The sequence below is a fragment of the Bacillus sp. FSL K6-2971 genome, from assembly GCF_038006405.1.
Classification (GTDB): Bacteria; Bacillota; Bacilli; order Bacillales; family Bacillaceae; genus Bacillus; species Bacillus pumilus.
The window spans coordinates 1432529-1893901 of record NZ_JBBOVD010000001.1 but is presented as its reverse complement, the minus strand read 5'-3'; the positions used below and the strand labels follow the sequence as shown (position 1 = coordinate 1893901).

The 461373-nt window shown below is 41.5% G+C and carries 462 protein-coding genes, 2 pseudogenes, 8 riboswitches and 2 other annotated features; of the genes and pseudogenes, 74 read left to right on the top strand and 390 right to left on the bottom strand.

Features of this window, described 5'->3' with window-relative positions; genetic code table 11:
- Positions 1–134: 134 nt before the first annotated feature.
- Entirely contained in the window at positions 135–530 is a 396-nt protein-coding gene (locus MHI33_RS09765; RefSeq protein ID WP_106028924.1) for a hypothetical protein, read from the top strand.
- 125 nt (positions 531–655) lie between these two features.
- Positions 656–1189: a biofilm surface layer hydrophobin BslA gene (gene bslA / locus MHI33_RS09760; RefSeq protein WP_044141854.1), complete on the top strand. Its 534-nt coding sequence runs from the start codon at positions 656–658 to the stop codon at positions 1187–1189.
- 176 nt (positions 1190–1365) lie between these two features.
- On the opposite strand, the gene mutL is transcribed toward bslA, so the two are convergent.
- The 129 genes from mutL to MHI33_RS09115 form a co-directional block, all read right to left on the bottom strand.
- Positions 1366–3261, bottom strand: coding sequence for a DNA mismatch repair endonuclease MutL (gene mutL, locus MHI33_RS09755; RefSeq protein ID WP_265208358.1), 1896 nt, complete (start codon positions 3259–3261; stop codon positions 1366–1368).
- A 5-nt stretch (positions 3262–3266) separates the two neighbouring features.
- Entirely contained in the window at positions 3267–5858 is a 2592-nt protein-coding gene (mutS, locus tag MHI33_RS09750; RefSeq protein ID WP_106067494.1) for a DNA mismatch repair protein MutS, read from the bottom strand.
- 124 nt (positions 5859–5982) lie between these two features.
- Positions 5983–6528, bottom strand: coding sequence for an outer spore coat protein CotE (cotE, locus tag MHI33_RS09745; protein WP_003212450.1), 546 nt, complete (start codon positions 6526–6528; stop codon positions 5983–5985).
- Positions 6529–6793: 265 nt separating this feature from the next.
- Positions 6794–7228, bottom strand: a complete 435-nt coding sequence (locus tag MHI33_RS09740) for a RicAFT regulatory complex protein RicA family protein (RefSeq protein ID WP_003211238.1) — start codon at positions 7226–7228, stop codon at positions 6794–6796.
- 1 nt (position 7229) lies between these two features.
- Entirely contained in the window at positions 7230–8756 is a 1527-nt protein-coding gene (miaB, locus tag MHI33_RS09735) for a tRNA (N6-isopentenyl adenosine(37)-C2)-methylthiotransferase MiaB (RefSeq protein WP_340910874.1), read from the bottom strand.
- Between the two features lie 158 nt (positions 8757–8914).
- The gene (locus tag MHI33_RS09730; protein WP_106065312.1) at positions 8915–10093 is read right to left on the bottom strand and encodes a glycine C-acetyltransferase; all 1179 of its coding nucleotides are present in this window, start codon (positions 10091–10093) and stop codon (positions 8915–8917) included.
- Positions 10093–11157: an L-threonine 3-dehydrogenase gene (gene tdh / locus MHI33_RS09725; protein ID WP_340910871.1), complete on the bottom strand. Its 1065-nt coding sequence runs from the start codon at positions 11155–11157 to the stop codon at positions 10093–10095. Before tdh ends, MHI33_RS09730 begins: the two co-directional genes overlap by 1 nt.
- Positions 11158–11331: 174 nt before the next feature.
- The gene (locus MHI33_RS09720; RefSeq protein ID WP_340910869.1) at positions 11332–14376 is read right to left on the bottom strand and encodes an efflux RND transporter permease subunit; all 3045 of its coding nucleotides are present in this window, start codon (positions 14374–14376) and stop codon (positions 11332–11334) included.
- Between the two features lie 202 nt (positions 14377–14578).
- Entirely contained in the window at positions 14579–14839 is a 261-nt protein-coding gene (spoVS, locus tag MHI33_RS09715; protein WP_029281188.1) for a stage V sporulation protein SpoVS, read from the bottom strand.
- 201 nt (positions 14840–15040) lie between these two features.
- Positions 15041–15835 (bottom strand): TIGR00282 family metallophosphoesterase, encoded by a 795-nt coding sequence (locus MHI33_RS09710; protein WP_003212177.1) that lies wholly within the window; start codon positions 15833–15835, stop codon positions 15041–15043.
- Positions 15836–15923: 88 nt separating this feature from the next.
- Positions 15924–17486 (bottom strand): ribonuclease Y, encoded by a 1563-nt coding sequence (gene rny, locus MHI33_RS09705; protein ID WP_003211958.1) that lies wholly within the window; start codon positions 17484–17486, stop codon positions 15924–15926.
- 306 nt (positions 17487–17792) lie between these two features.
- Entirely contained in the window at positions 17793–18833 is a 1041-nt protein-coding gene (gene recA / locus MHI33_RS09700; protein WP_003211102.1) for a recombinase RecA, read from the bottom strand.
- 177 nt (positions 18834–19010) lie between these two features.
- Positions 19011–20261, bottom strand: a complete 1251-nt coding sequence (locus tag MHI33_RS09695; protein ID WP_044142093.1) for a competence/damage-inducible protein A — start codon at positions 20259–20261, stop codon at positions 19011–19013.
- A gap of 16 nt (positions 20262–20277) precedes the next feature.
- Positions 20278–20859 (bottom strand): CDP-diacylglycerol--glycerol-3-phosphate 3-phosphatidyltransferase, encoded by a 582-nt coding sequence (gene pgsA / locus MHI33_RS09690; protein ID WP_044141864.1) that lies wholly within the window; start codon positions 20857–20859, stop codon positions 20278–20280.
- 75 nt (positions 20860–20934) lie between these two features.
- Entirely contained in the window at positions 20935–21846 is a 912-nt protein-coding gene (locus MHI33_RS09685) for a helix-turn-helix domain-containing protein (protein ID WP_003212257.1), read from the bottom strand.
- A gap of 23 nt (positions 21847–21869) precedes the next feature.
- Positions 21870–22661, bottom strand: coding sequence for a DUF3388 domain-containing protein (locus tag MHI33_RS09680; RefSeq protein ID WP_340910861.1), 792 nt, complete (start codon positions 22659–22661; stop codon positions 21870–21872).
- A gap of 131 nt (positions 22662–22792) precedes the next feature.
- Entirely contained in the window at positions 22793–23050 is a 258-nt protein-coding gene (locus tag MHI33_RS09675) for a DUF3243 domain-containing protein (RefSeq protein WP_003211590.1), read from the bottom strand.
- A gap of 73 nt (positions 23051–23123) precedes the next feature.
- Positions 23124–23852 carry an elongation factor P 5-aminopentanone reductase gene (gene ymfI, locus MHI33_RS09670; protein ID WP_106065307.1) on the bottom strand — a complete coding sequence of 243 codons (729 nt, stop codon included), beginning with the start codon at positions 23850–23852 and terminating at the stop codon, positions 23124–23126.
- A gap of 31 nt (positions 23853–23883) precedes the next feature.
- Positions 23884–27003, bottom strand: coding sequence for an MMPL family transporter (locus MHI33_RS09665; RefSeq protein WP_106065306.1), 3120 nt, complete (start codon positions 27001–27003; stop codon positions 23884–23886).
- Complete coding sequence (locus MHI33_RS09660; RefSeq protein ID WP_340910857.1) at positions 26981–27457, bottom strand: MarR family winged helix-turn-helix transcriptional regulator; 477 nt, start codon at positions 27455–27457, stop codon at positions 26981–26983. Before MHI33_RS09660 ends, MHI33_RS09665 begins: the two co-directional genes overlap by 23 nt.
- 152 nt (positions 27458–27609) lie before the next feature.
- On the bottom strand, positions 27610–28902 hold the full coding sequence (yfmH, locus tag MHI33_RS09655) for an EF-P 5-aminopentanol modification-associated protein YfmH (protein ID WP_340910854.1): 1293 nt from the start codon (positions 28900–28902) through the stop codon (positions 27610–27612).
- Positions 28899–30179 carry an EF-P 5-aminopentanol modification-associated protein YfmF gene (gene yfmF, locus MHI33_RS09650; RefSeq protein ID WP_340910851.1) on the bottom strand — a complete coding sequence of 427 codons (1281 nt, stop codon included), beginning with the start codon at positions 30177–30179 and terminating at the stop codon, positions 28899–28901. Before yfmF ends, yfmH begins: the two co-directional genes overlap by 4 nt.
- A gap of 145 nt (positions 30180–30324) precedes the next feature.
- Positions 30325–33441, bottom strand: coding sequence for an MMPL family transporter (locus MHI33_RS09645; RefSeq protein ID WP_340910849.1), 3117 nt, complete (start codon positions 33439–33441; stop codon positions 30325–30327).
- Between the two features lie 317 nt (positions 33442–33758).
- Positions 33759–34988, bottom strand: coding sequence for an MFS transporter (locus MHI33_RS09640; RefSeq protein ID WP_445661788.1), 1230 nt, complete (start codon positions 34986–34988; stop codon positions 33759–33761).
- A 102-nt stretch (positions 34989–35090) separates the two neighbouring features.
- The gene (locus MHI33_RS09635; RefSeq protein ID WP_003211791.1) at positions 35091–35816 is read right to left on the bottom strand and encodes a GntR family transcriptional regulator; all 726 of its coding nucleotides are present in this window, start codon (positions 35814–35816) and stop codon (positions 35091–35093) included.
- 164 nt (positions 35817–35980) lie between these two features.
- Positions 35981–38353 (bottom strand): FtsK/SpoIIIE family DNA translocase, encoded by a 2373-nt coding sequence (locus tag MHI33_RS09630; RefSeq protein ID WP_065097301.1) that lies wholly within the window; start codon positions 38351–38353, stop codon positions 35981–35983.
- 113 nt (positions 38354–38466) lie between these two features.
- Positions 38467–38703, bottom strand: coding sequence for a YlzJ-like family protein (locus MHI33_RS09625; protein WP_003211099.1), 237 nt, complete (start codon positions 38701–38703; stop codon positions 38467–38469).
- Entirely contained in the window at positions 38700–39428 is a 729-nt protein-coding gene (locus MHI33_RS09620; protein ID WP_003212436.1) for a ClpP family protease, read from the bottom strand. Before MHI33_RS09620 ends, MHI33_RS09625 begins: the two co-directional genes overlap by 4 nt.
- 119 nt (positions 39429–39547) lie before the next feature.
- Positions 39548–41215 (bottom strand): ribonuclease J2, encoded by a 1668-nt coding sequence (rnjB, locus tag MHI33_RS09615; RefSeq protein ID WP_003212233.1) that lies wholly within the window; start codon positions 41213–41215, stop codon positions 39548–39550.
- 171 nt (positions 41216–41386) lie between these two features.
- Positions 41387–42253 (bottom strand): 4-hydroxy-tetrahydrodipicolinate synthase, encoded by an 867-nt coding sequence (gene dapA / locus MHI33_RS09610; protein ID WP_217012517.1) that lies wholly within the window; start codon positions 42251–42253, stop codon positions 41387–41389.
- A 30-nt stretch (positions 42254–42283) separates the two neighbouring features.
- The gene (dapG, locus tag MHI33_RS09605) at positions 42284–43498 is read right to left on the bottom strand and encodes an aspartate kinase (protein ID WP_012010005.1); all 1215 of its coding nucleotides are present in this window, start codon (positions 43496–43498) and stop codon (positions 42284–42286) included.
- Positions 43499–43590: 92 nt separating this feature from the next.
- The gene (gene asd, locus MHI33_RS09600) at positions 43591–44610 is read right to left on the bottom strand and encodes an aspartate-semialdehyde dehydrogenase (protein WP_044141875.1); all 1020 of its coding nucleotides are present in this window, start codon (positions 44608–44610) and stop codon (positions 43591–43593) included.
- Between the two features lie 139 nt (positions 44611–44749).
- Positions 44750–45343, bottom strand: coding sequence for a dipicolinate synthase subunit B (dpaB, locus tag MHI33_RS09595; protein WP_044141876.1), 594 nt, complete (start codon positions 45341–45343; stop codon positions 44750–44752).
- The gene (dpaA, locus tag MHI33_RS09590) at positions 45340–46242 is read right to left on the bottom strand and encodes a dipicolinic acid synthetase subunit A (protein ID WP_044141877.1); all 903 of its coding nucleotides are present in this window, start codon (positions 46240–46242) and stop codon (positions 45340–45342) included. Before dpaA ends, dpaB begins: the two co-directional genes overlap by 4 nt.
- A gap of 123 nt (positions 46243–46365) precedes the next feature.
- Entirely contained in the window at positions 46366–46638 is a 273-nt protein-coding gene (locus tag MHI33_RS09585; RefSeq protein WP_044142096.1) for a YlmC/YmxH family sporulation protein, read from the bottom strand.
- A gap of 70 nt (positions 46639–46708) precedes the next feature.
- Positions 46709–47632 (bottom strand): aminoglycoside phosphotransferase family protein, encoded by a 924-nt coding sequence (locus MHI33_RS09580; protein WP_340910833.1) that lies wholly within the window; start codon positions 47630–47632, stop codon positions 46709–46711.
- Between the two features lie 73 nt (positions 47633–47705).
- A complete protein-coding gene (locus MHI33_RS09575; protein WP_044141880.1) occupies positions 47706–48935 on the bottom strand; it encodes a M16 family metallopeptidase in 1230 nt (409 codons plus the stop codon).
- A gap of 33 nt (positions 48936–48968) precedes the next feature.
- On the bottom strand, positions 48969–49862 hold the full coding sequence (locus tag MHI33_RS09570) for a polysaccharide deacetylase family protein (RefSeq protein ID WP_340913807.1): 894 nt from the start codon (positions 49860–49862) through the stop codon (positions 48969–48971).
- 174 nt (positions 49863–50036) lie between these two features.
- The gene (gene pnp / locus MHI33_RS09565; RefSeq protein ID WP_126741666.1) at positions 50037–52154 is read right to left on the bottom strand and encodes a polyribonucleotide nucleotidyltransferase; all 2118 of its coding nucleotides are present in this window, start codon (positions 52152–52154) and stop codon (positions 50037–50039) included.
- 181 nt (positions 52155–52335) lie between these two features.
- Positions 52336–52605: a 30S ribosomal protein S15 gene (gene rpsO, locus MHI33_RS09560; protein WP_008354438.1), complete on the bottom strand. Its 270-nt coding sequence runs from the start codon at positions 52603–52605 to the stop codon at positions 52336–52338.
- 155 nt (positions 52606–52760) lie between these two features.
- On the bottom strand, positions 52761–53711 hold the full coding sequence (gene ribF, locus MHI33_RS09555) for a bifunctional riboflavin kinase/FAD synthetase (protein ID WP_044141883.1): 951 nt from the start codon (positions 53709–53711) through the stop codon (positions 52761–52763).
- Positions 53712–53729: 18 nt separating this feature from the next.
- A complete protein-coding gene (gene truB / locus MHI33_RS09550) occupies positions 53730–54659 on the bottom strand; it encodes a tRNA pseudouridine(55) synthase TruB (RefSeq protein WP_106067478.1) in 930 nt (309 codons plus the stop codon).
- A gap of 68 nt (positions 54660–54727) precedes the next feature.
- Positions 54728–55078, bottom strand: coding sequence for a 30S ribosome-binding factor RbfA (gene rbfA / locus MHI33_RS09545; RefSeq protein WP_003210803.1), 351 nt, complete (start codon positions 55076–55078; stop codon positions 54728–54730).
- 17 nt (positions 55079–55095) lie between these two features.
- A complete protein-coding gene (locus MHI33_RS09540) occupies positions 55096–55374 on the bottom strand; it encodes a DUF503 domain-containing protein (protein WP_012009994.1) in 279 nt (92 codons plus the stop codon).
- Positions 55371–57488: a translation initiation factor IF-2 gene (gene infB / locus MHI33_RS09535; protein WP_106065294.1), complete on the bottom strand. Its 2118-nt coding sequence runs from the start codon at positions 57486–57488 to the stop codon at positions 55371–55373. Before infB ends, MHI33_RS09540 begins: the two co-directional genes overlap by 4 nt.
- Before the next feature lie 19 nt (positions 57489–57507).
- Positions 57508–57810 (bottom strand): YlxQ family RNA-binding protein, encoded by a 303-nt coding sequence (locus tag MHI33_RS09530; RefSeq protein ID WP_034619894.1) that lies wholly within the window; start codon positions 57808–57810, stop codon positions 57508–57510.
- A complete protein-coding gene (gene rnpM / locus MHI33_RS09525; RefSeq protein WP_003210758.1) occupies positions 57803–58087 on the bottom strand; it encodes an RNase P modulator RnpM in 285 nt (94 codons plus the stop codon). The genes MHI33_RS09530 and rnpM overlap by 8 nt, the downstream gene beginning before the upstream one ends.
- 15 nt (positions 58088–58102) lie before the next feature.
- Entirely contained in the window at positions 58103–59218 is a 1116-nt protein-coding gene (nusA, locus tag MHI33_RS09520) for a transcription termination factor NusA (protein ID WP_003211013.1), read from the bottom strand.
- Between the two features lie 32 nt (positions 59219–59250).
- Positions 59251–59724 carry a ribosome maturation factor RimP gene (rimP, locus tag MHI33_RS09515; RefSeq protein ID WP_003211398.1) on the bottom strand — a complete coding sequence of 158 codons (474 nt, stop codon included), beginning with the start codon at positions 59722–59724 and terminating at the stop codon, positions 59251–59253.
- Positions 59725–59965: 241 nt separating this feature from the next.
- Positions 59966–61096, bottom strand: a complete 1131-nt coding sequence (locus tag MHI33_RS09510) for a glycoside hydrolase 5 family protein (RefSeq protein WP_113767681.1) — start codon at positions 61094–61096, stop codon at positions 59966–59968.
- A gap of 18 nt (positions 61097–61114) precedes the next feature.
- The gene (locus MHI33_RS09505) at positions 61115–62344 is read right to left on the bottom strand and encodes an endo-1,4-beta-xylanase (RefSeq protein WP_340910824.1); all 1230 of its coding nucleotides are present in this window, start codon (positions 62342–62344) and stop codon (positions 61115–61117) included.
- Between the two features lie 84 nt (positions 62345–62428).
- The gene (locus MHI33_RS09500) at positions 62429–64534 is read right to left on the bottom strand and encodes a glycoside hydrolase family 48 protein (protein ID WP_340910821.1); all 2106 of its coding nucleotides are present in this window, start codon (positions 64532–64534) and stop codon (positions 62429–62431) included.
- A gap of 30 nt (positions 64535–64564) precedes the next feature.
- Positions 64565–66415, bottom strand: coding sequence for a glycoside hydrolase family 9 protein (locus tag MHI33_RS09495; protein WP_044141890.1), 1851 nt, complete (start codon positions 66413–66415; stop codon positions 64565–64567).
- 420 nt (positions 66416–66835) lie between these two features.
- Positions 66836–71089 (bottom strand): PolC-type DNA polymerase III, encoded by a 4254-nt coding sequence (locus MHI33_RS09490; RefSeq protein ID WP_340913805.1) that lies wholly within the window; start codon positions 71087–71089, stop codon positions 66836–66838.
- A 135-nt stretch (positions 71090–71224) separates the two neighbouring features.
- Complete coding sequence (locus MHI33_RS09485) at positions 71225–72922, bottom strand: proline--tRNA ligase (protein WP_044141892.1); 1698 nt, start codon at positions 72920–72922, stop codon at positions 71225–71227.
- An 80-nt stretch (positions 72923–73002) separates the two neighbouring features.
- Positions 73003–74268, bottom strand: coding sequence for an RIP metalloprotease RseP (gene rseP / locus MHI33_RS09480; RefSeq protein WP_106055909.1), 1266 nt, complete (start codon positions 74266–74268; stop codon positions 73003–73005).
- 6 nt (positions 74269–74274) lie between these two features.
- Entirely contained in the window at positions 74275–75426 is a 1152-nt protein-coding gene (gene dxr / locus MHI33_RS09475) for a 1-deoxy-D-xylulose-5-phosphate reductoisomerase (protein WP_044141894.1), read from the bottom strand.
- A 39-nt stretch (positions 75427–75465) separates the two neighbouring features.
- The gene (locus MHI33_RS09470; RefSeq protein ID WP_044141895.1) at positions 75466–76260 is read right to left on the bottom strand and encodes a phosphatidate cytidylyltransferase; all 795 of its coding nucleotides are present in this window, start codon (positions 76258–76260) and stop codon (positions 75466–75468) included.
- Between the two features lie 12 nt (positions 76261–76272).
- Positions 76273–77055, bottom strand: a complete 783-nt coding sequence (locus MHI33_RS09465) for an isoprenyl transferase (protein WP_044141896.1) — start codon at positions 77053–77055, stop codon at positions 76273–76275.
- A 129-nt stretch (positions 77056–77184) separates the two neighbouring features.
- A complete protein-coding gene (gene frr / locus MHI33_RS09460; protein ID WP_003212469.1) occupies positions 77185–77742 on the bottom strand; it encodes a ribosome recycling factor in 558 nt (185 codons plus the stop codon).
- Between the two features lies 1 nt (position 77743).
- Positions 77744–78466 carry a UMP kinase gene (gene pyrH, locus MHI33_RS09455; protein WP_003210919.1) on the bottom strand — a complete coding sequence of 241 codons (723 nt, stop codon included), beginning with the start codon at positions 78464–78466 and terminating at the stop codon, positions 77744–77746.
- A gap of 133 nt (positions 78467–78599) precedes the next feature.
- Entirely contained in the window at positions 78600–79481 is an 882-nt protein-coding gene (gene tsf, locus MHI33_RS09450; protein WP_044141897.1) for a translation elongation factor Ts, read from the bottom strand.
- Positions 79482–79572: 91 nt separating this feature from the next.
- The gene (gene rpsB, locus MHI33_RS09445; RefSeq protein WP_003212093.1) at positions 79573–80307 is read right to left on the bottom strand and encodes a 30S ribosomal protein S2; all 735 of its coding nucleotides are present in this window, start codon (positions 80305–80307) and stop codon (positions 79573–79575) included.
- A 155-nt stretch (positions 80308–80462) separates the two neighbouring features.
- Positions 80463–81002 (bottom strand): Swarming motility protein SwrB, encoded by a 540-nt coding sequence (locus MHI33_RS09440; RefSeq protein WP_044141898.1) that lies wholly within the window; start codon positions 81000–81002, stop codon positions 80463–80465.
- Positions 81003–81023: 21 nt separating this feature from the next.
- On the bottom strand, positions 81024–81791 hold the full coding sequence (locus tag MHI33_RS09435) for a FliA/WhiG family RNA polymerase sigma factor (protein ID WP_012009976.1): 768 nt from the start codon (positions 81789–81791) through the stop codon (positions 81024–81026).
- Between the two features lie 24 nt (positions 81792–81815).
- Positions 81816–82316 (bottom strand): chemotaxis protein CheD, encoded by a 501-nt coding sequence (locus MHI33_RS09430; protein WP_044141899.1) that lies wholly within the window; start codon positions 82314–82316, stop codon positions 81816–81818.
- Positions 82316–82942: a chemotaxis protein CheC gene (locus MHI33_RS09425; RefSeq protein WP_003211405.1), complete on the bottom strand. Its 627-nt coding sequence runs from the start codon at positions 82940–82942 to the stop codon at positions 82316–82318. Before MHI33_RS09425 ends, MHI33_RS09430 begins: the two co-directional genes overlap by 1 nt.
- A 12-nt stretch (positions 82943–82954) precedes the next feature.
- Entirely contained in the window at positions 82955–83416 is a 462-nt protein-coding gene (locus MHI33_RS09420; RefSeq protein ID WP_044141900.1) for a chemotaxis protein CheW, read from the bottom strand.
- A 24-nt stretch (positions 83417–83440) separates the two neighbouring features.
- Positions 83441–85471, bottom strand: a complete 2031-nt coding sequence (locus MHI33_RS09415; RefSeq protein WP_044141901.1) for a chemotaxis protein CheA — start codon at positions 85469–85471, stop codon at positions 83441–83443.
- A 5-nt stretch (positions 85472–85476) separates the two neighbouring features.
- A complete protein-coding gene (locus MHI33_RS09410; RefSeq protein ID WP_044141904.1) occupies positions 85477–86553 on the bottom strand; it encodes a protein-glutamate methylesterase/protein-glutamine glutaminase in 1077 nt (358 codons plus the stop codon).
- Positions 86550–87455: a MinD/ParA family protein gene (locus MHI33_RS09405; protein ID WP_044141906.1), complete on the bottom strand. Its 906-nt coding sequence runs from the start codon at positions 87453–87455 to the stop codon at positions 86550–86552. The genes MHI33_RS09410 and MHI33_RS09405 overlap by 4 nt, the downstream gene beginning before the upstream one ends.
- Complete coding sequence (gene flhF, locus MHI33_RS09400) at positions 87452–88567, bottom strand: flagellar biosynthesis protein FlhF (RefSeq protein ID WP_044141908.1); 1116 nt, start codon at positions 88565–88567, stop codon at positions 87452–87454. The genes MHI33_RS09405 and flhF overlap by 4 nt, the downstream gene beginning before the upstream one ends.
- On the bottom strand, positions 88567–90600 hold the full coding sequence (gene flhA, locus MHI33_RS09395) for a flagellar biosynthesis protein FlhA (protein ID WP_044141909.1): 2034 nt from the start codon (positions 90598–90600) through the stop codon (positions 88567–88569). The genes flhF and flhA overlap by 1 nt, the downstream gene beginning before the upstream one ends.
- A gap of 29 nt (positions 90601–90629) precedes the next feature.
- The gene (gene flhB / locus MHI33_RS09390) at positions 90630–91718 is read right to left on the bottom strand and encodes a flagellar biosynthesis protein FlhB (RefSeq protein WP_044141911.1); all 1089 of its coding nucleotides are present in this window, start codon (positions 91716–91718) and stop codon (positions 90630–90632) included.
- Positions 91715–92494 (bottom strand): flagellar biosynthetic protein FliR, encoded by a 780-nt coding sequence (gene fliR, locus MHI33_RS09385; protein WP_044141913.1) that lies wholly within the window; start codon positions 92492–92494, stop codon positions 91715–91717. Before fliR ends, flhB begins: the two co-directional genes overlap by 4 nt.
- Positions 92495–92500: 6 nt before the next feature.
- Entirely contained in the window at positions 92501–92770 is a 270-nt protein-coding gene (gene fliQ / locus MHI33_RS09380; protein ID WP_003211206.1) for a flagellar biosynthesis protein FliQ, read from the bottom strand.
- Between the two features lie 16 nt (positions 92771–92786).
- Positions 92787–93452 (bottom strand): flagellar type III secretion system pore protein FliP, encoded by a 666-nt coding sequence (gene fliP / locus MHI33_RS09375; RefSeq protein WP_007499580.1) that lies wholly within the window; start codon positions 93450–93452, stop codon positions 92787–92789.
- Positions 93445–94104 carry a flagella biosynthesis regulatory protein FliZ gene (gene fliZ / locus MHI33_RS09370; protein ID WP_044141915.1) on the bottom strand — a complete coding sequence of 220 codons (660 nt, stop codon included), beginning with the start codon at positions 94102–94104 and terminating at the stop codon, positions 93445–93447. Before fliZ ends, fliP begins: the two co-directional genes overlap by 8 nt.
- Before the next feature lie 18 nt (positions 94105–94122).
- Positions 94123–94485: a response regulator gene (locus MHI33_RS09365; RefSeq protein ID WP_003212360.1), complete on the bottom strand. Its 363-nt coding sequence runs from the start codon at positions 94483–94485 to the stop codon at positions 94123–94125.
- A gap of 27 nt (positions 94486–94512) precedes the next feature.
- Positions 94513–95637, bottom strand: coding sequence for a flagellar motor switch phosphatase FliY (gene fliY, locus MHI33_RS09360; RefSeq protein WP_044141916.1), 1125 nt, complete (start codon positions 95635–95637; stop codon positions 94513–94515).
- Complete coding sequence (fliM, locus tag MHI33_RS09355) at positions 95627–96625, bottom strand: flagellar motor switch protein FliM (RefSeq protein ID WP_003212239.1); 999 nt, start codon at positions 96623–96625, stop codon at positions 95627–95629. Before fliM ends, fliY begins: the two co-directional genes overlap by 11 nt.
- Positions 96626–96657: 32 nt before the next feature.
- A complete protein-coding gene (gene fliL / locus MHI33_RS09350) occupies positions 96658–97086 on the bottom strand; it encodes a flagellar basal body-associated protein FliL (protein ID WP_044141917.1) in 429 nt (142 codons plus the stop codon).
- Positions 97083–97298, bottom strand: a complete 216-nt coding sequence (locus MHI33_RS09345) for a flagellar FlbD family protein (protein ID WP_034620035.1) — start codon at positions 97296–97298, stop codon at positions 97083–97085. The genes fliL and MHI33_RS09345 overlap by 4 nt, the downstream gene beginning before the upstream one ends.
- A gap of 37 nt (positions 97299–97335) precedes the next feature.
- Positions 97336–98127, bottom strand: coding sequence for a flagellar basal body rod protein FlgG (gene flgG, locus MHI33_RS09340; RefSeq protein ID WP_003211619.1), 792 nt, complete (start codon positions 98125–98127; stop codon positions 97336–97338).
- A 17-nt stretch (positions 98128–98144) separates the two neighbouring features.
- Positions 98145–98591, bottom strand: a complete 447-nt coding sequence (gene flgD, locus MHI33_RS09335) for a flagellar hook assembly protein FlgD (protein WP_044141919.1) — start codon at positions 98589–98591, stop codon at positions 98145–98147.
- Positions 98591–99913, bottom strand: a complete 1323-nt coding sequence (gene fliK, locus MHI33_RS09330) for a flagellar hook-length control protein FliK (RefSeq protein WP_126741936.1) — start codon at positions 99911–99913, stop codon at positions 98591–98593. The genes flgD and fliK overlap by 1 nt, the downstream gene beginning before the upstream one ends.
- A complete protein-coding gene (locus MHI33_RS09325) occupies positions 99914–100615 on the bottom strand; it encodes a MotE family protein (protein WP_340910802.1) in 702 nt (233 codons plus the stop codon).
- Positions 100616–100627: 12 nt separating this feature from the next.
- On the bottom strand, positions 100628–101071 hold the full coding sequence (gene fliJ, locus MHI33_RS09320) for a flagellar export protein FliJ (RefSeq protein ID WP_034620036.1): 444 nt from the start codon (positions 101069–101071) through the stop codon (positions 100628–100630).
- 8 nt (positions 101072–101079) lie between these two features.
- A complete protein-coding gene (gene fliI / locus MHI33_RS09315) occupies positions 101080–102396 on the bottom strand; it encodes a flagellar protein export ATPase FliI (RefSeq protein ID WP_044141922.1) in 1317 nt (438 codons plus the stop codon).
- Positions 102393–103157 (bottom strand): flagellar assembly protein FliH, encoded by a 765-nt coding sequence (gene fliH, locus MHI33_RS09310; protein WP_340910797.1) that lies wholly within the window; start codon positions 103155–103157, stop codon positions 102393–102395. The genes fliI and fliH overlap by 4 nt, the downstream gene beginning before the upstream one ends.
- Positions 103150–104166, bottom strand: a complete 1017-nt coding sequence (gene fliG / locus MHI33_RS09305; protein ID WP_003210883.1) for a flagellar motor switch protein FliG — start codon at positions 104164–104166, stop codon at positions 103150–103152. Before fliG ends, fliH begins: the two co-directional genes overlap by 8 nt.
- An 11-nt stretch (positions 104167–104177) precedes the next feature.
- Positions 104178–105770, bottom strand: a complete 1593-nt coding sequence (gene fliF, locus MHI33_RS09300; RefSeq protein ID WP_340910795.1) for a flagellar basal-body MS-ring/collar protein FliF — start codon at positions 105768–105770, stop codon at positions 104178–104180.
- 49 nt (positions 105771–105819) lie between these two features.
- Positions 105820–106137 (bottom strand): flagellar hook-basal body complex protein FliE, encoded by a 318-nt coding sequence (fliE, locus tag MHI33_RS09295; RefSeq protein ID WP_065097275.1) that lies wholly within the window; start codon positions 106135–106137, stop codon positions 105820–105822.
- Between the two features lie 11 nt (positions 106138–106148).
- Positions 106149–106601: a flagellar basal body rod protein FlgC gene (flgC, locus tag MHI33_RS09290; RefSeq protein WP_012009953.1), complete on the bottom strand. Its 453-nt coding sequence runs from the start codon at positions 106599–106601 to the stop codon at positions 106149–106151.
- Entirely contained in the window at positions 106601–106990 is a 390-nt protein-coding gene (flgB, locus tag MHI33_RS09285; protein ID WP_185847346.1) for a flagellar basal body rod protein FlgB, read from the bottom strand. Before flgB ends, flgC begins: the two co-directional genes overlap by 1 nt.
- 286 nt (positions 106991–107276) lie before the next feature.
- The gene (gene codY, locus MHI33_RS09280; RefSeq protein WP_003210838.1) at positions 107277–108056 is read right to left on the bottom strand and encodes a GTP-sensing pleiotropic transcriptional regulator CodY; all 780 of its coding nucleotides are present in this window, start codon (positions 108054–108056) and stop codon (positions 107277–107279) included.
- 34 nt (positions 108057–108090) lie between these two features.
- On the bottom strand, positions 108091–109491 hold the full coding sequence (hslU, locus tag MHI33_RS09275) for an HslU--HslV peptidase ATPase subunit (protein ID WP_106067465.1): 1401 nt from the start codon (positions 109489–109491) through the stop codon (positions 108091–108093).
- 16 nt (positions 109492–109507) lie between these two features.
- Positions 109508–110053: an ATP-dependent protease subunit HslV gene (gene hslV / locus MHI33_RS09270; protein ID WP_003211247.1), complete on the bottom strand. Its 546-nt coding sequence runs from the start codon at positions 110051–110053 to the stop codon at positions 109508–109510.
- A 14-nt stretch (positions 110054–110067) separates the two neighbouring features.
- Positions 110068–110985: a tyrosine recombinase XerC gene (xerC, locus tag MHI33_RS09265; RefSeq protein ID WP_065097272.1), complete on the bottom strand. Its 918-nt coding sequence runs from the start codon at positions 110983–110985 to the stop codon at positions 110068–110070.
- A gap of 62 nt (positions 110986–111047) precedes the next feature.
- Positions 111048–112352, bottom strand: coding sequence for an FADH(2)-oxidizing methylenetetrahydrofolate--tRNA-(uracil(54)-C(5))-methyltransferase TrmFO (gene trmFO, locus MHI33_RS09260; RefSeq protein WP_340910784.1), 1305 nt, complete (start codon positions 112350–112352; stop codon positions 111048–111050).
- A 70-nt stretch (positions 112353–112422) separates the two neighbouring features.
- Entirely contained in the window at positions 112423–114498 is a 2076-nt protein-coding gene (gene topA, locus MHI33_RS09255; protein WP_340910782.1) for a type I DNA topoisomerase, read from the bottom strand.
- A 193-nt stretch (positions 114499–114691) separates the two neighbouring features.
- Complete coding sequence (dprA, locus tag MHI33_RS09250; protein WP_044141929.1) at positions 114692–115594, bottom strand: DNA-processing protein DprA; 903 nt, start codon at positions 115592–115594, stop codon at positions 114692–114694.
- A gap of 63 nt (positions 115595–115657) precedes the next feature.
- Positions 115658–116560: a succinate--CoA ligase subunit alpha gene (gene sucD, locus MHI33_RS09245; protein ID WP_003212080.1), complete on the bottom strand. Its 903-nt coding sequence runs from the start codon at positions 116558–116560 to the stop codon at positions 115658–115660.
- A 22-nt stretch (positions 116561–116582) separates the two neighbouring features.
- Entirely contained in the window at positions 116583–117743 is a 1161-nt protein-coding gene (gene sucC, locus MHI33_RS09240) for an ADP-forming succinate--CoA ligase subunit beta (protein WP_012009945.1), read from the bottom strand.
- A 176-nt stretch (positions 117744–117919) separates the two neighbouring features.
- Positions 117920–118195 (bottom strand): FlhB-like flagellar biosynthesis protein, encoded by a 276-nt coding sequence (locus MHI33_RS09235; RefSeq protein WP_065097270.1) that lies wholly within the window; start codon positions 118193–118195, stop codon positions 117920–117922.
- Positions 118192–119928, bottom strand: a complete 1737-nt coding sequence (locus MHI33_RS09230; protein ID WP_106067462.1) for a glycosyltransferase — start codon at positions 119926–119928, stop codon at positions 118192–118194. The genes MHI33_RS09235 and MHI33_RS09230 overlap by 4 nt, the downstream gene beginning before the upstream one ends.
- 27 nt (positions 119929–119955) lie before the next feature.
- Positions 119956–120720 carry a ribonuclease HII gene (locus MHI33_RS09225; protein WP_106067461.1) on the bottom strand — a complete coding sequence of 255 codons (765 nt, stop codon included), beginning with the start codon at positions 120718–120720 and terminating at the stop codon, positions 119956–119958.
- A gap of 76 nt (positions 120721–120796) precedes the next feature.
- Positions 120797–121645 carry a ribosome biogenesis GTPase YlqF gene (gene ylqF / locus MHI33_RS09220; protein ID WP_065097268.1) on the bottom strand — a complete coding sequence of 283 codons (849 nt, stop codon included), beginning with the start codon at positions 121643–121645 and terminating at the stop codon, positions 120797–120799.
- A gap of 88 nt (positions 121646–121733) precedes the next feature.
- Complete coding sequence (rplS, locus tag MHI33_RS09215) at positions 121734–122081, bottom strand: 50S ribosomal protein L19 (RefSeq protein ID WP_003212364.1); 348 nt, start codon at positions 122079–122081, stop codon at positions 121734–121736.
- A gap of 137 nt (positions 122082–122218) precedes the next feature.
- Complete coding sequence (trmD, locus tag MHI33_RS09210) at positions 122219–122953, bottom strand: tRNA (guanosine(37)-N1)-methyltransferase TrmD (protein WP_106067460.1); 735 nt, start codon at positions 122951–122953, stop codon at positions 122219–122221.
- Entirely contained in the window at positions 122950–123474 is a 525-nt protein-coding gene (gene rimM / locus MHI33_RS09205; RefSeq protein WP_106067459.1) for a ribosome maturation factor RimM, read from the bottom strand. The genes trmD and rimM overlap by 4 nt, the downstream gene beginning before the upstream one ends.
- 8 nt (positions 123475–123482) lie before the next feature.
- Positions 123483–123869, bottom strand: coding sequence for a YlqD family protein (locus MHI33_RS09200; RefSeq protein WP_003211186.1), 387 nt, complete (start codon positions 123867–123869; stop codon positions 123483–123485).
- Positions 123870–123972: 103 nt separating this feature from the next.
- Complete coding sequence (locus MHI33_RS09195; RefSeq protein WP_106049298.1) at positions 123973–124218, bottom strand: KH domain-containing protein; 246 nt, start codon at positions 124216–124218, stop codon at positions 123973–123975.
- Positions 124218–124490 (bottom strand): 30S ribosomal protein S16, encoded by a 273-nt coding sequence (gene rpsP / locus MHI33_RS09190; RefSeq protein WP_003212139.1) that lies wholly within the window; start codon positions 124488–124490, stop codon positions 124218–124220. Before rpsP ends, MHI33_RS09195 begins: the two co-directional genes overlap by 1 nt.
- Positions 124491–124595: 105 nt before the next feature.
- Positions 124596–125936 (bottom strand): signal recognition particle protein, encoded by a 1341-nt coding sequence (gene ffh / locus MHI33_RS09185; RefSeq protein WP_106067458.1) that lies wholly within the window; start codon positions 125934–125936, stop codon positions 124596–124598.
- A gap of 13 nt (positions 125937–125949) precedes the next feature.
- Positions 125950–126282 carry a putative DNA-binding protein gene (locus MHI33_RS09180; protein ID WP_044141934.1) on the bottom strand — a complete coding sequence of 111 codons (333 nt, stop codon included), beginning with the start codon at positions 126280–126282 and terminating at the stop codon, positions 125950–125952.
- A gap of 142 nt (positions 126283–126424) precedes the next feature.
- Complete coding sequence (ftsY, locus tag MHI33_RS09175) at positions 126425–127411, bottom strand: signal recognition particle-docking protein FtsY (RefSeq protein WP_034662411.1); 987 nt, start codon at positions 127409–127411, stop codon at positions 126425–126427.
- Between the two features lie 22 nt (positions 127412–127433).
- On the bottom strand, positions 127434–130994 hold the full coding sequence (smc, locus tag MHI33_RS09170) for a chromosome segregation protein SMC (RefSeq protein WP_106067457.1): 3561 nt from the start codon (positions 130992–130994) through the stop codon (positions 127434–127436).
- A 105-nt stretch (positions 130995–131099) separates the two neighbouring features.
- Entirely contained in the window at positions 131100–131843 is a 744-nt protein-coding gene (gene rnc, locus MHI33_RS09165; RefSeq protein WP_044141936.1) for a ribonuclease III, read from the bottom strand.
- Positions 131844–132027: 184 nt separating this feature from the next.
- Positions 132028–132261, bottom strand: a complete 234-nt coding sequence (acpP, locus tag MHI33_RS09160) for an acyl carrier protein (protein ID WP_003212028.1) — start codon at positions 132259–132261, stop codon at positions 132028–132030.
- A gap of 81 nt (positions 132262–132342) precedes the next feature.
- Positions 132343–133086 (bottom strand): 3-oxoacyl-[acyl-carrier-protein] reductase, encoded by a 744-nt coding sequence (gene fabG, locus MHI33_RS09155; protein WP_058014008.1) that lies wholly within the window; start codon positions 133084–133086, stop codon positions 132343–132345.
- On the bottom strand, positions 133086–134030 hold the full coding sequence (gene fabD / locus MHI33_RS09150) for an ACP S-malonyltransferase (protein ID WP_217012537.1): 945 nt from the start codon (positions 134028–134030) through the stop codon (positions 133086–133088). Before fabD ends, fabG begins: the two co-directional genes overlap by 1 nt.
- Positions 134031–134045: 15 nt before the next feature.
- Positions 134046–135044: a phosphate acyltransferase PlsX gene (plsX, locus tag MHI33_RS09145; protein ID WP_034662420.1), complete on the bottom strand. Its 999-nt coding sequence runs from the start codon at positions 135042–135044 to the stop codon at positions 134046–134048.
- Between the two features lie 15 nt (positions 135045–135059).
- Positions 135060–135626, bottom strand: a complete 567-nt coding sequence (fapR, locus tag MHI33_RS09140) for a transcription factor FapR (protein WP_003210820.1) — start codon at positions 135624–135626, stop codon at positions 135060–135062.
- Between the two features lie 112 nt (positions 135627–135738).
- Positions 135739–137787: an ATP-dependent DNA helicase RecG gene (gene recG, locus MHI33_RS09135; protein WP_065097263.1), complete on the bottom strand. Its 2049-nt coding sequence runs from the start codon at positions 137785–137787 to the stop codon at positions 135739–135741.
- A complete protein-coding gene (sdaAA, locus tag MHI33_RS09130) occupies positions 137765–138667 on the bottom strand; it encodes an L-serine ammonia-lyase, iron-sulfur-dependent, subunit alpha (protein ID WP_012009925.1) in 903 nt (300 codons plus the stop codon). Before sdaAA ends, recG begins: the two co-directional genes overlap by 23 nt.
- Positions 138668–138687: 20 nt before the next feature.
- On the bottom strand, positions 138688–139350 hold the full coding sequence (sdaAB, locus tag MHI33_RS09125; protein ID WP_003212160.1) for an L-serine ammonia-lyase, iron-sulfur-dependent subunit beta: 663 nt from the start codon (positions 139348–139350) through the stop codon (positions 138688–138690).
- Between the two features lie 149 nt (positions 139351–139499).
- The gene (locus tag MHI33_RS09120) at positions 139500–141173 is read right to left on the bottom strand and encodes a DAK2 domain-containing protein (RefSeq protein ID WP_340910761.1); all 1674 of its coding nucleotides are present in this window, start codon (positions 141171–141173) and stop codon (positions 139500–139502) included.
- Positions 141174–141188: 15 nt separating this feature from the next.
- Positions 141189–141551, bottom strand: coding sequence for an Asp23/Gls24 family envelope stress response protein (locus tag MHI33_RS09115; RefSeq protein ID WP_003211680.1), 363 nt, complete (start codon positions 141549–141551; stop codon positions 141189–141191).
- A 271-nt stretch (positions 141552–141822) separates the two neighbouring features.
- Between MHI33_RS09115 and rpmB the strand changes: the two genes are divergently transcribed.
- Positions 141823–142011: a 50S ribosomal protein L28 gene (rpmB, locus tag MHI33_RS09110; protein WP_003212514.1), complete on the top strand. Its 189-nt coding sequence runs from the start codon at positions 141823–141825 to the stop codon at positions 142009–142011.
- A gap of 69 nt (positions 142012–142080) precedes the next feature.
- On the opposite strand, the gene spoVM is transcribed toward rpmB, so the two are convergent.
- The 17 genes from spoVM to MHI33_RS09025 all read right to left on the bottom strand — a co-directional run bounded on the left by spoVM (position 142081) and on the right by MHI33_RS09025 (position 159647).
- Positions 142081–142161, bottom strand: coding sequence for a stage V sporulation protein SpoVM (spoVM, locus tag MHI33_RS09105; protein WP_008354550.1), 81 nt, complete (start codon positions 142159–142161; stop codon positions 142081–142083).
- Positions 142162–142232: 71 nt separating this feature from the next.
- Positions 142233–142877 carry a thiamine diphosphokinase gene (locus MHI33_RS09100; protein WP_340910759.1) on the bottom strand — a complete coding sequence of 215 codons (645 nt, stop codon included), beginning with the start codon at positions 142875–142877 and terminating at the stop codon, positions 142233–142235.
- 60 nt (positions 142878–142937) lie between these two features.
- On the bottom strand, positions 142938–143588 hold the full coding sequence (gene rpe / locus MHI33_RS09095; RefSeq protein ID WP_065097260.1) for a ribulose-phosphate 3-epimerase: 651 nt from the start codon (positions 143586–143588) through the stop codon (positions 142938–142940).
- Between the two features lie 3 nt (positions 143589–143591).
- Positions 143592–144488 (bottom strand): ribosome small subunit-dependent GTPase A, encoded by an 897-nt coding sequence (rsgA, locus tag MHI33_RS09090; protein WP_044141944.1) that lies wholly within the window; start codon positions 144486–144488, stop codon positions 143592–143594.
- 12 nt (positions 144489–144500) lie between these two features.
- Complete coding sequence (pknB, locus tag MHI33_RS09085; RefSeq protein ID WP_340910755.1) at positions 144501–146456, bottom strand: Stk1 family PASTA domain-containing Ser/Thr kinase; 1956 nt, start codon at positions 146454–146456, stop codon at positions 144501–144503.
- Positions 146450–147220 carry a Stp1/IreP family PP2C-type Ser/Thr phosphatase gene (locus MHI33_RS09080; protein WP_185107226.1) on the bottom strand — a complete coding sequence of 257 codons (771 nt, stop codon included), beginning with the start codon at positions 147218–147220 and terminating at the stop codon, positions 146450–146452. The genes pknB and MHI33_RS09080 overlap by 7 nt, the downstream gene beginning before the upstream one ends.
- A gap of 3 nt (positions 147221–147223) precedes the next feature.
- Entirely contained in the window at positions 147224–148306 is a 1083-nt protein-coding gene (gene rlmN, locus MHI33_RS09075) for a 23S rRNA (adenine(2503)-C(2))-methyltransferase RlmN (RefSeq protein WP_003212089.1), read from the bottom strand.
- Between the two features lie 3 nt (positions 148307–148309).
- Complete coding sequence (gene rsmB, locus MHI33_RS09070; protein WP_185107224.1) at positions 148310–149653, bottom strand: 16S rRNA (cytosine(967)-C(5))-methyltransferase RsmB; 1344 nt, start codon at positions 149651–149653, stop codon at positions 148310–148312.
- Positions 149640–150593 carry a methionyl-tRNA formyltransferase gene (gene fmt / locus MHI33_RS09065; protein ID WP_265208345.1) on the bottom strand — a complete coding sequence of 318 codons (954 nt, stop codon included), beginning with the start codon at positions 150591–150593 and terminating at the stop codon, positions 149640–149642. Before fmt ends, rsmB begins: the two co-directional genes overlap by 14 nt.
- A 5-nt stretch (positions 150594–150598) precedes the next feature.
- A complete protein-coding gene (def, locus tag MHI33_RS09060; RefSeq protein WP_065097256.1) occupies positions 150599–151081 on the bottom strand; it encodes a peptide deformylase in 483 nt (160 codons plus the stop codon).
- Between the two features lie 15 nt (positions 151082–151096).
- Positions 151097–153505 carry a primosomal protein N' gene (priA, locus tag MHI33_RS09055; RefSeq protein ID WP_106067450.1) on the bottom strand — a complete coding sequence of 803 codons (2409 nt, stop codon included), beginning with the start codon at positions 153503–153505 and terminating at the stop codon, positions 151097–151099.
- Positions 153502–154719: a bifunctional phosphopantothenoylcysteine decarboxylase/phosphopantothenate--cysteine ligase CoaBC gene (gene coaBC, locus MHI33_RS09050; protein ID WP_340910746.1), complete on the bottom strand. Its 1218-nt coding sequence runs from the start codon at positions 154717–154719 to the stop codon at positions 153502–153504. Before coaBC ends, priA begins: the two co-directional genes overlap by 4 nt.
- Before the next feature lie 117 nt (positions 154720–154836).
- The gene (gene rpoZ, locus MHI33_RS09045) at positions 154837–155040 is read right to left on the bottom strand and encodes a DNA-directed RNA polymerase subunit omega (RefSeq protein WP_003211647.1); all 204 of its coding nucleotides are present in this window, start codon (positions 155038–155040) and stop codon (positions 154837–154839) included.
- Positions 155041–155043: 3 nt separating this feature from the next.
- Positions 155044–155658: a guanylate kinase gene (gene gmk / locus MHI33_RS09040; protein ID WP_340910743.1), complete on the bottom strand. Its 615-nt coding sequence runs from the start codon at positions 155656–155658 to the stop codon at positions 155044–155046.
- Between the two features lie 9 nt (positions 155659–155667).
- Entirely contained in the window at positions 155668–155937 is a 270-nt protein-coding gene (gene remA, locus MHI33_RS09035; RefSeq protein WP_008344898.1) for an extracellular matrix/biofilm regulator RemA, read from the bottom strand.
- Positions 155938–156013: 76 nt separating this feature from the next.
- Positions 156014–156889, bottom strand: coding sequence for a YicC/YloC family endoribonuclease (locus MHI33_RS09030; RefSeq protein ID WP_340910740.1), 876 nt, complete (start codon positions 156887–156889; stop codon positions 156014–156016).
- A gap of 82 nt (positions 156890–156971) precedes the next feature.
- The gene (locus tag MHI33_RS09025; RefSeq protein WP_065097252.1) at positions 156972–159647 is read right to left on the bottom strand and encodes a calcium-translocating P-type ATPase, SERCA-type; all 2676 of its coding nucleotides are present in this window, start codon (positions 159645–159647) and stop codon (positions 156972–156974) included.
- A gap of 164 nt (positions 159648–159811) precedes the next feature.
- On the opposite strand from MHI33_RS09025, the gene MHI33_RS09020 reads away from it, so the two are divergent.
- Entirely contained in the window at positions 159812–161521 is a 1710-nt protein-coding gene (locus MHI33_RS09020) for an Rqc2 family fibronectin-binding protein (RefSeq protein WP_065097251.1), read from the top strand.
- A gap of 30 nt (positions 161522–161551) precedes the next feature.
- On the opposite strand, the gene MHI33_RS09015 is transcribed toward MHI33_RS09020, so the two are convergent.
- From MHI33_RS09015 to MHI33_RS08730, 58 genes are all read right to left on the bottom strand, one after another.
- Positions 161552–162055 (bottom strand): precorrin-2 dehydrogenase/sirohydrochlorin ferrochelatase family protein, encoded by a 504-nt coding sequence (locus MHI33_RS09015; protein WP_106067390.1) that lies wholly within the window; start codon positions 162053–162055, stop codon positions 161552–161554.
- On the bottom strand, positions 162036–162821 hold the full coding sequence (locus MHI33_RS09010) for a sirohydrochlorin chelatase (RefSeq protein WP_111911487.1): 786 nt from the start codon (positions 162819–162821) through the stop codon (positions 162036–162038). The genes MHI33_RS09015 and MHI33_RS09010 overlap by 20 nt, the downstream gene beginning before the upstream one ends.
- 74 nt (positions 162822–162895) lie before the next feature.
- Positions 162896–163651, bottom strand: coding sequence for a uroporphyrinogen-III C-methyltransferase (gene cobA, locus MHI33_RS09005; protein WP_106065261.1), 756 nt, complete (start codon positions 163649–163651; stop codon positions 162896–162898).
- Between the two features lie 29 nt (positions 163652–163680).
- Positions 163681–164274, bottom strand: a complete 594-nt coding sequence (gene cysC / locus MHI33_RS09000; protein WP_044141963.1) for an adenylyl-sulfate kinase — start codon at positions 164272–164274, stop codon at positions 163681–163683.
- A 14-nt stretch (positions 164275–164288) separates the two neighbouring features.
- Complete coding sequence (gene sat, locus MHI33_RS08995; RefSeq protein ID WP_340910729.1) at positions 164289–165425, bottom strand: sulfate adenylyltransferase; 1137 nt, start codon at positions 165423–165425, stop codon at positions 164289–164291.
- A gap of 57 nt (positions 165426–165482) precedes the next feature.
- Positions 165483–166547, bottom strand: a complete 1065-nt coding sequence (locus tag MHI33_RS08990) for an inorganic phosphate transporter (protein WP_044141966.1) — start codon at positions 166545–166547, stop codon at positions 165483–165485.
- Between the two features lie 13 nt (positions 166548–166560).
- A complete protein-coding gene (locus tag MHI33_RS08985; protein WP_003211029.1) occupies positions 166561–167262 on the bottom strand; it encodes a phosphoadenylyl-sulfate reductase in 702 nt (233 codons plus the stop codon).
- Between the two features lie 246 nt (positions 167263–167508).
- A riboswitch (SAM riboswitch) is annotated at positions 167509–167611 on the bottom strand.
- A gap of 235 nt (positions 167612–167846) precedes the next feature.
- Positions 167847–168485: an orotate phosphoribosyltransferase gene (gene pyrE, locus MHI33_RS08980; protein WP_044141967.1), complete on the bottom strand. Its 639-nt coding sequence runs from the start codon at positions 168483–168485 to the stop codon at positions 167847–167849.
- A 7-nt stretch (positions 168486–168492) separates the two neighbouring features.
- On the bottom strand, positions 168493–169197 hold the full coding sequence (pyrF, locus tag MHI33_RS08975) for an orotidine-5'-phosphate decarboxylase (RefSeq protein WP_044141968.1): 705 nt from the start codon (positions 169195–169197) through the stop codon (positions 168493–168495).
- Complete coding sequence (locus MHI33_RS08970) at positions 169169–170101, bottom strand: dihydroorotate dehydrogenase (protein WP_044141969.1); 933 nt, start codon at positions 170099–170101, stop codon at positions 169169–169171. Before MHI33_RS08970 ends, pyrF begins: the two co-directional genes overlap by 29 nt.
- On the bottom strand, positions 170095–170871 hold the full coding sequence (locus tag MHI33_RS08965) for a dihydroorotate dehydrogenase electron transfer subunit (protein WP_044141971.1): 777 nt from the start codon (positions 170869–170871) through the stop codon (positions 170095–170097). The genes MHI33_RS08970 and MHI33_RS08965 overlap by 7 nt, the downstream gene beginning before the upstream one ends.
- Positions 170868–174083: a carbamoyl-phosphate synthase (glutamine-hydrolyzing) large subunit gene (gene carB / locus MHI33_RS08960; RefSeq protein WP_340910725.1), complete on the bottom strand. Its 3216-nt coding sequence runs from the start codon at positions 174081–174083 to the stop codon at positions 170868–170870. The genes MHI33_RS08965 and carB overlap by 4 nt, the downstream gene beginning before the upstream one ends.
- Positions 174068–175162, bottom strand: coding sequence for a carbamoyl phosphate synthase small subunit (locus MHI33_RS08955; protein WP_340910724.1), 1095 nt, complete (start codon positions 175160–175162; stop codon positions 174068–174070). Before MHI33_RS08955 ends, carB begins: the two co-directional genes overlap by 16 nt.
- Positions 175159–176445 (bottom strand): dihydroorotase, encoded by a 1287-nt coding sequence (locus tag MHI33_RS08950; RefSeq protein WP_003211286.1) that lies wholly within the window; start codon positions 176443–176445, stop codon positions 175159–175161. The genes MHI33_RS08955 and MHI33_RS08950 overlap by 4 nt, the downstream gene beginning before the upstream one ends.
- The gene (locus MHI33_RS08945) at positions 176429–177352 is read right to left on the bottom strand and encodes an aspartate carbamoyltransferase catalytic subunit (protein ID WP_034620039.1); all 924 of its coding nucleotides are present in this window, start codon (positions 177350–177352) and stop codon (positions 176429–176431) included. The genes MHI33_RS08950 and MHI33_RS08945 overlap by 17 nt, the downstream gene beginning before the upstream one ends.
- A 130-nt stretch (positions 177353–177482) precedes the next feature.
- Positions 177483–178811, bottom strand: a complete 1329-nt coding sequence (locus MHI33_RS08940) for a solute carrier family 23 protein (protein ID WP_065097238.1) — start codon at positions 178809–178811, stop codon at positions 177483–177485.
- 154 nt (positions 178812–178965) lie between these two features.
- Positions 178966–179508, bottom strand: coding sequence for a bifunctional pyr operon transcriptional regulator/uracil phosphoribosyltransferase PyrR (gene pyrR / locus MHI33_RS08935; RefSeq protein WP_012009892.1), 543 nt, complete (start codon positions 179506–179508; stop codon positions 178966–178968).
- Between the two features lie 170 nt (positions 179509–179678).
- Positions 179679–180593: an RluA family pseudouridine synthase gene (locus tag MHI33_RS08930; RefSeq protein ID WP_340910719.1), complete on the bottom strand. Its 915-nt coding sequence runs from the start codon at positions 180591–180593 to the stop codon at positions 179679–179681.
- Positions 180590–181057, bottom strand: coding sequence for a signal peptidase II (gene lspA / locus MHI33_RS08925; protein ID WP_012009890.1), 468 nt, complete (start codon positions 181055–181057; stop codon positions 180590–180592). Before lspA ends, MHI33_RS08930 begins: the two co-directional genes overlap by 4 nt.
- Before the next feature lie 94 nt (positions 181058–181151).
- A complete protein-coding gene (locus tag MHI33_RS08920) occupies positions 181152–181526 on the bottom strand; it encodes a TraR/DksA family transcriptional regulator (RefSeq protein ID WP_265208337.1) in 375 nt (124 codons plus the stop codon).
- Positions 181527–181686: 160 nt separating this feature from the next.
- Complete coding sequence (gene ileS / locus MHI33_RS08915) at positions 181687–184452, bottom strand: isoleucine--tRNA ligase (RefSeq protein WP_340910715.1); 2766 nt, start codon at positions 184450–184452, stop codon at positions 181687–181689.
- Positions 184453–184511: 59 nt separating this feature from the next.
- Positions 184512–184748: a binding site (T-box leader), on the bottom strand.
- Between the two features lie 59 nt (positions 184749–184807).
- Positions 184808–185302 carry a DivIVA domain-containing protein gene (locus MHI33_RS08910; protein WP_044141980.1) on the bottom strand — a complete coding sequence of 165 codons (495 nt, stop codon included), beginning with the start codon at positions 185300–185302 and terminating at the stop codon, positions 184808–184810.
- 26 nt (positions 185303–185328) lie between these two features.
- A complete protein-coding gene (locus tag MHI33_RS08905) occupies positions 185329–186105 on the bottom strand; it encodes a YlmH family RNA-binding protein (protein ID WP_340910712.1) in 777 nt (258 codons plus the stop codon).
- A 53-nt stretch (positions 186106–186158) separates the two neighbouring features.
- Entirely contained in the window at positions 186159–186440 is a 282-nt protein-coding gene (locus tag MHI33_RS08900; RefSeq protein WP_284906420.1) for a YggT family protein, read from the bottom strand.
- A gap of 6 nt (positions 186441–186446) precedes the next feature.
- Positions 186447–186905, bottom strand: a complete 459-nt coding sequence (sepF, locus tag MHI33_RS08895; protein ID WP_340910707.1) for a cell division protein SepF — start codon at positions 186903–186905, stop codon at positions 186447–186449.
- A gap of 1 nt (position 186906) precedes the next feature.
- Complete coding sequence (locus MHI33_RS08890) at positions 186907–187596, bottom strand: YggS family pyridoxal phosphate-dependent enzyme (protein ID WP_340910705.1); 690 nt, start codon at positions 187594–187596, stop codon at positions 186907–186909.
- Between the two features lie 6 nt (positions 187597–187602).
- A complete protein-coding gene (gene pgeF, locus MHI33_RS08885) occupies positions 187603–188442 on the bottom strand; it encodes a peptidoglycan editing factor PgeF (protein ID WP_340910702.1) in 840 nt (279 codons plus the stop codon).
- Positions 188443–188679: 237 nt separating this feature from the next.
- Entirely contained in the window at positions 188680–188916 is a 237-nt protein-coding gene (locus MHI33_RS08880; protein ID WP_008344958.1) for a YlmC/YmxH family sporulation protein, read from the bottom strand.
- Positions 188917–188995: 79 nt separating this feature from the next.
- Positions 188996–189772: an ABC transporter ATP-binding protein gene (locus MHI33_RS08875; RefSeq protein WP_044142098.1), complete on the bottom strand. Its 777-nt coding sequence runs from the start codon at positions 189770–189772 to the stop codon at positions 188996–188998.
- A gap of 130 nt (positions 189773–189902) precedes the next feature.
- The gene (locus MHI33_RS08870; protein ID WP_007499733.1) at positions 189903–190259 is read right to left on the bottom strand and encodes a PTS glucitol/sorbitol transporter subunit IIA; all 357 of its coding nucleotides are present in this window, start codon (positions 190257–190259) and stop codon (positions 189903–189905) included.
- A gap of 26 nt (positions 190260–190285) precedes the next feature.
- Positions 190286–191296 carry a PTS glucitol/sorbitol transporter subunit IIB gene (gene srlE / locus MHI33_RS08865; RefSeq protein ID WP_044141984.1) on the bottom strand — a complete coding sequence of 337 codons (1011 nt, stop codon included), beginning with the start codon at positions 191294–191296 and terminating at the stop codon, positions 190286–190288.
- Positions 191297–191309: 13 nt separating this feature from the next.
- Positions 191310–191840: a PTS glucitol/sorbitol transporter subunit IIC gene (gene srlA, locus MHI33_RS08860; protein ID WP_003210918.1), complete on the bottom strand. Its 531-nt coding sequence runs from the start codon at positions 191838–191840 to the stop codon at positions 191310–191312.
- 18 nt (positions 191841–191858) lie between these two features.
- Entirely contained in the window at positions 191859–192290 is a 432-nt protein-coding gene (locus MHI33_RS08855; RefSeq protein ID WP_340910696.1) for a transcriptional regulator GutM, read from the bottom strand.
- A 12-nt stretch (positions 192291–192302) separates the two neighbouring features.
- Complete coding sequence (locus MHI33_RS08850; protein ID WP_012009880.1) at positions 192303–193547, bottom strand: NAD(P)H-dependent oxidoreductase; 1245 nt, start codon at positions 193545–193547, stop codon at positions 192303–192305.
- Positions 193548–193790: 243 nt separating this feature from the next.
- A complete protein-coding gene (locus tag MHI33_RS08845) occupies positions 193791–194729 on the bottom strand; it encodes a sugar-binding transcriptional regulator (protein WP_034662535.1) in 939 nt (312 codons plus the stop codon).
- 151 nt (positions 194730–194880) lie between these two features.
- A complete protein-coding gene (sigG, locus tag MHI33_RS08840; protein ID WP_003211879.1) occupies positions 194881–195660 on the bottom strand; it encodes an RNA polymerase sporulation sigma factor SigG in 780 nt (259 codons plus the stop codon).
- A gap of 143 nt (positions 195661–195803) precedes the next feature.
- Positions 195804–196523 carry an RNA polymerase sporulation sigma factor SigE gene (gene sigE, locus MHI33_RS08835; protein ID WP_007499746.1) on the bottom strand — a complete coding sequence of 240 codons (720 nt, stop codon included), beginning with the start codon at positions 196521–196523 and terminating at the stop codon, positions 195804–195806.
- A 59-nt stretch (positions 196524–196582) separates the two neighbouring features.
- On the bottom strand, positions 196583–197512 hold the full coding sequence (gene spoIIGA, locus MHI33_RS08830; RefSeq protein WP_003211533.1) for a sigma-E processing peptidase SpoIIGA: 930 nt from the start codon (positions 197510–197512) through the stop codon (positions 196583–196585).
- Positions 197513–197749: 237 nt separating this feature from the next.
- Entirely contained in the window at positions 197750–201253 is a 3504-nt protein-coding gene (locus tag MHI33_RS08825) for a S8 family serine peptidase (RefSeq protein ID WP_340910693.1), read from the bottom strand.
- A 291-nt stretch (positions 201254–201544) separates the two neighbouring features.
- Entirely contained in the window at positions 201545–202690 is a 1146-nt protein-coding gene (gene ftsZ, locus MHI33_RS08820; protein ID WP_106065245.1) for a cell division protein FtsZ, read from the bottom strand.
- A gap of 33 nt (positions 202691–202723) precedes the next feature.
- Positions 202724–204046 carry a cell division protein FtsA gene (gene ftsA / locus MHI33_RS08815; protein WP_044141988.1) on the bottom strand — a complete coding sequence of 441 codons (1323 nt, stop codon included), beginning with the start codon at positions 204044–204046 and terminating at the stop codon, positions 202724–202726.
- 159 nt (positions 204047–204205) lie between these two features.
- Positions 204206–204574, bottom strand: a complete 369-nt coding sequence (locus MHI33_RS08810) for a small basic family protein (RefSeq protein WP_003210988.1) — start codon at positions 204572–204574, stop codon at positions 204206–204208.
- Positions 204574–205299, bottom strand: coding sequence for a DUF881 domain-containing protein (locus tag MHI33_RS08805; protein WP_340910688.1), 726 nt, complete (start codon positions 205297–205299; stop codon positions 204574–204576). Before MHI33_RS08805 ends, MHI33_RS08810 begins: the two co-directional genes overlap by 1 nt.
- 20 nt (positions 205300–205319) lie before the next feature.
- A complete protein-coding gene (locus MHI33_RS08800; protein WP_044141990.1) occupies positions 205320–206009 on the bottom strand; it encodes a DUF881 domain-containing protein in 690 nt (229 codons plus the stop codon).
- The gene (locus MHI33_RS08795) at positions 206006–206785 is read right to left on the bottom strand and encodes a cell division protein FtsQ/DivIB (protein ID WP_044141991.1); all 780 of its coding nucleotides are present in this window, start codon (positions 206783–206785) and stop codon (positions 206006–206008) included. Before MHI33_RS08795 ends, MHI33_RS08800 begins: the two co-directional genes overlap by 4 nt.
- A 127-nt stretch (positions 206786–206912) precedes the next feature.
- The gene (gene murB / locus MHI33_RS08790) at positions 206913–207824 is read right to left on the bottom strand and encodes a UDP-N-acetylmuramate dehydrogenase (RefSeq protein WP_044141992.1); all 912 of its coding nucleotides are present in this window, start codon (positions 207822–207824) and stop codon (positions 206913–206915) included.
- A 31-nt stretch (positions 207825–207855) separates the two neighbouring features.
- Entirely contained in the window at positions 207856–208950 is a 1095-nt protein-coding gene (gene murG, locus MHI33_RS08785) for an undecaprenyldiphospho-muramoylpentapeptide beta-N-acetylglucosaminyltransferase (protein ID WP_003212323.1), read from the bottom strand.
- 197 nt (positions 208951–209147) lie between these two features.
- On the bottom strand, positions 209148–210248 hold the full coding sequence (gene spoVE, locus MHI33_RS08780; RefSeq protein ID WP_044141993.1) for a stage V sporulation protein E: 1101 nt from the start codon (positions 210246–210248) through the stop codon (positions 209148–209150).
- Positions 210249–210307: 59 nt separating this feature from the next.
- Entirely contained in the window at positions 210308–211654 is a 1347-nt protein-coding gene (gene murD / locus MHI33_RS08775) for a UDP-N-acetylmuramoyl-L-alanine--D-glutamate ligase (protein WP_445661787.1), read from the bottom strand.
- A 9-nt stretch (positions 211655–211663) separates the two neighbouring features.
- Positions 211664–212638, bottom strand: coding sequence for a phospho-N-acetylmuramoyl-pentapeptide-transferase (gene mraY, locus MHI33_RS08770; RefSeq protein ID WP_003211854.1), 975 nt, complete (start codon positions 212636–212638; stop codon positions 211664–211666).
- A gap of 135 nt (positions 212639–212773) precedes the next feature.
- Entirely contained in the window at positions 212774–214249 is a 1476-nt protein-coding gene (locus MHI33_RS08765) for a UDP-N-acetylmuramoyl-L-alanyl-D-glutamate--2,6-diaminopimelate ligase (protein WP_044142100.1), read from the bottom strand.
- A 212-nt stretch (positions 214250–214461) separates the two neighbouring features.
- Positions 214462–216381 (bottom strand): stage V sporulation protein D, encoded by a 1920-nt coding sequence (locus MHI33_RS08760; RefSeq protein ID WP_012009866.1) that lies wholly within the window; start codon positions 216379–216381, stop codon positions 214462–214464.
- 125 nt (positions 216382–216506) lie between these two features.
- Entirely contained in the window at positions 216507–218657 is a 2151-nt protein-coding gene (locus MHI33_RS08755; protein WP_268507363.1) for a penicillin-binding protein, read from the bottom strand.
- A gap of 7 nt (positions 218658–218664) precedes the next feature.
- Positions 218665–219012 (bottom strand): cell division protein FtsL, encoded by a 348-nt coding sequence (ftsL, locus tag MHI33_RS08750; protein WP_044141994.1) that lies wholly within the window; start codon positions 219010–219012, stop codon positions 218665–218667.
- A 37-nt stretch (positions 219013–219049) separates the two neighbouring features.
- Positions 219050–219982, bottom strand: coding sequence for a 16S rRNA (cytosine(1402)-N(4))-methyltransferase RsmH (gene rsmH, locus MHI33_RS08745; RefSeq protein ID WP_126741219.1), 933 nt, complete (start codon positions 219980–219982; stop codon positions 219050–219052).
- A gap of 66 nt (positions 219983–220048) precedes the next feature.
- On the bottom strand, positions 220049–220480 hold the full coding sequence (gene mraZ, locus MHI33_RS08740) for a division/cell wall cluster transcriptional repressor MraZ (RefSeq protein ID WP_003211163.1): 432 nt from the start codon (positions 220478–220480) through the stop codon (positions 220049–220051).
- Positions 220481–220608: 128 nt separating this feature from the next.
- Positions 220609–222228: a bacillithiol biosynthesis cysteine-adding enzyme BshC gene (gene bshC, locus MHI33_RS08735; RefSeq protein WP_065097229.1), complete on the bottom strand. Its 1620-nt coding sequence runs from the start codon at positions 222226–222228 to the stop codon at positions 220609–220611.
- Positions 222229–222293: 65 nt separating this feature from the next.
- Positions 222294–223193, bottom strand: coding sequence for a 2-dehydropantoate 2-reductase (locus tag MHI33_RS08730; protein ID WP_278178988.1), 900 nt, complete (start codon positions 223191–223193; stop codon positions 222294–222296).
- A 209-nt stretch (positions 223194–223402) separates the two neighbouring features.
- On the opposite strand from MHI33_RS08730, the gene MHI33_RS08725 reads away from it, so the two are divergent.
- Complete coding sequence (locus tag MHI33_RS08725) at positions 223403–223882, top strand: N-acetyltransferase (RefSeq protein WP_003211702.1); 480 nt, start codon at positions 223403–223405, stop codon at positions 223880–223882.
- A gap of 45 nt (positions 223883–223927) precedes the next feature.
- Here MHI33_RS08725 and gerR read toward each other — a convergent pair whose 3' ends face one another.
- The 3 genes from gerR to MHI33_RS08710 form a co-directional block, all read right to left on the bottom strand.
- Complete coding sequence (gene gerR / locus MHI33_RS08720) at positions 223928–224467, bottom strand: sporulation-specific transcriptional regulator GerR (RefSeq protein ID WP_065097227.1); 540 nt, start codon at positions 224465–224467, stop codon at positions 223928–223930.
- Between the two features lie 138 nt (positions 224468–224605).
- On the bottom strand, positions 224606–224779 hold the full coding sequence (gene rpmF / locus MHI33_RS08715) for a 50S ribosomal protein L32 (RefSeq protein WP_008354700.1): 174 nt from the start codon (positions 224777–224779) through the stop codon (positions 224606–224608).
- A 21-nt stretch (positions 224780–224800) separates the two neighbouring features.
- A complete protein-coding gene (locus MHI33_RS08710) occupies positions 224801–225319 on the bottom strand; it encodes a YceD family protein (RefSeq protein ID WP_003210956.1) in 519 nt (172 codons plus the stop codon).
- Positions 225320–225525: 206 nt separating this feature from the next.
- Here MHI33_RS08710 and MHI33_RS08705 point away from each other — a divergent pair, with 206 nt between their 5' ends.
- The gene (locus MHI33_RS08705) at positions 225526–226770 is read left to right on the top strand and encodes a nucleotidyltransferase (protein WP_340910667.1); all 1245 of its coding nucleotides are present in this window, start codon (positions 225526–225528) and stop codon (positions 226768–226770) included.
- Positions 226771–226807: 37 nt separating this feature from the next.
- On the opposite strand, the gene MHI33_RS08700 is transcribed toward MHI33_RS08705, so the two are convergent.
- Both MHI33_RS08700 and MHI33_RS08695 read right to left on the bottom strand, forming a co-directional pair.
- Positions 226808–227836 carry a SepM family pheromone-processing serine protease gene (locus tag MHI33_RS08700; RefSeq protein WP_044141998.1) on the bottom strand — a complete coding sequence of 343 codons (1029 nt, stop codon included), beginning with the start codon at positions 227834–227836 and terminating at the stop codon, positions 226808–226810.
- Positions 227837–227840: 4 nt separating this feature from the next.
- Positions 227841–228620, bottom strand: coding sequence for a patatin-like phospholipase family protein (locus tag MHI33_RS08695; RefSeq protein ID WP_044141999.1), 780 nt, complete (start codon positions 228618–228620; stop codon positions 227841–227843).
- 158 nt (positions 228621–228778) lie between these two features.
- Between MHI33_RS08695 and ylbJ the strand changes: the two genes are divergently transcribed.
- Entirely contained in the window at positions 228779–229987 is a 1209-nt protein-coding gene (gene ylbJ / locus MHI33_RS08690; RefSeq protein WP_044142000.1) for a sporulation integral membrane protein YlbJ, read from the top strand.
- A 13-nt stretch (positions 229988–230000) separates the two neighbouring features.
- Here the strand turns inward: ylbJ and coaD are convergent, their stop codons facing one another.
- The 9 genes from coaD to MHI33_RS08645 all read right to left on the bottom strand — a co-directional run bounded on the left by coaD (position 230001) and on the right by MHI33_RS08645 (position 235060).
- Positions 230001–230483 carry a pantetheine-phosphate adenylyltransferase gene (gene coaD, locus MHI33_RS08685; RefSeq protein WP_044142001.1) on the bottom strand — a complete coding sequence of 161 codons (483 nt, stop codon included), beginning with the start codon at positions 230481–230483 and terminating at the stop codon, positions 230001–230003.
- Between the two features lie 3 nt (positions 230484–230486).
- Positions 230487–231044, bottom strand: a complete 558-nt coding sequence (gene rsmD, locus MHI33_RS08680) for a 16S rRNA (guanine(966)-N(2))-methyltransferase RsmD (protein WP_407707530.1) — start codon at positions 231042–231044, stop codon at positions 230487–230489.
- A 310-nt stretch (positions 231045–231354) separates the two neighbouring features.
- Complete coding sequence (locus MHI33_RS08675) at positions 231355–231627, bottom strand: YlbG family protein (protein ID WP_003212137.1); 273 nt, start codon at positions 231625–231627, stop codon at positions 231355–231357.
- A gap of 66 nt (positions 231628–231693) precedes the next feature.
- Positions 231694–232143, bottom strand: a complete 450-nt coding sequence (locus tag MHI33_RS08670; RefSeq protein WP_003211139.1) for a YlbF family regulator — start codon at positions 232141–232143, stop codon at positions 231694–231696.
- 57 nt (positions 232144–232200) lie between these two features.
- The gene (locus MHI33_RS08665) at positions 232201–232608 is read right to left on the bottom strand and encodes a hypothetical protein (protein WP_044142002.1); all 408 of its coding nucleotides are present in this window, start codon (positions 232606–232608) and stop codon (positions 232201–232203) included.
- Positions 232609–232680: 72 nt separating this feature from the next.
- The gene (locus MHI33_RS08660; RefSeq protein ID WP_044142004.1) at positions 232681–232929 is read right to left on the bottom strand and encodes a YlbE-like family protein; all 249 of its coding nucleotides are present in this window, start codon (positions 232927–232929) and stop codon (positions 232681–232683) included.
- A gap of 19 nt (positions 232930–232948) precedes the next feature.
- Positions 232949–233362 (bottom strand): YlbD family protein, encoded by a 414-nt coding sequence (locus MHI33_RS08655; protein ID WP_044142005.1) that lies wholly within the window; start codon positions 233360–233362, stop codon positions 232949–232951.
- A 109-nt stretch (positions 233363–233471) separates the two neighbouring features.
- Positions 233472–234515, bottom strand: coding sequence for a CAP domain-containing protein (locus tag MHI33_RS08650; protein ID WP_044142006.1), 1044 nt, complete (start codon positions 234513–234515; stop codon positions 233472–233474).
- Positions 234516–234637: 122 nt separating this feature from the next.
- Positions 234638–235060 carry a CBS domain-containing protein gene (locus MHI33_RS08645; RefSeq protein ID WP_044142103.1) on the bottom strand — a complete coding sequence of 141 codons (423 nt, stop codon included), beginning with the start codon at positions 235058–235060 and terminating at the stop codon, positions 234638–234640.
- Between the two features lie 169 nt (positions 235061–235229).
- Between MHI33_RS08645 and MHI33_RS08640 the strand changes: the two genes are divergently transcribed.
- On the top strand, positions 235230–235595 hold the full coding sequence (locus MHI33_RS08640; protein WP_044142007.1) for a YugN family protein: 366 nt from the start codon (positions 235230–235232) through the stop codon (positions 235593–235595).
- A 37-nt stretch (positions 235596–235632) separates the two neighbouring features.
- Here MHI33_RS08640 and ctaG read toward each other — a convergent pair whose 3' ends face one another.
- The 6 genes from ctaG to cyoE all read right to left on the bottom strand — a co-directional run bounded on the left by ctaG (position 235633) and on the right by cyoE (position 241799).
- Positions 235633–236511: a cytochrome c oxidase assembly factor CtaG gene (gene ctaG, locus MHI33_RS08635; RefSeq protein ID WP_044142008.1), complete on the bottom strand. Its 879-nt coding sequence runs from the start codon at positions 236509–236511 to the stop codon at positions 235633–235635.
- Between the two features lie 30 nt (positions 236512–236541).
- The gene (ctaF, locus tag MHI33_RS08630; RefSeq protein WP_044142009.1) at positions 236542–236871 is read right to left on the bottom strand and encodes a cytochrome c oxidase subunit IVB; all 330 of its coding nucleotides are present in this window, start codon (positions 236869–236871) and stop codon (positions 236542–236544) included.
- Positions 236872–236873: 2 nt separating this feature from the next.
- A complete protein-coding gene (gene ctaE / locus MHI33_RS08625) occupies positions 236874–237494 on the bottom strand; it encodes a cytochrome c oxidase subunit III (protein WP_003210862.1) in 621 nt (206 codons plus the stop codon).
- Positions 237494–239365 carry a cytochrome c oxidase subunit I gene (ctaD, locus tag MHI33_RS08620; protein WP_044142010.1) on the bottom strand — a complete coding sequence of 624 codons (1872 nt, stop codon included), beginning with the start codon at positions 239363–239365 and terminating at the stop codon, positions 237494–237496. The genes ctaE and ctaD overlap by 1 nt, the downstream gene beginning before the upstream one ends.
- Before the next feature lie 170 nt (positions 239366–239535).
- Entirely contained in the window at positions 239536–240603 is a 1068-nt protein-coding gene (coxB, locus tag MHI33_RS08615; protein ID WP_003212202.1) for a cytochrome c oxidase subunit II, read from the bottom strand.
- A 278-nt stretch (positions 240604–240881) separates the two neighbouring features.
- Positions 240882–241799 (bottom strand): heme o synthase, encoded by a 918-nt coding sequence (cyoE, locus tag MHI33_RS08610; RefSeq protein ID WP_044142011.1) that lies wholly within the window; start codon positions 241797–241799, stop codon positions 240882–240884.
- A gap of 392 nt (positions 241800–242191) precedes the next feature.
- Here cyoE and MHI33_RS08605 point away from each other — a divergent pair, with 392 nt between their 5' ends.
- A complete protein-coding gene (locus tag MHI33_RS08605; protein ID WP_044142012.1) occupies positions 242192–243115 on the top strand; it encodes a COX15/CtaA family protein in 924 nt (307 codons plus the stop codon).
- 40 nt (positions 243116–243155) lie between these two features.
- On the opposite strand, the gene MHI33_RS08600 is transcribed toward MHI33_RS08605, so the two are convergent.
- From MHI33_RS08600 to glsA, 5 genes are all read right to left on the bottom strand, one after another.
- Positions 243156–244589: a cryptochrome/photolyase family protein gene (locus MHI33_RS08600; RefSeq protein ID WP_340910652.1), complete on the bottom strand. Its 1434-nt coding sequence runs from the start codon at positions 244587–244589 to the stop codon at positions 243156–243158.
- A 98-nt stretch (positions 244590–244687) separates the two neighbouring features.
- Positions 244688–248134, bottom strand: coding sequence for a pyruvate carboxylase (gene pyc / locus MHI33_RS08595; protein WP_044142013.1), 3447 nt, complete (start codon positions 248132–248134; stop codon positions 244688–244690).
- Between the two features lie 80 nt (positions 248135–248214).
- On the bottom strand, positions 248215–249426 hold the full coding sequence (ftsW, locus tag MHI33_RS08590; RefSeq protein ID WP_044142014.1) for a putative lipid II flippase FtsW: 1212 nt from the start codon (positions 249424–249426) through the stop codon (positions 248215–248217).
- A gap of 210 nt (positions 249427–249636) precedes the next feature.
- Positions 249637–249918 (bottom strand): YlaN family protein, encoded by a 282-nt coding sequence (locus tag MHI33_RS08585; RefSeq protein WP_034318078.1) that lies wholly within the window; start codon positions 249916–249918, stop codon positions 249637–249639.
- Between the two features lie 122 nt (positions 249919–250040).
- The gene (glsA, locus tag MHI33_RS08580) at positions 250041–250970 is read right to left on the bottom strand and encodes a glutaminase A (RefSeq protein WP_003211229.1); all 930 of its coding nucleotides are present in this window, start codon (positions 250968–250970) and stop codon (positions 250041–250043) included.
- 120 nt (positions 250971–251090) lie between these two features.
- Here glsA and MHI33_RS08575 point away from each other — a divergent pair, with 120 nt between their 5' ends.
- On the top strand, positions 251091–251573 hold the full coding sequence (locus MHI33_RS08575; RefSeq protein WP_044142016.1) for a hypothetical protein: 483 nt from the start codon (positions 251091–251093) through the stop codon (positions 251571–251573).
- A 17-nt stretch (positions 251574–251590) separates the two neighbouring features.
- Here MHI33_RS08575 and MHI33_RS08570 read toward each other — a convergent pair whose 3' ends face one another.
- A complete protein-coding gene (locus tag MHI33_RS08570) occupies positions 251591–252913 on the bottom strand; it encodes a PhoH family protein (RefSeq protein ID WP_044142017.1) in 1323 nt (440 codons plus the stop codon).
- A 140-nt stretch (positions 252914–253053) separates the two neighbouring features.
- Between MHI33_RS08570 and MHI33_RS08565 the strand changes: the two genes are divergently transcribed.
- Positions 253054–253671 (top strand): YhcN/YlaJ family sporulation lipoprotein, encoded by a 618-nt coding sequence (locus MHI33_RS08565; RefSeq protein WP_044142018.1) that lies wholly within the window; start codon positions 253054–253056, stop codon positions 253669–253671.
- A 101-nt stretch (positions 253672–253772) separates the two neighbouring features.
- Positions 253773–254003, top strand: a complete 231-nt coding sequence (locus tag MHI33_RS08560; protein WP_003210787.1) for a YlaI family protein — start codon at positions 253773–253775, stop codon at positions 254001–254003.
- Positions 254004–254035: 32 nt separating this feature from the next.
- Here the strand turns inward: MHI33_RS08560 and MHI33_RS08555 are convergent, their stop codons facing one another.
- Positions 254036–254317: a YlaH-like family protein gene (locus MHI33_RS08555; protein ID WP_044142104.1), complete on the bottom strand. Its 282-nt coding sequence runs from the start codon at positions 254315–254317 to the stop codon at positions 254036–254038.
- 96 nt (positions 254318–254413) lie between these two features.
- Positions 254414–256252 carry a translational GTPase TypA gene (gene typA, locus MHI33_RS08550; protein WP_044142019.1) on the bottom strand — a complete coding sequence of 613 codons (1839 nt, stop codon included), beginning with the start codon at positions 256250–256252 and terminating at the stop codon, positions 254414–254416.
- Between the two features lie 113 nt (positions 256253–256365).
- On the opposite strand from typA, the gene MHI33_RS08545 reads away from it, so the two are divergent.
- Both MHI33_RS08545 and MHI33_RS08540 read left to right on the top strand, forming a co-directional pair.
- Positions 256366–256545, top strand: a complete 180-nt coding sequence (locus MHI33_RS08545; RefSeq protein ID WP_003211596.1) for a DUF5325 family protein — start codon at positions 256366–256368, stop codon at positions 256543–256545.
- Between the two features lie 275 nt (positions 256546–256820).
- Positions 256821–257456, top strand: a complete 636-nt coding sequence (locus MHI33_RS08540; RefSeq protein WP_044142020.1) for a hypothetical protein — start codon at positions 256821–256823, stop codon at positions 257454–257456.
- Between the two features lie 157 nt (positions 257457–257613).
- Here MHI33_RS08540 and MHI33_RS08535 read toward each other — a convergent pair whose 3' ends face one another.
- Entirely contained in the window at positions 257614–258420 is an 807-nt protein-coding gene (locus MHI33_RS08535; protein WP_340910643.1) for an inositol monophosphatase family protein, read from the bottom strand.
- 133 nt (positions 258421–258553) lie between these two features.
- Positions 258554–258742 carry a hypothetical protein gene (locus MHI33_RS08530; RefSeq protein ID WP_003211901.1) on the bottom strand — a complete coding sequence of 63 codons (189 nt, stop codon included), beginning with the start codon at positions 258740–258742 and terminating at the stop codon, positions 258554–258556.
- 288 nt (positions 258743–259030) lie between these two features.
- On the opposite strand from MHI33_RS08530, the gene MHI33_RS08525 reads away from it, so the two are divergent.
- Complete coding sequence (locus MHI33_RS08525) at positions 259031–259666, top strand: DUF1054 domain-containing protein (protein ID WP_003211740.1); 636 nt, start codon at positions 259031–259033, stop codon at positions 259664–259666.
- 30 nt (positions 259667–259696) lie between these two features.
- Here MHI33_RS08525 and MHI33_RS08520 read toward each other — a convergent pair whose 3' ends face one another.
- Positions 259697–259966 (bottom strand): UPF0223 family protein, encoded by a 270-nt coding sequence (locus tag MHI33_RS08520; protein ID WP_050945118.1) that lies wholly within the window; start codon positions 259964–259966, stop codon positions 259697–259699.
- A gap of 190 nt (positions 259967–260156) precedes the next feature.
- Here MHI33_RS08520 and MHI33_RS08515 point away from each other — a divergent pair, with 190 nt between their 5' ends.
- A complete protein-coding gene (locus MHI33_RS08515) occupies positions 260157–261629 on the top strand; it encodes an aminotransferase class I/II-fold pyridoxal phosphate-dependent enzyme (protein ID WP_340910640.1) in 1473 nt (490 codons plus the stop codon).
- Between the two features lie 43 nt (positions 261630–261672).
- Here MHI33_RS08515 and MHI33_RS08510 read toward each other — a convergent pair whose 3' ends face one another.
- Positions 261673–261792: a GapA-binding peptide SR1P gene (locus MHI33_RS08510; RefSeq protein ID WP_003212464.1), complete on the bottom strand. Its 120-nt coding sequence runs from the start codon at positions 261790–261792 to the stop codon at positions 261673–261675.
- 316 nt (positions 261793–262108) lie between these two features.
- Here MHI33_RS08510 and MHI33_RS08505 point away from each other — a divergent pair, with 316 nt between their 5' ends.
- The gene (locus MHI33_RS08505; protein WP_223250645.1) at positions 262109–262489 is read left to right on the top strand and encodes a hypothetical protein; all 381 of its coding nucleotides are present in this window, start codon (positions 262109–262111) and stop codon (positions 262487–262489) included.
- A 117-nt stretch (positions 262490–262606) separates the two neighbouring features.
- Here MHI33_RS08505 and lpdA (MHI33_RS08500) read toward each other — a convergent pair whose 3' ends face one another.
- The 5 genes from lpdA (MHI33_RS08500) to MHI33_RS08480 form a co-directional block, all read right to left on the bottom strand.
- Positions 262607–264019: a dihydrolipoyl dehydrogenase gene (gene lpdA, locus MHI33_RS08500; protein ID WP_003211097.1), complete on the bottom strand. Its 1413-nt coding sequence runs from the start codon at positions 264017–264019 to the stop codon at positions 262607–262609.
- 4 nt (positions 264020–264023) lie between these two features.
- Positions 264024–265364: a dihydrolipoamide acetyltransferase family protein gene (locus MHI33_RS08495; protein WP_003211261.1), complete on the bottom strand. Its 1341-nt coding sequence runs from the start codon at positions 265362–265364 to the stop codon at positions 264024–264026.
- A 107-nt stretch (positions 265365–265471) separates the two neighbouring features.
- On the bottom strand, positions 265472–266449 hold the full coding sequence (pdhB, locus tag MHI33_RS08490) for a pyruvate dehydrogenase complex E1 component subunit beta (RefSeq protein ID WP_340910638.1): 978 nt from the start codon (positions 266447–266449) through the stop codon (positions 265472–265474).
- A 3-nt stretch (positions 266450–266452) separates the two neighbouring features.
- Entirely contained in the window at positions 266453–267568 is a 1116-nt protein-coding gene (pdhA, locus tag MHI33_RS08485; RefSeq protein WP_044142026.1) for a pyruvate dehydrogenase (acetyl-transferring) E1 component subunit alpha, read from the bottom strand.
- Positions 267569–267978: 410 nt separating this feature from the next.
- On the bottom strand, positions 267979–268647 hold the full coding sequence (locus MHI33_RS08480) for a YkyA family protein (RefSeq protein ID WP_340910636.1): 669 nt from the start codon (positions 268645–268647) through the stop codon (positions 267979–267981).
- Positions 268648–268881: 234 nt separating this feature from the next.
- On the opposite strand from MHI33_RS08480, the gene MHI33_RS08475 reads away from it, so the two are divergent.
- Complete coding sequence (locus MHI33_RS08475; protein WP_106067392.1) at positions 268882–269070, top strand: YjcZ family sporulation protein; 189 nt, start codon at positions 268882–268884, stop codon at positions 269068–269070.
- Between the two features lie 112 nt (positions 269071–269182).
- A complete protein-coding gene (gene def / locus MHI33_RS08470) occupies positions 269183–269740 on the top strand; it encodes a peptide deformylase (protein WP_065097207.1) in 558 nt (185 codons plus the stop codon).
- A gap of 242 nt (positions 269741–269982) precedes the next feature.
- Here def (MHI33_RS08470) and MHI33_RS08465 read toward each other — a convergent pair whose 3' ends face one another.
- A complete protein-coding gene (locus MHI33_RS08465) occupies positions 269983–270762 on the bottom strand; it encodes a Cof-type HAD-IIB family hydrolase (protein WP_065097206.1) in 780 nt (259 codons plus the stop codon).
- 395 nt (positions 270763–271157) lie between these two features.
- On the opposite strand from MHI33_RS08465, the gene MHI33_RS08460 reads away from it, so the two are divergent.
- The gene (locus MHI33_RS08460; protein WP_003211882.1) at positions 271158–271367 is read left to right on the top strand and encodes a DNA-dependent RNA polymerase subunit epsilon; all 210 of its coding nucleotides are present in this window, start codon (positions 271158–271160) and stop codon (positions 271365–271367) included.
- Between the two features lie 5 nt (positions 271368–271372).
- On the top strand, positions 271373–273040 hold the full coding sequence (rnjA, locus tag MHI33_RS08455; RefSeq protein ID WP_003212511.1) for a ribonuclease J1: 1668 nt from the start codon (positions 271373–271375) through the stop codon (positions 273038–273040).
- Positions 273041–273140: 100 nt separating this feature from the next.
- Here rnjA and ade read toward each other — a convergent pair whose 3' ends face one another.
- The 5 genes from ade to MHI33_RS08430 all read right to left on the bottom strand — a co-directional run bounded on the left by ade (position 273141) and on the right by MHI33_RS08430 (position 278415).
- Positions 273141–274871, bottom strand: coding sequence for an adenine deaminase (ade, locus tag MHI33_RS08450; RefSeq protein WP_340910630.1), 1731 nt, complete (start codon positions 274869–274871; stop codon positions 273141–273143).
- A 263-nt stretch (positions 274872–275134) separates the two neighbouring features.
- Positions 275135–275803, bottom strand: coding sequence for a potassium channel family protein (locus MHI33_RS08445; protein WP_044142031.1), 669 nt, complete (start codon positions 275801–275803; stop codon positions 275135–275137).
- A gap of 37 nt (positions 275804–275840) precedes the next feature.
- The gene (locus MHI33_RS08440; RefSeq protein ID WP_065097204.1) at positions 275841–276677 is read right to left on the bottom strand and encodes a gamma-glutamylcyclotransferase; all 837 of its coding nucleotides are present in this window, start codon (positions 276675–276677) and stop codon (positions 275841–275843) included.
- 4 nt (positions 276678–276681) lie between these two features.
- Complete coding sequence (locus MHI33_RS08435) at positions 276682–277992, bottom strand: ATP-binding protein (RefSeq protein ID WP_185107983.1); 1311 nt, start codon at positions 277990–277992, stop codon at positions 276682–276684.
- Between the two features lie 144 nt (positions 277993–278136).
- Positions 278137–278415 (bottom strand): AbrB/MazE/SpoVT family DNA-binding domain-containing protein, encoded by a 279-nt coding sequence (locus MHI33_RS08430; protein ID WP_034325036.1) that lies wholly within the window; start codon positions 278413–278415, stop codon positions 278137–278139.
- Between the two features lie 276 nt (positions 278416–278691).
- Between MHI33_RS08430 and mreBH the strand changes: the two genes are divergently transcribed.
- From mreBH to MHI33_RS08415, 3 genes are all read left to right on the top strand, one after another.
- A complete protein-coding gene (mreBH, locus tag MHI33_RS08425) occupies positions 278692–279699 on the top strand; it encodes a rod-share determining protein MreBH (protein ID WP_012009812.1) in 1008 nt (335 codons plus the stop codon).
- A 74-nt stretch (positions 279700–279773) separates the two neighbouring features.
- Positions 279774–279905, top strand: a complete 132-nt coding sequence (locus MHI33_RS08420) for a protein YkpC (RefSeq protein ID WP_003210922.1) — start codon at positions 279774–279776, stop codon at positions 279903–279905.
- Between the two features lie 106 nt (positions 279906–280011).
- Positions 280012–281244 carry an aminopeptidase gene (locus MHI33_RS08415; protein WP_340910621.1) on the top strand — a complete coding sequence of 411 codons (1233 nt, stop codon included), beginning with the start codon at positions 280012–280014 and terminating at the stop codon, positions 281242–281244.
- Between the two features lie 40 nt (positions 281245–281284).
- Here MHI33_RS08415 and MHI33_RS08410 read toward each other — a convergent pair whose 3' ends face one another.
- The gene (locus tag MHI33_RS08410) at positions 281285–282904 is read right to left on the bottom strand and encodes an ABC-F family ATP-binding cassette domain-containing protein (RefSeq protein ID WP_065097200.1); all 1620 of its coding nucleotides are present in this window, start codon (positions 282902–282904) and stop codon (positions 281285–281287) included.
- Positions 282905–283047: 143 nt separating this feature from the next.
- On the opposite strand from MHI33_RS08410, the gene MHI33_RS08405 reads away from it, so the two are divergent.
- The gene (locus MHI33_RS08405) at positions 283048–283323 is read left to right on the top strand and encodes a hypothetical protein (protein ID WP_034619939.1); all 276 of its coding nucleotides are present in this window, start codon (positions 283048–283050) and stop codon (positions 283321–283323) included.
- A gap of 65 nt (positions 283324–283388) precedes the next feature.
- Here MHI33_RS08405 and lepB read toward each other — a convergent pair whose 3' ends face one another.
- The 8 genes from lepB to MHI33_RS08365 all read right to left on the bottom strand — a co-directional run bounded on the left by lepB (position 283389) and on the right by MHI33_RS08365 (position 291684).
- The gene (lepB, locus tag MHI33_RS08400; protein WP_029706712.1) at positions 283389–283961 is read right to left on the bottom strand and encodes a signal peptidase I; all 573 of its coding nucleotides are present in this window, start codon (positions 283959–283961) and stop codon (positions 283389–283391) included.
- 211 nt (positions 283962–284172) lie between these two features.
- Positions 284173–286065: a PTS fructose transporter subunit IIABC gene (locus MHI33_RS08395; RefSeq protein ID WP_065097199.1), complete on the bottom strand. Its 1893-nt coding sequence runs from the start codon at positions 286063–286065 to the stop codon at positions 284173–284175.
- Between the two features lie 13 nt (positions 286066–286078).
- Positions 286079–286990, bottom strand: coding sequence for a 1-phosphofructokinase (gene pfkB / locus MHI33_RS08390; RefSeq protein ID WP_065097198.1), 912 nt, complete (start codon positions 286988–286990; stop codon positions 286079–286081).
- Positions 286987–287742, bottom strand: coding sequence for a DeoR/GlpR family DNA-binding transcription regulator (locus MHI33_RS08385; protein WP_003211999.1), 756 nt, complete (start codon positions 287740–287742; stop codon positions 286987–286989). Before MHI33_RS08385 ends, pfkB begins: the two co-directional genes overlap by 4 nt.
- Before the next feature lie 321 nt (positions 287743–288063).
- Positions 288064–289257, bottom strand: coding sequence for an ABC transporter permease (locus MHI33_RS08380; protein ID WP_340910616.1), 1194 nt, complete (start codon positions 289255–289257; stop codon positions 288064–288066).
- A complete protein-coding gene (locus MHI33_RS08375) occupies positions 289244–289945 on the bottom strand; it encodes an ABC transporter ATP-binding protein (RefSeq protein ID WP_044142040.1) in 702 nt (233 codons plus the stop codon). The genes MHI33_RS08380 and MHI33_RS08375 overlap by 14 nt, the downstream gene beginning before the upstream one ends.
- Positions 289942–291048, bottom strand: coding sequence for an efflux RND transporter periplasmic adaptor subunit (locus MHI33_RS08370; RefSeq protein WP_106065213.1), 1107 nt, complete (start codon positions 291046–291048; stop codon positions 289942–289944). Before MHI33_RS08370 ends, MHI33_RS08375 begins: the two co-directional genes overlap by 4 nt.
- 9 nt (positions 291049–291057) lie before the next feature.
- On the bottom strand, positions 291058–291684 hold the full coding sequence (locus MHI33_RS08365; protein WP_340910612.1) for a YIP1 family protein: 627 nt from the start codon (positions 291682–291684) through the stop codon (positions 291058–291060).
- Between the two features lie 517 nt (positions 291685–292201).
- On the opposite strand from MHI33_RS08365, the gene MHI33_RS08360 reads away from it, so the two are divergent.
- Positions 292202–292579 (top strand): Rok-like winged helix domain-containing protein, encoded by a 378-nt coding sequence (locus tag MHI33_RS08360; protein WP_003211488.1) that lies wholly within the window; start codon positions 292202–292204, stop codon positions 292577–292579.
- 46 nt (positions 292580–292625) lie between these two features.
- Here the strand turns inward: MHI33_RS08360 and moaD are convergent, their stop codons facing one another.
- Genes moaD through MHI33_RS08330 form a run of 6 tightly spaced genes read right to left on the bottom strand, consistent with a single transcriptional unit; the run spans position 292626 to position 296760 of the window.
- On the bottom strand, positions 292626–292859 hold the full coding sequence (moaD, locus tag MHI33_RS08355) for a molybdopterin converting factor subunit 1 (protein ID WP_106065211.1): 234 nt from the start codon (positions 292857–292859) through the stop codon (positions 292626–292628).
- The gene (locus MHI33_RS08350) at positions 292852–293343 is read right to left on the bottom strand and encodes a molybdenum cofactor biosynthesis protein MoaE (RefSeq protein ID WP_044142044.1); all 492 of its coding nucleotides are present in this window, start codon (positions 293341–293343) and stop codon (positions 292852–292854) included. The genes moaD and MHI33_RS08350 overlap by 8 nt, the downstream gene beginning before the upstream one ends.
- Positions 293340–293864 (bottom strand): molybdopterin-guanine dinucleotide biosynthesis protein B, encoded by a 525-nt coding sequence (gene mobB / locus MHI33_RS08345; RefSeq protein ID WP_106065830.1) that lies wholly within the window; start codon positions 293862–293864, stop codon positions 293340–293342. Before mobB ends, MHI33_RS08350 begins: the two co-directional genes overlap by 4 nt.
- Positions 293846–295123, bottom strand: coding sequence for a molybdopterin molybdotransferase MoeA (locus tag MHI33_RS08340; RefSeq protein WP_340910608.1), 1278 nt, complete (start codon positions 295121–295123; stop codon positions 293846–293848). The genes mobB and MHI33_RS08340 overlap by 19 nt, the downstream gene beginning before the upstream one ends.
- 9 nt (positions 295124–295132) lie before the next feature.
- Positions 295133–296149: a thiazole biosynthesis adenylyltransferase ThiF gene (locus MHI33_RS08335; RefSeq protein WP_113767610.1), complete on the bottom strand. Its 1017-nt coding sequence runs from the start codon at positions 296147–296149 to the stop codon at positions 295133–295135.
- Positions 296150–296178: 29 nt separating this feature from the next.
- On the bottom strand, positions 296179–296760 hold the full coding sequence (locus tag MHI33_RS08330) for a molybdenum cofactor guanylyltransferase (RefSeq protein ID WP_340910604.1): 582 nt from the start codon (positions 296758–296760) through the stop codon (positions 296179–296181).
- A gap of 84 nt (positions 296761–296844) precedes the next feature.
- Between MHI33_RS08330 and MHI33_RS08325 the strand changes: the two genes are divergently transcribed.
- A complete protein-coding gene (locus tag MHI33_RS08325) occupies positions 296845–297762 on the top strand; it encodes a hypothetical protein (RefSeq protein ID WP_044142050.1) in 918 nt (305 codons plus the stop codon).
- A gap of 50 nt (positions 297763–297812) precedes the next feature.
- Here the strand turns inward: MHI33_RS08325 and rok are convergent, their stop codons facing one another.
- From rok to ahpA, 3 genes are all read right to left on the bottom strand, one after another.
- Positions 297813–298394, bottom strand: coding sequence for a transcriptional regulator Rok (gene rok, locus MHI33_RS08320; protein WP_044142051.1), 582 nt, complete (start codon positions 298392–298394; stop codon positions 297813–297815).
- A gap of 470 nt (positions 298395–298864) precedes the next feature.
- On the bottom strand, positions 298865–299323 hold the full coding sequence (locus tag MHI33_RS08315) for a TlpA family protein disulfide reductase (protein WP_050945138.1): 459 nt from the start codon (positions 299321–299323) through the stop codon (positions 298865–298867).
- Positions 299324–299405: 82 nt separating this feature from the next.
- Positions 299406–299948 carry a biofilm-specific peroxidase AhpA gene (gene ahpA, locus MHI33_RS08310; protein WP_003211758.1) on the bottom strand — a complete coding sequence of 181 codons (543 nt, stop codon included), beginning with the start codon at positions 299946–299948 and terminating at the stop codon, positions 299406–299408.
- 271 nt (positions 299949–300219) lie between these two features.
- Here ahpA and MHI33_RS08305 point away from each other — a divergent pair, with 271 nt between their 5' ends.
- Positions 300220–301026: a mechanosensitive ion channel family protein gene (locus tag MHI33_RS08305; protein ID WP_340910598.1), complete on the top strand. Its 807-nt coding sequence runs from the start codon at positions 300220–300222 to the stop codon at positions 301024–301026.
- A 29-nt stretch (positions 301027–301055) separates the two neighbouring features.
- On the opposite strand, the gene MHI33_RS08300 is transcribed toward MHI33_RS08305, so the two are convergent.
- The 15 genes from MHI33_RS08300 to fadH form a co-directional block, all read right to left on the bottom strand.
- Positions 301056–301298 carry a YkuS family protein gene (locus MHI33_RS08300; protein WP_003211408.1) on the bottom strand — a complete coding sequence of 81 codons (243 nt, stop codon included), beginning with the start codon at positions 301296–301298 and terminating at the stop codon, positions 301056–301058.
- 50 nt (positions 301299–301348) lie between these two features.
- Positions 301349–302527 carry an N-acetyldiaminopimelate deacetylase gene (locus MHI33_RS08295; RefSeq protein ID WP_113767606.1) on the bottom strand — a complete coding sequence of 393 codons (1179 nt, stop codon included), beginning with the start codon at positions 302525–302527 and terminating at the stop codon, positions 301349–301351.
- Positions 302528–302561: 34 nt separating this feature from the next.
- The gene (dapD, locus tag MHI33_RS08290; protein ID WP_044142056.1) at positions 302562–303272 is read right to left on the bottom strand and encodes a 2,3,4,5-tetrahydropyridine-2,6-dicarboxylate N-acetyltransferase; all 711 of its coding nucleotides are present in this window, start codon (positions 303270–303272) and stop codon (positions 302562–302564) included.
- A gap of 109 nt (positions 303273–303381) precedes the next feature.
- Complete coding sequence (locus MHI33_RS08285; protein WP_081277094.1) at positions 303382–303840, bottom strand: flavodoxin; 459 nt, start codon at positions 303838–303840, stop codon at positions 303382–303384.
- A gap of 16 nt (positions 303841–303856) precedes the next feature.
- Positions 303857–304639 carry a WD40/YVTN/BNR-like repeat-containing protein gene (locus tag MHI33_RS08280; RefSeq protein ID WP_340913799.1) on the bottom strand — a complete coding sequence of 261 codons (783 nt, stop codon included), beginning with the start codon at positions 304637–304639 and terminating at the stop codon, positions 303857–303859.
- A gap of 100 nt (positions 304640–304739) precedes the next feature.
- The gene (locus MHI33_RS08275) at positions 304740–305216 is read right to left on the bottom strand and encodes a flavodoxin (protein ID WP_044142059.1); all 477 of its coding nucleotides are present in this window, start codon (positions 305214–305216) and stop codon (positions 304740–304742) included.
- A gap of 187 nt (positions 305217–305403) precedes the next feature.
- Entirely contained in the window at positions 305404–305826 is a 423-nt protein-coding gene (locus MHI33_RS08270) for a DUF4275 family protein (protein ID WP_340910592.1), read from the bottom strand.
- A 110-nt stretch (positions 305827–305936) separates the two neighbouring features.
- Positions 305937–306818, bottom strand: coding sequence for a LysR family transcriptional regulator (locus MHI33_RS08265; RefSeq protein ID WP_065097183.1), 882 nt, complete (start codon positions 306816–306818; stop codon positions 305937–305939).
- A gap of 95 nt (positions 306819–306913) precedes the next feature.
- On the bottom strand, positions 306914–307357 hold the full coding sequence (cbpB, locus tag MHI33_RS08260) for a cyclic-di-AMP-binding protein CbpB (protein ID WP_003210874.1): 444 nt from the start codon (positions 307355–307357) through the stop codon (positions 306914–306916).
- A gap of 146 nt (positions 307358–307503) precedes the next feature.
- A complete protein-coding gene (gene abbA / locus MHI33_RS08255) occupies positions 307504–307695 on the bottom strand; it encodes an antirepressor AbbA (protein ID WP_003210802.1) in 192 nt (63 codons plus the stop codon).
- Positions 307696–307844: 149 nt separating this feature from the next.
- On the bottom strand, positions 307845–308360 hold the full coding sequence (locus MHI33_RS08250; protein WP_003212504.1) for a ribonuclease H-like YkuK family protein: 516 nt from the start codon (positions 308358–308360) through the stop codon (positions 307845–307847).
- A gap of 151 nt (positions 308361–308511) precedes the next feature.
- A complete protein-coding gene (locus MHI33_RS08245; RefSeq protein WP_003212254.1) occupies positions 308512–308754 on the bottom strand; it encodes a YkuJ family protein in 243 nt (80 codons plus the stop codon).
- A 183-nt stretch (positions 308755–308937) separates the two neighbouring features.
- Positions 308938–309834 carry a manganese catalase family protein gene (locus tag MHI33_RS08240; protein WP_003210823.1) on the bottom strand — a complete coding sequence of 299 codons (897 nt, stop codon included), beginning with the start codon at positions 309832–309834 and terminating at the stop codon, positions 308938–308940.
- Between the two features lie 303 nt (positions 309835–310137).
- Positions 310138–311358, bottom strand: coding sequence for an EAL domain-containing protein (locus MHI33_RS08235; protein ID WP_340913797.1), 1221 nt, complete (start codon positions 311356–311358; stop codon positions 310138–310140).
- A gap of 64 nt (positions 311359–311422) precedes the next feature.
- Entirely contained in the window at positions 311423–312187 is a 765-nt protein-coding gene (gene fadH / locus MHI33_RS08230) for a 2,4-dienoyl-CoA reductase (protein ID WP_044142060.1), read from the bottom strand.
- A 137-nt stretch (positions 312188–312324) separates the two neighbouring features.
- Between fadH and MHI33_RS08225 the strand changes: the two genes are divergently transcribed.
- The 3 genes from MHI33_RS08225 to MHI33_RS08215 all read left to right on the top strand — a co-directional run bounded on the left by MHI33_RS08225 (position 312325) and on the right by MHI33_RS08215 (position 315187).
- Positions 312325–313182 (top strand): metallophosphoesterase, encoded by an 858-nt coding sequence (locus MHI33_RS08225; protein WP_065097180.1) that lies wholly within the window; start codon positions 312325–312327, stop codon positions 313180–313182.
- 156 nt (positions 313183–313338) lie between these two features.
- Positions 313339–313836, top strand: a complete 498-nt coding sequence (locus MHI33_RS08220; RefSeq protein WP_044142062.1) for a L,D-transpeptidase family protein — start codon at positions 313339–313341, stop codon at positions 313834–313836.
- Between the two features lie 73 nt (positions 313837–313909).
- Complete coding sequence (locus MHI33_RS08215) at positions 313910–315187, top strand: MFS transporter (protein ID WP_044142063.1); 1278 nt, start codon at positions 313910–313912, stop codon at positions 315185–315187.
- A gap of 264 nt (positions 315188–315451) precedes the next feature.
- Here MHI33_RS08215 and MHI33_RS08210 read toward each other — a convergent pair whose 3' ends face one another.
- Positions 315452–315628, bottom strand: coding sequence for a hypothetical protein (locus MHI33_RS08210; RefSeq protein WP_181461993.1), 177 nt, complete (start codon positions 315626–315628; stop codon positions 315452–315454).
- A 159-nt stretch (positions 315629–315787) separates the two neighbouring features.
- Between MHI33_RS08210 and MHI33_RS08205 the strand changes: the two genes are divergently transcribed.
- The gene (locus MHI33_RS08205; RefSeq protein WP_003211341.1) at positions 315788–316003 is read left to right on the top strand and encodes a hypothetical protein; all 216 of its coding nucleotides are present in this window, start codon (positions 315788–315790) and stop codon (positions 316001–316003) included.
- Positions 316004–316199: 196 nt separating this feature from the next.
- On the opposite strand, the gene MHI33_RS08200 is transcribed toward MHI33_RS08205, so the two are convergent.
- A complete protein-coding gene (locus MHI33_RS08200; RefSeq protein WP_111912625.1) occupies positions 316200–317096 on the bottom strand; it encodes a DMT family transporter in 897 nt (298 codons plus the stop codon).
- A 112-nt stretch (positions 317097–317208) separates the two neighbouring features.
- Between MHI33_RS08200 and MHI33_RS08195 the strand changes: the two genes are divergently transcribed.
- On the top strand, positions 317209–318102 hold the full coding sequence (locus MHI33_RS08195; protein ID WP_340910583.1) for an AraC family transcriptional regulator: 894 nt from the start codon (positions 317209–317211) through the stop codon (positions 318100–318102).
- A 634-nt stretch (positions 318103–318736) separates the two neighbouring features.
- Here the strand turns inward: MHI33_RS08195 and MHI33_RS08190 are convergent.
- A complete protein-coding gene (locus MHI33_RS08190; protein WP_340910580.1) occupies positions 318737–321979 on the bottom strand; it encodes a hypothetical protein in 3243 nt (1080 codons plus the stop codon).
- Positions 321980–322401: 422 nt separating this feature from the next.
- Positions 322402–323202, bottom strand: coding sequence for a peptidoglycan recognition protein family protein (locus tag MHI33_RS08185; protein ID WP_340910577.1), 801 nt, complete (start codon positions 323200–323202; stop codon positions 322402–322404).
- Positions 323203–323279: 77 nt separating this feature from the next.
- Between MHI33_RS08185 and MHI33_RS08175 the strand changes: the two are divergent.
- Positions 323280–323917: pseudogene (locus MHI33_RS08175) on the top strand (Rha family transcriptional regulator).
- A gap of 26 nt (positions 323918–323943) precedes the next feature.
- Here MHI33_RS08175 and MHI33_RS08170 read toward each other — a convergent pair.
- On the bottom strand, positions 323944–324285 hold the full coding sequence (locus MHI33_RS08170) for a hypothetical protein (RefSeq protein ID WP_340910572.1): 342 nt from the start codon (positions 324283–324285) through the stop codon (positions 323944–323946).
- Between the two features lie 132 nt (positions 324286–324417).
- Between MHI33_RS08170 and MHI33_RS08165 the strand changes: the two genes are divergently transcribed.
- From MHI33_RS08165 to MHI33_RS08155, 3 genes are all read left to right on the top strand, one after another.
- The gene (locus MHI33_RS08165; protein ID WP_340910570.1) at positions 324418–324804 is read left to right on the top strand and encodes a hypothetical protein; all 387 of its coding nucleotides are present in this window, start codon (positions 324418–324420) and stop codon (positions 324802–324804) included.
- A 23-nt stretch (positions 324805–324827) separates the two neighbouring features.
- The gene (locus MHI33_RS08160) at positions 324828–325028 is read left to right on the top strand and encodes a tyrosine-type recombinase/integrase (protein ID WP_340913793.1); all 201 of its coding nucleotides are present in this window, start codon (positions 324828–324830) and stop codon (positions 325026–325028) included.
- A gap of 252 nt (positions 325029–325280) precedes the next feature.
- Positions 325281–325742 carry a YkyB family protein gene (locus tag MHI33_RS08155; protein WP_003211256.1) on the top strand — a complete coding sequence of 154 codons (462 nt, stop codon included), beginning with the start codon at positions 325281–325283 and terminating at the stop codon, positions 325740–325742.
- A 33-nt stretch (positions 325743–325775) separates the two neighbouring features.
- Here MHI33_RS08155 and MHI33_RS08150 read toward each other — a convergent pair whose 3' ends face one another.
- The 3 genes from MHI33_RS08150 to MHI33_RS08140 form a co-directional block, all read right to left on the bottom strand.
- The gene (locus MHI33_RS08150) at positions 325776–326684 is read right to left on the bottom strand and encodes a chemotaxis protein (RefSeq protein ID WP_044139813.1); all 909 of its coding nucleotides are present in this window, start codon (positions 326682–326684) and stop codon (positions 325776–325778) included.
- 73 nt (positions 326685–326757) lie between these two features.
- Entirely contained in the window at positions 326758–328068 is a 1311-nt protein-coding gene (locus MHI33_RS08145) for an MFS transporter (protein WP_034620047.1), read from the bottom strand.
- A gap of 125 nt (positions 328069–328193) precedes the next feature.
- Positions 328194–328733: an RDD family protein gene (locus MHI33_RS08140; protein WP_044139812.1), complete on the bottom strand. Its 540-nt coding sequence runs from the start codon at positions 328731–328733 to the stop codon at positions 328194–328196.
- 301 nt (positions 328734–329034) lie between these two features.
- On the opposite strand from MHI33_RS08140, the gene MHI33_RS08135 reads away from it, so the two are divergent.
- Positions 329035–329187 (top strand): hypothetical protein, encoded by a 153-nt coding sequence (locus MHI33_RS08135; protein WP_181462027.1) that lies wholly within the window; start codon positions 329035–329037, stop codon positions 329185–329187.
- 62 nt (positions 329188–329249) lie between these two features.
- Here the strand turns inward: MHI33_RS08135 and MHI33_RS08130 are convergent, their stop codons facing one another.
- Positions 329250–330134 (bottom strand): cation diffusion facilitator family transporter, encoded by an 885-nt coding sequence (locus tag MHI33_RS08130; protein ID WP_106067356.1) that lies wholly within the window; start codon positions 330132–330134, stop codon positions 329250–329252.
- A gap of 293 nt (positions 330135–330427) precedes the next feature.
- On the opposite strand from MHI33_RS08130, the gene MHI33_RS08125 reads away from it, so the two are divergent.
- Entirely contained in the window at positions 330428–331597 is a 1170-nt protein-coding gene (locus tag MHI33_RS08125; RefSeq protein WP_340910563.1) for an aminotransferase A, read from the top strand.
- A gap of 25 nt (positions 331598–331622) precedes the next feature.
- On the opposite strand, the gene MHI33_RS08120 is transcribed toward MHI33_RS08125, so the two are convergent.
- Both MHI33_RS08120 and MHI33_RS08115 read right to left on the bottom strand, forming a co-directional pair.
- Positions 331623–333452 (bottom strand): PAS domain-containing sensor histidine kinase, encoded by a 1830-nt coding sequence (locus MHI33_RS08120; RefSeq protein ID WP_113767600.1) that lies wholly within the window; start codon positions 333450–333452, stop codon positions 331623–331625.
- 155 nt (positions 333453–333607) lie between these two features.
- Entirely contained in the window at positions 333608–335731 is a 2124-nt protein-coding gene (locus MHI33_RS08115; protein ID WP_185106956.1) for a peptidoglycan D,D-transpeptidase FtsI family protein, read from the bottom strand.
- A gap of 337 nt (positions 335732–336068) precedes the next feature.
- Here MHI33_RS08115 and MHI33_RS08110 point away from each other — a divergent pair, with 337 nt between their 5' ends.
- Positions 336069–336869, top strand: a complete 801-nt coding sequence (locus MHI33_RS08110) for a CAP domain-containing protein (RefSeq protein ID WP_106067353.1) — start codon at positions 336069–336071, stop codon at positions 336867–336869.
- Positions 336870–337001: 132 nt separating this feature from the next.
- On the opposite strand, the gene MHI33_RS08105 is transcribed toward MHI33_RS08110, so the two are convergent.
- The 10 genes from MHI33_RS08105 to MHI33_RS08060 form a co-directional block, all read right to left on the bottom strand.
- On the bottom strand, positions 337002–337874 hold the full coding sequence (locus MHI33_RS08105) for an NAD(P)-dependent oxidoreductase (RefSeq protein WP_126741513.1): 873 nt from the start codon (positions 337872–337874) through the stop codon (positions 337002–337004).
- A 13-nt stretch (positions 337875–337887) separates the two neighbouring features.
- Positions 337888–338673, bottom strand: coding sequence for an SDR family oxidoreductase (locus tag MHI33_RS08100; protein ID WP_340910558.1), 786 nt, complete (start codon positions 338671–338673; stop codon positions 337888–337890).
- Between the two features lie 74 nt (positions 338674–338747).
- The gene (locus tag MHI33_RS08095) at positions 338748–340709 is read right to left on the bottom strand and encodes a methyl-accepting chemotaxis protein (protein WP_126741512.1); all 1962 of its coding nucleotides are present in this window, start codon (positions 340707–340709) and stop codon (positions 338748–338750) included.
- Between the two features lie 116 nt (positions 340710–340825).
- Positions 340826–341854, bottom strand: coding sequence for a spore photoproduct lyase (gene splB, locus MHI33_RS08090; RefSeq protein ID WP_065097169.1), 1029 nt, complete (start codon positions 341852–341854; stop codon positions 340826–340828).
- A gap of 82 nt (positions 341855–341936) precedes the next feature.
- Positions 341937–342179, bottom strand: coding sequence for a transcriptional regulator SplA domain-containing protein (locus MHI33_RS08085; RefSeq protein WP_340910553.1), 243 nt, complete (start codon positions 342177–342179; stop codon positions 341937–341939).
- Positions 342180–342276: 97 nt separating this feature from the next.
- On the bottom strand, positions 342277–343995 hold the full coding sequence (gene ptsP / locus MHI33_RS08080) for a phosphoenolpyruvate--protein phosphotransferase (protein WP_340910551.1): 1719 nt from the start codon (positions 343993–343995) through the stop codon (positions 342277–342279).
- The gene (locus MHI33_RS08075; protein WP_003211078.1) at positions 343995–344261 is read right to left on the bottom strand and encodes a phosphocarrier protein HPr; all 267 of its coding nucleotides are present in this window, start codon (positions 344259–344261) and stop codon (positions 343995–343997) included. Before MHI33_RS08075 ends, ptsP begins: the two co-directional genes overlap by 1 nt.
- 93 nt (positions 344262–344354) lie before the next feature.
- The gene (gene ptsG, locus MHI33_RS08070; RefSeq protein WP_217012921.1) at positions 344355–346454 is read right to left on the bottom strand and encodes a glucose-specific PTS transporter subunit IIBC; all 2100 of its coding nucleotides are present in this window, start codon (positions 346452–346454) and stop codon (positions 344355–344357) included.
- A 202-nt stretch (positions 346455–346656) separates the two neighbouring features.
- Positions 346657–347511 (bottom strand): glucose PTS transporter transcription antiterminator GlcT, encoded by an 855-nt coding sequence (gene glcT, locus MHI33_RS08065; protein WP_003212366.1) that lies wholly within the window; start codon positions 347509–347511, stop codon positions 346657–346659.
- Between the two features lie 55 nt (positions 347512–347566).
- On the bottom strand, positions 347567–348556 hold the full coding sequence (locus tag MHI33_RS08060; RefSeq protein ID WP_268508012.1) for a LacI family DNA-binding transcriptional regulator: 990 nt from the start codon (positions 348554–348556) through the stop codon (positions 347567–347569).
- A 93-nt stretch (positions 348557–348649) separates the two neighbouring features.
- On the opposite strand from MHI33_RS08060, the gene MHI33_RS08055 reads away from it, so the two are divergent.
- The gene (locus MHI33_RS08055) at positions 348650–348793 is read left to right on the top strand and encodes a hypothetical protein (protein WP_003211556.1); all 144 of its coding nucleotides are present in this window, start codon (positions 348650–348652) and stop codon (positions 348791–348793) included.
- A gap of 53 nt (positions 348794–348846) precedes the next feature.
- Here MHI33_RS08055 and MHI33_RS08050 read toward each other — a convergent pair whose 3' ends face one another.
- The 6 genes from MHI33_RS08050 to MHI33_RS08025 all read right to left on the bottom strand — a co-directional run bounded on the left by MHI33_RS08050 (position 348847) and on the right by MHI33_RS08025 (position 355387).
- Positions 348847–349941, bottom strand: coding sequence for a M24 family metallopeptidase (locus MHI33_RS08050; protein WP_106065187.1), 1095 nt, complete (start codon positions 349939–349941; stop codon positions 348847–348849).
- A 104-nt stretch (positions 349942–350045) separates the two neighbouring features.
- Positions 350046–351965 carry a heavy metal translocating P-type ATPase gene (locus tag MHI33_RS08045; protein ID WP_340910542.1) on the bottom strand — a complete coding sequence of 640 codons (1920 nt, stop codon included), beginning with the start codon at positions 351963–351965 and terminating at the stop codon, positions 350046–350048.
- A gap of 293 nt (positions 351966–352258) precedes the next feature.
- Positions 352259–352747 (bottom strand): endospore biogenesis thiol-disulfide oxidoreductase StoA, encoded by a 489-nt coding sequence (gene stoA, locus MHI33_RS08040; RefSeq protein ID WP_044139797.1) that lies wholly within the window; start codon positions 352745–352747, stop codon positions 352259–352261.
- A 54-nt stretch (positions 352748–352801) separates the two neighbouring features.
- Complete coding sequence (locus MHI33_RS08035; protein ID WP_044139796.1) at positions 352802–354118, bottom strand: polysaccharide biosynthesis protein; 1317 nt, start codon at positions 354116–354118, stop codon at positions 352802–352804.
- Positions 354119–354232: 114 nt separating this feature from the next.
- The gene (locus MHI33_RS08030) at positions 354233–354886 is read right to left on the bottom strand and encodes a cell wall hydrolase (protein ID WP_340910537.1); all 654 of its coding nucleotides are present in this window, start codon (positions 354884–354886) and stop codon (positions 354233–354235) included.
- A 306-nt stretch (positions 354887–355192) separates the two neighbouring features.
- Positions 355193–355387: a hypothetical protein gene (locus MHI33_RS08025; protein WP_044139794.1), complete on the bottom strand. Its 195-nt coding sequence runs from the start codon at positions 355385–355387 to the stop codon at positions 355193–355195.
- 167 nt (positions 355388–355554) lie between these two features.
- Here MHI33_RS08025 and MHI33_RS08020 point away from each other — a divergent pair, with 167 nt between their 5' ends.
- Positions 355555–355743: a YkvS family protein gene (locus MHI33_RS08020; RefSeq protein WP_003211747.1), complete on the top strand. Its 189-nt coding sequence runs from the start codon at positions 355555–355557 to the stop codon at positions 355741–355743.
- 120 nt (positions 355744–355863) lie between these two features.
- Here MHI33_RS08020 and MHI33_RS08015 read toward each other — a convergent pair whose 3' ends face one another.
- The 6 genes from MHI33_RS08015 to MHI33_RS07990 all read right to left on the bottom strand — a co-directional run bounded on the left by MHI33_RS08015 (position 355864) and on the right by MHI33_RS07990 (position 360204).
- Positions 355864–356082, bottom strand: coding sequence for a hypothetical protein (locus MHI33_RS08015; protein ID WP_340910535.1), 219 nt, complete (start codon positions 356080–356082; stop codon positions 355864–355866).
- A 468-nt stretch (positions 356083–356550) separates the two neighbouring features.
- Positions 356551–357048, bottom strand: coding sequence for a preQ(1) synthase (gene queF / locus MHI33_RS08010; RefSeq protein ID WP_003211403.1), 498 nt, complete (start codon positions 357046–357048; stop codon positions 356551–356553).
- A gap of 15 nt (positions 357049–357063) precedes the next feature.
- Complete coding sequence (gene queE, locus MHI33_RS08005) at positions 357064–357795, bottom strand: 7-carboxy-7-deazaguanine synthase QueE (protein WP_065097161.1); 732 nt, start codon at positions 357793–357795, stop codon at positions 357064–357066.
- Positions 357788–358228, bottom strand: coding sequence for a 6-carboxytetrahydropterin synthase QueD (gene queD / locus MHI33_RS08000; RefSeq protein WP_003211826.1), 441 nt, complete (start codon positions 358226–358228; stop codon positions 357788–357790). The genes queE and queD overlap by 8 nt, the downstream gene beginning before the upstream one ends.
- Positions 358229–358885, bottom strand: coding sequence for a 7-cyano-7-deazaguanine synthase QueC (gene queC / locus MHI33_RS07995; protein WP_024424683.1), 657 nt, complete (start codon positions 358883–358885; stop codon positions 358229–358231).
- Positions 358886–359044: 159 nt separating this feature from the next.
- A riboswitch (PreQ1 riboswitch) is annotated at positions 359045–359089 on the bottom strand.
- 71 nt (positions 359090–359160) lie between these two features.
- Entirely contained in the window at positions 359161–360204 is a 1044-nt protein-coding gene (locus tag MHI33_RS07990; RefSeq protein WP_044139788.1) for a YkvI family membrane protein, read from the bottom strand.
- Positions 360205–360447: 243 nt separating this feature from the next.
- Between MHI33_RS07990 and MHI33_RS07985 the strand changes: the two genes are divergently transcribed.
- From MHI33_RS07985 to motB, 3 genes are all read left to right on the top strand, one after another.
- Complete coding sequence (locus MHI33_RS07985; RefSeq protein ID WP_044139786.1) at positions 360448–362556, top strand: ATP-dependent Clp protease ATP-binding subunit; 2109 nt, start codon at positions 360448–360450, stop codon at positions 362554–362556.
- A gap of 374 nt (positions 362557–362930) precedes the next feature.
- Positions 362931–363725, top strand: coding sequence for a flagellar motor stator protein MotA (gene motA / locus MHI33_RS07980; RefSeq protein WP_003212085.1), 795 nt, complete (start codon positions 362931–362933; stop codon positions 363723–363725).
- Positions 363718–364482 carry a flagellar motor protein MotB gene (gene motB / locus MHI33_RS07975; protein WP_106067340.1) on the top strand — a complete coding sequence of 255 codons (765 nt, stop codon included), beginning with the start codon at positions 363718–363720 and terminating at the stop codon, positions 364480–364482. Before motA ends, motB begins: the two co-directional genes overlap by 8 nt.
- Before the next feature lie 29 nt (positions 364483–364511).
- On the opposite strand, the gene MHI33_RS07970 is transcribed toward motB, so the two are convergent.
- Complete coding sequence (locus tag MHI33_RS07970; RefSeq protein ID WP_003211701.1) at positions 364512–364967, bottom strand: MarR family winged helix-turn-helix transcriptional regulator; 456 nt, start codon at positions 364965–364967, stop codon at positions 364512–364514.
- A gap of 204 nt (positions 364968–365171) precedes the next feature.
- On the opposite strand from MHI33_RS07970, the gene MHI33_RS07965 reads away from it, so the two are divergent.
- A complete protein-coding gene (locus MHI33_RS07965; protein ID WP_065097156.1) occupies positions 365172–366677 on the top strand; it encodes an ATP-binding protein in 1506 nt (501 codons plus the stop codon).
- Between the two features lie 46 nt (positions 366678–366723).
- Here MHI33_RS07965 and MHI33_RS07960 read toward each other — a convergent pair whose 3' ends face one another.
- The 6 genes from MHI33_RS07960 to MHI33_RS07935 all read right to left on the bottom strand — a co-directional run bounded on the left by MHI33_RS07960 (position 366724) and on the right by MHI33_RS07935 (position 371772).
- The gene (locus tag MHI33_RS07960) at positions 366724–366966 is read right to left on the bottom strand and encodes an aspartyl-phosphate phosphatase Spo0E family protein (protein ID WP_065097155.1); all 243 of its coding nucleotides are present in this window, start codon (positions 366964–366966) and stop codon (positions 366724–366726) included.
- Positions 366967–367267: 301 nt separating this feature from the next.
- Complete coding sequence (locus MHI33_RS07955) at positions 367268–367798, bottom strand: 1,2-dihydroxy-3-keto-5-methylthiopentene dioxygenase (protein WP_340910524.1); 531 nt, start codon at positions 367796–367798, stop codon at positions 367268–367270.
- Positions 367799–367814: 16 nt separating this feature from the next.
- Positions 367815–368453 carry a methylthioribulose 1-phosphate dehydratase gene (locus MHI33_RS07950; protein WP_065097153.1) on the bottom strand — a complete coding sequence of 213 codons (639 nt, stop codon included), beginning with the start codon at positions 368451–368453 and terminating at the stop codon, positions 367815–367817.
- The gene (locus MHI33_RS07945) at positions 368417–369112 is read right to left on the bottom strand and encodes a 2-hydroxy-3-keto-5-methylthiopentenyl-1-phosphate phosphatase (RefSeq protein WP_106067339.1); all 696 of its coding nucleotides are present in this window, start codon (positions 369110–369112) and stop codon (positions 368417–368419) included. Before MHI33_RS07945 ends, MHI33_RS07950 begins: the two co-directional genes overlap by 37 nt.
- Positions 369113–370333, bottom strand: coding sequence for a 2,3-diketo-5-methylthiopentyl-1-phosphate enolase (mtnW, locus tag MHI33_RS07940; RefSeq protein ID WP_340910516.1), 1221 nt, complete (start codon positions 370331–370333; stop codon positions 369113–369115).
- A 102-nt stretch (positions 370334–370435) separates the two neighbouring features.
- A riboswitch (SAM riboswitch) is annotated at positions 370436–370537 on the bottom strand.
- Between the two features lie 44 nt (positions 370538–370581).
- Complete coding sequence (locus MHI33_RS07935) at positions 370582–371772, bottom strand: pyridoxal phosphate-dependent aminotransferase (protein ID WP_065097150.1); 1191 nt, start codon at positions 371770–371772, stop codon at positions 370582–370584.
- 166 nt (positions 371773–371938) lie between these two features.
- Positions 371939–372097, top strand: a riboswitch (SAM riboswitch).
- Positions 372098–372177: 80 nt separating this feature from the next.
- On the opposite strand from MHI33_RS07935, the gene mtnK reads away from it, so the two are divergent.
- Both mtnK and mtnA read left to right on the top strand, forming a co-directional pair.
- Positions 372178–373371 (top strand): S-methyl-5-thioribose kinase, encoded by a 1194-nt coding sequence (gene mtnK / locus MHI33_RS07930; protein WP_106067391.1) that lies wholly within the window; start codon positions 372178–372180, stop codon positions 373369–373371.
- 6 nt (positions 373372–373377) lie between these two features.
- Positions 373378–374439 carry an S-methyl-5-thioribose-1-phosphate isomerase gene (gene mtnA, locus MHI33_RS07925; protein ID WP_106067337.1) on the top strand — a complete coding sequence of 354 codons (1062 nt, stop codon included), beginning with the start codon at positions 373378–373380 and terminating at the stop codon, positions 374437–374439.
- Between the two features lie 25 nt (positions 374440–374464).
- Here mtnA and MHI33_RS07920 read toward each other — a convergent pair whose 3' ends face one another.
- From MHI33_RS07920 to MHI33_RS07910, 3 genes are all read right to left on the bottom strand, one after another.
- Positions 374465–374599 (bottom strand): hypothetical protein, encoded by a 135-nt coding sequence (locus MHI33_RS07920; protein ID WP_003211599.1) that lies wholly within the window; start codon positions 374597–374599, stop codon positions 374465–374467.
- A gap of 91 nt (positions 374600–374690) precedes the next feature.
- Positions 374691–375182, bottom strand: a complete 492-nt coding sequence (locus MHI33_RS07915) for a methylated-DNA--[protein]-cysteine S-methyltransferase (protein WP_106067336.1) — start codon at positions 375180–375182, stop codon at positions 374691–374693.
- A gap of 1 nt (position 375183) precedes the next feature.
- A complete protein-coding gene (locus MHI33_RS07910; protein ID WP_106067335.1) occupies positions 375184–377379 on the bottom strand; it encodes a PAS domain-containing sensor histidine kinase in 2196 nt (731 codons plus the stop codon).
- Positions 377380–377672: 293 nt separating this feature from the next.
- Between MHI33_RS07910 and MHI33_RS07905 the strand changes: the two genes are divergently transcribed.
- Positions 377673–378692 carry an acyltransferase family protein gene (locus MHI33_RS07905; RefSeq protein ID WP_044139772.1) on the top strand — a complete coding sequence of 340 codons (1020 nt, stop codon included), beginning with the start codon at positions 377673–377675 and terminating at the stop codon, positions 378690–378692.
- Between the two features lie 54 nt (positions 378693–378746).
- On the opposite strand, the gene MHI33_RS07900 is transcribed toward MHI33_RS07905, so the two are convergent.
- The 6 genes from MHI33_RS07900 to htpX all read right to left on the bottom strand — a co-directional run bounded on the left by MHI33_RS07900 (position 378747) and on the right by htpX (position 383364).
- Positions 378747–379909, bottom strand: a protein-coding gene (locus MHI33_RS07900; RefSeq protein WP_340910509.1) for an IS3 family transposase whose coding sequence is annotated in 2 segments (ribosomal slippage) — positions 378747–379633 and positions 379633–379909 — 1164 coding nt in all. Because the reading frame shifts where the segments join, the coding sequence is not laid out codon by codon here.
- A gap of 103 nt (positions 379910–380012) precedes the next feature.
- Entirely contained in the window at positions 380013–380195 is a 183-nt protein-coding gene (locus tag MHI33_RS07895; protein WP_003211111.1) for a hypothetical protein, read from the bottom strand.
- On the bottom strand, positions 380188–380352 hold the full coding sequence (locus tag MHI33_RS07890; RefSeq protein WP_012009727.1) for a hypothetical protein: 165 nt from the start codon (positions 380350–380352) through the stop codon (positions 380188–380190). The genes MHI33_RS07895 and MHI33_RS07890 overlap by 8 nt, the downstream gene beginning before the upstream one ends.
- A gap of 6 nt (positions 380353–380358) precedes the next feature.
- Positions 380359–380877, bottom strand: coding sequence for a DUF421 domain-containing protein (locus MHI33_RS07885; RefSeq protein ID WP_044139769.1), 519 nt, complete (start codon positions 380875–380877; stop codon positions 380359–380361).
- A 97-nt stretch (positions 380878–380974) separates the two neighbouring features.
- A complete protein-coding gene (locus MHI33_RS07880; protein WP_081277091.1) occupies positions 380975–382321 on the bottom strand; it encodes a TrkH family potassium uptake protein in 1347 nt (448 codons plus the stop codon).
- Positions 382322–382464: 143 nt separating this feature from the next.
- Positions 382465–383364, bottom strand: a complete 900-nt coding sequence (gene htpX / locus MHI33_RS07875) for a protease HtpX (RefSeq protein WP_106067334.1) — start codon at positions 383362–383364, stop codon at positions 382465–382467.
- A gap of 278 nt (positions 383365–383642) precedes the next feature.
- On the opposite strand from htpX, the gene MHI33_RS07870 reads away from it, so the two are divergent.
- The 3 genes from MHI33_RS07870 (at position 383643) to MHI33_RS07860 (ending at position 385941) form a co-directional block, all read left to right on the top strand.
- Positions 383643–384356, top strand: coding sequence for a DUF1836 domain-containing protein (locus tag MHI33_RS07870; RefSeq protein ID WP_065097144.1), 714 nt, complete (start codon positions 383643–383645; stop codon positions 384354–384356).
- Between the two features lie 129 nt (positions 384357–384485).
- Positions 384486–384680, top strand: a complete 195-nt coding sequence (locus tag MHI33_RS07865; RefSeq protein WP_003211343.1) for an alpha/beta-type small acid-soluble spore protein — start codon at positions 384486–384488, stop codon at positions 384678–384680.
- 110 nt (positions 384681–384790) lie between these two features.
- Positions 384791–385941, top strand: a protein-coding gene (locus MHI33_RS07860; protein ID WP_340909408.1) for an IS3 family transposase whose coding sequence is annotated in 2 segments (ribosomal slippage) — positions 384791–385064 and positions 385064–385941 — 1152 coding nt in all. Because the reading frame shifts where the segments join, the coding sequence is not laid out codon by codon here.
- Between the two features lie 67 nt (positions 385942–386008).
- On the opposite strand, the gene MHI33_RS07855 is transcribed toward MHI33_RS07860, so the two are convergent.
- The 4 genes from MHI33_RS07855 to MHI33_RS07840 form a co-directional block, all read right to left on the bottom strand.
- Positions 386009–387193, bottom strand: coding sequence for an anti-sigma factor domain-containing protein (locus MHI33_RS07855; protein ID WP_185106973.1), 1185 nt, complete (start codon positions 387191–387193; stop codon positions 386009–386011).
- The gene (gene sigI, locus MHI33_RS07850) at positions 387190–387945 is read right to left on the bottom strand and encodes an RNA polymerase sigma factor SigI (RefSeq protein ID WP_034662939.1); all 756 of its coding nucleotides are present in this window, start codon (positions 387943–387945) and stop codon (positions 387190–387192) included. Before sigI ends, MHI33_RS07855 begins: the two co-directional genes overlap by 4 nt.
- Before the next feature lie 215 nt (positions 387946–388160).
- Entirely contained in the window at positions 388161–388952 is a 792-nt protein-coding gene (locus MHI33_RS07845; protein WP_065097142.1) for a TerC family protein, read from the bottom strand.
- Positions 388953–388984: 32 nt separating this feature from the next.
- A riboswitch (yybP-ykoY riboswitch) is annotated at positions 388985–389156 on the bottom strand.
- A gap of 79 nt (positions 389157–389235) precedes the next feature.
- Positions 389236–389850, bottom strand: a complete 615-nt coding sequence (locus tag MHI33_RS07840; protein WP_003210834.1) for a DedA family protein — start codon at positions 389848–389850, stop codon at positions 389236–389238.
- A 245-nt stretch (positions 389851–390095) separates the two neighbouring features.
- Between MHI33_RS07840 and MHI33_RS07835 the strand changes: the two genes are divergently transcribed.
- Positions 390096–392519 carry a bifunctional diguanylate cyclase/phosphodiesterase gene (locus tag MHI33_RS07835; RefSeq protein ID WP_185106976.1) on the top strand — a complete coding sequence of 808 codons (2424 nt, stop codon included), beginning with the start codon at positions 390096–390098 and terminating at the stop codon, positions 392517–392519.
- Between the two features lie 30 nt (positions 392520–392549).
- On the opposite strand, the gene MHI33_RS07830 is transcribed toward MHI33_RS07835, so the two are convergent.
- The 3 genes from MHI33_RS07830 to MHI33_RS07820 all read right to left on the bottom strand — a co-directional run bounded on the left by MHI33_RS07830 (position 392550) and on the right by MHI33_RS07820 (position 393732).
- Entirely contained in the window at positions 392550–393014 is a 465-nt protein-coding gene (locus MHI33_RS07830) for a MarR family winged helix-turn-helix transcriptional regulator (protein ID WP_088004396.1), read from the bottom strand.
- Between the two features lie 357 nt (positions 393015–393371).
- Positions 393372–393536 carry a hypothetical protein gene (locus MHI33_RS07825; protein WP_044138874.1) on the bottom strand — a complete coding sequence of 55 codons (165 nt, stop codon included), beginning with the start codon at positions 393534–393536 and terminating at the stop codon, positions 393372–393374.
- Between the two features lie 37 nt (positions 393537–393573).
- Entirely contained in the window at positions 393574–393732 is a 159-nt protein-coding gene (locus tag MHI33_RS07820; protein WP_003212375.1) for a hypothetical protein, read from the bottom strand.
- A gap of 188 nt (positions 393733–393920) precedes the next feature.
- Between MHI33_RS07820 and MHI33_RS07815 the strand changes: the two genes are divergently transcribed.
- Positions 393921–394250: a MerR family transcriptional regulator gene (locus MHI33_RS07815; RefSeq protein WP_012009715.1), complete on the top strand. Its 330-nt coding sequence runs from the start codon at positions 393921–393923 to the stop codon at positions 394248–394250.
- Positions 394251–394391: 141 nt separating this feature from the next.
- Here the strand turns inward: MHI33_RS07815 and MHI33_RS07810 are convergent, their stop codons facing one another.
- Both MHI33_RS07810 and MHI33_RS07805 read right to left on the bottom strand, forming a co-directional pair.
- Positions 394392–394901, bottom strand: coding sequence for a MepB family protein (locus tag MHI33_RS07810; protein WP_106067725.1), 510 nt, complete (start codon positions 394899–394901; stop codon positions 394392–394394).
- 212 nt (positions 394902–395113) lie between these two features.
- Entirely contained in the window at positions 395114–395485 is a 372-nt protein-coding gene (locus tag MHI33_RS07805) for a cupin domain-containing protein (protein WP_080772912.1), read from the bottom strand.
- A gap of 214 nt (positions 395486–395699) precedes the next feature.
- On the opposite strand from MHI33_RS07805, the gene MHI33_RS07800 reads away from it, so the two are divergent.
- Positions 395700–396563 carry a LysR family transcriptional regulator gene (locus MHI33_RS07800; protein WP_340910494.1) on the top strand — a complete coding sequence of 288 codons (864 nt, stop codon included), beginning with the start codon at positions 395700–395702 and terminating at the stop codon, positions 396561–396563.
- A gap of 86 nt (positions 396564–396649) precedes the next feature.
- Here MHI33_RS07800 and MHI33_RS07795 read toward each other — a convergent pair whose 3' ends face one another.
- The 3 genes from MHI33_RS07795 to MHI33_RS07785 all read right to left on the bottom strand — a co-directional run bounded on the left by MHI33_RS07795 (position 396650) and on the right by MHI33_RS07785 (position 399152).
- On the bottom strand, positions 396650–397048 hold the full coding sequence (locus tag MHI33_RS07795; RefSeq protein WP_340910491.1) for a hypothetical protein: 399 nt from the start codon (positions 397046–397048) through the stop codon (positions 396650–396652).
- A 101-nt stretch (positions 397049–397149) separates the two neighbouring features.
- Complete coding sequence (gene mgtE / locus MHI33_RS07790; protein WP_003212108.1) at positions 397150–398508, bottom strand: magnesium transporter; 1359 nt, start codon at positions 398506–398508, stop codon at positions 397150–397152.
- Positions 398509–398715: 207 nt separating this feature from the next.
- Positions 398716–398879, bottom strand: a riboswitch (M-box (ykoK) riboswitch).
- 132 nt (positions 398880–399011) lie between these two features.
- On the bottom strand, positions 399012–399152 hold the full coding sequence (locus MHI33_RS07785; protein WP_340910489.1) for a hypothetical protein: 141 nt from the start codon (positions 399150–399152) through the stop codon (positions 399012–399014).
- A gap of 260 nt (positions 399153–399412) precedes the next feature.
- On the opposite strand from MHI33_RS07785, the gene MHI33_RS07780 reads away from it, so the two are divergent.
- Positions 399413–400705: an aminotransferase class V-fold PLP-dependent enzyme gene (locus MHI33_RS07780; RefSeq protein ID WP_185106978.1), complete on the top strand. Its 1293-nt coding sequence runs from the start codon at positions 399413–399415 to the stop codon at positions 400703–400705.
- Between the two features lie 333 nt (positions 400706–401038).
- Here MHI33_RS07780 and MHI33_RS07775 read toward each other — a convergent pair whose 3' ends face one another.
- The 6 genes from MHI33_RS07775 to MHI33_RS07750 form a co-directional block, all read right to left on the bottom strand.
- Positions 401039–401557, bottom strand: a complete 519-nt coding sequence (locus tag MHI33_RS07775) for a PepSY domain-containing protein (protein WP_003211816.1) — start codon at positions 401555–401557, stop codon at positions 401039–401041.
- 93 nt (positions 401558–401650) lie between these two features.
- Complete coding sequence (locus MHI33_RS07770; RefSeq protein WP_106067723.1) at positions 401651–402337, bottom strand: PepSY domain-containing protein; 687 nt, start codon at positions 402335–402337, stop codon at positions 401651–401653.
- A gap of 66 nt (positions 402338–402403) precedes the next feature.
- Positions 402404–403753 carry a sensor histidine kinase gene (locus tag MHI33_RS07765; protein ID WP_106067722.1) on the bottom strand — a complete coding sequence of 450 codons (1350 nt, stop codon included), beginning with the start codon at positions 403751–403753 and terminating at the stop codon, positions 402404–402406.
- Between the two features lie 3 nt (positions 403754–403756).
- Positions 403757–404443 (bottom strand): response regulator transcription factor, encoded by a 687-nt coding sequence (locus tag MHI33_RS07760; protein ID WP_106067721.1) that lies wholly within the window; start codon positions 404441–404443, stop codon positions 403757–403759.
- A 236-nt stretch (positions 404444–404679) separates the two neighbouring features.
- On the bottom strand, positions 404680–404883 hold the full coding sequence (locus MHI33_RS07755; protein WP_050945187.1) for a helix-turn-helix transcriptional regulator: 204 nt from the start codon (positions 404881–404883) through the stop codon (positions 404680–404682).
- Positions 404884–405186, bottom strand: a complete 303-nt coding sequence (locus MHI33_RS07750) for a hypothetical protein (protein ID WP_065097134.1) — start codon at positions 405184–405186, stop codon at positions 404884–404886. It abuts the gene before it with no gap.
- A gap of 457 nt (positions 405187–405643) precedes the next feature.
- Between MHI33_RS07750 and MHI33_RS07745 the strand changes: the two genes are divergently transcribed.
- From MHI33_RS07745 to MHI33_RS07735, 3 genes are all read left to right on the top strand, one after another.
- Positions 405644–406603, top strand: a complete 960-nt coding sequence (locus tag MHI33_RS07745; protein ID WP_340910483.1) for a S8 family peptidase — start codon at positions 405644–405646, stop codon at positions 406601–406603.
- 112 nt (positions 406604–406715) lie between these two features.
- A riboswitch (cobalamin riboswitch) is annotated at positions 406716–406907 on the top strand.
- A 153-nt stretch (positions 406908–407060) separates the two neighbouring features.
- Positions 407061–409349 carry a 5-methyltetrahydropteroyltriglutamate--homocysteine S-methyltransferase gene (metE, locus tag MHI33_RS07740; protein WP_106067719.1) on the top strand — a complete coding sequence of 763 codons (2289 nt, stop codon included), beginning with the start codon at positions 407061–407063 and terminating at the stop codon, positions 409347–409349.
- Between the two features lie 138 nt (positions 409350–409487).
- Complete coding sequence (locus MHI33_RS07735) at positions 409488–409958, top strand: nucleoside deaminase (RefSeq protein ID WP_003212370.1); 471 nt, start codon at positions 409488–409490, stop codon at positions 409956–409958.
- Positions 409959–410016: 58 nt separating this feature from the next.
- On the opposite strand, the gene MHI33_RS07730 is transcribed toward MHI33_RS07735, so the two are convergent.
- Positions 410017–410433 (bottom strand): organic hydroperoxide resistance protein, encoded by a 417-nt coding sequence (locus tag MHI33_RS07730; RefSeq protein WP_065097132.1) that lies wholly within the window; start codon positions 410431–410433, stop codon positions 410017–410019.
- Positions 410434–410595: 162 nt separating this feature from the next.
- Between MHI33_RS07730 and MHI33_RS07725 the strand changes: the two genes are divergently transcribed.
- Positions 410596–411042 (top strand): MarR family winged helix-turn-helix transcriptional regulator, encoded by a 447-nt coding sequence (locus tag MHI33_RS07725; RefSeq protein WP_003212097.1) that lies wholly within the window; start codon positions 410596–410598, stop codon positions 411040–411042.
- A 32-nt stretch (positions 411043–411074) separates the two neighbouring features.
- Here MHI33_RS07725 and MHI33_RS07720 read toward each other — a convergent pair whose 3' ends face one another.
- The 6 genes from MHI33_RS07720 to purU all read right to left on the bottom strand — a co-directional run bounded on the left by MHI33_RS07720 (position 411075) and on the right by purU (position 416619).
- The gene (locus MHI33_RS07720; protein ID WP_340910478.1) at positions 411075–411503 is read right to left on the bottom strand and encodes an organic hydroperoxide resistance protein; all 429 of its coding nucleotides are present in this window, start codon (positions 411501–411503) and stop codon (positions 411075–411077) included.
- A gap of 151 nt (positions 411504–411654) precedes the next feature.
- On the bottom strand, positions 411655–411792 hold the full coding sequence (locus MHI33_RS07715) for a phosphatase (protein WP_065097131.1): 138 nt from the start codon (positions 411790–411792) through the stop codon (positions 411655–411657).
- Complete coding sequence (locus MHI33_RS07710) at positions 411782–412918, bottom strand: Rap family tetratricopeptide repeat protein (RefSeq protein WP_065097130.1); 1137 nt, start codon at positions 412916–412918, stop codon at positions 411782–411784. The genes MHI33_RS07715 and MHI33_RS07710 overlap by 11 nt, the downstream gene beginning before the upstream one ends.
- Before the next feature lie 124 nt (positions 412919–413042).
- The gene (locus tag MHI33_RS07705) at positions 413043–414290 is read right to left on the bottom strand and encodes a glutamate-5-semialdehyde dehydrogenase (RefSeq protein ID WP_340910474.1); all 1248 of its coding nucleotides are present in this window, start codon (positions 414288–414290) and stop codon (positions 413043–413045) included.
- A gap of 12 nt (positions 414291–414302) precedes the next feature.
- Positions 414303–415400 carry a glutamate 5-kinase gene (proB, locus tag MHI33_RS07700; RefSeq protein ID WP_113767581.1) on the bottom strand — a complete coding sequence of 366 codons (1098 nt, stop codon included), beginning with the start codon at positions 415398–415400 and terminating at the stop codon, positions 414303–414305.
- 55 nt (positions 415401–415455) lie between these two features.
- Positions 415456–415673 (bottom strand) — a binding site (T-box leader).
- Between the two features lie 43 nt (positions 415674–415716).
- Complete coding sequence (gene purU / locus MHI33_RS07695; protein ID WP_065097127.1) at positions 415717–416619, bottom strand: formyltetrahydrofolate deformylase; 903 nt, start codon at positions 416617–416619, stop codon at positions 415717–415719.
- A gap of 162 nt (positions 416620–416781) precedes the next feature.
- Between purU and MHI33_RS07690 the strand changes: the two genes are divergently transcribed.
- A complete protein-coding gene (locus tag MHI33_RS07690; protein WP_034663011.1) occupies positions 416782–416967 on the top strand; it encodes a hypothetical protein in 186 nt (61 codons plus the stop codon).
- Positions 416968–416999: 32 nt separating this feature from the next.
- On the opposite strand, the gene MHI33_RS07685 is transcribed toward MHI33_RS07690, so the two are convergent.
- Positions 417000–417314, bottom strand: coding sequence for a DMT family transporter (locus MHI33_RS07685; protein ID WP_340910471.1), 315 nt, complete (start codon positions 417312–417314; stop codon positions 417000–417002).
- Entirely contained in the window at positions 417311–417640 is a 330-nt protein-coding gene (locus MHI33_RS07680; protein ID WP_340910468.1) for a DMT family transporter, read from the bottom strand. Before MHI33_RS07680 ends, MHI33_RS07685 begins: the two co-directional genes overlap by 4 nt.
- A 66-nt stretch (positions 417641–417706) precedes the next feature.
- Positions 417707–417815, bottom strand: a riboswitch (guanidine-I (ykkC/yxkD leader).
- 220 nt (positions 417816–418035) lie between these two features.
- Here MHI33_RS07680 and MHI33_RS07675 point away from each other — a divergent pair.
- Positions 418036–418170 carry a YrzI family small protein gene (locus tag MHI33_RS07675; protein ID WP_065097124.1) on the top strand — a complete coding sequence of 45 codons (135 nt, stop codon included), beginning with the start codon at positions 418036–418038 and terminating at the stop codon, positions 418168–418170.
- Positions 418171–418344: 174 nt separating this feature from the next.
- Positions 418345–419388 carry a bifunctional transcriptional activator/DNA repair enzyme AdaA gene (locus MHI33_RS07670; RefSeq protein WP_340910464.1) on the top strand — a complete coding sequence of 348 codons (1044 nt, stop codon included), beginning with the start codon at positions 418345–418347 and terminating at the stop codon, positions 419386–419388.
- A 17-nt stretch (positions 419389–419405) separates the two neighbouring features.
- Here MHI33_RS07670 and MHI33_RS07665 read toward each other — a convergent pair whose 3' ends face one another.
- From MHI33_RS07665 to MHI33_RS07645, 5 genes are all read right to left on the bottom strand, one after another.
- Positions 419406–419951: a GNAT family N-acetyltransferase gene (locus MHI33_RS07665; protein ID WP_065097122.1), complete on the bottom strand. Its 546-nt coding sequence runs from the start codon at positions 419949–419951 to the stop codon at positions 419406–419408.
- A 17-nt stretch (positions 419952–419968) separates the two neighbouring features.
- Positions 419969–420457: a small multi-drug export protein gene (locus tag MHI33_RS07660; protein WP_065097121.1), complete on the bottom strand. Its 489-nt coding sequence runs from the start codon at positions 420455–420457 to the stop codon at positions 419969–419971.
- 312 nt (positions 420458–420769) lie between these two features.
- Entirely contained in the window at positions 420770–421522 is a 753-nt protein-coding gene (locus MHI33_RS07655; protein ID WP_340910460.1) for an HAAS domain-containing protein, read from the bottom strand.
- A 4-nt stretch (positions 421523–421526) separates the two neighbouring features.
- Positions 421527–421853 carry a PadR family transcriptional regulator gene (locus tag MHI33_RS07650; protein ID WP_065097119.1) on the bottom strand — a complete coding sequence of 109 codons (327 nt, stop codon included), beginning with the start codon at positions 421851–421853 and terminating at the stop codon, positions 421527–421529.
- 114 nt (positions 421854–421967) lie between these two features.
- The gene (locus MHI33_RS07645; protein ID WP_340910457.1) at positions 421968–422489 is read right to left on the bottom strand and encodes an acyl-CoA thioesterase; all 522 of its coding nucleotides are present in this window, start codon (positions 422487–422489) and stop codon (positions 421968–421970) included.
- A 179-nt stretch (positions 422490–422668) separates the two neighbouring features.
- Here MHI33_RS07645 and MHI33_RS07640 point away from each other — a divergent pair.
- Positions 422669–423545, top strand: a pseudogene (locus MHI33_RS07640) (dimethylarginine dimethylaminohydrolase family protein).
- 39 nt (positions 423546–423584) lie between these two features.
- Here the strand turns inward: MHI33_RS07640 and MHI33_RS07635 are convergent.
- The 10 genes from MHI33_RS07635 to proG form a co-directional block, all read right to left on the bottom strand.
- Positions 423585–424553: an ABC transporter ATP-binding protein gene (locus MHI33_RS07635; protein ID WP_340910454.1), complete on the bottom strand. Its 969-nt coding sequence runs from the start codon at positions 424551–424553 to the stop codon at positions 423585–423587.
- Positions 424543–425460 carry a C40 family peptidase gene (locus MHI33_RS07630; protein WP_340910452.1) on the bottom strand — a complete coding sequence of 306 codons (918 nt, stop codon included), beginning with the start codon at positions 425458–425460 and terminating at the stop codon, positions 424543–424545. Before MHI33_RS07630 ends, MHI33_RS07635 begins: the two co-directional genes overlap by 11 nt.
- Positions 425460–426539: a mandelate racemase/muconate lactonizing enzyme family protein gene (locus MHI33_RS07625; RefSeq protein WP_340910448.1), complete on the bottom strand. Its 1080-nt coding sequence runs from the start codon at positions 426537–426539 to the stop codon at positions 425460–425462. Before MHI33_RS07625 ends, MHI33_RS07630 begins: the two co-directional genes overlap by 1 nt.
- Complete coding sequence (locus tag MHI33_RS07620) at positions 426536–427477, bottom strand: S66 peptidase family protein (protein WP_340910446.1); 942 nt, start codon at positions 427475–427477, stop codon at positions 426536–426538. The genes MHI33_RS07625 and MHI33_RS07620 overlap by 4 nt, the downstream gene beginning before the upstream one ends.
- Before the next feature lie 312 nt (positions 427478–427789).
- Positions 427790–429412: a peptide ABC transporter substrate-binding protein gene (locus MHI33_RS07615; protein ID WP_340910444.1), complete on the bottom strand. Its 1623-nt coding sequence runs from the start codon at positions 429410–429412 to the stop codon at positions 427790–427792.
- Positions 429412–430422, bottom strand: coding sequence for an ABC transporter ATP-binding protein (locus tag MHI33_RS07610; RefSeq protein WP_106029837.1), 1011 nt, complete (start codon positions 430420–430422; stop codon positions 429412–429414). Before MHI33_RS07610 ends, MHI33_RS07615 begins: the two co-directional genes overlap by 1 nt.
- Positions 430423–430429: 7 nt before the next feature.
- Positions 430430–431392: an ABC transporter permease gene (locus tag MHI33_RS07605; RefSeq protein ID WP_065097110.1), complete on the bottom strand. Its 963-nt coding sequence runs from the start codon at positions 431390–431392 to the stop codon at positions 430430–430432.
- Positions 431389–432324, bottom strand: coding sequence for an ABC transporter permease (locus tag MHI33_RS07600; protein ID WP_217012902.1), 936 nt, complete (start codon positions 432322–432324; stop codon positions 431389–431391). Before MHI33_RS07600 ends, MHI33_RS07605 begins: the two co-directional genes overlap by 4 nt.
- A gap of 18 nt (positions 432325–432342) precedes the next feature.
- Positions 432343–433167 (bottom strand): M55 family metallopeptidase, encoded by an 825-nt coding sequence (locus MHI33_RS07595; RefSeq protein WP_340910439.1) that lies wholly within the window; start codon positions 433165–433167, stop codon positions 432343–432345.
- A 189-nt stretch (positions 433168–433356) separates the two neighbouring features.
- On the bottom strand, positions 433357–434181 hold the full coding sequence (gene proG, locus MHI33_RS07590; protein WP_113767571.1) for a pyrroline-5-carboxylate reductase ProG: 825 nt from the start codon (positions 434179–434181) through the stop codon (positions 433357–433359).
- Positions 434182–434349: 168 nt separating this feature from the next.
- Between proG and MHI33_RS07585 the strand changes: the two genes are divergently transcribed.
- Positions 434350–435666 carry a trypsin-like peptidase domain-containing protein gene (locus MHI33_RS07585; protein ID WP_340910435.1) on the top strand — a complete coding sequence of 439 codons (1317 nt, stop codon included), beginning with the start codon at positions 434350–434352 and terminating at the stop codon, positions 435664–435666.
- A gap of 135 nt (positions 435667–435801) precedes the next feature.
- Here MHI33_RS07585 and MHI33_RS07580 read toward each other — a convergent pair whose 3' ends face one another.
- Entirely contained in the window at positions 435802–436758 is a 957-nt protein-coding gene (locus MHI33_RS07580; protein WP_044138917.1) for a ring-cleaving dioxygenase, read from the bottom strand.
- Positions 436759–437076: 318 nt separating this feature from the next.
- Between MHI33_RS07580 and MHI33_RS07575 the strand changes: the two genes are divergently transcribed.
- A complete protein-coding gene (locus tag MHI33_RS07575; protein ID WP_217012898.1) occupies positions 437077–438402 on the top strand; it encodes an APC family permease in 1326 nt (441 codons plus the stop codon).
- A gap of 42 nt (positions 438403–438444) precedes the next feature.
- Here MHI33_RS07575 and MHI33_RS07570 read toward each other — a convergent pair.
- The 15 genes from MHI33_RS07570 to ggt all read right to left on the bottom strand — a co-directional run bounded on the left by MHI33_RS07570 (position 438445) and on the right by ggt (position 453671).
- Positions 438445–439595, bottom strand: a protein-coding gene (locus tag MHI33_RS07570) for an IS3 family transposase (protein ID WP_283923762.1) whose coding sequence is annotated in 2 segments (ribosomal slippage) — positions 438445–439322 and positions 439322–439595 — 1152 coding nt in all. Because the reading frame shifts where the segments join, the coding sequence is not laid out codon by codon here.
- A 96-nt stretch (positions 439596–439691) separates the two neighbouring features.
- Entirely contained in the window at positions 439692–440030 is a 339-nt protein-coding gene (locus MHI33_RS07565) for a bh protein (protein ID WP_044138921.1), read from the bottom strand.
- 63 nt (positions 440031–440093) lie between these two features.
- Positions 440094–441050, bottom strand: coding sequence for a sugar-binding transcriptional regulator (locus MHI33_RS07560; RefSeq protein WP_003211594.1), 957 nt, complete (start codon positions 441048–441050; stop codon positions 440094–440096).
- A 93-nt stretch (positions 441051–441143) separates the two neighbouring features.
- Positions 441144–441929 (bottom strand): SDR family NAD(P)-dependent oxidoreductase, encoded by a 786-nt coding sequence (locus tag MHI33_RS07555; RefSeq protein ID WP_340913791.1) that lies wholly within the window; start codon positions 441927–441929, stop codon positions 441144–441146.
- The gene (locus MHI33_RS07550; protein ID WP_238153618.1) at positions 441907–442608 is read right to left on the bottom strand and encodes an SDR family NAD(P)-dependent oxidoreductase; all 702 of its coding nucleotides are present in this window, start codon (positions 442606–442608) and stop codon (positions 441907–441909) included. The genes MHI33_RS07555 and MHI33_RS07550 overlap by 23 nt, the downstream gene beginning before the upstream one ends.
- 25 nt (positions 442609–442633) lie before the next feature.
- Complete coding sequence (lpdA, locus tag MHI33_RS07545; protein WP_340910428.1) at positions 442634–444016, bottom strand: dihydrolipoyl dehydrogenase; 1383 nt, start codon at positions 444014–444016, stop codon at positions 442634–442636.
- A 12-nt stretch (positions 444017–444028) separates the two neighbouring features.
- A complete protein-coding gene (locus tag MHI33_RS07540) occupies positions 444029–445351 on the bottom strand; it encodes a dihydrolipoamide acetyltransferase family protein (RefSeq protein WP_265208295.1) in 1323 nt (440 codons plus the stop codon).
- A gap of 17 nt (positions 445352–445368) precedes the next feature.
- A complete protein-coding gene (locus MHI33_RS07535) occupies positions 445369–446349 on the bottom strand; it encodes an alpha-ketoacid dehydrogenase subunit beta (RefSeq protein WP_034620051.1) in 981 nt (326 codons plus the stop codon).
- Positions 446350–446380: 31 nt separating this feature from the next.
- Complete coding sequence (locus MHI33_RS07530) at positions 446381–447364, bottom strand: thiamine pyrophosphate-dependent dehydrogenase E1 component subunit alpha (RefSeq protein WP_044138927.1); 984 nt, start codon at positions 447362–447364, stop codon at positions 446381–446383.
- Positions 447365–447546: 182 nt separating this feature from the next.
- Positions 447547–448578, bottom strand: a complete 1032-nt coding sequence (locus MHI33_RS07525) for an alcohol dehydrogenase catalytic domain-containing protein (protein WP_283924403.1) — start codon at positions 448576–448578, stop codon at positions 447547–447549.
- Positions 448575–449021: a hypothetical protein gene (locus MHI33_RS07520; protein ID WP_065097680.1), complete on the bottom strand. Its 447-nt coding sequence runs from the start codon at positions 449019–449021 to the stop codon at positions 448575–448577. The genes MHI33_RS07525 and MHI33_RS07520 overlap by 4 nt, the downstream gene beginning before the upstream one ends.
- A 61-nt stretch (positions 449022–449082) precedes the next feature.
- Positions 449083–449361 carry a PTS sugar transporter subunit IIB gene (locus tag MHI33_RS07515; protein WP_008358887.1) on the bottom strand — a complete coding sequence of 93 codons (279 nt, stop codon included), beginning with the start codon at positions 449359–449361 and terminating at the stop codon, positions 449083–449085.
- A gap of 19 nt (positions 449362–449380) precedes the next feature.
- A complete protein-coding gene (locus MHI33_RS07510) occupies positions 449381–450754 on the bottom strand; it encodes a PTS galactitol transporter subunit IIC (RefSeq protein ID WP_044138930.1) in 1374 nt (457 codons plus the stop codon).
- Between the two features lie 54 nt (positions 450755–450808).
- Entirely contained in the window at positions 450809–451276 is a 468-nt protein-coding gene (locus tag MHI33_RS07505; RefSeq protein ID WP_340910418.1) for a PTS sugar transporter subunit IIA, read from the bottom strand.
- A gap of 643 nt (positions 451277–451919) precedes the next feature.
- Positions 451920–453671 (bottom strand): gamma-glutamyltransferase, encoded by a 1752-nt coding sequence (gene ggt / locus MHI33_RS07500; RefSeq protein WP_065097682.1) that lies wholly within the window; start codon positions 453669–453671, stop codon positions 451920–451922.
- A gap of 226 nt (positions 453672–453897) precedes the next feature.
- On the opposite strand from ggt, the gene MHI33_RS07495 reads away from it, so the two are divergent.
- The 6 genes from MHI33_RS07495 to MHI33_RS07470 all read left to right on the top strand — a co-directional run bounded on the left by MHI33_RS07495 (position 453898) and on the right by MHI33_RS07470 (position 457487).
- Positions 453898–454356, top strand: a complete 459-nt coding sequence (locus MHI33_RS07495; RefSeq protein WP_278178723.1) for an ASCH domain-containing protein — start codon at positions 453898–453900, stop codon at positions 454354–454356.
- Positions 454357–454562: 206 nt separating this feature from the next.
- Positions 454563–455180, top strand: a complete 618-nt coding sequence (locus MHI33_RS07490) for a DUF47 domain-containing protein (protein ID WP_003212390.1) — start codon at positions 454563–454565, stop codon at positions 455178–455180.
- Positions 455181–455195: 15 nt separating this feature from the next.
- Positions 455196–456194: an inorganic phosphate transporter gene (locus MHI33_RS07485; RefSeq protein ID WP_044138934.1), complete on the top strand. Its 999-nt coding sequence runs from the start codon at positions 455196–455198 to the stop codon at positions 456192–456194.
- Positions 456195–456339: 145 nt separating this feature from the next.
- Positions 456340–457110, top strand: coding sequence for a type II toxin-antitoxin system SpoIISA family toxin (locus MHI33_RS07480; protein ID WP_003211137.1), 771 nt, complete (start codon positions 456340–456342; stop codon positions 457108–457110).
- Positions 457085–457255, top strand: a complete 171-nt coding sequence (locus MHI33_RS07475; RefSeq protein ID WP_034620052.1) for a type II toxin-antitoxin system SpoIISB family antitoxin — start codon at positions 457085–457087, stop codon at positions 457253–457255. Before MHI33_RS07480 ends, MHI33_RS07475 begins: the two co-directional genes overlap by 26 nt.
- Before the next feature lie 100 nt (positions 457256–457355).
- Positions 457356–457487, top strand: coding sequence for a hypothetical protein (locus tag MHI33_RS07470; protein ID WP_257474525.1), 132 nt, complete (start codon positions 457356–457358; stop codon positions 457485–457487).
- On the opposite strand, the gene MHI33_RS07465 is transcribed toward MHI33_RS07470, so the two are convergent.
- Positions 457476–458375, bottom strand: coding sequence for an N-acetylmuramoyl-L-alanine amidase (locus MHI33_RS07465; protein ID WP_065097684.1), 900 nt, complete (start codon positions 458373–458375; stop codon positions 457476–457478). The two genes, MHI33_RS07470 and MHI33_RS07465, sit on opposite strands and share 12 nt — an antisense overlap.
- 310 nt (positions 458376–458685) lie before the next feature.
- On the opposite strand from MHI33_RS07465, the gene MHI33_RS07460 reads away from it, so the two are divergent.
- Positions 458686–459234, top strand: a complete 549-nt coding sequence (locus MHI33_RS07460) for an ImmA/IrrE family metallo-endopeptidase (protein WP_065097685.1) — start codon at positions 458686–458688, stop codon at positions 459232–459234.
- A 26-nt stretch (positions 459235–459260) separates the two neighbouring features.
- Here MHI33_RS07460 and MHI33_RS07455 read toward each other — a convergent pair whose 3' ends face one another.
- Positions 459261–459884: a poly-gamma-glutamate hydrolase family protein gene (locus MHI33_RS07455; RefSeq protein ID WP_283924399.1), complete on the bottom strand. Its 624-nt coding sequence runs from the start codon at positions 459882–459884 to the stop codon at positions 459261–459263.
- A 244-nt stretch (positions 459885–460128) separates the two neighbouring features.
- On the opposite strand from MHI33_RS07455, the gene MHI33_RS07450 reads away from it, so the two are divergent.
- Complete coding sequence (locus tag MHI33_RS07450) at positions 460129–460500, top strand: DUF5412 domain-containing protein (protein WP_044138938.1); 372 nt, start codon at positions 460129–460131, stop codon at positions 460498–460500.
- Between the two features lie 36 nt (positions 460501–460536).
- Here the strand turns inward: MHI33_RS07450 and MHI33_RS07445 are convergent, their stop codons facing one another.
- Positions 460537–461361 (bottom strand): methyl-accepting chemotaxis protein, encoded by an 825-nt coding sequence (locus MHI33_RS07445; protein ID WP_065097687.1) that lies wholly within the window; start codon positions 461359–461361, stop codon positions 460537–460539.
- Positions 461362–461373 lie beyond the last annotated feature (12 nt).

Here is a 461373-nt window from a genome sequence, read left to right as displayed (position 1 = left end):
CATATTAGCACCTGACGCTTTCACCTGCTTTTTGTTTTCCCGGCTGAAAAGCCGGTTTTTTTCATATGGATAGGCTCATGAAACGGATCATGCTCATAGGATATGGCAACCTGACATAAAGGATGAGATATCAAATGAACAATATGAATAGCCAAATGAATCATCATCACGAAGGAAATCCGTACCATACGTTTGAGAATGTGTATACAGCCAATCATGAGCATGTGGTCGCGCCAAACATGCATGATCATATGAATATGCCAAACCATTATCATGGTAAAAAAGATAAGTACAGCGGACATTATCCGCATCATCATTCAGCCTATCCGCCTTTTCCAAATCAGCATGACCCCTTTTCGCATGTTCCAATGAAGGATCACCATTATCATGGCCACTATGGTGGATATGGAATGATGCCATATCATCCATACGGATATCAAGATATGCAAATGATGATGCCGAATCAACAAATGCCAGGCTTTGGGTACGGAATGAACCAACCAAATGCTCATTTTCCCCGTTATTACTAAACAAAATGACAAAATAAGGGTATAATATACCATTTAATACCACATAGGGATATGGTAACATTATAGGTAAATAATGGATTAAATCATCTATTATTTACCTATAATCAACAAGGGGGAATGAAGAAATGAAAAAAACATGGACAATGATCATGATGGGGATGCTGACACTGGTCATGGCATTATCGGTACCGATTGCCGCATCCGCTGAAGGAGCCACAGAGGAAGGCAAAGCATCAACAAATGCCAGACCAGCAGAACTTTATGCGAAAATTACAGGTACAAGTAAGCAGGAATGGTCTTTTTCTGACATTGAGTTAACATACCGCCCAAATTCTGTGTTAAGTATCGGTGCCATTGAGTTCACATTACCTGCAGGCTTTCAAGCGACAACAAAAGACATCTTCAACGGAAAAGCATTAAAAGATAGCTACATTTTGAACAGTGGAAAAACTGTTCGCATTCCAGCTAGAATCGATTTATTAGGAATCTCACAATATAAATTACAACTTTCACATAAAGTACTTCCTGCTGCAGGTACATACACGTTCCGCGCAGAAAACCGTGCGCTTAGCATTGGTTCTAAATTTTATGCAGAGGATACCCTTGATATTCAAACACGACCAGTTGTGGTCACACCGCCAGATCCGTGTGGATGCTAAATAAAAAAGCGCTCTAATAAGAGCGCTTCAGCGTGTAGACAAACCCTCGCATTCGGTGTCAGGTCTGCGTTCCGGTACTCGTCTTTCCTAGGGCTGCAAAGGCTTTCTATCACGCTGAAAAGAAGACAAAGGGCTAAAATGATTTTTATTTTAGCCCTTTGTCTTCTTTTATTTGATCACATGACCCGCTTAAACATTTTCTCCATTTCATATGTCGAGTGATGAATGATAATCGGCCGGCCGTGCGGACAAGTGAAAGGATCCTTTGTCTGCCTGAGTTCATCTAATAGTGCTTTGATTTCATCATTTCGCAAATGACGATTTGCTTTGATAGAGCCTTTGCAGCTCATCATGATTGCCGCTTCTTCTCTTAATTTTTTGATATCTACACGTTTCTCATCCAGCACTTGCTCTATAATCTCTTCGATCAGTTCAGCCTCTTCCCCTTTTGGAAACCACTGCGGATGCGACCGAACAATGTAGCTTCCTGAACCGAAAGGCTCTAAGAAGACACCCACTTTCGTTAGTATCTCTTTATGCTCTTCAATAATCAGCATATCATTTTTCGAGTAGTGGAATGTTAATGGAACGAGCATTTCTTGCACTTCCTGTTTGATCTCTCCTACTTTCTCACGATAATACTCATACTTGATTCGCTCCTGGGCCGCATGCTGATCGATAATATAAAGCCCACGTTCATTTTGAGCCAAAATATATGTGCCGTGCATTTGCCCGATGGGATACATGACGGGAACACGTTCGTTTTCTGAAATGGTTTCTGCAGCATCTTCTCTCAGTTCTGACTCTTCATATTCAAGAGAAGCGGCGGATTCCTCTACATGAACACGCTCAGATGGAGCATCTTCATTAAATACGGGTGATGATGCACCTGTCATTTCCTGCGTAGGCGTCCCGTATGTGCTCATCTGATTCGTCTCGTATACAACCGATTCGAAAGGCTCCGGCTGATAGGATGTTTTCGCCTCGTTTGTGTTTCCTTTTTTCGCATCAAAGGTTAAGGATTGCTGCTCATTTTTGATCGCTGGCATTGGTGCTTTCTTTGGCACCGAAGCACTTGGAATGAGCTGTTGCTTTTGAAATACTTCCTTAATTCCTTGTTTGATTAGCTCATGAAGTTCCTGCTCTTTACTAAGTCTCACTTCAAGCTTCGAAGGATGAACGTTCACATCCACTAAAATGGGGTCCATCTTCATCTCAATAAATGTAATCGGGTGGCGGCCAATCGGTAGCAGCGTGTGATACCCTTCATGGACCGCTTTCACGAGAGGAAAATGTTTGACATATCTGCCGTTTACAACAGAAGACATATAATTCCGTGATGCCCTTGTCACTTCTGGCAAGGAGATATATCCTTTCACTTCAAAATCAAGTGATTGCACATGAAGTGGCACCATTTTTTTCGCAACAGCTGTCCCGTAAATGGCCGCAAGCACATGCCGCACATCCCCGTTTCCATTCGTCTGAAGCAGGACTTTTCCTTGGTGACGCAAGCGAATCGATACTTCTGGGTGAGCCAGCGCAATTCGATTGACGACATCTGATATATTGCCAAGCTCCGTATGAACGGTTTTCATGTATTTTAGGCGGGCCGGTGTATTGTAAAATAAGTTGGTAACGACGATCTCGGTACCGCGGCGACTAGAGGTTTTTTTCTCTGAAATGATCTTTCCGCCTTGCAGCACCAGGTGCGTTCCAGCTCCTTCACCAGTACTTGTTTTCATTTCTAGATGAGAGACAGATGCGATACTTGGCAGCGCCTCTCCCCTGAATCCGAGCGTTCTGACACGGAACAGGTCATTCTCATCTTTGATTTTACTCGTTGCATGGCGCTGAAAGGCGAGCTTACAATCTTCAGCATCGATTCCAACACCATTATCAATCATTCTAATAGAGGAAAGACCTGCTTCTTCTACATCGATTTCAATCACTGTACTACTTGCATCGATTGCATTTTCCATAAGCTCTTTTACGACAGAAGCTGGACGCTCGACTACTTCACCTGCAGCAATTTTATTGGATAGGTCATCGGATAACTGAATAATCTTTGCCATTTTGCTCACCTCACCTTACATGATAATTTCTTTTGCAATTCATATAGCTTAGTCATCGCTTCGAGCGGAGTCATATCCATTAGATTGAATGACTTTAATTCCTCGATCACCGCTTGATCTTTCTGTTTTAGAACTGGTTTGGTTTGCGGTTTTTCTTCTACTTCAAAGAAAGAAAGCTGCTGCTTTTCCTCAGCCTTTTCTGTTTTTGGAGCTGCAGATACGTGCGGGGTCACTTCATGTGATCCGCTCTCAAGCTCCGTCAAAATGGTCTGGGCCCTATCGATGATCGCATCAGGCAATTCAGCAAGCTGCGCTACATGAATACCATAGCTTTTATCAGCTGCACCCTCTTTGATTTGATGTAAGAAAACGACCGTGCCTTCATGCTCTTCAGCACGTACATGAACATTTTTCAGCTCGCTTAATTGAGATTCAAGAACTGTCAGCTCGTGATAATGTGTGGAAAAAAGCGTTTTGGCACCAATATGATCGTGAACAAATTCAATGATCGCCTGTGCAAGAGCCATTCCATCATAGGTGCTTGTCCCGCGTCCAATTTCATCAAATAAAATCAAGCTGTTTTTCGTTGCATGCACCATTGCATTTTTTGCTTCGAGCATCTCTACCATAAAAGTACTCTGACCAGAAATCAAATCATCTGCCGCCCCAATGCGTGTAAAGATTTGGTCAAAGATCGGAAGAGTTGCCTTCGATGCCGGCACAAAGCAGCCAATTTGCGCAAGAATGGAGATAAGCGCCATTTGTCTCATATACGTACTTTTCCCTGACATATTTGGTCCAGTAATGAGTAAGGTTTGCCGGCCATTTCCCATATGGCAGTCATTCGGTACATACTCCTGGTGATCCATCACTTTTTCAACGACTGGGTGACGACCATCTATGACATCCACCTCATCCTCTGAGAATTCAGGACGGATATAACGGCGTTTTTCACTGACAGTCGCAAAGCATTGAAGCGCATCCAGCTCACTCATTTGTTTTGCAAGCAGCTGTAATCTCGGAATATAGACTTTCACTTGTTCTCTGAGAGCTGTAAATAGTTCATATTCCAATTCGTTAATATTTGATTCTGCTTCAAGTATCAGTGCTTCTTTTTCTTTTAATTCAGGTGTGATATACCGCTCTGCATTGGCAAGCGTTTGTTTTCTTTCATAACGGCCTTCCTCCAGCAGATGTGTATTTGCGCGTGTCACTTCGATATAATAACCAAACACTTTATTAAACCCGACTTTTAAGGAGCGAATGCCGGTATATTCCCTTTCCTGCTGTTCAAGACGTGCAATCCAGTCCTTTCCGTTTCGGCTGGCATCACGGTATTCATCTAATTTTGCATTGTAGCCATCTTTAATCAAATTGCCTTCTTTTATCGTCATCGGCGGATTTTCATAAAGTGCATCTTCTAATAAATTAAGCAAGTCGCCACAAGGATCAATCTCATTCGCTCTTGATTTTGCCATTTCCTCTGGCAGTGAGTGCACAAGCTCTTTAATGGCTGGTACTTGTTTTAAGGATTCCTTTAACTGAATGAGATCACGGGCATTTACGTTGCCAAATGCGACACGGCCCGCTAAACGTTCGAGATCATATACTTGCTTTAACCGTTCACGCAGATCCTCTCGTTCAAAGAGATGGTCCATGAGAATTTGCACCATTTCCTGGCGTTCTTTAATGTGCGAAAGCCGAATTAACGGCCGGTCGATCCATTGCTTGAGCAGCCTTCCACCCATCGCTGTTTTTGTTTCATCTAACAGCCATAACAAAGAGCCCTTCTTGCTTTTTGAGCGGATCGTCTCTGTTAATTCAAGATTTCGTTTTGAGTAAAGATCAATTTTCATTGTTTGTTCGAGCTCAAACACTTGAACTTGCTGAAGGTGATCGAGACTTCTTTTTTGCGTTCTTCTTAAATAAGCATATAATGTCAAAAAGGCCGATCTAAGTTGCTCGCTCAGGCGGGACACGAGCCGCTCAGCTTCATCGATCAATTCATCACTATCTTCGTATGAAATGGTCGCTTGGCACCGATCCTTTAAGGTCTTGACTGTTTCCTCATCCAGCTGCTTTGACACCACAATTTCTTTTGCACCGACAGAATAAATTTCAGACACGACTTCATCTAATCGATCAATGAAAGCCGCCATGTTTTCACCAGTAGATAAATCGGAAAGTGCAAGTCCATATCCACTTTCAAATTTTGTCACAGAGGCAATGAAGTTGTTTTCATTTTCACTTAAGCCTTTACCATCCATCACCGTACCTGGTGTAATGAGTTGAACGACTTCTCTTTTGACCACACCTTTTGCCGTTTTAGGATCTTCCACCTGCTCACAAATCGCGACCTTGTAGCCTTTTGAAATCAATTGTTCTATGTATGCAGAAGCAGAATGATAAGGAACACCGCACATTGGTATGGTCCCGCCATCTCTGCTTGTTAGCGTGATTTCTAATTCTTGTGACGCTTCTTTTGCGTCATCAAAAAACATTTCATAAAAATCGCCTAAGCGAAAAAATAAAAAGGCATCTTGATACTCTGCCTTGATTTTTAAATATTGCTGTATCATGGGCGTATAACTTGCCATATTTCTAATCCCTCACTATATTACATTCGAATTCATACCATCTTTCATTATAGCATAAAAAATCACCTTTTTTCTCCTAGATAGGACACAAAAAAACTAGGGGGATATGCGCCCTAGTCATCAATTACTCTTCTGGATCACCCGCTAGGAATTCTGGATGAATATCCTCTAACTCCTCATCCACCTCTTCTTCCCACTCATGATCATCTTTTTCTTTCCAGCTTGAATTGACCTCTACAACAATTTTTGTTTCTCCTACCACTTCAGCAATGAACTCCCGCTCTGCTTGAACGATAATTTTATTGCCGTTTGGAGAAATGGTCACTTCTAAGCAATTCGGCTGCTGCAGCACTTTTGCAATCACTTCGTGCTCATCATCAAGGAAATTTTTATCTTTATATCTCAGTTTGATGATGTCTACATATTTCACCCGTTCTGTGACGACTTCTGTTTTTGTGTTATCAGCGTAAGAATACCATACGTTAATATCAAAGGTTCCTTCAATCTCAACAGTTTTACCGACCTTTTCAGCATCATACTTATGATTAATGATCCAACCACCTAGGATGCTGGTTGGTTTTTGCGATGGAGAAATGGTGTGTGTGCTTTGGGTGAATTTCCTCCCTTTTGCAACCACCGCTTTTGTAATAATTTCTCTGTATTCAGACATTCCGGCATGCCTCCTTGTTCTTGATCGTTTTATCTTATGCTGGGCATTCGTCTAGTGTGTCACGATTTTGAACTTCATGTTCAATTAAATTCATTTCTGTTTCAGTGTATGCATGGTCGCCCATAAACTTGCCTTGAAAATTGGAAAAGTTGGAGAGTGAGAGATTTTGGGGTGACGAAGCAAGAAGTAGAATGGGAAGTGAGATTTTTGTTCTTTCAAAAAATGATGATAGCAAAACAAAAAACCCCGCATTTGCGGGGTTTTCTCATTTAATGGAGCAACTTGGTGATGAGTTTTTCACTTTTGAACCGGTTTCTCCTAATAAGAGGTCACCGCCGGTTGAAAGAATGATTTCATCTGTTACTTGATTAGAAATCGTATGCGCTACAAGCTGAAGCAGGGAATTGACTTCCACTTGTGACTCTTTGAATTCTTGAATCACTGGGATTTCATCCAGTTCTTCTTGCAGGGCATCGATTTTTTCTTCCACTTGCTTTAAGGCTTCATGTTTGCCGTAATGCTTTAAATTCACAGCTTGTTTTTGAAGCGCCTTAATTTGATTAATAATCGTTGAAATTTTTGTATTTTCATTGATTTGCGCTTCTGCTTTCTTGAAGAAATCAACTTCTTCTGTTTCAGAAATCATTTTAGCGAGCTCTCTTGCGCGCTCGACAATCTCTTTTTTTGAATAAAGCGTCATTTTAATTCACCTCGATAGCTTCTCCAACCATTTCTCCGTCAAGAGACCAAGTTTTGGCTTGTGTGATTTTCACTTTGACGATGTTGCCAATCGCTTCTTTTGGTGCTTTAAAATTCACAAGCTTGCTTTTACTTGTATATCCGGCTAGGATTTCAGGGTTGTTTTTACTTTCACCCTCTACTAATACTTCGACAGTCTGCCCTTCATATTCCTTCATTTTTTTCGCAGAAATTTCATTCACGAGGGCATTCAGGCGCTGCAGACGTTCTTTTTTCACATGCATTGACACGTTGTCTTGCATTTTCGCTGCTGGTGTTCCTTCTCTTGGAGAGTAAATGAACGTATAAGCAGCATCAAACTCAACCTCGCGATAGAGGGAAAGTGTTTCTTCAAATTGCTCATCTGTCTCATTTGGGAACCCAACAATAATATCCGTTGTTAATGAAGCATTTGGCATCGCTTCTTTGATTTTGCGTACAAGTTCAAGGTAACGTTCACGGTCATATTTTCTCGCCATAAGCTTCAAGACAGAAGAACTGCCTGATTGAACTGGCAAATGAATATGATCGAGAAGGTTCCCACCCTTAGCAAGCACTTCAATTAAGTGATCGTCAAAGTCACGTGGGTGGCTTGTTGTAAAACGGATACGCGGAATATCGATTTTACGCAGCTCATCCATCAAGTGTCCAAGACCATATTCCATGTCTTCAAAATCTTTTCCATACGCATTCACGTTTTGACCAAGAAGGGTAATTTCCTTATATCCTTCTGCCGCTAAACGTCTGACCTCTTGAATAATTTCATCAGGGCGGCGGCTTCTTTCTTTACCGCGCGTGTAAGGGACGATACAGTATGTACAGAATTTATCACAACCGTACATAATATTCACCCAGCCCTTAATTTTTCCTTGGCGGGCTCTCGGAAGGTTTTCAATGACATCGCCTTCTTTTGACCAAACCTCAATGACCATTTCTTTTGAAAGATAGCATTCAGATAACAGCTCTGGCAAGCGGTGAATGTTGTGTGTACCGAAAATCAAATCAACAAATGGATGTTTCTTCAAAATACGGTTGACGACAGATTCCTCTTGCGACATACATCCGCAGACACCTAAAATTAAATCTGGCTTTTCACGCTTTAATGCTTTTAAATGACCAAGCTCTCCGAACACTTTGTTTTCGGCATTCTCACGAATTGCACAAGTGTTTAATAAGATGACATTTGCATCTTCCGTTGAGTTTGTCGGTTCATAACCAAGCGCCATAAAAATACCAGCCATCACTTCTGTGTCATGCTCATTCATTTGACAGCCATATGTGCGAATATAAAACTTGCGCCCGTTTCCTAACCCTTGAAAACGCTCGTCAATTTGAAATTGATTGTATTCGACTTCTTCTTTACCCCGTTTTTTTGCATCTTTTAAAGAAGGCGGAATGTACACAGCTTCAAAATACTGGCTGTAGTCCTTCTCGGATTTTTTGTCCGATGAACTTACTTGTCCGCTCGCTTTTCTCTGCTCTTCATTCATGAATTTGTACTCCTTTCAAACCAAGCTCCACCCTACAGTATAGACTATTTTGTCGTGAATTGAAAATAAATTCATATACAGTCTTTCTATAAAAAATGGCTATTCATCAAGAAGGTCACAGCCAATCTCTTTATTAAAAAAAGAGAGCCCGCGCTCTCTCAATCAAGTATGTTTAGTTTTTTTGCTTCTTCTTCGATGATCGTCAGTGCACGGTCTAGTTCTTCTTTTGTGTGCTCGGCTGTGATGATGGCTCTAATTCTCGCTTTTCCTTTTGCCACAGTTGGGAAGGCGATGCCTTGAGCAAACACGCCTCGGTCTATTAAAGCCTTTGAAAAACGAAAAGTAAGGGCTTCATCTCCAATCATGATGGGGATAATCGGTGTCTCTGTCGGTGCAACTTGAAACCCAAGACTGACGACCTTTTCTTTGAAATAGGCGGCGTTTTCCCAAAGTGTATCGATTCGCTCCGGTTCATCTAACAGCACTTCAATCGCTTCTTCACACGCTCTAGTCACAGCTGGCGGATGTGAGGTGCTGAATAAAAACGGTCTTGCTTTATGCTTTAAATAATCAATTAAAACGGCTGAACCCGCTACATAGCCGCCAAGGACTCCGACAGCCTTACTAAGTGTCCCAACCTGAATGTGCACTCTGCCGTCGAGTTTAAAATGGTTGACTGTCCCGCGGCCATTTTTACCAAGCACGCCCGAGGCATGCGCATCGTCTACCATCACAAATGCATCATATGCTTCTGCGAGCCTGACAATCTCAGGAAGTGGCGCAATATCTCCATCCATTGAGAACACACCGTCTGTGACGATGAGACGCACGCGGTAATTCATAGATTTTTTTAAAATTTTCTCAAGCTCTTCCATATTGGAATGACCGTATACTTTTTTATCTGCTTTTGTTAACCGGATGCCGTCAATGATTGAGGCATGATTCAGTTCATCTGAAATCACAATATCATCTTTTGTCAGGATACTTGATAAGACCCCTTGATTGGTCGTAAAGCCTGATTGGAACACAAGGGCTGCCTCGGTCTTTTTAAATGCAGCGAGCTTTTTTTCAAGACGTTCGTGCATCGTCATTGTGCCAGCGATGGTTCGTACAGACCCCGTACCAGCACCGAATTCATCAATGGCCTCTTTTGCCGCTTTCATCAGCCTTGGATGTGAGGTGAGGCCTAAGTAGTTATTTGAGGAGAGCTGTATGACCGATTGTTCATTTAATGTCACAGTGGATGATTGTTTTGAGTCAATCTCTTTCAATGTTTGGTGGATGCCTTGCTGCTTCATTGTTTCCAGTTCATTTTGTAAATACGTGAATTCTTTCATCATTTCTTCCCCCTTTGGTTTGATGGCATGATCAGTACGACTTTTCCGCACGTACCATTTCTCATGAGTTCAAATCCCTTTTCGAACTGTTCAAATGGCAGCGCATGGGTGATAACTGGCTGGACATCGATGGTATTCGTTCTTAATAGCTCAGATACTTGACGCCACGTCTCAAACATTTTTCTCCCCGTGATTCCTTGCACGGTTAATCCCCTAAAAACAATTTGATTCGTAATGTCAATGGTCACTGGTCGTTCTGGCAAGCTTAGTATATTGACTTTCCCTCCATTTGCACACGCTTCGAGAGCTTGATTAATGGCAACTGGATGTCCTGACATCTCGCATACCACATCTGCCCCTTCCATCCGTGTGAACTGCTTAATCACCTCAACAGGATCATCTTTTCCAATATCCACGATATGGTCTGCCCCCATTTTCTGGGCAATATCCAGCCTATATTCGTTTTGATCGACAGCAAACACTTGGACAGCACCGGAAGCTTTCGCGACGGCGATCGCCATTAAACCGATTGGTCCGCAGCCAAAAATCGCCACTGACTTACCTGAAACAGGTGTGTGCAGTACTGTATGAACCGCATTTCCAAGCGGCTCTTGGATAGACGCAACCTCTACTGGCATTTGAGCTGGATTGTGCCACACATTTTGTTCAGGTACTTTGACATATTCAGCAAAACAGCCGTCAATGTCTACCCCTAAAATTTTCGTTTCATTGCACAAGTGCTGCTGCCCAGTTAAACACATAGAGCACTGATTACATACAACATGTGTCTCTGCCGATACAAAATCCCCTACTTTTGCTCGTGAGACTTGGTTCCCCGTTTTGACAACTTCCCCTGTAAATTCATGTCCAAAAATGTAGGGCGCTTTAACTCTTCCCTTTGCCCAGTCATCCCAATTATAAATATGCACGTCTGTTCCGCATATCGATGTGGCTTTTACCTGAATCAATACTTCATGATCATTGATTTCTGGAATCGGCATCTCCATCAGCACCGCTCCGTAAGCGCTTTCTTTTTTAACAATCGCTTTCATCGTTCCACACATGACGTACAACCCCTTTGTTAAAAAACTTCTCCCAATGAGATTTTAACACGTCTTTTTTTCGTCGTAAATACCATTGTCCTCTGCAAAAAGACAAATGAACACTCCACATATTCTTTTGGATATTTTTCTAAAAAAAAAGCAAATCCCCGTAGAAAAGGAGATTTGCTTTTTGCGTCACCGTCTTTTTGAAACGGCAATATATAAGGCAGGTACGATTAATAGTGTCAAAATTGTTGAGAAAAAGACACCCGATACAATGCAGATGGCCAGCGGCTTAAAGAGCGGATCATTACTTAATGCTACAGGCATAAGGGCGACAAGTGCCGTAAATGCTGTTAGTAAAATTGGCCTGATCCTTGCTCTCCCCGCTTCAATGACAGCTGTCTGTTGATCGAATCCCTGCTTACGCCGCTGCTCAATAAATTCGAACAAGACAACCGCATTTCGGACCACGATACCAGCTAATGAGACAATTCCCATTGTTGCCATAAAGCTGAACGGCGTTTGGGTGACAAACAGTCCGATAACAGCTCCAGATATCGCTAAGTAAACCGTTCCTAGAACTAATAGTGGAAGCATCAATGAATTGAACTGGAAAGCGATGGTCACATAAATGAGCAGCAAGACAACCCCAAATAAGAGACTAATTTCAACAAAGAACTGGGTTTGATCTTCATTTTCTCCGCCTTGAGAAATGGCTAAATTCTTCGCTTCATCCATTTTTCCTACTTGATCGACGACTTCTTTCATGTCGTCTTTAAACGACTCTGACGTGCCAGGGTACGCCTTCAGCGTAATGGTCGGAATTCCATTTTCATGTGGAATGCTTTCGTACTGCTCTGTTTCTTTTTCTTTTACATATCGGCTAAGTGGCTCGAGTGAAGGCATACCGCCTTCATTTGAATTGACAGGCACTTTTATTTCTTTTAGCTTTAATCCATTTTGATGTGTACCTACATCCTGTCTGACCACTAAGTCGATATCTTTTGTTCCTTGTTTAAAGCTGCCTAATGGCATACCTTCTGTCACAAGACCGAGCTGTCTGCTGACAAACTGAGCGCTGAGACCATCTTCTGCCATTCGGTCACGGTTTAGTTCAAAGGAGATCGTTTTTACTGGCTGATTGACATCGTCAGTGATCAAGCTTGCTCCTTTTTCTTTCATTTCACTTGTGAGCGTTTCTTTGACATCAATGAGCTTTGCAAAAGAGTCACCCGCAATGGTTACTGTCACAGGCGCACCAGTTGGCGGTCCTTGAACAATGGTTTTCATAAAGATATCAGCATCTTTAAATTTCTTACGCAATGGCTCTGTCATACGATCTATTAATTGTTTACTCGTCATCTGATCATTGTCTACTCTCACGACAACCTGACCAGTATGATCACTTGCATTTGAAATACTTTCATTAAACAGGTTCGGTACACCGCCGCCTGCAAAGATCGCCGTTTCTTCAATGCCTTTCTGCTGTTTCATCTCTTGTTCTATTTTCTCTAATGTTTCATTTGTTTTGTCTAATGTTGTTTCACTTGGAAGTGTGACAGTGACAACCACTTCTTTCTTATTCGCTGCAGGGAAAAATTCAAATGGTGTGACGAAAATCAGTAAAAAGGCAAGCGTTGCAACAAGCAAACCACTTAAGCCAATAAGCAGCGGACGCTTCACAATGTTCGTCAGCACACGGTCTGCATAAAAATCAGCTAATTTTTTTAACGGTTTGCCTAGGAATCCTGGCTCTTTTTGAATTTTCTTGTTCTGTCTTTTTCGGTTCACGGTATATTGATAGACTGGCACTAGTGTCAGAGAAATCACCATAGACGCAAGTACAGTCGTTACGAGAACAGACGGTAATGCTCGTATAAATGAACCGTTTGCACCTGATAGGAAAACAAGTGGCAAGAAAGCAAACACAACCGCTAGTGTTGATGTCAAAATAGACCCTGCAACTTCTTTGACCCCTGCAATCGTTCCTTTCAGCGGACTTTCATATTTTTTCATCTGTCTTAATATATTATCGTTGACGACAATGGCGTCATCGACAAGTATTCCTAGGGCAATGATAAAGCCGATAATCGAAATCTGATTGAGGTCCACTTGTAAAAATGGCAGCGGAATCGTTCCGATTGTGATTGATAATGGGATGGCAAGTGAAACGATAAACGCACCGCCAATGGTAAGACCAAGTGTGGTGACAACAATAACAGCGATGACCGCAACAATGGCTTCTTTTATCAAATCATTAAAAATGGCATCCACTTCACTTTTTTGTGAATAGTAGTTTACCCACTCGACACCACTTGGAAGCTGCTTCTCTTTCTCAATAACATCACTGACTTTGTCATACATTTTAGGGATATCAAGCCCTGGTTTGATATTGACTGTAAATGAATAGGCGGGCTTTCCGTTATACGACACAATGTCACTTTTCTCTTTTTCTACTTCTTTTAAAATGCCAAGCTGACTGATTGTGACCGGTTCACGGTTCGTTTTGGAGAAAAGCTCAAGCTTTTTCACTTGATCCAAACGGTCGTAGGTATTGATGGACAGCTTGACCTTCTCGCCGCCTGTCCGAATGTCGCCTAGTGGAGATGTATCAAATTCCTGATTGATGGCATTTGTGACATCCGTTACATTTAACCCTTCATCCTCCAGTTTGCTTGAATCTAAGTTTAATACCGCTTGCTTATCATTGAATCCTTTGATGACGACACTGTCTACCCCTTTGATGTCCTCAACCTTTTCCTTCAACGCACGCAGCGATTCCTGACTTTTTGCTAAGCCTGCTGATTGACTTGCCACAACCATATAAGAACCAACCGGCACGTTGCCAAACTCATCCTTTACATCAGGCTCCATCACTCCGTCAGGAAAGGACGACGCAGCACTTGTGGTTTCGTTCTTAATTTGACTTGCCACCTTTTGAAAATCGGCTTGATCATCAATTTCAAGCACAATATTTGAAAACCCAATGGCAGAAACAGAGCTCGTTTTCTCTACACCATTGATATCAGATATGGCTGATTCGAGCTTATTGGTTACATCACTTTCCACCTGTTTTGCATCCGCACCCGGAAACACGGTGGAAATTGTGACAATATTCGCTTGGAATTCTGGCAGTTCTCGCTTAGGAAGCTGCGTAAATAAATAGCCGCCAGCAATGAGAACAATAAAAAATAAAATAAAAACAAGCTTTCCTCTTTTCAAAAAAGCTTCAACCATTATTTCACCTACTTAAATATTTATTTTTGATGAAGTATTTTTAACTTAATCTTAATTTATCATCATGGTGAAAAAATGCAAGCTCTAATATGTCATTTTTATCTATTTCATGAACTGAATATGTTATATAAGAAATGTATAGTGGTAAACAAAAACAACCTGCTTACATGATGTAAGCAGGTTGAAAATAATAAAATTAGAATTATCGTGGCTCAATAATCAATTTGATGGCTGTTCTTTCTTCTCCATCGATAAGAATGTCAGTAAAGGCTGGAATGCATATCAAATCCACTCCGCTTGGTGCAACAAATCCCCTTGCTATGGCTACAGCCTTGACCGCCTGATTCAGCGCTCCAGCGCCGATTGCTTGTATTTCCGCTGCACCGCGTTCACGTAAAACGCCTGCTAATGCTCCTGCTACTGAATTCGGATTTGACTTTGCTGAAACTTTTAAAATTTCCATTTCTGCTCCCCCTTAAATTTACAATGGATAAGTGAGTGTTCATTAGAACAATCTTTGTTAGATGATGCTATTTTTTGAAAATCCATCCCCAAAATGTTTTTCAAAAATAGCAGGCTACCTACCATTTTTACTATATTCACGATAGAGGGCGCATATTCCTTCTTTCTGATTAATATTTTTCTGAAATAAATATGTGAACATTTATTCAAAGAAAATATGGTCATCATTTATCAAAATTCGATCAATTTTGACAGCTTTTTTCGACTGTTCGTCAATTTCTACGATCACTGCACTTAATGTCGTGCGGCCTTCTGCAATTTCAAAACGGACTGGAAGACTTGTTTTGAATCGTTTAATGATCGTCTCCCGATCAACACCTAAAATGCCATCATAAGGTCCTGTCATTCCCACATCTGAAATATACGCAGTTCCTTTTGGCAAAACGCGATTATCTGCTGTTTGAACATGTGTATGCGTTCCAACGACACATGATGCACGGCCGTCTGTATACCAGCCCATCGCTAGCTTTTCACTTGTGGCTTCACCATGAAAATCAATAAAAATAAACGGTGTACGTTTGGATGCTTCCGCAATTAACTCGTCTACTTTTTGAAATGGGCAGTCAAGTGGGGGTAAAAAAGTACGTCCTTGCAGGTTGATGACGGCTAATTCTTTCCCTTGTTTTTTTATAAATGTCAGACCTTTACCAGGTGTACCTTCTGGGAAGTTCGCCGGACGAACCATGTTGGCAGCGTCATCGATGAAATCAAAAATGTCTCTTTTATCCCAAGTATGGTTACCCATTGTGAGCACGTCAGCTCCTGCTTGCAGCAGTTCATGATAGATTTTTTCAGTTATCCCTTTTCCATGAGCAGCATTTTCTCCGTTGACAATGGTAAAGTGGGGCTGATATTTCTTCTTTAGCTTTGGTAAGTATTCTTTCAGTGTGTCTCGTCCAGGTGAACCGACAATATCTCCAACAAATAATATTTTCATGCGCTTTGAACCCTTTCTCTTATAAATTGACTTCTTATCAGTGTTGCATATTTACACAAAAAAATAAAGCGGCGCTAAGCGCACCGCTCTATTTTGCATACTCTACTGCGCGAGTTTCTCGAATGACCGTCACTTTAATGTGACCAGGGTAATCGAGCTCGTCCTCAATCCGCTTACGAATATCCCTTGCTAGACGGTGAGCTTCAAGATCATTAATTGAATCTGGCTTCACCATAATACGGACTTCACGTCCAGCCTGTATCGCAAACGATTTTTCAACACCTTCATAAGATTCAGAGATATCTTCTAATTTCTCAAGTCTCCGAATGTAATTTTCAAGCGTCTCACTTCTTGCACCAGGGCGTGCTGCAGATAATGCATCTGCTGCCGCAACAAGAACAGCGATAATAGATGTCGGTTCTTGGTCACCGTGGTGAGAGGCAATACTGTTGATGACAACAGGATGCTCTTTATATTTCGTCGCAAGCTCAACGCCAATTTCTACGTGGCTTCCTTCTACTTCATGATCAATGGCTTTTCCAATGTCATGCAGAAGACCTGCTCGTTTTGCAAGCTTTGCATCTTCTCCAAGCTCTGAAGCCATGAGACCTGCAAGATGTGCAACCTCAATTGAATGCTTCAGGACATTTTGTCCATAACTTGTACGGAATTTTAAGCGACCGAGAATTTTGATGAGATCCGGATGCAGACCGTGAACTCCGACTTCGAATGTCGTTTGCTCACCCATCTCACGGATATAATCATCGACTTCACGGCGTGATTTTTCCACCATTTCTTCAATTCGTGCAGGATGAATGCGGCCATCCTGGACTAGCTTGTCCAGAGCTATCCTCGCTGTTTCACGTCTAATCGGATCAAAGCCCGATAGGATAACAGCTTCAGGTGTATCATCTATGATCAAGTCAATACCTGTTAACGTTTCTAACGTACGGATATTTCGTCCTTCACGTCCGATAATACGACCTTTCATCTCATCATTTGGAAGATTGACTACAGATACCGTCGTTTCAGCTACATGATCAGCTGCACAACGCTGTAACGCAAGTGAAAGAATGTTTTTCGCCTTTTTATCAGCCTCTTCTTTCGCTCGGTTTTCAGATTCTTTCGTCATGACTGCAATGTCGTGGGAAAGCTCATTTTCAACTTGATCCAGAATGATTTGTTTCGCTTCATCTCGAGTTAAACTTGAAATACGTTCCAACTCGGCTTTCTGCAAACGAATCATATCATCCACTTTGCTTTCCATCTCTTCAATATGTTGTTGTCGTTCATTCAGAGAATGATCTCTCTTCTCCAACAGGGACTCCCGTTTATCTAAAGATTCGTCTTTGCGATCAAGATTTTCCTCTTTTTGAAGTAAACGGTTTTCTTGTCTTTGAAGCTCATTACGTCTTTCACGAACTTCTTGCTCTGCCTCTACACGAAACGAATGAATTTCATCTTTCGCTTCTAAGAGCGCTTCTTTCTTCAATGCTTCCGCATCACGCTTTGCATCCTCAACAATTTGTTCGGCCATGTTTCTTGCGCCGGATATTTTTGCTTCTGCAATGGTTTTACGAACAAAGTAGCCAACAACTAAACAGATTAGGCTCAGCAAAATGGAGATGATCGTAAACATCGTAGGCGACATATTTTCACCTCCTCTTGCTATGAACTTGGTTTTACAAATAAAGTGTCGGCATGTACATTGTTTTGTGTCTCAACATACAGGGCCTTCACAGGGAATGAGATCCTCACTGCCCTTGTCAAGTTTAAATTAGTTATCAATCATGTTAAGAAAAACAAGTGATACATTTCCATTGTAATTGTGTCGGAAATACTTGTCAAGCTAGTCAGACTGAGGCGTAAGTCGTTATTTCAAGCAAAGACAGAACTTTTGACCTGCTAGCTGTCATGTAAATGTAAAAAAAAGACGCTTTTCAGCGTCTTTTAGTCTTTAAATTTCCAATTCCTCTTGACCTTCTTCTTCTTCAGCTGCTTTCACTCCGTTTGTATCCAAACCGTAGTGCTCTCTAATTTGTTCTTGAATCATGAGAAGAATATCTTTGTTTTCTTTAAGGAACTGTTTCGCATTTTCGCGGCCTTGTCCAAGACGTTCCTCTTGGTAAGAATACCAAGCACCGCTCTTTTGTACGATATCTAATTCGCTTCCAAGGTCGATGATTTCGCCCTCTTTTGAGATTCCTTCACCGTACATAATGTCTACTTCTGCAATACGGAATGGCGGTGCTACTTTGTTTTTCACCACTTTAATTCTCGTTTTATTCCCCATAATGTCATTGCCCTGCTTCAACTGTTCAGCACGGCGCACTTCTAAACGAACAGATGAATAGAACTTCAGCGCACGTCCACCTGGCGTTGTTTCAGGGTTACCGAACATGACCCCAACTTTTTCACGAATTTGGTTAATAAAGATGGCAATGGTTTTTGATTTATTAATGGCACCAGATAGTTTACGAAGTGCTTGGGACATCAAGCGTGCTTGTAGACCAACGTGTGAATCACCCATGTCTCCTTCAATCTCTGCTTTTGGTACAAGAGCAGCTACTGAGTCAATAACAACAATATCAACTGCCCCGCTGCGGACAAGAGCTTCTGCAATTTCAAGTGCTTGTTCTCCTGTATCAGGCTGAGAAAGTAACAGCTCATCAATATTGACACCTAGTTTTTGAGCGTAGACTGGATCGAGCGCATGCTCTGCATCAATAAATGCAGCTTGTCCTCCCTGCTGCTGAACCTCAGCAATGGCATGAAGTGCTACTGTCGTTTTACCAGAACTCTCTGGACCATATACTTCAATAATACGGCCGCGAGGATATCCACCTATTCCTAGTGCAGTATCAAGTGCTAACGAACCACTCGGTACTGTTGAAATACGTGTATCTGTTCGCTCTCCTAGTTTCATAATAGAGCCTTTACCAAACTGTTTTTCTATTTGTTTAAGAGCCATATCTAAGGCTGCTTGACGATCACTCATTCTATTGTTTCCTCCTTTATCAATTCCACTATCTATACTATACCTTGTTTCACGTCATTTGCCAAGAAAAAAACGAACACATATTCGATTTTTTTCTTGGCAGATTTTTAAGAAAAGAGTGATTTCTATTAGAAAAAACACTCTTTTATAAAGGAGTAAACCTAACAAAAAACAAAATTAACTCTCTTTTAATAAATTGAGCAAGTGATGCAGTCCGTATTTCACAGCGCGCTTTCGAATACCCGATCGGCTTCCTGTAAACATCCATTCAAACACGTCTGTGTGGTCTTTCGTAGATAGCCCGATAAACACTTTTCCGACAGGCTGTCCCTCATGGGTATCAGGGCCCGCTACACCCGTAAAGCTAATGCCAATATCACTTCCCGTAAGCTTTCTAGCACCTTCAGCAAGCTCTAAAGCACACTCTTTGCTAACAGCACCATGAGAAGACAATGTTTCCTCCCGGCAGCCAAGCACCTGCTGTTTGACTTGGTTTGTATAACAAACGATACTGCCGCTTAAAATCGACGATGCACCTTCAAGGTCTGTCAGCCATTCAGAAAACATTCCGCCTGTCAGGCTCTCAGCCGCTGCCACTGTTTTCCCGTGTTCGTGCAGGGCCTTGGAAGCTTCACGGACAAGTGATGTATCACCATACCCGTAGAAGTACTCTCCTACACGCGCTAAAATTTTCGCTTCCGTTTCTTTTAACAGACGCTCCGTTTCTTTTTCATCCTCATGCTTAGCTGTGAGCCTAAGTGTCACTTCACCGTCAGATGCGAGAGGTGCAATCGTTGGGTTGGTTTGAGCATCAATTAAATCTTCTAGGTCTGTTTCAAGCTGTGATTCACCGATTCCGAAGAAGCGGAGAACAACAGACACGATTTTTTCCTTTAAGTCCAGTTTCTCAGATATCAGCGGCTTCGCCTCGTTCTCAAACATTGGATGCAGTTCACTTGGTGGTCCAGGAAGTAGCATATAAAACGTATCGTCTTCTTGAATAAACATACCTGGGGCCATCCCAAACCGGTTCACGAGCACATCAGATCCTTCTAGAACGAGTGCCTGCTTCCGGTTATTCGGTGACATGTCTCGTCCAGTCTTTCGAAAGTATTCTTGAATGGATTCAAATGCTTCTTCATTTAGCACGAGCTCTTTTCCAAGTGTACTCGCGATGGTTTCTTTTGTTAAATCATCTTTCGTTGGTCCAAGACCACCTGAGAAGATAATAAAATTCGATCTTTCCTGCGCCACTTGAATGGCCCTTTTTAAACGCTCTGGATTGTCACCAACTGCTGTATGGTAATACACATTCACACCAATTTCAGCTAGCTGTTTGCTGATGAATTGTGCATTCGTATTCGTAATTTGCCCTAGCAAAAGTTCGGAACCGACTGCAATAATTTCTGCTTTTCTCTCTGACTTCAAAGCGTACACGTCCTTTTTAGTTAGCATTCTTTAAAGATTCCCAGTTTTTCACAAAGTAATCCCAGCCTGACACAACAGTGAAGAACACTGCTACCCACATCGCAAGGTCACCAAACGGGAATGATACAAGTTCGAACGGCAGGTTATGCAATAGAAGAGCTGAAATCGCAATGATTTGCGCCCATGTTTTCACTTTTCCAAGCATATTAGCCGCTACCACTTCACCGCCTCCGGCTAGTACAAGTCTTAAACCAGTTACAGCAAATTCACGGCTAATGATCACAATCGCCATCCATGCCGGCGTGAGGTTGTACTGAACAAGTATAATTAAAGCAGCTGAAACAAGCAATTTATCTGCAAGCGGATCTAAAAATTTACCAAAATTCGTCACTAAGTTCAGTTTACGCGCATAGTACCCATCAATCCAGTCCGTTGTCGAAGCAACAATAAACAGGATTGCTCCAACAAGATGCGTCACTTCGATGCTGACGTGACCAAAACGTGCAACGCCCCAATCTAAAGGTGCAAGCATAATAATCATAAAAACAGGGATCAAGGCGATCCTAGAAAGAGTTATTTTATTCGGTAAGTTAAACATGAATTTCAATCCTCCAATAAGCCATTTTTTTATGTATATATAATAGTAGGAACAAAAGAAAAGTCATCTACTTGCTTAAGATGACTTTTCCTTTCCTTTATTCACAATCACAATGTTTTGTGTCATGGTGTTCTTAGGGTCTAATTCGTACTTAAGTGTCTCGTCATTCACCTTAATATCAATTCCAGTCGCATTGCCTAGACGGATATCGACCTGAGAGAGCTCAGACAGGTCTGTTTTAAACGATTCACCATCTTTTAGTTCACCCATTTTCAGCACTTTTCCAGATTCGTCTCTGACGCGCAGCCAAGAAGCTTTTGTAGCAGAAATGGTTAACTCCATCTCATCTGCGCCTGACACTTCATACGTTGTCGTTGAGCCTTCTGTATTCGCTGCCTTCAAAGAGACCGTTTCATCGTCTTTGGATGAATCCTTTGATGAGTCATCTTTTTTAGATGATTTTTCTTGATCATCTGACGAAGCTTTTTCTTTTTTCTTTTGATCCTTTGCAAGAGATGAATCCTCAGATACTTCATACTTAGATTCTGACTGCTGAGGAGCCGTCTGGTTGTTCTTCTGTCCACTATCATGATTGACCGCCTGCACGATGACATAAATGATCGCGATGACCACAAGGACGCCTCCAATAATCAAAATGGTCGGCAGCAGCTCAAGCACCTTCGAGGCAGGCTTAGGCAGCTCTCTTTGCGGCTTTATATTTGATAATTTATCAGATACTTCATCGTTATACGTGCTCGGCACATCTTTACGAAATTCTTCGAACAATTGTTCAGGATTTAGTCCAACGGCTTCGGCATATTGTTTAATAAACGCTCTGACGTAAAATTTACCTGGAATAATATCATAGTTTCCTTGTTCGATTGCTAGCAAGTAGCGCTTTTGGATTTTGGTCACCGTCTGAAGATCCTCCAGCGACATCCCTTTTTCCTCTCTGGCCTCAATGAGCCGTTTTCCCAATTCAGTCAAAACAAACACCTACCATTACCATATTAAAAATCGAAGCCAGAAAAACCAGAATGATCAAACACTTGTGGTTCTTCAGCGTGCTCATATGTAATCTCTTCGTCTGCACTATTACGCAATTCAATGATATAGTCGAAATCATCCATTGTATATTCTGAATTTTGAATAAAGATGTCTGGATGCTCAACTACTTTTGTTGCCGGCAGTCTAATAATTTCTCTTAAAAGCTGCAAGTGCTTCTCAGAACCTCTTCGCGTCGACACAATTCCATCAATAATAAAGACGTTATCTGGGCTGTATTCATCCGCAATCAGCTGGCTTCGGATCGTCTGTTTCAAAAGAGTGGACGATACAAAAAGCCATCTCTTGCTGGCACATACACTTGAAGCCACAATTGATTCTGTTTTTCCGACACGCGGCATCCCGCGAATCCCAATCAATTTATGTCCTTCTTTTTTAAATAGCTCAGCCATAAAATCAACAAGAAGACCAAGCTCGTCCCTTTCAAATCGGAACGTCTTTTTGTCATCTGCATCACGCTGAATATATCTGCCGTGACGAACCGCTAAGCGGTCACGAAGTTTTGGCTGTCTTAATTTCGTTACTTTTATCGTTTCCATTGTATTTAAAATTGATTCAAGGCGCTTAATTTGATCTGTATGGTCACAGCGCAGAAGCATTCCGCGTCTTGATACATCAACACCATTAATTGTCACAATATTAATTGAAAGCATCCCCATTAGAGATGAAATGTCTCCTAAAAGTCCGGGACGGTTTACCTGTATCTCATATTCAAAATACCATTCGAGCTTTGCCAAATGATATTACCCCCTTCATTGTGGCAAATTTTTACCTTCCTATATCATAAAGCATTTTCACATTTTTAGAAAGCACAATGTTGTGAAACAGTTAAAATAAAAAGAGAGGCACAAACGACCCCTCTTTTTGTTTAGTGCGAGCTATTATTTTCAACCAGTTTGACCATCATATTGGCAATTGCACGCTGCTCATCTTCTGATGCAACGCTCCATAGGTCAGCAAGTACTCTTTCTTGCTCGTTCTTTGCTTCAACTTCGTTAGCTAAATATCCGCCAATTTCATACGCAAGGTTATTGATGGTATCATCTTTTAAGCCTTTATCCTGCGCATGATTTAAACGGTCACCTAAAAAGTTTTTCCAATGGTCCCAGTTCTCAAGTACTGACATGTCGATTCCTCCATTCGAAAAGATGAATTACAGCCATAGCTTTTGTCATGGAGAGACGAATTATACACGTTTTTTAACAGTACCAGCCGCCATTAACGGATAAAATTTGACCTGTCATATAACTTGACTGCTTTGAGGCGAGAAACCAAATGACATCAGCAATCTCCTCAGGTGATGCAAGCCGGCCAAGCGGGATTTCTTCCTCCAGCATTTCAATATCTTCTTGTGTGAAGCTTTTCATCATGTCTGTATGGACAGCACCTGGTGAAACAGCATTTGCTCTAATTCCACTTGGGGCAAGCTCTTTTGCCAGACCTTTAATAAACGCATTTTGCGCCCCCTTCACCATGCTGTACAGCACTTCACACGATGCACCTGTTTCACCCCATATCGAGCTTATCGCAACGATATGACCTGTTTTTTTTTGAATCATGGCTGGCAATAGGTGCTGGGTGAGCTCATATGGACTTGTCACATGAAGCTGCACCATACTGGCTAATACGTCTTTTTCTGTATCTGTCACTAATCCGACATGACTCTTACCGCTATTTAACACAAGAATATCCGGAGATACGGGCAGACGGCTGACGAGCTCATCTGCACCGCCCATTTTGGCTAAATCCGCTTGAACGACATGCGTCTGAATATGACATGTTTCTTCCAGCTCAGCGGCAAGCTGCACGGCTGTCTGTTCATTTTTGTGATAATGGAGTATCACATGGCAGCCTTCCTGGGCGAGCTTTTTTGCCGCAGCCTGCCCAATCCCGCCACTGGCACCTGTTATCAGCGCCCATCGACTCATCACATGGATTCCTACTTTCTATTTGAAATATCTATTCTTTTCGTTTAAATGGGAACCAGTTCGCTGATCCGAACAATTTCACCATCACAGGTACGAACAATGGTAGCACAACGAGTGCGTACAGCAAAAGTCCTGTGAGAACAAGTGTTGCAATCTGCAGGAGAGACAGCACTCCTGAAGGAAGCATGGCTGCAAATGTTCCTGCCAAAATAACAGCAGCAGACATAATGACAGAGCCCATATTCTTCATTGATTCGGTCATCGCAAACTGAATGTCTTTTGTTTTGTATTCATTGAACCTCTCCATTAAGAAAATCGAATAATCGACTCCGAGCGCCATTAATATGACAAATCCAAAGAATGGAACCGCCCAGTTAATGCCCGGATATCCGAAGAAATGAGTGAAAATAAATTCTGTCATTCCGATAGCTGTAAAGTAAGTCAAAATAAGTGAACCTACTAAGTACAGCGGCATCACAAGCGAACGGAACAGGATCACCAAGATGAGGAAAATACCGATCATCATGTAAAGAACCGTCTTATTGAAATCTTGGTCTGACAGCTGTTTTAAATCAGCATTCATACTTGATACACCTGAAACACCAAATGATGCATCTTTTAAATTTGTTTCAGGAAGTGCCCGCTCGACAGAAGCTTCTACTTGTTTGATCGTCGACAGGGCTTCATTGCCATATGGATTTTTTTCTAAAATGACATCAATCTTTGTCATCTTGCGGTCATCCGACATGTATGAATCAAATACTTGCTTGAATGCTTTGTTTTTCAGCACGTCTTTTGGGATAAACCAGCCGGCCATGTCTTGATCTGGTGCATTTTTCAGTTCGTCTAAGTAGTCACCTGCACCCATTAGTCCGCTTGAAATTTTCTCCAAGCCATCGACGCTTTTGTTCAGCCCGTCTGTCAGCTTGGTCAGGTCATCACCGAAGCCGCCAATCTTTTCTTTCATTTGTTTTTGACCATCAATCACTTGCCCGGCACCATTTGCAAGCTTTGGCATATTATCAGCTATTTGCCCTTGACCTTTAGACGTTTTATCCAATCCAGTTTCAATTGCATCTAAGCCAGCAATGAGCTCATCGATTTGACTCGTCAAAACTTTTTGCTGCTGTGAAGCTTTTGCGATAAAGGCATCTGCTGCTTCAAGCTGTTTTCTAGCTTCTTTCGCTTGTTTGGCATAGCTGTCTGCCTGTTTCGCCCCTTCTTGCAAGGTCGTAGAAAGTTCATTATATGAAGCTTTGATGGCTTGATACGATTGATTTTCTTTCACCTGCGGAATTTGTTTTTCAAGTGTACTAAACTGTTTATTTGCTTGTGTGATTAATGCTTTTACATCCGCTGCGGCAGAGGATGACGTATCCACCTGCGCCAATGCTGCCTTTAATTCTTTGGAAATGCTTTTATACAGCGACACTTGCTGATTCACTTGTGCGACTTGGGCCGTTAATTCTTTTTTCGCACCTTTAATTTTTTCTTTAATCTGTGCAACACCGTTTTTGTTTTGATCGATTCCGCTTTGTAAATCTCTTAACGATTTTTCGACGTTTTGAATGCCTGTTTGCACTGATTCTGTACCAGAAATCAATTTGTTAATGCCTTTTCCAGATGATTTGATTTGCGGCGTTTGATCCTCAATGGATTGACTCATTGTCGTCAGTGCATCTTGGATTTTTTTTAAGCCTTCATTACTTTTATCAAGTCCGGTATTCAGTTCTTTGGCTTGTGATTTCACGTATAGATCACTTAGCCCTTTACCGACAGGACGTGTCGCACTTCTCACTTTACTTACGCCATCTGTTTGTTCAATTGCACGGCTGAGTTTTTCAACAGCAATCAGCCCTTTATTGTTGTCTAACAGATCAGCTGATTTCACGACAATCGTTGCCGGTAGAGCTTCTCCTGGCCCAAATTTGTCGGAAATCGTATTGAATGCATTGACTGATTCATATTTATTACCGATTTCATCTAAGCTATTATAAGAAAGCGTTCCTTTATACATGAGAATGGGAGGAAGCGTAATGATTCCTACGATTAGTAAACTGAAAAGTGGTTTTTTAAATGAAAAGCGTCCTGCTGTTTCCCACATTTTTGACTGCGGATGCGCAATATCACCTTTAATCGGCCAAAATAACACTTTTCCTAAAACCGCCATAAAGAACGGAACAATCGTGAGAAGCGCCACAATGAGCACAGCGACACCAACTGCTACTGCAACAGCTGATTTATAGAGCTGAAACTGTGCCAGACCAATACATGTAAAACCGATGAGCACAGCAATTCCGCTGAATAAAACAGTCTTTCCTGCTGTTTTATACGTAATGAGAATCGCCTCAATTTTATCTTTACCGTGTGCGATCTCTTCTTTAAAGCGGCTGAGAAGTAGAATGCAGTAGTCTGTTCCTATTCCAAACATGATCGCGACCATGAAAATTTGGGTAAAGGTCGAGAGCGGGAAGTCGAGATATTTAACTAAATAAGCCACGATGGATTGACTCACCAAGTAAGACAAAGCTACTGCGACTAATGGAACGAAAGGCGCCACAGCTGATCTAAAGACAAGGACAAGAACGATGAGAATAAACCCAATCGTAATGAACTCTGTTTTCTTCAGACCTTCTTGCGAGCTTGTGATCACGTCATCATCAATTAACGGCTGTCCTGTCATTTCATATGTCAGATTTAAGCTCTTCAGCTTTTCATTGACTCTTTCTTTAAAATCGGAAGCTTTGATTTTGTTTGAGTCATATGTAACTGGAACAAGGAGCGTCGTGCGATCTTTAGAAAGCATCTGTTTTTTGATATCTTTATTGGCATCAAAATAAGAAGTGATGTCCTCGACATGTAGATCTTGGTCCTTTTCTAAAATCTCCATTGCCTTTTTTAAAGATGTTTCCCTTTCTTTGACGATGTTCTTTTCTTGAAAGACAATGACAATTGATTTTTCTGTATCACCGTTTTCAGACATTTTCTTTAATAACTGATTTGCATATGAGGACGGATAGCCGTCTGGTACTGAAATTTGCCCTTTTTCTTTTGTTAATTGCGCCATATTAGGGGCGGTGATGAGTAACACTGCCGCTAATACGATCCATAAAATCGTGATCAGCCATCTACCCTTTATGATTGCTCTCATTAGTACTTTGTGCCTCCTCTTCGATGATTACTTGATAGATCTTTTCATATGTTTGAATAAATGATTCCATTTCTTTTTCTTCCAGCTTTTCAAAATAAGATCGAACGAGATCCTGAAGCTGCTTTTCCATTCGGCTGACCACATCTTTGCCCTCTGGCGTAACGTACAGGTGAACATTTCTTCGATCGGCTTGATCGTGCTCACGGACAATGTAGTTCTTTGTGAATAGACGGTTTGTCATTGATGTCACAGCACTTTTATTCACATTACATACATTAGCTAGGTCTGTTGATGTACACCCTGGATGTAAATTGATGTATCGAAGCGAGTAATACTGATCAAGTGTCAGCTCTTTATCAAGCTTTTCTGTGATCATACTCGATACTTTTTTCTCCAACATGAGATAGACGTCTGCATATCTCTGAATGAGCTGTGCAATTTTATTTTGTTCCATACGCTGCTCCTTTTTTAGTTTAAGTGTTTAACTATTAAAGAGTTTAACTAATAACCAAAACAATTGTCAATCATTATCTTCACAAAGCAAACGCTTGCTTCAATTGAACATAAAAAAGACAAACTCTTTTGACTTGAGTTTGTCTTTTTCATTTATTTTGTTTTCGGGACTACTTTGAAAACAGACATCCGCTCTTCATCGATTTCTTCCTTTAATATCTGCTGAATATCTGTTAATTGAATTTGCTCAAGCACTGGCACGACATCAAATAAACTCATTTCTAAGAACGCATATCGAGTGAATTGGTTCGCAATGTATTCAGGAGAGTTCATGGCTTTTAAAAAGCTACCGATTTTCTTCTTACGCGCGAGCTCAATTTTCTCTTCTGAGATCAAGTTCTTTGCTTGAAGAAGGGTTTCTTTTAATACTTTTGCCAGTTGATCAGGATCACTTGTGTCTCCGCCAACTGACGTGAAGCCAAAGCCGCCTTCTTCCGTATAATCGTAGCTGAAGGTCTCATCAATTAAGCCTTTTTCATACATTTGTTCATATTGTAAGGAGCTTTTACCAAACAGCGTCTCTAAAATGAGATTCATTCCGAGTTCATGTTTTAGCAGTTCATCTCCTTTTTTATGAGGATTCTTAGTTTTCAAACCGAATATACATTTCGAGCCTTGTACGTTCATTGGAAGTTCGTATTCTTTTCGGTACACACCTTCAGGCTCATTGATGTCTTTTCGTTTGATCTCTGGCTGGTCTGTAAATGGCTTTTTCGCCTGATTCGCTCGAACTTGGTCTAATATTTGCTTCGGGTCAACGGGACCGACAACAAATAGAAGCATATTACTCGGGTGATAGAACGTTTCATAGCATTCATACAAATGATCTTTTGTAATCGGAGCAATACTTTCTACAGTTCCAGCTATATCAATTCTCACAGGGTGCTCTTGATATAGATTTTCAATCAGACCGAAGAATAAACGCCAGTCCGGATTGTCATCATACATGTTAATCTCTTGACCAATGATGCCCTTTTCTTTTTCGACCGTTTTTTCAGTAAAATAAGGCTCTTGAACAAAATCAATGAGTGTCTCAAGATTTTGTTCGACATTTGAGGTGCTTGAGAATAAGTAAGCTGTTCTCGTAAATGTCGTAAAAGCATTTGCGGATGCTCCTTGTTTACTAAATGTATGAAATACGTCTCCGTCTTCTTTTTCAAACAGTTTATGCTCTAAGAAATGGGCAATTCCGTCAGGCACTCGAATCATGTCTGCTTTGCCAAGCGGCACAAATTCGTTATCGACAGAGCCATATTTGGTTGTAAAAGTCGCATAGGTTTTGTTAAACCCTTGCTTTGGGAGCACATAGACGTCAAGTCCGCTCTCCATTTTTTCGTGATATACCGTTTCTTGCAGCTGGTCGAATTGAATTGTTTTCACTGTCATGAAGCACCCTCCGTTCCTTTAAGAAAATAGGTTGTATCCCATTCGATTTTCTGACCCACTTTGATGATATCCTCTTTTGTCACTCGGTCAAGTGCTTCTAAAAAGGAATCAAGTGTTTCCCCTGTTGGCACAACGGCATGCTGATACAGGTATTCCGCTGTCCCATAAGATGTATCGATCGTTTCAAGAAGCTGATTTTTGACGACAGCTTTTGTTTGGTCAATCGCTTCATCTGAAAAATCACCTTTTTGCATCGCTTCAAATTGTTCTTTAATGATGTCTACTGCCTGCTGATAGTTGCCGACTTCAATCCCTGACATGACCATCATCAAGCCTTTAAAGCTCTCAAGTCTAGACACAGCGTAGTACGCAAGACTTGCTTTTTCCCGAACATTGATGAATAGCTTCGAGTGCGAGAAGCCGCCGAATATACCATTAAACAAATGCAAAGCCGGATAATCGTCATCGGCAATCGTCGTATGCGTGCGAAAGCCGATATTCAGTTTGCCTTGCTTCACGTCTTCTTCGTCGATGACTTCTTTTGCTTCTCTTTGCGTGCTTGTTGATTCAGCGTGTTGTTTAACCGGTTCTCTATCACTTGTTTTGAAGTATTGAGAGACCATTCGGCTGATGTCTTGTTCTTCTACATCTCCCACAACATAAAGATCAAGCTGATTTGTTTGAAGCGCATGCTTATATGCTTCAAACAGCGATTGAGCTGTGATCGTTTCGATATCTTCCATTTCTCCATTGACGTGCAGTGCATACGGTTCACCTTTGCACATTTCCTGCACAAGCCTTAAGTTCGAGTAACGCATTTTATCATCATACACTACTTGAATTCGCTGTTTTAAAGTGCGTTTTTCTTGATCTACATATAATTGACTAAACGCTCCATTTTCAACATACGGATGGAATAGTAGATCAGATAGTAAGGCAATCCCTTTTTCTAGTAAAGGGGTTTGATCCTTTAAATATTTCTCATTCGCCATTTCCAGGCGGAAGGTAATGATGTGATTCTCCCCTTTTTTCGCCATGTCTGCTGAAACCGTAGCACCATAAAGCTCATCAAAATAAGCACGCAATTCTCCTGTTTTCGGCATTTTCTCTGTTCCTCTTAACAGCACATGCGGGAAAAGTGAACGCATGGTGACGTCATCTTTCGATAGAGGCGCGAGCATTTTAAAAAGGATTGTGACCGTTTTAAATTTTTCTGTTTTGACAATATGAGTATGAAGACCAGGTGTGTCTAGTGTCTTCTCTTGTAAGTACGTCATGAGAAACCTCCTTTGTTCATCCTATTTATTATGTATTAGAACATAGCTGATATATACGTAAAACAGCCATTTAATAGACATTATATCAATCAGAGGAAAGGATAGGAAATAAAAACGCCTCTGCTATAAGCAGAGACGCCGGTCGTTATTTCATTCTAAAAGGCCACCAATTCCATTTACCGAAAATACGAACCATGACCGGGATGAAGAGCGGTAATACAACAAGCGCATATAATAAAAGCCCAATGAGTATGACCGTTGCAATTTCAACAAGTGATAATACACCGGACGGCAGCATAGCGGCAAAGGTCCCCGCTAATATCGCGACTGCTGAAATAATGACGGAACCCATATTTCTCATCGCTGATATCATTGATGCTTGCACATGCTCTCCCTTCCATTCATTAAAGCGATCCATTAAGAAGATCGAATAATCAATGCCAAGGGTGACAAGAATGACAAAGCTGAAAAATGGGACAGCCCAGCTGAGACCGTCGTAGCCAAAAAATGTTTTAAAGATCCATTCTGTTAAACCGACGGATGTAAAATACGTTAAAATGAGTGAAAGTGTTAAGTATATCGGCATGACGATTGACCGTAATAATATAATTAAAATGATAAAGATGCCAACTAACATGAAAATGACCGTTCGAATAAAGTCACCGTCAGATGTTTCTTTTAAATCTACATTTAAACTTGAGATACCAGACACACCGTAATTTGCATTCTTTAACCCGCTGACAGGTAAATATTGATCAAGGGTGTCCTCAATTTTCGCAACGCCTTTCATCGCTTCATTGCTGTATGGATTCACATTTAAAATAACTTCAAAGGTTGTTAATTTACGATCTGGAGACATATACGTATGAAAGATTTGCTTAAATTCATGGCGTTTCAGCACTTCTTCTGGAATAAACCAGCCTGTTATTTCTTCATCTGGCGCTTTCTGAAGCTGCTTTAAATAGCCGTCCGCCTCTGTGAAGCCGCTTTTGACCTGCTCAAGCCCTTCAATACTTTCATCTAAACCATCTGTTAACAATGTGAGTTTTGATGAAAGCTGACTAAATCCTTTTTTGATGGCTTTTTGGCCGTCTGTCAGCTGGTCTGCGCCATCTTCAATTTTAGGCATTTCTTTAATCAATTGTTTTTGGCCCTCATTTGTTTGTTCAAGACCGTTATAAACTTGATCGAGCCCTTCCATGAGCGCTTGTACTTGACGTTTTACTTCTTTTTGCTTGATTGATAGGCTTTGAATCACTGAATCTGCTTTCTTGATCTTTTCTTTAAAGACAGAGGCTTCCTCTTCATACAGATTCATTTGGTCCCCTGCTTGATCAAGCATTCCTTTTGTGTTTTTGAATACTTCCTTGATTTCTTTATATTCATCCATATCTTTTACTTCTGGCAGCCGTTTTTCAAGTGCTTCAAACGATACATTTTCATACGAACTTTTTACTTTTTTAATGGTGGTTATCAGCTGCTGATTTGATTTCGCATGACGTTCAAGCGTACTCACCATTCGTTTAAGTTCTCGAATCATCGCTTCACTGCTTCGATATTCTTGCTCTAATTCCTTTTTTGCTTCTTTGATTTTACTTCGAATGGTTCCGATGCCATCTTTACTGCGCCTCACCCCATCTTCTAAAGAGATCAGGGACACCCTTACTTCTCCAATGCCGCTTTTGATCGCTTTTGTTCCATCAATCAGCTGATCAATGCCTTTAGCGGATTCTTGAATTTTTGGTTTTTGTTTAAGAAGGGCAAGATTTGTTTCGGTCAAACCATCTGAAATTTTCCCGATTCCTTCATGGCCTTTTCCTAGTTCTCCGCCCAGCTCTTTTGCTTGAGAGGTGACGTAAAGCTGACTTAACCCGTCTCCAACAGGCCGAGTGACACTACGGACCGTTTTTACTTCGTCAATGTCATTTAATTTACGGGTCAGTTTTTCAATCATGACAATCTTTTCTTGGTTATCTAACTTATTGTCACTTTCAACAAGTACATTCAGGGGCAGCGCTTCCCCAAAGCCAAATTGCTCTGATATCGTATTAAATGCAGACACTGATTCATACTTTGTCCCAATCTCATTTAAGCTGTTATAAGAAAGAGTCCCGTCGTACATCAGAATAGGAGGCACCGTAATGAGTGCAACTAAACCTAGGCTGATCAGCGGCCTTTTAAATGAAAAACGCCCAGCCCATTCCCACATTTTACTTTGCGGGTGGCGAATGTTTTCTCTTTTAGATGGCCAGAAAAGGGATTTTCCAAAAACAGACATAAAAAAGGGAACGATGGTGACAAGGGCGATCAGCAGGATGCCAACTCCTACAGCAACACTAACAGCTGATTGATACAATTGAAATTTGGCAAACCCAATGCTTGAGAAGCCGACTAACACGGCTAAGCCACTGAAAAGAACCGTTTTCCCTGCACATTTATATGTGATGATAATTGACTCTTTGACATCACGACCTTGACCGATTTCTTCTTTAAAACGGCTTAAAAGCAAAATACAATAATCTGTTCCTATACCGAACATAATCGCTACCATAAAAATCTGAGTAAAATTAGATAGAGGAAATTGCATATATTCTACTAGAAAAGCCACAATACAACGGCTGACAGCATAAGAAATGCCGATCGTAATGAGCGGAACAACAGGTGCCAAAATCGATCTGAAAACAATGATTAAAATAAAGAAAATAAAAATGATCGTTATAAGTTCAGTTTTCTTCAGACCTTGTTGAGAGCTTTGAATGACATCTGAATCCACAAATTTTTGTCCCGTCATTTCATATGAGACATGATAGGGCTTTAAAACTTCCTCAATTCGTTCTTTAATCTTCACAGCTTTTGTTTCGTAGTGGTCGAATTTGAATGGAACAAGAAGTGTACTTTTATCCTTTGATAAAAGTTGTTTTTGAATGTCCGGATCTACATGAAAATACGAAGTAATTCCGTCAATGTGGAGGTCTGGAGCATGTGTCATGAGTGCAGATAAAGCCTTTTTTAATTCCTGCTCTTTCTTAGGGAACAGATGTTGTTCGGAGAATACAATAACACCCGTATCTTTTTTCCCGTTTTGATCTGTGAGCTTATCCAATAAGTGAAGTGCCTCAGCTGTTGGTGTCCCCTCCGGAACCTTTAATTGCCCTTTTTCTCTTGTTAATTCCTCTAAATTGGGCGCAGTAATAAACAGAATCACAGCTGTTATCATCCACACCACTAATACAATCCATCTTGCTTTAATTATTTGCAACATAGCTGCTTCAAGCTCCTTCTAGTTCATCAATCAATTTGCTATATTTGAGCGTGTCTGAAGTGCTGACTGCGTCTCCTTCAACGTGCTAATGGCAGGATGACCTATTCAATTGTCTTTTCGTGTTGAAGAAACACACATTCATCATCACCACGCGAACTCAATTTCTGCCTAAAGAAGGACAGAAAATGAATGTTTTTGAACACCTCCCGCTTGGAATAATTTAAAAGATATTACTATACATTAGTTTAACTATCAAAATTTTACATGTCAATTTATAAAAAAGAAAAAAGATGGCAAAATACCGTCTTTTTTCTAGATTAAACCGTTTTTAATTGTTCACTTTCATCTTCTTCATCTGGCTGGATGAAGAAGATGACCAAAAATAGAGAAATAAGACTGCAAATGGTCGAGAGAATAAAAACGATGGATTCCCCTTTATCCATGAGATAAGCGTAAATCGGAGGTCCTAAAGCGACACCGATAAAACGCATACTGCTGTAAAACGACGTAATGGTTCCGCACTGCTCTTTTTCAATTCCTTCTGTGATCAGGGCATCAAGTGCAGGCAGGACAATACCGATGCCAACACCGCCAATGCTTAAGCAGATAAACAATACGTAAAAGCTGTGATTCCACCATAAAAACATATAGGAAAGTGATAACAAGGCCATGCCTACGATTAAAAAGATTCTCATTTTCCCTTTTTCTTTTCCAATCGTTTTCCCAGCAACGTATGAGCTGATAGATAGAAAAAGGAGCGGAATGCTAAGCAGGAGCCCTTTTTTGACACCCTTAATTTGATAAGCTGCCTCTAGATTATCAGATAAGTAAAAAAGCACACCAAAAAGAAGAAACATAATAAAACCGCCAATTGCAAAAATGGCATACAGCCAGCGTCCTTCATGCTTAAATATGGTCTTTGTTGATTTTAAAAATTTTTTAAATGAAGGCGGGTCCTCCTCTTTTTTCGCGGATTCTACCATGAACAGTACCATGAGAAAGCTGATGATTGAGAAGAACGGAATAAACCAAAACGGCACAAACCAAAACCACGAAGCCAAAAGCGCCCCAATAATCGGGCTCAATACCTTTCCAGCTGTGTTAGAGGTTTCAATGGCGCCTAGTCCCGCACTGACTTCTTCATCATCATGAAACAAATCTCCAATAAACGGCATCACGACAGGTGCTGCCCCGGCTGAGCCAACACCTTGAAGGACCCTGCCAAATAGAATCCACATGTACGGTTCTTTCATGATCGTTGAGGCAACTGCTGCCACAGCCCCTCCAAGTCCTGCGATTAACAGACACGGCAGGAGTACCTTTTTTCGCCCGATTCGATCTGATAAATAGCCGGCGATCGGAATACATAAGATCGCGACAACGGAGTATACCGTAATAATGAGGGAGACTTGAAAGGAAGTAATGGAAAGTATCTTTTCTATCTGTGGCAATACGGGAATGAGCATCGAGTTCCCAAGTGTCATGATTAAAGGCACTGATGATAATGCAATAATATTCTTTTTACTGACTGTTTTCTCGCCCAACATCATTCACCCAATTCTATATACTGTTACGTATTAGTGTGGCAAGTTTTACGGGTATTATGTATGGGCAAACAAAAAGCAACCGCTTATGAAAGCGACTGCTCGTTAAAATCGTTTACGTATCACATGAAAGCTGAATTTATCCGCTCGAAAATAATTTAGCGAGTATAAGACCGGCTGATCATCCTGATCATAGTGTATTTGTTTCAGTAATAATAATGCTGTTTCAGGGTCACATTCTAGTATCGGTGAAACCTGATCGTGGTAGCCAATTGGTTCAATGTCAGCAACTGCATATTTAATCCCGCTGTGTGGTTCTCTTCCAAACAGCTCAAAAAGAGACTCTTCTTCATGGGTAAAAGATGCAGGAAGATGCTTGACCGGAATTTTATCTAAACAGTAAACCACGGGCTGTCCATCGGCCGTTCGAACGCGCTCCATTGAAAAAATCTCATCAGATTCATCACACTGAAAACGAATCACATCATTCTCTGTTGGCTCCCCTTCTTGCGAGGATAAAAAGATGGTACCAGGCGTCATATTGACCTGCTCTATCATTTTCGTGACACTTGCCAGCTGTTCTATGCCTGTTGAAAAGAGTGGTCTTGTGTTGACGAACGTACCCACACCATGCCTTCTAATTAAATATTTCTCTTCTTCTAATATACGAAGGGCTTCACGCAGTGTCGCTCTGCTCACGCCTAAAAGCTTTGAGAGCTCAAATTCAGAAGGTAGTTTCTCTTTTTCGGCATATACGCCTGATTGTATATCTTCTTTAATACGGTCAATCACTTTCAAATATAAATGGCGATTGTCTGTTTTGGTCGACATGTTTTCCCTCCGTCTAATCAATGCAAATGATAAGATGAGAAATCTCTATTCCGAGATAAGTTGAACATAACTATATCATGTTTTTGCAAATAAATAAATAGTCTGACTTCCAGTTAACATAATCATACTATTGTTCACTTCTTTTTTAGAAAGCTCTCTTCGATTTATGAAGAGAGCTCGTCATATTGTTCTTTTGAAAGCAGGACTTCTCTCGGTTTACTTCCTTCATAAGGACCGACAACGCCTCGCTCTTCCATTGCGTCAATCAGGCGGGCGGCCCGGGTATAGCCGATACGGAATCTTCTTTGAAGCATAGAGACAGAAGCCGTCTGCATGCCGATGATGAGTTCCACTGCTTCATCATATAAATCGTCATCCACAGCTGTAAGCTGATCCTGTGTTTCTTCAGTTGGAATCATTTCTTCTTGATATTGTGCTTTTTGCTGAGTGATCACATGATCAACGACATGTTCTACTTCTTCATCTGATAAAAAGGCGCCCTGCACACGAACTGGTTTGTTTGCTCCAACTGGTAGAAACAGCATATCCCCTCTGCCGAGCAGTTTTTCTGCGCCCCCCATATCAAGGATCGTCCTTGAATCGGTTTGCGAGGACACGCTAAAGGCAATGCGAGATGGGATGTTGGCTTTAATGACACCTGTAATGACATCGACAGAAGGTCTTTGTGTGGCAATAATTAAATGAATTCCGGCTGCACGAGCCATTTGCGAAAGTCTTGTAATCGAATCTTCCACATCAGAGGAAGCGACCATCATTAAATCTGCAAGCTCGTCTACAATGACAACAATATAAGGAAGTTCTGGCTGTTTCGCCTCTTCTGATTGATTCATTCGTTTAATGTAATCATTGTACCCTTCAATATTTCTTGTCCCCGTATGAGAAAATAATTCATAGCGGCGTTCCATTTCACTGACGACTTTTTTCAGTGCCTGTGAGGCTTTCTTAGGGTCCGTTACAACGGGAGCGAGCAGATGCGGAATGCCATTATACACATTTAGTTCAACCATTTTCGGATCAATCATCATCATTTTCACTTCATGAGGTTTCGCTCTCATCAGAATACTTGTGATAATGCCATTGATACACACACTTTTTCCGCTTCCAGTCGAACCTGCTACAAGTAAATGCGGCATTTTGTTCATTTCAGCCAGAACGGCTTCACCCGAAATATTGCGGCCGAGTCCAATCAGTAGCTTGGCATTTGGACGGTCATTTTGCTTCGATTCTAATACCTCTTTTAAAGAAACCATCGCAATTTCTGCATTCGGAACCTCAATACCGATGGCTGATTTACCAGGAATCGGCGCCTCAATCCGAATATCTTTTGCTGCGAGAGCAAGGGCTAAGTCATCACTTAGATTGACGATTTTACTTACCTTCACGCCGACATCTGGATAGACCTCATATTTGGTAACGGCTGGTCCTAGGTGAACCTGTGTGACTTTTGCTTTGACGCCAAAGCTTTGAAACGTTTTTTCAAGCTTTCTTGCATTTTCGTATATATTTTTCTTGTCTGTTTGCTGCCCTGAGTGCTGCGGCTCTGCCAAAATATCCAGTGACGGCAATTCGTAATCTTTGTTTTCAAGTTCCGTAAACGTCATCGGCGGCGCCTCTTTTGGTTCATCAGCTGAATCTGATGGAACCGGCGTACTTTGCACAGATTCTTGAAGAGGTGAAGTCTCTTTTGCCGCCTGCTCTTTTTGAACGAGCGGGGTGAGAATGTCATCTCTGTCAGCAAAGCTTGAGATAATCGGCTGACTATTGTCAGGCACCGGTGTTTCCTCTTCCATTAAGATCTGATCATCTTCGTCCTCTTCTTGAATACGAGACCGTTTTTTCTTTTCGACCGTTTTCTGAGAGGGCGCGCTCTTTTTCGCCTGCCTGATTCCTTTCATATCTTCAACAAACGCTTTCCACTGCTTCACCATAAATTGCGAGACAGGCAGCGTCACTTTTTTCACCATTTCTTGAAGAGATCGATTTGTAATCAGAACAATTCCAATCAGCATCAGAACGATTGCCATGATTTGAGAGCCTGCTTGTGCAAATAAGAAATAAGAAGCAGCAAATAATACGGCACCGATCATGCCGCCTCCTAAATCAGGCGACCCCGTCTCACCTTTCATGTCCATCAAGAAAAGCTCAAATGTATTTCTGATCACACTTTGAGAGCCTATCGCACCCGCAGATGAAAGGTGCTGAAAAAGCTTCACATGAGACAAAAGCAAGATACTCGCAATGATGCAGTATAGCCCTGCCTTTCTCCTTGTCAACATATCTGGGATTTGTTTTTTCCAGAAGATGGTCACGCCAAAAAGAAATAATCCGATAAGGCAGAGAATGAACCATTCACCTGCAAAAAATCGGAATAAATGTACGAAGGTTTGTCCTACGACGCCTAGCTGTAAAATGGCGATGATCGCTATGGCAATACAGACTAACCCATTTAATTCATATTTCAGTTTTAGCTGTTTATTTTGTTTTTTTCTCGTTTTCCGTTTTCTCTTTTTAGCCATACTCATCACCTTACTACGAAAGAAAATATAACCTACCGAAAGATCAGAAAGAAAGCAGCCTGGTTTTGGCTGCTGCATCTTGTTGTAAGTTTTCCCTTTATTATAGCATAGAATCATTCATATGAGTCGGTTTGATTGGAGCCTAATTGTAACTTCAATCGCTTGCCTGGTGCAAGCTCTTGATTCAGAAAGTCCATTGGGTTGGTGCTCATGACTTGAACGATTTCTGCTTCATCCTCTTTCATTTCAACCATAACTGGCACGCCTTGGATGTTTACCTGCTGAAGTTTCCGGTCTCCTTGTTCCTCCGCGTAAATGGCTTCATATGGCATAGGTGTGTATAAAATCATTGGATCAGCCCCTCGTTTTGAGATGCCCTTTCTCCAATCAGCTCATTCAACTTTTTAATCGCTTGTCCTACACCGCCTACTTCATTCATGAGTCCGTATTCTGCTGCCTCATGACCAACAACATTTGTTCCAATGTCTCTTGTCAAATTGCCTTTTGAGAACATGAGCTCTTTGAACTTCTCTTCTGTAATATTGGAGTGGCTTGTCACAAAGTTAATGACTCTTTCCTGCATTTTATCTAAGTATTCAAAGGTTTGCGGGACACCAATCACAAGACCGGTTAAACGCACAGGATGAATGGTCATCGTGGCTGTTTCCGCAATATAGGAATAGTCACACGATACAGCAATCGGGACACCAATAGAGTGGCCGCCGCCAAGTACAATCGATACAGTCGGTTTTGATAAAGATGCAAGCATTTCTGCAATCGCTAGTCCCGCTTCAACATCGCCGCCTACTGTATTTAAGATGATCAAAAGCCCTTCAATTTTTGGGTTTTGCTCTACTGCTACGATTTGCGGTATGACATGCTCATATTTGGTTGTTTTATTTTGTGGTGGAAGCTGCATGTGGCCTTCAATTTGTCCAATAATGGTAAGGCAATGGATATTTGTATCTTGCGGCAGCTGTGGTATGGCTGTTTCACCAAGCTGCTGTATTTTGCTCATAATGCTGTCTTTTTCTTCTGGCTTTCGCTCAGGCTGCTGTTCATTTTTTTCGTCCATTTGTCTCCATCCTTTCCTCAAACTCTCCTCCTATTATGAACAAGAAGGCCGTATTCAATCCGCATTCCTCACGCCACATCAAAAAAGCCCAAAGAGCTTATGCTCCTTGGGCTTTCTCATCATACTTCCATAATAATTGGAATGATCATCGGCTTACGTTTTGTTTTTTCATATAGGAATTGATTGAGTACGTCGCGCATGGATTGTTTCAATGTTGACCATTCAACAATTGAGTTTTCCGTTTGCTCTTTGACAATCCCTTTGACCATTTCTGTCGCTTTCACAATCAGCTCTTCAGATTCTCTGACATACACAAACCCTCTTGTAATAATTTCAGGTCCAGAAATTAATTGTTTCTTTTGTTTATCAAGTGTAATGACGACAATTAAGATACCATCTTGAGACAATAGGCGTCTATCGCGTAACACAATGTTTCCGATATCACCAACGCCAAGACCATCGATCAAAATATTGCCTTGGTGAACTTTTTCACCAATCTTGACGTTCTGTCCTCTAAACTCCACAACATCCCCTTTATCAATCAAGAAAATGTCACTGCGTTTCATTCCCACTTCTTCAGCAACACGAGAATGTGCTTTTTGCATACGATATTCGCCATTCACCGGAATTAAATACTTCGGCTTTAGTAAGTTCAGCATGAGCTTTAACTCTTCTTGGCAGCCATGTCCAGAAACATGCACACGTTTTTGCGCAAAAATGACTTGTGCGCCGCTTCTTGTAAGGAAATCCACTGTTTTTGAATAGGTGAGTTCTTGTCCAGGAAGAGGTGTAGATGCAATCACAACCGTGTCATCTTTTTCAATATGAAGCTGTTTGTGATTTTGTTTCGCCATTTTTGTTAACGCAGCAAGAGGCTCTCCGTGGCTTCCAGCTGTCAGAACGACCACATCGTTTTTCGCCATTTTCTTCACTTCTTGAACTGGTACAAATAATTCTTCGTCTGCTGTGACATAACCAAGTTTGATCGCAAGCTGAAGAGTCGTCATCATATTCTTTCCTGCTACGGCAAGCTTACGGCCATTTTGATTTGTTGCATTAATGATCTGCTGCACTCGGTTAATGTTAGATGAAGATACAGCCACAATGACACGATTTTCAGCATTGTACATCGCATTTGAGATTTCGTCTTGGACGAGCGCCTCAGAAGGTGTATAACCTGGTTTTTCAGCATTGGCACTGTCTGAAAGAAGTGCTAAAACGCCATTGTTTCCAATTTTCGCAATCTCTCCGATGTCACAGGCTTGGTTAAGCGCTGGGGTTTGATCAAATTTAAAATCACCTGTGCATACGATTGAACCAAGAGAGGTTTTGAAGCTGATCCCAACTGAATCAGGGATGCTGTGATTCGTTCTAAAGAATGATACCTTTGTTGTTTCAAACGTAATGACTGATTTTGCATGTACCTCACGCAAGTCAGCTTTTTGATTGAAGCCATACTGTTTTAATTTTTCTCGAAGTAACGCAAGGGTCAGCTTCGTTCCGTAAACTGGTACAGACAATTTGCTTAAGCAATGGAATACGCCTCCGATTGCTTCATCATGTCCGTGGGTAAGAAAGATTGCTTTCACCCGATCAGCACGTTCTGTTAAATAAGAGATATCAGGAATGACGACGTCAATGCCTAGCATTTCGTTTTCTGGATGCATCAAGCCTGCATCTACCACATATATGTCCGAATCAATTTCAATGACATATAAGTTTTTCCCGATTTCTCCAACGCCTCCCAGTGCAATAATTCTTACGTTCTCTGTATTTTTCTTTTTCAAAATTCTTTTCCTCCTAGTCTCAAGCCCGTCCATCATCGCTTAATGCTATTATAACTGAATCTAATTTTAGAAAACAAGATGAAGTCACATTTTAAGAAAGTGTTTATGTATAAAAAACGGTCATACTCAGGGACATCTGAGAATGACCGCTTACGAAATCTTTTGTTTTGATCAGCTGTTTAAGACGCTGCTTAAATCCAGTCTCTCTTCTTCTGACAAAGGTAAAAGCGGAAGACGAACCGATCCGACATCTAGTCCTTTCAGCTGAAGAGCTGTTTTGACAGGCGTTGGATTTGGCGCTGTGAAAAGCTGTTTCATGATTGGGAGCAGCTTTTGATGGATGAATGCGGCATTGGCCGTTTGACCTGAAGCATAGCTTTTCAGCATTTGCTGCATATCAAGCCCTACGATATGAGACGCCACAGAGACCACTCCTTTTGCACCAACAGATACAGCTGGAAGTGTTAAGCTGTCGTCACCTGAATAGACATCGAAATCTTCTGGTGTCTCTGCTATGATTTTTGTCATGGCATCAAGATCACCGCTTGCTTCTTTGATCGCGACAATGTTAGGTATTTGTGCAAGCTTAATGGTTGTTTCTGGGGCTAATGACGCAACCGTTCTCCCTGGTACATTGTAAAGCATGACAGGAAGAGATGTAGACTCGGCAATGGCTTTAAAGTGTGCATACATGCCTTCCTGTGATGGCTTGTTGTAGTAAGGTACGACAAGCATCACTGCATCAACGCCCGCTTCTTCTGCTTTTTTCGTTAGTTTGATAGACGCATTTGTATTATTACTGCCTGTTCCTGCAATGATTTTACAACGACCATTTGCTAATTTTACCGATTGCTGAAAAAGAGCGACTTTTTCTTCAGTCGATAAAGTTGGCGATTCGCCTGTTGTCCCTGCAACGACTAACGAGTCACTGCCGTTTTTTAACAAGTAATCAATGAGAATTGATAGCTTTTGGAAATCAATGTTGCCCTTTTTATCAAAAGGTGTAATCATAGCTGTTGCGATATTTCCGAAATTCATTTTTTTCACCTCATCATGATTCAATCACATTTATCTTGAAAGTTCAAACACTTCGTGCAGGGCATTGACAGCTGCTCTCATGTTTTCTTCGTTCACTAGCACCCAAATGGTCGTATGGCTGTCAGCCGATTGTAAAATCGGAATGTTTTGCTCGGATAGAGCCGATACAATTTTAGATGTGACACCTGGTACACCCATGATACCTGCGCCAACAGCTGATACTTTCGCACAATTTGTTGTGACAATTGGCGTATAACCAAGATCTTTTAGGATCGAGGTTGCCTTTTCAGTCATTGCACCTGTCACGGTATACACAATCTCACTCGGTGTAATGTTGAAGAAATCGACACTGATTTGTGCATTAGCCATTGCTTTAAAGACCTCTGTTTGGACGCTGTATTGCCCTTCTTTTGCCGGGACTTTGATTTGCGTCACATCATTGACATGTGCAATACCCGTAATGAGGCGGTCGTACACATCATGGCTCATTTTATCTGAGTAGTGTGACGTGACGAGTGTGCCCTCTTCATCAGAGTATGTTGAACGAACCCTCATTGGTACTTTTGCTTGCATCGCAATTTCGACAGCTCTCGGGTGAATGACTTTTGCTCCTTGATATGCAAGGTTGCAAATTTCTGTATATGTCACGACTCTGAGCGGCTTTGCATTTTCAACAATGCGGGGATCTGCCGTCATGACGCCTTCTACATCTGTAAAAATATCAATAAAGTCTGCCTGCAATGCAGCACCTAAAGCAGCTGCGGACGTATCACTGCCGCCTCGTCCAATTGTGGTCACGTCTCCATTTTTCGCGGCTCCTTGGAACCCAGCAACAACGACAACATCATGTTCAGATAGTGCCGCCTCGAGACGTTCGCACTTCATATCAATAATTTTCGCACTCGTATGTTCCTTATCTGTCACAAAGCCAGCCTGTGCGCCTGTCATCGCTACAGCTTTTAGCCCGTTTTCATTCAGCATGCTTGAAAACACAACAGCTGAAATATTCTCTCCGCAGGAAACGAGCAAGTCTTTTTCTCGATTTGTCATATGCTGCGCGCTGCCGTAAAGCAGACCAAGCAGCGTATCTGTCGCATAAGGATCGCCTTTTCGTCCCATTGCAGATACGACGACAACCGACTTATAGCCTTTCTCTTTTGCCGATAAGATATGTGCAAGTGCCCTTTTTCTACCTTGATCATCTTTGACAGATGTACCGCCAAATTTTTGGACAATTATTTTCACTGTTTTCACTCCAAGTTCATTCTGACGTAACAGAAGAGAGCAGGCGAAAGATGCCTAACTCTCTTCTGTTCGTCCTCATCATCCATTGAATGTTAAACTAATTTTAATGCTTTTAAGCTTTCTGCAATTTGAACGGAGTTCCATGCAGCGCCTTTTAGCAGGTTATCAGATACAATCCACATATGGAACCCGTTTGGACGGTCCAAATCTTTCCGAATGCGGCCGACAAATACGTCGTTTTTCCCAACAGCATCTGCAGGCATTGGATAAATTTGCTGAGACGGATCATCTTGCAGTGTAATGCCTGGAGCATCTTTTAGAATGGACTTGACGTCTTCAACTGTTGCGTCGTTTGATTCTAGTTCGACGTAAACAGATTCTGAATGTCCTGTTTCAATTGGAAGTCTCACACATGTTGCCGCTACTTCCAGCTCTGGCATATGCATGATTTTTTTCGTTTCGTTGATCATTTTCATTTCTTCAAATGTGTAGCCATTGTCTTGGAATTTATCAATTTGCGGAATCGCATTAAATGCAATTTGATAAGGCATGACTTCCGGCTTCACATCTTCTTTATTTAAAATGGCTTGTGATTGGTTATATAGCTCGTCAATGGCTTCATGTCCTGCACCTGATACGGCTTGGTAAGTGGACACGATGACTTTTTTCATGCCATACGCCTGACGAAGCGGTTCTAATGCCGCTACCATTTGAATCGTTGAACAGTTAGGGTTTGCAATGATTCCTTTATGGTCATGCAAGTCTTTTTCGTTTACCTCTGGTACGACAAGAGGGATGTTTTCGTCCATACGGAAAGCACTTGTGTTGTCTACAACAATCGCACCTCGTTTGACCGCTTCAGGAGCTAGCACCTTGGAAACATTTCCTCCAGCACTGAATAATGCAATGTTCACTCCTTCAAAGCTTTCAGGTGTTGCTTCCTGTACGGTATACTCTTGACCTCTGAATGTCACTTTTGTTCCAGCAGAACGTTTTGAGGATAGTAGAGTCAGTGTATCCATTTCAAAATCTCTGTCAGCTAGTGTTTTTAACATTTGTTGACCGACAGCTCCAGTCGCTCCAACTACAGCTACATGCAATCCTCTTCCCATCAGTAAAACTCCTTCCGACCCATCCATGATTCTTTTCTTTCGGATGGCCATCCTATGACTTTTTACATTTTATTTTACCATAGAAAAGCAAGGCTTGAAGCATCTTTTTTGAATCTTTCATGATTTTCTAGTGAATCTATTATTCGTTTGGTCCAATTAAAATTGGCTGAATTTGTCTATGCTGAAGTGCCTCTTCTACTGTTTGAGAAAGCAAATCCATGTTCGCGACCATGGAGGTCGGTTTTTTAAATGGATCATCTTGACCAAATGGAATAAAGAAAATATTCTTTGTCGACATCAACCTCATCAGATTTGTACCATTTAAGCCTAGCGCATCATTTGTTGAAATTCCTAAAACGACAGGACGATGATTTCGAATGGTTGCTTTTGCAGCCATTAAAACAGGGCTGTCTGTCATGGCATTTGCGAATTTCGCCATCGAGTTCCCTGTTAATGGAGCAATGACCATACAATCAAGTGGCAGCTTAGGTCCGAGCGGCTCTGCTTTCACGATTGAGTCAATCGCCTTAAAGCCAGTCAGCTTCTCAATCCGCTCAATCCAGTCCGCTCCATCTCCGAATCTTGTATTCGTGTTCTGGACCGTATATGACACCACTGGACGCACTTCTGCTCCTTCTTTTACAAGTGCTTCGATTTGCGGATAAACAGCTTCGTACGTACAGTGGGAACCAGTTAAGCCAAAACCGATTCTTTTCCCTTTTAATGTTGTCATGATTCCATCCCCCTTTTTTCCTCTGCAAGTTCACATAAGAGCCCAGAAAGCACTTTTGCAATGATTTGCCCTGCTGTCTTTGGTGCGACAATCCCCGGGAGTCCTGGTGCAAGAAGCGCCTTCACTCCATGTTTTTGTGCAAAGTCAAAGTCTGTTCCTCCTGGGCGGGAGGCGATATCTAAAATGAGTGTCTTTGGTGTCATGCTGACGATGACAGATGAATCTAATACAAGGCTTGGAATGGTATTGATGATGATATCTATATCTGTTACTTCTTCTTTTAACCGGTCCATTGAAAATGGATCGAGTCCCATTTCAAATGCCCGCGCTAAATGCGCTGTATCTGCTGCCCCTACTTTTACATCCGCACCGAGTGCCCGAAATGTGCGGGCAATGGTGAGTCCTGTTCTTCCGAGTCCGAGAACAGCAACACGTGATCCATGAATCGTATAATCCGTTTGCTGAATGGCCATCATGATAATCCCTTCAACTGTTGGAATAGAGTTATATATGGCAATATCATCTCGCTCAAACAGCTTCACAAGTTTTCGATTCACCTGCTTTGCCAGATTGTCTAAGTACGTATTAGAAATACCTGAGTACAAGGTACAATGGGCAGGGGTTCTTTCTAAATATGTTGCTTCTAGTAACACCTGCTCATTTGAGAAAACTGTCGCGACAACACCTTCATCCGTTGCGCCTGATACTGGCAGGATCATACTGTCTACCTGTTCGAATGGAAGTTCTGACATTTTTAGCTTTTCAGCCCCAATAAATCCGTGATCCAGCTGATCAAATCCAACCAAAAACACTTTGGCATGCTGCTGTGACAGCTTGCGAATAATTTCAAGCTGCCTTGCATCTCCCCCGATCACCGCAACCGTTAAACCGCTCAACATACTGACCGTTCACCTTCTTTATTTAAAAAAGTCTGTAATATTTTCTGAATCTCCCTTTTAGCATATGAGGAGAGGATTCAGCCTGTGAACGAATCGAAGAGAGAAAAGAAAAAGAGCACCCATTTATGATGGATGCTCTTTTTCCCCGGGCGGCTGAAGTCCTTCAGGCACATCGAGAATGATCATATCTGATCCTATTTTTTGAATGTGATTCCACGGGACGCGGATGTCATTTCCTTGCTTTCGAAAGCCAAACCACTTCACCGAAGGTATGATGAGTGCTGTGATTTGACCGTCCTGTTCATTGATTTCAAGGTCGGTTTGTCCAAGCACGCCAAGCCGCTCCGCTCTTTTGATATCGACGATCTCTTTTCCTGACAGCTCACTTAGCCTCAAAATCGCATCACTTCCCTTCCGTATCATATATGCAGCCACAAGAAGAAATAGACCGTCACGCTTTTTCAAGTTATGAATGATGCCAATTTGAATACCAAGCTGGTTTCAGTTGATGAAAGTGATCATGGTCTGCCAGCATTCTCTCCACTCGGTTCACCATACCTTTTACATGTTCAGTGTCATAAGAAAGCGTCCAAACAATAGAAGAAAAGCAGCTCATTGCTGTATAGATAGAAAAAAGAAGCCAAAAATCGTCTGTGGCCTGCTTACTTACATAGTAATCCAGTTGCCCTGCTGAAAACGGAATACTATTTTCTCGGCTAAATAAGGACAGTTTATAAAAATCATGAACCGGGTCACCCCAGTCAGATTGATCAAAATCAATGACGCCGGCATACTCACCTTCTTGTATGATAATATTCCCCAAATGAAAATCATCGTGCTGGAATTGATTAGGTCTCGCCTTTACCGCATCAGCATGTGATTTGATAAAATCTAATACGAATTGCTCTTTCGTAAAGGTCACTCCACTTGATTGATAGGCATGTACATACCGCTCATATTTCGCCATGACTCTCTCATCCCATTGCACGACATGAGAAGGTGCGGGACATGTATGCATGAAATTCAGCTCTCTGCCTGCCCGTCTTCCGATTTCATACTGCTCTTCATTTGTAAGCAGATGGATGGATGCTCTAGCGTTCTCTCCTTCAATAAAAGAGAAAATACGATAGGTACACTTAAGTTCAGGATTCATTCCAACCTCCATGACTTCAGAACATAGAAGCCCTCGATTTTTAAACTTTTGCTGAACTGACGCTTTTCTTTTAAAATTAGCATACGTTTTGAGATTTGATAATTTGAGCACCAGCTTTTCACTTGAGGATGTTGTGACGAGATAAGTACGGTTTCCAGAAAAGCCAGATGTCATCGGCTGAAAGGAGATGGCTTGTGTCAGAAGCGGAGAGAGGAGTTTCAGTTTTTCAAGTTCCATGTAAGCAGTGCCCCTTTCTACTTGATATACAATAAACGGCAGACCTCTTAAGAAGCCTGCCGTGTTGTTTACATTATGATGGCTGATCACCCGTAGGACTAATAAGCGAGAGTGCATAATCCTCTGTAAAGATTCGTTTTGATAAGTTATTCACACCGTCTAATGTGACTTTGTTGATTTCGTCAATAATTTCATCAAGTGTACGATGTTTGCCAAGGAGCAGTTCGTTTTTACCGTTTCGGCTCATTTTGCTGTTTGTGCTTTCAAGACTGAGCATCAGGTTTCCTTTCATTTGCTCCTTAGAGTTTTCAAGCTCTTTTTGCGTGATTCCCTCACGCTTTAAGACGTCTAGCGTTTGTAAGATGGTTTCAGAGAGCAGGTTTAACTGCTTCGCTCCTGTCCCGCCATAAATTGTCAGCATGCCGTTATCTGCAAATGAACTGTGATAGCTGAAAACAGAATAGGCGAGTCCTTTGTCCTCTCTTACATCCTGGAACAAGCGGCTGCTCATGCTTCCGCCAAGAACATTATTTAAGACGATTAAGTCATAGATGCCTTTGTCTCCAGCTGGGAGGCCATTAAAGCCCATGCATAGATGCGCTTGCTCTGTTTCCTTTTTGCGTGTGAGCTTGTCATAGTGAAATTGCGGCGCTTCTACAGGCTGTTTCTTTCCTTTCGTTTCATACGAACCGAACAACTTTTCAACTTCACTAATGAATGTGTCATCCACATTCCCTGCAACAGAGATGACGACGCGGTCCGGCGTGTAGAATTCATCCATATAAGCTCTAAGAGAGTCACCGTTAAAGGTAGAAAGTGTTTCTTCTGTTCCTAAAATCGGGAACCCTAAAGAATGATCACCATAAATCGCTTTGCTCAACAGATCGTGAACGATATCATCAGGTGTATCCTCATACATTTTGATTTCTTCATATACTACATTTTTTTCTTTTTTCAGCTCTTGTTCATCAAAAGCGGAGTGGAAGAACATGTCGCTTAATACATCGAGGGCGTAGCCAGCATGTGAATCAAGCACCTTTGCATAGTAGCAAGTGTATTCTTTTGACGTAAAGGCATTCACTTGACCACCAATGCGGTCAAAGGATTCTGCGATATCACGTGCAGATCTCGTCTTTGTCCCTTTAAAGAACATATGCTCTAGAAAGTGTGAGATCCCATTAATTTCTGGTGTCTCATGTCTAGAACCCGTTCCAATCCAGACGCCAATTGCGACAGATCTGACAGTGGGATTGTTTTCAAGTACAATTCTTACTCCGTTTTGGCATGTATACGTTTTGACCAAGTTTTGCTCCTCCTATTCAACAAACAGATCGGATCACGGATGTCTTTTTTCACTTAGGAGGTCAGAAACCGTTCCTAATTCATATCCTCTTTCCTTAATTTGAGTGATAAGTGCGTCAAGACTTTTCGCCGTCGAATCTGTTGGATGCATTAATATCATCGCCCCATTGTGAATTTTCCCAAGCACCCGTTTTTGTAGTATGTTTGGTGACGGTTTTTGCCAGTCAATGGTGTCTACCGTCCACATAATGGTTTCCATTCCTTCTTCTGCGGCAAGCTTCACTGTTTCTTCTTTAAAGCTACCGCTTGGAGGGGCGAACCACTTCGGTTTTTTTCCAAGGGATTCTTCAATTTGACGATTTGTTTTGGTAATCTGCTCTAATGCTCGTTCTCTTGTCAGTGTGCGCATATCCGGGTGATTGTATGAATGGTTTCCAATTTCATGACCATCTGCCACGATTTTTTTAGCAAGATCCGTGCTATTTTTCACCCATTTGCCTTCTAAGAAAAAGGTCGCCTTGACTTGATGCTTTTCCAGTGTCTTTAACATCTTGATTAAATGCTCGTCACCCCAAGCCACGTTGATGAGGAAAGCATTCATTTTTTTATCTGGATGTCCCTTGTAAATGGGTTCAGCACCAAGTTCATGTAAATGAATAGAAGGTTTTGTTTCATTGAAAACAAGCAGCTTTTCATCAAATGACCCTTGTTTTTTCATTTTTTCATAAGAGGCATCGATATTGACCGTCTGTCCATTTAAACCAGGCATCTTTTTCCACACTTTATCAATCTTAGCATTTTGCGCCTTCACTTCATAGTCAGAAGACTTCGATTCAATCTCTTGATATAAAATATCTTTTGAAACAGATGCAACCTCAGCATGCTCTTTCATTGATTCAATATATGTAACAGCAGCCGGCTGCTTCATCGTTTGATATGACACGAGCAGTAAAAATACAAACACAATGAATGGTAACGTTTTTTTCAATGGTTGTCCCTCCCCTTTACCACAAATTATGATGGGGAGAAACAAGCTAGAACTATTGTTAGCGCAAGAAAAGAAAGAAGCCTGGTACGGATACCTGGCTTCTAACATATTTCATTAAGACTGTTTTTCTTCTTTTTCCTTTTCTTCACGTAAAACAGCTTTGCGAGAAAGGTTAACACGGCCTTGTTTATCGATTTCAGTGACTTTGACAAGTAATTCATCGCCAATCTTCACGACATCTTCTACTTTGCCTACACGATCAAGCGCAAGCTCAGAAATATGAACAAGTCCATCTTTGCCGCTGAAGATTTCAAGGAAAGCACCGAATTTTTCAATGCGTTTTACTTTACCTAAGTAAAGTTGTCCTACTTCAACTTCTCTCACAAGATCTTCAATGATTTTCTTCGCTTTTTGGTTCATGTCTTCTTCTGTAGAAGAGATAAAGATTGTACCATCTTGTTCAATATCGATTTTCACACCGGTATCTTCGATGATTTTATTGATTTGTTTACCGCTTGGTCCAATGACATCGCGAATTTTATCAGGATTGATTTTCATCGTTAAGATTTTTGGTGCATAACGAGACAATTCACCTCTAGAAGCAGGAATCGTTGACAGCATGCTCTCTAAGATTTCCATTCTTCCTTTTTTCGCTTGTTGGAGAGCTTCTTCCAAGATGTCTTTTGATAGACCATCGATTTTGATATCCATTTGAAGTGCTGTTACACCTTTTGATGTACCTGCAACTTTAAAGTCCATATCGCCAAGTGCATCTTCCATTCCTTGAATGTCTGTCAGCACTGTGTAGTATTCACCGGATTTCACAAGTCCCATTGCAATCCCTGCAACTGGTGCTTTAATTGGAACACCCGCATCCATCATCGCAAGTGTGCTTGCGCAAATACTTGCTTGTGAAGTAGATCCGTTTGATTCTAGTACCTCAGACACAAGGCGAACCGTATAAGGGAAATCTTTTTCAGATGGAATCACTGGTTCTAATGCCCGTTCACCTAGCGCTCCATGTCCGATTTCACGGCGGCCTGGGCCACGCATTGGACCTGTCTCACCAACACTGAATTGAGGGAAGTTGTAATGGTGCATGAAGCGTTTTGATTCTTCAACGCCTAGACCGTCAAGAATTTGCACATCGCCAAGTGCACCTAATGTACAAATACTGAGCGCCTGTGTTTGTCCTCTTGTAAATAGACCTGAACCATGCGTTCTTGGCAGAAGTCCTACCTCTGAAGAAAGTGGACGGATTTGATCTACACCACGTCCATCTGGACGTACTTTCTCTTCAGTGATCAGACGACGAACTTCATTTTTGACAAGCTTGTTTAATACGTCTTTCGCTTGTTTAATCGTCGCTTCGTCGCGATCTTCTTCTTCAAATTTCTCAACCACAGCTTTTTTCACAGCACTGATTGCATTTTCACGTGCATGCTTCTCATGTACTTGAATCGCTTTCAGCAGGTCTGTTTCAGCAAGTGCTTTTACTTCGTCTGCTAACGTTTGATCTACTTCATATAAAGGAATATCGATCTTTGCTTTTCCAACTGCTTTGACAATTTCCTCTTGGAATTCGATTAAACGTTTGATCTCTTGGTGACCATACATGATAGCTTCAAGCATTGTTTCTTCTGGTACTTCATCAGCACCAGCTTCGACCATGTTGATCGCATCTTTTGTTCCAGCGACTACAAGGTTGATGTCACTTTGTTCAAGCTGTTCTACATTTGGATTGATGATAAACTTTCCATCAACTCGTCCTACTGTAACGCCGGCGATTGGTCCCTCAAATGGAATGTCAGACACACATAATGCTAAAGATGAGCCAAACATTGCAGCCATTTCAGATGAACAATCTTGATCCACACTCATGACGATACTAATAACTTGTACTTCGTTTCTAAATCCATCTGCAAATAATGGACGGATTGGTCTATCAATTAAGCGGCTCGCAAGGATCGCTTTTTCACTTGGACGGCCTTCTCTTTTAATGAAGCCACCAGGAATTTTACCTACTGCGTATAATCTTTCTTCGTAGTTCACAGTGAGCGGGAAGAAATCAAGTGGTTTTGGTTCTTTAGAAGCTGTTGCTGAGCTAAGCACAGCTGTATCTCCGTAGCGTACGAGGACCGCTCCGTTTGCTTGCTTTGCAAGCTGGCCAGTTTCAACTGTCAGTTGACGTCCAGCCCAGTCTATGGTGAAGACATGTTTCTCTTGTCCCATTCTGAGAAAAACTCCTCTCTTATCTTGAAATTTTAGTTAATTCTTATTATGAACAAAATGATTTTCACATATCAATGTGAAAGGTGTATGTAGAAGGGTTTTTGCCATTCTTTCAACATTTTAACCATAAAATATTAGTGATTATACGATAAAAAAGCGGGAATCCTCCCGCTTTTTACGATTATCGACGTAAGCCTAGTTTGTTAATTAACTCACGGTAACGAGTTACGTCTTTATTACGTAGATACGTAAGAAGATTACGACGTCTACCTACCATTTTCAAAAGACCGCGACGTGAGTGGTGATCTTTCTTATGAGTACGTAAATGCTCGTTCAAGTTGTTAATTGATTCTGTTAGGACAGCGATCTGAACTTCTGGAGATCCAGTATCAGATTCGTGTGTTTTGAACTCATTAATTAATTGAGTTTTACGCTCTTGAGTAATAGCCATCCTGTTTCACCTCCAAATCATGTTAGCCCCATCTACCTCGCAACCGTCGGTGAAGTCGGCCTGCCAAGTAAGTGGTTTTAAAGCTACAGGAATAATCATACTAAAAATATGCTGAATTTGCAAATGGTAGAGCTGTTTTTCTATGATTTTTTTGTTTAATTTCGCTGATGTTGAAAAAACTGAATCGCTTCTTCTTTATCTTGACTGATTTGAGCCGTTAACTCCTGGATTCCGTTAAATTTTTGCTCACTGCGAATGCGCTTGAACCACTGTAATTTAATCGGTTCACCATATATTTCTTCGTTAAAATCAAAGAGGTTTACTTCAATGGCAGGCTGATCAGGGCGTTTTTCATAAAAGGTTGGTTTATAGCCAACATTACAAACACCGTCATACACTTTGCCTTTCACTTCTGCTCTTACTGCATAAACCCCTGTTGGCGGAATGATATATTCAGCAGATAAACCGACATTCGCAGTCGGAAAGCCGATCGTCCGTCCTCGTTTATCACCATGAATGACAATACCGCGCAGCTGATAAGGTTTTCCTAAAAGCTCACTCACATATTCAACATCCCCATTTTTCAATGCAGAGCGTATGAGTGTTGAGCTGACTTTTCGGTCTTGATTGGACAACTTAGGAACGATGGTGGCTGTAATACGCCCTTTTCCGTACTCATCGAAGGTTTCCATTGTGCCTGCACCAAAACGGCCAAACGTAAAATCAAAACCAGCTACTGCGTGCTTTACATTCAGCTCATCTAAATATTGATCGACAAACTCTTGAGGAGATAACGCTGCAAAGCTTTCGCTGAACTGCACAATGTATAAATAGTCAGCGCCCAGCTGTTCGATGAAATCAATTTTATCCTCAAGCGGTGTAATTAAGTCCTTGGGTTCACGTGCTTTTTGCAAAACATGTGATGGGTGCGGATGAAAGGTCATGACCGCTAAAGCCAATCCTTCTTTTCTCGCAATGCTTTTTGCTGCGCCAATCACTTTTTGATGTCCGAGGTGAACACCGTCAAAATACCCTAAAGCCATAACAGACGGGTCTTGATCCTTTTGATTCAATGTATGTGGGTGTGAAATATGTATAGTCTTCACGAGATGGTCACCTTTTCTTTAAGATTGCTTGTCCTGAGATAAGATCTTCGCCGGCTTCATCAGATTCTGTTTGGTCGGGTGCTTCATATATATCGCCATACACCGGCCTGAAGGAGCAAAGACAGCGACACGATCTTCCTCTGCGAAATGAGCGAATTCATCAGGCATTGGCAGGACTGCACCGTTTTCCACTTTACTTGCTAATGTATCATTTATCTCCCATTTCGGCAAATGATTGAGCGCACGCTCGATCGGGACAAGGTGCTCATCTACTGTGCCTTCTTCGCTTATATCACGCAGCTCATCAAGGGTGATGCACTCATCTAGTGTAAAATCACCTGACCCTGTGCGTATGAGGTGTGACATGTGAGCTGGAAATCCTAGTTTCTTTCCAATATCAACCGCTAAGGTTCTAACATACGTTCCTTTTGAACATAAAACGGTAAATCTAAAAGATACTTTTCCGTTTTCAAATACAGCAGGTGTTGTCCGCTCGATACGGTGAATTGTAATCTCGCGGCTCGGCCGCTCAATTTCAATGCCTTCTCTCGCATATTCATAGAGCTTTTTCCCGCCAATTTTCACAGCAGAAAACATTGGAGGAGTTTGTTCAATGGTTCCTTGAAACTGTTTCAGCACAGCATCAATGTCTTCTTCTGAGATGGGGTTTTGCACCTTTTTTTCTTCTACGATCTCACCTGTTTGGTCTTCTGTCGTCGTAGAAAAGCCAATCGTGATTTCTGCATCATACGTTTTCGATTTATCTGTTAAATACTCAACGATTTTCGTCGCTCTTCCAATACAAATGGGCAGAACACCTGATACTTCTGGGTCGAGGGTTCCTGTATGTCCGACTTTTTTTGTGTGCAATATCTTTCTCACTTTGAACACACAGTCGTGAGAGGTCATTCCTCTTTCTTTATGTAATAAAAGAACACCATTTATCATCTGCGTTCTCTCCTTTCATAAACGATGAAAAAGGACAGACGATCATCGCCTATCCTTATTTCAACGTCTTATTCGTGATCTTTTGTGTTTAGTTCAGCAATCAGGCTTTCAATTCGGTTTCCGTAATCCACGGATTCATCGAATTCAAAGTGTAGTTCTGGTGTTTTGCGAAGTCTAATTCGATTGCCAATTTCAGAGCGGATATACCCTTTAGCCTTTGCTAGGCCTTTTAAGGTTTCCTCTCTTTTCTTCTCGTCGCCAAGAACAGAAATGTAGACTTTGGCAATTTGCAAATCACCGGTCACTTCGACATCGGTTACAGTCAAAAAGCCGATTCTTGGATCTTTCAGCTTTCTGCCAAGGATGTCGCCCAATTCTTTTTTCATTTGCTCACCCACACGGGTCGCTCTCATACTCATGATCTTATCACCTCTAATTAAAACCACTCAGTTTTCGTGATCGTTCGTTCAATTTCAGGAAAAGAATCAATAAAGCTTAATACACGCTGAAGTTCCTTTTCCACTTGAACCCGAGATGAAGAAATCACGGCGATTCCAATTGATGTACGCTGCCATGTATCCTGATAATCCATTTCAGCCATGGTCACATTGAATTTATGGCGCGTTCTTGTCAATATACGCTGAAGAACCGCACGTTTTTCCTTCAGTGAGGATGCATCATAGATGATACACTCACATTCGGTATAACCGATCATTTTCTTTCGATTTCTTGCATAACGAATGATTCCAGAACATCGCCTTCACGGATATCATTGTATTTCTTAATGGTAATACCACATTCATAGCCTTGTGAAACTTCTTTCACGTCATCTTTAAAACGTTTTAATACGTCGACTTCGCCTTCAAAAATGACGACGCCATCACGGATTAAGCGGATACCACTATCTCTTGTGATGGTTCCTTCAGTGACATAGCCACCAGCAATTGTACCGATTTTAGATACTTTGAACGTTTGACGAACTTCAACTTGACCAATGACTTTTTCTTCATATTCAGGGTCAAGCATCCCTTTCATCGCAGCTTCAATTTCATCGATGACTTTATAGATAATGCGGTGCAAGCGGATATCTACGTTTTCTGTTTCAGCTGTGCTCTTCGCATTTCCATCAGGACGTACGTTAAATCCGATCACGATCGCATTAGAAGCACTTGCTAAAATGATATCAGATTCTGTAATCGCTCCAACACCCGTATGGATAATTTTCACTTTTACGCCTTCTACTTCAATTTTTTGAAGAGCTGCCGTCAGCGCTTCAGCAGAACCTTGTACGTCTGCTTTCACGATCAGGTTGATATCTTTCACTTCGCCTTGTTTGATTTGCTCAAATAGGTCATCTAAAGATAATTTTGCTTTGTCTGAACGCTTTTCATCAAGCTGTTTTGAAGCACGCGCCTCACCCACTTGACGAGCTGTTTTTTCGTCTTTGAATACGAGGAACTGATCGCCCGCATTTGGTACATCATTTAAACCAGTGATTTCAACAGGTGTAGATGGTCCCGCTGTTTTCACACGGCGTCCAATGTCATTGACCATTGCTCGTACACGGCCAAATGTATTTCCAACAACGATTGGGTCACCTACTTGAAGTGTACCAGTTTGAACAAGAAGGGTTGCAACAGACCCTTTTCCTTTATCAAGCTCAGCCTCAATGACAGTTCCTTTAGCCGCACGATTTGGGTTGGCTTTCAGTTCTGCTACTTCGCTGACAAGAAGGATCATCTCGATCAATTCATCGATGCCTTCACCTGTTTTTGCAGATAGTGGAACGAAGATCGTTTCGCCGCCCCAAGCTTCTGGTACAAGGCCATGTTCAGTTAATTCCTGCATCACACGGTCAGGGTTAGCTGTTGGTTTGTCAATTTTATTGACAGCGACAACGATTGGTACCTCTGCCGCTTTCGCATGGTTAATGGCTTCAATCGTTTGCGGCATCACGCCATCATCTGCTGCAACAACTAGGATTGTTGTATCAGTTACCTCGGCACCACGTGCACGCATCGTTGTAAATGCTGCGTGTCCAGGGGTATCAAGGAACGTGATTTTCTTGCCGTTTTCTTCAATTTGGTATGCACCGATATGCTGCGTGATTCCACCAGCTTCGCCTTCAACGACTTTCGTTTTACGAATGCTGTCAAGAAGCGTTGTTTTCCCATGGTCAACGTGTCCCATGATCGTAACAACTGGAGGGCGTACTTGCATATCTTCTTCTTTATCTGCAACTTCATACTTTTCAAGTTCAGTTTCTTCTAAAATGATAACTTCCTCTACTGGAACGCCATATTCAGAAGCGATTAATTCAACTGTATCTTTATCAAGCTCTTGGTTAATAGTTGCCATAACACCAAGCATCATCAGCTTCTTAATGATTTCAGCTGATTCTTTTCCAAGCTCTTCGGCAAGCTGGCCAACTGTCATTGAATTTGTAAATTCAATTTTTTCAGGAAGCTCTTTTTTAGGCTTCACAGGTCTAGCTTGCTGATGCTGTGACTTGTTGCCACCGCGTTTGTTTTTGTTTTTGTTTTGGTTGTTGTTTTTTTTGTTTTTATTAAATTGATTATTCTGCACGTCATTCTTCTTTCTATCATTGATTTTGTTAGATGATTGGTTTTTTTGTTCTGCGGGTTTCTCGTTAGCTGTCTCTTTTGCTTTGGCTTTTTTATATTTAGCGTCTAGCTTTTTCACAGTGTCGTCTTCAAGCGTCGCCATGTGGTTGTTCACTTCCACGTTCATATCCTTAAGCGCTGCTATAATATCTTTACTTGAAACATCTATGGCTTTTGCATATTCATATACTCTCACTTTAGCCATTCGTTCACCCCCAAATAAATTAATCGAGCAAGCTTATAAGCTTCTTAGCGAAGCCTTGGTCAGTGACAGCGACAACTACGCGAGCTTCTTTCCCAATAGAACGTCCGAGAACGGAACGGTCTTCAATTTTTCTAACCGGAACATTATAAAATTTGCATTTGTCAGATACCTTTTTCTCTGTGTTCGGTGAGGCATCTGCTGCAAGAAGAACCAGCTTAGCACGCGCATGTCTAACTTCTTTGATCACAAGATCTTCTCCTGACACGACTTTACGAGCTCGATTTGCTAGACCAAGCAAAGGATACCACTTAGAATCAGTCATTTGGTTTTTTCACCTTTTCAGCTAGTTCTAGTAATTCTTCAAATATGTGTTCGTCAATCTGTGTCTGAAATTGCTGTTGTAAACTGCGTTTGTTCTTTGCCGCAAGAATGGTTTCTTTATCGAGAGAAAGGTAAGCTCCGCGTCCGTTCTTTTTTCCGGTTGCGTCAACAGACACTTCACCTTCTTTAGAACGAACAACACGGATCAGTTCTTTCTTTGGTTTCATTTCTCCCGTCACGACACATTTTCTAAGCGGGATTTTTTTTCGGCTATTCACCTTTTACATCACCTCTTATTCGTCAGATTCCTCAGCTACTGGTTCAGCCTCTAAGAAAAGAGATTCAGAGTCTTCAGTTCTTGGGAAAATACCGAGTTCCCTTGCATCTGTTTCGCTTTTAATGTCAATTTTCCAGCTAGTCAGCTTTGCTGCAAGACGAGCATTTTGACCTCTTTTACCAATGGCTAACGACAGCTGATAATCAGGGACAATGACTGTTGTCGCCTTATCTTCTTCATTCACAATAACATCAAGTACTTTTGATGGACTTAATGCATTGGCAACAAATTCAACTGGGTCATTAGACCAATGGACAATGTCAATTTTTTCGCCTTTTAGCTCGTTGACAATTGCTTGTACACGCTGGCCTTTTGGACCAACACAAGAACCAACTGGGTCAACATCAGGATCATCAGTACGAACAGAGATTTTAGAACGGTCCCCAGCTTCTCTAGCAACCGATTTAAGCTCTACAGTACCATCATAAATTTCTGGCACTTCAATTTCAAATAAACGCTTTAAAAGACCTGGATGTGTTCTAGACACATAAATTTGTGGTCCTTTTGTTGTTTTTTCGACTTTTGTAATAAACACCTTAATGCGGTCATGTGGTTTGTAGTCCTCATTTGGCATTTGTTCGTTGACCGGAAGAAGGGCTTCGATTTTGCCAAGTGACACGTAAATGAATTTACTGTCAATTCGCTGAACGATTCCCGTCATAATGTCTTCCTCGCGATCGATAAACTCAGTGTAGATCACACCTCGCTCTGCTTCTCTCACTCGCTGCGTCACCACTTGTTTCGCAGTCTGAGCTGCAATGCGTCCGAAATCTTTTGGCGTGACTTCAATTTCAACGACGTCACCTACCATGTAATTCGGGTTCATATTGGCTGCATCATCTACAGAGATTTCAAGGCGAGAATCATACACTTCATCTACAACATCTTTTCTTGCAAATACGCGAATTGTTCCCGTTTCGCGGTTTAAATCAACACGAACATTTTGCGCTTGATTAAAGTTACGCTTATATGCAGAAATGAGTGCAGCTTCTATCGCTTCAATAATAATTTCTTTACTAATACCCTTCTCTTTCTCGAGAACAGTCAGGGCATCTAACAACTCACTACTCATTTTTATGGTTCCCCCTTATATCAATGAAAAGGTTAATTGAACGAAACTGCTAATCTTGCGTTAGCTATTTTTTCGTATGGAATATTGATCTCTTTCTTTCTTGTCTTGATCTTCACTGTCACTGTTGCAATCTCACCATCAAAGCTTGTAAGCTCACCTTCAAACGCTTTTTCACCATCAATTGGTTCATATGTTTTCATGAAAACATTTTTTCCAAGTGCTTTTTCAAAATCAGCTTTTTTCTTTAATGGGCGCTCCGCTCCAGGAGAGGACACTTCAAGAAAGTAGTTTTGGCTAATCGGATCTGCCTCATCAAGCTTTTCGCTCAAGGCTTCGCTCACTTTGGCACATTCTTCGATATCGACGCCTTTATCAGAGTCAATAAACACGCGAAGGAACCAGTTTTGACCCTCTTTGACAAATTCAACATCAACGAGTTCAAGCTGTAAGCCATCTAAAATTGGCTGTACCATTTCGCTTACGACATCCACTACTTTTTTGCTCATTCTCTTCCTCCTTGTGCTTTCGATAAACGCTCTTATCAATCATTCTGCATAAAAACCCTGCTTTATGTGAGCAGGGGGAGCAGAAAACGGATGAATAATGTCGAGACAAAAATTGCCTGTTCAATACAAAAGAGCGGGTTTCCCCACTCTTGTCTCGGTAATCGTTAGCATTTCCATAAAAACTATACCATATCCAAATTTTTTATGCAAATGAAGTTCCTTATTCAGCAGGCATTCGCCATCAGTTCTTTTCGTTCATTCTTTTCGCATGTTCACTGATAAGTGCTGCCTCCCTGCTCCCTTTTATGATGCGGAAACCGTCATAATCGGGATAGAGCGAATCATCGTCCTGAATGCTTGTTAAAATCCAAAATTGACTGCCAGCCCCTCCGAGCCGCTCAACCGCTGACAGCCAGCTTTGGTATACGTCAGGACGTGCTGATTGATTTTGATAGCCAAACTCTTCTAACACAACTGGTTTTCCGATTGTCTTCCCGCGGGTGATATGGTCTTCGATCCATTTCACTCCCCAAGCAGCAGACTTGTTCCAGTGATCTGGGTACAGATGATAGGTTCCATAATCGATATTAGAGAGAGCTGTCAAACGGTCCCAATCGACGCCTTCTCCGCCTCTGTAAAACCAATCTTCATGGCCTGGTATGCGAAAAAACCCTTCATCTCCTACTGCAACAAGATGGTGACGATCCAGCGATTTGATCCATGTACTCATTTCATCTGCCCATTTGACTAGTATATTACCCGTTGGATCTGACTGCACACGCGGCTCATTGGCCAATTCCCAAGTCATAATAGCTGGATCGTCCTTATATTGAACACCTGTGTACGTATTCGTTCTTTCTAAAACATAACGCACATAATTTTTGTAAGCATGTTGAATACGAGGATCTGTATAAAAGGCATCATGTGATCCTGCATTGAACCACTTTACGTATTGATTCATCCCGCCAAAGTCATCCCAATTGTTCACTAGCGGGATGACAAGCTTTATTCCTTCCTGTCCCGCTTTATAAATCGCATAATCTAGTTTTTGAAAACCCGATTCTTCATAGATCCCTGGACTAGATTGTAAAACGGAGTTTTCTTGAGGGGCCCCGTCGTGAAATCCCCAAATACGTAAGACCTTTAAATTCATTGCTTTCATATCATCGAACACTGCATCTACCATCTTTTTAGATTTGTAATGGAAATAGTAATTATTTGTACCAGCAAAGTAAAATGGTTGATTGTTCAGCGTAAATTGTGTACCAGATGTCTGCACATATGCGGCGGCTTTAATCGTAAGTGAAAACCAGCCGGCCCATATAGCGACCACAAGTATGAAGCAGGACACTCTTTGAGTCCATTTTTTCATTTACATTCTCCTCACAATCTATCCTTCTTCAGGTACAATCACATCGAGCCGAAGCGGTGTTTGTTCTTTTGAATCAAGTTCAATTGTCTGTTGTTTCAACAGTTTACTTTCTTTACCGATTCGAATTTCATATGTCCCGTGAAATGCTCGACATGTCACATTGCCATTAGCATCTGTTTTTTCAACTCTTTGTGTCGTCCACTCATTTAGAAGCTTTTCGTAACGTCTGCCTGCTTCATTTAAAGTCCAATCGTAATTTACGATGGCCGCATGCTCACCTCTCCAATGGGCACCTGCCCAAAATCCCCACATTAGCACTCCTTTTACGGCTGGATGACTAAATGCGACGCGATATAAAGCCTCTAGGTTATCCGCTCTTCTATTAGCGTCAGGGTGAACAGAGTCGTACTCTGTAACCCATATAGGAAGACCAAGCTCAGCAAGCACATCGAGCCTCTCTTTTACAATGACTGGATCGACCCGTTCTTCAAAATGTCCTTGAACACCAATCGCCTCAATAGGTGCGCCTAACTGACGCAGTTCATTGATATGTGCTTTATAAGCCTGGTGCTCACCATATGAGATCACATTATAATCATTCACAAACAATCGTGCTTGAGGGTCAATTTTTTTCGTTTCTTCATACATCCACTTCCAAATACTTTTCCCGAATCGGTCTTTAAAAAATGAACCATGCATCATTTCATTGTTTACATCCCAATGGCGGAATCTCCCTTTAAAATGATTGCCTGCATGCTCAAGCCGGTTTTTCATGGCTTCATACACTTCGTGATTCGGTAGTGACCTCAGCCAGCTTGGATTGGCATCCTCTACCTCCCAAAATAAAGCGTGCCCCCTTACTGGAAGTTGATGTTTATCTGCAAAATTCAGCATCGCATCTGCTTTTTCGTAGGTAATTCTCCCTCTTTCCGGCTCATTTGCATACCATTTTGCCTCATTTTCAAAAACAGCCCAATTAAAATGCTTCACAAAAAAATCGGCATATTGTTGATTAAATAACACTTGGTCATTCATCGCTGAACCAAATGCAAATTCATGCCTAATTTGCTTCAACTCAACCTCTATTCCTGCTATTGGCTTTTTATCGTGATTTGTGACGTTTATTTCAAGATCTCTTTGTCTATGCTCTGAGATTCGATCATTCGCCTCTTTTTTCCACATCAGATTGATCTGCTCATTTTCGCCCTTGTTTATTGATTGATGAAGAAAACTTCTTTCTTTGACCATGTAAACACACCCTTATTTTCACTGGATTTATATTTCTTAAACAAACTGCCGGCTCAAAGAAACCGGCAGCTTAAATTTCACCTGTTAGTTGATCAGACGATGATATTCTGCGTAGGCAGTGGCCATATCCACTTGTGACCAAAAACGGTGATAAGTGAAAACCGGTGCCCCATTTTCCCATTTGCCTGTTGCTTCATTAAATGAAGACTGATATTTACTCTCGAGTGAAGACCATGCTGGATCTTGTTTAATGTTCGGACGAAGATCAGCAAAACTCGTATAGACCCCATTACCTCCTCGCTGCGGATCAGAAGGAATAGTGCTTGATCCAGGAATCTGATTCCCTTGACCAAAGGTCCCGTTCCAACCATTTGGGAAATACACTTCTTTTTTAAAGAAGCGGTCATAGTCCTCTCTGTCTTCCTCTGTCACAATGCCCACGCCATCATTGTAATTCCACGCCACCTCAAGGAGCTGTGCGGCTGCATCTTTCGCTTTTACTCCAAGCGCTGTATAATCCCCTGTTTCTAGCTTAGTAGCAGCAGCAAAGAATGTTAAAGCCTTGACGAGACTCCCTAGTACGCCCGTATCCTGAGTTGGATCTTTTGTGACAGCTGTTAAGTTTGGATTTCCTGTTGCAGACTGGAATCCATTCCAAGTGTCAGGCTGTCCGCTCCAAGCAATATTTCCAGGAAGCCAAAACTCGCCAGGTGCACTCGTTGTGGCAACAGCAGCATTTGTTCCTCCTAGAATTCTTTGTCCTTGGTCATCTAAGAAATAACCCTCTTCATCCGACACAGGACGGCTGCCGATAAAAATGTAATCTAATGCATAGTCGACCCATTTTGTGATGCAAGATTTGGCCATTTGGACATTTTCAGATGTTTTGTCTCCGTCTTTCACAAAAATATAATAAAGCTCTGCTACGCGCTCCATCGGCCATGCCTGCATCCCGAACCAGTTATTAGAAGGCGGATCAAGATATACAGGTGCATCCTCATATGCCATATCATAAAAAGTACTTTTTCCCGCCGGATATGCACTATAGTCTCCATTCCAGCTATTGGTTGCGCCTCCTGCTATCGCTCCCTCTTTTGATTGAAGCCATACATAAAATTCAAGCTGCCTTTTTAATGTTTTTTCCCAATCGCTTGCACCGGTAGCAGAAGATGGCTTTAAACCACCATTGTCTGAGGACAAAGCATAAGCGGCGACAGGGTTTTGATACCCTTGGTGGCAGTGGCTCGCTCCGATACGCCATGACCAGTTTGCATAGTCGCCAAGTCCTCCGCCCCAAGAGGTATACCACGCCATTAAGTAATGACAGGCACCCTTTCCGTTTCCAGGGTACGGATTCCCTTGCTTGCCGCTTCCAATCGTTTGAAAATACTTATCGTACATACCGTAACGGAGAAAATCACCCATTTTTTTCGCTTTATCAAGATAGGTTGAATTATTGTAGCCGAGTTCCTTTGCCCAATACATCGCTTGTATTGCACGCGCATCAGCATCCGTCGCATTGGTATAGCGCCACTGAGCAGCTGGTACTTGGTTTTCTTTTGTGAACAAGCTCATAAAGCCTTCATTTGGCTTCCCAAAAGATTTATCATCTTGTGATGGATGTGGGATCGCCTCCCATACAGATTCCTGCGGCCCGCGCTGGAACGTGTTCACATATGCGGCTGTATGTGATGGATTGAGCAAGTTCCCATAATTATACCAGTTATCGACATCAAGCAGCCAGTGCATTAAATACGTTTCATTCGTTCCATAGGTTGATTTCAATTCACCATCAATCGGATCTTGACCAGCAGCACGAGCTCCGCTCAGCTGACTAGGATATTGATCTGGATATGGTTTTTCCGCTGCGTATGTGGCTGGGCTAGAAGGATTGTAAGCGCTCATATGCGGCTGCTCATCATTTCCATCTTCATTTACTGGGATGATGTACTTCTCCATATTGTCCCAGGCTGCCTCTAATTTGCTCCAATCCCCTGTGTAATGTCCGTACAACACCTCTAGCCACAGCCAATAGCTATACGCTTCTGACGTTGTCATATGCCCATAATCAGGCGCTTCGCAAATAAGCGTCTCAATTGAATGATACGGAATTCCTTCTGATGAAAAATATCCATTCCCATCACTTTTAATTTGATGATAAAGCGTTAAAAACCGTTCTTTGTTTGACAAATCCTTCACCCTTTCAAAAAATCTTGATTTTTATTTGTCTGGAAGTGTACCAAATACTAAAGCACCATCATCAAAAACAGGAATTCTCGTTGTTTTTTGCATATTGGATGTTAAGCCTTGAAAGGAATAATCATTTGAGGCATCCCATATATTCGACCCATTTGGTGCAGATAATCGAAATTGTATTTCCTTCTTATGCTCTGATTCTCCTCCAGGAAAAATCGCTACGCCTGTAAAATCAATTTCTGCATAATACACGTGAGCTGATGCGTCATATACCTTGAGCGGAGATAAGGAAGCGCCTTCATTGTAGGCGGCTGTCACTTGAATATCTTTTTCTGTGAATCCCTTTGCAAAGACCTCACTCAGATTGACGTAATATCTAAAGGAGAGCGTTTGACTACGTCTAGCCGGCCATCCGGACCGATTGTATAGAACCGCCTTTACTTGAGTAGATGTTACATCGTTATTCATCACTGCTGCCTCTACAAAAAACTCATCCTCTGGTTGTTCTTTAGGCGGGAAATTGGGCAGTTTTGATTGCCCTTTTCCAAACAGCTGCACCATTTTGGCTATATTTCCTGTAAAAGCGGCATTATAGTCCGTCGCCACCTCGTTTGATACATAATCAGAGATGTCATCGTCATATTGATCCTGTGCATTAGGTCCGCCAACGAGCGCCCCATAAAGAGTGTGACGATGATTCGAAGGATTTGTCAGTTGATTAGACCATGAACCGTGTGCAGTTCGGTGGTGTGGATGCTTCGGCGGGTTCTGGCCAAACCCAACGACATAGCTTCTATTAAGCGGATTATCACCAAGCATATAGTGAGTTTGGTTGATCGCGAACGTTTGGTATCGATTCTTTTTTTCTTTATCTGACACCCAATCAGCGTAAACAAAGGCTAAAAATGCTGCATTTGCTGTATAACGCAGTGAGCCCCATTGATCTAGCCATGCCAAACCGCCAGGCGTATAAGTGATTCTTTCGACTTTTCCATTTTGAACAAAACCTGTCGTCCAGTAATCGAGATTACGCTCTGTCGATTCTATAAATCGATTCTCTTTCGTGATTCTGGCGAGTAAGATTTGCGAAGCAAAAAAAGTATTGTCCCAAGACATGGTAAACGTATAATCCCAATCCTTCGGCCATTCCTCTACTGCTTTTAATGCTTGATTTAAATAGGTTTCTTCATTTGTTGCCAAGTACAGCCAGATTCCGCCCCAAATGAGTTCATCAATATAGCCGCTCCATGAGTTGTAAAACGGCTGAGCGTTTGTGACACAATCTGTATACTCGCCGCGATACCTGTCAGCAAATGCATAAAGCTGTTTCGCGTGCGTTAGAAGCTTTGCTGCATACGGGGCATCTGTCTCTTTAAAAATGATAGAGCCCGCTGCTAAAGCTGCCGCAGTTTGGGCGGCCACTTCTGTTCCAGGGCAATTTTCATCAATTTTAAAAGCTGGCCGGCTCATGGGCATCACTTCTGCCGGTCCCCACCAAGCATGATCAGCATTCCCATCACCTACCTGGGCCCAAAACTCGTTCGGACCTGTATGTGCTTTCAAAAAATAATCTGTTGCCCACCTGATTTGATCTAAGATGTCATCAAGCAGTTCTGCCTCTTCATAGGCTTCTCGGTATTCATATACTGTCCATGCAAGCACAGCTGCTGAGTAGGCCATCGGAAGTCCAAATTTCACATGATCACCTGCGTCATACCAGCCGCCAGTTAAGTCATGCCCTACATCCTTCCCATCCTCTAGTCCAGAATCTCCCCGCCAGTTGAGACGGTTGCTTTTAGGCAGCTTTCCAGACCGCTGCGCTTCATAAAACAACAAGGATTTTTGAAGAACCTCTACATAGTTATAAGATGCCATTTCTGAATGACTCACCCCTTCTATCTAGTCAAACATGAATAGACAAGCCACCTCCTTTTATTCAGAACGTGATTTGAACAGCTTTGAAAAGAATCAAATATGTTTCAAAAATAAGCATAGTAAACAGCAATCAGCTTTGCGCTCATCGAAGTTTTTTTCTCTTGATTCTTTCTGTGACTGTACCCAGAATGATCATATGTCGCATGAGAACATTTCAGACGGCGAAATTCTCTTTTTTGCTCTATTTGGGTAGAAAGAATGACATACAATCTCTTCTTTTAAAACATCACGCTAAATCAAGGTATATGAATGAATTAGAAAATGATTCCATTTGGTGGAAATTCTTTATTAGTTAACATAATAATATTATTGTATATATAAAAAGAAACGCCCCTTTAAGGGCGCTCTTCATTAATCGCATTAAAACAAAGAAAGCTGGTTTTGATCGGGAAGTGCTTCTAAGCAGCCTTGACGATCTAAATATTCTAGGATCGTTTTCGACACTTTTCCGCGTTTTTGTAAATCTTCTTTTGAAAGGAATTCCCCGTCTTGTCGTGCGCGAACAATATTTAACGCAACGTTCGTTCCGAGTCCAGGGATTGAGTTAAATGGCGGAATCAATCCGTCACCATCAATGATAAACTCTGATGCACTTGATCGGTAAAGGTCCACTTTTTTGAAATGGTAGCCTCTTTCACACATTTCAAGGGCAAGCTCTAGTACAGTTAATAGGTTCTTTTCTTTCGGTGATGCATCTAAACCTTTTGAGTTAATATCGTCCATGACTGCTCGAATCGCATTTGATCCTTTTGTCATTGTTTCAATATCAAAGTCATCTGCACGAACGGTAAAGTAAGCCGCATAGTATAAAAGTGCATGATGCACCTTAAAGTAGGCAATCCGTACAGCCATTAATACGTAAGCAGCTGCGTGGGCCTTAGGGAACATGTATTTGATCTTTTTACAAGAATCAATATACCAGTTCGGTACATTATTATTCTTCATTTCTTCTTCCCATTCAGGGGGAAGTCCTTTTCCTTTACGAACAGACTCCATGATTTTAAAGGCAAGTGACGGTTCTAAGCCCTGATAGATGAGATAGACCATAATATCGTCACGGCACCCAATCACTTCACTTAGTTCACACGTTTTATTGTGAATGAGCTCTTGCGCGTTCCCGAGCCATACATCCGTCCCGTGTGATAATCCAGAGATCTGAACGAGCTCTGAGAAGGTTGTTGGTTTTGTATCCTCAAGCATTTGCCGAACAAACCTTGTCCCAAACTCTGGAATACCGAGTGTACCTGTTTTACAGCCAATTTGCTCCTCTGTTACACCAAGAGGCTCTGTTCCTTGGAAAATTTTCATCACTTCTGGATCATCTGTTGGAATCGTTTTTGGATCAATTCCGCTTAAATCCTGAAGCATACGAATAACCGTAGGATCATCGTGCCCTAGTATATCAAGTTTAAGCAAGTTGTCATGGATTGAGTGGAAATCAAAATGCGTCGTTTTCCAATCAGAACCTGTCGCATCTGCTGGAAATTGAATAGGTGAGAAATCGTAAATGTCCATATAATCCGGCACTACAATTATACCGCCTGGATGCTGGCCTGTTGTCCGTTTTACCCCTGTACAGCCTTGTACAAGCCGGTCGATTTCTGCGCCCCTCATATGAAGATTATGATCTCCAGCGTAGCCTTTCACGTAACCATATGCTGTTTTTTCTGCAACAGTACCAATCGTACCTGCTCGGTATACATACTCTTCACCAAACAGCTCTTTCGTATAGTTATGGGCAATCGGCTGATATTCACCTGAGAAGTTCAAGTCGATATCAGGGACTTTGTCTCCTTTAAAACCTAAGAACGTTTCAAACGGAATATCATGTCCGTCTTTTTTGTACGGCGTGCCACATTCCGGGCAGTCCTTGTCAGGAAGGTCAAAGCCTGAACCAACAGATCCGTCGTTAAAGAACTCGGAATGCTTACAGCTTGGACATACATAATGCGGCGCAAGCGGGTTCACTTCGGTAATCTCTGTTAAAGTTGCAACAAGAGATGAGCCGACAGATCCCCTTGAACCAACAAGATATCCGTCATCAAGTGATTTCTTTACAAGCTTATGAGAGATTAAGTAAATAACGGCGAATCCATGCCCGATAATACTTTTTAATTCTTTCTCAATACGGTCTTCTACGATTTTCGGCAAATCATCTCCGTAGATGCTGCGCGCCATTTGATAGCTCATTTCCCGTACTTCTTCATCTGCACCTTCAATTTTTGGTGTGTATAGGTCATCTTTGATTGGTTTAATGCTTTCGACCATCTCAGAGACTTTTTTCGTATTCGTCACGACGATCTCTTTCGCTTTTTCCTCTCCTAGAAAGAAGAATGCTTCAAGCATTTCATCTGTCGTTCTAAAATGAACTTTTGGCAGTTCATGACGGTTCAGCGGATTTGCTCCACCTTGTGATGAAATTAAGATTTTACGATAAATTTTGTCTTCTGGATGCAGATAATGCACATTTCCAGTTGCTACGACTGGTTTATTCAGCTTTTCGCCAAGCTTCACAATGTTTGTGATGATTTCTTTTAACGCACGTTCATCTCGAACAAGCTCCAGCTGCAGCAGATGCTGATACACTTCTGGCGGATGAACTTCTAAATAGTCGTAAAATGCTGCAATGTCTTCCACCTCATCAGGTGATTTTTGCATCATTCCTTCAAACACTTCACCCTTATCACAGGCAGACCCGATAATTAAACCTTCTCGATATTTCTCAAGCTGTGAGCGCGGAATGCGCGGCACTCGGTAGAAATAATGAATATGAGAAAGAGAAACAAGCTTGAATAAATTTTTCAGCCCTGTCTCATTTTGTGCGATCAGAATGGCATGGTAAGGACGTGAGCGCTGGTAAGCATTAGACTGACCCATGTTTTCATTCAATTGATCGTGATAGGCAATATCCTTTTCAGCGGCATCTTTTAGCATTTTCAGCATGAGGTAGCCTGTCGCCTCTGCATCGTAAATGGCCCGGTGATGCTGCGTCAGTTCTATATCGAACTTTTTACAAAGTGTGTTCAGCCGGTGATTCTTAAATTCAGGGTAAAGGAATCGGCCAAGTTCCAGTGTATCAATCACAGGGTTTGACGCTTTATCTGTTTTTAACAGGCGCTTGTACGCTGTATTTAAAAAGCCCATATCAAAGCTTGCATTGTGCGCGACAAGGATATCTTGTCCAATCCATTCTTTGAAATCCCGTACGACATCGACGACATCTGGAGCATCTCTGACCATATCATCCGTGATACCAGTTAATTCGATCGTTGTCGCTGATAATGGGTGATGAGGATTTGCAAATGCCTCAAAACGGTCAATGATTTCTCCGCCTTTTATTTTCACTGCTGCCAGTTCAATGATCGTGTCATACACAGCTGAAAGTCCAGTTGTCTCGACGTCAAATACGACATACGTTGCATCCTCTAACAAACGGTGCTCTGGGTTATAGGCAATAGGTACTCCGTCGTCAACCAAGTTGATTTCCACACCATACATCATTTTGATGTCATGCTTTTTACTTGCTGCATACGCATCTGGAAAGGATTGTACAACCGCATGATCCGTCAGGGCAATTGCTTCATGTCCCCATTTTTTTGCTTGTTCTACCAACTTGCCGATGCCAGTAACAGCATCCATTTGACTCATTGGGGAATGCAAATGAAGCTCGACACGCTTTTCACCCTCAGGTGCCGTATCTTCTTTCAGCTGAGGTTTCATTTCGTTTACATCATTGGCAATCATGACAAGGTCTCTAACAAACGTATCGTTTTGAATGCTTCCTCTTGCTTTGACCCACATGCCTTTTTTCAATGATTTCATCAGCTGGGCATCTTCTTTTTCTCTTGCAAACATTTTGATTAAAATACTGTTTGTATAATCTGTAATTTTAAAAATACAAAGCGTTCTGCCGCTTTTCAGCTCACGCGTTTCTGCATCGAATACGTAGCCCTGGACGGTGATTCTTCTTTCCTCATCCATAATACTATCAAGCGTACGAATTTCTTCATTGTCTTTAATTTGATAGCCAATCATGAGAGGGCCAGACGGACCTTCCTCCTGCTCCTCACTTTCCTTCTTCTCCATCTCAGTGAGAGCTTGCATCGCTCTTTCTTGATCTTCAGCAAGCTTTTGTTCTCTGAACTTCTGAATCTCTTGATCTGATACAAAAATTTCTGTATCAAATTGAAGTTCTGGAAAGCCTACTTGTTTAAAAGCAGCCTGGAGCATTGGACTGTACTTCTTCTTGATGGCCAAAGCCTCTGTTTCGCTTTTCGTTTTGATGATGATTTTATGTCCAGACAGCGATGGTTTTTGCTGCTGAAGCAAGCTGATGATTGGAGGAGAAATTCCTTGAAGCTCTTCCACACAATGTGACCAATACGATTGAACGAGCTCTTCAGAGATGCTTGGATCATTGACTTCAATCGTACAAGTAACTTGTGCAATATGAGAAAATGCATTTGTCAGCCTGCTGAGAAACATCGCATATACCTTGTAAGGCAGAAGCGCCTTAAATTTAAAAAGAAAATGCCACGTTTTCGTCGCCTTATGCACCGTCAATTTGACGATTTCTCCTTCTTCAAAGTAACGACTGAGGTCATCATCTGTCATTTGAATCTGATTGAGTAATATATGAAATTGCCGCCGTGTGATCGGTAATTGTTCATCCAAGACAGGACCCTCCTTTTGTCAATCAGAAAGGTACCTCTTTTCTACAGGAGGTACCTTCATTTTTTTGTTCGTTTTTTATGCTTGGCGTATAAATGAAATCAGCTCATCAACAGATACTTCGTGTGATTCCCCTGATTTTCTAAACTTCACTTCAACAATGCCTTCTTCTGAACGTTTTCCGCAGCTAATGCGAATTGGCAGCCCAATTAAATCACTGTCTGCAAATTTCACTCCGACACGCTCCTGGCGGTCATCGAAAAGTACGTCAAAGCCCTGATCTTCTAAGCGCTCGTATAACGTTTCAGCTAGCTCTTTTTGAGCATCGTTTTTCATATTTAATGCAAGGAGGTGAAGGTCATATGGCGCAACAGCTTCCGGCCAAATGATTCCTTTCTCATCGTGATGCTGTTCAACAATCGCTGAAAGCGTTCTAGAGATACCGATACCATAGCAACCCATAATCATTGGCTGCGCTCGACCATTCTCATCAAGGTACGTCGCATCCATTGACTCAGAATAACGAGTGCCTAGTTTAAAGACTTGTCCTACTTCAATCCCCTTGGCAAATTGGATTGTGCCTTCTCCATCTGGAGAAACGTCTCCTTCTTGAATCAAACGAAGATCTGTGAATTCTTTCACTGACACATCACGCGCAGGATTGACATTGACATAGTGATGATCCGCCTCGTTTGCACCTGCGACAGCATTTGTCATGCCTTTAACCGCAAGGTCTGCATAAATATCGACTTCTGCTTCCAGCTTCACTGGGCCAACAAATCCAGGCTCTGTTCCAATGACTTCCAGTACTTCTTCGCGAGTAGCAAGCTCTACAAGCTGTGCTCCTACCAAGTTTTTCACTTTCACATCATTTACTTCATGGTCGCCTCTCGTCAGGATGAGAACATACGCATCATCTGCTTTAAACAAAACAGACTTGATACAAAGAGAAGGATCAACTTCTAAAAATCCAGCGATGTCTTGAATCGTTTTCACTTGCGGTGTATGGACTTTTTCAAGTTCTTTGAAGTCCGCAGGGTTTGCTTCTTCCCCTTGATATACAGCTTCAGCCATTTCAATGTTCGCAGCATAGGAAGATGTGTCAGAGTATGCGATTGTATCTTCTCCTACTTCTGACAGTGCCATAAACTCATGTGTATCTTTTCCTCCCATTGCACCAGAATCTGCAATGACTGGTCTAAAATTAAGACCTACTTTTGAGAATACATTGGAGTAAGCTGTAAACATCTTATTGTAAGTGTCATCAAGGCTTTCTGGTGAAGAGTGGAATGAGTACGCATCTTTCATAATAAATTCACGTCCGCGCAGCAGCCCAAAACGCGGTCTCTGTTCGTCGCGGAATTTTGATTGAATTTGATAAAGAGTTAAAGGAAGTTTCTTATACGATTTCACTTCGCTGCGTACGAGTGATGTAATCACTTCTTCGTGCGTTGGGCCAAGTGCAAACTCACGGCCATGACGATCTTTCATACGCATCAATTCTGGACCGTATGTATACCATCTTCCTGACTCTTGCCACATTTCTGCCTGCTGCAGCACTGGCATTAACAGCTCAGCTGCTCCCGCCTTTTCCATCTCTTTGCGAACGATGGATTGAATATGCTGGATGACTTTATGAGCAAGCGGAAGATAATGATAGATTCCGCTTGTATTTTGTCTAATGAACCCAGCTCTTACTAAGAGCTGGTGACTTTTTGCTTCAGCATCTGCTGGCACCTCTCGAAGAGTTGGAATAAAAGTCAGGGATTGTCTCATGTCGTTACACCTCATTTATGAAATAGGACTTCTCACAAAAACTCTTGTTTCCCGTAATGAGAAACAAGAGACATTGGTTTTTATAAAAATAATCGCTGGATGTCATTCCACGTAACCACTAGCATTAACAGCATGAGGAATGCAACACCGATAAAGACAACAAGTGCTTCTTTCTCACGATTAATTGGTTTACCGCGAATGGCTTCAACAAACAAGAATAGTAAACGTCCTCCGTCTAGTGCAGGAATCGGCAATAAATTCACGATGCCTAAGTTAATACTAAGGAACGCCGCAAACTGCATTAATGTTAACACACCTTGCTTAGCTACTTCTCCTGTCATGTCATAAATCCCAACAGGACCTGCTAACATATCTAATGAAAATTGCCCTGTGACAATTTTTTGCAAGTTCGTTAAAATCAAACCTGCTGTTGAAATCACAGTTGTTCCTGAGGATGAAATAACCTTCAGAAATCCATTTTCCGTTGGCGGATAAGATCCGAAACGGCCAATGTTTTTTCCGTCTGCTTTCACAGCTTCTGGTACAACCTGCACAGTGCTTTCTTTTCCGTCTCGGTCAATGACGACATTCATTTTTTTCTCAGGGTTCTTTTGAACGGTTTGAACGACGTCTGTCCAAGAATTCATTTTATCCCCGTTAATGGACACGATGTGGTCTCCCTGCATGAGTCCAGCTTCTGCCGCGCGGCCGTCTTTCGTCAGCTTGCCGAGTACAGGATCATCAACGGTAACCCCTTGAATAAATCCTAAAGCAACTAAAATCACATAAGCCAAAATAAAGTTCATAATCGGTCCAGCTGCGATCGCTTTAATACGCTGCCATACCGTTTTTGATCCAAATTGGCGATTGTACGGTGCGATTTGAATTTCTTCACCATCTGCAATATAAAAGCTTGTTTGACTCACATTGTAGCCAGTCAAAATATCTTCATTTCCAGCTTCATATCCTGAGATTCTCATGGCATGATCTAAATCAATTTGCTCCACTTCGATGACAAGTGCATCAGGATATTTTTCTTTATCATTTAAGATGATTTTTTCTACTTCATTTTGCTCATTGAATAAGAGCCCCACTGTATGACCTGGTTTAATTTCAATGACTTCAGGGTCCTCTCCTGCCATTTTAACAAATCCGCCAATAGGGAGAAGTCTAATGGTATAAACGGTTTCCTTTCGTTTAAAGGAGAAAATCTTCGGTCCAAAACCAATTGCGAACTCACGGCATAAAATCCCCGCTCGCTGCGCCATAATTAAATGGCCAAGCTCGTGGAAAAAAACGAGCGTTCCAAAAATAATAATAAACGCAATCACTGTATTCACGAACATACCACCTTATGTGAGGATTGATTGAACAAAGTCTCGTGTATCTTTGTCCACTTCATGGATATCTTGCAAACTAGGCGTTGAAATCACATGATGTCTGTTTAGTGCCTTTTCAATCAATTCTTCAATTTGCAGGAACGTTACTTTGCCTTTCAGAAATGCATCGACTGCCATTTCATTTGCTGCATTGAGCACAGCAGGCATTGTCCCCCCTATTTTACCTGATTCATAAGCAAAATGTAAGCAGCGATACCTGTCAAAATCCGCTTTTTGGAAATTCAATTGTCCAATCTCCCAAAGGTTCAATGATTTCGCTTCTGGTAATGGCGCCCTGTCAGGGTATGTGAGTGCATATTGAATGGGCACTCTCATGTCAGGTGTCCCTAACTGAGCCATGACGCTTTTGTCGTGAAATTCCACCATCGAATGGATAATGCTCTCCTTATGTAACAGCACATCAATTTGGTCATAAGGTATATCAAACAACCAATGCGCTTCAATCACCTCGAGCCCTTTATTCATCATCGTCGCTGAATCAATGGTAATTTTCGCTCCCATTGACCAGTTTGGGTGGTTCAGCGCTTCTTCAACCGTAACACCTTCAAGTTCAGTTCGTTTTTTATCTCGGAAACTACCACCTGAAGCTGTCACGATTAAGCGTTCAATGTTTTTAGCTTGTTCACCTTGCAGGCATTGAAAAATAGCGGAATGCTCACTATCGACAGGAAGTAAAGGTACATCATATCTTTTCGCGTACTCTTTTACTATATGACCAGCTGTCACAAGTGTTTCCTTATTTGCGAGTGCAATCGTCTTTTTTTGTTCAATGGCCTTTAATGTTGGAACAAGCCCGACACTTCCGACAAGGGCATTGACCACAACGTCCACTGCTTCATAGGTCGCGGCTTCGATGTTGGCTTCATCACCAGCAGCTATCTTGACATCGTATTCAAATGAATGACCTTTTAGCGTGTGATAGGCCTCTTCACTTAAGCATCCGACAAATTCAGGCTGAAACTGTTCAATGATTGGTATGGCTTTGTCTACATTTCGGCCAAACGTCATGGCTTTCAGCTTAAATTTGTCTGGGTGCTGCCTCATCACATCTAATGTTTGTTCTCCAATTGATCCTGTTGCGCCTAATAGCGAAATATATCTCAAATTGCCACTCCTTCTCTCGTTCAATAAGTTTCTATGAGGTTAGCTGGCAAACGTTGCGAGCAGTAAATATAAAAACGGCAGAACGAATAAAAAGCTGTCAAACCTGTCCAAAATCCCGCCATGTCCAGGGAGAATTGTCCCTGAATCCTTCACGTGGTAATGACGCTTTAAAGCAGATTCCACAAGGTCGCCAAGCTGCCCAAAGATACTGAGCAAAAGCGTAATAAACATAACAAGCAGATATGATGGCAAAAATCCTGTAACCGCCTGAAACACAAATGACAACACGACCGCTGTGACGATTCCACCGATAAATCCTTCTACTGTTTTGTTTGGGCTGATCTCTGGCCAGAGCTTTCGTTTTCCCATAGATTTCCCAATAAAATAGGCACCTGAGTCAGTGGACCAAATAATCACTGCTGCGAAGAAGATCGCACTCATGCCATATAAGCCTCTAATTTGGATAAAATAATAGAAACTGACACCAATATATAATGTCGCTAATATCACAAAAGCAACCTCATCGAATGTGAAAGAGTTTTTGCTCAACACTGTATAAGTTAAAAGAATTAAGACTGCAAATAAAGCAATCTGCATTTTTGATGCGTCTACGTTCGGGAAGAAGCTGTTCTCTCCGCCCATTAAAAGCCAAAGCAATATTAAGCTGACAATACCAGGAAAGCTGAAAATCGATATCTTTTTCATTCTTAGAAGCTCAAAGAGAGCGACACTTCCCATTAAGTAAATCAGCAGGGTAAATGGCATCTGTCCATATATAACTGCAAGTAAAAAGACTGCAGCTGCCAAAACACCCGTCAAAATTCTTTGTTTCATCTGCACCACCCTCTAAATTCCACCGAACCTCCGGCCGCGGCGCTGGTATTCTCCGATAGCGCCTATAAGATGCTCATCAGAAAAGTCAGGCCAAAGCACATCCGTAAAGACAAACTCGCTGTACGCAATTTGCCAAAGCATAAAGTTGCTTAATCTAATTTCTCCACTTGTGCGAATAAGCAAATCCGGATCTTGAAGAGATTCTGTCATTAAATAAGCTGAAAACATCTCTTCTGTGATGTCTTCTGCTTGAAGCTTACCTTCTTTGACTTTTTCAGAAATTTGTCTGCATGCGGAGACGATTTCTGTGCGCCCTCCATAGTTGAGCGCAAAATTCAAAACGAGTCCGTCGTTATTCGCCGTACTCTTTACTGCGTTCTCTACCGCTCTTTTCGTATGCTGCGGGAGGCCGTCTGGATCACCTGTTAAGCGCACACGGACATTTTCCTCGATGAGCTCGGGCAGGTAGATGTTCAAAAATTCTTCAGGAAGTTTCATTAAAAAGTCTACTTCTAGTTTTGGACGTTTCCAATTTTCCGTAGAGAAAGCATACAAAGTCAGCACTTTGACATTCAGCTCATTTGCAAGCTTTGTCATGCGCTTGACGACTTTCATTCCTTCATGATGTCCTGCTACCCGCGGAAGAGCACGTTTTTTTGCCCATCTTCCGTTCCCATCCATGATAATGGCGATATGTGCAGGAATTTCTCCATTTAATATGTCTTCTTTTGTCAGACTTTCTAAGTTGGAAGCTGCAGTTTGCTGATTCTTCCAATTTTTGAGTATATTGAGCATGAGATTCCTCCATCACCCAAAAAGGTTGCGTTTCCGCTAATAATATAGTCACCAACAGTATTAACAAAAAAACCCCCTGTAAACATGAAGAGGGTCTTTTCACTATTATCTATTGTACATAGTTTTTTCTTAAACTTCCATGATTTCTTTTTCTTTATCTTTCGTCACGTCATCAATTTTAGCGACATATTCATCTGTCAATTTTTGAACATCCTCTGTTGATGATCTTAATTCATCTTCAGTGATCTCACCATTTTTCTCGAGCTTTTTCAACTCATCGTTTGCATCACGACGAACATTACGAACAGCTACTTTTGCTTCTTCTGAATATTTTCTTACCACTTTCACAAGCTCTTTACGTCTTTCTTCTGTTAGTGCAGGAATCGCAATACGGATCACATTTCCGTCACTTGTTGGCGTGATGCCAAGATCAGACTTTTGGATCGATTTTTCGATATCACCGATAGCTGTTTTATCATAAGGTGTGATAATCAGCATACGTGCTTCTGGCACTGTGATTGACGCGATTTGGTTAAGTGGTGTTTGTGCACCGTAATAATCAACCGTCACTTTATCAAGCAATGAAGCATTTGCTCTGCCCGCACGAACAGTTGCAAGTTCACGTCCGTATGCTTGAACGGCTTTTTCCATTTTTTCTTTCGTTTGGTTCAATACTTCTTTTGACACGTTATTTCCCCCTCACTATCGTTCCAATTGATTCGCCATTTACGGCACGTTTAATATTTCCTTCTTCCATAATAGAGAATACGATTAATGGAATGTCATTGTCCATACATAATGAGGACGCAGTAGAATCCATTACTGCAAGCCCTTCTTTTAGCACATCAAGATATGAAAGCTTGTCATATTTTACTGCATCCGCATCTGTACGAGGATCAGCACTGTAGACACCGTCTACATTATTTTTCGCCATTAAAATGACATCTGCTTCAATTTCTGCTGCACGAAGTGCTGCCGTTGTATCTGTAGAGAAATAAGGGTTACCAGTACCTGCAGCAAAAATCACGACACGTTTCTTCTCAAGATGACGGATCGCTTTTCTTCTTATGTATGGTTCTGCAACCTGTCTCATTTCGATAGAGGTTTGTACCCTAGACTGAATGCCAAGCGTTTCTAGGCTGTCTTGTAGCGCGAGTGAATTCATCACTGTTGCCAGCATGCCCATGTAGTCTGCTGTTGCACGGTCCATTCCTAAGTCACTACCTGTCTTACCGCGCCAAAGGTTTCCTCCGCCTACAACAACTGCAACCTCAACATCTAGCTCTGCAATTTCTTTTACTTGCTTTGCAATTGAATGAATGACAGTTGGGTTAATTCCATTTCCAGCATCACCTGCTAGTGCTTCGCCACTTAGCTTCAGTACAATGCGATTATATTTCGGTTTGCTCATGATAACCTCCAAGTGTATACTATACCGTCTCTTATTATGCGTAAGAAACTGCCTTTTGTAAATCAATATCCTCTAAAAAATAGGGAACACAGTGCTTGTGCTCCCTAAAAAAGCCCCAGAGAGCTTTTAAACATTATTTTTTCACTTGGCTCATCACTTCATCAGCAAAGTTGTCTTGACGCTTCTCAATGCCTTCGCCCACTTCATAGCGAACATAAGTTTGAATGCTTGCGTTTTTCGCAGCTACTACTTGTTTCACTTTTTCATCTGGGTTTTTAACGAAAGCTTGGTCAAGTAAACAAATTTCTTCGAAGAATTTGTTTAGACGGCCTTCTACCATTTTAGCAACGATGTTTTCAGGTTTTCCTTCTTGAAGCGCTTGCTGCGTTAATACTTCGCGCTCACGGTTTGCTTCTTCTTCTGACACTTGGTCACGAGAAATGTATTTAGGGTTTACAGCAGCAACGTGCATTGCGATGTCTCTTGCAAGCTCTTCGTCAGTTGTTCCGTTAAGAACAGCTAACACACCGATGCGTCCGCCCATGTGTAAGTAAGAACCGAATGCTGCGTTATCTTCTTTCGTGATAACAGAGAAACGACGTAGAGTGATTTTCTCTCCGATTTTCGCAATTGCAGATGTAATATGCTCTTCAACTGTTGAACCGTTTTCCATTTTAGAAGCATGAGCTTCTTCAATTGTTGCAGGTTTAGCAGCAAGCAAATGATCAGCAAGTTCGTTAAGAAGTGATTGGAATCCTTCGTTTTTCGCAACGAAATCAGTCTCAGAGTTCACTTCTAGGATCACGCCTGTGTTGCCGTCAGTTTTGATAAGAGTTAATCCTTCTGCAGCAATACGGTCTGCTTTTTTCGCAGCTTTTGCAATTCCTTTTTCTCTTAGAAGATCGATTGCTTTATCGATGTCACCATCAGTTTCTGTTAACGCTTTTTTACAGTCCATCATACCTGCACCAGTTTTTTGACGCAGTTCTTTCACTAATTGAGCAGTAATAGCCATTTTACATTTCCTCCTTCTATGTTAAAACACGGATTACTAGGTGAAAAAAAGGTGATAAAAGGCATTTCCCTCTTATCACCTTTTGAATAGGTTACGCAGTTGTTGTTTCAGTTTCTGTCGTTTCTTCTACAACAGCTTCTTCTTCGCCTTGTTTAGACTCAAGAATCGCATCTGCCATTTTAGCAGTTAGAAGTTTTACAGCACGGATTGCATCATCGTTTGCAGGGATCACAACATCAATTTCGTCTGGATCACAGTTTGTGTCAACGATACCGATGATTGGGATATTCAATTTACGAGCTTCTGCAACTGCAATACGCTCTTTACGAGGGTCGATAATGAAAAGTGCATCCGGAAGACCTTTCATGTCTTTGATTCCGCCTAGGAATTTTTCAAGACGTTCTAATTCTTTTTTCAGTTGAACGACTTCTTTCTTAGGAAGAACATCGAATGTACCGTTTTCTTGCATTTTTTCAATATCTTTTAAACGTTTGATACGTTTTTGGATTGTTTCAAAGTTTGTTAAAGTTCCACCAAGCCAGCGTTGGTTCACATAGAACATACCAGAACGGATTGCTTCTTCTTTCACTGAATCTTGTGCTTGCTTTTTCGTACCAACGAAAAGGATTTTTCCTCCGTCAGCAGCAAGGTTTTTCGTGAAGTTGTAAGCTTCTTCTACTTTTTTCACCGTTTTTTGAAGATCGATGATGTAGATACCGTTACGCTCTGTAAAGATGTAACGCTTCATTTTTGGGTTCCAACGGCGTGTTTGGTGACCGAAGTGTACACCAGCTTCTAGCAATTGTTTCATAGAAATAACTGACATGTTGTTGCCTCCTAATATAATGGTTTTTTTTCCTCCGCTCAAGTCATGTTCACATAAAACTGCGCCACGGCAGCACCTTCATACGAATCATTAAGCGTGTGTATTTAACACCAAGAAATAATATAACACATGATGGACTGACAATCAAGAATCCTTTACAGCTTTCCGCTAAATTTTAATAAAAGCTCGATTTCTGTCTTGCCCGTTTTCAGTTCTTTCGCTATTTCTTCTAGCGAATGCCCTTGGTCATATAAGGTCTTCACTTGGTCCTCGAATGTTTCTTCTACTTCACTTTCAGAAGACGCAAAAGCGTCTGATTCAAGATGTGGAACGGGTTCGTTTACCTTCTCTTCCTGCACTTCAACTTCGCTAAGGAGAGCCGACAAGTGCTCTGGTACTGGCTCTTCACTTTCTACCGATTGCTGGGATTCAATTGGTGTTTGTGGCTGCTTTGGTGTCTGAAAATCTGTTTTCAGCTCTACAGCAGAAAAATCAGGGGAAGCGGCTGCCACTTTTGATAGTTTGTCATTCTCTTCTTTGACTTCCATCAAAAATGCAGCCAGGGTATTTTCCGTTTCTTCTAGAAGTTCTCGCTGCTTTTGTTCAGTTGCCTTCAGCGAATTCATTCTCGTATATAAAATGATCACAAAATAAATAAGTGCAGCATGAAGCATGAAGCTAATCAGCCATAACATATTTTTTCACTCACTAACTCTTTAAGATTGAATGGCTTTATCAAGCAGATGCTTAAGCTTGAACAATGCCTTTGAATGAATTTGCGAAATGCGTGAGGTCGATAAATTGAGCACGTGACCGATTTCCGTTAACGTCAGTTCCTCTTTATAGAAAAGACTGATCACGAGCTTTTCTTTTTCAGATAGCTCGGTCATTTTTTCAGCAAGCTGTTCTATTAATTCATCTTTCAGCATCTTCTCCTCAGGTGTCACAGTTTTCTCGTCGCGAATCATGACTTGGACGTTTTCACCGTCTTCTTGATCATGCAGCTTCTCGTCGATTGAAAGCAGATTTGCAAAGAAACCTTCATTCATTGTTGTGACAACATCCTGTTCACTCATGCCAAGTTCCTCTGCCACTTCTGTCGGCGTCACATTTCGTAAATAGCGTTGTTCAAGCTTTTCAATAGCCGCTTCTACTTTTTTTGTTTTTTCTCTTGATGTACGAGGCAGCCAGTCCTCTTTACGAAGACCGTCGATGATGGCCCCGCGGATTCTGAAGGATGCATATGTATCAAACTTCAGATCTCTTCCGGGGTCGAATTTTTCAAGGGCATCATATAAACCGAGCATCCCTAGACTGATCAAGTCTTCTTTATGCACTGACTTCGGGAGACCGATGGAAATTCTTCCAACATGATATGTGACAAGCGGCATATAGCGGCGCATAAGATCATCTCCAGCAGCTGGGTCCTTCCACTCTTTCCATCTAGCCCATAGCGCCTGATCTTCGTAATTTAAGGATTGCATCTTTCTCCCCCTATACTTCCTTAGTTATATCTTCATAATGCCTTGCTTCACAGTGCGGATCTCAAGCTCTGTCGTAAGCGGGTCAAATTCAATCGTACGGCCATTGTTCCCGCCCGTATCCTCACTAATGATCGGGATGCGATAAAGAGACAGGTGTTCTTTAACAGCTGATACGTTTCTAGGTCCAATTCTCATCAGATCATTGGTTGTCTTAAACTTAAACATTTCTGCGCCACCAGCAAGTTTTGCCTTTAGCGCATGTTTGCGCGCTCCTTCTTTAAGGAGCAGATCAATTGTATGCTTGACACCTGTATCTGCATATTTAGCCAAGTTCTCCACTGCCCCTTTTGCAAGGGATGAGTCTGGAAGCATGACATGGACAAGACCTGCCAGTTTTTTTTCTTGATCAAACAGAACAAGCCCTACACAAGAACCAAGTCCGGATGTCCGAATGCGATCCGGTGTTTTCACAAGCTGAACATCCGCAATACCAACCTTTACAACTGCCGGAATCTGAACGTTCATTACAGGTTACCTAATGCTTTGAATAGTTTTTCAAACGATTCAAAGTCTGGTAATAGAAACATATTTCCTTTCAGCTCTTGCTTATTTTGATCATCAAAAATTGATGTATCAATCACAATTGCCTGATCACCTAGAGGGCTAAATTGCATTAATCCTTCGCTAATGACAGCCCCGAACATATCGAGCGTAACATCTGGAACACTTGGGTGAAGCTGCAATTTTGTTAAATCGGCAAGGGCTGATAAATAAGAGCCTGCTAAAATATTTCCCAGCTCGTGTAGTGCTGACGTCCCCATCACATGCTCGTGAATGGTATCAATATCAAATGCTGGATCTCGTACAAGCTCTCTTACAAATTGCTCGGCTTGCTCAAAGGGCATAATGAAAAAGATAGAGCCAGATAAATCTCCTTCCATTCGCAGGAAAATACTTGCAACTGGGAGGTCTGCACCACCAAAAAAATCCATTAATTCTTCAAAAGAGAGAACCTTGACAAACGGAACAGCCATATCTATTTTGCGATCTAATAGGCTGGCAAGAGCAGACGCGGCGTGGCCTGCTCCAATATTCCCGACCTCTCTTAACACATCCAGCTGTTCATCTTTTATTTCATTGAAAATGCTCATTTCACATCCTCCTTAATGAACAGGTGCATCTTGAACGCTCTTATCGAGGACAGCACCAGGATGAATGATATTAAATAGACGCTGATCATGCTTAATGATACCTGTCACCCATGATTGTCCTTCTTTTTCAGCTGATTCAGGAGAAGATTCTACTTCTTCCTGATGGACTGTAATGACATCATTTGCTTCATCAACAACCCAGCCGACTTCAATGTCACCAACTTGTACAATAATCATTCTTGTTTCATCTGTAATTTCGTTGTCACTTGATCCAAGTCTCACTCTAAGATCGATGACAGGCGTCACGACACCGCGCAGATTAATAACACCGCATATATAAGGGGCAACGCCAGGGATTCTTGTCGGTTGCTGCCATTTTTCAATGGACTTTACTTCTGATACTGAAATGGCGTATTCTTTTTTGTTTACGATAAACACAATCATCTTTTCGCCAGTTTTGATATCTGTACTCATTTCAGACCGCTCCTCTATTGTTTTTTACTTGATCAGTGCATTACAGTCAACGATGAGTGCAACCTGACCGTCGCCTAGGATTGTTGCGCCTGAGATCGCAAACACGTTTGGCAGGTAATCTCCTAGTGATTTCAATACAACCTCTTGCTGACCAATGAATGAATCGACCACAAATGCTGTCAGCTTGTCTCCTTTACGAACAACGATGATGTGCAGTTCTTCCTCTAATTCATTCGCATTTGGTACGTGGAATTGTTTCTTCAGGTACACAACCGGTACGATAAATCCGCGGAAGTCAATCACTTCACGATCATGCGTTTGAAGGATGTCGCTTTTCTTAATAACAGCCGTTTCAATAATAGAAGAAATCGGAATCGCAAATGTTTCCTCTTCCAGCTTCACAAGAAGAACGGAAATAATTGACAATGTAAGCGGGAGCTGGATAGAGAACAATGAGCCCTGTCCTTCTGTTGAGTTGATGCTCACAGATCCGCCTAGTGATTCCAGCTTGTTTTTCACGACGTCAAGACCTACACCGCGGCCTGAGATGTCAGATATCTCATCAGCTGTAGAGAATCCTGCTGCAAAGATCAATGAATCAATTTGATGATCTTCGATGGTTTCCGCTTCTCTTTCGGTAATAACCCCGCGCTCTAGTGCTTTTTCAAGCACCTTTTTACGGTTAATCCCGCCGCCGTCATCTTCTACTTCAATGAAGACGTGATTTCCACTATGATAAGCCTTTAATAGAACGGTTCCTTTTTCTGGCTTGCCTTTTTTCACACGTTCTTCTGGCGATTCAATCCCGTGATCTAGACTGTTTCTGAGTAAGTGTAAGAGCGGATCTCCAATCTCGTCGATCACTGTTCGATCAAGCTCAGTATCAGCGCCTTCAATGATCAGTTCAATTTTCTTATTGAGCTCTTTTGTCAATTGACGGATCATACGAGGGAACCTGTTAAACACAGTTTCTACAGGTACCATTCTCATGTTCAGGATGATCGATTGCAGATCGCCTGAAATACGTGTCATTCTTTCGACGGTATCAGTGAGTTCGTTATTTTCAAGCTCTTTGGCAATCTGTTCTAAACGTCCTCTATCAATAACCAGCTCTTCAAATAGATTCATAAGAGAATCTAGACGATCGATGTTGACACGAATCGTTTTCGTGCCACCGGCAGCTGCACCGTTATTGCCATTTGCTTTTGGCGCATCGTTTGCTGGTGCTTTCGCAGCAGGCACGGAGACTTCTTCTTTTTTCTGTTCAGGTTTTGCTTCTTGTTTTTCAGCTGGAGTCGCTTCTTCAAATGCAGAAACTTCTGAGATCTCAACTTGTTCAACTTCTGAGATCGTCATCACGATTTTTTTCACTACGTCCATCGGTTGTTTAGATAAATAAGAAATACTGAATTCAGATTCGAAATCTTCTGATTCTAAAAGTTCTGCATTTGGAACTGTTTTGACGACCTCGCCTGCTTCGTTCAGTCTTTCAAAGATCATATAGACACGAACGGCTTTTAATAAGCATGCGTCACTTAATGTTACATTGAGTTCATAACATTTAAAGCCTTGTTCCCTCGCTTCATCAAGCACTGTTCGTTCAAATTCGTTATAGTCTAAGTCGTTAGCAGCAGCCGCTGATACATCCGCTGTTTCAACACTAGGAGCTGCCTCAGCATGGCTTCCTGTCACATCTAGCTTTTTACTAATCTCTGTGACATCGCGTTTCCCATCTCCGCCTTCTGCAATTGATTGAACCATTGCTTCAAGGTGATCAAGTGCTTCAAACATCGTGTCCATTGACTCAGGTGTGACAATCATTTGTTCATTTCGAATGGCATCAAACATGTTTTCTAAATGATGTGTTAGCTGAGCCATATCAGCGTAGCCCATCGTTGCGCTCATGCCTTTCAATGTGTGAGCCGCTCTGAATATATCATTCACTAGCTGCAAGTCAGTTGGGTTCTTTTCTAAATCAAGAAGTTTTTCATTACAAGTTTGTAAGTGTTCTCTGCTTTCATCTAAAAAGATATCTAAGTATTGGTTTACATCCAACGTGTTCACGCCCTCTCTTTTTTCATGGAGCTTATAATTGCATGTGCGATGTCATCCACATGCCTTGTTTCATGTGCAAGGCCTGCTTTAATGACTGATTTAGGCATTCCGAAAACAACACATGATTCTTCTTTTTCTGCAATGACTTTTGTATGACCGCTTGCGACCATTTTTTTGACACCTTCTGTGCCGTCACTACCCATGCCTGTCATAATGACAGCAATTTTCTCGTAACCCTTTATATGACTGATGGATTCAAATAAATAGTTAACAGAAGGTTTGTGCCGGCTTTCCGTGTCCTCTGGAGATAGCCTGATGACTAAGGATGCCCCTTGTTCATGAAGTGACATATTCATTCCACCAGGCGCTATGTAGGCTACTCCATTTTTAGCGATGTCTCCATCTTGTGCTTCTTTAATCGAAATTTGAGATAAATGGTCTAACCTAGTAGCAAGTGATGCCGTAAATCCTGCCGGCATATGCTGCACAATCAAAATAGGTGCTTCTATGTCCTTGGGCAGCTTCGTGACAACTCGTTGAAGTGCCCTTGGCCCTCCCGTTGATGTTCCGATTGAAATAATCTTTCGGAGTGAGCCGCTTTTCACTGCTTGCGGGCGAGGTGCAGCCACTGGAATTGGCGGCTTCATCACCGGCGGCTTTGGAGAAACCTGTACTTCAGTGCGTTTCCTTGACAGCCCTGCCGCAAGCACCCGTTCTACAATTTGGCCTCTTACTTTGTGTAAATCGAGCGAAATACTTCCTGAAGGCTTTGTCACAAAGTCAAAAGCACCAAGTTCTAAGCAATGGATGGTTAAATCTTTCCCTTGCTTTGTCTGGCTTGACACCATAATCACGGCAAGGTCGTGTTCAGCCAGAATTTGTTTTAATGCTTCTGTTCCATTTAAAACAGGCATTTCCACATCTAATGTGACGACATCTGGATTCAGTTCCTTTATCCGTTTTAAGGCATCTTCCCCATTTCGCGCCGTTCCGACGACTTCTATTTCTTGCTCGGCACTTAGGAAATCACTAATGAGCTTTCGCATAAAGGCCGAGTCATCTACTACAAGCACTCTAATCATGAGTCCACCTTCCTCCTTTTAAAAAAAGAGGACAACTTATCTATAAACGTATGCTGCTCTCTCTGTGCCTCTCTTATCTGCTGTTGATAAAGTGTTTCTGCCAGCATCTTGATCGTTTTACTCAGCCGTGAATGAGGCTGCTTCATATAAAATGGAATTTGTTCAGCCACCGCTTTTGGAACCGCAGGATCATCCGGCACAGCACCAGCAAATACTAGTTTTCTGTGTAGAAATGATGTGACCACTCCTGCTAATTTCCGGTAGGTTTCTGACCCTTCTGACGGGGTTTTACAACGGTTGACAATGATTTGCACAGATTGTTCGAACTGATGAATCGCTAAGTGTTTAATTGCGCTGTAGGCATCCATAATCGATGTTGGTTCCGGCGTTGTCACAACCACAACTTCTCCTGCTGATAAAACAAAAGGTAGTTGATCTTTAGACAAGCCAGCCCCCATATCAAAGAAGATACAATCAAAGTCGTGCATCATTCTTTCCATTTCCACTAGAAAAAACGACCATTGATCTTTATCTAAAGAAAACAGCTGTTCAAGTCCGCTTCCGCCAGAAATGTAATAAAGGTTGTTCGTTCCTTGAGTCATAGCTGCTTGGAAGGATTTCTTCCTGACAAGAACATCTAATATAGAGCTAGTCGATGTTTTTCCTAGTAAAATATCAATATTCCCCATACCAAAATCAAGGTCGATGACTAACACTCGCTTCCCTGCATTTGCGATAGACAGTGCCATATTCAGTGTCAAATTCGATTTTCCAACCCCGCCTTTACCGCTCATGACAGCAATGGTTTTTGCCTGTCCGCTTATACCAAGAGGAGTTGGTGTGATCGTTTGATTCTGCTGAACGAGCTTTCTTAAACCTTCTGCTTGGTCGGGCTTCATCATTGTAAGACCATCCTTGTTAATTCAAGAGGAGAGCCCTCTAGAATATCCTCAGGAACATTTTGACCATTTGTTAAAAAGCCAAGTCCAATTTGAGAGTCTGCAATGATTTGAAAGATGGTTCCCATCGTGTCTGTTTCATCTACTTTTGTAAAAATGAATTGATGAATTGGAACATGTTCAAAGCGTTTGACCATGGCGTTCATGTCCTGATACTTCGAGGTCGCACTCATCACTAGGAAACTTTGAATGCTTTCATCAAATGGAATGATGTCTGTCAGCTCTTTGATATACGCTTCTTCTTTAAAGTTACGACCCGCTGTGTCTACGAAAATATGATCATACTCTTTAAAAGTCTCTTGAGCTTTTACAAAATCCTCTCTCGAATAACAAACCTCAAGCGGTGCATTGAGCAGTTCCGCATATGTTTTCAGTTGTTCGATCGCTGCAATTCGGTACGTATCTGTTGTAATAAAAGCGATTTTCTTTTGCTTCTGAATGGCCGTTTTGGCAGCGAGCTTTGCAATCGTTGTTGTTTTACCAGCTCCAGTTGAACCAAACAGCACAATGTATTTTGAACGAATCATCGGCTCATCAGAGGTGTGAGCCGGCAGCATATCTGCCAGCAGTTGTTCAAGTTCTTTTTGAATTTGATCTTCCTTGACAGCACCCTTTGTTAAAAGACCTTTGAGGCATTCGTCTCGAATGGCATCATCAAGACCTTGATCCTTCAGCTTTTGATCGATTGCCATGAGAGGATCAGGCAGAATACCAGCATGCCGCTCATTCCTCGCATATTCTAAAGGCTGAGCTTGAGAAGGTACTGGTTTCACTGCCTCAGGAGCAAAAGACGGCTCTTCAGGCCGGTGTTGAATTTGCTCCTTTTTCGGAAATACTGGAAGAGGAGGCGCAGGGTGTCCACCTTTACCCGCTCTTTCTTCAAAATCTTGATCCAGCACTGCAATCACTTCAACCATTTGCTGTTTCTTTAAACCGAATAGCTTTCGTTTCACAACAGTTTTGGAATTTAAAATGACGGCATCCTTCCCAAGCTGTTGCCTAATTTGAATCGTCGCCTCTTGCATTGAATTCGCTATGATTTTTTTCATTTTCATTAGATATCCACCACTCCGATGCTCTGTACTTCCACATTTGCTTCTAGTTCGTTATAAGATAGTACCGGTAAGTCCGGGAAATATCTTTCTAACAGCTGCTTGACGTACATTCTTATAGGAGGTGAGCACAATAGAACCGGCGTTTCCTGACGGAGCGAAAGCTGTTCAATTTCTCTCGCCACTGATTGAATCACACTTTCAGAGGATTCTGGATCTAACGATAAGTAGTTGCCATGCTCTGTCTGCTGTACACTGTCAGCAATCACCTTTTCCACTCGGCCTGAGCATGTCACGACTTTGAGCGATTCATTTTCTCTCGCATATTGTGCGGTAATCTGTCTTGCCAGCGCCTGTCTGACATACTCTGTTAACAAATCTGTATCTGTCGTTAATTTTCCGTAGTCTGCAAGTGTCTCAAAAATGGTGACAAGATTTCGAATAGAAACCTTTTCTTTCAGCAGTTTTGCCAACACTTTTTGAATATCACCAACTGCTAGTGGATTTGGCGTCACCTCATCCACTAAGACAGGATAACTTTCTTTCAGATGATCGATTAATTGCTTCGTTTCTTGGCGTCCGAGCAGTTCGTGTGTGTTTTGTCTAATTTTCTCTGTGATGTGAGTAGACACAACCGATGCAGGATCTACAACCGTATAGCCAAGCATCTCAGCCTGATCTTTTTCTGCTTCTGAGATCCATTTAGCCGGAAGACCAAAGGATGGCTCGATTGTTTCAATCCCTTCAATCGGATCATCATCCGGCGTAGGAGACATCGCTAAGTAGTGATCAAGCAGTAGCTCCCCTTTTGCCACTTCGTTCCCTTTTATTTTAAGCCGATACTCATTTGGGTTAAGTGCAATGTTGTCTCGAATTCGAACAACTGGAATCACAAGACCTAATTCGAGGGCAAGCTGCCTTCGGATCATTACAATTCGATCTAACAGGTCACCGCCTTGATTTGCATCGGCTAGCGGAATCAAGCCGTAGCCAAATTCAAATTCAATGGCATCCATTTGCAAAAGGTGAATGACGCTTTCTGGACTTTTCATCTCTTCTACCTCTGCCTGTTCCTCTAGCACCTCTTCGATTTCTTCTTGATCCTGTTTGTTTTTCGACATCAAGTATGCGCCGAGAGCAAGTAAACCTGCGATCGGTCCAGTCAACAGTACGCCGATTGGAGTAAACAACCCAAGAAGGAAGATCGTGCCTGCTGTGACGTAAAGCATAGCAGGGAATGCAAACAGCTGTTCAGTGATATCTGACCCAAGGTTCCCATTAGAAGCAGCCCTTGTGACGACAATTCCTGTCGCTGTTGAAATGAGAAGTGCAGGAATTTGTGAAACAATTCCGTCTCCTACCGTTAATAGTGTAAAGTGGGAAGCTGATTCTTGAATCGACATTCCTTGCTGAAGCATCCCAATAATAATCCCAAAAATAATATTAATAATGACAATGATAATACCTGCGATGGCATCCCCTTTGACGAACTTACTTGCACCATCCATCGCACCATAAAAGTCTGCTTCTCTCGCTACTTTTTCACGGCGATTTCTTGCTTCACTTTCTGTCAGCATTCCTGCATTTAAATCAGCGTCAATACTCATTTGTTTACCTGGCATCGCATCGAGGGTAAATCTTGCCGCAACCTCAGATACACGCTCAGCCCCTTTGGTGATCACTATAAATTGAATGATGATCAGGATAAGGAAGACAACCAGACCAACGAGTATATTTCCACCAACAACAAATGAACCAAACGTTTCTACAACTTTTCCAGCGTCTCCAGTTGATAGGATAGATCGTGTTGTAGAGATGTTAAGCCCTAAGCGAAACAGCGTTAAGAGCAAAAGCAATGATGGGAATATTGAAAATTGCAGTGGTTCTTGCATGTTCATTGTGGTGAGAAGCACGATAAGCGCAAGAGAAATATTAATAATGATTAAAATACTTAATAGCATTGGCGGAAACGGTATGACCAGCATCGCCACAATTAAAATAACACTGAATAAAACAGATAAATCTCTTGCTGCCATGCCTGTTCTCTCCTTTTAAAACCAAAAATTCATAAAATCTTTTGTTTCGTTTTATATACGTAAGCTAAAATTTCTGCGATCGCCTTAAAGTATTCCTCTGGGACCGCTTGGTCGATGTCGACCTGATCATATAGTGCCCGAGCGAGCGGCCGATTTTCTACGGTCATGATATCGTGCTCTTTCGCAATTGTTCTAATTTTCAAAGCCAAAATATCTATTCCCTTTGCCACAACAAAGGGCGCATCCATCTTTTCTTCGTCATATTTCAAAGCAATTGCGTAGTGGGTTGGGTTTGTAATGATGACGTCGGCTTTTGGGACTTCCTGCATCATCCGTCTCATGGCCATTTCCCGCTGGCGCTGTTTAATCTTTGATTTTATGAGCGGGTCACCCTCTGATTTTTTATACTCATCTTTGATGTCTTGTTTGGACATCCGTAAGTTTTTTTCATAATCAAATTTCTGATACATATAATCAAGCCCTGCTAAGATCATGAGAGCACCTGCTGCATACAGACCCATAATCAAGGTCATATTTGCGACGAAATGAAGGGTTTCCTCTGCTGTTAATAAAGGAAGCCTCAGGATTTCGTCAAAGTGCATCCAAAGTGCAATAAATGTCGCAAAACCAATTAAACCAATTTTCAAAATGGATTTTAATAGCTCTACGAGGGCTCGAATACTGTATATCCGTTTAAACCCTTTAATAGGATCTAGCTTTTCTAATTTCGGTTTGATGATTTCTGTTGAAAAGAGAAAGCCAACTTGTAAATAGTTACTGATGACGCCTGCCAGCATACCGACACCAAGGATTGGCATGAGAAGGAGCCCTGTTTCCTGAAGCAATTCCACGAATAGTTGATGAATATTAGATGTGCTAACTTTCATTAGCATGGTTGTTGAATAAAAACGTTCAATGAGCGCAATAATACGCTCTTTCATAAAAGGCCCAATAAAAAAGAATGATAAAAAGATTAATAGAAATGAGATGGCTGTATTGACGTCGGTACTTTTGGCAACCTGACCTTTTTTACGTGAATCTTGTCTCTTTTTCGGCGTTGCTTTTTCTGTTTTTTCACCTGCGAAAAATTGCAAGTCTAGTCTAAGTCTTGTCATCATGACGAACCACCGACCAATGCTAAGAAATTCCTCATGGTGAGTACAATCGTATCAAATGTATTTTGGACAACCCCGAAGATGACGCCCATACAGATGATGATCATAACAAAACTCACACCCATTTTAATAGGAAGTCCGACAACAAAAACGTTCATCTGCGGAACTGTTCGTGCCACAATGCCCAGTGCCAAATCGACCAAAAACAAGCTAGCAACGACCGGTGCTGAGATTTGAAAGGCAATGATGAACATTTGGTTGAAGCTCTTTGCAATAAAATAAGCAAAGGATTCACTGCCGAAATTCAGTGCGTACTGATCAATTGCAATATATTGAAAGCTGTAAAAGATTCCATCAAGCAGCAGGTGGTGTGCATTGGTTGCCAGCATCAATAGCAATGTGACCGTATAAAAAAACTGCCCCATCAGCGGCGTTTGCGCGCCTGTTTGCGGATCAATCACATTGGCAATCGCAAAGCCCATTTGAAAATCAATAAATGAGCCGGCAATTTGAACTGCGGACACCATGATATATGCAATCAAACCAAGCAGAAGTCCGACCATTGCTTCTTTCACCGCAAGCATCATATAAAGACCGTCTATGTCGAGTGCTGGCGGTTCCTTAATCGTGCTAAAACTAATCACGGCTAAAAACAGTGAGAATCCAACTCTGTGTACAGCTGGGATCGTTCTATGCGCTAAAAGCGGTACTGTCACAAAAAAAGCGGTGATCCGAATAAAAACTAATAGAAATGCAGGGAATAATTCTATGATTGACATCGCTCGTTAACCTGCAAATCGATCTAAATTCGAGAACAGCTCTGTCGTAAAGGACACAATGGTTGACAGCATCCATGGACCAAACACAACAAGCCCGATAAGAACTGCAACAATTTTAGGAATGAACGCAAGCGTCTGTTCTTGAATTTGGGTTGTCGCCTGAAACACACTGACAATCAGTCCCACAATAAGAGCGAGCGCTAGAAGCGGCCCACTGACAAGCAATACCACATACACTGATCTTTCAGCCATCGTAATGACAAATTCTGAACTCATGTTTTAAGCACCTACTCTAAAAGCTTTGCAGCAAAGATTTAACAATCAAATACCATCCATCGACTAAAACAAATAACAATATTTTAAAAGGGAGCGATATCATAACCGGCGGAAGCATCATCATCCCCATTGACATCAGGACACTTGCGACCACCATGTCAATAATTAAAAATGGAATAAAGATCATGAAACCAATTTGAAATGCCGTCTTTAATTCTGAAATCGCAAAAGCGGGTACCATCGCCGTTAACGGAATATCTTTTATCGATTCAGGTGTATCCATTTTTGCGTAACTAAGAAATAAAGCCAAATCCTTCTGTCTCGTATGTTTACTCATAAACTCTTTAATGGGCACTTCGGCTTTTTCATATGCCTGATTGAGCGTAATATCATCATTTAAAAGCGGCGTTAGTGCCTCTTTATTAATCTCTGAGAACGTGGGTGCCATGATAAAAAATGTGAGAAACAAAGCAAGCCCTACAAGCACTTGGTTTGGCGGCATTGAGTTGGTTGCAAGTGACGTTCTAACGAATGAAAGTACAATCACAATTCGTGTGAAACACGTCATTAAAATGAGAATGCCTGGTGCAACCGAAAATACGGTTAAAAGTAAAAGAAGACGGACAGACGTGCTAATATTCCCTGCACCGCTGGAATTAAATAAATCGATAAACTCATTCATTTTGTTTCGGGCCTTTCTTTCTGACTTCTGATTGGGTCTTTTTCAATTCGGCTAGCTGCGCCTTCAAATTGGCTGAAAAAGAAGAAGTGGTTGGCTGATTTTGTTTCTTTATCTGAGATGTGAATTTTTGAACGATTTTTGGTAAATCTGTTTTGCTTTCCATCGCTTCTTCATATTGTTTCACGATCGCTTCACATTCTTGTTCATCATCAATTTCTTTTAGCAGCTGGATTGAGTCCGCTACTCCGACAACTAATACTCGTTTGCCTACTTTGATAAGCTGGACTGAACGGTTTTGGCCAACCGTCGTTCCGCCAATATTTTCAACATAGCGAAATGGTTTAAGTAAGCGGTTTTGCTTACCAACAAATCTCACCAATCCATATATAAGCAGGATGACAAAAAGTAAGGCACCAATCATTTTGACAAAATCCATAATGGAGACAGAAGAAGAGGGAACTTCTTCTGCCGGATTCGTTTGATTGTCAGTGGTTGTCTTTTCTGTATCCTTTTTGCTGCCCTTCTCTTCTTTGATCCAGTCATTCACTGTGCCATTTTCAGGATCTTTCGTTTCAGCAAACAGTGAGGCAGGCTGTATCGTCAAGAAAAGCATAAAACTGATCATTGCTATACATATCAAACGTTTTTTCAACAAGTCTTACACCCTTTTTTAGCCTAACGTTTTATTAATTGCTTCAAGTACACGGTCTGCCTGGAACGGCTTCACGATAAAGTCTTTTGCACCTGCTTGGATCGCGTCAATAACCATTGACTGCTGCCCCATTGCTGAACACATGATGATTTTTGCAGAAGCATCGATTTGTTTAATTTCTTTTAATGCTGTGATCCCGTCCATTTCTGGCATTGTGATATCCATTGTGACAAGATCAGGAGATGTTTCTTTAAATTTTTCAACTGCTTGAGCGCCGTTTTCTGCTTCTCCTACTACATCAAATCCGTTTTTTACAAGAATATCCTTTATCATCATTCTCATGAATGCTGCATCATCTACGATTAATACCTTAGTAGCCATTTACTTATTCTCTCCCTATATGTTTGTTTATTTTAAATTAGAAAGTCTTTCTGACTGACTTAAAATATCAGTCACACGAACACCAAAGTTCTCATCAATGACAACGACTTCCCCTTTGGCGACGATTCGTTTGTTCACTAGAATGTCTACTGGCTCACCAGCAAGTTTGTCCAGTTCAATGATACTTCCTGCTGAAAGTTCAAGGACTTCTTTGACACTGCGCTGAGTTCTTCCAAGTTCCACCGTAATAGAAAGCGGAATATCCATCAGCATATCAAGATTTCCAAGGTGGTTTGTTGTATGCTGAGGCTCACTGAACGCTTCAAATTCAACAGGCGCTACATTTACAGGTGCTGCCGGCTTTGGCTTCGCCTGTCTTTTCGGCGGAGCAGCTTGCTGCGCTGGTGCAGACTGCGTTTGAGGTGCTGCCTGCTGAGGTTCAGGTGTGCTCACTTGCGTGTCTTGAACCGTCTCTTCCTCTTGCGCTGGGTCTGTTAATTCTGCGATTAAATCTTTCGCAAATGTAATAGGATAAAGCTGCATAATATTTGAATCAATGAGTTCACCTATTTTTAATCTGAAGGACACTTTGACAAGCATTTCTGCAGCTGGGATCCGGTCTGTTCCTTCTCCTTCTTTCACATCAAGTAATTCGACGCGAGGCGGAGAAATATCAATCTTTTTATTAAAGACCGTCGACATGGATGTCGCAGCAGAACCCATCATTTGGTTCATCGCTTCTTGAACTGCACTTAAGTGAATCTCACTTAAAGAAGGGTCAGCATTTGTCCCGTCTCCACCCATCATTAAGTCCGCAATGACTGCTGCATCTGTTTGCTGGACGACAAGCAGGTTACTTGCGCTGAAGCCTTCCGTATAATTCACTTCAATCGCGACATACGGATGAGGAAATTCCTCATTGAGCATACTTTTTTGAATCACTGTAACAGTTGGAGTGGTAATCTCCACTTTTTGATTTAATAGGGTTGAAAGTGCTGTAGCAGAGCTGCCGAATGAAATATTTCCGATTTCTCCAATGGCATCTTGCTCCATGGCAGAAAGGATTGTTTCAGGCTCTATATCGTCATTGCTACCTCCTTTAAGGAGCGCATCGATTTCGTCTTGTGATAATTTACTTCCGTTATTCTCCATCTTCTTCACCTCTTATGTCGTGATCTAGAATTTGAATCGCCTGTTTCCGATTCACGCGGCCGGCCTGTCCCAAGAATTTCGGTTTATTTCCGACCATAACAGTAAGAGGCGCATTTACTGGTTTGTCCAAGGCAATACAATCACCAATTTCCAAATTCAAAAACTCTTCCACCGTCATTTCCGATTCCCCTAGCTCTGCGACTACCGGTATCTTTGCCGTCATAATCCGTTTTTCAATGGCCTTTGTTTCTTGTTGTTTTGGTTCATTTCGTTCAGACTGCATCCAGTAGTGTACAGACAGCTTTGGAATAATAGGCTCTAATACAACATGAGGAATACATAGGTTAATAACCCCGCTTACCTCACCAATTTGTGTATTAAGAGAAATGACGACAACTGTTTCGTTTGGTGAGACCATTTGAACAAACTGGGGATTTACCTCGAAATCTGCCATTTCAGGCTCGATGTCGGTTATGGACTGCCACGCTTCTCTGTAATTTTCCAAAGCTCCCTCAAACATGTTTGAGATAATCTTTGTTTCGATTTCTGTAAGTGATTCTGTCTTATTATGACTAATGCCTATCCCGCCCATCAGCCTGTCCATCATGGCATAGCCGATTGTTGGGTTCACTTCAAGCATGATTCTTCCTTCAAGCGGGCTGACATAAAATAAGTTTAATAATGTCATATTAGGAATCGAACGAATAAATTCTTCGTATGGTACTTGGTCAACCGAGCTGACAGTAATTTGAATATATGATCTTAACTGAGCTGAAAAGTGCGTGGTGAGCAGTCTAGCGAAGTTATCATGAATCCTTGTTAAACTTCGAATCTGGTCTTTCGAAAAGCGCAGTGCACGCTTAAAATCATACACCTTCACTTTTTTCGTCGTTTCTTCTTTTTTCAGCTCTTCTGCATCCATTTCACCAGTAGATATGGCGGATAATAATGCATCGATCTCATTCTGGGAAAGCACTTCTCCTGACATTTCTTCACCTCCATCGTGTCAATTAATCGCCTCTATTGCAGATTAAAGGAGGTTATATATACTTCTTTCACCTTGCCATCTTGCAAATAGTTATTCACTTTGTTTTTAACTAGTGTTTTAAAATGTTCTCTGCCTTTTTTGCCATCAAGTTCATCTGCATTCGTGTCTGATAAAATGTCGATTACGGCGTCTTTCACTTGAAAACTTCTTTTCTCAAGCTCTTCTTTTGCTTTTTCAGAGTCCGTTTCAATATTCAATACAAGTTTGACGGCATTTCCTTCAGACTTTAAATTAGTAATAATCTCAGGAATTTCAACAGAAGCTTTTACGACTTCATCTGCTGTTGGCTCTTTTTCAGCTTTTGCTTCGTCTGAGCCATTCACCAGAAAAATGATGCCTGCTCCTATTCCGCCGATGGCAATAATCATGATTAGCATTACTACGACTAATTTCTTCTTCATTCAAATTCCTCTATTCCTTGATTCAATGAAATGACTTGGATTTTTCTGTAGAAAGAAATGATTTTCTCTTGAAGCTGCTCTTCATTTTCTTTCACAACGAATTTCTTTCCATTGGCTAATGTAATGGTTGTGTCTGGAAAGCTTTCGATTTGCTCGATATGGAGAGCGTTCAGCATAAATCCTTTGCCATTCAATCTTGTCACTTCAATCATATTAAGCAGAGAAGCGATCATCCGCTCCCCCTACCTCCTATCGTTTCAGATTCACAAGCTCTTGCAGGATTTCATCAGATGTTGTGATCGTCTTTGCATTCGATTGGAATCCGCGCTGCGCGATAATCATTTCGGTAAACTCGTCTGTTAAATCAACATTTGACATTTCAAGTCGACCTGTTTGAATGATGCCCGTTCCTTGTTCACCAGGAACGATAGGATTACTTGGTGCACCTGAGCTTAACGTTTGGCGGTATAGGTTCTCACCAACTTTGTCTAATCCTGCTGCGTTACTGAAAGATACGAGTGAAACTTGTCCAACATTTCTAGATACGTTATTTTCAACAACAGATATTGTTCCATCTGGACCAACACTTACACTTGAAATGCCATCTGGAATCGTTATCTTTTGTCCATTCATTCCAAGCACGTAATTTCCGTCAGAAGTGGTTAAACTTCCCTCTGAATCCCGAGTAAAGTTCCCTGCTCTGGTATAAAGAACTTCTCCTTGTTTTTCAATACGGAAAAATCCATCTCCATTGATGTAGAAATCATAATCTCTATCCGTATTTTGAGAAGCTCCCGCTGACATGATTTTATCAATAGAAGATAAAGATGATCCTAAACCAACTTGTTTTGAGTTGATTGAACCAGAGTTGTTCGTCGGTCCACCAGAACTTGAAATGGTTTGGCTGACCATATCTTTAAAAGTGATTCGGCTTTTTTTGTATCCGTGTGTATTGACGTTGGCTACGTTATTGGCTACAACATCTAATTTTGTTTGGAAGTTTTTCATTCCGCTAATTCCTGAGTAAAGTGAGCGTAACATTTATTTTCCTCCTCGAATTACTTCGTTTTTTCTCCAACTGCTGTAACATCCCAAGGGCTGATTTTCGTTCCATCTTCTAAATACAAGAAGTATTCATTGTTTATGTTTTTAACAGATTTCACAGTGCCTGATATCTCTTTATCATCCAATTTGCCCGATACTTCTTTACCGATCCACCCTACATACGTCGTAAACGGATCTTGGTGTGCAACAAATGTAGACATGAGCTGATTCAGCTTGGTGATAGAATCGTTCATATTGGTTTGCTGTTCTAAAGATGAAAATGTTGCAAGCTGTGTGACAAACTCACGGTCATCTAGTGGGTTTGTCGGATCTTGGTTTTGAAGCTGCGTGAGCAAAATTTTCAAGAATTGATCTTTGCCGAGCGTATCTGTTTTCTTTTCTGCTTTTGAAGAAGTGTCTGTTTGTGCGACTGTTCTATTCGTAGCATCAACTGTTGCCATTAGATTTCCTCCTCTTCTTCATCTGACCCAACAAGAGCATCCAGTACATCTTGGAATTCTGCTTCCTGTTCATCAGGCTTTTGGAAATTCTGCCCTTTTGACTGTTGCTGCTTGTTTTCTTCGTTAAATTGTCCAAATAACGGCTGCTCATTTGATTGAAGCGGTATATGGAAACGGTCCACTTGAACCGACATATTCGGAAGCGCCTGCTTGAGCTGCGGAAGGTGATGCTCTAGCAGTTCTTTTGCTGCCTGTGTCGAAGCTGTAATTTTACTCGCATACATACCATTTTGCTTCGTCAGCTGAATCGTGATAAATCCGAGATTTTCTGGATTTAATCGAACTGTAAAGCGTCCGCTTGAGTTGCCAAATGGCGTGAATTTCATTTGCTTCCACGTATTTAGAATTTGCTGATCAACCGTTCCCGGCTTTTCATCAGTTGTTTGTGTCTGTTGAACAGGAGCTGCTGATTGCAGTTGAAAAAACTGCTTATGACCTGGCAACAGCGTATGAGTGATCGTTTTTTCAGAAGCAGGTGCAGCAGTGCTTTGTCCTTTGACAACTTCCTTTTTGATGAGCCATTCAAGAGAGTTAGCCCCTTTTGCAGGAGTAGCAAGAGTAGATTCTTGTCTTGGAGAGACCAATTCTTTTAACTCTCCTAAAGCAATCTTCAACTCTTTGTCTGACCCTTTTGCATTTGCCATCATATGGTCGATTAACTGATTAAAGTGTTTCAGCTCACTTTGAGACATCGAATTCAGCTTTGGTGCTGAACCCTGCGAGAAAAACTGCTCTTTTACTTGCTGAATCAGTTTCTCATCTACTCCATTTTTTGAAAGAAAGTGAATGAAGTCTTGACCCTTTGCTTCAATATCTTGCACTAGCTTTGCATCAAAGCTGAGCGGCTGTTGATTGAGTAGTTGATATATGAAAAAGTGGACTTGTATGAGCTGCTCACTATGTTCAGAAGCTGGCTTATCCGTTTGATCACCGTAAATGGATGATTCCATTTTTTGAAATAGCTCTTCTAGTGACTTGAGATCAGACGAATCAAGCGTTTGACCTTGAAGTGTTTGAAGCGCGCTAAGAAGGTCTCCGTTGATGCCTTCTTCAGGCGATTGCATCCATTTTTCAATGATTTGCATCGCATCATTGATGGAAAGAGTGGCACCCGCTGTCTCAGCATCCACAAGGCCGCTTTGTGCACCTGCCCCGCTAAGTAATTGTTTAAACAACCCGCTTGCAGATGCCGCGCCGCTCCCCTTTGGTCCCGAGAGACCTTGAGACGATTGCTGTAAGGCTCCAATATCCAATAGTTTCACTTATTGTCCACCCCCATTTTCACTTTCTTCTTTTTTAGCAAGCTCTTTCGTAAACGTAGCTGCCTTCTGAGGTGTTAGTTTTGCTAATATGTCTGTTAGTTTATTTTTGCTCAGCTCTTCGAGGATCTTCAATGCCTCTTTATCACTTAATTCTGATAAAATTTTGGCGGATTTCCCTGCGTCCATGCTTTCATAGATACTGGCAATCTTCCCTTTCGGTTTCTGGTTAGAGGCTGCTGCCCCATCAGAAGTTGTCCCTGACGCATTATTACCTGATGTATCGCTCGATGAGCTGCTATTTGATGAACTGTCATCCGCTGACTTCTCATTCGCATCATTTTCAGATGTTTTTTCAAGTGAACTGATTTTTTGATTCAGTCTTTTAATCTCTTCATCACTTGTTTTTAAGTCTTTTTGTGCAATTTCAAGTTCATTCTTTTGCTCTTTAATGGTCTTTTTCAGTTCCTTCAATTCTGCATCGCTTTGATCATTATGTGAAGATGACGTTTTTGAGGTGTCATCTGAACCAACCAAACTGCTAACGCCCGGAATGTTCTGGAGCGGTTTCTTTAGATCAAAACCTGCCATAGAAAGGATTGTGCCAGCCACTAATACAAGCACAATCAATGGGATGATGACAATAAACAAGATCCATTGAAATTTACCGCCGCTTGATTCTTTCGTTTTTTCCTTCTTAGGCATTCATCTCGACTCCTAATGTCCTTGAAACATGAATTGGCTGATAGAGATATCATCCATTTCTTTCATTTCAATGGCCTTATGTTCAAGGGAAAACTTTTCGTACTGCTTTTCTTTCATTTTTTCAAACTTTTTAAACTCGATGTTTTTTTCAGTTAAATCAGATTGTTTTTCGTTCATTTGATGGCGTTTCATGATCACAAGCTGCTGATAATGCTGAATCGTGTTATCTAAATTGGTCACAAATTGCTGATAATGACGCATTTCTTGAACACTCATACCACTTCTCAGCTTTTCTTCTTTGCTTTTTTCCATTAATTCTTTTTTACTCATATTTTCATAGAGTTTTTCAGCTACTTGCTCAAATGCCGAAACGGATTGTTGGTACGCTGCGAGTGACTTGTCTTTTTCACTTTCTTTCAGTTCTAAGAGCTTTTGAAATTTGTATTGATATCTCACTGTTTTCGTCAATCCTCTCTATTCATCAAACCGAGCAATACATTCACACTGTCTTCAATAGATACAGCCTCTTCTACATCCTGCTTCAAAAATGAAATCAGATGAGGATAAGCCTGCATGGCATCATCAATGTCTTTCGAGGAGCCTTTTTTATATGCTCCAATGTTAATGAGGTCTTCAGCGTTTTGATAAGTGGATAAAAGCTGGCGGAACCGGTTAGCCGCCTCCTTGTGATCATGACTTGCGATATTGCTCATAACACGGCTGATACTTTTCAGAATATTGACAGCAGGAAATTGTCCTTTGTTGGCTAAAGCACGATCAAGTACAATGTGGCCATCTAATATCCCCCTGACTGTATCAGCGATTGGCTCATTCATATCGTCACCATCAACAAGCACTGTGTAAAACGCTGTGATGGAACCAAGCTGATTCGTTCCAGTTCGTTCAAGTAATTTTGGCAGTATAGCGAACACTGAAGGTGTATAACCTTTAGTCGTTGGCGGTTCGCCAGTTGCAAGACCTATTTCCCTTTGCGCCATAGCGACCCGTGTAACAGAGTCCATCATGAACATGACATTTTTTCCTCTGTCTCTAAAATATTCCGCAATAGCTGTTGCTGTATAAGCAGCCTTCATTCTCGTCAGTGCAGGCTGATCAGAAGTTGCGACGACAACAATCGATCGCTTTAGTCCTTCGGCACCTAAGTCCTTTTCAATAAACTCACGAACTTCACGGCCACGCTCTCCAACAAGGGCAATGACATTGAGGTCTGCTTCTGTCTGCTTTGCAATCATCCCCATTAAGGTACTTTTTCCAACACCACTTCCGGCAAAAATACCGATCCTCTGACCAGTGCCGACTGTAAGCAGACTGTCGATCACTCTGACACCAACGCCCATTTTTTCACGAATAGGCGGCCTGTCCATCGGGTTTGGAGGTGACTGATCTGTCGAAACAGGTGCAAGTCCCTTTGGCAGCATACTGCCGTCCAGCGGTTCACCGAAGGCATCAACAACTTCGCCAATTAACCCAGTCCCAACTTTGACCTTCAGCGACTCACCTGTCGCTTCAACTAGACTTCCTGGTGAAATATTGGATGCTTCTACATAAGGCATGAGCAGAATATTTTCATCTCTAAACCCTACGACCTCTGCTTTTATTGGATCGTGCTTACGCCCCTTTTTATGAATGAGACACACGTCTCCGATAGAACTTTCCGGCCCCTTCGATTCAATCATCAGTCCAACAACTCGATTGACTTTACCAAATCGTTTATAAGGATCTGCGGTTTCAATCGTTTCTTTTAACACATCGATGTTCATTTGTGATCACCTGAATCAATGACTTCTAGTAGCTTTTCTTTCAACTGATTCATTTGTGTATCAACACTCGCTTCCACTTTTCCAAAGCTTGTTTCTACGTAACAAGTCCCTTTTGGCGCTTTTTCATCCGAGTAAATGGCAAGGTGTGTATCCTTTTGAAGGATTCTGATTAATTCGTTTTTATACTCCATCACATGATCGTAATGTTCAGGGTCAACATAGATGGAAATATCGTCATATTCTTTCACTTCAGAAATGACCTGCTTCACGAGAGCCAAAAATTGATCTTTCGTGTCCTCAGCCGAGTACCAAACACGTTTGGCGAGTTCAAAAGCCAGTTCCACAATTTTTTCTGCGGAGCTTTCAATTTTTTCTTCGTAATCCTGCTTAGCAAGACTGACAATGTCATTTGCTTGATCAAGAATTGATCGGTACTGACTCATCGCATCTGCTTCACCCTTTTGGAAGCCATCTTGGTAACCTGCTTGTTTTGCTTCTTCAATAAGCTGCATTCTTTCTTCTTCAAAATCAGCGCGGCGCTGATTGATTTCAGCCATTGTTTTTTCAAGCTCACTATTTGCTTGTTCTACTATACGGCTTGCTTGATCTTCAGCATCACTTAGTACAAGCTGCGACACTTCTGTTTCATTGACAAGCTCTTCTTCATGATGTTCTTTTTTGAACTCCACTTGCTGCAAAGGAATAGTTTGCCGGCCTTGCTCAGGAATAACAGATGTTTCATGTTTGATAATCCTAGACAATGATATCGTCTCCTCCGCCTCGAGCTATGACGATTTCTCCAGCTTCCTCGAGTCGTCTTACGATGCTGACAATACGGGTTTGTGCTTCCTCGACATCTCTAAGCCGGACAGGTCCCATAAACTCCATTTCTTCTTTGAACGTCTCGACCATTCTCTGTGACATGTTGCGGAAGACAATTTCTTTGACCTCTTCGCTTGCCACTTTGAGTGCGAGCAACAAGTCATCATTTTCAACATCTCTGATCACGCGCTGAATCGCTCTACTGTCAAGAGTGACAATATCTTCAAAGACAAACATACGTTTCTTAATTTCATCAGCAAGCTCAGGATCTTGAATTTCAAGAGTGTCTAAAATGGTCTTCTCAGTCGCACGGTCTACACCATTTAGTACTTCTACAACCGCTTCGACTCCGCCCGTTTGCGTATAGTCTTGCGTAAAGGTTGAAGAAAGTTTTTGTTCAAGAATGCGTTCCACTTCATTGATGATCTCTGGAGATGTGCGATCCATTAAAGCAATACGTCTCGCAACCTCTGTTTGTACTTCCTCACCTAATTCAGATAAAATCTGCCCTGCTTGAACTGGATCTAAGTAGGAAAGGATGAGCGCAATGGTTTGTGGATGCTCATGCTGGATAAAGTTTAAGATTTGTTCTGGGTCAGCCTTTCGAGCAAAATCAAACGGTTTCACTTGAAGTGAGGATGTTAATCGGTTTAAGATACTATCCGCTTTGTCCTCACCAAGCGCTTTTTCAAGCACTTGTCTTGCGTACATAAGACCGCCTTGTGATATGTAGTCCTGCGCGATGGCGATGCTGTGAAATTCTTCAATGATTTCATCTTTTTTAGCAGTATCTACACTTCGTACATTGGAAATTTCCAGTGTTAATTTTTCTATTTCGTCTTCAGACAGATGTTTGTATACAGATGCTGACACCTCTAGCCCTAAGGAAATCATTAGGATTGCTGCTTTTTGTCTGCCTGTTAGTCGATTTGAATCTTTTCTCGACATGTGTATTCCTCCTAATCCTCGGACAGCCAGCTGCGTAGCAATTTAGCAAAGTCTTCTGGTTTATCTTTTGCCATTTTTTCAAGCTGATTTTTCCTCACCATTTCTTCTGTTTCTGGTTCAGTGTCGATATCAGGAACATGGATTGGTGTATGTTCATCAAACTCAAACTCTTCTTCCTCTTCTTTTCTGCGTTTACGCACAAGAAGAATAAGAAGAGCGATAATTGCAAGTAGTAGCACACCGCCTACAATATAAACCCAAATTGGAATATTGTTTGATGGGTTTTCTGCTGCAGTTTGCTGTTTACCGTCTAATTTTGATACAGATAAAACAATTTTGTTATCTAAGTCCGCTTGAGTGAGCACTTGACCATTTGTGTATTCTTTATCAATTGACGTGCTAATGATCGTTGAAAGAATCTTTTTAATATCATCTTGCCTTTCAGCTGTTAAAGAGTTCACATCGTTTGCAGTTGGTGGTTCGACCAATGCTTGAATGCCAACATCTCTAATTTTATAAGGGCTCTCTTTGATATCTTTATGAATGCGATTGACTTCATAGTTGATACGATCTTCGCTCTTTTCGTAATCTCCGCTACCATTCGCTCCATCGGCGCCTTGATAGTTTGTGACATCATCGTCGCCTGTTCCAGCGGTTCCACCAGCTGCTGCACCATTTCCTGAATAAGTTTCAGCAATCTTTTCAGCACTGACAGCGATGCCTTGCATGTTTTCTTTATCAACTGGTTCTACAAGATCTTCTTTTCTTTTCTCTTCAGTAAAATCAATGTCTGTTGTGACCGATACAGCCACTTTTTCTTGACCCATCATTGTTCCGAGCAGCTGTTGAATTTTTCTTTGAAGGTTCTTTTCAATTTCTTCTTTTTTCTGCTGCTGTGCATCCATTCCACTTGCATAGGAATCGGAACTGCTGTTTAAGTCGTAGTAGTTGGAATCTTGGTCCATAATGACAATGTTTTCTGTCTTTAAATTCGGCACACTTTTTGAAATAAGATGATAAAGGCCTTTTACTTGCTGCGGCGAGAGCGTGTAGCCACGTTCAACTTGCAGCACAATGGATGCTGATGCATTACTTTGCTCTTCTCCAACAAAAACGGAATCTTTTGGCAGGTTAATCATAACTTTTGAATCTTTAATCCCATCAATCGTATTGATTAGATTGGATAGTTCTGTCTGAGTTGCGTCTACTTTCAGAACATCAAATTCATTATCTGTTAAACCGAAGCCGGAATTGTTCGCAAAGAAGGAGTAATCAATATTCCCTGTCTTAGGGAGACCCTCAGATGCGAGCGTTACTTTTAAAGTGTCGGCCTGCTTTTCTGGAACGAGAATCGTTGTTCCATTATTCGCAAGTTCCGATTTAACGTTTTTGCCATCCAGTTCCTGTTTGATTTGCCCAGCTTCTGCCTCAGACAAATCTCTAAACAATGGAACCATTTTTTCAGAAGAAGCAAAGATGCTAACAACCGTAATAATGATTGCTAGGGCAGCAACGCCGCCAATCATAAGTATTTTTTGTAATTTTGATCGATTTCGCCAAAACTCAACTGTCTTTGTTCTTAATTGCATTAAAGTACGATTCATCTTAACCCCCGGTCATTCCATTCAGTCTTTTTTTGTCCGTCAGCACCTCCTACATCTGCATTCTCATAATCTCTTGGTATGCTTCGACTGCTTTATTTCGAAACTCCGTTGCAGCTGTGAGTGTCACACTCGCTTTTTGCGAGGCAATCATGACTTCATCGAGATTGACATTTTTTCCTTGTGCAAGTGCATTTGTATACTGGTCTGATTTCAGCTGTGATTGATTTAATGCCTCAATGGAATTCTTCAGCACATCAGAGAAATTCGTTTGACTTTTAGGTGCAGCCGCATGAACGGACGATGCATTTGTCAATTCACTTGCTTGCTGAGCAGCTTGAAGCTGGAAAGGAGATATTGCGTTAACCAATTCTTTTCACCTTACTTTCCTATTTCTAAAGCTTTCATCAACATGCTTTTATTCGCATTTAGCGCGGTCACGTTTGCTTCATATGACCTTGAGCTGCTGATGAGGTCAACCATTTCCTTTAATGGATCAACATTAGGTGTTTGAACATATCCATTTTCATTGGCATCGGGATTTGTAGGATCATATTGAAGGTTGAATGGAGTTTCGTCTTCTGTAATCTTCGTTGCTTTCACGCCGTTTCCTAATTTACCGCTCGAATTCATGCTTGAGTTTAATATAGATGAAAACGATTCACCTGACGGCTGTAATGTGACGAGCTTACGTCTATAAGGCTCCCAGTTGCCATCAACCTGTTTCGCTCTTGTTGTATCCATGTTTGCAAGGTTAGAGGATACAACGTCCATTCTGAGCCTCTGTGCTGTTAATGCAGAGGCCGAAGCGTTAACGCCTGAAAAAATTGACATCACTTACCTCCTGTCAAAACTGTTTTAAGAGAATTGAATTTTCCACTCATTCTTTCAACCAACGCATTATACTGAATTTGGTTTTTAGCGAGTTCACTCATCTCTTGATCAATATCGACATTATTTCCGTTTTCTTGATATGAAGTACGGTCGCTCGAAACAACTGAATAATTAGACCCTGTTTTAGAAAAATCAATGTGACCTTGGTATGTTTTTTTAGCATCTAACTTGATCGACGCATCGTTTAGCATATCATGAAATGCGACGTTTTTCGACTTGTAGTTCGGTGTGTCTATATTCGCGATATTATTGCTTATGACTTTTTGCTTAACATTCGCTCTGCCCAAGGCATTCTCAAGGTTGCTTATCGTTCCAGAAAATATATCCAAAACCATATACCTCCAATCATATGTATTTCATTCCATTTAATCATGTCGAGATTTGTAAAACCATATGTTCATTGTAAGAAATAATAGGATTAAAGTCTATGATGTATATGTAAAAAAAACTCGTAATATATATCTATTTTACGAATAGGTATAAAGACCTAGATTCAAAGAACTAAGAATTGTAAGGGTTTTCTTGGAAAAAAGAGTGTCATTTTTCGGACAAATCCTCTTTTTTTATAAAAAAAACCCCTTTTCAGCTTGTATTTCTGCTGAAAAGGGGTTTTGATTAATGAGATTTTAAATTTTCAAGTTCAATTAAAAATTTGTTGTTTAACACTTTGATATACGTTCCCTTCATTCCAAGAGAACGAGATTCGATGACGCCTGCACTTTCTAACTTACGTAAGGCGTTCACGATCACTGAACGAGTGATTCCTACACGGTCAGCAATTTTACTTGCCACTAGAAGCCCTTCGTTGCCATCAAGTTCTTCAAAGATGTGCTCAATGGCTTCAAGCTCACTATATGAAAGAGAACTAATCGCCATTTGGACAACAGCTTTACTTCTTGCTTCTTCTTCGATTTCCTCTGATTTCTCACGAAGGATCTCCATTCCAACAACTGTTGCACCGTATTCAGCAAGAATTAAATCATCATCTTTGAATGTATCTTGCAAACGAGACAGGATTAACGTTCCTAAACGATCTCCTCCTCCGATAATTGGAACAATGGTTGTCAAACCTGATTCAAATAAATCACGGTTCTCAATCGGGAAAGCTGTATACTCACTGTTAATGTCAAGATTTGAAGATGTTTCAGGGATGTTAAATAGACTCTTTGTATATTCTTCAGGGAACTGACGGTCTTCAAGCATTTTCTTCATACGCGGATTTTCAATCTGCTGGTTGATCGAGTAGCCTAGAAGCTTCCCTCTTCTGCTTAATACGAAAATGTTTGAATCAATGACATCTCTCAAAGTTTCTGCCATTTCCTTAAAATTAACCGGTTTCCCCGCTGCATCTTGCAGCATTGAGTTAATAATCCTTGTTTTTTGTAGTAACGCCATATTAATGATCCTCCTAGATTACTTTATTCATTTGTTAAAGTATAAATTGACTTAAGTCTTTGTTATTTGCAATCTTTCCTAGCTTCTCTTCTACATACTGAGGGGTAATGGTCACTGTCCCTAGTGTAATATCAGGCGCCTCAAATGAAAGCTCTTCAAGCAGCTTTTCAAGTATAGTATGAAGCCTTCTTGCACCGATGTTATCTGTCTCCTGATTAACATGATAAGCCACTTCGGCAATCTTATGAATAGCATCGTCAGAAAATTCAAGAGATATACCTTCTGTTTCAAGTAAAGCTTTATATTGCTTTAATAATGCGTTATCTGGTTCCGTTAAGATTTTCACAAAGTCTTCGATACTTAATTTATCTAATTCTACACGAATTGGGAAGCGCCCTTGAAGCTCTGGAATCAAATCTGATGGTTTTGCCATATGAAATGCACCTGCTGCTACAAAAAGCACATGGTCTGTTTTCACTGCCCCATATTTCGTCATCACAGTTGAACCTTCTACAATCGGTAAAATATCACGTTGAACCCCTTCACGAGAAACATCTGCAGATGATGCACCACCGCTTTTGGCAATTTTGTCGATTTCGTCGATAAAAATAATCCCTTGCTGCTCTGCTTTATAGACAGCTTCTTGACTGACTTCATCCATGTCAATCAGTTTTGAAGCTTCCTCAGCTGTTAACGCCTTTCTTGCTTCTCTGACGGTCAGCTTTCTGCGTTTTTTCTTTTTAGGCATGAGATTGCCGAGCGCATCCTGCATGTTCATGCCCATTTGCTCCATACCCGAGCCCTGAAGCATATCAAACATGGATGGCTGCTGCTCTTCTACTTCGATCGTGACGTAATGATCTTCAAGTTCGCCCATAGCCAACTGATGAGCGATTCGCTTTCTTGTCGATTCAAGTTCAACTTCTTCACTTGATTGATCTCGATCACGGTCATCTTCATCAGAACCACCAAACAGCATCTCAAAAGGATTTTTCACTGACTGGCTTTTTTTCTTGCCAGGAACAAGCAAATGAACAAGACGTTTATTTGCTTGTTTTTCTGCTTCTTCTTGAACGTTTTTCATCTTTTCTTCTTTGACAATTCTGATCGCTGTCTCAACTAGATCTCTGACCATCGATTCTACATCACGGCCAACGTAACCAACTTCAGTAAACTTCGTCGCTTCCACTTTAATAAAAGGCGCACCAGAAATTTTTGCAATTCTGCGGGCAATCTCTGTTTTCCCCACGCCTGTTGGGCCGATCATTAAAATGTTTTTCGGAACGACTTCATCCTTTAGCTTATCATGTAAAAGGCTTCTTCTGTAACGGTTTCTTAAAGCCACCGCCACTGCTTTTTTCGCATCAAGCTGACCAATAATGTATTGATCAAGCTTTTCAACTATCTCTCTTGGGGTGAACGGCTTTTTCTCCATACGTCTCATGTCCTTTCTATTCAAGCTCTTCTAAAGTGATTTGATCGTTCGTGTAGACACAGATTTCTCCAGCGGTTTCAAGAGCTGCCTTTGCAATATCTCTTGCTGTGAGGTGATCACCTGCATGTGTTTTGAGTGCTCTCCCGGCGCTAAGCGCATAATTGCCGCCTGAGCCGATGGCCAAAATACCGTCATCTGGTTCGATGACCTCTCCTGTCCCAGAGACAAGCAGGATGCTGTCTTTGTTCATAACGATCAGCATAGCCTCAAGCTGCCTAAGCATCTTGTCACTACGCCATTCTTTTGCTAGTTCTACGGCTGCTCGCTTTAAGTTACCACCATATTCTTCAAGCTTCGTTTCAAACTTTTCAAACAGTGTAAATGCATCTGCTACTGAACCTGCAAAACCTGCAAGCACCTTGCCTCCGAAAAGACGGCGCACTTTTTTTGCCGTGTGTTTCATCACGACAGCCTGCCCGAAAGTGACTTGACCGTCTCCAGCCATCGCACTTTTTCCTTTATGTTGAACGGCAAAGATGGTTGTTGCATGAAATGATGACATGAAAAAACCTCCTTTTAGGATCGTTTAAAAGCCCTTGGGTGATGAGACATGTACGTTTTCCTTAAAGAATCTTTTGATACATGCGTGTACACCTGAGTTGATGATAAATTCGAATGACCAAGAAGTTCTTGAACACTTCTCAAATCTGCCCCCTCATTTAAGAGGTGTGTGGCAAAGGTGTGCCTTAACATGTGAGGATGGATATGTAATGTGCCTGACGCCTTTTTCATTAGTTCAGTGAGAATGAATCGAACGCCTCTGTCTGTAAGAGGCGCCCCGCGCTGATTCAAAAATACATATGCATCAGCACGATCATTCCCCTTCGCTTTCAGCTTTAGCCTTCCATCCTCTAAATAAGTGATGAGCGCTTCATGAGCATATGAACCAAAAGGAACATACCGCTGCTTGTTGCCTTTCCCATGAACAAGCACTGTATCCATCGATAAATCAAGATCAGATTCTTTTAATGAACATAACTCACTGACCCTCATACCTGTTGCATAAAGAAGTTCTAAAATGGCTTGGTTTCTTTGCCCAAGCGGTGTGCTGACATCAGAAACTGTAAAAAGCTCTTTCAGTTCCTCTTCATACAAAAATGAAGGAATTCGCTTATCCTGCTTTGGTAAGCTAACGAGTAAAAAAGGATTTTCTTTCACAAGCTGTTCTCTTAATAGAAATTTATAAAAGCTGCGAAGCGCAGAGACTTTCTTACTAATCGTTCTTCTTGTCAGGCCTTTTTCATAAGCTTCTGTTAAATAAATTCTCGTATCTTGATAGGATACCTCTTCAAAACCGTCTATTCCTTGAACGTTCATAAATCTGACAAACTCTTCAATCGCTTCTGTATATCCTGAGATGGTTAAAGCAGAATAGTTTTTTTCAATTTGCAGATATTCAATGAATAAGTGGACAAGACGCTGTTTATTCATCATTTTTACACCTCTTTAAGGCTTTTAAATGGTATCACATATCTTGCTTTCCGTGCAATGATTTACTACAGAGATTTCGAAATAGTTTGAATAGTTTCGATTGCGCGCTTAGCGTACTCCGCATAACGCTCTTGTTTGTTTTTAATGCGAACACCAAGATCTTTCAACAAACCAAAATTCGCATTCATTGGCTGGAAGCTTTTCTTGTTTGTCGATGTGATGTAATAAGCCATGCTGCCGATCGCTGTTTCCTCCGGAAGTGTCACAAGCTCTTCTCCTTTGACAAAACGAGCGGCATTAATTCCAGCCACTAGTCCGGAAGCTGCAGACTCGACATAGCCTTCAACGCCTGTCATTTGTCCGGCAAAGAATAGATCTTCTCTATTTTTAAACTGATACGTTGGTTTTAAAAGACTTGGTGAGTTAATGAATGTATTGCGGTGCATCACGCCATAACGAACAATCTCTGCTTCTTCAAGACCTGGAATCAAGCGGAATACTTCCTTTTGGTCGCCCCACTTCAGATGTGTCTGGAAGCCGACGATGTTATATAAAGTACCTGCTGCATCATCTTGTCTTAATTGAACAACAGCATAAGGTCTTTTTCCTGTTTTCGGATCTTCAAGTCCTACTGGCTTCATCGGACCAAACAACATCGTTTTCTTTCCTCTTTTGGCCATGACTTCAATTGGCATACAGCCTTCAAAGAAGATTTCTTTTTCGAACTCTTTTAATGGCACAGTTTCAGCAGAAATAAGCGCGTCATAAAAACGATCGAATTCTTCTTCTGTCATTGGACAGTTTAAATAAGCAGCTTCTCCTTTGTCATAACGTGATTTCAAGTACACCTTATCCATATCAATGCTATCTTTCTCTAGGATAGGTGCCGCTGCATCGTAGAAGTGCAGATATTCTTCACCAGTTAACGATTTTAATTCTTTTGAAAGTGCTTCAGATGTAAGCGGGCCTGTCGCAATAATTGTTGGACCTTCTGGAATGCTTTGCACTTCTTCTTGAAAAACTGTCACATTCGGATGATTTTTTACGCGATCAGTAACGTTTGCTGCAAATTCATGACGATCTACTGCAAGCGCTCCACCAGCAGGAACTGAGCTTTCATCTGCAGCTGCGATAATCGCTGAATCTAAATGACGCATTTCTTCCTTTAATACACCGACCGCATTTGTCAAAGCGTTGGCACGCAGTGAATTGCTGCATACAAGCTCTGCAAATTTATCTGTGTGGTGAGCTGGCGTTTGTTTGACAGGTCTCATTTCATACAAGTTGACTTTAATTCCGCGTTTAGCAATTTGCCATGCCGCTTCACTTCCAGCTAAACCTGCTCCAATCACATTTACAAATTGACTCATTGTACAACTCTCCTATTTCGTAAGTTCTGTTTGATGACATAAAAAAGCAGGTGAACAAGGCTGCTCACCGCTATTTTTGTTGTTCCTCTTTATAATCACAGTTCACACATTGAACTTGCATGCCTTTTTTCAGCTTTTTCTCTACAAGCATATTTTCGCATTTTGGACACTTTCTTTCAATCGGTTTGTCCCAAGAGACGAATTCACACTTTGGAAAACGATCACAGCCATAAAAAATGCGGCGCTTCTTAGATTTTCGTTCAACAATGTTTCCTTCATGACATGTCGGGCATTTCACACCAATATCTTTGACAATTGGTTTTGTGTTACGGCAGTCAGGAAAGTTAGAGCAAGCCATGAACTTACCGTATCGACCCATTTTGTACACCATCGGATGTCCACACTCTTCACAGTCAACTCCGGCGTATTCAGGCTCAATCTCAACTTCTTGCATTTCTGCTTCCGCTTTTTCGACCCGTTTTGCAAAGTCTTGATAGAAGCTGTCGATAATGCGAACCCATTCGATCGTACCTTCTTCAACGCTATCAAGTTCTTTTTCCATTTTCGCTGTGAATTCCACGTTAATGATCTCAGGGAAGAATTCAATGATTAAGTTGAGAACAATTCCCCCAAGCTCTGTTGGGATAAACCGTTTATTATCAAGTGCGACATAGCCGCGCTTTTGAATCGTATCTAATGTTGGTGCATACGTAGACGGACGGCCTATACCTAGCTCTTCAAGCGTTTTGACAAGTCTTGCCTCAGTGTAGCGCGGAGGCGGCTGCGTGAAGTGCTGTTCAGGTTCGATATCTTTTGAAAGAACCGTATCACCTTCTTTAAGATCAGGCAGCATTTTGTCCTTTTCTTCTAGCTGGTCGTCTTTCCCTTCTACATATACTTTCATGAATCCAGGGAATTTCACTTTGCTTCCGTTAGCACGGAATGTAAGCCCGTTATTATCAAGGTCCACACTCATTGTATCAAGCACAGCCGAAGCCATTTGGCTTGCGACGAATCGTTCCCAAATCAATTTATACAGACGAAGCTGATCTCGGCTTAAGACATGTTTGACATCTGCTGGTTTTCTTAGCGTAGAAGTCGGCCTGATGGCTTCGTGAGCATCTTGTGCATTTTCATTCTTTTTAGCGGTTCGTTTTGTTGTATTTAAGAAATTCTTACCATACGTCTGATCAATGAAAGCAGATACTTCTTCAATCGCCGTATTGGAAATACGTGTTGAGTCTGTTCTCATGTATGTAATGAGTCCGACTGTACCTTCTTTACCAAGATCAATTCCTTCATATAATTGCTGTGCAATCATCATCGTCTTTTTCGCACGGAAGTTTAATTTTCTCGCAGCCTCCTGCTGTAAAGTAGATGTTGTAAACGGAACAGCAGGGTTGCGTTTACGCTCTTTTTTCGTCACTTTCTCTACAGAGAATTTGCTCCCTTTTAGTTTCGAAAGGATTTCTTTTACATCTTCTTTTGTTTTCAGTGGATGCTTTTTGCCATTGACGCCAAAGAAGCTCGCTTCGAAGCTTTCTTTTCCTTTTAGGAATGTACCGTCAATTGTCCAGTATTCTTCTGGTTTAAATTCATTAATTTCATTCTCGCGATCAATGATCAGGCGGAGTGCAACTGATTGAACACGACCGGCACTTAAGCCCTTTTTCACTTTCTTCCATAAAATCGGACTGATTTTATACCCAACGAGACGATCTAAGATCCGTCTTGCCTGCTGTGCATCAACTAAATCCATATTGATCATACGTGGATGCTTAAAGGAATCTTTAATAGCATCTTTTGTAATCTCGTTAAAGACAACGCGGCAGTCAGAAGAGAGGTCAAGGTCAAGGCTATGCGCTAAATGCCAAGCAATCGCTTCTCCCTCTCTATCGGGGTCAGCTGCGAGATAGACTTTCTTTGCTTTTTTCGCAGCTGTTTTTAATTCTTTTAATACGGGGCCTTTCCCGCGAATCGTAATATACCTCGGTTCGAAGTCATGCTCAGTGTCAACACCAAGCTGACTTTTCGGTAAATCTCTTATGTGCCCCATTGAAGCCTTTACTTTATACTTTTTACCTAAATAACGCTCAATCGTTTTCGCCTTGGCTGGCGACTCAACGATGACTAAATAATCAGCCATACTCAAAATCCCCCTTAAGAGGTGTTCTCTCTTTATACATTTCACAATTCATATTTATGTTAATTGCACCTATCTAACAGGCAATCATGAAAAATTCTTTATGATGAACATCATTATAAACACGAAAAACAAAGTGTAAACTTAAATCCTCACTATTATTAAATATTCCTATGTCTTTTGTCAAACGATATTTTTATAAGAGTTCCGTATATTGAACGCTGCGGAAGGAGAATTCCTCTAAAATATCCTTCGTTGAATGAACAAGCTTTGCTCCCTGCTGTATAAGTCTGGCTGGACCTGTGGAATTAGGATCAAAGATTGATCCTGCAACCGCAAATACCTCTTTGCCTTGCTCAAGTGCTTGATACGCGGTAATGAGTGAACCGCTCTTTTCTTTGCACTGAATCACGATGGTCCCACTTGTGAGTGCACTAATTAAACGATTCCTCATGGGGAAATGCCACTTTTCTGGTTTGACATAAGGCGGATGCTCGGATAAAAGCAAATGATGCTCGCCCATGTATTCAGCCATTTGCACATGTTCCTTTGGGTATAAATGCTGAAATCCGCCTGCTATAATACCGATCGTTTTCCCTTTATTCCTAATACACTCTTTATGTGCAAGTCCATCAATGCCTTTTGCTAAGCCACTGACAATCATCCAATCTTCCTTAACAAGTTCACCAACAATTTTCTTCACACATGCTTCTCCATAAGACGATGGAACACGCGTGCCTACTACACCTAAACTTTTTTCTTCATTTAAATATGACACGTTTCCTTTTAGGAATAACACAGGGGGAGGATCATAAATATGTTTTAGTGTGCTGGGATATAAGGGTGATGTGATGGGAATCATGTGAATGTTTTGCTTTAAATAGGCTTGAACGATGTGTTGAAAAATGGGGAATTCCTTTTCTTCGGCTTGTTTTAAGCGGGTAAAGTCGATTGTTTGTAATGATCGATCCTGTTTGAAATGATGTGTTTCTTCATTTATATATAGCTTAGGATCGACTTTCCACCATTTTGTTAACAAAGAGGGTGAGATGAGGCCTTTTAAGCGGTGAAAAATCATTCTTTCGGACACGTTGTACATACCATTCCTCCTGTTTAAGATAGAAAGAAGAAGACTTGTCAAAGAACAAGTCTTCTTGTGTCATTAATGCGTTTTACAAGCTTCGAAGAGATTCTTCTCTTTTAACACTTTAATTAAGGTTTCTCCCATGACAGATGGAGTCTCTGCCACTTCAATTCCACATTCACGCATTGTTTTTACTTTTTCATCAGCTGTCCCTTTACCACCGGAAATAATGGCACCAGCATGTCCCATGCGTTTTCCTGGAGGCGCCGTTTTACCGCCAATAAAGCCAACAACTGGTTTGGTCATATTTGCTTTTACCCATTCAGCTGCTTCTTCTTCAGCCGTACCGCCGATTTCTCCGATCATAATGACAGCATGCGTATCAGGGTCTTCATTGAATGCTTTTAATACATCAATAAAGTTCGTCCCATTGACAGGGTCTCCGCCGATTCCTACAGCTGTCGATTGACCAACACCCGCCTCTGAAAGCTGATGTACCGCTTCATATGTAAGCGTTCCAGAACGAGAAACAACCCCCACATGACCTTTTTTATGAATGTAGCCTGGCATAATCCCAATCTTACATTCTTCAGGTGTAATGACACCTGGGCAGTTAGGGCCAACAAGTCTTGTCTTTTTCCCTTCCATATACCGTTTTACTTTGACCATGTCAAGTACTGGAATATGTTCTGTAATACAAATGACTAGATCGACTTCTGCATCAACAGCCTCTAAAATGGCATCTGCTGCAAATGGTGCTGGTACATAGATAACAGAAGCATTTGCTCCAGTTGTTTGAACAGCTTCAGATACTGTATTAAATACAGGAACTCCTTCTACTTCAGTTCCACCTTTTCCAGGTGTGACACCGCCAACAATATTTGTTCCGTACTCAATCATTTGTTTTGTATGGAACAATGCGGTTGAACCGGTAATCCCCTGAACAATTACTCTCGTATTTTTATTAATAAATACACTCATTTAGGTTCCCTGCCTTTCTGCTCTACTTGACTAAAGATACAATCTTTTCTGCCCCGTCAGCCATAGACTCAGCAGAAGTGATATTTAAGCCTGAATCGCTCAGGATTTTCTTCCCTAATTCAACGTTTGTTCCTTCAAGACGTACAACGAGTGGTAATGTTAAGCCGACTTGTTTTGTCGCTTCAACGACACCTTCTGCAATGACATCACATTTCATGATGCCGCCAAAAATGTTCACGAAAATCCCTTTTACATTTTGATCAGATAAGATGATTTTAAATGCTTCCGTTACTTTTTCAGCTGTTGCACCGCCGCCAACATCCAGGAAGTTTGCAGGGTCCCCGCCGTAATGCTTGATGATATCCATTGTAGACATCGCAAGACCTGCACCATTGACCATACAGCCAATATTTCCATCTAGAGAAATGTAGCTTAGATCATATTTAGATGCTTCAATTTCTTTTGGATCCTCTTCATCAAGGTCACGGTATTCTAATATATCTTTTTGTCTATATAAGGCATTGCTATCAAAGTTTAATTTTGCATCAAGTGCCATGACTTTTCCATCGCCTGTTACAACAAGTGGATTAATCTCAGCAATTGAACAATCTTTTTCAATAAACGCATTGTAAAGACTTGTCATAAACTTAACAGCTTGGCCAACTAATTTTGTTGGAATATTAATTTTAAACGCTACTTCTCTCGCCTGATAGCCTTGCAATCCAATCGCTGGGTCGATGACCACTTTGACGATTTTTTCTGGCGTTTTTTCTGCTACTTCTTCAATTTCAGTACCGCCTTCTTCAGAAGCCATCAATACAATTCTTGATGTCGCTCTGTCCAAAACAAGCCCAACGTAGTACTCTTTTTGAATATCGCAGCCTTCTTCAATAAGTAAGCGTTTTATTTCGCGCCCCTCAGGCCCAGTTTGATGTGTGACAAGTGTTTTGCCGAGCAATTCCTCTGCAAAACCTTTCACTTCATCTTTTGTTTTTGCAATTTTTACCCCGCCTGCTTTGCCACGGCCGCCTGCATGAATCTGTGCTTTTACGACATATACAGAGCTTTCTAGCTCTTCTGATGCTTTCACTGCTTCATCAGGTGTAAATGCTACTTTACCATTTGGAACTGAAACCCCATATTTTCTTAGGATTTCTTTTCCTTGGTACTCATGGATATTCATTTCCCATCCTCCCAACATATGTAGAAACAAAAAATATAAAATAGACTGCGCTTTCATTTTAAAGAATAAAAAAGAGAATGTCTAGGGTTCTATGTAAAATCGTAAAATCCTTCTAAACATTCAAACTTTTATTTTATTAAAAATATAAATTTTTCATCCAAATCACTTATTTTACCTTATTTTTTCATTTTTTGATCTAACCTATAGATAAACGAAAATATTTCTGCTACAGTATCGTATAACGCTTCAGGGATCTCCTCATCCAGTGTTAAGTGGCGCATGAGTTCGACTAAATTACGGTCTTCTTGGATAGGAACTCCCGACTTTTTTGCTTCTTCAATAATATGGTCTGCCACATAGCCGCTACCTATTGCGACGACTTTTGGCGCTTTTTGTTTTTCTTCATCATAATGTAGAGCGACCGCCCTTCTAAGCGGTTTTGAATCCTTCATACTCGTAAGTCCAGCCCTTTCTCGCTGATTTTATGAAAGTGTTCATCTAGAAAGTGAGACGGATCTACTGGCTCTTGTCTCTTCTTTGCTGTAATTCCCGTAAGGCTGTATCCTAAGGCATTTAAATTCTCCCGAACTGCTGGAATCATTGGATTAATGGTTCCTTGAAGTTCATGACCGGTTTCAACTGTAATTGACATGACCTTTTGCTGAATCGTACAGTCGATTAATGTTTCTTCGAGGTTTTCCATGTTTAAGTAAAACATAAGACGACACTGAGAAATATCAATAGAGCCATCTTTTTTCTTATGTCCTTTTAGAATAAAGGTTAAATCTTGAACACTATGTTTTGAAAAGAGCGGATAAGAGACCATCATTTGGCTGATGGTTTGATTCTCCTGCTGCACAAATAACTGCCCGTTCAATCTATGAAACAATTGATCGACTTCTTTTTTTACAGGCTCTGGTAAATCAGACTGTCTCACATCATTTAAGACGAGCTTTAATTGGTGAAGTTCCTGACTTTTTACATCCTGGCTGCCTTTTTCGAGTAGTTTCAGCATACCGATTTCATCACGTACACCGATTGCCTTTTTCATCGTCATGAGTAAATCGAGCACATCGGTTTTATTGCTTAATGCGGGTTCCGTCTGCTGTACCACCTGAGCCAATGCTTTCGCCTCTGTTTTTGACAGGAACGGAAATTCTTTTTGGAGCACAGATGCTCTTGCATCCGGCTGAGATCCTGCCTGCTGAAGCCCTTGTAGCAATGACGTGAGCTGTTTTAAGCTAGGCTCTTGCTGCCCATCTGCACCTTGTTTTATCAAACTTGTAAGTATCCGCTCAATTTGATGAAGCGGGATTTGCAGCTCTTTTGGGCTTGTTGATTGCTGCACGTTAGATTGAAGAACTTGTGTCGTCTGACGCTCTTGAGCGATTGGAGTTTGGCTATTCTCTTTTGGTTGAGACAGATTGGACTGAGGCGTTACAGGTAGATTTCCTCCTTGCTTCGCCGCCCCTTCTCTCGCTGCTAGAAGGACCGATAAGAGCTTTTCTGCATGGACAGACGTCTCAACATCTATGACTGATCGAACGGCTTGTGTAAGCGCCTGTGTGGCGTCTGAGTGCTTCGGGAGCTGTGTTAAGCGTTCTAGCAGCGCTGTCATATCCTGATGAAGAGCAGAGGATGATTTCACAGCTAAAATTGATTGAAGCACTCCTTCCTGGATCGGCAAGTCTTTCTTTAAAGCAAATAGAAGTGCCTGGAGACCTTTTTTCACATCAGCTCCTTGAAGCTGTTCGATCCACTTCACTGCCGTTTTTAACTCTGTTTCGTTGATAACGGATTTTTCTTTTAAAAAAGCTGTGGCTGTTAGAATGTTTTCAAGTCCATTTTTCAGAGAGAGACCTTCTAATAGTTTGGCAGCTGCATCCTTTAATGTCTTAGGATCTTGATCAAATTGCTGGACTGGCCTTAGTTTATTGAGGCTGTCTCCACCCTCTTGTTCAAATTGGAACCAATAAAATGCGTCTGCTTTAAGCTGAGCCGCTAGCTGTGCTTTTATTTTTGTTGAGCCTATTTGAACAAGGGCTGTATCATCTCCAAGCATTTTCAGTACTTTACCGAGAATCAGCCGATGCACATTTTCCTTTCCTTCGGTGTTTAATGGAATAGATTCTGCCGCACTTAACCGGCTATTCAGTGCTGTATGTATGTCCTCAACTCTTGTCATCACAGGCAGCCTCCTTAGGTCAAAAATTTATGATATAACGGATTTAACTGGTGCAAACGATAATCGATGGATTGGGGCAGCTCCATGTGTTTGAATGGCAGCCAAATGCTCTTTTGTTCCGTACCCTTTATGTTTTTCAAATTGATACTCAGGGTACTTACGCCCGTATTCTTCCATCATCTGATCTCTTGTCACCTTTGCAATACATGCACCTGCTGCGATGGATGCACTTTTTGCATCTCCTTTGATGATATTCTCCTGGTGAATAGGAAGTGGGAGCGTCATGGCATCTATGAGTAGATAATCAGGTGTATGAGTTAACTGCTCCACCGCTCTCACCATCGCCAGTCTTGATGCCTCGTAAATATTGATTTCATCAATCGTAGCCGCATCAACAATGCCGATACCGATATCAAGTGCTTCTTTTTGGATCAGGTCATAATATGCCAATCTTTTTTTCTCAGATAATTGCTTTGAGTCGTTTAAACCGAGCATGACTGTATCTTCCTTTAATATGACAGCTGCTGCTACAACGGGACCTGCCAGCGGTCCTCTTCCTGCTTCATCTATTCCAGCAATACATGTGTATCCCTGCGCCTTAGCATTGTTTTCAAATTGCAGCATCTCATTCCATGCTACATGAAGTTGCTGCTGCTTTTCTCTCTCTTTGTGCCACTTCTCTATCAGTTTTTGGACACTTTTTCTCTTATCATCTTTTACAAGCTCATGAATGTATGACTCGTCTTGCGAATGCTTTTCTATCAGTTCTTTTATTTGTTTCACTGTGTACATCAGCTTTTCGTCAGCCTCCTTCTTTATATCGGCAGTTTTCCGCAAAAAATAAAGACCCGCATGAGCTGCGTGTCTTTTAGCTTTCAGGCTTCTCAAAAGTGAGGGGACCAAATTTTTCTGTTCGAATATCCCGAATAATGATTTCGGTGGTTTTGTCGTAATTAATAAATCCACCGCTCATGAGACAGCCGCGCTTTGTACCTATTGCATCAAACAGCTCAGCCGTATCTTCAGGGATCTCCGTTAGGTCATAGCGTTTTTTTAATCGCTCTGGATAGTTTTCTTCTAGAAAGCGAAGTCCATATACAGCGACATCCTGTAAGTTGATGATAGAATCTTTGATCGCTCCAGTTACCGCTAGCCTGAGTCCTACTTTCTCATCTTCAAACTTCGGCCAGAGGATTCCAGGTGTATCGAGCAGTTCCAATTCTTTCCCTACCTTCACCCATTGCTGTGAGGTGGTAATACCAGGACGGTCTCCTGTTTTGGCAATGTTCTTTTTCGCTAAACGATTGATTAAGGTCGATTTTCCGACGTTGGGAATCCCGATAATCAGCGCCCGGATTGCACGTGGTTTAACACCTTTTGCTTTCATGCGGTCGAATTTTTCTTTTAAGATTTCTTTTGAAGTTGTGATGATCTGATTTAACCCTTGTCCATCGACAGAGTTAATAGCAAGTGACCGAACGCCTTGCTGCTCAAAGTGCGTCTGCCACTCTTTTGTCACACGAGGATCCGCTTTATCTGCTTTGTTTAATAGCATGATTTTGGGTTTGTTCTGAAGGATTTCTTCGATCATTGGGTTTCTAGAGGACATCGGAATTCTAGCATCAGTTAATTCAAATACGATGTCGATGAGCTTTAATTTTTCTGTGACTTCACGTCTTGCTTTTGCCATATGGCCTGGAAACCATTGAATCGTCATATGTGCACCTTCTCTTCTATCGATTATCTCTATACATCGTACAAAAAAAGAGCCTGTTACAGGTAACAAGCTCTTTCCTTTGATATCATTATCGTCTGATTTCTTTGATACGAGCCGCTTTACCGCGAAGTTCACGTAGGTAGTAAAGTTTCGCACGACGTACCTTACCGTGACGTACAACTTCGATGTTAGCGATTTTTGGTGTGTGTACAGGGAATGTACGCTCAACGCCTACACCGTAAGAAATCTTACGAACTGTGAAAGTTTCGCTGATTCCACCACCACGACGCTTAATTACAACACCTTCAAAGATCTGGATACGCTCACGAGTACCCTCGACAACTTTAACGTGTACACGTAAAGTGTCACCAGGACGGAACGCAGGAAGATCAGTGCGTAATTGTTCTTTTGTGATTTCTTCAATCAAATGTTGCATCGTTTTCAACTCCTTCCAACAGATGCTCATGTCCTCTTTCTTCATTGCAGCGGAACATCGTTTTCAAACTTGAATCGGCAAGCCGTCCAAGTCACAAGTAGTATCATACCATACCTCTATGCAGTGTGCAATACAATCTAGTCATTATGAAGCTGCCAAAGCCATCTTTTTTCTTCTTCTGTTAACGTTTTGCAAGAATCGATCAAATCTGGCCGTCTTGTATAAGTTCGCTTCAAGGATTCTTTGCGCCGCCACTCTTCAATTTTGGCATGATTTCCAGAGAGGAGCACATCCGGCACTTTTAGTCCTTTATAATCGGCTGGCCTTGTATAATGAGGATGCTCTAGCAAACCTGTACTAAATGAATCTTCAATGTGAGACGCTTCTTTTCCAAGCACATGAGGCAAAAGCCTGACCACACTGTCTGCAATCATCATCGCTGGCAGCTCTCCGCCTGTGAGAACGAAATCTCCGATTGAGATTTCATCTGTGACAAGATGCTCCCTGATGCGCTCATCGTAGCCTTCATAATGGCCGCAAATGAACATAAGGTGTTCTTCTTTTGCAAGTTCCTCTGCCTTCTTTTGTGTATATCTTTCTCCTTGAGGACAGACAAGAATGATTCGGGGCTTCTTGCTTGCTTTCTTCGTCAAATCTTCTACCGCATCGAATACGGGCTGTGCTTTCAGTACCATACCAGCACCGCCGCCATACGGATAGTCATCTACTGTTTTATGCTTATGATCCGAATACTCTCTAAAATTGACAACATTGAATGAGACAGCTTCTTTCTCCTGTGCCTTTTTTAAGATCGATGAGTGGAGCACACCTTCGAACATTTCAGGAAAAAGTGTTAAGATGTCGATTTTCATTCGTCAATGAGTCCTTCCATCACTTCAATGTGTATGGTTTTGGATGCGATATCGATCTTTTTGACGACAGATGGGATATAAGGAATCAGGGCATCTTTTTTGCCTTTTCTTCCGACCACCCAGACATCATTTGCCCCTGGTGTTAAAATCTCTTTGATTTGGCCGACAAGCTGATCCTCTTCATCGTAAACTTCACAGCCAATGATTTGGTGGAAATAAAACTCTCCTTCATCTAAAGAGCCGAGATGTTCTTTTTCTACTTTTAAGATTGATTCTTTCAATAGCTCTGCTTCATTTAATGAGCTAATTTCTTCAAATGTGAGCAAATCAAACTGTTTGTGCTGCCGGTGTGATGCGACAGTGACTTTTAGCGGCTCCCCTTGACCTTGCTTAAAAATATAGAGGACGCTTCCTTTTTTGTAACGTTCTTCTGGGAAATCTGTCTTTGACACGACGCGTACTTCTCCGCGCACTCCGTGTGTATTGACAATCTTTCCAACATTCAACCATTCTTGTTCCATGTTCTCAATCACCCCTGACGTATTTCCACAATGGTGCCGTCTTTCACGACGATGACATTGTCTTGCATCTTGTCATCCCATTTATCACCTATGTTCACTTCAACCAGCGCATCCACTTCTGTCTCTTTCATTTCACTTCCAAGCGGTAAAATATGCAGCTGCTCTACTTGAAAGTCAATTTGCTGGATTTTCTCCTGCCGTTTATCGATGGCTTTTTGAAATTGAGGGATGGCTTCTTGCTGATGTGGTTCTTTTTCATGTTTTTTCAGTTGAAAATATAGTTGATTGCATTCACGTTCTAGTCTTTCTTTTTTCTCCAAAAAAGTCGTTAACAGTTTGTCCTTACTGCTTTCAGTTAATACTTGCATGACGGTGACATGTTGAATGATCTGCATCTTCCTTTTTGTCCCCCTATCCGAAGGCATTTGTCCTCTACATTATAACGAAAAATAGATTTAAACGTGTAAAAAAAGGGGAGGTCCTAAGCCCTCTCCCTTTTTAGTCAGCAATCTCAAGTTGAACTTTCTTAGAAGACTCTGCACTTGCTGCAAACATGACTGTTCGTATCGCTTTTGCTGTACGTCCCTGCTTTCCGATCACCTTTCCGGTATCTTCAGCATTGACAGACAGTGTGTAAATCACTTGCTCATCTTTTTTTAATGAAGATACGTGAATATCTTCAGGGAAATCAACAAGTGGCTCGACGATGGATACAATCAATTCTTCCAAGGACAGCTCATTCATTATTTGCTGTTTTTCGCATTATGAAATTTTTCAAGAATTCCTTGGCTTGAGAAAAGGTTGCGAACTGTATCAGATGGTTTCGCACCATTTTGAAGCCATTTAAGAGCTAATTCTTCGTTGATTTTCACCTCAGCTGGTGATAACACTGGATTGTATGTTCCAACTGTTTCGATGAAACGACCGTCACGTGGTGAACGAGAATCTGCTACTACAATACGATAGAAAGGAGATCTTTTTGATCCCATACGTTTTAAACGAATTTTTACTGCCATTTTACTAGCACCTCCGAAAATATTTCAACAAGATAGTATATTAACAATGATAAAAGGGTTTGTAAAGTGTTTTTTCTTAACAACGGTTTTATCATGTATAACCAATTACATAAATGGTAATTTAAAGCCTTTTTTCTTTCCTTTGGACATGTTGGTCATTTGCTTCATCATCTTTTTCATTTCGTCAAATTGCTTTAAAAGGCGATTGACTTCCTGTACAGATGTTCCGCTTCCTTTTGCAATCCGTTTTCTTCGGCTTGCATTGATGACCTCTGGCTGTTCTTTTTCCTCGGTCGTCATTGATTTTATGATCGCTTCGATGTGATTGAGCTGCTTTTCGTCTACTTGGACGTTTTTGAGCCCTTTCATTTTACCGGCTCCCGGCATCATTTGGATCAATTCATCAAGTGGACCCATGTTACGAACTTGGCCAAGCTGCTCGAGGAAATCATCGAGTGTAAAGCTCATGGTCCGCATTTTTTGTTCAAGCTCTTTCGCTTTATCTTGGTCCACGTTTGCCTGTGCTTTTTCAATCAGTGTAAGCACATCTCCCATGCCAAGAATTCTTGAAGCCATCCGTTCTGGGTGGAATGATTCAATCGCGTCAAGCTTTTCACCTAGCGCGGCGAATTTAATCGGCGTATTGGTGACAGCTCGAATGGAAAGTGCTGCACCGCCTCGTGTATCCCCGTCTAGTTTCGTTAGAACGACACCTGTTAAACCAAGCTGTTCATTAAAGCTTTTCGCTACATTGACAGCATCTTGACCTGTCATAGAGTCAACAACAAGGAAAATTTCTTCTGGACTCGCTACTTCTTTTACTTTCTGAAGTTCATCCATCAATTCTTCATCAATATGAAGGCGTCCTGCTGTATCTAAAATGACATAATCATGGTGTTCTTCTTTCGCTTTTTCAATTGCCTGTTTGGCAATCTCGACAGGACTGACTTGATCACCTAATGAAAACACAGGCATATCAAGCTGTTTCCCTAGCGTTTGAAGCTGCTGGATCGCTGCTGGTCTGTAAATATCTGCAGCCACCATCATCGGCTGGCGATTATGTTTTTTGCGAAGTAAATTGGCAAGCTTCCCAGTTGTGGTGGTTTTACCTGCACCTTGAAGACCAACCATCATAATGACGGTCGGAGATTTTTTCGCTACAGCGATTTTACTCTCTTCCCCGCCCATTAATTCAGTGAGTTCTTCTTTTACAACTTTAATGACCTGTTGTCCAGGGGTAAGGCTTTTCATGACCTCTTGTCCAACTGCCCGCTCACTTACTTTTTTCACAAAGTCTTTGACTACTTTAAAATTGACGTCAGCTTCAAGAAGGGCAAGGCGTACCTCGCGCATCATTTCTTTTACATCTTGTTCTGACACTTTTCCTTTGCCGCGGATTTTTGAAATCGTCTGCTGCAGTCGGTCGGCTAATCCTTCAAATGCCATACTGTGCCGCCTCCTAATCTAATTTCTCAAGCGATTCAATTAAAGCTTCTGCTTCTTCCATCTGAGCGGAATCTGCTACGAGCTCTCTCATTTTTTTGAGAAGTTCTTTACGATCTTTAAATTTCTTAAACAAGAGCAGCTTTTCTTCATATTGTTCAAGCATCGCTTCAGTCCGTTTAATATTATCATAAACAGCCTGTCTTGATACTTCATATTCATCCGCAATTTCACCGAGGGAAAAATCGTCTAGGTAGTAAAGCGACATGTAGCTCTTTTGCTTTGCGGTTAACAACGATTGATAGAAGTCAAACAAGTAGTTCATTCTCGTTGTTTTTTCAAGCGTCATGGGCTCTCTCCCCTTTGTTAAGTTCATTCCCTTTACATCAACTAAGTTTACACGGTTCTCTACTGTGTGTCAAGTTTTTATCTTGTCACTGCATGAAGCGGCGTATAAATAAAAATGCCAGCAGTTTTTGCCGGCATTTTTGTTAGTCCTCTTGATCAATCACGTCTGAGAATAATCCATACACATACGATTCTGCATCGAATTCTTGCAGATCGTCTACCTTTTCACCTAAACCGACGAGCTTCACGGGGATGTTTAGCTCATTTCGAATTGCAAGGACAATCCCGCCTTTTGCAGTCCCGTCCAGCTTTGTTAAAGCAATTCCTGTCACATTCGTCGCTTTAGAAAATTCCTTCGCTTGTGCCATCGCATTTTGACCCGTTGTTGCATCAAGAGCGAGTAGCACTTCATGCGGTGCATCTGGAACCTCACGTTCAATGACTCTCTTGACCTTCTCTAGCTCTTTCATCAAGTTGACTTTGTTTTGCAGTCTTCCTGCTGTATCACAGATAAGGACATCCGCATTTTTCGCTTTTGCTGATTGAACGGCATCATAGATCACCGCTGCTGGATCAGAGCCAGCCGTCTGTTTAACAACAGGGACACCTGAACGCTCTCCCCATACTTCAAGCTGCTCAATCGCACCGGCACGGAACGTATCACCTGCTGCCAAAATGACGGATTTCCCTTCATTTTTCAGCTTATTTGCAAGTTTGCCGATCGTCGTTGTTTTCCCAACGCCATTGACACCCACAAATAAAATGATATTTAATCGCCCGTCTTCAATATTCAGCGCAGAGATTTGTTCCTCTCCGCTATTATAGATTTCAACCAGTTTTTCAGAGATGACTGATTGTACTTCACTTGGGTCTTGAATGTTTCTTAGTTTCACTTCTTTTTTCAGCTCATCAATCAGTTCCATCACCGTTGTGAAACCGACATCCGCGCCGATTAAAACCTCTTCTAACTCTTCAAAAAAGTCTTCATCGACTTTACGGTAGCGAGAAATTAGTTCGTTTACTCTTCCTTGAAAGGAGTTTCTCGTTTTTTCAAGACCATCTTTAAACTTTTCTGATACTGAATCGGTTTGCTGCGTAAATTTTTCTTTTAATTTCTTAAAAAAGCTCATTTGGTTCAAAAACCTCCTTTAATTACTGGACAAGCTCTTTCGTTTCTTCTAGTTTGACAGATACAAGTTTTGAAACGCCTGACTCCTGCATCGTAACACCGTAGAGGACATCTGCTTCTTCCATTGTTCCTTTGCGGTGCGTAATGACTATGAATTGTGTTTCCTCGCTGTATTTTTTTAAATATTGTGCAAAGCGGAAAACATTGGCTTCATCAAGCGCCGCTTCTACCTCATCTAACACGCAGAATGGAACAGGTCTGACTTTTAAAATAGAGAATAGTAAAGCGATCGCTGTTAATGCTCTCTCTCCGCCTGAAAGCAAGCTTAAGTTTTGCAGCTTTTTCCCTGGCGGCTGCGCGACAATATCAACGCCAGAGTTTAGTAAATCGGTTGGATCTGTCAGCTTAAGATCTGCTTTCCCGCCGCCAAATAATGCTTGGAAAACTGATTCAAAATGCCCGCGAATTTGCGAGAATGTTTCAGAGAAGCGCTTTGTCATCTCTTGATCCATTTCTTCGATCACTTGAAATAATGTATTTTTCGCTTCTGTCAGATCGTTTCGCTGCTCTGTTAAGAAGAGATAGCGTTCATTTACTCGTTCATACTCATCAATGCTGCCTAAGTTCACTGTTCCTAGCTCTTCAATGGCTAATTTGATCAGCTTCACTCTTTTTCTTGCTTCATCTGGCGATAACGTTAGATGATACATCTCTTTTGCCCCTTCAAACGAAAGAGCATACTCTTCGTTCAAATAAGCGATGAGGTTGTCGAGCTCAACTTCCATACGGCCAAGCTTAATTTCTTCATCTTTTAAGCTTGTGTTGAGCTGCTTGTAAAGGCGTTTTTGTTCTTTCAGTTCACGTTCAGCAAATTCTAACGTTTCAGAAAGAGCAAGACGCTGTTTACGCCGCTCTGAAATGAGTGTAGTAGTTTTGTTTTTGTTTTCCAGTTTCTCTTTCGCCGCTTCTTCCAGCTGTTCTGCCCCGCTTGAGCTAGACGTCATTTCACTTGTTAAGAGTGACAGATCTTCTTTTGTTTCCGTCAGCGTTTGTTCAGCCTCTTCTAATTCGGCCATTAAGCTCGAAAGTTTTTCTTGTTCATTTGCTAAGGACTGCTCTTTTTTGGCAAGTGAGATTTTCAGTTCAGTTAATTCGGCAGAAATGGTTTCTTTCGTTGAGCTTTGGGTCTGCTTACGCTTTGTTAATGTATTGATCTCTTGATCTAGGGTGGTCAATTTCTCCCCTATAGAAACTTCAAGAGCTGCCTGCTTTTTGTCCTTATCCGTAAGTTCAGTAGAACGCAGCTGCAATTCGTCTTTTTCTTGATCATAGAGTTCAAGGTGAGCATTAATATTTTTTTCAGCTACTTGCAGTTCGTATAGCTTCCCTTTGAGCTCTTGCTGCTGTTCTCGAAGCGTTTCTCCCCGCTGACGCAGTTCGTTTAATTGGCTTTCGTTTGTTGCAATCAATTGTTTTGTTTCTTTTGTTTCCTTTTCAAGGATCGTTGTTTTTTCTTCCATTTCAACGAGCTGCTTTGTTAATGTTTCGATTTCTCGGTTTCTTGAAAGAAGGGAGTTGTTCTTTTTCTTTACACCGCCACCGGTCATTGAACCGCCGGGGTTCACAACATCTCCATCAAGGGTCACGATGCGATAGCGATGACCAAGCATTTTTGCCAGTTCATTGGCGCCTTTTAAGTCTTTAACGATCAGAACCGTTCCAAGCAAGTTCTGAATCACCTTTTGATACTTTTCGTCAAAGGAAACAAGGTGACTCGCTACACCGATAAATGCAGCGTGTTGCTCGGCTGTTTGGACGTCTCTATGCTGAATGGTTCTTTCTTTGATCACATTCATTGGCAGGAAGGTCGCACGTCCAAAGGAATGCTGCTTTAAGTATGCAATTGCTTGTCGCGCTGCGGCTTCGTTTTCTGTGACGACGTGCTGCGTTGCTGCACCTAACGCGATTTCAATCGCTGTCTCATGCTGCTGATCTGTTTGAATTAGCTCTGCAATGGCACCGTGAATACCACCTAACCGCTCTTTTGCCTTTAAGACCTCTTTTACTCCTTGGAAAAAGCCTGAGAAGTCTTCCTGCATGGATTCTAGCATCTCTTTTTTTGATTTTGCCTGCTGAACATATTGATAGGCTTGGTAAAGAGCCGTTTCTTTTTTCTCGTATTGACGTTTCATTTGCTCAAGCTTTTGTTCCGCTTCTCTAAAACGCTTGACTTGAGCTAGAATGTCTTCTTCTAGGGCTGAAAGCTGCTGCTCAGCCTCTGTTTTTTTCTCTTTGACAGACACACGTTCTTCAATGTGTTTTTGGTTGTTTTGCGTGAGCCGATCCAGCTGCATAGCCGCTTGGCGCTGCTGTTCTTCTAACAATTTTCGTTCATTGCGGATAGAAGCCTGTTCATTGAGCAGATCAAAATAATCGCTTTTTAGCTGTTCAATTTGACCTTCTACATCTTCACTATGAAGCGACAGTTGATGCTGCTTTGTTTTCACTTCATCTTTTAGCTGCTGCACTTCTTTTTGAAGGCTGTCCCGCGTAATTTTTTGCTGCTGAATCTTCTCGGTTAGCTGCGCCTGCTTTTCAGTTAAGCGAATGAGCGTTTCTTCTAGCTGTCCTTGGTTTGCGGCAGCATTTTTCTTCCGTTCTTTTAGTACTTCTTTTTTACCTTCAAGCTTTTCTAACTCCTCACTTGTGAAAAGAAGAACTTCTTGCAGGTCATTGATTGATTCGTCAAGTGCTTGAATGCGGTCTCTTGATTCTTCAATTTTGGCTTCTTTTGCTTGAATATCTGTGGATTGCTTCATTTCATCTTGTTTGAAGCGCTCGACAGCTTCACCAAGTGTTGTCCATTTTTCATGAAGTGCTTCGATGTCATGGACAGTTAAGGCGATTTCGACATTTTCAAGCTCTTCTTTTTTTTGCAAATAGTCCTTTGCAATAGATGCCTGCATTCTTAATGGTTCTACTTGATCTTCTAGTTCATGCAGAATATCTTCTACTCGGTTTAAGTTGTCCTGCGTTTCAAACAGTTTATTCTCGGCTTTTTTCTTTCTTGTTTTATATTTCAAAACACCAGCCGCTTCTTCAAAAATGCTTCTTCTCTCTTCTGCCTTACTAGATAGAATTTCTTCTACCTTCCCTTGGCTGATGATCGAAAAAGCTTCCTTTCCAAGACCTGAATCCATGAAAAGATCAATAATATCTTTTAAGCGGACAGATTGATTGTTTATGAGAAATTCACTTTCTCCTGAACGATAGACTCTTCTTGTCACACTGACTTCGTGAAAATCGATCGGTAAAAAGTGATCTTCGTTATCTAATGTTAAAGTCACTTCTGCTAGATTGACTCTTTTTCTTGAGTCGCTTCCTGCAAAAATGATGTCTTCCATTTTTCCTCCGCGGAGGCTTTTCGCTGATTGTTCTCCAAGTACCCAGCGGATAGCATCGGTAATATTACTTTTGCCGCTTCCGTTTGGTCCAACAACAGCGGTGACCCCTTTGACAAAGTCCACGGTCACTCGCTGTGCAAAAGATTTGAATCCTATCACGTCTAAACGTTTGAGGAACATGAGAGTGATCCTCCTTATGTATTTAAAGTACTATTATCTTACCATATGAAGTGAAAAAAGATGATGGAAAACAGAGTGAAATCCCCCTGAATGACGAGGGGGATTTTATTGGTTCATATGATGTTTCTGCAATTTAGCAAGTGCTTCCTGTGCAGCATGCTGTTCTGCTTCTTTTTTACTGCGGCCATTTCCAATTCCAAGCACTTCTCCTCGAAGGGAGACATTTGCTTCAAATTCCCGGTTGTGTGCTGGTCCTTTTTCATGCAGGATGTGGTATTCGAGTACACCTTTTCCATCGCGCTGAACGAATTCTTGCAGCTGGCTTTTAAAGTCCATGACATGCGAGAACGCTCCATCATTAATTTTTGGATAAACATAGGCTTCTAGGAATCGCTCCACTGGCTCAAGCCCTTGATCTAAATAAAGTGCTCCGATAAACGCCTCGAATACGTCCGCTAAAAGTGCTGGGCGTTTTCTCCCGCCTGTCATTTCTTCGCCTTTTCCTAAAAGAACAAGTTCTCCGAAGGACAGCTCATGTGCTAGAGACACAAGTGACGGTTCACATACGATCGCTGCTCTTAGTTTTGTTAAATCTCCCTCGCTCATCGCAGGATATTTCGCAAATAAAAATTGAGAGATGGTCAATTCTAAAACAGCATCTCCTAGAAATTCAAGTCTTTCATTATCCTCGTATGGCTTTTTCCGGTGTTCATTCACATAAGAGGAATGCGTAAACGCTTGATATAGAAGTTTTTCATTTTGAAAGTGTACAGAAATGCGCTGCTGGAATTCTCTAAATTGCTCTAGTTTTTTGCTCTGTTTCTGTTTGTCTTTATAGTGTTTTGGCATAGCAACCTCCAGGTAGGCTTAATCGCCTTTAAGGATACTGATTATATGGAGTCTCTCTTTCTACATGCAAGGAAACATTGCTCCTTAGCATCTGAAAAAGGCTGACTATTGATCAGCTGAATATGTTGAAACTAACATAAATTTTGAAAGTCCCGTCATGAAAACAGACGGGACTTTGTTACGCTTATTGCTGGCTATTTATGTAGTTCACAGCGTCACCGACTGTTGCAATTTTTTCAGCATCTTCGTCAGAAATTTCCATATCGAACTCATCTTCAAGTTCCATAACTAGCTCAACTACATCAAGGGAATCAGCGCCTAAATCTTCTTTAAATGAAGCTTCCATTTTCACGTCAGCCTCATCAACGCCAAGGCGGTCTACAATAATTTTTGATACACGCTCTAATACGTCTGCCATTGCCTTTCACCTCCCCTCAAAGTATTATAGTTGATTCGTTTTTAAAAAACTAGAGAAAACCTAATGAAATTTTGATATTTCTTAGGACATGACCATTCCGCCATCTACTTGGATGGTTTGGCCTGTAATATAACCTGCTCCTTCTGAAGCTAAAAAGACAACAACGTTGCTAATATCTTCAGGTGCACCAAAGCGTGCAAGCGGGATTTGTTTGAGCATTTCAGTCTGTACATTCTCATCAAGCTTGTCTGTCATATCTGTTGAAATAAAGCCTGGTGCTACTGCATTGACTGTAATATGACGGGTTGCCAGCTCTTTTGCTGTTGTTTTCGTTAATCCGATGACACCAGCTTTTGCTGCAACATAGTTTGCTTGTCCAGGATTTCCACATACGCCAACTACCGAAGCCAAGTTGATGATTCTTCCGCTGCGCTGTTTCATCATTTGACGTGTCACGGCTTTTGTACAGTTAAAGACACCTTTTAAGTTTATGTTAATGACGTCATCCCATTCATTTTCTTTCATTCTCATGAGCAGGTTATCCTTTGTGATCCCTGCATTATTGACAAGGATGTCAATTGAACCAAATGTGTCAATCGCTTGTTTCATGAGTGCTTGTACTTCTTCAGCATTTGAAACATCAGCTTTAACGGCAAATGCCTGCTGGCCAAGTGCTTTGATTTCGTCTACGACTTCATTTGCTTTTGCTTCGTTTCCAGAATAGTTGACGACAACATTCGCACCATTCTTTGCTAAATCGATCGCGATGGAACGGCCAATCCCGCGTGATGCACCTGTTACAACGGCTGTTTTATTTGTAAGCATCAAGAATCCTCCTTCAATGTTTCAATGGCTGCTTCAATTGTTTCCTGATCTGAAACTGAAATGGTTGTCAGGCGGCGATTGACCTTTTTCACAAGACCTGAAAGCACTTTGCCCGGGCCAATTTCAATAAACGTTGTCACGCCCAAATCAATCAGACGTTCCACGCTTTCTTCAAATCGAACAGGAGAATACAATTGTTCAATGAGCTTTGTCTCAATAGCATCACGAGATGTAACGATGTCTGCTGTCACATTTGAGATCACTGGAGTTTTGGCATCTGTAATGTTTAGCTTTGACAGAACACCTGTGAATTTTTCAGCGGCTGGTTTCATTAAGGCAGAATGGAAAGGTCCACTCACTTCAAGGGCAATCGCACGTTTTGCGCCTTTTTCTTTCGCTTTCTCTGAAGCGAGTTCGACACCTTTTGCTGTACCAGAGATCACGATTTGACCAGGACAGTTTAAGTTAGCGAGTTCTACAAGATGACCGCTCTCTGTCACTTCTTTTGTCACTTCTAAAAGCGCAGCTTGATCTAAGCCAAGGATCGCTGCCATAGCGCCTTCTCCTGCTGGAACAGCCTCATTCATTAATTCGCCGCGCTTTCTTACGGCATACACAGCATCTTGAAACGAAAGTGCGCCTGCTGCAACGAGGGCCGTATATTCACCAAGGCTATGTCCTGCTGCGTAATCTGCTTTGATTCCGCTCTCTTCAAATTTCTTTAAGATGGCGATACTTGTCGTTAAAAGAGCTGGCTGCGCGTTATAAGTGAGCGTCAGTTCTTCTGCATCTCCTTCAAAAATCATTGAAGATAAGTCAAAACCGAGGGTCTTGTCTGCTTCTTCAAATACAGCTTTAGATACTGCTTCTTGGTCAAATAAATCTTTTCCCATGCCAATTTTTTGAGAGCCTTGGCCAGGGAATAAAAATGCAATTTTAGTCATGCTGCTATACCTCCATTAAGACTCGTTCGTGGTTTCTTTTTGGACTTCTTGATGAATGATGGCTGAAACATCTTTTTCTACAATATCACGTGCCTGACGAATGGCATGAAAAATGGCGTTTTCATCAGAGGAACCGTGCGCTTTAATGACAGGTGCCTTTAAACCAAATAAAGCGGCACCACCATATTCGGAGTAATCCATTTTAGATTTCATCTGCATCAATTTCGGCTTCATCATGCCAGCCGCTATTTTTGCTGTAAAGCTGGATGTTAATGTTTCTTTCAGCATTTTAAATACAGAAAGAGCTGTGCCTTCAATCGTTTTCAGGGCGATATTTCCTGTGAAACCATCTGTGACAACTACATCAGCTACACCTTCTAGTAAATCACGAGACTCCACATTTCCTACGAAATTCAAGTCTGATGCTTTTAACAATTCAAAGGTTTTTTTCGTGAGATCGTTTCCTTTTTTATCTTCTGTTCCTACATTTAACAATCCTACACGCGGATTGCTCTTTGGAAAAACACGCTCTGCGTAGATTGAACCCATCATGGCATATTGCATTAGGTGTTCTGGTTTGGCATCAACGTTTGCGCCGACATCTAGTAATAAAAACCCGCTGCCATCAAGTGTTGGCAGTGTTGGAGCAAGTGCCGGTCTATCGATGCCATCAATTCTTCCTACGATAAACAGTCCTGCTGTCATGAGTGCGCCAGTGTTTCCTGCTGAAATACAAGCATCTGCTCGTCCTTCGGATACTTCTTGCGCCATTTTCACCATAGATGAATCCTTTTTACGCCTGACTGCACGCACTGGTTCATCTGTTGGTTCAATGACTTCTTTTGCATCTAAAATCGTGATGCGCTCGTTATTTGTTATGTATGGTTTGATTTTATTTTCATCGCCGACAAGTGTAATCTCGATATCTGAAAATGCCGTTAAGCTTTTTTGCACACCGTCAATAATGGCTTTAGGGGCATGGTCTCCCCCCATTGCATCGACTGCAATTCTCATATTACGTGCCACCTTTTACTTTTGTTTTGAGCGATACATGACGAAGTCACCTGAGAAGACAACTTCCTCACCGACATAGCTGTTTACTTCAACTACAGTTCTGCCTTTTTCTTTATCATGCGAGGCTACTTTGGCTTTTGAGACAACTCGTTCGCCTTGTTTAACCTGCCTTGTAAATTTAATATTCGCTTTTGCTGTTAAAGCCAGTTCATCGTCAATGACCGCTACTGCAAGCGAATTTGCCTGGGCGAAGAGATGATGTCCCCTGGCAATTTGGTTTCGGCTAAATACATGCTCTTTTCTCACTTCTAAAATGGAAATGGCTTGGTCATCAAGCTCTACATCAATCATTTCTCCAATCACTTCATCCAGCGGAAGTGACTTCACTTCATCCTCTAATGTCTTTTCGGCCACATGCTTAATTCTTTCGCGTAATTCAGGAATTGACAGTTCCAAACGATCAAGACGAACCGTTTGAATGCTTACACCGAATTTACTTGCCAATTCTTCATCAGTAATGAACGGAGTCGAGCTGATCGTTTGCTGGAGAAGCTTTTGACGTTCTTTTTTATTTAGTTTCATATGCAGACACCATCCGTACATTTATGACTAGGTACTAATAGTAGTATATAATCTCATAGATGATAAATCAATCCTTGTTTCAAAAAGACAAGAAAATTCCTCCAGCGCTTGATCAGCTTAATTTATCTCCGCCCAGCACCCCGCTGTCTACAAGTGTTTGCCGAAGTTCTTTGTATTCGGGATCTGTCCAAAATGCATCTGATTGCACAAGTTCTGCCGCATCTTTTCTAGCGGTTTCCAGTGCTCTGTAGTCATGAACCATATCTGCTACTTTAAATTCAGGCATTCCGCTTTGTTTTTTACCGAAGAAATCACCGGGTCCTCTTAGCTCTAAGTCTTTTTCAGACAGCTCAAAGCCGTCGGTTGTTTCGGACATAATCCTCATCCGCTCTTTCCCGGTTTCCGATTTTGGATCCGCCATTAAAACACAAAATGATTGATGCTCTCCGCGTCCAACCCGGCCTCTGAGCTGATGAAGCTGAGACAGTCCGAAGCGGTCTGCATCGTAAATGACCATGATGGTGGCATTCGGCACGTTGACGCCCACTTCAACGACTGTGGTTGAAACGAGAATTTGAACTTCATTTGCTGTAAAGTCTCTCATCACCTGATCTTTTTCATCGCTTGCTAGTTTCCCGTGCATTAAGCCGATCGACCACTTACCGCGGTATGCCTCTGTCAGCATGCTGTGGACATCAATCGCATTTTGCACATCTAGCTTGTCTGATTCTTCTATGAGTGGACAAATAATATATGCCTGTCTTCCTTTTTTCAGCTCTTTATCCACAAATGCAAGAATCCTCTCAAGCATGTCATGCTTGACCCAATACGTTTCGATCTGTTTTCTGCCGGCTGGTAATTCATCAATGACGGAAACGTCCATTTCCCCAAAAACAGTGATCGCAAGTGTGCGCGGAATAGGTGTGGCAGTCATGAATAAGACATCTGGGTCCTGCCCTTTACTTCTTAGTTTTTTCCTTTGTTCGACGCCAAACCGGTGCTGCTCATCTGTGATAACAAGACCGAGCTGCTGAAATTCGACTTCATCTTGGATGAGCGCATGCGTTCCGACTAATATATCAATCTCGCCCTCTTTTAGACGTTCCAGCAATTCTCTGCGGCGCTTTCCTTTTACAGAGCTTGTTAGTAGAGCGATATTTAGTCCCCATTTTTCAAACAGCTGATAAAGGGAATCTGCATGCTGCTCTGCCAAAATCTCTGTTGGGACCATCAATGCACCTTGATAGCCGGATAAATGAGCGGCATATAGTGCAATAGCTGCAACAGCTGTTTTCCCTGAACCTACATCCCCTTGAAGCAGACGGTTCATCCGGTACGGGGACGCCATATCAGACATAATTTCATCAAGCACTCTTGATTGTGCCTTCGTCAGCGGAAATGGCAGGCTGTGAACAAACTCAAAAACAGCGTCTTTAGAAAACGGATGCTGGATGCCCGATGTTTTTTCTCGCTCTTTCTTTCTGATGGCCTGCATCTTCAGCTGGAAAATAAGAAATTCCTCGTACACAAAGCGTCGTCTTGCTTGCTTGAGCGAGTCTCTTGTTTCTGGCAGGTGAATGGTTTTTAATGCTTCCTGATAGGACATGAGTTTATAGGTAGAGACAAGCTGCTTTGGCAGTGGATCTTCAGCTTTATCTACATAAAGTGTCAAGGCTTGTTTTACAAAACGCCTCATCATCTTCACGGTTACATTTTCTTTTACTGAATAAACAGGCTCTATACTGCCATCTTGCTCGTGCGTCCCTTTTTTAAATTCCTGCACCATGATGGATTGACGGTTTTTATCCCATTTCCCAGTGACGGATACCGTATCACCTAACACAAGGCTTCGTTTTAAATAAGGGCGATTGAAGCAAATCGCTGTGATGAGAAAACGCCCGACAAGCAGCCTGAATGTCAGCCTGCTTCGTTTTTTTCCATAATAGGTGAGGACGGGCTCACTGTGCACTTTTCCTTCAACTGTGACACGTTCGTCATGCTTTACTTCTTCTAAATTACGAAGCTCATAGTCGTCATATCGATAAGGAAAGTAGCCAAGTAAATCGGCTACTGTGTGAATTCCAAGTTCATTGAGTGTTTTTTCGGTTTCTTCTCCAATCCCCTTGAGGACAGAGACGTTATCTTGCAGTTTCTGTATCACGAGATGAGGTCACACCTCCGAAAATCTTCTTTTCAAGCTCTCTTGCTGTCGGTGTTGCAGCAAGTCCGCCTTGTGCTGTTTCGCGAAGTGCCGTTGGCATGGTTTGACCGATTTTATACATCGCATCAATGACTTCATCACATGGGATACGGCTTGTGATGCCGGCAAGTGCCATATCTGCTGCGATCATCGCATTTGATGCACCCATTGCGTTTCGTTTTACGCACGGTACCTCGACAAGTCCAGCTACTGGGTCACAAACAAGTCCAAGCATATTTTTCAGTGTAATCGCCATTGCTTCAGCCGATTGCTGAGGTGTACCGCCTGCCATTTCGACAATGGCTGCTGCCGCCATCCCCGAGGCTGAACCTACCTCAGCCTGACAGCCGCCTGCTGCACCAGAGATGCTCGCATTATTGGCCACAACAAAACCAAATGCACCAGAAGTGAATAGGAATCTGACCATTTGTTCCTTTGTTGGCTTTAATGTTTGTTTTACTGCAAATAATGTACCTGGCACAACACCTGCTGAGCCTGCTGTAGGCGTTGCACAGATCGTCCCCATTGCGGCATTGACTTCATTTGTTGCCACTGCCTTACTAACAGCATCTAATATCGTATGACCAGACAGTGTTTTGCCTGATGCGATATACGCTTGAAGTTTGACCGCATCTCCGCCTGTTAAACCGGATAATGATTTCACACCTTTCAGCCCGTTTTCTACGGCCTGCTCCATCACTTCTAGGTTGCGGTACATCTGGGAAAAAATATCTTCACGCGACTTCCCTGTCACTTCCATTTCTTGCGTAATCATGATTTCTGAAATGGAGGTATTGCGTTCTTCTGTTAGCTGCACGAGTTCTTTGACGTTTTTAAACATCATTTATAACCTCCTTGTTGTTACTCTGCAATTTGTGTGACTTGAATAATGTTTGGCAGCGTTTCAAGCTCTGATAAGGCAGCTGGGTCAATATTTTGATCCACTTCGATGGTCATCAGAGCCTCTTGCCCGACATCTTTACGCGCCACTTCCATATGACCGATGTTGATGGCAAATTTCGCTAACACGTTGGCAACTGCCGCAATCGTGCCGTAGCGATCGTTATGAACCACAAGAATGGCAGGATGATTTCCTGAAAGTCTGAGCTCAAAGCCATTCAGTTCAGTAATTTCAATTTTACCACCGCCGATGGAAATCCCGATTAATTCAAGGCTTCCGTTCGCATCTGATATCTCTACTTTTGCTGTATTCGGATGCGCTGGTACCGCATCTTCTTCTTTAAATTCAATGTCGATCCCTTTGCTTTTTGCAATATCGATCGCTGTTTTGATGCGTTCATCAAATGTATCAAAGTCAAGAACGCCGCCGATCATGGCGACATCTGTACCATGTCCTTTATACGTATCTTTAAAAGAGCCATAAAATGAAACGACTATTCGCTTCGGTTCTCTTCCAAATAAGCTGCGAGCCACTCTTCCTATTCGAGCCGCACCCGCTGTGTGCGAACTTGATGGACCAATCATGACGGGTCCAATAATATCAAACACACTTCTAAATTTCATAGGTCTTCCCCTCTCATAACCACTCACATATTGGTTTGGTTCTTTCTTTAGACTAATGGATTCAATCGTTTCCCGCAACTCATTTCACCGTTGAATCGTTAGTAAAAAATTGCAAAAGAAGAAGAAGGGCTTTATTTGCCCTTCTTTCGTTATTCCACAGCCAAAATATATGAATAAAGCGGCTGCTTTCCATCGTGGACTTCAACTTCTATATCTTCAAATGTTTCTTCAATAAAGGCTTCTAACTGATCCATCTCTTCAGATGATGCATCTTCTCCTTTAATGATCGTAACAATCTCATCATCTTCTGTCACCATGTTGGTCAAAAGTTCTTTTGCTGCATCTAATTGATTTTTCGCAGTTAAGGTGATTTTTCCGTTAAAGAGACCCATATAATCTCCTTTGGCAATGTCGATTCCATCAATTTGGGTATCTCTCACCGCAAAGGTAATTTGGCCGCTTTTCACGTGGTCAATCGCTTCTAGCATCGCCGCTTCGTTGTCTTCATTTGAAGCTGCTTCATTGAGAGAAAGAAGTGCCGACATTCCTTGAGGAACGGTCTTCGTTGGAATGACAACAACCTCACGACTTGAGACAGTTGCCGCCTGTTTCGCTGCCATGACAATATTAGAATTATTAGGTAAGATAAAGACGGTTTCGGCATGTACGCTTTCAATTGCTGTGACAATGTCTTCTGTGCTCGGGTTCATTGTCTGTCCGCCTTCAATGACGACGGAAGCTCCGATACTTTTAAACAAGTCAGCAATTCCTTCTCCCATTGCGACACTGACGACTCCAAAGCGCTGTTTTTCAGCAGCAGGTGCCTTTGGTGCAGCGGGCGCATGTTCTTTTTCTTCGTTCACAATCGAGCTATGCTGCTCTCTCATGTTTTCAATTTTCATATTGATCAGGCTGCCGTAGCGCTGTGCATAGGATAAGACATCTCCAGGCTGCTCTGCATGAATATGAACTTTCGCCAGCGTTTCATCAGATACCACAAGTAGTGAATCTCCGAATTCGCTTAAGTCTTCTCTGAAGGCATTCTCATCAAAGGACTGTTTGTCTTCTTCAAATTTCACCATAAATTCAGTACAATAACCAAATTCAATATCTTCAGTGTTCATATGGCTTTGTGCACTTTTATGATGCTCTGCACTGACAAGTTCTTTTAACGTTGGCAAAGAGGCCGCTTTCAGATGGAGATCCTCTCCTCTTAATGAAGCAAGGAAACCTTCATATACGCAGAGAAGTCCCTTACCTCCACTATCGACAACGCCTACTTCTTTTAAAACAGGAAGTAGATCTGGCGTTCGATCAAGTGATGCTCTCGCTTCCTCAATCGTTAACTCAAGAACGCGGTCAATGTCATTTTCGGTTGCTGAAACAGCAACCGCTTTCTTTGCTGCATCCTTTGCGACCGTTAAGATGGTCCCTTCAATCGGTTTCATCACGGCTTTATAGGCTGTATCAACACCGGCCTGCAAGGCAAGGGCAAATTCTTTGGCGTCAATCGTCTCTTTTTGTTCTATATTTTTACTGAAACCTCTAAAGAGCTGTGATAGGATTACGCCTGAGTTTCCTCTTGCGCCCATCAATAGCCCTTTTGACAAGGCCACGCCGACCTTCCCAATATGATGGGTATTTGTTTCTTCAACTGCTTTTGCCCCTGAAGTCATTGACAAATTCATATTTGTCCCCGTGTCTCCGTCTGGCACTGGAAAAACATTTAACGCATCCACAATTTGTGCGTTTTGAGAAAGATGGTGAGCACCTGCAAGAATCATTTTTGCAAATGAGCGGCCATCAAGATTTCTAATAGACAATATATTTCCTCCTTACTACGGGTTCGTAACTCTTACTCCTTGTACATAAATGTTGACCGAATCAACAGAAAGTCCAACTGTGTGAGAAATCGTATATTTGACTTTCGTTTGAACATTATGTGCGACTTCTGATATTTTTGTACCGTAGCTGACGATGATGTACATATCAATATGAATGCGGTCTTCTTTTTGACGCACAAGAACACCCCGGCTGAAGTTCTCTTTACGGAGAATATCCGTCAAGCCGTCCTTGATTTGATTTTTGGACGCCATCCCAACAATACCATAGCAATCGATCGCAGCGCCTCCTGCCACCATTGCAATGACTTCATTTGATATATCAATTTGTCCGTATTTCGTTCTAAGTTCAATGGACACATTGGTTCCCCCTTTTTGAGAAATTGCCCTGAGTTATCACTATTTTACTATAAGACCCTTCTTTTTAAAAGAAATCATTCAATCCGACCCAATCCTACTTATACTATAGCCTTGATTTTTTATCAAGATGTCAAGGTATTTTTCTTGAAAGAGGAGTAAACAATCCTTGCAAACCCCTTGAAGCTGTGGTAAATTATTAAAGTATCTTGAGGCATCTCTAAGTACGTATATGAAGAATATGATGATGTTTTCGCAGTTAGGAGGGAAACAAATGGCACGTAAATGCGTTATCACAGGCAGAAAAACAAAAGCTGGGAACAATCGTTCTCACGCAATGAACTCTACAAAACGTACATGGGGCGCGAACCTTCAAAAAGTTCGTATTCTAGTGGACGGTAAGCCTAAAAGAGTATATGTATCAGCTCGAGCTTTGAAATCTGGTAAAGTTGAGCGTGTATAAGCAAGAGTAAACGCCTGCTACAATTCATTGTAGCAGGCGTTTTTATGTGGAAATAAAGGAGATTACTCATTAATCTTTCTTAAATGAACCAAGCATCGCACGGACAATGCCGCCAAGAAATCTAGGCAGTTTGATTGTATAAAATTTCATTTTGTCCCCCTCCTAAAAGTACCGCTTGCAGCACAATTGAGCTTAATCAGCCATCCACATTGATAGGTTGGTCAATCTTTGCTTCTTACCATTATTAATATGCCTTCATGAAAAGAAAAAGTACCATTTGAGTGGATGAGTTCGTTACTAATACATAGTGTGGAACCAGGCTCAATATGACAATTTTTCAGAGGATATTTGAAACCTTTTAATGTCAGCTTTTCAACCGGTGTTCCAAAGGGTAGAAACGACACATATTGTTTATCCTGATCTTCTTTTATTTCGTATGTACCAGGTTCAAACATTTGAATGATATTTTGTTTGTCTACAAGGGTGATATTCTGCTTGTGCTGAATCCCTTTGTAAAGAAGATGGATATTTCCTAGAAAATGATCCGCCCTTCCTCCTGTAATACCATAGATGTAAATATGTGCTGGGTGCTGACTCAGTGCCCAGTTCAGTGCAAGCTCTAAATCGGTTTCATCCTTTTCAGCTTGAAATACATTCAGGGCAGGCAATTTCTCTTTCAGCTCCTGAAGCTCTTCTTCTGTCACACTGTCAAAATCACCAAAAGCTTTGGCTGGGATGATGCCTTGCTCTAGTAAGAAGAGGGTTCCACGGTCTACGCCAATCCAGAGAATATCCTCCTGTGATGCTTCACGTTCAAGTGGCGGGATGTATTTAAAAGGACCGCCAGCTACGATATGTATGTGCATGATATACGCTCCTCTCCATGTAAAAAGAACCAAAGATCACAATGACTTTGGTTCCTTCCTTTATGCTTCTCGAATTGCCTGGATCGCTGCTGCGCGGTTGTCTTTACCGTATACCGCAGAGCCCGCTACTAGTAAATTAGCGCCTGCTTCTTTGCAGCTCTTTGCAGTCTCTACATTGACACCGCCGTCTATTTCTATCAGTAAATCGGTTAAGCCCTTTTGTTCACTCAGTGCTTTTACTTCTTTTACCTTCGTGAGGACAGATGGAATAAATGCCTGTCCCCCGAAACCAGGGTTGACTGTCATAAATAACACAAGGTCCACATCTTCTAATACATGCTCAATGTGAGAAACAGGTGTGTGCGGATTCAAGACGACCCCTGCTTTTACACCTTGTTCTTTTATATGTTGTATTGTTCGGTGTAAGTGCGGACAAGCTTCCACATGAACAGAGATAATATCAGCGCCTGCTTTTGCGAATGCAGGAATATACCGATCTGGCTGCTCAATCATTAAGTGAACATCTAGCGGAAGACGCGTATGCGGTCTAATCGCTTCGACGACATTTGGCCCAAATGTCATATTCGGAACAAAATGACCGTCCATGACATCGATATGAATGTAATCTGCACCGCCTTGTTCCACATCACGGATATCTTTCTCCAAATTGGCAAAATCTGCTGATAAAATGGAAGGGGCAATATAAACCATGATTTAGTACCTCGGCTTTCTGTCTTTGATTTCAGTTAAAAACTCTAAATAATGCTGATAGCGATACTCTTTGATTTGATCATGCTCGACCGCATCTTTTATCGCACAGCCAGGCTCTTTCACGTGCAGGCAGCCTCGAAATTTACAATCTGCACTTCGGTCTCTAATCTCTAAAAAGTATAGACCTAGATCTTCTGCTTCGATGCCAGTAAATTCGAGCGAGCTAAAGCCCGGAGTATCTGCAATGAGCCCGTCTGCTGTTCGAATGAGTTCGACATGTCTTGTCGTATGCTTTCCTCGTCCGAGATGGGATGAGATATCATCTGTTTTCAGCGCCAATTCAGGACTCATCGCATTTAAAAGGGAGGATTTTCCTACACCAGACTGACCGGCAAATACCGTGATTTTATTGTGGAAATGCGGGGTCAGCTTCTCAATGCCATCTCCTTCAATCGTAGAGGTTAAATGAACATCATAGCCCATTTGCCGATAGTCGTCTGCATATGCCTTGATGGTTTCACGCTCTTCGTCTGTTTTCAATAAGTCCATTTTTGTGATGCAGATAATCGGCTCAATATGATTCGCTTCAACAAGCACTAAAAATCTGTCTAAGAGTGATGTGCTAAAGGTTGGTTCTGCTGCTGAGAAAACAAGTACCGCTTGATCAACGTTACTAATTGGTGGACGAACAAGTTCGTTTGTCCGTTCTTTTACTTCTAATAAGTAGCCTTCTTTATCATTGTCTGCTTGATACACGACGTAATCGCCAACAAGAGGTGTAATTTTGTTTTTTCGAAAGATGCCTCTCGCTCTGCACTGAACTACTTTTCCACTCTCTTGCGACTCATCCAGCACATAGTAGAATCCGCTTAATGCTTTTATAATTTTGCCCTCAGGCATAAAGTCCCTCCTTTATTCATCATCAGGGTATTCGATCGTTTTCGAGCTGACGACTTTATCATCCACCGTCACTTGATAATATCCTTTTTGACCTGGTTCAATCTTAAATTTAATGGTCCGTTCAGTCGGCGCAGTGATTTTAAAGCTTTCGTATGAATCAGAGATGCTATGCTCCGCATCATCAATAGAAATTTGGACATTCATCTCCTGCCCTTCCGCTTCTGGTTCATAAGGGATCGCAATCTTTTCAGTCACCGTTTTGGCTGGTTTTTCCTTCGGTCCAAGAGAGAATGTAATCTTGACCGTGTCACCTGGTTTAACAGCTGTCCCTGCTCCCGGTTCCTGCTTCATGACCTCGCCTTTTGGCACATCGTCAGAATGCGCTTTTTTTTCATCGAGCTTTAAACCGTTATCCTCTAAATAATTCGATGCCGCTTGCTTACTATACGTCGTTAAATCACGTAATGTAATATCGGCAGGACCTATGCTGACAGTCAACGTGACCTCTTCATCTGCTGCTACAAGCTCAGTATTCGCTGAAGGACTCTGTTCCATGACAATCCCAGACTCGGTGTCATTATCATTCACTTCCTCCACAACGACCTGTTTAAACCCTTTTTTCTCTAATATTTCTTTTGCTTTATCGACCTTTTCCCCTGTAACATCAGGTAATTCGGTCTTTTCCTTGCCAGTACTTTCGTAAAGCTGAATCTCTGTTCCTTCTTTGACCTTTGTGCCGATTTTCGGGTCTGTTTTGACGACGAGACCTTTTTCAATTTTCTCATCAGCGATCTCTATTGACTCCGAAGCGACGGTAAACCCAGCTTTCTTCAAGGTATCTTCTGCTTTTTCAACCGTCATGCCAGATACGTCTGTGACTTCCACATCTTTTGGAAAAAGCAGCCCTGGAAACACAGTGATGGCTAAAATTGTCGCAGCAGTCAATATAAATAAGATGGATGCCACAATCCATGGCCATTTTTTTCGTTTCTTTTTCGGCTTTTGTTTCTTTTTTTTCTTCGGTTTTTGAGCCGAGTGGACGGCTGTTTTTTCATTGTCTTGATCAATTTGATGATCTTGAATGATTGGGATTGCTTTCGTTGCTTCATGGTCTTCTTCAATAACAAAGCGTTTTTCTTTTAGTCTGGCTGGATCGAAAGCGGTTTTTAAGTCTTTTTGCATTTCAGATGCATCTTCATATCGATAAAATGGATCTTTGGCCATCGCCTTTAAAATGATGTTTTCCACGCTTTGTGGAACAGAAGGATTCCATCTTCTCACAGATGGTGGCTCTGATTGCAAATGCTTCAGTGCAACACTGACAGCCGATTCACCTTCAAATGGCATGCGTCCTGAGATGAGTTCATAGAGCACAATCCCAAGCGAATAGATGTCTGACTTTTTCGTTGCAAGTCCCCCGCGTGCTTGTTCTGGAGACAAGTAGTGCACGGAGCCTAGGACAGAATTTGTATGGGTAATGGTCGCTGAGCTGAGTGCCATGGCAATCCCAAAATCAGTGACTTTGATGTTCCCCATATTGTCTATTAATATATTGTGAGGCTTAATGTCACGGTGAACAAGCTGTTTCGCATGGGCTTCTTCCATCGCCGCAACGACTTGCTCCATGATGCGAACGGCTTCTTTCGGATGAAGCGGGCCATTAGCATGTATGTATTCCTTCAGCGTCATTCCCTCGACATATTCCATGACAATATAATAAATGTCATCTTCTTCCCCGACATCGTAGATGCTGACAATATTCGAATGATCTAAGCTTGCAGCTGACTGCGCTTCCCTCCGGAAACGTCTAATAAAATCATCATCGCTCGCAAAGTCAAACCGCAAAATTTTAATCGCTACTTCGCGATCTAAAATCATATCCTCCGCCAAATAGACGTTTGCCATTCCGCCTCCGCCTATGACGCGAAGAATCTGATAACGGCCGCTGATCCTTTTTCCGATCAACACTTGCTGTCACCCTCCTCTGGCTGGGAGGAGATTTCTAACAATACTGCTGTAATGTTATCTTCACCGCCGTTGTCATTCGCTGTTTGTATTAACTCTGTTACTTTTTCCTCTGGTGCGGTCGTTTGCGTTAATATATGAGTCAAATTCTCTTCTTCTACTTTATTCGATAGACCATCTGAGCAAAGCAGGATTTGATCTCCTGGGTCCACTTCAAAAGTGCGTGCATCAATTTGAACACGTTTATCTGTTCCTAATGCTTTCGTGAGCACATTTTTTCTTGGATGATATTCTGCATCCGCTTTTGAAATTTCACCCGTTTTCACAAGCTCGTTCACGAGTGAATGATCATCTGTTAATTGGGTCAGCGCTCCTTCTCTTAGCAGGTAACAGCGGCTGTCTCCAATATGCGCAATTGTGACCGTTTGCAAATGAACGAGCGCGCATACAATGGTCGTCCCCATTCCTTGGCACTCCTCATTGTTTTGCGCATGTTCATAAACTTGGTCATTAATGTCACTGATTTTTGAGATTAACCAGCTTTCTTGATCGGCTGGCTTTTCTGGAATTGAAGATGTTTCTTCCCAGTATTCTTTTAAAGAAGAGACTGCCATCTTGCTGGCGACATCACCAGCAAGATGACCTCCCATGCCGTCTGCTACAACAGCGAGAAGTGAATCTTCTTTTGCTTCAAAAACACCTGCATCATCTTCATTATGCTGACGGACTTTTCCTGTATCGGTAAGAAAGGCTGCCCTTATCAACATTCGTCACCTCGTCTCTTCCTGACGCTCCTTCGCTCTTAGCTGACCGCAAGCAGCATCAATGTCATGGCCTTGCTCTCGTCTAATCGTTACGTTTACGCCTCGTTCTTTCAGCGTTTTTTCAAATAGGAAGATTTGTTCTCTAGGTGTTCTCACATAATCTCTCTCTGGTACATAGTTCACCGGAATGAGGTTCACGTGGCACTTAATTCCTTTTAATAGGTCTGCAAGTTCTTCTGCATGGTGAACTTGATCATTTACTCCGCCAAACAGGCCGTATTCAAAGCTGACACGTCTACCCGTCTTTTGAATGTAGTATTCGATGGCTTCCATTAATTTTGGCAGCTTATATGCCTTATTGATCGGCATTAGGCGGCTTCTGATCTCTGTGTTCGGTGCGTGCAATGACACAGCAAAATTGATTTGCATTTGCTCATCAGCAAATTGATAGATCTTTGGAATGATTCCGCTTGTCGAAACCGTAATATGGCGCGCACCAATATTTAAGCCATGATCATGGTTGATGATTTTAAGGAAAGCAAGCATCTCTTCAAAGTTATCAAACGGTTCGCCAATTCCCATGATGACAACAGAGCTGACTCTCTCGTCTGTTTCGTCAAGTGCCTGCTGTACTTTCAATACTTGTGCAACGATTTCTCCGGCTTCAAGGTTTCGTTTTAAACCGCCAAGTGTAGATGCACAGAATGTACAGCCGATTCTACAGCCAACCTGTGTTGTCACGCAGACAGAGTTTCCATATTCATGACGCATAAGCACTGTTTCAATTGTATAACCATCATGCAGTTCAAATAAAAACTTGATCGTTCCGTCTTGAGACGTTTGTTTGATCACGGTTTTTAATGTTGTGATTGTAAATTGATCTTTTAATTTTTCTCTTAAATCTTTGGAGAGGTTAGACATTTCATCAAAGGATGTCACACGTTTCTCATAAAGCCACTCAAAAATTTGCGCTGCGCGGAAAGGCTTTTCGTCTTGTTCTTTTAACCATTCTTTCATTTCGTGAAGCTCAAATGAATAGATCGATGGCATATCTGTTTTCAGTTCTTTTCTTACTTTTTGTTCTGTCATTTTTTATCCCTTCTTTCTCATGCTGCAAATAAAGAAACCATCTGTTCCGAAATAATGAGGAAGAATTTGCACACTTCCGTTTTGAACAAACGGAGCAACCTGCTCAGGCAGCCGTTCATTAAGAGATAGATCGGGTTCGAAGTCTTGGTGTTCTTGTAAAAACGCATGGATCACTTGTTGATTTTCTGTTGGGTCCATTGTACATGTACTATATACAAGGGTTCCGCCAGGCTTTAAAAGCGGAGCTGTTTCTTTTAAGATTGCCTGCTGAATTGCAGCAAGCCTTGCTGAGTCTTCTTTAGACTTTGTATATTTCATATCTGGTTTTCGTCTAATGACGCCAAATCCAGAACACGGCGCATCAATCAGAATCCGGTCAAATGAAGCTTCGCTGTAATCGCCCTTTGCTTTCCTTGCATCAAGCGCTTTTGCCTCAATTTGAGTAAGGTTCAGACGTTTTGCTGCTTGTTTGATGAGTTTCACTTTATGTTCGTGCAAATCTAGTGAAACAATTTGTCCTTCGTCGTTCATACGCTCTGCGATATGTGTTGATTTTCCGCCTGGAGCCGCACAGGCGTCAAGCACAGCTTCTCCCGGCTGAGGGTCTAGTGCTCTTGCGACAAGCATTGAGCTTTCATCTTGAATGGTCACATAGCCTTCTTGAAAAGAAGGGGTTGAAACGATGGACCCTTTCATCAGCTTAAGTGCATCTTCTGATAAGTCGCCAAGCTCCGTTTCAATTCCGACATCCAGCAGTTCTTGCTGCAGTGCTGCGCGGCCGGTTTTCATTCGATTGACACGAAGGGTTTGCTTTGGCGGTACTAAATGAATGCGGCACATGCTTTCTGCCGCTTCAAATCCGTACGACTGAACCCATTCCTGCACGAGCCATAATGGGTGGCTTGTCTCAATCGAAAGCCGCTTGACTGGATCTTTGATGTCATCAAAAGCCGGAACGCCTTCTCTTTGCACGGATCGAAGAACGCCGTTCACAAGTGAAGATATACCCTTGTGCCCTCTCTTTTTCGTTAGCTCAACTGCTTCATGGATGGCTGCACGATCTGGAATCTTTTCAAGGTACACCATTTGATAAAGGGACATCCGCAAAAGTTGCATGACCCACGGAGCCACCTTTTGCGGTTTTTTCACAAATGGTACCAGCATATAATCTAATGCCAGCTTGTTTTGCAGTGTACCGTACACAAGCTCTGTTAAGAGCGGTTTGTCCTGATCTGCCAAGTCTTTGTCTTTCATGACTGACTGTAAAAGTAAATTACTGTAAGCTTGGTTTTGTTCGAGTTTGATTAAAGCGTCCAGCGCTACTTCTCTCACATTACTTTTCTTCATTCATTAACCCTAATTTCTGTCCCATTTCGATATTTGCGCCTCTTAGGAAGTCTTCGCCGCTCATCTTTTTCTTACCAGCTGGCTGTACACCTGTTAATAAAAGGCCTTGTTTATTCCCAGTTCCAATGACTGGACCTTCTTTTTGAAGCTCAATCACTTTCCCAGGTTCTTCTTGCGCTTCGAGTGGAACTTTTTTCGCTTCCCATACTTTTAGATGAGCCCCGTTCCATTCAGTATAGGCAACTGGCCACGGATTTAAGCCGCGAACTTGGTTGTAAAGCTCTTCACCAGTTTTTGCCCAATCTATTCTTTCTTGCTCCCGCTTAATATTAGGTGCGTACGTTGCCGCTTCTTCATTTTGCGGAATTGGCGAAATAGATCCGCTCAGAACATTTGGCACAGTATCTTTCAATAGTGCAGCGCCTGCAACACTTAATTTGTCATGCAATGTTCCGACATTGTCTAATTCGTCAATTTCTACTTCTACTTTACTGATCATGTCCCCTGCATCAAGTCGTTCCACCATGTACATGATCGTGACGCCTGTTTTCTTTTTGCCTTGAAGGATCGCATAATGGATCGGCGCGCCCCCTCTTAGTTCTGGCAGCAGTGAGGCATGTACATTGATACAGCCAAACTGAGGTTCATCTAGTAATCGTTTTGGCAAAATTTGTCCAAATGCCGCCGTGACAATTAAATCCGGCTTTAAGGCAAGCACTTTATCAATTTCTTCATCAAGGCGCACCTTTTCAGGCTGCAAGACCGGAATGCCGTGCTTTAAGGCTTCCACTTTCACAGGAGGCGGCGTGAGTACTCGTTTTCTGCCTTTCGGGCGATCTGGCTGCGTGACGACCCCGACAACTTCGTATCCTTCTGTTATGAGTGTCTGCAGCACAGGTACTGAGAAATCAGGGGTTCCCATAAATATAATACGTGCCATTTTCTTCACCCTTCCATTTCCGCAAGTTCTTTTTCTGTATAGGTTTGAATGATTTTCGACGTAAATAATATCCCGTCTAAATGATCAATTTCGTGCAATAAGGCTCTTGCTAAAAATCCTTCTGCTTCTATTGTAAATGGTTTGCCTTTCTTATCAAAGGCTTTTACCTTCACATAGCTCGGTCTTTCTACTGTGCCGTATAAAGATGGAAAGCTCAGGCAGCCTTCAATATCTGTTTGATATCCTTTTATTTCAAGAACCTCAGGATTCACTAAATCAATTCTGCCAGGTTCTTCTCCGATATCGACAACAGCAATTCTTTGTGAAATGCCAATTTGTGGTGCTGCTAGTCCGACTCCATCTAGCTCAAGCATTGTATCATACATATCATCAAGCAGTTTTTTGAGCTTTTTATCGAACGTATCGACAGGCTCTGCCTTTTGTTCAAGTACTTCTGCCGGATGCATGACTATTGGTTTTACTGCCACTTAAAGCCCTCCGTTTTACATCATCATATATGGATTCATATCTATTGAAATCATCAATTGTTTTTGTTCCATTTCCTTTTGATAATGATCTTGTATTTTCCGTAGTAAACTTGCCAGTTCATTTTCCCTTTTGTATTTTATCACGCATTGATATCGATATCTATCTTTGATCTTAGCGATTGGTGATGCAGCCGGACCAAGAATTCTTGTATTCGGTGCACAGTTCATTTTGAGGAACTGAACAATTTGATCCGTGACATGTGCTGCCTTCGTCACTTCCTCATGTGATACTGTCACCATCGCCAAAAAGTAATACGGCGGATAGGACTGGTGGCGGCGATGCAGCATCTCCTGTTCATAAAAGGCTTCGTAGTCATGCTGCTTCGTTAATTCAATACTATAGTGAGAAGGCGTATACGATTGAATGATCACAGAGCCCTCTTTTTCATGTCGTCCTGCCCTGCCGCTGACCTGCGTGAGAAGCTGAAATGTTTTTTCACTTGAACGGAAATCAGGGATATGAAGAGACGTATCCGCACTTAGAACACCAACAAGTGTGACATCTGGGAAATCTAGCCCTTTTGCAATCATCTGCGTCCCAAGCAAAATATCTGCTTCTTTATTGCCAAAAGATGTGAGGAGTTTTTCGTGAGCACCTTTACGAGACGTTGTATCCACATCCATTCGGATGACTCTTGCCTCTGGCAGTACTTTTGTCAGCTCTTCTTCTACACGCTGCGTACCCGTACCAAAATAGCGAATATGCTCACTATGGCATTCTGGACATTCAGCTGGCACCGGTGCCTCGTGACCGCAATAATGGCATTTCAACCGTTTTTGATAGCGGTGATAGGTGAGAGAAATTTCGCAATGAGGACATTGCTCCACATATCCGCAATCACGGCACATCACAAAGGATGAATAGCCCCTTTTATTCAGAAATAAGACGGCTTGTTCTTTTCTTTCAAGCACTTCCTTTAATCTGAGCATTAATTCTTCTGAAAACATGGACCTGTTGCCATTTCTCAATTCTTCTCTCATATCAATTAACGAAACGTGCGGCAGCTGCTGCTGGTTGACTCGGTTTTTGAGCGTCAGCAATGTAAACACGCCTTTTTTGGCACGCGCATAGGTTTCAAGTGAAGGAGTTGCACTACCTAAAACAACTGGGCAACGATGCCTTCTGGCTCGTTCAATGGCGACGTCCTTGGCATGATAACGAGGCATTTCCTCTTGTTTATAAGAAGATTCATGCTCTTCATCTATGATAATCATGCCTAGATTTTCAAATGGTGCGAAAACAGCCGATCTAGCGCCCACGACAAGTTTGACTTCCTTGCGGTGGATTTTCCGCCATTCATCATATTTTTCCCCTGTCGATAATCCGCTATGAAGTACAGCCACATTTGAACCGAATCGTTCTTTAAACCGCTGAACCATTTGAGGGGTTAACGAGATTTCAGGAACGAGGACGATCGCTTCTTTTCCTTTTTGAAGGGCATGATCAATCGTCTGCAAGTAAATCTCCGTTTTACCGCTTCCTGTCACCCCGTGCAGCAGAAAGGTTTCATGCCGGTCACCGCTGACTGCTTGATGAATATGTTTTGCCGCTTCTGCTTGTTCTGGCATAAGGTCAAGTGAAGCAGAAGGTGTAAATGCCCGGTCACGATAAGGATCCCGGTAGACCTCTTCATAGCTTTCTGTTAGCAGCCCCTCTTGAATAAAGGTTTTAAGCGTTTGAGAACTCGCGCCTGTTTGCTGCTGCAAGTCTTTCGCTAAAAAGGTCGTCTCACTCGCTTGAAGCAAAAAGGAGAGCAGAGCCTTTTGTTTCACCGCATTTTTCTTCAGCTGCTGCTGTTTTTCTTCAAGCTTATCTTTTGATGCAGCTAGTTGGAGCGTGCGCACTTTTTTCTTTCCAGATTTTTGCGAGACGTGATACCTTACCTCTAAATGACCTTTTTGGACATGCTTTTGAATCTGTTTTAGTTGTTCGGCTGGGATGTCAGCGTAAAGAATGCTGTCTCGCTGACCGAAAAGCTCTTTCAATGACTGCGGAAGTTCTTCATCTGACAGCACTTGAATTTCTTTTTCATACTTCGCCTTCATGGCTGCAGGCAGCATCGATTGAAGTGCCGTAATGTGATAGGACAATGTTTTTTCCGTCAGCCAGTGGGAAAGCTCCAATAGCTCATCTGTCAGAACAGGTGATAAATCAAATAAATCGACAATGTCCTTTATGCTTCCTGTTTTTACATCTGTTTCTTCTTTGACTTTTGTCACAAACCCTTGAATCTTCCTCGGGCCAAAGGGGACGACCACCCTCATTCCCGCTTTGACGAGATCTTTGAATCGATCTGGTACACGGTAATCGAATGGCCGGTCAATGGCTTTCGTTGTGACATCTACGATGACTTCAGCAATCATGCGCGATCACGCTCTTTTGGCAACAGCTGTTTTGCCTCCTTTAAGATTTCAAAAGCGAGGTCTTTTTTGCTCATCATCGGCAGTTCTGTTGTTGTACCATCTGCTTTGATGATTGCTGCTACATTTGTGTCTGTGCCAAAACCTGCACCTTCTTTTGTGACATTGTTGGCTACAATCATATCTAAATGCTTGGATTCGATTTTCTTTTTCGCATAATATTCTACATCCTGCGTTTCAGCTGCAAAACCGACAAGCACTTGATGCTCTTTTCTTTTCCCCAGCTCTTTTAAAATATCTTTTGTCCGGGTGAATTCAATTTCTAAGCCGCCGTCCTGTTTTTTCATTTTATGAGGATATGAGGTCACAGGGGTATAGTCGGCGACTGCTGCTGATTTAATGACAAGGTCCGCTTCCTCGTACACAGCTAATGCGGCTTGATACATGTCCTCTGCCGATTCAACGTGTACCACATGTACATGATCAGGTGCCGTTAAAGAAACAGGTCCTGAAATAAGCGTGACATCAGCTCCCATCTGCTGCGCAGCCTCTGCAATTGCATAGCCCATTTTTCCTGACGATCGATTTGTAAAGAAACGCACAGGATCGATGACTTCTCGTGTAGGACCTGCTGTCACCACGACTTTTTTACCTGAAAGCGGTAAGTTTTTTGGCTCTTCAAAAAATGCACGGATGTGCTCAACTATTTTTTCAGGCTCCTCTAATCGCCCTTTTCCAATATAGCCACAGGCTAAATAACCTTCACTCGGTTCAATAAACCGGTAGCCGTCCTCATATAATGTGCGAATGTTCCGCTTTACAGCCGGGTGATCATACATATGCACATTCATAGCTGGTGCGATCCATACAGGAGCAGTTGAAGCAAGTAAGGTCGTCGTGAGCATATCATCTGCAAGCCCTGCCGCCATTTTGCCAATCGTATGTGCTGTTGCAGGGGCAACAAGAATGAGGTCGGCCCAGTCAGCTACGTCAATATGCGCAATGACTTTTGGATTGTTTTCTTTAAATGTATCCACATACACCTCATGCCTAGACAGTGCTTGGAAGGTAAGCGGAGTCACAAACTCACGGGCAGATTCTGTCATAATCACTCTTACATTTGCGCCCGCCTGTACGAGTTTACTAGTAAGTGCAGCTGCTTTATATACGGCGATTCCTCCGCTGACGCCGAGCAAAATATTTTTTGACTGTAACATTCGTTTGTCCCCCTTAACGGCCTTTTTCACAAATTCGTCTACAATTCAAAAAAGTCAAAACCAATCATAGTTTTGACTTTTTTGAACGTATCGTATCTGCATACCAGAAGCGATGTGTTATTCTTGATCCTCTTTTTCAAATGTCAAAAGACCGGCATCAATTTCTTCAAGTGCTTTGCCTACAAATTTGTAAGACTTTGTATTTTCAATTTGCTGATCTTGATGGATCTGCATTTCACGTGCACGGCGTGCAGACACTGTCACAAGTGTGTATTTTGAATCAAGTTTGTTCATCAATGAGTCAATTGAAGGATCTAACATAGTTTATTCTACCCCCAGCATTTTTTTATATCTTGGTGCGACTCTGTCTCTGCGCAGGTGTTCTGCAAGGACGATCGCTTTGATTCTTTCACAAGCAAGCTCGACATCATCGTTTTCCACGACATAGTCGTAAGCATCCATCATTTCAATCTCTTCTTTTGCAGCAGCCATTCGATTTCGAATGAGCTCCTCAGACTCTGTACCACGTGTAATGATGCGGTTCTGAAGTTCTGAAAGACTAGGCGGTGCAAGGAAAATAAAAAGACCTTCTGGGAATGCTTCTCTTACTTGAAGTGCACCTTGCACTTCGATTTCAAGGAAAACATCTTTTCCTTCGCTTAATGTCTGTTCTACATAGTCAACAGGCGTGCCGTAGTAATTCCCGACATACTCTGCCCATTCTAACAGCTTTTTGTTTTCAATCATATGTTCAAATTCTTCCCTGGATTTAAAGAAATAATCGACACCATTTCTTTCACCTTCACGCGGTTTACGTGTTGTCACAGAAATTGAGTATTCAAATTTCGCATCTTCCTGGGAGAAAATGGCTTGTCTGACCGTTCCTTTTCCAACTCCCGAAGGTCCAGAGAGAACGATTAATAGTCCTCTTTCTTTCATAATGGCGTATTACCCCTGCCCTTCATCTATGATTTCTTCTTTTACAGAAAGTCTTTGCGCGACAGTCTCAGGCTGAACGGCAGATAAGATGACATGGTCACTGTCCATAATGACAACAGCACGGGTTCTTCTTCCGTATGTAGCATCTATGAGCATGCCTCGATCTCTTGCGTCTTGTATCATTCGTTTAATCGGTGCTGATTCCGGACTGACGATCGAAATCATCCGATTCGCTGAAATGATGTTTCCAAATCCGATATTGATCAACTTTATGGTCATCTTCTAACGTCCCCCTGTATTATAAACGTCTCTAGTCTCGCCGAAAGAGACGTACTGTAAACAGCATACACAATGACTATTCTATATTTTGCACTTGTTCTTTTATTTTTTCAATAGCACTTTTCATTTCAACCACCAGCTTTGTTAAGTGATGATGGTTCGCTTTTGAGCCAATGGTGTTCACTTCACGGTTGAGCTCCTGTACAAGAAAATTAAGTTTTCTGCCAGCAGCACCGCCTTGCATCAAGATTTGCTGGAATTGCTGAAAGTGACTTTTCAATCTCGTAATCTCTTCTGTAATGTCACAGCGGTCAGCAAAGATCGCAGCCTCTGTTGTCAATCTGCTTTCGTCAAGCGCCTCTCCGATCCATTCTTGCAATCGCTGATTGAGCCTGTCTTTATACTGACTCACAACCTCTGGTGCAAAGACTTTGATTTCTTCTGTATAGGCCTCTAATTCAGAAAGCCTCAGCTCACAGTCTTTTTGAAGTGATGTTCCCTCCTGCTCTCTCATGAAGCAAAGTTCCTTGACAGCCGTTTCACAAGCTTCCATCAGCAATTGCTCTAATTGCTCATTTCGGCTGGACGATTCTTCTACTTGAACGGCATGCTCTAGCCCCAGTAAGTCATGTGCATGCTGAATGCCTGAAATGTGATAGCGTTTCTCGAGATCTTTTGCGGCTTTCATGTATTCATCAAGCAGCGGCCAGTCGATCTGCAAGGATCGGCTTGCTAGTTTACCGCCTTCAATCGTAACAAACAACTCAATTCTACCACGCTGCACGTGACGAAGAATGATTTTTTTTAATGTGTCTTCGAAATATAAAAGCGGCCTCGGCAAACGGGCATGAACCTCTTTAAAACGGTGATTGACCGATTTTAGCTCAACTGACACTGTCAGTTCTCCATCCGTTTTACTCGCTTGACCGAATCCCGTCATACTGCGTATCATGTCAAAACACCCAATTCTTTCATATTAATAAATGAAAAAGGTAATAGCAGACACTATTACCTCAAAATTATACCATAACGAATTATTTTTTTCTTGTCAAAAGTGATCCTGCCAGTAAAAAAGTTGGCAGTGCAGACATACCGATGATCAGCAGCCAATCAATTGGTGCAATCGCCACCGTTTTGAAAATCGGCTGAAGCGGCGGATAATAAATGACCACAAACATCAGTAAAAGTGATGACAAAACCGCACCGATTAAGTAGAGATTCCCGAATGGATTGCGTTCAAAGATGGATCGTTCACTGCGGCAGTCAAATACATGAATGAGCTGCGCCAACACAAGTGTACTAAATGCAACAGTCTGTGCATATGGCAGGTTGTTTGGATCACGGTGATACACAAACATAAATGCTAAAAGGGTCGCAAGTCCAATGAGAAATCCTCTAGATACAACCTTCCAGCCGAGCCCTCTAGCAAAAATCCCCTCTTTCATATTCCTCGGCTTCCTTTTCATGACATCGCCTTCTGGCTTATCCATACCAAGCGCCATCGCCGGGAGACCATCTGTGACAAGGTTGACCCATAAAATTTGAATAGGAACGAGAGGAAGCGGAAGCGCTAGAAGCATCGCAAACAGCATAACCAAAATTTCTCCCACATTTGATGCGAGCAAATAGCGAACAAATTTACGAATGTTTTCATAAATATTTCGGCCTTCTTTAATGGCCGATTTAATGGTCGCAAAGTTGTCATCAAGTAAAATAAGAGAGGACGCTTCCTTGGCTACGTCTGTTCCAGTGATGCCCATGGAGATACCGATATCTGCTTGCTTAATTGCAGGCGCATCATTGACCCCGTCACCTGTCATCGCTACAATATGTCCATTTTTTTGATAAGCCTTCACAATTCTCAGCTTATGCTCCGGTGATACCCGTGCAAAGACGTATACATTTTCAGCCGTTTGCTCAAGCTCTTTGTCACTCAGCTGATCCAGCGCTTTTCCGTCGAGCACCTTTCCTTGCTTTGGTAAAAGGCTCAAGTCTTTTGCGATCGCTTTGGCTGTTTCCACGTGATCCCCTGTAATCATGACTGTTTTTATGCCCGCATCCCTGCACTCTTTAATCGCTCGTCTCACTTCAGGACGAGGCGGGTCGATCATGCCCTCTAGTCCGATAAATGTTAAATCAGTTTCAGCCTGCTGGACAGTGGTGATTTTCTCGGTCAGACCAACTTTTTTATACGCAATGGCAATCGTTCTCAGCGCTTGTCTTGCTAATCCTTGAATCGCAGCCTCTGTTTCTTGCCTGTGAGTGGTTGAAAATGAAGCTGTGCGTCCGCCGTGCATGATATGGCTTGAACGGTTCATCAAGACATCCGGCGCACCTTTTGCAATGACGTACCGCTCTTTTTGATTCGTTTCGACGACGACTGACATCATCTTTCTTTCTGAATCAAAAGGAAACTCTTCTACTACGTGAAATCCCGCTTCAATGAATTGCTCTGTAAAACCCGCTTTACGTGCTGCGGTGAGAAGTGCCCCCTCTGTCGGATCACCATCAAGCCTCATTTCGCCATCTTTTTCAACGATGGTCGATGTATTACAAAGCGCTCCGTATAATAACACCTTTTGCAGGCTTGGATGTTTGTCTACATGGACAAGTTCTCCGTTCAAGGTAAAATCACCAGATGGCTCATAGCCCGTACCAGAAATATTCCACGTTTTTCCCTCTGCCCATACATGGGTCACAGTCATTTTATTTTGCGTCATGGTTCCTGTTTTGTCTGAGCAAATAATCGACGCACAGCCAAGAGTCTCCACCGCCGGGAGCTTTCTGACAATCGATTTTTGTTTGATCATCCGCTGTACTCCTAAGGAAAGTGCGACGGTGACAATCGCCGGCAGCCCTTCAGGAATGGCAGCAACCGCAAGAGATACTCCCGCCAGGAACATATGATACAAATCATGTCCTTGCACAATGCCAAGAACCACAACGAGCACAGTTAAAAATAAAGCAGCCACAATGAGGATTTTCCCCAGCTGTTCGAGACGTCTTTGCAGCGGTGTTTCCATATTCCCTGCTGCATCCAGCATGCCGGCAATTTGTCCCATCGCTGTATTCATTCCTGTACCAATGACAACGCCCATGCCGCTTCCTCTAGTGACAAGCGTCCCCATAAAGGCCATGTTCGTCAAATCTCCAAGCGAGACATGATTACTAGAAAGCGGACTTGCGTGTTTGACTGCTGGAATGGATTCGCCAGTGAGAGCAGACTCCTCGATTTCCAGGCTCTTTGTTTCTAGTAATCTAATATCTGCCCCAATCCGGTCTCCACTTGAAAATTTCACAATATCCCCTGGCACGAGATGTTTGGACGGGATCTTGATCCATTCATTATTTCTCTTTGCATATACATGCGGGGTTGATAATTCCTTTAGCGCTTGAAGGGATTTTTCCGCCCGGCGTTCTTGATAAAATCCGAGCACTCCATTAATTAGAACAATCGCTACAATGGCGACTGCATCAATGTATTCGCCTAGAAAAGCAGAAATGATCGTTGCTGCAAGCAAGATTAACACCATAAAGTCTTTAAATTGCGCTAAAAAAATGATCAGAGCCGACGCCTTTTTCCCTTCTTGCAATTCATTTGGCCCGTGTTTTTCAAGCCGTTTTTGTACATCTTTTTCTGACAGTCCGTCACCTATCGATGTATTCATTGTTTTTAATAAATCGGTTTGGTTCAGTTCATGCCAATTCATTTGACCTCGTCCACTCCTCTTTTGTTCTCTCTCATATGCAGTGTTCTATAAGCCAGTTTATTCAGACTCGTCCTAAATCATGCTATAATAATAAGACTGCCTAAAGAACGAGAAATGAAAGGTTCTTTCAGTAGATTTGTGTGAAAGAAGAGGGTGTATCCAACATGTCATTTGACGGCATTTTTACATATGGTATGACAAATGAATTGCAAGAGACATTAACTGGTGGAAGAATTTCAAAAATTCATCAGCCATATAAGCACGAGTTGATTTTTCATATCCGGGCAAACGGAAAAAATCACAAGCTCCTTTTATCCGCTCATCCGAGCTACGCTAGAGTGCAGCTCACAGAGCAGCAATATGACAATCCAAGCGAACCTCCAATGTTTTGTATGCTCCTTAGAAAACATCTTGAGGGCGGATTCATTGAGCGTTTCGAACAAATTGGATTTGACCGTGTGATCGTACTTCATGTACGAAGTCGCAATGAAATTGGCGACGAACAGACTCGAAAGCTCTACATTGAAATCATGGGAAGGCATAGTAATTTGATTCTTGTCGAAGATGACACGCAGCAGATCATCGATGGCTTGAAGCATCTTTCTCCATCTGTGAACAGCTATCGAACAGTGCTTCCTGGTCACGAATACCTTCTGCCGCCTGCGCAGCAAAAATTAAATCCGTTTGCAGTAACGAAGGACGATATTTTAAAGCATTTACGCTTTCAAGAAGGAATGATCGCAAAGCAAATTGTCGAAACATTCTCTGGGGTTTCTCCGCTGTTTGCAAAGGAAGCTGTACACAGGGCCGGTCTTGCCAATAAGGAAACGATTCCAAATACGCTACTCGACATGTTCCAGCTGATTCGCATGCATTCCTTTACCCCGCAGCTCACAAGAAAAGACGGGAAAGAATATTTCTATTTATTAGAACTGCAGCATGTCGATGGTGAAATAAAGACATTCGACTCTCTCAGCCAGCTGCTTGACCGCTTTTATTTCGGCAAAGCTGAAAGAGACAGAGTGAAACAACAAGCGTCTGACCTTGAACGGTTTGTCGTAAATGAAAAAAAGAAAAATGAAAACAAACTCAAAAAACTGAACAGAACCCTTGAAGAATCTCAAAATGCCCATAAATACCAGCTCTATGGCGAATTGCTAACAGCCAATTTATATGCCATCAAAAAAGGGGATAAAGAAGCGACTGTCATCAATTATTACGATGAAGATGGCGGAGAAATCACAATACCGCTCAAAACAAACAAAACCCCTTCTGAAAATGCGCAAGCATATTTCATAAAATATCAAAAGGCAAAAAATGCAGTAGAAGCAGTCAATGAGCAAATTGAGCGGACGCATGAAGAGATTGCTTATTTTGATGAGTTGATTCAGCAGCTCTCCTCTGCCTCACCGAAGGATTTAGAGGAAATGAGAGAAGAGCTTGTTGAAGGGAAATATTTACGCGCCAAACAAAAGCGCAACGCCAAAAAGAAAAAAACGGCGGCCATTCAGCTTGAAGCGTATGAATCGTCTCAAGGGATTCCGATATTAGTCGGAAAAAACAACAAACAAAACGAGTATTTAACCACAAAGGCGGCTGCCCGTGACGACATTTGGCTACACACGAAAGATATTCCTGGATCACATGTCGTCATCCGTCATCAAACGCCTGATGAACAGACGCTACTTGAAGCGGCTCAAATCGCTGCCTACTTCTCGAAGGCAAAAGAGTCGAGCTCTGTTCCTGTCGATTACACGAAAATCCGGCATGTGAAAAAACCAAAGGGAGCCAAGCCCGGATTTGTGACGTATGATCAACAGCAAACATTATTTGTCACGCCTGACGAAGACGTGGTGCTAAAGCTGCGAAAATAATAAAAGCCGATAAAATCCTTTCAAGAGATTTTATCGGCTTTTTCTTTGTTGTTTTTTTCTTTCGATATAGAGAGCATCAAGTGCATCTACATCCTCTTGTTCAAGCAATGTCTCAATTTCCGCAGCCAGCTGTTTTGTCCGGGCTGGGCTTGCACCGCTTGTAGAGACTGAAATCGTCACTTTCCCTGCTTTGACCACCTTTGGTACGATCACATTGCCAAGCTCTGATTGGCTCACACAATTGACAAGCTGGTAAGGCCGTGCTGTTTGTGCAATCCATTCATTTACCGCCGGATCGTTTGTAGCAGCGACAATGAAAAAAGCATCCTCTACATCTTCAGCTTCAACTTTCTTTTCTTTCCAATTCAGGTTGTATGTATCAATGAGACGTGCCATCTCTTTAGAAATGTCAGGACTCACGATGGTGATGTGGCAAGGCTCTATGCATAGCGCCTCTGCCCTTCTTGCGGCTATTTTTCCACCGCCGGCGATGAGCACTTGTTGATTGGTTAAATCAAGATGGACTGGAAGCATGGCTTTCTCCTTGGAAATGAAACGCATCGTCTTTGTTTAAAATGGTTTCTTGCACGCGTTCAATATAAGCTGCTTTTACATGCGGATGAAAGCCAATATACCGGCATACCCGGACATCTTTTAGCCTCTCTCTCGCCTGAGCCGCTTCGCTTTCAATCTCTTTCATTAAAATACCCGTAAACAACAAGTAAGGAACGAGATAGACAGGCGTATCATCATCTGCTGTTAATTGCGCAAGAACATCTCGGTAATTTGGCTCACATGCTGTAATAAAACATGGCAAGACCTCAGCAAGAGGCAGCAGGCGCCGGACATCGTCCGCAATGCCAAACACATCTCGCTTCACATCTGGATCAGAGCTTCCGCGGCCAATTAAAAGAATCCGTGCTTTCCCGCCTTGATATCCTGCTTCTTCAATTCTTGCAGCAACTGCTTTTGTCACTTCTTGATTGACCCCAATTGGTTTCCCGTATGTGACCTTCACTTGCGGGTATCGTTTTTGAACTTTCTCAATCTCAACTGGAATATCTGATTTAGCATGCATAGCAGTTAAAAGGAGGAGCGGGACAATCGCAATGTGTGTAGCTCCTTTTTTCACACAGGCTTCAAAACCTTCCTCTATAGAAGGGGCTGTCAGTTCTAAAAAACAAATTTCTTGTATTTCGGCTTCTACTAACGGCATACAGCTTTTCATAAAAGAAATGGCTTTATCTTGTGCTTCTTTTACCCTGCTTCCATGCCCAACATAAAGTACAGCTTGTTTCATGCGGCTCCTCCCTCTCACTTGTTTTGTTCAGACGAAAAGACACGATCAATGTACGTGTCTTGTCTTTATCAATCTCATTTCTCAATAAGGGCAGGTTCAAACCAGTTCAGCTTTTGGTGAAAATGAACGACATCTCCAACAACTATTAAGCTTGGATGCTCGATGCCTTCTTTTTCAACGGTTTCTGACAGTGTCGCCACAGTGCAGCAAGTCGTCTTTTGCCTCGTCGTGGTTCCCCAGTGTATAAACGCTGCTGGCGTTTCAGGATCACGTCCATTTTTTAAAAGAAGCTGCTGCACTCTTTCTACGTTTTTGACGCCCATGTAAATCACAAGGGTATCAATCCCCGTAGCCAGTGCCTCCCACTTTTCTTCAAAATGCTCATCTTTTTGATAGTGACCCGTGACAAACGCAACATTCGAGCTGAATTCACGGTGCGTCACAGGAATGCCTGCATAAGCAGCTGCTGCAATACCAGAGGTAATCCCCGGGACAACTTCATATGGAATTCCGTGCTCAGCTAAGCATTCGATTTCTTCACCGCCGCGGCCAAATACGAAGGGGTCGCCGCCTTTCAGACGGACGACAACATTCCCTTCCTTTGCATAGGTCACAAGGGCTTCATTGATGGCTTCCTGTCTCATCGTATGATGATTCGGGAGCTTGCCGCAATAGATTAATTCCGCCTCGGGTTTGGCGTGGGCGAGTATTTCTTGATTGACAAGGCGATCATATAAAATGACATCTGCCTGCTGTATTGCCTTATGGGCTTTTAATGTAATTAAGTCTGGATCCCCAGGTCCAGCCCCCACAATGTATACTTTCCCCATCGTGCTTTTCTCCCCCTGCCATCAGGCGATTATTTCGCTCTTCCCTTTACATAATCAACAAGACGCTGTTTGGACTCTTCACGCGATAATTCACCTGTATCTAGAACGAGCTCAGGTGCAGCTGGCTCTTCATACGGTGAATCAATTCCGGTGAAAAATGGAATTTCACCATTTCTAGCTTTTTTATATAAGCCCTTTGGGTCACGCTCTTCGCATACGTTCAGATCACATTTAACAAACACTTCGTGAAATTCTCCCGCTTCAACTAACTGTCTGACAATGCGGCGGTCTTCTTGAAATGGTGAAATAAAAGCCGTGATGACAATCGTTCCTTGCTCAACAAATAATTTCGCCACTTCTCCGATGCGGCGGATGTTCTCTTTTCTGTCATCATCTGAAAACCCTAAATCTTTATTCAGTCCATGCCGCACATTATCGCCATCAAGAACAGTGACTTGATAACCTTGTTCAAACAGCTCTCTAGCCGCTGCATTTGCGATTGTTGATTTACCTGATCCACTTAGACCTGTGAGCCAAATAATGCCGCTTTTATGATTGTTTTTTTGTTGATATTCTTTTTTTGTAATAGATGAATCATGCCACACGATATGTTCGTTGCTCATGTCATACCCTCCCATTAAGATACCGTCGTTTTTAATCCTTCGATTAATGTTTCAATGACTTCTTTTCGGCTGAACGTGCTTGGTGGTAATTCTCCGTTTCTCAGCATCGTTCGAACCTTTGTACCTGAAAGAATGACATGCTCGCTTTTATCGTGAGGACATGTTTTTGGTGTTGCCATTGCTTCACATGTATTACAGTAGAAGCTATGTTCAAATTTTAACGGGGTAATGCCAATTTCTTCGCTTGTAAATTGTTCAAATAACTCCTGCGCCTCGTATGTGCCGTAATAATCACCAACACCTGCATGATCTCTTCCCACAATAAAGTGAGTACAGCCGTAATTTTTACGAACAAGCGCGTGAAAGATTGCTTCCTTTGGTCCAGCATAACGCATTGCCGCAGGAAAAACACCTAAAAAGACGCGATCCTTTGGGTAATAACCGTTCAATAACACTTGATAGCTTTTCATTCTCACGTCTGCCGGAATATCGTCTGATTTTGTTTCACCGACAAGTGGATTTAAAAATAAACCATCGACGGTTTCAAGTGCTGTCTTTTGAATATATTCATGGGCACGGTGAACAGGGTTTCTCGTTTGGAAACCAACAATCGTTTTCCAGCCGTTCTCTTTAAAATGACGTCTTGTTTCTTCCGGCTCATACGTAAATTGAGGGAATGGTTTTTCGCTGCGTTTTGTCAGTGTAATTTTACCGCCAATGTACGTGTCACCGCGTTCAAATAATTTTTTCACGCCTGGATGATTGAGGTCATCAGTTTTATACACATTCACCGCTTCTTTTTCCTTATCTGGTGTGTATTGATCCTCTACTTCAATCACGCCATATACAGTTCCATTATACGATAGACGCACAATATCGCCTCGATGGATTTCCGTTGCCTTTTCCTTTGTCACTGGCAGTGTAATAGGAAGAGACCAAACGACACCACTTGCTAGCCGCATACTGCTCACAACCGCTTCATAATCAGCTTTTGTTAAAAACCCTTCAATTGGACTATACCCGCCAATTGCTATGAGTTCAAGGTCTGCAAAAGAGATAGCATCTAGTTCAATTTCCTTCGCAGCCGTACTGAGGTCATACTCTTCATTTACTCGATTAATTAATACGCCACCATGTGGTGTTAAACTCATTTGTTCATCTTCCTCTCAATGTTCTTATTTATTAGATGTAAATAGTCGGATTTGTCGTTAAATCCCGCCGCCCTGTTCATGAATCGAGCTGCTTTCATTTTTGACTGCCTTCATCAGACTTAGCGCACCAAGTGAGGCAAGCAGTACACTCATCATGATAAAGATAGAGTAATAGTCTCCTTTTAAGAAAAGACTCACCAGCAAATACGATAGACTGAGTGATAAAAAGGGTGATACAACCCACACTTTCAGCATTTTTTTCACCACATGTTTATGAAAAATATTAGGTCCGCCTTTTGCCATGCCAAGCCCAATGATAGACGAGGAGGTGATTTGGGTAAGTGGGACTGGCAGCCCAAAAATTGAGCTGACGATGACAAGTCCAGCACCGGTACCGGAAAGCAATATCCCTTCGCCCGTTTGATAGCGGGTAATTTTCTTTCCGTTTGTTTCCAGTACTCTTCTACCAAGCAAGAGGGCTCCAATGGCGACAAAGATTCCGCCGTAAAGCGTTCCTTGCCCAACTGACAAAACGCCCGCGGCAACAAGTGGACCGACTGCATTTGCCACATTGTTCATGCCTGCTGAAAATGCTTCTAAAAATCCACTAAGGATTAAAACAATGGATAAAATAATTGTTCCTTTTTTAGACAACTTACGTTTAGGGAACATTCTGATGATTTTGACTACAACAAAGGTAAAAAGAAAGGCGACAAGCGGAATGATGACCCAAAATGCCACAATGACTAAAATGGATTTCACATACAATACTTTATATGCGACCGCGACACCAACTACAGCTCCTACTGTCACCTCACTCGTTGACAAAGGAATGGCCATCAGATTCGCTATAAAGAGTGATAATGCAGCAGAACCAATAATAATACAAACAATTTCAAGTGTAATGACGGATTCAGGCATAATCCCAGAGCTAATCGTTTTGACAACCTCACCACCGCCAATAACTGAACCTGCTAAAATCCCAACTGCGCATACACTGAGTGCATAGATCGGCTTTCGAATCGCACCTGATCCGTACGCGATTCCCATCGAAGCTGCTGCACCACTCGCGCCAATGTTTAGAGCGAAAAATAAACTAAATAAAATTGCGGCAATTTCCATACACTATGCTCCCTTACTCATGTAATCCGCACTCAGTCTTAGCTGTGCCTGACCATCTGCCAGACCGCAGATCTTCGGCAGTAAATGCTGGCTGTGTACACGGGGCACACCCGATACTTGGATATCCCTGATCATGCAGCGGATTATAAGTAAGTTCCTCTCTAGATGCATATCTCCATATGTCCTTCCACGTCCAGTGGATAAGCGGACATACTTTCACTGATTTGAATTTTTCATCCTTATTTAAAAAGTTCGTCCCTGCTCGCTTAGGTGACTGCTCTCTCCTTAAGCCAGAAAGCCATGCCGGATAGCCAGATAGCGCTTCTTGCAAAGGAATGACCTTACGCATATGGCAGCAGCTTTGAGGATCTGTTTTCCATAGTTGATCACCATGTTGCTCGTTTTGCTCCTCAACCGTCAGCTCAGGGGTTTTCAGCACAATATCTAAACCCGGGTATCTTTCCTTTACCGCATCAATTGTGTCGTACGTTTCCTTAAAATGCAGACCTGTATCTAAAAAGACAATTCTTGCATCCTTTTTTACTTTCGCAATCAGATCAATGAGGACGATGCCTTCAATACCAAAACTGCATGCATAAACGAGCTGATCACCATAATGACCGTATGCCCATTTCAGCACAGATAAGGCCCCTTTATACAAATCATCTTCTTGAAATGTAATGGACGGCTCTTGCCAATTTTCATAAGTTAACATTGTTTCTCCCCTTCCGGAGTATCACTACTCTCCGCACTACGTCAACTGAATTTTTTCTGTCTTCTGCCACTTGAATCACTTGACCGTCCTGAACAATCAGTGTAACTAAACTGAATTCATATCCCCAATCAGTTTCTGCATAGGCTTCAATTAAGTCTTCATCCTGCTTTTACTTCACTTCCCCCTCACCGTTAAAATAAAAAAACTTCCTTTCAGTCCGAAAGAAAGATGAGGAAGCTCACGATTTCCTTATCTTTCAAAATAGAATCATTTTGCAGGAAGTAGCACCTTGCAAATCGCAGGTTGCCGGGCTTCATCGGGCCAGTCCCTCCACCTCTCTGGATAAGTGTTTTAATTTGTCTTAAATATTAACACAATTCAAACAAAAGTCAACCCGACTTTATTGATAGGATTAGTTTTTATTTAAATTTGAGTCTATTTTACTATTTTTAACCAAATAAAAAAGCTGTGCGGGGAGGCGCAGCTTCAGATTGTATTCAGCGTGATAGAAAACCTTTGCAGTCCTGACAAAGAATGCGAGGGTTTGTCCGCGCGCTGAAAGCTGTGCGGGTACGCACAGCTTTTTAGACGGTTTCTTCCATCCAAGATTCAGAGGAAGGATCTTGTCTCCAGCGTTTCAATTTATTCATAGCAGAAGGCTCGATCGCTTTCAGCTCAAGTGCCACGTCTGTCAGTGTGTCATAGTCTGTTAGGGTGACATATGGAATGTTTTTCTCTTGGAATGCTGCCGCAGCTTTTGGCAGACCGTATGTGAAGATCGCGGCAACGCCTAGTACGTCACAGCCCGCTTCTTGAAGAGCAGCGACCACTTCAAGCACACTGCCTCCTGTTGAAATCAGGTCTTCTACGACGACCACCTTTTGGCCTTTAGATACGGCGCCTTCAATTTGATTTCCTTTTCCATGTGCTTTTGGCTTACTTCTGACATAACACATTGGGACGTTCAGACGGTCTGCCGCTAATGCCGCATGCGGGATGCCTGCTGTTGCAGTACCAGCAATCACCTCTGCTCCCTCAAAATGAGTGAGAATCAGCTCTTTAAGACCTTCAGCAATGTCATGTCTGACTTCTGGATAGGACAAGGTGAGACGGTTGTCACAATAGATCGGTGATTTGATACCGCTTGCCCATGTAAACGGTTCGTCTGGTTTCAATGAGACCGCTTTGATTTGTAATAGGTGTTTAGCGATTTTTGTTTTCATCTGGCAGTCACTCCCACTCTTTCAAAATTTGATGATAGGCTTCCAATGGTTCTTCAGCTTTTGTGATTGACCTTCCGACAACAATTTGTGAAACACCTTGCTCTTTTGCATAAGCAGGGGTTGCCACACGCTTTTGATCATCGGTTTGATCATTTAGTAAACGAATCCCTGGCGTAACAGTAAGGAAGTCAGGTGAGATGTGCTCATGAAGGGCTTTGGATTCATGAACAGAGCAAACAACACCGTCTAGTCCACTTTCATATGCCAATTGACCGTACCGGATAACAGTCTCTTGCAGCGGACGGTCTATGAGTAATTCACTTCTCATCATGTCTTCAGATGTACTCGTCAGCTGAGTCACTGCAATAATGCCCGGACGTTTTTGTCCAGCAGGCGTTCCGCTTTCAAGCCCTTCTAACGCAGCTTGCATCATCTGTTTCCCGCCAGCAGCATGTACATTGACTAGATCAACGCCAAGTGCGGCAAGCCGGTTCATTGCTTTTTTCACCGTTGTTGGAATGTCATGTAATTTGAGGTCGAGGAAAATGCGACAGTTTTTTTCTTTAAGTGCGTCAAGGATGGCAGGTCCTTCTTGGTAAAACAGCTCCATGCCGACCTTCACAAATAATGGTGTCCCTTCAAAGGGTTCTAAAAAGGCAAGCGCCTCCTGCCCTGATGGAAAATCAAGCGCGATGATGGGCGAGTGCTTCATGTTTCCAGCTCCTTCCGATACATTCCTCTACAGATGAATACCCGTAGGCTTCTAATACATTTGGCAGTTCTTCAATGATTTCTGGGCAAATAAATGGGTTCACAAAATTGGCTGTGCCAACAGCTACTGCACTCGCACCTGCTAGTAAAAATTCAAGTACATCTTCAGCATTTTGCACTCCGCCCATTCCGATAATCGGGATAGAAACCGCTTGACTGACCTCATGTACCATGCGCACAGCGACAGGTTTGACAGCAGGGCCTGATAATCCGCCTGTTTTATTGGCAAGAATCGGTTTCCCCGTTTTTAAATCTAAACGCATACCGATTAACGTATTAATCATCGTGAGTCCATCCGCTCCAGCAGATTCAATCGCTTGAGCAATCTCCACAATATTGGCTACGTTAGGAGACAGTTTGACATAGACAGGAACGGAGGACACGTCCTTCACCGCTTTTGTCAATGCTGCTGCCATTTGAGGATCTGTACCAAAAGCAATTCCGCCTGTTTTGACATTCGGACACGAGATATTCAGTTCAAGGGCATGGACATTTTTTGCTTGGCTGATCTGCTTCGCTACTTCAACATAATCATCGACCTGTGAGCCAGCGACGTTTGCAATAATAGGCGTATCAAACTGCTCAAGCCAAGGCAATTCATTTTCCAGCACGCCTTTTAGGCCAGGATTTTGAAGACCGATGGCATTGAGCATCCCGGCACCTGTCTCTGCTACCCTTGGTGTCGGGTTGCCAAATCTCGGTTCTAAGGTTGTGGCTTTGATCATGATACCGCCAAGCACGGATAAGTCGTATAATGAAGCAAATTCTCTCCCGAATCCAAAGCAGCCTGATGCAGGGATAATCGGATTCTTTAAAGATAAGCCTGGTAACTCAACGTTTAGCATGACAACGCCACCTCCTCTGCTTTAAATACAGGTCCATCCAAACAGACTTTGACGTAAGCTTTTTCGTGCTGGTCTGTATGACAGACACATGCAAAGCAAGCACCAATTCCGCAGCCCATTCGTTCTTCCATTGAAATGTAGACAGGCTTATCAGGGTAAGAGTCTTTTAGTGCTTTTAACATAGGGGTCGGCCCGCAGGAAAGCATGACATCAAAGCTCAAATCATTCTCTTCAATCACACCTGTCACGAAGCCCTTTGCGCCATATGTTCCATCAACTGTCGCGATAAATGTATCTCCGAGTGCTTGGAATTTCTCCTCGTAAAATACATCCTTTTTCGATTGAAAGCCAAGGACATGCTTGACGATGACGCCTTTTTTCGTTAAACGCTTGGACAGCTCATATAAAGGCGGTACTCCAATTCCACCACCGACTAGTAACGCTGTCTGACCTGGCTGAACAACTGATGGATCATACCCGTTGCCAAGCGGCCCTAATACATCGATGGATTCCCCATCGCGCCTTTGGGAAAGGAGCTTTGTGCCCTCTCCCTCTGCACGGTAGATGATGGTTGCTTCTTGTTTCTCGGCATGAATATTGGCAATACTGATCGGTCTTCTCAGCAGCGGTGTCATGGACTCGCTGACCTTGATATGAAGAAATTGTCCAGCCGTTTGAAAGGAGTCCACAAGGTCACCTTTTAATGTCATTTCGTAAATATGATCAGCGATCTCTCGATTTGAGACGACCGTCAAGTATGCTTTTTTCATATCGTTACTGTCACCTCAGCATTCGTTTTCACTTCTGGCATTTCGTCCGCTCTAAATGTCATGCTTTCTAGTACTCTTAAAATCGCTTCTGCTGTATCTAGCGACGTTAAGCAAGCTACGCCATTTTCAACAGCTTCACGTCTGATTCTAAAGCCGTCTCTTGCCGGCTGTTTTCCTTTCGTCAGAGTGTTGATGACAAATTGGGCTTCCCCGTTTCGAATGACATCGAGAAGGTTTTTGCCTTCTTCTCCTATTTTGCCAACAACACTTGATGGGATGGAGGCTTGTTTTAAGTACTTCGCCGTTCCTTCTGTCGCTAAAATATGGTAGCCGATTGAATGGAATCTTCTCGCAATCTCAAGTCCTTCTTCTTTATCCTTATCAGCAACTGTCAGAAGAACTGTCCCGTCTTTAGGAATTTGAATGCCTGATGCAATTAACCCTTTGTAAAGAGCTTTTTCGATTGTGACATCTTTCCCCATGACTTCACCTGTTGATTTCATTTCAGGTCCGAGTGTAATATCGACTCTTCTTAGTTTTGCAAAAGAGAAGACTGGAACTTTGACGTACACCCCTTCTTGCTCTGTATGAAGTCCTTCTTCGTAGCCATAGTTTTTCAGTTTTTCTCCTAAGATGACTTTTGTCGCCAGGTTTGCCATCGGAATGCCTGTGATTTTACTTAAGAAAGGAACTGTCCGGCTTGAACGCGGGTTCACTTCAAGTACGAACACTTCACCTTTTGAGAGAACAAATTGGATGTTTAGCAGCCCAATAATGTTGAGTCCTTTTGCAAGCTTGATCGTGTATTCAGCAATCTTTGCTTTGATCTCTTCAGACAATGTTTGCGGCGGGTAAACCGCAATCGAGTCACCAGAGTGAACCCCGGCTCTTTCAATGTGTTCCATAATGCCCGGGATTACGACTGTTTCGCCATCAGACACGGCATCTACTTCGATTTCTTTTCCTGTCAAATACTTGTCAATGAGCACTGGGTGCTGCGGATTGACTTTCACCGCGTTCTCCATATAGTGAAGAAGCTCAGCTTCCTGATAAACGATTTCCATTGCGCGACCGCCTAATACATAGGAAGGGCGGACAAGGACTGGGTAGCCGATCTGATTGGCAATCGCTACAGCTTCTGGCACAGACGTAGCCGTTTTCCCTTTAGGCTGCGGCACGCCGAGTGCTTCTAATGTTTGTTCAAACTTGTCCCTGTTTTCGGCTCGGTCTAGGTCTTCAAGAGAAGTGCCGAGAATCTTCACGCCTCTATTTGATAGTTCATCTGCTAGGTTGATCGCCGTTTGTCCGCCGAACTGGACAACCACTCCTTCAGGCTGCTCTAGATCGATAATGTGCATCACATCTTCTACAGTGAGTGGTTCAAAGTAGAGCTTGTCTGAAATACTAAAGTCTGTTGAGACCGTTTCAGGGTTGTTGTTAATAATGATTGCTTCATAGCCTGCTTGTTTGATTGCCCACACAGAATGAACGGTCGCATAATCAAATTCTACTCCTTGACCGATTCTGATAGGACCTGAGCCTAATACGATGACACTTTTCTTGTCTGTACGTTCTGATTCATTTTCATCTTCATACGTGCTGTAGAAATATGGCGTCTCGGATTCAAATTCAGCCGCACAAGTATCTACCATTTTGTAAACAGGTACGATGCCTGCTTCTTGTCTTAGCGTGTAGACGTCCGCTTCATTCATATTCCACTCGCGGCTAATATAGATGTCTGAGAAGCCTTTTTCTTTCGCTTCTTTTAATACGTCTGTATTGCCTTTGTTTTCTTTTAATGTCTTTTCAAAAGCGATGATGCCTTCCAGTTTATGAAGGAAGAAGTAATCAATTTTTGAGAATTCATGTATTTGTTCAACCGTATAGCCTCTTCTAAGGGCCTCGGCGATATAGAATAATCGTTCATCTCCCGCCTTGATAATCCGCTTTTCAAGCACTTCGTTTGTGATATCTGCTTCATCTTTTAATTCAATGTGATGCACATCAGCTTCAAGTGAACGGACAGCCTTTAGAAGAGACTCTTCTAACGTACGACCGATCGCCATTACTTCACCCGTTGCTTTCATTTGCGTGCCAAGACGTCTGTTGGCAGATTCGAATTTATCAAACGGCCAGCGCGGGATTTTAGACACAATATAGTCGAGTGCCGGTTCGAAGGCGGCATAGGTTTTACCTGTGACTGGGTTCATCATTTCATCAAGCGTTAAGCCGACAGCAATTTTCGCTGCAAGTTTGGCAATTGGATAACCTGTTGCTTTCGACGCAAGTGCTGAAGAACGACTCACGCGCGGGTTTACTTCGATGATATAGTATTGAAAGCTGTCTGGGTCAATCGCCAGCTGTACGTTACATCCGCCTTCAATCCCAAGTGCTCGGATTAGCTTGAGCGACACATTGCGAAGCAGCTGATATTCACGGTCACTTAACGTTTGGCTTGGCGCCACAACGATACTGTCACCTGTGTGGATACCGACTGGATCAAAGTTTTCCATGTTACAAACAACGATCGCAGTATCACCGCTATCACGCATGACTTCATATTCAATTTCTTTAAAGCCTGCAATACTTTTTTCAAGTAAGCATTGTGTGACTGGGCTTAGCTTCAAACCGTTTTCGACGATTTCCTTCAGCTCTTGCTCGTTTGTACAAATTCCGCCGCCTGTTCCGCCTAATGTATAAGCTGGTCTCACAATGACAGGGAAACCGATTTGATTCGTAAACGCCATCGCTTCTTCTAGGTTATGGATGATTGCACTTTCTGGTACAGGCTCATTTAGTTCATTCATCAGATTACGGAATAGATCTCTGTCTTCTGCTTTTTGGATTGCTGACAGCTTTGTACCGAGTACTTCAACGCCGCATTCAGCTAATACACCAAGGTCTGATAATTCAACAGCAAGGTTAAGTCCAGTTTGTCCGCCAAGTGTTGGCAAGATCGCATCAGGACGTTCTTTTCGAATAATTCGTGTTAAGAATTCTGGTGTCAGTGGTTCGATGTATACCTTATCGGCCATTTCTGTATCTGTCATGATGGTCGCTGGATTGGAATTCACAAGAACGACTTCATAGCCTTCTTCTTTTAGTGCTAAGCAAGCCTGTGTGCCTGCATAGTCAAACTCCGCTGCCTGACCAATGATGATTGGACCTGAACCGATAACTAAAATCTTTTTGATGTCTACGCGTTTTGGCATACTTCTTCCCCTTCTTTCTCAGTTGTATGAATCATGTCCATGAACTGGTCGAATAAGTAGTTCGCATCTTCTGGACCTGGTGATGCTTCTGGGTGGTACTGGACAGTGAATGCTGGTGCTTCTTTATGTTTTAACCCTTCAATCGTATTGTCGTTTAGTGCGATATGTGTGACTTCAAGCACGTCCTCGTTAATCGCACTGACTGTGTAGCCGTGGTTTTGAGATGTCAGTGTCACCTTGCCAGTTGCTAGCTCTTTCACTGGGTGATTCGATCCTCTGTGACCGAATTTCATTTTTTCAGTACTTGCGCCGCATGCAAGCGCGAATAATTGATGTCCAAGGCAAATGCCAAAGAGTGGAACCTTTCCAATCAAGTGCTGAATCATCTCGACTGCTTCTGGTACATCAGCAGGATCCCCGGGGCCGTTTGAAAGCATGATTCCATCAGGCTTTAACTGCAGTACTTCATCTGCCGTGATATTGTACGGCACCACGATGACATCACAGTCACGTTTATTGAGTTCGCGCAAAATGCCGTGCTTCATGCCGAAATCGACAAGGACAATTCTTTTTCCTCTTCCTGGGCTTGGATACGCATTTTTCACAGATACTTGACTCACTTGATCAGTTGGCAGCTGCATTGTTTGAAGGCGGCGGACCACATCTTCCACTTGTTCATCCGGTCCTGCAAATGCCCCTCTTAAAGTACCTGCACTTCGAATCATTCTCGTCAGCTTCCGTGTATCGATTCCGCTAAGGCCTGGAATGTTTTTCATTTTCAAATACTCATCAAGCGAGTATGAAGAGCGCCAGTTTGAGGGCTTTTCACAAAGCTCCTTCACAATCAGCCCTTTTACAAACGGTGTGATCGACTCAAAATCATCACGGTTGATGCCATAGTTGCCGATAAGCGGGTAAGTGAGTGTGACAATTTGTCCGCAGTATGATGGATCAGACAAAATTTCTTGATAGGCCGTCATCCCTGTATTAAAGACGACTTCTCCGACTGACGATTCTAAGCTGCCAAAGCCTGTTCCTTCGAATACTGTTCCGTTTTCTAGCACTAAGCGTCTCTTCATTTTACTAGTCTCCCCTCTTCATACACGACTTTCCCAGATGCAAGTGTCATGACCGGCCATCCTGATACAGTCAATTTGTCAAACGGTGTATTTTGTCCTTTAGATAAGAAGCTTTTTTTATCGATTGCCATTTCTTTGTTTAAATCAATGAGTGTAATATCAGCTGTTTGTCCTTCTTCCAGCTTTCCATAAGGAAGGGAGAAAGCTTCTGCTGGCTTGATCGTCATATAATCAACGAGTTCTTTTAATGTCCATTCGCCCGTTTTGACAAATCGTGTGTACAGAAGCGGGAACGCTGTTTCAAGTCCGACTATTCCAAAAGGTGCGCGCTGCATCGTTTCGTTCTTTTCTTCTTCTGTATGCGGCGCATGGTCTGTTGCGATGAAATCAATCGTTCCATCTAACAGTCCCTCAATTAGTGCCTCGCGATCCTCTTTTCCTCTGAGCGGCGGGTTCATTTTATAGTTTGTGTCAAGTCCTGGGATGTCTGCATCACATAAGAGCAGGTGATGCGGTGACACCTCTGCCGTCACACGGATGCCTGCTTTTTTTGCATCGCGAACGACTCGCACAGATTCTTTCGTACTGATATGACATACATGATAATGACAGTTCGCTGCTTCTGCTAAAAGAACATCTCTTGCAATATGCACCGATTCACAAATGGACGGTATTCCGTTTAATTCATTTGCTTTTGAAAATTCTCCTTCATGAACGCATCCTCCGTAAATGAGCGAGTTATCTTCACAGTGTGCCACAATCGCTTGATCAAGACTTGCTGCCTTTTTCATCGCTTCGTACATCATGCCTGCTGTTTGGATGCCAACCCCGTCATCTGTGAAAGCGAAGGCGCCTGCTTCTTTTAGTGCTGCAAAGTCTGTCATCTCTTCCCCAATTTGCCTAGTTGTGATGGAGGCGTATGGCAGTACTCTGACAGAAGAGGTCTCTTCGATCCGATTCATGAGCCACTCCATTTGCTCTTTTGTATCCGGAACTGGGCGTGTATTCGGCATCGCTGCAATCGTTGTATAGCCGCCTCTTGCTGCTGCTTTAGAGCCTGTTTCAATCGTTTCCTTTTTCTCTCCACCTGGCTCTCTTAAATGTACATGCAGATCAATTAAGCCTGGTGAAACAAATAGCCCTTTAGCATCAATGACCTCTTCTCCATCTTCTCTTTCTAAGTGACCAATCGCTTGAATCACTTCTCCTTCTACCCTAATATCCTGCTGCACTTTTTCACCTGTGCTTGTTAAGATAAAACCGTTTTTAATGAGATACGACATAGACAGAATCTCTCCCTTTTTGATGTAGTCTGCTATTTTGAAAAGCTCTTTTTAATACCGCCATTCGGACATAAACGCCATTTTCCATTTGCTTGAAAATTCGTGACTGCTTTGATTCCACTAAAGAATCATCTATCTCCACACCTCTGTTTACTGGTGCTGGATGCATGATAATGGCTCGTTCTTTCATGTTGTTTGCCCTGTTTACTGTTAATCCATAAGTCGATAAGTATTCTTCATTACCCATTTTTTTAGCGTGCCGTTCATGCTGGATTCTAAGCAGCATCACCACATCAGATTGTCTAATGGCTTCGTCTACTTGGACATACGTTCCGTGAGGATTTTGCTCATCTTGGAAGGAAGCAGGTCCTGAGAAAAGGACTGTCGCTCCGAGCCTTGAGAGTACTTCCGCATTCGATCTTGCCACCCTGCTGTGCTTGATGTCTCCATGAATCGAAATCGTTAAGCCCTCAAAGCCGCCAAACTCTTCATAGATGGTCATTAGGTCAAGCAGTGATTGGGTCGGGTGCTGCCCGCAGCCATCTCCAGCATTGATGATAGGAATCCCAACCTTCCCGATCAGTTCGTTGTAATATTCATCGGTGCTGTCTCTGATCACACAAGCTTTCACGCCGATGGATTCGAGCGTTTTTACCGTATCGTAAAGAGTTTCGCCTTTTTGAACAGAGGTGCTTGCCGCATCTAAGCTTAGTACATTCATCCCCAGCTTCTTTTCGGCGACTTCGAAGCTAAATCGTGTTCTTGTGCTTGGTTCAAAAAAGAGATTTGCTACAAATTCTCCCGCTAAACCAAGCTCTTGCTTCCCCTTTTTGAGAGCCGTTGCTTCTTCAATCAGCTGTAAAATCTCTTCTTTAGATAAGCTGCTCATTGTCGATAGATCATTCATTTTTTCTTCCCCCTCTAGTTTTTCATCACTTTCAGGTTCAAAAAAACCCTAAGCCTCGGCAGCTTAGGGTTCTCCAAAAGAAGCAGCGGCACGTTCGTGCATTCTGCTCATTTTAGAACCCTTGTCAGCCTCACTGGACTTCTTTTAAAAGGTTTTCTGTATTCGATTCATTTGACTCGTCATCATCCGCTTTTTGCTGCGGCAGGATCAGGTTTAACAGGACACCCGTGATGGCAGCAAGTGCCATTCCAGATAGTGTGAGGTTGATTTGTTTCACCTCAATGAATGCCCCGCCAATTCCGATGACTAAGATGACTGATGCGATAATGAGATTACGCTTTTCTTCAAAATTCACTTTATGATCAATCAGGATTCTCAGACCGCTTGAGGCAATGATCCCAAAGAGCAGGAACGAAACGCCTCCCATGACCGCGGACGGCACTGTACTGATTAATGCTGAAATTTTTCCGACAAAGCCGAAGCAGATTGCAAATACTGCTGCTCCGCCGATGACGAAGATACTGAACACTCTTGTGATGGCAAGGACGCCGATATTCTCTCCATACGTTGTTGTCGGCGGTCCGCCAATGAGTGAAGCGAAAATTGTCGCCGCACTGTCTCCTAAAATGGAGCGGTGAAGACCAGGTTTTTTAATGAAATCTTGCCCTACAACTTTACTTAACACCACTTGGTGACCGATATGCTCAGACATTGTCACAAAGGCAACCGGCACCATTACGGTGAGAATGCTTAAAGTCACAGCTGGTGTGTAGTCCACAAATGGTACAACGAAGTCTGGTACAGCAAACCATTTTGCATCAATGACCGGCTGGAAGTTCACAATGCCTTGTGATAAGGCAAAGAGATAGCCGCTGATAATGCCGATTAATACTGGGATCAAGCTAAGGAATCCTCTTAGGAAAATCATGCTGATAATCGTGACAGCCAGTGTGAAGCCGGCGACCATTAAGTGCTTCAGGCTGTAAACAAGCTCGGTTGCATTCGGATCAACATACATCGCCATGTTGACAGCTGTTCCAGCGAGTCCGAGTCCGATGACCATAATGACCGGTCCTACGACGACAGGCGGTAGAAGCTTCATCAGCCAGCCTGTGCCGAGCCATTTAATAAATAGTGCAATGAGTGCATAAGCGACACCCGCCATGAAGGCACCGACCATTGCGGCTCCAGGGCCGCCTGTGGCTTTCACATTCAGTATGGGGGCGATAAAGGCAAAGGACGATCCAAGATACGCCGGAATTTGGCCTCTTGTGATAATTAAGTAAACAATGGTTCCAACACCACTTGAGATGAGCGCGACTGCTGGACTCATATCAATAATCTTTGGTACAAGTATGGTCGCACCAAACATGGCAAACAAATGCTGAAGGCTAAGTGATAGCCATGTGAACGGTTTTGGGATATCTCGAATGCCTAAATTGGCTTTTTGCTGACTCATGATTTTTCCTCCTAGATGTGTCCTTCTTCATTAAAAAAGCCTCTTTGCGAGTATGCGCAAAGAGGCCTAGAAAAACCGTACACGTCATGTTTGCCGTGCTCGGTATCTCTGTTATTGCCCTCTTTGCAAACTCTCTGGAATGCATTTAAAAAGGTTATTTTTCATATATAGCGACAAGGTCGTTTTGATCTACTTCATTCAGCTGAACCATAACTGTCTCTGCTTTTGATGTCGGAATGTTCTTCCCGATATAATCCGCTCGAATCGGCAGCTCCCGGTGTCCCCGGTCGACGAGAACAGCAAGCTGAATGGAAGATGGTCTTCCTACATCCACAAGGGCATCCATGGCCGCTCTGACGGTTCTGCCTGTAAACAGGACATCGTCAACGACGATCAGTGTTTTGTCATTAATGTCAGCTGGGATGTCTGCACCCTTTACAAGCGGGTCTTGGTTGTCTGTCTTTTTTGTCAGGTCATCACGGTATAGCGTAATATCAAGTTCACCCACTATGACTGGATTTCCTTCAATTTGCTCGATGCGCTCTGCAAGGCGCTTTGCAAGATGAATGCCTCTTGTCTTGATCCCCGCAAGGATGACATCTTTCATCCCTTTGTTGCGCTCAATCATTTCATGTGCAATTCGGGTAAGCGCTCGTCTGATCGCTTGTTCATCAAGAATGACTGCTTTTTGTTCCATCTTTTACACCTCTTTTTGACAAATAAAAAGCCCTTTCTGCAAAGGGCAGAGAGGGGCGTTCATTTGTGCATACACGTGCACAAATTGATCCGTTATCCTTCTCAGCCTCTCTGGACTGTTTTAAAGAATCTTCATTTCTTCGTTTATTATTTCAAAAAAAGAACGGCCTGTCAATCGTTATTTCTTAATGAATCGATAAAAGCTTGCATATCAGCAGGAATCGGTGCTGTGAACTCGATATATTCTCCTGTTCTAGGATGATCAAATCCTAAAACACCTGCATGCAGCAGCTGACCATTGAAATCGACTGTCTTTCTCGGTCCATATTTCGGATCTCCTGCAAGCGGATAGCCGATATATTTCATATGAACACGAATCTGGTGTGTTCTTCCTGTCTCAAGTCGGCACTCCACCACCGTGAAGTCCTCAAAGCGTTCAATCACATCAAAGTGAGTGACGGCTTGTTTTGCACTTTCTTTTGTCACCGTCATGCTTTGGCGGTCTTTTTTGTCTCTGCCAATTGGGGCATCAATTGTGCCTGTATCATGCTGGATAATGCCATGGACAACGGCCGTATATTTTCTTGTGACGGTCTTAGCCACAAGCTGGTTGACGAGTGATTCATGCGCCATATCGTTTTTCGCGACCATTAACAGTCCAGACGTGTCTTTATCAATTCGGTGGACAATTCCAGGACGCATCACACCATTAATCCCTGATAAGTCCGTGCAATGTGCCATCAGACCATTCACAAGTGTTCCGGAGACGTGACCTGGCGCTGGATGAACAACCATTCCTCGAGGTTTATTCACCACTAGCACATCTGCATCCTCATAATAAATATCAAGATCCATTGGTTCTGCTTCTACATCTAGTACTTCTGGGTCTGGAATCTCGACTTTAATCTGATCTCCAGGTTGTACTTTGTAATTGGCTTTCACTTGTTTCCCGTTTACTTCGATCAGCCCATCCTTTACCCACTGCTGGACCTGGGTTCTTGACCATTCTGGATCTGTCGTGCTTAGAAATTTATCAAGCCGTTCACTCGTTTGTACTTCTGAAACGGCAATATTTACTTGATTCATGTAGTTGACTCCTTCGTTTTCTTTCCATCTAAAAGCATTTGAATAAAGAGCAGAATAACCCCTACACATAGAGAAGAATCTGCAATATTAAAGATTGGGTAGTGATAATTCCCAAAGACGAAATGAGCAAAATCTACCACTTCCTGACGGAAAACGCGGTCGATAAAATTCCCAATCGCTCCGCCAAGCATTAAGGCCAGCGCAACTCCAAGCAGCTTGTCCTTTTGTCCATGCTTTTGCAAATAATAAACAATTCCCGCAATAACAACGAGTGTGATCACATAGAAAAACCACATTTGTCCTTGGAGAATTCCCCACGCGGCGCCTGAATTTCGGTGTGACGTGATATAAAAGAAGCCATCAATCACTGGATAAGAATCTCCGAGCATCATATTTTTGACAATGAGCCATTTTGTTAATTGATCTAAACAAATCATCACGAATGCGATTATGTAATAGAACACACACGTTCCTCCACTTTCATACTTTGATCTTTAAGCATTTTATCAAGAAAACAGGGAGGAGTAAAGAAACTTTAGTTGACAGACAAAAACCTCCCTACATGTGGAAGGCTTCAAAATGAGAATCATCTGATTCATGAGGATAAGGAGTGAATGCTTTTTTCTCGTATTGCTTATGATATAAAAAGTCGTCAGCCGTGCGGGCGGTAGGAAGAATAATCATTTGTTCAAGCGGAATGACATGACCTGTCGCCTCACATATACCATAGGTTCCTTGTTCAATTTTTGCAATAGCGAGAGACACATCTTGCAGCTCTTCTTTGATGTGATAAAGAAGCGTGGTCGTTTGGACCTCGTTCATTGAGACATGCTCAGCGGGTGAACGAAATGATGCGTATTCAAACAGTTTAGCTTGCAGCTCTTCTTTCATTTGAAGGAGTTCCGTGTAAATCGTCTCTAGATCGCCATTCATGTCGCTATTTCAACTCCTGCCCTGTCGTGATAATCATATTGTTACCCCGCCTGATCACTTTAAAGCCATAAGATTTTTCCTTTCGTTCTAAACGCTGTCATTTTCTCAGAATAGAAAACGCCCCGCTTATGGCGGGGCGCTAGTTGGTCATATCACACTGTTAATTCTGGTAATATTTTTCCACGATTTCAGCATTTTTAAGCGACAATGTTGGGTATTTCGGATTTGCACCAACATCTTTTGAAATAACGCGAGAACGTTCGCACAATTCTCCATCTGCTTTTTGAACCACAATACGTCCTGATGTGTATTCAGGTGCTGATGCATCTGCATTCTGCTTATCTTCTACCGTTAGTTCAGAGATGATAAAGAGCTGCTTCACATCTTCTTTAATGGATGCAAGAAGGTCTTTCACTTCATCTGTCGCGTAAAGTGTCACACTTGCTTCAAGAGAACGTCCGATGACTTTCTCGTTACGCGCAATTTCGAGCGCTTTTAGCACATCGTCACGCACTTCCATAAAGCGGTCGAACTTCGCTTCTGTCGCTTCTGCTTGAGAAACAGCCACACCTTCTGGCATATCTGTTAACTGAACACTTGGCTCTTCAACAAAGCTTAAGTGGCTCCATAATTCATCTGCTGTATGCGGAAGAATTGGTGCAGTCAGCTTCACTAACGCCATTAATGTTTCGTAGAAGACTGTCTGCATGCTGCGGCGGTCTGGATGATCTGCATGCTCAATGTACACGACATCCTTTGCAAAGTCGAGATAGAATGAGCTTAGCTCAATCGTACAGAAATTGTGAATTGCATGATACACGACCGCAAATTCGTAATCATCATAAGCCTTTTTCACTTTATCAATCAGTTTGTTTAATTTGATCAAAATATATTGATCCACTTCGCGAAGCTCTTCTACAGGTACTGCATGGACTGCTGGATCAAAGTCAAATAGGTTACCGTGCAGGAAGCGGAACGTGTTACGGATTTTACGATAGACCTCTGCTACTTGTTTTAAGATATCATCAGACACCGGGTGATCGGCTTGATAGTTAACAGAAGATACCCAAAGTCTAAGAATTTCAGCACCTAGTTGTTTAGCTACTTTGTCAGGTTCAATGGTATTTCCTAAGGATTTACTCATTTTACGTCCTTCTTTATCCAAAGTCATTCCATGGCTAACCACTCCTTTATAAGGTGCTTTTCCTGTGATAGCTACAGAAGTAGATAAAGATGAGTTGAACCATCCACGATACTGGTCAGAACCTTCAAGGTAAAGGTCTGCCGGACGAACAAGGTCATTTCTTTCTTCTAAAACAGCTTGGTGAGAAGAACCAGAATCAAACCATACATCCATGATGTCCTGCTCTTTTGTGAATTCTCCGTTCGGGCTGCCTGGATGTGTAAAGCCTTCTGGCAATAGTTCTTTCGCTTCTTTTTCAAACCAAATATTCGAGCCATGTTCTCTAAATAATTGAGAGACATGCTGAATTGTTTCATCTGTGATGATTGGCTCACCATTTTCGGCATAAAAGACCGGAATTGGAACGCCCCATACACGCTGTCTTGAAATGCACCAGTCACCTCTGTCACGCACCATATTGAATAGGCGTGTCTCGCCCCATGCTGGCACCCATTTCGTTTCTTTAATATTGTCTAGTAGCGCTTCTCTAAAGTCTTTAATCGATGCAAACCACTGAGCGGTTGCACGATAAATCGTTGGTTTTTTCGTTCTCCAGTCATGCGGGTAAGAGTGCGTGATAAAGTCGAGCTTTTTCAGCGCGCCTTTTGCTTCAAGCTGTTCTGTGATGGCTTTATTGGCATCCTCGTAAAATAGTCCTTCAAAACCAGGTGCTTCGTCTGTCATGACACCTTTTTCATCTACTGGACATAGCACATCAAGACCGTATTTCATACTAACATTAAAGTCATCTTCCCCGTGACCTGGTGCTGTGTGAACACAGCCTGTACCTGCATCCGTTGTCACGTGGTCACCAAGCATCACAAGGGAATCTCTACCATAGATCGGATGCTCTGCAACGACGTTATCTAATTCTTTTCCTTTTAATGTTTTCACGACTTCATACTCTTCAAAGCCAAGCGTTTTTGCCACTTGTTCAACAAGCTCAGATGCGACAACATATCGCTCAGCACCTACTTGAAGAACGCTGTACTCTAGGTTTGGATGAACACAAATGCCAAGGTTTGCAGGAAGTGTCCAAGGTGTTGTTGTCCAGATGATGAATTGTTCGCCATTTTCAAGTACGCCTTTTCCATCTTTCACTTTAAATGAAACGTAAATGGATGGTGAACGTTTGTCTTTATATTCGATTTCCGCTTCAGCAAGAGCTGACTCACTTGAAGGAGACCAGTTAACAGGTTTTAGTCCTTTGTAAATATAGCCTCTCTTCGCCATTTCACCGAAGACAAGTATTTGCTGCGCTTCATACTCAGGCTTTAACGTGACATATGGATTATCCCAGTCTGCTCTGACGCCTAATCGCTTAAATTGATTGCGCTGACCTTCGATTTGCTTCCAAGCATACTCCTCGCATAGTTTGCGGAATTCAGCTGTCGACATTTCTTTACGTTTGACTTTTTTATTTTTAGTGAGCGCTGTTTCAATTGGTAAGCCGTGTGTATCCCAGCCCGGTACGTACGGTGCATGGAAGCCATTCATTGATTTAAAACGGACAATAAAATCTTTTAGGATTTTATTGAGTGCGTGCCCCATATGAATGTCACCATTCGCATATGGAGGTCCATCATGCAAAATAAAGGTCGGGCGTCCTTTTGTACGCTCTAAAACCATTTGATAGATGTCTTTTTCTGCCCACTCCTCTTGGATTTCAGGCTCTTTGTTCGGCAAGTTCCCTCTCATTGGGAATTCTGTTTTCGGCATTAATAAGGTGTCTTTGTAGTTCATACCCATTCCTCCATATGCAAATTCTGATTAAAAAACAATAAAAAAAGCCCTCTCATCCCATAAGGGACGAGAAGGCTTGTCTCGCGGTACCACCCTTTTAGACAAGCGCTATGACACAGCCGCTTATCCACTCTAAAATCGTAACGTGATCAGACGCCTTTTCTTACTGGTCATTTCAGAAAAGGAACTAAAGGGGTGATCTCATTGCAGCGTCTCGTAATGTCAGGCTTCCACCATCCCTGATTCGCTTTATTACGCATATGACAACTGCGAGTGTCCCTTTCAAACGTTTATCTCTTGTTAATTTATGATGGTATTATATGCAACTTGCACACATCATGTCAAGATGATGCGCTTATTCTTTTTCATCAAAGACAGCGTCAACTTCATATTCCAGTAAATGATCCCAATCGTCATTTTTTAGAAGATCAAGCTGAGCTTCGATGAGCATTTGGAATCGAGTTCTAAAGACTTTCGACTGCTTCTTGAGCTCTTCGATTTCCATCGCAATCTTTCGTGATTTAGATAGCGCTTCGTTGATAATACGATCTGCATTTTTCTCCGCTTCACGAATAATCAATTTCGCTTCTTTATCAGAATGACGTTTGACGTCTTCTGCTGCTTCCTGCGCCACAAGAATTGATTTGTTTAATGTTTCTTCAATTATTGCAAAATGACCTAGTCTTTCGTCAAGCTCGTTTACTTTTTCTTCGAGTTCATTCTTTTTGCGAAGTACGATTTCGTAATCTTTACGTACTTGGCTTAAAAACTCGTTTACTTCATCTTCGTCATATCCGCGAAAGCTTTTTGTGAACGTTTTATTATGAATATCATTAGGTGTTAATGGCAACCTCGCCACCTCCAGATTCAAGTTCGTTATGTCAGAAGCTCAAATGTTACTTTAAATTTATCTTTTTTGGTCTTCCCATCAATCGTTTTGAGGCTAAAGCGGCCAAATCCCCTGACAGAGAGCTGATCGCCTTCGCCAATTGTAAAGGAAGGGTCCTCAGTGACTTTCCAGTTAACTTTGACAAGCCCATTTTTGACCAAAAGCTGTGCCTTTTGCCGAGACTGACGGCTGATTGCAGCACATACCGCATCAAGCCGCAGTGAAGAAATTGTATCTTCTTTGATGTCAGTCTTGCTGATAACCGGCTTTAAATCTGCTTGCGTGATTTCCTCTAATGAAACGGAGGCTCTGCCTACATGCGTCAGCTGCGCTCGAACAAAATCGGCGACATCACTCGTACAAATAAACTGCACATCTTCCTCTGAAAATAACAAATCTCCAAATTTTTGACGCTTCAAGCCTGTCCCAATCAGTGAACCAAGGAGCTTCGGGTGTTCTAACGAAATAAACTTTTTCGCATAGTTCACCTGAAAATAAGAGAGCTCAGCATCCTGAGTAGCCGGTTGTAAATATTCAGGATAAATGAGCGCTCTTTTGCGCTCCGCTCCTTCATACCCGCCAAAAAACATGATCCCAAGCTCATCAGCATGCTGGATGACGGACTGGGTAATAAACTGCTCACGCGGATCAAGAAAGTCTGTTAATTTCATTCGATACTGGTCGAGTGCGATTTTTTTCCAGCCTAACACTTGGTCGACAAATGGCTGTTCGTCTTTTCTAAAATGTTGATAAATATCGCTCATTTTGTTCCCCTCTTATGTAAAAGAGCCTGGCAGCGCCAAGCCCGGCAGCCTGTCTACATGAAGCGTGCAATCATATTGTAAAGACCAGTTAGTCCATATGTTGATGCAAAACGAATCACAAGCAATGCCACAATTGGCGAAATGTCAATCATGCCAATTGGCGGAATAATTTTACGAAATGGTTCTAAATACGGTTCGCAAATATTTGTCAGAAAGCGCCCAATTGAAGTTTCTCTTGCAGATGGCACCCATGACATAAAGATGTAAATAATAATCGCGAATGAGTAAATCGTTAATACCGTTTCTAAAATACTAAAAATGAAATTTAGAATCACTATGATTTACCACCTCTGAGGTTCTTCCTCTGTCAAAAGTTCTGATATTGTGCCAGATACATCCACATTATCAGGTGTGCAGAGGAATATATTCGAGCCAATACGCTGGATGTCTCCACCGATTGCATAAACAGTTCCGCTTAAGAAGTCGATGATTCGCTTTGCTTGATCGTGCTGAATGCGCTGCAAATTTACGACGACTGCACGTCTGTTTTTAATATGGTCTGCAATCTCCTGCGCTTCTGCATAAACACGCGGCTCACTTAACACCACTTTAGAGGATTTCTGCACGCTTTGCAAGCTGACGACATTTTGTTTTCCTGTCTGTGGACGCTCTTGAAATGCCGCTTTGTCCTTCGTGCTTTTTTCTTCTTGAACTGGTTCTCTTTCTTCATCAATATATTCGTACTCATACTCTTCATCGTCGAGAGTGAAAAAGCTTTTAAACTTATTTTTTATGCTCATGTCACGCACCTCCTGTTTCATTTCCAACAAGTGAAGAGCCAATCCGAACGAATGTCGCACCTTCTTCAATTGCGATTTCAAAATCATTTGACATGCCCATCGATAAATGCTGACAAGGTGCATTCACTTGGTTAAGATGTTTTACTTCTTCTTGAAGGTTTTTTAATGTTTTAAAGCAGTTTCGTATCACAGTGTGATCGTCTGTAAATGAAGCCATTGTCATCAGTCCAGCAATTTCAATCTTTTTGAAATCAGCGAGCTGCTTCACAAATGGAATCACGTCTTCACTTTGTAAGCCATGTTTTGACTCCTCCAGCGATGTGTTCACCTGTACAAAACAGCGAACCGTGTGATCCACTCTTTTTTCAATTTCATTCGCAAGAGAGATCCTGTCGAGCGAATGTAAGTAGTCAATTGTCTGAATGACAGATTTCACTTTTCGTGTTTGTAAACTGCCGATGAAGTGCCAGCTAATGCTTTCATCGGTTATGGCCGCTTGTTTTTCAAGTAACCCTTGGTCACGATTTTCTCCAAAATGCAAAATTCCTGCTTCTTTGGCTTCTTGTGCTCGCTCAATCGAGACATATTTTGTGACAGCGACGACTGATATATCGTCTGGGTTCCGGCCGGCTCTTTTACATGCTTCGTTTATTTGTTCATTTATTTGTCTGAGATTCTCTCGTACATTCAATTGCTATTATGCCTCCTTAAACCCGACAAAAGACATCATACGTCCTGTTTTTCCTTGATCACGCCGGTGTGAGAAGAATAGCTGATCATTGCAGCTTGTGCACATCGAACTGACATGTATGTTTTCTTCTTTCATCCCTGCATGAAGCAATACGTTTTTGTTTAATGTTTTTAAGTCTAATTTATATTGTCCTTGTGATATCTCGGAATACACATCCTCTGTCAAAAAGGGAAGCTGTTTCACTTGATTCAAGACCACATCATCAACTATGTAGCAACAGCTGCCAATGGATGGTCCAATGACGACTTGTATTTGATCGGTCTTAGCACCTTCTTGATTGACCCATAGATCTATCATTTTTGCACCAATTTGTTTGACGGTTCCTTTCCATCCGGCATGGGCTGTTCCGATGAGGACATGTTGCGGAGCTAGAAAATAAAGCGGAACACAATCGGCGAAACAAAGAGCGAGCATGATGTTCGGTTCAGACGTATATAAGCCGTCTGTTCCAGGCAGTGCCTCATGATAATGAAGACTTCCTCTTCCTCTTTGCTCCTTGGTGACTTTCTTGATGCGGTCCTCGTGTGTTTGGTCTGCAAACACCCAATCAGAGAGCGGCACAGCAATAGCATCTGCTATGACTTGACGATTCAGTTGGACACTAGAAGCATCATCTCCTACATGGAGTCCAGTGTTCAATGATTGATATGGAGAAAGGCTGAAGCCGCCATTTTTTGTCGTAAATCCGGCCAATACCTCTTTACCAGAACATGTCATGTTCGTCCAATCATGAATCATCATTGCATAAGGTGATTTCTGCTGAAAGGGGTCATAATTGTGTGTCAAAGCTGCCCTCCCACCTTTCATTCATCTCTCTTTATATCGCTCCTATTTTACCACAAGACATGCGTAGACAGTTAGTGGGATTCATTAAATATTACACTCAAATGTGCCCTTTCTACAGGTTTTTTTGCAAATTGATATGAAAACGTAATCTTTTTACCCGAAAAAGACATTGTTTGCTGAGAATGGAGAGCTTATGTTAAGGATCATTAAATGATTCATTGAGGAGTTATACGAATTTTAAGAAGACAATCGGACAAGTATCACATCTTCGCCAATTTTTACTATATTTCGCCACGGGACAATCATTTCCTCTTCTTTCCCGAAAAATCCCATCATTTTACCTGTGCCGCCGATAATGATTGCTTGTATTTTACCGCTCGTGACATTAATATCAATGTCCCCAATGGTGCCTAGTTTTTTTCCGCTGGACACATCGACAACATCCTTGATTTGGAATTCAGAAATACTGATCATCTGTCCTTCCCCGCCTTTCGTTTTCTACTATAATATGTATGATGGAAAAGCAGGGACGCAGACCAATAGTTTCTTTTATCTACAATTTACTTAAGTGAGGACGGCCATTTCTCCACATCACATCTACCGGACATTCAAAGAAGGAAGAAAGCAAGTCGCTTGTCATCATCTCTTTTGTTTCTCCTTGATCAAAAACAGTCCCATCTTTTAATAATAAGGTATGCTGAAAAACAGGCAAAATCTCTTCTGCATGATGGGTCGTGTAAAGCAAAGTAGGCGCATCAGGCTTTGAAGCAATGAATGAGATGGTCTCCAGCACCTGTTCTCTTGCTAAAAAATCAAGACCTGTCACAGGCTCATCTAAAATCAGGAGCTTGGGATCATTCATTAAAGCCCTCGCAATCAGGACTTTCTGCTTTTCTCCTTGTGAGAGGGTTTCATATGTCCGGTTTGCATATTTGAACGAACCAAATGCTTTTAATAGATCAATGGCTTTCTCTCTTATCTCATCTGTCGGAGTTTCATAAAGCCCGATGGAGGCAAATGCCCCGCTGAGAACAATTTCAAATGCATTGTCGTCTCTGTGCAGTTTCTTTTCAAGTCCCGCAGAAATGAGGCCAATTTTCTTCCTGAGCTTTTCGCCAAGAGCCTCTTTGCCAAAGATATGTCCCAGCACGGTCATCTCACCTGATGAAGGGAAATAATATGAGCAGAGCATATTTAATAAAGCGGTTTTCCCCGCACCATTTAAACCGTAAAGCACCCAGTGCTCCTCTTTGTTCACATGCCAGTCAACAGACTGAAGCAGCCATTTTCCATTTCGTTTTAATGAAACATTCTTCAATTCAAGTGACACCATCATTTCCCCCTGAGTAAAAATTCTGAATAAACAAATAATGAATGTTTACAGCATATCGCAATTGCTCTTTCTGGTAAACCTCACATAAAAAAAGCTGCTCCTTTTACGGAACAGCTTTTCTTCATAGCTACGAAATTTCAATTCGCACGCCTTCTTTTATATCAGGAAACGTGTGCGGGGATGCAAAGACAGCTCCCGGTAATACATCATCAAACGGCTCTTGGAAGTAGATCGAAATATGGCCGAGTTCTTTAAAGTTGTCATTTGCTTTATTGCCAAGGGCTGTGATCGTGTACGTTTGATCGCCCACTTGAATGGTACCGCCCAGTTTCAACGGCTCTTCTTCTAAATGTTCGAACTCATGAATGACGGACATATCTCTTAATTCCTGCGGCGCTGCGGGTCCAAATAAAACAATCAGCTTATCTTCTTTAAATTGCGGGACTAAGATCCCAATTTCTTTTACAACAGATTGTGTGACCATGTATCTCGATTCCTCCTTTAATACGTTTAATACATACCGAAGCTGGCAGCGTATGCGATCACAACAGATAGAACACCTGTAATGAGACGGCTATACAAAACAGCTGGTACTCCATATTGTACCGTTTCCGGCTTCGCTTCACCAAGTGATAGCCCAACTGGAATGAAATCACACCCTACTTGACCGTTGATGGCAAATAGTGCAGGAAGTGCAAATTGAGGCGGAATATTTCCTAGTGCAATTTGACTACCAATCAGAACACCGATCACTTGTGCAATGACTGCACCAGGTCCTAAGACAGGTGATAGGAATGGCAATGTACAGACCACAACGAGCAGTAAGAGTCCCCAAATAGATCCTGCCAGTGGTGATAGAAAATGGGCAATCAAGTCACCAATTTTTGTATAATTGATAATTCCAATTAACATACTGACAAATGCCATGAACGGAATAATGTTTTTCAAAAGCATATCAACGGAATCACGACCAGCCTGATAGAACGTACCGGTGACTTTCCCAATTCCTCTTGAGAACCTCATCAGGAAATTACCTTTTTCCTGACGCTCGAGATTTTCCTCTTTCAGTTTTGAATAGGTTTCTTTGAAATTCTCCTTGTCAATCGGCTCACTGTTTTCCTGACCTTCTACTTTTGCCTCACCACCCGATGCTTCCGCAAAGGAAATATCTTTTTCTGTAACGCCTGATACGAAGATATCCTCTGTAATATGTTTTGCAAGCGGTCCAGAAGGAGAGGATGCCAAAACGTCTACAGTTGGAATGCGCTTCATTGGATAAAGTCCGATTCGCGCGGTTCCTCCGCAATCAATGACAACACACATCATTTCATCTTCTGGTATCGAGTTTTTAAAGCCATCACATGCTTCTGTCCCTGTCATTTCTGCAATTTTACGTGCAACTGGGTGAATGCCTCCCCCTGTAATGGAAACAACCTTTCTTTTTTTACCGGTTGGTTCAAGCTCCAAGCCTTGTCCCCATCCGCCAGCACCTTTTGCAACAAATACTTTGTGGTTTGTCATGTCTAACCCTCCCCTATTGTGAATTCGCTTTCATTTTTCCTGCTAAGTACTTTGTAATCCATTCAGTAATAATACCGCGAAGTAAAATGACGACGATCCCGACTAAGAAGTACCGAACAGCAAGCTCTGACATTGAGTATCCTGCCTCTTTAATACCGTTCGCAATCCCTAAGTAGACAAACAGTTCTCCTGCGTTGGCATACGGAAACAGTGATGTCACCGGATGAACAAATGAAACAGCTGAATCATAGAATGCTGGTTTTTGTTTTTCGGGTAAGAAGCGGCCAAACGTATAAGCCATTGGGTTTGTCAAAATAAGAACGGATAAGATCGGCATTAACGTGTAGCGCAAAATGGTATATTTCGCAGCAAACTGAATCGCTCTATTCACTCGCTCTTCTCCAATAAACTTCATGACAGCATAAGTGAAAGTAAGTAACACAACAAGCGTTGGAACGATACCTGTAACAAGACCCATGAATTGCTTTCCGCCGGCTTCAAACATTCCGATAAAGTGCTCTCCAAACCATTGAATCCATTCCATGTTTCATCTCCCCTTTCTTTAGTTCACATTTGTTATATTTTTTTTCGAAATCGAGACAAGTGCCTGTTCAGCCGCCATGGAAAGTGCGTGCATGACAGCTGGCCCCTTTTTGCGTTTTTTCAACGTCTGCTTCATCATATGGTGTTCGTCTAACACAGCCCCTACATGCTTTCCTTCATATGAAGGGATTTCTTTAAATTTAGATAAGATCGACACACCGCCAAGCACATGGCATTTTTGTATGATATACGATTCATCTACAATGATGAGCGCAATGGCTCCAGGGCCAACTTTGCGCCGCTCCATTCCTGAAAATAAGTGGTAGCCTTGCTTCCCTCTGTAATCATCAATAAGTGAATCCATGCTCTTGCGGTAGTACTTGATTTGAATAAAAGATAACCCGTACTGCACAATGAGAATGATACAAAGTACGATCGCTAATTTTTCCACAGCTTCACGTCCTTATGATTGAAATAAATGATCTTGTAATGAACGCAGCTTCCAGACCGTTGTGTTTGAATCAAGCTCTACATCATCATGAGTCAGGAATTGTCCTAGTTTGATGTCTTTTTTCGCTACGACTTTTCCGCTGATTAAACCAATTGGAATGTGGCCGTTCGTTTTCATGTCTTGATGTGTTTCAAGAACACCTCTTACGGAGTATCCGCCAATCCCGTCAAGTGATTCTCCAGCTTTAATATCTCTTTTTGCCACAGCGACTGTTTCTGATACTGGTACACCAATTGGGTGGATGGATGAATCATGCTGTAAAACTGCTTTTGCGATGGTAACAGGTGTTTCAAGACTCGCTAAGTGGAAAGGACGGTAAAGTGTGTAGTGTGGGCCTTTTCCAACTTTTAAGTAGCGCAGCTCTTCATCTACTGGCTCAAGGTCACTCTTCACGATGACAAATACACCTGGTGCAAGTCCATTTACATATTCAACGACTCCGAAGTTATCGAGTACGCCGCCTTGCTGTTTTTGATTCAATTTATCTGCTACATTTTCTAAATTGGCTTCGACTCCGTGCATACCGACTTTATCTGGCAGAAGCCCTGTCGCGTTACTTAATAAGTTCATTTCCGCCATTGTTTTTGTTCCGTCCTGGAATGCAGCCAGCATATGTGCACTCATATGTTTACTATCTGCTTCTGCTTTACACGTATCTGGATTTGCTTCTGGGAAGAATGGGTTGTTCTTTCCTTTCCCTGCAACGAGTACCTCAAGACCCATTGTTTTCGCGAATTCATATAATTCTAGTGTTGCTGCTGGTTCGTCTCCAGCTGATCCTGAGTAAACAAGTCCTGCATTTGTGAATAACTTATGCATGACCAACCCGATGGTAATATCAACTTCTACATTTAAAAGAACGAGATGTTTTTTCGAATTAAGCGCTTCCAAAGAAATGTTTGCTCCGACCTCTGGGACACCTGTTGCATCTACGACAACTTCTACGGAATCTGATTGAATCACTTCTCTGTAATCATTTGTGACAACCATTTGATGCGGCTTTGCATGCTGCTTGTAAAAATTCGCTGCCTTCTCTGCTGCACTAAGGTGAATATCACAAACACCAGCAACAATCATGCCTGGAATTTTAGAAATTTGTGAAATGAGTCCAAAGCCCATTTGACCTGCTCCAATAATCCCTACTTTGATTGGATCTCCACTGCGTTCTCGAGCTAACAATTGTTGATAGATAGACATTTAAATCATCCTTTCAGGTTTTCTTGCTTCTCAATAGATTGCTAGAAATATAATCTGAAACTTTTAACAAATGTTATAAAAATTAACAAAAATCTGTTTCTTGTAACATTTGTTATTTTGTTTATCATTTGTTATGAACTTAGTTTATATGATGTGTCAACTTTGTGTCAAGCTAAAATCGATAAAATTTTCAATCTTTTTGAGTCTAAAGACTCAAAAAAACTACCTAATGATATTAGGTAGTTACTTTAATAAGGCATCTCCAGTTCGTTCATCGGTAATTAATACATGAATTAATCCACCTGCTAATGCCGCCCGAATTGCTTCAATTTTCTCTTCGCCACCAGCGACACCTATGACAAGCGGAATTTCTTTTAGCTTTTGGGGGCTTATGCCCATCACCCGGTCGTTCCATGGGTGGGGATATACTTCCCCTTGATGATCAATAAAGTTATAGCAAATGTCACCTGCTACATCCTTTGCTTGAAGGATGTCCTCTTCGCCACTTGTCATATAGGATTTCACCATCGTTGAATGCTGCGGAACACCACCAATTCCGACAACCGCGATATTTGATGATTCTCCTAGTTCAATCACTTTTTTGATCGACGGCTGCCGGATCAGGACATCTTTCGCTTCTTTCGTATCAAGCATGACAGGTACATGTAAAAACTCACATTTAGATTTGAGTGCCTCTGTGCATCTCGCAATAATATAGTTGGCGTGGATATCGACATCTTCATTTCCCACACCTCCGACAAGCGGAACAAATGTCACGGATGGATAGTGCTGAACAGAGGTAAGCGCTTTTGCCATTTCATGCAGCGTTGTCCCTGAGGAAAACCCAATAACTTGTCCATCCTTCATCACTTTTAATAAAAAGCTTGCCGCCGCGGCACCGATTCGGCTTTTGGTTGTGTCTTTGCTGAGTGTTTCCACACAGACGACTTCTCGCAGCCCATATTTGCGTTCTATTTTTCTTTCTAACGATCCATACTGTTGGTTGACTTCATCATGAATAATGATTTCCACGATTCCTGCTTCACGTGCTTTTGCCAAATATTTCGATATGAGCGAACGACTAACCCCAACCGCTTCTGCGATGTTAGATTGAGTGGCGCCTTCTTCATAATACATATGCGCAACCTTAATGAGCAGCCTTCTTTCATCATGGAATGTCATAATAACCCTTCTTTCCGCTTAAGTGTTCCCTAACAAATGCTATCTAAAATAACATTTGTTAAAAACAGATTAAATGAAAAAAATAACAGAGTCAATACTAGAGGCGTGTTCTCTCACAAGAATGAAAAAAGCCGCACATGAAGCGGCGGCTTTAAAAGATGTTTTTATTCATTTGTTTAATGGCTGCTTTTTCAAGCCTAGAGACTTGTGCTTGAGAAATCCCGATCTCTTCGGCAACTTCCATTTGCGTTTTGCCCTGGAAGAAGCGTTTGCGAAGAATCATTTTTTCCCTGTCGTTCAACCTACGCATGCCCTCTTTTAAGGCCAATTCTTCCACCCATTGTGTGTCTTTGTTCCGTTCATCACTAATTTGATCCATCACATAAATCGGATCTCCTCCGTCATTATAGATCGGTTCAAACAAAGATACAGGATCTTGAATCGCATCTAGGGCAAAGACAATTTCCTCATGAGGCACTTCCAGCACTTTGGCAATGTCTTCTGCTGTTGGCTCCTTGCTTGTCTCACTAATCAGCCTCTCACGGACCTGAAGTGCCTTATAGGCAATATCTCTTAGCGAGCGAGACACCCGAATCGGGTTGTTATCACGCAAGTATCGACGGATTTCTCCTATGATCATAGGAACCGCATAAGTTGAAAATCTGACATTGTGGCTTAAATCAAAATTATCAATTGATTTCATTAATCCGATACAGCCTACTTGGAAGAGATCGTCGACATATTCGCCTCTGTTGTTAAAACGCTGAATCACACTTAAAACCAACCGTAAATTGCCATTGACTAGCTTTTCTCTTGCTGTATCGTCACCCTCATCTTGCAGCTGTCTGAACAATTTTCTCATCTCGTCGTTTTTCAGAACAGGCAACTTGGAGGTGTCGACTCCGCAGATTTCCACTTTATTTCTGGACACTTTTTTCCCTCCCTACAGGAGCTGTTGTACAAAGTTCAGTATCTCCTTGGGATGGAAAAATATGCACGAGCGATGACGAGAATTATGAGAAAAAAGGTTGTTTCCTTTGACAGTGCAGGAACAGAGCTTTTTTAAAAAATTTTTTAGACCATTTTATTAAATTCTTTTTGTAATCGTTTAATAATTCTTTTTTCAAGCCTCGAAATATAAGACTGTGAAATCCCAAGCATGTCAGCGACATCTTTTTGGGTTTTTTCCTCACCGCCAACTAAGCCAAATCTTAGTTCCATGATCTGCTTTTCGCGGTCATTTAATTGCTCGAGCGCTTTTTTCAGCAATTTTTTATCTACATTTGCTTCGATATCCCGCGTGATAATATCATCATCTGTTCCAAGTACGTCTGATAAAAGCAGTTCATTTCCGTCCCAATCAATGTTGAGCGGCTCATCAAACGAAACTTCTGACCGGATTTTATTATTTCGACGCAAGTACATCAAAATCTCATTTTCAATACATCTCGAAGCATATGTTGCAAGCTTGATCTTTTTTTCTGGGTTAAATGTATTGACTGCTTTGATCAGACCAATGGTTCCGATACTGATTAAATCCTCAATATTAATACCTGTGTTTTCAAATTTTCTTGCGATGTAAACGACTAAACGCAAATTTCTTTCGATTAGAATCGCTCTTGCGGTTTGATCACCCTTTGGTAATTTGACAAGCAGCTCTTGCTCTTCATCCTTTGATAATGGAGGCGGCAGCGCTTCACTTCCACCAATATAATAAATTTCATCACTCTTTAGACCTAGCTTCATGAGGAGTTTATACCAGTAGTAAGTGAGTTTAAATTTTAATTTTTTCATCTTCTTCTCCCTTCTAAATGTCAAGTTGACCTCGTAAGATAAAAGACATCACCAAAAAACTACGACACCCCCTGGATGATTTTCCCGTCTAACATATCTGGATGAATGATGGATTGAAATTCCTGATCTGCCGATAAACCGCTCAGACTCAACCCTACAAAACACTTAGCTGGCTGAATCATGTGCGTCTTTGAATAAATGAAGACTGTATCTGGTTTTAGGCATAGTAGAAAGCCGTGATCATGACCGACCGCTCGATATGGAACAAGTCTTAATCGATCAAGAAGAGGAAATTGATCATCGATCTTTTGCATGACTTCAACAGGATGAGACTGTTTCATGAGCTCTATAAATGGCTCTCCGCAAATGGCCGTTAGCTGGTCGGCCTGGACGATCATGACAGGTGTTTTTGTCATAGGATCATACAGCTGGTTACCAGAATCGACGAGTCCCTTTAAACGGATGGTCTCTCCATGAATGTGTATTTCCACAAGCACTTGTTCATCAACCTGTCTTTTTTTCGTACCCACCTCGCCTAATCTTTTCTTTGAAAACAGCCAAATCGCAGGAAACCCAGTTAAAACAAAAAGCCAACTAATCGGATCACCAAAGCCATCATTTTGTGAAATCAGCAGGCCATCTTGAATCACTGTATTGGTTTGCAAAAATGAATGAACCCCGATCATACCTCCTCCCATCAAAAATGTTACAAAGTAAAAAGCAAACAGATTTTGAAAAAAGGAACGAAATCTTTGAAAACCAAAGGTTGCAAGAACGATGAAAACAGAAAAAAGTAGTTTGCCTAAAGGGTGTGACACAACCATTGCAAATGGTGTAAAGAGCAAGAGAACAATGCTCGATCCAATGAGAGCTCCTAACATATATCGCCTTTTTTTTACTTGTCGTTTGAGAATAAATGCAGTGAGTAAGAGAAGCAATAGATCAAAACAAAAGTTTAACAGCCAAATCACATCTAAATAAATGACCACCTTCTGCTCCTTTCATCTAAAACAAAGAATCAAAAGCAGTACTTGCACTTGTTTGTACCAGTATAAAACAGTCATGAGATGGAAGTCTGTCAATTCTTGTTGGGGATGATAGAGAACTTTTGGTGGATTGTTATTGTTTTTGTCGAGGAATGAGAGAGAGTATTCTTCTGGACAAGCCTTCAAACAATTGTTGAAAGAAAAAAGACACGCTCCTAGAAGTCGTGTCTTTTGTTTAAGTTACTTTTCATTGATGTTTAATGCGCCTGAAGCTTTTTGCCTTGTGACATTTCCATAATCATCTCGCACAATTACTTCAATGACCGCACCTTTTGCTTTGGCGGTAGAAGTAGCAGTCCAGTAACCTTCATACGTACCGTTCGATACTTCGCGAAGCGGCAGCTCTGTGGTATTTTGAAGCTTTGATCTCGCATTTGTCAGCGGCATGTGAATGACAAATGTTGCGTCTAGCTTTTCTCTGCTGTGAAATGAAATTTTAACAGACTCCCCTGATGCCAGATGGACATTCTCTGCTGGAGTCAGCTTAGAAATCTCAGGTGCCTCGTATTGGACATCGATATTGATTTTTTTAGTTGTTTTGTTTCCTGCTGCATCTTTCGCTGTGACTTTGATCGTATTTTTCCCGTTCTCAAGCAGTATTCTTGCGGAATATTTTCCACCTTTTATGGTTGCCTTTTTTCCATTTACAGTGACTTGATCAATATGATCATCTGTGACCTTTCCTTCTACAGTGAGCGATTCTTTATTCGTCTTTTCTCCTTTTTTCGGTGTATCGATGGTGAGCACCGGAGCTGTTTGATCAATGATCACCTTTACTGGTTTGGATCGTTTTGTTGCACCTTTATCCGTAACAGTTGCAGCCGTGAATACATGCTCTCCACTTGAAACTGTAAGCTTTTCTTTGAAGGCCCCTGACTGATCTGCTTTCACTTTGGCAATCTCTTCGTCGTTTTGATAGATCGCTACATCAAGCCCAGAAGAGGCTTTTCCTTCGATCTCCAGTTCATCTTTGTTCGTAATAACTCCTGTCTTTGGAGATGTAATCTCTGGCACATCTGCTTCATAGTCAACAAGCGCACGAATCATATAATTTCCCTCTTCTTTTGGAGAAGGAGAAAATGCACCGCTTGTCAGCTGCCAGCTTCTTTCAGCATTTGGTCCATCTTCATCTGTTGCAAGCCCTGGAGATTCCGTATTTTTTTTCGTTTGAATATAGACAAGATAGAAATCTCCATCCACCGTAATGGCTTGATCTTCTAAATCTACTTTTGTCCATTCCCCATTACGCAGCGCTTTCGCTTTTAGAGGTCCTGCCATTTTCTTCCCTGGAGCTCCGTTCTTCCCAGAAGCGTCATACACTTCAACTGCAAATTCATTCCCTCCAGGAGCTGGCCACTCTGATGACCAGAAACGGAAAAGCCCTCCTGTGAGTTGCGCTTGTTTCTTCCCCTTTTCTAATGAAAATTTCACAGCCCAGCCATTGCCAGGATCATAGAAGGCTCTCGCATTTTCAGCTGTTCCATCATCATAGCCAATTTCCCCAGCAAAGCCGATGAATGGCTCTAGCTGAATGGCTTTTTCCACCGGCTTTTCTGTCACATCTGCTGTAAAAGAATATCCTTTAAACCCTTTGGCAAATACTTTGACGGTATAGACACCACTCAATGCCTTTAGAGAAAATTCGCCAGATTCATTTGTTTTCACCGGCTTAATTTTCGCATCTTCTACAAGATAAACCGTGGCATCCTTTATTTTTTCACCCGTTGTTTCGTTGGCAATTGTGCCAGATATCGTTCGTTTCTTTAGTGGCTGTAAGGCGAAATTCGCCTCTGCCGTTTCATTTGAAGAAATATGGACGGTTTGTGTGCGTGATTCAAATCCGTAAGCTTCCGCTTTTACTGTGAATTCTCCTGCACTGTGAGGAAGCTGATATCTCCCTGTCGCTTCATCTGTGTACGTTGACTTGCCGCTTTCAAGAACACTAATTTCCGCTTTCATAGGAAGAGCTTTGATGGACGAAGCAGCTAGATTTTTTTCCTTTTTCATTTCTTTTATGTTCGCAGGCTTCTTAAGTGGGTGTACAGCCTTATCTTTTTGAGGCAAGACTTGATCTTTTATTTTCATATCATCTAAATGAACATCTTCGTTTGTCACCTGTCCTTCAATCATGCCAATTCCATCTGTTAATGCCGTAATCGCCTCTCTTGCATCAACTAAACCTGCCCCATAGCCATTGTTTGGGGATTCCGGGAATTGCTGATCAGTTAACGGCTTCGCTGTATTAATCAGAATTTGTTCAATTTCTTCAACAGAAAGATCTGACTGTACTTGGCGAAGAAGAGCCACAACAGCTGAAACATGCGGACCAGCCATCGACGTCCCATTCCAGCCACCCTCATACCCTTTCCCAGGAATGGATGAACGAATGTTTACCCCTGGGGCCGCAATGTCTGGTTTCATGACACCATATGGAGACGGACCTTGCAGCGAGAAAGACCCCAATTTGTTATCTTGATCCGTAGCACCCGTTGCAAAGACCTCTTGATAGTTCGCAGGATTCGCAATGGATCCTTCACCACCAGGGTTGAATAAATCGGTATTGCCAGCTGAAAACTCTGGGAAGATGTCCGCCGCTCTCCAAGCATTGACGACATCTTTATACCAATCATCAAGGCCAGGCCCACCGCCCCAAGAATTATTGACGACATCTGGTGCCTGTTCTGGATGTGGGTTGCCGGCCTCATCTTTTGGTGCTAAAATCCACTCACCTGCGTCAAGCAGATCAGCATCTGTACCACCATCTTCTGAGAAAGCTTTCACCGCAATCCATTTTGCGCCCGGAGCGACTCCGATTTGATTCTTTCCATCTGGCTCAGAGCCAACCATCGTTCCCGTTACATGTGTACCATGCTCTAAATCATCATATGGCGCTTCAGATCCTGTCGTAGCATCGTACCAATTGAATTCATGAGTTGGTTTATTCGGATGTGCTGGATCAAATCCGCGGTATTTTTCCTTTAAAGCAGGATGATCCCATTCCACTCCTGTATCAATACTTGCCACAACTGTACCAGTACCGTCATAACCTAAAGCCCACGCTTCTGGAGCATGAACTTGAGAAATGTTCCACTCGACTCCATCTACTGCTTTCATTTGTTTTTTCTGCTTCGTCTGCAAATCAACCGGCCGGTGAATTTGACGGGTTTCATTTGGCAGCACTTGATCTACTTCTGGGAAGGCAGCCACCTTTTCCATGACTTCTTTCGTTCCCGTCACCGCTAAACCATTCACAATATAGTACGAATGAATCTCCTTCACTTGCTTTTTCTTTTGTTCCTTTTGTAAATACGTAAGGAGCGCTTCCTGCGTCTCCTCAGACGTTGCTCTTAATTCGGATACGACAGCTGATCTTTTTGTGTATTGCGTTTTAGCCGCTGTTAATTTCTGTTTTTCGGCTTTGGACACCGCTTCCTTCGCCACTTTTTGCGTATTTGTTTGCTCTTTCATTTTGATTAAAAAAGTCACCTGATCATCCTGCTCAAACTGCTTCATTAATCTAGATGAGATCTTTGCTTTTGTTGTCTTAGAGGAGACAGCTTCCTCCTGATATGAGGTAGAAGTCGATGTTGCTTGAACCGTCCCAAAGCTTGTCATCGTTAAAGTACCAATCACCAAAAGACTCATCAAACGATAGCCGGCGGTCTTGCGAAACTTCAATTTCAATCAAATCCCTCCTCCTCAAGTGGCCAAACAGAGTATAGGTCTCACTCCTTTCCTTCTGTTGTCCATGACAAGATTCATGGTGTTCTATTTAATGTAGTCAAATAAAGTTCATCATTTTGTCGTTTTTTGTAAGAGGGAGTAAAAATGATTCTTTTTTCTTAAATACCATAAGTCAAATTACATATGGAAATTGAAGTGACTTTCACTCATTTAAGACTTTTTGATTAGATTCTCTTATACGTTGAGACATGAAAAAACCCCTTCCATTGGAAGGGGTTAAGCTATACTCGATTAGCGTTTATTGCGGTTGCGTAAGAACGTTGGAATGTCCAGCGTATCATCACTTGATTGTGTATTTTGTCTTGACTGAGATGATGGCTGTTGATGTTCCTCACGTTTTACTTCACGTTTTTGAGGAATGGATTGATTTTGCTTTAATCCTTGTCCTAATGGGTTTCTTTGTGATTTTGTCACTTCTGGTTCTTGCTCAATGAATCCAGTAGCGATCACAGTCACCACAATTTCATCCTTCAAGTTATCATTGATGACAGACCCGAAAATCATGTTTACATCTTCGTCAGATGCAGAAGCCACAATATCCGCCGCTTCTTGCACTTCATAAAGACTTAGGTTCGTACCACCCGTAATGTTCATGATGACACCTTGAGCACCATCGATTGCTGTTTCTAGAAGTGGCGAGGAAATGGCTTTCTTCGCGGCTTCCGCAGCACGATTTTCGCCTGTTGCAACGCCAATACCCATTAGAGCCGAACCTTTATTGGACATGATGGTTTTCACGTCAGCAAAGTCAAGGTTAATCAGACCTGGTGTTGCAATTAAATCGGAAATCCCTTGAACACCTTGTCTAAGCACGTTATCTGCCGCGCGGAATGCTTCCAGCATTGGCGTGTTTTTATCAACAATTTCAAGCAAGCGATCGTTTGGAATCACAATTAATGTGTCAACTGCTTCTTTCATAGAAGCAATTCCTTCTACTGCTTGAAGCTGACGCTTTCTTCCTTCAAATGTGAAAGGACGAGTCACAACTCCAACTGTCAATGCACCAGAATCTTTTGCGATTTTTGCAATGACAGGTGCAGCACCCGTACCAGTTCCACCGCCCATACCAGCTGTAACGAAGACCATGTCTGCGCCTTTTAATACTTCTTCAATCTGCTCTTTGCTTTCCTCAGCAGCTTTTTTACCGACTTCAGGATTCGCACCTGCTCCAAGCCCTCTTGTCAGCTTAGCACCGATTTGCATTTTAGTTTCTGCTTTTGATAGATTTAACGCTTGTGCATCAGTATTGACTGCAATAAAATCGACACCTTGTACGTCATTTTCAATCATTCGGTTGACAGCGTTATTCCCGCCGCCACCTACTCCGATTACTTTAATTGATGCTAGGCCGTCTATATTTGTTTCAAACTCCAACATGCTGAATCCTCCTAATCCGTCGAAAATCTAATTCTATTCCCAGAACATATTAAATAGTTTTTTCATTTTGCCCGGTTTTTTATTTGTCTCTTGTTGTGCTTTTTGTTTTACTTTCGGTCTTGGCTGCGCTTCTTTCACTTGTGGTGCAGAAGAAACCGGCTCCATGGATGCGCCTACTTCATGAAACGCCTCATCTGGCATTTGGAATCCAACCTGTCTGCCCTGAATCTTTGCATTGCGATAAGCAAAGTGGATCAGACCCACTCCTGTCATATATTGAGGCTCTCTCACCCCGATATAATTCGGACTTGCAATCCTAACATTGTTTTGCAAGACCGTTTGTGCAAGAGAAAGGATACCTGGAATAGCTGCTTGTCCACCTGTTAGAACGAATCCACCAGGCAAATCATGCACATCCATATTTCTTAATTCCTCCGCCACAAAGAGCAAGATTTCTTCCAGCCGCGCTTCAATAATGTTGGCTGCATCAAGCTGTGTATACGTTTGTTTTTGATCGGTACCGATTACAGAAACTTCAAATGTCTCCTCCGTCGATGCCTCATCATAAAACGCATGCCCAAATTGTTTTTTGATTCGTTCAGCTTCTTCAGTGGAAGTTCTAAGTCCTATAGACAAATCTTTTGTTATGTTCTCTCCGCCCAAAGGGATACTGTGAGTAGAATAGAGATGCCCGTTTTCAAATACGGAAATCGTTGTAGATCCGCCGCCAATATCGACAAGAGCTACCCCAAGATTTTTTTCATCTTTCGATAATGCTGCCGAGCCCGATGCGAGTGGCTGCAAGCATATATCCATTATTTCAATTCCAGCTCTTTCTACACATCGGAGCCAGTTATGTAGAATCGTTTTAGAACCTGTAATTAACGATCCTTCCACCTCTAGCCGAACACCAAGCATTTTTTTCGGATCTGTGATTTCATCTCTTCCGTCGACGATAAATTGTCTCGGAATCACGTCTACGACGAGATGTTCTTGAGGAATAGATACTACTTGTGCAGCATCTAAGACACGTCTCACATCTTCAGCATGTATTTCTTTGTTTTCACTAGATACTGCGACTACGCCGCTCGTATTCTGAATATGAATATGGTTTCCGTTAATTCCGACAATCGCCTTTTGTAAAGGAAAACCTACCATTCTCTCAGCCTGTTCAAATGCTTGTCTAATAGAATGAACTGTCTCATCTATATCAACAATCGATCCTTTTTTTAACCCCTCTGAAGGGACATTTCCAACACCTATAATGTTAAGCGAATCATCCGCCATTTCTCCGACGATGACTTTTATATTGGATGTACCGATGTCAAGGCTGACGTAAATTTCATTGTTGTTCATTCTATGGCACCTCCTCACATATCAATACTTTCTATTCTATTATTTGCTGAACAACAATACAATGAATGTGTTTTTACAAGTGTGTAACAAAACTTAAAAAATCAACATTTTTTATTAGGATTACTAAAAATATTCGTTACATCATATGTATATCCTTTTTTATGACTCACTTTTTTTCTTTTTTTCTCTAGAAATTGTCCATTTTGTTAGGAGAATTCTTCTAATCACTGCTATATTTTGAAACAATCTAACGCCGAATGCAAACATTCCGACTAAGTACAAGTCTACACCAAGATGGACGCCCAGAAAAGCTAAACTTATTGCCAGTATAATATTAAAGAAGAAGCCTGATACAAACACTAGTTCATCGTATGCCCCTTGCAGATGTGCCCGGATTCCACCAATCAATGTATCAAGTGCAGCAAGTACAGCAAGGGAAAGATAATTAGAATACTCATTCGGTATCGTAAAATTAGTTAAGAAACCGATCGCAACTCCTATGATTAAGCCAAGTACAGGAAGCCACATTAAGATTTTTCCTCCTTTACATCGTCAAGAGGCTTCAATTCGTTTACTTGAATTGCACCGTCATATGCTTTTAAGTGGATTTTTTTCTTCGGCTGGCTCATACTCAAGCTGAAGTTTTCCTGAGCAAACAAATCTCCAATATCTGATACATTTAAACGGCTGTATAATTTGTCGGCCTGCTCACTAATCATTTTAATGGTGACTTCATCACTATCTAAGCTGTAACCATCCATTTTTGTCGTGCCATTAATATCTCGAATCACACTTGTATTAATGACACGGCGATCATTGATGGAAATATGTTTTGCCCCAAACATATTGGCTTCATTAAATAACTTTTTCAGAAGATCAGGTGGGATATTTTTCACTTCTTCTCCGGTAAGGTCCTTGGAAAAAAGCTGAGATATTTCAATTTCAATCCCCTCCCCTTCCACTTCTGTAAAACCAGCCTTTTCTTTTAAATCCTTTAACGTTTTTGTTAATTGTGCTTCTTTTGATCGATCTCCTTGATGACCATATTTTTTTAGCATCTCGTCGTACTTATCAATTTCTTTGAGCAAATCCAATTCCTTACTTTTAGATGCAGATAAATCCTCTCTCAGTTCCCACACATCACGAGTATCACGAACTTTGGGCTTTTGTAAGGAATTAAATTGGATGGAAACCATGATGCCAAATATGATCATTAAAGCTGTTAAACTAAGTAAAGGCTTCTTTTTCCTCAACACCACTCACCTTTTCACTTTTAATCTTTGTTTCTTAAAAGAGGGTTCATACGAATATCCGTTTTCTCGATCGTCATTGAAATGTGATCACTTGTCAGCTGATCGACCACTCCCCCTGCAATATTTAAAGCAGGTATTAACACAGCAGGATCACCAATAGCAGATATGACAAATGGTGCTGGATGCTGAACACCATCTACTGTGACAACTGGACCGTTACAATGTATGTATGATTGGTGTGTGATTCTTTGCCCATTAATAGATACAGCAGAAGCCCCTGATATAAATAGTTCGTTTATCACATGAAAAATGTGGCTCTCATGCACAATGTAATTATTAACATTTTGTCCACTCGGGATATAAGATGCATCTTCAAGAGACACTTTTACCCCTTTTCCTTTTACACCGATCTCTCCTGTAAACATTCTATATTTCTCAACATCTTCCAGCACATTAAAATACTGCTCTTTTTCATTTTTCAAATTGGACTCTGTTGCTTGTACCTTTGATTGAAGACTATATAATTCTTTTTCGAGTTTCTGATTCGCCTTTTCTTGCGTTGTGAGCTGACTTTTCAGAGAGTATTCTTTTTTCCATTGCTCTGTTCGAATGACGTCTGCCTGATGATGCTTTGTATATTGGTATGAAAAAGAAATCAGAAAACCAAGAACAAGCATGACAATCGAGAATATAACTGTTTTGCCTCTCAACGCTCATCTTCCTTTTTCTTAGATTTAAACGCTTCGAAATACGTAGCGACTTCCATATGGATTGTGCCTTTTTCAGATGATGAAAGTTCTTTTACAATGGCTGGATAGGTTTTCATTTTATCACCGAACGTTTTAATTGATGCAATCACAGTGTTTCCGTCATTCATATAAAATTTAACTAGCCAATTGTTTGAATTTGTTGGCACATAATATACTTCTGAGATGAGTTCCTGAATAGAGGCTGGCAGTTGATTTAAAGATTTAACAGTTTGCTTCAGCTTCTCCTTATTGTCCCAATCGACAAAAATAGGTCCTGCATGACTCGGTGTCACTTCTTCTGGTAAAGCGGTCCCATTTTCAAGAAGCTCATAATATAGATTTCCCTTTTGAAGATACGCAATATTTGCATATTCTTTGACAGCAATACTCACTTTATTTGGGAAATGCTTTTTGATACTGACACTTTTAATCAGTTTATTTTGTTTAATATGATCTGCTGTTAAATCTTTATTTAAATTCCAAAACTCTGTTTCGCCTTCTTTAATTTGTGAAAGTTTAACAAGCTGCTTTGTTGAGACATGCTCGTTACCTGTGATGGTTAAAGAAGAAATTTTGCTGATAGGTGTCTGCAAATAAATAATAATTAAAACCATGATAAAAAACAGTAGTATAAAAGAGATCAGTCTCCGATTCGCTTTTTGCTTCCTTTGTTCTTTAATTTTAGGAATTCGCTCTTCTATATTGACGATCTTTTCATTTTCATGATCAGGCCGCATATATACTCTTCACCTCATTCAAAGCTGCTTGTCCACACCTTTGGGTCATCATTTTGATGAGAAAACAAACGGCATTCTTTCATGCCGTTTGTTTTCCTCTGATGTCATCATTCATAAAAACTACCTGTTAATTTTCTTCACCGATAATTTCTACTTCTGTATGCATCTCTACGTTGTAGTCTTCTTTAATTTTCTTTTGGATGAACTGAATTAAGTCCAACACGTCTTGAGCAGTGGCTCCACCAGCGTTGACAATAAAGTTGCCGTGCAAATCAGAAATTCTAGCTCCGCCGATTTGGTATCCTTTTAAATTCGCTTTTTCTACAAGCTGTCCTGCATATTCAGGCAGCGGATTTCGAAAAATACTGCCAGCACATGGCCGATTATAAGGCTGGGTTTCTTTACGATAATCTTTATTTTGCTGCATCTTCTTTGTGATTTTCTCGCGGTCATCCTGCTTGAGCTTAAACACAGCTTCTAGAACAATGCCAGGTCGTTCCTTTTGTAGGACTGACGTTCGATAGCTAAAATTCATTTGTTCATTTGTGAGCCACTCGATGCTTCCATCTTCAAATAAGATTCTGGCTTTCACAAGAATCTTACTGATATCAGATCCATGTGCACCTGCGTTCATATAAACAGCGCCGCCAATAGATCCCGGAATACCAGCTGCGAATTCCAGTCCTGAAAGACCCTGTTTACTAAGTGATGTCGCGAGTCTTACGACAGAGTAGCCGCCGCCGACTGCAATTTCTTCATCATTTACAGTTAGGTGAGCCAGTCCAGCACCTAGCTTTAGGACAACTCCTCGAATTCCTTTATCAAGGATAAGTAAATTCGATCCTCTTCCAATGACCGTCCAATTTGTATGGTGTTTTTTCACATGATCCATGATCGTTTTCACTGCATCGATATCTTTTGGGATGATCAAAAGATCTGCTGGTCCGCCTATTTTCATTGTTGTATGATTCGAAAGCGGCTCATTTTCAAGTACTTTACCAACTTGCGCTTCTAATAATTCATTCTTCAAGTTCTCCATATTACCCTCCGCCTTACCTAATATCATTCCATCATGTAGTCGTTATTTCTTTTAACACATTATATAAACGTGTAGCCGCATCTGGTACTCCGAGTTCTTTCGTTAAACGGCTCATTTGGTTGAGTTTTTCTTCATTACCAGCAATTTCATCAATGGCATGCAGCAAACGATCCCCTGAAAGCTCTGATTCTCTTAAAACAATCGCAGCATCATGTTTTTCAAGTGATCTTGCATTGATTTCCTGATGATTTGCCGTCACGTATGGGCTCGGAATAAAAATGGTTGGGATTCCAAGAGCCGTTACTTCAGCAATTGTTGTAGCTCCTGCTCTTGCAACAATCACATCGATCGATTTCAGGTACTCTGGCATTTGATGCAAGAAAGGTTTTGTGATCATGTTAGGTGCTGCACCTTTTTCCTTTAGTTCATTCAACACTTTTTCATAATGAACCTCACCTGTGATATATAAAAGCTGGTAGTTTTTAGCCTTTAAATCATCTTGCATTTCGATCACTGCTCTATTGATAGGAGCAGCACCTCGACTCCCGCCGAAAATAAGAACCGTTTTTTTCTTTTCATCGAGCCCGAATTCTTTAAGAGATTTCCCCTCTTTTATAGAGACGACTTCAGAGGCTCTAGGGTTTCCCGTAAATACAACCTTTTCAGAAGGAAAATGTGCCTTTGCTTCATCAAAGCATATGGCTACCCTATTAACATATCTCGCTAGGAACTTATTTGTAATACCAGGCAGGCTGTTTTGTTCGTGTATAATAGTCGGGATTTTCAGCTTAGAAGCCGCATAAACAACAGGCCCACACACATAACCGCCTGTTCCAATAACCGCATCAGGCTTGAATTCTTTTAAGTAAGATTTGCTTTTTTGAACGCCTTTCAAAAATCTCATCACCGTTTTGACGTTATCAAAGGAAAGCTTTCGTTTAAAACCTGAAATTTCTATCGCCTTGAAAGGGATATTTTCTCTTTCTACAATTTTCTTTTCAAGTCCATTTTCAGTACCGATATATAAAAATTCCACATCAGGATGCAGTCTTTTCACTTCTTTAATAAAGGCTAAGGCCGGATAAATATGTCCGCCTGTTCCGCCTCCACTGATTACTATACGCATTATACCATTTCCCCTCATTTTTTTTCTGCTCTGAACAAAGTATAAACCCTGTTTTAAACAACAGGGCTCCATTAAAACCTGTAAAGAAGAGTCAAAATACACGTTTTCGAAACAAAAACTGTCATTTTCACTCTTCAAATCATTTTTTTATACTTTTGCAAAATAAACGTCAACATGGTTTCATAAGCTTCAGCACGCTAATATCTTGCGTACCTGCTTACATTCAGAAGTACGCCAATCGCCATCAGCATTAATGTCAATGATGAGCCGCCATAACTAAGGAATGGGAGCGTGATACCTGTCACAGGAATAAGTCCAGTGACAACTGCGATGTTAATCATTACTTGTATGGCAACCATTGAAATAATACCAACTGCTAGGAAACTCCCATATAAGTCTGGGGCTCCAAGTGCTATTCGTATGCCTCTCCATAATAGAACACTAAAGAGGAGTAAAATGAGTGATCCCCCTATAAAGCCAAGCTCTTCAGACAATATCGCAAAGATGAAGTCCGTTTGGGGCTCAGGTAAATAGAAGAATTTTTGTCTACTTTGACCAAGTCCCATTCCGAACAGACCACCTGGACCTACAGCGTATAAGGATTGAATAATTTGAAACCCACTGCCTAGCGGATCTTCCCAAGGATTTAAGTATGATGTAATTCGTTTTATTCGGTAGGGTGCTGATAAGACCAGTGCAGCAAACCCGCTGAGCCCTATAAGACCGAGAAATATAAAGTGAGTTATTCTCGCACCTGAAACAAATATCATAATAATACAGGTTCCAACCATCACCGTTCCTGTTCCCAGATCCGGCTGAAGCATGATGATGGCAAATGCAGAAAATACAATGCCTAAAGCTGGGGCAAAACCTTTGCGAAAGGATGTGATATTTTTTTGTTTTTCAGATAAGAATTTTGCAAGAAACGCAATCATCGCAAGCTTCATAAATTCAGAGGGCTGAATACTAAACGCACCGACACCGATCCAGCTTCTTGATCCATTTCTCTCCATACCAATGCCAGGAATAAGTACAAGCAGCAAAAGGAGAAAACAAACAGCAATCAATATCTTTGACCAAGTCCGCCACGTCCAATAATCGACTCGCATAATGAAAAACATTGCGATAACTCCGATTCCGGCAAACAACAGCTGTCTTTTTGCAAAATAAAACGAATCATCAAATTTATACGATGCCCACACAGCACTAGCGCTGTACACCATAATTAAACCAATCGTCAATAAAAGTAACGTAATGACAACAAGCAAAAAATCCGGAGAAGTTTTCTTATTCGTCAAGAGACCGACACCCCAAGCATAATTTCATTTGGGCTGTCAGTCATATGAGAGACAAGCCCTTATTTAAGCATATGCACGGCGTTTACAAACATGTCTCCACGTTCTTCAAATGTTTTATGTTGATCCCAGCTTGCACAAGCCGGAGATAATAAAATCACGTCTTCTTCTTCAGATATGTTAAACGCCGCAGGTACTGCTTGTTCAACATTATCGACATGTTTTACGTGATGTATTCCAAGCTCTTCACCAAGCTTCACAAACTTAGGTGCAGTCTCACCAAATGTGATAATTCCTTTTACATGTTTCATAAAAGGTTTCAACTCATCAAATTCATTGCCTCGATCAAGTCCACCTGCTAATAAAATAGTTGGTTGTTCGAAGGCTGACAATGCTTTACTTGTTGCCAAAATATTGGTTGCTTTACTATCGTTATAAAATTTCCGACTCTGAATTGTATCTACAAATTGCAGACGATGCTTCACTCCACCAAATGTCGTGAGAACGTGAACGATTGCTTCATTTGAGCAGCCTGCATTTTTTACAACACAAATAGCTGCCAGAATGTTTTCTTGGTTATGCTCACCAGGAAGGACAACATCCTTTACATCAATGATATGTTCATTCATGTAGTAAATTGCACCATGTTGAATAAACGCACCATGTTCTACTGGCTCTTTCACTGAGAAAAACACTTTTTTTGCTTTTGAACCTTCTGCTAGTTTTACAACGGAAGGATCATCTAAGTTAATTACAGCAATGTCATCTTCATGTTGATGTGCGAATACTTTCTGCTTTGCTTTTTCATATTCTTCACGAGTGTGGTGATAGTCTAAATGTGCATCAAAAATATTTAATATTAAGCTGATTTTAGGTCTAAATTCAACTGTTCCCATTAACTGAAAAGAAGACAGTTCCGTTACGATCCACTCATCGCCAGCTGCATTTGCAGCGACTTCACTGGCAACTGTTCCAATATTACCCGCCACTAATGTTTTTTGGCTGTCTTTTTTCAGCATTTCATAAATCAATGTCGTGGTAGTGGTTTTTCCATTTGATCCAGTAATCCCAATAAAAGGAGATGAGGTTAAATGATACGCTAATTCTATTTCCGTCCAAACTGGAATTTGGCGGCGAAGCGCTTCTTGAACCATCACATTTTCATATGGAATTCCTGGATTTTTAATTAAAATTGTAATGTCTTTATCTTCGAATATACGAAGAGGATGACTGCCACAAATGACATCAATCCCCTTTTCAGAAAGTAGCTGAGCAGGTTTATTTTCTTCAAACGGTTTTTGATCATTTACCGTCACATTTACTCCATGTTCATGAAGAATTGAAGCTGCCGCATATCCGCTTTTAGCAAGACCTAATACTAGTACATGTTCGTTTTTTAACATTTGCATCTTATTCAATTATAACCACACCTCGATGTAAATTCCTAAAACAGCAAGTAATAAACCAGCTGTCCAGAAGGTGACAACTACTCTCCACTCTGACCAGCCAACTAACTCATAGTGGTGGTGAAGCGGACTCATCTTAAAGATTCTTTTGCCGGTTGTTTTAAAGGAGATGACTTGAAGAATAACGGATAACGTCTCAACAACAAATACTCCACCAATAATGACAAGTAAAATTTCAAGCTTCGTTAAAATCGCAATTGCTACAATGGCTCCGCCTAATGCTAGAGAACCTGTATCACCCATAAATACTTTTGCAGGATGTGCGTTAAACACAAGGAAGCCAAGGACGGCTCCTGCAACAGCTACTGAAAAGATCGCTACATCATACTGGGATTGATTCCAAGCCAGTATAGCAAATGCTCCGAAAGCAATAGCAGCGGTTCCAGATAAGAGACCATCCAGTCCATCCGTTAAGTTCACAGCATTAGAACCTCCGACAAGCATGAAAACAACAAGGATAAAGTAAGCCCATCCTAAATCAAAGCTGACGTCTGTTCCTGGAATGCGAATCGTTGTTGCAAACTGATAATAATGGAAAACTGCATAAAAGATCACAGCGATCACAATTTGACCGATTAATTTCTGTTTCGATGTTAATCCAAGATTTCGTTTCATCGCTACTTTAATATAATCATCTAAAAATCCTAATAGGCCGTAACCAAGTGTGACAAATAACAGTAAAAACATTTCTGGACTAATCTCAGAAAATTTGTTGATCATCACAATTGTTGTAATAGTGATAGAAAAGATAATCATGATGCCGCCCATTGTCGGTGTCCCAGATTTCTTTTGGTGGGACTGCGGGCCCTCTTCTCTAATACTTTGACCAAATTTTAGTCTTCTTAAAAACGGTATAAAAATCGGGGATAAAAGAACACTGATTAAAAATCCCATTATGATTGTAAACAATATCACCTGTTCAAGCATCGTTCTTTACTCCTTCCGAATTTCCAAAGCCGTTTTCCATCAGAAAATTGCATTCATTATTATGGTATTCATTCACGTTCTTCGTATGTTGTTTTTGTACAAAATGCTTCATTTCATTACACTCTTTTCATCATTTTAAGATTTGTTTAGATCTAAAATAGCGTCAATAGCAACCTTTGCATCATCAAAGTCATAGACTTGATCACCAATAATTTGATAGGTCTCATGGCCTTTACCCGCTATTAAGACTGTATCGCCTTTTTTCGCATTGGCAATGGCAAAGAAGATCGCTTGTTTCCGATTCACAAAGCTATGATAATATGCGTCTGGCACCCCGTGTTCCATATCTTTTAAAATGGCTGAAGGATCTTCGCTTCTTGGGTTGTCTGATGTAAATACAGGTTCATCTGCATATTTCACAGCGATTTGAGCCATTTGAGGACGCTTTGTTTTATCACGGTCGCCGCCGCAGCCAATTACACAGAAAATTTTGCCCTCTGTTAATTCTCTACATGTTGTGAGGACATTTTCTAAACTATCAGGTGTATGTGCGTAATCGACGATGACAGGGAAGTCTTGATCGCAGTTTACAAGTTCAAATCTGCCCTTGACTCCTTCCAGCTCTTCAATCGCACTCACGATCGTCTCAAATGTTAAGCCAGATACGATCCCAACTGATACAGCTGCGAGGATATTATACACATTGAACTTTCCGACGAGAGCAACCGTCAGTTTCTTGGTGCCGATTGGAGTGACCAAGTCAAATTGAGTTCCCTTTGGCATGATTTGAATATTTTTTGCCATGACATCTGCTTTTCGCTCTAGGGCATACGTCATGATTTCAGCAGCTGTGACTTTTTCAAAATAACGCGAAGCCTCATCATCTGCATTTAAAATCGCATGCTTCGGTTTATTATGATGAAAGGCACTTCCGAGCTGAGAAAACAGTAAGCTTTTCGCATGTTTATATTCTTCCATTGTGTTGTGGTAGTCAAGATGGTCCTGCGAAAGATTTGTGAAAACAGCAATATCATAATCACATCCATGCACCCTGCCAAGATGGAGGGCATGCGATGATACTTCCATGATGGCTGTGTCTACATCTTGATCAAGCATCTGTTTAAACGTTTTTTGAAGTGTGACACTTTCAGGTGTGGTGTTTTTCACGTCGAGAATGTCATCATTCACCTTCATATACATCGTACCGATTAAGCCTGTTTTCTTCTCGGCTTTTCTCATCATTTGTTCGATCATGTGTGTTGTTGAGGTTTTTCCGTTTGTGCCTGTGATCCCGATGAGATTCAGCTTATGAGTGGGCTGTTCATAAAACGCATCAGCTATTCTTGCAAGTGCTCTTTGAGAGTGTTTCACAATAATGACTGGTACCTCTGTTATGTTAAGAGGGTGTTCTGCTACAATGGCTGCAGCCCCGCTTTTCACCGCTTTTTCAGCATAATCGTGTCCATCTACTGTATAGCCTTTTATACAGACAAAAAGGCTTCCCTCTTTCACCTCTCTTGAATCCATCTCAATGGAAGTGATATCAGGATTTTCGTTTATCAATTCGTTGTTTTCACTTTTAAAGTATGTAAGCAGTTCTTGTAATTTCATTTTCATATCAAACCTCTCAAATTCGTTCACGTGCATGTCTTGTGAAAAAAACACACAGTCTATATTTTATCGTAAAAAAAAGGATACATCCAGCGTATTCCTTAAGTTTCTGTTGGAAAAAACACACTTTGGACTCTTTTTTTCAAACTGTCCTTCTCTTTCAACAAAAAGAGGCAGCCAAATGAGTGCGGCTACCCTCTGTTCATTCTTTATTATTCATCGTTTAAGTATAATCTGATCGTGGAGCCTTCTTTGACCTTTGTCCCAGCAGCAGGTGATTGCTTCACTACTTTACTGCCAGTTCCTGAGGCATCGATCTTTAGGTTGATCAAGAGGGATTCAAGATCTGAAACAGATCCTCCTACAAGATTCGGTACTTCAATGGTTTTTGTGTCCAGCCACTGATACTTCTTTTCAATTTGGCCTTTTCTTTTTTTCACACCCATCTCAGGCAGGCTATCCCGCATAATATGACCAACAATTGGTGCGGCAACGGTACCACCAAATTGAATGGTGCCTTTTGGGTTATCCACAGCTACATAGACTACGATACTTGGGTCATCTGCAGGCGCAAAGCCGATAAACGACACAATGTGGTTATTCTCCATATACTTTCCGTCCTTTACCTTCTGTGCTGTTCCTGTTTTTCCGCCGACCCGATACCCTTCAACAAATGCATTTCGGCCAGTTCCTTGAGCGACTACACTTTCAAGTGCATACCTGATTTCTTTAGATGTCTCTGCTGAAATCACTTTCTTTTTGGCAATCGGTGATTGCTTTTTCACGACCTCTTTTGTGATTGGATCTATCCATTCTTTTGCAATATAAGGTGTGTAAAGTGTCCCACCATTTACTGCAGCTGCTACTGCAGCTACTTGCTGAATTGGCGTAACAGATACACCTTGACCAAAGGCCGTGGTCGCCTGCTCTACAGGACCTACACGATCAAGCGGGAACAAAATTCCCCGCCCTTCTCCTTGAAGGTCAATTCCGGTTTTTTGGCCAAATCCGAAATTTTTGATATAAGAAAATAATTTTTCTTTACCAAGACGATCTCCTAGCTCTACAAAGCCGGGGTTACAGGAATTTTGAACTACTTCCAAGAATGACTGTGATCCGTGCCCGCCTTTTTTCCAGCACCTGAGTCTTGCACCATCAACTGTCACAGATCCACTGTCAAAAAATGAATCGCGTTTTAAATTCACTTTCTTCTCTTCTAATGCTGCTGCAAGTGTAATAATTTTAAATGTCGAACCCGGCTCATATGTGCTCCACACCGGAAGATTTCGGTTAAACACTTTTGAGTCAACTGATTGATAGTCAGCTGGATCAAAATCTGGTCTGCTTGACATCCCTAGCACTTCACCATTTTTCGGATTCATCGCAATCGCGATCATACCATCTGGATTATACTTTGCCTGCGCGTTGTCTAATTCCCGTTCTATGATGGTTTGTACTTTTGCATCGACTGTTAATTTCATATCAAGACCATCTTTAGGCGGAGTATAATCGTCTGCTTCATCTGGCATTTTCTGCCCTTTTGCATCGGAATAAAACTTCACAGACCCTTTTTCGCCTTTTAGGTCATCGTCATAGTAGGCTTCAAGTCCAAGTAAGCCTTGATTATCGATTCCAGCAAAGCCCAGTACATGTGAAAGAAAGCTGCCAAATGGATAATGTCTGATGCTGTCTTCTGCTACATACACGCCTTCTAAATCAAGCTCTCTTACTTCTTTTGCTTTTTCATGAGATACCTTTCTGCCCTCGGGAGAAATTCGTTCAATCGATGTTTTTTTCGTGACGTGCTTGTACGCTTTCTCTTCAGACATATTCAGCACAGCTGCCAATTTCTTGCTTGTTTCGGCGGGGTCTTTAATTTGCCGTGGGACGACCAAAATAGATGGAGCACTTTTGTTCGTCGCAAGCTCTACCCCATTCCGGTCCAAAATATCTCCTCGTTCCGGTTCGAATGGAAGGTTTCGGCTCCATGAATCTTTTGCTAAGCTTGTCAGCTTCTCACCCATAATAAACTGCACATATCCTAATCTAGTATCTATGATGAAAAAAATGATCACTCCAAACAGCAGCACGAAAAGCAATCGTTTTCTCACTGTTACACTCGACACTCGCACGCCCGGTTCACTCCTTACATATGGCTTGTTCTCATCATATGCAGGCCCGTCCTTTTGTAGAACGCATCGTGATATTCTGCTGGAGCAAAAGAAAAAACCTAGCAAGTGATTTGCTAGGTTTACAGTTAATTTGGGCTTTTAAATGTTACAGTGACGACTTTGTCTGAAATCTCCGCTCCACTTTTGACACTTTGTTTCACAGCATAGCCTTGTCCATTTGTTTCTATATGCACACCGGCAATCGAAGCATATTGAAGGACTTCCCTTCTGGACCAGCCTGTCATATCAGGCATCTTAATGGTTTTCCCTGCTGTTTTCAAGAACACTTTCTGGCTTTCAGAGAATTCAGAGCCCGCACTCGGCCACTGGCGTTTAATGGACAGACCGTCGCCGATGACAACAGGTGTTAAGTGTTTATTTTTGACTTCTGTTTCTGCCTGCTTCACTTCTAAATCCAGGAATGAAGGCATCGTTTCTTGTTTCACTTTTTGTTCGCCTGATTTTTTATCGTCTGTTTTTGTTGGTGCAATATTTAAATATAGCAAACTATTTTTCATGACAGGGTTAAAAATTTGAGAAACCGGAGCAGACCCTGTTTCTGTATCAGACAGCTGCGGCTGCTGAACAGCCACATACACAAGCAGCTTCGGATCATCTTTTGGCGCCATTCCCATAAATGAAAAGACGTAATCGTTTCTTCCTTGGAGGTAACCGCCGGCACCGCCAATTTGTCCCGTTCCTGTTTTTCCAGCAACGTCGAAGCCTTTGATTTGATAAGGCTGACCTGTTCCAATTTTCGAGGAAACAACCTCACCTAAAATATCACGAACTTGCTTCGCTGTATCAGATGAAATCGGTTTTCCTGCTGCTGTTGGTTCGTGCTGCAAAATCGTTTTGTTTGTGTTCGGGTCTGTAATATGGTCAATGACATATGGCTTCATCATTGTTCCGCCGTTTGCTATCGCAGTGGCTGCTTCGATTTGTTGAATCGGTGTGATGGCTGATGCTTGACCATAAGCTGTCGATGCTTTGTCATATTCATATCTATAATTGATTTTGCTAGACGCTTCGTTCGGCAAATCAATCCCCGTTTTGTCATAGAAATGGAACTTCTGCAAATATTGTTCGTATCGTGTGAAGCCTAGTTTTTCTTTTGCCAGCTTTGCAAAGGCCACATTTGACGAGCGAAGAACTCCTTGATGAAAGTCAATTTTCCCCCAGCCATTTCCGTTGTTGTGGTCTCGCACAAGGCCGCCGCCTACTTTATAAGTACCAGATTGATATTTTTCACTGCCTTGGTAGACCCCTTCTTGGATCGCCGCAGCGAGGGTAAAGATCTTCATCGTTGAACCTGGTTCAAACGCATATGAAATCACATCATTGTTATAATTCGTAATGTCTAGTTCATTTAAATTAAAGCTTGGTCGCTGCCCCATCGCGAGAACCTTCCCAGTTTTCGGATCAACGACTGTGGCAATGATTTTCTTCGGCTTATACTTTTTGGCAACCTGCGTCATACTTTCTTCAAGAAACGCTTGAATTTTCTGATCGATGGTCAGCGTGACATTTTTCCCGTCTTTCGGGGCGACAATGTCTTCTTTACTATTCGGTAAGGCCCATCCGCTTCTGTCACTGTTATATGTCACATAACCGTCTTTTTCTTTTAAAAATTTGTTCAGTGCCTTCTCAAGTCCCATTGCACCTGACATGTCCTTTGTCGCCTCATTTAATCTGGCATAACCGATTAGGTTAGAAGCAAACATGCCGTTTGGATAATATCGCTTCGTGTCTTTTTCAAAAGCAACACCTGGAAGCTTTAGCTTTTCAATTTTTTCCTTCGTTGAAAAACTAATATCCTTCCCCGCTTTACCAAACTCCACTTGGAATGCATCTTTTGTATTGAGACGCTTTAAAATTTCGCTTTCACTCATATCGATGACTTTCGAGAGCTCTTTTGCTGTCTTTTCTTTATCGACGACATGCATTGGATGCTTAGGGTCCACTGTCATTTTCTTGCTCATGACCGCAATGAGCTTATACACAGATGTATCCTCAGCAATCACATTCCCATTCCGGTCTAAAATAGATCCTCTTTTGGCTTCAAGTGTTTTCTTCGATTGATATTGTTCATTTGCCTTGGCAGCTAATACTTGTCCATCAACTGTTCCTGTAATTTGAATATAGATAAAACGTGCTAGGATGATAAAGAAAAACAGGGCGAAGCAAATACTTGCAATTGCCGCGCCTCTGTTCATCATTTTATTCTTTTTAGGCATCGCCATGTTAATCGACCTTCTTAACATCTTTCGAAATAGTTAAGCCTGCTTTTTTCGCAGCATCAATGATTCTTTCTGGTTCACTCAGCAAATCTTTTTCCTTTTGTAGCTCAGTGATCTTCTTCGATTCTAAAGATACTTGCTGTTCTAGCTTCTGCACTTCGATATTGGCGTGATAGACAGCAAAGGCTTTAGAAATGATGAGAATCGAGCTGCACATAAGAGCCATGACAAACATGACAAGTAAGATTTTTTCACCAAGTGTGATAGAACCTCTTCTTTTAATGACAACCGATTGGCCTTGCTGCTCTGTTTGATGTTGCTTCACTTCTCTTTGATAAGCCAAATTACTCATAAGAAACCTCCTTTTTATCATCATCTATGGTGTCATTTTACTTTTTTTCTGCAATTCGGAGCTTCGCTGAACGGGCACGGTTGTTATGTTCCAGCTCTTGTTCTGATGCAACGATCGGTTTTCTCGTGATCAGCTTCAGCTTAGGTTCAAGTCCTTCTGGAATCACTGGTAGTCCGTGCGGAAGTTCTGGAAGAGAAGACATTTCTCTAAATGTACTTTTACAAATCCGGTCTTCAAGTGAATGGAATGTAATGACAGAAATTCTCCCCTTCGGATTGAGTAACTCTATTGCTTGTTCTAGTGCTTCTTCAAATACTTTCAATTCATCATTTACGGCAATTCGGATCGCTTGAAACACTCTTTTCGCTGGATGTCCGCCAGTTCGTCTTGCAGGTGCCGGAATTCCTTCTTTGATAATGTCGACAAGCTCACCCGTTGTTTCAATTGGCGCTTTTTTTCTTGCTTCTTCAATTTTGCGTGCGATTTGCTTACTGAACTTTTCTTCCCCATATTTGTAGAAAATCCGAACTAGATCTTCAAATGGCCATTCATTTACCACTTTTTTTGCCGACAATGCGGCCGATTGATCCATTCGCATGTCAAGAGGTGCATCATGGTGATAACTAAAGCCTCTCTCTGGTGTGTCGAGCTGAGGAGATGATACACCAAGGTCAAAAATCACACCGTCTACGCTTGTAATACCTTGTTCATTCAGACGTTCTTTTAAATATCGGAAGTTGCTTTTTATGAAAAGAATGTTCGCTTTAGAATCCGCGAGCTTCTCTCGTGCATGATCCAGTGCAGCATCGTCTTGGTCAAATCCAATCAATGTTCCTTTTTCTGATAAATGAGATAGTAAATATGAGCTATGACCTGCTCCGCCTAGCGTGCAGTCCACATATGTACCGTCTTCTTTTACGTTTAAACCGTCAACTGTTTCTTTTAATAATACTGTCTCATGTTGAAACATGATGTTATGGTCCCACCTTTTTCAAATAGAAATGAATGTGTAGAAAGCTTGCTGCACAAGGGATTATTATATATCAAATCCAATCATGTTTTCAGCAATTTCAGCAAAAGAATCTTCTTGCTCTTCTGTATATTGTTCCCAGATCGACTTACTCCACAACTCAATTCGATTTGAAACGCCGATGACCACACATTCTTTTTCGAGTTTTGCATATTGGAGTAGGTTTGATGCGATGTTAATACGCCCCTGCTTGTCCAGATCGCATTCGACTGCGCCAGAGAAGAAGAACCGGGTAAACGCACGTGCATCTTTTTTCGTTAGCGGTAGTGCTTTGAGTTTCTCTTCGATTAGTTTCCACTCACTCATAGGGTAGCCAAATAAACATTGATCAAGCCCTCTCGTCAGCACAAACTGTTCTCCGAGACCGTCTCTAAATTTAGCAGGGATGATCATGCGCCCTTTTGTATCAATCGTATGTTGGTATTCACCCATGAACATGATAATCAGAGCCCCACTTTCTCACCCTTACTCTCCACTATCCACCACTTCTCTCCACAAAACTTATTCTACACTGTTTCTACATAAAAAAAAACCCTGAACTAGTCAGGGTTCATTAAAACTTTATTTCAAAGTTTGACAATTTGTTGCTTGTTTTGAAATGAAAATGGCATATTTTTGAATGTTTTGAAGAATTCTGGACCATATTTGTTTAAAAAGTACATGATATTCCAAATTCTTTCCTGCGGGGCATCTAATGGTTTTAAACTATTTTCAATCCGTTCAAAGTCCCGAAGGATGTATCCTTCCTTCTCCTCCACACGCTGCGCCACCTTTTGATACACAAATTGAAGCTGGTCTTCAATAAATTTGGCATTTTTATCTAGTAGCTGCTCGAAGTTTGGTTCAATCTCCAGTGCTTCTTGTCTCATCACACCATGAGCATTTGCTAATTCACGTTTGGCGTGTTGAACCGCTTGAACAAAGCTGTCTGGAAGACTTTGCTGAAAGTGCGCTTCTTTCTTTTCTTTTACTCCATTTGTCAGCACTTCTTCTACCGACAGTTCTCTAACTGGCAGTTTCTTGTCGATGTGCCTTTCAAGAATGGTCACATGCAGTCTCGGAAGAACAGGCGCCATCTTTAATTTAAAATGCTCAAAGATTCCTTTCAGCTCTCCCCAATAGTTAACCTCACCGTGTCCTGCCATAAAGGCAAGTGCCGGGAGAAGGGTTTCCTGCATCAAGGGACGCGTCACCACATTGTTGCTAAACCGTTCTGGGTGCTCCTCGACTTCCTGCAAAAGCTCTTCCTTCGTCCACGTAAGCCCCACTTCTGATATAGAAAACCGGCCGTTCTCTTTTTCAATCAGGAAACGTTCCTCATCATATTCGTAAAACAGATTCGCCTGATTGTCACCAGCTTCAATAATTGGCTGATATCCTGCTCGTTTCATAGCAGCCTGCGATTCATTTAAGCGAGCAGTAACCGCATCATTTGTCTCGACAATGTGCTTGAATAACGAACGCTCAAGCGGTTTGACACCTAAGTCACCTGAATTAAATAAAAGCAGTCCATCTTCTTCAAAGAGGTCACATACAATCCATTCAAAGAAATCAGTAAACGTTTGTGATTTGCGTAAACATCGAAGAAGCTGTTCAAGCAAGTCATTGGTGTAAGCAGATTCTTCATACGTTGAAAACACATCACGGAGCCATTTCTCAGTTTTTTCTTGATCAAGCGGGATTCTTTTCGCAGCCGCTTTTTTGACGTTATGTAATGACAGCTTTTGTTTCACTGGCCCCTTTTCGCCAGATGTGTACACAAAATTAATTTCATCTACGTCATGATCCTCACCGGCTACCCAAAAGACCGGAATCACTGGGACGCCAAGCTCTGTTTCTTTTTCTTTTGCAAACTGAATGATGGAAATGATTTTATGTATGGTATAAAGCGGTCCTGTTAATAGACCAGCCTGCTGTCCTCCGACCACCATCACACTCCGTTCATCACGGATCTTTTCAATGTTCTGGCGCATCGCTTTCGATTCAAACTTTGCATGGTACGCGCTCATATAATCCGCTAAAGCCTCGCGCGGGAAGCTCATTTCCATGAGATCGTCGTATCTCTTTTTCCATGTGTGTTCAGAATGTATATCATAATCAAAAAAAGTCGTCATCTCTTTTTTTTCTTCTATATAATCACGTATGAATAAATTCTGACTTCGGATGGAAAGTTCAGTCAATTGCATGTTTAGAACTTCCTTTCTTCAATAAATAGTTAGTTTCCCGAAAAAAGTATAGCATGTAAATGAGCTCACTCAAAAGATTTTGTTTGCTTTTTTTCCAATACTTCCAAGCTTCGATCAAAGAAAGTGAGATGTGGCGCCGCAACGCCGTGAGCTTGAGCCTTTTTTAAAAGATAGCCAAGGATGGCTTTTCTTTCGGTTTCGCGGCCTTTCACTATATCTTGAAGCATAGACGACTGATTCTCAGCTGTTTTCTCACAAACAGAGACTACATAAGACCAGAGCCGCTCTTTTTCAGGTAAGCCCAAGATGGAAACTGCTTCTTCAAATGCACACTTCATCATGTATTCATATGAGGGGTTTGCGATCAATTCCCCGTTTCTCACATGCAACAAAGCCGTGAGCGGATTAATACAGATATTGACAAGCAGTTTTTCCTCCAGCACCTTTTTCCATTCATCCGTATAGATCATCTGAAAATGAGATGATGTCTCATTCAATGCTTTTTTTATATCAACTGCTTCTTCATGCTGAAATGCCCCCCACTTGATGACACCGATACCTGTATGGTTCACTGCATGATCTGACATCTTCATCGCTCCGTGCTCTACCACACCTATGTATAATGAATGTCCCTTTTTCCAATTCTCCAAATCTAATAAGTGAGCCATTCCGTTCTGTAAGAATAAGATACGATGAGGAGGTAATGTCGATAGTTCACCAAGCACATCTTGCAAATGATGATATTTCACTGTCACGATGAGCAAATCAAATTCTCCTGTTATTCCTGTCTGTGCATGAACAGCCGCCTGGCGTGTTTCTCCTTTTACTGTTCGCTCTATGCCTACTGCTCGAATCTCTTCTGCCTGTTCGTTTCTTCTTGTAAAGACTGTGACGTCATGATGCTGCGTTAAATAACTAGCACAGAGCAGACCAATCGCACCGCCGCCAATGATTCCAATGTTCAACTGCCGCACATCCCTTTTTCGTTTACTTCATGATATCAACTATTTTAACAGGTTCATGTCGTGATGCAAAAAGCAGATGACGCGCTATGATTGAATTTTTTTAATTTAAAAACTATAATAATAAGTGTAAAAACTTTTTGAGGCGGATGGGATGAAAACGCCTTCAATGACATCACTATCGACATTATGTGTGTAAGGGGGAAGATCATATGGCACAAGTAAAACGACTTCTAATTAATTACAAAACTTTAGAGGAATTTAAACAATTTAAGGAATACGGCATACAAGAGCTATCCATGCTCGAAGACCTTGAAAGCAATATGATTGAAAATGACAGCAACTCTCCATTTTACGGGATTTATTTTGGAGATAAACTAGTGGCACGTATGAGCCTTTATCAAGTGGACGGCTCAACGACAACGTATTTTAACCACAACCATGATTATTTAGAGCTGTGGAAGCTGGAAGTGCTTCCTGGGTATCAGCGCAAAGGGTACGGCGAAGCACTTGTTGAATTCGCTAAATCGTTCGGATTGCCAATTCGGACCAATCCACGCGTCAAATCTGCCGGTTTTTGGGATAAAATGGGCTTTGAAGCAGTCAAATATGATATGGAGCGCGATAAGGGTGAAAATCCACTCATCTGGGAGCCCGCACATATTCAAAAAAATACAGGTGAGTCCGCTTAAAGGCTGATCACAAAACGCCCCTCCTTTCTCTTGAGGGGCGTCTCTTTATTTAGCATATTCTTTTAAGCTAATATTCTGTTTGACTCTTTCAACAATACTTATGAGTGCCCGGTAATCTTCTTCTGTCATTTTTAATTGCCGCTTTAAGTGTTCATTTTCTTCTGTAAGTGACTTCAATTGATGCTGTGCATCAGCCAGTTCTTCGCGTAAATGAGCAGGTCCATCAGGTTCTTTTTCAAGTTGCTCTAAAAACTGAATCACTTCTCGAAGGGTCAATTCAGCCTGATTTGAAGAAGTCTTCTCTTCTATGGTTAACGCATGCTGTGGTAAACCAGAGGAATGAATACCTATTTTTTTACGCAATTCTTTCCGCTGTTTTTTTGCCAGCTCTATGCCTGCCTGATATTGTTTTCTAACGTATGAGTTCCACCTGAAACCACATGCTGCCGCTGTTCTTGACAATGCTTTCCCGACCTCCTCAAATGCGGAAAGCTGCGTCCCTCCATCTCGAATGTGCCTTAAGACGACTTCTGCTAAAAGTAAATCTTCATCTTGTGTCCATGCGTCCTGCCTTGTAATTGTCAATTGATCATCCCCCCTGAATCTGAATACCACATCATATGCGCCTACTAGAGTAGATAGACTATTTGCAGGGGAGAAACCTAAAAAATAGACAAATAAAAAAACGCAAGGGAAGATTCCCTCACGTTTTTTTATCAAGCATTAGTTGCTTTTTACGTCTTTGCCTTTGTATGTTCCGCAAGATTTGCAGACACGATGAGAAATTTTCATTTCACCGCATTCTGGGCAAGCTACCATACCAGGTACTTGTAGTTTGAAATGCGTACGACGCAATCTTTTTTTCATTTTAGAAGTTCTTCTAAAAGGTACAGCCATTATTCCCACCTCCTTAAAGAGTTAAGATTCATTATTTTCTTCTAAGAGCTTCTTCAAGCCTTCCAGACGCGGATCAATTCGGTTTTGATGTGCATCTTCCGAAATGACCGCCCAGTCATTCCCTTCTTGTGGTGCAGCACCTTTTACGTCCGTTTGGTCGCAAAAGATTTGCATCGGCACTTCAAGAAGAATTTCTTCCTTGACTAAAGGCGTTAAGTCGATGATGTCGTCTTCTACAATAGAAACGTCTTCATCTTCTATGTCGTCTGTCTTATGAAGTACAAATAGTTCTTTCGTTGAAATCGCAAATGGATAATTTACATCAACAAGCGTTCTTGAACAAGGCAATGTCATTTCACCTGTGATGGTTAAATCAAATGCGACTTGCTTTGATTCGATCACTCCAGTCCCTTTCACCTCTACCGGTGAAATGCGACGTATATCTGAATGAAGGCTAGTAAGTTCATTTAAGTCAACCGTCTCATGAAAATCGAAGCTGTTTTTAGCTTTTTGATGTAACTGATAAACTGTCCATTTCAATTGTATCACCTCTAAGAGCAACAAACATGATTATAGCTTTCATCATGTTATTTGTCAATATTTTTTCTTTACAGTCCTTTGTGATGTCAGAGCGTTGTTTGACATCAGTTCTCGGAATGCCTACACTGAAAAAAATGGGCTTCATTTTTCCCTTATGCTACTGTAGCATAGACCATTTAACCATAGCAAGAAAGGCGGAACATCTATTGAAAGCAACAGGAGTCGTTGTCGAGTATAATCCATTTCATTATGGACATGCCTATCATGTTCGTCAGGCGAAAACACATACCTCCTCAGATGTTGCCATTGCCGTCATGAGCGGTTCCTTCCTCCAGCGCGGTGAGCCTGCCATCGTCTCAAAATGGGCGCGGACAAAAATGGCACTGCAAAACGGTGTAGACATTGTGTGTGAGCTTCCATACATATACGCAGTGCAAAAGGCAGAAACCTTTGCAAACGGTGCTGTGGCGATTCTAGATGCTTTAAAATGCCACTCCCTTTTTTTCGGCAGCGAGGATGGTGACATCAAAGCATTTGAGCGAACGGCTCGTGCTTGGCATGAGAAAAAAGAAGAAATTGACCTTTTCACAAAAGGAAAAGTAAAAGAGGGCCTTAGTTATCCAGCTGCTGCTGCTGCTGCGTTTCAAGAGGTGATTGATCCTAAGCACTTACTGGATCTGTCTCTGCCCAATAACATTTTAGGTTTCCATTATGTCAAAGCCATCTTGGAGAGATCCCCTCACATACAGCCCTTTACCTCTCAAAGGATTTCATCTGGTTATCATGATGAAGAACTACCTGAAAATCAGAAAATCGCAAGCGCAACAAGCATACGAAAAGCGTTAAAAGATCATGGTACATTTGAAACAGTCGCCCCTTATCTCCCAGAAGCTACGCTCAAGCAATTACATGACTATCATTCTTCATATGGTCTTCTACATACACAAGAAGCCTACTTTAGCTTCTTAAAACACGTCTTTCACACAATGGATACGGCAGAACTAGAAGGCATCTATGAAATCGAAGAAGGCATCGAACACCGCATGCAAAAGGCGATTACACATGCGTCCTCCTACGAGGAATATCTATCACTCGTGAAAACAAAACGCTATACGTGGACAAGGCTGCAACGGATGAACACACATCTCTTAATGAGGGTGAAAAAGAGTGCCATGCATGAGCTGCTGAAAGAGAAAAAAGCGCCTTATATTCGTTTACTTGGTATGTCAAAGAAAGGGCAGCAATACTTATCTCTTGTGAAAAAAGAATTGGACGTGCCGCTCGTTAGTAAACTGTCTTCCTTTTCACATCCCGCACTTGATCTTGATATTCGCGCATCCCGCGTCTTCAGCCTGCCCGTTAGTGAGCCGATGCAAACGAATTTAACGGAAGCGGAATTTAAAACCTCACCGATCCGATATGATGAAGAGACTGGTCTCTTCCAGTCTTAGCAAAAAGAGCAGCCTTGCGTAAGGCTGCTCTTTTTGTTTAAGATGCTTTCTCTTTTAATTTGTTTAAATAGTTCAGCGCATCTTGCATTGTATCTACAGGCACAATTTTCATATTACTTTTAATATCTTTCGCTGTTTTGACAGCATTTCGATAGTCTGAATTTGGATCACCTTTATCATTCGGTGCAAAGAATATATCTTTTCCGGCTTTATCTGCCGCCACGACCTTTTGATCGATTCCGCCAATTGGACCGACCGTTCCATCGGCGTCAATTGTTCCCGTTCCTGCAATCGCATAGCCATGTGTTTCGTCTTCTTTTGTCAGCTGGTTATAAATTTCAAGTGACATCATAAGACCCGCTGACGGTCCGCCGATATTTTCAATATCCACCTTAATAGAAGGTGAGACTTTCACATTTCGGTCTGTAAATAATGATACGCCAATTCCAACTCGATTCGGCTCTTCTTTAAATGGTTTTAACGTCACTTTCTCCGTCATGTCTTTGCCATTTCGTTCAAGGACAAAACGGACAGATGTACCTGCTTTTTTGCTGCTGATATACGAAACCATTTTATCAGCAGAATCATAGGTCTTACCATCAACGCTTTTGATTCGGTCGCCCACTTCAATTTTGCCGTAAGCAGGCATTCCTTTCATCACGTAGCTTGCATATACGCCGTTAAACGTATAATCTACTTTTTTACCTGCTTTTGTATATGCTGCAATCATGGCATTTTCTTGAGAGCTTTTCATCAGCTGAAGCTGCCTTTTCATATAATCTTGATCCGACTCCCCGTCTGCTTTCATATTTTCTTCTGGGACGATTTCGTCATATTTATTCATTTTCGCAAGCAAATACGTATACGGATTGGCTGGACCTACTTTAATTGTCATAAGAGAGAAGCTGCCCTTCTCGCCATATCCGCCGTCTACTTGAATGTGGGGAGCAATCTCGGTTGCATCACCCGGCTTTGTCACGTAATATGGCAGTTTGACAAAGGTTAAGCCACATAATACAAGGATAACGACAAAAAAGCTGAGCCAGCGAATATTTAATTTTTTCATTCGATTAACACTCCCATTTATCAATGACATCTTTCAGTTTACCTGTTAGTTGATCTGCGGCAAGCTCACCTGCTTCAATCATCTCCTGCACCTGCGCGAACGCACTCGAGCTAAATGTTTCAAGCTTCGGCCGGATCATGACATCAGCGTGAATGGTTTGATGACGGACCAATTCATTTTGAAGGATGTCCAAACTTTGCATAATCACATCCGATAATCTCGTCGCCTTTTCTGTTTTTTTCACCCTTGATACATCAGAGGCGATAATGAGGTCTGCGCCCATATCTTTTAAAACAGACACAGGAATGCGGTCCACAACCGCTCCATCCACTAGCTGTCTGCCACCCATTTCATGAGGAACAAACACGCCTGGAATGCTGATGCTTGCTCTGACTGCTTGTGAGACAGACCCTTTTTTAAACACGACCTTTTCCCCTGTCTCGAGGTCACAGGCAACCACTGCAAGGGGCATTCTTAATTCTTCGAATTTTTTCCCATATGTAAACGTGTGAATCAGCTGCAAAATTCGATTTCCTTTTAAAAGACCGATTTTTGGCAGTGTATAGTCAGCATAATACTTTCTTCTGAAGACAAGTGCAAGTTTTTTCATTTTTTCTACGTCTTGTCCTGCTGCATAAAAACTCCCAACAAGTGCACCAATACTGCTGCCAGCGATCATATCTACCTGAATACCTTGTTTCTCAAGACTAGATAAAACTCCGATATGTGCCATTCCCCTCGCACCCCCAGAGCCTAACGCAAGCCCGATGACTGGTCGCCTCATGAAAATCCACCCTCCTCTTTTCTATGCATATATACGAATCTATTGGTCTAAACATGCCCCTTCTGCTCGTATAGTAATAGAAGACAGGCTCGGCTAGTTTCTTTCTTTTTTGATCACGAGCTCGCCAATAGATCATAACGGCAAGGGGCGAAATCTCCATGAAAAAATGGAACACTCTGTTCATCGCTGCTTTTTTTATCTTTTTAACAGCCACTGTGATTACACATCCACAAGCCTCTTTGCAAGCGTCTAAAAATGGACTTGCAATGTGGTGGGAGGTTGTATTTCCATCATTGCTTCCTTTTTTTATTTTGTCCGAGCTATTAATTAGTTTCGGGATTGTCAGATTTGTCGGGGTATTATTAGAACCATTTATGCGCCCTATCTTTCGAGTACCTGGTGTAGGCGGATTTGTCCTAGCAATGGGAATGGCATCAGGCTTTCCTTCTGGTGCGAAATTAACCACAAGACTCAGGCAGGAAGGACAACTGACACAAATCGAAGCAGAGCGCCTCGTTTCTTTTACAAATTCATCGAATCCATTGTTTATTTTCGGTGCGGTGGCTGTTGGTTTTTTTCATCATCCAGCTTTAGGAATTGTTTTGGCCTGCGCACATTATTTAGGTAATCTCGCTGTTGGGGTGACGATGCGGGGATATAAAGCACGGCATGATGCACATCTGAGGAGCCGTAAGCGATTTTTATTCCCACCGTTTCAAGAGGCATTCAGCGCTCTTCATACAGCAAGACTCGCAGAGAAAAGACCGCTCGGCCAAATTTTAAGTGATGCGGTCATGTCATCAGTCCAAACACTCTTTATGATTGGCGGCTTTATTATCTTATTTTCTGTGTTTAGCAAAATGCTGTCAGTTGTTCATGTGACGGACCTCTTATCCATAGGGATCGGATATATGCTGCAAACGATGCATCTTCCGCCAGAATTAGATCTTGCAATGATTGCTGGTTTATTTGAAATCACATTAGGAAGTCAGCTGACAGGGTCACAGGAAGTCACCCTTCTTGCTAAAACGATTGTCGTCAGCTTTATATTAGGATTCAGCGGGTTTTCTGTTCAAGCTCAGGTCGCTGGCATTCTGGCGGCAACAGATATACGCTTTAAACCGTTTTTCTTCGCTCGTTTGCTTCACGGGATTTATGCAGCTGTTTTTGCCTTCTTATTGTTCAAGCCTCTTTATGTCTCTCGATCTGACATGGCTCTCCCAGCAGGTGCCTTTGAAGCAAGCCAGCAGGTCGTCATGTACAGCAGTGTGCTTTGGAATCAGCTTGTGACAGCTGGCCCTTTGATCACGCTATGCAGCTTGATCTTGTATACGGCGCTATACTATCAGAAATTAAAAAAAGGATGAGTACACGGTGCACTCATCCTTTAAATTTTTCTATCAGCGCTTCTTCTACCTCTTTTGGCACAAGGTCTTTGACTGAACCATCATATTTCGCTACTTCTTTGACTATGCTGGAGCTTAAGAAGGAATACTGATTGTTGGTCATCATGAAAAACGTTTCAATGTCATCGTTTAACACTTTATTCATTGATGTGCCTTGCATTTCATATTCAAAGTCTGTCACAGCTCTTAATCCGCGTAAAATGACTTTGGCTTCTTTTTGTTTCGCATAATCAACAAGCAGACCGTGAAAGGATTCAACTTTGATATTTGGCAGATCCTTCGTCGCTTGGCGAATGAGCTCACACCGTTCTTCAACAGTAAATAACGGTTTCTTGGATGAGTTATTTAGTACACATACATACACTTCATCAAAGATCTTTGCACCTCTTTTGATGATATCCAAATGGCCCAATGTGACTGGATCGAAGCTACCCGGACAAACGGCTATGTTCCCCATGCTTTAATTTCCCCGCTTTCTATAGATCGTAATACCAGTCAACCCATACAGTTCCTGTCTTGATATGTAAAGCTGTCCAGCTTCCTCTGGCAGTATAACGTCCTTATCATGCTCACACACGATCACGCCGTCATCTGTTAATAAGGCATGCTCGTCAATCATGTCAAGAAGTGCTTTCAGCTGTTGATCTTTGTAAGGCGGATCAAGAAAGATCGCTTGAAAGGATTCCTCTCGTTTCACAATGGCTGCGAGTGCACGCTTTGCCTCGTTTCGAAACACTTCACTTTGATCAATCAGCTCCAATTGATTGAGGTTTCCTTTTATCGTTTGAATCGCCTTCATATCTCGATCAACGAATATGCAATGATCGAATCCTCTAGAAAGCGCTTCAATCCCTAAACCACCGCTTCCCGCAAATAAATCAAGGGCCCATCCGCCATCAAAATACGGGCCGATCATATTAAATATCGATTCTTTTACTTTATCTGTCGTCGGTCTTGTTGATTGACCTGGTACCGCTTTAAGTGTGCGGCCTTTTCTCGTTCCAGAGATGACTCTCATTTTCCCACCACTTTTTCTGCTTGCTTCTATTGGTTATTGTGTATGACAAAAAATCCAACATTATCTTACCACAACACTCCGCAGGGGACAATGCGCGGACTTTCATTCATTTTCTATGTATAGATCAAGAAAAGCGGGGTCATACTACTTATAACAGCATCTGATGTGGTGCTGTTGCCAACCGCGGAGAAGACTTACGTTTCCCCATAAGTTCTTCCTCCGGTTTCTCCTCTCCCTTTGCCTTCTCCTTAATGAATCATTAAGAATAGAAGGACCCCGCGGGTGATGCCGCGGGGGTTTTTTTGTGTCTTTAAAAGCCCACTTTATAATCATACTCTTTTGCTTTGTCCAATTTGGATTCGTACTCTAATTTAATAAAAGGTTTATATGAAGGCTCAACACGTTTCACAAATGGCAATGAGCTGAGCTTAGCCATATGGCGCTCGAGATCATTCATATCACAATAGATCACTGCATATTTCATTTTCCTTGAAATATAGTGAACATTTCCAAATTTTCTTAGCGCCTTTGACTGCTTTAACGAATGCAGCCAAACGACCATCCCTTGACGTTTGGTTTCCATCTTTTCACCTGCCGCTTTTTCAATTCTTTTCAGTCATTATGTAAAAGACGAGACATTCAAGTCTCGTCAAGATACTTTACAGCCACAGCTGCCACCAGATCCACAGCCACCGCCGCATGATGATAGACCATCAAAATATGGGTTCCCTGTTGGAACTTTGATATATGCTGATACAGCTTGACCGATTTCAATACTAATCTCATCTAAGATGGATTGAATCGCTGTTTCTGCTTTTTTGAAATCAACCACTGTATCGTGAAGATCTATCTTTCTTTTGACCTCACGCATTTCCTTTGAGATCGTTCTATAGTCCGGATGGTATTTGCCGAACCGCTGCACATCCTCATATTGCTCTTTTACTTTTGTAAAATGGGCAATAATTTGTTGGGCTTCTTCGTCTTGCTGGAGACGCTTAAAGCAGTTGCGGTAATGTTCAGCCTCCTCCGACTGAAGAATCATGGCAGCCAATTGATTCGCTTCCTCTTGGAGCTCCACAGATTCGATTGTCGCATACATAAATGATGCACCTCCAATTCATAGTTTACCACGAAACCTATGGATCAGAAAATGCTTTTACGTCACAAATACATCCCATGTCTCTCTTTTCTGCCTATATTCTGGATGACGAGAATTGAGCACAACGGTCATTTTATGCTTTCCTTTTGAGAGATGCTTGACCACAAATGCAGCAGTATATTCATTGCCTGCACGTTTTCCGTCTACATACACTGTAAAATATCCCGCCTTCTCATCCTTTTTTAGTCGCGTAGGCTCAAGATGAAAATCTTGCAGTGTACTTTCTATATAAACAGAAGACCCCTGCACTTTGTATTTTAAAAAGCCTTGCTGCTTCATTTCACTCTGGGCTTGCTGCATCACATGTACAGCTGGATCTTCCTTCATGACTTGCTTCTCTTCATGTTGACTTTGACACCCGGTGACAAGAAAAAGCAATGCGCATATTGACAGCATCCATTTCATCATCTGATTCTCCTTTCATCTACTTTTATAGGATGCTCAGGAAATGGACATCTTAATCAACTCAAAAAAGCCTCATCCGGCTCCATTTTGATTACGCATTGCTTGGAACATTTGAATCATCATTTCAGCCATTTGGACACTGTTACTCAACTGACTCACACGATGAGGAATGGTTTTTTCGTAAAAATTCATTTTATCTAATTCAAAGGACGATAGCTTATCAGGATGTCGAGTCAGCTGTCTGTACCAGAGAGGACGCTGTCTGATGAATTTGATTCGATCCTCTTCGGCCATGACAAACTCCTGTACTTCTTTCCGCACCAAAAGCATCCCCTTTCACTTAATCTTTCCTGAAGGAGAATGGGTGCTGACTGCCTCCAGATGAACCTTTCTTTGAGCCATTTGATGAAAATTGTCCGAGTAAGCTTTGTAAAGAGGAAATAGACTGGCTCATTTTGTTGATTTGTTCATTCATTTGATCAGCGTCCATTTTTTTCACAGCAGAAACCATTTTAGACATAAAATCGGCTTTTCCCGCTTCACTTGGCTTAGAGGCTTTTTCTTCTTTCACGTCTTCAGATTGCGTTTGCCGGTAAGGAGACCACATCTCATCTTCTTCACCAAACATGACCCAATTTTCGTATACACTTTGCCAGCTTTTTTCTTGCGTTTGCACTTCTTGAATTAACTTCGGATGGCGTCTGACGAATTGTTTAAATTCATCAATGGATGTTTGTTTTTGCTTGTTTGTCATATCCTCACCCCCCATACAAATGCCTACTATACTATATACATCAGCAGTTATTTTGGTGAGCCTCTTTTTCAATCAAAAAAAACAGCTGTGATGGTGCAGCTGCTTTCGTTTAAGATGTTTTTTTGATGAAGTTTTGGGTGTAGTATTTTTCTTTCACACCGACGCCAAGGTGTGTGTAATCTTTATTTAATAACGCCTTCCTATGACCTTCACTATTGAGCCAGCCTTCTATCGCTGCAGGTCCATCTACATAATTATAGGCAATGTTTTCACCTGCAAGCTGAAATGCCACCTCGCCTCTTTCTAATCGGTCTTTCAGCGTACCGTATTTTTTAGATTCATGGGAGAAATAATGATTCTCTTTCATGTCCTCACTATGCATGAATGCCACTTCAGAGGTTTCATCATCCCACTTTAAGATCGGCAGTTTGTACTTATGACGAATAATATTGGTCATATCAAAAATTTGTTTTTGACTGGAAGCTTCGATCTCTTTCCATTTTTCACCCGATATTGCCTCTGGTTCTATCAATTGACCACGATAGACGACTTCGTATGGCTTTTGTTTCACAAATGTATCTGCGTTAAACGCCCTGATACTTGAAAGGGTGCTTTCAAACTTATCCATGTAAAGCTGCACATATACATCATCGTCCACTTTCACGGTGGGTCTTGTATTCATATCATCTTCTGAGAATTCAAAGCGATATGAATTTTGTTCATCCTCTACATGAATATAAGGTGCAATTTGTGTTTTTTTAAATACCTCACTTGTGGCTTGACCGATTTTAAACGGTTCAACATTGAGCCCGTCTCCTGTTGCAAACAATGTCACCACTTTACTATCCTTTACCCCTACTTGAATATAGTGCTTCTTCGATTGATTGTATATCCACCAGTCATAATCATATGCGGAAGGATCAATGCGATCTGGTTCTCCCAGCTGTTTAAGCACTTCGTTTGAAGATTTCCCCATAAAGGACATGAGCCCCTTTTTCGGGATGTTGATCGGCTTATCGCTAGATGTTTCTTCATTAGACACCTTCGGTTCATTGCTGTTTTCTTTTTCTGGTGAAGATCCATATTGAATAAACAGAACGTACGTTCCAGATATAATCAGGAGGATGAGGAGTGTTTTGAGCACAGTTTTCAAATAAACACCTCCGTTAAATTGGCAAGGTACAAAAAGTACCTTCTACTGTCATTTAAACAAAACTCGCTCTATTTATCAACGACAATACAGCCTATTTAACACGAATTTAAAATATGCCCCTCTTAATGAAGAAATCCTTGCCCATGATCTTGATCCTGCTGAGAGATTTCTGTCAGTGCATCCCCTGCGCGATCATTCGATAAATCTTCGACGGATAAATCTCCAAGAGCGACAATCCCTGTTAATGCACCGTTCTTCACAACAGGAATGCGGCGAAGCTGGTGCTCTGACATCAGCCGGACAATTTCTTCAAGCGTTGCATCTTCTTCTGCTGTAAGTACTTCCTTCGTCATCAGCGAGCCTACTTCCTGTGAGTTTGGCTTTTTTTCTGCAATGCCTCTGAGTACAAGGTCACGGTCTGTCACGATACCAACGAGCTGATCTCCGTTAACCACGGGAATGGCTCCAATGTCTGCGTCTCTCATTTTGACTGCCGCTTCATACGTATTGTCATCTTGCTGACATGTCACTACTTTTTTTGTCATAATATCTTTGATTTTTTTCGTTTTCACGTTGATTCCTCCATCTGTTAATCTGTTATTTTCTTTATTACTGTAACCAGGTTATAAAAGAACATACCTTTCACAGTTGAAAGTTTAACGCTTTCATACTATGATTGTCAGTAAAGGGAATTTTTATAAGGAGGGGTTTTGGGTGAAGTTTGAAGGTATGGGGATTGAAAAGGTAGCTGCTGACTTAAATAAATTAGATTTCATCATGGAAAGTGAAGGATTTGTTCGAGCCGATCAATGGGATTATGAGCGTGTGACGTACGACAGAAAGTTTAACATGGTAGAGGGAACCTTTTATTTACGCATTTCCGGCTACGCCACCGAAGGGGATGTTGGTTCAAAAAGAGCACACATACAGCTTCTCACACCTTTACTCGGAAAACATTATTATCCGCACGGTGTTGAATACGGCGAAGGCGAAGATTTCCCTAAGTCTCTCATCCAATCAAGCAAAAAAACGCTTGAACAGCTGAAAGAAAAACTAGAAGCAATGACTGCAGAAGCATAAACGAAAGCACAAGCACAGCCATCCGGCTGTGCTTTTTTCATTCATATTTCGGAATCAGGGCATCTGGTACGGCATCTTTCGCTCTTTCTTTTCTTGCCCAGTCAAAGAAGACAACAGCAAGGATCGAGCCGTACACAATCTCCTGAATAATTTTCATCAAAATCGCGCCTAGCTGCTGGTCTTCTAGCAGCGGCAAGGTATGGAACATTTCAGGACCAGTGAGCGCAAGACCTGCCAGTGTATCACTTGGTACGCATAGATGCAGCGCCTGTATCCAAGCACCAGCATCAGAATAGGTTGCATAGATCGGTGCCTCACTAAACATGATAAGTGCACACGCAGGAGTCATTAATATCCCGTCTGCCATGATATAACCAAGCTTTAAAATGCCTGTAATCTGAGGCTGACTTTGGACTTTATGAACGAGCGGCCACCACATGAAAAAGGCAGCGATAAAAATGACCACTGTCATCAGCGCATGATAAAACGGATCTGTTTTCACAAAGTCAAACACAAGCGGAATATGGTACATCGAAAACAAGCCGTTAAACCCAAGCAATGCAATTAAAGGTTTGGAAAACAAACGAAACATCTGCTGAATGCCTGGTGTTTGTATGATCCGCTCCCAAATGGCCACAGGTAATCCTGTAATAAGGAGAGGCGGAATGACTAAATAGAGCACCGCCATTTGCGCCATATGTGCACTAAACATAATATGCCCCATTAAATCAATTGGGCTTCCTTTTACGGCGTATAACAGAACAAGCCCCGTCAGAAACAACGTTTTCTCTTTTACCGTTGCACGATGCTTCCCCTTTGTCACAAGAAGCAGATAAAGAGCAGCTGCTATGACAATACTAGTCAAATAGTAAGGGCTCCATAATGCCCGAAATCCGAATATTTCTAAGTTCTCCATTGCTGCGCCTCCTTCAAGGGCAAAGCGGGCTTACCACCAAATAATGGTCAAAAAGGCTAATACGGTAATAAACGCGACAAACACACCTGAGTAAAGAAACAATGCGGGTGTTTCATGCCCTTTTTGGTTCATGTGCATAAAATAATAAAGCTGAAAAGCCACCTGAATAACGGCAAGCAGTAAAATAAATGGTACTGCGAACCAGTTTCCTACGTCTTCAGAAGCGATTGTTAAAAAGGCAACAAAGGTTAATCCAATCATCAAGCCGAAAGAAATGAGCTGATGCTTCATTTCTTCGGCATTTTTCTTTTTACGGTATACAAGATCGACTTTAGACTGATTTGTGCTTTTATTTCCCATTCTTATCCCACCATTCCCATTAAATATACAACGGTAAAGATGAAGACCCACACAACATCAATGAAGTGCCAATACAGACTTGCCACATAATATTTCGGCGCATTGTATAAATCGAGTCCGCGTCTCATATTTCGAATCATAAGAGCGGTAATCCAGCAAAGTCCGAAGGCGACGTGAGCCCCGTGAGTTCCTACAAGTGTATAGAAGGAGGAACCAAGAGCTGAGCTGGTAATGGTAAAATCATACGCATGCACATAATGATAGAACTCATAAATCTCAACCCCTAGAAACGATGCACCTAATAGCACAGTCACGCCAAGCCAAAGCTGCATCTTTTTAAAGGCAAAGTTTTTCATATGATACATTGCATACACACTCGTTAAACTGCTCGTCAAAAGAAGCATCGTGGCAATAAAGACAAGTGTGAGATCAAACATATCCGTTGTTTTTGCTCCGCCTGCATTAGAGTTTTTCAGCGCCAAATACGTGGCAAATAGCGATGCAAACAGAACGGTTTCTCCCCCAAGAAACAACCAGAACCCGACGAACTTATTCTTTCCTTCTAACGTGGCTTTCTCAGGAGAAGCCGGAAAAGTTTCTGCTGTCATTTTTTGTGGTTCCATTATGCTTTCACCCCTTTATCATCGTCATCGGTCAAATCTTCTTTGTGAATATGGTACCCATGATCGTCTTTAAGAGAGCGAACCAGCATGGTCGCAAATGTAATGCCAAGACCAATGAGAATCACTGGAAGCCCCCAGCTATGCTCTTGACGATACATGAAGCCAAACGCTGACACAAATAGACCGAATGAGATAATGACAGGTAAGATGGAATTATTCGGCATGTGAATATCATCGAGCGGTTCAGACGCTGTCATTCCTTTTTTACCATCCATTTTTTCAATCCATAATGGATCTAGTCCTCTGACAAGTGGAAGCTGTTTAAAGTTATATTCTGGCGGAGGTGAAGACACTGCCCATTCAAGCGTTCTTCCGTCTCCCCAAGGATCGCCCGATACACGCTCTCCTTTTGCTGTCGTCCAGATGACGTTAATCAGCAGAATGACAACAGCTACAAACATAAACAGCGCCCCAATCGTACTGACCAAGTTCCCAAGGTCTAACCCTTGACCTGGCAGGAATGTAAAGACTCGGCGCGGCATGCCCCAAAGACCTAGGAAATGCTGAATAAAGAAAGTTAAATGGAATCCGATGAAAAATAGCACAAAGCTAATTTTCCCAAGCTTCTCATTCAGTATTTTTCCAAACATCTTCGGCCACCAGTAATGCACACCAGCTAAAATACCGAATACGACCCCGCCGATGATGACGTAGTGGAAATGCGCCACGACAAAATACGTATCATGGAACTGATAATCTGCTGCAGCTGCTGCAAGCATAACTCCGGTTACCCCGCCAAGTAAAAACGACGGTATAAAGGCAACGGAATACAGCATCGGCGTTGTAAATTTCACATTACCGCCCCATATGGTGAGCAGCCAGTTAAATACTTTAATTCCTGTAGGCACCGCGATCGCCATTGTGGCTACAGCAAAGATCGCATTGGCAATTGGACCAAGTCCTGTTGTGAACATGTGATGCGCCCACACCATGAATCCAAGGAAACCAATCAATACAGTCGCAAACACCATGGACGAATAGCCAAACAACCTTTTTCTTGCAAACACTGGAATGATTTCAGAGAATATTCCGAATGCTGGCAGGATTAAGATATAAACTTCTGGGTGTCCAAAAATCCAGAACAAATGCTCCCAGATGATTGTATTACCGCCGAGCTCTGGATTGAAAAAGCTCGTATCAAACATTCTATCAAGCATCAGCATCGCAAGCCCTGCTGTAAGTGGCGGGAATGCGAATAAAATCAGTGCTGAGGCGACAAATGTCGTCCAAGTAAAGAGCGGCATTCTCATATACGTCATCCCAGGCGTTCTCATATTAATAATCGTTGCTAGAAAGTTGATTCCCGCAATTAGCGTACCAATACCCGCTATCTGCAACCCTAAAATATAGAAATCCATGCCGTGTCCTTCTGAATTCAGCGTGAGCGAAGCGTATGCAGTCCAGCCTGCATCAGGTGCCCCGCCCATAAACCACCCAAGGTTTAAGAAAATTCCTCCGAAAAAGAACAGCCAAAAACCAAGTGAATTCACAAATGGAAACGCTACGTCACGTGCACCAATTTGAATGGGTACAACCGCATTCATTAATGCAAATAAAAGCGGCATTGCTGCAAGGAATATCATTGTTGTTCCATGCATCGTCATGACTTCATTGTAAAACCCTGCACTTACAAAATCATTTTCAGGGATGGCTAGCTGAATACGGATAATCATCGCTTCCAGGCCGCCAATTAAAAAGAAAAATCCCCCTGCCACTAAATATAGTACGGCAATTTTTTTGTGGTCAACCGTCGTCAAGTAATCCCATAAGACAGCGCCAAACCCCCGCTTTTTAGCTATAGTACTCACCATGAAATCCCCCTCTTATCTCCCATTTGCCCCTTTTCATATAGATGTCTATTTTAACTTTACACAGACTGTGTCTGACAGATGGCTATTTCTTGGTTGTAGAGACATATTCGGGAGCTTTTAACAAAAACTTCACATCGATTACATACCCTCTTACACATGCTTATTAGAAATTACTCGATTTTAAGTCCTTTTAAATACTCATAAAGTGCATCTGCTTCTGAGTCATTTAATTTAGGGTACGTCCCTGTCATTTTATTCCCTGGTTTAAAGCTCTCTGGATCTTTCAGCCATGCTTTTACGTTTTCTTTGTTCATGTCTTTAATTCCAGCTACTTTCGTTCGCTCTCCGAAGGTTGCAAGGTTTGGTGCTGTCCTTGCCGCTTCCGGCCGTTCATCCCCAGGCTCAACTGCGTGACAGCTCAAGCAGTTTTTCTCTTTAAATAATTTTTCACCTTCAAGGGCGAGATCTTTTGTGGATGTAGGCTTCTTGTAATCAGCCATTTTTTTCGTCCATCCTAAAAACTCATCTTGAGAAAGCGTTTTAACTTTAAAGTCCATTAAAGCATGTGAGGGACCGCAAAGCTCCGCACATTTCCCGTAGAAATATTCTCCTGCATCTTTCGTTCGTTTTGAATCAAAGGTTAAATAAAACTTGTTTTCATTGTCTGTGTTTGTATCAATTTTACCGCCAGCCGATGGAACCCAGAAAGAGTGTTTCACATCAGATGCTTTGAGCTTGAAGTAAACCTTTTGATCTGTCGGTACAATCAATTCCTGACTTGTGACAATCCCATAATCAGGGTATTCGAATTCCCACCAATATAAACTGGCTCTTACATTGACAACAAGTGTCTTTTCAGGATCTCGTTTTTTCTTATCCATAGCGCTTGTATCCCCAAGCTCAAGCGTGTATGCCACAACAGGCACAACGAGAATAATGAGGAGAAGAATCGGAATCGCTGTCCACGTAATTTCTAGGTTACGGTTCCCTTCCACCTGCTTTGGAATCGTATCTTCTCCCACTTTAGAACGTTTGAATTTAATGATGACGTAAAAGAAAATGATCGATACAACAATGACGACAAGAACCATAATGAGTGTACTCAGTACAGTTAGGAAAAATTGTTTATCTGCTACTTCCCCAACTGGTTTGAGTGTTGATAAGTATGGTTCACCACAGCCCGCCAAAACGAGCGTCAATAAGAGAAACAGTGAATAAACACGCCATTTTCTTATCATAATTTGTCCCAACCCCTTTTGCTTGATCTCCTTTGCCTTTCGCTTTTTACCTCTTATTTATAAAATCACTTTTCTCCCATCCATAACCCCCGCCTCTTATAAAAGCACTTACATTTCCTCTTTTCATAAAAAAATGATGTTTTTACTCAAAATACCATCTATGTATAAACAGAAAGCCGCCTAAATAGAACTGAATATCAGGCGGCTTTCATAGTTGTTAGAAAATGTTGTGTTATAAGATATAGCCTTGTTTTGATGTGATCAAAGTGTATTTTACTCTAGAATAGTGTAATAATAATCATCGCGACGAAAAAGATGGTTAAGTAGTTTAATGAATAAACGAACATGAGCGTTGACCACTTCATGACGTCTTTCATTTTAAAGCCCATAAGGCCAATGGCAAGCCATCCAATATTCAGCAATGTGCCAAGTGCGACAATCGGCCATCCTAATCCACCTAAGAAAAATGGAAGTGGAAGAAGACATGCTGTCCAAATGATAATTTGGCGCTTTGTGACTTCAAAGCCATAGACAACTGGTAGCATTGGAATGCCTGCCTTGCGATAATCTTCCGTTTTCTTAATCGCAAGTGACAGAAAGTGCGGGATTTGCCAGATGAACAAAATCATAAACAAAACCCAAGCCATTGTGTCAATTGTGCCGGTGACAGCTGTCCAGCCAATTAATGGCGGAACCGCCCCAGATACACTTCCAATGACAGTATTGATGGTGTAATGGCGTTTAGACCACATGGTGTAGAGAACCGCATAAGTAAAGACTCCGATAAATCCAATCACTGCTGATGTTATGGTTGTCATCAGAAGCATGATGAGTCCAAGTACAACAAGCAAAATACCAAATGCATACGCTTGCCCCGGCTGAATTTTACCTGTGACGGTCGGTCTTGTTTTTGTTCTTTCCATAACTATATCAATATCACGGTCAAACGCATTATTAATGGCGCATGAACCTGCAATAATAAGAGAAGAACCAATCATTGTTAACAGCACAATATCAAGATTCCCAAGGAAACTCATATCTGTAAAATAAAAAGCAAGCCACATTCCAGTAAATGTTGTAATGAAGTTGGAATTGACGATGCCCATTTTAATAAGTGCAAGAAAATCTTTCAAAGCTGTGGTTTCTTCTATTTGTCCATGAATAGCTGCTTCCGCGGCTGTTTTGGAATTTGCCAATGTGTATAACCTCCCTTGCCCAAACCTTCAAACTAACAATAAAACGTAAAATCGTTACAACTCTATCATACAAGATAAAGAGCTGTAAAAAAACATCCTATTAAATAATAAACGACAAACTTGAAGTTATTTGTGAACGTTTCGTGAATTTATTAGGATATACGTGTGTTCAGAAGGCGGTGCAATATGAATTATTCTCTCCTCTATTTCTATCAGACTGTGAAAGAAAGATCAAGCACTCTAAATCTGTAAACTTTGTGAACTAACATATCATTTTTTTGTGAACTTTGGTCATTATGAATTGCAACAGAACACGCATTTGGCTTAAACTTGAGAGCATGTGAGGTTTTTCATTTAGATCAGAAGTTTTTTAGAGAAGGTGAAATAATTTGATGAAATTTGCTTTAAGGTTATTGAGCGTGATCACAACGTTTGTGATGCTGATCGTTTTGATTGGTGGTGCGCTTGTGACGAAAACCGGCTCGGGTCTTGGCTGCGGTAGACAGTGGCCCCTTTGTCACGGTCGTTTCTTTCCTGAAATGAACCCTGCTTCCATCATTGAATGGAGTCACCGCATGTCAACAGGGGTTTCCACCATTCTTGTACTGGCACTGGCGATCTTATGTTGGAAAAAGATTAGTCCAGTATTCCGTGAAACCAAATTCTTGGTCATCATGTCGATTATATTCTTACTTCTACAAGCGCTGTTAGGGGCTCTTGCCGTTGTGTTTGGTTCTAACGCACTTGTGATGGCACTGCACTTCGGTATTTCACTGATTTCTTTTGCTTCAATCTTACTGCTTGCCCTTCTTGTGTTTGAGGCAACCAGATCTGAAACAAAGCTTGTGAAGCCGCTCCATATCGGAAAAAGAATGCAGTTCCATATTTATGGCTTGATCACATATACGTATATTGTGGTGTATACGGGTGCTTATGTGAGACATACAAAATCAAGCCTTGCTTGCTCTGTCTTCCCGTTTTGTTCAAAAGACGGTGCACTTCCGACTTATTTTAATCAGTGGGTTCAAATGTCTCACCGAGCAGCAGCACTTCTTTTATTCGTCTGGATATTTGTTGCGATGTTCCATGCCATGAAACATTATAAAGATCAGAAGCAGTTGTATTATGGATGGATCATTTCAGCCATTCTCATTACACTTCAAGCGATTTCAGGTGTGATGTCTGTGTATTCTCAGCTCGCACTAGGTTATGCGCTGGCTCATTCATTCTTTATTTCCTGTTTGTTTGGAGTACTCTGTTACTTCTGCTTACTCATTGCCCGGTTTAAATATGAAAGCAAAGAACCATTCAAATAAGAATTTGTATCCCCCTTTCTTGCTGAATGGGGGATTTGTTTTATTGTTGTTTTGCTTCTTCAAATAGCGAAATGGCTTTTTTGCGTCTTTCCTGGTGGTCAACTGCCGGCAGCGGATATGTATCACCTAGCACACACCCCGATTTCAATTGCTCATCAATCGGCATTTTACTTGGTTCATGAATCCATTTTTCATCGACATGCTCTAGCTCTAGTACATATTTTCTAATAAATTCCCCGCTCGGATCAAATCGCTTTGACTGAGTCGTCGGGTTGAAAATACGGAAGTACGGCACCGCATCTGTTCCGACCGAGGCTGCCCACTGAAATCCTCCGATATTTGACGCCTCATCATAATCGACAAGTTTTTTTGAAAAATACGCTTCGCCTTTTCTCCAATCAATCAAATAATCCTTTGTTAAAAATGAGGCTGTAACCATTCGCAAGCGGTTATGCATCCAGCCCTCCTCATTTAACTGTCTCATCCCTGCATCAACGAGCGGAAAGCCTGTTTCTCCTTTACACCAAGCTTCAAACAGCGTCTCATCTTCATTCCATTTCATCCCTTGAAACGCCGAATTGATTTCTTTTTCTTTCATCTCAGGATAATGCGCATAAATCATATGATAAAAATCGCGCCATGCCAGCTCTTTGATAAAAGTCTCTCTGCCCTCGTCTTCATAGAGTGCTTCTTCATATATCGCATGGAAGATCATTCGAATCGAAATAGTGCCTGTTTTTAAAAAACGCGACAGCTTGCTCGTTCCAAAAACTGACGGAATATCCCGTTTCTCATGGTAACGCGTTAATCTTTTTTGGATAAAGTGATGAAGCGTGTTCATCGCTTTGTCTGAGCCGATTTGATCAAAATTCCTTGAGCAGCCTTTTATCAATTCTCGCAGTTTGTCATTTCCTTTTTGCGAAAGTGACTCATCACAAATCGTATGCTCGCTGCTGAAAAATGATTTGTCAACTTTTATCACAGGCTGCTTCTCTTGCTTCCGCCATGATTGATAGTATGGGGTAAACACTTGATAATGTGACCCATCTGCTTTTAAAATATCCCGCGCCCCGTGAAGGTGTGTATCTTGCCATGTTGACACATGAATGCCCTTCTTTTCTAAAAAATCGGTTACTTGCTTGTCACGCCTTTGGCCCATACCCACTTCATCTTCATTAAAAAAGACGGCTTTGATGTCATACACTTCCATGACCTGCTGAAAGGCGCGCGGGACATCATCATGGAGAAGGTGAACATACACTTGAGATTCTCTCGCTTCCTTGACGAAATGCGCCAAGTTTTGAAAGAAATGTTCGTTGTTGATATCCATTTCCATTTCAGTAAAAAATGGATCTAGATGATAAAGAGCCAATAATTTGTACTCATGTTTTTTTGCATATGTGATCGCTTTTGATAAGGCGATATGATCATCTAATCGCATATCTCGGCGAAACCAAATCACGACAATTTCCAACTTTCTTCACCTCACTCTATAGTGTAATCACTCTCGCAGGCTGCTGCACATTTTAATGCGCTCAAAAAAGACACATCACGATGGATGTGTCTCACTTATTATTCAGGCTTTAAAACAATCAGCAGATCTCCGGTTTGAATCGGTTCTCCATTTGTCACATGTATTTCATCAACGACCGCAGTGAATGGGGCTTGTACAGTCGTCTCCATTTTCATGGCTTCATTGATCATCAAATGCTCACCTTGCGAGATTTTCTGTCCTTTTTCCACGAGCACTTTGATGACAGTGCCTGGCATTGATGCGGCAATGTGATTTGGATTTGAACGGTCCGCCTTCATTTTTTCTTGAACGGATGATTTGATGCTTTCATCCTTAATCACGACTTCACGCGGCTGTCCATTTAGCTCAAAGTAAAGAACTCTTGTGGCATCTGGATTCGGTTCTCCAATTGACACGAGTTTTACAATGAGGGTTTTTCCTTTTTCAATTTCTACCTCTATCTCTTCACCAAGCCTCATCCCGTAGAAAAACGTTGGTGTGTCAAGAACAGAGATGTCTCCGTAGCTTTCTGCTGTTTGGACAAATTCAGAAAAGACTTTCGGATATAAGGCATACGCAATCGCGTCTTGATCTGTCAGCGTCAGGTCATGAGATTCTTTGAACTGCTGCTGAATAGCTTCAAAGTCAACTGGCTTCAGCTTTTCACCAGGTCTGACAGTGAGCGGTTCTTCTCCTTTTAAAATCAGCTTTTGCAATTTTTCAGGGAAACCGCCATGCGGCTGGCCTAAATAGCCTTTAAATAGTTCCACAACAGAATCCGGGAAGTCTAAAGTTGCTCCTTTTTCATAGACATCTTCCTCTGTTAAATCATTTTGCACCATATAAAGTGCCATGTCTCCGACTACTTTAGAGGATGGTGTCACCTTCACAATATCACCAAACATGTCATTCACACGTCTGTACATTTCTTTTACTTCGTTCCAGCGGTCGCCAAGTCCGACACCTTTCGCCTGCTGCTGCAAGTTACTATACTGACCGCCAGGCATTTCATGCTCATAAATTTCTGTATGCGGCGAATTCATGCCGCTTTCGAACTCATGATAGTATTTTCTGACAGAATCCCAGTATTGAGAAAGGTGTTCGACAGATTGGACGTTCATGTCTGGCTTTCTTTCATGTCCATCTAAAGCATAGTACAGTGAGCTCGCACTTGGCTGCGATGTGAGCCCCGCCATAGAGCTAACGGCCACATCGACAATATCAACACCTGCATCAATTGCCCTTGCATAGGTGAACAGTCCATTTCCACTCGTATCATGTGTATGAAGATGGATAGGGATCGTGAGTTCATCTTTTAAAGCAGAGACTAACTCATAAGCTGCCTGCGGCTTTAATAATCCCGCCATATCTTTAATACCTAAAATATGTGCACCGGCAGATTCAAGCTCTTTCGCAAGAGATACATAATACTTAAGATCATATTTCGGACGAGATGGATCGAGAATGTCCCCTGTATAACAAATGGCTGCCTCTGCCACTTTGCCTGATTCACGAACAGAATCTATGGCAAGCGTCATGCCTTTGACCCAGTTTAAGCTATCAAAAATACGGAACACGTCAATGCCTGCCTCAGCCGATTCCTTTACAAATGCTTTAATTACATTATCTGCATAGTTTGTATATCCGACAGCGTTTGATGATCTTAAAAGCATTTGGAACAAGGTGTTCGGAACTTCTTGACGAAGCTCTTTCAGCCTTTCCCAAGGATCTTCTTTTAAGAAACGATACGCAACATCAAATGTAGCGCCGCCCCACATTTCCATACTGAATAGCTCTGGCCATAAACCTGCTGTTGGCTGGGCAATTTTCTTCAAGTCATGTGTTCTAAAGCGTGTTGCAAGCAGAGACTGATGCGCGTCTCTAAAGGTTGTATCTGTTAAAAGGACGCTCTTTTGTTCTTTTACCCAATTGGCGAGCCCCTCAGGTCCATGCGTATCTAACAATTGTTTTGTCCCAGACGGAACCTCTTCATGAACAGGAAGCTTCGGTACATTTGGTCTATCAAATTGAGGCTTCTTTTTCTCCGCAATACCAGGGAACCCATTAATGGTCACGTTACCAATATAAGTCAGCATCTTCGTTCCACGGTCTTTTTGTTTAGGGAAATTAAATAGATCTGGGGTTGAATCGATAAACGACGTATCGTATTCCCCTTTTAGAAACTTCTCATGCTTTGCCACGTTTTCAAGAAACGGAATGTTTGTTTTAATTCCGCGAATCCTGAATTCCTGCAAATTACGGACCATTTTAGCAGCAGCCTGATCAAATGTGAGCGCCCATGTGGACAGCTTGACCAATAATGAATCGTAATAAGATGTAATGACCGCACCTTGGAAGCTGTTCCCAGCATCTAAGCGTACACCAAATCCCCCACCTGAACGGTAGGCCATAATTTTTCCTGTGTCCGGCATAAAGTTATTTAAAGGATCCTCTGTCGTGACCCTTGATTGAATGGCAAATCCATGTGTGAAGATATCTTCTTGCTTTGGTATTCCGACTTCATTGCTATGGAGATCATGACCCTTTGCGACAAGAATTTGGGTTTGTACGATATCGACACCTGTGATCATTTCTGTGATCGTGTGTTCCACCTGTACCCTAGGATTGACTTCAATAAAATAAAACTCACCATTTGCGACTAGGAATTCTACAGTCCCAGCGTTAATATACGACACATTTCGAGCCAGCTTAACAGCCGCTTCGCAGATGTCCTCACGTAATTGATCTGTAAGAGATACACTTGGCGCAACTTCAATGACTTTTTGATGACGCCTTTGGACAGAGCAGTCACGCTCATATAAATGAATGATATTGCCGTGATTATCACCAATCACCTGCACTTCAATATGTTTCGGATTTTCAATCAGTTTCTCAACATATACTTCGTCATTTCCAAAAGCAGCTTTCGCCTCTGACTTTGCACGGTCATAGCCTTCATTCAGCTCCTCTTTTGATCTGACAATCCGCATACCCCGGCCGCCGCCGCCTAGTGAAGCTTTAATAATAAACGGGTAACCGTATTCTTCACCGAATTTTTCGACTTCTTTGACCGAATCAACTGGTCCGTCACTTCCTGGAATGACTGGAATTCCAGCTTTTTTCGCTTCTTCTCTTGCCTTTACTTTATCTCCAAACATATCTAAATGCTGAGAAGTTGGACCGATAAATTGAATGCCTTCCTCTTCGCATCGTCTTGCAAAATGAATATTTTCAGATAAAAATCCGTAACCTGGATGGATCGCATCCACATCATTTCGTTTTGCAATTTCGATGATCCCCTCGATATCAAGGTAGGCATCAATCGGTTTTTTTCCTTCTCCAACTAGATATGCTTCATCTGCTTTATAGCGATGATAAGAGCCCGAGTCTTCTTTGGAATAAATGGCTACTGTACGTAAATTGAGCTCCGTACAGGCCCTGAAGACTCTGATAGCAATTTCCCCTCTGTTTGCAACTAGAACCTTTTGAATTGTTCTCTGTGACATTTCTCACTCCTCCATATCCCTTAAAATTTTATATGTACTCTATAATAAAGGAAGAAATGAAAACTGTACACTTTTGTTTTCTAAAGATTCAAAGTTTTCTGCAATCCATTTTTTTGAACTGATGGCTTGCTCATTGATTTTTTCTTTTTGTAACGCTCTTTATATTCAGTAAACATGCTGATATTCAGCAATATTCCCATACAACCGCTCAGTAAAATGATGGACGATCCCCCGTAGCTAATAAACGGAAGAGTGACCCCAGTAATCGGAATCAGACCAGAAACACCGCCTAAATTAATGCATGTTTGGATCGCAATCATGGAGGAAATTCCTATTGCAAGCAAACTTCCAAATGGATCTTCACACTTTCTTGCAATATAAAAACCTTTCACGACGATGAAGCCAAGGAGAGCGAGTACAAAAAACACGCCGAAAAAGCCAAGCTCTTCTGAAATGATTGCCATGATAAAATCTGTATGCGGCTCTGGAAGATACCCGTACTTTTGAACGCTTTCTCCTAGACCCAGTCCAAAAAAGCCGCCTGATCCAATGGCGTAATAGGAATTAATCAATTGATGTCCAGTATCCCCTGCATCTTTAAAGGGATCTTGGAAACTCTCAAAACGCCCGAGGCGATTTTGCGTGAATATTTTATCCCAGAACAGAATAATAAATGGGGTTACGATGACCATCACGGCACTAAATAACGCCAGCAGCTTCGCAAGAGTTTTTCCGCTAAACCCTGAGCATAAAATCATCGCAAGAGCAATCATGCCAATGATAAAGGCTGTCCCATAGTCTGGCTGCAAAATGATAAATCCGCATAAGATCGAAACAATCACGATTGGAGGTGTGACTCCTCGTAAAATATGATCAATATAATGCTGCTTTTTTGCATACACAGCAGCAAGATAGATAATAACGACAATCTTCACAAATTCCGCCGGCTGAAGACTGAATGGGCCTACTTTAATCCAGCTTCTTGCGTTCCCTGCAATATGACCGCCAAAGTACACATAGATGAGGGAAAAAACGGATAGCAGCAGCATACCGATTTGAAATTTCTTATTTGAAAACAGCTGATATGGAACGAGTGCCGTAAAGAGCAAGATGACCGCTCCAACGATCATAAATAAAAGCTGTTTCTTAAAAAAATTATCTGGCGCGGCATCGTATCTAATCACAGATGTAATCATACTTGAGCTATACACCATGACCAAACCGAATGCGCTAATTAAAATAATGGCGAACAATAATGAGTAGTCATACGATTTTAGCATTCTCTTTAACATATAATCCTCTTCCTAACGTCTGTTTCTACTGCTTGATATCCTCTTAGCTGTTTTTATTCTACTACATTTTCTCTGTTTGATCTCGTTTTACCTCTTTTATATTGTTCGTCATTCATGAAAGAATCAAGTCCGTTTGACATGAAACAATGAAAAGAAAATAGAGGACAAAAAAACTCAAACTTATGTTAAGGAAGTTTGAGTTTTCAATCATTATTTTTTTGTGAACGCATCATGAAGTGCGGAAAGCTCTCTCTCAAGTTTATCGAGTAGTTTCTTACCTTCATGTTGATCAACTAATCCAAGCCGGACAGCAAAATCAATTTCTCTCGATAATCCGAACATTTGAGTATCTAAAACCTCTTCATAAAGAGGACATTGCGGCATCGTTAAGTTGTCCATTTGCACTTGGATCAATTTTAAAATTTTATCTGCATCCAATTTTAATAAAGACAGTGCTTTTTGCCGATGATCGACTAAAATTTCTGACGCCAAAAGTATCCCTCCGTTCCCCAGGCGAGTACCTAATTCTTCTATTTATCATAAAGCGAAACGCCCAAAATTGCAAGCAGATTTGTACAGTTCGCTTTGTAAAAATAAAAAGAAGCCCTCCTTCATTAAAAGATACTCATCTCGTATTTTTCACTCATCAGCTCAAGCAGCTTAATCCCAGCAATACTATTCCCTTTTTCATCCAGAGCCGGACCGAAGATACCGATTCCAAAATCATATGGTGCAGCTCCCATAATCCCGCCTGAGACACCGCTTTTTGCAGGAATTCCGATGTTAATGGCAAATTCTCCGCTCGCATTGTACATGCCGCACGTCACCATAAAGGTTTTACAAATTCTAGCGACATCTTTCGAAAGAATTTGCTTCCCCGTTTCTGGATGTCTGCCGTCTAATGAAAAAACACAAGCAATTTTCGCCAAATCCAAGCTGTTCATCATGATGGCACATTGTTTCGTATAGACGTCCATGACTTCCTCTACGTTCCCTCTAATAATATGATATTGCTTCATATAATAGCACATCGCCCGGTTAATCATGGATGTCTCAAATTCGGAGGCTGCTGTTTCCTTGCAGTATGTAATGCTTTTGTCATTTGCAAGCTCTCTAATGAAGCTAAGCAACCGGCCCAGCTGATCTTGCGGAGTCGCTCCTCTGATTAAACTCGTGACTGCGAGCGCCCCTGCATTAATCATTGGATTCAGCGGTTTATTCGGACTCGCTGTTTCCAGTTTGATCATTGAATTAAACGGGTCACCTGTTGGTTCTTGTCCAACAAATTGAAAGACTTTTTTTGGCCCTTCTTCTGAGAGCACAAGCGCCAGTGCTAATACTTTTGAAATGCTTTGAAGGGTAAATCGTTTATCTACATCTCCAGCTGAGTGGCACGTATTGCTCACATGATACACAGCCACAGATAAATCCGTCTGATCCGCTTTGCCGAGAGCGGGAATATAGGATGCTACTTGACCATCTTTGGCCACTTTTTTTGCTTCTTCTACAAATCGCTGAAGCTCTTCATTGTCGCGACATGCCATGCCTCATACACTCCCTATCGTTCATGTACGATTAGTGTGTACAATGTGCAGCATGTTTATGAAAGTGACAAAGCGGGAGAAAACTTCTATAATTTATGTTGGAAAGGGGTTGTCTTGAACATGAGCATCATTCAAATCAAGGGGAACGTACAGTACAAGATCACCATTGATCCAAGTGTATGGATTTTTGATGACCGTAAATTTTTAATGGATTCATTCTTTGAAAAAAATGCAGCAAGTGAAGAGAAGCAGCTAGATCAGGAGCTTGACCAAGAGCGGGTCATAAGAGAAGGTCAAACACTTCCACCCACGTTAAAAACAGAGAAGAAGTACGAAAAGGAAAGACTCGTCACAGGTAGCTTCGGGATGAAGCTTGGCGATATGCTAAAAAATGCTGAGCCGCTTGAACATGCGGATACATGCGAATTTGTCACAGAAACAGGTACAATTGCTGTGCCGCTTTCTCAGGCAATGGAAAGCATTGCTCATTTCAGCCAACATGGTAAGCCAATCACAGAAGAAGGACCAATCCACGTCTATTTCGCGGATCAGTCCAACCTCACTCAGCCGATAAAAGGTGTCACAGAGCTCATCATTACATAAGAAACAGAGGGTCTGGACTATAGCAAATCAGCGGCAAGCTGTGCAAGTCCAGACCTTTCTCCTTTGACAAGCTTGACATGTCCAGATATTTGCTGCCCTTTGAACCGTTCAATCACATACGTAAGCCCATTATTTAAGCTGTCTAAATAAGGGTGATCAATTTGCTCTGGATCTCCCATCAGCACAATTTTACTTCCCTCTCCGACTCGCGTTAATAATGTTTTCACCTCGTGCTTAGTTAAATTTTGCGCCTCATCAATGATAATAAATTGATCAGGTATACTTCTGCCCCGAATATATGTCAATGCTTCGACTTGAATAGATCCAATTCCCGCCAAAATCGCATCAAGCTCGCCCGGCTTTTTTGTATTAAATAAAAACTCTAGGTTGTCATAGATCGGCTGCATCCATGGTCTGAGCTTTTCTTCCTTTTCTCCAGGCAAATATCCTATATCTTTCCCAACAGGCACGATGGAGCGCGCCACGATCAACTTTTTAAACATACCAAGGTCCTCTGTCTGCATTAACCCGGCAGCAAGTGCAAGCAATGTTTTACCAGTCCCCGCTTTTCCAATCAGTGTCACGAGCGGAATATCACGGCGCAAAAGCAACTCTAGTGCCATCGTCTGCTGGACATTCTTTGGACGGATTCCCCAAATATGCTCTTGATCATAAACGAGACGTTTCACTTGATCTGCCTTTTGATCAAGCATTCCTAAAGCAGAACCGCCTTCATTTCCCTTCATGATGACAAATTGATGTGGGTTGAATGGTGCACTTGTGACCTCTTTTATTGGTAATTGATTTTGCTTATAAAATGTATTCAATTGCTCAGTCGGAATGTAGAGCTCATGATAGCCATTATCGATGTCTTCATTTTGCAAAACACGGTCACTTAAAAAGTCTTCTGCTTGAAGCCCTATAGCATCTGCCTTTACCCGCACTAACACATCCTTGCTGACCAAAATAACAGGCCTGCCATGAGGCTTTGTTTCTTCCTCTAAGCTTAAATTTTTCGCGACTGCCAAAATTCGATTATCGTTCGTTTTTTCAATAAAAATTTCTTGAAGCTCATGAAAAGAGCGGTGATTCAGTTCAATGCGCAACGTCCCATTTGACTCTAGTGTAATTTTTTCATGCAGTTTCCCTTTCGATCTTAAACCGTCGATTAGGCGTGAGACGCGCCGGGCATTTTGTCCAACCTCGTCCATATATCTCTTTTTTGAGTCTACTTCTTCTAACACAACGGCTGGTATGACGACCTCGTTGTCTTCAAATGAAAAGATTGAATTCGGATCCTGTAATAACACATTTGTGTCTAATACATAAATTTTACTCAGGTCCTTCGCCTCCTGATCGGGGTTTCATTCATCCTTGTCTTTCCCAAAACGATTGTTAAAATATATGTTTTCATGAATAAAGTTAGAAGGTTAATTCAACAATAAAATAAATCATGCAGTTTGTGAAGGAGGGAATACAGATGCGACTATTTTTAACATTATTCATGATTCAAGCCATCATTCTGTTGGGCGCTTGCCAGCAGCAGGAAAAGAGAGAGGCACTAGACAAGCAAGATGGTCGCCAGCACGTAGTACGGGTGTCAGACTCAACGAAGAAAAAGACCAATCAAGCCCGGTCATCTACAGATGTTGCGCAGCATCTTGTCAAAGTGACAGAGCACGTAGCAGATGTCAATGATGCAACGGCGATCGTCATCGGCCGCTATGCTGTTGTTGGTATTGATGTAAAAGATGATTTAGATAGAAGCAAAGTAGAAAACATTAAATATTCAGTTGCAAAAGCACTGAAAAATGATCCAGAAGGTGCGAATGCTGTTGTGGTCGCTGATCCGGATACAGTCAGCCGGCTAAAAGAAATGGGCAAAGAAATACAAGCAGGCCGTCCTGTCAGTGGGATTATGGATGAACTAGCCGCCATCGTCGGCCGCGTGATGCCAGAGATGCCGAGAAATGAAATTGATCGCCGCGAAACAGATCCGACAAATGAGCCGAATGATCAGCTCAAACAAAATGATCAAAAGCAGTTAGACGAACATCAAAACGATCAATCAAACCATCATATGAATCAGAAGAAATAAAGAGAACGGCTTATATCTCCTGTGATATAAGCCGTTTTCTACGCTGATTTTAAGTAGCTGGAAAACATGCTATAATAAATGCAATAAGTGAGGTGAAAAGGATGAGAGTGAAGTGCTCAATATGTGAGAAGCTTGAAACCATTGATGATGATACACTCGTTGCTAAGCGGTTAAGAAATCGACCGATTCATACATATATGTGCGATGACTGTCAGGAACGTATTAAAGTAAAGACAGAAGCACGCATCAAGACTGGCAGATTCTCTCTTTATCAAGATCCTGCGACAAAAGAGAAAAAGAAGAAAAAAGGAAAGAAAGAACAAAAGACATAAAAAAAAGACCTGACACAAGTTCAGGTCTTTTTTTACGTATTCACTGTTCCTTCTTTTTTCGCACGATGCAGCCTGATTTTATAAATAATCAAAATGACAGCTGCCACGACTAGACCTTCCGCTACTGGCAGGAAAATTCCTAGAAATGTGAGAAACGTGCAGCCAAAAATCAAAAACAAGTAAATCACGAGTGCTTTTAAAATCGGTAAACGTCTAGCAAAGCCGAGCTTAAAAACAATAATCGCTAAAACAAGGATGGTGCCATATAGGAGCCACATCCCTGTTTGCGGATTTTCATCGACACGAAACAGCATCGCGAAAAAGGATAGATTTTCACTTACTTCCTGATCATTCAAAAAGATTACCTCCCCTTATCTTTCAGGGTTCTATCTCTTTAATTCTTCATGGAATTAAGATAATCCTGCTAGCTTTTTCTTCTTCGCTGATTTCTCACGTTCGTTTTTATCTAAAATTTTCTTTCTTAAACGAATTGATTCAGGTGTAACCTCACAGTATTCGTCTTCATTCAAGTACTCAAGAGATTCCTCAAGTGACATAATACGTGGTTTTTTCATGCTCACCGTTTGATCTTTCGTCGCTGACCGTACGTTTGTTTGTTGTTTCATACGGCTTACGTTGACAACAAGATCGTTCTCACGGTTATGCTCACCAACAATCATTCCTTGGTATACTTCGACACCCGGCTCAACGAAGATCACACCGCGCTCTTCAACGCCTTGGATTCCGTAAGCAGTCGCTTTACCTGTTTCCATTGAAACAAGTACTCCTTGACGGCGTCCGCCGACTTGACCAGATTGCATTGGCTGGTAGCTGTCAAACGTATGGTTCAAAATACCAAAACCACGAGTTAATGAAAGAAATTCAGTTGTATATCCGATTAAACCACGTGAAGGCACTGTAAAGATCAGGCGAACTTGACCATTCCCATTATTGATCATGTCAATCATTTCACCTTTTCGTGCGCCCATTGATTCCATGATAGAGCCAGTGTGCTCTTCTGGTACATCAATTTGAACGCGTTCAACAGGCTCACATCGAACACCGTCAACTTCTTTTACAATAACTTCTGGCTTCGATACTTGTAATTCAAATCCTTCACGTCTCATATTCTCAATAAGAATGGATAAGTGAAGCTCTCCGCGTCCAGATACAACCCACGCATCAGGTGAATCAGTTGGATCAACACGAAGACTAACGTCTGTTTGAAGCTGCTGCTCTAAGCGCTCTTCAATTTTACGTGATGTTACGTATTTCCCTTCACGGCCTGCAAATGGGCTGTTGTTCACAACAAACGTCATCTGAAGTGTTGGTTCATCAATACGAAGGATTGGCAAAGCCTCTTGGTGTTCAACAGGACAAACCGTTTCACCTACGTTGATGTCTTCCATTCCAGAAACAGCAACAAGATCTCCTGCTTTCGCTTCGTTGATTTCCACTCGTTTTAACCCTTGGAAACCAAAAATCTTCGTCACACGGAATTGTTTCACACTGCCGTCAACTTTCATTAAGGCTACTTGCTGTCCTACTTGCATTGTTCCTCTGAATACACGGCCGATCCCAATTCTCCCAACATAATCATTGTAATCAAGTAGTGCCACTTGGAATTGAAGCGGCTCTTCATGGTTATCAACTGGGCAAGGGATATGGTTAACAATGGCTTCAAACAAAGATTCCATGTTTTCATCTTGCTTGCTCGCATCGTTACTTGCTGTACCATTGATTGCTGATGCATAGACAACTGGGAATTCAAGCTGTTCTTCTGTTGCATCCAATTCAATGAACAAGTCAATTACTTCATCGACTACTTCAGCCGGGCGAGCAAAGTCACGGTCAATTTTGTTGACAACAACGATTGGTGTTAAGTTTTGCTCAAGTGCTTTTTTCAGCACAAAGCGTGTTTGAGGCATACAGCCTTCATAAGCATCCACAACGAGAAGTACACCATCTACCATTTTCATGATACGCTCAACCTCACCACCGAAATCGGCGTGTCCTGGTGTATCTAAAATATTAATGCGTGTATCTTTATAATGGATCGCAGTATTTTTAGCTAAAATCGTAATACCGCGCTCTCGCTCTAAATCATTTGAATCCATGGCTCTCTCAGCGATATTTTCATTCGCACGGAAAGTACCAGCTTGATGGAGCAATTGGTCAACAAGCGTCGTTTTACCATGGTCAACGTGGGCAATAATTGCGATGTTGCGAAGATCTTTTCGAAGTTTCACATTTTCATCTCCTAAAATAATTAGATAACTTTCATATTATATCACAATCCCCTTTAAATGCCGATCGTTTTTCTGTAAACTTATATTAACTCTAAAAAAAGGGATGGAGAAAAATGAAACAAATCAAATGGCTTCTATTATTATGTGCATTACTTGCGGTTGTCAGTATGGCGTTTATTGGGGTAACTCTTGCAGAAAAAAACGTGCTGGGTATTTGTCTAAGTATTGTGTTTGCCATGATTTTCATGGGTACAGGATTTACATTAAAAAGAAAATTAAACGTCCAATCATAAAATTTCTCAAAAGCCTTTTACATTCTACATGTAGAAGGCTTTTTATTTCGAGTAAAAACAAGACCAACCACCTATGAAAACCCGAGTAATCAGACTGGAAATAGCATGTAGACTTGGCAAATATAAGCAATCTGAACCTCTTCATTTTTCGACAAGAACTTTTATAGTCCTCCAAAATCAAACACAAAGTTACATTTTTCCTATTCTTCCACAAACTTTCTCATGGTATGCTGTTCTTGCAACAAAATTTAACAGAAAAGGGAGAGAAAAGAAGCATGAAGAAGATTTTGAGCAAATCGCTCAGCTCTGTTGTATTTTTCGCTTTAGCTATTATTCTTACTTTCACAACAGTAGCTCCTGGGCAAGCAAGCGCTGCAACTTTCAAAGGGATTCCTTTCGAGCAGCAGCAAGTCATTAAAGAATTATTGGAGAAAAACGAGCGTGTCATCAACATTCTCATCAACTCATTTGTTGAGGAAGACAACAACTACACATTTGATGTGAAAAAAGCTGTTGAGCTCGGACTAACTGAAGAAGAAGCGGCGACTGCTGAGAAATTCTTAGATCGCGCAGCTGTTCTGACAATCGTTTTCAGTGAAAGCATCACTAAAAACGAAAAAGGAAAATTGGTTTTTGATGCAGCGAAAGCTGTTGAACTTGGTCTTACAAAAGAAGAAGCAGCTAAATTTGAAAAGCTGTTGAAATCAGTGATCAGAATTGCTGATCTTGCTGGTGATGCACTTGTTTTAGACAAAAAAGGTAATGTTGTCATTGATTCAAAAATCGCAAAAGGTATTGGATTCAGCTCTACTGAATTACTTGTTTTCAACCAAATGCTGAAGAAAATTCCTCAAGAGCAATTAAAATCGGTCTATGATGCAATTCAAATTGCTAAAGAAAAATTAAGCTAAGCTCGAAAACCCCCATCTGGATCGCCCAGATGGGGGTTTTTTATTTCAGCCAATAAAGAAGGATCATCTGGCTTTTTCATATCGATAGCCAGTTGTGCTTCATTAAAAAGTTTCATCAAATAAACCAAATCACTTCATTCTCATGAAGTGATTTGGTTTATTTTTTATTTCCACTGCCTTTTATGTAATCGTGTAAGATTTTTTCACAAACGGATCGATTTCCGGCGACGATACTGTTTTTGTCTAGAAACGTTAGGCGTTCTCCGTGTATATTTGAGTAGACTGCCCCTACTTCATCAAGCAGTACGCAGCCCGCTGCATAATCCCACGGCGCAAGCCTTAACGTGACGTATGCGTCACTTCTGCCGCTTGCGATATAAGCGAGCTCAAGGGCAGCTGATCCAATCGTTCTCGTCCCTCTCACATCACGCACAAGGCGGGCAAACGGTTTAGCATCAAAATAAGGGCTTTCGATCGCCCAGGTCGGGTTAATGCCGACAATGGCTTTTTCAATCGCTACATCTTTTAATGGCGGAAGCAGGGTATCATTCATATAAGCCCCTTCTCCTTTGACCGCATGGTAAAGCTCGTCATGAATAACGTCATAAATAAGACCGATTTTCCCAATGCCATTTTCAAATATCCCGATTGAAATGGCAAAGTTGCGTTTTTGATGGACAAAGTTCATTGTGCCATCGATTGGATCAATGATCCACACGACCCCATCAAGTGAGGTCACCTCTTCCCCTTGTCCCTCTTCACCTAAAATATGATGATTTGAAAATGTCGATTGTATCTTTTTAATGAAAAAACGTTCTGTTTCTTTATCGATATTTGTGACAAGATCATTTGGATTTGATTTTGTTTCAATTGATAGACCTTCCTGCATGGATGCTTTAATACGGCTTCCTGCTTCTTTTACCCAAAGCTTTGCAAGACGGTCAATTTCCACCCAGTTTGTCATCAGACTGTAAACCTCTTTTCTATGTAATACCTATTTGTAATAGCATACTGATATTATGTGCGTAAAAGCAAGAAAAAAGCAGCTTCATACAAAAACGAACCGATGAATTGGTTCGTTTTTACCTCACCTTGTTTTACCCTTTAAGCTGCTCCCATTCTTTTCTTAGGCGCTCAAGCTTTCGTTTGCTGCGTTCGATTTGGATGTCATCTTTTTGCTCGATGGCTTCATGAAGCGTAGAAAGCTCATAGTCCACCTCTAATCTCCACACAGCGATGCGATTCTTCTTCTCCTGTCTATACCCCTGCTTCACGATTTGCTTCATTTGGTCAACGCCCCTTCCAGAGAATGATTCATTCCTTGTCAGTTTTCATTGATAAAAAATTCAATCGATAAGAGAATTGGTTCTTGCTTATATCGTATGAAGCGATCGCATAACCGCAACGACATTCTGAAAATTGTGTTTTTACCTATTTGTTATGTACCACAAAATCGTTGTTTTTAAACGCTGCCCTACTTCCTCTACAATCTTTGATCCGACGGTGCATCTTTTTTTGAGCTTAACCCAAGCTATGATAAAATATGATCAGCGAAAGAATACAGGAGGCATAATATGAGTGAAATGCGTTTTAGAGATGAAGATTTTGAGACATTTACAGTTGACGGTTTAGATGAACGAATGGTCGTATTAAAAGAAAGAGTCCGTCCAAAGCTTGAGGCACTTGGTGAACACTTTGCACCACTTCTTTCTTCTATTACAGGAGACGAAATGTTTGTACACGTCGCAAAGCATGCTAGAAGATCAGTCAATCCGCCAAATGATACGTGGGTTGCTTTTGCAAACAGCAAGCGTGGGTATAAAAAACTCCCTCATTTTCAAATTGGGCTTTGGAAAACACATGTCTTTGTATGGTTTGCTCTTATTTATGAATCTCCTGTGAAAGGCGAATATGGTCAGCTATTTGAAAAAGAACTAGACACCATTCAGAAGAAAATACCGCAAGATTTTGTTTGGTCTAAAGATCATATGAAACCAGATGTCATGCGTCACAGCGAGCTCGATGCAGAACAGTTGAAAACGCTGTTTGAACGTGTCCAAACGGTGAAAAAAGCCGAGCTCCTTTGCGGCATTCAGTTGCCTAGAGAAGAAGTCGTTCAAATGAATAATGAAGAATTTTTATCAAAAATCGAAGATGCCTTCCGCACGTTGACTTATCTATACCGCTTTACACAAAAACAATCTGTATAAAAAAACGAGCCCATCTAGGCTCGTTTTTTCTTACATACGTATAATGGCGGACTCTTCTGCCTCTCTTGCCGTTTTCACTGTACGATAAGGAGAATACCCGCTTTCCTTTTCAAACGCTGCACAATGCGTCTTTTCTTCTGCTTTTGATGGCACAATCTCTTTAAAGCGTTTATAAGTATCTAATAACTCCTGTTTCGCTATTCCTTTTTCATAGGCTTTTTCAACAGCTTGAAAAAACGAAATAACCGCAATTTTTTCCTCTGTTGTCCAGTCGACGTCCATAGGATATTGATATTCCATTTACTTGTCCCTCACTTTAACACTCATTTCTTATTTGAACTTTTATTATAGCATCTGTTCGATCAGAAACTGATTGATTTTATGCTTTACATTCCGATCAGTTCATAATATAATTCTTTTGTTTTATGCAATGAAATCTGTCGTTATTGGCACAATAATAGCAGGTATTTCGATGAAGGTGGGAAAGCAATTGTCACAACATGATACACCCTTATACACTGGACTAAAAAAACACGCAGCAACCAATCCAGTTCAATTTCACATTCCTGGCCATAAAAAAGGAGCCGGAATGGACCCTGAATTTAGAGCATTCATTGGCGACAATGCACTAAGCATTGATCTCATTAATATAGAACCTCTCGATGATTTACACTCACCTCGAGGAATGATAAAAGAAGCACAAGATTTAGCTGCTGAAGCCTTCGGTGCTGACCATACGTTTTTCTGTATTCAAGGAACAAGCGGCGCCATCATGACAATGGTGATGACCGTATGCGGACCTGGGGATAAAATCATCGTTCCGCGTAACGTCCATAAATCGATTATGTCCGCGATTGTATTTTCTGGCGCAGTTCCTGTTTTTATTCATCCAGAAATAGACAAAGAGCTTGGCATCTCTCACGGCATTACACCAGAATCAGCGAAAAAGGCACTCACGGAGCACCCAGATGCAAAAGGTCTGCTTGTGATTAATCCGACGTATTTTGGCGTTTCAGCAGACTTAAAATCGATTGTAGACATTGCCCATTCATTTCATGTGCCTGTCCTTGTCGATGAAGCACACGGCGTGCATATTCATTTTCACGATAAGCTCCCGCTATCTGCCATGCAGGCAGGTGCCGACATGGCAGCAACAAGTGTCCACAAACTCGGCGGTTCCCTGACCCAAAGCTCTATTTTAAATATGAAGGAAGGGCTTATCTCAAAAGATCGCGTGCAATCGATTTTGAGCATGCTGACAACAACGTCTACTTCTTATTTGCTCTTGGCGTCACTTGATGTCGCTCGAAAGCGATTAGCCACTGAAGGAAAGGCACTAGCAGATGAAGCCATCCGTTTAGCTGAATCAGCGAGAAACCGTTTGAATCAAATTGATGGCATTACGTGTATTGGCAAGGAAATACTCAGTTCAGCTTCTACGTATGATTATGATCCAACGAAATTAATTATTTCAATTAAAGACCTTGGCCTCAATGGCCATGATGTCGAAAAATGGTTGAGAGAAAGCTACCGGATTGAAGTGGAGCTTTCTGACCTTTACAACATTTTATGTATTGTGACCCCTGGTGATTCTGATGAAACAATCGATACGCTTATAACGGCTATGAAAGACATTGCCGCAACCTCTACAAGTGAGAGCGGCACACAACCGGTAACAGAAGTACTGCTGCCTGAGATTCCATCGCTTGCCATGACGCCGCGTGATGCCTTTTACTCCACAACTGAAGTGGTTCCGTTAAAAGAAGCAGCTGGCCGCATCATCGCAGAGTTTGTCATGGTGTACCCGCCAGGCATACCTATTTTTATACCAGGAGAGATTATCACAGAAGAAAATATCTCCTATATCTTTAAAAACATTGAAATTGGTCTCCCTGTCCAAGGACCAGAAGATTCAACGCTAGAAATGATCCGCGTGATTAAAGAACAGAAAGCAATTTTATAAAAAAGAAACATGCAGCCCCAAATGGAGCTGCATGCTTTTTTATTTATTCAGAGGCTTCATCACAGCAATGACAGTGACCACACGTTCCGTATAGTGTTGTCACTTTTTCATTTTCAAATTGATCAATGGTCTCATTGCAATCTTGACAAATAATTGTACCCACGTACATTCCCCTTTTCTTCATTCAATATTTGAAAGCGTTTAATCTATTTCATACTTCTATAATATGATGTCACATTTAAGTTGTCAACGGTTAACTGTATGACACATTTAATTATTTTTTATGAATATATGCTATTTTCTCATCATATTGAGAGAACGTTTCAATTGTATTTTGCTTCATATCAATTCTGTAACAATTGAGTAACAATCGAAAATTGTCAAAAAGGACATGATACACTAGAGTGACTAACAGGTAACCAGCTCCTAAAAATGTTGGGACAACCCCAAAGGATTTTGAGGTGAATAGATTGAATTTTATGAGGACACTTCTCATTATATTCCCCATGCTCTTTGTACTTAGTTCATGCTCATTTGCGTATATCATACCGAATCAGACAGACCAAGTCAGTCATATTCAAAAACCAAGAATTCTCTTTTTTACAGATGCAGAAAATCTCGATAAAGAAAGTCCTTATTATGATGCAGTCCTCGATTTAAAGAATGAATACCCGAAGGAAATGTCAAAGATGATTGTGAAAGAAGATCGTAAAGGCTGGAAAAATGAAGTAGACGAATTACCGGCTATTTTACTTGTAAATAATGAAAAAGTCATTGTGAAGGTTGAAGGAAATGTCAGCAGCAAAGAGGATATTTTATCGCCTTTATGCCACGCTTTAGACCGCGTGAATACAAATTAATGGCTTCACCTTGCACTTATATATCCATATGAAAAAGCCCCTCATTTCATGAGGGGTCTTTCTCATGCAGCGCTCAAAAAAACCCTCTCCTTGATGGAGAGGGTTTTAATAAGTTCATTATTTTACGATATGGATTGGGCTTCCAATTGCTACTTCAGCCGTTTCCATTGTAATTTCACCTAAAGTTGGGTGAGCGTGAATTGTCATTGCGATATCTTCAGCAGTCACTCCAGCTTCGATTGCAAGGCTAAGCTCTGAAATCATATCAGAAGCGCCAACACCTGCGATTTGTGCACCAATCACAAGACCATCCTCTTTACGAGTGATCATCTTCATGAAGCCATCAGTTGCGTCAAGAGAAAGTGCACGTCCGTTTGCTGCGAATGGGAATTTCGCTGCAACGATGTCGATTCCTTCTTCTTTTGCTTCTGCTTCAGTGTATCCAACAGTTGCAAGTTCTGGCTCAGAGAATACAACAGCAGGAATACCAAGGTAATCAATTTCAGCTGGCTCTCCAGCGATTGCTTCAGCTGCAATTTTACCTTCGTAAGAAGCTTTGTGTGCAAGTGGTGGTCCATCAACGATGTCACCAATTGCATAGATGTTAGATACGCTTGTACGGCATTGTTTGTCTGTTTTGACAACTCCGCGGTCAGTCAATTCAACACCAACTTGCTCAAGACCAAGCTCATCTGTGTTTGGACGACGACCAACTGTAACAAGTACGTAATCAGCATCAACTGTTTTTTCTTCACCTTTTACTTCGAAAGTAACAGTGACACCATCAGATTTTTCTTCAACGCCTTTAGCAAGAGCGTTTGTATGGATTTCAACGTTTCCTTTTTTCTTCAGGTTACGTTTAACCAATGAGCTCATTTGCTTTTCGAAACCTGGAAGGATTTCGTCTCCACCTTCAAGGATGACAACTTCTGTTCCAAAGTTTGCATAAGCAGTACCAAGCTCAGTACCGATATATCCACCACCGATAACAACTAACTTCTTAGGTACTTCTTTAAGCGCTAAAGCACCAGTTGAGTTGATCACGCGGTCTGTGTATTTAAAAGTAGGCAATTCAATTGGACGAGATCCAGTTGCAAGAATTGCATTTTTAAAAGTGTAAGTCTGTGCTGAATTTTCATCCATTACACGTACAGAGTTGCTATCTACGAAATAAGCTTCACCTTTAACGATGTCTACTTTATTTCCTTTAAGAAGACCTTGAACTCCACCTGTTAATTTGTTTACAACAGAAGCTTTCCACTCTTGAACTTTTGTGAAATCAACTGTTACGTTTTCAGCTTTGATACCCATGTCTTCAGAATGCTTAGCATTTTCGAAACGATGGCCAGCATTGATTAATGCTTTGGAAGGAATACAACCAACGTTTAGACATACACCGCCAAGAGTTCCTTTTTCAACAATTGTTACTTTTTGTCCAAGCTGTGCAGCACGAATAGCAGCTACATATCCACCAGGACCTGCACCGATGACAAGAGTATCTGTTTCGATTGGGAAATCTCCTACTACCATGACATTACGCCTCCATTAAAATTAATTGTGGATCATTCAATAAACGCTTGATGTGGTTAAGGGCATTTTGCGCAGTAGCTCCGTCGATCATACGGTGGTCAAAGCTTAGGGAAAGAGCTAAGACTGGAGCTGCAACGATTTCGCCATCACGAACAACCGCTTTTTCAGCGATACGGCCAATACCAAGGATCGCTACTTCTGGGTGGTTGATGACTGGAGTAAACCATTGTCCACCAGCAGAACCGATGTTTGTGATTGTGCAAGATGCACCTTTCATTTCAGCTGGAGCCAATTTACCATCACGTGCTTTTGTTGCAAGCTCGTTGATTTCGTTAGACACTTCGAAAATTGCTTTGCGATCTGCATTTTTCACAACTGGAACGAGCAGGCCTTTTTCAGTATCAGCTGCAATTCCGATGTTGTAGTAATGCTTTTGAACAACTTCATCTGTTTTATCATCGATAGAAGTGTTAAGTACTGGGTACTTTTTCAAAGCAGAAGTAAGAGCTTTTACAACGTAAGGCAAGTAAGTTAACTTGATTCCTTGATCAGCTGCAACTTGTTTGAATTGTTTACGATGTGCAACAAGGTTCGTTACATCAACTTCATCCATTAATGTTACGTGAGGAGCTGTATGCTTAGAGTTCACCATTGCTTTCGCGATCGCTTTGCGGATTCCGCTCATTTTCTCGCGAGTTTCTGGGAATTCCCCTTCAAGAACTGGAGCTGCTGCCGCTTTAGGAGCTGCTTCTTCTTTCGCACTTTCAGCTGCTTGAGGTGCTGCTTCTTGAGCTGCAGAACCACCATTAACGAAGCTGTCGATATCTTCTTTTAACACACGACCGTTTTTACCAGAACCTGCAACTTTGTAAATTTCAATGCCTTTTTCACGAGCATATTTACGTACAGATGGCATAGCAATTACGCGTTTGTTTGGATCAGCATCTACTTGCTCTTGTGCGCCTGCACCAGTTGCTGCTGCCGCTTCTTCTTGTGCCACTTCTTTCTTCTCTGGCTCGTTACCAGCTTCAGCAGTACCTTGGACTTGAGCTTCAGTTTTTGCTTCGCCTTCTTCTTCGCTGCCTTTAAATTGAAGATTTTCGTAACCAGGTGCATCAAACGTAATGATTGTTTGTCCTACAGTTGCAACTGTTCCCTCTTCAACTTTTAATTCTAATACTTTTCCTTTAACAGGTGAAGGAATTTCTACAACTGCTTTATCGTTTTGTACCTCTGCTAAAACGTCATCTTCATTAATTTCGTCGTTTGGTTTTACAAACCACTTAACGATCTCACCTTCGTGGATACCTTCTCCGATGTCCGGAAGTTTAAATTCAAATGCCACTGTTTTTCGCCTCCTAGATTTTGTTGAATCCTTGTTGTGTATGTTTACACGGTCTTTTAATTGATAAAGGGGAAGAGAAATAAATTCTTTTCCCCTCAGTCATTTAATTAAAATTCAATAACTTTCTTAGCTGTTTCAAGCACGTCTTTATGGTTTGGAAGCCATACAGTCTCAGCTTGAGAGAAAGCAAATACAGTATCAGGTGCAGCTACACGAAGTACTGGTGCTTCTAGGCTAAGGATTGCTCTGTCATTGATTTCAGCTACTACGTTTGCAGCAATACCAGCTTGTTTTTGTGCTTCTTGAACAACGATCGCACGACCTGTTTTTTCAACAGAAGCGATGATTGTTTCAATATCAAGCGGGCTTACTGTACGAAGGTCGATCACTTCAGCAGAAACGCCTTCTTTTTCAAGCTCTTCAGCAGCTTTAAGTGATTCGTGAACCATTGCACCGTAAGTGATGATTGAAAGGTCAGAACCTTCACGTTTCACGTCAGCTTTACCGATTTCAATTGTGTACTCTTCTTCAGGAACTTCCTGACGGAAAGAGCGGTAAAGTTTCATATGCTCAAGGAATACAACCGGATCATTGTCGCGGATTGCAGAAATTAATAGTCCTTTTGCATCGTAAGGTGTTGAAGGAATGACCACCTTGATACCAGGCTGTTGTGCGATAAGACCTTCTAAGCTGTCAGCGTGAAGCTCAGGTGTGTGAACTCCCCCGCCAAATGGAGAACGGATTGTCACTGGAGAATGCCAGCGTCCGCCAGAACGGTAACGCATACGAGCCATTTGTCCAGAAACAGAATCTAATACTTCGTAAACGAATCCGAAGAATTGAATTTCCATTACTGGGCGGAATTCTTGTAGTCCAAGGCCAATTGCAAGACCGCCAATACCAGATTCAGCAAGTGGAGTATCGAATACGCGATCCTCACCAAACTCTTTTTGCAATCCTTCAGTCGCACGGAATACGCCGCCGTTTTTACCAACGTCTTCTCCGAAAACGAGAACGTTTTCGTCATTTTTCAGTTCTGTGCGTAACGCATCAGTGATCGCTTGAATCATTGTCATTTGCGCCATGGCTTACTTCGACTCCTTCTGTTTGTAAATTTCAAGCTGTTCAACTAAGTTGAATGGTTTTACTTCATACATGTTTTCAATCAAGTCAGTGACTTTTTGCTTAGGCTGTTCGTCAGCTTCTTTGATTGCTTGTTTGATTTGTTCTTTTGCATCTTCGATGACTTTATTCTCTTCTTCTTCAGACCATAGGCCTTTGTTTTCCAAGAATTTGCGGTAGCGTACCAATGGATCTTTTTGCTCCCACTCGTTTTCATCTTCTTTTGTACGATATCTTGTTGGATCGTCACCAGCCATTGTATGTGGGCCGTAACGGAATGTAAGAGTTTCGATTAATGTTGGACCTTCACCATTTATAGCACGCTCACGAGCTTCAGCAGTCACTGCATATACAGCTAATGCATCCATACCGTCAACTTGTACGCCTACGATACCAGCTGCAGCTGCTTTTTGTGCAATCGTTTGCGCAGCAGATTGCTTTTCAACAGGTGTAGAGATCGCATATCTGTTGTTTTGGACAACAAAAATCGCTGGCGCTTTGTAAGCCCCTGCAAAGTTAATACCTTCGTAGAAATCACCTTGTGAAGCTCCGCCATCACCTGTGTAAGTGATTGCAACAGCTTTTTTACCGCGTTTTTTCAAACCAAGAGCTACACCAGCAGCTTGAATGATTTGTGCACCGATAATGATTTGTGGAGAAAGTACATTCACACCTTCAGGCATTTGGTTACCAACAAAATGTCCTCGAGAGAACAAGAATGCTTTTGTTAGTGGCAGGCCATGCCAGATTAATTGTGGTACATCACGATATCCTGGAAGAATGAAATCTTCTTTCTCAAGTGCAAAGTGAGTTGCAAGCTGAGAAGCCTCTTGTCCAGCTGTTGGCGCATAGAAGCCAAGACGTCCTTGACGGTTCAATGAAATTGAACGTTGATCTAATACTCGTGTAAACACCATACGGCGCATTAATTCTTTTAATTGGTCATCTGAGAGATCTGGCATTGCCGCTTCGTTTACGACTTCGCCTTTTTCGTTTAAAATTTGAAACGTTTCAAACTGCTTTTTGATGGCATCAAATTGCTTTTTGCTATCAACAATTGCTTTTTTTGTTTTTGCAGCCATTCTAAAGTCACCTCTTCCTTTCTTTTAACAGTCAATTTGTCGTGAATCCATTTATACATACAGATATAGGATAACCCAAAATACACATATGACTCCTGCTTTTAATAGCCACTAGGATCGTTGTCGAAACATAAGATGATCGCTCGTTTTTGAGTTCTTCTAACTGTATTAACGATAGTTCACAAATAACTAATACAACTTCTGTTAACAAGGACTAGTTTACAACAAGAAAAATAGTCCGTCAATTGATTTAACGGCTTTATTTAAATAAATGTATTCGCTTTACTTTTTATGGTGAGCTGTATCAATCTGTTTAACAAACACATCGAACTGTACTAGTATAGTGTGTACTACTGTACTACAATAGAAAATGTTTGTTTTTGTCGAAAAATAAAAAAAGAGCTGTTTTTTCAGCTCTTTTTGGACTCTTGATCTGCCACTTTAGACAAAACCTGTTTATGCTCATTCAATTGCTTTGTATATTGATTGAACTTTTTACCTTCTTTTCTGACTTTGCTATAAGAACGGTTCACCGTCTTCAGCTTGGACTTTAGCTCTTTATATCCTAAGTCCTTTTTCTTTAAAGTTTGATATAAATGCTGATCTTGTTTCAACGCCTTTTGATACTCCTTGTAAAGCTGGTCATACGACGCATATCTTTTCTCAAGCGATTTGACCGTTTCATCTGCTTTTTCTTTTAAATCTGTATCTTGTATACGTCCCGCAGATTTCTTGACCGTTTTCAATTCTTTTTTCGATTCATCCATGCTGTCTTTTTCTGTTTTCAAATGTTCTTCTCGTTTCGCTGCAGATGCTAACGCCTGATCAGAAAGGCTTGTCACTGTTTTAGTGTGATCCTTTGTGGTTTGAATCATTTTTTTATAGAGCTGCTGCTCTTTTTTCTCATAGCTTTGCAGTGTGCCTTGCTCTTTTTCAAAGGATGCTTCTTTTTCGCTCATTTTCGTCATCGCATCTTGCATGTCATGAAATGAACTTTGACCTCCGCATCCCGCCAGCAAAAGGGTACATATCCCCGCTAAAGCAGCACCTGCTTTCATGCTTCTTCTTATTTGTTTCATCACAAGGTTCCCCCTTTACATCTCCACATACCACTATAATTTTTATAGGCGTTTGTGACAAGGAAAGAGGTCATTCTGATGAGCTCAAGAAGATTTTTTTCAAGTGATAGGCGCATGACTATACAAATAGTGCATTCATACATAGTTTATATTACACGCTTCGCCTTCACTTATGAGAGGCCGAGTGTATTTCCAAAGGAGGTCAAAAGTATGTCTAATTATAGTCATGGAAGTATGTATGGTGGATACGGCGGTTACGGGTATGGACACGGTGGTGGATATGGCGGTGGCTGTTGTTACCCAAGTTATGGCGGTGGATACGGATACGGCGGTGGACGGACATTCGCTTTAATCGTTGTCCTTTTCATCCTATTAATCATCGTTGGCGCAGCATTCTTAGGCGGCGGTGGCGGCTGCTGCTAATGGCTGTTTAAGCCTCTGACCGGTCTCATAGGACCGGTCTTCTTTATTTCATTGCATATGTTGTGTATCATTTTATATACTTTACATACAAAGGAAATAGGAGTGAAGATTTGTGATTACCATGGAAGATATCGTACGGGACGGACATCCCGTCTTAAGACAAACAGCTGAAGCGGTCGAGCTCCCGCCGACAGAAGAGGAAAAACAGCAATTAGCTGACATGATTGAATTCGTTAAAAATAGTCAGGATGCTGACATAGCTGAAACGTATGGACTCAGACCCGGCGTTGGACTCGCGGCTCCGCAAATTAATGTCAGTAAGCGAATGATCGCTGTTCACTGTGAGGATGAAGATGGAGAGGAATACAGCTATGCCCTTTTCAACCCGCGCATTGTCAGTCATTCCGTCAAAAGAGCTTATTTAACTACTGGTGAAGGCTGCTTATCTGTTGATGAAGCCATTCCTGGATTTGTCCCTCGATATCAAAAGATCAGGGTGAAGGCCACAACGCTTGAAGGAGAAGACATTGATATTCGCCTAAAAGGGTTTCCGGCCATTGTGTTTCAGCATGAAATCGACCATTTAAACGGCATTATGTTTTATGATCATATTCAAAAGGATCAGCCATTCGCTGAGCCTGACAACTCTGTTGCGATCGGCAGATCATAAAATAAAAAGAAGACCCAATAACCTAAGGGTCTTCTTAGATTGTTGACAAAGTGCTAAAATGATGTTTATTTTAGCACTTTGTCTTCTTTTCAGCGTGATAGAAAACCTTTGCAGTCTAGGAAGGGCGAGTACTGGCGCGGAGCGAATTTAACATTCGTGAGCACCAGCGCGCAGACCTGACAACGAATGCGAGTGTTTGTCTACACGCTGAGAAGACCCAATCACCTAAGGGTCTTCTTTTTTTATTCTTCAATCAAGCCTAAATGAGTCACTGCATGGAATATGCCGTCTTCATCCACCGGCTTTGTCACAAAATCAGCCAAATCTTTTAGTTCATTCACAGCATTTCCCATGGCGACGCCTATACCAGCAAACGAAATCATCTCTCGATCGTTCAGACCGTCTCCAAAGGCAACGGTATCCTTTTGCTCGTAAGGCAGTCTTTCGATAACTCGTTTGATTCCCTCAGCCTTCGATCCGCCTTTTGGCAAGACATCTGTTGACAGCTCGTGCCATCTGACAAGATCAATTTCTTCGCGGAACGCCTCGTATTGGATTTCCTCTTCTGCCTTACAGAATAACAGCATTTGAAAAATCTCATTTTCTTTAAAGTAAGACAAATCATGTTCAGGATGCTCTGTTTTTAAAGTCCCAATCCCCTCATGGATAAACGGATGATTTGGCACAGAAGCCTTCATCGTTTTTTCCCCCATGAAAACAAGCGGATGATCATGACGATCCGCCGTTTCATAAATTTGCTCCATTAGCTCCAGTTTAAGCGGATTGCCGTAAATGACTTCTCCCTCATACATGACATACTGACCGTTATAAGCTATAAAGGAGTCAAGCCCCAATTCCTCTAAAATAGGCTTAATTAAAAAAGGCGAACGCCCAGATGCAATGAAGAGATGATGGCCTTTTTCTTTTAATAAACGAACCGCTCGCTTTGTTGATTCAGGTATTTTTTTATCATGATCATATAAAGTACCGTCGATATCAAAGAAGATGACTTTTTTATTCATATCCCGTCTCCTGTCTCTTGTTATGTATACCCACTCCCTTTTATCATACAGAAAGATTTCTGCTTTCGAAACCACTTCCTATGAAAACGCCCATTTCCCACATATAACCATGTAACATTCAATGGAAACGTCATATAATACAAGTATAAAGAGAGAACGGAATACAAGGTCTAATCTAACTTCAATTCGAAAGGAGGCGACCTGCGATGCTTCGTCGTCTGCGCAAGAAAATTAGAAGACAATGGAAGGACATGCTTCGTAAAAAATCGATCGCTTAAAAGGATCTTCCGCACATTTGCTGAAGGTCCTTTTTTCTCAGAGACTTTTCTTATGCGCGTTTTTTTAATATAATAGAAATAGCGAGTGTAACATACGGTATTTAAGGAGAGATTTGGATGATATATAAGGTATTTTTTCAGGCAAGTACTACTGAGGTACCTGTAAGAGAACACACAGATTCACTATACGTTGAAGCGGTTTCTGAAAGAGACGTACGCGATAAGTTGAAAAAACATAGCTACAACATTGAATTCATTCAGCCTGTAGACGGTGCTTTTTTAGACTATGAACGAGAAAGTGAAAATTTTAAAGTATTGGAGCTATGAGAGGAATGAAATTTGTAAAAAACGATCAGGCGGCAGTTTTTGCGCTCGGCGGTTTAGGCGAGATCGGTAAAAACACGTATGGCGTTCAATTTCAAGATGAAATCATTTTAATTGATGCTGGTATTAAGTTCCCTGAAGATGAGCTTCTTGGAATTGACTACGTCATCCCTGACTATACGTACTTAGTTAAAAACGAAGATAAAATCAAAGGTCTTTTCATCACTCACGGACATGAAGACCACATCGGCGGTATACCTTACCTTCTCAAGCAAGTGAATATTCCAGTTTACGGCGGCAAACTCGCAATCGGCCTACTTCGTAATAAATTGGAAGAGCACGGTCTCTTGAGACAAACAAAACTTCACATTTATGAAGAAGAAGATACCATTAAATTTAGAAAAACAGCTGTGTCTTTCTTTAGAACTACACACAGTATTCCAGATTCTTATGGAATTGTCGTGAAGACACCTCCTGGTAACATCGTACATACAGGTGATTTCAAGTTTGACTTTACGCCTGTTGGCGAACCTGCCAACTTAACAAAAATGGCTGAAATCGGGAAAGAAGGCGTTCTATGTCTTTTATCCGATAGTACAAACAGTGAAATTCCAGAATTTACGATGTCTGAAAGACGCGTAGGCGAAAGCATTGATGACATCTTTAGAAAAGTCGACGGACGTATCATCTTTGCTACGTTTGCTTCAAACATTCACAGACTTCAGCAAGTGATCGAGTCCGCTGTTGCCAACGGCCGAAAAGTTGCGGTGTTTGGACGAAGTATGGAGTCTGCCATTGATATTGGACAAGATCTTGGCTACATTAAATGTCCAAAAAACACGTTCATTGAACATAATGAAATCAACCGTCTACCAGCAAACAAAGTGACGATTCTTTGTACTGGGAGCCAAGGTGAGCCGATGGCTGCTCTTTCTCGTATTGCAAACGGCACTCACCGCCAGATTTCGATTAATCCTGGTGACACTGTTGTCTTCTCATCTTCACCAATTCCGGGTAACAATATTAGCGTAAGCCGTACCATTAACCAGCTTTACCGTGCTGGCGCTGAGGTCATTCATGGCTCACTTAATAATATTCATACATCTGGTCACGGCGGACAAGAAGAACAAAAGCTGATGCTCCGTTTAATTAAACCAAAATTCTTTATGCCGATTCACGGCGAATACCGCATGCAAAAAACGCATATTAAACTTGCGAATGATTGCGGAATTCCTGAGGAAAACTGCTTTATCATGGATAACGGTGAAGTACTTGCACTAAAAGGTGACGAAGCAAGTGTCGCTGGCAAAATTCCATCAGGTAACGTGTATATCGACGGAAGCGGAATTGGCGATATCGGGAATATCGTCTTAAGAGACCGCCGCATTCTTTCAGAAGAAGGTCTTGTCATTGTGGTCGTCAGCATGGACATGAAAGAATTCAAAATCTCTGCTGGTCCTGATCTCATCTCAAGAGGCTTTGTCTACATGAGAGAATCTGGAGATCTCATCAACGACGCACAAGATCTCATTTCAAAGCATCTTGAAAAAGTAATGGAACGCAAGACAACTCAGTGGTCGGAAATTAAGAACGAAATTACGGACACACTTGCACCTTTCCTTTACGAAAAAACAAGACGCCGCCCAATGATCTTACCGATTATTATGGAAGTGTAATCACAAAAAGAGACACGAGCCGACTGGCTGTGTCTCTTTTTTTCATCAAGTATTGAAAAAAGCCGCATATATACATCATACACATGCGGTTTCTCACTTTTTATGATTGAATTGGGAGGTGCTGAAAGTTTCTGACATCAAACAAGCACTTTGTCGTCATTTTCACATCAGGAATGACTGGAAGTGCCAAGAAGGACAGCGTCAAAAACGGATTAAAGTCTAAGGTAAAACCTGTTTCTTTAAGCGCTTCATGAAGTGTATGAAGGCTTTCATTGACGAGATGTGCCGGCTGATCTGACAATAAACCAGAGATCGGTAATGGCAGCGTATGAAGAGAACGCCCTTCTTTAACAACAGTCAAACCGCCGCCTGCTTCTTTTAACGCCTCAATCGCTTTGATGATATCAGCATCATTTGTGCCAACTGCAATTAAGTTATGTGAATCATGTGCAACCGTTGTTGCAATCGCGCCCTGTTTGATGCCGAAGCCACTGACAATCCCTACGCCCATTTCAGATAAACCTTGATGACGTTCAACAAGCACCATTTTCAATACATCTCTGCCTGTATCACTTGTAAATTGTCCGTTCATTTCTGAAGGAGAGACTTGTTCTAACTTTGTTTCAAGCTGATTCGGAATAATACGGATGACATTCATATGTTGATCGCCCGTGATAGGTAGTGCAATGTCTTCCTCTTGAACATCTACTGCATGAACAGATTGTAATAATGCTGGGCTCGGTGCGCTCTTTTCGACACTCGGCTTGTACTCTCCGTTCTGTGCAACCAATTCACCTGCGATAAATACGCTTGTAATGTCTACATGATGAAAGTCTGAAACGAGCATAAAATCAGCATCATAGCCTGGTGCAATGGCTCCCTTTGTTTTAAGACCAAAACACTCTGCGGCATTTAAGCTTCCCATTTGATAAGCTAAAAATGGATCTAAACCTTCTTTTATGGACATCCGTACTTGCTCATCAATACTTCCCTGTGCCATTAAATCATCCAAATGTTTATCATCTGTACAAAAGAAAAAGCGTCTCGCATTCTTTTCATTGACAGCGGGTAAAACATTTTTCACGTTTTTGGCAACAGATCCTTCTCTCAGCATCACATACATACCCCTTTTCACACGTTCAAGGGCTTCCTGTGCAGTTGTCACCTCATGGTCTGTTTGGACATTGGCCGTCCGGTAGACGTTGATTAATCGATCTGTTAAGCCTGCTAAATGGCCATCAATCAGTTTATTCTCATTTTGAGCATCAAGCAGCTTTTGAAGCATATCTTCTTCTGCCTGCTCCACACCGACATAGTCCATCACCTCAGCAAGACCAAGCACTTCCTTTTCTTGATAAAGAGGCTTTAAATCTTTCGCTTTTAATGTAGCACCTGATCGTTCAAAACTGACTGCCGGTACACAGGATGGCAGCATGAAATAAATATGTAAGGCAGCTTTTCTCGCTTCTTCCAGCATAAAACGGATGCCTGTTATACCTGACACATTGGCGATTTCATGAGGATCTGTTACGACAGTTGTCACACCGCGCGGAACGACAGCTTTGGAGAATTCAGCAGGGGTAACCATAGAAGACTCGATATGAACGTGGCCATCAATAAAACCAGGCACAAGCATTTGACCTGCTGCATCAAGCTCCTGCTTACCCTCGTACTCTCCTATCCCGACTATTTGTCCATTTTCAACAGCGACATCTGCGTCTATCCATTCTTGGTTAAACACATCCATGACTTTCGCATGTTTAATCACGAGGGCTGCTTTTTTTCTCTTTGCTGCTACCTCAATTTGATGTCTGAAAAGCTCCTTATCCAACGACACTGCCTCCTCCAAGTAAACAATATAATGTTTCTTATCGTAAACGAATCTGTTTGTCCAGTCAATGACATTTAGAGAAAATCAACCATATCAAAACACTGATTTTTATTTCTGAATAGTGATAATTGCATGAAAAATAGGATGACTTATTTTTGCGGTTATACATGAACAAAACAACCCTTTTCAGTGTATATTTCCGTCTCAATGTCCACCTACCATGAACACATTCATATAAAAAAAACACCCCGTCATCGGAGTGCTTAATAATCGTTCTGCATTTCTCGTTTTTCAAAGCGTCCTATATCGGCTACTGCCCCAATGACAATGAGGATATCTTCTTTTTGAATCATTTCATCTGCCAGCGGGGAAACAATGACTTCTTTTCCGCGCTTAATGGCCACGATGTTGATGCCGTACCTTGCCCGTATATCAAGATCTAAAAGAGAATGTCCCGCAAGCCTGCTGTTTGCCACAATCTCAATCAGGCTGTACTCATCTGACAGCTCGAGGTAATCAAGCACGTTATTTGAAATGATTTTATGTGCAATCCGTCTGCCCATATCTCGCTCTGGATGAACGATGCGATCCGCTCCAATTTTGTTGAGCACCTTTTCATGGTAGTCATTTTGCGCTTTCACGGTGACCATTTTGACGCCAAGCTCTTTCAACATAATCGTTGTTAAAATACTTGCCTGAATATTTTCACCGATTGCAACGATGACATGATCAAAGTTGCGAATACCAAGATTTTTTAAAACGTTTTCGTCCGTCGAATCACCAATGACCGCATGTGAGGCAATTTTCGCGTACTCGTTTACTCGATCTTCATTCATATCCATCGCCATGACTTCAAGTCCTTCTTCGCTCAGCGCCTTGCAAATACTTCCGCCAAAGCGTCCAAGACCAATGACTGCATATTCCTTTTTCATGTTCAGACTCCTTTTATCTCACTTACCATGCATTTTACTACGGTTTGATTAATGAATCCATATGCGAACGAATTTTTCTGCGGAACGCTTCACTTAAGTAAAGGTCTGCTCCTTTTTCGATTTCACTTCGATAATGAGCTGGCGGAGCGATTTCTTCGCTCTTTTGAAGCACAAGAAAGGTTAAACAGTCCTCATAAATTTGATCACCTATTTTGACATCGACAAAAGCTGGACGATATGTACCTTCATATACTCCCTCTCGTTTATACAAATAACGAATGGCATCAAAAGGAACTTCATATAATACACCCTCTGTTTCGCCGCCGTCTTCTACCATATCAGCTCTTGATCCATCTGGCCTCACCAATGTAAATCTCGTAGTAAAACCATTTAGTACACCACCGCCGATGATTTGTCTGAAGTGATGATCGACTTCTGCTAGCTTAAACCTAGCATCATCCATACAGGAGCCATAGGCAAAATAATAGAAGGATGATGGCTTCTGTTGCCACAGTTTATAAGCTTTCCAGCACCCTCTCTTTATTTCTTTCAGCGCTGATGCCTTCTGCTCTGGCAAAGTGTATGTCACGGCTGCTACCTGACCTTGATCCGTCATGACATTGATTTCCTGCTTGTCATACCCTTCCTCTAGTACGTCTATCTTATTCAACGTGTCAGCGGTTACCTCGTACAATTCCCCGTATACAGTGCCTTTTTCTGCGGGAACACACGCTGGATATCCTTGACTTGTATCATAAATCCTTCCATTCATCCAAGCAGATTTAGCTATTAGTCTGCTTTCTTTCATGTACGCTTCGTGGTGCTCTTCATGCTGCAATAGCGTCCCATATACAAATAAAGCTTTCACCGTCATGACTTCACGTCCTCTCAACTTGCTGCTGTCTGCTTTTTTGACACACAGGCAAATAAATATGAAAAGCTGTGCCTTTTCCAAGCTCACTGGATACGTCCATTGTTCCGTGATGATCTTTTAAAATCGTCGCACAGATGGTCAGACCAAGCCCTGTCCCTTCTTTTTTCGTTGAAAAGAAAGGATCATATATTTTTTGAATATCCTTTTCAGACATCCCTTTTCCTTCATCTTGAATGGTAATCTTCCATTCATTCAATACTTTTTCTGTAGATATGTATATGCTGCCACCTTCAGGCATTGCCTCAATCGCATTTTTGATTAAATTAATGAACAGCTGCTTCATTTGGTTAGCGTCTGCTAGGATTGCGCCGGCATCCTGCCTTTTAAATGGCTGCTTGAGATCAATATTTGAAAGAACGGCATTTGTTTTTAATAAAGTAATCACTTGTTCTAGAAGCTCATGAAGCTGAACTTCTTGAAAATGGACCGATTGAGGCTTAGCCAATACAAGTAGCTCACTTAAAACAAAATCAATTCGTTTAATTTCAGAGAAGATAATGTCAAAATAATCGGTTCTTTCAGGATATTGTGTCTTCATCAGCTGTAAAAAACCATTTACTGATGTCAGTGGATTTCTGACTTCATGGGCGATTCCAGCGGCTATTTGTCCAGCGACGGCCAGCTTTTGCGCCTGCATTTGCAATTGCTGATTGGATCTTTCAAGCTCAAGCTTTGCCTGCTTTTGTTTCGTAATATCAGCTACTGTTCCAATTCCTCCGGTAAACTGGTGATGCTCATCAAAATAGAGCTTGTAATGAACGTCTCCCCATACCTTCTTTCCCTCTTTATGTAGAAGCTGCAGTTCTACCCGCCCCGCATCCTTATGCTCCTTGATAACAGATAACAAATGCTGCACCACGCGTTCCTCTTGATCAAAGTACTGATTGTACATGGTGCCTAGACATTCATCAATGTCATAGCCTGTCATTTGTGTCCATGCTTGATTCAAAAAAATAATTTCACCTTTTTCGTTTGTTTCAAAGACGATTTCTTGCAAGTTATCTGTGATTCGATTCAGCCGCTCTGTCAGTTCGTGTGCTTCTTTCTCTCTCGTATTTAAGTCTGACACAAATAGATTTAAGCGGTCTACATAGCCTGAGACAACCCAGATCCCTGTTAGAACAAGGACTGTAAAGGCTAGATCGAGCGGCCAATTAATTTGATAGCCGCCTAGATAATAAAAGAAATCCCAGCTTAATATTAAAATAAATGCAAGAACAGATAACACGATCCGCACTTGATATGTTTTGTTCAAATGATTCCACCTGCCGCCCTGAGATTCTTTGTCAATTGTACCATTTTCCACTTATTTTTTGAGGGAGATGGGGCATTTTTAAGGAACTTTTTTCATAAAAAATAGCCTGTTCTCCGCACAAAGAAAGAGAGCAGGCTATTTTCATTACTGTTGAAGGGCTTCTTGCAGCTCTTTTAGCAGTAGTTCTGCGCCTTCAGCGCTTAAATTAATTTTACCATTTCCATATTCATGATTCTCAGAAGTAATCTCACCAGTCATGAGACAAACACCTTGAGGCTGATATTTTTTCAAGACGATTTTATCTCCATCTATAAAAAATTCCATACTGTCTTTAATTGCAATATCAAGTGCTCTTCTCAATTCGATTGGCATCACAATACGCCCTAGTTCATCTACTTTTCTTACGACTCCGATAGATTTCAATTTCGTTCCCTCTTTCTTTCATTAGCTCAAGATCAATCTGTTTTTCACCAATTGATATATCGTAGACGTAAGAGATTCACGAAAGGTTTCTCCAACTTGAAAATTTTTTTCACAAAAGAAAAAACAAAGGGAAAATTTATTGTGATTGTCAAAATGATACTTGAATTTTACAAGTTCATTTCAAGGTCATCACAAACCCCCACAAATGACCTCAACCCTCTGAACTTTTAAATGTAAAATTGTTTAAAACAGCAAAAATAGAGATTGGGTGAAAATATGTTTCAAAATGCCGAAATTGGAATTGATTTAGGAACAGCTAACATATTGGTTTATAGTAAAAATAAGGGAATTATTTTAAATGAACCGTCCGTCGTGGCAGTCGATACAGAAACAAAAACTGTACTTGCCGTCGGAACAGAAGCAAAAGAAATGATTGGGAAAACACCTGGGAAAATTGTGGCGATCCGTCCGATGAAAGACGGTGTCATCGCTGATTATGATATGACAACAGATTTACTCAAACAAATCATGAAAAAAGCAGGAAAAAATATCGGGTTTACCTTCAGAAAACCAACGGTCGTCGTATGTACACCTTCTGGTTCAACAGCTGTTGAGCGCCGTGCCATCAGTGATGCTGTGAAAAACTGCGGAGCAAAGCACGTGCATTTAATTGAAGAACCAGTTGCAGCCGCAATCGGCGCTGATCTCCCAGTAGATGAGCCTGTTGCAAACGTCGTAGTCGATATTGGCGGAGGAACAACGGAAGTTGCCATCATTTCGTTTGGCGGCGTTGTCTCTTGTCATTCCATTCGAATTGGCGGAGATCAGCTGGATGAAGATATCATTACATTTGTGCGAAAGAAATATAACCTATTAATCGGCGAGCGGACAGCTGAGCAAGTTAAAATGGAAATTGGTTATGGTCTCATTGAGCATGAGCCAGAGTCATTAGAAGTACGTGGACGTGATCTGGTGACAGGTCTTCCAAAAACGATCACACTTGAATCTCATGAAATTCAAGGTGCCATGCGAGAGTCACTTCTTCATATTTTAGAGGCGATTCGTGCCACATTAGAGGACAGCCCTCCAGAGCTTAGTGGTGACATCGTAGACCGCGGCGTGATCTTAACTGGCGGTGGCGCTTTGTTAAACGGGATTCAAGAATGGCTCTCACAGGAGATTGTCGTTCCAGTTCATATTGCAGCAAATCCACTTGAATCTGTCGCAATCGGAACAGGTCGTTCACTAGAAGTCATTCATAAATTGCAAAAAACATTAAAATAATCTTCTTGTTCTACTTCTTTTTTTATCATTTCGATCATATCGTGAGGAATGGATAAACGTGAAGGAGGAAGAACATGTTGCTTGATTTAGGTAAACGGGTCGTTGTCACAGTCATTTTAACGGGTATTATATTAGGAGGAATGAGCCTGTCGTTTTCACATATGCCCCCTTCTAATGCACAGCCTGTGAAACAACTGAACCGCTAAAAAAGCCGCATGAAAGCGGCTTTTTTATTTTGGCTTTTCGCGTGCTCCCCATTTTCCTTTTCGGTCTTAAATCTGATATGATGAACATGACTAAAGGAGGGTTTTTATGAATTCATTTGAAAAACAACTAGATCAATATGCGAAGACCATCGTTGAAGTCGGTGTGAATGTTCAAAAAGAACATGAAGTCGTCGTATCTGCATCTACTGAATCTGCAGACCTTGTTCGTCTTGTTGCGAAACATGCGTATGAGCGCGGGGCGAAAAACATACATATCCGCTGGAGTGACGGTGTTCTTGCTCGTTTAAAATATGAACATGCACCGCAAGATGTGTTTGAGCAATTCCCAGAATGGGAAGCACAGATGATGGAAACCATCGCAAAACGCGGCGGCGCTTTTATCACGATCTTGTCAGAAAGCCCTGACCTTCTGCGAGGCATTGATTCGAAAAAAATCGCTGCACAGCAAAAAGCCGCTGGATCCGCCCTTCATACATATCGCCAATACGTTCAATCAGACAAAGTGGCTTGGACGGTTGTAGGCGCTGCATCAAAAGATTGGGCGAAAAAGATTTTCCCTGACCAGACAAATGAAGAAGCTGTCGCTTTATTATGGGATCAAATCTTTAAAGTCGCTCGCGCTGATCAAGCAGATCCTGTGGAGGCTTGGAAAAAGCACGATGAGTCGCTAAATGAAAAGGTCAAAATCCTAAATGAGCGCCACTACCAGAAGCTTCATTATGATGCTCCTGGCACTGATTTAACGATTGAGCTCCCTGAGCAGCACATTTGGGTAGGTGCCGGCAGCGTGAGTGAGCGCGGCGTCTCTTTCATGGCTAACATGCCGACTGAAGAAGTCTTTACTGTACCTAAAAAAGACGGTGTAAATGGGACTGTCTCAAGCACAAAACCGCTCAGCTATGCAGGAAATATCATTGATGAGTTTACTTTAACATTTGAAAATGGCCGAATTGTCGATGTGAAAGCGAAGGAAGGCGAAGACATTTTAACTTCGCTCGTTGAAACAGATGAAGGCTCTCATTATCTAGGTGAAGTTGCTCTTGTACCAGATGATTCACCAATCTCAAACTCGAATATTCTCTATTACAATACCCTTTATGATGAAAACGCATCGAACCACCTTGCCATCGGCAGCGGATATGCGTTCAATATCGAAGGCGGAAAAGAGATGAATCGTGAAGAATTGGATGCAGCTGGTGTAAACAACAGTATCACACACGTCGATTTCATGATTGGTTCAAAGGAAATGAATATTGACGGTATTACAAAAGACGGAAAACGTGAACCGATCTTCCGTAATGGGAATTGGGCGATTTAATCGAAAAAAAAGACATCCACAATTGGATGTCTTTTCTTATTTACGCATAAAGCTCAACGAGTCTCTTTTGAATCTCTTGATCTGATAAGAACTCATCATATGTTGTTTGTTTATCGACGATGCCATTTGGCGTCACTTCGATAATACGGTTTGCCACTGTTTCAACAAACTGATGGTCATGAGATGAGAAGAGCATCGCTCCTTTAAAGCTCATTAAACCGTTATTCAGCGCCGTAATGGATTCTAGGTCTAAGTGGTTCGTCGGCTCATCCAGAAGCAGTACATTCGCTCCTGACAGCATCATTTTCGATAACATACAACGAACCTTTTCTCCTCCTGATAAGACGCTTGCTTTTTTCTTTACTTCTTCCCCAGAGAAAAGCATACGTCCTAAGAATCCGCGTAAGAAGCTTTCGCTTTGATCATTAGGAGAATATTGGCGAAGCCAATCCACTAAATCGACATCGTTTCCTTCAAAGTATTCACTATTGTCTTTCGGGAAAAAGGCTTGAGATGTTGTGACGCCCCATTTATATGTCCCGCTGTCTGGCTCCATCTCACCAGCAAGAATTTTAAATAAAGTAGACACAGCAAGCTCATTACGGCTTAGGAACGCAATTTTATCCTCGCGATTCATGATAAAGCTGACGTTATCAAGTACTTTCACACCGTCAATTGTTTTCGATAGACCTTCTACTTGAAGGACATCATTTCCGATTTCACGCTCTGGCGCAAAATGAACATACGGATATTTACGTGAAGAGGGCTTAATATCGTCTAAAGAGATTTTATCAAGCAATTTCTTTCTTGAGGTCGCTTGCTTCGATTTAGAAGCGTTCGCACTGAACCGGGCAACGAACTCTTGAAGCTGCTTAATTTGCTCTTCTTTTTTCTTATTTGCATCTTGGCTGAGTTTCAGCGCTAGCTGGCTAGACTCATACCAAAAATCATAGTTACCGACATATACTTGAATTTTTCCGAAGTCTAGGTCCGCAATATGTGTACACACTTTGTTTAAGAAGTGACGGTCATGCGAAACGACGATGACGGTATTTTCAAAATGAATAAGGAACTCTTCTAGCCACTGGATGGCTTGTAAGTCCAAGTGGTTCGTTGGCTCATCCAGAAGAAGGACGTCAGGCTTGCCAAATAACGCTTGGGCTAGTAGTACTTTTACCTTTTCAGAACCACCAAGCTCAGACATTTTCTTCGATTGAAGGCTCTCTGGAATGCCAAGACCTTTTAATAAGATCGCTGCTTCACTTTCTGCTTCCCAGCCGTTTAACTCAGCAAACTCACCTTCAAGCTCTGCTGCACGAATCCCGTCTTCATCTGAGAAATCAGGTTTCATATAGATCGCATCTTTCTCCTGCATCACATCATATAAACGCTTGTGACCCATCATGACGACTTTTAATACTTCAAATTCTTCGTATTCAAAGTGGTTCTGTTTTAAAATCGCTAAACGCTCACCAGGGCTCATATGAATATCGCCCGTCTGAGCCTCAATTTCACCTGAAAGAATCTTTAGAAACGTTGATTTACCAGCTCCATTGGCACCAATTAAACCGTAGCAGTTGCCAGGAGTGAATTTAATATTTACTTCTTCAAATAGTTTACGATCAGCAAATCGCAAACTAACATTATTTACTGCAATCATTTATTAATCCTCCATCACTCATTCATCATTATGAAGTATAACATGAATAACGTTTGTTAGAAACGTCTCTCACTAAGAACGATAACAAATTGTCTAATATGGTATAATAAGTGGGAATGATTTATTGAAGGAGTTCGTGTGATTTGAGATTACTTACACTGATGGAATACTGTTTATTGATTTTCTTTATGGGTATTTATTTATCTGCAACAGGCTTTAATGCGAGGGATTTTGGCCTTTATATTGGGCTAGTGCTTATTTACACACTGGTACACATCTTTTCGAAACGCTTTTTACAAAAGCGAGGGAAAGAAAATCATAAGATCGGATTGTTTCGGTCCGTTTTAGCCATTACTGGGTCTGTCTTCGCTTCTGTGTTGGCCATTGTGCTCATTGTTACAGTGCTCACGCCAAATTAAAAGCGACCCTTCTTTTAAGGGTCGCCCATTCAAGCACTTTTCTCACGCACCTGAGAAGGGTGCTTTTATTTTGTTTGCCGAATGTCGCCAAATGGGAAGAAAACAAATTCTGATGTCCCGACAACCCGATCCTTTTCAATGAGTCCAAGTCCATTTCTGCTGTCCATGGAATTGAGTCTGTTGTCCCCCATCACAAAGTAATCGTTTTTCGGTACTTTCACTGGACCAAAATCCCCTGTCAAATGCACTTCATACTCTTTCGCATGTGCCTTGTTCTCTTTTAAATAAGGCTCATCTACTTTTTTACCATTAATGTAAAGCGTATCATCCTTCATTTCAATCGTGTCTCCCGGAAGACCGATCAATCGTTTTACATAATGAATTTTCTGGCCATCTTTTCCATTAATAATCACGATGTCACCTCGTTTGACACCACCTAGATAGTTAATGGTTTTGTTGACAAACAGCTTTTCCCCATCATGAAGGGTCGGTTCCATTGACTCTCCTTCCACCACATACGGCTCAAATATAAACGTACGGATGAGCAAGACGAGTGCAAGTGCAATTAAAATAGCTTTGATCCATTCAAACAGTGAACTTTTCTTCTCTGTTTTGGCTTGCTTTGCATCAGATTGAATATCATTTTCGTTTTGTTTGTTTTCTTCGTTCAAAATACTGCTTCCTCCTAAGACTTTCTGCTAAAAGACTTGAAACGTGAATTGAATAACTTTACTTTATCACATGTCATTTAAAAATTCACAAGACAACCATTCAATTAGATATTTTTTCCTAATTTGTTCATAATTAAACAAAAAGAAGCACCGCTGTTCACGATGCTTCTCTTCTACTTTACGCTTCTAGTTTCACTGGTTTTTTCAAAACACCAAGTAAAATCGCTGTTACAACGGCACCGATTAAGATGCTGATGATATAAAGTATCGGATGATTTGTTACCCAGAAAACGAATAGTCCGCCGTGCGGTGCAGGAAGCGTGACTCTAAAGAATTCCGTTAATCCGCCAGCCACAGCTGCTCCAATGACAGCTGAAGGAATCACGCGTAGAGGATCAGCCGCTGCAAACGGGATCGCCCCTTCAGTGATGAAAGCAGCTCCCATGAAGTAGCATGTAATTCCTGCTTCTCGGTCACGTTTTGAGAATTTATTTCTAAAAATTGTTGTAGCAAGTGCAATACCTAGTGGTGGTACCATTCCGCCTGCCATAATGGCAGCATGCGGTGCATAGTTTCCAGCAGCAATCATTGCAAGACCAAATGTGTAAGCCGCTTTGTTAATCGGCCCACCCATATCAATCGCCATCATACCTGCCAAAATAATGCCCATTAAGACAAGGTTTCCAGTACCTAAAGTTTCAAGCCAATGAGTTAATCCGTCCATCACCATTTTTACTGGTGTGTTAACAACGTAATGCATAATGATACCTGTGAAGAAAATACCGAACAATGGATAGAGCAGAACCGGTTTAATCCCGTCGAGCGACTGCGGTACGAAAGTGAATACTTTTTTAAGTAACACAACGACATAACCAGCAAGGAAACCGGCAATGAGTCCGCCTAAGAATCCTGCACCTGCTGCTGACGCCATAAATCCACCGACCATACCTGGCGCAAAACCTGGACGATCAGCAATACTCATCGCAATAAATCCGGCTAATACAGCCACGATTAAGGCAAGTGCATTATCTCCGCCAATTCCTTTTAAAACAGCTGCAAATGAATTAAATGAAGGGTCATTAGGGTCAGCCGATTTAATACCCCAGAAGAATGAAATTGCAACAAGGATACCGCCCCCGACAACAAATGGAAGCATGTTGCTTACACCGCTCATTAAGTGCTTGTAGAAACCACTTCTCCCTTTGCCAGATGACTCATGTTCGTCTTTTGAAGAACTGCCGCCAGAGCCTTTATAGATCGGCGCATCTTGATTGACTGCTTTTTCAATCAATTCCTGCGGACGACGAATTCCTGCTGTCACAGGTACTTCAATGACATGTTTGCCTTTAAAGCGTTCCATTTCAACTTGCTTGTCCGCTGCCACAATGATGGCTGGTGCTTCTTCGATTTCTTTTGCCGTAAGAGCGTGTTTAATACCACCAGAGCCGTTTGTTTCGACTTTAATGTCAACGCCCATTTCTTTCGCTTTTTCTTTCAAAGCATCTGCTGCCATAAATGTATGTGCAATACCTGTTGGGCAAGCTGTTACTGCTAAAATCTTAGCTGGTTTACCTGATGCAGCCGGCTCCTCTTGAACTTCCTCTTCTTCTTCATCGTCCTTGTCATGCGTATTGATGATATCGATGATTTCATCTTCAGTAGCCGCTTCAAGAAGCTGCTTTCTGATTTCTTCACGCATCAGAAGTGTTGATAAACGAGAAAGTGCTTCTAAGTGCGTGTTGTTTGCGCCTTCAGTTGCTGCAATCATAAAGACAAGATGACTCGGCTGCGCGTCCAGTGATTCATAATCTACACCAGCTACTGAGCGGCCAAATGCAATGGCAGGCTCTTTGACACTTGCTGTTTTAGCGTGAGGGATAGCAATTCCTTCACCAATACCAGTAGAGCTCTGTTTTTCACGGTTGATCACTGCTTCTTTGTAGCCCTCTTTATCATTTAACTTGCCAGCTGTATCTAAAACAGTGACTAGTTCTTCAATGACTGCTTCTTTCTGCTGGCTGTCTAATTGAAGCTTAATGGTTTGCTTTGTGAGTAGTTCTGTTATTTTCATGATGACTCCTCCTTTAAATGCGTGTGACTTTTACTTGTGGTAATAGTGTGTCGACAAGCTCTTTTGTCCCAAGCTCCTCAGAAAATGCTGTAGCACTGCCTGATGTGACGCCAAGCTTAAATGATTCTTCAATCGAAAGGCCTTTCGAAACGCCGGCTAAAAATCCTGCAACGACTGAATCCCCTGCACCAACCGAATTAACAAGCGTACCCTTTGGAACATTGGACTGATAAATCCCTTCCTTACTGAATAAGAGAGCGCCATCTCCAGCCATGGATACGATGACATGTTCAGCACCTTGTTCTAACAGCTTCTTCCCATAAGGAATGGCTTCTTCTGCAGTAGAGATGCTCGTCTCAAACATTTCACCTAGTTCATGATGGTTTGGCTTCATTAAGAACGGTTTCAAGCCTGCTGCTTTTTTAAGGGCTTCCCCGGAAATATCAAGAACAACTCTAACGCCTTGCTTTTCGCACACTTCAGCAATACGTTCATATGTGTTATGAGGCAACGAAGAAGGAATGCTGCCAGCTAACACAACGACATCTCCTTCAATCAATGAGGTAAATTGAGACAGAAACGACTCAAATTGCGCTTCAGTAATTAATGGGCCGAGTCCGTTGATTTCGGTTTCTTCACCTGTTTTTAGTTTCACATTAATTCGTGTATCTTCTGACACCTCGTGAAAGGCTGTTTGTAATTGTTCGTTTTGTAAAAAGTCTTGAATATATTTGCCTGTAAATCCGCCTATGAATCCAAGCGCTTTTGATTCAACACCGTGACGTTTTAAAAGCCTTGAGACATTGATCCCTTTTCCGCCTGGATATTTTTTGTCATAGGTTGAACGATTCAAACCGCCGACTGCGAAATCCTCCACGTGTACGATGTAATCAACTGATGGGTTTAAAGTAACTGTATAAATCATGTTTTCACTACCTTTATAACCGTTTTTTCATGGTAATTATCGAATGAATCCTCTTTTGCGTCGTTTGTGATAATGGTGGCTTCCTGTAAACTAGCAAAGGTTGAAAACGATATTTCGCCAAATTTAGAGGCATCTGTTAAGATATAGGTTTTTTTCGCCTGCTTCATGGCCCTTTTTTTCATGAGCGCTTCCTCTGGATCAGGTGTTGTAAACCCTGCCTCGGGATGAATGCCGTTCGTCCCAACAAAGCTTTTGTCAAAACGGTAATTTTCCATCGCCGTCAAAGCTGCGGCTCCCACCATGGCTCCTGTTCGATGTTTCACTGATCCGCCTATCAGGTAAAAAGAAATGCCTTTTCTCATGAGTGCTTCAATGTGCATAACACCGTTTGTCACCACAACAATATCTTGTTCTGGATCGATATATTCAATCATTTGCTGTGTGGTCGTACCAGCGTCTAAATAAATACAATCACCTTGTTTTAAAAGTGAAGCAGCTGCCTCTGCAACCAATGACTTTTCTTGAAGGTTTTTGGCAGATTTCTCAAATACATCTGGTTCAAGACGGATACTTGATATCTTGGCTGCTCCCCCATGAACTCTTTTAAGAAATCCTTTTTCTTCAAGGGCTGATAAATCTCTTCTAATAGTAGATTCAGACGCATCCGTCATAATCGTTAAGTCCTGTATTTTGATGACATCATTTTCTTCTAAACAGTCGATAATGAGTTGATGTCTTTCCGGTGTTAACATGAAAACACCCCCTTTTGAAAACGTATTCATTTTGCGCGCACCTTTATTGTAATCGCTTTTTTCAACATTATCAATACAAAACAATCAAATACATTCAATAACTATCAAAATCTTTCACAATGGTCATCTTACCTTTATATGTACCATTTGTAAACTGAAAAATATGTGACATTAAGATGAAAGTCATGATCTTAGCATTTCTATCATTTTTCATTTCATTCAATAGAACTAAAAAAAGCTTTTATGCGATGTGCATAAAAGCTTTTGATGTTTGATTACAGCGGAATTCACACTGTTTGTATACTTTTGTTCTTCTCGAAACTATTCATATCTAAGAGAATCAATCGGATCTAGTCTTGCTGCTTTATTCGCAGGAATTAACCCAAAAACAATCCCAATAAACATACTAAACAGCACACCTACACAGATGATTTGCCAAGATACTAAGGACGGCCAGCCGGCAATGAGTGATACTAACGAGGCACCGCCTATACCTAGTGCAATCCCCATCAACCCGCCGATCAAGGTTAAGACGACAGACTCAATTAAAAATTGAACGAGTATTTGAGCCCTCGTTGCTCCAATCGCTTTTCGAATACCGATTTCCCTTGTCCTCTCTGTCACAGAAACAAGCATGATATTCATCACGCCGATACCGCCGACAAGTAAAGAAATTCCAGCTATTGAGCCAATGATTGTGGTCATAACAGACGTGATTTGACCAATGCCTTCTGCGATTTCTTCCATGTTGATCATTTCATAAGCATCTTCTGTATGATGATTTTCATTTAATAATGCAGCCGCACTCTTTCCTACTTCCTTCATTTGATTAGCATGTGCGACTTGAATTGACAACTTATCGTATTCATTGATCCCAAATGTGGAGGTGAGCATTGCAAAAGGGACATATATTTCATTCATATCGAATGAGAGCATCCCTTTTTGTTTGGCTAAAACACCGATGACTTCAACCGGCTGTCCGTTCATCCAAATCATTTCGCCCAATGCCTTCTGTCCATTAAATAATTCTTTTTGTAAGCCTTCAGAGATGAGGGCGGCTCTTCTGCCGCTTCTAAAGTCAATATCTCTTAAATTCTGCCCTTCTGCTATTTGTAATGAATGTACATTCGTATACCCTTCATTTATACCGTTAACTGTCGCATCCACTGTTGTATCTTGAAATCTCAGCTGCATTCCTTGCGCAGTCGAAGAGGCAACCTGATTCACCCCATTGATTGTCTTAATACTTTTTATGTCTTCCTCAGTAAATGTGGCATCGAATAAAGCGTTGGGATTTGCATTTAACTCTTCGTCAGACGGCGTATACGTCATATCAACTGTATTGTTTGGACCCGAAATTGACCCTTTTAGCATTTGCTCGCCGCCTTGACCGATAGCCACGACCGCAATGACTGATCCAACACCAATAATAATCCCAAGCATCGTTAAAATAGAACGTAATTTATGAGCTAAAACAGAATTCATCGCTATTTTGATATTTTCAAAGAGTTTCATTCATAGCGTCCCCTTGTGTCAATCTATCTTCAACGAGTCGGCCATCTCTTACAACGACCGTCCGATTTGTATATGCAGCTATTTCTTCTTCATGGGTGACAAGCACAATCGTTGTCCCTTCCTCATTCAGCTTAGTAAACTGTTCCATGATTGAGAAGCTTGTTTTTGAGTCAAGAGCGCCTGTCGGTTCATCTGCTAAGATAAGCTGCGGCTTATTGACAATTGCACGGGCTATTGCCACTCTTTGCTTTTGCCCTCCCGACAACTCACTTGGCATATGTTTCATTCGGTCTGCCAAACCAACCTTTTCAAGTGCCATCTCTGCACGTTCTTTTCTTTCCTTTTGACTGATACCAGCGTAAATCATCGGAAGCTCAACATTACGCCTCGCATTTAACCTCGGCAGCAGATGAAATTGCTGAAAGACAAATCCAATGAATTGATTTCGAATCACTGCGAGGTCTTGATCCTTTGCTGCTGACAGCTCTCTTCCTTGAAAATGATATTGTCCTGTAGTTGGCCGGTCTAAACAGCCAATGATATTCATTAACGTCGATTTTCCAGAGCCGGACGGGCCCATAATGGACATATACTCGCCTTTTTCGATGACAAGATCGACCTCACTTAATACATCAAATGATTCTTGGGCAACCTCGTAGCTTTTTGTCACGTTTGAAAGCTGAATCATTCAGCATTCACTTCCATTCCGTCATACATGTCATCTGATGGATGAGAAATGATTTGATCCTCTGCTATGACACCTTTTGTCACTTCAAGATCATGACCTGACGTTTCCCCTAGCTCCACTTTTACTTTTTTAAGTACATTCTTTTTGACAACATATACATATTGTCCATCATCCTCTTTTTTTACAGCTGATTCAGGAATCGTTAGGGCTTGACGCTTATCTGTTTCAATTTCCATGATCATTTTAAAACCAGGTTTTGCTTCAGGTTTTTTTCCCTTTATTTCGATTTCAACTGGATATTGCACCGTTTGATCACCTGCAGTTGTTTCAGATGCTGCCTGAGCAGGTACACCCCCCACTTTTTTCACGACCCCTTGCCAGCTCTTTCCGCGAATGACATCAGACGTTATCTTTACTTTTTGTTTCTTTTTCACTTTTATGGCGTCATACTCAGAAATCAATCCTCGCACAATCATTTTTTTCTCATTGCCAATATGAATGATCGGCTGCCTTTCTTCTGGCTTTCCTGCCCCTTCTTCTTGCTCAATGGAAATGACTGTACCGGCAATTTTACTATGTACGATTAAATCTTCTATTTGTGTTTTTACTTTTTCTTGGCTGATCTCTGCTTGTTTTTGTTCTAATTCAGCCGCTTTCAGCTCTAGTTCAAGCTGGTCTCGCTCGGTTTTAGGATTGGCAGCGGAGTCGCCTCCTTGTTTTTTATCTAATTCGCTCAATCTATTTTGTAATTGTTCGCGTTTTAACGTACTGGATTCAGCCGCAAGAGCTTGCTGCTCTTCTTCAAGCTCCAGCTCTCTATTTTCATATGTAAGAAGCGGCGTTCCGGGCTTTACCTTTTCTCCTTCTTTCACAGAAATCCCCTTCAAGTGTCCCTTTTCCTCTTCTGCATAAATGAACTGCTCTTCAGAGAATGAAAGTGTCCCTGGCGTCATGACCGTAGTGGTGATTTCTTTTTGCGTAGGTTTTACTGTTTTGATAGCTGCTGTCGAAGCAGGCTTTGATTGATTTTTCGCAATGTTAAAGCCAATAAATAGACCGATAACAATAATAAAAATGGATCCGATGATGATTTTCTTTCTCATAAAGACATTCTACCCCCAGCTTACTGATATGGTGATTGCAGTTCCTACATATTGAAAAATGATAGATAAGAGATAAAAGACTCCTATAATGGTCCAAGCGATTCTTGGCGATATATGGCCAACTTTCATCAATAAAAAGCCTGTTAAAACAAGGTTCCAGATCACAAATAGATCAATATTGGCAAGCACAGCATGCCATGGACCAGGCGTTTGAATGAGTGCATTTAATGAGGTGATTGTGATGTTTTTTGGCACATGGAACAGAATGATGGACAGATGAGAAATAATCGTACCAACGATCGTAACTGGTGTAATAAAAAGGACTGCTGAAAATAGCTGCTGAAACGATGCATCACCCTTTGCTAAAAATACGATGAACTTATATATTGCAACATTAATCACAAGCCCGAGAAGTAGACCAATTAGCGTCACCACATAAACGACCGATACCGGCAAGCTAAAATCTGCCCACATTCCTTCATTCACCAGCTCTGACAAATAAGTCACAATCACTGTTAAAAGTAGTACACAGGATAAAGGCCACCAAACCACCGGATTTTCCCATACTCTTTTCAGGTGCTCTGAAGGTCTTATGCTCACTCCAATGATCGTAGGCTTTTGCATATTTTCTTTCATCAAATGTCACCCTCTCTATGTCATGCAAGTATGCAAACGCACATGCTCTCTCTTATTCTTTCTATTTTATCAAAAGATTGCCAATAAGTGATGGATGATTTGATTTTCTTATTTTCATTGCGGAAAAAAATGATCTATTATTCTATTATCATGAATGACAACCTCCAAATGACACCATGACCAGACCATATTCATATCAAAAAATAGAGGTTTTACTGACCTAAAAACATTTTATCAAAAAAACACATGTCTTTCGGAATAAATATCCTTTTCCTTTGAATTTGGATAGTCTTCGTGAGACACAACAATTTTTTGTTAAAATAATCCTAGTAATTTCAACAAATCCCGGCTTTATAGGACTACGAATGGTTTCTTTTATAGAACAAATGAGCCTTTAGTAACAATACTTTCATATTAAAAAATTAAAAATATAATGATTTTACTTGATCAAAAGTTATTTTTTCATATAATGTAAAATAGAGGTAGGTTAAATGATAGTGGAAATGGAGTCAAGTGAATGTTAAGAGAAAAATTGAAAACGCAATTGATTTTACTTTATGAAAAGGAACAAGAAGCATGGCAATACTTTCGAAAGGAAAGAGAACTGATTTATCATGAGCTCAAATTACTTGATATGAAAGAAAGCAGACCCTCTAATGACAAAATATACTACGCTGCCAGATGTGTAGATATTATTAAAGAGAAAAAGGGTAGCATTGTGAGCACAAAAGAATTAAAAGAACAGCTTCAAGCCCAGACAGATTTCAATGTGAGACGAATTAGTGAATTGTATGATCTGATCCAGCAGCTCGATCCTCACATTTCTAAAGCACGAAGGGGATGTTTTATTTACGAAGATCACACCCAAATACCTCTACAATCTTTTCACACATAAAAAATTGGTTACAGCCGCTGGCCATAACCAAATCCTCTAATATCTATTATCCACCGCTTACAGGAGGAATGAATGCAACAGTGTCCCCGCTACGCACTTCAGCGTTTCCCCTCGTATATAGTTCGTTGACTGCAACCATCACATTTTGTGCAGCATCAACACCATATACCTCCTGTAATTCTAATTTAATCTCATCAACCGTTGTTTGATTTTTTTGAATGATGATTTGTTGTTTACCGGCCTTCTCAGCAAGGCCGGCGAACAATAATACACTAATCAAGCTGATCACCTTCTTTCTTTGCAAGTTGAAGATCGCTAGGTTTCCCCTCTGGATATGAAACTTTTTCAAGCTGATCACCTATCCAGGCTTCCCCGTCTTCCCAATATTCTTTTTTCCAAATCGGAACGATTTCCTTAATTCGCTCAATGGCATATTCGTTCGCTTCGTATGCAGCCTTCCTATGAGGAGATGAAACGGCTATCGCAACAGCAATATCCGTTATATCAAGTGTCCCAATCCGGTGCACAATGGCCGCTTCAGTATCAGGCCACCGTTTCTTGATCTCTTGTCCAATTTGACTTAGCATGCTTTCAGCCATTGGTATGTAAGCTTCATAAGTTAAGCGCAACGTTTTCTTACCGTTTGTCCACTCTCTGACCGTCCCGATAAACGTCGTAATGGCCCCTGCCTTCCGCCTTGTCACATGCTGAATCAATTCATTCACATCAATCGGCACTTTTGTTATTTTAAAAAGTTCACTCAAATAGAGCCACCTCCCTTCAATAAGTTATAACAAAATGTATGCGCATCCTTTTCAAAGGCTGAAAACACTGGAAAAGAGTAATTTTTGGCTAACTGAAACTCTTGAGAAAAATAAATAGCTGCTTGTATATTGGAAAGTGTTGAAAGATCAATGAGCTCCTCTTCATTCTTCACACAAACGATTTTGCGGTATGGTGCCTGTTTATACCCTTCTATCAAGATCGCGTCTAATGGAAGATGCTGACACATGTTGAGCAATTGCTTTAACGTGATGTGCTGCATTGAAAAGTGAAATTCACCCTCTCCTTCTACGCCAGCGGCAAATGCACCTGCCCCGACATATCTATCGGTGTCTTTTTCTTTCAAAAGACGATCTGGTTTACCGCCATGTCCATGGTGTTTAAAACAGCCTAGCTTCAGCTCATCAAGTACAGCCAGCTGACAGAGCTTTTCAATCAACGACGTCTTGCCGCTGTTTTGATAACCGACCACCTGTAATATGCTTAATGTGTCATCCAGCATGGGGAACCCTCGCCTTCGTGCTGAAACAGTAGAACATGCACCTGATCACCAGCCTTAAAACCTCTTGTTCCACCTGGCAGAACAATGAAACAGTTAGCCTCTGCTATTGAGGTCACGGCACTTGATTTATCGAGACCTGTTGGGGTCACACTGAGCTGACTGCCCGTGAACTCAAGTGCCGCTCTAACAAATCGAGTAAACGGATTGGCTTTTGGGAAATCGTGTGTCAGCTTCGCCTCAGCAAAATCGGGTAACGACTGTGTCTTGAAAGACCATTTATAGATCATCGGTTTCACAAATAATTCAAAGCCAACGAAACAGGCAGCAGGATTTCCAGACAGCCCAAACAGCAGTTGACCATTTGGCATCGCAGCAACCGTCGTCACACTTCCGGGCCTCATGGCCACTTTATTAAATAGCACCTGAGCTCCAAGCTTTTCATAAATTGCAGGAAGAAAGTCAAAATCACCTACTGAAACTCCGCCTGTTGTGATTAAGAAGTCTACCTTGCTTAAGGCTGCTTTGACTGCATGATAGCTTTTGTCAAATTCATCGGACACACCGCCTAAATCAAGCGGCTCTCCCCCAGCCTTAAGGATCTGGGCATAAACCATACTAAGGTTACTGTTTCTAATCTTCCCGTCCACCATCGCATCACTCACTTGAAGAAGCTCTGTACCTGTTGAGATGATGCCGATCACTGGCTTTTTGACAACTGGAACTACCGCATATCCGAATGTCGCCAATAAGGCCGTAACGCCAGGAGTTACTTTGGTTCCTTTTTTGAGCATCACATTCCCTTCAAGTACCTCTTCTCCTTGACGAGAAATATTGTCCCCTTTTTTCAGCGGTCTTTTAAGTGACATGTATGATTTTCCATCTTTTTCAAAAGTTTTAGTCAACTCAAGCATGATGACGACATTTGCTCCATTCGGGATTTTTGCTCCTGTCATGATACGAATGGCTTGAAAGGGACCGATGGTTTTTGCTGAGACCACTCCTGCCCCAATATGATCAATGACCTCAAATTCAACCGGATGCTCGCTTGACGCTTCTTTTGTATCTTCTGCCCGAAGTGCAAAACCATCATACGGGGACCGATCAAATGCAGGCACATCATGATCTGCCAAAATGTCTTCTGCAATGAACCTTGCAAGGCTATTTCTTAAGGGCACCCATTCTGCTTCTCCATGCTTTTCATATTGATGGACTTTCTGAATGGCTTCTTGTACTGGAATTGGCTGACGTCTTTCCATCACACTTCACTCCTATATCCCTAGCAGTTTTGCTAGTAATGAATTGGCTGCTTTTTCATCATTTGTCCCATGGATTAATGCACGTCCACCTTTGAAAAAGACAATACGATAAGATTCATAGCGGACATGGATTAAGAAGTCATTCACTTCTACCTCACAAATGGATGACAGCCGCTCTTTCACATGCTGAAATGATAGATTAGCTAAATCCTTAGATACGACTTGTACGGTATCCCGCCCGCAAAGAATCGTCGTTTTTTTACGCTGCTCGTGTAAATAAGGATAGGTTCTATCTTTGCCGCAAGATGGACAGTCCTTCTGCTTAGTAAGAGACAAATCCATTTTAAACGATGTCGCCTGCCAAAGATCAAATGTGACAAATTTCCGTTCGATTTGATCTTCATGTCCTGTTAAATACTTTAGCGCCTCTGTTTGCTGATAAGCAGAAACCATCTGAACTGCTGGAGAAATAATCCCCGCTGTATCACACGTCAAACCGCCAACAGGCAGTTCTGTAAAGACACACGATAAACACGGCGTTTTATCCGGTAAAATGGTCATATACATCCCCTGACTGCTCACACAAGCGCCATATATCCACGGCGTCTTCGTTTCCTGCGATAAATCGTTCATAACCATTCTCGTCTCAAAATTATCCGTCGCATCAATGACAATATTTGCGCTTTGAAATAACGGTCTTAACAGCTCCACCCCTGCATCTTCAATCAGGGCGTGTATGGTCACTTCATGATTGATCTCTTGGAGACGTTTTTTTGCCGCAGCTGCTTTTGGCACATGTGCCTTTGCATCATCTTCTGTGTACAGCTGCTGCCGCTGTAAATTTGAAAACTCTACATAATCACGATCAACAATCGTCAACTTGCCGATCCCAGACCGGACAAGCCCTTCCGCAGAGGCCGTTCCAAGTGCACCCGCTCCAACAATTAGAACATGACTGTCAGCAAGCGCACGCTGACCCTTTTCCCCAACCGGAGGGAACAAGATTTGTCTTGAATATCGGTCATTCAATGCTGTTCTCTCCTCACCATTTTTATGTATCATATCATACCGTTTTCAGGTAAATCGCTTCTTTTATTGATATTTCGAAATTCATTTGGTGTTGCGTTCAGTTCCTCCTCTGGGACGATACGCACCTTAAGCCTTTGAAGCAACTCTTTCATGGCTAATTGATTCTCTTTTAAACACGCATCAATGGACGGCAGACAGCGGCGGTGATAAAGCGCAAATAAAGGCTGTAATCTGCCCTGAACAAGCGGGATGATAGCATCTGCATGATCGCTGCAATAGGACGATAATGCTTCGGCGGCCTCCCTCCGCACCAAAGGCATGTCACATGCCGTCATTAAATACCATGCTGCTTCTTGCTTTTGCATCGCCGTATACATGCCGGCAAGCGGCCCGCATTCGCGCACCTGTTCATCATCCAACCACACATCTCGTTCACCTCTTTCTTTAAAAAAAGTCAGAAGTGATGGATGGCTGATGATGACCATCTGTCCTTTCAAAAGCTGCTTTTTCACATGCTCATATAGTGGTTTTCCTTGATACATATAACTTGCCTTTGGCTCTCCAAAACGTCTGGATGCTCCTCCAGCTAAAATGACATTGACTACGTCCATCCGCTCACCCTCCTTTGATATGGTTGTTCTAATCGCACTCATCTCGCATACTTTATTGGTAACATGAATAAGGAGGGTCTATCGATGAAAAGGCGCCATGCTTCTCCCCTATTCCATGACCTATCTCAAGAGAATTTATACTTAAAAGCGGAAACAGCCAAATATCAACAAATGATCTCTGATTTACAGTCCTCATATACGTATGCTAAAAATAAGAAGTTAACTCAAGAATATCACGAGATGAAAAAGGATTACACGCAATTAAAACAACAATTGGATGAAATGACCATTGATCAAGGCGATGCAGCCTCAAAAATACAGGATCTCTCCTCAAGCAAATCTGAATTATTACATAAAATAGTCCTTCTTCATGAAATGCTCCAAAGGGAAACCTTTCATAGAAGGAAAGAAACGGAAGAAAAACACCGGCTGCATTTAAAAGTAGTCAAATATAAAGAAATCTCTCAACAATTGAATGAACGGATGCAGGATCAAGATAAACGGCTTGCAAAAGAGGAGAAAAAAGGAAATACTTTATCCGCTGTGATTGAGAAACTGCAGCAAACATTAGGTGATAAAAACGCAGAGCTCAATCTATTACAGGAAGGCGTTAAACACCTGCAGGAGCGTTTTTTTGAAACACAAGAGAAATTACTGCAAATCGAAAAAGCAAAGGAAGCGATTTTTTATGAAACACTCACAAGCTATCAAAAGCAGTTAGCAGAAAGTGAGGAATGGATCGCATCTCATTTTGCTGATATTGACCAGTCAGCCCAAACAAATTCACAGCCATTCTCTCGAGACAGCCTCCTGCAAACAACGGAAGAAATCGAACCCATCTTGAAAAAGCTGAACGAACAAGTTCAAACACTCCAAGCACAAGTCGATGCGGTGCAGCAAAATGGAGAAGTCATGACAGTGAAGATTGAAGGCTTCAAAAAACAGCGTGATCACCTGTCAAAGGAACGAAAAATTGTCTATACAGTTGATCAAAAAAAGTAATGCTCGCAATAAAAAAACTGCTGGCTTTTCGTCAGCAGTTTCTTTTTTATTTATTCGTCTTCTGTTTGAATATCGCCTTCTAAAATATACTGTCCGCGATATGGCTTTTTCACTTCAGGATACATTTTAATTAAGCTTTGCATAAACGTTGTCATATTTGGAATTTCAAGACCGCTCTCTTTTTCAATTTCTTTTTGAAGTTCAGAGCTTTTAATCGCTGCATTATGACGCTTTAACGTTTTAATCGCAGCTTCACGAAGCTTAGCTGCCTTTGAACCAGGGCGGGCTGTGCCTCTTCTGCGTCTTGTAGATCCTTCAGGAATACCTACAGGTGCACCGTTTAGCTGTCCTGTTCCTAAAGTTGATGCAGAATTTGATTGTGATTGTGCAGGCGGCTGGTAGCTTCTCATTTCTTGTGCAGCCAGTTCAGCTAATACAGGCAGTGAATCCGTTTTTCTTTCTGTACGCACTTCTTTTTTTGTATCTGACACTAGACCTGTTCCTTGACGATCTAATTCTCTTAATTTTGCATAAATCGCATCTCGCTCAATTTGATATTCACGGATGACCTTTACTTCTGCTTCGTTTAATTGTTCCAATCGTAATCGTAACGCTTCCCTCTCATTAAACAATGGATTTCCCCCTCATCATATAAAAAATATTCTATAGTAAATATTAGATTAGAAAACTAATTTTATCAACTATTTTTTTATCATTTTACAGTTTGTTATCAGATAGGTATTTTCAACTAAAATTTTGCCAAAGAGGAACAATCGGCATCCATTTCATTGCCACTAAAGGCTTTTGACAAACCTTAAAATATTGTAAAAAATTTGAATAAACACTTATACTACTTGATTTACATCGTTATTTACTAAACTGAAATTTCTTTTGTGCAAAAACGTTCTGAATAGTAAAAAGTTAAAATCTTTACATTTTCATTTCAAAACAAAAATGTAAATAGGTCGTTATACCTTTTTGTTTCAGGAATATTTTTTTATAAACTCCCTCAATTTCTCTTTTCTTAGGAAGGCGAAGTCCATTCCGTGCAATAGGTCGCCTATTTTTGTCCATGAAAAAACCCCCATTTATGGGGGAAAGCCTATTCTGCAGCCTTTTCAGACTCAGAAAGCACTCGATTGACACGTTTCTCAAGCATTTTCATTCCGCTTCCGCCAGCTTGGAAGTGGCGCAGAGCACCTGTTTTATCAAATACATAATATGCTGGTACATATTCATTTTCAAAGGCTTCTGTTAATTTATGATCACTGTCCACAAAAATTGGCTGCGTGATTTCATGCTCTTTCGCAACTTCCTTGATCTTATCCAGATCTAGGTCATCCTCTGAACGCGGCATATGAACGGCTATCACGTTTAGTTGATCCTTGTATTCATCACGGAATTGATTGACTTGAGGCATTGCCTCTTTACAAAGATGACAGCTGACTGACCAGAAATGAATCAATGTTGGTTTCTCACCAATTAGATCTTCTTTTGTTACTTCTCCATTTAACCATTCTTTTGCACCAGTTAGTTCTGGCATTGGTTGACGTAATTTCATTATGAAGCGCCTCCATCCATTGTATGTGTCGAAACAAAAAGGTCTAACATTAGTTAGACCCTTCTGTTTCTTCAGCTATCAATTAAAGTGTTTTTTGACCAGGCTTCCAGTTCGCTGGGCAAAGTCCACCAGTTTGTAATGCTTGAAGAACACGTAATGTCTCATCTACATCACGACCGATATTGTTGTGGAATACTGTTTGATATTGAAGTTCTCCTTCTGGGTTGATAATGAATAAACCGCGAAGTGCAATTCCTTCTTCTTCAATTAAAACGCCGTATTCTCTAGATACTGTGTGGTTTGTGTCAGCAGCTAGCGGATATTTCAATTCACCTAGACCATTGTCTTTACGGTCTGTGTTGATCCAAGCAAGATGCGTATGGATTGTATCAGTAGATACACCAATGATTTCAGCATCTAAATCTTCGAACTCATCATAACGATCGCTCATTGCTGTAATTTCAGTTGGGCAAACAAATGTGAAATCCATTGGGTAGAAGAAAAGAACTGTCCATTTGTCATTCTTCATGTTTTCTTCTAGACTCACTTTACCAAATTCCTTGTTAGCAAGTACTGCTTCCATTTCAAAACGTGGAGCTTGTTTTCCTACAAAACGCTCTGCCATATGTAAATCCCTCCAAAAATAATATCTTTATACAGACTTCTAAGCTGTATATAAAATGAGAATCAAAAGTTGAAATTCTCATTTAGTTAATAACTTCACAATTACAATTATAATACTTAAGCGGTTTTTAGTCAATATTAATTAATAATAAATTTAATTAACGATTTGTCACAATCTCTTACTCCACTTAACAAAAGTTTAACATGTCTTGCAGAAGGGAACAAATGATTAGCTTCTCTATTAGAGCATACATAGAAAGGTTTTGAAGATCATGAAAGCATTTGAACAAGTAGATTGGGTTTCCATTATCCTCAATAGCAGTATGATTTTGCTAAAACTAATCGCTATTTTCGCGATTTATTTTATCATTAGAGCCATCGGAAATAAGATGATTAAGCGTGCCTATTCCACATTCTCTGAAAAGCATGATGTCTCTTTGTCAAGAGCTCAAACGCTGCAAAGTCTTACGTTAAATATTTTCGCCTACTTATTGGTTTTTATTCTAGTGGTCATGATCCTCGACTTATTTCATTATAACCCGACCGCTTTATTAGCTGGGGCAGGCGTTGTGGGGCTTGCAATCGGCTTTGGCGCTCAAGGGCTAGTGAGTGATATTGTGACAGGATTCTTTATCTTATTGGAGAAACAATTCGATGTGGGAGAATATATAACAGTTGCTGGCTTTGATGGGATCGTAGAACAAATTGGACTTAGAACCACGCAGCTTCGAAGCTTTGACGGCACCCTTCATTTTATTCCAAATCGAAGCATATTGAACGTGAGCAATCATTCAAGAGGGACTATGCAGGCACTCGTCGATATCGAGCTATCTCCAGAAGAGAATGTGGATCAAATGATCACAGCTCTTCAAGCTGCGTGTAATGAAGTGCGGGAGGACATTCCTCAAATTATCGAAGGCCCTCAAGTTGTCGGCGTGGAGGCGTTCGGATCCTCTTCCCTTGTACTGCGCATCATTGCAAAAACCGAAACAATGGAGCAATGGCGGGTAGAACGAATCTTGCGCAAAAAAATGAAAGAAGTTCTCGATATAGAAAAAGAGCAAAAAGAACCGGGATGATCATCTACCGGTTCTTTTTCTTATTTGTTTTATTGAACACGCTGTTCTACTTCTTGACAAATTTCATCAGCCGTCATACCTGACGCGGTAATCACAGATGCTTTTGTCGTTGTGTCTGAGATGCCAAGAACATTTGAATCTAGTCCTGTGACAACATAGCAGTCACACTGATCCATTTGCTGTTCATTTTGAATACGTACGACGTCATATCCTTTTTGCTTCAGTAGTTCTTCTACATCGGATAAAGATGGTTCTACACCAATTCTTGTCATAATCAAGAACACCTCCTGTTCATAAGGTGTACAGGAGGCAGCTTGATTATTCATTCCCCTGCTTGCTTTTTGAAATAAGCTGTCATAACGTTTACAGCTGTTTCAATCGCTTTTTCATCAGGCATGAGCTTTGCATGATGCAGGCCATATTCTGAATCGACCCCTAACCAAAACATGAATCCAGGGTATTTTTTCAGCATGTAGCCAAAATCTTCTCCTGTCATGGCTTCTCTGCATTCAACCACATTCGCAAGCCCTTCTCCGGCAACATATGACATGAATTCCTCTGTCAGTTCCTTTGAATTGTCCACTTCGTAATAAGATGAAGGATATCGCACGGTTGCCTTGCATTCGTAGCCAATTTCAATCCCTTTTGCTAGTGCTTCAATTCGCTTTCTCACTTTTTCCATAGATTCTGGTGAAAGTGTACGAATGGTGCCATCAAGCTTCGCATGCTGCGCAATGATATTTTGAGCCGTTCCTCCTGTAATCGTGCCAACCGTAATGACCGCACTATCAAGAGGATCGACATTACGAGAAATAACCGATTGCAGCTGACCTACAAGTGCACTCGCAGCCACAACCATATCATTCGCTAAATGAGGGTAAGCAGCGTGCCCGCCTTTTCCTTCAAGATCAATTACAAGCTCACTCGTATTGGCAAAAAGCAGCCCTGGCTTTGTGGCTATCGTTCCGACAGGATACTCAGGTGCAATATGCAGCGCTGTAATAAAATCTGGCGTCCATTTTTTCAGCACATCACTTGTAAGCATCGGTTCAGCTCCACCTGGACCTTCTTCTGCCGGCTGGAACATAAATAATAGATCTTCTTTGATTGGCTCATGAACAAAATGATCAATGATACCGAGTGCAATGGTCATATGAAGGTCATGTCCACACGCATGCATCTTCCCTTCATGTACTGATTGAAATGGATACCCTGTGTCCTCAGGAATTGACAGACCGTCCATATCTGCACGATACGCAAATACGCGCTCAGGATTTGTTCCCTTTACTTTGACAAAAAGTCCAGTTCGCCAAGTTTCTATCTCAACTCGATCTTTTGAATAAGCACCAAGATGATTGATGAGGTACGCTTGTGTTTTGAATTCCTTAAAACCAAGCTCAGGGATTTGATGTAAATCTCTTCGAATGGATATCAATTGCTCACGATTTAACAAGTGAACTCGCTTCCTTTCCTCTATACGAATAAGACGTGGATATATCATCCACGTCTATGTCTTCAGCTGCGAATTATTTGAATTAAAGCTGACGCAGTTCTTGTTTAATTTCTGTTTTACCTTTTGTTTTTTCATCAATGTCTTTGATTTTCTTTGCAGGTGTACCTGCTACAACTGTGTAAGGCTCTACATCGTTCACAACGATCGCACCAGCAGCTACGACTGCACCTTTACCAATTGTCACACCTTCTAGAACAACAGCGTTCGCACCAATGACAACTTCATCTTCTACGACAACTGGTTTAGCAGACGGTGGCTCAATGACACCTGCAAGGACAGATCCAGCACCGATATGACAGTTCTTACCTACTGTCGCACGGCCGCCAAGCACCACGTTCATGTCAATCATCGTACCTTCGCCGATCACAGAACCGATATTAATAGAAGCCCCCATCATGATGACTGCATTATCACCGATTTCAACTTGGTCACGAATGATCGCACCTGGCTCAATACGTGCTTTAATGTTCTTTAAATCTAACATCGGGATTGCAGAGTTGCGGCGGTCATTTTCCACGACAACATCTTCAATTTTGTCTTTGTTCGTTTCTAGCGCTTCTTGAATGTCGCTCCACTCACCGAAAACAACTCCAGTGTTTCCTGTGATGAACGTTTTTGCATGTTCACCAAACTCAATACCTTCTAAATCACCTTTAATGTAGACTTTGACAGGTGTTGATTTTGTACTATTTTGAATAAATGAAATAATTTCATTAGCGTCCATTTGTTTCATGTATGTATGTCCTCCTCTTAATTTATACTTCATTACTGTACCAAAGGAGAGTTTTAATGACAAGTGAAAGAGTTGACTCTTCAATGGAAAATAAAACAAGCGGGACCGATTACCCCGCTTCCTGCTGGTGAAGATGAACAAATTGCTTGCCAAAAGAAATCAATTTCTCCTCTTCTTCTCCTTCTGGATTTAGCTCGATCTTGACGGATGGCAGGACAATGTCACCGCCAAGCTCCTTCACTTTTTTTTCGATTAGGTCAACAGCTCCGCAAAAATGCTCATAAGATGTATCCCCGGAACCGAATACAGCAAATGCTTTTCCCGTTAAATCAAGCTCTTCCATTTCTTCATATAAATCAATAAAATCATCAGGAAGGTCACCATCTCCCCATGTGTACGCACCTAACATAATGTGCGTGTAATCATTGAGAAGCTCTGCATCAATATCCATCGCTTCATGACGGTCCACGCTAGCTCCTGCTTCTGTTATTCCTTTTTCAATTAAATCTGCCATCGCTTCTGTATTCCCAGACATCGTGGCATACACCAGTAAAACCTTTTCTGTCACTTTTTCTTCCTCCTTATCAATGAATCAATGCCGGCTCCTCATATGGCCTCACAAACTTGCTTTCATATAAACCAGCACAGAAAAAGTTTTCATTTTGATTGGCTACACGAAAACCGTGTCCTTTGATCGTATCAAACCATTTGAGCTCTTTTTGCTCAATATCAAGCTGATACACTTTAGAAAACCCATGTTCGTCTTGTGAAGTCGTCACATACACAATGCCATTATCCTCTGACACATCCAAGAATGATTCCTCTCTAGCAAAGGCTTGTGATTGAATATCATGCAGCATATTGGTATGTAAATCTAAAATTTGAACAGACCCCTTTTTACCTTTTTTTGACCCCAATGCGCAAACAAGCAGATGCTCCTGACAGAGCAGCATAGAAGCTGTCATTCGGTGCTCCTCTCTGTTTAGGAGAAAAACCTGTTCACTCTCCAAGTCATACACCCATATTCCTCCGTGAACCTCATGAATCTGTGTTCCAATATAAAGGTGATCACCCGCAGCACATAAAGAACGAATGACAGGCGGGTGGTTCACATGAGCAAATGGCTTCATAATTTCCCAGGAAATCCCGAAATCATTTGACACATAAATACTATGTTTTCCATGTGCACACACAAACCCATCTTTGCGTCCTGTAATAGACCAAACGACTGCATTTGTTGGAAATGATGATAGCGCCCATGTATGGCCTTCATCTCCTGATCTAATCACTGTGCCATTTTCACCAACACCGAATAAATAAGGTCCAATATAGCTGATGGCATGAATTTTATGCTTGAGCTTAAACAGTTGCTGTCACCCGCGCTCCACACTGTAGTGAAAAATACCTTCACGTTTTACAGCAACAAAGTATCCACCGTTTTTAGATGCAGCAACAGCTGTCGCTCCTTTATGAAACATGATTTTCAACTCGTTTCTCAGATAACGCCGCCCACGTTAAAAAGCTTGTCGCAAATTCCTGACAGCACGCCACATCCTCATCGGTATCAGGCGCAAGCTCCATTTTCAATGTTTCAGGAAATACAGTTGCACCGGTTGCTTTAAGCATGTCATGAAATGTATGGACAGCCTCACAAAACTTCGGGTAGCTGTAATCTCCAGATCCGAACACAGCTGCTTTGATGTCATTTAGTTCAAGCGTGGAGACCTCTTCATAAAAGTCCTCAGCTTCATAAGGTAAATCACCATCGCCCCATGTATAAGAACCGATGAACACATAATCGTATGAAGAAAGGTCCTCTGCGCTTGTATCATCAAATTCCAACATCTCTGTATCGATCCCTTTTCCTTCTAGTGTTTGCTTTATGATTGCTGCCATATCTTCTGTATTACCAGACATACTCGCAAATGCAATTAGTGCTTTCATCTATCGGTCACCTCATCTAAATGATAATCATTTTCAATTATTATATGTACACTTTAAATGATAATGATTTTCATTGTCAAATGATTTCATAAAAAAGCTTTGACCAAATCAACACTATAACCCAATGAAAAACCCGCTCATTCCAATTGGATGGCGGGTTTTTCGTATCGAAGAGATCATCGGTTCCTCATTCGTTCGTTTCATCTATTCGAATAAAATATGGTCCATAATCCGTTTCGTGTGTCATTACAAATGTCCACTTTTCATTCCAATCCATCACATACATATCGTTATAATCCATATTATGAGATTGATATGGTAAATCATTGGTGGAAAGAGAGCTGGCATTTTCGAAAAGATATGCATCGTCAACAAATTGATAAAAAACAGTACATTTATCCTTTGATTGTTGAAGAAATGCATCTATCGCTTCAGCCTTTTCAAGGCATGTAACCATTTCAAAACTGCATAAATGCCATAAAAAATCATCTATTGATATCTCGTTTTGTTCTTTAATTGAAAGATGACTAGCAAAACGTTCACGCCACCTCGCGCGCAAATGATCTCCCCATTCAGGTTTGTTGATTTTGATTAATTGATTGTTTTTCATAAGATCGAAGTCTCCTCTATGATTCGCTCCATCTATCTGTTGCTTTGATATCGTGCAATAAGTAAATGATCATTCAACTAAAAAAAGCACCTCCTATTCCAAGAAGGTGCTTACACCGCATCACTTTCAAGCATTTCTTTGACCACACCAACAAATGCTTGTACCTGTTTCAATTGAAAAGAAGCTTCATAGCCTAGCAGCCATGTGTCACGTCCGATTTGCTCTCCATTCACGTCAACAAGCGGTGTTTTATGAACACTTTTTTCGTGATCGTATAAGGTGACCGAAGGCAAAATGGCGTAGCCGATGCCGTGGTAGGCCATTTGTTTACACGTCTCAATCTGGTCCACTAGAATCGTCTGCTTTGGAGACACTTTGAATTTTTGATGCCACCAGTGCTGGATTTCCTGATAATACGTGCTGTCGCTTTTAAATTGAATAAACGGGCGTTCTGTCTCGATTAACTCGTCCACGTCTTTGATAACAGAATCGACTAAATATAAATGATCTGTCATCAAATATTCCTTTGTTCCTTTCCAATCAGGGTTTCCGCGAATGATCCCAATGTGCACATGGTCCTCATATAAACTTTTGAGCATTTCACTACTCCAGCCGGTCACAAGTGATACCTTCGCATTTGGGTACTTTTGGACATATCGCTTTAACACTTTCGGCAGCCAGTGCTGTCCAATAATGGATGCAACCGCAAGCTTTAGTGTACCGTGAATTTCCCCTTCAAGTTCATCGATTCGTTCTCTCACTCGATCTTGCTCAACCGTCACCTCTTTTGCAAATTGAATGATCTGTTCACCTGCTGAAGTTACGGTGAGCCCTTTCTGAGAACGAAAAAAGATTTTGATTCCCCACTCTTTTTCGATCGTCTGCAATCTTTGAGATAAAGCAGGCTGAGAGACAAAGAGCCGCTCCGAAGCCTTTCTCATATTCAATTCTTCACTTAGCACAACAAGCATATGTAACTCCTGAAGCTGCATGGGCGTCCCCTTTCTCTCTATAAGTTTTTCTTATTCCATATGATCATTATATAAATTATAGCTTATGAAGGCAAAAAAATAAGCTGGGTTTCAGCTCATTTTTTCGCGGCATGAATCACTTCATTTAAGCGCTTTAATACAACACGTCGTGTAAATATTCCTTCAAAGACTTGCTCCTCATTTACGACACAAACAAATCCATTATTCGTTACAGCGTGAACGCCTTTTAGCACAGGATCCGTCGTTTTAAGCCTTGGGATATCAGTAAGCATAACCTCTTCTACCTTCAGTTGGTCCAGCTTTTCGAATTCAATTCGTTCTAAACCAAAGATCTTATCCATGATCATATTCGTTCCAATTAACCCATGCAGGTGATAAGAAGGATCTAATACCGGGATGGCTGTATATCCTGTTTTTGTAAGGACCAATAGAGCATGCTCAAGGTTATTTCCAATTTGAACATGTGCCACTTTATCTGCATCAATCATATGCTCGGCTACTGTTGACTCAAGCAATTGAGTTGGTTCTATCTCTATCATGTTTCTTCGACCCCTTTTCTCTCAATCATCAATCATACATTCCCCTTTACCATTAAGCATAAACTAAAACGAAATTTGTCGAAAGATTTTTTCTGCATAAAAAAGATACTCAGCTCCCGAGTATCTAATAGAATGTTAAATCAATATTAATTCTCAAACCTTACTCTGTCATACAATGTGATCAATTGCTTATACGTATTGTCATCGACATTTTTTGTTCCACATTCTATATCATTGATCTCACTGCTTAGTAATTCGACAGCATATTCCTGATTCAGCAATACGTTTAATAATAGCTTTTTCTCTTCTTCATTAAAACGATTTTCGATGACGCTCATCCAACATCAGGCCCCCTGTTTCATATATGCTTTTATATTGATTAGCAGGCTTTTGAATGTCTGCTTCCTCTCTATACAGCTAGCATAAGGAACTAGAATCGAATCGTCAACCGCACGTTTCGACAAGGTTTGGAGAAAAATGACGGAATTTATTTTGTGTATCGATTGGCATAGCAAAATGCTGCGTATGAGTCGGGTTTTATTTTAGCTTCAATTCCCATAGCTGTGATCATTCCGGTCATTTCCTGAATCAGATCTTTTGTACTTCCTTTTTTGCCAATATCCAGATGGGCTTCAAAACGGAGGTCTGCCCCTTCCTCAGCAAACGGAAGAAGCAAATCCATCAGTTCTGTTAAAGGCCCCTCAAGGATGTCTGCACATACCTTTTGGCTAAACGCTGTCTCTAATGAAATTTTTTCTCTAAGGCTTTGCACAGGCCTGCTGATCACTTGTTGCGTGAGGCAACCCCAAGCCCCTTTGCCAATCCGGTGGAGATGAATTGCAGTCATAAATCTTGTGACATTTTGATTGACCTGAGAGTCCGTACCAATTGATAACACATAGGCGGATCTAGGGTCTTTTCGAATAAAGTCTTTCATTCTCATGACGACATCAGAAAACGCTAAATGATCTTCAGAAAGATTGTAGTAAAAAGAATCACTCACAGAAAAGAACTCCTTTTTAATGGTCTCTTATCCGAAATGTGCGCTGATTGATCATCTTCCATTACACTGCCAAAAATGACACATGTATATTGCCTATATTGCCGCAAATAAACGAAGGAATCCTTAGAAAAAACATTTCATACGATTCAGCTTAGGATTGTAGAAGCTCAAAAATCTCAATCGAAATCATATCAATGTTGTCAAATGGGAAAGTGTTTGGCTTATCCCCTTGTTGAAAAACAGTCAATTCAAACGTTTGATTCTTTTCGAAATACTTAACACTGCAGATTTTCTCACCGTTCACTTCGAAATAACGCTGTGCCGGTTCGTTTGCAGCTTCTGCTGTCTCTTGAAGACTTTGCAGCCTTGTAATGATACCCATTAATTGTGACATTCTAAAAAAAGACTCCTTTCAAAAAAACAACTCAAGATGAACCCGTATTGATTATACACAAGTCCTACAAAGCATCATACCATAAAGTGTTCTCAGATGATATTTTTCCTCTTGAATTCAAAAAAAGAAAAAGAATCTGTTTTTTTAGTTTGAGTCTTTTTTCTGATCTCATGCACCATGTTTTTATAAACCTGCAGATCTCATCAGCCGTTTGGCAATTTCGTCAAAATCCTCTTTGGAAATGCCTGGGGCAAACTCTTCCGGCAATTCTCTATAATCTGGCACAGGTGCTCCTTGCGGGGTGCCCTCAATCACTGTCAGCGGCTTTCCATCAATCGGATGGCTGCCCTTCCAAATCTTATTGATATCCTTGTAATCCGTATCACTAAATGTGTACAGCTTTGTATGAACATTTTGGTCTTCAAATTTCCTCGCTGAATCAAAGTATTTGTTGTCGAGGTTTGGGATCGGCAGCATCTTTCCTACATCTACTCCTGTGGCTACCTCAAGCGCCTTTGCATATGCCACAACATGCACACCGCCCCTGACGAGTAAATAACCGATCATCTCTCTTGCTGTAGGATGATCTGTCATTTCATATACGCGCATTTTGTGCGTACGTGCTCCGCATTCTAGGAAGAAATTATGAAGGAGATCAAGAATCAGGTTTCCGCTTGAAAACACGTTCTCTCCAGTCCAAGGTTTTGCCATGGAATCAAACGGATAGCCTGTTTGAGCCGTTTGAATAAAATGCTGTGTATTTCGTTTATCGACAGCCGCTTTCATCGGTGTCGTATCTGGATCTCCACCATGAGTGGTCCCTGTAATCATGAGGTTCACAGCTGTGGTCACTAGCTCTACATGACCGAATTCTTCAGCCGTAATGCTGGATACGAGGTCATAAAACGGCTTGAGTTTTCGTTTTCCTCGAAAGTTAAAGGATTGAAACATGTAATTATTTAATGTGGACATTTCACCGAATTTTCCGCCGAGTAATTCTTGCACAGCAGCAGCACCATTTGCATCTGGGTGATCTGGTCTTGGCAAATCAATCAGCAGCCGCTTGTCGCGTTTGATCATGACGTTCCCTCCTACCATCTAACTGTCATCACTTAAGATGTATGGAAGGATTGGGCTGTCCTATGCATGAGGCAAAGATGAAAAGCACAAAAAAAACTTGGCGGGGGTAGCGCCAAGTTTTTTGGATCTTGATCTGATAGAGGGGTTGGGGAACAGAGAGTAGCTTCTCTCTATAACTAAATGATAATGATTATCAGTTTCATTGTCAACCATTTTTTATTTCTTTTTTTCAATCAAAAAAAGCAGCCTAAAAGGCTACTTAGATTGTTAATAAATGGATAATACGATCTTCACACTTTACTTTTAAATTAATCCATCTTGCTCATATAAATAGGCATACGGAAGATCTATAAATAAATACATATCTCCCTCTAACGGGTAAGAAAACGTACGTATCCTCTCACCAGTTTCTAAATCGCTGTATATATCACTGAAAAATCCTTTCCCGCTCATTCTCATTTGGAGAATATTTGCTAGGAAATAAGGACGCCAGCTCCAGTTTTTCTCGATATATTCAGGCTGAAATAGCCATTCTTTTTCTTTTTTAAACACATTTCCAGTGATTTGAAAGCCTTCTTCATTACACATATAAATTCGAAAGCTGCAATTCGTTAATTCTAATGCCAGCTTTTGGATGAGTTCATCATTTGTACTGCATGATTTTTTTAAGGTCGTGACAGCTTGGTGAATTCGCTTATAAAATGTTTCAGAATGTTCGTAGACAGTTTGAAGTTTCTTTTTCTCATGGGCAATAAATTGCTGGAATTCTTCTCTCAGCTGATCTTTTCGTTTATTGCGGTCAATTAATTCCGCCGCCGGCTCGTGAAGATAGAACCCTTGAAAGTATCTGCCACCATTTCTCCAAGCATATTGCAGCTGAAAATTTGCTTCAATGTCTTCATAAATTAAAGCCGCCCCTATTTTTCTCGCAAGCAATGAAATGCTGTTCAAGACATATTCATAGGAAGGAGACGGCGCCGATGCCCTTAATGCGTGTAAATCTATTTTTAATAGATCGGGTGAGAGCAAGGCAATCCGGTCAAGATTGCTGCTTTCTTTTCCGATATTCGAGATGGCGATTTTAATACCATATGTACGAAAATACGTTAACGTATGGTAAAGCTGTTCAATATCGCCGCTAAACGTATGCTCTGTAAATTCGATAACAAACCGATTAAGCTGAATGCCCCTTGCTTCATATCGCTTCAAGAGTTCTAAAAAGCTTTCACCATGATCAAGCATCAGGATATTGGCATCATGATTAATAAAAATGAGCAAATCATCATCTGCTGTTGTGAAAAGATCGAGTGCTTGCGTCAGTACTTTATGATCTACTTCCACTTTATATTCGTCAGGAATAGATGAATCCGTAAAGAAGGAGCCTAGGCTAACTGTTTCAGACTCAAGCTTCATTCTTCCTAAAATCTCATAGCCTATCACTTTTTGCTCTTCCGCACTGAATATCGCTTGATAGTGCGGGAAAACATCTTCAATATTCGTTAAAATATCCAATGGATCGACCATTTTCATCACCTGCTTCTCTCTTTGTGTGATTATAACACATCAAAAGCAGGTCTTACATCGTCATTCAAAATGGGGATTGGTTGAGCCATTGCCCCCCATCCATTGTGATACAATCTCCATTTATATAAGACGCTTGTTCAGATAATAAAAAGCTTGCAAGCTTTGCAATTTCCTCTGGTGTGCCAAGTCTGCCAAGAGGAACACTATCTAATGTTCTTTGCGCTGCCTCTTCCGATTCCCATAGTTTATCCGCACCACCTGTTCTCTCGATTGGACCTGGCGCGATGGCATTAACGCGAATTCGATATTGCTTTCCCCATTCCACTGCAAGCGTTCGAGTGAGAGATAAAACACCTGCCTTTGCTGCCGCTGAATGCGCCACACCTACACCAGCACCCCATGCATAGGTCGCCACCATATTGACCATACTTCCCCTTTTCTTTTGACGAATCCAGTAATTGCCCACTGCATGACTGCAAAAAAATGTTCCATTTAATACAATATCAATGACAGCCTTCCAGCCGTTAGGAGATAGTTTTTCTGCTGGAACCAAAAAGTTTCCTGCAGCATTGTTAATCAGAGCATCCACATCGCCAAATGTATCTACGGCAAATTTGACCATTTGATCAGCATCTTCTGGGTTTCGCACATCCATTTGGAAGTAAGCGATCGAGCCGCCATTTTGTTTTATTTCATTTGCTACCTTTTCTAACGTTTCTTCTGTTCTTCCAGTAATCACGACATTCCAGCCTTCATGTGCCAAATGGACAGCCATTGCCTTCCCCATTCCGCTTGATCCTCCTGTGACAATCACTGTTTGTTTCGTCATTTGTTCTCCCCCTCTTTGGTTTTGAATGACTATTCATTCATTATTTTCTATCATATCATGATTGACCCTAGATGCACCATATGGGAGATTCTTTAAATATGATGCTATACTTAATTTTATTTATAAAGGAGTCTTATATGAAGCAACTTTCTCGGAGACAGTTTTTAAAAGGAGCAGCTGGCGCGAGCATTCTCGGTTTTTTAGCTACAACATGTGGATACGGATATGCCAGATACATCGAACCACGCATGATCGATACCGTGTCAATGACCATTCGGGATGCTCAGCTTCCAGCTTCATTTGACCAGTTTAAAATCGCTCAATTTAGTGATGTTCATCTAAGTGATACATTTCCTGCGAAGGAATTAGAATCCGTCGTCCAGCAAATCAACGCTGAGTCTCCAGACCTCATTGTGTTCACAGGTGATCTCGTTGATTTTCAAGCATCGATTGAAGAGCATGAAAAAGCGAAAGCCTATTTGACTAAGCTCCATGCCCCGTTTGGTAAGCTCGCGATATGCGGTAATCATGACTACGGGCCATTTGGCATTGATCTTTATGAGAATACGATGAAAGATTGCGGCTTTACAATATGTAAAAATGATGTGTTTCCATTAGAAAAAGAAGGGACGCATATTCAGATTGCTACAATGGATGACCTGATGATGAGTGTGCCGGATTATGACCTGATTAAGCGAGAAGTATCATCTGATTTATTTACCTTGCTGCTCGTACATGAGCCTGATGCAGCATTGGAGCTGGATACAACCCCCATTAACTTGCAGCTTTCTGGACATACCCATGGCGGACAGGTGCAGCTTCCTTTCTACGGACCCATTCTCACAGCACCTTTTGGCCATACATATGTGGAAGGTTTATACGGAAGTTATCAGCACCGAATCTATGTCAACCGCGGACTTGGGACAACAAGACTGCCGCTTCGATTTTTAGCAAAACCTGAATTAACCTTTTTCACCCTCTCTTCTCGCATTTAGACAGAAGCCAAACCGCTCCTTTTTGCATATGTATAATCAAAGATCTTTCTCATGACAAATGTTAGGAGAAACCTTCCTTAGCCTGATTCCGTCCATATATATATCAAGTGACAGGCATCATGGCTTCTTTTATTTGAGCAAAAGGAGTGTCCTTTGATGCTGCGATATACGGTAAAACGCGGAGAAACGCTTGCTTCTATAGCGCTTGATTTTCGAACAACTACAGAAGCTTTAAAGGCTGCAAACCCTTCACTTCAAGGTCAAGAGCCGGTACAAAATGAGGTCATCATCATTCCTGGTCTGCCCGATCCTAATACGATCCCTTACCGCATCTCTGTTTCGATTTCAAGGAAACGTCTCGTCTTGTTTTCTGGATCAGAGCTTATTCGGTCGTATCCGATTGCAACAGGAAGAATTTTAAATATGACACCGACAGGTTCTTATTATATTGTGAACAGACAGCCAAACCCAGGAGGTCCCTTTGGCGCCTATTGGCTGAGCCTCTCGAAAATTCATTACGGCATCCACGGTACGAATAACCCGTCTTCAATTGGTAAAGCTGTGTCTAGGGGATGCATTCGTATGTATAATCAGAATGTCATCGAACTTGCTTCAATCGTTCCAAATGGAACACCTGTGACCATTAGCCAGTAGGAGAAATTAATTGTATGAATGCTTAAAATTTTATATGATATAAAGTGGGATCTTCAGGGTAAGGAGCGTATTTATGGATATTTTTAAAAACAGAAATTTTGTTCGTCTCTTTTTTGCAGCACTAGCTTCGCAAATGGGGACAACAGTAGGCAATATGGCGTTTGCCTTTTATTTGCTCGATCATTTTAGTCATCAGCCCGCCTATGCCACATTAGCAGAGCTCATGTATTCACTTCCAACGATCTTTGTCTTTTTTATGGTCGGTGTCGTAGCAGATCGTTTTGATCGTAAAAAAGTCGCAGAGAATTGCGATTGGATACGAGCTGGGCTGACGATTGTTTTATTCATTGTTATTTATTTCAATTCACTTCCACTTATTTTCTTGATCTTGTTTATACGAAGTGCCATTACGAAGTTCTTCTATCCAGCTGAAGCCTCTCTCGTTCAGGCGATTTTAAATAAAGATCAATATGCAAAAGCGGCTGGCTTAAATCAAATGCTGTTTAGTTTATTCATGGTATTTGGTGTTGGAATCGGTGCGATTATGTATAAGACAATTGGACTTCACGGTGCCATTACCATTGATTTGATCAGTTTTATTGTGTCAGGCATCCTGATTCGTACATGTAACATTCCAATTGAAGCACGTCAGCCAAATGGACAAGCAGGCTGGAGAGGCATGACCATTAAAACGTCTCTAAAAGATTTTAAAGAAGGCATTCTTTACATTATAAAAAATAAATTATTGGCTTCTTTAATTTTTGGCTTCTTTGTTTTTGGTCTAGTCAATGGCGCATTTGCTGTACTTCCGATGTTTACAATGAAATATGGCCTTTCACCGGACCATTTTGAACTGCATACATCATTCTTTACAATCGCGATCGGTGCCGGTCTACTTGTTGGCAGCTTAATGGGCTCTGTTCTCGCTAAAAAAGTAAAGATGCAATATCTCATGTCGCTTCCAATTTTGGTTGCAGGCATTCTGATTTTTGTACTTGGTTCCACGCATACACTATGGTTGTTTTATGTCACATCATTTGTCATTGGTACATGCATTGGCCCAGTCAACATTGTCATTGGCGGCTGGCTGCCGAGAATCGTCCATCCTCGTCTGATGGGACGTGTGTCAGGATGGGTTGATCCGCTTACCATGTTTGCTCAATCCTTGACATTAGGTTTGATTGCGGTACTATTTCCAAAACTCATTACAAACGTTTCTTATATTTATTACGGAATGGGCGTTATTATTTTACTCGTTTTCCTTTTTTACTTCTTTACACTGCCAAAGTTCAGCAGAGAAACTGACGACTTAGACGTGCAGCGTGAACTAAAAGGTCAGGGAGCGCAATAAATGAAGCAAAAAGGACTTTCTTCTATAGAAAGTCCTTAGATTGTTGACAAAGTGCTAAAATGATGTTTATTTTAGCACTTTGTCTTCTTTTCAGCGTGATAGAAAACCTTTGCAGTCTAGGAAGGACGAGCACTGGCGCGGAGCGAATTGAACATTCGTGAGCACCAGCGCGCAGACCTGACAACGAATGCGAGGGTTTGTCTACACGCTGAGGACTTTCTTCTATAGAAAGTCCTTTTTGCATGGCTGAAACAGAAACGGCGCTTATTTTTTCTGCTCATCGAAATGATTCGAAGCAAAATGAATGATTCTTTCAACTGCATAAATGCTAATAAATAGGATGAGAAATAGAAGCAAAGGATGAACGGGCCGATCATCTATCACGTACACAATGCCTCCAACGACAAATGCGACCAATAAAGGAGTTAACATATCTTCCAATCTAAACAGTCCTTTCTGTTCTCATTAACTTTGATCTTATAACATATTTTTCTTTGTATGAAATAAAAGAAATATGTATAAAATTGCAATATTTTTAGTTAAAAATCTTTACATCATTGGAAGTTTTATAGTAGGATAGTCAGGTTGGAGGTGAGGGGTATGCTAAAAAGTTATTATTTTATTCATACAAAAGATGATCAAGGTCAATATGTTGTACATACAGAAGATTGTGCATTTTTAGGTGATGCTGCAAGCCGTAAATTGATTGGTCTGCACATGAGTGGCGAAAGCGCCATTGATGAAGCTAAACAAATGACGAATGAAACTGATTTTAATGGTTGCTTCTACTGCGCTTATTCAAGTCATAAGAAATAGGCCATGTGATTAAACCATATGTTCGGGCATGTTGTCTGGCATATGGTAGATTTTCAAACACAACATGAATACAAATTGAGAAACTACCCATTTATTTAAAATAGGTAGTTATCACGAAGTAATAGTTCACTTCATATATATTTCATCCAGTCAATTCTTCTTGCAATGAAAATCTCTCTTTGAACACCCTTCCTTCTCATTTTTTCGGCTGATATAATGCCATGAATAAAATCATGTATACAATACAAGCTGTCCCAGCCCATTGAAAAAAACCAAATGGCTCTTTTAACCAAAAAACAGTCGTGACAACTGCCGCAAGGGGCTCGACACTTCCAATTAAGCTTGACTCTTTCGGTGATAAATATTGCAAACTTTCTATGTAAAACCAAAAAGCGATCATTGTACCAAATATGATAACAAACAATAAATAAACATACGCTTCAACAGGTAAATGTGACAGATTTATCTTCCATGGCGGATGGACTAAGCTAAGGGCAGCTCCCCCAATCAGCATCGCCCAGCCGACAACGACTAGAGAATCAAATTCTTTTAACAGATTGATTGGATATAGCGTATAAAACGAAAGAGCTACAGCAGACAGTATTCCCCAAACCACTGCGACAAATGGAACGGTTAATGTTGAAACAGAACCATTCGTCAATAAGAGAAACATGCCCATGAACGCCAATGACACCGTCAGCATATCTCTTTTGGTAAAAGTAGATTGGCGGCGAAGTACTAAATACATGATAATCATAACAGGGGCCGTATACTGCAGAAGCGTCGCCACAGCTGCATTCCCAAGTTGAATGGATGCCATATAAGTATATTGAACAGCTAGCATGCCCATTACTCCAAATATAAGGACTTGCATGGCCGTCCTCTTCTTTTGCCACACACCAATTAGTTGCGCTCGTTCTTTTGTCATGAAATGAACAAATAAAAGCAGTCCACCTGAAATAAGCAGCCTGACAGTCACAAGCCAATTGACATAAATCCCATATTGCTGAAACAATTTTTGTGAAACCGTTCCTCCTACTCCCCAACAGATGGCACCAATCAGCACAAGCAAAATTCCCTTATTTCTATCCATTTCATTCTCCTCAACTCTCAAACAATCATGATAATATAGTTGATAGTAGTTCACTTTGTTACATATTGATATATCAATTGAACATAAAAATAAAAGAATATTGAGGAGAAACATGAACAATCATCATTTTCTTATTGACTACAATTTGAAAGAATTAACGGAGCATTCTACTACGACCTGGTCTATCGCTCTTTATCATACGAAAATTTGTGATCATAGAAGCGGCCATATCCCTCTTCACTGGCATGACGAATTTCAATTTGTTTTTATTTTAGAAGGGGAAGCTGAATTTCACATCAATGAAGAGACGATATGTTTGAAGGAAGGAGATGGCGTATTCATCAATTGTGGCTGCCTGCATATGGCAAAAGATGCGAATGGGACAACTTGTACATATCTTTGTCTAAACGTTTCCCCACATTTCATCACAGCTAATGAATTATTTACCACTTTCGTTCATCCTTATATGCATGCGAGTCAGACACCTTATATTTTATTGAACCGAAAAGACCACTGGCCAAATCATATCTATCAATGTATTCAAACCATTCAGCGATTAATTGATGAAACTCCAGCATATTATGAGCTTGAACTCAACATTCAACTCATCACCATGTGGAAATGTTTATTACAAAATGGCTTTCAAATAAAATATGATGCACGGCAGCATGATAAAAATGAACGGATGAAACCTATGCTGAATTGGATTCACCAGTATTATCATGAAAAGGTGCATCTTCAAGATATCGCTCGAGCAGGTCAGCTAAGCCGATCTGAATGCTGCAGATACTTCAAAGATATTCTAAAGAAGACACCTCTTCATTATGTGAATGAATATAGAGTTCAACAAAGCCTCATCCTGCTTCAAGAAACAGACTTCAATATAACAGAAATTGCTTACAAAGTCGGCTTCAACAGCACAAGTTATTTTATTAGTATGTTTAAAAGAATAAAAAATACGACACCTTTAGCATATAGAAAATTAAAAGCGCCGCATTCTTTGTAACTGAAACAGATTGAAGAAAAATCATGATGGATAGATACTAGTGTCTTTGCACACCATTCTGTATTTTTATATACAGACACGTTTTAGAACCGTCATGAATGGCTATTGTATATTGTAAATAAGAACAATGTAAATCCTATCGCTTTTTACAATAAGTCTATTTGCAATTTACTAATAAAAATCTAACGGGTTACCAAACGTACGTTCCAAATCGATTTAAGCATTGATATGACAGTCTTCCTCTTATTCACTTAAATTTCACCTTTCTAAAGTCAACTATATGATAGTATTCTTTTGAGGGAAGTTTGGGGGGGATTTGGGGGAAGTTTAAAAAGGACAGACGTAAAAGGAGCGCAAAATGAACATAAACAAAATAAGATCATTCCTTTATAAAACATCAAAATACCTGGGTGACGTAAACGCCGTTCAAAAGGGTACTATAGGCAAACGTATCATGCGACGTGCTGCGGGTAAAGCATCCGGAAAGCTAATGAAAAAGATATTCAAATAAAAAAAGAAGCCCCCGAAAAGGGCTTTTTCTAATGGATTTTTCGAAACAGATACTAGTTTTATTTATAGGAAACTAAATGAATTAACTCTAATAATTATTTTATATTTAATTTCCAATAATGTTTTAAACTGATGGACCATCTGCAAATCTAGAAAATCGTATATTAGCAGCAGCACCTTGTATAGTAACAGCACCAACTACTCTTCCCGGAACTAACGATAAAGTCCTTGATCCAGTTGAGTTATTTTGCAGCGATATAGTAGTAGTGCTTCCTTCAAGAACTCTAATTATAGACCCACTTCCCATATTCCCTCCGCTTGTTGCTGAATTACCCACACCAGTTATCCTTACACCATTTTCTACCAAATTAAAAACACTAGTCCCAGTATTTTCTGCTGTATTTACATCATATTCCACATGATAAAGACCTGGTTGAAGAGTGAAAGTATCTGTTCCATTAAAGGTAATGTCATTTCCAATAATGCCATTTAAATCAAAACTAACTAAACCACCTGCTGGGACAGTTTCAGAAGTGTTGGCTTGTGCTGCAATAACTCCACTACTAAGAAAAGGTCCTGTTCCTGTGGCTCCGGTTGCTCCAGTCGCTCCGGTTCCCCCAGTGGCTCCCGTGACTCCTGTTGCTCCCGTGGCTCCCGTGGCTCCCGTGGCTCCTGTGGCTCCCGTGACTCCTGTTGCTCCCGTCGCTCCGGTTCCCCCAGTGGCTCCCGTGGCTCCCGTGGCTCCCGTGGCTCCCGTGGCTCCTGTGGCTCCCGTGGCTCCTGTTGCACCTGTAGCTCCTGTTGCGCCTGTGGCTCCTGTTGGTCCGGTTGCACCTGCATCGCCCGTGGCTCCCGTTGCACCTGCATCGCCCGTGGCTCCCGTGGCTCCTGTGGCTCCCGTGGCTCCCGTTGCACCTGCAACGCCCGTGGCTCCCGTGGCTCCTGTTGCACCTGCATCGCCCGTGGCTCCCGTTGGACCTGTAGCTCCTGTTGCGCCTGTGGCTCCTGTTGGTCCGGTTGCACCTGCATCGCCCGTGGCTCCCGTTGCACCTGCATCGCCCGTGGCTCCCGTGGCTCCTGTGGCTCCCGTGGCTCCCGTTGCACCTGCATCGCCCGTGGCTCCCGTTGCACCTGCATCGCCCGTGGCTCCCGTGGCTCCTGTGGCTCCCGTGGCTCCCGTTGCACCTGCATCGCCCGTGGCTCCCGTGGCTCCTGTGGCTCCCGTGGCTCCTGTTGCACCTGCATCGCCCGTGGCTCCCGTTGGACCTGTAGCTCCTGTTGCGCCTGTGGCTCCTGTTGGTCCGGTTGCACCTGCATCGCCCGTGGCTCCCGTTGCACCTGCATCGCCCGTGGCTCCCGTTGCACCTGCATCGCCCGTGGCTCCCGTTGCACCTGCATCGCCCGTGGCTCCCGTTGCACCTGTAGCTCCTGTTGCGCCTGTGGCTCCTGTTGGTCCGGTTGCACCTGCATCGCCCGTGGCTCCCGTTGGACCTGTAGCTCCTGTTGCGCCTGTGGCTCCTGTTGGTCCGGTTGCACCTGCATCGCCCGTGGCTCCCGTTGCACCTGCATCGCCCGTGGCTCCCGTTGCACCTGTAGCTCCTGTTGCGCCTGTGGCTCCTGTTGGTCCGGTTGCACCTGCATCGCCCGTGGCTCCCGTTGGACCTGTAGCTCCTGTTGCGCCTGTGGCTCCTGTTGGTCCGGTTGCACCTGCATCGCCCGTGGCTCCCGTTGCACCTGCATCGCCCGTGGCTCCCGTGGCTCCCGTGGCTCCCGTGGCTCCTGTTGCTCCACTAGAACCGGTGGCTCCGGTGGCTCCCGCACCCGCTATCAACGTGTAATCTGGTGATGTTCCTGGCGTGCCAGTTGGAGATGGCGTGTTTACAATATACGTACTACCATTATTCGTCACCACTTGACCTACTGGATAACCTGGTGCTGCTCCTGGATCGAATGGCACAATTCCTGTTAGTCCTACTCCGGTCGCTCCGGTTGGACCCGTTGCTCCTGTTGCACCAGTCGCTCCATTAGAACCGGTGGCCCCTGTCGCTCCGCTTGAACCGGTCACTCCATTAGAACCGGTGGCCCCTGTCGCTCCGCTTGAACCGGTCACTCCGGTTGCACCAGCACCCGCTATCAACGTGTAATCTGGTGATGTTCCTGGCGTGCCAGTTGGAGATGGCGTGTTTACAATATACGTACTACCATTATTCGTCACCACTTGACCTACTGGATAACCTGGTGCTGCTCCTGGATCGAATGGCACAATTCCTGTTAGTCCTACTCCGGTCGCTCCGGTTGGACCCGTTGCTCCTGTTGCACCAGTCGCTCCATTAGAACCGGTGGCCCCTGTCGCTCCGCTTGAACCGGTCACTCCGGTTGCACCAGCACCCGCTATCAACGTGTAATCTGGTGATGTTCCTGGCGTGCCAGTTGGAGATGGCGTGTTTACAATATACGTACTACCATTATTCGTCACCACTTGACCTACTGGATAACCTGGTGCTGCTCCTGGATCGAATGGCACAATTCCTGTTAGTCCTACTCCGGTCGCTCCGGTTGGACCCGTTGCTCCTGTTGCACCAGTCGCTCCATTAGAACCGGTGGCCCCTGTCGCTCCGCTTGAACCGGTCACTCCGGTTGCACCAGCACCCGCTATCAACGTGTAATCTGGTGATGTTCCTGGCGTGCCAGTTGGAGATGGCGTGTTTACAATATACGTACTACCATTATTCGTCACCACTTGACCTACTGGATAACCTGGTGCTGCTCCTGGATCGAATGGCACAATTCCTGTTAGTCCTACTCCGGTCGCTCCGGTTGGACCCGTTGCTCCTGTTGCACCAGTCGCTCCATTAGAACCGGTGGCCCCTGTCGCTCCGCTTGAACCGGTCACTCCGGTTGCACCAGCACCCGCTATCAACGTGTAATCTGGTGATGTTCCTGGCGTGCCAGTTGGAGATGGCGTGTTTACAATATACGTACTACCATTATTCGTCACCACTTGACCTACTGGATAACCTGGTGCTGCTCCTGGATCGAATGGCACAATTCCTGTTAGTCCTACTCCGGTCGCTCCTGTGACACCTGCTGGACCTGCTGCACCTGTTGGACCTGCTGGGCCTGCTGCACCTGCTGGGCCTGCTGCACCTGCTGGGCCTGCTGCACCTGCTGGGCCTGCTGGGCCTGCTGGGCCTCTTCTTCCAGGCGGACCTTGAATAACACACACACAAGGATCCTTTCCACAGCATGGGTTTTTCCTTACTCTCTTACAGCTATCACACTCCCAGCCGTAATCTTCATGCGTGTCATACCAATTTCCTCTTTTATTAGATGTACATGATTTTCCACAATGTCTACATCTTTTCATAAGATCACCTCAAGTACATACTATTCAATAATCTGATTTTGGTTCTGATCATTTAACCCTAATTATGTTGATTTAGACATTTTATTATTGATAAATATGTATAATGTTCTTTTTCTTATATAGTTTTCAAAATAGCGATAGTTGGAAATTAAAATAAATGATACCCCTCCAAAAGAAAAGAAAAATAAGATAAAGACAAAAAAAAGAAAAGACCTCCCCATAGGAGAAGTTTCTTTTCCATATGAGGTTAAATCATCAAAGGTGTAAACATGCGGTCTGTATACTATATGTAAGTGGAATGGGAAAAGTGATTATTTACAAATTTGAGTTATAACCACTAGGAGATTTGGGCAAAATATGACCTGGAAACCTCCTCTAATGCTTGTGGATAGAAAAAGACCTCATTTGATGTGAGATCTTTCTTATTTTAATGCTTTTTGAAGAGCTGCTTTAGTCTTTGGACCATAAATGCAATCAGAAACAAGCCCATGCATGAGCTGAAATCGTTTGACCGCATCCGCTGTTTTTGGCCCATAATAACCATCAACACCGTTATTTTTCGCTCCTTTGTCCGGGTAGTAATACACAGGGGCTAGGGCTTCTTGTACGGCTTTTACTGCTGACCCCTTTGTAAGAGGCTTTGTAACTTTTAAAATACCTATTGACAAGCTATATGACTTTTTAGGAGGTTTGGAAGCTGCTGTTTTGGATGGTTCTGCTTTTGTTGGTTTAGCAGACGGCTTTTTATTTGTGTTAGCAACGGCGATCCCGGCTTTGAAGCTGTCCCAACGATTGAGCAACTTACGAGGACATTCTTTTCCACTCCAATGCTTATGCGGCACAATGTTTGACAATGGAATGCCTTGTTCCTGCATTAACTGTCTAATAAGCCATTGAGCGTTCTCGATTGCCTTTTCAAAGTTTCCGTCAGCATTCTCACAAATTTCAATTCCAATTGATTTCATGTTTCCCGTGCCTCTGCCATCCCCTGCGTGCCAGCCGTTTTTGTTTAACGGTAAATGCTGATAGATCATATTTTCGTCCACAGTGTAATGCCAGCTTACCGCTGTGTTTGAACATTTCACAAAACTAGCGTGACTTGCTGCGTTTGCGCCTTTGGCTGTATTCGCGGTGTTATGAACCGTGATATATAAAGGCTTCATATAGTTGCCTGGTCTGTTGCGGTTACTCTTTGAAATATAATCTTGAATGATTTTTACCATTGTTCATCTACTCCTTAAAATTGTATTAGTATTAAAAAAAGCCGCCTGGGGCACCGAGTCAAAATAGGAGGAGCAATATGAATAACAATTTACAAGTAATCGAACAAAACGGACAACTTTTGGTAGACAGTCGAGAAGTGGCTGAAATGGTTGATAAAAGACATAAGGATTTATTAGAGGCTATCAGAGGTTACGAGAAATATTTGATAGGCGGAAATTTCCGCCCAACTGATTTTTTGTCCCGAGCACATACAAAGACAAACTTAATCGAGATAAGCCTAGCTATTTTATTACTCGTAAAGGATGCGACATGGTTGCTAACAAAATGACAGGAGAGAAGGGCGTATTATTCACTGCTGCATATGTGACCCAGTTCAACGAAATGGAGCAGAACCTACAAAACTTTTCTAATCTTAGCCCGCAGCTTCAACAGATGATTCGACTTGAGCAAAGACAGAACGAAACAGATGAGCGGATCGGTAAGCTAGAAAACAATTTATCTATCAATGCGTATCAACAAACAGTCATTCAGAAACGAATTAACAAGCGTGTGTATGAGCTTGTCGAGCGATATGGAGAAGATGAAGAAGTCAAACGTCGTATGTTCACGAGCATTCACCGAAATTTTAGGGACGCTTTCGCAGTGCCTACATACAAGGATTTAAGAAAGCTAGACTTTGAGGAAGCTATTTCATGGATAGGCCCGTTGATCTAATCGCATAGCTCAAATTTGAGCCGTGCTCAAGTACCAACATGGTAGTCATATTCATTCCCCAAATTTGGGTGGGATTCAATACGCTCAACAGTCGTTTGATAAGCCATTTCCAAAATTATTGGAAAATAGTTTGAAATCATATGTGTCGTATGAAGAGAAGAAGCAAAAAGAGCAGAACCACAAGCACCTGAAATAATTTCTTTGATGTACTCTTTATCGGATAATTTTTTCTTGTCAGCTTCATCAAATACCTTTTGTATTCCATCTTGTAAAGCAGTTATTGCGGCATTCATAGCATCTTTTTGAATCATCTCCATATCATTTTCTAATTGTTCAAATGATGCAAAATCACTTTTGTCGAATTTCATCTTTTCACCCCCTATCTAAACAGATAGGAACATTATACCAGTGTAATAGATTTGCAAAAAGATAGAATTGAAATATTTTCTAAAAATTGAACCAATCCAAAAATGGATTTGTTAAACAGGAGGATAAGACAAATGACAACAATCACAACATGGAATAAGAGACTCAAGAAGGTTTACAGAGAGGTAAAGGAAATTGAACCGCTCTTAATCGCTGCTATTAAAAAGTATGAAAGCATGTATTCACACGGAGCTAAAAAAATCATGCAGTCCAATTTGAAAGAGATTATGGCAGGAGTGCCAAAAGAAGAAGCCATTGAATTATTGGGTCCTAAGTTGCTAGATATGTTCGAGTGGGACGATATTCTTCCAGTGGTGAAATACAGCAAATTCAACGCTTGGATTTGGTCTAAACGTATTCAAAGAGAACTAGATCAGCAGGATGAAGTCATTAGGTATTATCGAAATCGCCTATGGAGAATCCATTCTTTACTTGAAAAATTAGAGGAAACGTGCCCCTAGCACTGACGGCGTAAGAAGATTTCATACTAATTAGTCGGACTAACGGAAAACCTATATCACCTAACTCACTTAACTACACTGTCAATGCTGTTGCTGATAAACAAAAACTAAAGAAAATTACCGTTCATGGTTTAAGACATACTCATGCGACTATACTGATAAGCAAAAGAATACCAGTCAAAGTTATTGCTGATCGTCTTGGAAATACTCCTCAAATTGATTAATGACATATATAGCCATACTTTCGAAGAATTAGAAATAGAATCTGTTGAAGTTTTTGAAGAGGTTATGAATTTATAATTTGAGGAAGTATTGGGGGAGATATTGGGGGAGGTTTTAAAACATTAAATTTTTAACCCCCCCTAATCCCTTTATACCAAAGGTTTTCTTTTTACAATAAGTCTATTTGCAATTTACTAATAAAAACGTATAATTTATACTAAGCACAGGAAGACGAAAGACAAAGGAGAGAAAAAATGGACGATTATGCTCATACTAAAGACATAGAACCTACAGCAGAAAACATCGCAAAAGCCATTTATACTGTTAACCGTCATGCTAAAACCGCACCAAATCCCAAGTTTCTTTATCTTTTGAAAAAACGTGCGCTGCAAAAACTATTGCAAGAAGGTAAAGGAAAAAAAGTGGGCCTACATTTCTCTAACAATCCCAAATATAGTCAACAACAGTCCGACGTGCTGATTGAAATTGGAGATTATTATTTTCACCTGCCACCAACCAAAGAAGACTTCGAATTTTTGCCACACTTAGGAAATTTAAATCAATCATATCGCAATCCGAAAGCGAATATGTCATTAAACCGAGCAAAGCAACTGCTTCAAACGTATGTCGGTTTAAAAGAAAAACCTACCGCCACAAAACAAAAATCACATTATACAAAGCCCGTCTTCAAACGACTCGGGGAAAGTTATTTTTAAACAAAAAACCACTCATGACGAGTGGTTTTTTCTTTAGATAATAAAATGATCAACCTTTTCAATGAGCTGATGAATTTCTGGTTTACTAATTTGATCATCAGCACCGATTGTTTCCCCTTTATGCCGCAAATCTTCAGTGATTAACGAAGAGAAGATGAGAATCGGTATGGAACTCGTTAAAGGGTTTTCCTTTAGCAGTTTTGTTAATCGGTGACCATCCATTTTTGGCATTTCAATATCCGTAATAATCATATCAATTTCTTCTGTCACAGTGATTCCTTTGCTAACAAGATCCATGACGTGATCATATGCCTGTTTGCCATCTTCAAAGGTCACAATGTTTTTATAGCCTGCTTCAGTTAATTCATTTGATAATAAACGCATGAGAAGCGGAGAATCTTCAACGACATATAGCTTCTTCCCTGTTCTTCTTTCGTCTTTCTCACCGTCAAACATATGGTACGTTTCTACACCAGAAGCCGATTCAATATCATAAATGATTTTTTCATAGTCTGGAAGGAACATCATTTTCCCATCAAGCTTAATAATGCCTGTTAAATGACGTTCCATACCTTGATTGAGTGCAGTTGGCTTTTCAATCTCTTCCCAGCTGACGCGGTGAATTTGTGAAACCGTTCCTGTATGGAACACAAATTTCCGTTGGTTGAATTCAGTCACGATATACTTCTCTTGTTCGGACTGATCTGACTCGACATTAAAAAAGGAAAATAGATTGATGACTGGCAAAATCTCGCCTCGTAAACTAATCATACCTTCTACGTCTTTGTGAGAGTGCGGTACAACAGTCAACTCTACCGGCTGAATAATTTCTCTTACTTTCATCACGTTAATGCCGAATTGATTTGAACCAATTTCAAACTTTACAATTTCCAATTCATTTGTACCAGAATCAAGTAAAATTTCTTGTTTGTTTAAAGCCACGGAAATCCCTCTATTCTTCAATATAAGATTGTACTTTTTATATCGGCAGCCTAGGTAAAAAGTTGACGTTTCTTTACGCTTTCTCTCGTACGAATTGATGAATCACAAGTCCTATCGCTGCGAGAATGAGTAAAGACCCTAGCGCAAGACGGCTTGCGAGGTTTCCGTGCTCTGCAAACAGCAGAGTGACTGACCCATAAATGATGGGTCCAATAATGGAAGACACCTTCCCTGAGAATGCAAAGAGACCAAAAAACTGTCCTCTCTTTTCCTTTGGTGTCAGCTCAATAATCAATATTCGAGATGCCCCCCAGCTTGCGCCGAGTGAAATACCGAATAAACTGCCAGCCACCCAGAAGATCCATTCTGTTGTGGCTGTCACAGCCAGAATCAGGGCAACGATCAAAATCACATACACGACTGTAATTGAGCGCTTTGCCCCAATCGCTTTTGTGATATATCCAAATAAAAAGGAGCCAATGATACTTGAAATGGTCGACACAAGATAAAGCAGAATAAATTGTCCTGCAGTAAAGCCAATGATGATTTTGGCATACACAGCCATCATCGCAATCGCTGTCTGTAAGGCATCATTCATAAAAAAGAAAGCAATCATAAAGATAAAAGCCGGCTTGTAATGCTTCATCTCTTTAAACGTGCGAATAATTTCTTTATATCCGCTGAAAAATGACGCCTTTTTCTCTGGCTGCGGCAGTGGATGAGGGTCTTTTACAAAAAAGAGAAATGGCAGGAAAAAGAGAAAGAATAATAGTGCTGTCGGAATAAATGCTTCATGAAATTGGTCATTGCCAACAAGTAAATAAACTGTGAGACCAACAAGTGTCCCTAAATAACCAACGGCAATGCCAAATCCAGAAATTAGTGGTATTTCATCCTTTGTCCCAAGATCGGGCAGGATGGTGTCATAAAACACTAGGCTCGAGTGATAGAAAAATTTTGCAATCACAAACAAGGTGACCACTACTAATAAAGAGACAGGCAGCCCAAACCATTCGGATGAGAAATCAATTCCAGCAAAGATCCCCATCAAAAACGTACAAGCTATACATATTAGAGTAAACACTGTGATGTAGCGCTTCTTTTTTCCTGTACGATCAATCAGGACTCCATATAATGGTGTGAAAATGACGAGGAAAAAACTAGCTAGTGCGTTTGCATAAGATATAAATGTACTAGCGATCTGATCCATTCTCGCACTGTCTCCGATCGTTTCCTGCAAGTAGAACGGGAAGAAAATGGTGATCATATTCGATGAAAATATCGTATTTGCAAAGTCATACAATGCCCAGGCCAAAATGGGTGCTGTCAAAAACAGCCCGAAGCCTGCCCCTTTTTTCTGCATGGTCTTTTTCCCTGTTTTCAATCGTTTGTCTCCCTTCCCTGCCTGATTTTTCACTATCATTCTATTTTATGTCATACGTCCCTCTTCCATACAAGCAATCTATACAAAAAGCACCTCTTACGATTGAGCAGAGGTGCTTTTTTTCATTATTTCTTCACAACAATGGTACTTGCAATTAAATCGTGAAGTGCTTGTTTTTTCTCTGTGAAAAAGGCAATGATGTAGCCAATATATAAGATTGGAGACAAAAAGCCTTTTGCAAAGAAGCGGCCTGTTGCACGGCCGAATGTCACTTTTTCGCCCGTTACTCTTGTCACTTTAATCCCAAGAGCCATCTTACCAAGCGTTCCTTGTAGTTTTGATGATTCCATGATGGCGTAATAAAGCCATGTCACCACAATACCGATCAAGATCGCTCCTATATAGAAAAAGATAAGTCCCATAATCACTGCCCATTCCTCATCTGTCATAACAGTTGTTGAATAGTAATAGCTGTCGTCATCCATCATCAATGCTGCCTCTGGACTTGAGACAAAAAAGAGTGTTGCCAAAATAAACATGATAAAAGAATATGGTACGCCGATGATGATACCATCCAAAAGGTGTGCAAGAAAACGATAGCCTACGCCTGCTAGCTCAGGATGCTTCTTTTCTTGAATGTGTGGTTCTGTTATGTTTGTTTCCATCCTATTTCTCCTTTATTATGTATGTTTTCTATAAATTTCTTATAATCATTCGTTATTATATCTTATGAATATCGCAAGATCAATGTAACTTTACACTTTTACATATATTTTAGATCAGTTCATCCTCAATGATTTATGTGAATAAATACTGAAAATTTGTGAAAATCATGGCATTTCTAGTTCTTTTACCTCCTGATTTTTTAACATTTTGTGATATTTTCGTCTTGTTTCCATTCTGCTGTTGACAATCGTTCTTCACATGGTACAATAGTCAAGGATTTTTTAAAGAAAGGTGTTCATGATGGGAACTGTCGTACGATTAAAGAACAATGAAATGACTGTGATTGAAGATATTTGCGAAGCTGATTTTTTAGACATGAAGCATGATTTGTCAAATGATGACGCAGCTTATATCTCTTGGTATGAAGATTACGATACTGCTTATGGATATTGATTTCATTTCATAGATGAAGCGTAAAAAAAGGCGATACAACCTAAGTTGGTTGATCGCCTTTTTTACGTTTGTGAAGTCCTTTCACTTTCAGGTTCTACATGAATAAAGATTTGTGCATGCGGAAATTCTTGTAAAATCTTCTCTTCAATTCGATCACATAATTGATGAACATCTTCAATCGTTGTCTTGCCATCTACAATCAAATGAAAATCAATATATTCCTCTGCACCGGATCGTCTTGTTCGAAAGTCATGATATTCGATGAATTCTTGACTGAATCCTTGAATGATTGCTTCGATCGATTGTTCTTCCTCGGGCGTTAGCCGGGCGTCTACGAGCGGCGGGAAGGCTTCTTTCATGAGTTTAAATGCTTCACGCATAATAAAGAGAGCAAGTATCATTCCAATGATCGGATCTAAGAAATACCAGTCGGTTAATGCGACGAGCAATAAACTGAATGCGACCCCTAATGACGTATACACATCTGTTAACAGGTGCAATGCATTCGATTTCATGGCGACAGAATGTACTCGCTCTGCCTCTTTGTTCACAACCTTCGATACGATAAAATTGATGAGCGCGCCTATCAGCATCACCACAATGCCAAGCACAGGCAGCTTGACTGGCTCTGGATGCATTAGTTTGTGAACACATTCGTAGATGATCCAAATGCCCGCAACGAAAATCAGCAAGGTCTCAATCGTTCCAGAAATATTTTCGACTTTTCCGTGTCCATAAGGATGTTTAGAATCTGCTGGCTTTCTTGAAATACGAACAGAGATAAATGCAATAAAAGATGCCATTAAATCGAGAAAAGAATGAATGGCTTCTGATAAAACCGCAACAGATCCCGTAAGCAGACCCACTATGATCTTTAAGATGACAACAAATGTGTTACTTATCACGGATAGAAACGCTATTTTTGATGTCTTCGCTGATTGTTCCATTTATCGTCCTCCTTTAGGAGATCGTATGTCTATGAAAGCAATTCCCATGACCCTGATTCTCACGTTCTTTCAGTTTACGCAGTTGTGACGTTTTCTAATCATGTTCACCGCAGCCTGTATTTTCTCGTGAGGTTACGCTATAATAAATGTTGCTCTTTCTTCAATATATCACTCATGCTGTGATGAATAGGAGAATAGACTACAGATAATGATATCCAGTGCCTTTCGCAGGTGACATTTATGCAGTGAATGGTAAAATAGGATAAAAACATAAATTTTTAAGGTGATGAGAAATGGAGCATTTGCTGAATCCAAGAGTAAAGGATATTGAAATTTCAGGCATTCGAACATTTTCAAATCTCGTATCGTCATATGAGGATGTCATTTCTTTGACGATAGGCCAGCCCGATTTTTATACGCCGCATCATGTCAAAACAGCTGCAAAAGCAGCCATTGACGAGAATTTTACTTCGTACACTCATAATGCTGGTTTCCTAGAGCTAAGACAAGCAATCCAGCACTACATCAAGAAGAAAGTCAACCTTGATTATGATGCAGAGTCAGAAATCATTGTGACAACAGGTGCAAGTCAAGCGATTGATGCCGCGTTTCGAACCATTTTGTCAGAGGGTGATGAAGTTATTTTACCTGGACCTGTCTACCCTGGCTATGAACCGATCATTCGAATGTGTGGCGGGAAGCCCGTACATATCGACACAACGAATGCTGGCTTTAAATTAAATGCCAAGCTGATTGAGGATGCATTAACGGAAAAGACAAAGTGTGTTGTGCTTCCTTATCCTTCAAACCCAACTGGTGTCACGCTTTCAGAAGAAGAATTGAAAGAGATTGCCCAGCTCCTTGAAGGAAAAGACATCTTTATTTTATCCGATGAAATCTATAGCGAGCTGACATTTGACCGGCCGCATCATTCAATCGCTTCTTTCTTAAAGGAACAGACCATTGTGATTAACGGACTGTCTAAGTCTCATAGCATGACCGGCTGGAGAATTGGCTTTTTATTTGCTTCAGCTCCCATTGCTAAACATGTATTAAAAGTACATCAATATAACGTGTCTTGTGCCTCGGCTGTCTCACAAAAGGCGGCACTTGAAGCTGTGACAAATGGTGTGGATGATGCACTCATCATGAGAGAGCAATATAAGAAAAGGCTCGATTATGTATATGATCGGCTCATTTCTATGGGGCTTCCGGTCATTAAGCCTTCTGGCGCTTTTTATATTTTTCCATCCATTGAATCGTTTGGGATGAGTTCCTTTGATTTTTGTATGGAGCTGTTAGAAAGTACAAGACTCGCTGTCGTACCAGGGTCTGCTTTCTCTCCACTTGGCGAGGGGTATGTGCGTCTATCCTATGCTTATTCACTTGAAACACTGAAAGAAGGACTTGACCGCCTAGAACAATTCGTTCTCGAAAAACGTTCCATTCATTTAACAGACTGAAACAACGGCTCTCCTGCCGTTGTTTTTATTTTGCAGGAAACATGATGTGAAATGCGGTGCCCTTTTCGGGATGACTATCCACACGGATCGTGCCGTTGTGATTTTCTAAAATATTAAATGTCACCATAAGGCCAAGTCCAGTCCCTTTTTCCTTTGTCGTTAAAAAGGGCTCTCCTATTCGCTTCATGACCGATTCAGGAATACCGACCCCTTCATCACGAATGGTAACGTGGATTCCATCTCTTTCTGCTTTGGCCGTAATGTCAACCTTCCCTCCGTCCGGCATGGATTCTACGGCATTTTTGATTAAATTGATAAACACCTGCTTGAGCTGATTTTGATCCCCGTTCATCAGGAGACCCTCTTCTATCTCACTAGTATTCATTAAAATGCCATTTAAGTTCGCTTGTGTTTCTAATAAAGCCGTGACTTCGCTGATGATTTTTTTCAAATCTAGTGTCTGCATCGATGCCGTTTGCTGCGGTTTTGCCAGCATGAGCAGCTCACTTAAAATAATTTCTATCCGGCTCAGTTCAGAGAAAACAATCTCGAAATATTGATCCCGATCTTTTGTTTGCGGTTTAATGAGCTGCAAAAAGCCTTTGATGGCAGTCAATGGGTTTCTGATCTCATGTGCAATGCCCGCAGCCAATTGGCCTGCGATCGATAATTTTTCAGATCGGAGCATGAGCTCTTCTGTCTGCTTACGTTCGGAGATATCTCTTAAAATAATTTGAACGGCTGTTTCTCCAAAAAATGTAGTTGGGATACACACCATTTCTGTATAAATCAGCTTGTGTTTAAACGTATGACAGCTCATCGTGACAATCTCAGAATCTGATGCTCTTTCAATAATACGTGATATGCTTTTTTTCACTTTTTGCTGGTCACATGAATGGATTTGATGGAAAATATCTTTTCCTATTAATTTATCGTAATGCTCGGCTTCAAATAATTTAATGCCTGATTCATTCATAAACACCCATTTGTGATCATGAATAACCGCAATCGTATCAATGGAGTTTTGGATGAGCAGCTGATACCGCTCACGGCTTTTTTGCAGAACGGTTTGAAATTTCTTACGGGATGAGATGTCTACTAATAGCAAAAGCTCTGCCCGCTGATTTTGATAGATCGTTGGTGATGACTTCACTTCGATATGAATGCTGCTTCCATCTTTCCGTTTCCAAATCTGTTCAATCATTCCGACTGGAAGACCTTGCTGCAGCCTCGTAATTCGGCTTCTCACAATGTCATGGTACTCCTCAGCAATAAAGTCAAATGCAGTTTTGCCGATCATGTCATCTCTTGTACTTACCCCCATTAATTGAAGCATCGCATCATTCGCATAAACAATTTCCCCTAAAATCGTAATACATAACGGATTTGGCAGCATGGCAATCAATTGTTCAGCTTCACTGACATGTTGGAAAGCCGGCAGACTGCCTAACGACTGTTCTGACACTTCTGATGTTGTTTGAAATGCTGCTTTTTGCGGTTCAGCGTCCAGCACCCTCATTTTAAGGATCATTTCTCTACTTAATTCACTGTCTAACTCATCACAAGCAACAAAATCAATACTAGCTTCAATCCATACAGCTGTTAGGTCACTTCTAAGCAGCCTAAAGTGGGAAATCTCTAGCATGTGCTGATTGTAGAAATAACTCTCGACGAGAAATTGATCTTCGGTATGAACAAAGTCTTTCAAAAAACACCCTAGTAAATCCTTTTGTTCATAGAGCAAAAGCTGCTTACAGTTAGAAGAAATGTAGAGAAAGCGGCCATTAGAAGAAAGAACGGCATGTAAATCAATATTCGAATAAAGCTGATTCGAATCTTTCATTTTTTGTTCCATCGTCGTCCGACCCTCCTTTTCATTTTTTAGGGTTGTCCTTAGATTGATGTATAAAAAAGATTCGCTAGAAAACCCGTATTTTCCTTCCGTCATCGAGGGAAACGTCCATATTTTCAGCAAAAAAGAGCACATTCTCTTGCTGTGCTCTCTGCTGTTTACTGCTTTTCGTATTTCTTTTGTAATTCAACGTACTTATCAATAATTTTACTTGGGATGGTTTTAATGACGGAATCTTTGTCTGAGACATAAGGGGTTACGACACTAAAAGCCACCTTCGGATTGGACGATGGATAATATCCCCCAAAGGTTAAATTGTACGTGGCATTTCCCCACCAGCTGCGGTTAGCACCATAGTAAAAGGTTTGGGCCGTCCCTGTTTTTCCTGCGACATCATGCTGACCAAAGCGGCCAGCGGCAGTACCGCCAGTCGATGTGACCATTTTCAGCCCCATTTTGACGCGGTCAATATCTGCTTTTGAATTGTTAATCGTGTTCAGCACCTTCGGCTCATATTTTTTCACGACTGGGCCTACTTCATTCTTCTTCGTTGGAAGGTGAACGCTTTTCACCACTCTTGGCTGAACGCGATTTCCTCCATTGGCGATCGTCGACATGTACTGGGCAACTTGAAGCGGTGTATACGTGTCATACTGGCCAATTGCTTCATCGAGCAAAAGTCCGCCGACCGTCTTCGGATGTGTCTGCATCCCGCTTGATTCCTGCGGCAAATCGATCCCTGTTTTCACACCAAGACCGAATTGCGCATAGTAGTTTCTCATTTTTTGCAAGTGCTCAGGTCTTGCTCGTAACGGACCATTCTTTTGATAGTTAATACCTGCCATTCTCATCGCCACATGAAACATATAGACGTTCGAACTTTTTTGGAGTGCCCGCAGATCGTTGACCCATCCTAGATTGTTGTAAGACTTCTTAGGCTTTCCACTTCCTGCAAAATAGAGCGGTGTATCCATATAGGATTGGTTGTGCGACATACCGTCTTGATAACCAGAGAGGACAGTAGCTCCTTTGACAACAGAGCCCATTTCGTACTGGGTCGTAAATGTTCCGATGGCATAATCAGTGACGTCTCTGCCGTCCATTTTCTTGCCAGACATCGCAAGAACATCCCCAGTGTTAGGGTCCATCATCACGACAAATGCACGGTCCATCATATAGTTTCTCGCACTAGCGGATCTAAGCTCTGATTCGACGATCTTGTCGACTTCCTTTTGCAGTTCCATATCAAATGTCAGTGCAAGATCAAGCCCTCTTCGTCCCTCTGTCCGCTTGATTTCATCGAGCAGCTTCCCGCCAACCTGAGTATATTGAACGGTCGCTTTCTCCGGGTTCAGAAAATCCTCGTATTGATACTCTAAATAGCTCTTCCCTACTCGGTCATTACGTGAGTAGCCTCTTGCCATATAGTAATCTTCACGCTCTTTTATAATCCCTTGCTCTGGTGTGGTCACACCGCCAAGTACATTATAAAGGGTCTTCTCATACGGATATTTTCTTGTCCAATCATTGATGACATTCACACCAGGCAGTTCATCAAGATGCTCTGACACAAGTGAAATCTCTTCATAGGTCAAACTCACAGATGATGTCTGCTTTGACTCTTTTGTTTCATCGAGTAAAGCAACTTTTTCGTCCCCTTTTTTCTCTTCATTTGGGTCCATTGCTTTCACGATTTGAGGCTCAAAGGCATATCCGCCTGTAAATCGACGATAGATCGCTGCAACTGCTTTTTCCTCTGCATCTTTTTCGATCGCCTTAACTTCTTTCTTAGGCACACGCTCTACTTGAAGCGGATAGACATCTTTTGCTTTAAGATTCTTTTGCTCTGCTTTTGAAATGAGCTTATCCGCTTCTTTCGGATGGCTTGCCAGCCAAAAATCTCGAATGTCACGCTCTCTCAAAAAATCAGTATCCATTTTTATATAAGTCGCAAGTTTTCTTGCTACCTTAATCTTATCTTTCGCTTTCACACCGCTTTCTGATGTATAAACGATGGCAGGTACACTTTCATTATCAACGACGACTCTTCCTCTCGCGTCATACATTTTTCCTCTCGGAGAAGGGTATGATGCTGTTTTGACCTCTGTTCGGTTTGCTTGCTTTTTATAATCCTCACCATTGACGATTTGCAGCACACCAAGCTTGATCACAAGCACAGCAAACAAACTAAAGACAGCGAAGAAAAAGAGATTAATCCTCCAGGCGTTCCGGCGCTTGAATTTTTTCTGCTCGGCACCACCTTGATGCTGTTTCTCTCCCACTTATGTAGCTCCTCTCATCCTTTCAATCTTTTACAATTACCACTCATTATTGTAACACTTTTGTAATAGTTGTTACAGCGAAACAAGTGAAAAAAAAGCTGTCAATCCCTATTATGCAAAAAAATATACTAACACTTTAAAATATTGGTATGTTTATGTCGTTTTCATTAAATGGAAGAATTCCCTATCCTTTGATATGAGGCGGGTTTTTTTGTGACTTTAACAAAAATGACAAACAGGCATTGTCAATGGAGGATGCTGGTACGTTTATAACAAAAAGTCCATGTTATGATTTTCTGTGAGAAAACAAAACAAAGATTTTAGGAGGAGTTACAATATGAAGAAGAAATCATTCTTTTTTTCAGCGCTAACGGCTGCTGCACTCATCACATTTACTGGGGGACATTCAGCTGATGCGAAGGAGCTTAACCTGAAACAAGTAATACATGTACAGCATCAAACCATTGATCTTCATACATTAGCTACAAAATTACATATCTCTTCAGATGTAAACAAGCTAAGCAAGTCGAATCAAAAAGAGATCGAAGCTCTTTTAAACAAGCTCATCAAAAGCGGTCAACCTGTTACTGGCACAAAAGTGGTGAAAGAAGTAAACAAAGCAAAAAATGAACAAAAACAAGAATCAGTGAAAAAACCTACTGCGTCTAAACCAAATGCGCCAGCAAAACAAAATACAAACAACAATAACAATACAAAAGCTGATCAAAAAGACACAACAGCAGCAAAAGCAGACAGCAGCTTGAATGCATTTGAAAAAGAAGTCGTTGAGCTTACAAACAAAGAGCGTGCAAAGCAAGGATTAAAAGCACTTTCTGTTGATTCAAAGCTAAGCAAATCTGCTCGCGCAAAATCTCAAGATATGAAAGATAAAAACTATTTCTCTCATACAAGCCCAACTTACGGATCTCCATTTGATCAAATGAAGAAATTCGGGATCACTTACAAAACAGCAGGTGAAAACATTGCCCAAGGACAAAGATCTCCTCAAGAAGTGGTGACTGCTTGGATGAACAGTGAAGGCCATAGAGCTAATATCTTAAACAAAAACTATACACATATCGGTGTTGGTTATGTGAAATCTGGCAACTACTGGACACAGCAATTTATTGGAAAATAATATCAAAAAAACCTGTCCCTCATTGGGGCAGGTTTTCAATTTGTCTTCTTTTTAGCGTGATTGAAAACCTTCAAAAAATGAGAGGGTTTGTTTACACGCTACAATCTGTCCCATCTACGTGGGACAGATTTTTTATTTCACCCATAATTTATATATACTTTGGGTGCCGCTGTTTTCTTCTCCCTGCTCACTCAGCTTTTCATAAAGTGACTTTGCAAGTGAGAGTCCTGGCATTTCTTCTCCCATCAGCTCTGCTTCTTCAAGTGCAATGCCCATATCTTTAATAAAATGCTTCACGTAGAACCCTGGCTCGAAATCACCTTTCAGCATTCTTGGTGCAAGGTTTGACAAGGACCAGCTTCCTGCCGCGCCCGTTGTGATGCTTTTGAGCACGTGCTCTGGATCAAGTCCTGATTTTTCGGCATAGGCCATAGCCTCTGCGACACCTATCATGCCTGCTGCAATCGCAATTTGGTTACACATTTTGGTATGCTGGCCACTTCCTGCAGGTCCTTGATATTGAATGTTTTCGCCCATTTTCTCAAATAAGGGCAAACACGCTTCATAGGCTGATTTTTCTCCGCCAATCATAATCGCAAGCGTTGCATTTTTTGCGCCTACGTCTCCGCCAGAAACTGGTGCATCTAATGCAAACAGCCCTTTTTCTTTCGCTTTCACTTCAATTTCTTTTGCCAGCTGAGGCTTCGATGTCGTCATATCTATCAGATAAGTACCAGGCGTAGCATGTGCCACAAGCCCCTCTTCACCTAAATAGATTTCTTCTACATCTGATGGATATCCTACCATTGTGATGACAGCATCTGCATGTTGTGCAATTTCCTTCACTTCCGGCTTCCATGATGCGCCTTTTTGAATGAGTGCATCTGCTTTCGCTTTTGTTCTTGTATAAACGAGAACTTCATAACCTGCATCCATTAAATGTTCTGCCATACTGCGTCCCATTACACCAGTTCCAATAAAACCAACTGTTTTGATTTGTGTCATCACTTGTTCCTCCTTAAAGAGACTTTGTCAATCCACCATCAATGATAAGTGTTTGACCTGTCATATATGTACTTGCTTCAGATAAAAGAAAAGCTGCATATGCTGCAAATTCCTCTGGCTGTCCATAACGGCCAAGCGGAATCGTACGTTCAGCCTGTGCTTTGATTTCTTCAACCGTTTGGTGCTCTACCTGCGCGCGGTGCTTATCTAGCTGTTTGACGCGCTCTGTTTCAATTTTCCCTGGGGCTAACGTATTAATCAAAATACCATCCTTTGCAAGCTCCTGAGCGGCTGTTTTTGTCCAGCCGGCAATAGCCGGTCTAAAAGTATTTGACAGCATTAAGCCTGGGATCGGTTCTTTTACTGACATAGACGCAATGTTTAACACGCGTGCACCGTGTTTTTTCAAATAAGGCAAGGCCTCTTTTAATAATCGAATATAGCTGAGTAAATGAAGCTGAAATGATTCCATCCAGTCTTCATCTGTTAAGGTTTCAAGCGTCCCTGTTTTAAGCCCGCCTGTATTGTTCACAAGAATGTCTACACACTTCTCATCACCAGCTGCCGCTTGAACTAGCGCCTTGATTTGCTGCGCGTCAGACACATCACATACTTGATAAGTCAGCTTTCCTTTTACAAGCGGAGATAATTCTTTCACCGTTTCTTTCAGCGTGTGCTCATGCCTTCCTGAAAGCATCACATCTGCTCCCTCTTTTGCTAGAGCAAAGGCAATCGCTTTTCCGATACCTTGACTGCTTGCAGCGACCAATGCTTTTTTTCCAGATAAATTGACATTCATGTCAACACCTCCTCTGCTTTATTTTATCATACAAAAAGAACCTTGCTCACGTCGCAAGGTTCCTTTCCGCTTCTTTACAGCTTAAACCGATCTACTGCCTGACGTAATGCATTGCTTGATTCGTTCAGCATTTCAGTCGAGGTTTTCGTTCTTTCTAAAACTTGGACTTGTTCATCTGTAGACGCATGCACTTCCTCAGCTGAAGCCGCCGATTCTTCTGAAATTGCAGCAATGCTTTGAATGGAGTCACTCATCTTCTGCTGTTCTTCTGTCATTTCATTGATCTGTGTATGAATGCTGTCAATTGTACCGACAAGTGCCTGCATTTCCATTGTGATGCTGCTCAGTGCCTCACCTGTTGCATTAATGGCGTCACCTTGTTCCTCATTCATCTTGCTTGCTGCTGTCATCGCTTCAGCCGCCTTCTTCGATTCATCTTGAATGAGTTTGACGGTTTCACTAATGTGTTTGGTTGATTGCGCAGATTGTTCAGCAAGCTTTCTGACTTCTTCTGCAACAACAGCAAATCCTCGTCCGCTTTCTCCAGCTCTCGCTGCTTCAATGCTTGCATTCAGTGCAAGTAAATTCGTTTGATCCGAGATTTGAGAGATGGCTGTCACCACGTTTTCGATATTTTTCGTTTTATGCTCAAGGTCTAGCAGCATTTGCTCTACCTTTTTCGATTCTTCGCTCGCTTGTGTTGATTTTTGAACGAGCACACCAAGTGCATCAAGCCCTTTATAGCTTGCATTTTCAGATGATTTTGAGTTGGTTTGCATTTGCGTGGCAAGCTCACCCATATGGCGCACTTTCTCATACAGTTGCTCTGATTTCTCATTAATTGTTTCTGCATCTGATGCCTGTTTAGACGCGCCTGTTGCCACCTCTTGAATGGCGGTCGCAATCTGTTCGCTCGACAGCAAGGTTTCATTTGAAATTTGTGTGACTTCATCCGTTGATGTCACTACTTGGTCTGAAGCCCCTTTCACTTTTTCAATTAACTCTCTGATTCCCTCAGTCATTTGGTTAAAGCTCTTTGTGAGGATACCAATCTCATCTTGAGATTTCGTTTCAAGTGAATTGGTTAAATCACCTTCAGATACTTTACGCACATGCTCGATCAGACGCTTGATTGGCGTTGTAATGCTTTTTGCTAATAAGAAACTGAGAATGATCGCAAGAATAATGGCAATCACTGAAATAATGATGCTCGTCTGATTCATTTGTTCTGTGATCCAAAGCAGTTTCTTTTTCTCAAAGCTGACACCTATTGTCCAGTCTGCCTCTTTGATTTTAGAAATGACCGTCAGTTCTTTATTATCATCAATACCGGAATTGTCGATCGCTTTTTTTACAGAAGCAACTTTTGATATGTTTTTTCCTTGCTCAGTTGGATGTGCCAAAATCGTTCCTTTGCCATCAACTAAGAAAGCAGTTCCCATATAAGGAATCTTTTGTTCCTTAATATATGATTGAATGGAAGACAGCTTCAAATCAAGTCCTGCGACGCCAACAACTTTTCCATTTCGCACAATTGCCTTGGTGGCTGAGACAACCATTTCATTCGTTGCTTTATCAATGTACGGATCTGTCCAGATGACTTCATCAGGCTTTTCAGCAGAATTAATAAACCAATCTCTCTTTGTTGGATCATATCCCTCGCCAAAATCAGATTCTGGGAAGGCAAACATTTTGCCGTCACTTGTTCCTATATAGGCAAGTGAGATCAGTTCATCCTGCTCCTGCAAGCCTTTTAGTTCATCGTTTTCAAAGGTTAATGTTTGTTTTGTTTGCTTTTGGGCAAAATCTTTTGTCAGTGTACTTGTTGCCAGTCTGTTTATTGTATCCCCGTAATTATCAAGCTTTTGAGCAATAATATCTCTCATGCTTTCTGCTGTTGCTGCTGTAGTCGTTTTTGCATCCCGTTCAATGAGTGGTGTCAATACTATGTTGGAACCCACTTGAACTGCCACAACGGTTAAAATTAAAATAACTGAGATAAAAACAGCTATTCTCACTTGAAGTTTCTTAAACATCTCATCACCCCTACATCCTACTTTCGTATCTTATTTTGTATATCGGCAAAATTGGTACCGCATTCAATAGTTGCAAGAAAATTTAAATAGAAAAAAACAAGCCAAAAAGGCTTGCTTTAAGTAAAATATTCAATTTTTGCAGACGGAAAGTACTGATCAATATATGATTCTAACGTCTGTCTTAGTTCTTGTTCCTCATCTTTTTGGTAGATATATTTCCCAATTCCATACCTGCCCCACTTGTAACGTCTTTTTTCTTCATCTAATTCTAATTTTGATTTCGGATAGTTTTTTTGGATCACACGCTTCGCTGGTTTTGTAAAACGATGCTGGATCATTTCGAAGGTGATATCGTGCCTCACATCTTCAGGAAGAGCTGCATCGAGCTTTTCAAAAAGAACTTTATATCCTTCCTGCCAGCCTTCATGAATGTAGATTGGGGCAATAATAAAGCCAAGAGGATAACCTGCTTTCGCAACCTTGACAGCCGCTTCAACCCGCTGATCTAACGGTGATGTACCGGGTTCGAAATATTTAATGACATAATCCGCATTGATGCTAAAGCGGAATCTTGTCCGGCCATTATGTTTTGCATCAAGTAAATGATCGACATGATGAAATTTTGTCACAAAGCGAAGCTTACCAAGATCAGTCTGGCCGAAGTATTCAATCGCTGTCTTTAGTGTATGTGTCAAATGGTCAATTCCTACAATATCTGACGTACAAGAAGCTTCGAATCTCGTGATATCCGGTGCACGCTCGTTCATGTACTGCTCCGCCTGATCTAATATTTCTTCAACATTCACATATGTTCGAATGTATGGCTTACTCCCCATCGTCGTTTGCAGGTAGCAATAATGGCAATGCCCCATACAGCCTGTTGCAAATGGGATCGCATACTCCGCAGATGGTTTAGACGTATCAAACTTCAACGTTTTCCTCACACCAATGACAAGCGTTGATTTCGCATTACGATACTTTTGTAAGTCATTTTTACCCGGAATATTTCTTACTTGGTTATGTGAAGTCGTTTCTCTTATTTCAATACCCATCCCCTCAAACTTTTCCTTCAGCTCTCGTCCTAACGGGTACTCTAACGCCCGTGGTTCAATGTACACAAGCTGGGGCACAAAAGGTTTGATCATATTTAGCACATCCTTACCTTATAGGTTTTCATACCGTTACTTTAACCGTGCAGGATGGCTTTTATCCTTTCTAAAATCTCCCTTATTCAAATAAATCTTGATAAAGAGCTTCTGCTTCTTCATATGTCGGAAAGACCGCATCATCTGGAGCTAAAGGATGGTACGTTTCAAGTAAAAATAGGGCAAGCTCCTCTTTGTTGTATGGATGTGAAACGATTTCTGCTTCTTTGATTTGTGCTACGTTTGCTGCATGTGGATTTCGATAAATCACATATACTTGATCACCCGGTTTATAGTCTGAGAAAGGCAATCTGGACACCTCCATTTTTCTTATAGAATGCCCTTCTCTCTGACGGATATGACCCAATATGATAAAATTCGACAAAAAAACCAGACAGGGTTACTGTCTGGTTTGAATTCACTTAGTTATGTTGAAACGTTTTCTTCACGAAATCAACCACTTCTTCTGTCGTGCTAAGTGATAAAATATGCTCTTTAAATGATGCAGCTTCTTTCTTAGAAAGCTTGCTTAGCTGAGTTCTTGCTGGAAGAATAGATGTTGCACTCATTGAGAATTCATCTAATCCTAATCCAAGAAGAAGAGGAATTGCGATTTCATCTCCTGCCATCTCTCCGCACATGCCAACCCATTTACCTTCTTTATGCGCTGCTTCAATAACAAGCGTAATCAGACGTAAAATCGCTGGATTGTAAGGCTGGTAAAGATAAGACACTCGTTCGTTCATTCGATCAGCAGCCATTGTGTATTGAATCAAGTCATTTGTTCCAATACTGAAGAAATCCACTTCTTTTGCAAATTGGTCTGCAATGACAGCTGTTGATGGAATTTCTACCATTATACCGATTTCAATGGAATCGGATACGTCTGTACCAGCGGCAACCAATGCTTCTTTTTCTTCAAGTAAAATGGCTTTTGCTTCTCTAAATTCTGATAACGTCGCGATCATAGGGAACATGATTTTCAAGTTTCCATATGTACTTGCACGAAGTAAGGCGCGTAGTTGTGTTCTGAAAATCTCCTGTTCTTCGAGGCAAAGGCGGATCGCTCTAAAGCCAAGAAACGGGTTCATTTCCTTTGGAAGCTGCAAGTAAGGGAGTTCTTTATCGCCACCAATATCTAGTGTGCGGACAACCACTGCTTTGCCTTCCATTTTCTCTAAAACAGTTTTATACGCATCGAACTGCTCTTCTTCTGTAGGAAGCTGATCTCTGCCCATGTATAAAAATTCTGTACGGTACAATCCGACTGCTTCGCCGCCATTTTCAAGCACACCTTTTACATCTTCAGGTGTTCCGATATTTGCAGCTAGCTCTACGTGAACGCCGTCTTTTGTGACCGTTGGCTGGTCAACCAGTTTCGCCCATTCCACTTTTTTAGCTAAATAGTCTTCATGCTTTTTTTGATACGCTTTCACTTCATCTTCAGAAGGCTGAATGATGACGTCTCCGCTAATACCATCAACAATGATCAGATCATTGTTTTTCACCGTTTTTGTTGCTTCTTTTGTTCCAACAACAGCTGGAATCTCCATTGATCTTGCCATAATCGCTGAGTGAGAAGTACGACCGCCGATATCTGTCGCAAATCCTTTGACGAATTGTCTGTTCAGCTGAGCAGTATCAGAAGGAGTTAAATCTTCAGCAATGATGACCACTTCTTCAGAAATCATGCTTGGATTCGGAATGTCAACGCCTAGCAAATGTCCAGTTACACGTTTTGTTACGTCGCGAATATCCGCTGCGCGTTCCTTCATGTATTCATTGTCCATTGCTTCGAACATCGTAACAAACATTGTCGCTGTTTCTTTTAAAGCAAATTCAGCATTTACTTTATCAGAGTTGATTTTATCCTTTACTGGGTTTAGCAGCTCTGGATCACTTAACACAAGAAGGTGTGCAGAAAAGATATCTGCTTTGTCTTGGCCAAGCTCTTTTAGCGCATGTTCTTTAATTGCTTCAAGTTCTTGTTTAGAAACATGAATTGCTTCTTCAAAACGCTTCACTTCTGTCTCTGGATCGTTGATGTCTTTTTGGTGAACTGTTAAATCTGGTTCTTCCAGACGATATGCTTTTGCAATCGCAACGCCTGCTGAAGCACCGATTCCTTTCAGTTGTTGCATTACTCGCCTAGGCCTTCACTTTTCATTGTGTCTTTAAGCGCAGCAAGTGCATCATTTTCATCAGAACCAGAAGCAGAGATAGTGATTGTAGCACCTTTCGCAATTCCTAGAGACATTACACCCATAATAGATTTCAGGTTCACTGTTTTACCATTATATTCTAAGTTGATATCAGCATCATATTTACTAGCAGTTTGTACAAGTACTGTTGCAGGACGTGCGTGAATTCCAGAATCTGCAGTTACTTTGAATGTTTGTTGAGCCATTTTTATCAATCTCCTTTTTATACAATTAATACATCCACAATATTATATCATACTGCCGAGCTTGTCATCTAACAAGAACGGCAGTTATGAAAATTATTTTGAAATTTTCATGATGTTTTCTTGACCAGCTTTGATTTCACCGGATTCTTGTAGGTCAATAAATTGTCCTTCACTTAAGTTGGTAAATACAATTGGTGTCATCAAAGATGGTACTTCAGACTTAATTTTATCAATATCAACCTCTAAGAGTTTTTGACCGATTTCTACTTGATCTCCCTCTTGTACAAATGCTTCAAATCCTTCTCCTTTGAGGCTGACCGTATCAATACCGAAGTGGATCAAAATTTCAAGTCCACCATCAGATTGCAGGCCAATTGCGTGTTTCGTTGGGAATACATTTAAGATCTTCCCTTTCACCGGTGAAACCACCGTTCCATCTGTTGGCAAGATGGCGAAACCGTCACCCATCATTTTCCCTGAGAATACTTGATCTGGTACATCTGTAATCGGATGAAGCTCCCCTGTAATTGGTGAAGCAAAGATTTCTTCACCTAGTTCGTTTTGAAGCGGTTTTGCAATGACTTCTTCGACCTGCTGGCTGACTTCTTCTTTTGCAGAAGGGTCTTTCGCTGGACGAGGCGTGCGGCCTGCAATGATGTCCTGCATTTGTGTTTTTAAATTATCAGAGCGAGGACCGAAGATGGCCTGTATGTTGTTCCCTACTTCGAGAACTCCTGAAGCACCAAGCTTTTTCAAGCGGTCCTTGTCCACTTTCTTCTGATCGTTAACAGTGACACGTAAACGCGTAATACAAGCATCAAGGTGTTTAATGTTTTCTTGGTCACCCATTGCTTCAAGAATTTCATAAGGTAAGTCATTACCGGTTTCAGACTTAGCATTATCTGCACCGTCAGCTGCTTCATCCTCACGGCCTGGCGTTTTCAGATTAAATTTGCGAATGGCAAATCTAAATCCGAAGTAATAAATAGCAGCAAGTGCGAGACCAACTGGAATCACAAGCCACCAAGCGGTTCTGTTTGGCAAGATACCGAATAAGAAGAAATCGATTAATCCTCCTGAGAAGGTCATACCGATTTTCACGTTTAGAATATCCATTATCATAAAGGATAATCCAGCAAATACACAGTGGATGGCAAATAACACTGGTGCAACAAACAAGAATGAGAATTCAAGCGGTTCAGTAATTCCTGTTAGGAAAGAAGTCAGGGCTGCTGATCCCATAATTCCTGCGACAAGCTTTTTATTCTTTGGTTTTGCTTCATGGTAAATCGCAAGTGCTGCTGCTGGCAGACCAAACATCATGAACGGATATTTCCCTGTCATGAATGTACCAGCTGTCAGCTGAACACCATCTTTGATTTGAGCCATGAAGATACGCTGATCACCACGGATAATATCTCCTGATAAGCTCTTATAGCTAAAGAACTCATACCAGAATGGCGCATAGAATATGTGGTGCAGACCAAACGGAATTAATGAGCGTTCAATGACACCGAATACAAAGGCAGCAAGCGGCTCATTCGCTGCGAGCAGTCCTGTTGAAAATGAGTTCAGTGCACCTTGGATTGGCGGCCAAATGACTAGCATCAAAAGCCCTAAAATAAGTGCTGAAATAGATGTAACAATTGGAACAAAACGCTTACCAGCAAAGAAGCCAAGATATTGCGGGAGCTCAATTTTGTAAAATTTATTAAACATATAAGCTGCTAATACCCCGACAATAATCCCGCCAAAAACTCCGGTAGACAAGGTCGGTATGCCGAGCATATTAACATATGCTGGATGGCTTTCCTTAAAGAACTTAGCCAATTTGATTGAATCGGATGGAATGGATCCGTTGGCCATTAATACGGCACTCATCGTTACGTTCATGACAAGATAACCAATAATTGCGGCAATCCCTGCCACACCGTCTCCATTAGCAAGACCGATGGCAACCCCTACAGCAAATAAGAGCGGAAGATTCGAGAAGACAATATTCCCCGCATTTTCCATGACGCTTGCAACAAGCTGAATTGTATCATTGCTTAAAAATTGAGCCACATCGATCAGCTGCGGATTTTGCATCGCATTCCCAAGTGCTAGTAAAATACCAGCAGCAGGAAGGATCGCAACTGGAAGCATAAGTGCTCGTCCAATTTTTTGCAACACACCAAAAAGTGATTTAAACACTAGTTGAACCTCCTTTTATTTTCCCTTACAACATACATGTGGGACACTCCCTGACATACATTTCATAGTTAACCGTTTACATTTCACTTTCAAACACAAAAAAAGGCATGGTGATATAAGGTTGCGCAAATAACAGGATCTTATCCTGTATTTACCTTAAGTCACTCATGCCTGATCGAATCAGTTACACGTTTCAAGGAAACTATGAAATTTTATTTGTCAATCTGTACAGATGAAGGGTCAGGTAGACAGCCTCTGCATCTTGTACAGGCTTTTTCAATGCATGTTGTAATATTTTGATCATTTTCCAAGCAGTATTGTAGCATAAAGGATATTCATTTTTCAATAGATGAAGCAATTTTTCTGGCTCCTCTAAAGATTCTTCCCGTTTAATACGCTCAATCGAAAACGTAATATGGCGCAATAAGCGTAAATAATGAATACTTTCTCTGTCTACTTTCATATGAAATGAATCTTCTATGACTTGGACCATTTGAGTGATGAGCTGCGAATGACGGTTCACCTCAGATAATGGCCGATTCGTTAAAGCTGAGTGAATATGGAGCGCAATAAAGCCAATCTCTCCTTCTGGCAGCTTTGTTTCGACATCAGGACGCTCGTTAATTAGCTCAACGACTTCCTTTGCGACCTCGTATTCTTTCGGATACAGCGACTTCGTCTCAAGCATAAAGGGATTGGTGATATCATATCCTTGCTGCACCCGCTTAAAACTAAAGGCAATATGGTCAGTCAGGGCAATATGAATATGCTCATTCAAACGGTGTCCCATTTTTTCTCGTATATGATAAATGACGTCATTGGCAAGCTCGATCATGTTCTCATCAATGTGGTGAAGCAGTTGTTTATATTCTGTTTGTTCCTTTGTATTTTTAAGGACAAACATTTTTTCAAATGTATCTTGATCGAGAACATCACCCGATTTTTTCCCGAAGCCGATTCCTTTCCCAATCAGAACTACTTCGCCCAAAGAAGGGTGTCTTGCAATGATGACATTATTATTTAACGCTTTATCAACGGTGAAGGATTCCATGAACATCCCCACCTCCTTCTTATTCAATCCCTCTTATCGTACAAAACAGATGAAACGTGCGTCAACGATTGTTTTTGAAAACGGTGGTTGATCGCTCGATCAGGCGAAATGGCAGCATTCTTTTCTCTGGCACCTCTCCCTTTATGGCCCGATCGAACAAGTCAAACGCTTCCTGACCCATTCGTTTCAGCGGAATATCAATGCTGGAAATCCCCAAAGCCTCACTTAATTGGTTATATTGAAAGCTCAGTATGGCTGGAAATTCTCCTACTTTTATGTCATGACGCTGCGCCTCTAATAAAAAGCCTGCAGAGACATCGTCATTTGTAATGAATAATGCCGTTGGGCGATTTTTCATTTCCTTCCATTCTGCAAACAATCGTTTCCCATCAAGAAGTGATAGCTTCCCTTCGATGATCCACTCTTCATCAATGGCCTGCCCGAGCGATTTCATCATGTCTTGATAAGCCTGAAGGCGCGACTCGCTATTCGCTCCTTCTGTTCTGGCGAGAACAATCGCAATTCGTTGATGGCCGCATGCTGCCAAATGATGCAGGCCTTCCTTAAATGCTTGATCATGCGCAATTGACACTGTTGAGCATGTATCATGCGGCGTGGGATGACAAAATATAATCGGCCCAGATTCCTGCCACTTTAGAAGGTGCCCATCACTTAACGCATTTGAACAAAATATTAAACCATCGACACGGCGTTCTTTTAAACTCATTAACGCTTCTTTTTCTTTTAATGGATCATACCCCGTTTGAAATAAAGCAAAATGCATACCGCACGCCTGTGCTTTTTCTGCAATACCTGTGACAAGTCCGCTGAAATAAGAGTGTTCAATCGTCGGAAGAACGATGCCAAGCATATTTGAATAGCCCTTTGCTAAATGGACAGCTTGAATGTTTCTCGTATATTTAAGCTCTTTCATCGCATGTAGAACACGTTCTCGTTTTTCCTCTTTGACATAAGGATGATCATTCAACACACGTGATACAGTTGTCACAGATACGCCCGCTCTTTTCGCAATCTCCCTTATGTTTGCCATTTTTTCTCCTACTTTCTCTTGCTATGGTAAGCGTTTCATACTTTAAGATGTATGTGAGCTGAACAAATCACTGGATGGAAAGGGGAATTCAAGATGGGTTTCATCATATGGATTATATTATGTATGACTGTTTTGTTTTCTGCTCGTTTTGCACTACATCCTTTAGGAAAAGAACATAAAATCAAACCGTTTGAATCAATTGATGATTTTTTTGTTGATAAGGATCGAAAAGAGTGACAAAAAATCACGATGACACTTCCAAGACATGGACGTTCATCGTGATTTTTTTATTACTTGATGATCGTCAGCTCTTTCGGATAATTAGTTAAAGTGACTGGACCGTCTGCTGTGATCAATACATCATCTTCAATTCTGACGCCGCCGACTCCTGGGACGTAGACCCCCGGTTCGATCGTATACACCATGCCTTCTTGGAGAAGATCATCATTTGCCTGGCTCATCGAAGGAAACTCATGAACAGACACCCCTAGACCATGTCCAAGGCGGTGAGGGAAATAGTCTCCATATCCAGCATCTGTGATCAGCCCGCGTGCTTTTAAGTCCAGGTCTCCAATTCTCACACCCGGCTTACTCATTTCAAGTGCTGCCATTTCTGCGTTTAGAACGGTTTGATAGATGTCCTTTTGCTGATCAGAAGCTTCCTGATAGATGAATGTTCTTGTAATGTCTGAGCAGTACCCATCAACAATGACTCCAAGGTCAAATAACACAAAGTCGCCTTTTTTTAAGGCTGCCTGTCCTGGATTTCCGTGAGGCTCTCCTGATTTTTCGCCAAAGAGAACCATCGTCGAAAAGGACATGCCTTGAATGCCTTTTTTCTTTAGCTCATATTCAATGACAGCGAGCACTTCTGTTTCGGTGACTCCTTCTTTTAAGGCGTTCACCCCAATTTTTACCCCTTCATCTGCCAATTGAGCTGCTTTTTTCAGTGTAGCAATTTCAGATTCATCTTTAATCAGCCTTAGCTGATTGAGCTCTTCTTCTGCCCGGACAAAAGTTTCTGCCCCAGTGGCAGCTTGAAGCTGTTCTGCTCTTTGAAGCGGAATCGACTCTTTTTCAATTGCAAGTCGAGTTGCTCTTACACCGCGTTTTTCTACTGCTGACTGAATGAAATCAAATGGATTCTCATGGTCTTCATAACCAATGATATCGCCTGACCATCCAGCATTTTTCGCCTGTTCCACTTCCATTTTAGGCAAAATAAAAAATGGATCTGCCTCTTGAAACACAAACAGCCCCATTACTCTTTCATGCGGCTCTGTGAAGTATCCAGATAGATAAAACACATTTTCCTTTGTATGTATAAATGCACCTTGGATGTCTTTTTCCTTTAGCCAAGAAGACAAGCTCTTCATTCGGTTCATCGTGATCCTCCTCACACGTTTTACTACTGATCTATTGTATCAGTTTTTGCTTTATTTCGCACAAAAGCGCACTGGCAGAAGCCAAGTGCGCTATGATGATTTGCTTAAGATGCACGAAGCAGACGCAATCCATTTAAAATGACCAAAATCGTACTTCCTTCATGCCCGATGACGCCAAAAGGCAAATCAAGCACTTGTAAGAAATTCGCACAAATTAACAAACAAATCACCGTTAATGAGAAAATAATATTTTGCTTAATAACTCGATTCATCTTTCTTGAAAGACGGATCATCTTTGTTAAGTTATTTAAATTGTTTTTCATTAAGATCAAATCTGCTGTTTCTAAGGCTACGTCTGTGCCTCCGCCCATCGCAACCCCGACATCTGCTGTGGCGAGTGCCGGTGCATCATTGATTCCGTCGCCTACCATGATGATCGAGTTCCCTTGTTTTTTAAATTGATTGACCTCATGGACCTTTTCATCTGGCAGACACTCAGCAACAACCGTTTGGATGCCGGCTTCCTGCGCAATGGCTTCAGCCGTTTTTTGCTGATCTCCTGTCAGCATGACAGTTTGGATGCCTAAATCATTCAGCTCTTGAATCATTTTCTTCGCTTCAGGTCTAATTTGATCCTTAAGGCCAAGGCATCCAACGACTTCTTGCTCCTTCTGAACATACACCACTGTATATCCTTTTTCAGAAAGATGCTCACCTGCCTCTTCAATCTCGCGGTCCATTGAAGCCTTGCCAGCAAAGTCTTTCTTCCCAATCCGCCACGTTTCTCCATTCAATTGTGCCTTTACACCAAAACCAGAGGTTTCTTCAATGGTGACATGAGCTGATCTTTCTATTTGTTGCTCTTGCGCCATATCAGAGATCGCTTTCGCTAACGGATGGTTTGATTGACTTTCAATTTGATAAAGTGCCTGATAAAAGGCCGCTTCCTCTTGTCCTTTAGCGATCACCACCTGCTCCACAGCTGGCTTTCCGCTTGTAATCGTCCCCGTTTTGTCAAAAGCAATCATGCTGCTTGTGCCTAGCTTTTCTAAAAAGACGCTCCCTTTGACGAGCATTCCGTTTCTTGCGCCGTTTGAGATCAGTGACAAAGCAGCTGGCATAATGGATGCAACAAGCGCACAAGGTGATGCAACAACCATAAACACCATGGCCCGGTAGAAGGTTTCACTCATACTCCAGCCTAGTACAAAATGAGGCAGAACCATTAAAATCGCAACGGTGATCAGTACACCTTTTACATACACACCTTCGAATTTTTCAATAAAAGCCTGGCTTGGTGACACACTTTCTTGAGCCGATTCGACAAGTTTAATAATTTTATGGAAAAGCGTTTCTTCATTATGTTTTGTCACTTCTACTGTTAAGGAACCATTTAAGTTCACTGTTCCCGCAAACACATCTTCGCCTTGCCCTTTTTCCTGGGGCACAGACTCGCCCGTAAGCGCAGATTCATCCACACTTGTTCTGCCGCTTAGAATCACACCATCTGCTGCAATACGTTCCCCAGCTTTGATCATGATACGGTCACCTGGTGTTAATGATGAAGCAGCGACTTGAATGGTCGTGCCATCTTCTTCAATTAAAGTCGCTTCATCTGGTGCGATGCTCATTAAAGCTGTTAAATCCTTCTTGCTTTTATTTGAAGTATACGTTTCAAGCGCACCACTAAGTGAGAAAATAAAAATTAAGATCGCGCCCTCTGCCCAATATCCAATGATTGCTGAGCCTATAGCTGCGAAAATCATTAAAAGTTCAACATTCAAGCTTTTAGACGAAATGGTTTCTTCAATTCCTTCCTTCGCCTTTGCAAAACCTCCAATAATAAACGCAAGGATAAATAAAGGAATACTCCACATGCTCTCATCCTTTAACATCCATCCAACCAAAATGAGAATCCCCGAGATACCTGCTGCTATTAATTCTCCGTGCTGTGCCCATTGATGAAGGGACCGTTTCGATTCCTTTTGATTTGTTGTTTGATAAAGTGCTGTATTCTCATTCATGATTGTTTTCTCCTCTCTAATTGATAATGATTTTCACATCATCAATTGTTGCCCGTTTCCTTTTTTCATCTATATTTTCTGCTATTTCAAGCTTTTTATAGGTCTGTTATTCATTATAACAGGTTCTGACCGATTTTCAATTAATAATTATTATAATTTCTTTTTGATAATAATTATCATTATTGATGTAGACCATTTCATCTCTTCTGAGCACAGTTTATTCAGATAAAAAGCAATTGAACACAAAAAAGAACCAAAGGAATGATCCTTGGTTCTTGAAATAATGTTTCGTTCTAAAAATCCGTCCACTCCTTGATTTGTTTTTTCGTCAGTGGACCTACATGATTTTTCACAATTTCCCCTTTTTCATTTATCAAAAAGCTGGTTGGAATGGTGATGATTTGGTATTTCTTCATCATTTCCCCTCGCTCATCTAGTATGACCGGGAATGTAAACTTTCTGTCTTTCACAAATTGGGCAACCGCATGTTTACTTTGTTCTGCCCCTAGTAAATTCACCGTTAAGATATCAACATCACTCTGATTTTCTTTCACGATCTGGTCAAATACGGGCAGCTCCATTTTGCAGGACGGGCACCATGTTGTCCAAAAATGCAAAATGGTCTTTTTTCCTTTAGCCGGAATCATCTGCGTTTCACCAGTTAATGCAGGAGCCTCTATCTTTGGCGCCATAACGGGCTCTTTCGCTTCAGCCTCGCTGCCTATGAGTAATAGAAGCAAGGTCATTATAAGAAGACTGGCGGGTAGATATTTACGATTCATCAGGATCTTCCTTCCCAGTTTTCTTATAGCTTGCCCGCTCGACGAAGAGGACATTCATGCTTTTTTCACTCTAAGAAACATGGAAACGCCGAGCTCCTTACAAATCGTCGCATAATGCAGTGCAGTCAACAGAAGCATGCCCGTATTCATCCCTAATATAACCCCCATCATATTTAAGCTTTCAATTGATCCGAGAAAATACACCATTGAAAACGAGACGACATGCACCCATATATTATGTAGGAACACATCTTTAATGAGCCCCATACCGATTAAGCACGCTTGAAATGGCATCACAAACAGGTGGCATAAAAAGTACGGCCAAAGCAGCTGTAAGTAGACAGCAGCTTGCGGTGAATCAAAAAAGAGCTGCGTGAGCGGATAAGCAAAATAATACATCACCATCACTGCCGGCACCCCGTACCCAAATGTAATGAGAATCGCCTGCCTGACACGTTTTTTCACAAGGTCATACTGACGTAAAGCATAGGCTTCAGATACACTCGGAATCATCACAATCATGATGGAATGAGCGATAAACGCAGGGAAAAAACCGATCGACATCGCGACACCAGCCAGCATGCCGTAATGATCAACAGCAAGTGTGCCAGAGATGCCTGCTGCAATAAGGGCTCCTTTGATTAAAAATGGTTCTATGGCATTTGCGATCGCATGAAAAATCCGCATGCCCGTTGTCGGAATGGAGACAGCTAATAGGCGCTTTCTCACGTCAATTCCTCTTAATTCAACAGATCTGACATTGACAGCATTTTTCGCCATGACGTATTGGGAGTATAAATAAATAAAGACGACGAGATCACTCGCGACAATGACACCGATGGCAATGAGTACCGCTGTTTCAATATCAAACGAATACCAATGGAAGAACAAAAACAAGCAGATGAGCTGGATCGTTTTCTTCAGCATATTGGCAAGAGCGATCCTGCCCATTTGCTGCTTTCCCATAAAATAGCCGCGTGCGATCGAGGTAAACGCAATAATTGGAATAAGAGACAGCACAAGCCCTTTCATGAGCGGATGATACGACTGAAACACTGGAATGAACGGCAGGACAATCGCTGCAATCCCCGTTGTTGTACATGTCACCACAAGCGTCATTTTAAACGCATGGCGGAGCATACTTTTATGGAGCCGCTCATGCGATTCTGCAATGAATTTAGAAATGGAGACTGGCAGCTCTAAGCTGGCAATCACAAGGACAAGCATAATGATTGGAAGGATACTCATATATAGACCCATTCCATGTTCTCCAAGCTCTCTCGCTAAAATCATATTGACTAAAAACTCGATACACTCCGCAATGAAAGCTGCGACAGATAGCAGAATGACCCCTTTTACAAATCGATTCATGTAGCCTCCCCTTTATCTAAAGCAAATTCTTTTCACATTCTATGAGACAAGTCCTGAAAATATTTTGATAAATGAAGACAAAAAAAGAAGCGATCCATCAAATCGCTTCTTTCTTTATACGGCAAATACGTGACGACCGATACGTTCTACAATTTTGCGAGAACGAATCCAGTTATCTGTTGCCGTTTTGGGATTATAAAAATAAATGGCCTTTGTTGTTCTGTCATGTTCTTTCACTACTTGCTTCACAGCTTTAACAGAATCTTGATCTGCTTTATCGTGAATACTTCCATTCGATACTGGCTGGAAAGCATTTCGCTGATAAATAACACCTTTGACACTGTCAGGAAAAGAGCGATGCTCCACCCTGTTTAAGACGACGCTTGCCACAGCTTTTTTACCTGCGTAAGATTCACCTTTCGCTTCAGCATGTACCAATCGTGAGAGTAGCTCCATTTCCTCATTAGAATAGCGTTTGGCGCTTTCCTCATTCGTCGTTTCTGATTTTACTCTATTCTTTTGCTTCGTTTTTGAAGACTTTTTTTCTGTAGACGTACTTAGCATTTTGACTTTCGGCTGACGCTTCTCCTCTGAAAATGCTGGGATGACTTGATCGTGATCATCTTGATCTATATATGAAAGCTCATGCTTAACAGGTGCTTGTGAAAGTTCGTGACTTAGTGTGCCTTGCTGCTCTTGTATGTTGTCCATCTTCATGGCTGCGATTAGCATAAGGATGACAAAAAGAGCGGTATGAATTTTCATCATTAGCCTCATTCCTCCTTTATCAAAATAGGCGGTAAGATACTTGTCCACTCTAACAAGAGCTCCTTTTATTTTCACGCACAAAGATTTGCATGCTTGTCCAAATTCCGTCATTAAATGGCATGTCCTAGTTGAATTGCGTATCAACTGGAATTGTTAGCGCTTACAAAGGCTCCTTTTCCGCCTATCATCATCCTTATGCTCCTGATTATGGGTTATTACATTTTCTTTTCAGATGTATCAAGCTCGTTTGAAGTGTGACAAAAGAACTAAAATAAAAAAGCTTTCTCTCATTCATGAGAAAAAGCTTTAGCTTCTTGCTTCTGTAAGATATTCAAAAATAACATCTCCACCATGTTTCGCAATCCCGCGAAAATACTTAAAATCATCTTGATTCACTAAGATCGAACGAAACGTTAAAAAATCATCTTTCTGAATGGTCACTTGCTTTTCTGTCCCATTTCGTAACGATTCAAGTATTGTGAGGATTTGTTCTTCCGTCAAATAAACCGCTCCTTTACAGCCATCATCAAATATTAAATATACCATCCGTTAGGAAAGCATACAACGAAAACAAAACAAAAACGTCTTTATCCTTTACATTGGTATGAAAATATTGCAAAATACTTTTTAATAGGGAATGAAATCTGTTTTTAAAGGAGAGGGATCGGTTGAAGATTGCAAAAATTGGAAATGTGATCGAATTTAGAAATGGTTTAACAGGTGTAGTTGAAAAAGTGAATGAAAACTCTGTCATTGTCGATGTCACCATTATGGACAACTATAGAGATTTAGAACTGGATTCACTAACAGTCGTTAATCATAAAAACTATAAAATCATCAAAGACTCCGTACATTAATTTGCAATCCTCAATTCAGACTATCGATACATACGTAAATACGAAGCAAAGCTACTTTCTGACAGTTTAGCTCTCTTTGACAATCACATATGAAAAAGACTGACACCATATGAAGAAGTGTCAGTCTTTTTGCGTATGAAAGGTCTGCATTTCCGCTTTCGTTTTGTACATGTCCACTTCCTCGGGGGTGATAACGCCTTTATCAATCAAAAGTGCAATCACTCCAAGCAATGTGGAGGCACTCCATTTATATCGTTCTTTGTTTTGATGTTCGAGCACTTGAAGCTCTTCTTTTAGCTCCATCAGCAGCTTCTCTGTCTTTTCTTCTTTGTTTGCCAACTCAAACGCCTCCGTTATTCGTTCATTGCCTCTATTTTATCTCAAAGCAAATAAGATAAGCAAAAAACACAATTTATCTTTACAAACATACGTTCTGTCATGTATAATAAATTTACGAGCTGGTAGCCCCCAGCCGTCCTAGCAAGTTCTATTCCCATTTGTATGAGGAGAGCGACATGACTCTTCTCTTTTTTTATCACTTTAGTCTAATTCATCTCATTCAAACCCATAAAAAAAGACATGTCATTAGGCATGTCTTTCAGATTGTTGACAAAGGGCTAAAATGATCTTTATTTTAGCCCTTTGTCTTCTTTTCAGCGTGATTGAAAACCTTTGAAGTCTAGGAAGGCCAGCTACTTTTGCAGAGCGAATTTGCAATTCGTGAGCACCAGCGCACAGGACTGACAAAGAATGCGAGGGTTTGTCTACACGCTGAAAGACATGTCATTAGGCATGTCTTTTCCTTTATTAGCGATTATCAATCGTTTCAGGATACATATCATGATTCATCATGCGATATGAAGCCATTTCTTCATATTTGGTACCAGGTTTTCCGTAGTTCGTGTACGGGTCAATTGAAATACCGCCTCTTGGTGTAAATTTGCCCCATACTTCGATATATCTTGGGTCCATCAATTCAATGAGATCATTCATAATAATATTCATACAATCCTCATGGAAATCACCATGGTTACGGAAGCTGAACAAATACAATTTTAATGATTTACTTTCAACCATGATTTCATTTGGGATATAGCTGATATAAACTGTCGCAAAATCCGGCTGACCTGTTTGCGGACAAAGTGACGTAAATTCTGGGCAGTTAAATTTCACAAAATAATCTCTATTTGTATGTTTATTCGGAAATGTTTCAAGCACTTGTGGTGCATAATCAAACAAATAATTGGTTCCTTGATTTCCTAGTAAAGTGACACCTTCTAATTCTTCTGGTTTTCTTGTCGTCATGTCGTCTCTTCCTTTCTATACGCCTCGTTTATTTCCCCACAATAATGTGTGCAGCTGCGGCAGCACTCTTACGCGATTTAAGTCTGGGTCTTGCGCTACTTGATCGACAAGCGCTTCATACTTCTTTAATAAGTGCGTCAATAAGTACGCATCATCACCTGTCGTCGTGTCATCATTTCCTACCTGCAAATAAAAAGGAAGCTCTGGATATTTCGCATGAACATCTTTTGCATAGGCTAGATCATGATCGTCAAAAATCACGACCTTCAGGCTTGCATGCTGTAATCTATTTCCGTTTTTCAGCTCATCTATAATACGTGTGAGTTTCGTAAAATCTGTTTTCATATTAGAGCTTGGCGGCTTCGGAGAAATGGTTAAATCATCAATTTTCAAAAACCAGTCCTGATACATCGTCCCTTGTGTTTCAAGCGCTGTATCAATTCCTTCTTCGTGAAGCAAATCAATAAGTGATTCCATTTGTTTTAAAAGCGCAGGGTTTCCCCCTGAAATGGTGACATGGGAAAAAGCCTGTCCACCTATTCTTTTTAATTCTTTGACAATGTCTTCAGCGTGAAGCCACTGAATGTCATGCTTTGCTGAGCCATCCCATGTAAAGGAGGAATCACACCAGCTGCATGAGTAGTCACAGCCAGCTGTTCTGACAAACATGGTTTTTTGTCCAATGACCATCCCTTCTCCTTGAATGGTCGGACCAAAAATTTCTAATACAGGAATCGCCTTAGCCATTGTGTTCAACTCGTTTCGGCCGGTAAATGCAGTAGCTTGTTGGTGTCTCCCTAACAAAGACCTGAACACATACTGGTTTATTTGCTAAAGTCGATAAATATGCTGCGACTTTGTCATGGACTGTCTTTGCCACAACCTCTGTAGTAGGCATCGCGTATGGATCAGTTGATGAGAATTCCTCATGATCATTGAGCAGCGTGTGATCATACTGTCCATGAATAAGTTTTTTCAGTGTACTAAAATTGACAAGGAAGCCCGATTCATCTAGGTCATCTCCAGCAATGGTTATATTGATGGTGTACGTGTGACCATGTACACGGCTGCAAGCACCTGCATCTTCTCTTGGAATGAAATGAGCAGCTGATATATGCATATCTTTGTTCAATTCAAATGAGTATGGATGATTCGTTTGTGGATAGATTTGAGAAAGCATTTATTTTGCCTCCTTCATTTCCATATAAGTGTCATAGCCATTTTTCCGAAGCTTACACGCAGGACATTCCCCGCAGCCATCAGAAATGATGCCATTATAGCAAGTGAGCGTTTCATTTTTCACAAAATCTAATGCATTCAGCTCGTCCGCTAGCTTCCATGTTTCTGCTTTATTGAGCCACATGAGCGGTGTATGGATGACAAATGGTTTTTCCATCGCCAAATTCACTGTGACATTACAAGACTTTACAAACTCGTCACGGCAATCTGGATAGCCGCTAAAGTCTGTTTCACATACACCTGTGATAATATGTCTTGCACCGATTTGATACGCAAGAATAGAAGCGAAGGATAAGAACACTAAGTTTCTTCCCGGTACAAATGTGGAAGGCAGCTCTCCTTCTTTTTCCTCAATGTCAATGTCATCTCTTGTTAAAGCATTTGGTGCCAGCTGATTCAAAAGAGACATATCTAATAGATGATTCTTCACACCTAACTTGTCAGCAATTCTTTTGGCGACATCAATTTCTTCTTGATGACGCTGATTATAATGAAAGGTCACAGTTTCTACCTCTTCGAATTGTTGAAGTGCCCATAATAAACATGTCGTACTATCTTGTCCCCCGCTAAAGACAACAACTGCTTTTTCATTTTTCATTTTCTGTTCTCCTCCTTTTGCAGATCTATACACTCGTACAAAGCTGCATCTGAAAGGCTCTGGAAAACCCCTATTTTTCTCAAAAGAAAAGACACCTTTACATGTGTATGAGGTGTCCCAGCCATAAAAAATAAAAAATGCCACATCCAAGGATACGGCAAGTCCTTAGTTTTTTATAGAGGGTTTTGCTAGAACCTCTCCCGTTTACACGGATTTTTGTTCAATTTTCACAGAGGATAGTGTACCACATATTTTTCATGCAGGCTATCCCTTCTTCACTTATCAAAAGATGCGGGCACTTTTTTTAGACAAAGGAAAAGGATAAAAAAGATGCTCACATATCCAAAAATAGGATAAACCGTTGATATCAATGTACCGTAACCAATTTTACTAATCACATAGCAGCATAAGAGAATAAGGGATATCGTCAAGACACTGTTCATTCGTATATACGCCCTCACTTGTCTCTCCAGTCCATATAAATTGCCTATGACGGATGTAAAGACTTCGCCGAAGATCACAAATAAATAAATGAGGTGAATGGAATTTGCTACTTGATACACGACCTGAGCCATTGGAATATCAAACGCCTCCAGCATATCTAATGAAGAAAGAGATAAAAAGCATACAAATAAAATAACTGTCAGCATGACGCCCCCAAGCACAGCTCCCTTTTTAATCACCGCTTCAGAGGTCATTTCATTTGCGACGGGCACTAATACCGCTTGAGAAAGTGCCAAATTAAAAGCACCATATGAGATAGCTGATAAAATCCACTCTCCCTCACCCATTTGCAGCGCAAGAACATAACTTTCACTACTGCTAAATACGAATGAATCAAGAAATACGATCAATGAAAAGAAAATAAGCATTGGGACGACGAGAACATTGACACCAAATAACCCTTTTGATCCTTTCAAAAGCACAATAACGCTCAGAATGATCGTTAAAAAAATCCCATATTCCTTCGATATGCCAAGCTGTTCTTCAAATATAGCACCTGCGCCAGAAATCATCACTGAAGTGACGCCTAATAAAATAAAAAACATGACGACATTAATATACCTGCTTGCAGCTGCGCCAAATAGAAACCGGTTCATATCTTGATAAGACTCCGCTTCAATTCGTTTAGAAATGAGCATCATTTTTGCCCCAAGTCCAGTAAAAATAGCGCCGCTAATCAAGATTCCGAATAATCCAATCCAGCCAAAACGAACAAAAAATTCTACGATTTCTTTTCCTGTCGCAAACCCAGCTCCAACCACTGTTCCTACATATACAAAGGCAAGCTGAAAAGCGGATTCATTTGAACGTTTCATGTGACCCCTCCGCACCCATCACTTTCGATTGTCTTTTTTTATCCTATGAGACAAGTTCCTTGAAAAGAAGGACAAACCATGATTAAATGCAAAAAAGGATTTTCACCTGCCTTTGAGCAAAACAGTTGAAAGTCAAAATAGGTCAGAGTATACTATAGTCAAAGATGGTCAAACAACAGACCATTTTCTTTAAATTCATTGGTCAAATAAAGTCAAACTTTTATCATAAGGAGGTCATGGCAAATGCGTTGTCAACATTGTCAAGTAAATGAAGCAACAATTCGCCTGAATATGCAAGTGAATTCATCCCGGAGCCAAATGGTTTTATGTGAAGACTGCTACACCTCTTTGATGGAGCAATCAAAAATGAAAATGGGACCTCAATTGTTCGGAGGAAGCTCATTCTTCTCTGGGCAAGAGCAAGCAGGACATACGCAAAACGTAGAGCAGCCAAAGCAAAAAGGCTTACTCGATGAACTTGGCCGCAATTTAACAGATGGCGCAAATGCTGGTTTAATTGATCCAGTCATCGGCCGTGATGAAGAAGTCGCAAGAGTCATTGAGATTTTAAATAGAAGAAATAAAAACAATCCTGTCCTCATTGGTGAACCAGGTGTTGGGAAAACAGCGATCGCTGAAGGACTTGCACTGAAAATTGCAAGTGGCGATGTACCAAATAAATTAAAGAACAAACAAATCTATTTATTAGATGTCTCCTCCCTTGTAGCGAATACAGGGATACGTGGTCAATTTGAGGAAAGAATGAAGCAGTTAATTAAAGAACTACAAAGCCGTAAAAATATTATCTTATTTGTAGATGAAATCCATCTTCTCGTAGGCGCAGGATCTGCTGAAGGGTCAATGGATGCTGGCAACATTTTAAAACCAGCTCTTGCACGAGGCGAGCTCCAGCTAGTAGGTGCGACGACATTAAAAGAATATCGTCAAATTGAAAAAGATGCCGCACTTGAACGACGCTTTCAGCCCGTCATTGTAGATGAGCCAACACAAGCTGAAGCGATCGAGATTTTAAAAGGCATTCAAGATAAGTACGAAAGCTATCATGGCGTCACCTATTCAGCGGAAGCCATTCAAGCGTGTGTTCAATTATCTTCCCGGTATATTCAAGACCGTCATTTGCCGGATAAAGCCATTGATTTAATGGATGAAGCAGGTTCAAAAGCGAACCTCTCCATTGATGCAGCAAGTGAAGATGAACTAACGAATCGTCTGACAGAAATCGCTGCTGAAAAACAAGCTGCTTTAAAAGAAGAACAATATGAAAAAGCGGCGAAGCTTCGAGATGAAGAAGAAGCCATTGAAGCAAGACTTCAAAACAAAACAAATGACAAAGAACATGTCGTCACAGCAGAAGACATTCAAGCCATTGTGGAACAAAAAACAGGCATCCCTGTCGGCAAACTGCAAGCAGACGAACAAACCAAAATGAAAGAAATTGACGTCCGCTTAAAAGCACGAGTAATCGGCCAGGAACATGCGGTTGAAAAGGTAGCGAAAGCTGTGAAAAGAAGCAGAGCCGGCTTAAAATCGAAACATAGACCAACTGGCTCCTTCCTTTTCGTTGGACCAACAGGTGTCGGGAAAACCGAATTGTCGAAAACGCTAGCTGAAGAATTATTTGGTTCAAGAGATGCGATCATCCGTTTAGATATGAGTGAGTACATGGAGAAACACTCAGTATCTAAGCTCATCGGTTCTCCTCCTGGTTACGTTGGACATGATGAAGCAGGCCAGCTGACAGAAAAAGTGCGCAGAAAACCATACAGCATCATTTTGCTGGATGAAATCGAAAAAGCACATCCTGATGTGCAGCATATGTTCCTTCAAATCATGGAAGATGGCCGGTTAACAGACAGCCAAGGCAGAACCGTCAGCTTTAAAGATACAGTCATCATCATGACAAGTAACGCAGGCAGCACAGATAAAACGGTCAAAGTCGGCTTCCAGTCTGATCAGGAAGAAGCGATTGAAGAACAATCACTCATTGATTCACTCAGCGCCTATTTCAAACCAGAATTTTTGAACCGTTTTGACAGCATCATTCAGTTTGACTCATTAGATCGAGATGATTTAGTGAAGATTGTGGATCTTCTGCTCAATGAGCTGTCAGAACAATTAAAAGAGCAGAATTTAACAGTCCATGTGACAAAAGAAGCGAAAGAAAAAATTGCAGAACTTGGATATCACCCTGCATTTGGTGCTCGTCCACTGCGAAGAACCATTCAAGAGCACGTTGAAGATCAAATGACGGAAATATTGCTTGAAGAAGAAAAGCTTTCAGGATTTACTGTAGATGTTGAAGATAACGAAATTGTCGTAAAAAAAGGATAGTTACATCTTAAGAAGGATCTACAGCTCCATCATGTTGCGGTGTCTAAGTTCCATCTGCACGCCGACGCTCCCCCGCCTCTTTTCCTTTAAGATAAAAGAAAAAGAGGTGGATCACATGATGAATTGGAGCTATGATCTTGTCAAAATCATGTATGAAGAAAAATTAAAAGAGCTGCTTTTAAATGAAACTGCTCAAAGAAATTAAAAAGAAACTCCCTTTATATCAGAGGGAGTTTCTTTTTTAAGGTAATAGAAAGCGCTTTCGTCAAAAATTCTTCACAGAAACTGCCTTAATTTGATATTCAGACTAAAACCCTTCTAGAAGACACCGATATTAACTATAGAAAAAGATAGTTAAAGGATTTGGTGAGATAATGGACAAAACATCGTTAATAGGTATTATTTTAGCATTTATTGCACTGAGTGTCGGTATGGTTCTGAAAGGTGTAAGTCTAACCGCTCTTATCAACCCAGCGGCTATATTGATCATTGTGGTTGGGACGATTGCAGCTGTTGTCATCGCATTCCCATCTAGTGAAATTAAGAAAACACCAAAATTGTTCGGCAAAATTTTCAAAGACAATAAGCTTCCAACGATTCAAGAAATGATCCCTCTTTTTTCAAACTGGGCACAAATTGCGCGTCGTGAAGGTCTTTTAGCATTGGAAGCTAGCATTGAGGAAGTAGATGACGATTTCCTTAAGAACGGCTTAAGCATGGCGGTTGACGGTCAAAGTGCAGAATTTATTCGCGACGTCTTAACAGAGGAGGTTGACGCCATGTCTGAAAGACATCAGTCAGGCGCATTAATCTTTACACAAGCCGGTACATACGCTCCGACGCTTGGTGTACTTGGCGCAGTTGTCGGACTTATTGCCGCACTTGCTAACATGGGAGATATTGAAGCACTTGGACATGCAATCAGTGCAGCCTTCGTTGCCACACTGCTTGGGATTTTTACCGGGTATGTGTTATGGCATCCATTTGCCAACAAGCTGAAGCGTAAATCAAAGGAAGAAGTAAAACTTCGTCTGATTATGATCGAAGGGATCCTTTCTGTTCTTGAAGGTCAATCTCCAAAAGTGATTGAACAAAAACTTCTTATGTACTTACCAGCAAAAGAACGTGCAAATCTTGTCATTGAAGAAGGAGAAAAACAAAATGGCTAGGAAACGTAAAAAACATGATCACGATGACCATGTAGATGAATCTTGGCTGATCCCTTATGCCGATCTTCTGACGCTTCTTCTCGCTCTCTTCATTGTGCTTTTTGCGTCTAGTTCGATTGACAAGGCAAAGTATGAACAGATGGCCAAGTCTTTTAATGTCGTCTTTACGGGCGGAACTGGTGTCATGGATCAGACCAGCATGCAAAGCACTGAAGAAACTGAAAATAGCAACCAGACCAAGAAAGCTGCTGAAGAAGATGAAGAAGCTAAAGCGAAAGCTCGAGATCATGCCGTTCTCTCAAAGGTCAAAAAGCAAGTGGATTCCTTCATTGCCAATAAGAAACTTGGAGCTAAGCTCGAAACAAAGCTCACGGACGAAGGTTTGCTCATTACGATAGAAGACAGTATCTTCTTTGATTCTGGCCGGGCGGTTATTCGCCCTCAAGATGTCCCGTTAGCAAAGGAAATCTCAAAACTACTCGTCATTAACCCCGCTCGTGACATCGTCATTAGCGGACATACTGATAATGTACCGATCAGAAATTCAGAATTTGAATCCAACTGGTATTTAAGTGCCATACGTGCTGTAAACTTTTTGAGTATTCTTCTTGAGAACAGCAATTTAAACCAAGAGAACTTTAGTACAAAAGGTTTCGGTGAATTCAAGCCAATCGCTTCAAATGATACAGCAGAAGGCAGAAGTAAAAACCGACGCGTAGAAGTACTTATTTTACCGATCGAGAAAAAAGCAAAATAAAAAAGGGAGCCCTCGGCTTCCTTTTTTATTTATTCTTTATGATCATATAAATGTTTTGCACGGAGTCCCACATGTTTAAGCATGTCAATGCAGGCATCCTTCTCTTCTTCGCTCAGGACACTGATCATCTCATGAATTTCTTTCGCATGATCTGGGAAGATATCATCAAGCAAAGCTCGTCCCTGCTCGGTAATATGCGCAAATGTGACCCTGCGGTCTTCTGCACAAGCCTTACGACTGAGGAGTTCTTTCTTCTCCAATTTATCGACCACATACGTGATGCTGCCGCTTGCAAGTAAAATCTTATCACCGATTTGCTGAAGCGGCTGATCCCCTTTATGATACAGCAATTCTAATACTGCAAATTCAGTCGGATTCAGCCCGTGCTTCACAATATGCTTGTTCATGTGATGATTAATCGAGCGATAGGCACGTGATAATACAATAAATAATTTCAAAGATTTCTCAACATTATGATTTTCCATTTTTTATCATCCTTTATGAAATGCAACCCACTAATGTGACATTAATAAACAATAAGTAAAATGTCAACATCTTGATCCATCTTTAGCATGAAAATGAGACCAGAACGAATCACCTAATTTTTTAAAAATCACACAAGTCATCGTAATAAAGATAGGTTCAATGCTATAATAAGTCTATTAGGTAATACGTTGGAGCGATGAATGATGAGTATATTGAAAGGGTTTTGGAAGAAGATCAGGCTGTACCTTATTTTGGTCATGATTCCAACCCTAATCATTAGTTATTTTATCTACGAAAAAGAAACGGAAAAAATCGACTTAAAAAACAAACAAACTGCTACACTTATGTTAAATATTCACAAAAACCAAATGAATTATTTAATTAGTGAAACAGAAGCGAGATTAACTTCTCTTGCCATGGGATTTGACCAGCCTCTCGAGACGAAAAAAGTACAAAACATCCTAGAGAAAATCTATAAACAAGAACCTCGTTTTTCAGGTCTGTATCTCCTAGACAAAAAAGGAAATGTAACAGTAAGCACGACACCGTTAAAGGAAAAAATCAACCTATCATTCAGAGATTACTTTAAGCGCATTCAAGTGACCAAGCAGACGGTGATCACAGATAACTATGTGAGCCGAATTACAAAACAGCGGATTCTTTCCATTTGTGTGCCTGTGCTGGATGAAAACGAAGAAGTCACCAATGTGCTAGTCGCCGCCATTCAAATTGATTATTTAAGAAATATTATGAATGTATTGAACCCTGATCTTCATTTTAAGATGCTGAATCAAAATGGACATGTCGTGTTTACAAGTGGTCCACAGCCAGCATCAGAAAATGGCAGCACCGTGTCTACATATTTAGATGAAAACAGCTGGAAGCTGGAAGTCTATCCGCAGCGCGCTTCTACAGGTGAAGTGCTGTCTGTTATGCTGATCCCTTTATCCAGTGCTTTTATTTTATTAAATATTTTATTCACACTTGTTCAATATATCATTTTAAGGCGTCAAACCCAGCAGGAGCGTCACCAAAATGAAGCGCAAAAGCTTGAATTAATCGGGACCCTCGCAGCAAGTACAGCACATGAAATTCGCAACCCATTAACAGGGATTAGTGGATTTATACAGCTTTTGCAAAAGAAGTATCACTCTGAAGAAGATCAGCTCTATTTCTCTGTCATTGAAGAAGAAATCAAACGAATTAACCAAATCGTCAGTGAGTTTCTTGTATTAGGGAAACCAACGGCAGAAAAATGGCAGAATAACTCTGTAAAAGAAATTGTAAGTGAGATCATGCCGATCGTTTTCTCTGAGGCGAACCTTTATAATGTTGAGGTTGATTTGCAAATTAATACGATTCAAGATGTTGGGGTTTATTGCACAAAAGATCACATTAAACAAGTCGTATTAAATGTAGCGAAGAACTCATTAGAAGCGATGCCAAATGGCGGTCATTTGAAGATTTTGATTGAGGCTGAAAAAGAACATGTCATTATTAAAGTGAAAGATACGGGTGAAGGCATATCAGAAGAAATGTTAAAACATATCTTCCTCCCTTTTATTACGTCGAAGGAAAAAGGGACAGGTCTTGGGCTTGTCGTGTGTAAACGAATCATTTCGATGTATGGCGGAACAATTGATATCGAGAGCGAAGTGAATAAAGGATCAACCGTCGTGATCATGCTTCCTTCTGCTCACTCAGCATAGCTGAAACATTCAGCCGGTTTTGCTTAGGCAAGACCGGTTTTTCATGTCAATAAGAGGGACGGTTTACAGATAGAAGACTCATTTGAGATACAAGATCATGAAAGGAGGGGGCAGATTGTTTCTCATGAAAAAGGAGATGCTGATACTCATTCATCAGGTTGTCCAGTTCTTGACTATATTTAATTGTCGTCTCACCAGTGTAGCCTTCTGCTTGAGCAGCTTCTACCATCTGTTTTCTCTTCTCATCAATTGACATTAGCAATTGTTCTTTCCTTACATAACTATTCATGATCTCAGCTCCCACAATGAATTCGACTGTCTATGCTCAAAATGATCCGACACCAAAATTATACTTTATTTGTAAATTAAATTAAATATGCTAATTTTATTTAATTTTATACAGCCTAAAGACCTCTTACCCAATCATATTTGGGGGTAAACTTCAAATTTGGACAGGACTGACACATGGATTAAACAGAATTTTATCCTATGTAGAAGATCAAAATCAACTATTTTCTTTCTCATTTTATGTCTATTTCCCTAAAAAAAAGCTGATCTTCCGCCTCATGCGGAATGATCAGCTTTTGTCATTAAACCTTTTCTTCCTCGTAAATTGGCACCCAGCCCTCAGTTGTGACAAATATGCGAACTGCAACCACTTTTCGATCCTCTTGCAGTGTAAAGTAGTGACGAATATGTGGCGGAACAGAAATTAAATCGCCTGGATTCAGTCTCACGTCAAAAAAGACGCCATCCTTACCTTGAATGGCAAAGATTCCATGTCCGCTTACAATAAAACGTACTTCATCATCTGTATGGTGATGCTCACGCTGAAAGTTTTGGAGCAGCTCGTCAAGATTTGGTGTCGCATCAGATAATGAAATCACGTCCTGCGCTTTGTATCCTCGTTTTTCAGATATACTCTCAATTTCCTTTTGGAAAACAGTCAAAATCTCTTTCTTTTCCTCATCTGTTAAATCATACTTTTCTGATAAACGGTTTGGCAGCTTTGCAATATCCCAATGTTCATAAATGACCCCTTGGTTTTCTAAATAGGCTGCCCCCTCTTGCTCGCTTTCAAGTAATGTGTTCTCTTCATTATGAATCAAAATCGTCGCCATGTGCTTTTCCTCCTTTTTATGTGACAAGCTGCTTTTGATAAAGCGTTAATTTTAAGTGGTAGCTAAACAAAAATTCATACGCCTCTAATACTCGTTTTGCTTCAGAGGCTGTTTTTCCCCAGACTGTGATGCCGTGATTTCGAATGAGCACAGCACCTGATTCCGACTCTTCAGTGAGATGCTTTGCAAATTGTGCTGCAAGATGCGGGATATGGGCTGGATTTTCAATAATCGGTAACGACACTTCTGCATCCTCCTCCCAGTAACCAAGCGCTTTGATGATTTCGTTTCCTTTGAAACGAACCTCGCCCTTATCCCCATACAGTTCAGAGATCACATTATTATCGATTGTATGGACATGGAGACAGCAGCCTGCATTCGTCTGCTCATACACGTAGTTGTGAAGCAGTGTTTCAGCTGATGGTCTAAGCGGTTCATTCAGATCAACAGGCTTACCTGCCGCATTTACTAAAACAAAGTCTTCATCTGTTTCTTTTCGTTTATCTTTGCCGCTTGCCGTCACCAAAAACGTGATTGGATCATCAGACACCTTGATCGATAAATTGCCGCTTGTTCCGTAAAACCAGTCTCTTTGTGCCAGTTCACGTTTGACGTCTGCTAGCTCCTGCCAGCGCTTGCTCTTTGCGTCTGCCATTCCTTCACTTCCTTTATTTGATCAAATTGTGCTTTAAGATCAATAAATGTTTCATACTCTAGATGGACACGCCCGAGCTCTTTACATTCGTTTAGTAAGTAGTCACGCGCAAATGTGAGATCCGCATGCTTTGCCGCCTCCACATCGGTGACTGAATCTCCAATCATGATAATGAAGTCATTCTCATGGGTCAGCTCTCGAATGATTGACGGCTTGCAGCATCCGCAGCCATTTTGACATTGCGAATCGCAGGCATGCGGCCATTCAATCTGAATATGCTCTTCCCCAAATGACGCATGATTGCAATAAATATCGTCTCGATCCACAATGCCCTCGAGTATGGGATAAACAAAGAAGTCCATCCCGCCGCTTAGCACATAGAAGGGAATATCAGCCTTTTTCACATGATCAACAAATTGCTTGAATCCTTCTCGAATCTCTGTATCTTCTAAAATAAACGATTGAATGGCTTCTTTTTGATCACTCGTCAGTAATTGAAACATCTGCCCGACGCCTTCTTGAATGGTGATCTCCTTTGTGAGAACATCGTCCTTCAGCTCCGTCCATTCACTTGGTGCAAAGTGTTTCATGATGCGAATGATATTATCATTTTTCGTAATGGTTCCATCAAAATCACAACATACAATTGGTTTTTTCATTTATTCTGCTACCCTTCCCCATAGTTCAAGTGCTGCTTTTAAATCTTGGCAAGAAGCTGCCTTCTCTTGGATCGACTCTCCATGTGTCACCGCATCAATGATCGATCGAAATGCTTTCCCTCCCCCGATGGCTCCATGCGGATGTCCGTGAATTCCTCCACCAGCATTTATCACATGATCGAGTCCAAAATCTTTCATCAAAACTGGTACCATTCCAGGATGAATGCCTGCTGACGGAACAGGGAACGTTTTTTGAACCGAATCCTCTTTTACACAAGCTTCATAGATTCCAAAGGCATCTTTTTTCGGAAGTGCGACCGACCCATACGGTGAGGGAAAAAGACTCAAATCAGCACCAGCATATCGATTTAATTTACCTAAAAGAAGAGAATGGGAGAATCCATATTCGTGCGATGATGTTAAAGCGCCGCTTAATGCGGGATGGGCCATAATAGGCAATCGAATATCTGGATCCTCAGCTAAGCTTTGCATGACATCTAGCCCGTAGGCAAAGACATTGAATAAGAGTGCATCCGCTCCAAGCTCAGCTGCCTTTCTTGCTCGATCCTTTAGTTCAAAGGTTCTGCCTGTTAAATTAACGGCATATAGCGTTCGGTGCCCTGTCTCTTCATATGTTTCTTTTAATATCTTTTTTCCTTCTTTGATTCGTTCTTCAAAAGGGGCTAGTGGGCTCTCAAATAAAATTTCATCGTCTTTGATAAAGTCAACGCCGCCTAATGCTTGTAAACAGAGCTGTTCTTTTAAATCTGCCATATCACGGCCAATGACACCTTTAAAAATACTCATCAACAAAGGTCGATCAAACACGCCTGCTTTTTTTCGTATGCCATCAATTCCAAATACCGGTCCTGGCAGACTTCTTTTAAATCTATCTGAGAATTGAATGTCGACTAGCTTCACTTTTCCATCTAGTGAAAGCTTTCCAAAGATCGTCGTCAAAACGGCTGGTATATCCGCTGAAAAGTTAGCCTCAGGATAAGCAATGGTCACCTCAGATTGATATAGGCCATTTTCGGCTGGAGCAAACTTTTCTGATACCTTTTCCACCCGGCCTTTATGCTTTTGAAGCTGCTCTTTTTTGAGCTGCGGCAAATCCGTCCATGATCCAACTGTTAAACCAAGCGCGATCTGCTCCGCTTTTTGGTTCACTTGTTCATCCTCTCGATGTGTTAATACGTATGTTGCCAGTAATTCACTCACTAGGAATCCCCTTTCGATTGCGTCATGCATATGGTCAATAAAAAAACCTCTTCAAGTGCTTTATCAGCGCCTTAAAGAGGTTGTTTCGTGTCATTCATCCGAATCTTATCTCTCAGCGCTTGCTGCAAGAATTAGCACCGTGCTTCATGGAAGTCGGTTGCCGGGCTTCATTGGGCTAGTCCCTCTGCCTACTCTTGATAAGAATATTCAATTTTCTTAAATATTGTCTGAATTATCGCACCGTTTATTCATGTTGTCAATGGCTTATTTTCAAACAGATTCAAGGCATCGATTCGCCGAGCGGCTTCTTTTAACCGCTCCTCATTTGTTAAAAGTCCTACTCTCACGTATCCTTCACCGTGAGTACCAAACCCATTCCCCGGCGCCACAACCACATGTGCTCTCTCTAATAATACGCCAGCAAAAGATTCAGATGTATATCCTTCTGGCACCTTTAGCCAAGCAAAAAACGACCCCTTTGGTGCAGTGACCTCCCAGCCAATCTCCTTGCAGGCAGCAATCCACACATTTCGCCTTTTCTCATATCGTTCATTTTGCACCTGTACGCACGTTTGGTCGCTTAATAAAGCTTCCGCTGCTGCATCTTGAGTGGCTTTGAACAGTGAAACAAACAGGTGATCCTGATAAAGCTCAATCGCTTCAATAACAGACGGATTTCCTGCTGCAAAACCTACTCTCCAGCCTGCCATATTATACGTTTTAGACAATGTGTATATTTCAATTCCTGTCTCTTTCGCTCCATCTGTTTGCAAAAAGCTGATTGGCTTTTCCCCATCAAACCCAATGCCGCCATAGGCAAAATCATGGACAACACAGAGCTTGTGATTTTTTGCGAATGTAACGGTTTCTTCAAAAAATGAACGGCTTGCCGTGGCACCTGTCGGATTGTTGGGATAATTTAAATACATCAACTTTGCTTTTTTCTTAACATCCTCAGGCAACCGGTCATAGTCAGGTAAAAAATCATTTTGTTCAAGAAGCGGCATCGTCACCATCTGAGCTCCAGCAAGCACGGCACCTGACCAATAATCAGGATAACCTGGGTCTGGAACAAGGAGTGTATCACCCGGATTCAGCAGGCATTGCGGCAGCTCAACAAGCCCCGCTTTTCCGCCAAATAAAATCGCAATTTCCGTCATCGGATCAAGCGTGACACCATATTCTCTGTCATAAAAGGCAGCGGCAGCCTTTTTTAATTTCGCTGTTCCGCGGAATGACGAGTATTGATGATTTTCAGGTTTTAATACCGCTTCCTGCATGGCTTTTACAATGTGCGCGGGAGTTGGCTGGTCAGGATTTCCCTGCCCTAAATTAATAATATCTGCGCCTTCCTGCACTTTTTTCTGCACCTTTTGGACAAGAGATGCAAAAAATTGTGTCGGTAATTGTTTCAATACATCTGATTGCTGGAATTCCATTTATCTTCACCTTCTATTCAAGTTACATAGCAATACAAATACTGTAATGGATTGTTTTACGAATTGTAAAGCAATTTTGAAAAAGGATTGACATGTGAAGCGCAGCTCTGATAATATCTTGAATTAAGAAATGCAAACAGACACGAGACAATTACATATTGATTTCTCTTATCGAGAGTTGGGCGAGGGATTTGGCCTTTTGACCCCAACAGCAACCGACCGTTAATACCACTGTGAAGTGGGGCGCAGCAAGTAAGCGCCAAGACAATTTTGTCTTATAGGGCACGGTGCTAATTCCATCAGACGTATGTGCTGAGAGATAAGAGAGGCTTTGAGCATACACACCATCAAGCCTCTTTCTCTCAGGAGAAAGAGGTTTTTTTATATGATTTGGAGGGGAAGCAATTGGTTACACTTACGGCATCATATGAAGAATTAACAGAAAGCTCGGCAGTTGCACTCGCAATTAGACTTGGCTTGATCCAAGAAAGCAGTCATTTGACATGTACGGAAATCGGTGACGGGAATTTAAATTACGTCTTTCATATTTTTGATCATAAACAAGAAAAAGGTTTGATCATCAAGCAGGCACTGCCTTACGCCAAGGTGGTCGGAGAGAGCTGGCCGCTTACATTAGACCGTGCGAGAATCGAAAGTGCTGCCCTGATCAAGCAGTCAGAGTATACACCGCATCTCGTACCAGCAGTCTATTATTCAGATACAACTCTTGCTGTGACGGCAATGGAGGATCTATCACACCTAGAAATCGTCAGAAAAGGGCTAATTGCCGGAAAACAATATCCGCATTTATCCGATCATGTCGGAGAATTTTTAGGAAAAACACTTTTCTACACTTCTGACTTTGCCACAAATCCTAAAATCAAAAAACAATTTGTGAAGCAATTTACGAATCCGGACCTTTGTGACATTACCGAAAAGCTCGTCTTCACAGATCCTTTCTTTGATAGCGGCACAAATGATTTCGAAGAAGAATTAAGAGAAGCTGCCGAAGCGCTTTGGGCAGATCTTGAAGTGCAGGCAAAAGCAGCTGAATTGAAGCGTATTTTCCTGACATCTGCCGAAACACTTGTTCATGGAGATCTTCATACAGGTAGTATTTTTGCAAGTGAGACGGAAACAAAAATCATTGATCCAGAATTCGCTTTTTATGGTCCCTTCGGATTCGATATTGGTCACTTTATCGCTAACCTGTTCCTGAATGCTTTGTCCCGTGAGAATGAACATGATCAGCAGCACCTTTTTGACCATGTCGTCAATGTATGGGCAACCTTCAAAGAAGTGTTCGCAAAAGCTTGGAAAGAAGACAGTATTGAAGCGTTTAGTGTATCTGACAGTTTTTTAGAAACAACCTTTGACCGTATTTTAAAAGAAGCGACAGGCTTTGCGGGCTGTGAGCTTGTCCGCCGAACAATCGGTCTTGCTCATGCCGCTGATCTCGATGCGATTCCATCACCATCTAGACGGATTCAGCAGAAAAAAGCAGCACTTACGCTCGGAAAAACATTCATCAAACAATATCATGCAGTGGAAACAGCGTCTGACCTCGTCGCATTATTCCAGCAATCTGTAAAGGAGTGACGGGTTTTGTCTAAAGAATTTGAAGTCCCCCGTTCTGTCGAATGGGAAGAAAACCATATTAACATTTTGAATCAGCAAAAATTACCGGCAGAAACCGTGTTTGAGCATATATATACAAAAGAAGACGTGTATGATGCCATTGTCACGTTAAAAGTGCGGGGAGCACCTGCCATTGGCATTACAGCAGCTTTTGGACTGGCGCTCAGTGCCCAAGACATTGAGACAGAAGAAATTGATGTGTTTAAACAAGAAGTCATTCAGATAAAAGAATATTTAAACAGTGCTCGTCCAACTGCTGTGAATCTAGCCTGGGCATTAGAGCGATTGTTGCAGCGCATTGATCGTGCAGCTTCGGTCAATGCAGCCAAAACAGACCTTGTCCATGAGGCCATTCAAATTCAAATTGAAGATGAAGAAACATGCAAACAAATCGGTCAAAATGCACTCCATCTCTTTAAATCGGGTGATCGGATTATGACCATTTGCAATGCAGGCTCCATCGCCACGAGCCGGTACGGAACAGCCCTTGCTCCATTTTATTTAGCCAAAAAGAAAAATCTCGATCTTCACATTTATGCCTGTGAAACACGCCCTGTTCTCCAAGGGGCTAGGCTGACAACATGGGAACTCATGCAAGGCGGCGTAGATGTGACGCTCATTACAGATAACATGGCAGCCCATACGATGAAAGAAAAGCAAATTTCTGCTGTCATTGTTGGAGCTGATCGCATTGCCCGTAATGGAGATGCGGCGAATAAGATTGGCACGTTAAGTCTTGCCATTTTAGCCAAGCATTTTCAAATTCCGTTTTTTATAGCTGCACCGCTTTCTACCTTTGATATCTCAACCAAAGACGGGGCAGATATTCCAATTGAAGAGCGCGACCCGCTGGAAGTAAAGGAATTAAACGGCGTCCAAATTGCACCACCTGATGTTCAGGTATTCAATCCCGCCTTTGATGTCACTCCTCACCATCTCATTTCAGGGATCATTACAGAGAAAGGGATTATTACGTCGAACTATACAGAAGAGATTGACGCTCTGTTCACTGAAAGCATCTCACTCTGATCATAAAAAAAGCGCCGTGTACTTCTTATTTAAGAGCACCGCGCTTTTTTATTTCATTCGTTTTTGCTAAAATTTCTTTTTTCTGTTCTTCTGTCAACACCTTCATTTTGACACATAGTGATGTGACGGCATACATTTTATTCTTTTTGTCCCAAAACATTCCCTAGCGCCCTCCTTTTTCCCTCAACCAACTTTTTTAGCTTAATAAAAGGATATGTCGCTAGGAAAACATTTGGAACAGGTCAATCGATTTATTTTTGAACAAATGGGATACCTTCTAATTCAAGCAGAACCGCTTTCATATCTGTCTTCGTTCCTGCATAGCCCGTCAGAGAACGGTCTTTTCCAATCACTCTGTGACAGGGAATAAAAATAGGTAATGCATTGCGTCTATTGGCTTGTCCAATCGCCCTCACTGCCTTTGGGTGACCAATCGCTTTTGCAATGTCTGCATAGCTTTTTGATTCACCATACGGAATAGTCGAAAGTGCTTCCCACACTTGCTCTTGAAACGAAGTTCCCTTTTGCTTGAGCGGGAGATCGAATACTTGGCGCTCCCCCTTGAAATATTCATCTAGCTGCTTTTTCGCTTCTTGTAATACTGACGTTTCTTCTTCTTTTAGATTAGATTCTTGCTTTTTTGCTAAAAACGGCTCATCATCAAACATCACTTCGATGATGGCATCGTCTTTTTCTAGTATGTATAATGTCCCAATTGGTGCGTGATAGACGGTATAATACACGTTAATGCTCTCCTTCTTGTTTCTTCTGCCTCAGTGGCAGCGTGAGATGGAAGACGGTTCCTACCCCTTCCTCACTTTCTACCTCAATGGTTCCTTGATGCTCTTCAATAATTTTATAACTAACCATTAAGCCAAGTCCAGTTCCTCTTTCTTTTGTCGTATAAAATGGTTCCCCTAGACGCTTTAGCTTGTCCTCTGCCATTCCGCAGCCTTCATCCCGCAGTGAAATGACAATATGCTCTTCGCCCTTCCGCTGAATGCTCACATAGACATTTCCTTTTCTCGGCATGACTTCAATTGCATTTTTTAAAATGTTAATAAAGACTTGTTTTAATTGGTTTTGTTCACAATAAATGAGCGGAATCTCATCCATCACATTGAGATGCATTTGAACGTTGCCAAGATTCGCCTGTGCGTGCAGCAGATCCATCGTGTCCTTCACAATTTGCACCACATTTTTTTCTTCAAATACGATGGCTTGCGGCTTTGCTAAAATCAAAAATTCGGTGATGATCGATTCAATTCTTTTCAGCTCTGAAGTGATGACATTGAAATAGAGCGAATACTCCCCTTCTATATTTCCTTTTAGCAGCTGAATAAAGCCTTTTAATGCTGTCATCGGGTTTCTGATTTCATGCGCAATCCCAGCGGCAAGCTCTCCGACCACATGAAGGGTATCTGATTTTCTCACCCGCTCTTCTAATTCCTTCCGCTCTGTCACATCTCTAAAGATCGCCAAATTCATATTATGAATGATGTTGCGTTTAAAAGAGAATTCCAATATCCGCTGATCTGGGTGGTTCAGCACAAATGGGACTTCATTGTCCATTTCATCTAATGACATCGCCTGGGCAGGCTGTGCCAAATGTTCAATTTGATAAGGCGCAAGGATATGGAAAAGGTTCATTTCCGTTAAATGATCATCTTTCAATCCGAGCAGCTCGCTTGCGGATGGATTGACTTCAATAATGCGGTATTGGTTATCAAAAAGAACAATGCCGTCCATTGATCCATTAAATACTTTACGGAATTTGAGCTCACTTTCGCGCAGCTCCTCCTCCATCCTTTTTCGATCACTCACATTACGTAAAATGGTTAAGTGCTGTCCTTCTAATACCGCATGCTTTGATGTAAACTCGAGCTCTTTAAACTGACCATTTGCCATTCTGAACAAAAGCTCTTCCCTTATTTCATGATTCCGAATATATCGTCTTCTAGTCGGTCTATATCTCTGATCAGATTTCACGAGAAAGTCTGTGAGTTTTTTGCCAATCAGTGAATGCATAGGCAATTCAAAAATGCGACAGGCTGATTCATTGGCTCTCACAATCTCTCCATCATCTGCCCATATGATGATTGCATCCATTGCATTTTCAAAAATTTCTCTAAAGCGTTCCTCACTTTTTAACAGCTTCTCTTCCATTAACCTTTTTTCTGTAATATCCCGCATGATGGACATATAAAAACCGCTCATCACATTTGATGTAATGGTGAGCTCGAATAATTTGTACTGGCCAGATTGAAGGGTAACGGGAAGTTCTCCCTTGGCTTTCCCTGTTTCTTTAAGTGACGTTAAAAGGTGCTGCAAGGCTGGAAGATTTTCATCTTCGACAAATTCATTTAAATAACGATCGGTTAAATCCGTCTTTTGCAGCTCAAAGCTCTGACAAAAAGAATGATTGGCGTCGATCATGCAGCCATCCTGATCAAAAATGACCATTCCGTCAATGGCTCGGTCAAACAAATCTTTGAACAGCTGCTCATTCATGGATCTTTCTCGTTCTAGTATTTTCTTTGAGGAAATATCTCGCATGACGACAATATATTGCTGATTCAAAACGTCATGCTCTGCAACAAATTCAATGTATTTTGTTTCGCCATTTTCAAGCTGAATGGAAATTTCTCTTCTTAACGTTCCTTTTCGAAAAAATAAATCGAGGGAGCATTCAATTCTGTCTTTCGGGATGCCATATAGGAAATCTAGAACGGATTTATTGAGGAGGTCTTCTTTCGATGTCTGTACAAGCCTGCATGTCGCTTCGTTGGCTTGGATTATATTGAGGTGTTGATCAAATATGAAAATGGCATCTAACGTCTTATTTAACAGCATTTTTTGCTGCATCAACTCTGTTCGCAAATATTCGTTCTCTTTTTCTAATTTTCTGATATCTTCTGCGCCATCGAGCGTTTCAGTCATTTTCTTACACTCCTTTTCCAGCCTCATTCCTCTACAATATTTCTACAATATTTTCATTGTTCCTTCATTCGACTCATAAAAAAAGATAACTTCTTACATGAAGACTGTCTCTTTTGTTTCATTTGGATGACTGGATTGAACCTCGATTCTCTTTTCTTACGCTTCTTTTACAGCCGTTCTACAATTTCACATCAAATAGCGAAATGAGCCAAAATGTATTTTAAAATGGGGCAAATACGGGAACAGTGCACTTAGAGCATTTATGTTTAAAATCAAACAGGAAAGGTGATGTTATGGCATCTTCACGAGATAGTTATTTTGATAATGCGAAGTTTCTTCTGATTTTTCTAGTTGTTTTTGGTCATTTGTTACGATCATTCATTCATGATAATGATTGGATGCTTTATTTATACAAGTTTATTTATACTTTTCATATGCCTGCCTTTATTTTGGTTTCCGGTTTCTTTGCAAAAGGGTTTAGAAAGCCAGGTTTTATGAAAAAAGTTGCTGTTAAGCTAATCATCCCATATTTCATTTTTCAGGTGATCTATTCCGTTTACTATTATCTCTTGCAGGATCAAAGCATGGCCAATTTAAATCCAATTGATCCTCAATGGTCTTTATGGTTTTTAATTAGTTTATTCTTTTGGAATTTGCTGCTCATTCCTTTTTCTAAACTGCCATTTCACTGGGCGATGATCGTCAGTTTGTCGATTGCGTTACTTGTCGGTTACGTGGACAATATTAGCAATACGCTGAGCTTATCACGTACGTTTGTCTTTTTGCCAATGTTTTTAGCAGGCTTCTATTTAAAAAAGCAGCATTTTGAATTCATCCGTACAAGCAAAGGAAAGCTGGCAGCACTTCTTGTATTAATGGCTGTATTCTTGTTTTGCTATTTCTATGAATTTGATTATTCCTTCTTATTTGGATCACAGTCATATGCTTCTCTTGGTGATGAGGGAGTGATTGCGCCAATGAAACGAATGGCATGGTATCTGCTTGCATTCGGCGCTACATTCAGCTTCTTTGCTTTAGTGCCAACACGCCATTTCTTCTTTACAAAATGGGGCACAAGAACGTTATATGTGTATTTATTACATGGCTTTGTAATTAAGCTGCTTAGAACGACTTGGTTTGATGACTGGGCCCTGAATGCAGCAAGTGTGCTCATGTTATTGCTGCTAACCATTCTGTTAACCTTTACCCTGTCTAGCACCTTTGTTAAAACCGTTGCACAGCCAGTAATTGAGCTCAAAATGACCAATCTCATGCGTACAATCACCGGCAGACAAGGCAGTTATAGCAAATAAAAAACGATCCCGTAGACTGACATAGCAGAATGAGACACGAATAAAACACCCTTATTAGGCTGACATGCTACCAAATGATTTTGGTGCGTGGTAGCCTAATTTTTCTTGGATACGCTCTTCATTATAATACTTGATGTAACGGTCGATTCGTTGCCTGACATCTTTTTCTGATATAGAATTGAATTTTGTAAACATAAATTCCTCTGATTTTAAGCTGGAATGGAATGATTCAATCACTGCGTTATCCCAACAGTTACCTCGTCTAGACATACTGCTTGTAAGGTCCCTTGCCCCCAGCTCCTTTTGATATGCATACGAACTGTATACACTTCCTTGATCTGAATGCACAAGTACACCTTTAGGCAAATTCCTTTTCTCTAAAGCTGCCCTCAATGTGTTCAATATGAGTGATGTCTGTTGGTGATCATCTAGGGTATAGGCAACAACTTCGTTGTTGTATAAATCCATAATGGTCGAAAGGTAGAGCGTTCTCGGTCCATACTGAATATAAGTAATATCTGTTACCCATTTTAAATTCGGGTGTATTGCAGTGAAGTTTCGATTTAATATATTTGGGGCAATGATGACAGATTCCCCTTGTGATTTCCATTTCCTTTTACGCTTCACACGACATTGAAGGTGGTATTTTTGCATGATGCGCTGTACAGTATTTCGGTTTCGTTTGATATCATATTGACGCTGAAGTAGCTTTCGAATCTTACGGTGGCCGTACCGGAACGACGTTTCGGTACATAAGGAAATAACAGCCTTCTCGACTTGTGATTTTTTACGTATTCCTTCGGATACCCAACGATAATAGGTCGATCTGGCGATCTGCAAAATACTTAAGATAGACGTTATTGTATATTTCTTCCGTAGTCTCTTGATCAAATACAAGGCTACTCCCTTTTCAACTCCTCTACGATCTCCAAATACTTTTTTAGAATTTCATTCTCCATCTTAAGGTGTTCAACCTGCCTATTCACTTTTTCCTCTTTGGATACATTGTCAGGTCCATGCCCAAAGCTATATTGTTTTCCAATTGGCTGATCGAATCGATGTAACTGATTTTCTCGATACCACTTCATCCATGTTTTAATCTGAGATACATTCTTTATATGATATTTATCCATAATTTGTTGATTGGTAAACTGCCCGCTTAATTTATCTTTCACAACCGCCCATTTTATTTCAGCTGAATATTTGTTTTTTTTCATAAAAAATACCCTCCAAATTAGCACTTAGTTTAAGTGTATCACTTGAAGGGTGTTTTTTTATGTCCCATTTGACTAGGTTAGTCTACCGCGCGGATCGTTTTTTCTATTTTTCATTCATGTGTCCATTGTGACATTCAGCATCTTTCTTAGGCTTTACAAGCGTATCAATCCATTTGCTGCTGTTGATATCTCCAAGCTCACTGCCAAATTCCTCTTCTAAGATATCTGGGTCCATTGGCTTTTTATGGTCTTTCATGTCCTTGCTTTTTACATGCTTCTTAGTCACGAGATCCTCCCCCTTGTTTCCCTTTATGAGAATTTCGGTTTGCCTGACGATCTCTTGATTGTTCATCAAATTGGGTTTGTCCTTGATCATGTGCCATGCTTTCTGTCGGTGTCATATTATTTGTCAGTGCTTCATTTTTCGCTGCTTTTCTTTTCATCTGAAATCAGTCCTTTTTTAACATATTTAATTCTTCTCTTAATTGGTCTAGGAGTTCCTTCATTTGTTTGACCGTCACGGGCTTTTCCTCTGGCTTTAACTCATAGCCGATTTGTCCATTGGCTTCTAGGGTGGCTTTTTTGAGACTGCTGATCTCTGTAATGCCTTGCTGCTTTAAGCGCATTTTGAATTCATCCCTTGTGAGCCTCGTTTTCTTCAGCTTGTGATCAAGCATTTCTCCATCCTGCAAAATGACGACAGATTTCCCTGAAACCAATTTTTCAAAGAAATCAGATTGGATAGATAATTTTTCCATGATGACGAGTGCAATGATAAATGTAGCGGCGGCATAAATCGTTTCAAGTAAATTGTGCTCAATAAAGGGTTGGATAATAATCGATCCGATTGAAATCATGATCACTGTTTGTTGAACAGTTAATTGACTAATGGATTTAGGCCCTGCTATTCTCAGCAGCAAGGTACCAACTAGCAGCATGACAATTGCTTTCCATATTACATCCAGCACGTCTCGTTCACCTCTTACCTATAGATTGCGAACATCCCATATAATTTAGCCAGTTAGATAATGGAAATAAAAAAACAGCATTCGCTCGGAATGCTGTTTAGCCGATGATGACACGCTCTTTCGGATAATGATAATTCGCTTCGCTTTCTCTTCGGCCAATTAAATATAAGAAGCTTGGAATGCCGATTCGCCCAATAAACATGACGACCATAATGATACATTTACCGAACACCGTAAGGTCCGAGGTGATTCCTAGCGATAGCCCTGTTGTTCCGAATGCAGAGCAAACTTCAAATAAATTTTCTAAAAGTGTATTATGCTCAGATAAGGATAACAGGAACGTAGCGCCAAACACCAAAATAAAGGCCATCATTGTCACCATCAAGGATTTGTTAATATCCGCTTGATGAAGCTCTCTTTTGAAGATTTTAATGGACTTATTTCCCCTAGCAAAATGAAACAGTGCGAGTAAATTAAGGGCAAACGTAGTTGTTCGAATTCCGCCTCCCACAGAGCTCGGGGAAGCCCCGATAAACATAAGCATACATAGAAATAAAAGGGTCGGTTCTGTCAGCTGGGTAATATCTAATGTTGTTAAACCCCCACTTCTTGTTGCGGTCGATTGGAAAAAAGAATAAAACAAGATTTCGTGCCAGCTTTTCCCTAGGAAACTGAACCCGGCTTCAAGTGCATAAATGCCAATCGCTCCAACAACGACAAGACCGCCAAACGTAATCGTTGTGATTTTTGTAAACAATGAGAACGATGCGTGCTTTCGGTCCTGATTAAATAAATAATCCTTTACTTCCACGAGCACAGGAAAGCCAATCGCTCCAAAGATGATTAGCAGCATCGTAATAAATTGGACGAAATAATCATCTTTGTATGGGATGAGCGAGTTCCCTGTAATATCGAAGCCCCCATTGGTGGTCGCACTAATACTTGAGAAGAAGCCATGTAAGAATGCTCCTTGCACATCGTAATATTTAAGAAAATACATGCTTAAAATCAGACCGCCTACAAACTCAATGAGCAAAATTAAATAGAAAACCTGCTTCATTAATTTCACAATTCCTGATAAATTGCTCTGGTTTTGATCTGCCATGATGAGCTTTCTTTCTTTAATCCCGATCCTTTTTCGCGTGACAATCCACACAAAGGTACCGAGCGTCATAATGCCGATACCTCCGATTTGCAGGACAAACGCAAGGATCCACATACCTGCCACACTAAATGTTTGCGAGGTATCAACAACAGTGAGTCCTGTGACACTTACCGCACTCACCGCCGTAAATAAAGCATCAATAAATGTCCATTTCACTCCCTCTTGATGGGCCACTGGCAGGCTGAGAAGAATAAGTGATACGGTTACAGCAAGAAAATAATAAAGAGCAATCAGCTGAAATGCTGACAGCCGGTCAATTAGCTTTTTGATAGGATTCATTGTCATTCCTTCTTTTATCTATCTTTTCGAATACTTTATCATTTTAATGAAAAGAGACATGATTTTAAAGATATTTTATGCTTTATTTTCTTTTTCATCAAAAAGAAAAAGACATCCTGTTGCAGAATGTCTTTTCGTCTTTCTTATTTTGCTTCTAGTCTTCTGATTCTTTCGTTTAAATCAGGGTGTGTTGAGAAAAGAGAAGCTTTTCGTTTACCACTGATTTTAAGGGTAGCAACTGCTGTTTGATCATCATCTTTGATTCTTGACGTATACGCCTCAAGTGAGCGAAGCGCATGAACCATTTTATCTTTACCGGCAAGGTCAGCTCCGCCGCGGTCTGCATGGAATTCACGATGTCTAGAATATGCAAACACGACAAGGCTTCCTAGGACAGAGAAAATGATTTGGAAAACAATCACTGCAATAAAATGAACAATCGGAACAAGCTCTTCACGCGAAACAAAGCGGCTTGCGATCCATGCCGCAATTCTTGAAAGGAAGACAACGAACGTGTTGACAATCCCTTGAAGCAGCGTCATTGTCACCATATCACCGTTCGCAACGTGAGCAACTTCATGAGCGATGACACCTTCAACTGCTGCATCATCCATTTCATGAAGCAATCCAGTTGAAACGGCAACAAGTGATCTTCTCTTAGAAGGACCTGTCGCAAAAGCATTTACTTCAGATGATTGATAAATACCAACCTCAGGCATTTTAGAAAGGCCTGCTGCTCTTGATAACCTGTGCACGCGGTCAACAAGCTGCTGCTCATCATATGTTAATGAATCCTTTTCAGGGTTTAACACACGCACACCCATCATCATTTTTGCCATCCAGCGAGACATCGCTAGTGACATGAACGAGCCAACAAAACCAACAACTGCACTGAATACTAGCAGTGCCACCAAATTAATTCGACCGTCTGCTCCTATATAAGAACCAACACCAGTTGCTGCACTAATAACCGACAGTACAATACCAATCGTAGTGATAACAAGAATGTTCGTTAATATAAACAGAAATATTCTTTTACCCATACATAACCTCCGCTGTCATATTAAGTTCATTTGAACTTATTAATAAAATTATAAAAATAAACGTCTTAAATTGCAAGGAAAAAGGAATCATTCCTTCTGTTTATCATAACGGCTTAAGCCCCGTCACTTCAATATTTACGACTTTGTCACAGCTGAAAAGTGAACAAATTGTGACGCTACGTTCTGGATTTTAGTTTATTTTGCATTTTCATCAAAAAGAGATTATGATGTTGAATTAGATCAATAATCACGTTTTTGACGTACAAATGAGGTGGAACATGGTGACTTTTAAATTAACGAGAATTGACATGACGAGACTTCTATATTCTCTAAAAGGAGAGGGAGATCTGACTCCGCTTCAGCTTTTGAATCTATCTGTAAAGGGCGATAAGGATCATGAATATGATGAGTTAAAAATCCCTTCGTTTTTTGAAAAGCTCGAACGGCGGAAGCAAAAATCAGAGCACGGTCTTTCTACAAATGAAATTGTTGAGCTTGGCAACTTGTGTGAGCTAACGTCTCTTAAATCGACGGCGATTCAAAATTGGATCAAGCGTGATATTAAAGATATGATTGGTCATCCAGAGCTTGGCAAGAAGTACTCCATTGATCAGGTCATTATTTTATTAATAGTCAGGGATTTAAAATCAGTTTTTGACTTTGATGCCATTCGCATGATCTTATCTGCCTTATTTAACACGATCACAGATCGAACAGATGATATTATTAGTCCAATCCGTTTTTATGAAGCATATGCGCACGTCCTAGATTTTATTTATCACCATACACATTTTCCGTTAAAGGAAACAAATTTACGAGAAATGACTGAGGAGCAGACAGACATGCTCCATGAAGAGTTTACAGAATTAACGAAGAATCAATGGAATTTGATTAAAGGCATTATCTGTTCTACCGTCTTCTCTGTGTTCACTTCCCACTTGCAAAGTACAGCGCAAGAAATGATGTTTAATACGCTGCAGGCAGCTAAATAAGGATAAAAGAAAACCGAGGTGATGAGGTCACCTCGGTTTTTTTGTGCAGCAATTGCCAGCATAATTGTACGCCGTTTTCTTCAAAATAAGAAGGCGCAACAAAGATGAGGTGAAAGGAGGAATATGGACATGGCAAATCGAAATCAGCTTCTTGTTCCTGGAGTAGAACAAGCATTAGATCAATTTAAATACGAGATCGCTCAAGAATTTGGCGTGACTCTCGGTTCAGATACAGTCGCACGTGCAAATGGTTCTGTTGGCGGTGAAATTACAAAAAGACTCGTTCAACAGGCTCAATCACAAATGGGCAATCAATCTAAATAAAAACATGGTGAAATAGGGACTGACCCCATAAGATGAGACAAATAAAAAACACCTTCAAGTTTGAAAATGGATCGTTGTGATCCGAAATAAAACATGGAGGTGTTTTTTCTATGGGGACAAGAGTGAGTTATCCGGTTGAAGTCAAACAGAAGGCTGTAGAAATGAGATTGGCAGGCGTACCTATGAAAGAGATCATGCAGAAATTGAATATCAAGAATAAGACGCAGGTTCAGACATGGGTGAGGTGGCATAAGGCTGGGGATACACACCGGTTCGAACAGCCTGTTGGAAAACAATATACCTACGGAAAGGGTCCCGAGTACTCTTCCGAATTAGAGAGACTGCAGGCAGAAAATCGCTATTTGAGTCAACAGAATGAAGTTTTAAAAAAGTACAACGAATTGGAAAGGAAGTTGATAAGGAAACGTCAATCAAACTGGTAGAAGAATTGTGCAAAACGATGACGGTACAGGACATCTGTGTCCATTTAGGCATCTTACGTACTTCGTATTATAGATGGAAAAAGGATCTGACTCAGAATCAATCTAAAAGACAACTAGAGAAACAGGTCGGCACGTTGTGCCGAAAGCACAAATATCGATATGGTTATCGAAAAATCACAGCTATACTAAAAAGGAGAATGCGTATTAACCATAAAACTGTTCAACGTATCATGCAGAAAAACCAGTGGCAATGCCGGGTTAAAATGAAAAAGCGTAAGAAGAATGGGCAGCCCTATGCCGTGGCCAGTAATATACTGGATCGGAACTTTCAGTCTGATCGCCCTCTTGAAAAACTAGTAACGGACATCACGTATTTGCCTTATGGACAGAAACAATTGTACCTTTCCAGTATATTGGATTTATATAATGGAGAAGTGATTGCTTTTACGATTGGTGATAAGCAGGACACAGACTTTATCTTAAACACACTTAATCAGCTCCCAGCACTGCCTGAGAATTGCGTGTTACATAGCGATCAAGGTTCTGTGTATACATCTTACGAGTATCAGAAAGCTGTTCATATAAAAGGCATTACCATGAGCATGTCCCGTAAAGGGACGCCCGCTGATAATGCCTCCATCGAATCGTTTCATTCCTCACTAAAGTCTGAAACGTTCTATCTTAACAGGATTGACCGCACTACGACCAGCATCGTAGAACGCACTGTCAAAGAATACATTTATTATTATAACAACATTCGTATTCAAACGAAACTAAACAACCAATCACCGATAAACTATCGGCAATTGGCTGTATAAAGGTGTTTTGATCCCTGTCTCAAAAACGGGGGTCAGTCCCATACGCCGGAGCTATTCTGGCGTTTTTTTATTGTTCATATGTGTGCTCATACCGGTTCTCACGATACGGGGACGGTGCACCTTTTCCTTGCTTCTTCATATGGTCTTTTTTTCGTTCAGTGAACGGCTGTTTCTGATCCCTGGCGTTTTTTTTTGCGTGCTTTTCAGCACCACCACGTGATGTGCCGTTTGGATTCCTTTTGTCACCAGGTTCCGTTGAGTGATTTTTTTTTTGTTCTTTATCGATCGAGCGATCCTTTTCTACCTTTATTTGATTGTCTTTGTTTTTATCATCAGGTTTTGTTTGGTGAGGCTTTTGAATAGATCCTTGCTCTTCCCTCTCTTGATCCTTCTGCTCTTTGTCTTCAGCTTCAGGAGCCTCTTTATCTGGCTTCATCTCTTCGCTATCGTCTGTCTTGACGTCTTCTTGTTTGTCTTTGTCTGCTTGATCTACATCATCTTTTTTAGGCTCTTCTTCTTTAACAGCGTCACTCTCTGCTGCGTCTTCATCCTTTTGAATGTCTTCTTGTTCTTTATCTTGCATTTCTTGATTTCTGATATATGTGCCTGTTGAAATTCCTGCCTTTTGAGCTTTTTCTCTTGTTTCCAGGTCACTTTCTACAGTCTTTAGCTTGTAATCGCGCTTTTGATATTCACCAGAGATGGTGTTAATTTTACTTTTGACGTTGGTTTTATATGTATGGTCCTGCTTGTTTTCATAAACCGTTGAAATATAAATGCTCTTAGAGTTGTTCACATAACCTTTTTTGTCACAGTCATCTATGATTTCCTGCACGACTTTGGTCATGTCGTTTTTTTCTAAATCCTTCATACTAGCCAGTACTTGTCTCGCATCTTTATTCAGTGGTGTGACACCGATCACTTGATAATTGTGATCAAGCTTCAGTTCAAAGCTTGGATTAATGTCAATCGTCATATATGCATATGCTTTTTGACTTGAGAAAGATGGCATCATAGTAAAAATCACGACAATAATCGCTGCGATTGATAGGATTCCTGCATTTAATGGACGTAAACGAAGCAAGTCAAAAAAACCGGCTTTTTTTCTTTCGAGACGTGATTCATTCGGAAATGTCACTTCTTGACCGATTTCATAATCTTGCTGTTCATATTTTGTCCGCAGAAATTGTCCATCAGGGGTCAGCAGCGTGACATATTTTTTGTTTTTCTCTACTATAATGCCTCTTCTCATGAATTAAGCACCCCTTTAAGGTAATCTTTCAAATACACATAATCACCCGTCATAATGATCGCCATCGCAATGATATATTTTCTATTTCTCTCAATCGTTTTGCGGCTGACTTCCACTAGCTTTTCAAGCTGTTTGACTGGCAATTGTTTTTTCTGAAATAAAATGGTTCTGAGCTCATCGTGTTCAACGAGTGTGTGAGCTACTTTAATGGCATTTTGCCTTGCATCTGCATGCTTTGGTGAATGTTCAAGCAGCTCTTGAAACGTGAGGCCGTATACTTTCAATCGTTCTTTAAAATGTTCAATTTCTTCTCTTCTGTGTTCTTGTTCAATTAAACGTCTATATTCATTTGTAGACAGCTCTGCTTCAATCATGCTTTGAGAGTACTCGCCATTTTCACTTTCTTGCAGGTCCATTTGAACCGTTGGCGCATTTCTTGCTTCTTTTCGAATATAGTCGATCACTTTTCTTTTAATAATTAATTCTGCGAAAGCAAGGAGTGAGTTTCCTTTTTCGGCAGAGTATTTTTCTATCGCTTCGTTAAAGGCAATTAAGCCTATGCTGAATTCATCATCTTTTTCATCTATATATCGTTTACAAACGGATGAAACCGTCTTAGCGACAAATGGTTTGTATTGCTCTATTAATGCATTTTGCAGCTCGATATCACCTTGTTGAATACTGATAGCCGACTGCTCTAATGTTTGCTTTTTCTTTCCTTTTTTAAACAAAAGGCTAAGCAATGGTTTCACCTCAGTTCTCCCTATATTACTCATTTATGATAGCTAATTTATGAGGGAAGCGCAAAGGAAGAAATGAGGAATTCATTTCCTGTTACTCAATTATGACATGTATATCATCATCTACTTTACAATGTTTCGTCTAAAAGCAAAGAAATAAGGGGGTATCTCCCCCTTATTTGTAATATACGTGTTATGAAAATGAAATGATATTTCTTTCAAAAAACCTACTCTTCTAGGCGTCCCTCTTGTTTTTCCTTGTTTTGTTGCCCGCCTTTTCTTGATGGACTTGATAAAAACCAACCAAATGCTGCAATTGCGAGAAGCACTGTCCAGAAAATCACTTTCCATAATGTTGAATGAATAAAATGAGAGGACACGATACCAATGGCTGGATGTGACAGTGTGTAAAGCGTGAGCTTCACACCAACCCATCCGACAATGACAAAGGCTGCTGTTTCTAGGCTCGGTCTTGTTTTGAGCAGTTTCACAAAGACAGTCGCTGCAAATCTCATGATGATCAGACCGATGATACCACCTAAAAGAATGACAATAAATTGACCACCATCAAGTCCACCGATTTGCGGAAGACTTGTTGTCGGCAAAGTTACGGCTAATGCGACCGCCGCCAAGATGGAATCGACAGCAAAAGCGATGTCAGCAAGCTCGACTTTTACGACTGTTGCCCAGAAGCCGCTTTGCTTCATGTTTGTGTCTGATTCCTTTTTCTTAAATACGTGCGATTTTAAAATATGGTGAATGGAAATATAAAGAAGATAAATTGCACCAATGGCTTGAACTTGCCACACATCCACTAAAAACGAAATAAGAAACAGGGAACCAAATCGCATGACAAACGCACCCGCAAGTCCGTAAAACAATGCTTTTTTCCTTTGCTTTTCTGGAAGGTGCTTCACCATCACAGCCATGACCAGCGCATTATCAGCGGCTAAAATCCCTTCTAATCCAATCAGTACGAGAAGAACCCACCCGTACTCTAAAATAATTGCTGCATCCATCATCATTCCTCCTTGTTTTTTATCTATTGTCCCACAACAGACAAAGGCTTATGAATGCAAAAAAGACCTTTGCCTGTATTGGCAAAGGTCTTGCTAGACATGTGATATGTAGAATCATGCCAACAAAGCCGATGGAACTTAAGTCCATGTAATGACGACTTTGTTTCCGGTAAAAACCGGACGCTACTCCCCTTTGGTGGGATATAAGAATATTTAGATTACTTATATTTTAATCAATAGACACTGTATTGTCAACAGGGGACTTTCACCTTGTGTCCAGTGATTAGGCAGTTGGTGTTTCTGCTTTTCTTTTTCTACGTTTCAGCCATATATACATCACGAACAACAACACAATCCCGATCCCAATCGGCAGAAGATATGGATCTAACATTGCGCCAACCTCTTTCCAGTTCTCCCCGAGCACAAATCCAAGATACACATATACAAATGTAATAGGCGTAATCGCTAAAAACGTGTACAGGCAAAAGACCCACACATTCATCTTGGCAATACCGCACGGGATGGAAATAAGCGTTCTGACTCCTGGAATAAACCGGCCGCTAAAAGCGACGAATCCACCATGCTTTTCAAAGAAGGCATCCGATTTATCAAGCGACTCCGGTTTAACAAAAAAGTACTTCCCATATTTATTTAAAAAGGGTCTACCGCCATAACGTCCTAACCAGTACAAGGTCAAAGGACCAGCCACGCCGCCAATAGAGCCGGCTGCCACAACACCAATGAAGGCCATGTCCCCTTCTGAGACCCAGTAACCCGCAAGAGGCAGAACCACTTCAGCAGGAACAAATTCAATACATAATGCAAGGAAGATGCCAAAGTACGACAAGTTCTTAAAGGCATCAGCTAAAGAAATAATAAAATCTTCGATGTTTATCAATCCCTTTCACACATAATCGTTTAACTGATTCTATCTCTTTTAGAATCGCACATATATTAAACGAATAAAACCGAAGAAACGATTCACTTTTCGTCGTTTTTTTACATTAAATTTGATTTTACTATAAAAGACAAGTGAAAAAAACGTTGATTGTGGTATTTAAGTGAAGGAAAAGTGAACACAGAAGCCATTCGATCCGATATATTAGGTATACGTCTGTTTTAAGATACTGGAGGTTTTCTTACATGACCCATTTAACAGGAAGCTACAATGGATGGCTTGTCTTTCTGTCAATCGCAGTCGCCGCTGCCGCCTCCTACTCAGCTCTTCAATTAGCCAGCCGAGTGGCTCAGTCAAGCGGTGTAAAGAAAAAGGTATGGCTGATCGTTGGTGCCATGATCATGGGAATGGGGATATGGTCGATGCATTTTATCGGCATGATGGCATTTCACATGCGTGCTGGCATCACATATGAAACACCCTTGCTCATTTTATCGATTTTGGCATCTTTTGTCGGGTCCTTGATCGCATTCACAATATGCATTCAAGAGCAGCTCTCCACAAGACGGCTGCTCATTAGTTCAATCACCATGGGCTCAGCTATTTGCAGCATGCATTATCTTGGAATGGAATCAATGGCCAATGTCTCAATCAGCTATGATCCAGTCCTCTTTTTTCTTTCTTTTTTCATTGCTGCGATAGCGTCTTTCTTTTCGCTTCATCTCTTTTTTCGGCTCCATCGAACCGGGAAAAAGCAGGAGGATCATCTGTTAAAAATAGCTGGTGCACTCGTGATGGGCGGGGCTGTTTCTGGCATGCATTATACCGGTATGGCTGCTTCTACTATGTTTTTTCATTCAGACGGACAGTCCTATGGGGGTGGTTCTCTTGAATTATCACCATTCAGTCTGTCGATTTTCATCGGCTTAATGACACTGATTGTTCAAACACTGATGATTTTTGGTGCCTATATAGATCACCGAATCATGAAGCAGGCGGATAAGCTAAAGGAAAATGAACAGCGTTTCCAATCGCTCATCAAACATAATATCGATGGCATTATCGTGTTATCGGTCAATCGAAAGGTGCTTTCTGCGAACGACTCAGGTAAACAAATCCTAAAAATGTGCAATTCTTGGATTGGTGATGATGTCAGCCAATACGTCATGCCGACTGACACGTGGGAAGAATTTATTTACGAGTCAAAAAAAGCCATCACACGTGAAGCAGAACTAAAAACAGCAGATCGCTTTTATTATTATCATGTCACTTACATACCTGTTCATGTCAACAATACGCTTGACAGTATTTATCTTGTCTTAAAAGATTTAACGCAGCAGCGGATTGCAGAAAAAGAAATTCATGTCATGGCACATTATGATGCGTTAACTGAGCTTCCTAATCGGCGCCACGCCATCAACCATTTAAGTGATGTTCTCTCCGCTCAAGAAGAGACAGGAACATCGACGGCTGTTCTGTTTCTTGATTTGAATCGTTTTAAAATTATTAATGATGCACTTGGTCATAACATAGGGGACTTACTTCTTAAAGCAGCTGCAAACAGACTAACGCAATGTTTACCAGGCAACGGCTTTATAGCCAGACTAGGCGGGGATGAATTTTTAATGATCTTCCCTGACATGGGGCATGACACACAGAAAATTGAACAGCTTTCTCAAAATATCATTCGGCAATTTGAGCGTCCTTTTTTCATCCAGAATCATCAGCTCATTACTTCTATCAGCATTGGAATCGCTATCTCACCTCAAAATGGCAAAGATGGGATGGAGTTAATGAGGAAAGCCGATATGGCGATGTATTTATCCAAAAAACATAAGCAAAGCCGTTATGAGTTTTTCACCGAATCAATGGAAAGATCAAGTGAAGACAGGTTGAACCGAGAGCTTGAGTTACGGGATGCCATTCAAAGAAAACAGTTTGTGCTCCACTACCAGCCGCAAGTGAGTGCGAAAACAAGACAGATGACTGGCGTAGAAGCTCTTCTAAGAATGAAAGCACCAGATGGTTCGTTAAAATCACCCGAGGCTTTTATTGAACTGGCAGAGGAATCAGGACTGATCATTGATATTGGCAGATGGGTGATTGATACCGCATGCAGGCAGGCTAAAACGTGGTATGACAACGGGCTGAAAATTCCCGTGGCTGTCAATTTATCTGCAAAACAATTCAATTCTGAAGACTTAATTGATTTGATTAAGCTGACACTGAAAAAATACGATATGACACCGTCACTGCTCGAGCTTGAAGTCACAGAAAGTATGACAATGGACAATATCAAGCAATCAAAACAAGTGCTGACCTCACTGAAACATCTGGGCGTTCGCATTAGTATTGATGACTTTGGTACAGGGCATAGCTCCTTAAGCTATTTAAAGGATTTGCCCATTCATCGACTAAAAATCGACAAGTCCTTCATTGAAGATATTTTAAATGATTCGAAATCTGAACAGATTACAGGTGCCATTATCGCGATGGGACATCAACTATCTCTCGAGGTCATAGCAGAAGGTGTTGAAACCTTTGCGCAGGCGCAGCTTTTATCTGCGCAAGGATGTGACGACTTGCAAGGCTTTTATTATGCGAAGCCCCTTCCAGCAAACGATATCGAAAAATTCATTGCCTATCCAGCGCATCAGCTGGACACATAAAAAAGGTGCCAATCATGGCACCTTTTCGTTCTATCTAAATAATAAATGTTGACTGTGAATACCTGCTTTTTTCAATAGACTAATCAATTGTTCTTGTTCTTCTCGCGAGAGGCCAGAGAAGGCACGCGCAATCCGGAGAGAATGAATCGGGTAAATCTTATCAAGATAACTGCGCCCTTTATCCGTTAAATGGGCATAAACCGACCGTTTATCCTTTGGGTCCTGCTCTCTTTCAATGAAACCATTTCGTTCTAATTTGTCAATTACGTACGTCACATTCCCGCTGACAAGCAGGAGTCTTGAGCCGATTTGCTGAAGTTTTTGAGCACCTCTCGTATACAGCAATTCAAGAACCGCAAATTCAGTTGGATTAAATCCATGCTCTTTGCTGTCTCTAATGCTGTGTTCTGAAACGCTTTTAAATGCTCTTGCAAATACCTTGTAAAGTGTCATTGAACGTTCTACTTCTTCTTCATTAAACGATAGTCTCATCACATATCTACCTCTTATAATATTTTTTTAACTTCAAGGCTTTCTTGCGGTGCAGTTGGAGCCTTTCGTAAAAAATAGAAGTACGTTTTTGAAAACCCTTTCAACCACATAAGTGACTCCATTCGTGTTATGTATAAGATTTCGATATAAACTTTTAAAATCCTTCTTATTTTTCACAATCATCTCGAAAAAAAGGTTTTTTAGCAAACCATCAAGATACGACACAGTTTAACATAATCTGTAAGGACTCTATGTTTCTTTACACTGTATTCGTCAAATTTCTACAAAATTCAATATTGCTATAATATTGAGCACAAAAAAAGAACCCTTTATGTGACATACGCACATTTCAAGGGATTTTTACAAATCACGCTCTGTTTTGTTGAAATAGAAGTGATACTCTTTTTTTAAGTCACTAATTGTCATGTTCTTGGCCGCACTAGGGCTGTACACTCCCAATGAACAGAGCTGCTTCGTATAATAATGTCTTTCCTTTGCTAAAGCTTCTGTTAAGATACGCCGCACCGATTATCCCCCCTATCAATTGATCTGGAGCAGGTGCTTATGAAGACCTTTTATACAAATCATTTTGTACAGCTCTTAGAAGAGCATGCGCATTCTGACCTGCAGCCTGCATGAATCGCTCCAGTAATTCATCCCTCTTCATATCTAATGCGATAATTTCTTTTGCCATACAGATGATCCGTGTTTGCTCCATCATATGCTCCTCCTCCTATTTCAACTCATCATCATTATATTCATGCGTAGCAATCACTTCACATATGTTGTCAACTTTCCTTCCATCTTTTTTTCACTTTTATGTTTTTGTGTTATATTTTCTAACAAACGATAGGTTTTTTTCGTTGTCATTTTGTATAATATGAAGAAAAGACTTGCAGGGGTGAGTATATGACGCAGGAAGATGTATCTTATAAAGATAAAAAAGTCATTTCAATCGGGATTGTCAGTGAATTAACAGGGCTATCCGTCAGGCAAATCCGATATTATGAGGAACGCAGACTCATCTACCCCCAGCGCTCAACAAGAGGCACGCGTAAATATTCTTTTTCTGATGTAGAACGATTAATGGACATTGCCAACAAACGAGAAGACGGTGTGCAAACAGCGGAGATTTTGAAAGACATGAAGAAAAAGGAACAGGCCTTAAAAAGCGGACAATATAAGAAAAAAATGCTGGAAGGTCAAATTAACGCACACTTCAGGTACAAAAATCGATAAACAAATAAAGTTTAGCTGACTCTTTTAGGCTTTGTTCGCACTTGATTTTTGGTCATGGCTTAATGAAAAAGAGACAGCTTTTTTTGCTGTCTCCGTTATCAAACCAAAGCCCTTGGAAACCAATTACAGCTTAGAGCTATTTTAGTGAGAGTATAGCTTTAATAGTTCTTGTGTTGGCAAACGATTTGTATTGTTCGTGCCAACAAAATATTCTAATTGCCATTTCTGCGTTTGGATAGCTTGTATGCTAGCAGGTTTATCCCAGCTAGGATAAACCCTCATGGCCATTTTTCCTTTAGTCGTATCTGTTTTAAGAATATGTTGTTTTACAAGAACTTCTTTTGGAAAAACAAATTGACCAAAATCATTTTCACTAGTAAAGGTATTGATCACCAATAAATCCATAGCTTTTTCATATGAAAAAGGTTGGTTTTTATTTTCCTCATCCTTTTCCCAAAAAGCAACAAACTGTCCTATCTTAGTAGGCGTTATTTTTGCCACTCTAAATCTAATCGACTTTGAGTTTAGCTGAAACACACCAGCTCCATAATTCGAATTTTGGACTTCTTCTCGGACAGCTTTCAAGGACAGTCGATTGGGTTCATAAAACATTTTATTTACATATGTTAACGCGTTATAAAATTCATTCACTGCTTTATCCCCTTATTTATTACTCATTCCAACACTCTTTCAAGCATTATCTTAATTTGAACACAATGCCAAATCCTATTAAGTGAAATAAGCTATATAAGCAAGGACATCAGTTTAAATTTACTTTTTTCAGGCGGCGTGCAACAACATTTCATTCTAAGAAACAACACTATATCAAATAGCGTTTAGGTATATTGTTAAGTGCAGGCGATCTAGCGTTTATCCATTCGTTCAGGAATCGAAACAGTTCGTTCATTGATCACATTCCCCGTGTTTAGAGTCGTTTTTGGTTCAATTAAGAGCAAATGAACTTCTTCTTCAGCAATTGGCTGATGTTCAATTCCTTTTGGAATCACAAGAAACTCTCCTTCATTAAGCGCTATTTCTCTATCCCTAAAACGGATGACTAGATTTCCTTTCCATACAAAGAACATTTCATCCTCGTCATCATGGTGATGCCAAATGAATTCACCCTTAATTTTTACCATTTTCATGTATGAGTCGTTCAACTCTCCGCTTATTTTTGGATTCCAATAATCATTTATTTGCGAAAATTTCTCTTGGATATTAACCTTTGAAATCAATAGATTCCCTCCTCATTTACTTGAAAACGTCTTTTTATCTTTCCTAAGCTAAAACTCCCTACCTCGCAAATTCTCCTCCTCATGATCAGACACCAAGGGACACAATGAGCATCAACCTCTTATATTATTAAGTTTACTTATTCTATTGGATCACGTAAAATCAAAAAATAGTGTATAGTTTATCACAATTTGTGATGCAAAAAGGAGCATTATTTTGGATATTAAATCTTTGGAGATATTTAAAGCAGTAGCTATTGAACAAAGCGTTACAAAAGCTGCTGAGAAATTAAATTATGTGCAGTCCAATGTCACTGCACGAATCCAGCGTCTTGAACAAGAATTAGGAGTTCCTCTTTTCTATCGATATCACAAAAAGATATCCTTAACGCCTGCAGGGCGTGAATTGTTGCCATATGCAAACAAATTACTCTACGATTTTGAAGAAGCGATAGAGGCCGTAAAGCTTTCCTCTACTCCGCGGGGAACTTTGCACATTGGATCTATAGAGTCTACTGCTTCGACAAGATTGCCCAGCATTTTCGCAGCATATCACAAGACATTTTCACAAGTAGAATTGAGCTTGTATATGGCACCTACTGTAGATCAGGTTCATGCTATTCTCAACTACAAGGTAGATGGTGCATTGGTTGATGGGCCTATTCTTCATCCCGACATTATTGAATATCCGGTATTGGAAGAATCTCTTGTTCTCATTACAAGCTACTCCCAGGAGGAATTCCAGGTAGAATCAATTTTGCATGAACCATTGCTTTCGTCATTTGCGCATTGCATCTATTTGGGGCGTTGGCAACGATGGTTAGAGAGCAATGGCTTTGCTCCGATGAATGTAATGGAATATGGCACTTTAGAGGGCGTGCTTAAATGCGTTGAAAACGGGCTAGGGGTTACCGTATTACCAAAATCTATGGTCGAATCTCGGGTGCAAGGCAAATTTACTTGTCATCCTTTACCGGAACCACATAGAATCGTGCCCACTGTGTTTATAAGGCGCCGCGATTCGTACATGACCAGTGCCCTCTCACGGTTTATGGAATTATTGGGCATAACTCATATGTGATCGGGTCATTTGTGGTAAAAAAGAGGATAGATAGAGCAAAGTTCTTTCAGCTCTTCTATCCTTTTTAAATAAAATCATTTTAACTTTCATTGAGAGGAAGCATCAGTTCCTTCAACGAGCCCTACAAAGTCAATCTGTACACCGCCTTTTTCAGGATCTTCTATGACACGCATGGCTAGTGCCTTTTTCTCCCCTGTTTTTTCATCTTCGTAATTCGCATGAAAGACGTGAATGCTGGCTTCTTCCAATTGAAAATCTTCATAAGAAAGTGTATCTATTCCCCATTCTTTTTTCATTTTTAGAATGTCTTTTGGGCTTGGGACAGCGCCTTCAACATAGATGTTTTCTATTTTTTGTTTATTTCCTTCGGTAATCGCTTCAATCATATGCTCTGCTGCCACCAGTCTTCTGTCTTTCCCCTCGTCTTCCCTTGAACATGCACCTAGCAATAAAATGCACATTAAAATGAATAAAAACTTCTTCATTTTTCTCTCCCACCTTCTCCTTAAAATGTAAAGGATGGAAGCGCTATATGCAATCTTTATTCAAAAAAGACTGTAAAACGTCACGTTTTACAGTCTTTTTGCTACATCAGTGTATGAAGGAATGCTGTTGCAATTCCAAAATAGATCAGTAAGGATAAAATATCATTCAATGTTGTGATCAGCGGCCCAGATGCAATAGCTGGGTCCACGTTTAATCTGTGTAAAATAATCGGTACGACCGTACCTGCCATAGTCCCAATAATCAGTGTTGCAAGCAGCGAGGAACCAACAACAAAACCTAAAATCATATTGCCCTGCCACACCATTGCGACGACTGTAATAATAATGGAACAGACAATCCCAATGTAAATACTCGTTCTCAGCTCTCTAAAAATAAGACGCATGATGGTTTTTTTCGTTAATTCTTCTTTTGAAAGCCCTCTAATGACGACGGCAAGAGACTGTGTCCCTGTATTCCCTGTCATCCCGGCAATCATCGGCATGAAGAACGCTAAAGCAACGACTTGCTGAAGGGTACCTTCAAAATAATTTAAAATACTGCCTGAAATCAGCCCAATGAACAAGAGTAAAATGAGCCACGGAAGACGGCGGTATGCCGCCACAAATGCCGGCGTATCGAACGTGATATCTTTACCAGAGGCAGCAAACTTTTCATAGTCTTCGCCCGCCTCTTGAATCACAACATCAATGATATCATCGACTGTAACAATTCCGACTAGAACATTGTTCTCTTCCACAACAGGAATCGCAAGGAAATCATATCGTTCAATCAGCTTTGCGATTTCCTCCTGATCCTGAAAGGCTCCAACGGCAATGACTCTTGTAAACATGAGATCCTGTACCTTTTCATCCGGTTCACCTAAAATGAGATCCCGGTATGAGAGAACGCCTACAAGCTGTTTTTGATCATTAATCACATATAAATAGTTGATTGATTCCGCAATTTCAGCAAAGCTTTTCAGCTTCACAACTGCATCCTGCACTGTAAAATGCTGAGGAATCCAAACGTAACGGTTGGTCATGATCCGTCCCGCTGTCTCAGCAGGATAATTCATAAGAAGCTGGACGGCCTTGGATTCCTCTGCTTCCATGTTAGATAAAAGCTGATCCTTTAGCTCATCCTCCATCTCATCAAATAAGTTGGCTAGATCATCGTTATCCATTTTGTTTGTGACGAAGGTCGCTTTGTCTTTCCCTACTTTTTCAAGAACAATTTCTTGATATTCCCGCTCCAGCTCACCCATCATTTCTGTCACGTCATCGACTGGTAAAAAGCTGAGGAAGCGGCCGCGGTGTTTCTCTGGAAGTTCTTTAAATAAGTAGGCCATATCATATGGCTGAAGTTCTTCCATGATGTTTTTAAATTCTTTTCGTTTTCCATCTCTTAGTAAAATAATGATGCGTAAAATGAGTTCATCATACGTAATATTTTGTATCATCGCTCTTACCTCCCCAAAGTCAGGAGATACCCGAATCCCTTAGAATGTGCGGGGGTCAGGATCTCCTCTATCTGATGTCTCAATCTGATCTTTTGACATATCCTCTATGTGTCTCGAATCGGGATGATCCATCCCCACACCTCCTTTTCTCATAAAAAAGCACCTTCAACCGAATGAAGGCGCTTTGTAAGCATGACAAATAAACACTTGCTCCTTCAATCGTAGAGCTTTAGCACTGTATGGCATAGGAAAAATCCAGCTGCATTAAAAATCACCTTATGTCGATGATTTCTGTTGACCCATTGGCGTCTTTGGACATTTTTGGGCAGCAGCGTATCTCCATACAGGAGCCTCACCTAACGAAGTCTCATATTGTTGACACACTGAGATTACAGAAAAAGCGCAGTGATGTCAATAAGCAAGATGCCAATTTCCCTTATGTATTCGCTTACTTTTGAAAAAAAGAGCGATAGACAAAGTAGACCATCGCCCTTTCATGTCTTTTATTCCTCTTTTGGCTGATTCATATCCTCTTGGGAGAGGAGATGAAAGGAATCATGCAAAAACAAAGCATATCCTTCTCCGTCAGGATGCGGAACATATTCCGCATGGTCCATTGTTTGCTCTTCTTCTTTTTTCTTCATATTCTCTCGCCTCCTTTCCCGTAGTTTGTCCCAATGAAAAAACCTTACACATGAAAGTGTAAGAAGTGATTAGTACAAAACGGCTGAACTCATAAAGGTGCGGCGAATGTCACCATTGGCAATGCACTGATAACCGTCGCTATAGCTAAAAATGAATGATTGTTTACAAAAAAAAGATCTCTCTGATTAGGGTACAGCCATTGATTGATAACACAATGTATAATACTAAGTATAAAAATTGAATATTGGGGGATATGATAATGAACGAAACTACACTGAACATGCACTTTTCAAATGATTTATTAAAAAAAGTAAGAGAACAATTTTTATATATTGATGAGGATCCTATCCTAAAAAAGGAACGACTTTTTTTTGACAATGCAGGTGGCTCTCTTCGTTTAAAACAGGCAAATCATATATTTTCAATCATTGATGGCATCCCAGATTGTTCTGAAAGAAATCATAAAACTGCAAAACACTTGATTGATATCCATAAAAAGGGGATTGTTGATCTTCAAACCATTTTTAACGTGAAACAAGGAAGCTTCGCCACATATCTGACAGCATCACAGGCTATCTTTCAAACTACGGGTATCATTGCAGAACATATTCAAGGAACAAATATTGTCACAACATCCTTAGAACATCCAGCAGCCTATGACGCAGCTAGTTTTTATGCAAATAAATTAAACAAAGAGCTGAGAGTGGCCAAGTCTAATCCTTTAACAGGTGGAGTGAACGTAGAAGACATCTTGGCATTAATCGATCAAGATACTGTTCTTCTAAGCGTCATCTATGCTTCGAATATCTCTGGTGCTATTTTAGACATTGAACAAATTGTACAAGAGGCAAGAAAAAAGAAACCAAACTTATTTATCATGGTTGATGCCGTTCAACATGCACCTCATGGTTTAATTGATATTGAAAAAACACCTGTGGATGTGATAAATTTTGCCCCATATAAATTTTTTGGTGTTAGAGGCTGCGGGATTGCTTATTTATCGGAAAGAGCTGCTCTTCTCCCTCATCATAAGTTAAAAGGAAAGAAAGAAACTGAATGGGGTCTAGGAACTCCAGCACCTGCTCATTATGCGGCTATTAGCGCAATTGTTGATTATGTGTGCTGGCTTGGAGGTCATTTTACAACAGTGAATGCCAGACGACAGTTATTCGCAGCAGGTATGGAAGCTATCGGAAAACAAGAAAGGTCTTTATTAAAAATAATGCTAGACGGGACACCCAACGTAAAAGGGCTAAGAGAAATCAAAGGAGTTACCGTGCATCTTGATGACCATGATTTATCAAAAAAAGATTTCATCGTAGCCATATCGATAGAAGGAACAAACCATGAGGATGCAGTAAGACAATATGAACAGCACGGTGTGATCGTATATGAAAGGTTGAATACAAGCATTTATTCTAAAAGGATGCTGGATTCCTTTGGAATGAAAGGGGCTATTAGAATATCACCTCTCCATTGTCATACTATTCAAGAGATTGAGACGTTTTTAAGAACAACTGAAATGATAAGCAATCAATATAAAAAGCATTAACATGCTTGCAGATTGTTGACAAAGGGTAAAATGATCTTTATTTTAGCCCTTTGTCTTCTTTTCAGCGTGATAGAAAACCTTTGAAGTCTAGGAAGGACGAGTACTGGAGCGGAGCGAATTTGACATTCGTGAGCACCAGCACGCAGGACTGACACCGAATGCGAGGGTTTGTCTACACGCTGAAAGCATTAACATGCTTGGTGTACAGATACATGGAAGTACGCTATTCAGTTTGATATTCATTTGTACTTGTATACAATCAATTAGGCAAAAATAACGGTCTGAACCATCGGTTCAGACCGCATACAAATTTATCTTAGGATTGCTGGCGTATTAATCATCCCATTCTTGCTTCAGGATTTTGCCTGTTTTAGCGGAAATCTCAAAATCAACTTCCTCGCCGTTTGGTGTGGTGATTTCGACTTCATATAAGTACACACCATTTTCTTTATCTAAATCAGAATCTGTGACTGTTCCTTTTACTTTTGCAAGGGCAATTTGTTCAGCCTGCTTTTTAGTGATTTTCACATTTTGTTTCTTTTCTTTGACTGGATCATTCAACGCTTTTCCTGTTTTGGCATCGACATATACTTTATATTCAAAGCCGCCTTTTTTAATCTCGACCTCGTACACCCATTTTCCTTTTTTACGCTCAAGATCCACATCGTCCACATACCCTTTCACCACTTTTAGGGCTGCTTTTTCTGCTTGTTTCTTTGAGACAAACGAAGATTTCTTTTGCACCACTTGCTCCGCGTGTGCTGTTTGATTTGTATTTTGCGCTTGAAGTGTGAAACCACCTGCGACAAGAGTTCCTGTTAATGCTGTAATTACTAGTACTTTTTTCATCATGTTCATGTCCTCCTCTATTTGATTTCTCCTTTATCTTAAAGAAACAAGATGATAAAGGAAGGAAAGAAACATGAGAAAATCATGAGAAAAGGATTAGTTTTCGTACGTAATTCCTTCTATATCCCCTGTATATGCGTTCACAAGCACCTCTGCCTCTCGCCCATCAGGCAAATCCAGCTCCACCTCAAATACGAGCATACCGCTAAATGTTTCAAGATCGGCATCATCCACTGTCCCTCCGACTTCTTTTACTGCAATTCGGATGGCTTCTTCGACCGTGATTTTTGTCATTTTCTTTTCTTTAGAGGTCGGGTTTTTCTTTTCTGCTTCAAGCACCTTAAACGTTTGCTTATCGACATCGACTTGATATAATTCTTTTTTTGATTGGATCGTAAAGATAAAACGATCGGACTTTTCTTTCTTTTGAATGACCGTACCGCTCACTTTTTTAACAGCCGCTTCTTCTGCCAGAAGCTCAGCATTTTTTTCATTTGGCTTTTGATAGCTTTTTAACTGCTTGATTTCTTTCATTTGACCGCTTGCGGAGGATACAATGATTTGATAGATCCCATTTGAATTTTCCAGGGTCAAGGTATAGTCCTGTTTATGATTGATTAAATCAATATTTGTAATGTTTCCATTGTAGTCTTTTGCGATGATTTTTTTGATCTCTGCTTCACTTAATATTTTTTGATCAATGGTTTGAATCATGAGCATTGCAAAGGCTGCAACGACGAGACATCCTGCAAGCGCAAGCACCATTTTCGTTTTTCTAGACATGCAGCGCCTCCTTCCTATTTCCTATTTTATAAGGAGGAAATGAGAAATTGATGAGAAAAGACCCATTTATTTCGGGAAAAGAATGGTCATGGTTGTCCCTTCGCCGATTCGGCTGTCTACCATCAGCTCAGCTCCATGCTCTTCTGCAATTTGCTTCGCAATTGAAAGACCAAGACCCGTTCCGCCGGTCTCACTGTTTCTTGCTTCATCCACACGGAAAAAGCGGTCAAAGATTTTCGGAAGATTCTCTTCTTTTATGCCAATTCCATGGTCAACGACTGAAATATACGGCTTCTCTCCTCTCCATCCGCAGGTCACATCAACTGGCTCTGTACTATATTTGACCGCATTATCAATCAAGATGGTCAAAAGCTGTTTGATTTTCTCTTCATCCCCCTCAGCGACGAGCGGCTGATCTGTTTGCACATCAGGATCAATGGTTCGATTCGTTGCGACTTCAAGTGTATGGCATATCTGCTTGCATAAATGGCCAAGATCAACTGGCCTCATGTCCAAGTAAAGCGGCTGACCATTTTTCGCAAGTGTTAATAATTGATCTGTCAGCCTTTTCATTTTTTTCGCTTCATCATGAATCGCTTGAGAGGATTCTTCTATAACCTCTGGACGTGTTTGTCCCCAGCGCTTTAGTAAATTGCTGTAGCTCATAATGACGGTAATCGGTGTCTTCAATTCATGAGAGGCATCATGCAAGAATTGCTGCTCTTTCTCATAATGCTTCTCGAGTATTTCTGACATTTCATTAAAGGTTTGTCCCATTTGATACAATTCATCCTTTGAATCCCCTGCTAGTTTGATTCGCTTAAACGCCTTCTCCTTCATACTTGCCTTCATGGTGCTCGTCATTCTACTAATAGGGCGTACGATTTGTTTTGTTAAAATGTGGCCAGCAAAATAGGAAAGCACTATAATTAAAACGCCAGCAGCGATTAAAATCATTCTTAATAACGCCAAATTCTCTTCCGTATTTTCGATTTCTTCATATACTTGAAGCGACACAATCTCTCCATTTGTCCAAATGACCGGAATCGCAGCGAACGCAATCATATGCTTGTTGTATTCTTTTATTTCTGCTGTCTGACCAGTTTCATATGTAAAAGGCAGTGAGCTAAACGTTGATTCCTTTGTGACAGTCAACTTTGACTCACCCTTTTCTGTCACGACACGGATCATACCATTTTGGGGCAGGTACGCTTTCAGCAGCTCCGAGGATGGAAGACCCTCTTCTTCTGATTTTTTTAAGGCAATGGCAATATTTTCAGCGACCTCAGACAGCCGGGACATATCTTTTTGCGTTAAGGTCATCGAAAAAATAAAATAAATGGCTGTATGAAATAGCAGCACCATTAAAAACAAGGACAACGATGTATAAAGCTGAATTTTATTTTTTAATCTCATTCTTTATCCTTTCATCACATAACCCACACCTCTCACTGTGTGAATCAGCTGTTTTTCGAATGGGTAATCGACTTTTTTCCTTAAATAACGAATATAGACATCCACTACGTTTGTGTCACCGAAGTAATCAAAGCCCCAAACGGCTGTTAAAAGCTGATCTCTTGTAAGCACTTGCTGCTGATGCTTCAGCAAGTGGACAAGCAGGTCAAATTCTCTCGGTGTGAGCTCAAGCATTTGCCCGGCCCTTTGTATGTCTCTTGTTTTCTCGTTGACGGTCAAATCTGCTATGCTAAGCTCTGTTTCCTTTTCTTCTTGCGCATGAATATTCAACCTTAGCTGCGCACGAATTCGCGCTAATAATTCTTCTATGTCAAAAGGCTTTGTAATATAATCATTCGCCCCAAGATCGAGGCCGCTTACTTTATCAGGCACACTCCCTCTTGCTGTTATCAAAATAATAGGTGTCGCTGTATTTGTCTTTCGAACCCTTCTCAGCACTTCAAGACCGCTCAATTCTGGAAGCATGACGTCAAGCAGCACCAAATCGAAGCTTTCCTCTTCAAGAGCCTTGAGTCCATCCATTCCTGTCTCTTTGACTGTCACCTCATATCCTTCATATTCAAGCTCTAGTGACAGCACCCTTGCAATTTTCTTTTCATCTTCGACTACGAGTATCTTCCCTTTGTTCATCTCTATCTCTCCTATCTGAAAGGCAAGCTTGTCTTTCCATTATTATATGTTGCCTTTCCCATTTGGAACAGTCACAAACTTCACGTCTTTTTTTACTTAAAAAAGGAACACATATTTAATAAAGCTGTATTCATTTTCATCAATTTTTAAACATAGTCATTCAATCTCACGAAATACAGAGAAATCAAATTGAATAGATGCTCAACAAAAAAAGCCTCTTTCTTGAGGCTTTTTATTTATTTCGTTTTAGGATTATTGTCAAAAAGCTCGTCTACTGTGGTATCCAGAACAGTTGCAATGTCAAAGGCTAATTGTAAAGTAGGATCATATTTATCATTTTCAATGGCATTTATGGTTTGTCTTGAGACCTTACAACGTTTAGCCAGTTCTTCTTGGGATAATTTAAAAGATTTTCTGAGTTCTCTAATATGATTTTGCATTTAATCACCATATTTTTTTCTGTAAATGATTAATGAAAACAAATATATGATTGAGATCAGAGTCAAAAACATGATAGGGGAAACTCCAAAACCTTTATAAGAATTTTTTTCTTGAATCATTAAAAATATGGCCTGTGCGACTTCTAATACCAGTATACCGATTACCACCATAAAAGCATAGGATTGAGCTTTCGAGTAGATAAATTTCTTTCTCTCATCACCTTTTTGAATCATTGGTGCAATAAAGATGAACAGTCCGATCAGTAATAATATAACTGAATACAAAATTTTTACAACATCCATTTATTCGTCCCCTCTCCATCAAAATGTAAAAAACTCTTTACATTTAAAATCATAGCATCATTCCGATAAATGTCAAATACTTTTTACATTTTATTTTATATAACGTTATCATAAAAAAACAATCATTCGCCCCTCGCTTGTGCTCTTCCTTCCCTTCTATTTATCATCTCCTGATTTCATTGTTATGTAGTTTGCCTCTTTTAGTCCTTTTCACCCATTTTCATCTATACAGGTGCAAGCTCACTATGCAGCATTTCCTTCTTTTTCATATGATATCAAGAGTTTTCCTCAAAAGTTGAGTTCTTTCGTCAAGAAGTGAGGAGAACTGCACTTTTGATAATAGATTGATTATTTGAAAAATTATTACAATTGACCCTTTCCGATCAAAAGTTTCTTTTATACAATAACATTACGCAGCCTGAATCTACTTTGAAAACAAAATAAGGAGGGCTTTCTTATGAAAGGTAAAATTCGCTTAATTCCGTATGAAGTAAAAGCCAATGTGATGGAAGCGAAAGAGACGCCGGAAAGTATTCAGGAGATTAAAGCACCCGAACTTTGGTCAAGTGGCTTCAAAGGAAAAGGCATAACCATTGCTGTCCTTGATACAGGCTGTGACACAGAGCATCCCGACTTAAAAGATCAGATTATCGGAGGCAAGAACTTTACCGATGATGACAATGGAGATGCTGAAAATGTAAAAGACTACAACGGACATGGTACCCATGTAGCAGGAACGATTGCAGCAACAGATCAAAATGGCGGAATTCTAGGGGTTGCCCCTGAAGCCAAGCTGCTGATCGTGAAAGTTCTTGGCGGTGAAAATGGCAGCGGGAAATACGAATGGATCATTAATGGCATCAACTATGCCGCTGAGCAGAAGGTGGATATTATCTCTATGTCTCTCGGTGGTCCAAGCAATGAGCCCGCCTTGCAGGAAGCCATTCAAAATGCTGTGAAAAGCGGTGTACTTGTTGTGTGCGCAGCAGGAAATGAAGGGGACGGGGACGAGCGTACAGAAGAATTCTCCTACCCTGCAGCATACAATGAAGTCATTGCCGTCGGCTCTGTCTCCCTTGCAAGAGAATCCTCTGAATTCTCCAACGCCAATAAAGAAATCGACCTCGTCGCTCCAGGAGAAGACATTTTATCCACTCTTCCTAACCATAAATATGGCAGACTCACAGGCACCTCAATGGCTGCCCCTCACGTGAGCGGTGCACTAGCCATTATTAAAAATGCCGAAGAAGAAGCGTTCCAGCGCAAGCTGACAGAGCCTGAGGTCTATGCTCAGCTTGTCAGAAGAACCCTTCCACTGAAGCAATCTAAAGCCCTCGTCGGAAATGGATTTTTATATTTAACTGCGCCTGATGTCCTTTTAGAAAAAACATTGGAAGCAGATCTTTTATCTCTATAGCTTGAATAGAGGTCCTGAGAATAGATGGAATTTTCTCAGGATTTTTTTAATTAAAATTATTCAAAATTTACTTTGACGAAATGAAATGGACGTTATATAATCGAACACAATAAATTCATAGTTTGAGAGTCGGTAATTCGATCATACGTCGAATTTTAATTGGGAAGACCGGTGAAAATCCGGCGCGGTCCCGCCACTGTGAGTGAGGAGAGCTTTTCTCATGAATCCACTGTCATAAGGACGGGAAGGAAGAAAAGCTTGCAGATTCACCAGCCAGGATACCAGCCGCTCTATCACATCAAACCCCCTACGGTTGATAGGAGATGTCGGAAAAAGCGTCAGTTATGCTCACGTCTTATTTCGCACACACATTTTGTCTTTTTAAACCAGACATTTGCCCTCATCAATCTTCACCATGAGTGTAAATGTCTTTTTATATTTAGAGGAGGAATTGGAATTGACAATTGTTAAAACAAGTAATCTAGGTTTCCCGCGAATTGGTTTAAACAGAGAATGGAAAAAAGCACTTGAGTCTTATTGGAAAGGTCAAACTGACCGTGAAACCCTCTTAAGCACACTGGATGAACAATTTTTAACTGCCATTAAAACGCAAATTGATCAACAAATTGATGTTGTTCCTTCTGGAGATTTTACCTTCTACGATCACGTGCTCGATACTGCTGTCATGTTCAATTGGATTCCAGAGCGCTTCCGCAGCTTAAAAGACCCGCTAGATACATACTTCGCGATGGCAAGAGGAACAAAAGATGCTGTCTCAAGTGAAATGACAAAATGGTTTAATACAAACTATCACTACATCGTTCCAGAATACGAAAAAACCACCGAATTCAAACTCACACATAACAAACCGCTTGAAGCTTACGAAAAGGTGAAAAAGGCGTTTGGTGTTGAAACAAAACCTGTCGTACTTGGTCTTTATACATTTGTCTCACTTTCTAAAGGCTATGAACCAAATGAAGTAAAAGAGATTCAGCAGCGTCTCGTCCCGCTTTATACTCAAGTTTTAAAAGAACTTGAAGAAGCCGGCGTCAAATGGGTACAAATTGATGAGCCAGCACTTGTCACAGCTTCATATGAAGACGTGAAATCCGTCAAAGAAATCTATCAAACGATCAAAGAAGCCGTACCTGCCTTAAATATTCTTCTTCAAACATACTTTGATTCAGTAGATGCCTATGAAGAGCTTGTCACATATCCTGTTGAAGCCATCGGTCTTGATTTTGTCCACGATCAAGGACGCAATCTTGATCAAGTGAAAAAGCATGGCTTCCCGAAAGATAAAATTTTATCAGCAGGCGTCATTGATGGAAGAAATATTTGGAGATCAGATCTTGGCGAAAGATTGTCATTCGTTTCTGAGGTCATTGCTGACGCTCAGCCGAAGGAAGTATGGCTGCAGCCATCAAGCAGTTTGCTGCATGTACCAGTTGCAAAACACCCAAGCGAACAGCTTGAAGAAAAACTATTAAACGGACTGTCTTATGCTACTGAAAAGCTGGCTGAATTAACAACATTAAAAGAAGGCTTAACAAAAGGCGCCGCAGCGATTGAAGCAGACATCAATGAAGCCAAGCAAGCACTTCTTACTTTAAAAGAATTTGCAAAAGGAACCAATGCGGATTTGACAGCAGAACGCAACAATCTTTCATCGAAAGACTTTAAACGTCCAGTTGCCTTTGAAGAGCGCCTTCGTATCCAAAACGAATCTCTTGAACTGCCGCTCTTGCCAACAACAACCATTGGCAGCTTCCCGCAGTCTGCTGAAGTGCGAAGTGCTCGTCAAAAATGGCGTAAAAATGAATGGACAGATGCAGAATATGATGAATTTATTAAGAAAGAAACAAAAAGATGGATTGATATTCAGGAGGAAATCGGTCTGGACGTTCTCGTACATGGAGAATTCGAGCGTACAGACATGGTTGAATACTTTGGTGAAAAGCTAGCCGGATTTGCCTTTACGAAATTTGCTTGGGTACAATCCTACGGCTCACGCTGCGTGAAGCCGCCAATCATTTATGGAGATGTCGAGTTTACAGCGCCAATGACCGTGAAAGAGACGGTTTACGCACAAAGCTTAACGGAGAAAAAGGTCAAAGGAATGCTGACAGGTCCTGTCACCATCTTAAACTGGTCTTTCCCAAGAACAGATATCTCCCGAAAAGACATTGCCTTCCAAATCGCTTTCGCATTACGTAAAGAGGTAGAAGCGTTAGAAGAAGCAGGGATTCAAGTCATTCAAGTGGATGAACCTGCACTAAGAGAAGGTCTTCCGCTCAAAGAAAGTGATTGGGCAGACTATTTAAACTGGGCAGCAGAGTCATTCCGTCTATCAACATCATCTGTTCAAAATGAAACGCAAATTCATACACATATGTGCTACAGTAACTTCGAGGATATTGTCGATACGATTGAAGACCTTGATGCCGACGTGATCACTATTGAACATTCACGCAGTCATGGTGGATTCCTCGATTACCTAGAGAAGCACCCGTATTTGAAAGGACTTGGACTTGGTGTATATGACATCCATAGCCCGCGCGTTCCATCTATCGAAGAAATGAGTCAAATCATTGATGATGCACTGAACGTATGCCCGGCAGATCGCTTCTGGGTGAATCCTGACTGTGGTCTAAAAACGAGACAAGAGCCTGAAACCATTGCTGCTTTGAAAAACATGGTGACGGCAGCTGAAGTCGCTCGTAAAAAGCTGGCGCAGCATGCATAATTGATACCCTCTCCCCTGCTATCATGGCGGGGGATTTTTATGCGTAAATTGTCCTGCTTGACCATCTACTAGGAGGTTTCCTTTTCTAGCATGATTCGTTTATACTAGAGAAGTCAGTCGAACAAAGGGAGGAAGACAATGAATCACGAAGATTTTTTACAACGCGCAATTGATCTTGCAGTAGAAGGAGTCAATAGTGGTACTGGCGGCCCTTTTGGAGCAGTCATTGTCAAGGATGGACAGATTATTGCCGAGGGAAGCAACAATGTGACAACAACAAATGATCCAACCGCACATGCTGAAGTCACAGCCATTCGAAAGGCGTGCCAGACGCTGAATACATACCAATTAGAAGATTGTATTTTATATACAAGCTGTGAGCCTTGTCCGATGTGCCTTGGTGCTATTTACTGGGCTAGACCAAAAGCGGTCTATTTTGCTGCTGGACATCAGGATGCAGCAGTTTCTGGTTTTGATGACTCGTTTATTTATGAAGAAATCAATAAAGATTACGAATCAAGAAATATTCCATTTTATCAGCTGACACTTCAAAAAACCCTTGCACCATTTGAAGCATGGGAAACCTACGAACAAAAGAAAGAATATTAAAAAAGACACCTGCTCATCAGCAGGTGTTTCTTTTTTTCAGCGTAATAGAGAACCTTTTTTATTCAGCCACTTCAAGCTCTACTTCGATGTTTCCTCTTGTTGCTTTTGAATATGGACAGAATTCATGCGCAGCCTCGACAAGCTCTTTCGCCTTGTCATGGTCAAGGCCTTTTGCAGATACAATCAGCTTGACACCAAGCTTAAATCCGCCATCACTTTCATCTTTTAAAAGACTGACATGTCCCTCGACTTCTGATTCAATGTTGACCCCTTGCTTTTTCGCTACTTGTTCAAGTGCCCCTCCGAAACATGCTGCATAGCCCGCTGCAAATAATTGCTCTGGATTCGTACCAGTTTCTCCGTCTTTCTTTGCATTAGGCATGACAATGTTATGATCGAGCACACCATCTTCTGAACGAATATGTCCAGCTCTTCCGTGTTGTGCCTTTACTTTTGCTGTGAATAATGGTTTCATCTTCATCTCCTCCTTTATCTATTTATTCCTTTCACGTTCTATCCAATTCTCAAACATTTATCGCACATTAAAGAATTTTTTCGTTTTTGGGCTGTATTTATTTTAAAAAAGAAGAAAATCTTATACAATGATAAGTATGACAAAAAATAGTTGGTGACTGACATGACAAATGAATTCGAGCATATGAAGCTGGAAAATCAGCTTTGTTTCTTGTTATATGCAAGTTCAAGAGAGATGACGAAGCAGTATAAACCGTTATTAGAAGAGTTAGACATTACGTATCCGCAATATTTGGCACTGCTTTTATTGTGGGAGCATGGGACATTAAATGTGAAAACGATGGGAGAGCTTTTATATTTAGACTCCGGTACACTCACACCAATGCTGAAACGGATGGAGCAAAACGGACTCATCATCCGCGAGCGCTCGAAAGAGGATGAACGTTCTGTGCAAATTCGTTTAACGGAATATGGTGAGCAACTAAAAGAGAAGGCTACTGCAATTCCATTTCAGATGCTGTCTGGGACAGGCAGATCGGAAGAAGAGTTAAAAACGCTGCGCGCCTCTTTGCATGAGCTTTTGCAAAAATTAACACAATCAAAAGGCTGAGGGAATATTCCCTCAGCCTTTTATGATATCAATTATTGTGCGACAGCTACTAATTCTACTTCAATATTTCCTTGAGTTGCTTTTGAATATGGGCATACGCCGTGTGCTTTATGAACAAGCTCATCTAATGCTGATTGCTCGATTCCAGTTCCTTTTACTTCTAGCTTAACGCCTAGTTTGAAGCCGCCATCTGAACTGTCTTTTACTAAGCTCACATGTGCTGTTACTTCACTTTCAAAACGGATACGCTCTTGTCTTGCGACCATTTGAATGGCTGAATCAAAACATGCAGAGTAGCCTGCTGCAAATAATTGCTCTGGATTTGTTGCTTTTTCAATTTTTTTCGCTCTTGGTGTTCCAGGCATTGCTACATCATGCTCAAGCACACCATCAGTTGAAACAACCTTTCCTTCTCTTCCTCCTACAGCTGATACCGTTGCAGTAAATAAAACTTCTGACATGTATATAACCCTCTTTCTCTCCAATAATATTTTCCACAATTTAATTGTACACAATTAAAATTCAAGAGTCAACGAATACACACTCTTTTTTTAAGATTTCCTTTCTCCTCTATTTTATGTACACAGTAAAAAAAGCCCTTAATAAGGGCTTTTAGAGGATGTCATGCTGCGCATTTGGTTGTTGTAGCGTATGGTTTCTGTTATCCGGGTCGGCATTTGGTGCTGCTGCCAGCCATAATGCCAGGATGGTGATGCTTGTACAGACGACTGCCCATTTTTTAAAATTCATATAAACAATCCCCTCTCTGAATATAGATTCGAGCATGTTCCGCTTCTCCGTAGAACATGGAAGATTTTTCATAATCTTCCATTTCATTATAATGCTTTGCGGTGTCTAATGCCAGCTCCTCTATATCTGGATATGCATAGGAAGACTCTAAAAAATGAAAAATTCGTTTAATATGCTCCGCATCTTGCTTTAAATACAATGCTTCTAAAAATATCGTCTTTTGAATATGAATATCATCCTGAAGTGCTTCTGCTCGCTTCATACATTCTTCTCTGTAGTGTAAGGCTTCTTCGTGTTTACCTTGTTTGTATAATATCTGAGCGGCTGTATAAAGAGGGTCTATGGATCGACGAAGGTGATCGGATTGATTTTGGTCAAATAACGAGATGGATTCTTTCATTAGTTCCAGTGCGCGGTCAAGATCTCCCATTCGGTAATAACTGTTGCCCATATTAAACAAAGAGGAAGCAATAAAACGCACATTTTGAAAGTCTCTTGATCTCGCAAGCGCTCTCTCGAGATGTGGTAATGCCTTTTCATGTCTTCTCATATCATCATAATTACCTGCCACAATAAATTCGCACTGGATCGTGCGAAGCGCATATAGCTCATGCTGAATATAGACATCTAGCGCCAGTTTGGCATGATGCATCGAGATATGTGTTTGTTTCATGTGATAATATATTTCTGACATTTTAAAATGAAATTCCGCACGTTCAATATCATCTGACACAAAAGAAAGCTTGTGCTCTGCCTTTTGATAAGACGAGATGGCAGCAATATACTGCCTACGGCCAAATTCATACATGCCTCTGAAAAAATGATAGTAGTATTCAAGCATGCCTGTGACATGTGTTTGATGCTCATCTATTTCTTTCGAAAGCTCGGAAAAGTTGGCGCGAAGCTTTCCTTCCTTTAATGGCTTTAAATAATCGAGCATAACCTCATGTCTGAATTCCATTAAAGAAAAATAGAGAAGCAAATTCTGATCTTCTTCCATTGAATCAAGAGAGGTGCGAATTTCCTGCTTTAGTTGTTCTGCTTGTTCTGAATCAAATCTGCGGATTAATTCATACCACTTGTTGATTTTCACTCCAATATCCGAAGAGGGAATGATTTTCGCCATACGTTGCCTTCTCCAATCTTCTCAAAATATAAAACATTACCATATTTTATCATACTTGACCGAAGAAATACAAAAATGAAAGGAAAAAGAGAGCCTATTGTCACGAGACTCTCTTTTGAATTCGTTATTCTCTTATTTGTCCTTGACCGCGAATGACAAACTTTTCAGAGGTTAAGGCAGGCAGACCCATAGGTCCTCTTGCATGCAGTTTTTGTGTGCTAATCCCTATTTCTGCTCCGTAGCCAAATTCAAAGCCATCTGTGAACCGAGTAGAGGCATTATGATAGACAGCGGCAGCGTCAACAGCTGTTAAGAAAAGTGACGCACTTTGATCATTTTCCGTAATGATCGCTTCAGAGTGCTTGGAGCTATACGTTTGTATATGCTGAATCGCTTCTTCTATGCTCTCTACGATTTTAATACTGACAATCGGGGCTAAAAACTCTGTTTCATAGTCCTCTGTGGTCGCTAATGAAGCACTTGGCGCAAGGGCACATACAGCTTTATCGCCCCGTATCTCTACCCCATTTGCATGAAGGGCTTCAAATAACGAAGCGCCATATGTTTTTGCCCATGTTTCATGAATGACAATGCTCTCGATCGCGTTGCAAACAGATGGCCTTTGGGTTTTAGCATTCAGCACAATCTGCTCAGCCATTTCGTTTTTCGCTGTTTCATCAATGTAGATATGACAGTTCCCTGCACCTGTCTCAAGCACTGGCACGGTAGACTCTCTCACGACAAGATCAATTAAATTTTTCCCGCCGCGCGGAATAAGGACATCCAGATATTCATTTAAAGTGAACAGCGTTTTCGCCGTTTCACGGCCTGTATCTTCAATCAATTGCACACTGTCTACTGGAATATCCGTTGTGTGAAGGGCTTCATGGATCACCTTCACAATCGCTTTATTACTATGAATGGCAGAGGAGCTCCCGCGAAGAATAACAGCATTCCCAGTTTTCAAACAAAGGGTGGCAGCATCTACAGTCACGTTTGGTCTTGCTTCATAAATCATTCCAACCGTTCCAAGAGGCACACGTACCTTTTCGATGTACAGACCGTTTTCTTTTTGAATGGTTTCTAATGTTTCACCAATTGGGTCTTTTAGGTGAATGAGTTGAAAGGTCGCGTCTGCGATGGCTTCAATTCTCTCTTCTGTGAGTGTAATCCGGTCAATAACAGAAGGCGTGAACTGCTTTTCCTCTGCAGCCTGCATATCCTTTTTATTCTCCTCGAGTAAATAAGCGGAAGATGCTTTAATTGCAGTTGCGATGGCATGTAAAGCTGCATTTTTTTGCTCCGTCGTTTTTAGCAGCATCTGATCTTTGACTACACTTGCTTTTATTGCTTTTTCAAGAACTTCATTCATCGTATTCCCTCCTCAGTTTTGTACATGCTGTACCCAGTGATCTCTGTGTATGACTTCAGGCTTCTCATTTGAAAGCTCATCACTTCGCATCCCTTTAATACCGAGAAGCTCATCGGATGCATACAAGGTTTGTCCTTTACCTACTAGTCCGTTCGGCCCTACGACTTCAACGACCTCTCCTTTAGAAAAGTCCCCAGCGACATCAATGACGCCAGCTGGAAGAAGACTTCTGCCATGATGCAAAATCGCCGCTTCCGCTCCTGCATCTATCATAATTTTTCCAGAAACGGGTGAATGGAATTGAATCCATTGACGGCGGTTGTTAACAGCTGATAAGTCCTGTTCTCCGATATACGTTCCGTCTCCTTGACCCGCTAGAATATGAAGCAGCTTATCTTCACCAGTACCTGTGCCAATGAAGACTTTCACGCCTAGTGAAAGTGCCGTTTGTGCAGCAGACAGCTTTGATTTCATCCCGCCTGTTCCCACTTTTGAGCCTGTGCTCTTCGCATATGAAAACAATTCTTCTGAAATGTGTGTTAGAACATCAAAACGCTTCGCCTCAGGATGCTCATTTGGATTTGCATTATAAATCCCATTAATGTCTGTTAAGATGATCAATTGGTCTGCATGAATTAAACCGCTGACAAGAGCTGACAGCATGTCATTATCCCCAAAGGTAAGCTCCTCAATGGAGACAGAATCATTTTCATTAATGATCGGTAAAATTTTTCTTTCTAGCAGCTCCATCATCGTTGCGTAAGCATTTCGATATCTAGTTCGATCTGAAAAGTCATTACGGGTTAAAAGCATTTGCGCAGGTGTCATGTGAAACTGTGAAAATAGTTCTGTATATTTCTGCATTAACAATCCCTGACCAACGGCTGCTGCTGCCTGTTTTCCCTTTAAGGTCACAGGTCTTGATGGATACCCTAAGCTGCCAAACCCTGCTGCCACGGCTCCTGATGAAATTAAAATAATTTCATGCCCAGCCTCTTTCAGCTTTGCTATCGCTTTCACATGATCCTGCATTTTTTGTTCATCAATGGCTCCTTTTTGCTCTGTTAATGAACTGCTGCCAATTTTGATGACGATCCTTTGCTTTTTCATTATTGATTCCCTCCGCTATACCTTTAGGCACAAAAAAATCCCTTTTTCTCCTTATGTAAAGGACGAAAAGGGATTTTCCGTGGTACCACCTTCATTGAATAAGCATACATCTACTTATTCCACTCAACTCCTGTAACGCCAGGCACGCGCTTAGATTTTTCCTCTAAGGCTCAAAGGGTAGGTTCAGCAGCTGTCTGCGGCAAATGTTTCAGCATGTCATTTGCTCTCTTTACGCATCAGTTCCTGCTTACTATTCCTTTTCAACGCTCGTTAATTTTTTTATATTATCACCAATTGCTAAGGAAAAGTCAAGCGGTCAATTAAATACAATCGTTTTATTCTCATGCACAATAATTCGATCTTCTAGATGCCATTTGACGGCACGTGCAAGCACACTCCGCTCAATTGTTCGGCCAATATTTTTTAAAGCTTCCGCATCATCCCGGTGATCTACACGCTCAATATCCTGTTCAATGATCGGTCCTTCGTCTAAATCATTGGTCACATAATGAGAAGTTGCGCCAATTAATTTGACTCCTCGCTCATATGCCCGCTTATATGGATTTGCACCGATAAACGCTGGCAGGAAGGAATGATGAATATTAATGATTTTGTTCGGGTGCTGTTCTATAAATCCAGGCGTTAAAATTTGCATGTATCTAGCAAGCACAATGGCATCAATATCATACTCTTCTAATATTGCGAGCTGCTGTTTTTCCGCTTCTTTGCGAATGTCTTTGTTCGCCTTTACAAAATGGAACGGGATTCCAAGCGCTTCTACTGTATCTTTTGCCGTTTCATGATTGCTGATCACGACCGCAATTTCAGCCATCAAATTGCCGCTTTGCCATTCCCATAGCAGCTCATGTAAACAATGAAGCTCTTTTGACACAAAGATTGCCAGCTTTTTCAGCTCACTTGCACGCGACATGCTCCACGTCATTTGAAAAGATGCTGCAATTGGCTCAAACTGCTGCTTCAGCTGATCCATATTTGCCAAGATGTCTTTCCAATCAAATTCAATTCTTAAAAAGAACCGGCCGCTTTCATGATCTGTTGTGTATTGGCTGGATTCAATGATATTTGCTCCGTGCTCAAATAAAAAGGAAGAGACAGCGGAGACAATTCCAGGCTGATCCGGGCAGCTGACAAGCAATCTTCCTTTTTGCTCATGCTTTTGTCTGTGTAATTCAAGTTTCTCTGTTATCAAAGTTCTCATGTATCATGACCTCATTTACGTTTTCATTCTAATGAAATATTATACTGGACTGGAAAGAGAAAAAGCAATGTAGAGCCCTATTTTTTATTGAATATTCATTCAATTCTGCACCTATCGTGATATAATGTGAATAGACCTTTTATCATAAAAGGAGTGGTGGAGATGAAAAGTATGACTTTGTTTGGAAAAGTGAGCTTTTGGCTCGGCATCGTTTGTCTGATCACAGGTATTTCCCTTTTTATAGCCGGTGAAAGACTCATTCCTTTTCTCACATTTGGTGTGTGTTTTCTGCTTGTGAGCCAGCTTTACCGCAAAAATGAAAACGATTCCAATCATCATTCGATGTAACAAAAGGCTGGCATCTATCTGCCAGCCTTTTCTTATTCAATGATTTTCAATCCTACTGCCGCAGATAAAATCAGCGCGATGAAGAAAATACGTTTTGCATCTTTCGACTCTCCGTAAAACAGCATACCGACGGTGGCGCCTCCAGCAGCTCCGATTCCTGTCCAAATGGCGTACGCCGTTCCCATCGGAATCGTGTTCATCGCAAGAGACAGCATCATAAAGGACATCGAAAAGCCAGCCGCAATGAATAAAATCCATTTGACATGCTTGTCTTTTTGGAATTGGTTCATCATGGTCACACAAAACATTTCTAAGATGCCTGCTCCAATAAGTAAAAGCCAGCTCATGATTCAGCCTCTCCCTTCTTTTCACCTGTTGTCAGCTTCAGTCCTAATACACCGCACAAAAGCATGACAATCAAAAGCAGTTTAACAAGCTGAACCGGCTCACCAAGCACCATGCCTATGACGACGGTACCTGCTGTCCCAAGCCCGGTAAAAACGGCATAAAGTGTGCCAACTGGCAGTACACTTGTTGCTTTCATGAGTAAATAAAAGCTCACGATAATACAAACGATGGTTGCGCCCCATTCTATGAGCGAGTGGGCATATTTCAGCCCCATCACCCAGCCGACTTCAAAGATGGTCGCAATAAAGACATTTCCCCATTTCATCTGATCTTCTCCTTTCTGAACGATTCCAACCAACAAAAAAAGCCTGGAAATCGATCGTTTGATCAACTCTCCCGGGCTTTTATCCCTCCGTGTCCATATGGCCTCTTCTAAAGACCCTATGTGTTTTCTCTCGGTCCAGACTGCACCAGCGCACGGAACCCTAGAAAACCAATTCATGATAAACAGATCTGACTTAGAGCAGATTCTGTATTAAAAATCTTATCACACCCCGATATGCCGGTCTACCAGTTTGCTCTCCCTCTTCAAATATACTTGTTCAATTTTCGAAAGAAATGATTTGGGACCGGCGTATACTAAGTGTTAGAAACAGATCAACTGATAAAGAATATCTGCGGGATATTTGCGTGCTGCTAACCGAAGGGAAATGAACGTATATGACAATCCATTTATTTTTTATTACATTGACGATCAAGCGTAAATACAAGGACATGGAGACCGTTCTTTACGAACAAGAAGTTGAAACATTTTATGAAGAAATGAAACAGAAACAACTAAAGTATATGAGCTAAAACAGAAAAAATATGGAAGAAGGACCAGGTTAGACACGCTCAGACGTTAAAGGAACGATCATATCGCTGGTATAATGAACTCAGATTGATGTGATGAACGTTCAACTTTAGGATGCTGCATTTACAGATCATCCGTTGTATCGGCCCAAATAATGAAACCAAGAGGTGAATCGTATGATGATAACCGACGAACAGAAACATGAATTTTATCAAGCACTGGTTGACAAGAATCCGCAATATGACGGCACATTCTTCGCCGGCATTAAGACGACCGGTATCTTCTGCCATGCCACATGTACCGCTAGAAAACCAAAATATGAGAACTGTGAGTTTTTCTTTACAGCAGAGGAAGCACTGCTAGCAGGATATCGTCCGTGCAAGCGCTGCACTCCATTAACCTATCCAAACAGCATTCCAGAAGAAGTCAAAACACTCGTTTCAGCAGTTGAAACACATCCTGAAAAACGCTGGAAAGAAGAGGACTTTCGCGAGTTAGGGATTCACTCTGCAACGGCTCGGCGAAAATTCAAAGAAATCTACGGCATGACCTTTGTTCAATATGCGAGATCACGCCGAATGGGGCTTGCCTTTAAAGAAATTATGAATGGAAAAAAAGTGATTGATCAGCAGGTCGCCTTGGGCTATGATTCTTCGAGTGCCTTCAATGATGCCTTTACGAAAATCATGGGAACCCCCCCTAAAAAGGCACAGACTAAGATTCTCCATGCCAATTTTATTTCCACACCGATCGGACGGATGATCAGCGTGACAGATGCCGCGCATGTGTATTTACTGGAATTTATGGACAGGCGGGGACTAGAAAAGGAAATTGAGAACATGAGAAAAAAGCATCATGCGCGTATTTTAGTTGGGGAAACAAACGTCCATCAGCAATTGGTAAAGGAATTGACCTTATATTTCGAGAAAAAACTGACGCAGTTTACCGTACCGCTTTCCATGCATGGCACCCCTTTTCAAATGAAGGTGTGGGACCTACTTACACGCATTCCTTCAGGCGAAACAAGTTCTTACCGAGATCTTGCTGTGATGCTGGGCGATCCGCATTTGGTCCGAGCGGTAGGGAATGCAAATGGTGCCAATCAATTGGCGATCATCATTCCATGCCACCGCGTCATTCAAACAAGTGGTGAGCTTGGCGGCTACGGCGGAGGGGTTGAACGTAAGAAATATTTACTTCAGCTAGAACAGCGGATATAAAATAAAAACGGCTCTGCTTATTTTGTAAGCGAGCCGTTTTCTTCGTTGCGGGTGATGCTGTATACATCAATGATTTGGTCCCATTTTGAAATGGTTTTTTCTTTTTTCATGCCCATTTTTAAAGCGACCTTTACCGATGCTTCATTGTCTGGGCGGATTAAGCTCACCATTCGTCTGACCTTCATTTCTTGAAAACCATAGGTGAGACAGCCTTTTGCGGCTTCAGCAGCATAGCCATTTCCCCACGCTGCTTTTTTTAGCATGTAGCCGATTTCAAGTTCTGTTTGTCCTTCAATGTTTTGCAGAACAATCCCGCTTTGTCCAAGTGGTTCATTCGTTTCTTTGTCTTCAATGATCCAGAGAGAAGTATGATACATACGGTCATTCTTTTGATTCCATGCAATCCACTCTTTCGTCTGCTGCTCATCCTTCAAAGAAGGATAATACTTCATTACTTCTTCATCTTGGAACAACATGTCATATAAAAATGGCGCATCATGTTCATTCATCGTTCTCAGTCTAAGGCGCTCTGTTTCAAGCACTATGCGTGTTTGAAGTTTCATTTATGGTCTCCCCTCACTTACCGATTAAAAATATCACCGAACAATCCATTTGAATCTGGGGCAAAGTAATGGATTCCCGCACCGGTTAAACTAGCTGCCAACGCCGTCCACATCATTAAACTGACTGTCATCCACACTGCGACTTGCTTTCTTTTCGTTCCGAAGCTCATGCACATAAATGCCGCTAGATGACTGCCGATGATAAAAGGACCAATGAGCGCTAATCCCGGGAGACCATATCGTTCCCAAATTTTTCTGGCTCGTAGTTGCTTTTTTTCTCCTTTTCCATCACTTTTGTCCTCTTTTCTCCTCAACCGCCATGCTTTGAAGCGGTCTACGAAAACAATGAGGAGCAAGACTGTGAGAAAGTTGCCGATGAATCCGATTACAGCCGTTGTCACAGGATGCAGTCCACCTAAGATGGCCAGTGGAACAACACCAACCACTTCAAAAAAAGGCAAAGCAGCCAATACAAAAACAAGTACATATCCCCATAAAATATCCAAGCATAGAACCCCTTTTCATTTTTGTCCTCTTCCCATTGTAATGAAAAATACGCTACCATTTCTACATTTTTTTAGAAAAAGAAAAGCACATCGGATGGGATGTGCTCTCAGATTGTTGACAAAGGGCTAAAATGATCTTTATTTTTGCCCTTTGTCTTCTTTCAGCGTGATAGAAAACCTTTGAAGTCTAGGAAGGACGAGTACTGGAGCGGAGCGAATTTGACATTCGTGAGCACCAGCACGCAGGACTGACACCGAATGCGAGGGTTTGTCTACACGCTGAAAGCACATCGGATGGATGTGCTCTATTTTTTACATCGTGTTTTCATTTTTCTTGTTCGCCCGGCGTAAGACCATGAGCATAAGCCCTATTACGATCACAACCGATAGTAGACTTTGCATGAGAAGCACGCTTGGTGATGTCCAGCCAATCCATTCGAATATGAGCTGCGGTCCGAAGAAGATGATCGGAATCAATGAAATGAGATTCGCCTTTAAGATTGCATTAAAGACAATGATACATAACAGCATGAGCAGGATGACGCCCCATCTTTGACCTGAGGTCAGCACAAGTAATGGTGTGCCGAGTTTTTGATCCAATAGTTTGATTGTGACCATTGAAGTCAGCTGAAAGATTCCTAAGATCCAAAAATAAAGAAATGCCCGGCCGCTTGTCTGAAAGGCAGACGCTCTAAACATCACAATGATCATGATAACATTGGCAACTAAAACGAGCGGATATCCTATTAACGCATACCAAGAATAGGATAAGCTTTGACTGATCGCATCTGATAAAATCATATAGAAGAGAGATCCAATTAAGAAGGCACTGACGAAGGGAACCCAGTCTTTATGGTTTCCTGACAGCTCTTTTGCGAGTTCATCAGCATAGCCCCTCGGATCTCCGCCAAACACAGCCTCCCCTGTTTTGCCATCTTTTTCAGCCTCAACCGCATGTGTCGTTAGCTCATCCATCAGCTCATCAATTTCGTCCTCATTTTTTCCCATTGATATGAGATAAAATTTCAGCTCTAGTAAGATGTGTCTTGTTTCTTTTGATACCATAATCTCACTTCCCTTTTTGTAGTAAACAGTTCACATTTTTTGAAAGCTCACTCCAGCGGGTAATAAACTCTGTGAGCGCTTGTTCTCCAGCTTGTGTGAGCGTATAGTATTTCCTTTTCGGCCCGCTTGCTGATGCTTTTGTGACAGTGGTCACGAGCTGTTCCTTTTGCATACGCAGCAGGATCGGATAGATACTTCCTTCACTAATTTGATCAAACCCATAATAAGCGAGCTTCTTCGTCATTTCATATCCATAAATCTCACCCTCTGAAATAATCGACAGCAGGCAGCCTTCTAAAATTCCTTTTAGCATTTGTGTGGATGTTGTCATCTTTGTTCCTCCGATTCCAGTACCTTGCATCACAAGATAGCATCATCTTACCACACACTATCTTGCCATGCAAGATACCGTTCTAGAAAAAAATCACCGCTTAAAGGGTGATTTTTACGCCCATGGTTTATCTGTCCCAAGTGCGTCAGCCAGTGCCTTGCTATGCTTTCGGTGGCTTTTTCTTTCTTCAGCTCGCTGTTTTGCGGTTTGATGCAGCATGATTTCTTCCTCTGTTTCCGGCATGACTTGTGGGACTTTCTTTGGCTTCCCATTGTCATCTAACGACACAAAGGTAAGAAATGAAGTCGCTGCGAGTCTGCGCTCTCCAGACATCAAGTTTTCTTTGATGACCTTGACGAACACTTCCATAGAAGACGTACCCACCCATGTGACATAGGACTCTAAACATACCGACTCCTTTTGTCCAATCGGCTCTAAAAAATCAACTGAATCCATTGATGCCGTAACCGTTTCACATCGGCTGTGCCTTGCTGCCGAGATGGAGGCAATGTCATCTATATAACTCATTAATTTCCCGCCAAATAAGGTTTGGTGATTATTCGTATCGAGAGGGAATACCCTGCTGGTTTTGACAACTTTCGATTCCTTGCAGTATTTGAAATTTTCTTCACTCATCATCATAGCTCCTTCTTGCTGTTTTCGTGAATGCGGAACGACTTTTATTAAACACTATTCTTTTAGGTTTGTCTAAACATTTTGCTTTAGTCTCCTGTGAGAGATTTTCTTTCGGAAATGTTTCAACTATGACTAGAACGAGGAATAATAGAACTATGAACAAACAAGGAGGCCATTTGATGGATTCTATGAGAGCAGAACAAATACACAAAATGCCGCAATGCATGAGTGAATATGATGATTTACAAGAAGTCCTTTTATGCAGTCCCATCTATATGGAAATCAAACAGATCATCAACGAAACCCAAAAACAATTGAGAAAATATTTCTCAAATGAAAGCCGTTGCTCAGCATAAGCAATTGATCCAAACCCTAAAAGACCATCAAGTACGCCCCATTATGCTTCCTGCAAATGACCGCTTTCCTGAACAAGTCTTTACCCGAGATATTGGGTTTACGATTGGACATACACTATTTGTTTCAAGCATGGCCGCTCCGGTTCGGCAAGGAGAAGAACAATTGTTAAATGAGTGGGCACAGGGAAATGGCTTGAAAACTGTTACCCTGACAAATGGAACGATTGAAGGCGGCGATGTGCTTGTCGATCAAAGACGCGTATTTGTCGGAACAAGCAAAAGAACAAACCCAGCCGCTATTCATGAGTTTAAAAAAGAACTGCCGGACCATGACATCATTTCCATTCATCTTCCTCCTCACATTTTGCATCTCGATTGTGTGATGAATATTCTCTCTCATGATGAGATATTGATTTATCCAGAAGCGTTCAAAAAAGAGGATCTTCACCTGCTCAACATGCATTATCATCTAATTGAAATAAGCGAACAAGAGCAATTCACACTCGGCCCAAACGTTTTATCCATTGGACAGAAAAAAGTGATCAGTTTGCCCATCAATCAAGAAACAAATGCTGCATTAGCCGCTCACGGCTACACTGTCATTGAAGTGGATTTTTCAGAAATCATTAAATCTGGCGGCTCTTTTAGATGCTGCACATTGCCGATTCGGCGTTCGTTCACTAAAAAAGCCAGCGTGTAGAACAGCTTGTCTACTTGCTGGCTTTTTATCTGCCTATTTTTATGTCCGATCGTATAAATGACAGGCGACATCATGCCCTTCTTCTACTGCTTGTAATATTGGCTTTTTTTCAGCACACACATCCATCGCTGCAGGACACCTTGTTCGAAATACACAGCCGCTTGGCGGGTTCACTGGACTTGGAATTTCTCCTTTTAAAATGAACCTTTTGCGCTTGTCCTCCACGTCAGGATCTGGAATGGGGATCGCAGACAGCAATGCTTGTGTATAGGGGTGCAGCGGTGTTTGATATAACGTATCACTGCTGGTCAATTCGACGAGATGACCTAAATACATGACACCGATTCGGTCGCTAATATATTTGACCATCGACAAGTCATGCGCAATAAAGAGAAATGTTAGCCCTTCCTCCTTTTGCAGTTTCTTCAGCAAATTCACGACCTGCGCTTGAACAGAGACATCTAGTGCAGAAATTGGTTCATCTGCCACAATAAATTTCGGCGCTAAGGCGAGTGCTCTTGCAATACCGATTCTCTGCCTCTGCCCTCCGCTGAATTCATGAGGATAGCGAGTGGCAAAGTCATAGCTAAGCCCAACAGCTTCCAGTAGTTCTTTCACCCGGGCAACCCTTTTCTTTTGACTCCCATAAAAGTTATGAATCTCCATTGGCTCCAGCATAATATCTTTTACAGACAGCCGCGGATTTAAGGAGGAATACGGATCTTGAAACACCATTTGAATTTGCCGATTAAAATCAAATGATTCTTTTTGAGAAAGGTGATGAAGGCTTTTCCCTTCATATAAGGCTTCCCCATCTGTCGGTTCATAAAGACGCATAAGCACTTTTCCTAGTGTGGATTTCCCGCAGCCGGACTCGCCAACAAGGCCAAATGTTTCGCCTTGTTTCAGCTGAAAGGAGACACCGTCTAGCGCTTTTAGCGTTCTTCCTTTCGATAGATGAAAATGTTTTTTGAGATTGTTTACTTGTAAAAGTGGTTCAACTGCCATGACCTTTGCTCCTCTCGCTTGGCAAATACCGTCTTGCACCTGCCCAGTCTTTTTCATATGAAGTGCCAGCAAGGGAAAGAAGTTCAATTTCTCTGCCGGTTTTAGGCGAATGAAGCATCATACCGTCACCTGCGTAGATCCCAACATGGCGGACTGCTCCCTTTCCGTTGTCATTGGCGAAAAACAGTAAGTCGCCTTGTTCTAAATGGCTTGATGCGACCGGTGTTCCTTGCACTGCTTGGTCACTTGCGTCCCTCGGCAAAAGATATCCGCACGCTTTATACATGCTGTAAGCAAAGCCCGAACAGTCATAGCCAAAGCTGCTCATGCCGCCCCATAAATACGAAAGACCAATAAATTGTTTTCCCTTGTCTACAACATCTTTGCCGGCCATAGAAGAAATGGATGAAACTGGCTGCACATCTGCTTTATTGATTTCTCTTGTACCTGCTGGTGTGACAACACGAAAGCGATCACTCGTTTCTTCTACAGCTGCGAGCTCTGTTAAAAAACTAATTTCCATGTCCGCTTGCCCGTTTCGATAGAGCATGGCTTTTTTCTGACAAACGATATGAGATGAAGTAGGTGCACTTCCTTCTGTCACTTGCTTTAGTTGGTTCGCAGGTATATAGCCAGGATAGCCTTGTGGATGTTTCCGGCTGGCCTGCTGCGGAATAACGACTTTCATCCAGCCGTCTGTTTCTTCTAATCCAATGACTCGTTCGCCGAGCAGTACTTGCGACTGGATCAGATTTTCTTCACATAAAGCCAGTTTTTCTTCATATGTTTGCTTGTCAATCCACTCTTTGATTTTGAAGGAGCCATGAAGAACCTTTTGATCGATTTCTCTCGGTGACTGCGGCGCTGTCCATACGTTCGCAACTGCAACCTTTGATTCAAATATCATCATGAGACTCCTTTCACCCCTTGAATGCCTAACCCATGTTGCGGCGGGAAAAAGATATTTTTTCCTTTGTACACGATTCCTCCGTCTACCATGTCCTCTTTTAGCATCAGCGGGGCATCAAAATCATAGCGGGTGATATTTGGCTGACTGGCGGCGAGATGAGCGGCTGCTGTAATGCCAAGTTTTGACTCAATCATACTGCCAACCATGCACTTTACGCCGTATGCTTCTGCCAAAGCATTGATTTTTAAGGCTTCTTTTATGCCGCCTGATTTCATTAATTTTAAATTGATTAAATCACAGCTTCTCGTTTCAAGCACCTTGATCGCATCATGAAAACTGAAAATGCTTTCGTCTGCCATAATCAGTGTATCTGTTGCCTGCGTCACACGGCTCAGGCCTTCGATATCTTCTTTTGGCACTGGTTGCTCGACTAGTTCGATATTCAGTGGCTCCATTTTCCGAATGGCTACGACCGCTTCCTTCCACGTCCAGCCCTGGTTCGCATCGAGCCTAATCTGAATATCCGGCCCGATCTTTTCTCGAATTCGCTTGATACGCTGAATATCCGTGTCTATATCATCTTTTCCTACCTTGATCTTTAATGTCTGAAAGCCTTCTGCTGCGTATTGCTTCGCATCTTCCGCCATCTCAAGCGGACGGTTTACACTGACCGTATAATCGGTTTCAAGCTGACTGCGATATCCGCCAAGGTATTGATAAAGCGGAAGTCCTGCCTGCTTCGCTAAACCATCATAAATGGCCATGTCAACCGCTGCCTTTGCGCTTGTGTTGCAAGCGAGCACACGGTTCAAATCAGAAAAAATTTGTTCATATTCTGACAAGGAAGCTCCAAGCAAAATCGGTCTGATCACTTCGCATATGGCATAGTCGATGCTTTCCAGCGTTTCACCTGTAATCACCGTTGTCGGGACTGCCTCTCCGTAGCTGACGTCACCTTGATCATATGTGATGATAACAATCAGAGATGCTGCGTCATACACCGTTCGTAAAGCGGTTTTGAAAGGCTTTTTTAGCGGTACACTCATTCTGCATGTACGAACATCGACGATTTTCATTTGATCGCCTCTTTCGCTGCAACGCCTGGAGAAATATGCAGTTTTTTTCCTGTCGCATCTAATGCAGCCTGCGTGCCCATTGGAATGGCAAAGTTCGGCGAAGAATGACCGATTCGGAAGCCCCCAAGTGCAGGTTTCTTTTGCGGGACAATATAGGTGTCCCATACTTGATTCAATGTGAGGGACTGATCTTTCTTTTTTGGCTCACATTGATGAAAATCTCCAATGATGAATCCAGCCGCATCATCCAATTTTCCAGCAGATGTGAGGTGCTGCATCATTCGATCGATCTTATAGGGCTCTTCGTCAATATCTTCAATGAACAAAAGCTTTCCCTTCGTATCGATTTCAAAAGGCGTACCAAGTGTTGTCACGATGAGGGCAAGATTTCCTCCTACAATCTCACCTGAAGCGGTGCCCGGATAAAAAGTATGAAGGGGTGACAAGTGGTGCGCATACGTAAAGGCTTTCGGTGCGAACAGCTGTAAAAAGGTATCTTTCGTATAAGGATGGACCTCCTCAAGTCCCACATCAGAGGAAAGCATTGGCCCATGAAACGTCACAAGACCCGTCTGCTGCTGGATGGCCGTATGTAAAAACGTAATATCACTATAGCCCCAAAAGATTTTTGGATTTCGGCGAATGAGGTCATAGTCAATGGCTTCCGCAAGTCTGCTAGTCCCGTATCCTCCGCAAGCACAAATAATCGCCTTCACTTCTGGATCTTGAAACATACGATGAAGATCCTCCACTCTTTCACGATCATGACCTGCTAAATATCCATACCGGCGGCCCAAATACTTCCCTTTTTTCACCTTTAGCCCGAGGCTTTCTAAAAAGGCAATCCCTTTTGCTAATTTCAGCTCATCAGGCGGGCTTGCTGGTGCAATAATCCCCACCGTATCCCCTGTTTGAAGTGCCACTGGCAGCTGGCTCATGCCATATCCCCTCTTTCTCTTTGTTTCTTTCAATCTATGGGTTTCTGCTTCATAACATGAACGAATATAAAGGAACAGACGCTTTTATCTCAAAGCGTCTTAGATTGTTGACAAAGTGCTAAAATGATGTTTATTTTAGCCCTTTGTCTTCTTTTCAGCGTGATAGAAAACCTTTGAAGTCTAGGAAGGGCAGCTACTTTTGCGGAGCGAATTGAACATTCGTGAGCACCAGCGCGCAGACCTGCCAACGAATGCGAGGGTTTGTCTACACGCTGAGACGCTTTTATCTAAAAGCGTCTTTTGATCCTAATATTACTCTCCATCTACTTGTGCCCATTTCAAATCGATATACCCAACAGGGTGACGGACAATCCCCTTCACGCCTTCTTTTTGTAAATGAACTTGGTTATAAAAATGAATCGGAATGATCGGTGCTTCTTCAATGAGAAGTGCCTCTGCATCATGAAGGATGTTGTTTCTCTTTTGTTCGTCTGCTTCCTGGCTCGCCTTCTTGATCAGTTGGTCATAGGTATCGTTTGACCATCCTGTCCGGTTCATGGCATTCCCTGTTTGAAAGCTCTCTAAGAAATTGATCGGATCTGCATAGTCTGCTAAAAATGAACTTTGTGAGAATTGGAATTTCAGTGCCTTTTGATCTTCTGCAAATACATTGGCTTCCATGTTTGCAAGCTTCACATCTACACCTAGCGCTTCTTTCAGCTGCTGCTGGATGGCTTCAGCTTTTTTCTTGTTCTCAGGCTTTGTACTATATGTCAATGTGACGGCTGGCAGTTTTGAATAGTTCTCTTCTTTCAGCCCTTTTTCTAGTAGCTTCGCAGCTTCACTCTTATCATTCTTCACAAGATCACCGCCAGCTTTTCTGAAATCTTCACCCTTTGAATCAAGAATGCCTGGCGAGACGAAGGCACGTGCTGGCTTCTCTTCATTTTTCGTTACATAATCCACGATATCTTGCGGGTTGATCGCCATTTGAAAAGCTTTGCGGATGTTCTTATTTTGAAAAGGTTCCATGTTCACATTCAGACGATAAAAGAACAATCCAGCCTGGTCTTCAATTTGTACATCTTTATTTTTCAGCAGGTTTTCACTTTGCTCTGCTGGGACAAAGGCAGTATCTAAATCTCCTGATTGATACATTTGATAGTCTGTGTTTCGATCACTGATCATCAGCCACTTCACTTGATCCAGCTTGACTGTTTTTTTGTCCCAATACGTCTCACTTTTTTCCATTGTGAAGCTCTCATCATGCTTCCACTCTGTCAGCTTGAACGGTCCATTTCCGACAAAGGTTTTGGCGTCTTTTGCCCAGTTTGGGTCCTTCTTAGCTACCTGTTCATTGACAGGAAAAAAAGCAGGGTTTGCGGTCATATTTAAGAACGATTTCTGCGGATATGCCAGTGTGACCTTGAGCGTTTTATCATTTACAGCGCTGACTTTCACGTCTTCTTTCTTTCCTTTTCCGCTGTTAAATGCCTCTCCGCCTTCAATCATGTAGGCTAGGAACGATGCAGATGAGCCTGTTTTCGGATCAAGCAGCCGCTTCCACGCATATTCAAAGTCACTCGCTTTCACTGGATCACCATTTGACCACTTGATGCCATCTCTTAAATGGAATGTGTACGTTTTTCCATCCTCTGATATCTCCCATTTTTCCGCCATTGCAGGAGATGGTTCGTGCTTTTCATTCAGTCTTGTTAATCCCTCCATTAAGTTATTGAGTCCTTGCCACGATACATTATTAAAACCAATCGGCGGATCAAACGACGTCGGTTCATTTTCGTTATTTAAGGTTAATATTTTCTTTTCACCCTGATTGCTTGATGATCCTTTCCCTGCTTGCTCATTGGCTGTACATCCTGCGAGCAGCATGATCGTGAACAAACATATACTGATGATCCACCCTTTTTTTTTCATCAAAAACTCCCCCTTTGTGTTGAAGATAAAACCGTTTGATTCGCTCGCTCATCTTGGAGCCAGCAATGCACTGTGTGGGTAGGTGACCGCTGCGTTTCGTGCGGCATGATATGATCACATACCTTCATGGCGGACGGGCAGCGATCTGTATACGGACAGCCCTTTGGCGGAGCAAATAAATCAGGTGGGCTTCCTTCAATTGGAATGAGTTCATCTTTCATATCAAGTCTTGGAACGGATTGCAGAAGTCCTTTTGTATAAGGATGCTGCGGACTGTAAAAAATATCTCGCCTCGTTCCGACCTCCACCATTTTCCCTCCGTACATGACCGCCACTCGGTCTGCGACTTGGGCGACGACCCCTAAATCATGTGTGATTAAAATAATGGTGACACCTGTTTTTCTCTGAATCTCTTTAAACAGCTCTAATATTTGTGCCTGTATGGTCACATCCAGCGCTGTCGTTGGTTCATCAGCAATCAGAACTTTGGGCTCGCAAATCAGTGCCATGGCAATCATGAGCCGCTGCCTCATTCCCCCGCTGAACTGGTGAGGGTATTGCTTTAGCCTTTCCTTCGGCTGCGGAATGCCAACCAAATCAAGCATCCGAATGGCGGCTTCTTTCACTTCTTTTTTCGTCAGCTTTTGATGCTCCTTTGCCGCCTCCATGAGCTGATCGCCGATTGTCAAGGTTGGGTTCAGTGCGGTCATTGGATCTTGGAAGATCATCGAAATATCGACACCTCGTATGGCGCGCATTTCTTTTTCAGATAATGACAGCAAATTTCGGTCTTCAAACCAGATTTCTCCCCGATCAACATGAGCGCTGTAAGCTGGCAGCAGCCTCATAATGCTTTGTGAAGTCACACTTTTCCCGCAGCCTGATTCTCCCACAATGGCAAGGGTTTCTTTTTCATATACATCCACATTCACCCCGCGTACCGCTCGAACTGAGCCGCCATATGTCCGAAAGCTGACGTGCAGATCGATGATTTGTAGAACTTTTTTCAAAGCGCCATCACCTCTTCATCTTCGGATCAAGCGCATCTTGCAAGCCATCACCTAAATTGTTAAAGCAAAACATCGTGAGCGAAATAAAAAACGCAGGGAAAAATAAACGCCACCAATGCCCGTTATCTGACAGCACTGTCGGCAGCGCATCATTTGCCATCACGCCCCAGCTTGCAAACGGTGCTTGAATGCCTAAACCAAGAAAGCTTAGGAACGCTTCTGCAAATATCGCGGTCGGCACAGTTAAGGTCATCTGAACGATAATCGGCCCCATCGTATTCGGCAGCAGGTTGCGGCGAATGATACGAAGGCTCTTTGCACCAAAGGTTTTTGAGGCAAGGACATATTCCTGGCTTTTCAGCTGAAGAACTTGACCTCTCACGATTCTTGCCATTCCAATCCATCCGGTGACAGTGAGCGCTACAATAATGGTGACGAGCCCTGGCCCCATTAGAACCATCAATAAAATGACAACAAGTAAATAAGGAAGACCGTAAAGCACCTCGACGATTCGCATCATGACATGGTCATATCTCCCGCCCTTATAACCGGCAATCCCTCCATAAATCACGCCGATGGCAAAATCAATCAGGGCTGCCATGACGCCTACAAATAAAGAAATACGAGCCCCGTACCATGTACGAGTGAACACATCTCGTCCAAGCTCATCCGTTCCGAACCAGTGAGCAGCGGATGGCGGCAGATTTTGCATCGAAAGACGCTGCTCTGTCACGCTATTAGGCGCAAGCAATGGGCCTAATAGTGCCATGATAAAAAGAAAAATCAATACCGATAGACTAAACATCGCAAGCTTATTTTGCTTCAGTCGTCTCCATGTGTCTGCCCAATACGAAAGAGAGGGTCTTTTAATGGCATGGGCCTCTGTGTTCTTTTGCTCTCTCGGAGAAAACCATTCGTCCGGCACTTCATGATGCGGATTCGGTTGATCCTGCTGCAAATGTATACTCATGCCTTTCCTCCTTTCTGATGCAGCTGAATCCTTGGATCAAGCAGGCGATACGCCACATCAACAATGAAAAGAAGTGTGATTAAAATGATGCTGTAAAAAACAGTGGTTCCCATGATGACAGGATAATCACGGTTGTTAATACTCTCGACAAAATATTTTCCCATTCCAGGAATCGCAAATATTTTTTCAATGACAAAACTTCCTGTTAAAATGCTTGCGACAAGTGTGCCAAGAATGGTCACAACAGGCAAAAGCGCATTTCGAAGCGCATGTTTGAACACAATTTTAAAAGGAGAAAGTCCTTTTGCTTTAGCAGTGCGAATATAGTCCTGAGACAGCACTTCAATCATGCTCGATCTTGTTAACCGGGCCATAATGGCCATCGGACTAACGGCAAGAGCAATGGTCGGTAGCACCATATGCATCGGACTTGTCCACATCGCTGTAGGAAAGAGCTTCAAATTCACAGCAAGCTGCTGAATTAATAAAGTAGCAAAGATAAAGTTTGGAATGGATATACCGAAAACAGCAATGGTCATGGCGATATAATCAATCAAGCCATTGTGCCGGAGGGCAGCCATGACCCCTAGCAGGATGCCGGAGATGACAGCAATCAATATTGAGATAAGACCAAGTTCTAATGAGACTGGGAAGCCTCTCGCCAATAGATCATTGACACTTTCAGAAGGCTTTTTAATGGAAGGACCAAAATCAAAGGTAACGATGGATTTTAAATAGATGACATATTGAACATACAGTGGTTCGTCTAAGTGATAGTAGCTTTCGAGGTTTCGCTGGACGGTTTCGTTTGTATTTCGTTCTTCATTGAAGGGCGATCCTGGGATGACCTTCATTAAAATAAACGTTAACGTCGTAATCGTTAAGATCGTGGCAATCATCGCAATAAAACGCTTGAGCAAAAAGCTGGTCATCTGCCGTCTCCCCCTCGCTTAACAAAATGTTGTACGTGCGGCAAGCTCTGTCATGACAAGCATCGCTTGGTAGGCTTCTAATATATTCTCTGCTTGATACGTCACCGTTGTTGTCCCTTCAATAATGGCAGTGCCAGGCATTAAATTCGCCCATTCAGCTTGTCCATAATTGGCAAACTCAATCTTCAGCAGCGGCTGATCAGGAGGCGTCAGCGGCTTGATGTGATGAATCTGTTTCATTGCGACTTCCACTTGCTGTGAGATTTGTTGGTTGACTTTGGCAGGAGTGAGACATTTCACAGCAGATCTTGATATGGTCTCTTTCACTGCGACTGTTTTCACACCAGGCATCAGCTTTTCTGCTTCAAGTGCTGCTTGATCATCTCCGCAAACAAGAATCACTGGCACACCATAGTAGCCTGCAACATACGCATTAAAGCCCATTTCACCAATTGGATGATCATTTATGTAAAAATGTCGGACACCAAAAATCATACTGTGAGACATCACACCTTTCATAGACGCCCTCGCATGATAGCCTAAAAAAACAGCAGCATCATAGGTTTGATCTAACCCTTGAACCATTGAATAAGGCTTGACGTCACCAGATATAAGAGATGCTTCTTCATGCAATTCTTCAATCAACAAATTATTCATTTTAGAATGACTGTCATTGACCAAAATATCCGTTGCGCCATGCTGAAGAAGTGCCTGCACACAGGCATTCACTTCACCCGTCATGATCTTTCTGCCCCGTTCATAATTGTGCTGACGGGCATCGACAAATGTATGATCAGCTAGACCAGTAATTCCCTCCATATCGACAGATACATAGAGCTTCATCCCCATCCCCCTTTAATTAAACTTAAAATTTGTGTATATTTTTCTAAATTTTCTAAAAAATTATATGATTACTTGATTGATTTTTCAATACAATGTCTGAAAATAAGGAAATTAGACTCAGTTAATACAGGTCAATAGACTGAATGAGAAAGGATTTTTTTAACAAATAAAACACCACTAACTGTGTCTTTAGTGGTGTTTGTCCGCTTCGTTAATCTGTGATTTCAGTTGTTCATATTTCTTCATGGTTTGTGTAAATAGATCATCAAACATCTGAGGTGCCTGCTTTTGAATGACCTCGGCGCCTTCTCCTGTAATGCCCCCTTTTGTCGCCACCCTATCGACAGTTTCAGCAAAGGTGAGACCTCGTTCTACAAGGACTTGACCTGTGCCTAAAAGGGCATATGTTAAAAATTCATACGCTTCCTCTAAAGAAAGCTCACTATTTCTCACAGCGGCTCTCGCCATTTCTTCAAAAAGAGCAGCGATAAAACCAGGAGATGAGCTCGTCAAGTTACTCGCCGCATCAATCCGGTCTTCCTCCACTTCACGGACGATGCTAAAAGCTGAAAGCAGACGATGCAAACACGCCTTTTCTTCCTCTCCAGCAGTTTCGCCATGCACAACGAGGGATACGCCCGTTCCAACAGCTGACGTGAGCGTTGGGATGTATCTGGATACTGGTTGAGTCGTATGCTTTGATAACTTGTCTAACGTCACAGCCGCGGCTACTGATACAATATGGATCGATTTGGCTGCTGAAGGCAGTTGATCGAGTACATCAAGTACAGCAAGTGGCGGCACGCAGATAAAAAGTACATCACATGACGCAGAAAGTTCGTCTAATGAGCAGATGTTTATTTCTTGATGCTTGTCTTTGAGTTGAAGCAGGCGGTCCGTTTCACTTCTTGTGTGGATCATGATTTGATGGGCATTGAGTACTTCTTTTTCCAGCCATTTTTGCACCATCATATCAGCCATGCTTCCATATCCAATGATTCCAATTGTCTCCACAGTTTAATCTCCTCTATTTTGCTTAGATTCACTACTTATTTTAACAATTTCCCACAATGTTTTCATTTTTATCCCACACTTTTTTCTTACGATCAAGTCAGTATCCACCACAAAAGGTAAAACCCCTTAAACCCATTCATGAAAAAATGATGAAAGAGAGTGATTTGAATGACACATCACAAAAATGAACAACAACCTTCTCAAGAACTTCAAACAACGGAACAGCCACAAAAACAAAAGAAGAAGCCAAACGGATGGTTTAAGCCATTTGTCAGCGGTGTTGTAGGCGGTACGCTGGCGTTAGGTGTGTACGTCCTTTCGCCATATGCCCAGCACGCATCAGACAACACAGCACATAACTCAGCAGCAAAAACAGAAGCTGTATCGACAAATGATACAAGTGCCAATTCGTCAAAAACAACCGCCGTCCAAACATCACATTCATCAAACAGCATCTCCAGCATGGTAGAAAATGTATCACCAGCCATTGTCGGCATTACAAACTACCAAGCGCAAAGTCAAACAGACATGAGCTTTGGCGATTTCAATACACCTTTTGATGAGTCACAGCAAAATAAAAGCAGTCAAGAGGAAAAAACAGGTACAGGCTCAGGAGTGATTTTCAAAAAATCCGGAAGTAAAGCCTATGTCTTAACAAACAACCACGTCATTGAAGGGGCAAATAAACTAACAATCTCCTTGCACGATGGCAAAACCGCCAAAGGTAAATTAGTCGGAGCTGACCCGCTGACTGACCTAGCAGTTGTAGAAATTAGCAGCAGTCATGTAACGAAGGTCGCGGCATTAGGCGATTCCTCCTCGCTGCGTGCTGGGGAAACCGTCATCGCGATCGGAAACCCGCTTGGTGAAGATCTATCAAGAACCGTGACCCAAGGAATTGTCAGCGGTGTCGACCGAACAGTCTCGATGAACACATCAGCAGGCGAAAGCAGCATTAATGTGATTCAAACAGATGCAGCTATTAACCCAGGAAACAGCGGCGGCCCGCTTCTTACGACAGATGGAAAGGTTGTGGGGATCACGAGTATGAAAATTTCTGAAACAGGTGTTGAAGGCATTGGATTCGCACTTCCAATCAATGATGTCAAACCAATCGCCGATCAGCTTCTCGCAAAAGGAAAGATTGAGCGTCCATATATCGGCATCAGCATGCTGGATCTCGAACAAGTCCCGGACGTGTATCAGAAAGAAACACTCGGTCTCAAAAATAGTCAGCTTGATCAAGGCGTATACGTCAAAGAAATCGCCGCAGGCTCACCTGCCGCCAAAGCCGGCTTAAAGTCAGAGGATGTCATTACCGCCATCAATGGGAAACAAATCAAAACCGGAAGTGAATTACGTCATGAGCTATACACGAATACAAAGATTGGAGACACCGTGAGCATCACACTCATTCGAAACGGAAAAGAAGAAACGAAGAAGGTGACATTAACACAAACTGAATCTAAGCAGGTAAGTTCCTAATGCAAAAAGAAGGGCTAAAATCATCTGGATTTTAGCCCTTTTTTCTTTTCAGCGTGATAGAAAACCTTTGCAGATCTGACAAAGAATGCGAGGGTTTGTCTATACGCTGAGCAGCTCATGAATGAGCTGCTTTTATTATGATGACTGAATTGGCGTTAATCTTTGTTCTATTTCTGCTCGTTTGTGCTCTAGAAATGGCGGAAGGGCTAATTGATCGCCAAGCTCATCTACTCCTTCGTCCACTGTAAACCCAGGACCGTCTGTTGAGATTTCAAATAAGATACCATTCGGTTCTCTAAAGTAAAGGGCTTTAAAGTAGAAACGTTCCACAACACCAGAATTCGTGAAGCCTGCTTTTGATATTTTGTCATACCATTTTTCCAGTTCCTCTGCATCTTCCACGCGAAAGGCTACGTGATGCACACTTCCTCTGCCGGAACGCTCAGAAGGCCCTTCCGTTTTTTCGATCACATGAATTTCTGTTCCAGCACCGCCATTTCCTGACTCAAAAATGGTCACGATCTCACCATCATTTGATTGTTCACGCGCTCTTTCGGTGAAGCCAAGGATGTCTGTTAAAACACGAATCGTTTTGTCCGCTTCTGCAACGGTTAATTCCACTGGCCCCAAGCCTCTAATGGCAAACTCTGCCGGAATATCATCATGCACTGGCGGTGAGCCTGCTTCTTGTGCGTTCGGTTCTACTGTTAAAAACAGCTGCTGTCCTTCTGGATCTTGAAAGCGCAAGGCAGGTCTGCCCCCTCTCAAGGAAGCCGTTTCTTGCTGCACGCCTGTCTCTTCAAAACGCTTTTCCCAAAATGAGAGTGCTTCTTCAGAAGAAACGAGAAGGCCTGTGCTTGTGATGGCGTTTGTTCCTTTCAAACGACGGGCGAGCATTGGAATTTCAAAGAATGTGAGCTCCGTTCCCGGTGAAGCGACCTCATCTCCATAAAATAAGTGATACATAGATGGGTCATCCTGATTGACCGTTTTCTTTACAAGTTTTAAGCCAAGAATCTGGCGGTAGAAATCAACATTTTTTTGAGCATTGGCTGTTAATGCAGATACGTGGTGAATTCCATTGATTTTCATTACGTTCACTCCTCTTTCAAAATATCTCGAATTCAAGATAATATCCTTATGAATAAAATAGGTCATTTTTCAAGAAAAGTCAACCATTTGGCTAGATGTTCGGTTTCTAACGATAAAATTAACATTAAATCAAAAATAATCTTTCATTGTTCGTTTTTAACGAAACATTTACCCTGATATCTCCAATAAACGAACACTTTTAAATACAAATACGAAAATCAGAAAATTTTTTTAATTCTTGTTTTCCTAAAATCGTATTACAATGAACAAAATACATGTCACAGTAACGTACGAAAGTGATGCAGGAGGTCGCGAGTAATGAACAAAGAACAACCAGCGTTAAAACAGGACATCGGCTTATTTTTCGCCCTATCTCTTGTCATCGGGACTATTATCGGGTCCGGCGTCTTTATGAAGCCAGGCAACGTCCTTTCCTATTCAGGAAGCTCAAATATCGCATTATTCGCTTGGCTGCTAGGCGGCATTTTAACCCTTGCAGGCGGACTCACTGTTGCTGAAATTGGTACACAAATCCCTCGGACTGGCGGATTGTATGCCTACCTTGAAGAAGTGTATGGTGAGTTTTGGGGCTATTTATGCGGCTGGGTGCAGATTATCATTTACGGACCTGCCATCATCGGTGCACTCGGTCTTTATTTTGGTTCATTGTTAGCCAATTTATTTTCTCTTTCTTCTTTATGGTCGACAACAATCGGCATTATCACTGTTTTATTTTTATGTTTGATTAACATCATGGGAACAAAATACGGCGGTTTTGTACAAGGACTGACCACCATCGGGAAGCTTGTCCCGATTGCCGCTATTATTGTGTTTGGCTTATGGAAAGGAAACGAAAATATTTTTATGGCTGTCAATGATAGCATCGCTCAAATGAACTTCGGTGCAGCGATCCTAGCTACGCTTTTTGCCTATGATGGCTGGATATTGCTTGCAGCACTTGGCGGTGAAATGAAAAACCCAGAGAAACTGCTTCCTCGTGCAATGGCAGGCGGGATTTTAATCGTCACGGCTTGCTATCTCTTTATTAATGTCGCTCTTTTGCACGTGTTACCAGCAGATCAAATTGTACAGCTTGGAGAAAATGCGACAAGTACTGCTGCGACAATGCTCTTTGGACCAATCGGCGGTAAGGTCATTAGTATCGGCATCATCATTAGTATCTTTGGCTGTTTGAACGGAAAGGTTCTTTCATTCCCACGTGTGATTTTCGCGATGGCAGAGCGAAAGCAAATTCCTTTCGCAAACGCGATCTCACGTATTCACCCTACATTTAAAACACCGTGGATTGCTGTATTTGTACAAATTTTGATCGCCATTGTGTTTATGGTCGTCAGCAATCCAGAAAAGCTGTCAGAGGTTTCGATCTTCATGATCTACATCTTTTATGTCATGGCCTTTTTCGCAGTCTTTAAACTGAGAAAACAAAACAAAGGAATGGAGCGTGCTTATAGCGTACCACTTTATCCGCTCACACCAATCGTTGCGATTATCGGTTCTTTATTCGTCTTAATCAGCACCATGATCACCGACTGGAAAAGCTGTCTCATCTCCATGCTGATCGGGATTGCTGGACTGCCTATTTATTATTATATGAAAAAAGCACACAAAAAAGCAGAGCGTTAATCGGGACTGACCCCCGTTTTTGAGACAGGGATCAAAACACCTTTATACAGCCAATTGCCGATAGTTTATCGGTGATTGGTTGTTTAGTTTCGTTTGAATACGAATGTTGTTATAATAATAAATGTATTCTTTGACAGTGCGTTCTACGATGCTGGTCGTAGTGCGGTCAATCCTGTTAAGATAGAACGTTTCAGACTTTAGTGAGGAATGAAACGATTCGATGGAGGCATTATCAGCGGGCGTCCCTTTACGGGACATGCTCATGGTAATGCCTTTTATATGAACAGCTTTCTGATACTCGTAAGATGTATACACAGAACCTTGATCGCTATGTAACACGCAATTCTCAGGCAGTGCTGGGAGCTGATTAAGTGTGTTTAAGATAAAGTCTGTGTCCTGCTTATCACCAATCGTAAAAGCAATCACTTCTCCATTATATAAATCCAATATACTGGAAAGGTACAATTGTTTCTGTCCATAAGGCAAATACGTGATGTCCGTTACTAGTTTTTCAAGAGGGCGATCAGACTGAAAGTTCCGATCCAGTATATTACCGGCCACGGCATAGGGCTGCCCATTCTTCTTACGCTTTTTCATTTTAACCCGGCATTGCCACTGGTTTTTCTGCATGATACGTTGAACAGTTTTATGGTTAATACGCATTCCCCTTTTTAGTATGGCTGTGATTTTTCGATAACCATATCGATATTTGTGCTTTCGGCACAACGTGCCGACCTGTTTCTCTAGTTGTCTTTTAGAATGATTCTGAGTCAGATCCTTTTTCCATCTATAATACGAAGTACGTAAGATGCCTAAATGGACACAGATGTCCTGTACCGTCATCGTTTTGCACAATTCTTCTACCAGTTTGATTGACGTTTCCTTATCAACTTCCTTTCCAATTCGTTGTACTTTTTTAAAACTTCATTCTGTTGACTCAAATAGCGATTTTCTGCCTGCAGTCTCTCTAATTCGGAAGAGTACTCGGGACCCTTTCCATAGGTATATTGTTTTCCAACAGGCTGTTCGAACCGGTGTGTATCCCCAGCCTTATGCCACCTCACCCATGTCTGAACCTGCGTCTTATTCTTGATATTCAATTTCTGCATGATCTCTTTCATAGGTACGCCTGCCAATCTCATTTCTACAGCCTTCTGTTTGACTTCAACCGGATAACTCACTCTTGTCCCCATAGAAAAAACACCTCCATGTTTTATTTCGGATCACAACGATCCATTTTCAAACTTGAAGGTGTTTTTTATTTGTCTCATCTTATGGGGTCAGTCCCATCAGCTCTGCTTTTTTTTATATTGCTTAATCACTTTGTATGATTCGTTTAAATATCTCATGAGCCGGTATGGCTTACTAAGCACGCGGATTGGGAGTCTTGAGATAAATCCATTCAAATTCGCCTTGTATTCCTGCGTCATCCGCTTTGGCTTTGTCGCAATTTTTTCGTATACTTCTTTGTAAAATTCCTTCATGATGTCGACTTGCACACTGATCTTCTGATGACACTCTGTACACTCAACGCTTTTCATCTGATCATTCACATAAACGATGCTGTGGAGGGTCTCTTCTTGGCACCGAGTACAATGTAGGTTTGCTTCCATTTCGGTTTTCTTCAAGATACACAGCTCCTTTCTCGTTTGATGTTGCTCTTTTTATACAATTCGATGGCTGTTAGCCGTTTATTGGACGGAAGCTTCCTTTAATATGGCTGCGGCCGTTAGTTCGTCTGTCACCAGCACTTGAATAAAGCCGCCATTTAAAGCCCCTAAAATACTTTCAGCTTTATGGGTTCCTTCTACAACAGCGATGACCGTTTTGACGCTCTTTAACTGCTCCAGTGATAAACCAATGACCTTTTGATTCAATTCATCTTGGACAGGCTTGCCTTGACCGTCAAAGAAACGAAAGCCAATATCACCAACAGCCCCTGATTGCCTTAAACCAGATAAATCCTCTTCTTTTAAGTAACCAACTGTTTTTAACGTTGAACCTTTATGCGGGTTGCCAATACCGATGAGGGCAATGTCTACATTTTTACCTTCTTCAAGCACAGCTTCTATATCCTGCATTGCCATGAGCCGCTCTTTTAATTCTTCTGTTTCTAAAATCGCCGGTGCATATAAATAGGAACATGTGCCATTCATTTTCTTTGCCAGCTCATATGCCAGCTGATTGGCATGAATGTCGACTGCCTGCCTGCCCATTCCGCCCTCTAAAGGAATGACCTTCACATCGTTTCTTCGCTCGAACGGGTATTCCTTTACAAGCGCAGCCAGTGTAGTTCCCCATGAAATACCGATTTTCTCCGCGTCTTTCATGTTTTTAGATAAATAATAGGCGCCTGCTTGACCGACTGCCCGTTTCACCATCTCAGACATTGTCCCGACGCTTGGGACAACGACAGCATCTGTTAATTGAAAAGTTGTTTCTAGCTGCTTTTCCAGTTCCACCGTATGAATACTTTCGTCTTTAATGTACACCTCAACGATTCCCACATCTTTTGCTTTTTGTAAGAGCTTTGAAATGACTGGTCTTGAGACATTGAGCTTTTTTGCAATTTCCTGCTGCGTCCACCCGTCTGTATAATAAAGATGAGCAACTTTGACGAGCTGTCGTCTTTCTTCCCAATTCAGCATGTGACATCATCCTTTTAATATACTATGATTCCCAGTATACCAAACATTCGTTTCTAATTGGCACAATTGTTATGAAAATGACAAAAAGAGCGATTACCTCTCCGCTCTTTTTCCCTCCGTATATTTTGGCTGATACGTTCTCCCGCCGTCTAACAGGATAATTTGTCCGTGTAAATAGCGTCCCTCGTCACTTGTAAGAAATAAAGTGAGTCCTGCGATATCCTCTGGTTTCCCTAATCTCCCGACAGGAATGAGCGATTGCAGCTGCCTTTTCTCCACCTCAGTAGGATAGAGCGTATCAAGCATTTGAGATTCAATCACGCGGGGTGCAATCACATTGATACGCACATGGTGTGCCCCTAATTCCTTTACAAGCGAACGCATCAGGCCAAAAGCACCTGCTTTTGAGGCGTAATACTGAATTCCACCGCCTGAGCCAGTGATAGCAGATCCTGATCCAATCACGACAATGCTTCCTTCTTGCCGCTCACATATATAAGGTGCTGACGCTTTGATGCAATAGTAAAGACCATACAAGTTCACAGCCAGTGTCTTTTTCCAAAGTGAAAAATCGACTTCTAAAAAAGGAAGTGATTTTGTCATCCCTGCTGAATACACAAGATGAGCAATGCCGCCTAGCTCCCTTTCAGCTGCTGAGATCATCTGCTGAACACTTTCCCACGATGAAACGTCAGCTTGAAATGTCAGCAGCTCAGAGTGCTGTTTTTTTAAAAGCGAAAGTCCTTGTTCATCTATATCAGACACAGCCACTCTGTGCCCTTCTTTTAAAAAACGCTCGGCAATTTCCTTTCCAATCCCTTGGGCACCGCCAACGATGAGAACTGGTTTTTGATCATTAGCCAGCACTCTCACCCCCATCAAGCATAATCGCTGCACCATCTGTAAATGCGCCATATGATGTACTTAAAAAGACCGTCATATGGGCCACAGACTCCTTGATTTGCTCTGCATTAGGAATCAAATGGAGAGGCGGCGGCAATAAAGCGAGCACCCGAATTCCTTTGTCTTTAAATTCTCGCGCCAGCCCTTTTGTCATGGCATTCAGCATAGAATTCGATGTCGCATGTGAAATTCCGCCATCACCAGTAATACTGCCTGATGACGATATATTAATAATGCAGCCTTTTTTCTGGTCAACCATGTGCCATACGGCAGCTTGACTGGAAAGAAAGACAGTATTCACAGCTGTTTCCACTTCGTCCATCCACTCATTAGGGTGAGCGGCATCAAGCTCCGCTTCAGCTCCTTGCGCTGCTTGATTGACCAAAATATCCAGTTTCCCGCATGTATCGATCACTTGCCTCAGCATACGCGTGGCATCACGTGGCGTTTCTAGCGGGTTCATGATGATACTCGCCTGACCACCCATTTTTTGAATGTCTTCACAAATGGTTCTAGCCTTTGATTCATCATGAAATGTGTGTAAAAAAACATGTGCACCTGCCTGGGCTAAAGCTAGGCAGATGGCTTCTCCAAATCCATCTGTGCTACCTGTCACAAGTGCCGCTTTCTGATGAAGCTGGACGTGCACATGCATCTCCTCCCTATCCCTTGTTTGGCATTTATTTTCTCAGCTTACTCACGATATCAAGAGCTGCTTCATAAAAACCTTCTGAGATGGTCGGATGCGGATGAATCATTTTCGCCATCTCTTCTGCTGTTCCTTCTAAATACATAAAGGAAGAAGCTTCTGAAATCATTTCTGTGACATGCGGACCAACCATCGTTGCACCGATCACTTCACCATATGCTGTATCGTACACCAATTTAATAAAGCCTGTTTGAACACCTGCCGCTAACGCTTTACCGCTTGCCGCTAAATCAAATCGTTCTGTTTGTACGCTGAGCCCTTTGGCTTTTGCCTCTTTCTCCGTAAGACCGACACTTGCTACCTCTGGTAATGTATAAATACATCTAGGCATAATATCAGCATTCATTTTTTCAGGCACGCCGCAAATATTGCTGACCGCAACAGCAGCCTCTGCCATCGCCGCATGAGCCAGCTGATAACCGCCGGCGACATCCCCAACTGCGTATACACCTTCAGCACTTGTCTGCATCTGATTATTCACCTTGATAAACGGGCCATCGAGCTGAAGATCAAGCTGGTTAACAGCTGATACATTCGGTTTTCTTCCAACGCAGACAAGCAGTCTTTCCGCTGTAAAGATGTGCGTCTCCCCTTTATCATCTATTGCATGAACCGCTTTGACTCCTTCGCTTTCCGTCACCTCTGTCACAGTGGTCTTCTTCGCGATATGGATGCCCTTTTTCTTGAGTTCTCTTTCTAGCAGCTTAGATGCTTCTTCATCCTCTTGTGGAATTATGGACGGTGCCGCTTCAATAATGGTGACTTTTGATTGAAGACTTTGGAAGATACAAGCAAGCTCAAGACCAATGACACCTCCGCCAATAATGACGACAGAAGCAGGAATATCTGGGATATCAAAGATTGTATCACTTGTATCAAATGAAATATCTTTAAGCCCCGGTATTGGTGGAATGGCTGGTGTAGATCCAGTAGCAATGATTAATTCTTTCGTTTCAATCGATTCTGATCCATCTTGTTTTTCAATCTCAATCCGATGCTTTGTCACTGCTGTGCCTCTGCCGTTATATACATCAATCTTTCCTTGCTTTAATAAAAAGGCGATTCCGCCTCTGAGCTTTTCAATGACGTCATCTTTGCGCTTTCTCATTTTATCGAAGGAAAGAATCATGTCACCTGTTTCGATTCCCCAGCTTTTCGCCTTCTCGATTGATTCAATGACTTCTGCATGTTTCAGCAGGGTCTTTGAAGGGATACAGCCTCGATTTAAACAAGTACCGCCTAGAAAATCCTCCTCAATCAAAGCAACCTTCCGTCCGCGCTCAGCCGCTTGAAGGGCGGCAGTATACCCGCCAGGCCCTCCGCCAATGACTGTCAGATCATACGTTTTCGTCATCCGATTCATCTCCTACATTAGCAATTCAAATGGTTGTTCAAGCACTTTTTTAAGGTCTGTTAAAAAGGCAGCCGCTGGTGCGCCATCTACCACTCGGTGATCAAACGATAAACTGACACCCATCATTGGCCGCACCTGAATTTCTCCATCTACTGCAACAGGTTTATCTTGAATCCGTCCTACACCTAAAATCGCCACTTCTGGCTGATTAATGATCGGGGTAAAGGTATCAATGGCATACATGCCTAAGTTACTAATCGTAAAAGTGGACCCTTTCAACTGGTCTGGAAGTAGTTTTTGATCGCGTGCGTTTCGGCCAATTTCTTTCGCTTCTTTTGTCAGTTGTTTTAATCCTTTTTGATTCGCATGAGAAATGACTGGTACCATCAAGCCGTCTTTCACTGCAACAGCGAGACCAATGTGTACACCTTCATGGAAATGGAGCTCATTTTGTTCAAATGTCATATTGATCTGCGGGTGGTGCGTGAGTACATGGCTGACCGCATGAATGATAATTTCTGTGAACGACAACCTGTAGCCTGTCTCTTTTTCAATCGCCGGAAGTAACTGCTGACGCACTTCTTTCGCTTTCGTCATATCAATTTCACTTGTTAATGTGACGTGCGGTGCTGTAAAGGCACTTTGTGACATGCGATCAGCAATCACTTTTCTCATGCCAGCTAATTTTTGTGTTTTCACAGGCGAAGCCTCTTTTGTTTGCGTTGCTGCTTGTACGTCACTCTTCATGATCTTACCGTGAGCGCCAGATCCAGAAACTGCTGCTAAATCGATTCCTTCACGAGCAGCGACTTTTTCTGCAAGCGGTGAGACTCGCTGGTCTTTCTCGCTAGAATGAACGACTGCCTCGACGTCCCGCTTTTGGACTCTGCCTTTTGGCCCTGTGCCAGATACCTCTTGAATCGCCACATGATGATCCTTTGCCGTTTTTCTCGCTGCGGGCGTGGCACGTACTTTTTCATCAGATGTTTTTGGGGCTTCATTAGAACTGGATGAAGACGAGTCTGGTGAAGACGATTCGCTGCTTTCTGAGGAATCTTCATCAGCCTGTGCTGGCGGCTCGCTTGGTACCTGTTCATTTGCCTCTCCGATATATCCAATAACAGCGTTGACTGGAATTTGATCATCAGCTTCGTAGTATTTCTTTAGAAAAATGCCATCATCATAGGCTTCCACCTCGATGTTGATCTTGTCTGTCATAATTTCAAAAAGAGGCTCACCGACTTCAACCGAATCTCCTTCTTCTTTCAACCATTGAAGCAAGGTTCCGATCTCCATCGTACTGCTTAGCTTCGGCATAAATATCTCTTTTGGCATGATCTTCTCCCCTTTATTTAAGAGCGTACAAGCTCTTTTGCTGCTTCAATAATATCTGGCACTTGTGGAATGACCGCTTTTTCAAGCGTTGGGTTATAAGGTATTGGTACCGCAAGTCCGCCAAGACGTTTAATAGGAGCATCTAAGTAGTCAAACGCTTCACTTTCCGCTATCATACTTGCAATCTCTCCGCCATAGCCGCCTCGTTTGACCGCTTCATGAACCACGATACATTTACCTGTTTTCTTCACAGATTCGATAATGGTTTCTTCATCTAATGGGACAAGTGTTCTTGGGTCAATGATTTCAACATCGATTCCCTCTGCTTCTAGTTCCTTCGCCGCTTCTAATGCTTTGTGTACCATAATCGCTGTTGCTACAATCGTGACGTCCTTCCCGCTTCTTTTCACATCAGCTTTCCCTAGAGGAATCGAATACGGTTCTTCAGGCACTTCACCGATTGTTTTATATAAAAGCTTATGCTCGTAGAAAATAACAGGGTTGTCATCATCCATTGCTGCTTTTAAAAGTCCTTTGGCATCATAAGCTGTTGAAGGCTGAACCACCTTTAGTCCCGGAATATGAGCCATCCACGCTTCTAAGCTTTGTGAATGCTGCGCTGCGGCACCCGTTCCTGATCCTGCTGGTGTTCTCACAACGAGTGGTACTTTTCCTTTTCCGCCAAACATGTATCGTGTTTTGGCTGCTTGGTTTACAAGCTGATCCATTGCGATTGTAATAAAGTCAGAGAATTGAAGTTCTAAAATCGGACGCATACCTGTCAAAGCCGCTCCGACTGCACCTCCTGCGATGGCAGCCTCAGAGATTGGTGTATTGCGTACGCGCTCTGGACCGAACTCTTCAATCATGCCGCGCGTGACCCCAAAAGCACCACCATATACGCCGATATCCTCACCTAAAATGAATACATCTTGGTTCTCTCTCATTTCCTGACTCATAGCCTCTCGAACGGCTTCTAAATATGAAATCTCTCTCACTGTTGTTTTTGTCACGTGATTCCCCTCCTAATTAGGCGTATACATCCTCTAATAGTGTATCGATTGACGGTTCTTTACTGTTTTTAGCGAATTCTACAGACGCTTCAATTTCCTGCTTCGCTTCTTCCTGTAAGACCGCTGCCTGCTCTTCTGTCAAAACATTTAGTTCAATCAAGAGAGACTTAAAGCGTTTGATTCCGTCTTTTTGTCTCCACTCTGTTTCTTCTTCACGTGTACGGTATTTTTTCGCATCACTCTTAGAGTGACCTTTCCAGCGATACGTTTTCATTTCAATAAGTGATGGACCTTCTCCAGCTCTTGCGCGGCTGACTGCTTCATCTACTGAGTTCATAATCTCGACCATGTCATTTCCATCAATCGATTTCCCTGGTATTCCGTAGCTTTCTGCTCTTGTTGAAATGTCTTCAATGTTGATCATTTCTTTTACAGGGCCAGACATACCGTACTGGTTGTTTTCACAAATGAATACAACAGGTAGATCCCAAATGGATGCAAGATTTAGCGCTTCGTGAAAGCTACCTTCATTTGTAGCTCCATCTCCGAAGAAACAAAGAACGACAAAGCCTTCCTGTTTCATTTTAGATGTGAGCGCTGCACCTGTTGCCAATGGGATACCGCCGCCAACGATTCCATTTGCGCCAAGGTTTCCTTTTTCTAAATCAGCGATATGCATCGAGCCGCCTTTTCCTTTGCAATAGCCAGTCTCACGTCCGAATAGTTCTGCCATCATCTTATTGACCTCTGCACCTTTTGCAATACAGTGACCATGTCCACGGTGCGTGCTGATGATCTTATCTTCGTCCTTTAATACGGCAATTGATCCAACAGCTGACGCTTCCTGTCCGACACATAAATGAGTGGTTCCATGGATAAGTCCTTTGGCAAAGAATTGATCGACCTTTTCATCAAAATATCTCACTAACCACATTTGTTTATATAAATCTGCTAATCTCTCATGACTAATCTGTTCAGGCAAAGTGATTTGTTTTTGCATTTCTTCTCTCCCCTTTACATTTGTTCTTATGTGTTACATTTGTAATTATCATACGTTTAAGTGTCATTGAAGTCAAGCATTTCTCTTTCATTTTTAAGCGTTTTCATCTTTTATCAGAAAAAAAGAGAAAGGCAAAGCCCTTTTCTAAAGAACTTCTCTTTCTCTTCCAATCTAGTGCGCCCTCATTCATCTGGATACATCATGATTTTGACACTCTCACCTTCAGGATGCCTTGCGCATTCTATCGCCTGAAGGAGCTGACTTAACGGATAACGATGCGTCACCATCTTTTCTGTGTTGACCACTTTTGCTCTTAGAAGTTCAAGGGCTTCGAGGTAGTGATAAGGATGTGAGGAATAGGCTCCTACTACTTTCACTTCATCATGGAAAAATCGATCAGCCGGAATGGAGACGTCTCCCTTTGGAAAATGAGCAAACACTAAAATCGTTCCGCCTCTCGCTACTGCTTGAAACGCTTCTTTTAAAAGCGCACTACTCCCAACAGAAATAATGACGAGGTCTGCTCCCTTTCCATTTGTTTCTCTCATGACCCGGTCTTCCACCGGCTCAGAGGCAGGATGAAAAGCGACGTCTGCACCTAAATTTCTCGCTTTCAGCAGCCGGTTCTCATTCACATCCGTTATCATCACTTTCCCAGCCAAGTAGTATTTGGCAAGCTGTAGTTGAATGCAGCCAATTTGCCCCGCTCCAAGGATCAGTACAGAATCTCCTGGATGAACAGGTGCTCGTTCAAACCCGTGCAGGCAGCAGGCGACTGGCTCCACCATCGCCCCTTGCTCATATGAGACGTCATTCGGCAGCTTGCCCATTGTGTGCTTGACATGCAATGCAGGTACGCGGATATACTCTGAAAACCCGCCTGGCTCTACATTAGTGGCTGCAAACTGCGGACACATTGTATAAAATCCTTTTTGACAAAAGTCACAGGTGAAGCAAGGTACATGGTGCGCAACATAAACCCTGTCTCCCGTTTTTATATTTGTTACATGCTTTCCAGTTTCAACAACATCTCCAGCGATTTCGTGCCCTAGTACCGTTCCTGGAGGTACCGTCTCATGTGTTGCTTTGTAAATATCTGTGCCGCATAAGCCGCAGGCACGCATTCTTAATAGCACTTCATCATCACCAATCGCAGGCCGGTTCCGCTCCTCATACCGAATGTCCTCTGAAGAATAAAAGACAGCTGATTTCATGTAGCTGCATCCTCCTTTGCATCACCTTTCGCAAAACCTTGCAACGTTTGCACAAGCTGCTTGTACTCACTCATCTCACTGGATATCCAGTAACGTCCTCCGAATATGCGAGATGGGCCCACCCTGACATAAACTTTTCCGATATGAGGGTATGGCTTGATAAAAAGCTTTCCTTTAATATCAGAGACCGCATATGTGTGCCATCTGCCAAACGCTCCGATTTTGAGTTTATCTTCACTAATAATGACGTTTGTCGGCTGGTTCAGTCCAGTGATGCTAGAAAGCATGAGAATAGGCAGCGTATAAACGCCTAACACAGCTAACGGTTCAGGTCCTGCTGACATTAACGTATAAAGAGACCAAAGGAAAAACAGACAGATGAGTACGGCTGGAAGAAAAATAGACAACACTGCAGACGTTCGGCTATAAGCATGATGCTGCATGAGACGTCCTCCTTTCAGATACATAAAAGGAGCCGGGAAAGCTCCTCCATGGAATGATTGTTTACTTAATATGATCGATGATTTTTTCAATATCCTCTTCAATGCCAAATCCGGTTAAAAAGGATAATGTTTGAATCACAGGCGTTCCTTTCGTATCACTCACTGGTGTTGTCGTTACGATTAAATCGGCGCCCTCCGCTTTTTGCGGGACTTCAGATGCCTTGCACTGTTCCACCACAACATCGTATCCTTTTTCCTTTAACGTCTCTTCGACCTTTTTGGCAACAACCGTTGATGTTGCAACCGCTGTTCCGCATGAAACCAATATTTTCTTTGCCATAAGAATCCCTCCAGCTCTTTTATTGATCTTTCTGATCTAAGCCCATTTCTTTCGCATACTGCTTTCTAATATCATTTCGCACCCAGTACCATAGAAGCGCATAAGCCAGAGCACAGATGATGGCTGCAATAAAGTACGGGTTGCTCGGATCAAGAAGTCTCACCATGATCCAAGGAATGACGTGGGAACCAAGGTCAATACCTGAAATCATATTGGCTCCTTCTGGGAAGTCAAACCCGACTGCTTTCCCCATTGTTGTCGCAAGCGGTGCGAGATTCGTTGCGATAAAGAAGACAATCATTAATGTAAAAATACTGTTAATAAGACCGCGAATAATGTTTCCACGAGCGGCTGCTACTGCCCATACAACTGTAAATGGTAGAACTGATAAGTCAGCAAACGGCAGCATGCCATTGTAAGGCAGAACGACTGCAAGTAGAATCGTAATCGGCACCATAAGAAGGGCTACCGCCATATTCGCCGGATGACCAATCACAATCGCTGTATCTAAACCAATATAGACATTTTTCCCAGGGAAGCGCTTTTGAATATAAGAACGAGCGCCCTCAGAGATTGGAATAAGACCTTCCATTAATAACGCAACCATTCTTGGCATTAGCACAAGAACTGCTGCCATTTGAATACCAAGTGTCATGACGCCTTTCGCATCATAGCCGCCTAAAAGACCAATAATGATACCAAGTATGAGACCCATCACAAGCGGTTCGCCAAAAATACCAAAACGTTTCTTCAATGTTTCTGGATCAGCATGAATTTTGTTTAAGCCAGGGATCTTGTCAATGATACGGTTGGACGCATACATAAGCGGTGCGAAGTTGACCGTTTCAGCATGAGCCATCGATACGCCTTTCAATCCAAAATGGTGTTCGATTGTCGGTGCCGTCCAATCAGCTAATTTAAGCGTGATAGCAGAGACGATCAAACCAACAGCAAGTGCCAAGAACATATTATGATAAGCGTAGTAAGTCACAGAGGCTGCGAAAATCAAATGCCAGAAGTTCCAAATATCCACATTCAGCGTTTTCGTAAAGTTAACGGACAATAAGATGACATTTAACAAAAGCACAAGAGGTATCATCAAAGGGGCAACAGGTGTACCGAAGGATATAGCCGCTCCAATCGGCCATCCAACATCCAAAATATCAAGCTTTAGTCCAAGGGAATTAACCATAGCTTTTGCTGCTGGCCCAAGGCCGCTCACAAGCAAATTAATGACAAGGTTGACACCGACAAAACCAATTCCAATTGTAATACCGGCTCGGAAGGATTTCTTAAAGCCTTGCCTTAAAACCATACCGAAAAGCGTCATAATAATCGGGAGCATAATAGTTGGTCCAAGGTCTAATATAAAATCGACAGCTTGCTTGATCATACATCCACCTCCTGGATTTTTCGTATAAAGCGCTTACATTCTTTTTGTGAAAGGCTATTGGTTTAATTCTTTCTGAAGCACAGCAACCGCTTCTTCATACAACGTCATATCAGACAACCTCATCATCACCTCTTCTTTTCTAAAAAGTGTCATGAGCTTCTCTAACATCACAAGCTGCTTACTAGGTTCAGAGATTGCTAGGACGAACACAATTTTGGCTAGCACAGTTTCATCAGGGCTCCCCATCTTGTGAAAGATAACAGGTTCCTTTAAAGTGGCTACACTAATCGCCGGTTTGTTCACATGCTCAGGATCTGTATGTGGAATTGCTACCCCAAAGGTCGCAAGTGGAAGGCCCGTATTATATGTTTTTTCTCTTTCAAGCACCGCTGGTAAAAAGCTCGACTTAATATATCCTCCCGCTTCTAATCGCTCTGCTAAATATGTGGTCACCTCCTCTCTCGAAGATGCATCGTACTGTAGCTTGATCAGCTGTTCATCTAACTCAAACAAGTTGTTCAAACAACCACTCCTTTCATTTGGTATAAATATGAACACATGTAACAAAAAGAAAGAACATTTTGGAATAGAACCTTTTATAAAGCGCTTACAAATATACGTTCTGAAAAATGTTCAATGTTGTTACCTTTGTAAAGATATTATAATATTCTAAATTATAAGTCAATGTTCCTAGGAAAAATTTCATAAAAAAAGATGCAGTCTTTTCTGCATCTCAGATTGTTGACAAAGGGCTAAAATGATCTTTATTTAGCCCTTTGTCTTCTTTTCAGTGTGACCTGAAAACCTTTGAAGTCTAGGAAGGACGGCTACTTTTGCGGAGCGAATTTGCAATTCGTGAGCACCAGCACGCAGGACTGACAAAGAATGCGAGGGTTTGTCTACACGCTGAGATGCGGTCTTTTCTGCATCTTTCATCAACTCTGCTCTACTTCTTATTAAATGTGACTTCCTCTCTCTAATTACTCTGTACTTGCTCTTTGATGTCAGCAACAAATTTGTCATTAATCATTGAGAAATACATTACAGTCCTGTACTTCATAAATGGCGAAGCGTCTTCCGCTCTTTGATCAGCTGTGTTTCTTTTATTTTAAATAAAAAAAGAAACGCCATCCTTAAGAGGCGCTTCTTTTCCCAGGAAATGTTCTTATTGGGCAGATAGCTTTAAATTGACGCCAACGGCAGTTCCGTTTCTCGAGGAGTCAGCCACTCCAGTAAAGGTTCCTGCTTTTCGATCAATGAGTAGTGCTTGGACATTTCCTATATCAATAGGCGAATTGCCGAAACGATGTCCCATGTCATTAAGCTTTGTTCTCACATCGAGAGGGACACCTACTTCATAACGATAAGAAGTTGGGCTGTTTGTATAAATTCTTGGTTCTTCAACTGCATCCTGAAGCTCCATCTCATATTCAAGCAAATTCAAAATGGTTTGTGAAACAGAAGCAATGATGGTCGTTCCCCCCGGTGAACCTACTGTCATGACAGGCTCATTATCTTTAAAAATGATGGTCGGTGTCATACTGGACAAAGGTCGTTTATTCGGTTGAACTTCATTTGCTCCGCCTGGCCTTGCATCAAAATCTGTTAGTTCATTGTTTAAGAAAAAGCCATATTCCGGGACGAGAATCCCTGTACCAAATAACTGTTCAATGGTTGTCGTGAATGACACAACATTTCCCCACTGATCGGCAACAGTAAAATGTGTGGTCTCACCAATGGTTTTATCTTCAGGCTGCGGAACAATAGGGGATGGATTTTTTTCATCCTCATACGCCCATGGATCTCCTTCTTTCGGGTTACGATTCATTTGATCTAATTGAATAAGAGAGGCTCTTTCTGAAATGTAATCATCGTCTAATAGTCCGTTTAGTGGAACATCTACGAATTCGGGGTCGCCGGCATATGCAGCACGGTCAGCATAGGAGAGATGCATTGTTTCAGCAAGTAGTTGATATTTTTCGAATGATTTGGGGTCATATTGAGATAGGTTAAAGTGATCAAGTATTTTGAGCATTTGCAGCATAAACACCCCGCCTGAGCTTGGTGGAGGCATACTTGCAAGCTGGTATCCTTTATAGTCTCCCCAGATAGGCTTGTCAGTCTTGACCTCATAACGACCAATGTCATTAGTTGTCATTGTTCCGCCAAAATCTTGGACTGTATTTGCAAGTGCCTTTGCTACTTTTCCTTCATAAAATGCTTTGCTTCCTTTTTTCGCAATGAGCTTAAATGTTTTTGCAAGACCTGGCTGAACTAGGAGGTCCCCTTCTTTGAGCGGCTGATCATCTGGAAGAAAGATTGGCGCTGCGGCCGTTTTTTTCAATTTTCCTTGATGGTCATCAATGGCTTTTGCCAGAACAGAATCGATTTCAAATCCATCCTCTGCAAGCTGAATGGAAGGCTTAATTAATTCCTTCATCGAGCGGGTACCCCACTTATCTAATGCCGCCTCAAGACCTTTTACAGTCCCTGGAACACCAACAGCATTACCGTGTGTAGATCGCTCATCGAACGGGATGACTTTTCCCTCATCTGTTAAAAACATGTCTGGTGTTGCGCCTTGTGGTGCTCTTTCTCGACTATTGATGATGGATGTTTCTTTTGTCTTCCCATCATAAACCATCATAAATCCTCCGCCACCAATTCCAGACATCATTGGCTCTGTCACATTCAGTGCGTACTGGATGGCAACAGCAGCGTCAACAGCGTTTCCACCTTTCTTTAATACATCTGCACCCACTTCTGATGCGAGTGGATGGGCAGTAGCCACCATGCCATCCTTCCCAACAGCTACTTTATTCCCATGAGTTTCGTTTGCAGTGACCTGACTGACAGGCAGGAAAAACGAGAAAACCAACAGACATATGGACAAAATAGTTAGAGAAATGCGTTTCATACACAACACCCCTTCCATATTCTTACTTTGACCATACCGACTTCTTGACCAGAATACAATAGATTATTCTAAAATTTCTAAATTTTTCATTCTATCATCCTATATTCATCAAATACAAAGCGGATTTTCAAAACATATGACATACTTACTAAGTAGGGATAAAGACATGCCCTTTCATGTTTTTGATTTCGCGGTATAATAAACGCATCACGAAGGGGGAAGAATGATGAATCAGAAGAGCACCTTATTTTGGGAAACATATTGGAAAGAAAAATCAGAAAGCGCACCAATTGACGCATCTGTTTCCGCTTGGGCATTTGGAGCAGACCCAGATCATTTACTTGACCTTGTTCTGAAAGGGAAAAAAACAGCGACTTGTTCTGGACATCTTTTTTACGAAAAGGAACAGGAGCCGCTTCCAAAGGCAGGACAATATGCGGTCATTTTGGACAGCCATGACGAACCAAAAGCCATCATAGAAATCACGCATGTAGATGTCATGCCAATGAATGAGGTTCCAGAATCATTTGCCCAAGCAGAAGGTGAAGGCGATCTTTCATATAACTATTGGTACAGAGCTCATCAAGCATTTTTCTCAGAAGCACTCAAACCGTACGGATTAGAATTTAAAGAAGACATGCTCCTAGTTTGCGAGCGATTTAAACTAGTTTATTCAGCTACTTAAGCTTTAAGCGGCGCCAAAAATGGACCGCTTTTTTCATTTCTTTTCTCCTTTCTGCAAAAGGTGTGTTGAGAACACATCTTTAGGTCAGAATAAGATCAAATAGAAAAAGTGAAGAAATTTTCGACTACACCTGTTTTTTTTCGACAAAAGAATATATAATTATTTGATGTGTGCATTGTCTCATTTATACAATGGAGGGTTTTTACATGTTAAAAAGGAAAAAAGACAAGTTTTCCGTCTTGTTAACGGAAATTGCTAAAAATTTAGATGAAACTGCTGAGTATTTTGTTAGCTATAAAGTAACAAATCAAACCACTCTGAAAGAATTTTCTGACACATTGAAGGAATATGAGACAAAAGGTGATAATCATGTTCATACGATGATTAAAGAACTGAACAAAGCCTTTATTACGCCGATTGAACGTGAAGACATTCTTCAATTGACGAATAGCCTCGACGATGTTTTAGATGGAATTGAGCATTTTTCAGCAACAATGGAAATTTATTCAATGACAAGCTCTGACGAACATATCGACAAATTCAGCCACTACATCAGAGAATGTGCAAAGGAAATTTTAATTACAATCGATTTACTGGCTGAAAATCGCTTAAAAGATATTCAACCACACGCAATCAAAATCAAAGAGATCGAGCATAATTGTGACAATCTTTATCGTAAATCACTTAAGAACTTGTTTGGAAAAGAAACTGATCCAATCAAGGTCATTCAATACAAAGAAATTTACGAAACACTTGAAGAAATTGCTGATTCCTGTCAAAGTGTTGCCAACAATCTAGAAACAATCATTATGAAGAATGCGTAACGGGGTTAGTTAAACATGGACACATTACTCATCCTTACCATATTTATTGTCATTTGTGCACTTGCTTTTGATTTCATCAACGGATTCCACGATACAGCAAATGCCATTGCCACTTCGGTTTCAACAAAGGCGTTAAAGCCTAGACATGCTATTATTATGGCAGCGTTCATGAACTTCTTAGGAGCAATGACATTTACAGGTGTGGCAAAGTCCATTACAAAAGACATCGCAGATCCTTTCACACTTCAAAACGGTTCTGTCGTCATTTTGGCTGCTTTAATTGCGGCCATTACTTGGAACTTGCTTACTTGGTATTACGGAATTCCGAGTAGTTCTTCGCACGCACTGATCGGATCAATTGCAGGAGCTGTTATTGCCTCTGCTGGTTTTGGCGCTTTAAACTATTCGGGGTTCATTAAAATCATTCAAGCACTGTTGCTTTCACCTATCCTAGCTTTCGTATTGGGATATATCGTGTATACTATTATCAAAATTATATTCAGAAACAACAATCTCGCAAAAACAAATAAACAATTCCGACGTGTTCAAATTTTAACTGCTGCACTGCAATCGTATACCCACGGAACAAACGATGCGCAAAAAGCGATGGGAATTATTACGATGGCTTTAATTGCAGGTAATTTGCATACAACTGACGACATTCCTTTCTGGGTACAATTCTCTTGTGCGCTTGCAATGGGACTAGGTACTTCTATTGGCGGCTGGAAGATTATTAAAACAGTCGGCGGTAAAATTATGAAAATTCGTCCAGTAAACGGAGTATCTGCAGACTTAACGGGTGCAGCTATTATCTTCGGTGCGACATTTATTCACTTACCTGTTAGTACCACTCACGTGATCTCATCTTCTATTCTAGGTGTAGGTTCTGCACACAGAGTAAAAGGAGTAAACTGGGGTACGGCAAAACGCATGCTTGTCACTTGGGTGATCACATTACCGATTTCGGGAACTCTAGGGGCTCTTATATACTTTGTGTTACATGCGATTATCTAATATCAAAGACCTGTCTGACAGGTCTTTTTTTATTTGCCCGCACACTTCAACACCTTTTCCTACAAGCCATTTTTTCATGAAGCAGGGTTTCCAATCATATCCATAGAAATGAATAAGTATCCATCTGTCTATGGGAGAGAAGAACATGCTATTATTTTTTCAATTGACCGTGTGGTTATTGCTAGGTGCTCTTGCTGTATATGTATTTGCCGTATGGCGCTTTGAACAAAAAGTAAAAGAAAAGATGTTTGCCATTCGTAAAACGTGGTATTGGATTTATGTAGCTGGTGCTGTTGTGTACTGGACAAATGACCCTTCTTCAATCTTTACCGATTGGATGCACTACTTGATTATTGCCGTTTTTTTTGCATTAACCGATGCATTCATCTTTCTCAGCTCCTATATTAAAAAACTCGGAAATCACGAACTGGAAACCGACACCCATCAACTCCTAGAACAAAATAACGATCTACTTCATTCTTACCTCAATAAGCTAAAAACGTACCAATACCTATTGAAAAATGAACCGATTCATGTATATTATGGAAGTGTAGAGGCATATATAGAGGGAATTGAACGGCTCATTTATTCTTTTGCCGACAAGATGAATATTCAAGCAGTTCTTTGTCCATACGATACGCAGGAACAAAAAGATGACCTGCTGCGGACACTTGACCAGCGAGCTCTTATTCAGGCGAAGCTTGACAGGCAGGAAGTCTATTACGATGATTTCGGCAAATTGGTGCTCATCCCGTTTTCTGTAGCAGATGATCACTTCGTCATTAAGCTCACCTCTGATGACATTGTCACTGAGTTCGACTATTTATTAATGACGTCACTTACAACAATTTATGACCTAATCTTGCCTGACGAAGAGGAAGGTGATGAAGATGGACCACGCACTTCAAGGGGATAACAACAATCGCAAGAAAAACCCTTTTAAGATTTTAAAGAAAAAGCAACATATCAGTATGGCGGATTACAAGGTAAGCCCCCATACAGAGCGTATTTTTAAAAAGAACGAACAGCTCTTGGGTGAGTATAAAAATAAAAGGGCTTGATTACACTAAAGGACGCGGAACAAAATCCGCGTCCTGCTTCCATTTTCACATAGACTTGCATACAATAATCTATACGCTGCAACGATTGAGGTGCCAATAAATGAAAAAGAAAATCAAACAATTGAGATATGTTCAGTTTGCTGAATATAAGTCGTCGCCTTATATGCGTCGATTAAATGAGCAAAGTGAAGCAGTCATCCAATCATACAAACAGAAACACTCACTTACTTAACAGCTTCAGAAGTTTTTCCTTCGTTTTAGGTCCGTATATCCCATCACTTGTCAGACCATTTACCAGCTGAAAACGCGCTACGGCGTTCGCCGTTTTTTCTCCGTAAACTCCGTCTATTCCTTTATTTGCAGCTGCTTTATCAGGATAAAAATAAACAGCAGCAAGCGCCTGTTGGACGAGGCGTACGTGCTCTCCCTTTGTCAATGGAGAAGTCACCTTTAAAACCCCATCTGGCAGCTCATACAAGCTCTTTGCATCGTTAAGATAAATTTTGAGAACCTGTCCAATTTGAATCTTATTCGGATCGCTAATGTCATTCCACTTCTGTAAATCCTGAACTGTGACCCCATGAGCTTTCGCAATACTCGTTAACGTATCCCCGCTTTTCACGACATACGTGATGACCGTCTCCGGATCTTCTGCCGTTTCAATCCCTTTTTTAAATTCATCCCAAGTAGATAGAAGCTGGCGTGGGCATGCTTTTCCAGACCAGTACTGATGTGTGACCACGTTTGCTAGCGGAATGTGATGTTCTTTTAACAGCTTTTGAATGAGCCATTGTGCATGTTTGACCGCTTGCTGAAAATTTCCATCTTCATTCTCACAAATTTCAATACCGATCGACTTCCGGTTACCCTTCCCATGACCATCCCCTGCATGCCAGCCATTTTCATTTAATGGCAGATGCTGAAAGATTTCATGATCATCCACTGTAAAGTGCCAGCTCACCTCAGTCGTTGGGCTTTTTACATAGGCCGCATGACTTTTCGCATCCGCTCCCTTTGACGTGTTTGCTGTGTTATGCACCGTTACATACTCCGGTGTCATCGCATATCCTGGGCGGTTCCCGTTTCCAACTGGAATAAAATCTTGATAAATTTGTACCATCTACTGCACTCCCTTTTGCTAGATTGAATTGATCTTTCTCATCAATCGGTGGCGTTCGTAAGACAATACTTGTTTGTTTTCATGAGAAGACTATGGTAAAATTTGAATTCAATTCACTCTTTTTATTAGTGAGAAGTGCAAAAATACAGAAAAAAACAGGAATTAATTCCATTTTTCCTTGATTTTATGTTAAAATTGTTAAAAATACGCCGATATAAAAAGTAAGTAATAGCTCATTTAGCTATTTAGTCCTATATGGACTTTTCTTTTACGCCAAAAATAGAACATACGTTTGTATGGAGGTTTTCAAATGACTGGTTTTTTAACCCATTTAGAAGAAGATATTAAGCGTTTATATGATCAATTGCAAATAAGCGGTCCTGCTTATAGAGAGATGCAAAGGATCGCTTCTGAATTTCGTGTATGGGTCCATTACGAAGAGACTGGCAGCATGATGATCCAGCATCAAGGTCTTTACAGTATTATCTTAAACAGATCCCTATCACCTGAAGAACAGTGGCAGGATTTTGCCCACGAGCTTTGTCATGTGCTAAAGCATACAGGCAATCATTTCAAAATGAACAAACTCTTTCGAGAACTGCAGGAGTTTCAGGCAAAACAATTCATGTACCACTTTTGTGTGCCAACCTTTATGCTGCTGAAAATGAAGCTTCCAACCCTTCGGCAGCAAGCCATTTTGCATATTGCTCAAACGTTTCACGTCACTTGGGCTTTTGCTGAAAAACGGGTTGCCTTATTCGAACAGCGAAAAGCAGGTATTCGCTTTCAACAGGAGTTTACGTCTTATTTAATGAAAGCAGAAAGAGTCGCAGAAAAAGAAGCCGTTTATCAAACGTAAATAATCGGACATAAAACGATAGAAGTTTATTCATAAAGGGCTAATACTTGTTTGAGTACATTTGTGTACCGATAAAATTGTTCAGTTTGTGTATCTCGCCGGTATCGACGCCTAAAGTCTTGAAAGAATGCTCTTCTTTGCGCCTGACTAATTTCAAGTTGTACACTTTTTCCTGTCAAACATTTGTTATTGATATTATCAGGATGCGTTCCAGAAAAACGATCAGATTCGGCTAGCAGCAATGCGTGAAAGCCATTTAGCGTTAAACGCTTCACAGTTTCTGCCGCTCTTTCTCTGTCCGTCCCCCCCACTAACGTTTGAAGCACCTCTGTTTCTCCGTAACCATGAAGTGCAAACGTATAATGATGGGTATGCACCTCTGAAAGGCAAAGCGGCTCATCAAAGCGTGTGCTTGTAATATGAAGAACATGATTGCCTTTTACTTTAAGGCCTTCAAATAAATACATAGAATAGTCACTAGATATTTCATGAACAAGCTCACTCACGCCTGATTCAATTCCTCCGGCATGAGGCGACAAAACCAGAAGCTGGTCACCTTTCCGCTCATGAAGAATTTGATAATCAATCCCTTTTCTTTCATGAGCGGAAAGCTCTTCATAACTTTGATACGTATCGATAAATTGCCTCATGTCATCTGCTCCATTTCTTTATATGAGCATAAGTCTACTGATCCCTCATTCTTTTGTAAAGAGGTTTCGAATCAAATATACCACTTGAATTCTTCCTTAAATCTTCCTTACATTTACGCCATTCTGTTGAATTTTGAGAAAAAATGACCGATAATTGAAATGGATAGAACTTTTGGACTATATGAATCTTTTTGTATTCTCTCTCATAAATTAGAAATATTGTGATCTACATCTGGAGGAAATCATGTTAAAAAAGAAAACGACCCTCACTCTGATCATCTTACTCCTTAGCTTCGCTGGCATTATTTATTGGAAATGCTTCTCTCTTCAAGGCGTGTCTCACGGAACATTCATCCGCTCGATGTCATCACCTGACGGAATGTACATCATCAACACCTATCAGCATAGCGGAGGAAAGCTAAAGGAAAACGCAGTCAGAGCAGAAATTGAAAACAAACTGACCCACCGCAAGAAAACGATTTACTGGAAATACCCTGATAAAGACCCTCTCATCCAATGGAAAAACGGACAGCTTGTTCAAATTGGACATGAATTTTTAAATGTGGTGAAAGGCGACACGTATGATTATCGCTTTGATCAGAACAAGAGAAAATAACGACATACAAAAAACGAATCCTCTTGGATTCGTTTTTTACGTTGACATGACGGTTTGCATGAATTTCTTCATATCCTTACTAACCGTCGTCAATCGATCGACAATTTCACTAAACTCTGTCACAAGTGAAGCCTGTTCTGATGAAGAACCTTTCATATGGTCCATACTCTCAAGTAATGTATGTATATTGGAGGAAATTCCTTGCAGTGAGCTTTCGATGTTTTCTGTTGCACGTGAAGTTTCACTTGAAAGCTTTTGAACCTCACTTGCTACAACACTAAAACCTGCTCCCTCTTTTCCTGCCCTGGCCGCTTCAATTGACGCATTCAATCCTAGCAAACTCGTTTGTTTCGAGATGCCTTTAATCATTTTTGTAATATCGGTTGTTTGTTTCGAGCTTTCAAGAGTTTGCTGCGTTTGTAAGGTCATCTCCTCACTTGTAGCAGAAAGCTCCTCTGAATGTGCCGCCACCACGTGTACTTTTTCTTGAATACTTTGAATAATGTCATTCAATGATTCCATATATGCTTCAAGCTCTAATTGATTTTTGAGCGGAAAACCTAAAGCGAGTGCACCAATCACTTGCCCATTTCCATCAAAAATGGGCAATCCCATTGCATTTAAAGGTACTCCATATACTGATTCAGGCACAAACATACTCGATGTCTCACCTCTCAGCGCTTTTTTCATATTCAGATCATCTGGTTTAATACGTTCACCAGCTCGAATTTGAAAATCAACATCTTTCGATGGCAAATACAGCAAAAATTTCTCTCGGTCAATGACACCCATCGTCACTTCATTTTTTAAAATTTGCATCATATAAGGTGCTGCTGTCACTATACTCTGTAGTATATCCATTTTCCCTACCCC

Bases quoted from the DNA above. Each gene is read 5' to 3' on its own strand.
- MHI33_RS09765 (WP_106028924.1), top strand. From the start codon at position 135: ATGAACAATATGAATAGCCAAATGAATCATCATCACGAAGGAAATCCG.
- bslA (WP_044141854.1), top strand. From the start codon at position 656: ATGAAAAAAACATGGACAATGATCATGATGGGGATGCTGACACTGGTC.
- mutL (WP_265208358.1), bottom strand. From the start codon at position 3,261: ATGGCAAAGATTATTCAGTTATCCGATGACCTATCCAATAAAATTGCT.
- mutS (WP_106067494.1), bottom strand. From the start codon at position 5,858: ATGGCAAGTTATACGCCCATGATACAGCAATATTTAAAAATCAAGGCA.
- cotE (WP_003212450.1), bottom strand. From the start codon at position 6,528: ATGTCTGAATACAGAGAAATTATTACAAAAGCGGTGGTTGCAAAAGGG.
- MHI33_RS09740 (WP_003211238.1), bottom strand. From the start codon at position 7,228: ATGACGCTTTATTCAAAAAAAGAGATTGTCGAGCGCGCAAGAGAGCTC.
- miaB (WP_340910874.1), bottom strand. From the start codon at position 8,756: ATGAATGAAGAGCAGAGAAAAGCGAGCGGACAAGTAAGTTCATCGGAC.
- MHI33_RS09730 (WP_106065312.1), bottom strand. From the start codon at position 10,093: ATGAAAGAATTCACGTATTTACAAAATGAACTGGAAACAATGAAGCAG.
- tdh (WP_340910871.1), bottom strand. From the start codon at position 11,157: ATGTGTGGAACGATGAAAGCGATTGTTAAAAAAGAAAGCGCTTACGGA.
- MHI33_RS09720 (WP_340910869.1), bottom strand. From the start codon at position 14,376: ATGGTTGAAGCTTTTTTGAAAAGAGGAAAGCTTGTTTTTATTTTATTT.
- spoVS (WP_029281188.1), bottom strand. From the start codon at position 14,839: ATGGAAATTTTAAAAGTTTCAGCAAAGTCAAATCCGAATTCAGTAGCA.
- MHI33_RS09710 (WP_003212177.1), bottom strand. From the start codon at position 15,835: ATGAAAATATTATTTGTTGGAGATATTGTCGGTTCACCTGGACGAGAC.
- rny (WP_003211958.1), bottom strand. From the start codon at position 17,486: ATGTCGCCTACGATGTTTACGATCATCTCCATTTTGCTGAGCCTAATC.
- recA (WP_003211102.1), bottom strand. From the start codon at position 18,833: ATGAGTGATCGTCAAGCAGCCTTAGATATGGCTCTTAAACAAATAGAA.
- pgsA (WP_044141864.1), bottom strand. From the start codon at position 20,859: ATGTTTAACTTACCGAATAAAATAACTCTTTCTAGGATCGCCTTGATC.
- MHI33_RS09675 (WP_003211590.1), bottom strand. From the start codon at position 23,050: ATGTCAGTACTTGAGAACTGGGACCATTGGAAAAACTTTTTAGGTGAC.
- ymfI (WP_106065307.1), bottom strand. From the start codon at position 23,852: ATGAGTCGATGGGCGCTGATAACAGGTGCCAGTGGCGGGATTGGGCAG.
- MHI33_RS09665 (WP_106065306.1), bottom strand. From the start codon at position 27,003: ATGAGAGCAATCATAAAGGGTAGATGGCTGATCACGATTTTATGGATC.
- MHI33_RS09660 (WP_340910857.1), bottom strand. From the start codon at position 27,457: ATGGAACAAAATAAAATTGCACAGCTCATTCAGAGATATGCAGACGTC.
- yfmH (WP_340910854.1), bottom strand. From the start codon at position 28,902: ATGACAGTGAAAACAATTCAATTCGACCAGCTGCAAGAAACGGTATAT.
- yfmF (WP_340910851.1), bottom strand. From the start codon at position 30,179: ATGACGTACTTACAAGAGAAGACACTAGACACACCTGGTCTTCATACT.
- MHI33_RS09645 (WP_340910849.1), bottom strand. From the start codon at position 33,441: ATGTTGCAAATAATTAAAGCAAGATGGATTGTATTAGTGGTGTGGATG.
- MHI33_RS09640 (WP_445661788.1), bottom strand. From the start codon at position 34,988: ATGTTGGGCGAGAAAACAGTCAGTAAAAAGAATATTATTGCATTATCA.
- MHI33_RS09635 (WP_003211791.1), bottom strand. From the start codon at position 35,816: ATGTCGACCAAAACAGACAATCGCCATTTATATTTGAAAGTGATTGAC.
- MHI33_RS09630 (WP_065097301.1), bottom strand. From the start codon at position 38,353: ATGGCTAAAAAGAGAAAACGGAAAACGAGAAAAAAACAAAATAAACAG.
- MHI33_RS09625 (WP_003211099.1), bottom strand. From the start codon at position 38,703: ATGATTTTATACACACCTATGCCATATGAAGCCATTTACGCGGAGGAA.
- MHI33_RS09620 (WP_003212436.1), bottom strand. From the start codon at position 39,428: ATGGACGAAAAAAATGAACAGCAGCCTGAGCGAAAGCCAGAAGAAAAA.
- dapA (WP_217012517.1), bottom strand. From the start codon at position 42,253: ATGAATTTCGGAAATATCGCAACAGCTATGATTACACCTTTTGATAAA.
- asd (WP_044141875.1), bottom strand. From the start codon at position 44,610: ATGGGAAGAGGATTGCATGTAGCTGTAGTTGGAGCGACTGGAGCTGTC.
- dpaB (WP_044141876.1), bottom strand. From the start codon at position 45,343: ATGACAACATTAAAAGGGAAAAGAATCGGTTTTGGCTTAACTGGTTCC.
- dpaA (WP_044141877.1), bottom strand. From the start codon at position 46,242: ATGTTGAGCGGTTTAACGGTTGCGGTGATCGGGGGAGATGCAAGGCAG.
- MHI33_RS09580 (WP_340910833.1), bottom strand. From the start codon at position 47,632: ATGGAACTTGAAAAACTGAAACTCCTCTCTCCGCTTCTGACACAAGCC.
- MHI33_RS09570 (WP_340913807.1), bottom strand. From the start codon at position 49,862: ATGAAGCAGCCGGCTGCTGTTACATATATTGAATCAATGAAAGAGCAT.
- pnp (WP_126741666.1), bottom strand. From the start codon at position 52,154: ATGGGACAAGAGAAACATGTCTTCACCATAGACTGGGCTGGACGTCAA.
- rpsO (WP_008354438.1), bottom strand. From the start codon at position 52,605: ATGGCTATTACTCAAGAGCGTAAAACTCAATTAATTAATGAGTTCAAA.
- truB (WP_106067478.1), bottom strand. From the start codon at position 54,659: ATGATAAATGGTGTTCTTTTATTACATAAAGAAAGAGGAATGACCTCT.
- rbfA (WP_003210803.1), bottom strand. From the start codon at position 55,078: ATGAGTATGAGAGCGACCCGTGTGGGTGAGCAAATGAAAAAAGAATTG.
- MHI33_RS09540 (WP_012009994.1), bottom strand. From the start codon at position 55,374: ATGATCGGTTATACCGAATGTGAGTGTATCATCTATGATGCATCCTCA.
- infB (WP_106065294.1), bottom strand. From the start codon at position 57,488: ATGGCTAAAGTGAGAGTATATGAATATGCAAAAGCCATAGATGTTTCA.
- MHI33_RS09530 (WP_034619894.1), bottom strand. From the start codon at position 57,810: ATGACTGATTCTAAGTGGTATCCTTTGCTTGGTCTAGCAAATCGAGCT.
- nusA (WP_003211013.1), bottom strand. From the start codon at position 59,218: ATGAGTAGTGAGTTGTTAGATGCCCTGACTGTTCTCGAGAAAGAGAAG.
- rimP (WP_003211398.1), bottom strand. From the start codon at position 59,724: ATGAGCAAAAAAGTAGTGGATGTCGTAAGCGAAATGGTACAGCCAATT.
- MHI33_RS09510 (WP_113767681.1), bottom strand. From the start codon at position 61,096: ATGAAAAAATGGACTCAAAGAGTGTCCTGCTTCATACTTGTGGTCGCT.
- MHI33_RS09505 (WP_340910824.1), bottom strand. From the start codon at position 62,344: ATGGTCAAAGAAAGAAGTTTTCTTCATCAATCAATAAACAAGGGCGAA.
- MHI33_RS09495 (WP_044141890.1), bottom strand. From the start codon at position 66,415: ATGGCATCTTATAACTATGTAGAGGTTCTTCAAAAATCCTTGTTGTTT.
- MHI33_RS09490 (WP_340913805.1), bottom strand. From the start codon at position 71,089: ATGACAGATGATGACCTCAGTCGTTACTTTGAAGAAGGAGAAATCGTC.
- MHI33_RS09485 (WP_044141892.1), bottom strand. From the start codon at position 72,922: ATGAGACAATCCCTGACTTTTATTCCAACTCTTCGAGAGGTGCCAGCA.
- rseP (WP_106055909.1), bottom strand. From the start codon at position 74,268: ATGTTCGTGAATACAGTGATTGCGTTTATTATTATTTTTGGAACGCTC.
- MHI33_RS09470 (WP_044141895.1), bottom strand. From the start codon at position 76,260: ATGAAACAAAGAATTTTGACGGGTGTTTTGGCAGCTGCAGTCTTTTTA.
- MHI33_RS09465 (WP_044141896.1), bottom strand. From the start codon at position 77,055: ATGCTCAATATACTCAAAAATTGGAAGAATCAGCAAACTGCAGCTTCC.
- pyrH (WP_003210919.1), bottom strand. From the start codon at position 78,466: ATGAGCAAACCGAAATATAATCGCATTGTACTGAAGCTAAGTGGCGAA.
- tsf (WP_044141897.1), bottom strand. From the start codon at position 79,481: ATGGCTATTACTGCTCAATTAGTGAAAGAACTGCGTCAAAAAACTGGT.
- rpsB (WP_003212093.1), bottom strand. From the start codon at position 80,307: ATGTCAGTTATTTCTATGAAACAATTGCTAGAAGCTGGTGTACACTTC.
- MHI33_RS09440 (WP_044141898.1), bottom strand. From the start codon at position 81,002: ATGTTATGGCTGATTAGCTTCATGCTTCATGCTGCACTTATTTATTTT.
- MHI33_RS09435 (WP_012009976.1), bottom strand. From the start codon at position 81,791: ATGCAATCCTTAAATTACGAAGATCAGGCGCTATGGGCTAGATGGAAA.
- MHI33_RS09430 (WP_044141899.1), bottom strand. From the start codon at position 82,316: ATGAACGTTCAGATTCCGGCAGTTGTAAAGGTTGGTATTGCGGATGTT.
- MHI33_RS09425 (WP_003211405.1), bottom strand. From the start codon at position 82,942: ATGAGCATTTTCAATGAAATAAAAGATGAACAGCTGGATGTGTTAAGA.
- MHI33_RS09420 (WP_044141900.1), bottom strand. From the start codon at position 83,416: ATGAGTACAGATATCAAAACTGGCGAAAAGATGATTGTGTTTATCGTA.
- MHI33_RS09410 (WP_044141904.1), bottom strand. From the start codon at position 86,553: ATGATTAGAGTGCTTGTAGTAGATGACTCGGCCTTTATGCGAAAGCTC.
- MHI33_RS09405 (WP_044141906.1), bottom strand. From the start codon at position 87,455: ATGATGAAGCCCGACCAAGCAGAAGGTTTAAGAAAGCTCGTTCAGCAG.
- flhF (WP_044141908.1), bottom strand. From the start codon at position 88,567: ATGAAAATGAAAAAAATCATAGCGAATTCAATGCAAGAGGCGACGATT.
- flhA (WP_044141909.1), bottom strand. From the start codon at position 90,600: ATGGCAGCAAGAGATTTATCTGTTTTATTCAGTGTTATTTTAATTGTG.
- flhB (WP_044141911.1), bottom strand. From the start codon at position 91,718: ATGATGACAAGACTTAGACTAGACTTGCAATTTTTCGCAGGTGAAAAA.
- fliR (WP_044141913.1), bottom strand. From the start codon at position 92,494: ATGTCAATCATAGAATTATTCCCTGCATTTCTATTAGTTTTTATTCGG.
- fliQ (WP_003211206.1), bottom strand. From the start codon at position 92,770: ATGAGTTCAGAATTTGTCATTACGATGGCTGAAAGATCAGTGTATGTG.
- fliP (WP_007499580.1), bottom strand. From the start codon at position 93,452: ATGAATGAGTTTATCGATTTATTTAATTCCAGCGGTGCAGGGAATATT.
- MHI33_RS09365 (WP_003212360.1), bottom strand. From the start codon at position 94,485: ATGGCTACTAAGGTATTAATCGTAGATGATGCAGCATTCATGAGAATG.
- fliY (WP_044141916.1), bottom strand. From the start codon at position 95,637: ATGGAGAATAACGGAAGTAAATTATCACAAGACGAAATCGATGCGCTC.
- fliM (WP_003212239.1), bottom strand. From the start codon at position 96,625: ATGTCAGGAGAAGTGCTTTCCCAGAATGAGATCGATGCATTATTATCC.
- fliL (WP_044141917.1), bottom strand. From the start codon at position 97,086: ATGAAGAAGAAATTAGTCGTAGTAATGCTAATCATGATTATTGCCATC.
- MHI33_RS09345 (WP_034620035.1), bottom strand. From the start codon at position 97,298: ATGATTGAAGTGACAAGATTGAATGGCAAAGGATTTATGCTGAACGCT.
- flgG (WP_003211619.1), bottom strand. From the start codon at position 98,127: ATGTTACGCTCACTTTACTCAGGAATTAGCGGAATGAAAAACTTCCAA.
- flgD (WP_044141919.1), bottom strand. From the start codon at position 98,591: ATGGCAACAGTTGATGCTACGAATAGAACAGTCGCACAAACAGACACT.
- MHI33_RS09325 (WP_340910802.1), bottom strand. From the start codon at position 100,615: ATGCCTAAGAAGGAAAAAACGAAAGAATCAAGCGGCGGTAAATTTCAA.
- fliI (WP_044141922.1), bottom strand. From the start codon at position 102,396: ATGAACATCGATGTGTTAAAAGAAACGATTGAAACCGCAGATCCTTAT.
- fliG (WP_003210883.1), bottom strand. From the start codon at position 104,166: ATGTCGAGAAAAGATTCAAATCGACTAACAGGCAGACAAAAAGCAGCA.
- fliF (WP_340910795.1), bottom strand. From the start codon at position 105,770: ATGAATCGTACTTTAATGCAATTAAGAACAAAGACAGTTGAGTTTTGG.
- flgC (WP_012009953.1), bottom strand. From the start codon at position 106,601: ATGTCAATTTTTTCAGGCGTTAACGCTTCGGCCTCTGCATTAACAGCA.
- codY (WP_003210838.1), bottom strand. From the start codon at position 108,056: ATGGCGTTACTACAAAAAACAAGGATTATTAACTCAATGCTGCAAGAT.
- hslU (WP_106067465.1), bottom strand. From the start codon at position 109,491: ATGGAGAAAAAGCCGTTCACCCCAAGAGAGATAGTTGAAAAGCTTGAT.
- hslV (WP_003211247.1), bottom strand. From the start codon at position 110,053: ATGTCATCATTTCATGCAACAACCATCTTTGCCGTTCAACATAAAGGA.
- xerC (WP_065097272.1), bottom strand. From the start codon at position 110,985: ATGATGAATAAACAGCGTCTTGTCCACTTATTCATTGAATATCTGCAA.
- trmFO (WP_340910784.1), bottom strand. From the start codon at position 112,352: ATGAGTCAATTTGTAAATGTGATTGGAGCAGGTTTAGCTGGAAGTGAA.
- topA (WP_340910782.1), bottom strand. From the start codon at position 114,498: ATGGCTGATTATTTAGTCATCGTTGAGTCGCCAGCCAAGGCGAAAACG.
- dprA (WP_044141929.1), bottom strand. From the start codon at position 115,594: ATGTACAACGTGTCCGAAAGAATGATTTTTCACCGCTTAAAAGGCCTC.
- sucD (WP_003212080.1), bottom strand. From the start codon at position 116,560: ATGAGTGTATTTATTAATAAAAATACGAGAGTAATTGTTCAGGGGATT.
- sucC (WP_012009945.1), bottom strand. From the start codon at position 117,743: ATGAATATCCATGAGTACCAAGGAAAAGAAATCCTAAGAAAATATGGG.
- MHI33_RS09235 (WP_065097270.1), bottom strand. From the start codon at position 118,195: ATGAAGGATTCAAAACCGCTTAGAAGGGCGGTCGCTCTACATTATGAT.
- MHI33_RS09230 (WP_106067462.1), bottom strand. From the start codon at position 119,928: ATGACAAGAGTTGAGGACATACATACAGCACTGAATAGCCGGTTAAGT.
- MHI33_RS09225 (WP_106067461.1), bottom strand. From the start codon at position 120,720: ATGTACACAGTGAAACAAATAAAAGAACTGATAGAAAAGCATTCGCAA.
- ylqF (WP_065097268.1), bottom strand. From the start codon at position 121,645: ATGACGATTCAATGGTTTCCAGGCCATATGGCAAAAGCAAGACGTGAA.
- rplS (WP_003212364.1), bottom strand. From the start codon at position 122,081: ATGCAACATTTGATTGAAGAAATCACAAAAGAACAATTACGCACTGAT.
- trmD (WP_106067460.1), bottom strand. From the start codon at position 122,953: ATGAAAATCGACATCTTAACACTTTTTCCTGAAATGTTCGAAGGTGTG.
- rimM (WP_106067459.1), bottom strand. From the start codon at position 123,474: ATGGAACAAGAATGGTTGAATGTTGGAAAGATTGTCAATACACACGGA.
- MHI33_RS09200 (WP_003211186.1), bottom strand. From the start codon at position 123,869: ATGCAGATCATTCAACATGTCACCGTCATGCAAGTATTAACTGAAAGC.
- MHI33_RS09195 (WP_106049298.1), bottom strand. From the start codon at position 124,218: ATGAATGAGCTGTCCTTGGAAGAATTGATTGTATCCATCGTCGAGCCA.
- rpsP (WP_003212139.1), bottom strand. From the start codon at position 124,490: ATGGCAGTAAAAATTCGTTTAAAACGTATGGGATCAAAAAGATCTCCT.
- ffh (WP_106067458.1), bottom strand. From the start codon at position 125,936: ATGGCATTTGAAGGATTAGCCGACCGACTGCAGCAGACGATTTCAAAA.
- MHI33_RS09180 (WP_044141934.1), bottom strand. From the start codon at position 126,282: ATGACGCTTGAAAAAACAACGAGAATGAACTACTTGTTTGACTTCTAT.
- ftsY (WP_034662411.1), bottom strand. From the start codon at position 127,411: ATGAGCTTTTTTAAGAAATTAAAAGAAAAATTTACGCAGCAAACCGAT.
- smc (WP_106067457.1), bottom strand. From the start codon at position 130,994: ATGTTCCTCAAACGTTTAGACGTGATAGGATTCAAATCTTTTGCACAG.
- rnc (WP_044141936.1), bottom strand. From the start codon at position 131,843: ATGCCAAAACACTATAAAGACAAACAGAAACAGAGCAAAAAACTAGAG.
- acpP (WP_003212028.1), bottom strand. From the start codon at position 132,261: ATGGCAGACGTATTAGAGCGTGTATCAAAAATTATTGTAGACCGCCTT.
- fabG (WP_058014008.1), bottom strand. From the start codon at position 133,086: ATGCTTACAAATAAAACAGCCGTTGTAACAGGTGCATCACGCGGGATT.
- fabD (WP_217012537.1), bottom strand. From the start codon at position 134,030: ATGACTAAAATTGCATTTTTATTCCCTGGCCAAGGCTCTCAAAAAATT.
- plsX (WP_034662420.1), bottom strand. From the start codon at position 135,044: ATGAGAATTGCAGTCGATGCAATGGGGGGAGACCATGCCCCTAAAGCC.
- fapR (WP_003210820.1), bottom strand. From the start codon at position 135,626: ATGAAACTAAATAAAAAAGAACGTCAAAAGCTTCTCCAGCAAACGATC.
- sdaAA (WP_012009925.1), bottom strand. From the start codon at position 138,667: ATGTTTAAAAACGTCAAAGAACTCGTGCAGCTAACAGAAGAACGCAAT.
- sdaAB (WP_003212160.1), bottom strand. From the start codon at position 139,350: ATGAAATTTAGAAGTGTGTTTGATATTATTGGACCCGTCATGATTGGT.
- rpmB (WP_003212514.1), top strand. From the start codon at position 141,823: ATGGCACGTAAATGCGTTATCACAGGCAGAAAAACAAAAGCTGGGAAC.
- spoVM (WP_008354550.1), bottom strand. From the start codon at position 142,161: ATGAAATTTTATACAATCAAACTGCCTAGATTTCTTGGCGGCATTGTC.
- MHI33_RS09100 (WP_340910759.1), bottom strand. From the start codon at position 142,877: ATGCACATACATATCGTAGCTGGCGGTCCTTTTAAATACATCCCGCCA.
- rpe (WP_065097260.1), bottom strand. From the start codon at position 143,588: ATGGTTTATATTGCCCCTTCCATTTTATCAGCAGATTTTGCCAATTTG.
- rsgA (WP_044141944.1), bottom strand. From the start codon at position 144,488: ATGCCTGAGGGCAAAATTATAAAAGCATTAAGCGGATTCTACTATGTG.
- MHI33_RS09080 (WP_185107226.1), bottom strand. From the start codon at position 147,220: ATGTTGATAAGGGCAGCCTTTCTTACCGATACAGGAAAAGTCCGTCAG.
- rlmN (WP_003212089.1), bottom strand. From the start codon at position 148,306: ATGACAGAACAAAAAGTAAGAAAAGAACTGAAAACAGATATGCCATCG.
- rsmB (WP_185107224.1), bottom strand. From the start codon at position 149,653: ATGAAGAAAAGTAATGTGAGAGAAGTAGCGCTGGACGCTTTAATCAAA.
- fmt (WP_265208345.1), bottom strand. From the start codon at position 150,593: ATGGCACGTATTATATTTATGGGAACCCCTGATTTCTCAGTACCTGTG.
- priA (WP_106067450.1), bottom strand. From the start codon at position 153,505: ATGATTGCTGAAGTCATCGTAGATGTCACAACGAAAGCCATTGACCGG.
- coaBC (WP_340910746.1), bottom strand. From the start codon at position 154,719: ATGTTACAGTCAAAAAATATTTTGCTCGGCGTCAGCGGAGGAATCGCC.
- rpoZ (WP_003211647.1), bottom strand. From the start codon at position 155,040: ATGTTAGATCCTTCAATTGACTCATTGATGAACAAACTTGATTCAAAA.
- gmk (WP_340910743.1), bottom strand. From the start codon at position 155,658: ATGAAAGAAAGAGGACTATTAATCGTTCTCTCTGGACCTTCGGGAGTT.
- remA (WP_008344898.1), bottom strand. From the start codon at position 155,937: ATGACCATAAAGTTGATCAATATCGGATTTGGAAACATCATTTCAGCG.
- MHI33_RS09030 (WP_340910740.1), bottom strand. From the start codon at position 156,889: ATGATACGCAGTATGACGGGATTCGGTCAAGCGAGTAAAACGGATGGA.
- MHI33_RS09025 (WP_065097252.1), bottom strand. From the start codon at position 159,647: ATGAATTGGCATGAACTGAACCAAACCGATTTATTAAAAACAATGAAT.
- MHI33_RS09020 (WP_065097251.1), top strand. From the start codon at position 159,812: ATGTCATTTGACGGCATTTTTACATATGGTATGACAAATGAATTGCAA.
- MHI33_RS09015 (WP_106067390.1), bottom strand. From the start codon at position 162,055: ATGCTTCCAGTCCATCTTGATTTAACCAATCAACAAGTGCTCATCGCC.
- MHI33_RS09010 (WP_111911487.1), bottom strand. From the start codon at position 162,821: ATGAAACAAGCTGTACTTTATGTTGGGCATGGAAGCAGGGTAAAAGAA.
- cobA (WP_106065261.1), bottom strand. From the start codon at position 163,651: ATGGGGAAAGTATACATTGTGGGGGCTGGACCTGGGGATCCAGACTTA.
- cysC (WP_044141963.1), bottom strand. From the start codon at position 164,274: ATGAGCAACGAACATATCGTGTGGCATGATTCATCTATTACAAAAAAA.
- sat (WP_340910729.1), bottom strand. From the start codon at position 165,425: ATGAGTTTAACACCACATGGTGGCGTATTAATTAATCGAGTAAATGAA.
- MHI33_RS08990 (WP_044141966.1), bottom strand. From the start codon at position 166,547: ATGGAAATTGCCGCAATTTTATTTAGTTTATTTTTCGCTCTAAACATT.
- MHI33_RS08985 (WP_003211029.1), bottom strand. From the start codon at position 167,262: ATGTTAACTTATGAAAATTGGCAAGAGCCGTCCATTACATTTCAAGAA.
- pyrE (WP_044141967.1), bottom strand. From the start codon at position 168,485: ATGAAAACAAAAATCGCTAAACACCTATTACAAATCAAAGCGGTCTCA.
- pyrF (WP_044141968.1), bottom strand. From the start codon at position 169,197: ATGAAGCACTCGCCCATCATCGCGCTTGATTTTCCATCAGGGCAGGAG.
- MHI33_RS08970 (WP_044141969.1), bottom strand. From the start codon at position 170,101: ATGCTAAACGTTGAGTTACCAGGCTTATCTTTAAAGAATCCGATTATC.
- MHI33_RS08965 (WP_044141971.1), bottom strand. From the start codon at position 170,871: ATGAAAAAAGCATACTTGACGGTCGTCTCAAATCGAGAGATCGCTGAT.
- carB (WP_340910725.1), bottom strand. From the start codon at position 174,083: ATGCCAAAACGCGTAGACATCAAAAAGATTTTAGTTATCGGTTCAGGT.
- MHI33_RS08955 (WP_340910724.1), bottom strand. From the start codon at position 175,162: ATGAAGAGACGCTTAGTGCTAGAAAACGGAACAGTATTCGAAGGAACA.
- MHI33_RS08950 (WP_003211286.1), bottom strand. From the start codon at position 176,445: ATGTCGTATCTCATTAAAAACGGTTTTATCTTAACAAGCACAGGTGAA.
- MHI33_RS08945 (WP_034620039.1), bottom strand. From the start codon at position 177,352: ATGAATGATCTATCGACAATGAGCAGCTTATCTAAAGAAGAGATTTTA.
- MHI33_RS08940 (WP_065097238.1), bottom strand. From the start codon at position 178,811: ATGAGTCAGCAAAAAGCCAATTTAGGCATTCGAGATATCCCAAAACCG.
- pyrR (WP_012009892.1), bottom strand. From the start codon at position 179,508: ATGGAACAAAAAGCAGTCATTCTTGATGAACAAGCGATCAGACGAGCG.
- MHI33_RS08930 (WP_340910719.1), bottom strand. From the start codon at position 180,593: ATGAATCAAGTAAATATTGCCGTTTCAGAAGTACAAACGAGTGAACGG.
- MHI33_RS08920 (WP_265208337.1), bottom strand. From the start codon at position 181,526: ATGAATGGCGATCTAGAGACGATTTACACGGAACTCCTTCAAATGAAA.
- ileS (WP_340910715.1), bottom strand. From the start codon at position 184,452: ATGAACTACAAAGACACCTTATTAATGCCGAAAACAGAATTCCCAATG.
- MHI33_RS08905 (WP_340910712.1), bottom strand. From the start codon at position 186,105: ATGAGCGATATTTATCAACATTTTAGAAAAGACGAACAGCCATTTGTC.
- sepF (WP_340910707.1), bottom strand. From the start codon at position 186,905: ATGAGCATAAAAAATAAGTTTAAAAGCTTTTTCACTCTCGACGATGAA.
- MHI33_RS08880 (WP_008344958.1), bottom strand. From the start codon at position 188,916: ATGATCAGTATTTCTGAATTCCAAATCAAGGATGTTGTCGATGTGTCC.
- MHI33_RS08870 (WP_007499733.1), bottom strand. From the start codon at position 190,259: ATGGTCACACAATCTGTTGTAAAAGAAATTGGGATCTTAGTCCCGCAA.
- srlE (WP_044141984.1), bottom strand. From the start codon at position 191,296: ATGACAAACCACAAAGTATTTGTTGCAAAAGGTGCTGGCGGATGGGGA.
- srlA (WP_003210918.1), bottom strand. From the start codon at position 191,840: ATGGAATGGATTCAATGGTTTGGAGAGCACTTTATCGGAATGTTTGAA.
- MHI33_RS08850 (WP_012009880.1), bottom strand. From the start codon at position 193,547: ATGTCTATCTATCAACAATTGTTAGCTCGAGAACGCAGTGGAGATCCA.
- MHI33_RS08845 (WP_034662535.1), bottom strand. From the start codon at position 194,729: ATGACATTCCATGATGAAAGAAGGCTGCTCATTAAGGTTGCGCATATG.
- sigE (WP_007499746.1), bottom strand. From the start codon at position 196,523: ATGAAAAAATTAAAATTTAAACTCACTTACTACTGGTATAAACTCCTC.
- ftsZ (WP_106065245.1), bottom strand. From the start codon at position 202,690: ATGTTGGAGTTTGAAACAAATATAGACGGCCTAGCATCAATTAAAGTA.
- ftsA (WP_044141988.1), bottom strand. From the start codon at position 204,046: ATGAACAACAATGAAATTTACGTCAGCCTTGACATCGGTACATCCAAT.
- MHI33_RS08810 (WP_003210988.1), bottom strand. From the start codon at position 204,574: ATGTGGCTTCCTGTACTTGGCTTAATCATAGGAGTTGCGATCGGTTTC.
- MHI33_RS08795 (WP_044141991.1), bottom strand. From the start codon at position 206,785: ATGCGGCCTGATCATGAAAATGAAAAGATCGTCAATATAGAAGAGCGA.
- murB (WP_044141992.1), bottom strand. From the start codon at position 207,824: ATGGAGAACTTGAAGAATGAATTATTAGAAGCGCAAGTTGGTAAAGTA.
- murG (WP_003212323.1), bottom strand. From the start codon at position 208,950: ATGCGTATAGTAATCAGTGGAGGCGGAACAGGCGGACATATTTATCCG.
- murD (WP_445661787.1), bottom strand. From the start codon at position 211,654: ATGCAAATGTTAAAAAACGAACATGTACTAGTATTAGGTCTTGCTAAA.
- mraY (WP_003211854.1), bottom strand. From the start codon at position 212,638: ATGCTTGAACAGGTGATATTGTTTACAATCATAATGGGATTTTTAATC.
- MHI33_RS08765 (WP_044142100.1), bottom strand. From the start codon at position 214,249: ATGAAATTACAAGAACTGCTTACATACTTTAAAAGTGAAAACAACGAA.
- MHI33_RS08755 (WP_268507363.1), bottom strand. From the start codon at position 218,657: ATGCCTAAAAAGAATAAAATGATGAACAGAGGCGCGGCAATTGCAAGT.
- ftsL (WP_044141994.1), bottom strand. From the start codon at position 219,012: ATGAGTAATTTGGCTTATCAAAGAGAAGTGAAGCAACATCAAACAGAG.
- rsmH (WP_126741219.1), bottom strand. From the start codon at position 219,982: ATGTTTCAACATGAGACAGTATTATTAAAAGAAACAGTTGACGGTTTA.
- mraZ (WP_003211163.1), bottom strand. From the start codon at position 220,480: ATGTTCATGGGTGAATACCAACATACGATTGATACAAAAGGGCGCATG.
- bshC (WP_065097229.1), bottom strand. From the start codon at position 222,228: ATGCAATTGACTGAACTTTCCATCCGAAGTCAGAATTTATTCATACGT.
- MHI33_RS08725 (WP_003211702.1), top strand. From the start codon at position 223,403: ATGGCACAAGTAAAACGACTTCTAATTAATTACAAAACTTTAGAGGAA.
- rpmF (WP_008354700.1), bottom strand. From the start codon at position 224,779: ATGGCTGTACCTTTTAGAAGAACTTCTAAAATGAAAAAAAGATTGCGT.
- MHI33_RS08700 (WP_044141998.1), bottom strand. From the start codon at position 227,836: ATGAAAAAATTAAATATTCGCTGGCTCAGCTTTTTTGTCGTTATCCTT.
- MHI33_RS08695 (WP_044141999.1), bottom strand. From the start codon at position 228,620: ATGAGGCGACCAGTCATCGGGCTTGCGTTAGGCTCTGGGGGTGCGAGG.
- ylbJ (WP_044142000.1), top strand. From the start codon at position 228,779: ATGAAAAAATGGAACACTCTGTTCATCGCTGCTTTTTTTATCTTTTTA.
- coaD (WP_044142001.1), bottom strand. From the start codon at position 230,483: ATGGGGAACATAGCCGTTTGTCCGGGTAGCTTCGATCCAGTCACATTG.
- rsmD (WP_407707530.1), bottom strand. From the start codon at position 231,044: ATGAGAGTCATCTCTGGAACGAGAAAAGGCCGCACACTTAAAGCGGTA.
- MHI33_RS08675 (WP_003212137.1), bottom strand. From the start codon at position 231,627: ATGGAAACCAAACGTCAAGGGATGGTCGTTTGGCTGCATTCGTTAAAG.
- MHI33_RS08670 (WP_003211139.1), bottom strand. From the start codon at position 232,143: ATGTATGCGACAATCGAATCTGTGGAGCTCCAAGAGGAAGCGAATCAA.
- MHI33_RS08665 (WP_044142002.1), bottom strand. From the start codon at position 232,608: ATGAAATGGATGCTGTCAATATGCGCATTGCTTTTTCTTGTCACCGGG.
- MHI33_RS08655 (WP_044142005.1), bottom strand. From the start codon at position 233,362: ATGACAAACAAGCAAAAACAAACATCCATTGATGAATTTAAACAATTC.
- MHI33_RS08645 (WP_044142103.1), bottom strand. From the start codon at position 235,060: ATGACAAAAAAAGTAGTGACATGTCAGCAAGATGACAATACGTATGAA.
- ctaG (WP_044142008.1), bottom strand. From the start codon at position 236,511: ATGGAGAACTTAGAAATATTCGGATTTCGGGCATTATGGAGCCCTTAC.
- ctaF (WP_044142009.1), bottom strand. From the start codon at position 236,871: ATGGGAAATAAAAGCACAAATCAGTCTAAAGTCGATCTTGTATACCGT.
- ctaE (WP_003210862.1), bottom strand. From the start codon at position 237,494: ATGGAACCACAAAAAATGACAGCAGAAACTTTTCCGGCTTCTCCTGAG.
- ctaD (WP_044142010.1), bottom strand. From the start codon at position 239,365: ATGGTGAGTACTATAGCTAAAAAGCGGGGGTTTGGCGCTGTCTTATGG.
- coxB (WP_003212202.1), bottom strand. From the start codon at position 240,603: ATGATAAGAAAATGGCGTGTTTATTCACTGTTTCTCTTATTGACGCTC.
- MHI33_RS08605 (WP_044142012.1), top strand. From the start codon at position 242,192: ATGAAATTTGCTTTAAGGTTATTGAGCGTGATCACAACGTTTGTGATG.
- pyc (WP_044142013.1), bottom strand. From the start codon at position 248,134: ATGTCACAGAGAACAATTCAAAAGGTTCTAGTTGCAAACAGAGGGGAA.
- ftsW (WP_044142014.1), bottom strand. From the start codon at position 249,426: ATGTTAAAGAGAATGCTAAAATCGTATGACTACTCATTATTGTTCGCC.
- glsA (WP_003211229.1), bottom strand. From the start codon at position 250,970: ATGGCATGTCGCGACAATGAAGAGCTTCAGCGATTTGTAGAAGAAGCA.
- MHI33_RS08575 (WP_044142016.1), top strand. From the start codon at position 251,091: ATGAGCATCATTCAAATCAAGGGGAACGTACAGTACAAGATCACCATT.
- MHI33_RS08565 (WP_044142018.1), top strand. From the start codon at position 253,054: ATGCGACTATTTTTAACATTATTCATGATTCAAGCCATCATTCTGTTG.
- MHI33_RS08560 (WP_003210787.1), top strand. From the start codon at position 253,773: ATGAGAGTGAAGTGCTCAATATGTGAGAAGCTTGAAACCATTGATGAT.
- MHI33_RS08555 (WP_044142104.1), bottom strand. From the start codon at position 254,317: ATGCTGTTTCGTGTCGATGAAAATCCGCAAACAGGGATGTGGCTCCTA.
- MHI33_RS08545 (WP_003211596.1), top strand. From the start codon at position 256,366: ATGAAACAAATCAAATGGCTTCTATTATTATGTGCATTACTTGCGGTT.
- MHI33_RS08540 (WP_044142020.1), top strand. From the start codon at position 256,821: ATGAAGAAGATTTTGAGCAAATCGCTCAGCTCTGTTGTATTTTTCGCT.
- MHI33_RS08535 (WP_340910643.1), bottom strand. From the start codon at position 258,420: ATGACAAACTGGGTGGAAATTGACCGTCTTGCAAAGCTTTGGGTAAAA.
- MHI33_RS08530 (WP_003211901.1), bottom strand. From the start codon at position 258,742: ATGAAGCAAATCGTGAAGCAGGGGTATAGACAGGAGAAGAAGAATCGC.
- MHI33_RS08525 (WP_003211740.1), top strand. From the start codon at position 259,031: ATGAGTGAAATGCGTTTTAGAGATGAAGATTTTGAGACATTTACAGTT.
- MHI33_RS08520 (WP_050945118.1), bottom strand. From the start codon at position 259,966: ATGGAATATCAATATCCTATGGACGTCGACTGGACAACAGAGGAAAAA.
- MHI33_RS08505 (WP_223250645.1), top strand. From the start codon at position 262,109: ATGAGGACACTTCTCATTATATTCCCCATGCTCTTTGTACTTAGTTCA.
- lpdA (WP_003211097.1), bottom strand. From the start codon at position 264,019: ATGGTAGTAGGAGATTTCCCAATCGAAACAGATACTCTTGTCATCGGT.
- pdhB (WP_340910638.1), bottom strand. From the start codon at position 266,449: ATGGCGCAAATGACAATGATTCAAGCGATCACTGATGCGTTACGCACA.
- pdhA (WP_044142026.1), bottom strand. From the start codon at position 267,568: ATGGCTGCAAAAACAAAAAAAGCAATTGTTGATAGCAAAAAGCAATTT.
- MHI33_RS08480 (WP_340910636.1), bottom strand. From the start codon at position 268,647: ATGAAACAAATAAGAAGAAGCATGAAAGCAGGTGCTGCTTTAGCGGGG.
- MHI33_RS08475 (WP_106067392.1), top strand. From the start codon at position 268,882: ATGTATGGTGGATACGGCGGTTACGGGTATGGACACGGTGGTGGATAT.
- MHI33_RS08465 (WP_065097206.1), bottom strand. From the start codon at position 270,762: ATGAATAAAAAAGTCATCTTCTTTGATATCGACGGTACTTTATATGAT.
- MHI33_RS08460 (WP_003211882.1), top strand. From the start codon at position 271,158: ATGATATATAAGGTATTTTTTCAGGCAAGTACTACTGAGGTACCTGTA.
- rnjA (WP_003212511.1), top strand. From the start codon at position 271,373: ATGAAATTTGTAAAAAACGATCAGGCGGCAGTTTTTGCGCTCGGCGGT.
- MHI33_RS08445 (WP_044142031.1), bottom strand. From the start codon at position 275,803: ATGAAAAAGGAATATGCAGTCATTGGTCTTGGACGCTTTGGCGGAAGT.
- MHI33_RS08440 (WP_065097204.1), bottom strand. From the start codon at position 276,677: ATGACGGTGAAAGCTTTATTTGTATATGGGACGCTATTGCAGCATGAA.
- mreBH (WP_012009812.1), top strand. From the start codon at position 278,692: ATGTTTCAAAATGCCGAAATTGGAATTGATTTAGGAACAGCTAACATA.
- MHI33_RS08420 (WP_003210922.1), top strand. From the start codon at position 279,774: ATGTTGCTTGATTTAGGTAAACGGGTCGTTGTCACAGTCATTTTAACG.
- MHI33_RS08415 (WP_340910621.1), top strand. From the start codon at position 280,012: ATGAATTCATTTGAAAAACAACTAGATCAATATGCGAAGACCATCGTT.
- MHI33_RS08410 (WP_065097200.1), bottom strand. From the start codon at position 282,904: ATGATTGCAGTAAATAATGTTAGTTTGCGATTTGCTGATCGTAAACTA.
- MHI33_RS08395 (WP_065097199.1), bottom strand. From the start codon at position 286,065: ATGAAAATAACAGAACTACTCACAAAGCAAACCATTAAGCTTCAATTA.
- pfkB (WP_065097198.1), bottom strand. From the start codon at position 286,990: ATGATTTATACAGTTACTTTAAACCCATCAGTTGATTACATCGTACAC.
- MHI33_RS08385 (WP_003211999.1), bottom strand. From the start codon at position 287,742: ATGTTAACACCGGAAAGACATCAACTCATTATCGACTGTTTAGAAGAA.
- MHI33_RS08380 (WP_340910616.1), bottom strand. From the start codon at position 289,257: ATGAAACTCTTTGAAAATATCAAAATAGCGATGAATTCTGTTTTAGCT.
- MHI33_RS08375 (WP_044142040.1), bottom strand. From the start codon at position 289,945: ATGATTCAGCTTTCAAACGTGACAAAAAGCTACGAGGTTGCCCAAGAA.
- MHI33_RS08370 (WP_106065213.1), bottom strand. From the start codon at position 291,048: ATGAGAAAGAAAATCATCATCGGATCCATTTTTATTATTGTTATCGGT.
- MHI33_RS08365 (WP_340910612.1), bottom strand. From the start codon at position 291,684: ATGAAAGAAAATATGCAAAAGCCTACGATCATTGGAGTGAGCATAAGA.
- MHI33_RS08360 (WP_003211488.1), top strand. From the start codon at position 292,202: ATGTTAAGAGAAAAATTGAAAACGCAATTGATTTTACTTTATGAAAAG.
- mobB (WP_106065830.1), bottom strand. From the start codon at position 293,864: ATGCTGGATGACACATTAAGCATATTACAGGTGGTCGGTTATCAAAAC.
- MHI33_RS08330 (WP_340910604.1), bottom strand. From the start codon at position 296,760: ATGGACGTAGTCAATGTCATTTTAGCTGGAGGAGCATCCAGACGTTTT.
- MHI33_RS08325 (WP_044142050.1), top strand. From the start codon at position 296,845: ATGAAAAGGCGCCATGCTTCTCCCCTATTCCATGACCTATCTCAAGAG.
- MHI33_RS08315 (WP_050945138.1), bottom strand. From the start codon at position 299,323: ATGAAATTACGTCAACCAATGCCAGAACTAACTGGTGCAAAAGAATGG.
- ahpA (WP_003211758.1), bottom strand. From the start codon at position 299,948: ATGGCAGAGCGTTTTGTAGGAAAACAAGCTCCACGTTTTGAAATGGAA.
- MHI33_RS08305 (WP_340910598.1), top strand. From the start codon at position 300,220: ATGAAAGCATTTGAACAAGTAGATTGGGTTTCCATTATCCTCAATAGC.
- MHI33_RS08300 (WP_003211408.1), bottom strand. From the start codon at position 301,298: ATGACAAGAATTGGTGTAGAACCATCTTTATCCGATGTAGAAGAACTA.
- MHI33_RS08295 (WP_113767606.1), bottom strand. From the start codon at position 302,527: ATGATATATCCACGTCTTATTCGTATAGAGGAAAGGAAGCGAGTTCAC.
- dapD (WP_044142056.1), bottom strand. From the start codon at position 303,272: ATGAAACAAATGGACGCTAATGAAATTATTTCATTTATTCAAAATAGT.
- MHI33_RS08275 (WP_044142059.1), bottom strand. From the start codon at position 305,216: ATGAAAGCACTAATTGCATTTGCGAGTATGTCTGGTAATACAGAAGAT.
- MHI33_RS08270 (WP_340910592.1), bottom strand. From the start codon at position 305,826: ATGAAAAACAATCAATTAATCAAAATCAACAAACCTGAATGGGGAGAT.
- MHI33_RS08265 (WP_065097183.1), bottom strand. From the start codon at position 306,818: ATGCAGCTTCAGGAGTTACATATGCTTGTTGTGCTAAGTGAAGAATTG.
- cbpB (WP_003210874.1), bottom strand. From the start codon at position 307,357: ATGATAGAGATAGAACCAACTCAATTGCTTGAGTCAACAGTAGCCGAG.
- abbA (WP_003210802.1), bottom strand. From the start codon at position 307,695: ATGAGCGTCATCGAAAATCGTTTTAATGAAGAAGAGAAAAAGCTATTA.
- MHI33_RS08245 (WP_003212254.1), bottom strand. From the start codon at position 308,754: ATGTCACAATTAATGGGTATCATTACAAGGCTGCAAAGTCTTCAAGAG.
- MHI33_RS08240 (WP_003210823.1), bottom strand. From the start codon at position 309,834: ATGATCAAACGCGACAAGCGGCTGCTGATTGATTTGCCAAGACCAGAT.
- MHI33_RS08235 (WP_340913797.1), bottom strand. From the start codon at position 311,358: ATGGTCGATCCATTGGATATTTTAACGAATATTGAAGATGTTTTCCCG.
- fadH (WP_044142060.1), bottom strand. From the start codon at position 312,187: ATGACGAAACAAACAGTGATTGTCACAGGAGGATCAAGCGGAATGGGG.
- MHI33_RS08225 (WP_065097180.1), top strand. From the start codon at position 312,325: ATGAAGCAACTTTCTCGGAGACAGTTTTTAAAAGGAGCAGCTGGCGCG.
- MHI33_RS08220 (WP_044142062.1), top strand. From the start codon at position 313,339: ATGCTGCGATATACGGTAAAACGCGGAGAAACGCTTGCTTCTATAGCG.
- MHI33_RS08215 (WP_044142063.1), top strand. From the start codon at position 313,910: ATGGATATTTTTAAAAACAGAAATTTTGTTCGTCTCTTTTTTGCAGCA.
- MHI33_RS08205 (WP_003211341.1), top strand. From the start codon at position 315,788: ATGCTAAAAAGTTATTATTTTATTCATACAAAAGATGATCAAGGTCAA.
- MHI33_RS08200 (WP_111912625.1), bottom strand. From the start codon at position 317,096: ATGGATAGAAATAAGGGAATTTTGCTTGTGCTGATTGGTGCCATCTGT.
- MHI33_RS08195 (WP_340910583.1), top strand. From the start codon at position 317,209: ATGAACAATCATCATTTTCTTATTGACTACAATTTGAAAGAATTAACG.
- MHI33_RS08190 (WP_340910580.1), bottom strand. From the start codon at position 321,979: ATGAAAAGATGTAGACATTGTGGAAAATCATGTACATCTAATAAAAGA.
- MHI33_RS08185 (WP_340910577.1), bottom strand. From the start codon at position 323,202: ATGGTAAAAATCATTCAAGATTATATTTCAAAGAGTAACCGCAACAGA.
- MHI33_RS08170 (WP_340910572.1), bottom strand. From the start codon at position 324,285: ATGAAATTCGACAAAAGTGATTTTGCATCATTTGAACAATTAGAAAAT.
- MHI33_RS08165 (WP_340910570.1), top strand. From the start codon at position 324,418: ATGACAACAATCACAACATGGAATAAGAGACTCAAGAAGGTTTACAGA.
- MHI33_RS08155 (WP_003211256.1), top strand. From the start codon at position 325,281: ATGGACGATTATGCTCATACTAAAGACATAGAACCTACAGCAGAAAAC.
- MHI33_RS08140 (WP_044139812.1), bottom strand. From the start codon at position 328,733: ATGGAAACAAACATAACAGAACCACACATTCAAGAAAAGAAGCATCCT.
- MHI33_RS08135 (WP_181462027.1), top strand. From the start codon at position 329,035: ATGGGAACTGTCGTACGATTAAAGAACAATGAAATGACTGTGATTGAA.
- MHI33_RS08130 (WP_106067356.1), bottom strand. From the start codon at position 330,134: ATGGAACAATCAGCGAAGACATCAAAAATAGCGTTTCTATCCGTGATA.
- MHI33_RS08125 (WP_340910563.1), top strand. From the start codon at position 330,428: ATGGAGCATTTGCTGAATCCAAGAGTAAAGGATATTGAAATTTCAGGC.
- MHI33_RS08120 (WP_113767600.1), bottom strand. From the start codon at position 333,452: ATGGAACAAAAAATGAAAGATTCGAATCAGCTTTATTCGAATATTGAT.
- MHI33_RS08110 (WP_106067353.1), top strand. From the start codon at position 336,069: ATGAAGAAGAAATCATTCTTTTTTTCAGCGCTAACGGCTGCTGCACTC.
- MHI33_RS08105 (WP_126741513.1), bottom strand. From the start codon at position 337,874: ATGACACAAATCAAAACAGTTGGTTTTATTGGAACTGGTGTAATGGGA.
- MHI33_RS08100 (WP_340910558.1), bottom strand. From the start codon at position 338,673: ATGAATGTCAATTTATCTGGAAAAAAAGCATTGGTCGCTGCAAGCAGT.
- MHI33_RS08095 (WP_126741512.1), bottom strand. From the start codon at position 340,709: ATGTTTAAGAAACTTCAAGTGAGAATAGCTGTTTTTATCTCAGTTATT.
- splB (WP_065097169.1), bottom strand. From the start codon at position 341,854: ATGATCAAACCTTTTGTGCCCCAGCTTGTGTACATTGAACCACGGGCG.
- MHI33_RS08085 (WP_340910553.1), bottom strand. From the start codon at position 342,179: ATGGAGGTGTCCAGATTGCCTTTCTCAGACTATAAACCGGGTGATCAA.
- ptsP (WP_340910551.1), bottom strand. From the start codon at position 343,995: ATGCAACAACTGAAAGGAATCGGTGCTTCAGCAGGCGTTGCGATTGCA.
- MHI33_RS08075 (WP_003211078.1), bottom strand. From the start codon at position 344,261: ATGGCTCAACAAACATTCAAAGTAACTGCAGATTCTGGAATTCACGCA.
- glcT (WP_003212366.1), bottom strand. From the start codon at position 347,511: ATGTTCATGGAATCCTTCACCGTTGATAAAGCGTTAAATAATAATGTC.
- MHI33_RS08060 (WP_268508012.1), bottom strand. From the start codon at position 348,556: ATGGCAAACATAAGGGAGATTGCGAAAAGAGCGGGCGTATCTGTGACA.
- MHI33_RS08055 (WP_003211556.1), top strand. From the start codon at position 348,650: ATGGGTTTCATCATATGGATTATATTATGTATGACTGTTTTGTTTTCT.
- MHI33_RS08050 (WP_106065187.1), bottom strand. From the start codon at position 349,941: ATGAACCGAATGAAGAGCTTGTCTTCTTGGCTAAAGGAAAAAGACATC.
- MHI33_RS08045 (WP_340910542.1), bottom strand. From the start codon at position 351,965: ATGAATGAGAATACAGCACTTTATCAAACAACAAATCAAAAGGAATCG.
- stoA (WP_044139797.1), bottom strand. From the start codon at position 352,747: ATGAATCGTAAATATCTACCCGCCAGTCTTCTTATAATGACCTTGCTT.
- MHI33_RS08035 (WP_044139796.1), bottom strand. From the start codon at position 354,118: ATGAATCGATTTGTAAAAGGGGTCATTCTGCTATCTGTCGCAGCTTTC.
- MHI33_RS08030 (WP_340910537.1), bottom strand. From the start codon at position 354,886: ATGATGAAAATTCATACCGCTCTTTTTGTCATCCTTATGCTAATCGCA.
- queF (WP_003211403.1), bottom strand. From the start codon at position 357,048: ATGACGACAAGAAAACCAGAAGAATTAGAAGGTGTCACTTTACTAGGA.
- queE (WP_065097161.1), bottom strand. From the start codon at position 357,795: ATGGCTAAGGCGATTCCTGTATTAGAAATTTTTGGTCCGACCATTCAA.
- queD (WP_003211826.1), bottom strand. From the start codon at position 358,228: ATGCTTTCTCAAATCTATCCACAAACGAATCATCCATACTCATTTGAA.
- queC (WP_024424683.1), bottom strand. From the start codon at position 358,885: ATGAAAAATGAAAAAGCAGTTGTTGTCTTTAGCGGGGGACAAGATAGT.
- MHI33_RS07990 (WP_044139788.1), bottom strand. From the start codon at position 360,204: ATGAAACGTTCAAATGAATCCGCTTTTCAGCTTGCCTTTGTATATGTA.
- MHI33_RS07985 (WP_044139786.1), top strand. From the start codon at position 360,448: ATGCGTTGTCAACATTGTCAAGTAAATGAAGCAACAATTCGCCTGAAT.
- motA (WP_003212085.1), top strand. From the start codon at position 362,931: ATGGACAAAACATCGTTAATAGGTATTATTTTAGCATTTATTGCACTG.
- motB (WP_106067340.1), top strand. From the start codon at position 363,718: ATGGCTAGGAAACGTAAAAAACATGATCACGATGACCATGTAGATGAA.
- MHI33_RS07970 (WP_003211701.1), bottom strand. From the start codon at position 364,967: ATGGAAAATCATAATGTTGAGAAATCTTTGAAATTATTTATTGTATTA.
- MHI33_RS07965 (WP_065097156.1), top strand. From the start codon at position 365,172: ATGAGTATATTGAAAGGGTTTTGGAAGAAGATCAGGCTGTACCTTATT.
- MHI33_RS07960 (WP_065097155.1), bottom strand. From the start codon at position 366,966: ATGAATAGTTATGTAAGGAAAGAACAATTGCTAATGTCAATTGATGAG.
- MHI33_RS07955 (WP_340910524.1), bottom strand. From the start codon at position 367,798: ATGGCGACGATTTTGATTCATAATGAAGAGAACACATTACTTGAAAGC.
- MHI33_RS07950 (WP_065097153.1), bottom strand. From the start codon at position 368,453: ATGGCAGACGCAAAGAGCAAGCGCTGGCAGGAGCTAGCAGACGTCAAA.
- MHI33_RS07945 (WP_106067339.1), bottom strand. From the start codon at position 369,112: ATGAAAAAACCAATTGTATGTTGTGATTTTGATGGAACCATTACGAAA.
- MHI33_RS07935 (WP_065097150.1), bottom strand. From the start codon at position 371,772: ATGGAATTCCAGCAATCAGATGTATTGAAACAATTACCGACACAATTT.
- MHI33_RS07920 (WP_003211599.1), bottom strand. From the start codon at position 374,599: ATGTTTTGGGACAAAAAGAATAAAATGTATGCCGTCACATCACTATGT.
- MHI33_RS07910 (WP_106067335.1), bottom strand. From the start codon at position 377,379: ATGACTGAAACGCTCGATGGCGCAGAAGATATCAGAAAATTAGAAAAA.
- MHI33_RS07905 (WP_044139772.1), top strand. From the start codon at position 377,673: ATGGCATCTTCACGAGATAGTTATTTTGATAATGCGAAGTTTCTTCTG.
- MHI33_RS07890 (WP_012009727.1), bottom strand. From the start codon at position 380,352: ATGAAAAGAAAAGCAGCGAAAAATGAAGCACTGACAAATAATATGACA.
- MHI33_RS07880 (WP_081277091.1), bottom strand. From the start codon at position 382,321: ATGAATCCTATCAAAAAGCTAATTGACCGGCTGTCAGCATTTCAGCTG.
- htpX (WP_106067334.1), bottom strand. From the start codon at position 383,364: ATGGGTAAAAGAATATTTCTGTTTATATTAACGAACATTCTTGTTATC.
- MHI33_RS07870 (WP_065097144.1), top strand. From the start codon at position 383,643: ATGGTGACTTTTAAATTAACGAGAATTGACATGACGAGACTTCTATAT.
- MHI33_RS07865 (WP_003211343.1), top strand. From the start codon at position 384,486: ATGGCAAATCGAAATCAGCTTCTTGTTCCTGGAGTAGAACAAGCATTA.
- MHI33_RS07855 (WP_185106973.1), bottom strand. From the start codon at position 387,193: ATGAGAAGAGGCATTATAGTAGAGAAAAACAAAAAATATGTCACGCTG.
- MHI33_RS07845 (WP_065097142.1), bottom strand. From the start codon at position 388,952: ATGGATGCAGCAATTATTTTAGAGTACGGGTGGGTTCTTCTCGTACTG.
- MHI33_RS07835 (WP_185106976.1), top strand. From the start codon at position 390,096: ATGACCCATTTAACAGGAAGCTACAATGGATGGCTTGTCTTTCTGTCA.
- MHI33_RS07820 (WP_003212375.1), bottom strand. From the start codon at position 393,732: ATGATGGAGCAAACACGGATCATCTGTATGGCAAAAGAAATTATCGCA.
- MHI33_RS07815 (WP_012009715.1), top strand. From the start codon at position 393,921: ATGACGCAGGAAGATGTATCTTATAAAGATAAAAAAGTCATTTCAATC.
- MHI33_RS07795 (WP_340910491.1), bottom strand. From the start codon at position 397,048: ATGAAGAAGTTTTTATTCATTTTAATGTGCATTTTATTGCTAGGTGCA.
- mgtE (WP_003212108.1), bottom strand. From the start codon at position 398,508: ATGATACAAAATATTACGTATGATGAACTCATTTTACGCATCATTATT.
- MHI33_RS07785 (WP_340910489.1), bottom strand. From the start codon at position 399,152: ATGAAGAAAAAAGAAGAAGAGCAAACAATGGACCATGCGGAATATGTT.
- MHI33_RS07780 (WP_185106978.1), top strand. From the start codon at position 399,413: ATGAACGAAACTACACTGAACATGCACTTTTCAAATGATTTATTAAAA.
- MHI33_RS07775 (WP_003211816.1), bottom strand. From the start codon at position 401,557: ATGATGAAAAAAGTACTAGTAATTACAGCATTAACAGGAACTCTTGTC.
- MHI33_RS07770 (WP_106067723.1), bottom strand. From the start codon at position 402,337: ATGTCTAGAAAAACGAAAATGGTGCTTGCGCTTGCAGGATGTCTCGTC.
- MHI33_RS07765 (WP_106067722.1), bottom strand. From the start codon at position 403,753: ATGAGATTAAAAAATAAAATTCAGCTTTATACATCGTTGTCCTTGTTT.
- MHI33_RS07760 (WP_106067721.1), bottom strand. From the start codon at position 404,443: ATGAACAAAGGGAAGATACTCGTAGTCGAAGATGAAAAGAAAATTGCA.
- MHI33_RS07755 (WP_050945187.1), bottom strand. From the start codon at position 404,883: ATGCAAAATCATATTAGAGAACTCAGAAAATCTTTTAAATTATCCCAA.
- MHI33_RS07750 (WP_065097134.1), bottom strand. From the start codon at position 405,186: ATGGATGTTGTAAAAATTTTGTATTCAGTTATATTATTACTGATCGGA.
- MHI33_RS07745 (WP_340910483.1), top strand. From the start codon at position 405,644: ATGAAAGGTAAAATTCGCTTAATTCCGTATGAAGTAAAAGCCAATGTG.
- MHI33_RS07735 (WP_003212370.1), top strand. From the start codon at position 409,488: ATGAATCACGAAGATTTTTTACAACGCGCAATTGATCTTGCAGTAGAA.
- MHI33_RS07730 (WP_065097132.1), bottom strand. From the start codon at position 410,433: ATGAAACCATTATTCACAGCAAAAGTAAAGGCACAACACGGAAGAGCT.
- MHI33_RS07725 (WP_003212097.1), top strand. From the start codon at position 410,596: ATGACAAATGAATTCGAGCATATGAAGCTGGAAAATCAGCTTTGTTTC.
- MHI33_RS07720 (WP_340910478.1), bottom strand. From the start codon at position 411,503: ATGTCAGAAGTTTTATTTACTGCAACGGTATCAGCTGTAGGAGGAAGA.
- MHI33_RS07715 (WP_065097131.1), bottom strand. From the start codon at position 411,792: ATGAATTTTAAAAAATGGGCAGTCGTCTGTACAAGCATCACCATCCTG.
- MHI33_RS07710 (WP_065097130.1), bottom strand. From the start codon at position 412,918: ATGGCGAAAATCATTCCCTCTTCGGATATTGGAGTGAAAATCAACAAG.
- MHI33_RS07705 (WP_340910474.1), bottom strand. From the start codon at position 414,290: ATGAATGAAGTTCTTGAAAAAGCAATAAAAGCAAGTGTAGTCAAAGAT.
- proB (WP_113767581.1), bottom strand. From the start codon at position 415,400: ATGAAAAAGCAAAGGATCGTCATCAAAATTGGCAGCAGTTCATTAACA.
- purU (WP_065097127.1), bottom strand. From the start codon at position 416,619: ATGAGAACTTTGATAACAGAGAAACTTGAATTACACAGACAAAAGCAT.
- MHI33_RS07690 (WP_034663011.1), top strand. From the start codon at position 416,782: ATGAAAAGTATGACTTTGTTTGGAAAAGTGAGCTTTTGGCTCGGCATC.
- MHI33_RS07685 (WP_340910471.1), bottom strand. From the start codon at position 417,314: ATGAGCTGGCTTTTACTTATTGGAGCAGGCATCTTAGAAATGTTTTGT.
- MHI33_RS07680 (WP_340910468.1), bottom strand. From the start codon at position 417,640: ATGAAATGGGGAAATGTCTTTATTGCGACCATCTTTGAAGTCGGCTGG.
- MHI33_RS07675 (WP_065097124.1), top strand. From the start codon at position 418,036: ATGACAATCCATTTATTTTTTATTACATTGACGATCAAGCGTAAATAC.
- MHI33_RS07670 (WP_340910464.1), top strand. From the start codon at position 418,345: ATGATGATAACCGACGAACAGAAACATGAATTTTATCAAGCACTGGTT.
- MHI33_RS07665 (WP_065097122.1), bottom strand. From the start codon at position 419,951: ATGAAACTTCAAACACGCATAGTGCTTGAAACAGAGCGCCTTAGACTG.
- MHI33_RS07655 (WP_340910460.1), bottom strand. From the start codon at position 421,522: ATGGTATCAAAAGAAACAAGACACATCTTACTAGAGCTGAAATTTTAT.
- MHI33_RS07650 (WP_065097119.1), bottom strand. From the start codon at position 421,853: ATGACAACATCCACACAAATGCTAAAAGGAATTTTAGAAGGCTGCCTG.
- MHI33_RS07645 (WP_340910457.1), bottom strand. From the start codon at position 422,489: ATGAGTGAAGAAAATTTCAAATACTGCAAGGAATCGAAAGTTGTCAAA.
- MHI33_RS07635 (WP_340910454.1), bottom strand. From the start codon at position 424,553: ATGGCAGTTGAACCACTTTTACAAGTAAACAATCTCAAAAAACATTTT.
- MHI33_RS07630 (WP_340910452.1), bottom strand. From the start codon at position 425,460: ATGATATTTGAATCAAAGGTTGCAGTTGCGAACGTATGGACAGCGCCG.
- MHI33_RS07625 (WP_340910448.1), bottom strand. From the start codon at position 426,539: ATGAAAATCGTCGATGTTCGTACATGCAGAATGAGTGTACCGCTAAAA.
- MHI33_RS07620 (WP_340910446.1), bottom strand. From the start codon at position 427,477: ATGAGCCAGCTGCCAGTGGCACTTCAAACAGGGGATACGGTGGGGATT.
- MHI33_RS07615 (WP_340910444.1), bottom strand. From the start codon at position 429,412: ATGAAAAAAAAAGGGTGGATCATCAGTATATGTTTGTTCACGATCATG.
- MHI33_RS07605 (WP_065097110.1), bottom strand. From the start codon at position 431,392: ATGAGTATACATTTGCAGCAGGATCAACCGAATCCGCATCATGAAGTG.
- MHI33_RS07600 (WP_217012902.1), bottom strand. From the start codon at position 432,324: ATGACCAGCTTTTTGCTCAAGCGTTTTATTGCGATGATTGCCACGATC.
- MHI33_RS07595 (WP_340910439.1), bottom strand. From the start codon at position 433,167: ATGAAGCTCTATGTATCTGTCGATATGGAGGGAATTACTGGTCTAGCT.
- MHI33_RS07585 (WP_340910435.1), top strand. From the start codon at position 434,350: ATGACACATCACAAAAATGAACAACAACCTTCTCAAGAACTTCAAACA.
- MHI33_RS07580 (WP_044138917.1), bottom strand. From the start codon at position 436,758: ATGAAAATCAATGGAATTCACCACGTATCTGCATTAACAGCCAATGCT.
- MHI33_RS07575 (WP_217012898.1), top strand. From the start codon at position 437,077: ATGAACAAAGAACAACCAGCGTTAAAACAGGACATCGGCTTATTTTTC.
- MHI33_RS07560 (WP_003211594.1), bottom strand. From the start codon at position 441,050: ATGCTGAATTGGGAAGAAAGACGACAGCTCGTCAAAGTTGCTCATCTT.
- MHI33_RS07555 (WP_340913791.1), bottom strand. From the start codon at position 441,929: ATGGGGGTGAGAGTGCTGGCTAATGATCAAAAACCAGTTCTCATCGTT.
- MHI33_RS07550 (WP_238153618.1), bottom strand. From the start codon at position 442,608: ATGCATGTGCACGTCCAGCTTCATCAGAAAGCGGCACTTGTGACAGGT.
- lpdA (WP_340910428.1), bottom strand. From the start codon at position 444,016: ATGACGAAAACGTATGATCTGACAGTCATTGGCGGAGGGCCTGGCGGG.
- MHI33_RS07540 (WP_265208295.1), bottom strand. From the start codon at position 445,351: ATGCCAAAAGAGATATTTATGCCGAAGCTAAGCAGTACGATGGAGATC.
- MHI33_RS07530 (WP_044138927.1), bottom strand. From the start codon at position 447,364: ATGCAAAAACAAATCACTTTGCCTGAACAGATTAGTCATGAGAGATTA.
- MHI33_RS07525 (WP_283924403.1), bottom strand. From the start codon at position 448,578: ATGAAATCAGCTGTCTTTTATTCTTCAGAGGACATTCGGTATGAGGAG.
- MHI33_RS07520 (WP_065097680.1), bottom strand. From the start codon at position 449,021: ATGCAGCATCATGCTTATAGCCGAACGTCTGCAGTGTTGTCTATTTTT.
- MHI33_RS07515 (WP_008358887.1), bottom strand. From the start codon at position 449,361: ATGGCAAAGAAAATATTGGTTTCATGCGGAACAGCGGTTGCAACATCA.
- MHI33_RS07510 (WP_044138930.1), bottom strand. From the start codon at position 450,754: ATGATCAAGCAAGCTGTCGATTTTATATTAGACCTTGGACCAACTATT.
- ggt (WP_065097682.1), bottom strand. From the start codon at position 453,671: ATGAAACGCATTTCTCTAACTATTTTGTCCATATGTCTGTTGGTTTTC.
- MHI33_RS07495 (WP_278178723.1), top strand. From the start codon at position 453,898: ATGAATCAGAAGAGCACCTTATTTTGGGAAACATATTGGAAAGAAAAA.
- MHI33_RS07490 (WP_003212390.1), top strand. From the start codon at position 454,563: ATGTTAAAAAGGAAAAAAGACAAGTTTTCCGTCTTGTTAACGGAAATT.
- MHI33_RS07485 (WP_044138934.1), top strand. From the start codon at position 455,196: ATGGACACATTACTCATCCTTACCATATTTATTGTCATTTGTGCACTT.
- MHI33_RS07480 (WP_003211137.1), top strand. From the start codon at position 456,340: ATGCTATTATTTTTTCAATTGACCGTGTGGTTATTGCTAGGTGCTCTT.
- MHI33_RS07475 (WP_034620052.1), top strand. From the start codon at position 457,085: ATGGACCACGCACTTCAAGGGGATAACAACAATCGCAAGAAAAACCCT.
- MHI33_RS07470 (WP_257474525.1), top strand. From the start codon at position 457,356: ATGAAAAAGAAAATCAAACAATTGAGATATGTTCAGTTTGCTGAATAT.
- MHI33_RS07465 (WP_065097684.1), bottom strand. From the start codon at position 458,375: ATGGTACAAATTTATCAAGATTTTATTCCAGTTGGAAACGGGAACCGC.
- MHI33_RS07460 (WP_065097685.1), top strand. From the start codon at position 458,686: ATGACTGGTTTTTTAACCCATTTAGAAGAAGATATTAAGCGTTTATAT.
- MHI33_RS07455 (WP_283924399.1), bottom strand. From the start codon at position 459,884: ATGAGGCAATTTATCGATACGTATCAAAGTTATGAAGAGCTTTCCGCT.
- MHI33_RS07450 (WP_044138938.1), top strand. From the start codon at position 460,129: ATGTTAAAAAAGAAAACGACCCTCACTCTGATCATCTTACTCCTTAGC.
- MHI33_RS07445 (WP_065097687.1), bottom strand. From the start codon at position 461,361: ATGGATATACTACAGAGTATAGTGACAGCAGCACCTTATATGATGCAA.